Annotated in this window: 430 protein-coding genes, 12 tRNA genes, 2 other RNA genes, 7 pseudogenes, 2 riboswitches and 1 other annotated feature (2 of these 454 only partly in view); of the genes and pseudogenes, 244 read left to right on the top strand and 207 right to left on the bottom strand. The window is 58.4% G+C overall.

Annotated features, from left to right (window positions below; genetic code table 11):
• The 3 genes from HF675_RS18710 to HF675_RS18700 form a co-directional block, all read left to right on the top strand.
• A protein-coding gene (locus HF675_RS18710) for a beta-galactosidase (protein WP_187043560.1) crosses the window boundary here: on the top strand, positions 1–2,923 show its 3' portion. Its footprint begins 161 nt before the window's first position; the window shows 2,923 of its 3,084 coding nt (coding positions 162–3,084); its start codon lies off the left edge, out of view; it ends in the stop codon at positions 2,921–2,923.
• 50 nt (positions 2,924–2,973) lie between these two features.
• Positions 2,974–4,224, top strand: a complete 1,251-nt coding sequence (locus tag HF675_RS18705) for an MFS transporter (protein WP_105229949.1) — start codon at positions 2,974–2,976, stop codon at positions 4,222–4,224.
• Positions 4,225–4,395: 171 nt separating this feature from the next.
• Positions 4,396–5,697 carry a mechanosensitive ion channel family protein gene (locus HF675_RS18700; protein ID WP_187043559.1) on the top strand — a complete coding sequence of 434 codons (1,302 nt, stop codon included), beginning with the start codon at positions 4,396–4,398 and terminating at the stop codon, positions 5,695–5,697.
• Positions 5,698–5,740: 43 nt separating this feature from the next.
• On the opposite strand, the gene HF675_RS18695 is transcribed toward HF675_RS18700, so the two are convergent.
• Complete coding sequence (locus HF675_RS18695; protein WP_187043558.1) at positions 5,741–7,228, bottom strand: UbiD family decarboxylase; 1,488 nt, start codon at positions 7,226–7,228, stop codon at positions 5,741–5,743.
• 397 nt (positions 7,229–7,625) lie between these two features.
• Between HF675_RS18695 and HF675_RS18690 the strand changes: the two genes are divergently transcribed.
• From HF675_RS18690 to feaR, 3 genes are all read left to right on the top strand, one after another.
• On the top strand, positions 7,626–7,850 hold the full coding sequence (locus tag HF675_RS18690) for a DUF4762 family protein (protein WP_105229952.1): 225 nt from the start codon (positions 7,626–7,628) through the stop codon (positions 7,848–7,850).
• 398 nt (positions 7,851–8,248) lie between these two features.
• Positions 8,249–8,464 (top strand): DUF4762 family protein, encoded by a 216-nt coding sequence (locus HF675_RS18685; protein ID WP_145961156.1) that lies wholly within the window; start codon positions 8,249–8,251, stop codon positions 8,462–8,464.
• Between the two features lie 237 nt (positions 8,465–8,701).
• The gene (gene feaR, locus HF675_RS18680; protein ID WP_187043557.1) at positions 8,702–9,616 is read left to right on the top strand and encodes a transcriptional regulator FeaR; all 915 of its coding nucleotides are present in this window, start codon (positions 8,702–8,704) and stop codon (positions 9,614–9,616) included.
• A 28-nt stretch (positions 9,617–9,644) separates the two neighbouring features.
• On the opposite strand, the gene HF675_RS18675 is transcribed toward feaR, so the two are convergent.
• The 3 genes from HF675_RS18675 to tehB all read right to left on the bottom strand — a co-directional run bounded on the left by HF675_RS18675 (position 9,645) and on the right by tehB (position 12,800).
• Positions 9,645–11,144 carry an aldehyde dehydrogenase family protein gene (locus HF675_RS18675; protein ID WP_105229954.1) on the bottom strand — a complete coding sequence of 500 codons (1,500 nt, stop codon included), beginning with the start codon at positions 11,142–11,144 and terminating at the stop codon, positions 9,645–9,647.
• A gap of 164 nt (positions 11,145–11,308) precedes the next feature.
• Positions 11,309–11,947, bottom strand: coding sequence for a leucine efflux protein LeuE (gene leuE, locus HF675_RS18670; protein ID WP_187043556.1), 639 nt, complete (start codon positions 11,945–11,947; stop codon positions 11,309–11,311).
• A 175-nt stretch (positions 11,948–12,122) separates the two neighbouring features.
• Positions 12,123–12,800: a tellurite resistance methyltransferase TehB gene (gene tehB, locus HF675_RS18665; RefSeq protein WP_255427305.1), complete on the bottom strand. Its 678-nt coding sequence runs from the start codon at positions 12,798–12,800 to the stop codon at positions 12,123–12,125.
• Positions 12,801–12,899: 99 nt separating this feature from the next.
• On the opposite strand from tehB, the gene HF675_RS18660 reads away from it, so the two are divergent.
• Positions 12,900–14,003, top strand: a complete 1,104-nt coding sequence (locus HF675_RS18660) for a DUF1615 domain-containing protein (protein ID WP_105229957.1) — start codon at positions 12,900–12,902, stop codon at positions 14,001–14,003.
• A gap of 49 nt (positions 14,004–14,052) precedes the next feature.
• On the opposite strand, the gene HF675_RS18655 is transcribed toward HF675_RS18660, so the two are convergent.
• Entirely contained in the window at positions 14,053–15,732 is a 1,680-nt protein-coding gene (locus HF675_RS18655; RefSeq protein ID WP_187043554.1) for an alpha-keto acid decarboxylase family protein, read from the bottom strand.
• An 816-nt stretch (positions 15,733–16,548) separates the two neighbouring features.
• Between HF675_RS18655 and pagP the strand changes: the two genes are divergently transcribed.
• From pagP to HF675_RS18640, 3 genes are all read left to right on the top strand, one after another.
• The gene (gene pagP, locus HF675_RS18650) at positions 16,549–17,139 is read left to right on the top strand and encodes a lipid IV(A) palmitoyltransferase PagP (protein WP_105229959.1); all 591 of its coding nucleotides are present in this window, start codon (positions 16,549–16,551) and stop codon (positions 17,137–17,139) included.
• 135 nt (positions 17,140–17,274) lie between these two features.
• Positions 17,275–17,757, top strand: a complete 483-nt coding sequence (locus HF675_RS18645; protein WP_105229960.1) for a DUF2501 domain-containing protein — start codon at positions 17,275–17,277, stop codon at positions 17,755–17,757.
• A 102-nt stretch (positions 17,758–17,859) separates the two neighbouring features.
• On the top strand, positions 17,860–18,120 hold the full coding sequence (locus HF675_RS18640; protein ID WP_105229961.1) for a DUF333 domain-containing protein: 261 nt from the start codon (positions 17,860–17,862) through the stop codon (positions 18,118–18,120).
• Between the two features lie 13 nt (positions 18,121–18,133).
• Here HF675_RS18640 and HF675_RS18635 read toward each other — a convergent pair whose 3' ends face one another.
• Positions 18,134–18,745, bottom strand: a complete 612-nt coding sequence (locus HF675_RS18635) for a hypothetical protein (protein WP_105229962.1) — start codon at positions 18,743–18,745, stop codon at positions 18,134–18,136.
• A gap of 78 nt (positions 18,746–18,823) precedes the next feature.
• Positions 18,824–19,729 carry a LysR family transcriptional regulator gene (locus tag HF675_RS18630; protein ID WP_232251666.1) on the bottom strand — a complete coding sequence of 302 codons (906 nt, stop codon included), beginning with the start codon at positions 19,727–19,729 and terminating at the stop codon, positions 18,824–18,826.
• Between the two features lie 127 nt (positions 19,730–19,856).
• Here HF675_RS18630 and HF675_RS18625 point away from each other — a divergent pair, with 127 nt between their 5' ends.
• The 3 genes from HF675_RS18625 (at position 19,857) to HF675_RS18615 (ending at position 21,670) form a co-directional block, all read left to right on the top strand.
• Positions 19,857–20,744 (top strand): pirin family protein, encoded by an 888-nt coding sequence (locus HF675_RS18625; protein WP_187044771.1) that lies wholly within the window; start codon positions 19,857–19,859, stop codon positions 20,742–20,744.
• A 198-nt stretch (positions 20,745–20,942) separates the two neighbouring features.
• Positions 20,943–21,275, top strand: a complete 333-nt coding sequence (locus HF675_RS18620; protein ID WP_105229965.1) for a hypothetical protein — start codon at positions 20,943–20,945, stop codon at positions 21,273–21,275.
• A gap of 137 nt (positions 21,276–21,412) precedes the next feature.
• A complete protein-coding gene (locus HF675_RS18615) occupies positions 21,413–21,670 on the top strand; it encodes a hypothetical protein (protein WP_105229966.1) in 258 nt (85 codons plus the stop codon).
• Positions 21,671–21,788: 118 nt separating this feature from the next.
• Here HF675_RS18615 and HF675_RS18610 read toward each other — a convergent pair whose 3' ends face one another.
• The gene (locus HF675_RS18610) at positions 21,789–22,535 is read right to left on the bottom strand and encodes a DUF2076 domain-containing protein (protein ID WP_105229967.1); all 747 of its coding nucleotides are present in this window, start codon (positions 22,533–22,535) and stop codon (positions 21,789–21,791) included.
• Between the two features lie 103 nt (positions 22,536–22,638).
• Positions 22,639–23,430: a helix-turn-helix transcriptional regulator gene (locus tag HF675_RS18605; protein WP_160028151.1), complete on the bottom strand. Its 792-nt coding sequence runs from the start codon at positions 23,428–23,430 to the stop codon at positions 22,639–22,641.
• Between the two features lie 101 nt (positions 23,431–23,531).
• On the opposite strand from HF675_RS18605, the gene HF675_RS18600 reads away from it, so the two are divergent.
• A complete protein-coding gene (locus HF675_RS18600) occupies positions 23,532–24,299 on the top strand; it encodes a class I SAM-dependent methyltransferase (RefSeq protein ID WP_105229969.1) in 768 nt (255 codons plus the stop codon).
• 196 nt (positions 24,300–24,495) lie between these two features.
• Here the strand turns inward: HF675_RS18600 and aqpZ are convergent, their stop codons facing one another.
• Positions 24,496–25,191, bottom strand: a complete 696-nt coding sequence (aqpZ, locus tag HF675_RS18595) for an aquaporin Z (protein ID WP_105229970.1) — start codon at positions 25,189–25,191, stop codon at positions 24,496–24,498.
• Positions 25,192–25,549: 358 nt separating this feature from the next.
• Here aqpZ and HF675_RS18590 point away from each other — a divergent pair, with 358 nt between their 5' ends.
• The 7 genes from HF675_RS18590 to aroL all read left to right on the top strand — a co-directional run bounded on the left by HF675_RS18590 (position 25,550) and on the right by aroL (position 32,283).
• Entirely contained in the window at positions 25,550–26,305 is a 756-nt protein-coding gene (locus HF675_RS18590) for a nucleoside phosphorylase (protein ID WP_105229971.1), read from the top strand.
• 291 nt (positions 26,306–26,596) lie between these two features.
• A complete protein-coding gene (locus HF675_RS18585) occupies positions 26,597–26,881 on the top strand; it encodes a DUF1471 domain-containing protein (RefSeq protein ID WP_105229972.1) in 285 nt (94 codons plus the stop codon).
• Between the two features lie 206 nt (positions 26,882–27,087).
• Entirely contained in the window at positions 27,088–27,645 is a 558-nt protein-coding gene (locus HF675_RS18580; protein WP_111737646.1) for a class I SAM-dependent methyltransferase, read from the top strand.
• A gap of 250 nt (positions 27,646–27,895) precedes the next feature.
• Entirely contained in the window at positions 27,896–29,014 is a 1,119-nt protein-coding gene (locus HF675_RS18575; protein WP_105233221.1) for an ABC transporter substrate-binding protein, read from the top strand.
• Entirely contained in the window at positions 29,007–31,130 is a 2,124-nt protein-coding gene (locus HF675_RS18570; protein ID WP_187043553.1) for a TonB-dependent siderophore receptor, read from the top strand. The genes HF675_RS18575 and HF675_RS18570 overlap by 8 nt, the downstream gene beginning before the upstream one ends.
• Before the next feature lie 32 nt (positions 31,131–31,162).
• Entirely contained in the window at positions 31,163–31,678 is a 516-nt protein-coding gene (locus tag HF675_RS18565) for a GNAT family N-acetyltransferase (RefSeq protein WP_105229974.1), read from the top strand.
• Positions 31,679–31,755: 77 nt separating this feature from the next.
• Entirely contained in the window at positions 31,756–32,283 is a 528-nt protein-coding gene (gene aroL, locus HF675_RS18560) for a shikimate kinase AroL (protein WP_111737644.1), read from the top strand.
• Between the two features lie 2 nt (positions 32,284–32,285).
• On the opposite strand, the gene HF675_RS18555 is transcribed toward aroL, so the two are convergent.
• A complete protein-coding gene (locus HF675_RS18555; RefSeq protein ID WP_105229976.1) occupies positions 32,286–33,020 on the bottom strand; it encodes a helix-turn-helix domain-containing protein in 735 nt (244 codons plus the stop codon).
• Positions 33,021–33,120: 100 nt separating this feature from the next.
• Here HF675_RS18555 and HF675_RS18550 point away from each other — a divergent pair, with 100 nt between their 5' ends.
• The gene (locus tag HF675_RS18550; protein ID WP_105229977.1) at positions 33,121–33,519 is read left to right on the top strand and encodes a nuclear transport factor 2 family protein; all 399 of its coding nucleotides are present in this window, start codon (positions 33,121–33,123) and stop codon (positions 33,517–33,519) included.
• Between the two features lie 106 nt (positions 33,520–33,625).
• Positions 33,626–33,916, top strand: a complete 291-nt coding sequence (gene ppnP, locus HF675_RS18545) for a pyrimidine/purine nucleoside phosphorylase (RefSeq protein WP_105229978.1) — start codon at positions 33,626–33,628, stop codon at positions 33,914–33,916.
• Between the two features lie 44 nt (positions 33,917–33,960).
• Here ppnP and rdgC read toward each other — a convergent pair whose 3' ends face one another.
• On the bottom strand, positions 33,961–34,872 hold the full coding sequence (rdgC, locus tag HF675_RS18540) for a recombination-associated protein RdgC (protein ID WP_105229979.1): 912 nt from the start codon (positions 34,870–34,872) through the stop codon (positions 33,961–33,963).
• 173 nt (positions 34,873–35,045) lie between these two features.
• Here rdgC and mak point away from each other — a divergent pair, with 173 nt between their 5' ends.
• The gene (gene mak / locus HF675_RS18535) at positions 35,046–35,954 is read left to right on the top strand and encodes a fructokinase (RefSeq protein WP_187043552.1); all 909 of its coding nucleotides are present in this window, start codon (positions 35,046–35,048) and stop codon (positions 35,952–35,954) included.
• A gap of 33 nt (positions 35,955–35,987) precedes the next feature.
• On the opposite strand, the gene sbcC is transcribed toward mak, so the two are convergent.
• Positions 35,988–39,242: an exonuclease subunit SbcC gene (sbcC, locus tag HF675_RS18530; protein ID WP_187043551.1), complete on the bottom strand. Its 3,255-nt coding sequence runs from the start codon at positions 39,240–39,242 to the stop codon at positions 35,988–35,990.
• A complete protein-coding gene (gene sbcD / locus HF675_RS18525; protein WP_187043550.1) occupies positions 39,239–40,468 on the bottom strand; it encodes an exonuclease subunit SbcD in 1,230 nt (409 codons plus the stop codon). Before sbcD ends, sbcC begins: the two co-directional genes overlap by 4 nt.
• A gap of 255 nt (positions 40,469–40,723) precedes the next feature.
• Between sbcD and phoB the strand changes: the two genes are divergently transcribed.
• The 6 genes from phoB to proY all read left to right on the top strand — a co-directional run bounded on the left by phoB (position 40,724) and on the right by proY (position 48,277).
• Positions 40,724–41,413, top strand: coding sequence for a phosphate response regulator transcription factor PhoB (phoB, locus tag HF675_RS18520; protein ID WP_015671148.1), 690 nt, complete (start codon positions 40,724–40,726; stop codon positions 41,411–41,413).
• Between the two features lie 24 nt (positions 41,414–41,437).
• Positions 41,438–42,754 (top strand): phosphate regulon sensor histidine kinase PhoR, encoded by a 1,317-nt coding sequence (gene phoR / locus HF675_RS18515; RefSeq protein ID WP_111737641.1) that lies wholly within the window; start codon positions 41,438–41,440, stop codon positions 42,752–42,754.
• 16 nt (positions 42,755–42,770) lie between these two features.
• Entirely contained in the window at positions 42,771–43,706 is a 936-nt protein-coding gene (locus tag HF675_RS18510) for a PstS family phosphate ABC transporter substrate-binding protein (protein ID WP_187043549.1), read from the top strand.
• 239 nt (positions 43,707–43,945) lie between these two features.
• Positions 43,946–45,052, top strand: coding sequence for a cobalamin-independent methionine synthase II family protein (locus HF675_RS18505; protein ID WP_105229985.1), 1,107 nt, complete (start codon positions 43,946–43,948; stop codon positions 45,050–45,052).
• Positions 45,053–45,496: 444 nt separating this feature from the next.
• Complete coding sequence (brnQ, locus tag HF675_RS18500) at positions 45,497–46,813, top strand: branched-chain amino acid transport system II carrier protein (RefSeq protein ID WP_105229986.1); 1,317 nt, start codon at positions 45,497–45,499, stop codon at positions 46,811–46,813.
• 72 nt (positions 46,814–46,885) lie between these two features.
• Entirely contained in the window at positions 46,886–48,277 is a 1,392-nt protein-coding gene (gene proY, locus HF675_RS18495) for a proline-specific permease ProY (RefSeq protein WP_111737639.1), read from the top strand.
• A 702-nt stretch (positions 48,278–48,979) separates the two neighbouring features.
• On the opposite strand, the gene HF675_RS18490 is transcribed toward proY, so the two are convergent.
• Together HF675_RS18490 and HF675_RS18485 are read right to left on the bottom strand one after the other, a co-directional pair.
• Positions 48,980–49,237, bottom strand: a complete 258-nt coding sequence (locus tag HF675_RS18490; protein WP_187043548.1) for a hypothetical protein — start codon at positions 49,235–49,237, stop codon at positions 48,980–48,982.
• Positions 49,238–49,367: 130 nt separating this feature from the next.
• Positions 49,368–50,633: a mechanosensitive ion channel family protein gene (locus HF675_RS18485; protein ID WP_105229989.1), complete on the bottom strand. Its 1,266-nt coding sequence runs from the start codon at positions 50,631–50,633 to the stop codon at positions 49,368–49,370.
• Positions 50,634–50,875: 242 nt separating this feature from the next.
• Between HF675_RS18485 and malZ the strand changes: the two genes are divergently transcribed.
• A complete protein-coding gene (gene malZ / locus HF675_RS18480) occupies positions 50,876–52,696 on the top strand; it encodes a maltodextrin glucosidase (protein ID WP_187043547.1) in 1,821 nt (606 codons plus the stop codon).
• Positions 52,697–52,733: 37 nt separating this feature from the next.
• On the opposite strand, the gene ggt is transcribed toward malZ, so the two are convergent.
• The 3 genes from ggt to HF675_RS18465 all read right to left on the bottom strand — a co-directional run bounded on the left by ggt (position 52,734) and on the right by HF675_RS18465 (position 56,141).
• On the bottom strand, positions 52,734–54,497 hold the full coding sequence (gene ggt, locus HF675_RS18475; RefSeq protein ID WP_111737636.1) for a gamma-glutamyltransferase: 1,764 nt from the start codon (positions 54,495–54,497) through the stop codon (positions 52,734–52,736).
• Between the two features lie 206 nt (positions 54,498–54,703).
• Complete coding sequence (locus tag HF675_RS18470; RefSeq protein ID WP_054305460.1) at positions 54,704–55,306, bottom strand: peroxiredoxin C; 603 nt, start codon at positions 55,304–55,306, stop codon at positions 54,704–54,706.
• 253 nt (positions 55,307–55,559) lie between these two features.
• Entirely contained in the window at positions 55,560–56,141 is a 582-nt protein-coding gene (locus HF675_RS18465) for an ACP phosphodiesterase (protein ID WP_105229992.1), read from the bottom strand.
• A 145-nt stretch (positions 56,142–56,286) separates the two neighbouring features.
• Between HF675_RS18465 and queA the strand changes: the two genes are divergently transcribed.
• The 5 genes from queA (at position 56,287) to secF (ending at position 61,765) form a co-directional block, all read left to right on the top strand.
• On the top strand, positions 56,287–57,357 hold the full coding sequence (gene queA / locus HF675_RS18460) for a tRNA preQ1(34) S-adenosylmethionine ribosyltransferase-isomerase QueA (RefSeq protein WP_105229993.1): 1,071 nt from the start codon (positions 56,287–56,289) through the stop codon (positions 57,355–57,357).
• Between the two features lie 71 nt (positions 57,358–57,428).
• Entirely contained in the window at positions 57,429–58,553 is a 1,125-nt protein-coding gene (gene tgt, locus HF675_RS18455) for a tRNA guanosine(34) transglycosylase Tgt (protein WP_105229994.1), read from the top strand.
• A 28-nt stretch (positions 58,554–58,581) separates the two neighbouring features.
• Positions 58,582–58,914 carry a preprotein translocase subunit YajC gene (gene yajC / locus HF675_RS18450; protein WP_004949246.1) on the top strand — a complete coding sequence of 111 codons (333 nt, stop codon included), beginning with the start codon at positions 58,582–58,584 and terminating at the stop codon, positions 58,912–58,914.
• 24 nt (positions 58,915–58,938) lie between these two features.
• A complete protein-coding gene (gene secD, locus HF675_RS18445; protein WP_111737635.1) occupies positions 58,939–60,786 on the top strand; it encodes a protein translocase subunit SecD in 1,848 nt (615 codons plus the stop codon).
• 10 nt (positions 60,787–60,796) lie between these two features.
• The gene (gene secF / locus HF675_RS18440) at positions 60,797–61,765 is read left to right on the top strand and encodes a protein translocase subunit SecF (RefSeq protein ID WP_105229996.1); all 969 of its coding nucleotides are present in this window, start codon (positions 60,797–60,799) and stop codon (positions 61,763–61,765) included.
• 74 nt (positions 61,766–61,839) lie between these two features.
• On the opposite strand, the gene HF675_RS18435 is transcribed toward secF, so the two are convergent.
• On the bottom strand, positions 61,840–62,385 hold the full coding sequence (locus HF675_RS18435; RefSeq protein WP_105229997.1) for a DUF3251 domain-containing protein: 546 nt from the start codon (positions 62,383–62,385) through the stop codon (positions 61,840–61,842).
• Positions 62,386–62,582: 197 nt separating this feature from the next.
• Here HF675_RS18435 and nrdR point away from each other — a divergent pair, with 197 nt between their 5' ends.
• The 6 genes from nrdR (at position 62,583) to pgpA (ending at position 66,825) form a co-directional block, all read left to right on the top strand.
• Complete coding sequence (gene nrdR / locus HF675_RS18430; RefSeq protein WP_021180191.1) at positions 62,583–63,032, top strand: transcriptional regulator NrdR; 450 nt, start codon at positions 62,583–62,585, stop codon at positions 63,030–63,032.
• Positions 63,033–63,043: 11 nt separating this feature from the next.
• On the top strand, positions 63,044–64,153 hold the full coding sequence (gene ribD, locus HF675_RS18425) for a bifunctional diaminohydroxyphosphoribosylaminopyrimidine deaminase/5-amino-6-(5-phosphoribosylamino)uracil reductase RibD (RefSeq protein WP_187043546.1): 1,110 nt from the start codon (positions 63,044–63,046) through the stop codon (positions 64,151–64,153).
• A 99-nt stretch (positions 64,154–64,252) separates the two neighbouring features.
• The gene (gene ribE / locus HF675_RS18420) at positions 64,253–64,723 is read left to right on the top strand and encodes a 6,7-dimethyl-8-ribityllumazine synthase (RefSeq protein ID WP_015671170.1); all 471 of its coding nucleotides are present in this window, start codon (positions 64,253–64,255) and stop codon (positions 64,721–64,723) included.
• Positions 64,724–64,743: 20 nt separating this feature from the next.
• Complete coding sequence (gene nusB / locus HF675_RS18415; protein ID WP_105229999.1) at positions 64,744–65,160, top strand: transcription antitermination factor NusB; 417 nt, start codon at positions 64,744–64,746, stop codon at positions 65,158–65,160.
• A 182-nt stretch (positions 65,161–65,342) separates the two neighbouring features.
• Positions 65,343–66,320 carry a thiamine-phosphate kinase gene (gene thiL / locus HF675_RS18410; protein ID WP_105230000.1) on the top strand — a complete coding sequence of 326 codons (978 nt, stop codon included), beginning with the start codon at positions 65,343–65,345 and terminating at the stop codon, positions 66,318–66,320.
• A gap of 10 nt (positions 66,321–66,330) precedes the next feature.
• Positions 66,331–66,825, top strand: a complete 495-nt coding sequence (gene pgpA / locus HF675_RS18405) for a phosphatidylglycerophosphatase A (RefSeq protein WP_105230001.1) — start codon at positions 66,331–66,333, stop codon at positions 66,823–66,825.
• Positions 66,826–66,861: 36 nt separating this feature from the next.
• Here the strand turns inward: pgpA and dxs are convergent, their stop codons facing one another.
• The 3 genes from dxs to xseB form a co-directional block, all read right to left on the bottom strand.
• Positions 66,862–68,727, bottom strand: coding sequence for a 1-deoxy-D-xylulose-5-phosphate synthase (gene dxs / locus HF675_RS18400; RefSeq protein ID WP_105230002.1), 1,866 nt, complete (start codon positions 68,725–68,727; stop codon positions 66,862–66,864).
• A gap of 85 nt (positions 68,728–68,812) precedes the next feature.
• The gene (gene ispA / locus HF675_RS18395; protein ID WP_105230003.1) at positions 68,813–69,715 is read right to left on the bottom strand and encodes a (2E,6E)-farnesyl diphosphate synthase; all 903 of its coding nucleotides are present in this window, start codon (positions 69,713–69,715) and stop codon (positions 68,813–68,815) included.
• A 6-nt stretch (positions 69,716–69,721) separates the two neighbouring features.
• Positions 69,722–69,988, bottom strand: a complete 267-nt coding sequence (xseB, locus tag HF675_RS18390; RefSeq protein ID WP_105230004.1) for an exodeoxyribonuclease VII small subunit — start codon at positions 69,986–69,988, stop codon at positions 69,722–69,724.
• 160 nt (positions 69,989–70,148) lie between these two features.
• Here xseB and thiI point away from each other — a divergent pair, with 160 nt between their 5' ends.
• Positions 70,149–71,597 (top strand): tRNA uracil 4-sulfurtransferase ThiI, encoded by a 1,449-nt coding sequence (thiI, locus tag HF675_RS18385; RefSeq protein ID WP_105230005.1) that lies wholly within the window; start codon positions 70,149–70,151, stop codon positions 71,595–71,597.
• A gap of 233 nt (positions 71,598–71,830) precedes the next feature.
• Here the strand turns inward: thiI and yajL are convergent, their stop codons facing one another.
• Positions 71,831–72,421, bottom strand: coding sequence for a protein deglycase YajL (yajL, locus tag HF675_RS18380; RefSeq protein ID WP_105230006.1), 591 nt, complete (start codon positions 72,419–72,421; stop codon positions 71,831–71,833).
• Positions 72,381–73,295 carry a 2-dehydropantoate 2-reductase gene (panE, locus tag HF675_RS18375; RefSeq protein WP_187043545.1) on the bottom strand — a complete coding sequence of 305 codons (915 nt, stop codon included), beginning with the start codon at positions 73,293–73,295 and terminating at the stop codon, positions 72,381–72,383. Before panE ends, yajL begins: the two co-directional genes overlap by 41 nt.
• A 247-nt stretch (positions 73,296–73,542) precedes the next feature.
• On the opposite strand from panE, the gene HF675_RS18370 reads away from it, so the two are divergent.
• On the top strand, positions 73,543–74,034 hold the full coding sequence (locus HF675_RS18370; protein ID WP_105230008.1) for a YajQ family cyclic di-GMP-binding protein: 492 nt from the start codon (positions 73,543–73,545) through the stop codon (positions 74,032–74,034).
• 46 nt (positions 74,035–74,080) lie between these two features.
• Here HF675_RS18370 and HF675_RS18365 read toward each other — a convergent pair whose 3' ends face one another.
• From HF675_RS18365 to HF675_RS18330, 8 genes are all read right to left on the bottom strand, one after another.
• Complete coding sequence (locus HF675_RS18365) at positions 74,081–75,445, bottom strand: MFS transporter (protein ID WP_111737630.1); 1,365 nt, start codon at positions 75,443–75,445, stop codon at positions 74,081–74,083.
• Between the two features lie 216 nt (positions 75,446–75,661).
• Positions 75,662–76,552: a heme o synthase gene (gene cyoE, locus HF675_RS18360; protein WP_015671183.1), complete on the bottom strand. Its 891-nt coding sequence runs from the start codon at positions 76,550–76,552 to the stop codon at positions 75,662–75,664.
• 17 nt (positions 76,553–76,569) lie between these two features.
• The gene (locus HF675_RS18355) at positions 76,570–76,908 is read right to left on the bottom strand and encodes a cytochrome o ubiquinol oxidase subunit IV (RefSeq protein WP_105230010.1); all 339 of its coding nucleotides are present in this window, start codon (positions 76,906–76,908) and stop codon (positions 76,570–76,572) included.
• On the bottom strand, positions 76,908–77,522 hold the full coding sequence (locus tag HF675_RS18350) for a cytochrome o ubiquinol oxidase subunit III (RefSeq protein WP_004954628.1): 615 nt from the start codon (positions 77,520–77,522) through the stop codon (positions 76,908–76,910). The genes HF675_RS18355 and HF675_RS18350 overlap by 1 nt, the downstream gene beginning before the upstream one ends.
• On the bottom strand, positions 77,512–79,503 hold the full coding sequence (gene cyoB / locus HF675_RS18345; protein ID WP_105230011.1) for a cytochrome o ubiquinol oxidase subunit I: 1,992 nt from the start codon (positions 79,501–79,503) through the stop codon (positions 77,512–77,514). The genes HF675_RS18350 and cyoB overlap by 11 nt, the downstream gene beginning before the upstream one ends.
• Positions 79,504–79,507: 4 nt before the next feature.
• A complete protein-coding gene (cyoA, locus tag HF675_RS18340; protein ID WP_105230012.1) occupies positions 79,508–80,461 on the bottom strand; it encodes a cytochrome o ubiquinol oxidase subunit II in 954 nt (317 codons plus the stop codon).
• Positions 80,462–80,903: 442 nt separating this feature from the next.
• On the bottom strand, positions 80,904–82,382 hold the full coding sequence (gene ampG, locus HF675_RS18335) for a muropeptide MFS transporter AmpG (RefSeq protein WP_105230013.1): 1,479 nt from the start codon (positions 82,380–82,382) through the stop codon (positions 80,904–80,906).
• Between the two features lie 50 nt (positions 82,383–82,432).
• Complete coding sequence (locus HF675_RS18330) at positions 82,433–83,011, bottom strand: lipoprotein (RefSeq protein WP_105230014.1); 579 nt, start codon at positions 83,009–83,011, stop codon at positions 82,433–82,435.
• Positions 83,012–83,314: 303 nt separating this feature from the next.
• Here HF675_RS18330 and bolA point away from each other — a divergent pair, with 303 nt between their 5' ends.
• The 9 genes from bolA (at position 83,315) to HF675_RS18285 (ending at position 93,925) form a co-directional block, all read left to right on the top strand.
• A complete protein-coding gene (gene bolA / locus HF675_RS18325; RefSeq protein WP_105230015.1) occupies positions 83,315–83,641 on the top strand; it encodes a transcriptional regulator BolA in 327 nt (108 codons plus the stop codon).
• Positions 83,642–84,000: 359 nt separating this feature from the next.
• Positions 84,001–85,305 (top strand): trigger factor, encoded by a 1,305-nt coding sequence (gene tig / locus HF675_RS18320; protein WP_105230016.1) that lies wholly within the window; start codon positions 84,001–84,003, stop codon positions 85,303–85,305.
• Between the two features lie 390 nt (positions 85,306–85,695).
• Positions 85,696–86,319, top strand: coding sequence for an ATP-dependent Clp endopeptidase proteolytic subunit ClpP (gene clpP, locus HF675_RS18315; RefSeq protein WP_105230017.1), 624 nt, complete (start codon positions 85,696–85,698; stop codon positions 86,317–86,319).
• Between the two features lie 161 nt (positions 86,320–86,480).
• A complete protein-coding gene (clpX, locus tag HF675_RS18310) occupies positions 86,481–87,752 on the top strand; it encodes an ATP-dependent protease ATP-binding subunit ClpX (RefSeq protein WP_105230018.1) in 1,272 nt (423 codons plus the stop codon).
• A gap of 194 nt (positions 87,753–87,946) precedes the next feature.
• Positions 87,947–90,301, top strand: coding sequence for an endopeptidase La (gene lon, locus HF675_RS18305; RefSeq protein ID WP_105230019.1), 2,355 nt, complete (start codon positions 87,947–87,949; stop codon positions 90,299–90,301).
• Positions 90,302–90,520: 219 nt separating this feature from the next.
• Positions 90,521–90,793, top strand: a complete 273-nt coding sequence (gene hupB, locus HF675_RS18300; RefSeq protein ID WP_004954599.1) for a nucleoid-associated protein HU-beta — start codon at positions 90,521–90,523, stop codon at positions 90,791–90,793.
• Between the two features lie 178 nt (positions 90,794–90,971).
• Positions 90,972–92,855, top strand: coding sequence for a peptidylprolyl isomerase (gene ppiD, locus HF675_RS18295; protein ID WP_187043544.1), 1,884 nt, complete (start codon positions 90,972–90,974; stop codon positions 92,853–92,855).
• Between the two features lie 139 nt (positions 92,856–92,994).
• Positions 92,995–93,375, top strand: coding sequence for a helix-hairpin-helix domain-containing protein (locus tag HF675_RS18290; RefSeq protein WP_105230021.1), 381 nt, complete (start codon positions 92,995–92,997; stop codon positions 93,373–93,375).
• Positions 93,376–93,532: 157 nt separating this feature from the next.
• Positions 93,533–93,925 carry a thioesterase family protein gene (locus HF675_RS18285; protein ID WP_105230022.1) on the top strand — a complete coding sequence of 131 codons (393 nt, stop codon included), beginning with the start codon at positions 93,533–93,535 and terminating at the stop codon, positions 93,923–93,925.
• Positions 93,926–93,966: 41 nt separating this feature from the next.
• Here HF675_RS18285 and queC read toward each other — a convergent pair whose 3' ends face one another.
• Together queC and HF675_RS18275 are read right to left on the bottom strand one after the other, a co-directional pair.
• The gene (gene queC / locus HF675_RS18280; RefSeq protein WP_105230023.1) at positions 93,967–94,662 is read right to left on the bottom strand and encodes a 7-cyano-7-deazaguanine synthase QueC; all 696 of its coding nucleotides are present in this window, start codon (positions 94,660–94,662) and stop codon (positions 93,967–93,969) included.
• A 104-nt stretch (positions 94,663–94,766) separates the two neighbouring features.
• Positions 94,767–96,476 (bottom strand): SgrR family transcriptional regulator, encoded by a 1,710-nt coding sequence (locus HF675_RS18275; RefSeq protein WP_111737628.1) that lies wholly within the window; start codon positions 96,474–96,476, stop codon positions 94,767–94,769.
• Between the two features lie 104 nt (positions 96,477–96,580).
• Between HF675_RS18275 and cof the strand changes: the two genes are divergently transcribed.
• On the top strand, positions 96,581–97,399 hold the full coding sequence (gene cof, locus HF675_RS18270; protein ID WP_187043543.1) for an HMP-PP phosphatase: 819 nt from the start codon (positions 96,581–96,583) through the stop codon (positions 97,397–97,399).
• A 48-nt stretch (positions 97,400–97,447) separates the two neighbouring features.
• Here cof and HF675_RS18265 read toward each other — a convergent pair whose 3' ends face one another.
• A complete protein-coding gene (locus HF675_RS18265) occupies positions 97,448–98,386 on the bottom strand; it encodes a DMT family transporter (protein WP_105230026.1) in 939 nt (312 codons plus the stop codon).
• A gap of 122 nt (positions 98,387–98,508) precedes the next feature.
• Between HF675_RS18265 and HF675_RS18260 the strand changes: the two genes are divergently transcribed.
• From HF675_RS18260 to amtB, 5 genes are all read left to right on the top strand, one after another.
• On the top strand, positions 98,509–98,970 hold the full coding sequence (locus HF675_RS18260) for an Lrp/AsnC family transcriptional regulator (RefSeq protein WP_105230027.1): 462 nt from the start codon (positions 98,509–98,511) through the stop codon (positions 98,968–98,970).
• 117 nt (positions 98,971–99,087) lie between these two features.
• Complete coding sequence (locus tag HF675_RS18255) at positions 99,088–100,863, top strand: SmdA family multidrug ABC transporter permease/ATP-binding protein (RefSeq protein WP_105230028.1); 1,776 nt, start codon at positions 99,088–99,090, stop codon at positions 100,861–100,863.
• Positions 100,856–102,634: a SmdB family multidrug efflux ABC transporter permease/ATP-binding protein gene (locus tag HF675_RS18250; protein WP_105230029.1), complete on the top strand. Its 1,779-nt coding sequence runs from the start codon at positions 100,856–100,858 to the stop codon at positions 102,632–102,634. Before HF675_RS18255 ends, HF675_RS18250 begins: the two co-directional genes overlap by 8 nt.
• A gap of 278 nt (positions 102,635–102,912) precedes the next feature.
• Entirely contained in the window at positions 102,913–103,251 is a 339-nt protein-coding gene (gene glnK / locus HF675_RS18245; RefSeq protein ID WP_004949337.1) for a P-II family nitrogen regulator, read from the top strand.
• 37 nt (positions 103,252–103,288) lie between these two features.
• Positions 103,289–104,575: an ammonium transporter AmtB gene (gene amtB / locus HF675_RS18240; RefSeq protein WP_105230030.1), complete on the top strand. Its 1,287-nt coding sequence runs from the start codon at positions 103,289–103,291 to the stop codon at positions 104,573–104,575.
• 66 nt (positions 104,576–104,641) lie between these two features.
• Here the strand turns inward: amtB and tesB are convergent, their stop codons facing one another.
• Positions 104,642–105,505, bottom strand: coding sequence for an acyl-CoA thioesterase II (gene tesB, locus HF675_RS18235; RefSeq protein WP_105230031.1), 864 nt, complete (start codon positions 105,503–105,505; stop codon positions 104,642–104,644).
• A 321-nt stretch (positions 105,506–105,826) separates the two neighbouring features.
• On the opposite strand from tesB, the gene HF675_RS18230 reads away from it, so the two are divergent.
• Positions 105,827–106,315: a YbaY family lipoprotein gene (locus tag HF675_RS18230; RefSeq protein ID WP_105230033.1), complete on the top strand. Its 489-nt coding sequence runs from the start codon at positions 105,827–105,829 to the stop codon at positions 106,313–106,315.
• A gap of 58 nt (positions 106,316–106,373) precedes the next feature.
• On the opposite strand, the gene HF675_RS18225 is transcribed toward HF675_RS18230, so the two are convergent.
• A complete protein-coding gene (locus tag HF675_RS18225) occupies positions 106,374–106,688 on the bottom strand; it encodes an MGMT family protein (RefSeq protein ID WP_105230034.1) in 315 nt (104 codons plus the stop codon).
• 154 nt (positions 106,689–106,842) lie between these two features.
• Here HF675_RS18225 and ffs point away from each other — a divergent pair.
• Positions 106,843–106,939, top strand: an RNA gene (ffs, locus tag HF675_RS18220) — signal recognition particle sRNA small type.
• A 152-nt stretch (positions 106,940–107,091) separates the two neighbouring features.
• Complete coding sequence (locus HF675_RS18215) at positions 107,092–107,694, top strand: LysE family translocator (protein ID WP_187043542.1); 603 nt, start codon at positions 107,092–107,094, stop codon at positions 107,692–107,694.
• Positions 107,695–107,785: 91 nt separating this feature from the next.
• On the opposite strand, the gene HF675_RS18210 is transcribed toward HF675_RS18215, so the two are convergent.
• Positions 107,786–109,060 carry a Glu/Leu/Phe/Val dehydrogenase gene (locus tag HF675_RS18210; protein WP_105230037.1) on the bottom strand — a complete coding sequence of 425 codons (1,275 nt, stop codon included), beginning with the start codon at positions 109,058–109,060 and terminating at the stop codon, positions 107,786–107,788.
• Between the two features lie 623 nt (positions 109,061–109,683).
• Between HF675_RS18210 and astA the strand changes: the two genes are divergently transcribed.
• The 4 genes from astA (at position 109,684) to HF675_RS18190 (ending at position 114,268) form a co-directional block, all read left to right on the top strand.
• Positions 109,684–110,685, top strand: coding sequence for an arginine N-succinyltransferase (gene astA / locus HF675_RS18205; protein WP_232251669.1), 1,002 nt, complete (start codon positions 109,684–109,686; stop codon positions 110,683–110,685).
• Between the two features lie 34 nt (positions 110,686–110,719).
• Positions 110,720–112,063 (top strand): N-succinylarginine dihydrolase, encoded by a 1,344-nt coding sequence (gene astB / locus HF675_RS18200; RefSeq protein ID WP_105233223.1) that lies wholly within the window; start codon positions 110,720–110,722, stop codon positions 112,061–112,063.
• Positions 112,064–112,187: 124 nt separating this feature from the next.
• Complete coding sequence (locus tag HF675_RS18195; RefSeq protein WP_111737625.1) at positions 112,188–113,609, top strand: amino acid permease; 1,422 nt, start codon at positions 112,188–112,190, stop codon at positions 113,607–113,609.
• 236 nt (positions 113,610–113,845) lie between these two features.
• The gene (locus HF675_RS18190) at positions 113,846–114,268 is read left to right on the top strand and encodes a putative T6SS immunity periplasmic lipoprotein (protein WP_187043541.1); all 423 of its coding nucleotides are present in this window, start codon (positions 113,846–113,848) and stop codon (positions 114,266–114,268) included.
• 34 nt (positions 114,269–114,302) lie between these two features.
• On the opposite strand, the gene HF675_RS18185 is transcribed toward HF675_RS18190, so the two are convergent.
• Both HF675_RS18185 and HF675_RS18180 read right to left on the bottom strand, forming a co-directional pair.
• Positions 114,303–115,646, bottom strand: coding sequence for an NCS2 family permease (locus HF675_RS18185; protein ID WP_111737623.1), 1,344 nt, complete (start codon positions 115,644–115,646; stop codon positions 114,303–114,305).
• Positions 115,647–115,715: 69 nt separating this feature from the next.
• On the bottom strand, positions 115,716–117,503 hold the full coding sequence (locus HF675_RS18180; RefSeq protein ID WP_187043540.1) for an adenine deaminase: 1,788 nt from the start codon (positions 117,501–117,503) through the stop codon (positions 115,716–115,718).
• Positions 117,504–117,641: 138 nt separating this feature from the next.
• Here HF675_RS18180 and HF675_RS18175 point away from each other — a divergent pair, with 138 nt between their 5' ends.
• Positions 117,642–118,574 carry a LysR family transcriptional regulator gene (locus tag HF675_RS18175; protein ID WP_187043539.1) on the top strand — a complete coding sequence of 311 codons (933 nt, stop codon included), beginning with the start codon at positions 117,642–117,644 and terminating at the stop codon, positions 118,572–118,574.
• 75 nt (positions 118,575–118,649) lie between these two features.
• On the opposite strand, the gene HF675_RS18170 is transcribed toward HF675_RS18175, so the two are convergent.
• From HF675_RS18170 to HF675_RS18160, 3 genes are all read right to left on the bottom strand, one after another.
• The gene (locus tag HF675_RS18170; RefSeq protein ID WP_015671220.1) at positions 118,650–118,853 is read right to left on the bottom strand and encodes an HHA domain-containing protein; all 204 of its coding nucleotides are present in this window, start codon (positions 118,851–118,853) and stop codon (positions 118,650–118,652) included.
• A 59-nt stretch (positions 118,854–118,912) separates the two neighbouring features.
• Positions 118,913–119,281, bottom strand: coding sequence for an Hha toxicity modulator TomB (gene tomB, locus HF675_RS18165; RefSeq protein WP_105230044.1), 369 nt, complete (start codon positions 119,279–119,281; stop codon positions 118,913–118,915).
• Between the two features lie 375 nt (positions 119,282–119,656).
• Positions 119,657–120,010, bottom strand: coding sequence for a hypothetical protein (locus HF675_RS18160; RefSeq protein ID WP_105230045.1), 354 nt, complete (start codon positions 120,008–120,010; stop codon positions 119,657–119,659).
• Positions 120,011–120,266: 256 nt separating this feature from the next.
• On the opposite strand from HF675_RS18160, the gene HF675_RS18155 reads away from it, so the two are divergent.
• Genes HF675_RS18155 through HF675_RS18140 form a run of 4 tightly spaced genes read left to right on the top strand, consistent with a single transcriptional unit; the run spans position 120,267 to position 122,868 of the window.
• Positions 120,267–120,413, top strand: a complete 147-nt coding sequence (locus tag HF675_RS18155) for a hypothetical protein (protein WP_158684784.1) — start codon at positions 120,267–120,269, stop codon at positions 120,411–120,413.
• A complete protein-coding gene (locus tag HF675_RS18150) occupies positions 120,410–121,114 on the top strand; it encodes a metal ABC transporter ATP-binding protein (RefSeq protein WP_187043538.1) in 705 nt (234 codons plus the stop codon). The genes HF675_RS18155 and HF675_RS18150 overlap by 4 nt, the downstream gene beginning before the upstream one ends.
• Positions 121,111–121,977 (top strand): metal ABC transporter permease, encoded by an 867-nt coding sequence (locus HF675_RS18145; RefSeq protein ID WP_105230047.1) that lies wholly within the window; start codon positions 121,111–121,113, stop codon positions 121,975–121,977. Before HF675_RS18150 ends, HF675_RS18145 begins: the two co-directional genes overlap by 4 nt.
• Before the next feature lie 15 nt (positions 121,978–121,992).
• On the top strand, positions 121,993–122,868 hold the full coding sequence (locus HF675_RS18140; protein WP_105230048.1) for a metal ABC transporter substrate-binding protein: 876 nt from the start codon (positions 121,993–121,995) through the stop codon (positions 122,866–122,868).
• Positions 122,869–122,967: 99 nt separating this feature from the next.
• Here HF675_RS18140 and ykgO read toward each other — a convergent pair whose 3' ends face one another.
• From ykgO to sdeX, 4 genes are all read right to left on the bottom strand, one after another.
• Positions 122,968–123,108 (bottom strand): type B 50S ribosomal protein L36, encoded by a 141-nt coding sequence (ykgO, locus tag HF675_RS18135; protein WP_004940304.1) that lies wholly within the window; start codon positions 123,106–123,108, stop codon positions 122,968–122,970.
• Between the two features lie 9 nt (positions 123,109–123,117).
• Positions 123,118–123,372: a type B 50S ribosomal protein L31 gene (locus HF675_RS18130; protein ID WP_015671227.1), complete on the bottom strand. Its 255-nt coding sequence runs from the start codon at positions 123,370–123,372 to the stop codon at positions 123,118–123,120.
• Between the two features lie 150 nt (positions 123,373–123,522).
• Positions 123,523–126,669, bottom strand: coding sequence for a multidrug efflux RND transporter permease subunit SdeY (gene sdeY / locus HF675_RS18125; RefSeq protein ID WP_187043537.1), 3,147 nt, complete (start codon positions 126,667–126,669; stop codon positions 123,523–123,525).
• A 17-nt stretch (positions 126,670–126,686) separates the two neighbouring features.
• A complete protein-coding gene (gene sdeX, locus HF675_RS18120) occupies positions 126,687–127,871 on the bottom strand; it encodes a multidrug efflux RND transporter periplasmic adaptor subunit SdeX (RefSeq protein WP_105230050.1) in 1,185 nt (394 codons plus the stop codon).
• A 142-nt stretch (positions 127,872–128,013) separates the two neighbouring features.
• Here sdeX and acrR point away from each other — a divergent pair, with 142 nt between their 5' ends.
• Both acrR and HF675_RS18110 read left to right on the top strand, forming a co-directional pair.
• Positions 128,014–128,676, top strand: a complete 663-nt coding sequence (gene acrR, locus HF675_RS18115; protein ID WP_105230051.1) for a multidrug efflux transporter transcriptional repressor AcrR — start codon at positions 128,014–128,016, stop codon at positions 128,674–128,676.
• Between the two features lie 36 nt (positions 128,677–128,712).
• Positions 128,713–129,066, top strand: coding sequence for a DsrE/DsrF/TusD sulfur relay family protein (locus tag HF675_RS18110; protein ID WP_105230052.1), 354 nt, complete (start codon positions 128,713–128,715; stop codon positions 129,064–129,066).
• A 14-nt stretch (positions 129,067–129,080) separates the two neighbouring features.
• On the opposite strand, the gene rsmS is transcribed toward HF675_RS18110, so the two are convergent.
• Together rsmS and priC are read right to left on the bottom strand one after the other, a co-directional pair.
• Positions 129,081–129,257, bottom strand: coding sequence for a pleiotropic regulatory protein RsmS (gene rsmS, locus HF675_RS18105; RefSeq protein WP_105230053.1), 177 nt, complete (start codon positions 129,255–129,257; stop codon positions 129,081–129,083).
• A gap of 151 nt (positions 129,258–129,408) precedes the next feature.
• Positions 129,409–129,945: a primosomal replication protein PriC gene (priC, locus tag HF675_RS18100; RefSeq protein ID WP_105230054.1), complete on the bottom strand. Its 537-nt coding sequence runs from the start codon at positions 129,943–129,945 to the stop codon at positions 129,409–129,411.
• 130 nt (positions 129,946–130,075) lie between these two features.
• Between priC and HF675_RS18095 the strand changes: the two genes are divergently transcribed.
• From HF675_RS18095 to HF675_RS18040, 12 genes are all read left to right on the top strand, one after another.
• Complete coding sequence (locus tag HF675_RS18095; protein WP_111738101.1) at positions 130,076–130,456, top strand: DUF454 family protein; 381 nt, start codon at positions 130,076–130,078, stop codon at positions 130,454–130,456.
• A gap of 209 nt (positions 130,457–130,665) precedes the next feature.
• Positions 130,666–131,217, top strand: a complete 552-nt coding sequence (gene apt, locus HF675_RS18090) for an adenine phosphoribosyltransferase (RefSeq protein WP_105230056.1) — start codon at positions 130,666–130,668, stop codon at positions 131,215–131,217.
• Between the two features lie 147 nt (positions 131,218–131,364).
• Complete coding sequence (dnaX, locus tag HF675_RS18085) at positions 131,365–133,314, top strand: DNA polymerase III subunit gamma/tau (RefSeq protein ID WP_187043536.1); 1,950 nt, start codon at positions 131,365–131,367, stop codon at positions 133,312–133,314.
• Positions 132,647–132,711 (top strand) — a sequence feature (DnaX frameshifting element). (Overlaps the previous gene by 65 nt.)
• 42 nt (positions 133,315–133,356) lie before the next feature.
• On the top strand, positions 133,357–133,686 hold the full coding sequence (locus HF675_RS18080; RefSeq protein ID WP_105230058.1) for a YbaB/EbfC family nucleoid-associated protein: 330 nt from the start codon (positions 133,357–133,359) through the stop codon (positions 133,684–133,686).
• Entirely contained in the window at positions 133,686–134,291 is a 606-nt protein-coding gene (recR, locus tag HF675_RS18075) for a recombination mediator RecR (protein WP_015671237.1), read from the top strand. The genes HF675_RS18080 and recR overlap by 1 nt, the downstream gene beginning before the upstream one ends.
• 142 nt (positions 134,292–134,433) lie before the next feature.
• The gene (htpG, locus tag HF675_RS18070; RefSeq protein WP_172606307.1) at positions 134,434–136,299 is read left to right on the top strand and encodes a molecular chaperone HtpG; all 1,866 of its coding nucleotides are present in this window, start codon (positions 134,434–134,436) and stop codon (positions 136,297–136,299) included.
• Positions 136,300–136,610: 311 nt separating this feature from the next.
• A complete protein-coding gene (gene adk / locus HF675_RS18065; RefSeq protein WP_105230060.1) occupies positions 136,611–137,255 on the top strand; it encodes an adenylate kinase in 645 nt (214 codons plus the stop codon).
• 163 nt (positions 137,256–137,418) lie between these two features.
• Positions 137,419–138,552 (top strand): sugar diacid recognition domain-containing protein, encoded by a 1,134-nt coding sequence (locus tag HF675_RS18060; RefSeq protein WP_187043535.1) that lies wholly within the window; start codon positions 137,419–137,421, stop codon positions 138,550–138,552.
• 119 nt (positions 138,553–138,671) lie between these two features.
• On the top strand, positions 138,672–139,937 hold the full coding sequence (locus tag HF675_RS18055) for a GntP family permease (protein ID WP_105230062.1): 1,266 nt from the start codon (positions 138,672–138,674) through the stop codon (positions 139,935–139,937).
• A gap of 10 nt (positions 139,938–139,947) precedes the next feature.
• Positions 139,948–141,096, top strand: a complete 1,149-nt coding sequence (locus HF675_RS18050) for a glycerate kinase (RefSeq protein ID WP_187043534.1) — start codon at positions 139,948–139,950, stop codon at positions 141,094–141,096.
• 118 nt (positions 141,097–141,214) lie between these two features.
• On the top strand, positions 141,215–142,177 hold the full coding sequence (gene hemH / locus HF675_RS18045) for a ferrochelatase (protein WP_105230064.1): 963 nt from the start codon (positions 141,215–141,217) through the stop codon (positions 142,175–142,177).
• Positions 142,178–142,241: 64 nt separating this feature from the next.
• Positions 142,242–143,546: an inosine/guanosine kinase gene (locus tag HF675_RS18040; protein WP_187043533.1), complete on the top strand. Its 1,305-nt coding sequence runs from the start codon at positions 142,242–142,244 to the stop codon at positions 143,544–143,546.
• Between the two features lie 34 nt (positions 143,547–143,580).
• Here the strand turns inward: HF675_RS18040 and ybaL are convergent, their stop codons facing one another.
• A complete protein-coding gene (gene ybaL, locus HF675_RS18035; RefSeq protein WP_105230066.1) occupies positions 143,581–145,272 on the bottom strand; it encodes a YbaL family putative K(+) efflux transporter in 1,692 nt (563 codons plus the stop codon).
• Between the two features lie 240 nt (positions 145,273–145,512).
• Positions 145,513–146,733, bottom strand: coding sequence for an MFS transporter (locus HF675_RS18030; RefSeq protein ID WP_105230067.1), 1,221 nt, complete (start codon positions 146,731–146,733; stop codon positions 145,513–145,515).
• A 181-nt stretch (positions 146,734–146,914) separates the two neighbouring features.
• Between HF675_RS18030 and ushA the strand changes: the two genes are divergently transcribed.
• The gene (gene ushA, locus HF675_RS18025) at positions 146,915–148,567 is read left to right on the top strand and encodes a bifunctional UDP-sugar hydrolase/5'-nucleotidase UshA (protein WP_187043532.1); all 1,653 of its coding nucleotides are present in this window, start codon (positions 146,915–146,917) and stop codon (positions 148,565–148,567) included.
• Between the two features lie 60 nt (positions 148,568–148,627).
• Here the strand turns inward: ushA and ybaK are convergent, their stop codons facing one another.
• The 3 genes and pseudogenes from ybaK to HF675_RS18010 all read right to left on the bottom strand — a co-directional run.
• On the bottom strand, positions 148,628–149,107 hold the full coding sequence (gene ybaK / locus HF675_RS18020) for a Cys-tRNA(Pro)/Cys-tRNA(Cys) deacylase YbaK (protein WP_105230069.1): 480 nt from the start codon (positions 149,105–149,107) through the stop codon (positions 148,628–148,630).
• 233 nt (positions 149,108–149,340) lie between these two features.
• Entirely contained in the window at positions 149,341–150,147 is an 807-nt protein-coding gene (locus tag HF675_RS18015; protein ID WP_111737613.1) for a TraB/GumN family protein, read from the bottom strand.
• Positions 150,148–150,373: 226 nt separating this feature from the next.
• Positions 150,374–150,562 (bottom strand): annotated as a pseudogene (locus tag HF675_RS18010) (cation transporter); the annotation flags it as partial.
• Between the two features lie 637 nt (positions 150,563–151,199).
• On the opposite strand from HF675_RS18010, the gene cueR reads away from it, so the two are divergent.
• The gene (gene cueR / locus HF675_RS18005) at positions 151,200–151,604 is read left to right on the top strand and encodes a Cu(I)-responsive transcriptional regulator (protein WP_105230072.1); all 405 of its coding nucleotides are present in this window, start codon (positions 151,200–151,202) and stop codon (positions 151,602–151,604) included.
• A 12-nt stretch (positions 151,605–151,616) separates the two neighbouring features.
• Here cueR and HF675_RS18000 read toward each other — a convergent pair whose 3' ends face one another.
• Both HF675_RS18000 and HF675_RS17995 read right to left on the bottom strand, forming a co-directional pair.
• Positions 151,617–152,078, bottom strand: a complete 462-nt coding sequence (locus HF675_RS18000; protein ID WP_187043531.1) for an NfeD family protein — start codon at positions 152,076–152,078, stop codon at positions 151,617–151,619.
• On the bottom strand, positions 152,078–152,986 hold the full coding sequence (locus HF675_RS17995) for an SPFH domain-containing protein (protein WP_105230074.1): 909 nt from the start codon (positions 152,984–152,986) through the stop codon (positions 152,078–152,080). The genes HF675_RS18000 and HF675_RS17995 overlap by 1 nt, the downstream gene beginning before the upstream one ends.
• A 305-nt stretch (positions 152,987–153,291) precedes the next feature.
• Here HF675_RS17995 and cfa point away from each other — a divergent pair, with 305 nt between their 5' ends.
• Positions 153,292–154,443: a cyclopropane fatty acyl phospholipid synthase gene (cfa, locus tag HF675_RS17990; protein WP_111737612.1), complete on the top strand. Its 1,152-nt coding sequence runs from the start codon at positions 153,292–153,294 to the stop codon at positions 154,441–154,443.
• 51 nt (positions 154,444–154,494) lie between these two features.
• Here the strand turns inward: cfa and HF675_RS17985 are convergent, their stop codons facing one another.
• The 3 genes from HF675_RS17985 to tesA all read right to left on the bottom strand — a co-directional run bounded on the left by HF675_RS17985 (position 154,495) and on the right by tesA (position 156,926).
• Positions 154,495–155,349: a co-chaperone YbbN gene (locus tag HF675_RS17985; RefSeq protein ID WP_111737611.1), complete on the bottom strand. Its 855-nt coding sequence runs from the start codon at positions 155,347–155,349 to the stop codon at positions 154,495–154,497.
• 76 nt (positions 155,350–155,425) lie between these two features.
• Positions 155,426–156,202: an SDR family oxidoreductase gene (locus HF675_RS17980; RefSeq protein ID WP_105230077.1), complete on the bottom strand. Its 777-nt coding sequence runs from the start codon at positions 156,200–156,202 to the stop codon at positions 155,426–155,428.
• Positions 156,203–156,281: 79 nt separating this feature from the next.
• Positions 156,282–156,926 (bottom strand): multifunctional acyl-CoA thioesterase I/protease I/lysophospholipase L1, encoded by a 645-nt coding sequence (gene tesA / locus HF675_RS17975; RefSeq protein ID WP_187044770.1) that lies wholly within the window; start codon positions 156,924–156,926, stop codon positions 156,282–156,284.
• Between tesA and ybbA the strand changes: the two genes are divergently transcribed.
• Both ybbA and ybbP read left to right on the top strand, forming a co-directional pair.
• Positions 156,897–157,583 carry a putative ABC transporter ATP-binding protein YbbA gene (gene ybbA / locus HF675_RS17970; RefSeq protein WP_105230079.1) on the top strand — a complete coding sequence of 229 codons (687 nt, stop codon included), beginning with the start codon at positions 156,897–156,899 and terminating at the stop codon, positions 157,581–157,583. The two genes, tesA and ybbA, sit on opposite strands and share 30 nt — an antisense overlap.
• Entirely contained in the window at positions 157,580–160,012 is a 2,433-nt protein-coding gene (gene ybbP / locus HF675_RS17965) for a putative ABC transporter permease subunit YbbP (protein WP_187043530.1), read from the top strand. Before ybbA ends, ybbP begins: the two co-directional genes overlap by 4 nt.
• Before the next feature lie 54 nt (positions 160,013–160,066).
• On the opposite strand, the gene purK is transcribed toward ybbP, so the two are convergent.
• From purK to ppiB, 4 genes are all read right to left on the bottom strand, one after another.
• Positions 160,067–161,134 carry a 5-(carboxyamino)imidazole ribonucleotide synthase gene (purK, locus tag HF675_RS17960; protein ID WP_111737609.1) on the bottom strand — a complete coding sequence of 356 codons (1,068 nt, stop codon included), beginning with the start codon at positions 161,132–161,134 and terminating at the stop codon, positions 160,067–160,069.
• Complete coding sequence (gene purE / locus HF675_RS17955; RefSeq protein ID WP_187043529.1) at positions 161,131–161,655, bottom strand: 5-(carboxyamino)imidazole ribonucleotide mutase; 525 nt, start codon at positions 161,653–161,655, stop codon at positions 161,131–161,133. The genes purK and purE overlap by 4 nt, the downstream gene beginning before the upstream one ends.
• A 177-nt stretch (positions 161,656–161,832) precedes the next feature.
• Positions 161,833–162,555: a UDP-2,3-diacylglucosamine diphosphatase gene (locus HF675_RS17950; protein WP_111737608.1), complete on the bottom strand. Its 723-nt coding sequence runs from the start codon at positions 162,553–162,555 to the stop codon at positions 161,833–161,835.
• Between the two features lie 10 nt (positions 162,556–162,565).
• Entirely contained in the window at positions 162,566–163,060 is a 495-nt protein-coding gene (gene ppiB, locus HF675_RS17945) for a peptidylprolyl isomerase B (RefSeq protein WP_105230084.1), read from the bottom strand.
• A gap of 286 nt (positions 163,061–163,346) precedes the next feature.
• Between ppiB and cysS the strand changes: the two genes are divergently transcribed.
• Positions 163,347–164,732 carry a cysteine--tRNA ligase gene (gene cysS, locus HF675_RS17940; protein WP_111737607.1) on the top strand — a complete coding sequence of 462 codons (1,386 nt, stop codon included), beginning with the start codon at positions 163,347–163,349 and terminating at the stop codon, positions 164,730–164,732.
• Between the two features lie 52 nt (positions 164,733–164,784).
• Here the strand turns inward: cysS and malI are convergent, their stop codons facing one another.
• From malI to folD, 4 genes are all read right to left on the bottom strand, one after another.
• Positions 164,785–165,801 (bottom strand): Mal regulon transcriptional regulator MalI, encoded by a 1,017-nt coding sequence (malI, locus tag HF675_RS17935; RefSeq protein ID WP_187043528.1) that lies wholly within the window; start codon positions 165,799–165,801, stop codon positions 164,785–164,787.
• Positions 165,802–165,891: 90 nt separating this feature from the next.
• Positions 165,892–167,391, bottom strand: coding sequence for a PTS transporter subunit EIIC (locus tag HF675_RS17930; RefSeq protein ID WP_105230087.1), 1,500 nt, complete (start codon positions 167,389–167,391; stop codon positions 165,892–165,894).
• 264 nt (positions 167,392–167,655) lie between these two features.
• Positions 167,656–167,868: a ribosome-associated protein YbcJ gene (ybcJ, locus tag HF675_RS17925; RefSeq protein WP_187043527.1), complete on the bottom strand. Its 213-nt coding sequence runs from the start codon at positions 167,866–167,868 to the stop codon at positions 167,656–167,658.
• Positions 167,869–167,878: 10 nt separating this feature from the next.
• Positions 167,879–168,745, bottom strand: a complete 867-nt coding sequence (gene folD / locus HF675_RS17920; RefSeq protein ID WP_105230089.1) for a bifunctional methylenetetrahydrofolate dehydrogenase/methenyltetrahydrofolate cyclohydrolase FolD — start codon at positions 168,743–168,745, stop codon at positions 167,879–167,881.
• A 319-nt stretch (positions 168,746–169,064) separates the two neighbouring features.
• On the opposite strand from folD, the gene HF675_RS17915 reads away from it, so the two are divergent.
• Together HF675_RS17915 and HF675_RS17910 are read left to right on the top strand one after the other, a co-directional pair.
• Positions 169,065–169,141: transfer RNA gene (locus tag HF675_RS17915), tRNA-Arg, on the top strand.
• A 287-nt stretch (positions 169,142–169,428) separates the two neighbouring features.
• Positions 169,429–169,662 (top strand): DUF4282 domain-containing protein, encoded by a 234-nt coding sequence (locus HF675_RS17910; protein WP_187043526.1) that lies wholly within the window; start codon positions 169,429–169,431, stop codon positions 169,660–169,662.
• Positions 169,663–170,978: 1,316 nt separating this feature from the next.
• Here the strand turns inward: HF675_RS17910 and HF675_RS17905 are convergent.
• Positions 170,979–171,119 (bottom strand): annotated as a pseudogene (locus tag HF675_RS17905) (LysR family transcriptional regulator); the annotation flags it as partial.
• 214 nt (positions 171,120–171,333) lie between these two features.
• Between HF675_RS17905 and HF675_RS17900 the strand changes: the two are divergent.
• Together HF675_RS17900 and HF675_RS17895 are read left to right on the top strand one after the other, a co-directional pair.
• Complete coding sequence (locus HF675_RS17900; protein WP_187044769.1) at positions 171,334–171,771, top strand: cupin domain-containing protein; 438 nt, start codon at positions 171,334–171,336, stop codon at positions 171,769–171,771.
• A gap of 624 nt (positions 171,772–172,395) precedes the next feature.
• Positions 172,396–173,844, top strand: a complete 1,449-nt coding sequence (locus tag HF675_RS17895; protein WP_187043525.1) for a GGDEF domain-containing protein — start codon at positions 172,396–172,398, stop codon at positions 173,842–173,844.
• A 40-nt stretch (positions 173,845–173,884) separates the two neighbouring features.
• Here HF675_RS17895 and HF675_RS17890 read toward each other — a convergent pair whose 3' ends face one another.
• A complete protein-coding gene (locus HF675_RS17890) occupies positions 173,885–174,361 on the bottom strand; it encodes a cold-shock protein (protein ID WP_105233225.1) in 477 nt (158 codons plus the stop codon).
• A gap of 140 nt (positions 174,362–174,501) precedes the next feature.
• Entirely contained in the window at positions 174,502–175,665 is a 1,164-nt protein-coding gene (locus HF675_RS17885; protein WP_111737604.1) for a M20 peptidase aminoacylase family protein, read from the bottom strand.
• A 334-nt stretch (positions 175,666–175,999) separates the two neighbouring features.
• On the opposite strand from HF675_RS17885, the gene cspE reads away from it, so the two are divergent.
• On the top strand, positions 176,000–176,209 hold the full coding sequence (cspE, locus tag HF675_RS17880) for a transcription antiterminator/RNA stability regulator CspE (protein WP_105230093.1): 210 nt from the start codon (positions 176,000–176,002) through the stop codon (positions 176,207–176,209).
• Between the two features lie 61 nt (positions 176,210–176,270).
• Here cspE and HF675_RS17875 read toward each other — a convergent pair whose 3' ends face one another.
• The 3 genes from HF675_RS17875 to crcB all read right to left on the bottom strand — a co-directional run bounded on the left by HF675_RS17875 (position 176,271) and on the right by crcB (position 178,739).
• Entirely contained in the window at positions 176,271–177,461 is a 1,191-nt protein-coding gene (locus HF675_RS17875; RefSeq protein ID WP_187043524.1) for a Bcr/CflA family efflux MFS transporter, read from the bottom strand.
• Positions 177,454–178,065, bottom strand: coding sequence for a TetR/AcrR family transcriptional regulator (locus HF675_RS17870; protein ID WP_105230095.1), 612 nt, complete (start codon positions 178,063–178,065; stop codon positions 177,454–177,456). Before HF675_RS17870 ends, HF675_RS17875 begins: the two co-directional genes overlap by 8 nt.
• 290 nt (positions 178,066–178,355) lie before the next feature.
• On the bottom strand, positions 178,356–178,739 hold the full coding sequence (gene crcB, locus HF675_RS17865; protein ID WP_105230096.1) for a fluoride efflux transporter CrcB: 384 nt from the start codon (positions 178,737–178,739) through the stop codon (positions 178,356–178,358).
• 76 nt (positions 178,740–178,815) lie between these two features.
• Positions 178,816–178,892: riboswitch (Fluoride riboswitch) on the bottom strand.
• Positions 178,893–179,095: 203 nt separating this feature from the next.
• Between crcB and tatA the strand changes: the two genes are divergently transcribed.
• Positions 179,096–179,305 carry a Sec-independent protein translocase subunit TatA gene (gene tatA, locus HF675_RS17860; protein WP_111737602.1) on the top strand — a complete coding sequence of 70 codons (210 nt, stop codon included), beginning with the start codon at positions 179,096–179,098 and terminating at the stop codon, positions 179,303–179,305.
• Between the two features lie 89 nt (positions 179,306–179,394).
• Here the strand turns inward: tatA and lipA are convergent, their stop codons facing one another.
• The 13 genes from lipA to leuS all read right to left on the bottom strand — a co-directional run bounded on the left by lipA (position 179,395) and on the right by leuS (position 192,971).
• Complete coding sequence (gene lipA, locus HF675_RS17855) at positions 179,395–180,360, bottom strand: lipoyl synthase (RefSeq protein WP_105230098.1); 966 nt, start codon at positions 180,358–180,360, stop codon at positions 179,395–179,397.
• A gap of 235 nt (positions 180,361–180,595) precedes the next feature.
• Positions 180,596–181,261 carry a lipoyl(octanoyl) transferase LipB gene (lipB, locus tag HF675_RS17850; protein WP_172606306.1) on the bottom strand — a complete coding sequence of 222 codons (666 nt, stop codon included), beginning with the start codon at positions 181,259–181,261 and terminating at the stop codon, positions 180,596–180,598.
• A 134-nt stretch (positions 181,262–181,395) separates the two neighbouring features.
• Positions 181,396–181,662: a DUF493 family protein YbeD gene (gene ybeD / locus HF675_RS17845; RefSeq protein WP_015671288.1), complete on the bottom strand. Its 267-nt coding sequence runs from the start codon at positions 181,660–181,662 to the stop codon at positions 181,396–181,398.
• 102 nt (positions 181,663–181,764) lie between these two features.
• Complete coding sequence (dacA, locus tag HF675_RS17840) at positions 181,765–182,976, bottom strand: D-alanyl-D-alanine carboxypeptidase DacA (RefSeq protein WP_111737601.1); 1,212 nt, start codon at positions 182,974–182,976, stop codon at positions 181,765–181,767.
• A gap of 173 nt (positions 182,977–183,149) precedes the next feature.
• Complete coding sequence (gene rlpA, locus HF675_RS17835; RefSeq protein ID WP_187043523.1) at positions 183,150–184,214, bottom strand: endolytic peptidoglycan transglycosylase RlpA; 1,065 nt, start codon at positions 184,212–184,214, stop codon at positions 183,150–183,152.
• 10 nt (positions 184,215–184,224) lie between these two features.
• Positions 184,225–185,337, bottom strand: a complete 1,113-nt coding sequence (gene mrdB, locus HF675_RS17830; RefSeq protein WP_105230101.1) for a peptidoglycan glycosyltransferase MrdB — start codon at positions 185,335–185,337, stop codon at positions 184,225–184,227.
• A gap of 6 nt (positions 185,338–185,343) precedes the next feature.
• Positions 185,344–187,239 (bottom strand): peptidoglycan DD-transpeptidase MrdA, encoded by a 1,896-nt coding sequence (mrdA, locus tag HF675_RS17825; protein WP_105230102.1) that lies wholly within the window; start codon positions 187,237–187,239, stop codon positions 185,344–185,346.
• A gap of 39 nt (positions 187,240–187,278) precedes the next feature.
• Positions 187,279–187,749 carry a 23S rRNA (pseudouridine(1915)-N(3))-methyltransferase RlmH gene (gene rlmH / locus HF675_RS17820; RefSeq protein ID WP_015671293.1) on the bottom strand — a complete coding sequence of 157 codons (471 nt, stop codon included), beginning with the start codon at positions 187,747–187,749 and terminating at the stop codon, positions 187,279–187,281.
• Between the two features lie 3 nt (positions 187,750–187,752).
• Positions 187,753–188,070, bottom strand: coding sequence for a ribosome silencing factor (gene rsfS, locus HF675_RS17815; RefSeq protein WP_015671294.1), 318 nt, complete (start codon positions 188,068–188,070; stop codon positions 187,753–187,755).
• A gap of 60 nt (positions 188,071–188,130) precedes the next feature.
• Complete coding sequence (gene nadD, locus HF675_RS17810; protein ID WP_187043522.1) at positions 188,131–188,793, bottom strand: nicotinate-nucleotide adenylyltransferase; 663 nt, start codon at positions 188,791–188,793, stop codon at positions 188,131–188,133.
• The gene (gene holA / locus HF675_RS17805; RefSeq protein ID WP_105230104.1) at positions 188,783–189,817 is read right to left on the bottom strand and encodes a DNA polymerase III subunit delta; all 1,035 of its coding nucleotides are present in this window, start codon (positions 189,815–189,817) and stop codon (positions 188,783–188,785) included. The genes nadD and holA overlap by 11 nt, the downstream gene beginning before the upstream one ends.
• The gene (gene lptE, locus HF675_RS17800) at positions 189,814–190,374 is read right to left on the bottom strand and encodes an LPS assembly lipoprotein LptE (RefSeq protein WP_187043521.1); all 561 of its coding nucleotides are present in this window, start codon (positions 190,372–190,374) and stop codon (positions 189,814–189,816) included. The genes holA and lptE overlap by 4 nt, the downstream gene beginning before the upstream one ends.
• 14 nt (positions 190,375–190,388) lie before the next feature.
• On the bottom strand, positions 190,389–192,971 hold the full coding sequence (leuS, locus tag HF675_RS17795; protein WP_187043520.1) for a leucine--tRNA ligase: 2,583 nt from the start codon (positions 192,969–192,971) through the stop codon (positions 190,389–190,391).
• 262 nt (positions 192,972–193,233) lie between these two features.
• Here leuS and HF675_RS17790 point away from each other — a divergent pair, with 262 nt between their 5' ends.
• On the top strand, positions 193,234–193,716 hold the full coding sequence (locus tag HF675_RS17790) for a zinc ribbon-containing protein (RefSeq protein ID WP_187043519.1): 483 nt from the start codon (positions 193,234–193,236) through the stop codon (positions 193,714–193,716).
• A 45-nt stretch (positions 193,717–193,761) separates the two neighbouring features.
• Here the strand turns inward: HF675_RS17790 and HF675_RS17785 are convergent, their stop codons facing one another.
• The 15 genes and pseudogenes from HF675_RS17785 to miaB all read right to left on the bottom strand — a co-directional run bounded on the left by HF675_RS17785 (position 193,762) and on the right by miaB (position 206,839).
• Positions 193,762–194,175, bottom strand: a complete 414-nt coding sequence (locus tag HF675_RS17785; protein ID WP_187043518.1) for a putative T6SS immunity periplasmic lipoprotein — start codon at positions 194,173–194,175, stop codon at positions 193,762–193,764.
• A gap of 4 nt (positions 194,176–194,179) precedes the next feature.
• Positions 194,180–194,596, bottom strand: coding sequence for a putative T6SS immunity periplasmic lipoprotein (locus HF675_RS17780; RefSeq protein ID WP_255427303.1), 417 nt, complete (start codon positions 194,594–194,596; stop codon positions 194,180–194,182).
• Positions 194,597–194,781: 185 nt separating this feature from the next.
• Positions 194,782–195,198: a putative T6SS immunity periplasmic lipoprotein gene (locus tag HF675_RS17775; RefSeq protein WP_238404511.1), complete on the bottom strand. Its 417-nt coding sequence runs from the start codon at positions 195,196–195,198 to the stop codon at positions 194,782–194,784.
• A 68-nt stretch (positions 195,199–195,266) separates the two neighbouring features.
• Positions 195,267–195,683 (bottom strand): putative T6SS immunity periplasmic lipoprotein, encoded by a 417-nt coding sequence (locus HF675_RS17770; RefSeq protein ID WP_232251634.1) that lies wholly within the window; start codon positions 195,681–195,683, stop codon positions 195,267–195,269.
• Between the two features lie 5 nt (positions 195,684–195,688).
• Positions 195,689–196,230: pseudogene (locus HF675_RS17765) on the bottom strand (type IV secretion protein Rhs).
• Positions 196,231–196,397: 167 nt separating this feature from the next.
• Entirely contained in the window at positions 196,398–197,330 is a 933-nt protein-coding gene (rihA, locus tag HF675_RS17760) for a pyrimidine-specific ribonucleoside hydrolase RihA (protein WP_105230113.1), read from the bottom strand.
• Between the two features lie 101 nt (positions 197,331–197,431).
• Positions 197,432–198,157: an amino acid ABC transporter ATP-binding protein gene (locus tag HF675_RS17755; RefSeq protein WP_105230114.1), complete on the bottom strand. Its 726-nt coding sequence runs from the start codon at positions 198,155–198,157 to the stop codon at positions 197,432–197,434.
• The gene (gltK, locus tag HF675_RS17750) at positions 198,157–198,831 is read right to left on the bottom strand and encodes a glutamate/aspartate ABC transporter permease GltK (RefSeq protein ID WP_105230115.1); all 675 of its coding nucleotides are present in this window, start codon (positions 198,829–198,831) and stop codon (positions 198,157–198,159) included. The genes HF675_RS17755 and gltK overlap by 1 nt, the downstream gene beginning before the upstream one ends.
• Positions 198,831–199,571 carry an amino acid ABC transporter permease gene (locus tag HF675_RS17745; protein WP_015671307.1) on the bottom strand — a complete coding sequence of 247 codons (741 nt, stop codon included), beginning with the start codon at positions 199,569–199,571 and terminating at the stop codon, positions 198,831–198,833. The genes gltK and HF675_RS17745 overlap by 1 nt, the downstream gene beginning before the upstream one ends.
• Before the next feature lie 237 nt (positions 199,572–199,808).
• Positions 199,809–200,705: an amino acid ABC transporter substrate-binding protein gene (locus HF675_RS17740; RefSeq protein WP_105230116.1), complete on the bottom strand. Its 897-nt coding sequence runs from the start codon at positions 200,703–200,705 to the stop codon at positions 199,809–199,811.
• Positions 200,706–201,050: 345 nt separating this feature from the next.
• Positions 201,051–202,580: an apolipoprotein N-acyltransferase gene (lnt, locus tag HF675_RS17735; RefSeq protein WP_111737592.1), complete on the bottom strand. Its 1,530-nt coding sequence runs from the start codon at positions 202,578–202,580 to the stop codon at positions 201,051–201,053.
• 7 nt (positions 202,581–202,587) lie between these two features.
• A complete protein-coding gene (gene corC / locus HF675_RS17730; RefSeq protein WP_105230118.1) occupies positions 202,588–203,466 on the bottom strand; it encodes a CNNM family magnesium/cobalt transport protein CorC in 879 nt (292 codons plus the stop codon).
• Positions 203,467–203,549: 83 nt separating this feature from the next.
• Positions 203,550–204,023: an rRNA maturation RNase YbeY gene (gene ybeY, locus HF675_RS17725; RefSeq protein WP_105230119.1), complete on the bottom strand. Its 474-nt coding sequence runs from the start codon at positions 204,021–204,023 to the stop codon at positions 203,550–203,552.
• Positions 204,020–205,075 (bottom strand): PhoH family protein, encoded by a 1,056-nt coding sequence (locus HF675_RS17720; RefSeq protein WP_015671312.1) that lies wholly within the window; start codon positions 205,073–205,075, stop codon positions 204,020–204,022. Before HF675_RS17720 ends, ybeY begins: the two co-directional genes overlap by 4 nt.
• A 339-nt stretch (positions 205,076–205,414) precedes the next feature.
• A complete protein-coding gene (gene miaB, locus HF675_RS17715) occupies positions 205,415–206,839 on the bottom strand; it encodes a tRNA (N6-isopentenyl adenosine(37)-C2)-methylthiotransferase MiaB (RefSeq protein WP_105230120.1) in 1,425 nt (474 codons plus the stop codon).
• A 303-nt stretch (positions 206,840–207,142) separates the two neighbouring features.
• Here miaB and ubiF point away from each other — a divergent pair, with 303 nt between their 5' ends.
• Positions 207,143–208,324: a 3-demethoxyubiquinol 3-hydroxylase gene (ubiF, locus tag HF675_RS17710; RefSeq protein ID WP_187043516.1), complete on the top strand. Its 1,182-nt coding sequence runs from the start codon at positions 207,143–207,145 to the stop codon at positions 208,322–208,324.
• Between the two features lie 126 nt (positions 208,325–208,450).
• Here the strand turns inward: ubiF and HF675_RS17705 are convergent.
• From HF675_RS17705 to nagB, 11 genes are all read right to left on the bottom strand, one after another.
• Positions 208,451–208,525, bottom strand: a tRNA-Gln gene (locus HF675_RS17705).
• A gap of 23 nt (positions 208,526–208,548) precedes the next feature.
• Positions 208,549–208,625: transfer RNA gene (locus HF675_RS17700), tRNA-Met, on the bottom strand.
• Positions 208,626–208,664: 39 nt separating this feature from the next.
• Positions 208,665–208,739, bottom strand: a tRNA-Gln gene (locus HF675_RS17695).
• 47 nt (positions 208,740–208,786) lie between these two features.
• A tRNA-Gln gene (locus HF675_RS17690) sits at positions 208,787–208,861 on the bottom strand.
• 28 nt (positions 208,862–208,889) lie between these two features.
• A tRNA-Leu gene (locus tag HF675_RS17685) sits at positions 208,890–208,974 on the bottom strand.
• A gap of 8 nt (positions 208,975–208,982) precedes the next feature.
• Positions 208,983–209,059 (bottom strand) — tRNA-Met (locus tag HF675_RS17680).
• A 219-nt stretch (positions 209,060–209,278) separates the two neighbouring features.
• Complete coding sequence (gene asnB / locus HF675_RS17675) at positions 209,279–210,943, bottom strand: asparagine synthase B (protein WP_105230122.1); 1,665 nt, start codon at positions 210,941–210,943, stop codon at positions 209,279–209,281.
• 356 nt (positions 210,944–211,299) lie between these two features.
• A complete protein-coding gene (locus HF675_RS17670) occupies positions 211,300–212,052 on the bottom strand; it encodes an HAD-IIA family hydrolase (protein WP_015671317.1) in 753 nt (250 codons plus the stop codon).
• Positions 212,053–212,110: 58 nt separating this feature from the next.
• On the bottom strand, positions 212,111–213,334 hold the full coding sequence (locus tag HF675_RS17665) for an N-acetylglucosamine repressor (protein WP_105230123.1): 1,224 nt from the start codon (positions 213,332–213,334) through the stop codon (positions 212,111–212,113).
• A 23-nt stretch (positions 213,335–213,357) separates the two neighbouring features.
• A complete protein-coding gene (gene nagA / locus HF675_RS17660; protein WP_105230124.1) occupies positions 213,358–214,497 on the bottom strand; it encodes an N-acetylglucosamine-6-phosphate deacetylase in 1,140 nt (379 codons plus the stop codon).
• A gap of 22 nt (positions 214,498–214,519) precedes the next feature.
• Positions 214,520–215,320, bottom strand: coding sequence for a glucosamine-6-phosphate deaminase (gene nagB, locus HF675_RS17655; protein WP_187044767.1), 801 nt, complete (start codon positions 215,318–215,320; stop codon positions 214,520–214,522).
• 333 nt (positions 215,321–215,653) lie between these two features.
• On the opposite strand from nagB, the gene nagE reads away from it, so the two are divergent.
• The 5 genes from nagE to HF675_RS17630 all read left to right on the top strand — a co-directional run bounded on the left by nagE (position 215,654) and on the right by HF675_RS17630 (position 224,694).
• Positions 215,654–217,687 carry an N-acetylglucosamine-specific PTS transporter subunit IIBC gene (nagE, locus tag HF675_RS17650; RefSeq protein WP_111737588.1) on the top strand — a complete coding sequence of 678 codons (2,034 nt, stop codon included), beginning with the start codon at positions 215,654–215,656 and terminating at the stop codon, positions 217,685–217,687.
• Positions 217,688–217,938: 251 nt separating this feature from the next.
• Positions 217,939–219,606, top strand: a complete 1,668-nt coding sequence (glnS, locus tag HF675_RS17645; protein WP_105230127.1) for a glutamine--tRNA ligase — start codon at positions 217,939–217,941, stop codon at positions 219,604–219,606.
• Between the two features lie 587 nt (positions 219,607–220,193).
• A complete protein-coding gene (locus HF675_RS17640) occupies positions 220,194–221,672 on the top strand; it encodes an OprD family outer membrane porin (RefSeq protein ID WP_187043515.1) in 1,479 nt (492 codons plus the stop codon).
• Between the two features lie 14 nt (positions 221,673–221,686).
• A complete protein-coding gene (gene chiQ / locus HF675_RS17635) occupies positions 221,687–222,028 on the top strand; it encodes a ChiQ/YbfN family lipoprotein (protein WP_111737587.1) in 342 nt (113 codons plus the stop codon).
• A gap of 2 nt (positions 222,029–222,030) precedes the next feature.
• Entirely contained in the window at positions 222,031–224,694 is a 2,664-nt protein-coding gene (locus HF675_RS17630) for a family 20 glycosylhydrolase (RefSeq protein ID WP_187043514.1), read from the top strand.
• A gap of 114 nt (positions 224,695–224,808) precedes the next feature.
• On the opposite strand, the gene fur is transcribed toward HF675_RS17630, so the two are convergent.
• From fur to ybfF, 4 genes are all read right to left on the bottom strand, one after another.
• On the bottom strand, positions 224,809–225,255 hold the full coding sequence (fur, locus tag HF675_RS17625; RefSeq protein WP_105230131.1) for a ferric iron uptake transcriptional regulator: 447 nt from the start codon (positions 225,253–225,255) through the stop codon (positions 224,809–224,811).
• A gap of 304 nt (positions 225,256–225,559) precedes the next feature.
• Positions 225,560–226,099, bottom strand: coding sequence for a flavodoxin FldA (fldA, locus tag HF675_RS17620; protein WP_105230132.1), 540 nt, complete (start codon positions 226,097–226,099; stop codon positions 225,560–225,562).
• A 206-nt stretch (positions 226,100–226,305) separates the two neighbouring features.
• Positions 226,306–226,593: a LexA regulated protein gene (gene ybfE, locus HF675_RS17615; protein WP_105230133.1), complete on the bottom strand. Its 288-nt coding sequence runs from the start codon at positions 226,591–226,593 to the stop codon at positions 226,306–226,308.
• A gap of 250 nt (positions 226,594–226,843) precedes the next feature.
• Positions 226,844–227,626 carry an esterase gene (gene ybfF, locus HF675_RS17610; RefSeq protein WP_187044766.1) on the bottom strand — a complete coding sequence of 261 codons (783 nt, stop codon included), beginning with the start codon at positions 227,624–227,626 and terminating at the stop codon, positions 226,844–226,846.
• Between the two features lie 270 nt (positions 227,627–227,896).
• Between ybfF and seqA the strand changes: the two genes are divergently transcribed.
• The 4 genes from seqA to HF675_RS17590 all read left to right on the top strand — a co-directional run bounded on the left by seqA (position 227,897) and on the right by HF675_RS17590 (position 231,230).
• On the top strand, positions 227,897–228,430 hold the full coding sequence (gene seqA / locus HF675_RS17605; protein WP_105230135.1) for a replication initiation negative regulator SeqA: 534 nt from the start codon (positions 227,897–227,899) through the stop codon (positions 228,428–228,430).
• Positions 228,431–228,505: 75 nt separating this feature from the next.
• Positions 228,506–230,149, top strand: coding sequence for a phosphoglucomutase (alpha-D-glucose-1,6-bisphosphate-dependent) (pgm, locus tag HF675_RS17600; protein WP_187043513.1), 1,644 nt, complete (start codon positions 228,506–228,508; stop codon positions 230,147–230,149).
• A gap of 167 nt (positions 230,150–230,316) precedes the next feature.
• Entirely contained in the window at positions 230,317–230,925 is a 609-nt protein-coding gene (locus tag HF675_RS17595) for a PadR family transcriptional regulator (protein ID WP_105230137.1), read from the top strand.
• Positions 230,925–231,230 (top strand): DUF3861 domain-containing protein, encoded by a 306-nt coding sequence (locus tag HF675_RS17590; protein WP_105230138.1) that lies wholly within the window; start codon positions 230,925–230,927, stop codon positions 231,228–231,230. The genes HF675_RS17595 and HF675_RS17590 overlap by 1 nt, the downstream gene beginning before the upstream one ends.
• 5 nt (positions 231,231–231,235) lie before the next feature.
• On the opposite strand, the gene kdpE is transcribed toward HF675_RS17590, so the two are convergent.
• From kdpE to HF675_RS17560, 6 genes are all read right to left on the bottom strand, one after another.
• Positions 231,236–231,925, bottom strand: a complete 690-nt coding sequence (kdpE, locus tag HF675_RS17585) for a two-component system response regulator KdpE (protein ID WP_105233227.1) — start codon at positions 231,923–231,925, stop codon at positions 231,236–231,238.
• A gap of 11 nt (positions 231,926–231,936) precedes the next feature.
• The gene (gene kdpD / locus HF675_RS17580; RefSeq protein ID WP_105230139.1) at positions 231,937–234,630 is read right to left on the bottom strand and encodes a two-component system sensor histidine kinase KdpD; all 2,694 of its coding nucleotides are present in this window, start codon (positions 234,628–234,630) and stop codon (positions 231,937–231,939) included.
• A gap of 78 nt (positions 234,631–234,708) precedes the next feature.
• The gene (kdpC, locus tag HF675_RS17575) at positions 234,709–235,275 is read right to left on the bottom strand and encodes a potassium-transporting ATPase subunit KdpC (protein ID WP_187043512.1); all 567 of its coding nucleotides are present in this window, start codon (positions 235,273–235,275) and stop codon (positions 234,709–234,711) included.
• An 18-nt stretch (positions 235,276–235,293) separates the two neighbouring features.
• Positions 235,294–237,363, bottom strand: a complete 2,070-nt coding sequence (gene kdpB / locus HF675_RS17570) for a potassium-transporting ATPase subunit KdpB (RefSeq protein WP_187043511.1) — start codon at positions 237,361–237,363, stop codon at positions 235,294–235,296.
• Positions 237,364–237,386: 23 nt separating this feature from the next.
• Positions 237,387–239,075, bottom strand: a complete 1,689-nt coding sequence (kdpA, locus tag HF675_RS17565) for a potassium-transporting ATPase subunit KdpA (RefSeq protein ID WP_187043510.1) — start codon at positions 239,073–239,075, stop codon at positions 237,387–237,389.
• Positions 239,075–239,164, bottom strand: a complete 90-nt coding sequence (locus HF675_RS17560) for a K(+)-transporting ATPase subunit F (RefSeq protein WP_105230143.1) — start codon at positions 239,162–239,164, stop codon at positions 239,075–239,077. The genes kdpA and HF675_RS17560 overlap by 1 nt, the downstream gene beginning before the upstream one ends.
• A gap of 401 nt (positions 239,165–239,565) precedes the next feature.
• Between HF675_RS17560 and HF675_RS17555 the strand changes: the two genes are divergently transcribed.
• From HF675_RS17555 to nei, 11 genes are all read left to right on the top strand, one after another.
• On the top strand, positions 239,566–239,772 hold the full coding sequence (locus HF675_RS17555) for a YbfA family protein (RefSeq protein ID WP_054305327.1): 207 nt from the start codon (positions 239,566–239,568) through the stop codon (positions 239,770–239,772).
• A 189-nt stretch (positions 239,773–239,961) separates the two neighbouring features.
• Positions 239,962–241,395: a deoxyribodipyrimidine photo-lyase gene (gene phrB / locus HF675_RS17550; protein ID WP_187043509.1), complete on the top strand. Its 1,434-nt coding sequence runs from the start codon at positions 239,962–239,964 to the stop codon at positions 241,393–241,395.
• A gap of 23 nt (positions 241,396–241,418) precedes the next feature.
• A complete protein-coding gene (locus tag HF675_RS17545) occupies positions 241,419–242,399 on the top strand; it encodes an MBL fold metallo-hydrolase (RefSeq protein WP_105230145.1) in 981 nt (326 codons plus the stop codon).
• A gap of 66 nt (positions 242,400–242,465) precedes the next feature.
• Entirely contained in the window at positions 242,466–243,209 is a 744-nt protein-coding gene (locus HF675_RS17540; RefSeq protein ID WP_105233228.1) for a type 2 GTP cyclohydrolase I, read from the top strand.
• A 261-nt stretch (positions 243,210–243,470) separates the two neighbouring features.
• A complete protein-coding gene (pxpB, locus tag HF675_RS17535; RefSeq protein ID WP_187044765.1) occupies positions 243,471–244,127 on the top strand; it encodes a 5-oxoprolinase subunit PxpB in 657 nt (218 codons plus the stop codon).
• On the top strand, positions 244,121–245,053 hold the full coding sequence (pxpC, locus tag HF675_RS17530) for a 5-oxoprolinase subunit PxpC (protein ID WP_187043508.1): 933 nt from the start codon (positions 244,121–244,123) through the stop codon (positions 245,051–245,053). The genes pxpB and pxpC overlap by 7 nt, the downstream gene beginning before the upstream one ends.
• Complete coding sequence (gene pxpA / locus HF675_RS17525; protein ID WP_187043507.1) at positions 245,043–245,780, top strand: 5-oxoprolinase subunit PxpA; 738 nt, start codon at positions 245,043–245,045, stop codon at positions 245,778–245,780. Before pxpC ends, pxpA begins: the two co-directional genes overlap by 11 nt.
• A 77-nt stretch (positions 245,781–245,857) precedes the next feature.
• The gene (locus HF675_RS17520) at positions 245,858–246,589 is read left to right on the top strand and encodes a DUF969 domain-containing protein (RefSeq protein WP_105230149.1); all 732 of its coding nucleotides are present in this window, start codon (positions 245,858–245,860) and stop codon (positions 246,587–246,589) included.
• Entirely contained in the window at positions 246,586–247,593 is a 1,008-nt protein-coding gene (locus HF675_RS17515) for a DUF979 domain-containing protein (protein ID WP_187043506.1), read from the top strand. The genes HF675_RS17520 and HF675_RS17515 overlap by 4 nt, the downstream gene beginning before the upstream one ends.
• A gap of 8 nt (positions 247,594–247,601) precedes the next feature.
• Positions 247,602–248,249: a pyroglutamyl-peptidase I gene (gene pcp / locus HF675_RS17510; protein WP_105230151.1), complete on the top strand. Its 648-nt coding sequence runs from the start codon at positions 247,602–247,604 to the stop codon at positions 248,247–248,249.
• 62 nt (positions 248,250–248,311) lie between these two features.
• Positions 248,312–249,103: an endonuclease VIII gene (nei, locus tag HF675_RS17505; RefSeq protein ID WP_111737573.1), complete on the top strand. Its 792-nt coding sequence runs from the start codon at positions 248,312–248,314 to the stop codon at positions 249,101–249,103.
• A gap of 67 nt (positions 249,104–249,170) precedes the next feature.
• On the opposite strand, the gene HF675_RS17500 is transcribed toward nei, so the two are convergent.
• Positions 249,171–250,457 carry a citrate synthase gene (locus HF675_RS17500; RefSeq protein ID WP_105230152.1) on the bottom strand — a complete coding sequence of 429 codons (1,287 nt, stop codon included), beginning with the start codon at positions 250,455–250,457 and terminating at the stop codon, positions 249,171–249,173.
• 693 nt (positions 250,458–251,150) lie between these two features.
• Between HF675_RS17500 and sdhC the strand changes: the two genes are divergently transcribed.
• The 28 genes from sdhC (at position 251,151) to pnuC (ending at position 275,071) form a co-directional block, all read left to right on the top strand.
• Positions 251,151–251,540 carry a succinate dehydrogenase cytochrome b556 subunit gene (sdhC, locus tag HF675_RS17495; protein ID WP_015671352.1) on the top strand — a complete coding sequence of 130 codons (390 nt, stop codon included), beginning with the start codon at positions 251,151–251,153 and terminating at the stop codon, positions 251,538–251,540.
• Positions 251,534–251,881, top strand: a complete 348-nt coding sequence (sdhD, locus tag HF675_RS17490) for a succinate dehydrogenase membrane anchor subunit (RefSeq protein WP_105230153.1) — start codon at positions 251,534–251,536, stop codon at positions 251,879–251,881. Before sdhC ends, sdhD begins: the two co-directional genes overlap by 7 nt.
• A gap of 3 nt (positions 251,882–251,884) precedes the next feature.
• Positions 251,885–253,651 carry a succinate dehydrogenase flavoprotein subunit gene (gene sdhA, locus HF675_RS17485; protein WP_105230154.1) on the top strand — a complete coding sequence of 589 codons (1,767 nt, stop codon included), beginning with the start codon at positions 251,885–251,887 and terminating at the stop codon, positions 253,649–253,651.
• A gap of 17 nt (positions 253,652–253,668) precedes the next feature.
• Positions 253,669–254,385: a succinate dehydrogenase iron-sulfur subunit gene (locus tag HF675_RS17480; protein WP_105230155.1), complete on the top strand. Its 717-nt coding sequence runs from the start codon at positions 253,669–253,671 to the stop codon at positions 254,383–254,385.
• Between the two features lie 294 nt (positions 254,386–254,679).
• The gene (sucA, locus tag HF675_RS17475) at positions 254,680–257,487 is read left to right on the top strand and encodes a 2-oxoglutarate dehydrogenase E1 component (protein WP_105230156.1); all 2,808 of its coding nucleotides are present in this window, start codon (positions 254,680–254,682) and stop codon (positions 257,485–257,487) included.
• A gap of 18 nt (positions 257,488–257,505) precedes the next feature.
• Positions 257,506–258,720 carry a 2-oxoglutarate dehydrogenase complex dihydrolipoyllysine-residue succinyltransferase gene (gene odhB, locus HF675_RS17470; protein WP_105230157.1) on the top strand — a complete coding sequence of 405 codons (1,215 nt, stop codon included), beginning with the start codon at positions 257,506–257,508 and terminating at the stop codon, positions 258,718–258,720.
• Between the two features lie 120 nt (positions 258,721–258,840).
• The gene (gene sucC / locus HF675_RS17465) at positions 258,841–260,007 is read left to right on the top strand and encodes an ADP-forming succinate--CoA ligase subunit beta (RefSeq protein WP_105230158.1); all 1,167 of its coding nucleotides are present in this window, start codon (positions 258,841–258,843) and stop codon (positions 260,005–260,007) included.
• Positions 260,007–260,879 (top strand): succinate--CoA ligase subunit alpha, encoded by an 873-nt coding sequence (gene sucD / locus HF675_RS17460; protein ID WP_105230159.1) that lies wholly within the window; start codon positions 260,007–260,009, stop codon positions 260,877–260,879. The genes sucC and sucD overlap by 1 nt, the downstream gene beginning before the upstream one ends.
• A 672-nt stretch (positions 260,880–261,551) precedes the next feature.
• A complete protein-coding gene (cydA, locus tag HF675_RS17455) occupies positions 261,552–263,120 on the top strand; it encodes a cytochrome ubiquinol oxidase subunit I (RefSeq protein WP_105230160.1) in 1,569 nt (522 codons plus the stop codon).
• Positions 263,121–263,134: 14 nt separating this feature from the next.
• On the top strand, positions 263,135–264,274 hold the full coding sequence (cydB, locus tag HF675_RS17450) for a cytochrome d ubiquinol oxidase subunit II (protein WP_111737572.1): 1,140 nt from the start codon (positions 263,135–263,137) through the stop codon (positions 264,272–264,274).
• Between the two features lie 17 nt (positions 264,275–264,291).
• On the top strand, positions 264,292–264,405 hold the full coding sequence (gene cydX, locus HF675_RS17445; protein ID WP_105230162.1) for a cytochrome bd-I oxidase subunit CydX: 114 nt from the start codon (positions 264,292–264,294) through the stop codon (positions 264,403–264,405).
• Entirely contained in the window at positions 264,405–264,698 is a 294-nt protein-coding gene (gene ybgE, locus HF675_RS17440; protein WP_105230163.1) for a cyd operon protein YbgE, read from the top strand. Before cydX ends, ybgE begins: the two co-directional genes overlap by 1 nt.
• A gap of 130 nt (positions 264,699–264,828) precedes the next feature.
• A complete protein-coding gene (gene ybgC / locus HF675_RS17435) occupies positions 264,829–265,233 on the top strand; it encodes a tol-pal system-associated acyl-CoA thioesterase (protein ID WP_041412013.1) in 405 nt (134 codons plus the stop codon).
• On the top strand, positions 265,230–265,913 hold the full coding sequence (tolQ, locus tag HF675_RS17430; protein ID WP_015671365.1) for a Tol-Pal system protein TolQ: 684 nt from the start codon (positions 265,230–265,232) through the stop codon (positions 265,911–265,913). The genes ybgC and tolQ overlap by 4 nt, the downstream gene beginning before the upstream one ends.
• Before the next feature lie 12 nt (positions 265,914–265,925).
• Complete coding sequence (gene tolR, locus HF675_RS17425) at positions 265,926–266,354, top strand: colicin uptake protein TolR (RefSeq protein ID WP_015671366.1); 429 nt, start codon at positions 265,926–265,928, stop codon at positions 266,352–266,354.
• A gap of 78 nt (positions 266,355–266,432) precedes the next feature.
• Positions 266,433–267,551: a cell envelope integrity protein TolA gene (gene tolA / locus HF675_RS17420; protein ID WP_105230164.1), complete on the top strand. Its 1,119-nt coding sequence runs from the start codon at positions 266,433–266,435 to the stop codon at positions 267,549–267,551.
• A 132-nt stretch (positions 267,552–267,683) separates the two neighbouring features.
• On the top strand, positions 267,684–268,976 hold the full coding sequence (gene tolB, locus HF675_RS17415; RefSeq protein ID WP_015671368.1) for a Tol-Pal system beta propeller repeat protein TolB: 1,293 nt from the start codon (positions 267,684–267,686) through the stop codon (positions 268,974–268,976).
• 44 nt (positions 268,977–269,020) lie between these two features.
• Entirely contained in the window at positions 269,021–269,536 is a 516-nt protein-coding gene (gene pal, locus HF675_RS17410; protein ID WP_105230165.1) for a peptidoglycan-associated lipoprotein Pal, read from the top strand.
• A 9-nt stretch (positions 269,537–269,545) separates the two neighbouring features.
• A complete protein-coding gene (cpoB, locus tag HF675_RS17405; protein WP_105230166.1) occupies positions 269,546–270,316 on the top strand; it encodes a cell division protein CpoB in 771 nt (256 codons plus the stop codon).
• Positions 270,317–270,494: 178 nt separating this feature from the next.
• Positions 270,495–270,570: transfer RNA gene (locus HF675_RS17400), tRNA-Lys, on the top strand.
• A gap of 32 nt (positions 270,571–270,602) precedes the next feature.
• Positions 270,603–270,678, top strand: a tRNA-Val gene (locus HF675_RS17395).
• Between the two features lie 7 nt (positions 270,679–270,685).
• Positions 270,686–270,761 (top strand) — tRNA-Lys (locus tag HF675_RS17390).
• Between the two features lie 18 nt (positions 270,762–270,779).
• Positions 270,780–270,900: non-coding RNA, RtT sRNA (locus tag HF675_RS17385), on the top strand.
• A 70-nt stretch (positions 270,901–270,970) separates the two neighbouring features.
• A tRNA-Lys gene (locus HF675_RS17380) sits at positions 270,971–271,046 on the top strand.
• Positions 271,047–271,115: 69 nt separating this feature from the next.
• A tRNA-Lys gene (locus tag HF675_RS17375) sits at positions 271,116–271,191 on the top strand.
• Positions 271,192–271,854: 663 nt separating this feature from the next.
• On the top strand, positions 271,855–273,024 hold the full coding sequence (locus HF675_RS17370) for a cupin domain-containing protein (RefSeq protein WP_105233229.1): 1,170 nt from the start codon (positions 271,855–271,857) through the stop codon (positions 273,022–273,024).
• Between the two features lie 233 nt (positions 273,025–273,257).
• Entirely contained in the window at positions 273,258–274,319 is a 1,062-nt protein-coding gene (gene nadA / locus HF675_RS17365) for a quinolinate synthase NadA (RefSeq protein WP_160027901.1), read from the top strand.
• A 26-nt stretch (positions 274,320–274,345) separates the two neighbouring features.
• Positions 274,346–275,071: a nicotinamide riboside transporter PnuC gene (gene pnuC / locus HF675_RS17360; RefSeq protein WP_187043505.1), complete on the top strand. Its 726-nt coding sequence runs from the start codon at positions 274,346–274,348 to the stop codon at positions 275,069–275,071.
• A 40-nt stretch (positions 275,072–275,111) separates the two neighbouring features.
• Here pnuC and zitB read toward each other — a convergent pair whose 3' ends face one another.
• The 3 genes from zitB to HF675_RS17345 are packed head-to-tail and all read right to left on the bottom strand — an operon-like array spanning position 275,112 to position 279,863.
• Entirely contained in the window at positions 275,112–276,068 is a 957-nt protein-coding gene (gene zitB, locus HF675_RS17355; RefSeq protein WP_105230169.1) for a CDF family zinc transporter ZitB, read from the bottom strand.
• Between the two features lie 25 nt (positions 276,069–276,093).
• Positions 276,094–279,261: a transporter substrate-binding domain-containing protein gene (locus HF675_RS17350; protein WP_187043504.1), complete on the bottom strand. Its 3,168-nt coding sequence runs from the start codon at positions 279,259–279,261 to the stop codon at positions 276,094–276,096.
• Positions 279,258–279,863 (bottom strand): response regulator transcription factor, encoded by a 606-nt coding sequence (locus HF675_RS17345; RefSeq protein ID WP_111738099.1) that lies wholly within the window; start codon positions 279,861–279,863, stop codon positions 279,258–279,260. Before HF675_RS17345 ends, HF675_RS17350 begins: the two co-directional genes overlap by 4 nt.
• Before the next feature lie 211 nt (positions 279,864–280,074).
• On the opposite strand from HF675_RS17345, the gene aroG reads away from it, so the two are divergent.
• Complete coding sequence (aroG, locus tag HF675_RS17340; RefSeq protein ID WP_105230171.1) at positions 280,075–281,130, top strand: 3-deoxy-7-phosphoheptulonate synthase AroG; 1,056 nt, start codon at positions 280,075–280,077, stop codon at positions 281,128–281,130.
• A 68-nt stretch (positions 281,131–281,198) separates the two neighbouring features.
• Here the strand turns inward: aroG and gpmA are convergent, their stop codons facing one another.
• The 8 genes from gpmA to modE all read right to left on the bottom strand — a co-directional run bounded on the left by gpmA (position 281,199) and on the right by modE (position 289,607).
• Entirely contained in the window at positions 281,199–281,951 is a 753-nt protein-coding gene (gene gpmA, locus HF675_RS17335) for a 2,3-diphosphoglycerate-dependent phosphoglycerate mutase (RefSeq protein ID WP_015671378.1), read from the bottom strand.
• 211 nt (positions 281,952–282,162) lie between these two features.
• The gene (locus HF675_RS17330) at positions 282,163–282,507 is read right to left on the bottom strand and encodes a PsiF family protein (protein ID WP_187043503.1); all 345 of its coding nucleotides are present in this window, start codon (positions 282,505–282,507) and stop codon (positions 282,163–282,165) included.
• A 182-nt stretch (positions 282,508–282,689) separates the two neighbouring features.
• The gene (gene galM, locus HF675_RS17325; RefSeq protein ID WP_105230173.1) at positions 282,690–283,736 is read right to left on the bottom strand and encodes a galactose-1-epimerase; all 1,047 of its coding nucleotides are present in this window, start codon (positions 283,734–283,736) and stop codon (positions 282,690–282,692) included.
• The gene (gene galK / locus HF675_RS17320; RefSeq protein ID WP_187043502.1) at positions 283,730–284,881 is read right to left on the bottom strand and encodes a galactokinase; all 1,152 of its coding nucleotides are present in this window, start codon (positions 284,879–284,881) and stop codon (positions 283,730–283,732) included. The genes galM and galK overlap by 7 nt, the downstream gene beginning before the upstream one ends.
• Entirely contained in the window at positions 284,881–285,930 is a 1,050-nt protein-coding gene (gene galT / locus HF675_RS17315) for a galactose-1-phosphate uridylyltransferase (protein ID WP_187043501.1), read from the bottom strand. Before galT ends, galK begins: the two co-directional genes overlap by 1 nt.
• Before the next feature lie 287 nt (positions 285,931–286,217).
• On the bottom strand, positions 286,218–287,039 hold the full coding sequence (locus tag HF675_RS17310; protein WP_111737564.1) for a CPBP family intramembrane glutamic endopeptidase: 822 nt from the start codon (positions 287,037–287,039) through the stop codon (positions 286,218–286,220).
• Positions 287,040–287,252: 213 nt separating this feature from the next.
• Positions 287,253–288,725, bottom strand: a complete 1,473-nt coding sequence (gene modF, locus HF675_RS17305; protein ID WP_187043500.1) for a molybdate ABC transporter ATP-binding protein ModF — start codon at positions 288,723–288,725, stop codon at positions 287,253–287,255.
• Positions 288,726–288,815: 90 nt separating this feature from the next.
• Positions 288,816–289,607, bottom strand: coding sequence for a molybdenum-dependent transcriptional regulator (modE, locus tag HF675_RS17300; protein ID WP_105230178.1), 792 nt, complete (start codon positions 289,605–289,607; stop codon positions 288,816–288,818).
• Positions 289,608–289,932: 325 nt separating this feature from the next.
• Here modE and HF675_RS17295 point away from each other — a divergent pair, with 325 nt between their 5' ends.
• From HF675_RS17295 to modC, 4 genes are all read left to right on the top strand, one after another.
• The gene (locus HF675_RS17295; RefSeq protein WP_071889351.1) at positions 289,933–290,076 is read left to right on the top strand and encodes an AcrZ family multidrug efflux pump-associated protein; all 144 of its coding nucleotides are present in this window, start codon (positions 289,933–289,935) and stop codon (positions 290,074–290,076) included.
• A 189-nt stretch (positions 290,077–290,265) separates the two neighbouring features.
• Complete coding sequence (gene modA / locus HF675_RS17290) at positions 290,266–291,039, top strand: molybdate ABC transporter substrate-binding protein (protein ID WP_187043499.1); 774 nt, start codon at positions 290,266–290,268, stop codon at positions 291,037–291,039.
• Positions 291,036–291,725, top strand: a complete 690-nt coding sequence (gene modB / locus HF675_RS17285) for a molybdate ABC transporter permease subunit (protein ID WP_105230180.1) — start codon at positions 291,036–291,038, stop codon at positions 291,723–291,725. Before modA ends, modB begins: the two co-directional genes overlap by 4 nt.
• Positions 291,726–292,793 carry a molybdenum ABC transporter ATP-binding protein ModC gene (gene modC / locus HF675_RS17280; protein WP_187043498.1) on the top strand — a complete coding sequence of 356 codons (1,068 nt, stop codon included), beginning with the start codon at positions 291,726–291,728 and terminating at the stop codon, positions 292,791–292,793. It abuts the gene before it with no gap.
• Between the two features lie 30 nt (positions 292,794–292,823).
• Here modC and HF675_RS17275 read toward each other — a convergent pair whose 3' ends face one another.
• Positions 292,824–293,645 carry a pyridoxal phosphatase gene (locus HF675_RS17275; protein WP_187043497.1) on the bottom strand — a complete coding sequence of 274 codons (822 nt, stop codon included), beginning with the start codon at positions 293,643–293,645 and terminating at the stop codon, positions 292,824–292,826.
• A gap of 174 nt (positions 293,646–293,819) precedes the next feature.
• Between HF675_RS17275 and pgl the strand changes: the two genes are divergently transcribed.
• The 3 genes from pgl (at position 293,820) to HF675_RS17260 (ending at position 296,014) form a co-directional block, all read left to right on the top strand.
• A complete protein-coding gene (gene pgl / locus HF675_RS17270) occupies positions 293,820–294,812 on the top strand; it encodes a 6-phosphogluconolactonase (protein WP_187043496.1) in 993 nt (330 codons plus the stop codon).
• Positions 294,813–295,115: 303 nt separating this feature from the next.
• A complete protein-coding gene (locus tag HF675_RS17265; RefSeq protein WP_105230184.1) occupies positions 295,116–295,658 on the top strand; it encodes a type IV secretion protein Rhs in 543 nt (180 codons plus the stop codon).
• A 2-nt stretch (positions 295,659–295,660) separates the two neighbouring features.
• Positions 295,661–296,014, top strand: a complete 354-nt coding sequence (locus tag HF675_RS17260; protein ID WP_111737560.1) for a putative T6SS immunity periplasmic lipoprotein — start codon at positions 295,661–295,663, stop codon at positions 296,012–296,014.
• A 180-nt stretch (positions 296,015–296,194) separates the two neighbouring features.
• On the opposite strand, the gene HF675_RS17255 is transcribed toward HF675_RS17260, so the two are convergent.
• A complete protein-coding gene (locus HF675_RS17255; protein ID WP_105230186.1) occupies positions 296,195–296,677 on the bottom strand; it encodes a kinase inhibitor in 483 nt (160 codons plus the stop codon).
• Between the two features lie 263 nt (positions 296,678–296,940).
• On the opposite strand from HF675_RS17255, the gene HF675_RS23990 reads away from it, so the two are divergent.
• Positions 296,941–297,342, top strand: coding sequence for a YkvA family protein (locus tag HF675_RS23990; protein WP_105230187.1), 402 nt, complete (start codon positions 296,941–296,943; stop codon positions 297,340–297,342).
• Between the two features lie 3 nt (positions 297,343–297,345).
• On the opposite strand, the gene bioA is transcribed toward HF675_RS23990, so the two are convergent.
• Positions 297,346–298,620, bottom strand: a complete 1,275-nt coding sequence (gene bioA / locus HF675_RS17245; RefSeq protein ID WP_187043495.1) for an adenosylmethionine--8-amino-7-oxononanoate transaminase — start codon at positions 298,618–298,620, stop codon at positions 297,346–297,348.
• 90 nt (positions 298,621–298,710) lie between these two features.
• Here bioA and bioB point away from each other — a divergent pair, with 90 nt between their 5' ends.
• The 4 genes from bioB to bioD are packed head-to-tail and all read left to right on the top strand — an operon-like array spanning position 298,711 to position 302,318.
• A complete protein-coding gene (bioB, locus tag HF675_RS17240; protein ID WP_105230189.1) occupies positions 298,711–299,748 on the top strand; it encodes a biotin synthase BioB in 1,038 nt (345 codons plus the stop codon).
• Positions 299,749–300,900 (top strand): 8-amino-7-oxononanoate synthase, encoded by a 1,152-nt coding sequence (gene bioF, locus HF675_RS17235; RefSeq protein WP_187043494.1) that lies wholly within the window; start codon positions 299,749–299,751, stop codon positions 300,898–300,900.
• Positions 300,884–301,651 carry a malonyl-ACP O-methyltransferase BioC gene (gene bioC, locus HF675_RS17230; RefSeq protein ID WP_105233231.1) on the top strand — a complete coding sequence of 256 codons (768 nt, stop codon included), beginning with the start codon at positions 300,884–300,886 and terminating at the stop codon, positions 301,649–301,651. Before bioF ends, bioC begins: the two co-directional genes overlap by 17 nt.
• On the top strand, positions 301,644–302,318 hold the full coding sequence (bioD, locus tag HF675_RS17225) for a dethiobiotin synthase (protein WP_187043493.1): 675 nt from the start codon (positions 301,644–301,646) through the stop codon (positions 302,316–302,318). The genes bioC and bioD overlap by 8 nt, the downstream gene beginning before the upstream one ends.
• A 32-nt stretch (positions 302,319–302,350) precedes the next feature.
• On the opposite strand, the gene HF675_RS17220 is transcribed toward bioD, so the two are convergent.
• Complete coding sequence (locus HF675_RS17220) at positions 302,351–303,061, bottom strand: ATP-binding cassette domain-containing protein (protein ID WP_105230192.1); 711 nt, start codon at positions 303,059–303,061, stop codon at positions 302,351–302,353.
• A gap of 1,161 nt (positions 303,062–304,222) precedes the next feature.
• Between HF675_RS17220 and uvrB the strand changes: the two genes are divergently transcribed.
• Both uvrB and HF675_RS17210 read left to right on the top strand, forming a co-directional pair.
• The gene (gene uvrB, locus HF675_RS17215; RefSeq protein WP_105230194.1) at positions 304,223–306,235 is read left to right on the top strand and encodes an excinuclease ABC subunit UvrB; all 2,013 of its coding nucleotides are present in this window, start codon (positions 304,223–304,225) and stop codon (positions 306,233–306,235) included.
• A 111-nt stretch (positions 306,236–306,346) separates the two neighbouring features.
• The gene (locus HF675_RS17210) at positions 306,347–306,592 is read left to right on the top strand and encodes a VF530 family DNA-binding protein (RefSeq protein ID WP_105230195.1); all 246 of its coding nucleotides are present in this window, start codon (positions 306,347–306,349) and stop codon (positions 306,590–306,592) included.
• Between the two features lie 378 nt (positions 306,593–306,970).
• On the opposite strand, the gene yvcK is transcribed toward HF675_RS17210, so the two are convergent.
• A complete protein-coding gene (gene yvcK / locus HF675_RS17205) occupies positions 306,971–307,888 on the bottom strand; it encodes a uridine diphosphate-N-acetylglucosamine-binding protein YvcK (RefSeq protein ID WP_105230196.1) in 918 nt (305 codons plus the stop codon).
• A 417-nt stretch (positions 307,889–308,305) separates the two neighbouring features.
• Positions 308,306–308,444: riboswitch (molybdenum cofactor riboswitch) on the top strand.
• Here yvcK and moaA point away from each other — a divergent pair.
• The 7 genes from moaA (at position 308,431) to HF675_RS17170 (ending at position 312,625) form a co-directional block, all read left to right on the top strand.
• Positions 308,431–309,417 carry a GTP 3',8-cyclase MoaA gene (moaA, locus tag HF675_RS17200; protein WP_105230197.1) on the top strand — a complete coding sequence of 329 codons (987 nt, stop codon included), beginning with the start codon at positions 308,431–308,433 and terminating at the stop codon, positions 309,415–309,417. (Overlaps the previous riboswitch by 14 nt.)
• 29 nt (positions 309,418–309,446) lie before the next feature.
• Positions 309,447–309,959 carry a molybdenum cofactor biosynthesis protein B gene (gene moaB / locus HF675_RS17195; RefSeq protein ID WP_105230198.1) on the top strand — a complete coding sequence of 171 codons (513 nt, stop codon included), beginning with the start codon at positions 309,447–309,449 and terminating at the stop codon, positions 309,957–309,959.
• A 4-nt stretch (positions 309,960–309,963) separates the two neighbouring features.
• Entirely contained in the window at positions 309,964–310,443 is a 480-nt protein-coding gene (gene moaC / locus HF675_RS17190; protein ID WP_105230199.1) for a cyclic pyranopterin monophosphate synthase MoaC, read from the top strand.
• Entirely contained in the window at positions 310,440–310,685 is a 246-nt protein-coding gene (gene moaD / locus HF675_RS17185) for a molybdopterin synthase sulfur carrier subunit (RefSeq protein ID WP_187043492.1), read from the top strand. Before moaC ends, moaD begins: the two co-directional genes overlap by 4 nt.
• Positions 310,686–310,687: 2 nt before the next feature.
• The gene (gene moaE / locus HF675_RS17180) at positions 310,688–311,140 is read left to right on the top strand and encodes a molybdopterin synthase catalytic subunit MoaE (protein WP_187043491.1); all 453 of its coding nucleotides are present in this window, start codon (positions 310,688–310,690) and stop codon (positions 311,138–311,140) included.
• A 129-nt stretch (positions 311,141–311,269) separates the two neighbouring features.
• Complete coding sequence (locus HF675_RS17175) at positions 311,270–311,980, top strand: Bax inhibitor-1/YccA family protein (protein WP_015671410.1); 711 nt, start codon at positions 311,270–311,272, stop codon at positions 311,978–311,980.
• Between the two features lie 201 nt (positions 311,981–312,181).
• Positions 312,182–312,625, top strand: a complete 444-nt coding sequence (locus HF675_RS17170; protein ID WP_187043490.1) for a DUF2628 domain-containing protein — start codon at positions 312,182–312,184, stop codon at positions 312,623–312,625.
• Positions 312,626–312,662: 37 nt separating this feature from the next.
• Here the strand turns inward: HF675_RS17170 and HF675_RS17165 are convergent, their stop codons facing one another.
• The 6 genes from HF675_RS17165 to cecR form a co-directional block, all read right to left on the bottom strand.
• A complete protein-coding gene (locus HF675_RS17165; RefSeq protein ID WP_187043489.1) occupies positions 312,663–312,992 on the bottom strand; it encodes a hypothetical protein in 330 nt (109 codons plus the stop codon).
• A gap of 74 nt (positions 312,993–313,066) precedes the next feature.
• On the bottom strand, positions 313,067–314,173 hold the full coding sequence (locus tag HF675_RS17160; protein ID WP_187043488.1) for an ABC transporter permease: 1,107 nt from the start codon (positions 314,171–314,173) through the stop codon (positions 313,067–313,069).
• A gap of 9 nt (positions 314,174–314,182) precedes the next feature.
• Positions 314,183–315,337, bottom strand: a complete 1,155-nt coding sequence (locus HF675_RS17155) for an ABC transporter permease (protein WP_160027861.1) — start codon at positions 315,335–315,337, stop codon at positions 314,183–314,185.
• Positions 315,337–317,070, bottom strand: a complete 1,734-nt coding sequence (locus tag HF675_RS17150) for an ATP-binding cassette domain-containing protein (RefSeq protein ID WP_187044764.1) — start codon at positions 317,068–317,070, stop codon at positions 315,337–315,339. Before HF675_RS17150 ends, HF675_RS17155 begins: the two co-directional genes overlap by 1 nt.
• A gap of 9 nt (positions 317,071–317,079) precedes the next feature.
• On the bottom strand, positions 317,080–318,066 hold the full coding sequence (gene hlyD / locus HF675_RS17145; protein WP_111737551.1) for a secretion protein HlyD: 987 nt from the start codon (positions 318,064–318,066) through the stop codon (positions 317,080–317,082).
• Positions 318,067–318,078: 12 nt separating this feature from the next.
• Entirely contained in the window at positions 318,079–318,786 is a 708-nt protein-coding gene (cecR, locus tag HF675_RS17140; protein ID WP_160027857.1) for a transcriptional regulator CecR, read from the bottom strand.
• A gap of 329 nt (positions 318,787–319,115) precedes the next feature.
• Between cecR and rhlE the strand changes: the two genes are divergently transcribed.
• Together rhlE and dusC are read left to right on the top strand one after the other, a co-directional pair.
• Positions 319,116–320,483, top strand: a complete 1,368-nt coding sequence (gene rhlE, locus HF675_RS17135; RefSeq protein WP_187043487.1) for an ATP-dependent RNA helicase RhlE — start codon at positions 319,116–319,118, stop codon at positions 320,481–320,483.
• 119 nt (positions 320,484–320,602) lie between these two features.
• Positions 320,603–321,550: a tRNA dihydrouridine(16) synthase DusC gene (gene dusC / locus HF675_RS17130; RefSeq protein ID WP_105230210.1), complete on the top strand. Its 948-nt coding sequence runs from the start codon at positions 320,603–320,605 to the stop codon at positions 321,548–321,550.
• Here the strand turns inward: dusC and HF675_RS17125 are convergent.
• Together HF675_RS17125 and ansP are read right to left on the bottom strand one after the other, a co-directional pair.
• On the bottom strand, positions 321,540–322,292 hold the full coding sequence (locus HF675_RS17125) for an arylamine N-acetyltransferase (RefSeq protein ID WP_105230211.1): 753 nt from the start codon (positions 322,290–322,292) through the stop codon (positions 321,540–321,542). The two genes, dusC and HF675_RS17125, sit on opposite strands and share 11 nt — an antisense overlap.
• A gap of 120 nt (positions 322,293–322,412) precedes the next feature.
• The gene (gene ansP / locus HF675_RS17120) at positions 322,413–323,879 is read right to left on the bottom strand and encodes an L-asparagine permease (protein ID WP_111737548.1); all 1,467 of its coding nucleotides are present in this window, start codon (positions 323,877–323,879) and stop codon (positions 322,413–322,415) included.
• 700 nt (positions 323,880–324,579) lie between these two features.
• On the opposite strand from ansP, the gene HF675_RS17115 reads away from it, so the two are divergent.
• Positions 324,580–325,017, top strand: a complete 438-nt coding sequence (locus HF675_RS17115; RefSeq protein WP_105230214.1) for a MarR family winged helix-turn-helix transcriptional regulator — start codon at positions 324,580–324,582, stop codon at positions 325,015–325,017.
• Between the two features lie 40 nt (positions 325,018–325,057).
• Here HF675_RS17115 and HF675_RS17110 read toward each other — a convergent pair whose 3' ends face one another.
• Positions 325,058–325,495, bottom strand: a complete 438-nt coding sequence (locus tag HF675_RS17110) for a PACE efflux transporter (RefSeq protein ID WP_187043486.1) — start codon at positions 325,493–325,495, stop codon at positions 325,058–325,060.
• A 121-nt stretch (positions 325,496–325,616) separates the two neighbouring features.
• Here HF675_RS17110 and HF675_RS17105 point away from each other — a divergent pair, with 121 nt between their 5' ends.
• Positions 325,617–326,498 (top strand): LysR family transcriptional regulator, encoded by an 882-nt coding sequence (locus tag HF675_RS17105; RefSeq protein WP_105230216.1) that lies wholly within the window; start codon positions 325,617–325,619, stop codon positions 326,496–326,498.
• Positions 326,499–326,557: 59 nt separating this feature from the next.
• Positions 326,558–327,184: a LysE family translocator gene (locus HF675_RS17100; RefSeq protein ID WP_105230217.1), complete on the top strand. Its 627-nt coding sequence runs from the start codon at positions 326,558–326,560 to the stop codon at positions 327,182–327,184.
• Positions 327,185–327,432: 248 nt separating this feature from the next.
• Here the strand turns inward: HF675_RS17100 and HF675_RS17095 are convergent, their stop codons facing one another.
• A complete protein-coding gene (locus HF675_RS17095; RefSeq protein ID WP_105230218.1) occupies positions 327,433–327,987 on the bottom strand; it encodes a DedA family protein in 555 nt (184 codons plus the stop codon).
• 90 nt (positions 327,988–328,077) lie between these two features.
• On the opposite strand from HF675_RS17095, the gene HF675_RS17090 reads away from it, so the two are divergent.
• The 3 genes from HF675_RS17090 (at position 328,078) to HF675_RS17080 (ending at position 331,361) form a co-directional block, all read left to right on the top strand.
• On the top strand, positions 328,078–329,181 hold the full coding sequence (locus tag HF675_RS17090; protein ID WP_187043485.1) for an adenosylhomocysteinase: 1,104 nt from the start codon (positions 328,078–328,080) through the stop codon (positions 329,179–329,181).
• A gap of 168 nt (positions 329,182–329,349) precedes the next feature.
• Positions 329,350–330,279: a D-alanyl-D-alanine endopeptidase gene (pbpG, locus tag HF675_RS17085; RefSeq protein ID WP_111738098.1), complete on the top strand. Its 930-nt coding sequence runs from the start codon at positions 329,350–329,352 to the stop codon at positions 330,277–330,279.
• A 164-nt stretch (positions 330,280–330,443) separates the two neighbouring features.
• Positions 330,444–331,361 (top strand): DUF808 domain-containing protein, encoded by a 918-nt coding sequence (locus HF675_RS17080; RefSeq protein ID WP_105230222.1) that lies wholly within the window; start codon positions 330,444–330,446, stop codon positions 331,359–331,361.
• Positions 331,362–331,401: 40 nt separating this feature from the next.
• Here HF675_RS17080 and HF675_RS17075 read toward each other — a convergent pair whose 3' ends face one another.
• From HF675_RS17075 to HF675_RS17050, 6 genes are all read right to left on the bottom strand, one after another.
• A complete protein-coding gene (locus HF675_RS17075; RefSeq protein ID WP_172606304.1) occupies positions 331,402–331,926 on the bottom strand; it encodes a GNAT family N-acetyltransferase in 525 nt (174 codons plus the stop codon).
• Between the two features lie 107 nt (positions 331,927–332,033).
• Positions 332,034–333,062 (bottom strand): MerR family transcriptional regulator, encoded by a 1,029-nt coding sequence (locus HF675_RS17070; RefSeq protein ID WP_105230223.1) that lies wholly within the window; start codon positions 333,060–333,062, stop codon positions 332,034–332,036.
• A 136-nt stretch (positions 333,063–333,198) separates the two neighbouring features.
• The gene (locus tag HF675_RS17065) at positions 333,199–334,011 is read right to left on the bottom strand and encodes a MetQ/NlpA family lipoprotein (protein WP_105230224.1); all 813 of its coding nucleotides are present in this window, start codon (positions 334,009–334,011) and stop codon (positions 333,199–333,201) included.
• Positions 334,012–334,124: 113 nt separating this feature from the next.
• On the bottom strand, positions 334,125–334,949 hold the full coding sequence (locus HF675_RS17060) for a DUF1460 domain-containing protein (protein WP_187043484.1): 825 nt from the start codon (positions 334,947–334,949) through the stop codon (positions 334,125–334,127).
• A 101-nt stretch (positions 334,950–335,050) separates the two neighbouring features.
• Positions 335,051–335,590 (bottom strand): GNAT family N-acetyltransferase, encoded by a 540-nt coding sequence (locus HF675_RS17055; protein WP_105230226.1) that lies wholly within the window; start codon positions 335,588–335,590, stop codon positions 335,051–335,053.
• Entirely contained in the window at positions 335,590–336,057 is a 468-nt protein-coding gene (locus tag HF675_RS17050; RefSeq protein ID WP_105230227.1) for an acyltransferase, read from the bottom strand. The genes HF675_RS17055 and HF675_RS17050 overlap by 1 nt, the downstream gene beginning before the upstream one ends.
• Positions 336,058–336,295: 238 nt before the next feature.
• On the opposite strand from HF675_RS17050, the gene HF675_RS17045 reads away from it, so the two are divergent.
• Positions 336,296–336,886, top strand: a complete 591-nt coding sequence (locus HF675_RS17045; RefSeq protein WP_105230228.1) for a Yip1 family protein — start codon at positions 336,296–336,298, stop codon at positions 336,884–336,886.
• 57 nt (positions 336,887–336,943) lie between these two features.
• On the opposite strand, the gene HF675_RS17040 is transcribed toward HF675_RS17045, so the two are convergent.
• On the bottom strand, positions 336,944–337,795 hold the full coding sequence (locus HF675_RS17040) for a DMT family transporter (protein WP_187043483.1): 852 nt from the start codon (positions 337,793–337,795) through the stop codon (positions 336,944–336,946).
• A 424-nt stretch (positions 337,796–338,219) separates the two neighbouring features.
• Here HF675_RS17040 and HF675_RS17035 point away from each other — a divergent pair, with 424 nt between their 5' ends.
• Complete coding sequence (locus HF675_RS17035) at positions 338,220–339,098, top strand: dihydrodipicolinate synthase family protein (RefSeq protein ID WP_187043482.1); 879 nt, start codon at positions 338,220–338,222, stop codon at positions 339,096–339,098.
• Between the two features lie 11 nt (positions 339,099–339,109).
• Here the strand turns inward: HF675_RS17035 and dld are convergent, their stop codons facing one another.
• The 3 genes from dld to HF675_RS17020 are packed head-to-tail and all read right to left on the bottom strand — an operon-like array spanning position 339,110 to position 341,888.
• Complete coding sequence (gene dld / locus HF675_RS17030; protein WP_187043481.1) at positions 339,110–340,828, bottom strand: D-lactate dehydrogenase; 1,719 nt, start codon at positions 340,826–340,828, stop codon at positions 339,110–339,112.
• Between the two features lie 56 nt (positions 340,829–340,884).
• A complete protein-coding gene (map, locus tag HF675_RS17025) occupies positions 340,885–341,688 on the bottom strand; it encodes a type I methionyl aminopeptidase (RefSeq protein WP_105230238.1) in 804 nt (267 codons plus the stop codon).
• Complete coding sequence (locus HF675_RS17020; protein ID WP_105230239.1) at positions 341,685–341,888, bottom strand: ParD-like family protein; 204 nt, start codon at positions 341,886–341,888, stop codon at positions 341,685–341,687. Before HF675_RS17020 ends, map begins: the two co-directional genes overlap by 4 nt.
• A 192-nt stretch (positions 341,889–342,080) precedes the next feature.
• Here HF675_RS17020 and ddlA point away from each other — a divergent pair, with 192 nt between their 5' ends.
• Together ddlA and HF675_RS17010 are read left to right on the top strand one after the other, a co-directional pair.
• Positions 342,081–343,187, top strand: a complete 1,107-nt coding sequence (ddlA, locus tag HF675_RS17015; protein WP_187043480.1) for a D-alanine--D-alanine ligase — start codon at positions 342,081–342,083, stop codon at positions 343,185–343,187.
• A 155-nt stretch (positions 343,188–343,342) separates the two neighbouring features.
• A complete protein-coding gene (locus tag HF675_RS17010; RefSeq protein ID WP_187043479.1) occupies positions 343,343–345,241 on the top strand; it encodes a methyl-accepting chemotaxis protein in 1,899 nt (632 codons plus the stop codon).
• Positions 345,242–345,283: 42 nt separating this feature from the next.
• On the opposite strand, the gene HF675_RS17005 is transcribed toward HF675_RS17010, so the two are convergent.
• Both HF675_RS17005 and HF675_RS17000 read right to left on the bottom strand, forming a co-directional pair.
• Positions 345,284–346,075: an ABC transporter substrate-binding protein gene (locus tag HF675_RS17005; RefSeq protein WP_111737533.1), complete on the bottom strand. Its 792-nt coding sequence runs from the start codon at positions 346,073–346,075 to the stop codon at positions 345,284–345,286.
• Between the two features lie 28 nt (positions 346,076–346,103).
• Positions 346,104–347,258, bottom strand: a complete 1,155-nt coding sequence (locus HF675_RS17000; protein WP_187043478.1) for a methionine aminotransferase — start codon at positions 347,256–347,258, stop codon at positions 346,104–346,106.
• Positions 347,259–347,372: 114 nt separating this feature from the next.
• Here HF675_RS17000 and HF675_RS16995 point away from each other — a divergent pair, with 114 nt between their 5' ends.
• The 4 genes and pseudogenes from HF675_RS16995 to HF675_RS16985 all read left to right on the top strand — a co-directional run bounded on the left by HF675_RS16995 (position 347,373) and on the right by HF675_RS16985 (position 351,842).
• Positions 347,373–348,293 carry a LysR substrate-binding domain-containing protein gene (locus HF675_RS16995; protein ID WP_187043477.1) on the top strand — a complete coding sequence of 307 codons (921 nt, stop codon included), beginning with the start codon at positions 347,373–347,375 and terminating at the stop codon, positions 348,291–348,293.
• 95 nt (positions 348,294–348,388) lie between these two features.
• A complete protein-coding gene (gene bglX, locus HF675_RS16990; protein WP_160027817.1) occupies positions 348,389–350,686 on the top strand; it encodes a beta-glucosidase BglX in 2,298 nt (765 codons plus the stop codon).
• A gap of 43 nt (positions 350,687–350,729) precedes the next feature.
• Positions 350,730–350,870, top strand: a pseudogene (locus HF675_RS23875) (recombinase family protein); the annotation flags it as partial.
• A 90-nt stretch (positions 350,871–350,960) separates the two neighbouring features.
• Positions 350,961–351,842, top strand: coding sequence for an aminoglycoside phosphotransferase family protein (locus HF675_RS16985; RefSeq protein ID WP_187043476.1), 882 nt, complete (start codon positions 350,961–350,963; stop codon positions 351,840–351,842).
• A 278-nt stretch (positions 351,843–352,120) separates the two neighbouring features.
• Here the strand turns inward: HF675_RS16985 and HF675_RS16980 are convergent, their stop codons facing one another.
• The 6 genes from HF675_RS16980 to HF675_RS16955 form a co-directional block, all read right to left on the bottom strand.
• Positions 352,121–352,423, bottom strand: a complete 303-nt coding sequence (locus HF675_RS16980) for a hypothetical protein (RefSeq protein WP_187043475.1) — start codon at positions 352,421–352,423, stop codon at positions 352,121–352,123.
• Positions 352,420–353,055 (bottom strand): AAA family ATPase, encoded by a 636-nt coding sequence (locus HF675_RS16975; RefSeq protein WP_105230248.1) that lies wholly within the window; start codon positions 353,053–353,055, stop codon positions 352,420–352,422. The genes HF675_RS16980 and HF675_RS16975 overlap by 4 nt, the downstream gene beginning before the upstream one ends.
• Positions 353,056–353,408: 353 nt before the next feature.
• Entirely contained in the window at positions 353,409–354,302 is an 894-nt protein-coding gene (locus HF675_RS16970) for a LysR family transcriptional regulator (protein WP_187043474.1), read from the bottom strand.
• A gap of 50 nt (positions 354,303–354,352) precedes the next feature.
• Positions 354,353–355,537 carry an MFS transporter gene (locus tag HF675_RS16965; protein WP_105230250.1) on the bottom strand — a complete coding sequence of 395 codons (1,185 nt, stop codon included), beginning with the start codon at positions 355,535–355,537 and terminating at the stop codon, positions 354,353–354,355.
• A gap of 301 nt (positions 355,538–355,838) precedes the next feature.
• Positions 355,839–356,141: a DUF1330 domain-containing protein gene (locus tag HF675_RS16960; protein ID WP_105230251.1), complete on the bottom strand. Its 303-nt coding sequence runs from the start codon at positions 356,139–356,141 to the stop codon at positions 355,839–355,841.
• Positions 356,142–356,144: 3 nt separating this feature from the next.
• On the bottom strand, positions 356,145–356,819 hold the full coding sequence (locus tag HF675_RS16955; RefSeq protein ID WP_197710681.1) for a GntR family transcriptional regulator: 675 nt from the start codon (positions 356,817–356,819) through the stop codon (positions 356,145–356,147).
• 438 nt (positions 356,820–357,257) lie between these two features.
• Here HF675_RS16955 and HF675_RS16950 point away from each other — a divergent pair, with 438 nt between their 5' ends.
• The 6 genes from HF675_RS16950 to HF675_RS16925 all read left to right on the top strand — a co-directional run bounded on the left by HF675_RS16950 (position 357,258) and on the right by HF675_RS16925 (position 363,598).
• Positions 357,258–357,860 (top strand): amino acid synthesis family protein, encoded by a 603-nt coding sequence (locus tag HF675_RS16950; protein ID WP_105230253.1) that lies wholly within the window; start codon positions 357,258–357,260, stop codon positions 357,858–357,860.
• The gene (locus HF675_RS16945) at positions 357,832–358,659 is read left to right on the top strand and encodes an alpha/beta fold hydrolase (RefSeq protein ID WP_160027810.1); all 828 of its coding nucleotides are present in this window, start codon (positions 357,832–357,834) and stop codon (positions 358,657–358,659) included. Before HF675_RS16950 ends, HF675_RS16945 begins: the two co-directional genes overlap by 29 nt.
• Positions 358,649–359,578, top strand: coding sequence for a flavin reductase family protein (locus HF675_RS16940; protein WP_111737526.1), 930 nt, complete (start codon positions 358,649–358,651; stop codon positions 359,576–359,578). Before HF675_RS16945 ends, HF675_RS16940 begins: the two co-directional genes overlap by 11 nt.
• A gap of 19 nt (positions 359,579–359,597) precedes the next feature.
• Positions 359,598–360,635, top strand: coding sequence for an LLM class flavin-dependent oxidoreductase (locus HF675_RS16935; protein ID WP_187043473.1), 1,038 nt, complete (start codon positions 359,598–359,600; stop codon positions 360,633–360,635).
• 11 nt (positions 360,636–360,646) lie between these two features.
• Positions 360,647–362,116, top strand: coding sequence for an aldehyde dehydrogenase (locus HF675_RS16930; protein ID WP_187043472.1), 1,470 nt, complete (start codon positions 360,647–360,649; stop codon positions 362,114–362,116).
• Positions 362,117–362,203: 87 nt separating this feature from the next.
• Positions 362,204–363,598, top strand: coding sequence for a cytosine permease (locus HF675_RS16925; protein ID WP_105230257.1), 1,395 nt, complete (start codon positions 362,204–362,206; stop codon positions 363,596–363,598).
• Between the two features lie 20 nt (positions 363,599–363,618).
• Here HF675_RS16925 and lsrK read toward each other — a convergent pair whose 3' ends face one another.
• Complete coding sequence (gene lsrK, locus HF675_RS16920) at positions 363,619–365,184, bottom strand: autoinducer-2 kinase (RefSeq protein ID WP_187043471.1); 1,566 nt, start codon at positions 365,182–365,184, stop codon at positions 363,619–363,621.
• Positions 365,185–365,366: 182 nt separating this feature from the next.
• Here lsrK and lsrG point away from each other — a divergent pair, with 182 nt between their 5' ends.
• Entirely contained in the window at positions 365,367–365,660 is a 294-nt protein-coding gene (gene lsrG, locus HF675_RS16915; protein ID WP_187043470.1) for a (4S)-4-hydroxy-5-phosphonooxypentane-2,3-dione isomerase, read from the top strand.
• 37 nt (positions 365,661–365,697) lie between these two features.
• On the opposite strand, the gene HF675_RS16910 is transcribed toward lsrG, so the two are convergent.
• Genes HF675_RS16910 through HF675_RS16900 form a run of 3 tightly spaced genes read right to left on the bottom strand, consistent with a single transcriptional unit; the run spans position 365,698 to position 367,394 of the window.
• Positions 365,698–366,354: a DUF799 domain-containing protein gene (locus HF675_RS16910; RefSeq protein ID WP_105230260.1), complete on the bottom strand. Its 657-nt coding sequence runs from the start codon at positions 366,352–366,354 to the stop codon at positions 365,698–365,700.
• On the bottom strand, positions 366,351–366,707 hold the full coding sequence (locus HF675_RS16905; protein WP_187043469.1) for a DUF4810 domain-containing protein: 357 nt from the start codon (positions 366,705–366,707) through the stop codon (positions 366,351–366,353). The genes HF675_RS16910 and HF675_RS16905 overlap by 4 nt, the downstream gene beginning before the upstream one ends.
• 15 nt (positions 366,708–366,722) lie before the next feature.
• On the bottom strand, positions 366,723–367,394 hold the full coding sequence (locus tag HF675_RS16900) for a CsgG/HfaB family protein (protein WP_105230262.1): 672 nt from the start codon (positions 367,392–367,394) through the stop codon (positions 366,723–366,725).
• 252 nt (positions 367,395–367,646) lie between these two features.
• On the opposite strand from HF675_RS16900, the gene HF675_RS16895 reads away from it, so the two are divergent.
• On the top strand, positions 367,647–368,561 hold the full coding sequence (locus HF675_RS16895) for a bifunctional helix-turn-helix transcriptional regulator/GNAT family N-acetyltransferase (RefSeq protein WP_187043468.1): 915 nt from the start codon (positions 367,647–367,649) through the stop codon (positions 368,559–368,561).
• A gap of 81 nt (positions 368,562–368,642) precedes the next feature.
• Here the strand turns inward: HF675_RS16895 and HF675_RS16890 are convergent, their stop codons facing one another.
• A complete protein-coding gene (locus HF675_RS16890; RefSeq protein ID WP_111737521.1) occupies positions 368,643–368,900 on the bottom strand; it encodes a YdgH/BhsA/McbA-like domain containing protein in 258 nt (85 codons plus the stop codon).
• 581 nt (positions 368,901–369,481) lie between these two features.
• Between HF675_RS16890 and HF675_RS16885 the strand changes: the two genes are divergently transcribed.
• Entirely contained in the window at positions 369,482–370,126 is a 645-nt protein-coding gene (locus HF675_RS16885; RefSeq protein WP_105230265.1) for a TetR/AcrR family transcriptional regulator, read from the top strand.
• Positions 370,127–370,141: 15 nt separating this feature from the next.
• Here HF675_RS16885 and HF675_RS16880 read toward each other — a convergent pair whose 3' ends face one another.
• On the bottom strand, positions 370,142–370,579 hold the full coding sequence (locus tag HF675_RS16880; protein ID WP_187043467.1) for an acetyltransferase: 438 nt from the start codon (positions 370,577–370,579) through the stop codon (positions 370,142–370,144).
• Between the two features lie 269 nt (positions 370,580–370,848).
• Between HF675_RS16880 and HF675_RS16875 the strand changes: the two genes are divergently transcribed.
• Together HF675_RS16875 and HF675_RS16870 are read left to right on the top strand one after the other, a co-directional pair.
• Complete coding sequence (locus tag HF675_RS16875; RefSeq protein WP_105230267.1) at positions 370,849–371,952, top strand: suppressor of fused domain protein; 1,104 nt, start codon at positions 370,849–370,851, stop codon at positions 371,950–371,952.
• A 31-nt stretch (positions 371,953–371,983) separates the two neighbouring features.
• Positions 371,984–372,511, top strand: coding sequence for a cysteine hydrolase family protein (locus tag HF675_RS16870; RefSeq protein ID WP_160027795.1), 528 nt, complete (start codon positions 371,984–371,986; stop codon positions 372,509–372,511).
• A gap of 35 nt (positions 372,512–372,546) precedes the next feature.
• On the opposite strand, the gene HF675_RS16865 is transcribed toward HF675_RS16870, so the two are convergent.
• From HF675_RS16865 to HF675_RS16855, 3 genes are all read right to left on the bottom strand, one after another.
• On the bottom strand, positions 372,547–373,419 hold the full coding sequence (locus tag HF675_RS16865) for an NAD(P)-dependent oxidoreductase (protein WP_105230269.1): 873 nt from the start codon (positions 373,417–373,419) through the stop codon (positions 372,547–372,549).
• Positions 373,420–373,545: 126 nt separating this feature from the next.
• The gene (locus HF675_RS16860) at positions 373,546–374,832 is read right to left on the bottom strand and encodes an MFS transporter (RefSeq protein WP_370569845.1); all 1,287 of its coding nucleotides are present in this window, start codon (positions 374,830–374,832) and stop codon (positions 373,546–373,548) included.
• Positions 374,833–375,084: 252 nt separating this feature from the next.
• The gene (locus HF675_RS16855; RefSeq protein ID WP_187043466.1) at positions 375,085–375,990 is read right to left on the bottom strand and encodes a GntR family transcriptional regulator; all 906 of its coding nucleotides are present in this window, start codon (positions 375,988–375,990) and stop codon (positions 375,085–375,087) included.
• A 142-nt stretch (positions 375,991–376,132) separates the two neighbouring features.
• Between HF675_RS16855 and HF675_RS16850 the strand changes: the two genes are divergently transcribed.
• From HF675_RS16850 to HF675_RS16825, 6 genes are all read left to right on the top strand, one after another.
• Entirely contained in the window at positions 376,133–377,161 is a 1,029-nt protein-coding gene (locus HF675_RS16850) for a zinc-binding alcohol dehydrogenase family protein (RefSeq protein ID WP_187043465.1), read from the top strand.
• A gap of 138 nt (positions 377,162–377,299) precedes the next feature.
• Positions 377,300–378,133, top strand: coding sequence for a phosphonate ABC transporter ATP-binding protein (phnC, locus tag HF675_RS16845; RefSeq protein ID WP_105230273.1), 834 nt, complete (start codon positions 377,300–377,302; stop codon positions 378,131–378,133).
• 61 nt (positions 378,134–378,194) lie between these two features.
• Entirely contained in the window at positions 378,195–379,127 is a 933-nt protein-coding gene (gene phnD / locus HF675_RS16840; protein ID WP_187044762.1) for a phosphonate ABC transporter substrate-binding protein, read from the top strand.
• A 76-nt stretch (positions 379,128–379,203) separates the two neighbouring features.
• Positions 379,204–380,067 (top strand): phosphonate ABC transporter, permease protein PhnE, encoded by an 864-nt coding sequence (gene phnE, locus HF675_RS16835; protein ID WP_105230274.1) that lies wholly within the window; start codon positions 379,204–379,206, stop codon positions 380,065–380,067.
• Positions 380,067–380,963 (top strand): phosphonate ABC transporter, permease protein PhnE, encoded by an 897-nt coding sequence (gene phnE, locus HF675_RS16830; protein WP_187043464.1) that lies wholly within the window; start codon positions 380,067–380,069, stop codon positions 380,961–380,963. Before phnE (HF675_RS16835) ends, phnE (HF675_RS16830) begins: the two co-directional genes overlap by 1 nt.
• Before the next feature lie 99 nt (positions 380,964–381,062).
• Positions 381,063–381,527, top strand: coding sequence for a DUF1456 family protein (locus HF675_RS16825; protein WP_105230276.1), 465 nt, complete (start codon positions 381,063–381,065; stop codon positions 381,525–381,527).
• A gap of 60 nt (positions 381,528–381,587) precedes the next feature.
• Here HF675_RS16825 and HF675_RS16820 read toward each other — a convergent pair whose 3' ends face one another.
• Together HF675_RS16820 and HF675_RS16815 are read right to left on the bottom strand one after the other, a co-directional pair.
• Entirely contained in the window at positions 381,588–382,244 is a 657-nt protein-coding gene (locus tag HF675_RS16820; RefSeq protein ID WP_105230277.1) for an SH3 domain-containing protein, read from the bottom strand.
• Complete coding sequence (locus HF675_RS16815; RefSeq protein ID WP_187043463.1) at positions 382,241–382,699, bottom strand: DUF5675 family protein; 459 nt, start codon at positions 382,697–382,699, stop codon at positions 382,241–382,243. The genes HF675_RS16820 and HF675_RS16815 overlap by 4 nt, the downstream gene beginning before the upstream one ends.
• Before the next feature lie 543 nt (positions 382,700–383,242).
• Here HF675_RS16815 and atzF point away from each other — a divergent pair.
• From atzF to urtE, 8 genes are all read left to right on the top strand, one after another.
• A complete protein-coding gene (gene atzF / locus HF675_RS16810) occupies positions 383,243–385,075 on the top strand; it encodes an allophanate hydrolase (RefSeq protein WP_187043462.1) in 1,833 nt (610 codons plus the stop codon).
• Positions 385,076–385,077: 2 nt separating this feature from the next.
• Positions 385,078–388,698, top strand: a complete 3,621-nt coding sequence (gene uca / locus HF675_RS16805) for an urea carboxylase (protein WP_187043461.1) — start codon at positions 385,078–385,080, stop codon at positions 388,696–388,698.
• A 10-nt stretch (positions 388,699–388,708) separates the two neighbouring features.
• On the top strand, positions 388,709–389,416 hold the full coding sequence (locus tag HF675_RS16800) for a GntR family transcriptional regulator (protein WP_187044761.1): 708 nt from the start codon (positions 388,709–388,711) through the stop codon (positions 389,414–389,416).
• A 23-nt stretch (positions 389,417–389,439) separates the two neighbouring features.
• Complete coding sequence (gene urtA, locus HF675_RS16795; RefSeq protein WP_187043460.1) at positions 389,440–390,708, top strand: urea ABC transporter substrate-binding protein; 1,269 nt, start codon at positions 389,440–389,442, stop codon at positions 390,706–390,708.
• Between the two features lie 96 nt (positions 390,709–390,804).
• On the top strand, positions 390,805–392,385 hold the full coding sequence (gene urtB / locus HF675_RS16790) for an urea ABC transporter permease subunit UrtB (RefSeq protein ID WP_111737513.1): 1,581 nt from the start codon (positions 390,805–390,807) through the stop codon (positions 392,383–392,385).
• On the top strand, positions 392,385–393,461 hold the full coding sequence (gene urtC, locus HF675_RS16785) for an urea ABC transporter permease subunit UrtC (protein ID WP_105230284.1): 1,077 nt from the start codon (positions 392,385–392,387) through the stop codon (positions 393,459–393,461). The genes urtB and urtC overlap by 1 nt, the downstream gene beginning before the upstream one ends.
• A complete protein-coding gene (gene urtD / locus HF675_RS16780; protein ID WP_105230285.1) occupies positions 393,458–394,264 on the top strand; it encodes an urea ABC transporter ATP-binding protein UrtD in 807 nt (268 codons plus the stop codon). The genes urtC and urtD overlap by 4 nt, the downstream gene beginning before the upstream one ends.
• A 22-nt stretch (positions 394,265–394,286) precedes the next feature.
• Complete coding sequence (gene urtE, locus HF675_RS16775) at positions 394,287–394,985, top strand: urea ABC transporter ATP-binding subunit UrtE (RefSeq protein ID WP_105230286.1); 699 nt, start codon at positions 394,287–394,289, stop codon at positions 394,983–394,985.
• 47 nt (positions 394,986–395,032) lie between these two features.
• On the opposite strand, the gene sseA is transcribed toward urtE, so the two are convergent.
• Entirely contained in the window at positions 395,033–395,878 is an 846-nt protein-coding gene (gene sseA / locus HF675_RS16770) for a 3-mercaptopyruvate sulfurtransferase (protein WP_187043459.1), read from the bottom strand.
• A 474-nt stretch (positions 395,879–396,352) separates the two neighbouring features.
• On the opposite strand from sseA, the gene HF675_RS23985 reads away from it, so the two are divergent.
• The 3 genes from HF675_RS23985 to HF675_RS16755 all read left to right on the top strand — a co-directional run bounded on the left by HF675_RS23985 (position 396,353) and on the right by HF675_RS16755 (position 397,506).
• The gene (locus HF675_RS23985; protein WP_105230289.1) at positions 396,353–396,598 is read left to right on the top strand and encodes a tlde1 domain-containing protein; all 246 of its coding nucleotides are present in this window, start codon (positions 396,353–396,355) and stop codon (positions 396,596–396,598) included.
• A complete protein-coding gene (locus HF675_RS16760) occupies positions 396,576–396,833 on the top strand; it encodes a hypothetical protein (protein WP_105230290.1) in 258 nt (85 codons plus the stop codon). Before HF675_RS23985 ends, HF675_RS16760 begins: the two co-directional genes overlap by 23 nt.
• 247 nt (positions 396,834–397,080) lie before the next feature.
• Positions 397,081–397,506, top strand: a complete 426-nt coding sequence (locus HF675_RS16755; RefSeq protein WP_105233238.1) for an NUDIX hydrolase — start codon at positions 397,081–397,083, stop codon at positions 397,504–397,506.
• Here the strand turns inward: HF675_RS16755 and HF675_RS16750 are convergent.
• Positions 397,433–397,984 carry a DUF523 domain-containing protein gene (locus tag HF675_RS16750; RefSeq protein ID WP_187043458.1) on the bottom strand — a complete coding sequence of 184 codons (552 nt, stop codon included), beginning with the start codon at positions 397,982–397,984 and terminating at the stop codon, positions 397,433–397,435. The genes HF675_RS16755 and HF675_RS16750 overlap by 74 nt on opposite strands.
• Before the next feature lie 339 nt (positions 397,985–398,323).
• On the opposite strand from HF675_RS16750, the gene HF675_RS16745 reads away from it, so the two are divergent.
• A complete protein-coding gene (locus HF675_RS16745; RefSeq protein WP_111737508.1) occupies positions 398,324–399,463 on the top strand; it encodes a Gfo/Idh/MocA family protein in 1,140 nt (379 codons plus the stop codon).
• Positions 399,464–399,587: 124 nt separating this feature from the next.
• On the opposite strand, the gene HF675_RS16740 is transcribed toward HF675_RS16745, so the two are convergent.
• Together HF675_RS16740 and HF675_RS16735 are read right to left on the bottom strand one after the other, a co-directional pair.
• Positions 399,588–401,072 carry an MFS transporter gene (locus tag HF675_RS16740; protein WP_187043457.1) on the bottom strand — a complete coding sequence of 495 codons (1,485 nt, stop codon included), beginning with the start codon at positions 401,070–401,072 and terminating at the stop codon, positions 399,588–399,590.
• 144 nt (positions 401,073–401,216) lie between these two features.
• Positions 401,217–402,257: an NAD(P)-dependent alcohol dehydrogenase gene (locus HF675_RS16735; RefSeq protein WP_187043456.1), complete on the bottom strand. Its 1,041-nt coding sequence runs from the start codon at positions 402,255–402,257 to the stop codon at positions 401,217–401,219.
• A gap of 146 nt (positions 402,258–402,403) precedes the next feature.
• On the opposite strand from HF675_RS16735, the pseudogene HF675_RS23980 reads away from it, so the two are divergent.
• From HF675_RS23980 to HF675_RS16705, 6 genes and pseudogenes are all read left to right on the top strand, one after another.
• Positions 402,404–403,449 (top strand): annotated as a pseudogene (locus tag HF675_RS23980) (fatty acid desaturase).
• Positions 403,450–403,596: 147 nt separating this feature from the next.
• Positions 403,597–404,526, top strand: a complete 930-nt coding sequence (locus HF675_RS16725; protein ID WP_111737505.1) for an ABC transporter substrate-binding protein — start codon at positions 403,597–403,599, stop codon at positions 404,524–404,526.
• Positions 404,527–404,608: 82 nt separating this feature from the next.
• Positions 404,609–405,769 (top strand): ABC transporter permease, encoded by a 1,161-nt coding sequence (locus tag HF675_RS16720; protein ID WP_187043455.1) that lies wholly within the window; start codon positions 404,609–404,611, stop codon positions 405,767–405,769.
• Entirely contained in the window at positions 405,766–406,704 is a 939-nt protein-coding gene (locus tag HF675_RS16715) for an ABC transporter ATP-binding protein (RefSeq protein ID WP_105230298.1), read from the top strand. The genes HF675_RS16720 and HF675_RS16715 overlap by 4 nt, the downstream gene beginning before the upstream one ends.
• The gene (locus HF675_RS16710; RefSeq protein ID WP_105230299.1) at positions 406,701–407,441 is read left to right on the top strand and encodes an ABC transporter permease; all 741 of its coding nucleotides are present in this window, start codon (positions 406,701–406,703) and stop codon (positions 407,439–407,441) included. Before HF675_RS16715 ends, HF675_RS16710 begins: the two co-directional genes overlap by 4 nt.
• 62 nt (positions 407,442–407,503) lie before the next feature.
• Positions 407,504–408,280: a phosphate/phosphite/phosphonate ABC transporter substrate-binding protein gene (locus HF675_RS16705; protein WP_105230300.1), complete on the top strand. Its 777-nt coding sequence runs from the start codon at positions 407,504–407,506 to the stop codon at positions 408,278–408,280.
• A 12-nt stretch (positions 408,281–408,292) separates the two neighbouring features.
• Here HF675_RS16705 and HF675_RS16700 read toward each other — a convergent pair whose 3' ends face one another.
• The 3 genes from HF675_RS16700 to HF675_RS16690 form a co-directional block, all read right to left on the bottom strand.
• On the bottom strand, positions 408,293–408,466 hold the full coding sequence (locus tag HF675_RS16700) for a hypothetical protein (RefSeq protein WP_172606301.1): 174 nt from the start codon (positions 408,464–408,466) through the stop codon (positions 408,293–408,295).
• Positions 408,467–408,586: 120 nt separating this feature from the next.
• Complete coding sequence (locus HF675_RS16695; RefSeq protein WP_187043454.1) at positions 408,587–409,081, bottom strand: DUF2878 domain-containing protein; 495 nt, start codon at positions 409,079–409,081, stop codon at positions 408,587–408,589.
• Positions 409,082–409,255: 174 nt separating this feature from the next.
• Positions 409,256–409,909 carry a metalloregulator ArsR/SmtB family transcription factor gene (locus tag HF675_RS16690; RefSeq protein ID WP_187043453.1) on the bottom strand — a complete coding sequence of 218 codons (654 nt, stop codon included), beginning with the start codon at positions 409,907–409,909 and terminating at the stop codon, positions 409,256–409,258.
• A gap of 103 nt (positions 409,910–410,012) precedes the next feature.
• Between HF675_RS16690 and HF675_RS16685 the strand changes: the two genes are divergently transcribed.
• Positions 410,013–411,488, top strand: coding sequence for an MFS transporter (locus HF675_RS16685; RefSeq protein ID WP_187043452.1), 1,476 nt, complete (start codon positions 410,013–410,015; stop codon positions 411,486–411,488).
• 86 nt (positions 411,489–411,574) lie between these two features.
• On the opposite strand, the gene ompC is transcribed toward HF675_RS16685, so the two are convergent.
• Complete coding sequence (ompC, locus tag HF675_RS16680) at positions 411,575–412,672, bottom strand: porin OmpC (RefSeq protein ID WP_105230304.1); 1,098 nt, start codon at positions 412,670–412,672, stop codon at positions 411,575–411,577.
• A gap of 302 nt (positions 412,673–412,974) precedes the next feature.
• Between ompC and HF675_RS16675 the strand changes: the two genes are divergently transcribed.
• Positions 412,975–413,628 (top strand): glutathione S-transferase family protein, encoded by a 654-nt coding sequence (locus tag HF675_RS16675; RefSeq protein ID WP_105230305.1) that lies wholly within the window; start codon positions 412,975–412,977, stop codon positions 413,626–413,628.
• A gap of 103 nt (positions 413,629–413,731) precedes the next feature.
• The gene (gene dinG / locus HF675_RS16670) at positions 413,732–415,933 is read left to right on the top strand and encodes an ATP-dependent DNA helicase DinG (RefSeq protein ID WP_187043451.1); all 2,202 of its coding nucleotides are present in this window, start codon (positions 413,732–413,734) and stop codon (positions 415,931–415,933) included.
• Here dinG and HF675_RS16665 read toward each other — a convergent pair.
• Positions 415,930–416,367: an Lrp/AsnC family transcriptional regulator gene (locus HF675_RS16665; RefSeq protein ID WP_105230307.1), complete on the bottom strand. Its 438-nt coding sequence runs from the start codon at positions 416,365–416,367 to the stop codon at positions 415,930–415,932. The two genes, dinG and HF675_RS16665, sit on opposite strands and share 4 nt — an antisense overlap.
• 136 nt (positions 416,368–416,503) lie before the next feature.
• Between HF675_RS16665 and HF675_RS16660 the strand changes: the two genes are divergently transcribed.
• From HF675_RS16660 to HF675_RS16645, 4 genes are all read left to right on the top strand, one after another.
• Positions 416,504–417,442: a DMT family transporter gene (locus HF675_RS16660; protein ID WP_111737499.1), complete on the top strand. Its 939-nt coding sequence runs from the start codon at positions 416,504–416,506 to the stop codon at positions 417,440–417,442.
• Positions 417,443–417,483: 41 nt separating this feature from the next.
• A complete protein-coding gene (locus HF675_RS16655) occupies positions 417,484–418,116 on the top strand; it encodes a LysE family translocator (protein WP_111737498.1) in 633 nt (210 codons plus the stop codon).
• Positions 418,117–418,188: 72 nt separating this feature from the next.
• Complete coding sequence (locus HF675_RS16650; protein ID WP_370446974.1) at positions 418,189–418,560, top strand: DUF1493 family protein; 372 nt, start codon at positions 418,189–418,191, stop codon at positions 418,558–418,560.
• Between the two features lie 221 nt (positions 418,561–418,781).
• Positions 418,782–419,096: a hypothetical protein gene (locus HF675_RS16645; protein WP_187043450.1), complete on the top strand. Its 315-nt coding sequence runs from the start codon at positions 418,782–418,784 to the stop codon at positions 419,094–419,096.
• Here the strand turns inward: HF675_RS16645 and HF675_RS16640 are convergent.
• Positions 419,093–419,908, bottom strand: coding sequence for a DUF4225 domain-containing protein (locus tag HF675_RS16640; protein ID WP_187043449.1), 816 nt, complete (start codon positions 419,906–419,908; stop codon positions 419,093–419,095). The genes HF675_RS16645 and HF675_RS16640 overlap by 4 nt on opposite strands.
• Positions 419,909–420,589: 681 nt before the next feature.
• Between HF675_RS16640 and HF675_RS16635 the strand changes: the two genes are divergently transcribed.
• Complete coding sequence (locus tag HF675_RS16635; RefSeq protein WP_187043448.1) at positions 420,590–421,129, top strand: DUF2058 domain-containing protein; 540 nt, start codon at positions 420,590–420,592, stop codon at positions 421,127–421,129.
• Between the two features lie 64 nt (positions 421,130–421,193).
• Here HF675_RS16635 and HF675_RS16630 read toward each other — a convergent pair whose 3' ends face one another.
• The 11 genes and pseudogenes from HF675_RS16630 to HF675_RS16585 all read right to left on the bottom strand — a co-directional run bounded on the left by HF675_RS16630 (position 421,194) and on the right by HF675_RS16585 (position 429,188).
• Positions 421,194–421,892: an RluA family pseudouridine synthase gene (locus tag HF675_RS16630; RefSeq protein WP_187043447.1), complete on the bottom strand. Its 699-nt coding sequence runs from the start codon at positions 421,890–421,892 to the stop codon at positions 421,194–421,196.
• Between the two features lie 234 nt (positions 421,893–422,126).
• Positions 422,127–422,537, bottom strand: coding sequence for an ASCH domain-containing protein (locus tag HF675_RS16625; RefSeq protein WP_187043446.1), 411 nt, complete (start codon positions 422,535–422,537; stop codon positions 422,127–422,129).
• A 129-nt stretch (positions 422,538–422,666) separates the two neighbouring features.
• Positions 422,667–423,044: pseudogene (locus HF675_RS16620) on the bottom strand (transposase); the annotation flags it as partial.
• Positions 423,045–423,253: 209 nt separating this feature from the next.
• Entirely contained in the window at positions 423,254–423,601 is a 348-nt protein-coding gene (gene yajD, locus HF675_RS16615; protein ID WP_105230313.1) for an HNH nuclease YajD, read from the bottom strand.
• A 156-nt stretch (positions 423,602–423,757) separates the two neighbouring features.
• Positions 423,758–423,982: a hypothetical protein gene (locus HF675_RS16610; protein ID WP_222618790.1), complete on the bottom strand. Its 225-nt coding sequence runs from the start codon at positions 423,980–423,982 to the stop codon at positions 423,758–423,760.
• A gap of 14 nt (positions 423,983–423,996) precedes the next feature.
• A pseudogene (locus tag HF675_RS23860) lies at positions 423,997–424,170 on the bottom strand (LysR family transcriptional regulator); the annotation flags it as partial.
• A gap of 69 nt (positions 424,171–424,239) precedes the next feature.
• A complete protein-coding gene (locus HF675_RS16605) occupies positions 424,240–425,034 on the bottom strand; it encodes a hypothetical protein (protein ID WP_187043445.1) in 795 nt (264 codons plus the stop codon).
• A 564-nt stretch (positions 425,035–425,598) separates the two neighbouring features.
• Positions 425,599–426,621: a methionine synthase gene (locus tag HF675_RS16600; RefSeq protein WP_105233241.1), complete on the bottom strand. Its 1,023-nt coding sequence runs from the start codon at positions 426,619–426,621 to the stop codon at positions 425,599–425,601.
• A gap of 29 nt (positions 426,622–426,650) precedes the next feature.
• On the bottom strand, positions 426,651–427,628 hold the full coding sequence (locus tag HF675_RS16595; RefSeq protein ID WP_105230316.1) for a DUF1852 domain-containing protein: 978 nt from the start codon (positions 427,626–427,628) through the stop codon (positions 426,651–426,653).
• Positions 427,629–427,933: 305 nt separating this feature from the next.
• On the bottom strand, positions 427,934–428,365 hold the full coding sequence (locus tag HF675_RS16590) for a cyclophilin-like fold protein (RefSeq protein WP_172606300.1): 432 nt from the start codon (positions 428,363–428,365) through the stop codon (positions 427,934–427,936).
• A gap of 25 nt (positions 428,366–428,390) precedes the next feature.
• Positions 428,391–429,188, bottom strand: coding sequence for a carboxymuconolactone decarboxylase family protein (locus HF675_RS16585; protein WP_111737493.1), 798 nt, complete (start codon positions 429,186–429,188; stop codon positions 428,391–428,393).
• Between the two features lie 672 nt (positions 429,189–429,860).
• Between HF675_RS16585 and HF675_RS16580 the strand changes: the two genes are divergently transcribed.
• The 4 genes from HF675_RS16580 (at position 429,861) to HF675_RS16565 (ending at position 434,926) form a co-directional block, all read left to right on the top strand.
• Positions 429,861–430,892: a LacI family DNA-binding transcriptional regulator gene (locus tag HF675_RS16580; protein ID WP_105230318.1), complete on the top strand. Its 1,032-nt coding sequence runs from the start codon at positions 429,861–429,863 to the stop codon at positions 430,890–430,892.
• Between the two features lie 180 nt (positions 430,893–431,072).
• Positions 431,073–431,810: a gluconate 2-dehydrogenase subunit 3 family protein gene (locus HF675_RS16575; RefSeq protein WP_187043444.1), complete on the top strand. Its 738-nt coding sequence runs from the start codon at positions 431,073–431,075 to the stop codon at positions 431,808–431,810.
• A 16-nt stretch (positions 431,811–431,826) separates the two neighbouring features.
• Positions 431,827–433,599, top strand: coding sequence for a GMC family oxidoreductase (locus HF675_RS16570; RefSeq protein ID WP_105230320.1), 1,773 nt, complete (start codon positions 431,827–431,829; stop codon positions 433,597–433,599).
• 10 nt (positions 433,600–433,609) lie between these two features.
• On the top strand, positions 433,610–434,926 hold the full coding sequence (locus tag HF675_RS16565) for a cytochrome c (RefSeq protein WP_105230321.1): 1,317 nt from the start codon (positions 433,610–433,612) through the stop codon (positions 434,924–434,926).
• Between the two features lie 145 nt (positions 434,927–435,071).
• On the opposite strand, the gene HF675_RS16560 is transcribed toward HF675_RS16565, so the two are convergent.
• Positions 435,072–435,482 (bottom strand): tautomerase family protein, encoded by a 411-nt coding sequence (locus HF675_RS16560; protein WP_111737490.1) that lies wholly within the window; start codon positions 435,480–435,482, stop codon positions 435,072–435,074.
• A 331-nt stretch (positions 435,483–435,813) separates the two neighbouring features.
• Here HF675_RS16560 and HF675_RS16555 point away from each other — a divergent pair, with 331 nt between their 5' ends.
• Entirely contained in the window at positions 435,814–436,704 is an 891-nt protein-coding gene (locus tag HF675_RS16555; RefSeq protein WP_160027724.1) for an oxidoreductase, read from the top strand.
• A gap of 69 nt (positions 436,705–436,773) precedes the next feature.
• Here the strand turns inward: HF675_RS16555 and HF675_RS16550 are convergent, their stop codons facing one another.
• Positions 436,774–437,760 (bottom strand): LysR family transcriptional regulator, encoded by a 987-nt coding sequence (locus HF675_RS16550; protein ID WP_232251636.1) that lies wholly within the window; start codon positions 437,758–437,760, stop codon positions 436,774–436,776.
• A gap of 110 nt (positions 437,761–437,870) precedes the next feature.
• Here HF675_RS16550 and HF675_RS16545 point away from each other — a divergent pair, with 110 nt between their 5' ends.
• From HF675_RS16545 to HF675_RS16520, 6 genes are all read left to right on the top strand, one after another.
• A complete protein-coding gene (locus tag HF675_RS16545; protein ID WP_145961151.1) occupies positions 437,871–439,007 on the top strand; it encodes a metallophosphoesterase in 1,137 nt (378 codons plus the stop codon).
• 203 nt (positions 439,008–439,210) lie between these two features.
• Positions 439,211–440,419, top strand: coding sequence for an MFS transporter (locus HF675_RS16540; protein ID WP_187043443.1), 1,209 nt, complete (start codon positions 439,211–439,213; stop codon positions 440,417–440,419).
• Positions 440,409–441,248 (top strand): SDR family oxidoreductase, encoded by an 840-nt coding sequence (locus HF675_RS16535; protein ID WP_111737487.1) that lies wholly within the window; start codon positions 440,409–440,411, stop codon positions 441,246–441,248. The genes HF675_RS16540 and HF675_RS16535 overlap by 11 nt, the downstream gene beginning before the upstream one ends.
• Before the next feature lie 493 nt (positions 441,249–441,741).
• A complete protein-coding gene (locus HF675_RS16530; RefSeq protein WP_105230325.1) occupies positions 441,742–442,752 on the top strand; it encodes a LacI family DNA-binding transcriptional regulator in 1,011 nt (336 codons plus the stop codon).
• Between the two features lie 108 nt (positions 442,753–442,860).
• On the top strand, positions 442,861–444,282 hold the full coding sequence (locus HF675_RS16525) for a glycoside-pentoside-hexuronide (GPH):cation symporter (protein ID WP_105230326.1): 1,422 nt from the start codon (positions 442,861–442,863) through the stop codon (positions 444,280–444,282).
• A 241-nt stretch (positions 444,283–444,523) separates the two neighbouring features.
• Positions 444,524–445,885, top strand: a complete 1,362-nt coding sequence (locus tag HF675_RS16520) for a NosD domain-containing protein (protein WP_187043442.1) — start codon at positions 444,524–444,526, stop codon at positions 445,883–445,885.
• Positions 445,886–446,031: 146 nt separating this feature from the next.
• On the opposite strand, the gene HF675_RS16515 is transcribed toward HF675_RS16520, so the two are convergent.
• Positions 446,032–446,511 (bottom strand): GNAT family N-acetyltransferase, encoded by a 480-nt coding sequence (locus tag HF675_RS16515; RefSeq protein ID WP_187043441.1) that lies wholly within the window; start codon positions 446,509–446,511, stop codon positions 446,032–446,034.
• Positions 446,512–446,598: 87 nt separating this feature from the next.
• Here HF675_RS16515 and HF675_RS16510 point away from each other — a divergent pair, with 87 nt between their 5' ends.
• Positions 446,599–447,531 carry a LysR family transcriptional regulator gene (locus HF675_RS16510; RefSeq protein WP_187043440.1) on the top strand — a complete coding sequence of 311 codons (933 nt, stop codon included), beginning with the start codon at positions 446,599–446,601 and terminating at the stop codon, positions 447,529–447,531.
• Between the two features lie 302 nt (positions 447,532–447,833).
• On the top strand, positions 447,834–448,838 hold the full coding sequence (trpS, locus tag HF675_RS16505; protein WP_187043439.1) for a tryptophan--tRNA ligase: 1,005 nt from the start codon (positions 447,834–447,836) through the stop codon (positions 448,836–448,838).
• A gap of 106 nt (positions 448,839–448,944) precedes the next feature.
• Here the strand turns inward: trpS and HF675_RS16500 are convergent, their stop codons facing one another.
• Positions 448,945–449,901: a nitronate monooxygenase family protein gene (locus HF675_RS16500; RefSeq protein ID WP_187043438.1), complete on the bottom strand. Its 957-nt coding sequence runs from the start codon at positions 449,899–449,901 to the stop codon at positions 448,945–448,947.
• Positions 449,902–449,991: 90 nt separating this feature from the next.
• On the opposite strand from HF675_RS16500, the gene HF675_RS16495 reads away from it, so the two are divergent.
• Complete coding sequence (locus HF675_RS16495) at positions 449,992–450,873, top strand: LysR family transcriptional regulator (RefSeq protein WP_255427297.1); 882 nt, start codon at positions 449,992–449,994, stop codon at positions 450,871–450,873.
• Between the two features lie 164 nt (positions 450,874–451,037).
• Here HF675_RS16495 and HF675_RS16490 read toward each other — a convergent pair whose 3' ends face one another.
• The 3 genes from HF675_RS16490 to HF675_RS16480 form a co-directional block, all read right to left on the bottom strand.
• Positions 451,038–451,838: a histidine phosphatase family protein gene (locus HF675_RS16490; protein ID WP_238404521.1), complete on the bottom strand. Its 801-nt coding sequence runs from the start codon at positions 451,836–451,838 to the stop codon at positions 451,038–451,040.
• A 409-nt stretch (positions 451,839–452,247) separates the two neighbouring features.
• The gene (locus HF675_RS16485; protein WP_105230334.1) at positions 452,248–453,417 is read right to left on the bottom strand and encodes an MFS transporter; all 1,170 of its coding nucleotides are present in this window, start codon (positions 453,415–453,417) and stop codon (positions 452,248–452,250) included.
• Between the two features lie 166 nt (positions 453,418–453,583).
• Positions 453,584–454,513, bottom strand: coding sequence for a LysR family transcriptional regulator (locus tag HF675_RS16480; RefSeq protein WP_187043437.1), 930 nt, complete (start codon positions 454,511–454,513; stop codon positions 453,584–453,586).
• A 167-nt stretch (positions 454,514–454,680) separates the two neighbouring features.
• Between HF675_RS16480 and ybiB the strand changes: the two genes are divergently transcribed.
• Both ybiB and HF675_RS16470 read left to right on the top strand, forming a co-directional pair.
• Positions 454,681–455,634: a DNA-binding protein YbiB gene (ybiB, locus tag HF675_RS16475; RefSeq protein WP_111737481.1), complete on the top strand. Its 954-nt coding sequence runs from the start codon at positions 454,681–454,683 to the stop codon at positions 455,632–455,634.
• 62 nt (positions 455,635–455,696) lie between these two features.
• Positions 455,697–456,416, top strand: partial view of a M3 family metallopeptidase gene (locus HF675_RS16470; RefSeq protein ID WP_111737480.1) — the 5' portion only. Its footprint extends 1,134 nt past the window's final position; the window shows 720 of its 1,854 coding nt (coding positions 1–720); it begins with the start codon at positions 455,697–455,699; its stop codon lies off the right edge, out of view.

Raw genomic sequence — 456,416 nt, 5'->3', positions numbered from 1 at the left:
CCTGAACGGCGACTGGAAATTTGCCTGGTTTTCCGCGCCGGAAGCGGTGCCGGAAAGCTGGCTGCTGAACGATCTGACCGATGCTGACACCGTGACCGTCCCCTCTAACTGGCAGATGGACGGTTACGATGCGCCAATCTACTCCAACATTACCTATCCGTTTCCGGTCGATCCGCCGCAGGTGCCGGCCGACAATCCTACAGGCTGTTACTCGCTCACATTCAGTTTGGATAAGCAGGCGATACGCGGTGAGCAGACCCGTATCATCTTTGACGGCGTGAACTCCGCGTTCCATCTGTGGTGCAACGGGCGCTGGGTCGGCTACGGCCAGGACAGCCGCCTGCCGTCCGAATTCGATCTCAGCGATTTTCTGGTCAACGGTGAAAACCGTCTGGCGGTCATGGTGCTGCGCTGGAGCGACGGCAGCTATCTGGAGGATCAGGATATGTGGCGGATGAGCGGTATTTTCCGCGACGTCTCCCTGCTGCATAAACCGGCGGCGCACATCGGCGATCTGCGCATCACGACCCGTTTTAACGATGATTTTAGCCGCGCGTGTCTGGAGGCCGAGGTCAGGATGGCGGGGGAGCCGCGTGACGATTTACGCGTCACCGTTCAGCTGTGGCGGGACGACGCGTTGACGGCAGAGGCCAGTGCGCCTTTCGGCAGCGCCGCCATTGATGAGCGCGGCGCCTACGCCGAGCGCGCTACGCTGCGGCTGGAGGTTGAACGCCCGGCGCTGTGGAGTGCGGAAACCCCGCACCTGTACCGCGCCGTGGTGCTGCTGCAGCGCGCCGATGGCACGCTGATTGAGGCGGAAGCCTGCGATGTCGGCTTCCGTCAGGTCAGCATTGAAAACGGTCTGCTGTTGCTGAACGGCAAACCGCTGCTGATTCGCGGCACCAACCGCCACGAGCATCATCCGCAGCGCGGCCAGGTGATGGACGAAGAGACTATGCTGCAGGACATTCTGCTGATGAAGCAGCATAACTTTAACGCGGTGCGCTGCTCCCACTACCCGAATCATCCGCGCTGGTACACGCTCTGCGACCGCTACGGCCTGTATGTGGTGGACGAGGCGAATATCGAGACGCACGGCATGACGCCGATGAGCCGGCTGAGTGACGATCCGCGCTGGCTGCCGGCCATGAGCCAGCGCGTAACGCGCATGGTGCAGCGCGATCGCAACCACCCGAGCATTATTATCTGGTCGCTGGGCAATGAGTCCGGCCACGGCGCCAACCACGATGCCCTTTACCGCTGGCTGAAAACGGACGATCCGTCGCGTCCGGTGCAGTATGAGGGCGGCGGCGCGAATACCGCGGCGACCGATATTATTTGCCCAATGTATGCGCGCGTCGATCAGGATCAACCGTTCCCCGTCGCGCCAAAATGGTCGATCAAGAAGTGGCTGTCGATGCCGGGAGAGCAGCGCCCGCTGATTCTCTGTGAATATGCCCACGCGATGGGCAACAGCCTCGGCGGCTACGCGAAATACTGGCAGGCTTTCCGCCAGTATCCGCGACTGCAGGGCGGTTTTGTCTGGGACTGGGTGGATCAGTCCCTGACCAAGTATGACGCCGACGGTACGCCGTGGGCGGCATACGGGGGCGATTTTGGCGATACGCCCAACGATCGCCAGTTCTGCATGAACGGGCTGCTGTTTGCAGACCGCACGCCGCATCCTTCGCTGTACGAGGCCAAACATGCGCAGCAGCTGTTCCAGTTTACGCTGCTGCCGGGTGATGAGCGCCGGATTGAAGTCGTCAGCGAATATTTGTTCCGCCATAGCGATAACGAAGTGTTGCACTGGTCGATTGCGCAGGACGGCCGGCCGCTGGCTACGGGAGAGGTGGTGCTGGATATCGCTCCGCAGGGCCGTCAGCTGATCACCTTACCGGCCGTGCCGATGCCGGAAGCGGCGGGGCAGCTGTGGCTGACGGTGCACGTGGCGCAGCCGCAGGCGACGGCATGGTCACCGGCCGGGCATATCAGCGCCTGGCAGCAGTGGGCGCTGGAGGAAAAACTCGACGTGCAGCCTGCCGCGTACGCCGACGAGGCTCCGCAGCTGACCAGCAGCGAGACGCATTTTAGTATTGCGTTGGGTGATAAGCGCTGGGAATTCTGCCGCCGGCAGGGCGTGCTGATGCAGTACTGGATCGGTGAAGAGGCGCAGCTGCTGAGCCCGCTGCGCGACCAGTTCACCCGCGCGCCGCTGGATAATGACATCGGCGTCAGCGAGGTGACCCGCATCGACCCGAACGCCTGGGTTGAACGCTGGAAGGCCGCCGGCCACTACCGGGCAGAGGCCGCGCTGCTGCAGTGCGAGGCCGAAGCGCTGCCCCGTGCGGTGCTGATCACCACCGCGCATGCCTGGCAGCATCAGGGAGCAACGCTGTTTATCAGCCGCAAAACCTATCGCATCGACGGCCGTGGCGATTTGCAGATTACGGCGGAGGTTGAGGTCGCCAACGGCACGCCGCCGCCGGCGCGCATCGGCCTGAGCTGCCAGCTGTCGCAGCTGGCGCAGCGCGTGAACTGGCTGGGGCTGGGGCCGCACGAGAATTACCCGGACCGCCTGACCGCCGCCTGCTTTGACCGCTGGGAGCAGCCGCTGGAGGCGATGTACACCCCGTACGTCTTCCCGTGCGAAAACGGCCTGCGCTGCGGCACCCGCGAACTGCAATATGGCGCGCACCGCTGGAGCGGCGACTTCCAGTTCAACATCAGCCGTTATAGCCAGCAGCAGCTGATGGAAACCAGCCATCGTCACCTGCTGCAGACGGAGGCGGGCGTCTGGCTGAATATTGACGGTTTCCATATGGGGATCGGCGGCGACGACTCCTGGAGTCCTTCTGTCGCACCGGAATACCTGCTCAGCGCCGGGCGCTATCGCTACCAGCTGGTCTGGGGTCAACAATAATAAGCGGGCAGGCCTGGGCCTGCCCATTTTTTTAACTGAGGAAATCCATGATGTATTATTTAAAAAATACTAATTTTTGGATGTTCGGTTTCTTCTTCTTCTTTTACTTTTTTATTATGGGAGCCTATTTCCCATTCTTCCCTATCTGGCTACACGATATTAATCATATCAGCCAACGGGATACCGGCGTTATTTTTGCCTGTATTTCTCTGTTTTCCCTGTTGTTCCAGCCCGTTTTCGGGCTGCTGTCCGACAAGCTTGGTTTACGTAAACATCTGCTGTGGGTGATCACCGGTATGCTGGTGATGTTTGCCCCGTTCTTTATTTACGTCTTCGGGCCGCTATTACAGTTCAATATCTTACTGGGCTCGATCGTCGGCGGGATTTACCTCGGCTTTATTTACAACGCCGGCGCGCCGGCGATTGAGGCCTATATTGAAAAAGTCAGCCGCCGCAGCAGCTTTGAATTCGGCCGTGCGCGCATGTTTGGCTGCGTGGGCTGGGCGCTGTGCGCTTCGATCGTCGGCATTATGTTTACCATCAACAACGAATTTGTGTTCTGGCTGGGTTCCGGCTGTGCCGTGATTCTGGCGCTGCTGCTGTTCTTTTCACGCACCGATACGCACTCTTCTGCGGTGGTGGCGGACGCCGTGGGCGCCAATCAGAGCGCCTTTAGCCTGAAGCTGGCCCTGGAACTGTTCAAACAGCCGAAGCTGTGGTTCCTCTCGCTGTACGTGGTGGGTGTCTCCTGCACCTACGATGTGTTTGACCAGCAGTTCGCCAACTTTTTCACCTCTTTCTTCGCCTCCGGTGAACAGGGTACCCGGGTGTTCGGCTATGTCACCACGCTGGGCGAGTTGCTGAACGCCACTATCATGTTTTTTGCACCGCTGATCGTCAACCGTATCGGCGGCAAGAATGCGCTGCTGCTGGCGGGCGCCATTATGTCGGTGCGTATTATCGGCTCCTCGTTTGCCACCTCGGCGCTGGAAGTGGTGATCCTGAAAACGTTGCATATGTTTGAGGTGCCGTTCCTGATTGTCGGCTGTTTCAAATATATCACCAGCCAGTTTGAGGTGCGCTTTTCGGCCACCATCTATCTGGTGTGCTTCTGTTTCTTCAAGCAGCTGGCGATGATTTTCATGTCGGTGTTTGCCGGCAATATGTATGAAAGCATCGGCTTCCAGGGCGCGTATCTGGTACTGGGGTTGGTTACGCTGGGCTTTACGCTGATGTCCGTGTTCACCCTCAGCGGAGCCGGGCCGTTTTCTCTGCGCCGTGGTGCCAAAGAGGCGGTGTAACGTTATGTCGGATGGCGCGCGCTTGGTCGCGCGTCTTATCAGAACTTCTGGGAGGGGAGATATCGCGTCAAACGGGCAGTTCCATGCGCTCAATCACATGTTTGGTGAAAAAAATCGGCGAAGAGTCGCTATTCTTGTGGCAGGGAATTTTCCTTTCTTGAGATCTCTGACATGCAAGAGCTGTTATCTATCTGGAACTGGCTGCTGGCGACGCCGCTGACGTTTTCCCTGTTGTCGATCGCTTTTCTGCTCTTCGCCGGCTTCGTTTCCTTTGTGGTCTGTAAACTGTTCCTACTGGGCATTGTCAGACGCTTTATCTTACACACCCATAAATCCGATCCGCTGGATAAAGATATGCGGGTCGCCAGACGGCTGGCCAATATTGTGCCGGTGGTGACGGTTTATTTCCTGTCGCGACTGGTGCAGGGGCTGCCGTCAGGGCTGTTGGAAACCATTCAGGCGATCTGCGGCGTGCTGTTCATTATCCACTCTGCGATGCTGATTAATGAACTGCTGGATATCAGCAACAGCGCCTATATCCGCAAGCACGGCGAAAAATCCCACTCGATCAAAGGCTATGTGCAGATCGGCAAGATCATCGTGTCGTCGATCGCCACCATTTTGGTGATCGCCACGCTGTCCAACAAATCGCCGGTGATCATTATCTCCAGTCTGGGTGCGGTCGCCGCGGTGCTGATGTTTGTGTTCCAGCATACGTTGATTTCGCTGGTGGCCAATATCCAGCTGTCGTCATCCAATGTGATTCAGCTGGGAGACTGGGTGGAGATGCCGCAGGGCAATATCAGCGGCGAGGTGACGGATATCGCGCTGCATACCATCACCATCCGCAACTGGGACAACACCGTTTCCCGGGTGCCGACCAAGAACTTTATTACCGAAACCTATACTAACTGGCAGCCGATGTTCTCCTCGGGCGGCCGACGTATCAAGCGCAGTTTCTTTATCGATCAGTCCAGCATCACCTTTGCCGACGGCGCGCTGCTGGAGCGACTGAAAACGGTATCGCCGGTGAAATTCGCCGGGCTGAGCGACTATCTCAGCGGAAAGATGGAAACGCTGTCCGACGAACAGCTGGTCCACCACGGCATTACCAACCTGGGCCTGTTCCGCAAGTATCTGCTTGAGTATCTGAAGGCGCGCGACGATATCCGCAATGATATGTACCTGGTGGTGCGCCAGCTTAGCCCGACTTCCGAGGGGTTGCCTATCGAGGTGTACTGCTTTACCTCGAAGGTGTTTTGGAGCGAGTACGAAGATACGCAGTCGGAAATTTTCGAATACATGTACGCCACCGCCCGCTATTTTGCGCTGGGTATCTATCAGAAGCCATCGGGTATTGATATGAACAATATGATGCCGAAAAGAACGCGCCACGGCGCGCATTCTCTCCCCGCCGATGCGCCGGCGGGGGAGCATTCAGTTGGCGCTCAGGACATCGAGCGCCGCCTTTAGGCTGCGGGTGTCGTTGCCATATCACATGCGATAGACCGCGGGATTAAAAGCCGTAATCGCGCCAGCGGCGGTTCACCTGCTGTTTAATCGTCTCAGGGTAGGAGTGTTCAAAATTGGCGGTGGTGGCGCGCTGTCGCCCGGCGAATGCTTCCGGGAACAGACAGTTGATGATCATTTTACCGCCTCTGCCGGCCTGTTTATCCTCGGCGTCCAGATATGGCACCATGGGAATGCCGGGGCTGTCGCTAAAGTCATGGAAATCACGTTTCGGATGGCTGCGGGTTGCCAGCGCCCAGACCACCTGATTGATATCGGTGATATCGATATCGTTGCCGACCAGAAGTATTTTCGGCACCAGCCAGGCGACGTGCGAGGTGAAAAATTTGTCGGCAATCAGCTGTACCAGGCCGTCGGCGTCGGTATTCAGCGCCGCCAGTTTTTCAATATCCACCGACAGCACCAGCCAGCAGGTGGCGGCCTCATAGGAACACCAGGCCATATCGATCGGCAGTTGCTGCTGGCGGCAGTGTTTCAGCGCTTCGGCGGAAATCATGGTGCCCCACAGCGTGTGGTTTTCTTCCGGCGGCGTACCGGCGACGCAGATTGGCAAAATGGCGCGATCGCGATAGCTCACCGCCTTGACGTGGAACAACGGCTGCGGTTTACCTTCGGCGAACGCGTAACCGTGGTACTCGCCCATCGGGCCTTCCATCGCGGTTTGCCCGACGCTGATCTCGCCTTCCACCACGATTTCCGCCGAGGCTGGCACGTACAGATCGTTGGTTTCACATTTGACTACCTCCACCGGCCGGCCGGTCAGCGCGCCGATGTAGCCCGGTTCGCTGACCCAGGCGGGCAGCGGCATACCGGCGACCGCCATCGCCGCCGGCGGTGCGCCCAGCACCATCGCCCAAGGGGTATTCTTGCCCTGTTCACGCCACATTTGATGGATCATGCCGATATGCTGTTGCGCCATCGCCGGGCCGACCAGCGTGCGCCGATCGTGCAGCATGGCGCGCGCCACGGACCAGCTGTCCCAGCGGCCGTCGGGTGACTGCACCACGTGGAAGCCGTAGGTGGCGAAGTAACGACCGCCGTCTTCCTGGTGCAGCAGCGGAATGGGAAAGCGGTGCAGATCGACGTCATCGCCCAGCAGCACGTTCTGCTTGCAGGGTGCGCTGCTGACCTGAACCGGCGTGATGGGCGCCCGATCGCCGGCGCTGATAATCGTCTCCAGTATTTCGCGCGGCGTGGCGTTTTTCGGCAGGCCGAAGTGGGCGGCGAGACGGGCGTAGCGCTGGCCGTCGCGGCGGCTTAGCCCGGCCGGGGCACCGAGGATCCTGAAGCCGTGCGGGTTGTTTTCCAGCGTCTGAAACAGCGGCGCCGGGGCGCCGGTTTCATAGACCTTGCGGGTAATCGCGCCGGCTTCCAGCTCAGAGCTGACGGTTATGTTGATATCCAGCAGTTCCTGATGCGCGCGCAAGTAGTCGATAAACTGGCGAAAGTCCGTGGCGGCAGGCAGATGGCTCATGCTTTTCTCCTCAATCACAGGTTGTTATCACCTGCCAGACTAGCTGAGAAGAGAGTGCGGGTCTGTGCGTAAGGTGGTGGTGTGGCGTATCAGCGTTTGTCGCTGATTTTTTATTTTTCGGCATAGGAGCAGGCCAGAGAAACGATAAGATTTGGCCTTATAGTATTATGTGTTATTTCGTTGGTGAATTTAAATGGGTGCATTTATGTGATTATTCTTGTTTTTTATTGCGGGTGTTTCTGTTTGTTGCCCGCGAAGATGGAATGCAATTGACTCTTTTTTTTATCGATCCATATAATTAATCGGCATGAGAGTAATATTTGTCTTGGTTATTATTGAAAGTAAATCAAGATATTTTCTTATGCAAACACACCAATATCATTATTAAGGATAAAAAATGAAAAAGATGACCATGATGGAATCTTCCAACATCATCGGCGGTTATTATAACTGTTCAGCAACCACCTATGAGAAATCAACGGTAGGCGGAGTTGAAAGCTGCACCGCAGTCAGAAACTGCACCAACAAGTTTGGCCAGCCGACGAAAGTGATGTTTTACGTGCCAGTAAGCAACTGCGCCTCTACCGGCGGCGGCACCACCACGCCTCCAACGACGCCGTAATCGTTTTGCCGGGTGCGGCGCATTGCCGCACCCAATCCCCGCCTGTTTGATTTCAACGTTCGGCTTTACCCTCAGCAACGCGCTTCCGGCAATACCATTACCGACAGGTAGCGGATTTATGGTCAGTGATTTTACGCCCTCAGCACAGAGAGATGCTGCTTTTTATTTTCCATATGTTATAGATATATTCGCTGACGATTCATTTCAAGCGGAGTTAATTTTCTTTGAAAGTATTCAGTTATATCCCGTTGTTATCCATTTATGATGTTGTTATTTTACTCTCGTTCCCTGAGTGATTAGAATTGCTGGCGTGAGGGAGACGCTGTCTATGTGCTTCAGTTTAAAGATTGGCGCTTTTCTTATTTGATGTATCAATATCACCATATAAGGATATTACAATGAAAAAAATAAGCATGAAAAAAGCTGATAAGGTCATCGGCGGTTATATTCTTTTCTGCAGCCCGGAAACGTTTGAATGGGGCGCCGGGGGAAATAGCGATTTATGCTATTCGGTGGTGGAATGCCGCAATAAGTATGGCGTACCGCGCAAGACGATAAACGTTGTGGCCAAGAACTACTGCCCTGCCAAACCTGCTCCAACGCCTACACCTTAAGGCCTGAGCCTGTCAGTGCGAAACAATCCCTGTAACAACTCCGGGGGCGGCAGCGTTGCCGCCCCCGATTTTTTAGACGTTATCTTCCCCGCCGAATGCCGCCGGCGGGCGCAAACTTGTGATCGCATCGCTAAATCTCCCTTGTGTTGTTGCGTAAAAGTTAACGAGTGACTATGTTGGCTGAACGATCGACGCCGCTGTTATCTGCGTCACTGCTGATAGCTGGAAGGGGACATTATGGCGGTTACCGTACAGGCCCGGAGTGCCGGTTTTGACGAATGGCTGCAAAGCATCAACGCGGCCTGCGGGCGTTTTCGCGCCACAACGCTGGGGCCGGCGTTCAGCGGCGCGATGCAGGCATACCATACGCATGCGCTGCGGCTGAGCATCGTTGATGCGGCGCAGACGCGGCTGTACCGCACCCGGCGGGATGTCGCCCAGAGCAATGGCGGCTACTTTTTTACCGTCTTTCAACTGCGCGGCAGCGCCCTGATGGAGCAGGGTGAAAGGCAGGCATGCCTGTCGGCAGGCGATATGACGCTGATTGACGCCGGGCGGCCCAGCAATTTCCTGTTCCAGCATGATTCGCAGCAAATCTCGCTGCTTTTGCCGCGTCACTATCTTGAATCTCCGGCGCGTCGCGGCAAGGTGCAGTGCGCCGCGCGTCTTGATGCCGGGAATGCGCTGGTCAGATTCAGCCATCAACTGGTGTGCGGCTATATCAACGGCCCGACGCTGGGGGCGGAAGAGAGCGAAGCCACGCTGAACGCGCTGGCCAGCCTGCTGCATCCGCTGCTGGTCGGCGGGGAAGCGACGGGAGAGGAGGGCGAACGCGGGTTTAATCAGGCGCTACGCTTTATCGATCGCCATATTCAGTCCGAGAGTTTGCGGCCGGAGTGGGTGGCGGAGGAGATCGGCATGTCGCTGCGTACGCTGTACCGGCTGTTTGCCCGCCACGGGCTGGTGGTGGCGCAATATATTAAACAGCGCCGCCTGGAACTGTGCGCGCAGGCGCTGCGCCATGCGCCGGCATGGCAAAAATTATCCCATCTTAGCGATGACTGGGGGTTTCGCGACCACAGCCATTTTTCCACCGCGTTTAAAACGCACTTTGGCATTTCGCCCAGCGAATACCGCAAGCGCTATCAGTAAGCCCCCGGCCGGGCCGGGGGAAGGGCATTCAGTAGCGGATACAGACAGATTTGCTTTCGGTGTAGGCATCCAGCCAGTCCGGGCCGAAGTCGCGGCCGCTGCCTGACTGCTTAAAGCCGCCGAACGGCATATTGGCGTCAATCAGCGTATGGGTGTTGACCCACACCGTCCCGGCCTGAATGCGCGGCGTATAGGCCATCGCGGTTTGCAGGCTGGTGGTCCACAGGCTGGCGGTCAGGCCATAATCGGTATCGTTGGCCTTCTGCAGCGCCTCTTCACCGTCCGCCACCCGAATCAGGTTGACCACCGGGCCGAACACCTCTTCGCGCGTCAGGTTGAGGCTGTCGTCCGGGTTGACCACCAGCGTCGGCGGAATATAGAAGCCGTCGCCCGCCGGGCCGCTGGCGCCGCCGATCAGCTCGGCGCGCTTGTTTCTGGCGTCTTCCAGATAGGCGGCGACCTTGTCGCGGTGCGCGCGGGAAACCAGCGGGTTGATCTGCGCCGCCGGATCCATCCCCGGCCCGACGCTGAGGGATTTCACCGCCTGCTCAAAGCCGGCGACCAGTTGGTCGTAGATCGGCGCTTCAATATAGATCCGCGAGCTGGCGGCGCACACCTGGCCCTGATTCAGGAAGCTGCCCATCATCAGACCCTCAACCACCTGCGGGATATCGGCGTCTTTCAGCACGATGGCCGGGTTCTTGCCGCCCAGTTCTAACGTCACGCGCGTCAGCCGGTCAGCGGCGGCGCGGGCGATGCCCTTGCCGACGGCGGTCGAGCCGGTAAAGCTGACTTTGGCGACCAGCGGATGTTCGGTCAGCGCTTTGCCGCAGACGGCACCGCTGCCGGTCACCACGTTGAATACTCCCGGCGGCACGCCGGCTTCGCTGGCCAGTTCAGCCATCCGCAGCAGGGTCAGCGGCGTGGTTTCCGACGGTTTAATCACGATTGAACAGCCGGCGGCCAGAGCCGGCATCACTTTCCAGATGCCGATCATCAGCGGGAAGTTCCACGGCACGATGCCGGCCACCACGCCGATCGGCTCTTTGCGGGTATATACCTGGTAGTTGGCGCCCGGCGGCATCGGAATGGAAACGTCCAGCGTCTGGCCGGTGATTTTGGTGCTCAGCCCGGCGGTATAGCGCATCCAGTTCAGGGTGCAGCCCACTTCGAACGCGCGGGAGATATTGATGGATTTGCCCTGTTCCAGCGTTTCCAACTGCGCCAACTCTTCGGCGTGCTGCTCTACCAGATCGGCATAGCGCAGCAAAATACGTTCACGCTCGGCCGGCAGGCGCCGTGACCAGACGCCGTCGCTGAACGCCCGATGGGCGGATTGCACCGCGCGGGCGACATCGTCCGCACTGGCGTCGGCGCTGGTGGCGATCTGTTTGCCGTCGGCGGGGTTATAGACCGGCAGCCGCGTCGCAGACTGCGAGCTCTGCCACTGTCCATCGATATACAAGCCGTGCTGACGTTCAAGAAAGCGCAACACGTTGTCCATCACTGCTACGGTAGTATCAGGCATATGCCCTCCTGTCATACGAAGAGATCGATCGGGAAAAACTTCACCGACTTAGCATAATCGCGATGGCGGGAGGAAAATTTGCTCTGTCTGACATTCGGTTTGTCCGCCGTGACAAAATGACGGCGGCATACCGGGGCGTTAAGGCGCCCCGGTTTTGGCGCGGTTCAGGAGCTGAGCGTCGCCAGGCGGGTGGCAAAGCCGAGGAACAGCAGGCCGATCAGGCCGTTGCCCAGTTTGGCCAGCCGTTTTTTATGGCTGAAGAAGTGCGCCAGCATGCTGCCGGCAAAGATCAGCGTGCTCATATAGATAAAGCTGACCGATTCCAGAATCATCGCCAGAATGGTGTAAGACAGGCCGGTATGCGTGTAGTTGAAGTCGATAAACTGCACGAAGAAAGATACGTAAAACAAAATCGCCTTGGGGTTGGTCAGGCTGAGCGTCAGCGACTTGCGCAGAATGCTGTGGCTGTCTTCCAGCGTCTGGTGTTCCGGCAGATTTTTTTGCACAAAGTTGGCGTAGAGGATCTTCACGCCGAGGAACAGCAGATAAATTGCCCCCAGATAACGCACCAGCGTAAACAGCAGCGGCGTAGTGCGGATCAGCGTGGCCACGCCGATATAGGCGCAAAAAATCAAAATAGCGTCGCCGATAAATACGCCGAGGGCGGCGGTGTAACCGGCGCGGATGCCGCGGGAGATGCCGGTTTTCAGTACGAACAGGGTATTAGGGCCGGGCAGCACGATAATAAATATCACCCCGGCCAGATAGGTCCATAAATTCAGGACGCCGAAACTTTCTAACACGATAACCTCTCAAAATGCCTGGCCGCATCTGCGCGTTGATCGTCGTGAAGCAGCGCGGCGTGCGGCGTAATCCCTGGCCCGTCTTTTGGCCGGGCGCGATCCTAACGCCGCGCGCCGAGATTGGCAACGCGATTCCCGCTTCGGCGTGCAGATAATCGGCCCTTGCGGGCGGCCGTCAGAGTGCGGACGGCTTGCGCGCCAGCAGCGTGGCGAAGCGCAGCTTGATGCGGTTGCCGTTGGCGTCGGTTTTATGCAGTTCGCCGACGTCTTCGTTGTATTTCACTATCTGCCAGTCTCGATAGTAGTTTTTCAGTTCATCGGGCTTAAAGGCGAAGGGGAACGGCAGCGGGCAGGGGAAATCCGGCGTATCCATCGCGGCGACGATCAGGTTATGGCCGCCGCTGACGGTGCTGGCCTGCATATCCTGAATGATTGACGGAATCGCCGCAGGCTGCAGAAACATCATGACTACCGTCGAGAGAATAAAATCATAGTCGCCGTGGAAACGCAGATTGTTCAGATCCTGCTCGGCGGCCCGGATCGCGCTCAGCCCTTCGGCGTCGATAATGCGGTTCAGCTCGGCGATTGCCACGGCGTTTTTATCCCAGGCGGTGACGTCAAAGCCCTTCAACGCCAGATACAGCGCGTTGCGCCCGCCGCCGCAGCCCAGATCCAGCGCCTTGCCGGCGGGCAGTCGCCCGGCGGCGGCAATCACTTCCGAGTGGGTGCGGGTTAAGCCATATTTCTGATGAAAGTAGTCTTCCGGCTGAATGTCTGCGGACATGGTGTGCTCCTTGTTCGGGCTGAGTTTTAAATTGCATGTAAAATACACCTTATTGCGCCGGCTTGCCATCGCAGAATCGGTACGGCGGATTTTCCCGCGTGGGGCTGGATCATCCGGCGCGGCTGGGATAACGTCTTGGGCGCACATACCTTAACGATCAGGGAAAAGATGCCTAACTATCGAACATTTACCGGTCGCGCGCTGACGCTGACCGCGCTGCTGGTGTTGGCCGGCTGTACCAGCAAAATTACGCCGCAGGCGCCAAGCCGCACTCCGGCGGAGGTGAAGGCGCAGGTGGTCAAACTGATGCCGGCCAACGCGCAGAATAAGCAGGGATGGGCCGGCGACATTAGCGCGGCCTTTGCCGCTCAGGGGCTGGACGCCAGCGATGAGAACCTGTGCGCCGTGCTGGCGGTGACCGAGCAGGAGTCCACCTTCCATGCCGACCCGCAGGTGCCGGGGCTGTCGAAAATCGCCTGGCAGGAGATCGACCGCCGGGCCGATAAGCTGCATATCCCGCATTTTGTGGTGCGCACCGCGCTGCTGCTTAAATCATCCAACGGCAAAAGCTACAGCGAGCGCCTGGACAAGGTGCGCAGTGAAAAAGAGCTGAGCGCCATCTTCGACGACTTTATCGATATGGTGCCGATGGGGCAGCGCCTGTTCGGCAACCTCAATCCGGTGCATACCGGCGGGCCGATGCAGGTCAGCATCGCTTTTGCCGAAGCGCATGCCAAAGGCTACCCGTACTCGGTCGACGGCTCTATTCGTCGCGAAGTGTTCAGCCGCCGTGGCGGCATGTATTTCGGCATTATGCACCTGCTGGATTATCCGGCCAATTACAGCCGCTCGCTGTACCGCTTCGCCGACTTTAACGCCGGCTGGTACGCCAGCCGCAATGCCGCCTTCCAGAGTGCGGTCAGCCAGGTCAGCGGCATTCCGCTGGCGCTGGACGGCGATTTGATTATTTATGGCAGTGATAAGCCGGGCACCACCGAACTGGCGGTACGCACGCTGGCGAAGCGGCTGGATATCAGTCATTCCGCCATTCGTCGTGCGCTGGAGAAAGGGGATACGCTGGAGTTTGAAGACACCGATCTGTATCAGCAGGTGTTTGCGCTGGCGGATAACACCGCCGGGAAAAAACTGCCGCGTGAAATGCTGCCGGGCATTACCCTGGAAAGCCCGAAAATTACCCGTAAACTGACCACCGCCTGGTTCGCCAAGCGGGTGGACGAGCGGCGTCAGCGCTGTATGGCGCGCGCCCGCTAAGACGGAATGCGGCCGGCGGGGCAGTGCCTGACGCCGGCCGTGGAGAGCGTTATGCGCTGCGGCGCGGGTTGGTCAGGCCGAAGTTAAAGCTGTTGCAGCGGTTGCAGAACTCTTTCATCACCGGCGGCGTATCCATCATCGGCAGTTTTACCTCGATAAACGCCAGCGTCTCCTGACGTGAGGCGTGTTCCAGCGCTATTTCCAGCTGCTGGCTGGTTTCTACCGCTGCGCAGAACGGCCGCGCCTGGGTATTAAGCACCGCCGGCAGTTTGGCGTAGTCCCACGGGCCAATATCGTTGTAGGACGAATTTTCCCCCAGAATGTAGCGCTCAATGGTGTAGCCGTCGTTATTAATCAGGAAGATGATCGGTTTCTGCTCATAGCGCAGCAGGGTCGAGACTTCCTGCGCGGTCAACTGGAAGGAGCCGTCGCCGATAAACAGCATATGGCGTCGCTGCGGCGCCGCCATCAGCGTGCCGAGCAGCGCCGGCAGGGTGTAGCCGATCGAGCCCCAGATCGGCTGGTTAACCACTTTTACCCCGTCCGGCATTCGTATGCCGCCGACGGCCGCGCCCGAGGTGCCGTTTTCCACCACCAGTACGTCATCCTCACGAATAAAGCGACTCATTCGCTGCCAGAAATAGGCCTGATCGAGCGGCGCGTCGCTCGGCGCGGCTAGCTGGGCGTGCGGGTTAGGCAGCGTTGCCATTGGCGCGGCGTGTGGCCGATCGTCGGCGTCGAGCAGCGCCTGCAGTAAATCGGCGGTCGCCACCGCCGGGTAGGCGGTGTTATCCAGTTTCAGCGAGTAGGGCTGGATATCGACCTGCGCCGCGGCCGGGATTTGGTGGGAGAAATAGCCGGTGGTGGAATCCACCAGACGTACGCCAAAGCTCAGCACGCAGTCGGATTTGGCCATCAGTTCAAACAGCTCCGGACGCGACAGGTTACCGCTGTAGCCCCCCATCCAGCCGGCGGTCGTCTCCGGAATAATGCATTTGGCGGTTGGCATATTGGTCAGCGCAATGCCGAAGCGTTGCGCCACGGCGATAGTCAGTTGCTGCAGCTGATAGCGGTCGACCATTTGATCGACCAGCATCAGCGGATGTTTGGCGCTGCGCAGCCGCTGCAGCAGCACCTTGGCGGCCAGCTGCAGGTTGTGCGGATCGCTGGCGGGCAGCTGCGGCGCGGCAACCGGCCCGGCGATATCGATCTGCACCTCGCAGATATCTGACGGCAACTGCAGATAGACCGGTTTTTTCTCCGTCCAGGCGGCGGCAATCACCCGTGGAATTTCTCTGGCGGCGTTTTCCGGCGTAATCAGCGCCTGGGCGACGGTAAACTGTTTAAAGCAGTTCATCACGTTGTCGAAGTTGCCGTCCGCCAGCGAATGGTGCAGCAGGGCGTGATCTTTCATCGCGTGCAGCGGCGGGGTGCCGGCCAGACAGATCACCGGCGATGACTCGGCATAGGCGCCGGCAATGCCGGACAGCGCGGCCAGATCGCCGACGCCGTAGGTGGTAATCAGCGCGCCGGCGCCGTTGAGACGGGCATAGCCGTCGGCGGCGTAAGAGGCGTTCAGCTCGTTGCAGTTGCCGACAAACTGCACGCTATCGTCATGCTCAATCATTTCCAGCAGCGACAGATTATAATCGCCGGGCACGCCGTAGATATGTTCAATATTCAGGGTGCGAAGTTGTTGCAGGATAAATTGTCCGATAGTGATTTTCATCTCTAGCTCCGAATTCATTGTCTTTTTTGTTTCAGGTAGAAATCAGCAAGCGTGGCTGCTGGCGATGTTGTATTTGTCGGTGTACAGAGGTCGCGAGGCGTTAATGGCATTGCGTCCGTTGCTATAACAGTTATGTAAACACGGGCGGGCTTCAAGATAACGGCGGCTGGCGCCGTATGCCGGAAATGTATGGGGAGCTTTACGTATGAAACTATCTGAAAACGATAAATTGGCAGGCTGATAATGTGGGCCGGGTATTTTTCAGCGGCGAAAGGATGAAGGAAAAATAGTGCGGATGATGCCGGGCGGCGTATTGGCAAGGACAGGGAAGAATAGCCGGTACTTTTACCGGTATGCATTTTTCTGGCGTGGATGAGGGGCCGGTAGGCCGACGGAGATTAACGCCGGTGTAGCAGCAGACGGCCGCGAAACGACGTAATATCAATAATTAACCGTGCTAATTGTTTTTTAAACATAACTTGTCACAAATGATTTACATCTAATTAACTGCGCTATGTGGGGGAAATGTGTGCGGCAGTTAACAATTACCGTGACAGGTCAGGCCGCCGGCGCCGCGTGCGATCACATTCTGATTTTTGAGCGGGGTAAATATTTTTTCACGGCGCGGCCGGGCGCTATTTTCGTCGAGGTCTTACCGGGTTCTGGTCCGGTAAAAACGAAATGTCGATATTCAGCGGCTAAACTTAACGAAAAGACAACGAACAGCGGTTTACGGCGGGAAAGTGTTGCCCTGGCTTGATCTTGCAGGTGCAATCGGTAAGAATCCCCGGCCGTAATTTGTACAGGAGTTATTTTATGTTGTTGAAACGGACATGCATTGCCGGCTGTATGGCGTTGATATTTCCTGCACTGCCTTCTTTGGCTGAGGTTAGTTCAGAAAATAGCACTGCCGCACCGGCGGAGAAACCGGGCCTGTGGCAGCGCTTTACGGACAACGTTGCGGAAACCTGGAACAATTCGCCGAACCACGATCTCTATATTCCGGCGATCACCTGGCACAACCGCTGGACGTACGACGATGAACATATCGACAAGTACAACGAGCGGCCATGGGGCGCCGGCTACGGCATCTCGCGCTTCGATCAGGACGGCGACTGGCACGGCATTTATATCATGGCGTTTAAAGACTCCTTTAATAAATGGGAGCCGATCGGCGGCTACGCCTATGAGAAAATCTGGCGTCCGCTGGATGATAAGGATTTCCGCCTGGGGCTGGGCTTCACCGCCAGCGTGACCGCCCGCGATAACTGGAACTATATCCCGATCCCTGCGCCGCTGCCGCTGGCGTCGGTCGGTTATAAAAAACTGACGTTTCAGGCGACCTATATTCCCGGCACCTACAATAACGGCAACGTGTTCTTCGCCTGGCTGCGCTGGCAGTTTTGAGCCGCCGCAGTTTGCTCATAATCCTAAAAATTCTGCGGCGAACAGTTAAATGGAACTTGTCGACGCGCACAGCGTCCGAAAGTATGTTCCGGCGATATCGCCGTTTACCGTAGAGAAGACAGGAGTTTGAACACTATGAATAATAAGCATCGTGCATTGTTGGCGCTGGCATTGGCCACCTCATTGAGCGCCGGCGCGGCGCAGGCCGGTTTAATGGATTCCGTCAGCAACGCCGCCGGCGAACTGAGCAAATCCGGTGGGGAAAGCGGCGGTACGTCGCTGTCGACCCTGACCGGTCTGCTGAACGGCGGCGACAAGGCGCTGAGCTCCGGCAGCATGACCAACGCGGCCGGTATCCTGCAGTACTGCGTGAAAAACAATGTCCTGTCGGAAAGCGGCGCGGCGGATGTGAAAGACAAACTGCTGGGGAAACTGGGCATCAGCAGCGAGTCTGACGCCAAAAGCGAAGACTACCAGCAGGGGCTGGGCGGCCTGCTGCAAACCGGCGAAGGCAAGAGCCTGGATCTGAACAACCTCGGCACCTCGCAGATCACCGAAAAAGTGAAGCAGAAAGCCTGCGATCTGGTGTTGAAACAGGGCAAATCCTTTATTTCTTAAGCACCTGATATTATCTGACGCTGCGGGGCGTGATGTGCCGCAGCGTTGTTGTTTCTACCCCTCGCGCGTGACTTACGGCGCGGGCCGGATCACAGTGAAATCATGAAAAAAACGTTGTTGCTTTCCCTGCTCGCAGGCGCAGCGCTGCTGCAAGGATGTCAGATGAAAACCAATAATGATGCGCCGCCGCCGCCACGAACCATCGGCATGGCGAATCCGGCCGATGTTTACTGCACGGAGATTGGCGGCAAACTGAACGCCAAAGAGAATGAGCACGGCCAGTATTCCACCTGTACGCTGCCAAGCGGTGAAGAAATTGAGAGCTGGCAGCTGTTCCGCCGTGACCATCCGGTGAAAAAATAGCGCGCCGGCGCGCTTAAAACTGGCCGGCGTCAATGGCCTGAAATTGCACCTTACCGTGGCTGTGCAGGCTGATGGGCAGCCGCCAGTTGTGGTCGCTGGCCAGCGCAAAGGGCTGTGAACGGTAGCTGCAGCCGCTTTGGATATCTTTCACTTTCATCACATAGCGTTCCGCCGCGGTGGTCTGGATACTGAAACTGGCGGCGGCGGGAATAAACAGGTCGGCGACGTGCTGCGGGTTTTCCGCACTGGCCAGTTTTACCCGCACGGCGAAGGCGTTATGCTGATTATCCAGCGTGATGCGCTGCGTCCGGCCGCGTTCTTGTGCGTCGGGCTGCCGTAAATAGCCGGCGGAATCCGGCCAGGGGCTGCCCTGGTTGTCGTGCAGCGGCCCGCCGCACTGCCCGCGCGCCTCGCGCGGCGGCACTTCGCGCTGAATATCATAGTGGGGCTGCGCGGCCGGGGAGAGCGGCTCGGCCTGCGGGTCGGTGCGCAGATAGCGCTTCACGGCGATGACGCCCAGCGCCACCAGCATAAAAAAGATAAAGGTCGTCAGACGGCGGCTGAATACCATGCCAAACAGCCTGCCGGGTAATTGAAACAGCCACCTTGCGATTCTCAGTAACATAGTTTTCCTTTAGCGCCCAAACCGTTACGTCTGCGGTAACGTTGTTATTGCACAGTATAGACAACATCCTGCCGGAGATTACTCTTCTTCCAGCGCGGCGAACTGCTGGCCGAGATAATCCAGCAGCAGCCGCACCGCCGGCAGCAGGCCGCGGCGGGACGGGTAGACCGCATGCACGATACCGCCTTCGGGGTGCCAGTCAGGCAGCAGCGGGGTTAAATCGCCGCGTAGCATTTCATCGTGCATCATCATACGCGGCAGTTGCACAATGCCGGCGCCGGCGATCGCCGCTTTACGCAGCATCAGCATATCGTCGCTGACCAGGCGCGGATGGTGCTCCCAGCGGAAGGTTTTTTCCTGCGGGCCGTACAGCGTCCACTGATGTTGCGCGCGCGCCGGGCCGAGGTCGAGCGTCGGGTAGCGCTCCAGATCCTCCGGCTGCCGCACTTCGCCCAAGGTGCGTACCAGCGCCGGGCTGGTGGCGATACACCAGCGACGGGTCGCCAGTACTTTCAGCACCAGATCGCTGTCTTCCAGCGGCGGCGGGCGTACGCGGATGGCCAGATCCAGCCCTTCGCCCACCACGTCTACTCGCCGGTTGGTGGCCTCCAGATGCAGCGTGACCTGCGGATAATCCGCCATAAAGGCGGCCAGCATATCGCCAACGCGGGTATGCAAAATCGCCACCGGACAGCTCATGCGCACCGTGCCGCAAGGCTCGGCACGGGTTTGTTCGATCGCCTGCTGCGCCGCTTCGGCCTCTACCAGCATCGCCTTGCAGTGGCGGTAATAGCTCTGGCCGACCTCGGTGACCGAGAAGCGACGCGTTGAGCGCTGCAGCAGCCGCACGCCGAGCCGCTCTTCCAGCAGCGCCACCCGGCGGCTGAGCTTGGATTTGGGGATGCCGAGCGCCCGGCCGGCCGGGGCAAATCCCCGGTGATCCACCACGCTGGCGAAAAAGAACAGATCGTTTAAATCAACCAACACCGTCACTCCATTGTTCTACTGGTAGAACGCTGAGTGTATATCTTGCCGACTACCTGAGCAATTCAGAGTGAATTACACTGCCGTCATCGAGTAGGGCCGTGGGGTCCGCAACCGGAGAGAAATGATGAAAAAGATCCTTGGCGTGTATGACAGCCCGCAGGCGCACTGGGTCGGCAACGGTTTTCTGGTCAACTCCCTGTTCTCATATAACGAGCTGGGGGCGGAAATGAGCCCGTTCCTACTGTTGGATCATGCGGCGCCGACCAAGTTTCGTGAAACCACCGGGCGGCGCGGCGTCGGCCAGCATCCGCACCGTGGGTTTGAAACCGTAACCATCGTCTATCAGGGAGAAGTGGAACACCGCGACTCCACCGGCGGCGGCGGCGTGATTGGCCCCGGCGATGTACAGTGGATGACGGCGGCTTCCGGCATTCTGCATGAAGAGTTTCATTCTACGGCGTTTTCCCGCCACGGCGGCACCGTAGAGATGGTGCAACTGTGGGTGAACCTGCCGGCCAAAGACAAAATGGCGGCGCCGGGTTACCAAACGCTGCTGAATCAGGCGATTCCGCAGGTTCCGCTGGCGGACGGTGCCGGCCAGGTACGGGTGATTGCCGGTAACTTTGACGGTCACGCCGGCCCGGCGCGCACCTTCAGCCCGCTGAACGTCTGGGATATGAAGCTGAATGCCGGCCATCGCACGGAGCTGACGGTGACCGAGGGCCATACGTTGGCGCTGGTGATCCTGCACGGCGCGGTGCTGGTCAATGATGAGCAGATCGTGCGTGAAACCCAGATGGTGCGGTTGGATCGCGCCGGCGACAGCATCACCGTTGAGGCCAACAACGACGTGAGCCTGCTGGTGCTCAGCGGGGAGCCGATCGATGAACCGATCGTCGGTTACGGCCCGTTTGTGATGAACAGCGAAGCGGAGATCCAGCAGGCGTTTCATGATTTCAACAGCGGCGAGTTTGGCGTGATGCCGCCGGTGGAAGCGCAGTTGGAACGCTGAACAATTCTGCCATCTACTCTTATTGCCGGTCAGTACATGCTGACCGGCATTTTTATGGGTGCGGCAGGCATTTTCCTTACGTAATCCTGCGTGATGTAAGCAAATGGCAGCATGGTGAAAAGGTAGCGAAAAGCCGCTTTCTCAGCGTATTGGCGCGGAGTAGGTTAGGGACGTTCCCGTTCAATAAGGAGTGATATGATGAAAATGCGATTGAAAGCTCTGGCGCTGCCGGCGCTGGCCGCCGCGGTGTTGTTCAGCAGCAGCGCGATATCGGCACCGACGGCCAAAGAGGCGCCTGCACCGCAGATGGCGGGGAAAGAGCGCCCGCCGTTCCCGGGGCCGCATCCGATGCCTAAGCCCGGCTTCTGCCACGGCGGCGAGCTGTTTTGCGCCTCATCGCTGAGCGACAACCCGACGGAAACCATCAATAAGCTGACCTCGGTGATCCCGGCGGGCAAGGCCAAGCGCTATGAAGTACGGGTGTCGGTGGTTGAGCTGCCGGCTCAGCCGCCGGTGCCGCCTGCGTCTTAATGGGGGTATGCCGGCCGAAATGAGCCGGCCGGCTTACCGCAGGCGGCGCTGGTTTACGCTTCTTTACGTAGGAGCTGCTTGAAATTGCAGCAATTGATCCCCATATAATACCTATTCGACGATAAAAGGAGAGGCATATGGGAATCAGTGAAGAAGAATATATTCGTCGCCAAAGTCGGGAGAAACACGCCGTCGGTAATATGGCGAAGTGGGTAGCGATTGTTTCGGCGGTATATTTTGTTTTGATGGTCTTCTACGGTCATCCGACCGGCGTACTGGCCATGTCCGGCGTCATGTTTCTGGTGTCCACTACCACTTGGCTGAAGAAGCGCCAGAAAGTAAAGTCCTACCGTCGCGCGCTGGCGCGTATCGAAACGGACGAAGTCCCGCAGTAATCCCCGTACCGGCAGGGCGTCAGCCGTGCCCCGGCAACCAGTCTGATGCGTTCCTTGTCACGGGCAATAAAAATGCCAGACAGGCGGCGCTGGCTGGCATTGCGGGCGGCGTTAATCGTTAAAGAAATGAATCATCATCATTGCCGAAGCCGTCATCGTCGGCGAAATCATCGCTCTGATAATCGGCATTCTGCCAGCCGCTGTCCTGCGACAGGAAGCTGCCGTCACCGTTGTTAAAGGTGTCGAGATTATTGGACGCATCAAACTCACGCATCGCGCTATCATCCTGCAGCGCAGCGTTCTGCGCGTCGTCGGCGGGCGTTTCATTAATGATATTCACAATCTCTTCCGGCTGGGTATGGCGGAACATACCGGTCAGCATATCCGCCAGCATGACGCCGCCGGCAACCCCTGCGGCAGTCTGCAGCGCACCGCCGAGGAAACTGCCGGCGCGTGACGGCGTGGCCTGCTGCTGTTGCGGCGCATAGCCGCCCTGCGGCTGATTATTCCACGCGGCGTTGTTCTGCTGACGCGCCTGGGCCTGAGCCTGCGGGCTGGGGGCGCTGCGGCCGGTACCGCCGCCAAACAGCCCGGCGAGAAATCCGCCGCTGCTTTGCTGGCCGGCGCCGTTCTGCTGTAGCTGCGTGACTTGGCCTTCCAGCTCTTTGACCCGCTGATCCAACTGCTTCAGCGCGGCTTCCTGAATAATGATCGCCTGCGCCATATAGTAAGGCGCGGCGGGCTGTTCGCTCAGATGCCGGTTAATTTGCTGTTCTGCCTGAGCATCCCGTTGTCCCGTTTTGGTTTCAGCCTCTTTTAAGCGGCCGAACAGGCCATCGATAAGGCGTTGTTCTTCTGATTGCATTGGATGACTCCAGGAAAATAAAGATTGATCGCTGTCACGTTAGCCGGTTTGCCGGCGGCAATAAATAGCGCGTCAGTAAAGCTGGCTGCAAATTTGTTACCAATTACGGCAAGGGCATCAGCATCACCAGCTTCAGCGCGCTGCTTTCCGCCGGGTGCAGGGTCAGCTGCTGGTAGCGCATCTGGCCCTGCTCGGCATGGCGAAAACGACGCTCCCCGCCGGCGCGCGCCATCACGTCGTGCTGTTGCCACCAATGGTTAAAATCTTCGCTGTGGTGCGTCATCTGGCGCACGAAAGCGCGCATGGTTTCGCTGCTCTGATGATGGCTGGTTTCTGCGCGGAACTCGGCTACCACGCGGCGGGCGCGATCCGGCCAGTCATCGACCAGCGTTTTTGCCAGCGGATGGAAAAACATAAAGTGCAGCAGATTAGGCTGGGCCTCCTCGCCCAGCCAGCCGGCAAACAGCGCTTCCGCCTGGGCGTTCCAGGCCAGCATATTCCAGGTGATGTCCAGCAGATAACAGGGCACCGTTACCGCCTGTACGCTGTGCAAAATCAGTTGATTGACGCCGTCCTGTTGCGGCGTCTGTTGCGGGTCGGCCACGCGCGCCAGGGTAAACAGGTAGTGACGTTCCGCATTACCGAGGCGCAGCGCCTTGGCGATGCGCGCCAGCGTGTGCGGTGAAATCGACACTTCTCGCCCCTGCTCTATCCAGGTATACCAGGTGGCGCTGATGCCGCTGATTTGCGCCAGCTCTTCCCGGCGCAGGCCGCTGGTGCGGCGGCGCGGCGAACTGGGCAGGCCGATCATTTCCGGCGTGATGCGTTCCCGGTGGGCGCGCAGGAATGCGCCCAGGGCCTTCGGGCCGGACAGGGCTTCTGATGTTGAGGTCATAGCATGGTACCTTCTTATACCAGGATAACTGCTTATATTGTACCCGTATAGTAAGCAGATTATAGTCGCTGGCAGTGATTCACAACCAGTCAGGAGCCGCTATGAACAGCAATAGCCACAACGATGCCGTCGACCGTCAGTTTGGCGCACAGGCCAGCGCCTATTTAACCAGTGCGGTGCACGCGCAGGGCAATGATTTACAACGTCTGGGCCGGCTGCTGGCGGCGCACCCGCAGGCGCGGGTGCTGGATCTGGGATGCGGCGCCGGGCATGCCAGCTTTACGGCCGCCGCGCAGGTGTCGCAGGTCGTGGCCTACGATTTGTCGGCGCAGATGCTGGCGGTGGTTGCGCAGGCGGCACAGGAGCGGGGGCTGAGCAATATTCAGACGCAGCAGGGCGTGGCGGAGTCGCTGCCCTTTGCCGACGGCGACTTTGATCTGGTGATCAGCCGCTATTCGGCACACCACTGGCATGATGTCGGGCAGGCGCTGCGTGAAGTCAAACGGGTGCTGAAGCCGGGCGGCAAGGCGATCCTGATGGATGTGGTCTCGCCGGGGCATCCTTTGCTGGATATTTATCTGCAGACCGTTGAGGTGCTGCGCGATACTTCGCACGTGCGCAACTATGCGCCGGGTGAGTGGTTAAGCATGCTGACGGCGGCGGGGTTGCGGGCGGAAGAGGTGACCAGCGACCGCCTGCCGCTGGAGTTCAGCAGTTGGGTGGCGCGGATGCGCACGCCGGAGACGCTGGTGGCCGCCATCCGGGAGTTTCAGCGGCAGGTGTCCGACGAGGTGGTCAGCCATTTCGCCATTCAGCCGGACGGAACCTTTACCAGCGATATTATGATGCTGGTGGCGCGGCGCGGTTAAAAAAATAAGGCTGCCGGTGACGGCAGCCTTACGCGTATTTGCTATTTATACCCTCAATAATTCGAGTTGCAGGAAGGCGGCAAGGGAAGGAGTCCCGATGCGTTGACTCAGGTCAGTGATTCGGGTGACTGAGCGCCGCCAACGCACCTGCAGCTTGAAGTAGGACGGGTATACACCGACCGGGTTAACGCGGTGCTTATTGTTTATCTTCCAGCAGGCAGCGGTAAATCAGGCCGCCGATGATGCCGCCGACCAGCGGTACCAGCCAGAAGATCCATAGCTGTTCCAGCGCCCAGGTACCCTGGAAAATCGCGACGCCGGTACTACGCGCCGGGTTGACCGAGGTATTGGTGACCGGAATGCTGATTAAGTGAATCAGGGTCAGCGCCAGACCGATAGCCAGCGGCGCAAAGCCTGCCGGGGCGCGTTTGTCTGTGGCGCCGTGAATAATAATCAGGAAGAAAGCGGTTAATAATAATTCAATAACGATCGCCGCCTGCAGTGAATAACCGCCCGGCGAGTGTTCACCAAAGCCATTGGAGGCGAAACCGCTGGCGGTAGCATCAAAGCCGGCTTTACCGCTGGCAATGGTATACAGCGCTGCGGCGGCGACAATGGCGCCGATAACTTGCGCAATGATATACGGGATAACGTCTTTTGCCGGAAAACGGCCGCCGGCAAATAAGCCTACGGTTACCGCCGGGTTAAAGTGTCCGCCGGAAATATGGCCAACGGCGTAAGCCATGGTGACAACGGTTAAACCAAATGCCAGTGCCACGCCGGCAAAACCAATGCCTAATTCAGGAAAGGCCGCAGCTAATACGGCGCTGCCGCAACCGCCAAACACCAACCAAAATGTGCCAAAAAATTCGGCAAAGAATCGCTTTAACATAGACTCCATCCTATCGGGATAGCTAACGGGTGTTAGCATTAAAAACTATAGAACACCTTTTTAATTTGTCGCGGACGTTTTGACCATTTTCTTTATGGGCATATAAAACGCGCGCGCTATTAAATCTCCGGCGTACGGTTTTGTCCATGTAAAAAATAGGTTTTCGGTTATTAACCTGTATTTGCCATGCTTTGCGATGGGAAATGTTCAGATTATTCCCTATGCCTGATGATTAAATCTCCCGGGCAGCGACAGGCTGCGGGATAAAAATCGTATTGTGGAAAGCAGATCAATACATCAGGCAAATTGAATTGGCAGAATAGGCGCCAGCAAATAAAAAAATGACGGAGATAATAATATGTATAAAAAGGGTGACGTTTTTTACCACATCGGCCTGAAGGAAGGTGACGTCGGGCGTTATGTGCTGTTGCCGGGGGACCCGTTCAGGACCGATATCATTGCGCAGAGCCTGGACAACCCGCGGCTGGTGGCTCACCAGCGCGAGCATAAAACCTGGACAGGGACGTTAAACGGCGAGAAAGTGTCGGTCACCTCGACCGGCATGGGCTGTCCGTCGACGGCCATCGCCGTCGAAGAGCTGATCGCCGCCGGTGCGGATACCTTTATTCGCGTCGGCACCGCCGGCCGTGTGGCCGCGCCGGCGCATGACGGCGGTGTGTCCGGTACCATCGTCACGGCAGCGATCCGCGATGAAGGCACCACAACGCAGTATTTACCGATTGAATACCCGGCGGTCGCCGACCGGCGGGTGGTGCAGGCGCTGGCCGAGGCGGCGGATACGCTGGGCTATCGCTTCTTGGAAGGCATTACACACTCGAAAGACTCGTTCTATACCCAGGTGTTCCCTGATGCGGTGCCGGCGGGCGAGCTGTGGCAGGCGCGGCAGAAAATCTGGCAGCGCTCCAACGTGATGTGCTCCGAGATGGAGTCGGCGGCGATTTTTGTTATCTCCTCGATTCGCGGCTGCCGCGCGTCCGGCGTGATGGCCTTCTCCGATGCGCCGGATCAGGCCGCCGAGGTGGCGAAGGCGATCGACACCGCCTGTGAAGCGATTAAGATTCTGATCGCGATGGATAAACAGAGCGGGAAATAACGCGACGATATACCACGTTCGGATAAGCGCCGATAACGTCGGCGCTTTTTGTCGGCATCGGCACAACCATGCGGCTTTAGGAATAGTCGCTGTTTTATTTACGTTATGACCGGGCTATGTTGTGTATTCAGCAGCGCAGGCTGCGCTTGTCCGTTTATCTCCTGCTACAGATTCTCCTTAATCCTCTCACAATGATTGATCTTCTTTACATTGCATGACGTCCGTTTTCATGGGCCGGCAGATAATTAACGTTGCGACGAAATAAATAACCAAGAAGCAACAGGAGCCACCATGAAACGCTTTTATTCTTACCTCACCGCCGCGCTGCTGGCCGGCGCTTCGTTTTCCACCTTTGCCGCGCCGCTCAGCGTCACGGCGGTCAATAATCAGCAGGCTGCGTCGTTACAGAGCCTGGGTGCGGTATCGGTGTCCGGCGTTGCCGGCACGTCGGACGACGCGGTCAGAAAACTGCAGGAAAAAGCTGCGGCTCAGGGCGCCTCCCATTACCGTGTGATCGGTCTCGATACGCCGGGAGACTCCAGCCTGTGGCGGGGTAATGCAGAAATTTACCGCTAAGCGCTAACGGCGCCGGCGGCACAAGAAAACGGTGGTGAAACGGGTCGGCAGCCGGCGATAGGGCGCGGGTTTGCGGATAACGATCGCCGCCGTTTTTTTATCGCTGTTGCATTTTATTACAACTGTGTCGCCCGCTTTCGGAATGGTATTAATGAATCTTTAAGCTTTTCCGCCCAGATTAAGGGGTTCATGTTAAGGAGCCTCGAATGATCAATGCGACACGGCTGCAACTGAAACACCGCTTTTCTTATATCCAGCAGTTTATGGCCTCGCCGCGTACCGTCGGCACGCTGGCGCCATCCTCGCCCTGGCTATGCCAGGCCATGTTGGATCAGATCGAATGGACCCGCACGTTATCCATCGCCGAGCTGGGCGCGGCCGACGGCGTATTGACCAAGCGTATTATCGGCCGGATGCGCGCCGACGCCGGGCTGGACGCCTATGAAATCCAGCCGAACTTTGTCCGGCGTCTGCAGCAGATTGAGGAGCCGCGGCTGCAGGTGATGGCGCAGTCGGCGGAAAGGCTGGAGCGGGAGTACGACGTGATTTTCTCTTGTCTGCCGCTGCTGTCGATACCGCTCAAGATCAGCATGCGCATTCTGCAGCAGGCGCGGGAAAACCTGCAGGGGCGCAACGGTACGCTGGTGCTGTTCCAGTACAGCCATCTGTCGGAAAAGCTGCTGTCGCGCTACTTCCACTGGAAGAAGCAGCGCGTGGTGCGCAATTTCCCGCCGGCGCTGGTGTACGTCTGCACCCCGCGTTAAAACCGAGGTTTCATAGCGATCATTGCTGCGTGCCGCAGACGGCGTCTGGCGGCACGCGCACGAAACTTGCTTCTCCGACGCCGTTCCCGCCACTTTTTTAACTTTTTAAACCCCATTTGCCTGCGGTTAAACGTGTTTTAGCCGGGAAAGGGAAAAATTACGCTGTTTCACGCCGCGCCAGTGGTGAGTGATTGAAAATGATAATGAGAGTAATTATCATGCGTGGATATTTTTCCGTTCCGGCACCACCATGCGTAAATCCTTCCTGTTGTTACTGGCCTCCCTGCTATTTTCCATTCTGTCCTGCGCCCAGGCGAAAACGGTGACGGATATTTTGGGCCGTCGCGTTGACGTGCCCGATAATCCGCAGCGTATCGTGCTGGGGGAAAGCCGCATGCTGTATACGCTGGCGCTGCTGGAGCCGGGAGATCCGGCCCGGCGGGTGGTAGGCTGGCCGCGCGATCTGGCGCGGTATGACGCCCAGAGCTGGCAGCTGTACAGCCGGAAATTCCCGCACATTGCGCAGATCCCGGCGATCGGCGGCGGCAACTTTCGTCAGATCAATCCGGAAAGCCTGATCCAACTACGGCCGGATCTGGTGATTCTGGCGCGCTATGCGCGCGAAGACGGCGATGAGGCGCAGCGGGTGGCGGCGCTGGGTAAAGCGGGGATCCCGGTGGTATATGTCGATCTGCGTATCGATCTGCTGCACAACACCGTACCGAGCGTGCGCCTGCTGGGTGAACTGCTCAACCGTCAGGCGCGTGCCGAGGCGTTTATTACCTTCTATCAGCAGCATATGACGGCGGTCCGCGAACGGCTGGCTGCCTATCACGGCGACAAGCCCAAAGTGATGCTGCATCTGCACCTTGGCCGGCGTGACACCTGCTGCACCACCGCCGCGCACGGCAATCTGGGGGATCTGGTGACCTTTGCCGGCGGCGAGAATATCGCCAACGCCAGCATTAAGGGCGTGTACGGCGAACTGAACCCGGAAACGCTGCTGACCGCCAACCCCGATGTCTATCTGGCCACCGGCATGGCCGGTGAGCAGGGCAAGCGCTATTCCGACCTGTTGCTGGGGCCGCAGGTCAGCCGTCGGCAGGCGGACGACAGCTTCCGCCGCCTGATTCAACAACAACCGATGATCGCCGGGCTGAACGCGGTAAAAAACCAGCGGGCCTGGAGCATTTGGCACAACTTTTATCTCAGCCCGTACCACGTGGTGGCGGTCGAGATGTTTGCCAAGGCGTTTTATCCGCAACTGTTTGCCGATATCGATCCGCAAGAGACTTTCCGGCAGCTCTACCAACAATTTTTGCCGTTGCCATTTTCAGGGACCTATTGGAGTCAGTTAACAGGTGAATAACTATCAACGCGGCTGGCTGTGCGCCATTCCGCTGGCGGCCGGCAGCGCCTGGCCGGCCGTCGGGGCCGAAAATCATAACGATAAATCAGAACATATGCTGGTGATCGGCAGCAGCCAGGCGCCGAGCGCCGAGAGCTATCAGCCGCTGACCAGCGTGACCGGCACGCGCAGTGAAACCAGCCTGCTGAACGTGCCGCAGGCGGTTGACGTGGTGCCGACGCAGGTGCTGACCGATCAGGCGGTCAGTAATCTTGATGAGGCGCTGTACAACGTCAGCGGCATTACCCAAAGCAATACGCTGGGCGGTACGCAGGACGCGGTGATGAAGCGCGGTTTTGGCGACAACCGCGACGGCTCCATCTTACGCGACGGCGTCCGTTCTATTCAGGCGCGTAACTTTACCCCGACCACCGAACGGGTCGAGGTGCTGAAGGGACCGGCGTCGATGCTGTACGGCATGGGCGAACCGGGCGGCATGATCAACATGATCAGCAAAAAGCCGCAGCTGCAGCAGCATACCCACGTTGAAGGCTGGGGCAGCAGCTTTAAGGGCGGCGGCGGCCAACTGGATGTGACCGGCCCGCTGGGCACCTCGGGTTTTGCCTATCGGATGATCGTCGACCATGATGAAACCGACTACTGGCGCAATTTCGGCCGCAACCGCCAGACGACGATTGCGCCGTCGCTGATGTGGTACGGCGAGAGCACCACGGTGCGTCTGGCCTACGAGCATATGGAGTACCTGACGCCGTTCGACCGCGGCACCATTATTGATTCGCGCACCGGCAAGCCGGTCGATACGCCGCGCGATCGCCGTTTTGATGAGGCCTACAACGCTACCCGCGGCGATCAGGACAGCGTGACGCTGCAGATCGATCAGGTGCTGAACGACCGCTGGAAAAGCTCGCTGACCTACGCTTATAACCGCAACAGCTACAGCGATAATCAGGCGCGCGCCACCAAGCTGGACCCGGAGAGCGGCGCGCTGACGCGCCAGGCGGACGCTACCGCCCATGCGGTCAGCCATGCCAACGCGGTGCAGCTGACGTTGAACGGCGACGTGGACTGGGGACGGGTCAATCATCAGTTGCTGTTCGGTTTTGATTTCGAAGACAGCCGCACCTACCGCGGCGATATGATCCGCGGCAGTAAAAACAGTGATTTCAATATCTACGATCCGGTGTACGGTCAGATGCCGGCCTCGACCAAGGTCAGCGCCAAAGACAGCGATCAGCGTGAAAACCTGACCAGCTATGGCTGGTTTATGCAAGATTCCCTGCAACTGACCGATAACTGGCTGGTGATGGGCGGGCTGCGTTACGACACCTTTGACGTCTATGCCGGCAAAGGGCGGCCGTTTAACGTCAATACCGACAGCTCGGAGGCGAAGCTGGTGCCGCGCGCCGGGGTGGTGTACAAACTGACGCCGTATGTCTCGCTGTACGGCAGCTACACCGAGTCCTTCAAGCCTAACTCCTCCATCGCCACCCAGATTGGCTCGCTGCCGCCGGAGCAGGGGAAATCCTGGGAGATGGGCGGTAAGGTCGCCTTGCCGAACAGCATCACCGGCACGCTGGCGCTGTTTGATATCACCAAACGCAATGTGATGGTCAGCGAGCTGGTGGACGGCGAAAGCGTGACCCGCACCGCCGGGCGCGTGCGTTCGCAGGGGGTTGAGCTGGATATGGCCGGCAATATCACCGACAGTCTCAGCCTGATCGGCGCCTACGCCTATACCGACGCGCGGGTGGTGGATGACCCGGCCAACAAAGGCAAGGAGATGGCTAACGTGGCGCGCCATACCGCCTCGCTGTTCCTGACGCAGAACCTGGGATCGCCGGGGCTGTACAGCGGCGATGAGCTCCGCGTCGGCGCCGGGGCGCGTTATGTCGGACGCCGGCCGGGCGATGCCGCCAACAGCTTTTATCTGGATCACTACACCGTGGCCGACGCCTTTGCCGCCTACAGCATGCCGCTGCACGGCTACCGGGTAAAATGGCAGCTTAACGTCAAGAACCTGTTCGACAAAACCTATTATCCTTCCAGCGGCAACAATCTGCGGGTGGCGGTAGGCGAACCCCGCGAGGTGGTGCTGCGGGCCAGCGTGGATTTTTAAACCGACCCGGTGCGGCGGTTAAGGAGAGAGTGATGAGTGTGACGATTCGTCCGGCGCAGACTGCGGATATCGAGGCGATGATGGCGGCGGAACGTTCGGCGGCGGAATTGTTTCGCCCGCTGCCGCAGTGGGCGTTTATTGCCGATGACGCCATCATGTCGGCCGCGCAGCATGCGGCGCTGATTGCCGAAGAGAGCGAATGGCTGGCGCAGGACGGCGCGGCCGTCGCCGGTTTTATCGCCGTACGCCGGCATGGGGACGAATGGCATATTGCCGAATTGTCGGTAGCGGCTGAGCACCAGCGACGCGGGATTGGGCGTCAGCTGATCGTAGCGGTGGCCGACTGCGCCAGCCGGCAGGGCGTCAGGCAGCTGACGCTGACCACGTTTCGCAACGTGCCGTGGAATGCGCCGTATTACCGCCGGCTGGGGTTTGAAACCATCCCTACGGTGGAGCTGTCGGCGCGGCTGCGCGCCCAGATGGCGAGCGAAGCCGAGCACGGGCTGCCGTTGGGCAGTCGATGTGCGATGAAATTTACACTATTGTAAAGATTGAAATACACAGGGCGGGCGGTATGATGCATCAACAGCAACGCCACTCAGTCACCGTATAGGGTACAGACGTAATGACACAAACCATTTTCATGGTAGGCGCTCGCGGAGCAGGAAAAACTACCGTGGGGAGCGCGTTGGCGCAGGCGATGGACTATCGCTTTATTGATATCGATCTGTTTATGCAGCAGACGACGCAGATGAGCGTCGCCGAAATCGTCGCGCAGGAGGGCTGGCAGGGCTTTCGCCGCCGCGAAAGCCTCGCCTTGCAGGCGGTGACCCGTCCGTCAACCATTGTTGCCACCGGGGGCGGCGCGGTGCTGGCGGAAGAGAACCGTCGCTTTATGCAGCAGCACGGCACGGTGATCTACCTACGCGCACCGGCGGAGGTGCTGGCGCAGCGGCTGGAGGAGTCTCCGCAAGACGCACAGCGACCAACCCTGACCGGCCGGCCAATCGCTGAAGAGATGCTGGAGGTGCTGGCCGCGCGCGAAGCGCTGTATCAGGATGCGGCGCATCATGTGCTGGACGCTGCACTGGACCCGCACCGGGTGGTGACGCAGATCCTGGAGATGCTGCGCCTGCATGAGGCGGTGAAATAGCGCTAGCCGGGGAGCGCGGCGAAGTAGCCGCCGGGCGTGACGCCGAAGTGGCGGCGGAACGCGGCAATATAGGCGCTGACGTTGTCATAGCCGCAGTCGGCGGCCACGTTGGCGACCGAAACTCCGCGCGACAGCGCTTCCAGCGAACGGATAATGCGCGCCTGCTGACGCCAGCGGGCAAAGCCGATGCCGGTCTGCGCCATAAATAACCGGCTGAGATTGCGTACGCTGATGCCGGCCCAGCCGGCCCATTCATTCTGCCGCCGCGTGCTGGCAGGGTCGTCCAGCAGCGCGCGGGCGATTTTCAGCAGCCGTGGATCCTGCGGCATCGGCAGCTGTAGCGCCGTCTCTTCTTCTCCCTGCATCTCATCAAGCAACACCTGCACCATGCGCCGCTGCGGCGCCGGTAACGGCGACGGCGGAAACTGCGCGATGCGCGCCACCAGCGCCTGCGCCAGAGCGCTGGCGGCCAACAGCCGCGGCTGAGTCGGCAGATGTTGACAGTTCTCCGGCGGCAGAAACAGTAGCCAACCCTCAACCTGCCCGCAGGACTGCGCCTGATGGCGGCAGCGCGCCGGCAGCCAGCCAAGCGTGCCGGCGGTCATCGCCCACTGGCGCCGCTCGGTTTCCAGGGCGATAGTGCCGCGCGTCAGCAGGTAAATCTGCCCGTCATCATGCTGATGCCAGGGGGTAAGGTGCCGGTTGGGATGAGATAGCGGTATGCCGCGCAGTTGCATGGTTTTGGCCGATTAACGTTATATATGGTCTTAATCAGGTTATCACGCCATTGCCTGCGCCGGTTAGTATTTAGCCTGATTCCTCTGACGGAGATAGGTAATGACACAGTTAACCCCGCAAGATATCGTGCTGCAGGCGCTGCAACAGGTGGTGGCGCAGCCACAACATCAGCCGGCGGCCATCGCCGCGTTTTTCGCCGACGATTATCGGCAGACGGTGGACGGGCAGTCGCTGGACTATGCGCAGTTTGTCAGTCATATGGCGCTGCTCAAGCAGATCACCCGGCGGATGACGCTGCGGGTGCAGGCGCTGGCGGCGCAGGGCGACAGCGTGCTGAGCCATCACCGGGTCGAGGTGGAAAAATGCGACGGCACACGCAGTGAGATTCAGGTGATGGCGCATTTCATACTGCGCGACGGCAAGATTATCGCCTGCGATGAACTGACCCGTCAGCTGTCGGGCGATCGTGCCGATCATGACCTTGGCGGCCGTTATTGAGCGTCGGCGCATAGCGATCGCATTTTAGCGGGAAAATCAGTGACAGCCGCCGGGCGATCCCCCACTATAAGCTTTCCAATACGGATAACTACGCGGGTGCCAGTCTATGCTGAATGTAAGTGAGTATTTTGCCGGAAAAGTGAAATCGATCGGTTTTGACAGTAGCAGCATCGGTCGTACCAGCGTTGGGGTGATGGAGGAAGGGGAATACACCTTCGGCACCAATCAGCCGGAAGAGATGACGGTGATCAGCGGGGCATTGCGGGTGTTGCTGCCGGGGGCGCCGGACTGGCAGGTGTTTATGCCGGGTGAGAAGTTCTTTGTGCCGGGCCACAGTGAGTTCAACGTGCAGGTGGCGGACGCCACGGCCTATTTGTGCCGCTATCTGAGTAAGTAATAATGATGCAAGGGCGCTGGTGACAGCGCCCTTGTTGTTTGCTCTTAGCGCTGGGCTTCGCCGCCGAGGGCTTCGATCAGGTTCTGGATCAGCGCCGCCAGTTCGCTGGTCATCAGAATAAAGTCGGCGTCAAAACGCTGGGCGAAGTCATCGCGGTCGATATCGTCGTTCTGCTCGCGCAGCGCATCGGCAAACTTCAGGCGCTTGATGGAGCCGTCGTCGGCAATCACCAGCTGAATGCGCTCCTGCCAGTCGACCGCCAGTTTGGTCACCAGCTTGCCGGCTTCGATATGCACGGCGATCTCATCGCTGATCAGGTTCTGTTTTTTACAGCGGATCACGCCGCCTTCTTCCAGAATGGCCTTCAGCTCCGCCTCATCCTGAATGGCAAAACCGGCCGGCAGCTCGCCGGAACGCACCCACTCGGTCAGCGTCAGTTCGATCGGGCTTTCCATCGTCAGCGGCACCACCGGCAGTGAACCGAGGCTTTTACGCAGCAGCGCCAGGGTATCTTCTGCGCGTTTGGCGCTGGCGGCGTCGACCATGATCAGGTCGTTGACGGTGTCGATCCACATAAAGGTCTGGTTAAAGCGGCTGAAGGCGCGCGGCAACAGGCTGTGCAGCACTTCGTCTTTCAGCGCATCCTTTTCCGTTTTTTTCAGTTTGCGGTGCTGTTCGCTTTCCAACTGGTCGATTTTCGCCTGCAGCGCCTGTTTAATTACCGGCGAGGGCAGGATCTTCTCTTCTTTACGCGCACAGATGATAATCTGGCCGTTGACTACGTGCGTCAGTGCGTCGCTGTGCGAGCCCATTGGGGAGACCCAGCCGGTTTTCGCCATATCCTGACTGCCGCACGGCGTGAAGGAAAAGGCGCTGAGCTGTTTTTCCATTTCATCCGCATTTAGCGCAACGTCGCGGCTCAAACGGTAAACCATCAAATTCTTAAACCACAGCATAATGTTATCCCTGACTGGGCGTGCCGTTCGCACGCGGGTTCATCAAAAGCAGGGCGGCATGATACCCAATCGACGCCGAAAAATCGCCTGCTTCCTCTGATTTGCGCGTGGATCCGTATTGCGGCACACTCGGTGACATTAAAAAACGATGACGTCGCACAGAGGAGAAAACAGTGCGTATTGGAATTGATTTAGGGGGCACCAAAGTTGAAGTGATTGCGCTGGCGGACGACGGCAGCGAGCGGTTTCGCCACCGTATCGCCACGCCGCGCGATGACTATGCGCAGACGCTGCAGGCCATCGCCGGACTGGTGCAGATGGCGGAGACGCATACCGGCGAGCGGGGCACGGTGGGCGTCGGTATTCCCGGCACGCTGTCGCCGTTTACCGGCCTGGTAAAAAACGCCAACTCCACCTGGCTGAACGGCAAGCCGCTGGATAAAGACCTGTCGACGCTGCTGCAGCGCGAGGTGCGGCTGGCGAACGACGCCAACTGCCTGGCGGTGTCGGAAGCCACCGATGGCGCCGGCGCAGGCAAACCGGTGGTGTTTGCGGTGATTATCGGTACCGGCTGCGGCGCCGGCGTGGCGATCAACGGCCGGGTGCATGCCGGCGGCAACGGCATTGCCGGCGAGTGGGGGCATAATTCACTGCCCTGGCCGGATGACGACGAGCTGCGTTTTCGCGATGAGGTCCCGTGCTACTGCGGCAAGTCCGGCTGCATCGAAAGTTTTATTTCCGGCACCGGTTTTGCCGTCGACTACGCGCGTCTGAGCGGCAATCCCCTGAAAGGGGAAGCGATCATGACGCTGGCGGCGCAGCAGGATCCGATTGCCGAGCGGGCGATTCGTCGTTATGAGCAGCGTCTGGCGAAGTCGCTGGCGCATGCGGTCAATCTATTCGATCCGGATGTGATCGTGCTGGGCGGCGGCATGAGCAACGTGGAGCGGCTGTATCACAACGTCCCACAAAAAGTACGGGAGTGGGTGTTCGGCGGCGAGTTCGCCACGCCGATCCGTCAGGCGGTGCACGGTGATTCCAGCGGCGTACGCGGCGCCGCCTGGCTGTGGCCGCAGCAATAATGATAACCGGGGCGGCAGCGCCCCGGTGTGCGGTTAGCCTTCGACGCGGTACTGCGGCTCCAGCCGGCTGATCCCCAGGCCGTTGACCTTTTTCACTTTGATCTGCACCGGGATCCGCTCTTTCATCGCCTCGACGTGGCTGATCACGCCGATGGTCTTGCCGGAGGCGTTAAGGCTGTCGAGCGCGTCCAGCGCGGTATCCAGCGTCTCGGCATCCAGCGTGCCGAAGCCTTCGTCCAGGAACAGCGAATCGATGCTGGTTTTGTGACTGACCAGATCGGACAGCGCCAACGCCAGCGCCAGACTGACCAGAAAACTTTCGCCGCCAGACAGCGTGCGGGTGTCGCGCTGCGCGTCGGCCTGCCAGGTGTCCACTACCAGCAGTTCCAGCGCATCGCTGTTTTTCCGCTGCAGCAGATAGCGGCCGTGCAGGCGGCTGAGCTGGTTGTTCGCCAGATAGACCAGATGATCGAGCGTCAGCCCCTGGGCGAATTTACGGAATTTATCGCCTTCTTTTGAGCCGATCAGCTGGTTGAGGTAGCTCCAGTCGTCATACTGCCGCTGACTCTGGGCAATTTGCGCGAACAGCGCCTGCTGATTGCCGCGACGCTCGGTGTCGCTGGTCAGCTGGTTGCGCAGCTCGCCCTGACGCAGCTGCAGCGTCTTCAACTGCTGCGCCAGCGCCTGCTGCTGCTGTGCCAGCGCCGTGAGATCGGCATGTTGGTCATCCACACCTTGCGGGCGCTGCTGCTGGTGCTGCTCGCGCGCCTGTTCGGCCTGCGCCAGCAGCGCGCGGGTTTCCACCTGACGCTGTTGCAGCTGCTCTTTCAGCTGTTGCAGATGCTGACGCTGCGCATCGTCCAGCAGGGCGGCGTGGAAGGCGGCGTCATCGGCAAATTCACTGGCGCTCAGCGCCTGCTGCCACTGCTGCTGCGCCTGCTCGGCGCGCTGCGTTTGCTGCGCCAGCTGCTGCTGCAGCCCCGCCAACTGGCCGTTCAGGCGTTCACGCTGTTCCTGCGCCTGCTGCCAGCGTTCGGCGGCCTGCTGGCTGGCCAGTTCGCAGGCCGCCTGTTTGGCGCGCAGCTGTTCGCGCGCCTGCGCCACCGGCTGCTCGCCAAACAGCGCCAGGCGCTGCCGTTGCTGGGCGGCGAGCTGCTCCTCGTTGTCCTGCCACTGCTGCTGCAGACGCTGCTGCTGCTGCTGAGCGTCGGCATACTGTTTTTCCAGCAGCGTCAGGCGTTCATTCAGCAGCGCTGTCTGCTGCTGCGCCTGCTGCTGTGCGTTCTGCAACGCGATCAGCGCATCTTTGGCCTGTTGCACCGCCTGCGCCGCCTGCTCATGTTGGCTGAGGCGCTGCTGGCCCTCGCGCTCTTCGCGGTCGCAGTCGCTCAGCCACTGCTGCAGGCGCTCACTCTCCTGCAGGCCGAAATCAAACGCCAGCTCGGCGGTCAGGGTCTGCCACCGTTGCTGGTGGGCCGCCAGTTGCTGTTCATCCTGCTCAATCGCCTGCTGCTGACGCTGTTGCTGTTGCTGCATACCGTCGTGACGGGCGCGCAGCTCGATGCCGTTTTTATACAGCGCTTCGCCCTGCTGGCGCAGCTCGTCAAGGCGCCGGGCGCTGGCTGACGGGTTAAGCGTCTGATAATCGGTGATGGCCGGGTGCTCGGTAGAGCCGCACAGCGGGCAGGGCGCGCCGGTCTGCAGCCGGGCGCGTTCGGCTTCCAGACTGACAATGCACTGCTCAAGCTCATGGGTTTTCTCTACTTCCGCCTGCAGGGTTTTGTGCTGCTGATACTGCTGTCTGGCCTGTTCTAACTGCGGCGCCAGCTGTTGCAGCTGTTGCTGGCCGGCGGCCAACTCCTGCCGCTGTTGCGTCAGCCGTTGATCCAACTGCTGTGCCAGCGAGGACAGGGTCGCCAGCTGCTGGCGCGTCGGGCGCAGGTCGCTCAGCTGCTGCAGGCGCTGGCGCAGGGCGGCCAGCGGCGTTTCGGCCTCCAGCACGCTGTGCTGCTGCTGTTGCGCGGCGAGCGCCTGAGTCAGGGCGCTCAGCTGCGTCTGATGCTGCTCGGCCTGTGTCGCCAGCTGTGCGCGTTCGGCGTGCAGTTTGTCCAGCGTCTGTTTCTGCTGTTCGCACTGGCGCACGGCGTCGTCGCGGGTTTGCTGCAGTTCGCTACGACTTTTGCTCAGCTGTGCGATGTGGTGATCGAGCGGCAGCACCTGTTCGTCGATCAGCTGCTGCTGCTGTTGCCGGTGCGCCGCCTGTGTCTGTTGTTCGGCGCGCGCCTGCTCCAGCGCCTGCTGCAGCGGTGCCATTTGTGCGGCCTGCTGCTGTTGCTGTTGGTCAAGCCGGGTCAGCTGCTGTTGCGATGCCTGCAGTTCATCGCGGTAGCGCTGGCGTTCATTGTGCAGCGGGCGCAGTTTTTCGGCGGGTTCGCTGCGCGCCAGCGTCTGCAGCTGCGGTTCGGCCTGCTCCTGCTCCTGTTGCAGCGCCTGTAAGCGCTGCTGGCACTGTTGCAGCTGTTGCTGCAGACGCTGCCACTGTTGCAGCCAGTTAAGCGTCTGCCGCTGCTGTTCATCGTGCTGACTGAGCGCGGTTTCTTCCTGACGCAGCGCGTCGAGCTGGGTTTCCAACTGTTGGCGCTGTTCGTCGCTCAGCAGTTCAATACCGCTGGCGCGCTGGTGCAGCGCATCCAGCTCAAGTTTGGCCTGCTTATGCTGTTCGAACACCCGCTCGGACAGCTGGCCGTAGATTTCGGTGCCGGTGAGTTCTTCAAGCAGTTCGGCGCGATCGTTGGCGTCGGCGTTGAGGAAGGCGGCGAACTGCCCCTGCGACAGCATCATCGATTTGGTAAAACGGCCGAAGTCCAGGCCGGTGATGGCGGCGACCGCCTCCAGCTTGTCGCGCACCTTATCGGCGAGGATCTTGCCGTCCGCCAGCAGCGCCAGCTCGACCTTCGGCGCCTGCAGGTTGCCGTTCGGATCGTTTTTGGCCCGGCGCTGGCTCCAGAAGGCGCGGTAGCCGACGCCTTTGACCTCGAACTCCACCTCGGCCAGCGATTCGGCAGTATGGCGCGTCATCAGATCGTTCTGGCTGGGGGATACGTGCAGCCGCGGCGTCTGGTGATACAGCGCCAGGCAGACGGCGTCGAGCAGGGTGGTTTTGCCCGCGCCGGTCGGGCCGGTGATGGCGAACAGGCCGTTGCTGGCGAACGGCTCGGCGCTGAAGTCTATTTTCCACTCGCCCTGCAGCGAGTTGAGGTTTTTCAGCCGTAGGCTCAGAATTTTCATGCCGATGGCTCCTCATTCTGCTGCAGAGCGTCGACCGTCTGGCGGAACATGGCGCGCATCCGGCCGCGCCGCGCTTCTTCCAGTTCGCTTTCCTGCGCCAGACGGCGTTCAAACACCTCATCAACGCTCAGTTCGTTCAACGTCTCTTTATCCTGCTGCTCGATGGCCTGACGGCGCTGCTCTTTACTGCGCCGCAGCAGCACCACCTCCACCGGCAGATTATCCGCCAGCGCCTGGATGCGGCGCTGAATGTCGCTGAGGTAATCCTGCGTCGCCACCTCGATATCCAGCCACACCGGCAGCTCGCCCTGATAGTCGGCAAACTGCTGCAGCTGCTGTTCGATCTGGGCGAGATCGCCTTTGATCAACTGCATCGGCTGGAAAAGCGGGACGGGCAGCGTAGTGACCTGCTGCAGCCTGCCGTCGGCGAAGTCGACCATAAACACGCTTTTGGCGCTGCCCAGCTCATCAAAGCTGAGCGGGATCGGCGAGCCGCTGTAACGGATATGCTCGCTTTTCGCCACCTTTTGCGCCCGGTGAATATGCCCCAGGGCGATATAGTCCGCCGGCGGGAAGGCCTGCGCCGGGAAGGCGTCCAGCGTGCCGATATAGATATCGCGCACCGAATCCGAGGTGGTGACGCCGACGGTGGTCAGGTGGCCGGTGGCGACGATCGGCAGCGTAAGATCGAGCGCCTCGCGCTGCGCGCAGGCCGCCTGATACAGCGTTAGATAATGTTCGGCGATGGCTTCCTGCAGCGCCTGCTGCTTCTGCGTGCCGGATTCGCCGGCGCGGCTGGTCAGCAAATCGCGCGGGCGCAGGAACGGGATGGCGCACAGCAGCGCGCCGGGCTGGCCGTCGCGGCGGTTAAGCGTCACGATTTGCTGCCCGGTCTCGGCCTGCGCGCTGGCGATCACGCGGGTGTTCAGGCAGGAGAGCAGCTCGCGCGATTCATTCAGCGTCGCCACGGAGTCGTGGTTGCCGCCCAGCACCACCAGTTGGCAGCCGGTCTGCTGCAGTTCCACCACAAAGCGGTTGTAGAGTTCGCGCGCGTAGCTCGGCGGCGAACCGGTGTCGAACAGATCCCCGGCGACGATCAGCGCGTCTACCTGATGCTGTTCAATCTGCGCAATCAGCCAGCGCAAAAACGCCTGATGCTCGGCGGCACGGCTTTTGGTGAAAAAATACTGACCCAAATGCCAGTCAGAGGTGTGTATCAGGCGCATGACTCTCCCGGGGATTGGCCGTCGGTTGTGCCGGGGCGAAACGCGGCGGCGGTAAAACGTTGACGATGATTATACGGGTTGGCGGGTAAAAATATGCTATTTCTATCTATTCCGGCGGTTAAGCCTGCGCGACGGTGATAAGCATTTATATTGTGAATGTTACTGAGTGGTTAATTTCATAAATCTGTCACAAAACTGACGCATAATGGCGCCCGCAAACAAATTGTGAACGCTAACACATTGGCAGGATTGACGATGGCAAGACGCATACTGGTGGTGGAAGACGAAGCGCCTATTCGCGAGATGGTGTGCTTTGTGTTGGAACAGAATGGTTACCAACCGTTGGAAGCCGAAGATTATGACAGTGCCGTAACGCGCCTGTCTGAGCCGTTCCCCGATTTAGTGTTGCTGGACTGGATGTTGCCCGGCGGCTCCGGCATTCAATTTATCAAACATATGAAGCGCGAAGCGCTGACCCGCGATATCCCGGTGATGATGCTGACGGCGCGCGGCGAGGAGGAGGACCGGGTGCGCGGCCTGGAAGTCGGCGCGGATGATTACATCACCAAACCGTTCTCGCCGAAGGAACTGGTGGCGCGGATTAAAGCGGTGATGCGCCGTATTTCGCCGATGGCGGTGGAAGAGGTGATCGAGATGCAGGGGCTGAGTCTCGACCCGTCTTCGCATCGGGTGATGGCCAACGAACAGCCGCTGGATATGGGCCCCACCGAATTCAAACTGCTGCATTTCTTTATGACCCACCCGGAGCGTGTTTACAGCCGCGAACAGTTGCTTAATCACGTCTGGGGCACTAACGTTTATGTGGAAGACCGCACCGTTGATGTGCATATCCGCCGGCTGCGCAAGGCGCTGGAGAGCAGTGGTCATGACAAGATGGTTCAAACCGTTCGCGGCACAGGTTACCGCTTTTCAACGCGCTATTAATCGCGCAGCGTCGGAGAGCATGCCGTGCTAGAACGCCTTTCCTGGAAAAGGCTGGCTCTTGAGCTGGCCCTTTTTTGCTTGCCGGCCCTGCTGTTGGGGCTGATTTTCGGCTATCTCCCCTGGTTACTGCTGGTCTCCGTGCTGGCGGCGCTGGGCTGGAACTTCTATAACCAGCTGAAACTTTCCCACTGGCTGTGGATTGACCGCAGCATGACGCCGCCGCCGGGGCGCTGGAGCTGGGAGCCGCTGTTTTACGGCCTGTATCAGATGCAGCAGCGTAACCGCCGCCGTCGGCGCGAGCTGGCGCTGCTGATCAAACGCTTCCGCAGCGGCGCCGAATCGCTGCCGGATGCGGTGGTGATGACCACCGAAGAGGGAAATATTTTCTGGTGCAACGGGCTGGCGCAGCATCTGCTCGGCTTCCGTTGGCCGGAGGATAACGGCCAGCATATTCTCAACCTGCTGCGCTACCCGGAGTTCAGCCACTATCTGCAACAGCAATCCTTTGATAAACCCCTGACGCTGCAGCTGAATAACGAGCATTACGTTGAATTCCGCGTGATGCCGTATTCGGAAGGGCAGCTGCTGATGGTGGCGCGCGACGTGACGCAGATGCGGCAGTTGGAGGGCGCGCGGCGCAACTTCTTCGCCAACGTCAGCCACGAGCTGCGCACGCCGCTGACCGTGCTGCAGGGCTATCTGGAAATGATGGGCGACGACGAGCCGGACGGTTCGCTGCGCGGCAAGGCGCTGGCCACCATGCAGGAACAAACCCGGCGCATGGACGGGCTGGTGAAGCAGTTGCTGACGCTGTCGCGCATCGAGGCGGCGCCGATTATCGAGATGAATGAGACGGTGGACGTGCCCCTGATGCTGCGGGTGCTGCAGCGTGAGGCGCAGTCGCTCAGCGGCGGCCGCCATGAAATCAGTTTCCGCGTGAATGAAGCGCTGAAGGTGTACGGCAATGACGACCAACTGCGCAGCGCGGTGTCCAATCTGGTGTATAACGCGGTGAACCACACGCCGGCAGGCACGCACATTGAGGTGAGCTGGCAGCAGACGCCGCAGGGGGCGCAGTTCCAGGTCAGCGACAACGGGCCGGGCATCGCCGCCGAGCACTTGCCGCGTCTGACCGAGCGCTTTTACCGCGTGGACAAGGCGCGTTCGCGGCAGACCGGCGGCAGCGGGCTGGGGCTGGCGATCGTCAAGCACGCCCTCAGCCATCACGATGCACGGCTGGAGGTGCTCAGCGAGCCGGGCAATGGCACCCGCTTTATCTTTACTTTGCCTAACCGGTTGATTGTTCCCGACGCTTTGTCAGAGAATGCGCTGAAAAATTAATGCGTGAGGCACCGGTATGCGACTGACCCGAGGGATATGGCTCTGCCTGCTGTTATTGTGCAGCCCCGGCCTGCGGGCGCAGCCGAGCGGCATGCTGTCGGGCAATCTTTCCAGCGTCGGTTCCGACACGCTGGCGAACTTGATGTCGCTGTGGGCGCAGGACTTCAGCCAGCACTATCCGAATATCAATTTGCAGATGCAGGCCGCCGGTTCATCGACCGCGCCGACGGCGCTGGCCGCCGGCGCCGCGCAGCTGGGGCCGATGAGCCGTCCGATGAAGGCGGCGGAGCTGTCGGCGTTCGAACAGCGCTACGGCTACGCGCCGCTGGCGGTGCCGGTGGCGGTCGATGCGCTGGTGGTGCTGGTGCATCAGGACAACCCGCTGCCGGGGCTGAACCTTGGCCAGTTGGATCAGATCTTTTCCGCCACCCGCCGCTGCGGCGAAGCCGCCGCACTGCGGAACTGGGGCCAGCTGGCGCTGCCGGGCGACTGGGCGCAGCGCAGTATTCAGCGTTTTGGCCGCAATTCCGCCTCCGGCACCTATGGCTATTTCAAACTGCGCGCGCTGTGCGGCGGCGACTTTATGGCGCGGGTCAATGAGCTGCCCGGCTCGGCGTCGGTAGTGCAGGCGGTGTCCGGATCGCTGAACAGCATCGGCTATGCCAGCATCGGTTTCCGCGCCAGCGGCGTCCGGCTGCTGCCGCTGGCGGAGCGGGGCGATCGCTACGTGGCGCCCAGCGCAGCCAACGTGCGCAACGGCAGTTATCCGCTGGCGCGCTACCTGTATATCTACGTCAACAAAGCGCCGCACCGGCCGCTTGAGCCGCTGACGGCGGCGTTCCTTGACCGGGTGCTGTCCGAGGAAGGGCAGGCGCTGGTCAATCAGGACGGTTATCTGCCGCTGTCGCCGGCAACCCTGCGGAAAACCCGCCAGGCGCTCGGGCTGAAGTAGCACCGGCTTAGCGCCTGGGCGCGTATGACGGCAGCTCTCAGCCAGCTGCCGCCCACCATCATGAATTTCTTTCAACACCCATGAAAATTTCTCCATTGCCGCCGGGCAGGCGGCATGACAGGATGATTTTAGCTATTTAGACGTCTGGATGTCCAATTGTAACCCAGCGTAATCATTCAATATGTAAATCATTCCGGCAGGCCAACGCGACGCCTGCCGTTCACCGGGAGTGGAAAAAGATGTGCAATTGCAATCATGCCGTTCATGCTGACGTCGTCGGCAGTTTATTACGTCCTGCGGCGCTGAAAAGCGCGCGTCAGCAGTTTCAGCGCGGTGAGATTGACGCGGCGCAGCTGCGGGCGGTGGAAGATGAGCAGATCCGCCAGGCGGTGGAAAAACAGCGCCAGCTGGGACTGGCGGTGGTGACCGACGGGGAATTCCGTCGCGCCTGGTGGCACTTTGATTTCCTCGAAGGCCTGGACGGCGTACAGGGCTACGACGCCGAACAGGGCATCCAGTTCAACGGCGTGCAGACCAAGGCGCGCAGCGTCAAGGTGACGGGCAAGCTGGGCTTTAACCCGCAGCATCCGATGCTGGCGGATTTTCGTTTCCTGCAGCAGATTGCCGGCGACGCGCAGCCGAAGATGACCATCCCCAGCCCGAGCGTGCTGCACTTCCGCGGCGGGCGTCAGGCGATCGACAGCACGGTTTATCCGCAGCTGGATGCCTATTTTGCCGATCTGGCGCAAACCTATCGCGATGCGATCCGCGCGTTTTATGACGCCGGCTGCCGCTACCTGCAGCTGGATGATACGGTGTGGGCTTACCTCTGTTCTGACGATCAGCGCCGCCAGATCCGCGAGCGCGGCGAAGATCCCGACCAGCTGGCGCGTATCTATGCCGACGTGCTGAATGCGGCGATCGCCGGCAAGCCGGACGATCTGACCATCGGTTTGCATGTCTGTCGCGGCAACTTCCGCTCCACCTGGATCTCGGAAGGGGGCTATGAGCCGGTGGCGGAGATCCTGTTCGGCCAGGTCAATATCGACGCCTTCTTCCTGGAGTACGATAACGAACGCTCCGGCGGCTTCGAACCGCTGCGCTTTATCAAGCCCGGCAAGCAAAAAGTCGTGCTGGGGCTGATCACCACCAAAGACGGCGAGCTGGAAAACCCGGAGCAGGTTAAGCAGCGCCTGCAGGAAGCGGCGCAGTTCGTCGCCCCTGAGCAACTGTGTCTGAGCACCCAGTGCGGCTTCGCTTCGACCGAAGAGGGCAACAGCCTGAGCGAGCAGCAGCAGTGGGACAAGCTGAGCAGCGTGGTCAGCATTGCCGGGCAGGTCTGGTAACCGCCGGCAGCCCGTTTGTTATGCGCGGAAATGCCGCCGATATTGGCGTTTTCGCGCGGTTTAACCCGCAATGCTTCACGTTTTGTGAGCGCCTTGGTTAAAAATGATACAAATCATGTAGGGCATATTTCCTGAAGACTGGTGCGATCGACTGGTGATGAATATTTATCTGGTCGATCGCTCTGCATTTCCCCGTGAGCCTTGCCTTTTGGCGCTATAAACGTTTTACTTACCCTCCGTTGTTGGACTAATCCTCCATTTTATAACTTCTAACATTCTGCCCATCTTCAAGAGTGGTCAATTTCGCATAAGGACAAAACGCCCGAGCGGTATGCGTTTTCTTGCTCTTATTGCTCTTGTGATGAAATGGCAGGCCGACAGCGAAATGGCGAACCGCCATGAAAAGAACGTTTTTTTTCATTTGAACAGGCAACACGACATCCTATGAGTCATCGTTTAACGTCAAAAGATATTCTGGCATTAGGTTTTATGACCTTTGCCTTATTTGTCGGCGCCGGGAATATTATTTTCCCGCCGATGGTGGGGCTGCAGTCCGGCGAACACGTCTGGATCGCGGCGCTGGGCTTTTTGATTACCGCCGTCGGCCTGCCGGTGATGACGGTGATTGCGCTGGCGCGCGTCGGCGGCGGCGTTGACGCCCTGAGTACGCCGATCGGCCGCACCGCCGGCCTGCTGCTGGCGACCGTCTGCTACCTGGCCGTCGGCCCGCTGTTTGCGACGCCGCGCACCGCGACCGTGTCGTTTGAAGTGGGGATTGCCCCGCTGACCGGCGACGGCGCGACGCCGCTGCTGATTTACAGCCTGGTGTACTTCGCGCTGGTGATCGGTATTTCCCTCTATCCGGGCCGCCTGCTCGACACCGTCGGCCATATTCTGGCGCCGCTGAAAATTGTCGCGTTGGGCGTGCTGGGCATCGCCGCGCTGCTCTGGCCGGCCGGTTCGCCGATTCCGGCGGTGGATGCCTATCAGCATGTGCCTTTCTCTTCCGGCTTTGTGAATGGTTATCTGACCATGGATACGCTGGGGGCGATGGTATTCGGCATCGTGATCGTCAACGCCGCGCGTTCACGCGGGGTGAAGGACAACGGCCTGCTGACCCGTTACACCATTTTTGCGGGGCTGATCGCCGGTGTCGGCCTGACGCTGGTCTACCTGAGCCTGTTTAAACTGGGTTCCGGCAGCGGCGTGTTGGTGCCGGACGCCACCAACGGCGCGGTGATCCTGCATGCCTACGTGCAGAACACCTTTGGTAGCCTGGGCAGTTTCTTCCTGGCGGCGCTGATCTTTATCGCCTGTATGGTGACCGCGGTCGGCCTGACCTGCGCCTGCGCCGAGTTCTTTGCCCAGTACCTGCCGTTCTCTTATAAAACGCTGGTGTTTATTCTGGGGCTGTTCTCGATGTTCGTCTCCAACCTGGGCCTGAGCCACCTGATTCACCTCTCGATTCCGGTGCTGACCGCCATTTATCCGCCGTGTATCGTGCTGGTGGTATTGAGCTTCACCCTGCGGATGTGGAATAGTGCGCCGAAGGTGATTTCGCCGGTGATGCTCGTCAGCCTGTTGTTTGGTATCCTTGACGCGGTGAAGGCCGCCGGCTTCGAGAATCTGCTGCCGGCATGGAGCACGCACCTGCCTCTGGCAGGTCAGGGATTGGCATGGCTGCCGCCTTCCGTACTGATGCTGGTACTGGCCGCCATCTACGATCGGGTATGCTCGCGCTCTGAAGCGACCGCGCATTAATTCTTCCCGGTCTGATTTTGAGGCCACGGACTTGTCCGTGGCTTTTTTGTGTATAAGAAGACAGGTCTTTAAATGCAACAGGAATCAGTAACACCCGCCGCCAATAAGTTGAAACGTGGCCTCAGCACGCGCCACATCCGCTTTATGGCGCTCGGGTCGGCGATTGGCACCGGGCTGTTCTACGGCTCCGCCGACGCCATTAAAATGGCGGGGCCCAGCGTACTGCTGGCGTATCTGATCGGCGGCGTGATCGCCTTTATCATTATGCGCGCGCTGGGGGAAATGTCGGTCAATAACCCGCAGGCCAGCTCTTTCTCGCGCTATGCGCAGGATTACCTTGGCCCGATGGCCGGCTATATCACCGGCTGGACCTACTGTTTTGAGATTTTGATCGTCGCTATTGCCGACGTGACCGCGTTCGGCATCTATATGGGGGTGTGGTTCCCGGAGGTGCCGCACTGGATTTGGGTGCTGAGCGTGGTGCTGATTATCGGCGCGATCAACCTGATGAGCGTGAAGGTCTTCGGCGAGCTGGAGTTCTGGTTCTCGTTCTTTAAAGTGGCCACCATCATTATCATGATTGCCGCCGGTATCGGCATTATCATCTGGGGCATCGGCAACGGCGGGCAGCCGACCGGCATTCATAACCTGTGGAGTAACGGCGGCTTCTTCAGCCACGGCGTGATGGGCATGATACTGTCGCTGCAGCTGGTGATGTTCGCCTACGGCGGCATTGAAATCATCGGTATTACCGCCGGCGAGGCCAGCGACCCGAAAAAATCGATTCCGAAGGCGATCAACTCGGTGCCGTGGCGCATTCTGGTGTTTTACGTCGGCACGCTGTTCGTGATTATGTCGATTTATCCGTGGAATCAGGTCGGCACCAGCGGCAGTCCGTTTGTTCTGACCTTCCAGCATATGGGCATCACCATTGCGGCCGGTATCCTCAACTTTGTGGTGATTACCGCGTCGCTGTCGGCGATTAACAGCGATGTGTTCGGCGTCGGCCGTATGCTGCACGGTATGGCGGAACAGGGCCACGCGCCGAAAGTATTCAGCAAAGTTTCCAAACGCGGTATCCCGTGGGTGACGGTCGTGGTGATGATGGCGGCGCTGCTGATAGCGGTGTACCTCAATTACATCATGCCGGAAAGCGTGTTCCTGGTGATCGCTTCGCTGGCGACCTTCGCGACCGTGTGGGTGTGGATTATGATCCTGTTCTCGCAGATTGCGTTCCGCCGCAGGCTGAACAAACAGCAGGTGAAAGATCTGGCGTTCCCGCTGCGCGGCGGGGTGTTTACCTCGACGATCGCCATTATCTTCCTGGCCTTTATTATTGGCCTGATTGGCTATTTCCCGACTACCCGCGTGTCGTTGTACGCCGGTCTGGTGTGGGTGGTGGTGCTGCTGGTGGGGTACTGGGTGAAGGTGAACCGCCAGAAGAAGCGTGCGCAGACGGCGTAAGGTTTCCGTTAAGAGGGATTTTGTCAATTTAACGGTGGTTTTCGGTCGTTAAGCCTTCGTAGGTTTATGTGACCCCGGTGACTCGACCGAGTCAGGGGCCGAAGGCGCGGCCCCTGACCACCCGCGCCCTCGCCAGGCCAGGCGGTTGGCTGCGCCAACTGCCCTCACTCATTCTCGGCGCATCACGGCCGGCTGCGACAAGCGTCCCTGCTTGTCTCGCCTAAAACCGCCGTCCATGGCGGTTTTGCCTATGCGCCGTTCCTTCGTTCGGCGCCTTCTATGGCGGTCACCCACCGTGCACATTCCAGCAATGTCTTCGTCTGTAAATTATGAATGTCAAAATCTGAGGTTAACTATCCCGGTAATGGCAGATTCGGGTGTTGACCTTTAGCGCGCATCACGGGCTGCCGAACAAGGAACCTGAGCCAGGGGCAACCGGACAGGGATGTCCGGTTGAGGCGGCACAGGCAGGGATGCCTGTAGAGCCGACCCGCCCGGCGACGGTGACGCCGTGAGGGTACCCGCGAAGCGGGCAGAACGTGCCTAAGCGCGGGCGCGGGTGCAGGGGCCGCGCCCACGGCCCCTGCAATTGCCGTTTATCGTAGTTACAGAGAAATACCGTACGTTTACGGTAATTCCAATCACACTGAGCCTACAGATTGCCGTGCAATAACGATGTCACTAGAGCTTCATTGAATCTTGCTATTTATCTTCAGTATCTCCACGTTCGGCAGCGCGGGTTTCGCCGCGCGTGAGGGGCGTGGGGGATTCCTCGCCTTCACCGGCGTAGCGCGTCAGCGCGTCACGGATATCCCGCATATCGCGGCTTAAGGCGCTCAGCGCCGGCTGTAGCGTGACCTTCAGGTTCCCTTCAACGCGTGCGGCGCTGTGCAGGCAGCCGATAAACAGCAGCGTGCTGAGCAGCGTGAAAAAGCGATGTTTGAGCCGTGTTAAGTGCATGCGTTCTCCCCCGGTGGTTGAGTATTCGCTGCATTAACGCCGTTTTAGCGCGGAAAGAAAAGAGGGGGGAGATATCTGCTGGCAATCAGAGCAGGATAATTACCAGCAGAAATAATTACGTCAGTTTCGGTCAGGAAACGTCGGCCGTCGGGCGGATATCTTTCAACAGGCCGCGCATATCGTTACCGGTCGGCGTCTGATGAATACGCAGGTCGAACTCTTCAATCACCGCATAGATATGGTCGAAAATATCCGACTGGATACTCTCGTACTGCGCCCAGACCGTGGTGTTGGTAAAGGCGTAGATCTCCAGCGGCAGCCCCTCCGGCGTCGGTGCCAGCTGACGCACCATCAGCGTCATATGCTGGTGGATGTGCGGGTGGGCGCGCAGATAGGCTTCCAGATAGGCGCGCAGCGTGCCCAGATTGGTCAGGCGGCGGCCGTTGAGCGGCGAGCTGAGATCCACCTGCGCCTGCTGATTATATTGTTGCAGCTCTTCCGTTTTGTTGTTCAGGTAGTGCTGCAGCAGCGGGTTGCGGTTCAGGCGCTGCTCTTCCTGCTCGGAGAGGAAGTGCACGCTGGTGGTGTCGATATTGATGCTGCGTTTGATGCGACGACCGCCGGATTCCGACATGGAGCGCCAGTTTTTAAACGAATCGGAGATCAGCGCGTAGGTCGGGATGGTGGTGACGGTGTTATCCCAGTTGCGCACTTTGACCGTGGTCAGGCCGATGTCGGTGACCGCGCCGTCGGCGCCGTATTTCGGCATCTCCAGCCAGTCGCCGATTTTCAGCATATCGTTGGCGGACAGCTGGATGCCGGCCACCAGGCCCAGGATCGGATCCTTAAACACCAACATTAGCACCGCGGTCATGGCGCCCAAGCCGCTGAGCAGCAATAGCGGCGATTTACCCATCAACAGCGAGACGATCATAATGCCGATTAACACGGCGGCGATCAGCTTCACGCTCTGGAAAATGCCGCGCAGCGGCAGCTGATTGGCCGCCGGGCTTTCGCGCAGCACCGCCAGCAGGGTATCCAGCAGCGAGAACAGCGTCAGCAGGGCGTAGGCCATGATCCACACCTGCGCGGCGGTGACGATTACCGCCTGGGTCTGAGTGCCGCTGTGCAGCCATAACAGCGCCTGCAGGTTGATGATCACGCCCTGCAGCAGCAGCGCCGCGCGCTGGAACAGTTTGTACTGGGTCAGCGCCTGTTGCCAGACGCGCTGCGACTGCTGGCCGCGGCGCTGAATGGCCGCCAGCACTACGCGGTGCAGGATAAAGTGGATAACCACCGAAATCAGGGCGATCAGCACCAGTACCAGCACCAGCGACATGATGTCGGTAAATTCGATGCCAAACTGATCTAACCATTGAGCAATCCGTTGTTGCATAGCTCCTCCATAAAACGTGTTAACAATAGCCACTAAGCGGATAGGGGCGTAAGCCTATAGCCCGTGCCGCGTAATGTGTACCGGTTTACCAATTTTTACATTAAGTTAGCACGATTTCCTCCTCTCAGCCTCCCGGCTCCTCCCCCGTTTTTATCGCTGACAGATGAGTGACGGGAGCGGGCGGCGTGGCATGGTGGGCGCAATTCACGGTTATTTGCGCTGGCAACAGCGGGAGGAACGTTATGCTGGAAGCCTGGCATCTGCCGGTGCCGCCGTTTGTGGAAAAGAATGGGCAGCAGTTGGATATCACGCTGTGGTTGCAGGCTTCAATGCCGCCTCTGCAGGTATTGCTGCGTGCGGAACCGGATAATGAAGAGTGGCTGCTGCCGATGGCGGCGCAGGCCGTTGACGGTCGGCTGTGCTATCGCGCCAGCCTGACGCTGAATGAAGGAGAGGCGACGCGGCGCTACTGCTTTAAGCTGCTGTGGGCCGACCGCCAGCGCTGGTTCGGCCCGTTAGGCTGGTCGCTGACGCCGCCGGATCAACTGACGCAGTTTGCGCTCGACGAGCCGGACGACGGCCCGGGCTGGGTGGCGGATCGACTGTTTTACCAGATATTCCCCGATCGCTTCGCCAGCAGCGGCGGTGCGCATGGGATACAGAGCGGCAGTTACGTGCATCATGCCGCCGGTACGCCGGTGGAGCGGCGCAGCTGGCAGCAGCCGTTGGACGAACGGCTGGCGGCGTCGACCTTTTACGGCGGCGATCTGGACGGCATTATTATGAAGCTGCCCTATCTGCAGCAGTTGGGCGTCACCGCGCTCTACCTCAATCCGATTTTCACCGCCCCCAGCGTGCATAAATACGATACCGAGGATTACTATCAGGTGGATCCGTACCTGGGCGGCAACGCGGCGCTGCGACGCTTGCGAGTAAGCACTCACAAAATAGGGATGAAACTGCTGCTGGACGGCGTATTTAACCATACCGGCGATTCGCATCCGTGGTTCGACCGCCACCGGCAGGGTGAAGAGGGCGCCTGCCACCACCCGGATTCCCGCTACCGTAACTGGTTTAACTTTTATCCCGACGGCACCGCATTAACCTGGAAAGGCAACGCCAGCCTGCCGAAGCTGAATTACGCCGAGCCGCAGGTAGCGGCGGCGATCTATGGTGATGCCGACAGCGTGGTGCGTCACTGGCTGAAGCCGCCGTACAGCATTGACGGCTGGCGGCTGGACGTGGTGCATATGCTTGGGGAGAACGGCGGCGCCGGCGGTAACCTGCGCCATTTGGCGGGTATCTATCAGGCGGCCAGAGAGGAGAATCCTGCCGCCTATCTGCTGGGCGAACATTTTGGCGATGCGCGCCGCTGGCTGCATGCCGGCGTAGAAGATGCGGCGATGAACTATATGGGCTTTGCCCTGCCGCTACGGGCGTTTCTGGCGGGGGTTGATGTGGCGCGTCATCCTGTCGATTTGGACGCCGCCGCCGTTGCAACATGGATGGACAGCTACCGCGCCGGTCTGCCGCATAACCGCCAGCTGATCATGTTCAATCAGCTCGACAGCCATGACACGCCGCGTTTTTTGACCCTGCTGGGCGGTAATATGGTGCGGATGCGCATGGCGGCGGTGTGGCTGATGAGCTGGATCGGCGTGCCCTGCCTGTATTACGGCGATGAAGTAGGGTTGGACGGCGAGAATGATCCGCTGTGCCGTAAACCGTTTCCCTGGGATGAGAGCCTCTGGGAACGGCCGCTGCTGGCGCTGTTTCAGCGGATGGCGGCACTGCGCAAGCAGAGTCTGGCGCTGCGGCGCGGCGGCTGTCAGGTGCTGTACGCGCAAGGGGAGACGCTGGTGTTTGTACGTACTTACCAGCAGGAGCGCGTGCTGGTGGCGCTGCAGCGCAGCGGCGGTAATCAGGCGGTGCGGCTGGCATATAGCCCGCTGCTGACGCCGGGCGACTGGCGGAGGCTGGAAGGCGAGGGCGAACTGTCGGCGTGCGATGGCGGCCTGTCGCTGCGTCTGGTCGCGGAATCGGCGAGCGTCTGGCGGCTTTAGCGAAAGGAACGGGGGCCGAGCGGCCCCCGGGATGGCATCAGTAGCCGATCGCCGCGCCGGCCGGGCGGCGTACGTCGTTGGCGCCGTACAGATAGCCTTCGCGTACCTTGCCGGAGACCGCCGAGTCATTGCCGGAGTTGGCCGGCGTCACGCCCGCCGCGCCCGGCAGACCGACCAGAATCAGTTCGGCCGCGCCCCATGGCGTCTGCTCCACCATTTTGTAACCCATCTTCTGCAGCAGATTCAGCGTATCCGCGGAGACGCCGCGCTGTTCGTAGTAGACCTCGTCAGGCAGCCACTGGTGGTGAATGCGCGGCGCATCCACCGCCTCCTGCGGCGCCATGCCGTGGTCGATCACGTTAAGCGCGGTCTGCAGCGTGATGGTGATAATGCGCGAACCGCCCGGTGAGCCGAGCACCATAAAGATTTTATTGTCTTTGGTCACCAGCGTCGGGCTCATCGACGATAGTGGGCGCTTACCGGGGGCGATGGCGTTGGCGGTGCCCTGCACCAGCCCATAGAGGTTTTTCTCGCCGACCTTCACGGTAAAGTCATCCATTTCGTCATTGAGGAAGAAACCGGTGCCGGGGGCGATCACCACCGCGCCGAAGCGGCCGTTGACCGTATAGGTGGTTGATACCGCATTGCCGTCATGATCGACGATGGAGTAGTGAGTGGTTTCCGGTTTTTCATGCGGCTCCATGCCGGGCTGCACGTTTTCCGACGGCGTTGCCTTGCCGGGGACGATTTGCTTGCGGATTTGCTCGGCATAGCTTTTGCTGACCAGCCGGTCGATCGGGTTGTTGATAAAGGCCGGGTCGCCGAGATAGGTGTTGCGATCCATATAGGCGTGGCGCATGGCTTCGGTCATGGTGTGGATGGCCGCCGCCGAGTTAAAGCCCATACTTTTCAGATCGTAGCCTTCCAGGATATTCAGCGTTTCGCACAGCGTAACGCCGCCGGAGCTTGGCGGCGGCGATGAGACGAACTTATAGCCGCGGTAGCTGCAGGTAATCGGCGCCGTTTCGGTGACTTTGTAGTTGGCGAAGTCGGCCGCAGTCAGAATACCGCCGCCCTTGCGGGCCGCCGCTTCCACCGCCTGCGGAATTTTACCGTGATAGAAGGCGTCCGGCCCCTGTTTGGCGATGGCTTCCAGCGTATTGGCCAGATCGGCCTGCACCAGACGATCGCCCGGCTGCAGCGCGCTGCCGTCTTTACGCAGGAAGATTTTGGCCGCTTCGGGGTCCTGCTTAAAGCGAGCGACGGTGGTATCGAGGATATCGGTATCGGCGCGCGTCAGCACAAAGCCTTCCCGCGCCAGCTTGATGGCCGGCGCCATCACCTGTTCGCGGCTCAGCTTGCCGTATTTTTTGCGCGCGGTTTCCATGCCCAGCACGGTGCCCGGTACGCCGGCGGCCAGGTAGCCGTACAGGCTGGCGCCTTTTTTCACTTTGCCGTCGGCGTCCAGGTACATATTAGCGCTGGCCGCCGCCGGCGCGGTTTCACGGAAGTTGATAAAGGTATCGGTGCCGTCGGCCAGATGGACGGTCATAAAACCACCGCCGCCGATATTGCCGCAGCAGGGGTTAACCACCGCCTGCGCGTAGCCGACGGCCACGGCGGCATCCACCGCATTACCGCCCATTTTCAGGATGTCGACGCCCACCTGTGAGGCCAGACGTTGCGAGGTGACCACCATACCCTGCCGTGCTTCTACCGCCGGCGTGGAGGCGGCGTGCAGGCTGCCGCTGACCAGCAGCGCCGCCATGGTCAGGGGTTTACTCCATTTATGCAAAAACATTGATATTCCTACCCTGTCAGTTTTTTATTATCAGGCTCTGCAAAGAACAGGCCAGCGGTTACAGCGTAGCGCCATGGCGCGGCACGCGCTGAAAATTGACGGGAGAATGTGAACCAAAACAAGGAAAACGCGGCGGGGTTGCACAACAAAAGGGCATAAAAAAACCGGCCAGCAAGGCTGACCGGTAGATAACGCTAGGGCTGAAATTACAGCTTGGCAGCGTTTTCAGACAGGTATTTAGCAACGCCGTCTGGAGACGCGCCCATACCTTCTTTACCTTTTTCCCACTGAGCCGGGCACACTTCGCCGTGCTCTTCATGGAACTGCAGCGCATCAACGGTGCGGATCATTTCGTCGATGTTACGGCCGATTGGCAGATCGTTAACGATCTGAGAACGCACGATGCCGTCTTTGTCGATCAGGAAAGAACCACGCAGCGCAACGCCCGCTTCCGGGTGCTCGATGCCGTAAGCTTTCTGGATTTCACGCTTAACGTCAGCAACCATTGCGTATTTCACTTCACCGATGCCGCCGTTTTCAACAGGGGTTTTACGCCATGCGTTGTGAACGAACTCGGAGTCGAAGGAAACGCCAACCACTTCTACGCCACGCTTCTGGAACTCTTCATAGCGGTGATCGAAAGCGATCAGCTCTGAAGGGCACACGAAGGTGAAGTCCATTGGCCAGAAGAACAGTACGGCTGGTTTGCCGTTCAGGTGTTTTTTCAGGTTGAAGTTTTCAACGATTTCGCCGTTACCAAGTACGGCAGCTGCGGTGAAGTCAGGGGCTTGACGAGTTACCAGGACCATGATTACTCCTGTAATAGTAGTTAAGGGTTAATGTCTGCCCGAGGAGGTAAACCGCGGGCAAAAACTTGGGCCAGTATAGGGGCCTTGCGTTGGCGAATAAAGGTTAAAAACGCCAATCATTGAGATAGTTTTTATCTATCGATATCAGTAATTAATACAGCGAGCCTTAAAAATAACCTTTTCCGGCAAAAGGGCAAGCGTTAACGGCAAAATTGTTGTCAGGCGGCGTTGTCACGCGCGCTTGCCGGCCCTGCTACAGGCGTTTGGCCTGTGCCTGACGCATCAGTTGAGGATAAAACTGCCAGAACTGTGTTTCAAGCTGATGATAGTGGCGTTCTACGTCGGCGAAAGAGCCGCCCAGCGCCGCCAGCCGCGGTCGCCGACTGGCCATGCCGCGCAGCACCTGAGCGATAAACGGCAGTTCGGCGTAGCGCTCCAGCCAGCGTTCTGACCAGAGGTAATGGTTCAGGGTCTGAAAACGCTCGGGCGTTTGCGCCAGATGAGGAACGATTTGATCGCGCGCCTGGCGGGTAAAATCACTGAGCGGACGCGCCGGCTCGATCTGCCGCCAGTGGCGCGCCAGAAAGTGGTCCCACACCACATCGAGCGTGATGGGCGCCACGCGGCGATAGTCGGCGCCAAAGTAATCGCGGCTCTGTTTAACCTGCGGCAGCGAATCCGTCAGGACGTCAATACGGCGGTGCAGCATAATGCCTTCCGCCACTTCGGGCGCATAGTCCGCCGCCGGGTTGCCGCGTACAAAGTCGGCCAGCAGGTTACCCAGCAGCGAGCTGTCCGCCAGCTGGGCCAAATGGAGATGAGCAAGGAAATTCATCCGGTCACTATACCTTAAAGTGGGTTATCTTGAGGCACCGTTCTGTGCCATAACGACGGCGCGCGGGAAATTCGCCTTATTCCTTGCCGCCTTTCCCCCATGGCTTTAGACTATAGCGCCTATTTTTTTAGCTGAAGTGAATACCATGCGCGTCGCCGATTTTTCCTTTGAACTTCCCGAGTCTTTAATCGCCCGTTACCCGCAGGCGCAGCGTAGCGGCTGCCGCCTGCTGCAGTTGGACGGGCCAAGCGGCGAGCTGACGCACGGCGTGTTCACCGACCTGCTGGATAAATTGGAGGCCGGCGACCTGCTGGTGTTTAACAATACCCGGGTGATCCCGGCGCGCATCTTCGGTCGTAAGGCCAGCGGCGGCAAGATTGAGGTGCTGGTGGAGCGCGTACTGGACGACAGCCGGGTGCTGGCGCACGTGCGCGCCTCGAAGGCGCCGAAACCGGGCGCTGAGTTGCTGCTGGGCGATGACGAAAGCATCGCTGCGACCATGGTGGCGCGTCATGACGCCCTGTTTGAGCTGCGTTTCGACGATGAGCGTGACGTGTTCGCCATTTTGAATGATGTTGGCCATATGCCGCTGCCGCCGTATATCGACCGGCCGGACGAAGACGCCGACCGCGAGCTGTATCAGACCGTCTACAGCGAAAAGCCGGGCGCGGTGGCGGCGCCGACCGCCGGCCTGCACTTTGACGAGCCGCTGCTGGCGGCGTTGCGCGCCAAGGGCGTGGAGATGGCGTTCGTCACCCTGCATGTTGGCGCCGGCACCTTCCAGCCTGTGCGGGTGGACAGCATTGAAGATCACATTATGCATGCCGAGTATGCCGAAGTGCCGCAAGAGGTCGTGGATGCGGTACTGGCCTGTAAAGCGCGCGGCAAACGGGTGATTGCCGTCGGCACCACCTCGGTGCGCTCGCTGGAGAGTGCCGCCGCTGCCAGCAAGGACGCGCTGATTGCGCCGTTCTTCGACGATACCAGCATCTTTATCTATCCGGGGTATCACTATCAGGTGATCGATGCGCTGGTGACCAATTTCCACCTGCCGGAATCGACGCTGATCATGCTGGTTTCCGCCTTTGCCGGCTACCAGAACACTATGCATGCCTATCAGCAGGCGGTGGCCGAGCAATACCGCTTCTTCAGTTACGGCGATGCGATGTTTATCAGCCGTAACCCGCAGGCGGAAAACGAATCCGTCGGCGAGTAAGTTTCCGGGCCGCGCCGGTGCGTGGTCCTGTATTAATGACATCAGACTGTTTCTCTGATGCTGGAGGATAAGTGAAGTACGAATTAGATACTACCGATGGCCGCGCGCGTCGCGGCCGCCTGGTCTTTGAGCGCGGCGTGGTGGAAACGCCGGCCTTTATGCCGGTCGGCACCTACGGCACCGTAAAGGGCATGACGCCGGAAGAAGTGAAAGAGACCGGCGCGCAGATTTTGCTGGGCAACACTTTCCACCTGTGGCTGCGTCCGGGGCAGGAGATCATGAAGCTGCACGGCGACCTGCATGACTTTATGCAGTGGCCCGGCCCGATCCTCACCGACTCCGGCGGTTTCCAGGTGTTCAGCCTGGGGGCGATGCGCAAAATCAAGGAAGAGGGCGTTTACTTCCGTAACCCGATCAACGGCGACAAAGTGTTTCTCAGCCCGGAAAAATCGATGGAAATCCAGTATGACCTGGGTTCTGACATCGTGATGATTTTTGACGAGTGCACGCCGTACCCGGCGGACTGGGATTACGCCAAGCGTTCGATGGAGATGTCGTTGCGCTGGGCGCAGCGCAGCCGTCAGCGTTTTGACGAGCTGAACAATAAAAATGCGCTGTTCGGCATTATTCAGGGCGGCGTTTACGAAGATTTACGTGATGTTTCAGTAAAAGGGCTGGTGGAGATCGGCTTTGATGGTTACGCTGTGGGCGGTTTGGCGGTAGGTGAGCCAAAAGAGGACATGCACCGTATTCTCGAACATGTTTGCCCGCAAATTCCGGAAGATAAGCCTCGCTATCTGATGGGCGTCGGCAAGCCGGAAGACCTGGTGGAAGGCGTGCGTCGCGGCATTGATATGTTTGACTGCGTGATGCCGACGCGTAATGCGCGTAACGGCCATCTGTTCGTGACCGACGGTGTGGTAAAAATCCGCAATGCCAAGCACAAGGATGATACTTCTCCGCTGGACAGCGAGTGTGATTGTTACACCTGTCGCAATTACAGTCGCGCCTACTTGCATCATCTCGACCGTTGCAACGAAATACTCGGTGCCCGTTTGAATACCATTCATAACCTTCGCTTTTACCAGCGTCTGATGGCGGGTTTACGCCAGGCCATCGAAGAGGGTAAATTAGAGGCGTTTGTTGCGGACTTCTACGGTCGGATCGGTAAACCGGTTCCGCCTTTAAATGTTTAATAATTGATAACTTAATGAGGGAATTTCAATGAGCTTTTTCATTTCTGACGCCGTCGCATCCGCAGGAGCTCCGGCTCAGGGAAGCCCGTACTCTCTGATCATTATGCTGGTGGTATTCGGCCTGATCTTCTACTTCATGATCCTGCGCCCGCAGCAAAAGCGCGCCAAAGAGCATAAAAAACTGATGGACTCCATCGGCAAGGGTGATGAAGTGCTGACCACCGGCGGTCTGATCGGTCGCGTTACCAAAGTGGCCGATACCGGCATTATCGCTATTGCGCTGAACGACACCACGGAAGTGATGATCAAGCGTGACTTCGTGGCGGCCGTTCTGCCGAAAGGTACCATGAAGGCCCTGTAATTTTTTTTCCCGAAGGGAATTGCCGTGCTAAACCGTTATCCTTTGTGGAAGTATCTGATGCTGATCGTGGTGATCGCCGTCGGTCTGCTTTATGCGCTTCCCAACATTTATGGTGAGGATCCGGCCGTACAAATCACTGGCGCGCGCGGTGTCGCCGCCAGTGAAACTACGCTGGACCAGGTCCGTACCGTATTAGAAAAAGACCATATCGAGAGCAAGTCGATCGCGCTGGAAGAAGGCGCCATCCTGGCTCGCTTTAAAGATCCTGACGTTCAGCTGCGGGCGCGTGAAGCCCTGATGTCGGCGCTGGGCGATAAGTACGTCGTGGCGCTGAACCTTGCGCCGGCGACGCCGCGCTGGCTGTCCATGCTGGGCGCCGAGCCGATGAAACTGGGCCTTGATTTGCGTGGCGGCGTGCACTTCCTGATGGAAGTTGACATGGATACCGCGCTCAGCAAGCTGCAGGAACAGACCATCGACACCCTGCGCAGCGACCTGCGTGAAAAGGGCATCCCTTACGCGTCTATCCGCAAGCTGGACAACAACGGCGTTGAGGTTCGCTTCCGCGATAACGACGCGCGCGATCGGGCTATCAGCTATATGACGCCGCGTCAGCGCGACTACGTGTTCTCCTCTAACGGCAGCAACGTCATGAAGGTCACCCTGACCGATGCGCGTCTGAGCGAAGCGCGCGAATATGCCGTGCAGCAGAACATCACCATCCTGCGTAACCGCGTCAACCAACTGGGCGTCGCCGAGCCGCTGGTGCAGCGTCAGGGTTCTGACCGCATCGTGGTTGAACTGCCGGGCATCCAGGACACCGCGCGCGCCAAAGAGATTCTGGGCGCTACCGCGACGCTGGAGTTCCGTCTGGTTAACACCAACGTTGACGCCACCGCAGCGGCCAACGGCCGCGTGCCGGGCGATTCGGAAGTGAAGAACACCCGTGAAGGCCAGCCGATCGTGCTGTACAAGCGCGTGATTCTGACCGGTGACCATATCACCGACTCCACCTCGACCATGGACGAGTACAACCAGCCGCAGGTTAACATCTCGCTGGACAGCGCCGGCGGCAACTCGATGTCCAACTTCACCAAGGACAACATCGGCAAGCCGATGGCGACCCTGTTTGTGGAATATAAGGACAGCGGCAAGAAAGACGCCAACGGCCGTGCGGTGCTGGTGAAGCAGGAAGAAGTGATCAACGTGGCGAACATTCAGTCGCGTCTGGGCAACAGCTTCCGCATTACCGGTATCGGCAACCCGAACGAAGCACGTCAGCTGTCGCTGCTGCTGCGTGCTGGTGCGCTGATTGCGCCGATCCAGATCGTGGAAGAGCGTACCATCGGCCCGACCCTGGGGATGCAGAACATCGAACAGGGCCTGGAAGCCTGCCTGTGGGGCCTGGTGGCGTCCATCGTGTTTATGGTGGTGTGGTACCGTAAATTCGGCGTGATTGCGACCAGCGCGCTGGTGGTTAACCTGGTGCTGATTGTCGGTGTGATGTCGCTGTTGCCGGGCGCAACGCTGACCATGCCGGGGATTGCCGGTATCGTTCTGACGCTGGCGGTGGCGGTTGACGCCAACGTACTGATTAACGAACGTATCAAGGAAGAGCTGAAGAACGGGCGTTCCGTTCAGCAGGCGATCCATGAGGGCTATAAAGGCGCGTTCTCCAGTATTATCGACGCCAACATCACGACGCTGATCACCGCGATTATTCTGTACGCAGTGGGCACCGGTTCGATTAAAGGCTTTGCGATTACCACCGCGATCGGCGTGGCGACGTCCATGTTTACCGCGATTGTCGGTACCCGTGCCATCGTCAACCTGCTTTACGGCGGCAAACGCATTAACAAGCTGTCTATCTGAGGAGTGCGTTGTGGCACAGGATTATACTGTTGAGCAACTCAACTACGGCCGTAAAGTCTATGACTTTATGCGCTGGGACTATCTGGCTTTCGGCATCTCGATTGTGGTGCTGATCGCCTCTATCGCCATCATGTCGGTGCGCGGCTTTAACTGGGGACTGGATTTCACCGGCGGTACGGTGATTGAAATCAACCTGGAGCAGCCGGCAAACCTTGACCTGATGCGCGATACGCTGGAAAAGGCCGGGTTCCAGGACCCGGTTATCCAGAACTTCGGCAGCAGCCGCGATGTAATGGTGCGCATGCCGCCGGTTACCGGCAATGCGGGCCAGGAACTGGGCAACAAAGTGATCGGCGTGATCAATGAGTCGGTGGATAAGAATGCGACCGTGAAGCGTATCGAGTTCGTCGGCCCGAGTGTGGGCAGCGAACTGGCGCAGACCGGCGGCATGGCGCTGCTGGTGGCGCTGATCTCGATTCTGATCTACGTCGGTTTCCGCTTTGAATGGCGCCTGGCGGCCGGTGCGGTTATCGCGCTGGCGCACGACGTGGTGATTACCCTCGGCGTGCTGTCGCTGTTCCATATCGAGATTGACCTGACCATCATCGCTTCCCTGATGTCGGTTATCGGTTACTCGCTGAACGACAGCATCGTGGTGTCAGACCGTATTCGTGAGAACTTCCGCAAGATTCGCCGCGGTACGCCTTACGAAATTGTCAACGTGTCGCTGACCCAGACGCTGAGCCGTACGCTGATGACCTCCGGCACCACGCTGGTGGTGGTGCTGATGCTGTATATCTTCGGCGGCGCGATGCTGCATGGCTTCTCGCTGGCGATGCTGATCGGCGTGTCCATCGGTACCATTTCCTCTATCTACGTCGCCTCTGCGCTGGCGTTGAAACTGGGAATGAAACGCGAACACATGCTGCAGCAGAAAGTGGAGAAAGAGGGCGCCGATCAGCCTTCTATCCTGCCTTAATCTGCTGTACGTTCAGCGGAATAAAAGAGCGCCGGTTGGCGCTCTTTTTTTATGCACGGTTGCCGGCGGCTGAGTTAACGGCTTTCGGCGGTGAGCGGCTCAACGCTGTGTAGGCGGATATAGCCCAGCTGTTCCGGGGTGACGTCGCTGAAGCGCAGCTCGAAACTTTGCGTGGTTTTCGCCAGCAGCGAGTCGCCGTTTTGAATCGGCTGGGACAGCGCGCCGGCATTTTGCAACTGGCCGTTGTCATCCAGCCGTCCCCACTCCACCATCGCCTTGAAGGCGGGCAGCGCTTTGCCGGACAGCGTGCGGATATGCAGCACCGCCTGCGAGCCGTTGGCTTCGCTTTTTACCCGATCCAGCGCGACGCTGAGTTCGCCGATATTGCTCTGCAGTCGTGCCGGCGTGTTGGCGGCGGGCAGCAGATAGACGCCGCTGGTCGAACCTTGGTTCAGCTGTTTCTGGCGTTCCAGCGCCGTAGCCTGTTCGGTCAGCGTGGTGACTTTTTGGCTCAGCTCGCCGACCTGGTTGCGCAGGTTCGGCACGTCGCGGTTTTGCGCGCAGCCGGCAAGCAAAATCAGGGCGGTAAGCAGGCAGACTTTAGGATAACTGATTGTCATGGCGGCGATTCCCTATTCAATGACTCCTGTTATCAGCTTAGTCGGAATGTGCCGGAAAGTCATGTTTGACGCAGAGTATCGCCGGGGCGTGAAGCACGTTTCGTCAGTGCGTGGCAACAAATGCCCGGTACCCTTTGTTATGGTGAAAGTTCGGGGTAAACTGTGCGTCATTATGAGAACGCTTATCAGGACCTGTTATGCATTGCCCTTTTTGCGCTGCTGTTGATACCAAAGTGATAGATTCCCGTCTGGTCGGCGATGGATCGCAGGTGCGCCGTCGCCGCCAGTGCCTGGTTTGCAACGAACGTTTTACCACCTTTGAAGTGGCCGAACTGGTCATGCCGCGGGTGATTAAAAGTGATGAAGTCCGCGAGCCATTCAATGAAGACAAGCTGCGTCGCGGCATGCTGAAGGCGTTGGAAAAACGCCCGGTCAGTTCCGATGACGTCGAGAACGCCATCAACCATATCAAATCCCAACTGCGTGCCACCGGCGAACGCGAAGTGCCGACCAAAATGGTCGGCAATCTGGTGATGGACGCGCTGAAAAAGCTCGATAAGGTGGCGTATATCCGCTTTGCCTCGGTGTACCGCAGCTTCGAAGATATCCGCGAGTTCGGCGAAGAGATCGCCAAACTGCAAGACTGACAGGATTGCTGATGCCTAACGATCAACTGTATATGGCGCGCGCGTTTGAACTGGCGCGCCTGGGCCGTTTTACCACGGCGCCGAACCCCAACGTCGGTTGTGTGATCGTGCGCGATGGCAAGATCGTCGGCGAAGGCTACCATTTACGTGCGGGTGAACCGCATGCGGAAGTGCATGCATTGCGTATGGCCGGGGAACTGGCGCGCGGCGCGACCGCCTATGTCACGCTGGAACCCTGCAGCCACCACGGCCGTACGCCGCCGTGCGCCGATGCGCTGATCAATGCCGGCGTCAGCCGCGTGGTGGCGGCGATGCAGGATCCGAACCCGCAGGTGGCGGGGCGCGGTCTGTACCGCCTGCAGCAGGCGGGCATCGACGTCAGCCATGGCCTGATGCTGGCGGAGGCCGAAGCGGTGAACCGCGGTTTCCTCAAACGGATGCGCACCGGTTTTCCCTATGTGCAGCTGAAGCTGGGGGCGTCGCTTGACGGGCGCACAGCGATGGCGTCGGGCGAAAGCCAGTGGATTACCTCGCCGCAGGCGCGCCGTGACGTGCAGCGTCTGCGGGCGGAAAGCGCGGCGATCCTCAGCACCAGCGCCACCGTCCTGGCGGACGACCCTTCGCTGACCGTTCGCTGGGATGAGCTGGACGCCGATACGCAGCGCCGCTACCCGCGTGACAATCTGCGCCAGCCGCTGCGCATTATTCTTGACAGTCAGAACCGCGTCACGCCGCAGCACCGGGTGGTGCAGCAGCCGGGCGCGACCTGGCTGGCGCGGCTGCAGCCTGACCAGCAGGCGTGGCCGGAAGGCGTGGAGCAGCTGACGCTGTCGGCGCACGGTGGCGGTATCGATCTGGTGGTGATGATGATGCAGCTGGCCAAGCGCCAGGTGAACTCCGTCTGGGTCGAGGCCGGCGCGCAGCTGTCCGGCGCGTTGCTGCAGGCCGGGCTGGTGGATGAGCTGATTGTGTACGTTGCGCCGAAGTTGCTCGGCGATAATGCCCGCGGGCTGTGTCACCTGCCTGGCCTGGAACGGCTGGCGGAGGCACCGGAGTTCGTGTTCAGCGACGTGCGGCAGGTCGGTCCCGATTTGCGGTTGCGCCTGACGGCGAAACAGTGATTGCCTGGCGGCTTTGCAAAAAGCGCCGCGCAGGCGGCCAAAGAATATGATAGAATCCGCCCCCCTGCGGGGTATTGAACCCATTTTTAAGGAAAGTCCATGAAAGTTATCGAAGGTGTTGTTGCTACTCCTAATGCTCGTGTGGCGATCGCAATTGCACGTTTTAACAATTTCATCAACGACAGCCTGCTGGAAGGCGCCATCGACGCGCTGAAACGTATTGGCCAGGTTGCAGACGACAATATCACCGTTGTCTGGGTGCCGGGCGCTTACGAGCTGCCGCTGACCGCAAAAGTGCTGGCCAACACCGGCAAATACGATGCCATTATCGCACTGGGCACCGTGATCCGCGGGGGCACCGCGCACTTTGAATATGTGGCGGGCGAAGCCAGCTCCGGCGTGGGCAGCGTGGCGTTGAGCAGCGAGATCCCGGTGACTTTCGGCGTATTGACCACCGAAAGCATTGAACAGGCGATCGAGCGTGCCGGCACCAAAGCGGGCAACAAAGGCGCAGAAGCCGCCCTGACCGCACTTGAAATGATTAATGTTATTAAAGCTGTTAAAGCCTGAATTTAGTTAAGGGGAATTCCGTGAAACCTGCTGCTCGTCGCCGCGCTCGTGAGTGCGCTGTTCAAGCGCTTTACTCTTGGCAGTTGTCTAAAAACGACATTGCCGATGTTGAATTACAGTTCCTGACGGAGCAGGACGTCAAAGACGTTGACGTCGCCTATTTTCGCGAGCTGCTGTCCGGCGTGGCGATGAATGCGGGTACGTTGGACGCGTTGATGACGCCTTACCTGTCTCGCCAGCTGGAAGAGCTGGGCCAGGTGGAAAAAGCCATTCTGCGCGTGGCGCTGTTTGAGCTGAAAATGCGTGAAGATGTCCCTTACAAAGTGGCAATTAACGAAGCGATCGAACTGGCGAAAGTGTTCGGCGCCGAAGATAGTCACAAATTTGTGAACGGCGTGCTGGATAAAGCGGCGCCTCACATCCGCAAGAAAAAATAAATGATGTGGCCGCTCTGCGGCCCATTTTATTTCGGCGTTTGTTCAACACTGTCATTGCACGTTAGGGCATATCTCACGCCCATAAAAATCATTTGCTAACCACGGGCTGCAGGCCCTGGCCGCTGAACATATTGCTGCGAGCCGGCTTGTCAGCACAGCGATTCTTTATTGGAATATTTACCATGGCATGCGGCGAATTTGACCTTATTGCCCGCTATTTTGACCGGTTCAAGAGTTTGCGCCGGGACGTACAGTTGGGCATTGGAGATGACTGCGCACTCCTGACAGTGGCAGAAAAACAGCTTTTAGCCATCAGCACCGATACCCTGGTTGCCGGGGTGCACTTCCTGCCGGATATCGATCCGGGCGATCTCGGTTACAAAGCCCTGGCGGTAAACCTGAGCGATCTGGCCGCCATGGGCGCGGATCCGGCCTGGTTGTCGCTGGCCCTGACGCTGCCAGAGGTGGATGAAGCGTGGCTGAAAGCCTTTAGCGACGCGTTGTTTGAGCAGTTGAATTACTACGGCATGCAGCTGATCGGCGGTGATACTACGCGCGGGCCGCTCAGCATGACCCTGACCATCAACGGCCTGGTGCCAGCGGGGCGGGCTTTGCGCCGCGACGGCGCGCGTATCGGCGACTGGATCTATGTGACCGGTACGCTGGGCGACAGCGCCGCCGGGCTGGCGTTGCTGCAACAGCGGTTGGCGGTGGATGATATGACGGCGCGCGATTATCTGCTGGCCCGTCATCTGCGTCCGCAGCCGCGGGTGTTGCAGGGGCAGGCGTTGCGCGATCTGGCCAGCGCGGCGATCGATATTTCCGATGGTTTAATCTCTGATTTACAGCATCTGTTAACCGCCAGCCAGTGCGGCGCGCGCATCGATCTGGACGAATTGCCGCTGTCGCAGGCGCTGACCGAGCATACCGACAGCGAACAAGCGCTGCGCTGGGCGTTAACCGGCGGTGAAGATTACGAACTGTGCTTCACGGTGCCGGAGATCAACCGCGGTGCGCTGGACGTGGCGCTGAGCCATCTGGGCGCCGACTACACCTGTATTGGTCAGATTGGCCCGGAAGCGGAAGGCGTCAAATTCTTCCGTGATCATGAAGCGGTGGAGCTGCCTTGGCGGGGCTTCGACCATTTCAGCAGCAAATAGGGAAATCCGCGTGGATGAAGCAAAACGCCGGTTGCGCATGAGCAACCCCTGGCATCTGCTGGCGACCGGTTTCGGCAGCGGACTGTCGCCGGTGGTGCCGGGTACGATGGGATCGCTGGCGGCTATTCCGTTCTGGCTGCTGCTGATACAGCTGCCGTGGCAGCTTTATTCGCTGATCGTGATGTTCAGCATCTGTATCGGCGTCTATCTGTGCCACCAGACGGCGAAAGACATGCGCGTGCACGACCACGGCAGTATCGTCTGGGATGAGTTTGTCGGTATGTGGATCACGCTGATGGCGCTGCCAGTGAATGATTGGCGCTGGGTCGCCGTTGGTTTCGTGCTATTTCGCATTCTGGATATGTGGAAGCCCTGGCCGATCCGCTGGTTTGACCGCAATGTGCACGGCGGTATGGGCATTATGATCGACGATATCGTCGCCGGCGTGATCGCCGCAGGGATGATCTACCTGCTGGGGCATCACTGGCCCGTCGCTCTGTTCTGAGATAAAACAAGGGCGCCTTGTGGCGCCCTTTATTGATTATTCAGCCAGCCAGTCTTCTATCTGACGTTGGATACCGGCGGCGTCCAGGCCGAGGTCGCTGCGGATCTCTTCCTGGCTGCCCTGCGGGACAAAGCTGTCCGGCAGGCCGAGATTCAATACCGGCACCAGACGGCGTTTCGCCATCAGCAGCTCGTTTACGCCGCTGCCGGCGCCGCCCATAATGGCGTTTTCTTCCAGCGTGACCAGCAGCTCATGGCTGGCGGCCATCTCCAGCACCAGCTCCTCATCCAGCGGCTTCACGAAGCGCATATCCACCAGCGTGGCGTTTAACGCCTCGGCGGCCAGCTGCGCTTCCGGCATCAGGGTGCCGAAGTTGAGAATGGCAACCTTTTCCCCTTCACGGCGTACGATGCCTTTGCCGATCGGCAGTGACGTCAGCGGTTCCTGAGCGGCGCCGGTACCGCTGCCGCGCGGATAGCGCACCGCGCTCGGGCCGTCCTGATAGTGGTAGCCGGTGTACAGCATCTGGCGGCACTCATTCTCATCGCTTGGCGTCATGATCACCATATTGGGGATGCAGCGCAGGAAAGAGAGATCGAACGCCCCTTGGTGGGTCTGGCCGTCGGCGCCGACGATGCCGCCACGGTCGATGGCGAACAGCACCGGCAGCTTCTGGATCGCCACATCGTGGATCACCTGATCGTAAGCGCGCTGCAGGAAGGTGGAGTAGATGGCCACCACCGGCTTGTAGCCGCCGATCGCCAGGCCGGCGGCAAAGGTGACCGCGTGCTGTTCGGCGATGGCGACGTCAAAATACTGCTGCGGATAGTCGCGTGAGAACTGCACCATGCCGGAGCCTTCGCGCATTGCCGGGGTAATTGCCATCAGCTTGTCGTCTTTGGCGGCGGTTTCACACAGCCACTCGCCGAAGATCTTGGAATAGGTCGGCAGGCCGCCGGCGCTTTTCGGCAGCGTGCCGCTGGCCGGATCGAATTTTGGCACCGCGTGGAAGCTGATCGGGTCTTTTTCTGCCGGGGCATAGCCGCGCCCCTTTTTGGTCATGATATGCAGCAGCTGCGGCCCTTTCAGATCGCGCATGTTCTTCAACGTCGTGGCCAGCGCCTGCACGTCGTGGCCGTCGACCGGGCCGATATAGTTGAAGCCCAGCTCCTCGAACAGCGTGCCCGGCACCACCATCCCTTTGAGATGCTCTTCGGTGCGTTTGACCAGTTCTTTGATCGGCGGCAGGCCGGACAACACCTTCTTGCCGCCCTCGCGCAGCGTGGAGTAGAGCTTGCCGGACAATAGCTGCGCCAGATGGTTATTCAGCGCGCCGACGTTCTCGGAAATCGACATTTCGTTGTCGTTCAGGATCACCAGCATGTCCGGATCGATATCGCCGGCGTGGTTCATGGCTTCGAACGCCATACCGGCGGTGATGGCGCCATCGCCGATCACGCAGACGGTGCGGCGGCCTTTGCCTTCGCGCTCCGCCGCCACCGCCATGCCGAGGCCAGCGCTGATCGAGGTGGAGGAGTGGCCGACGGACAAGACGTCGTATTCACTCTCATCGCGCCACGGGAAAGGGTGCAGGCCATTTTTTTGCCGAATGGTCGAAATGCGGTCGCGGCGTCCGGTCAGAATTTTATGTGGGTAGGCCTGATGGCCGACGTCCCACACCAGATGGTCGAACGGCGTGTGGTAAACGTAGTGCAATGCCACCGTCAGTTCGACGGTACCCAGCCCGGAAGCAAAGTGGCCGCTTGAGCGGCTGACGCTGTCCAGCAGATATTGCCGCAGCTCATCACACAGCTTCGGCAGGCTTTCTTTTGGCAGCGAGCGGAGTTCCTCGGGGTTTTCCGCCAGCGCCAGCGTCGGGTATTTGGCTATATCAAGACTCATTCGATACTCATATCAGAGGTATGCCATCGCGCAACGGCCGCAGCGTCGGGGCCGCGGCGGCGTTAAATGGCGATAACGTCACACGTTAATTGTCGCGTTCAATAATAAAGCTGGCCAACGCGCGCAATGATGCGGTGTTGTATGATTGCGCCGCCAGCGTATCCAGAGCGCTCAAGGCTTCCTGATACAGATCCCGGGCTTTGGCCCTGGCATTGTCCAGGCCCAGCAGCGCGGGATAGGTGCTTTTTCCGTGTTGCTGATCGGCGCCTTGGCGTTTTCCTATTTTTGCAGTGTCGCCGATGACGTCGAGAATGTCATCCTGAACCTGAAACGCCAGGCCGATGGCCGCCGCGTAGCGATCCAGTTCGGCCAGCGCCGCACGCCCCGGCTCGCCCGCCGCCAGCGCGCCCAGACGCACGGCTGAGCGGATCAGCGCACCGGTTTTGTGGCGGTGAATTTGCTCCAGTTCTTCCAGATTAATCTGACGGTCTTCTGCAGCAAGATCCAAGGCCTGACCGCCACACATGCCGGCCACGCCGCTGGCGCCGGCCAGTTCCGACACCATCGCCAGGCGGTCGCGCATTGCGACATCCGGCATCTCGGCGTCGGCCAGAATGGAGAAGGCCAGCGTCTGCAGCGCATCGCCGGCCAGAATCGCACTGGCTTCATCAAATTTGAGGTGGCAGGTAGGCTGGCCACGGCGCAGGTCGTCGTCGTCCATCGCCGGCAGATCGTCATGGATCAAAGAATAGGCGTGGATACATTCTACCGCCGCCGCCGGCGCATCGAGGTTGTCCGACGGCACGCCGAACATCTCGCCGGTGGCATACACCAGGAACGGGCGCAGACGCTTACCGCCCAGCAGGGCGCCATAGCGCATGGCTGCCACCAACCGGCCGTCGTTAAACGGCAGCGGGGCGATAAAGTCCAGCAGGGCGCGATCGGCGCGCTGACGATAGCTTTGTAGCTGGCTGTTGAAGTCAGACATCAATCATTACTCGGCGTTCGGGGTGAAAGGCGTTAATGCGGTATCGTCGTCGTCGCTGTCGTTCAGCAGAATTTGCACGCGCTGTTCCGCCTGCTGCAGTTTTTGCTGACCCTGACGCGCCAGCTGTACGCCGCGCTCAAATTCGCTGAGCGCCTCTTCCAGCGGCAATTCGCCCGCTTCCAGGCGCGTCACAATGCTTTCCAGTTCGGTCAGGGAGTGTTCAAAACTGACATTTTGCTCTGTACTGTCTGATTGTGCGGGTTTTTTCGGCATAATTTTCTTGTTACGTCATCAGGTGAACCGAGGGGCCAGAGCCTATCCTAGCGGATCTTGATTAGCAAATCATGGCGTGCTCGTGTGGTTTTGTGCGCAGAGCTTCATCAGAAAGTGATATACTGCGCCCCGTTAATTTTATCTGACCATAAAGACCGCCATGAAGTTTATCATTAAATTGTTCCCGGAAATCACCATCAAGAGTCAATCTGTGCGCTTGCGCTTCATAAAGATTCTTACCACCAACATTCGTAATGTCCTGAAGCAGTATGATGAAAACCTGGCGGTGGTCCGGCACTGGGACTTTATTGAAGTCCGCGCCAAAGATGAAAACCAGCGTCCGGCGATCGCCGACGCGCTGACGCGCATCCCCGGTATCCACCATATTCTGGAAGTGGAAGACCGCGCCTACACCGATATTCACCATATCTTCGAGCAGACGCTGGAAACCTATCGCGAACGGCTGGAAGGCAAGACCTTCTGCGTGCGCGTGAAGCGCCGCGGCAAGCAGGACTTCAGTTCTCAGGACGTGGAGCGTTACGTCGGCGGCGGCCTGAACCAGCATATAGAGAGCGCACGGGTCAAACTGAACCATCCGCAGGTGACCGTCAATCTTGAGATTGAAGATGACAAACTGATGATGGTGAAAGCGCGCCGCGAAGGTATCGGCGGCTACCCGATCGGTACCCAGGAAGACGTGATGTCGCTGATCTCCGGCGGTTTTGACTCCGGCGTTTCCAGCTATATGCTGATGCGTCGCGGCTGCCGGGTGCACTACTGCTTCTTCAACCTGGGCGGCGCCGCGCATGAGATCGGTGTCAAGCAGGTGGCGCATTATCTGTGGAACCGCTTCGGCAGCTCGCACAAGGTGCGTTTCGTGGCGATCGATTTTGAGCCGGTAGTGGGCGAAATTCTGGAAAAAGTCGACGACGGCCAGATGGGCGTGGTGCTCAAGCGAATGATGGTACGCGCCGCGTCCAAAGTGGCGGAGCGCTATGGCGTGCAGGCGCTGGTTACCGGCGAAGCGCTGGGACAGGTATCCAGCCAGACGCTGACCAACCTGCGTCTGATCGATAACGCGTCGGATACGCTGATCCTGCGTCCGCTGATTTCCCACGATAAAGAGCACATCATCAACGTGGCGCGCCAGATCGGCACCGAAGATTTTGCCAAAACCATGCCGGAATATTGCGGGGTGATCTCCAAGAGCCCGACGGTAAAAGCGGTGAAGGCGAAGATCGAAGAAGAAGAAGGCAACTTCGATTTCGAGATCCTCGAGCGGGTCGTGCGCGAAGCGCGCAACGTGGATATCCGCACCATCGCCAGCGAAACCCAGGAACAGGTCACGGAAGTAGAAACCGTGGCGGCATTCAATGCCGATCAGGTGATTCTGGATATCCGCTCGGTGGACGAACAGGACGAAAAGCCGCTGCAGCTGGAGCAGGTTGAGGTGAAACCGCTGCCGTTCTACAAGCTGGGCACCCAGTTCGGCGATCTGGATCAGAGCAAAACCTACCTGCTATATTGTGAACGCGGCGTGATGAGCCGCCTGCAGGCGCTGTATCTGCTGGAGCAGGGGTATACCAATATTAAAGTGTATCGCCCTTAATCCCCTGAATCTTTCGCGCCTCAGCGTTGTTGGCTGCTGGCGCGCACCCCGGTCACTGACTGATGTCAGCTCCCGGGGATTTGCGCCGTTGCCGCCTGGCTGAGACGCGAAATCTATCGGGGATTACCCCTGAATCTTATACGCCGCAGCGTTGTTGGCTGCCGGCGTGAATCACGGCCACTGACTGATGACAGCCAAGTCTCAGAGTCGTTAGTGATTGCGTAAGTAAGTGTTCAGTCACTGAAGTCGTACATGCCTGGGATCAATACCAGCTGCGCTGCGACCTCCGCCGCTTTGGCTTTCCCCAACAGCAGATCAATCAGCTTCAGGCTGAATTCCATGGCGGTACCCGGCCCCTGGCTGGTCAGCAGATTGACGCGCGCGTCATATACCACCCGGCGCTCCATCCACTTATCCTGCGGGATATGCTGTTTCAAACCGGGGAAGCCGGTCATGTTACCGACCGGGAACAGATCGTGGTGTTGCAGCACCAGCGCCGGCGCGGCGCAGATGGCGGCGACGATTTTCCCCTGCAGATGCATCTGACGCACTTTTTCCACCAGCAGCGGGCTGTCGCGGAAGCATTCGGCGCCCTGCAGGCCGCCGGGCAACACGATAGCGTCAAACGGTTCGTCGACGATCTCAACCAGCGCCGCATCTGCCAGCAGCTTAACGCCGCGGGAACAGACGATGGTCAGACTGCCGTCGCCGGCCACGCTGGCGGTGGTGACCTTAATCCCGGCGCGCACCAGTAAATCGATGGCGGTTACCGCTTCGGTTTCTTCACTTCCAGGCGCCAGGCAGACCAACACCGATACGTTCATACTCATTTTCCTTTCGCTTAACCAAATCAAACAGCCGGGCGTTTTCCGGCAGCACCATGCCGTGGCTGCGGGCGCGCCGCAGCAGATAACCGGTAATATAGTCGATCTCGGTGTGCCGCTGGGCGTGAATATCCTGCAGCATGGAGGAGACATTATCCGCCGTGCTCTCTATCACCTGCATCACATACTGCCGCAGTCCCTCACAGGTGGTGTGGTGCCCCTCCATCGCCATCACGCCGGCTACTTCGCTGCAGATCAGCGTGATTTGCTCAGGATAATGGCGCAGCTCGCCGTTGCGGCAGTCATACAGCGCGGTCAGCGGATTGATCACGCAGTTAACCGCCAATTTACGCCACAGCGCGGCGGTAATTGTATTGTGCCAGGCGACGTCCGGCAGCGCCTGATGCAGAACCTCCGCCAGGTGGCTGAGCGCTTCCGCAGCCGGAGACGTCGGGCCGATATGGGTGGTGCCGTCGGCAACGTGAATAATGGTATGGCCGTCGTGGCGCGCGGCGTGGGTGGTGGTGCCTTGCAGTATTGGCTGCTCGTTGGCCGGTAGTTCATCCTGTGTGCCCATGCCGTTGTGCAGCAGCAAAATGGCGCAGGCGGGGTTGAGCTTCGGCAGCAGGGCCGCTACCGCATCGGAGACTTGCCAGGCCTTGAGCGTCACCAGCAGCAGTTCGCTGCTGCGCAGATGCTCGGCGTCGTTGCTGAGCAGGCTCTGACTGAAGCGGGAGCCATCGGTTTCAATAACATCGACGGCGCAAAACGGCTGAGGTACGCGTAACCATCCTTGTACATCATGGCCCTGCTGATACAGCCGGGAGAGCCACAGCTGCCCGAGGGCGCCGCAACCAAGAACAGTTATTTTCATCCATCCTCCTTGGGGGGACCGGGGGATTGCCGTTATCCGGTATCGTATTGCTGGGGGAACAGGCCAGCGCAAAGCGCCTGAGCGCTCTTTGCGAACCGCTGATCTGACACCATAAATTGTAGACTTTCCTGCGTGTGGACGTTTGCGTTGCCGTGACATCGGAATTTTGCCTTAATCGGCAAAGCGGGTATCATGCACGCCATCGAAATTGCCTGACAGTTCGGGCTCTCATTCAGGAGGAAGAAGTATGCCATCTTTCGACATTGTTTCCGAAATAGATATGCAGGAAGTGCGCAACGCCGTGGAGAACGCCTCGCGCGATCTGGGCACCCGTTGGGATTTCCGCAACGTGCCGGCCAGCTTTGAGCTGAACGAAAAAAATGAAACGATCAAAGTTGCCAGCGAATCTGATTTTCAGGTTCAGCAGCTGCTTGATATTCTGCGTGAAAAATTGGCCAAGCGTGGTATTGAGGGCGCGGCGCTGGAGATCCCGGAAGAGTTTGAGCACAGCGGCAAAACCTACAGCGTTGACGCCAAGCTGAAGCAGGGGATTGAAACGCAGCTGGCGAAGAAGATCGTCAAGCTGATTAAAGACAGCAAGCTGAAGGTGCAGGCGCAGATTCAGGGTGACGAAGTGCGCGTGACCGGGAAATCCCGTGACGATTTGCAAAGCGTGATGGCGCTGGTGCGCGGCGGTAATCTGGGGCAGCCGTTCCAGTTTAAAAACTTCCGCGACTGATCGTACTGATGTGAATAAAAACGCCGGGCTTGCCCGGCGTTTTTATTTATAGCGTATTGACCAGCGTTTCCAACTGTCCGCGGTTGGTCTGTTTGGTGTCGACCTTCACATAGGCGCTGCGCTCTTCCGGCACGACGATGGCTTCCGCCACGCCGGGTTGAGCCTGCAGCCGGCTTGCCAGCGACGTGTCTTTTACCGCCAGTTCCGAGAGTGTGATACGCAGGCTGCTGACGTACGGCGGTTCCTGCATGGTGCTGCTGATGATAAACCATACGGCGGCAATCACCGCGCCGGCGATAAACACCAGCCCGGCGCCGTGCAGGCCGTAGAGCCAGCCGCCGAGGCTGCCGCCGATGGCAACGCCGATAAACTGGCTGGTGGAGTATACGCCCATCGCCGTACCCTTGTAGCCGGCCGGCGACTCTTTACTGATCAGCGAAGGCAGAATCGCCTCCATCACGTTAAACGCCATAAAGAACAGCTGTACGCCGGCGATAATGCCCCACAGATGTTGGCCGGAAATCAACAGTACCAGTTCGGCGGCGAACAGCACCGCCACGCAGCCCATAAATACCTGCTTCATGCGGCGCTTCTTCTCGGCATAGATAATAAACGGCACTACCGACACGAACGACACCAGCATGGTCACCAGGTACACCACCCAGTGTTTACTGGCCGCCAGCCCGGCCTTCTCCATTGCCAGCGGCAGGGCGACGAAGCTCGACATCAGCAGAATGTGCAGGCACATGATGCCGATATTGAGCTTCAGCAGGCGCGGGTTGCTCAGCACTTTGCTGAAGCTGCCGCGCACCATGCTGGACTCGCGGTTCAGCACGTGGCGGTCGGCCGAAGGCACCACCAGTAAGGTAATGACGATACCGCACAGCGCCAGCGCGGCGATCATCCAGAACAGCGCATGCAGTCCCAGCGCATGGGTAATCACCGGCCCCAATACCATGGCGATGGCGAAGGTAATACCGAAGCTGATGCCGATAAACGCCATGGCTTTAGTGCGGTTCTGCTCGCGGGTCAGATCGGACAGCAGCGCCATCACCGCGGCGGCGATAGCGCCGGAGCCTTGCAGCGCGCGGCCGAGGATAATGCCCCAGATCGAGTCGCTGACCGCAGCGATAACGCTGCCGAGGGCGAACACCAGCAGCCCGCCGACGATCAGCGGCTTACGGCCGATGCGGTCGGAGATAAGCCCGAAGGGAATTTGAAAAATCGCCTGCGCCAGGCCGTAAATGCCGATGGCGATGCCGATCAGCGTTTCGCTGGCGCCGTTCAGCGCCATACCGTAGGTGGTCAGCACCGGCAGCACCATAAACATGCCGAGCATGCGCAGTGAGAATACCGTGCCCAGACCCCAGGTCGCCCGGCGTTCCACCGGGGTCATCGTATTATCGTTCATGCAAACTTCGAACCTCAGTAAAAACTATCCCATCAGGTTCTGGCCGTCAGAGCCTGATGGGATAACTTTTGGGAGCGCGTTTATTTTAGTGTGAAGGGCAGGGGAGGGTAAACGTAATGTTATTTAGCAGATATTACAGTATTTCCCGGATGCCGGTAGGGCTGAGAACGTAAAAATAAAATGGGCCGCGTTAGCGGCCCATTGACGAAGAGCGAGTTACCAGACGTAAGTTAACAACGTTTCCGGCGACGCCGAGGCGCTAAAATCGATCGACATCATTACGCTGAGTGAGGTGATGGCAACAATCGAGAACACAAACAGTTTGCGCGCCCAGATGCTGTCATTCTCGGTTTTATAACCGCGTAACGCCATGCCCAGCCACCACACGCTGACCGCTGCCGCGACGACCAGGTACTTGTACCCGGCGTAGCCGCTCAGGGTCAGCATCAGGGTGGCGATCATAAACGCCAGAATGTAGACCGTAATGTGGTTCTTGGCGACGGAAATGCCTTTGACTACCGGCAGCACAGGAATATTGGCTGCCTGATAATCTTTGAAGCGGAAGATGGCAATCGCATAGGAGTGCGGCATCTGCCACAGGCTGAAGATAGCCAGCAGGATCAACGCGCCCATATCGAACTCGTTGGTCACCGCGCAGTAGCCGATAACCGGCGGCGCAGCGCCTGACAGGCTGCCAATCAGCGTGCCATAGACAGAATGGCGCTTCATATACAGGCTATAAACGCCGACATAAACCACGAAGCCCATCACCGCCAGCCACATGGCCAGCGGGTTGGCTGCGGTATACAGCAAGGCGAAGCCAGCAATACCCAGCGCGGTAGCATAAACCAGGGTGACATTCGGCGCGATCAGGCCTTTTACCAGCACCCGGTTCTTCGTTCTCTCCATTTTCTTGTCGATGTCACGGTCAATGTAGTTGTTAAACACACAGCCCGAGGCGACAACCAACGAGACACCCACCAGGGTGGCGAGAAACAGGGGATAGTCGATGCTTCCTTTGGAAGCCAACAGGAATCCCCCAACGACAGAAATTAAATTACCGAAAATAATTCCTGGTTTAGTTACTTGCAGGTATTGCTTCATCATTACTTACGGCTCGGCTCTTAATCGACCATCATATTGAGGTTGAGGTTGTACATAATCCACAGTGAACCCACAACAACGATACCGATGATCATAGCGGTGAACAGTAATGCCACCAGGTTCCAGCGCTCTTCCGATGAAGTGTTCATGTGCAGGAAGTAAATCAGGTGAACAATCACCTGAATAACCGCCATGCCGACCACAACCGCCAGGATGGTGGAATGAGAGGCAGTGCCGTTCATCACCATCATAAATGGAATTACCGTCAGGATGACCGACAGGATGAAGCCGATCAGGTATGACTTGACGCTGCCGTGGCTTGCGCCGCCGTGAGAGGTCTCATGGGATGAATGGCTCATTACATAACCCCCAGCAGATAAACAACGGTAAATACGCAAATCCATACCACATCCAGGAAGTGCCAGAACAGGCTCAGGCACATCAGACGGGTTTTGTTGGTTGACGTCAGGCCATGCTTGCTCACCTGAATCATCATGATGATGATCCAGACCAGACCGGCAGACACGTGCAGACCGTGAGTACCGACCAGCGCGAAGAAGCTGGACAGGAACGCACTGTGATCCGGGCCGAAGCCTTCGGCGATCAGGTGATGGAATTCATAGATTTCCATCGCCACGAAGCCGAGGCCGAACAGGAAGGTCAGGAACAGCCAGGTGTTGACGCTGCCGACTTTGCCTTTGTTCATGCCGATCATCGCCATCCCGTAGGTGATGGAGCTGAACAGCAGCAGGAACGTCTCAACCAGAACAAACTTCAGATCGAAGATGTCTTTGCCAGAGGGACCGCCAGCGGTCCCGTTCACCAGTACTGCATAAGTCGCGAACAAGCTCGCAAACAAAATACAGTCGCTCATCAGGTAGATCCAAAATCCGAAGACTTTGGTCTCTCCTGCGTCGTGGTGCCCATGCTCTGCATGGGCTGCGTTGTGGTTAGTCAGAGTATCAGTTGACATGTTTCACGCCTGCTTTGCTGATTTGTTCATAGTGTTGGTTCTCAATGCGCTCGATTTCGTCAACCTGCACATAGTAGTCAACATCTTGGTCGAAGCTCTTGGCGATCCAGACTACGATCATGCCGATGAAGCCGGCCAGAGCCATCCACCAGATTTCCCAGATCATGGCGAAACCGAAGATCAGGCTGAAGAAGCCGATGATAACGCCGGCGCCGGTGTTCTTAGGCATATGAATCGGTTCGTACTTAGCCGGTTTCTTATACGCTTCACCTTTTTCTTTCATGTCCCAGAATGCATCACGGTCGTGAATTTCCGGCATGGTGGCGAAGTTATAGAACGGCGGAGGAGAAGAAGTTGCCCACTCCAGAGTACGGCCGCCCCACGGGTCACCGGTCAGGTCGCGGTTCTGATCGCGGTCACGAATACTGACGAAGATCTGAATCAGCTGACACAGGATACCGCAGGCAATCAGCGCAGCACCGCCCGCAGCAACCATCAGCAGCGGATGGAACTCAGGGTTGATGTTCTGGCTGATACGACGAGTCATACCCATAAAGCCCAGCGCGTACAGCGGCATGAAGGCCACGAAGAAACCGATGATCCAGAACCAGAACGCGCGTTTGCCCCAGGTTTCGTTCAGCGTGAAGCCGAAGGATTTCGGGAACCAGTAAGTCAGGCCGGCGAAGCAACCGAACACCACGCCGCCGATGATGACGTTGTGGAAGTGCGCAATCAGGAACAGGCTGTTGTGCAGCACGAAGTTCGCGCCCGGCACCGCCAGCAGAACGCCGGTCATACCACCGATGGAGAAGGTGATGATGAAGCCGATGGTCCACAGCATGGCAGAGTTGAACTGGATACGACCCTGGTACATGGTGAACAGCCAGTTGAAGATTTTCACCCCGGTCGGGATGGAAATAATCATAGTGGCGATACCGAAGAAGGCGTTGACGTTCGCGCCGGACCCCATGGTAAAGAAGTGGTGCAGCCATACGATGAACGACAGAACGGTAATCGCGATGGTTGCCCATACCAGAGAGGTATAGCCGAACAGACGTTTCTTCGAGAAGGTCGCGGTAACTTCGGAGAACACACCGAACACCGGCAGAACCAGGATGTACACTTCTGGGTGACCCCAGGCCCAAATCAGGTTGATGTACATCATCATGTTGCCGCCCATATCATTGGTGAAGAAATGGGTGCCCAGATAGCGATCCAGGGTCAGCAGCGCGATGGTGACGGTCAGAATTGGGAAAGAAACGATAATCAGGACGTTAGTACACAGTGCCGCCCAGGTGAATACCGGCATTTTCATCAGAGGCATGCCAGGGGCGCGCATCTTCAGAATGGTCGCGAAGAAGTTAACACCGGTCAACAGGGTACCCAGACCGGAAATCTGCAGACTCCAGATCCAGTAATCGACCCCGACGCCAGGACTGTACTCCTTGCCGGACAGCGGCGGATACGCCAGCCAACCGGTCTGCGCGAACTCACCAACCCCCAGAGAGATGTTGATCAGTACGACGCCCACCACGAAGAACCAGAAGCTCAGGGAGTTCAGGAACGGGAAGGCAACGTCGCGCGCACCGATTTGCAGCGGTACAACCACGTTCATCAGACCAACCACGAAAGGCATCGCCATGAAGAAAATCATGATTACGCCGTGGGCGGTAAAGATTTGGTCATAGTGGTGCGGCGGCAGGAAGCCGGCCTCGCCGGCAGACGCAAGCGCCTGCTGGCTACGCATCATGATGGCGTCGGCAAAGCCGCGCAGCAGCATGACCATCGCCACGATGATGTACATAATACCAATTTTTTTATGGTCGACGGAGGTCAGCCATTCGCTCCACAACCATTTCCACTTGCCCAAATATGTTATCAGCGCCAGCAGTGCCAGGCCGCCAACAACAATTGCAGCAACGGTGACCATGATGATCGGTTCGTGGTAAGGAACCGCATCAAGCGTTAATTTTCCCAACATCAGATTATTCCTCGGCTCCGGCGTGAGCATGTTCACCCATGTCCATACCCTGGCTCATGTCCATGCCTTCGTGCGCGTTTGCTTCAGCGCCTTTGTGCATGTGCATGTCGCCCATGAATTTGCCAATTGTTTCTTTGAACAAATTAGGTTTGACACTGGAGAAGTACTCAACCGGGTTGTTTTCACTCGGCTCTGCCAGTTTGTTAAAGTCGTCGGTGGTATTGAGGTTCTTGGAAGAAGCTTTCACCTTGTTAACCCACTGATCGAAGTCGCCTTCGGTTGGGGTGACAATAGCGTTGAACTTCATACCGGAGAACCCGCGACCGCTGAAGCTGCTGGAAATACCTGCGTATTGCCCCGCTTCGTTGCCGATCAGATGCAGTTTGGTCTGCATGCCGGCCATCGCATAAATCTGTCCACCTAACTGAGGAATAAAGAACGAGTTCATTACCGAGTTAGAGGTGATCTTGAATTCGACTGGAACATCTTTCGGGAAGGCCAATTCATTCACCGTCGCAATACCCTGCTCTGGGTAGATAAACAGCCATTTCCAGTCCAGCGACACCACTTCAATGGTCATTGGCTTCTTGTCGGTGACAATCGGCTTGAATGGATCCAGTTCGTGCGTCGTTTTCCAGGTAATGGTGCCAAGGATGGCGATGATGATGATTGGAATGGTCCAGACGACCGCTTCAATCTTGTTGGAGTGTGACCAGTTAGGACTGTACTTGGCATCCTTGTTGGAAGCGCGATACTTCCAGGCAAAACCGAACGCCATGATGATAACTGGAATCACCACGATCAGCATTAATGCGATAGCGGTGATTATCAGTGTCCGTTGTTCAACACCTATTGCTCCTTTGGGATTCATCAATACCATATCGCACCCACTGAGCATTACAGTGGATGCGAATAATGACAACATCCCAATACTTTTATTGTATTTCTTAAGTCTCATCTAACGACCTCAATTACAAAGGCTCATTGTCGTTTCATGTGTGCGGGCATTTTACGGGAAGGTTGCAGTACTGTAAACATGCTTAGGCTTGTGTCAGCGCCTCGTTGACACTTTCTGTTAACGTTGTCACAGATGTAACGCTGCGTGACAATTTCCCAATGGCAACAATGCGTTGGCATGCTGAATCGTGCCGGGGTAATGCTATCTTATGGAAAAACAAAGGTATGATGATTTAGTGCTCAGAGGGGATTTTTTTAAATGGGGCGCAAAAGTATATTTAATGTAAAATATTTGTTTGTTACAGGTGAATTTAATTTTATTTATAATCTTTTTCCTAAGGTGAAAAAAATAATTCAGATGGCAATTATATTTTCACACAGAAATAAAATTATTTAACCAATGCATTCCGCAGACCGGCGCCAGCGCCCCGGCCTGCGGGGGCTTACGCCAGGCGCGTGCGGCGCAGCGCCAGGTAGTCCAGCAGGCTGCCCGCCACGATGCCGGCCAGGCTCAGCGCCGCTCCGGCCTGCAGCGCAGCGTCGGCCAGTTGCGGCAATGTGCTCCAGTCCAGCGCGTTGCTGATAAGCAGCAGCAGCCACAGCGCCAGCAGGCTGCAGCCTACGCCCAGCAGACGCAGCGCCCAGCGGTAGGCCCGCTGGAATTCGGTGCGCGGCATAAAGTCGTCGGTGTTCTGCGTGTACTCCAGCGTCCGGCGGCAGACGGCCAGCAGGAGCAGGCCGGGAATCGCCGCGGCGATAGAGAACAGATAAAACAGCGGCCAGCCGTGCGCTTCGACGAACCAACCGGCGATCGGCCCGACGTAGACCCGGCCCACGGCGGAGAGCGCCGACAGCAGGGCGAACTGAGTCGCCGAGAAGGATTTGTTGCACAGCGTCATCAGCAGCGCGACAAAGGCGGCGGTGCCCATGCCGCCGCACAGGTTCTCCAGGAAGATGGCGCTGCCCATGCTGATGATGTTTTTGTCGGTCACCGCCAGGATCCAGTAGCCGAGGTTCGACACCGCCTGCAGCATGCCGAACAGCATCAGCGCGCGGAACAGGGTGAGACGCTGCATCAGCACACCGCCAAACAGCGCGCCGACGATGGTGGCGAACAGCCCGAGCGTTTTGTTGACCAGCCCGACCTCGCCGGCGTCAAAGCCGACGCCGCGAATCAGGAAGGTGGTGCTCAGGCTGCCGGCAAAGGCGTCGCCCATTTTGTACATCACGATCAGCAGCAGGATCAGCCAGGCGTTGTTACGGGCGAAGAAGTCGCGCAGCGGGGCGATGACCGCCTGCTCCATGGTGCGCGGCGCGGGAACGCTGTCGTCGGGTTCCGGCGCCAGCAGCGTTGCGGCAATACCGAGCAGCATCAGCCCGGCCATCAGCCAGTAGGTGGCCTGCCAGCCGAAGTAGCGATCCGCCAGCCACAGGGCCAGTCCGCCGGACACCAGCATCGCCAGACGATAGCCCAGCACGGAAATCGCCGCGCCGGCGCCGCGTTCTTCCGCCGTCAGCAGATCGGTTTTGTAGGCGTCGAACACGATATCCTGCGAGGCGGAGCAGAACGCCACCAGCACCGCCAGCGCGGCCAGCCACCACAGATGTTGCGCCGGGTTCATAAAGCCCATCGCCACGATCGCCGCCACCAGCAGCAGCTGGCTGATCAGCAGCCAGCCGCGACGCCGGCCGAGGAACGGTGGCGTGTAGCGGTCCATAAACGGTGACCAGAGGAATTTGAAAACGTAAGCCTGACCGACCAGTGAAAAGATACCGATGGTTTTCAGATCGATATTCTCGACGGTCATCCAGGCTTGCAGCGTGCCGGAGGTCAGTGCCAGCGGCAGGCCGGAGGCGAACCCCAGCAGCAGCAGGATCAGCGAGTTACGCTGGGTGAAAATCGCAAAGTACTGTTTAGACATGAGTTCCCTGTCTGTGTCGCCCGGCATGCCGGGCGACACAAGGCGTCAGATTAACGCGCGTTCTGCTTGATAAAGTCGTTGACGCTGGTGTCCTGTGCCATATCAGCGATCACGTCGCCGAGCACGGTATTGACCGCGTTGGTGATTTTATCGTTGGTTGCGTTAAAGGCGCCCTGAACGTTATAGGTCGAACGATAGTTCTTCACCTGCTTGTTGCCGTTTTTCGCCACGGCGATAATCGAGATATCGGCCTTGGTGGTGATGCTGTAGCGCAGGTTGCCTTCGGTGACGTCGGCATACAGATTGTTCATCACGATCTGCAGGTCAACCGGTGCATTCGGGCCGATCATATAGCCGCGCGCGCCCATTTGCTTCTCCAGCACTTCCTGCAGCAGGAAACGCAGATCGCGCGATGGCGTCAGGGTGACCAGACGGCTGTCGCGGTTAACCTTGGCCAGCGCCTGATCCTTGCGCTGATCGGCGCCGTTGATGCTGATGGTCACGCCCTGCAACGTCGGATCCTGAGTTGGCAGCACGATCTTCGGCGTGACGTTAAGGGTATTGCCGCTGCTGGCGCAGCCGGCCAGCAGCAGCGCGCCTAATAAAGGAAGACAAAGTTTTTTTAACATGTTAGCGCTCTCGTTTTCGTCTGAGTCGGAATGGTATTGCCAACAATCATCTGGCCGACATGATAGCATCGCCGTCGGCCGGGGGAAGTGTTCCAACGTTGCTGGATGGCAATTTTTTTACTGTGAGTGATAAAAACATGCTTTTTTGTTGCTCTCAATAAGATAAACCCCAAGAGCCAGGATGTTGTGGTGGTTTTTTCGCCACGGAACTGAGAAATTTACACGCTGCGTATTCTCCCGGGGGAAAAGCGGCTAATATTGAAATAGATGGCATGTCCTCTGCCGGTGTTGTAAGGAGATCCTATGATTCGCGAGCAAATAGAAGCAAAGTTAAGGGCGGCGTTTGAGCCCGCGTATCTGGAAGTGGTTGATGAAAGTTATCGTCACAACGTTCCGGCGGGTTCAGAAAGCCACTTTAAGGTGGTATTGGTCAGTGACCGCTTCGTCGGCGAACGCTTTCTGACGCGCCACCGTTCGATCTACGGCGTGTTGGCGGATGAGCTGGCTAACGGCGTGCACGCGCTGGCGCTGCACACCTATACCCTGAAAGAGTGGGAAGGGCTGCAGGATACCGTACTCGCTTCGCCGCCTTGTCGCGGCGCGACGCCGGAACCCTGGCCGGACGTATAAAAGCTGACGCGGCAGTGGAACTTTAGCCGCGATTTAGGGTATTACTACAGACGAATTTTGAAACGGCCTGCGGGCCGTTTCTGTTTTTGACGACGACGCGGTTTATTGCCTGCAGCGCGGTCAAAGCGGTCGGCAGGCGCGTTTTTTTGCCAAAAATCAGCAAAAGTGTGAATTTTAACGCGTTACAGCCGCCCGGCTTTCCTCGACTCGCCTCGCATGCGCCGCTATAATGTCGCGTCTTATTTTTCCGGAATGGTTTCGGGACGCTCTCGGCATCAGGGAACTCGGTTCTGTAATGCAGCCGTCCTGGTTCTTGGAACGGAGTCGACCGAGCACTGTGATTTTTTTGAGGTAACAAGATGCAAGTTTCAGTAGAAACCACTCAAGGCCTTGGGCGCCGTCTTTCTATCACCGTACCTGCTGATGTTATCGCGCAGGCGGTGAAAAAAGAGCTGATCAACGCAGCGAAAAGCGTGCGTATCGACGGTTTCCGCAAGGGCAAAGTGCCGATGAACATCGTTGAGCAGCGTTATGGCGCCTCTGTTCGTCAAGACGTGCTGGGCGATCTGATGCAGCGCAACTTTGTTGACGCGATCATCAAAGAAAAAATTAACCCGGCTGGCGCGCCAAACTACGTGCCGGGCGAGTACAAGGAAGGCGAAGATTTCAGCTACACCGTTGAATTCGAAGTGTATCCGGAAGTTGAGCTGAAAGGCCTGGAAAACATCGAAGTTGAAAAACCAGTGGTTGAAGTCAACGACGCTGATGTTGACACCATGCTCGACACCCTGCGCAAGCAGCAGGCGACCTGGAAAGACACCGATCGCGCCGTTGAAGCTGAAGACCGCGTGACCGTTGATTTCTCCGGTTCTATCGACGGTGAAGAGTTTGAAGGCGGCAAAGCGGCAGACTTCGTTCTGGCGATGGGCCAGGGCCGCATGATCCCGGGCTTTGAAGAAGGTCTGGTGGGTCACAAGGCCGGTGAAGAGTTCACCATCGACGTTAACTTCCCGGAAGACTACCACGCTGAGAACCTGAAGGGTAAAGCCGCCAAGTTCGCCATCGTGCTGAAGAAAGTGGAAGAGCGCGAGCTGCCTGAGCTGACCGAAGAATTCATCCAGCGTTTCGGCGTGGCGGATGGTTCTGTTGACGGTCTGCGCGCGGAAGTGCGTAAAAACATGGAGCGCGAGCTGAAAGGCGCCGTGCGTAACCGCGTCAAGACTCAGGTTATCGACGGCCTGGTCAACGCTAACGACATCGACGTGCCTGCTGCACTGATCGACGGCGAAATCGACGTGCTGCGCCGTCAGGCTGCACAGCGTTTCGGCGGCAACGAGCAGCAAGCGCTGGAACTGCCGCGTGAACTGTTCGAAGAACAGGCTAAGCGTCGCGTTGTCGTCGGCCTGCTGCTGGGCGAAGTGATCAGCACCAACGAGCTGAAAGCTGACGAAGATCGCGTGAAAGCGCTGATCGATGAGATGGCTTCCGCTTACGAAGATCCAAGCGAAGTTATCGAGTTCTACAGCAAAAACAAAGAGCTGATGAACAACATGCGTAACGTGGCTCTGGAAGAGCAAGCGGTGGAAACCCTGCTGTCTAACGCGAAAGTGACTGAAAAAGCGACCACTTTCAGCGAGCTGATGAACCAGACTCAACAGGCGTAATGTCTGAGCCGGGCGATGGCGACATACCCGGCTGTTATCTGAAAAAGCCCGTAACTTTGGTTACGGGCTTTTCTTTTTGCCACGTTGCTGATTAATCTCAGGTTAAGCGCAATAATATGCACTATATTTATCCTGTTGCCTGCGGTATTTGCAGGCATGATGGTGATGTGGCGTTGCCGCAGAGATCGGCAGGGAAAATGGCGCACCGGGCTTGAAATTCCCGCCGTTGCCCCCCAACTGAAATACTCAGAGGGTTGTTTGCCGAGCGTGGGATGATAACGACCGTCAGGTCATGTGGCGCGGTTGGATGGTTGAGCATGGTCAGCGTGGCTGTTCTCAAGTAGAATCAGCAAACAATGGCGCCAAGGCAATTTCTATTAGGAGACGGTAATGTCATACAGTGGCGAACGAGATCAATTTGCACCTAACATGGCACTGGTGCCGATGGTGGTGGAGCAGACTTCACGCGGGGAGCGTTCTTACGACATCTATTCCCGCCTGCTGAAAGAGCGCATTATTTTCCTGACCGGCCAGGTTGAAGACCATATGGCCAACCTGATCGTGGCGCAGATGTTGTTCCTGGAAGCGGAAAGCCCGGAAAAAGACATTTTCCTGTACATCAACTCACCGGGCGGCGTGATCACTGCCGGCATGTCAATCTATGACACCATGCAGTTTATCAAGCCGGATGTCAGCACGATCTGTATGGGACAGGCCTGCTCGATGGGATCGTTCCTGCTGACTGCGGGCACCAAAGGCAAGCGTTTCTGCCTGCCGAACTCCCGGGTGATGATTCACCAGCCGCTGGGTGGTTTCCAGGGGCAGGCGACGGATATTGAAATCCACGCGCGTGAAATTCTGAACGTGAAGTCGCGGATGAATGAACTGATGGCCAAGCATACCGGCCAATCACTGGAGCAGATCGAGCGTGATACCGAGCGCGATCGCTTTATGACCGCGGAAGAATCGGTAGAATACGGTCTGGTCGACGGCATTCTGACGCACCGCAGCTAAGGCTACGCGGTAGGCGAGCGTTAAGTGCGAGCCGATAGACTATAGTAATCAGAGCGGATGATTCCGCTCTGAACAGCATTATCGGCGTTCCCCGGTATTTGTTTGGGCGCACTGCCGCCATGATTTTCCTGCGGGACAAAGACAAAAGAAGAGGTTTACTGATGACAGATAAGCGCAAAGACGGTTCAGGAAAGCTGCTGTACTGCTCTTTCTGCGGCAAAAGCCAGCATGAAGTGCGTAAGCTGATTGCCGGTCCGTCAGTGTATATCTGCGATGAATGTGTTGACCTGTGTAACGACATTATTCGCGAAGAGATTAAAGAAGTTGCCCCGCATCGTGAGCGCAGTGCGCTGCCGACGCCGCACGAGATCCGCAACCACCTGGATGATTATGTTATCGGCCAGGAACAGGCGAAGAAAGTGCTGGCGGTTGCGGTGTATAACCACTACAAGCGTCTGCGCAACGGCGATACCAGCAACGGTATCGAGCTGGGCAAGAGCAACATCCTGCTGATTGGCCCGACCGGCAGCGGCAAAACGCTGCTGGCGGAAACGCTGGCGCGCTTCCTGGATGTGCCGTTCACCATGGCCGACGCCACCACGCTGACCGAAGCCGGTTACGTGGGCGAGGACGTGGAGAATATTATCCAGAAGCTGTTGCAGAAATGTGACTACGACGTGCAAAAAGCGCAGCGCGGCATCGTCTATATCGATGAAATCGATAAAATTTCCCGCAAGTCTGACAACCCGTCGATTACCCGCGACGTGTCGGGCGAGGGCGTGCAGCAGGCGTTGCTGAAGCTGATCGAAGGCACCGTCGCCGCGGTGCCGCCTCAGGGCGGCCGCAAGCATCCGCAGCAGGAGTTCCTGCAGGTTGATACCTCCAAGATCCTGTTTATCTGCGGCGGCGCATTCGCCGGCCTGGACAAGGTGATTGGCCAGCGCGTCAACACCAGCTCCGGTATTGGCTTCGGCGCGACGGTGAAGGGCGAGTCTGAAAAGGCAACCGAAGGCGAACTGCTGCTGCAGGCGGAGCCGGAAGACCTGATCAAGTTCGGTCTGATCCCTGAGTTCATCGGCCGTCTGCCGGTGGTGGCAACGCTGAGCGAGCTGAGCGAAGAAGCGCTGATTCAGATCCTGAAAGAGCCGAAAAACGCCCTGACCAAGCAGTATCAGGCGTTGTTCAATCTGGAAGGCGTCGAGCTGGAGTTCCGCGATGAAGCGCTGAATACCATCGCCAAGAAGGCCATGGCGCGTAAAACCGGCGCCCGCGGCCTGCGTTCTATCGTAGAAGGCGCGCTGCTGGATACCATGTACGATCTGCCGTCGCTGGAAAGCGTCGACAAGGTGGTGATTGACGAGTCGGTGATTGACGGCCAGTCCAAACCGCTGCTGATTTACGGTAAGCCGGAAGCGCAGGCATCCGGCGAATAATTCGCCAGCCAAACCATCAGGTTAATCGTAAAATGGGGGATTTTATCCCCCATTTTTTTTTCCTGCATTCTTGCCGTTGAATGTCAGAGATTTATCCCCATATACTCAATAAATGGTTTTATGAAACGTTGATTGCCTGCGTCTCATGAGATTCCCCCTCAATCCTGGCGGAAATTAAACTAAGAGAGAGCTCTATGAACCCTGAGCGTTCCGAACGCATTGAAATCCCTGTCCTGCCGTTGCGCGACGTGGTGGTTTATCCGCACATGGTGATCCCGTTATTTGTTGGCCGGGAAAAATCGATTCGGTGCCTCGAAGCCGCAATGGATCACGATAAAAAGATCATGCTGGTGGCACAGAAAGAGGCCTCAACGGATGAACCTGACATTAACGACCTGTTTTCCGTCGGCACCGTAGCGTCCATTCTGCAGATGCTGAAACTGCCGGACGGTACGGTAAAAGTGCTGGTGGAGGGCCTGCAGCGCGCGCGCATCACCACGCTGTCCGACAGCGGCGAACACTTTGCCGCACAGGCGGAATACCTCGACTCGCCGGCCATCGATGAGCGCGAGCAGGAAGTGCTGGTACGCACCGCGATCAATCAGTTTGAAGGCTATATCAAACTGAATAAAAAAATCCCGCCGGAGGTGCTGACATCGCTGAACAGCATCGACGACGCGGCGCGCCTGGCGGACACCATCGCTGCGCATATGCCGTTGAAACTTGCCGATAAACAATCGGTGCTGGAAATGTCTGACGTTTCCGAACGCCTTGAATATCTGATGGCGATGATGGAGTCGGAAATCGACCTGCTGCAGGTGGAAAAACGCATCCGTAATCGCGTCAAGAAACAGATGGAAAAGAGCCAGCGCGAGTACTACCTGAATGAGCAGATGAAGGCCATTCAGAAAGAGCTGGGCGAAATGGACGACGCGCCGGACGAATATGAAGCGCTGAAGCGCAAGATCGACGCGTCGAAAATGCCGAAAGAGGCTCGCGAGAAAACCGAAGCGGAACTGCAGAAGCTGAAAATGATGTCGCCGATGTCGGCCGAAGCCACCGTGGTACGCGGCTACATCGACTGGATGCTGCAGGTGCCGTGGAGCTCACGCAGCAAGGTGAAAAAAGACCTGGTCAAGGCGCAGGAAGTGCTCGATACCGATCACTACGGCCTGGAGCGGGTGAAAGACCGCATCCTTGAGTATCTTGCGGTGCAAAGTCGCGTCAGCAAAATCAAAGGGCCGATCCTGTGTCTGGTGGGGCCGCCGGGGGTGGGTAAAACCTCTCTGGGGCAGTCGATTGCCAAGGCGACCGGCCGTCAGTATGTGCGTATGGCGCTGGGCGGCGTGCGCGATGAAGCGGAAATCCGCGGGCATCGCCGCACCTATATCGGCTCCATGCCGGGCAAGCTGATCCAGAAAATGGCCAAGGTCGGGGTGAAGAACCCGCTGTTCCTGCTGGATGAGATCGACAAGATGTCGTCCGACATGCGCGGCGATCCGGCTTCGGCGCTGCTGGAAGTGTTGGACCCGGAACAGAACGTAGCGTTTAACGATCACTATCTGGAAGTGGATTACGATCTGTCCGACGTGATGTTCGTCGCCACCTCTAACTCGATGAATATTCCGGCGCCGCTGCTGGACCGTATGGAAGTGATCCGTCTGTCCGGTTATACCGAAGACGAAAAGCTCAACATCGCCAAGCAACACCTGCTGCCGAAGCAGATCGAGCGCAACGCACTGAAAAAGAACGAGCTGACGGTGGACGACAGCGCCATTATCGGCATCATCCGTTACTACACCCGTGAAGCCGGGGTGCGTAGCCTGGAGCGTGAAATCTCCAAGCTGTGCCGTAAGGCGGTCAAAACCCTGTTGATGGACAAGAAGCTCAAGCATATCGAAATCAACGGTGACAACCTGAAAGACTACCTCGGCGTACAGCGTGTGGATTACGGCCGTGCGGATACCGAAAACCGCGTGGGCCAGGTAACCGGTCTGGCGTGGACGGAGGTGGGCGGCGATCTGCTGACCATTGAAACCGCCTGCGTGCCGGGTAAAGGCAAACTGACCTACACCGGTTCTCTGGGTGAGGTGATGCAGGAATCGATTCAGGCTGCGCTGACCGTGGTGCGCGCCCGCGCCGAGAAGCTGGGCATCAACGCCGATTTCTATGAAAAACGCGATATCCACGTGCACGTGCCGGAAGGTGCGACGCCGAAGGATGGCCCAAGCGCCGGTACCGCCATGTGCACCGCGCTGGTCTCCTGCCTGACCGGCAACCCGGTGCGCGCTGATGTGGCGATGACCGGTGAGATCACGCTGCGCGGCCAGGTGCTGCCGATTGGCGGTCTGAAAGAAAAACTGCTGGCGGCGCATCGCGGCGGCATTAAAACGGTATTGATCCCTTACGAAAACAAACGTGATTTGGAAGAGATCCCGGATAACGTCATCGCCGATCTGGAAATCCATCCGGTGCAGAAAATCGATGAAGTATTGGAGATTGCCCTGCAGAATCCGGCCTTCGGCGCCCAGCCGGTAGCGGCGAAATAGTGACGTATCGCAAAATACATTGATAAAACTTATGCTGGCAGGTCAATTCGGACTTGCCAGCGTTTTTTTGTCCCGCTAAGTTAGATCACTGTCGATTGGCGTTAGCCGCGCTACCGCTGGCGGCTTGCCAAGTTTCGACGGGATTGATATAACAGCTGCGCTGTCGCATACCGTAGGGATTTTTCGGTGCGACGAGAGAATTCTAGAGGGGATGATAGAGTGAATAAGTCACAACTGATCGACAAAATTGCCGCAGGTGCTGATATTTCCAAAGCGGCAGCTGGACGTGCTTTAGATGCGATTATCGCATCCGTTACCGACTCCTTGAAGGAAGGGGACGACGTTGCTCTGGTTGGTTTCGGTTCTTTTACCGTGCGTGAGCGTTCAGCCCGCACCGGCCGCAACCCGCAGACAGGTAAAGAGATCAAAATTGCTGCTGCCAAAGTGCCGGCCTTCCGCGCAGGTAAAGCGCTGAAAGACGCGGTAAACTGATTGCAGCGTCTGGCCGGTTGCCGTCATCGGGGGTTGTGTTAAAACAATCACCTGACGCAACGAAGCTGGTAAGGTAAGATACAAGGCGCATCGCACCGATGCGCTTTTTTTATTTTTGTCGCAGGGAAGCCTGCCACAAGGGTTGTCAATCCACATCACAGCGGAGTGTTGTCACACTATGATGGACAGTTTACGCGCGGCTGCTAACCACGTCGTGCTCAAAATTATCCTGGCCCTGATCATTCTGTCATTTGTTTTGACCGGGGTAGGTAACTACCTGATCGGCGGTTCCGGCGATTATGCAGCGAAAGTCAACGGCGAGGTGATCGAACGCGCCAGGTTGGAACAGGCTTTCCAGAGCGAACGTAGCCGCATGCAGCAGCAGCTGGGCGATCAGTTCTCGGCGCTGGCCGGCAACGAAGGCTACATGCAGCAGCTGCGTCGTCAGACGCTGTCTCAGCTGATCGATGAAACGCTGCTGGACCAGTATGCGAAAAAGCTGGGTCTCAGCATCAGCGACGACCAGGTCAAGGACGCTATCCGCAAAGCGCCTTACTTCCAGACCAACGGTCAGTTTGATAACGCCAAGTATCTCGATTTGATTACCCGTATGGGCTACAGCGCGGACAACTATGCGCAGTCCATGCGTCAGCAGCTGGTGAACCAGCAGCTTATTCAGGCGTTCGGCCATTCCGGCTTTGTGCTGCCGGCCGAGTCTGACGCAATGGCGGCGCTGATGCTGCAAGAGCGTGACATCCGCCTGGCGACCATCGATCTCAAAGCGCTGCAGGCCAAGCAGAGCGTGAGCGATGATGAGCTTAAAGCCTATTACGACCAGAACAAAAACAGCTTTATCGCCCCTGAACAGGTGCAGGTGAGCTATATCCCGATGGACGCGGCGGCGATGCAAAGCAAGGTCACGGTCAGCGATGCGGATATCAGCGGCTATTACGAGCAGCATAAAAGCAGCTTCGGCCAGCCGGAACGCAAGAATTACAGCGTTATCCAGCTGAAGACCGAGGCGGAAGCCAAAGCGGTGCTGGATGAGCTGAACAAAGGCGCAGACTTCGCCAAGCTGGCGGAAGAGAAGTCCACCGATATCATCTCCAAGCGCAACGGCGGCGAGCTGGGCTGGCTGGAGCCGGATACCACCGCAGACGAACTGAAGCAGACCAATCTGACCGAAAAAGGCCAGATTTCCGGCGTGGTGAAGTCATCCGTGGGCTACCTGATTGTGCGTCTGAACGATATCGAAGCGGAAAAGCTGAAGCCGCTGAGCGAAGTGCGTGATGCAATTGCCGCCAAGGTGAAGCAGGAAAAAGCGCTGGATGCCTACTTTGCGCTGCAGCAGAAAGTAAGTGAAGCGGCGACCAACGATAACGAATCGCTGGCCTCGGCAGAAGAAGCGGCGGGCGTTAAAGCGGCGCAAACCGGCTGGTTTACCCGCGATAACATCCCGGCAGAGCTGAACTTCAAACCTGTCGTGCAGGCGGTCTTCGACGGTTCGCTGATTGGTGAGAACGGCACGCCGGGCAGCAACTCGGATGTGATCACCGTTGAGGGCGACCGCGCCTTCGTGGTGCGCGTCACCGGCCATAAAGCGGAAGGCGTTGAGCCGTTTGACAAGGTGAAAGAGCGCGTTGCCGAACTGGTGAAGCGCAACAAGGCGCAGCAGGCGGCCAAACTGCAGGGCGAGAAACTGCTGACCGAGCTGAAACAGGGCAAAGGTGACGAGGCGTTGAAAGCGGCCGGCCTGAGCTTTGGCGCGGAGCAGAAGATGACCCGTTCCGGGCAGGGTGCGCAGCTGGAAGAGAGCGTCTTTGCGCTGCCGCATCCGCAGCAGGGCAAGCCGGTGTACGGCATGTCGCAGGACCGCCAGGACAACGTGGTGCTGATCGCGCTGGATACGGTCAAGCCTGGTTCGCTGTCGGCGGAAGAAATGAAGGCCTTCGGCGATAAAATGCAGGAAGGTTCGGTTGGCGTAACCTTCGATTCCCTGCTGGCGAATCTGCGTAAGGACGCCAAGATCAAAATGGGCGCAGCGGAGCAACAGCCGCAATAAGCCCCGCATTTCTTTGCAAACTGATGTAACTGACAAAGGCCGCTTTCGCGGCCTTTTCCATATCTGCGGTTTACCGTTTGCCGCCGTTTGGGGTTTGCCGCAAGGTGGGCGGGCTGTACAACACAAGGAGGATACAGCTATGTCATTAACCTTAAATCTGGCGCTTGCACGCCATCAAACCCTCGCCGGCGCGCTGCTGAGTGCCGTGCTGTGCGTTATCCCATCACTAACGGCGGCCGCAGCGGAAAAGCCGGGGGTGGTTCAGACCTCGGCGGCGGCGCGCACCCAGCCGCAGGCTGCGGGCAATACGGCTGCCGGGCAGGAGGCGACGGTCAGTATCAATCAGGCCAGCGCGGAGCAGCTTGCCGATACGCTGAACGGCGTTGGCCTGAAGAAGGCTGAGGCGATCGTCCGCTATCGTGAGCAAAATGGGCCGTTTACCGATATTGAACAGTTGCAGGAGGTGCCGGGCATCGGTCTGGCGCTGTTGGAGAGAAACCGGGAGCGCTTGAGAATGTGATCCCGATCGCGGCCGCAGGGCAAAAAAGCTCGGCGGCCGTTTTCCTCTGCTACATTTTACAGGTCGTACCAGTTGGTGCGGCCTATAATAATAACGGCAGGGGTCGATAAGGCGCCCGTCCCGTTTGGCGATTACCAGGCTGGAGCACATTCTCACTATGCAAACCTATATCAACGTTCGCGGTTTTCACATTGATGTTTATCAGCACGTTAATAATGCCCGCTATCTGGAGTTTCTGGAGGAGGCGCGCTGGAACTGGCTGGATCACCGTGAAGAGTTCCGCTGGATGGTGGCCAACAATATCGCGTTCATCGTGGTGAATATCAATATTAATTACCGTACGCCGGCGGTATTGGGCGATAAGCTGTGCGTAGAGGGCCGGCTGGAGCAGTTGAACGGCAAGAGCGGCGTATTGAGCCAGACAATTACCCGGGATGCCGATGGCGCCCAGGTGGCGGACGCGCTGGTGACGTTTGTCTGCGTGGATTTGACCACTCAGCGTGCATTGCCGATAGAAGGTGAGCTACGGGAAAAACTGCAGACGCTGTAAACGCGAAAGAGGGCGGCAGGGGCGCCGCCCGTCGCTATTGCTCAGACCAGGCCGGTTTTACGCTTCAGCTCGGCCATCACCGCCGTACGGTTATCCTGATACTGCTGCAGGCCGTTACCGCGCAGGTGACAGGCGGCGCATTCGCCGCAGCCGTCGCCCTTGATGCCGTTATAGCAGGTCAGCGTGTGCTGACGCACCAGGTCCAGCTGCTGATAATAGTCGGCCAGCGCCCAGGTTTCAGCCTTGTTCAGCCACATCAGCGGCGTTTCAAAACGGATATCGCGGGCGATGCCAAGCACTACCGCCTGATTCAGCGCTTTGACAAACTCGTCGCGGCAGTCCGGGTAGCCGGAAAAATCGGTTTCACACACGCCGGTGATTACCGCTTCGGCCTCGACCTGATAGGCGTAGATCGCCGCCAGCGTCAGGAACAGGATATTACGCCCCGGCACAAAGGTGCTGGGCAGCCCGTCCTGCTCGGCGCTAAACGTCGGCACCGGGATATCGTCGCGCGTCAGGCTGCTGATGGCCAGTTCGTTCAGCAGGCCGACATCCAGCACTTTATGCGCCTTGGCGCCCAGTGACTGCGACAGCTCACGGGCGATATCGATTTCCGCGCGGTGACGCTGGCCGTAATCGAACGTGACGCAGTGAACTTCATCATACTGCTGTAAGGCTTGAATTAAGCAGGTCGTGGAGTCTTGCCCGCCACTAAAAACAACGACTGCGCGTTTCATAGAATAAACCTTCCATTGCCATAGCCCGCCCGATACGCACTCGGGGAGTCAAAAAGATGAAACGTAATGGTAACAGATGTGTGGAAAACAGCGTAGGGGCGGGGCTAGATCAACGGCGGCGGCAGCCACGCCTGGCCGAAATCGAACCAGCCATGCGCGGTTAGCGTTACGCCCTGCATGCGCGGCGGCGCGCTGATCTGGTATTGGTAGTGAAACAGCGGGGTGATGATGGCGGACGTCATCAACTGCTGGTAGTAGCTTTTGAGTTCGCTGATGCGCTTCTGCTCGTCCGGATATTGCTGGATCCGCAGCAGCGTTTGCTGCTGATGCCGCCAGAGATGGGTCGGTAAAATCCCCTGCCACAACACATCCTGCCGCAGCCAACTTTCCAGCGTCGATTCCGGCGCTTCGCCGATCAGGTTATCCGCCAGCAGCAGATCGGCCTGGGCAATTTGTTCGCTGCTCTGCCAGCGCTTGCCGGAGAAATAACGCACCTCCAGTTCGCAGCCCTGTTCCGCCAGCAACGCCTGCAGCGCTTCGGTGACCGTGACCAGTTCAACCGGCGGGTGGTACAGCAGCGTCAGCTTGGCTGGCAGTGGGATATCGGCGCTGGCCTGATGGGTCGGGATCCCCCAGCCGGGCAGCATCTCTTGGCTGGGAATGATAACGCCGTTCGGCAATGGCAGATCGGCCAGCAGCCCTGAGCGCTGGATCAGCATCAGCAGCTTTTGCCCCTGCGCTTCGCTCAGTACGCCGCGGCGCAGGTTCAGCGCCAGATAGCACCAGCCCAGGCTCATACTGCGCTGCACCGGGCGCGCCAGCGCCAGATCTTCCTGCTGTCCGATGGTGATGCGCACCGGATGTTGACAGCTGGTGGTGTTGCCATTGCCATCGGCCTGCAGTTCTGGGGTGATCCAGTATTCAATGCTGTCCAGATAGGGATGTTGCAGGTGGTAGAACGGGTGCTGTTCCAGACGTACCAGCGGCGTTTCATTCAATACCAGTTTGAACGGGCCGGCGCCGATGGCGGTATCGTCCGGGTGGGTCATCAGACAGGTCAGCTCCGCCAGGCGGTAGGGCAGCCAGTAATCGGCGCTATGCAGATCGAACTGCAGACACAACGCGTGCGGCAGGCTGACGGCGGCGACATTCGCCAGGCTGGCCTGGCCGCGCGGGTGCCGGCGCTGCTTTTCCAACGTTTGCAGCAGTTGTTGGCCGGTGATGGGTTCGCCGTTATGCCAGCGTAGTTGGCTGCGCAGGAAGAAACGCCAGCGCAGGCCGTCGCCTTCAACCTGCCAATGGTGAGCCAGATCCGGCTGGGGCTGCGGATTGCCGGTGATAAAGCGGGTCAGGCCGGCATGCAGCGTTGAGGCCAGATGCTGTTCGGCGCGGCCGCTGAGCGCCAGCGGATCCAGGGATTCCAGCTGACGATAGTAGGGGATGCGCAGAGTGGGGCTGCCCGCCTGCCACTGGCCGCCCAAATGCGGCGCAAGCAACTGTTGCAGACGCTGCGGATCTAAACGGGCCAGCTCCAGCGCGTTTTGGTGATCGCCCTGCTGCAGCAGTTGCTGTAACAAGGCGGCGCGCAGTTCGTCAGGCGTTTTCAGGCAGTGCAGCCGTGCCCGCTTGCCGCGGCCGGCCTGTGAGTGCCAGCTGAGCCAGCCCTGCTCCTGAAATTGCTGCACCAGGGTGCGGGCGTGGCGCTCGCTGCAGTAAAACAGCGCCGCCAGCTGCGCCATGGTGACGGCCGCCGGCTCACTGCCCAGCTGTTGGTACAGGCGTTGATACTGACTGAGGCGATGAATCAGACGCATGGCGATAAATCCGGAACGGTTTTGATAAATTGTTCACTATTACTTCCGTAAATACCATCACATACTGCAGGCATTGTCATTCTCTGCATATGATCGAGGTTCTTATGTATCGCCTGGCTGCTTTCGATATGGATGGTACGCTGCTGACGCCGGAGCACCGAGTCGGCCCGGAAACGCTGGCGGTGCTGAAACAGCTGGTGGCGCGGCAGATAACCGTGACCTTTGCCACCGGCCGCCACTATCTTGATGTGCAACCCATCATGGCGCAGCTGGGTCTGCAGGGCTTTCTGATCACCGGCAACGGCACCCGCATCTACGATCGGCACGGTCAATGTTTACAGGCTACCGACCTGCCGCCGGACATTGCCGAAGCGGTTATCCATAGCCACTGGCAGACATCCGCCGGGATGCATGTTTTTCGCGATGAAGGCTGGCTGACCGAATCGGCAACCCCGGCGATGCTGCAGGCGCACCATCTGAGCGGTTTCGGTTATCAGCTGACTGACCCGCGGCGCCTGCCGGCGTTTGGCAACAGCAAAATCTGTTTTGTCGGCGAGCATGAGGAGCTGCAGTCGCTGCTGGGGCGCCTGCGGGTCTATTTTGGCGAGCAGGTAGATTTGTGTTTTTCCGCTTATGACTGTCTGGAGGTGCTGCCGGCTGGCTGCAACAAGGGCAGCGCGCTGGCGCTGCTGAGCGGGCACCTGAACGTAACGCTGGATGAGTGTATGGCGTTCGGCGATGCGATGAATGACAAGGAGATGCTGGCGTCGGTCGGACATGGCGTAGTGATGGGCAATGCGCTGCCGCAGCTTAAGGCGCTATTGCCCCAGTTACCGGTTATCGGCCACTGCGAAACCCAGGCGGTGGCCCACTATTTGGCACATTGGCTGCGTTCACCACACGTTCCTTATACCCCCGTATAGCGGACGTTCCCCTTGCAGCCGGCCGGGTAGTTCGCTACCCGGCTTTTTTTATTGTTGCGATGACGCTTCCAGTTTGCGCAGGCTGCTGACCGGTTTTGCACTTTTGGCGCTGTAGAGCGTCAGCAGGATGCCGGCCAGCAGCGGCGCCAGCAGCCAGAGAGAGGTGGTGCTGATGGTGGTGTGATCGACCGCTTTCTCGACGGCGATGGCAATCAGCGGAAACACCAGGAACACCAAAGAGGCCTGAAACGCCGTGGCTTTTTGCTGTAGGGCAAAGTAGGCCATGATGCCGAAGACGCCGGCCACCACGCCGAGATAGGCCACGGATAGCAGTGAGGCGCTGGTAAACGCGGCGCTGTCCGGTTTTTCGGTGACATAGCCGACAATAAACAGCAGAATGCCGGCGCCCAGGCAGGGCAACGCGTTAAAGGTCAGCACCGAGATTTTTTCGCCGCGCTTTTTACTCAGCACGTACATCACCGCGTGGATCAGCACCGCCGCCAGCAGGGCGACCACGCCGGGCCAGCGGGTTTCGCCGCTGGCGGTGGATTCTTGCCACAGAATACCGGACAGACTGGCCACGCCGACGATCAGACCGATCAGCTGCGCGATGCTCACGCGCTCTCCCAGCAGCAGTACCGAAGCCATCAACACAACGACGGGCATATTGGCAAAGATGATGGAGGCCAGCGCAGAACTGACGTAGCGCTCGCCGTAAATCATGAGCGTAAAGGGAATAGCGAAGTAAGCCAGGCAGACCAATAGCTGGAATCCGCGGCTGCCTTTGGGAAACAGCAGCGGCGTACGAGTAAAGTAAGCCAGCAGCAGCAACAGCGGCGACGCTGCAAGGAAACGCAGCCCGGTCGCGTAAATAGGCGGAACGGTGGCAACGGCGATCTTCATCGCCATCCAGGTGGTGCCCCAGGTCAGGGCGACCAGGGTAAACAGGATAATAATGATTCCGGTATTTCTCAGCGTGTTATCCATCTCAGCGTCCTGTCGGTAAATATCGTGGCATCAGATACATTACGTGGATAGCCAGAGAAAAAGATTGCTATTTTTCCTGTCTGTCGGCCAAATGAGGGAAAATATTTCTCCAGGGTGGCTAAATGTTAGATAGAACGGATCGTAAATTGCTGAGTATGTTGCAGCAGGACTGCACCTTATCGCTGCAGGCGTTGGCCGAAGCGGTAAATCTGACCTCGACGCCGTGCTGGAAACGGGTCAAGCGGCTGGAGGATGAGGGCTATATTCGCGGGCGGGTCGCGCTGCTGGATAATGAGAAACTGGGGTTGGGGCTGACGGCGTTTGTGATGCTGAAAACCCAACAGCACAGCCGCGAGTGGTATCAGCAGTTTGTCGACCTTACCGCCCAGATGCCGGAAGTGCTGGCGTTTTATCGCATGGCCGGGGAGTTTGATTACCTGATGCAGGTGCAGGTGGCGGATATGAAAAGCTTTGATCGCTTTTATAAGCGTCTGGTGAATGGCATACCGGGATTGATTGACGTTACTTCGAGTTTTGCCATGGAGAAAATCAAATATACTACCGCATTGCCGCTACCGGAGTGAAAAGTTCACCAAATCGGCCAAGAAACGGTGGTATCCTACGCGGCTAACCGTTACGTAATGCGTGGCGCACGAGCACAACAAGAGTTAACAACACCAAAATATCTGGAATAACACTGCGTGAGATTATTTGCTCAAATCGGCTGGTATTTCCGCCGCGAATGGCGCCGCTATCTGGGTGCGGTGGCGCTGCTGATCATTATCGCCATTCTGCAACTGCTGCCGCCGAAGCTGGTCGGCGTGATTGTGGACGGCGTAACCAAAGAGCATATGTCTACCGGCGTGCTGTTGGCATGGCTGGGACTGATGATCGCCACCGCCATCCTGGTGTACCTGCTGCGCTATGTCTGGCGCGTCCTGCTGTTCGGCGCCTCTTATCAGCTGGCGGTTGAGCTGCGGGAGAACTTCTACCGCCAACTGAGCCGGCAAAACCCGGCGTTTTATCTGCGGCACCGCACCGGCGATCTGATGGCGCGAGCCACCAACGATGTCGATCGGGTGGTGTTCGCGGCCGGCGAAGGCGTGCTGACGCTGGTGGATTCGCTGGTGATGGGGTTGGTGGTGCTGATCGTGATGAGTACCCAAATCAGCTGGCAACTGACGCTGCTGTCGCTGATCCCGATGCCGATTATGGCGATTGTGATCAAGTATTACGGCGACCAGCTGCACCAGCGCTTTAAGTCGGCGCAGGCGGCGTTTTCCAGCCTGAACGACCAGGCGCAGGAAAGCATGACCAGCATCCGTATGATCAAAGCCTTCGGGCTGGAGGATCACCAGTCCAACCAGTTTGCCGAGGTGGCGGCGCGTACCGGCGCGAAAAATATGCATGTGGCGCGCATCGACGCGCGTTTTGATCCGACCATCTATCTGGCCATCGGCGCCGCCAACCTGCTGGCTATCGGCGGCGGCAGCTGGATGGTGGTGAACGGGACGCTGACCTTGGGGCAACTGACCAGCTTTGTGATGTATTTGGGGCTGATGATTTGGCCGATGTTGGCGCTGGCGTGGATGTTTAATATTGTCGAACGCGGCAGCGCCGCCTACAGCCGCCTGCGCAGCCTGCTGGATGAGGCGCCGGCGGTGGTGGACGGCGAAGGTGATTTGCCGGCCGGGCGCGGTGAGCTGGCGGTGGATATCCGCCGTTTCCATTACCCGGAGAATCAGCACGCGGCGCTGCATGACGTCGCTCTGCGGCTTAAACCGGGGCAGATGCTTGGCCTGTGCGGCCCGACCGGCGCCGGGAAGACCACGTTGCTTTCCCTGATCCAGCGCCAGTTCGATATTGATGACGGGCAGATCTGCTACCACGGCATGCCGCTGACGACGCTGAAGCTGGACGCCTGGCGCGCCCGCCTGTCGGTGGTGAGCCAGACGCCGTTCCTGTTTTCCGACAGCGTGGCGAACAACATTGCGCTCGGCAAGCCGGATGCGACGCAGGAAGAGATTGAGCAGGCGGCGCGGTTGGCCAGTGTGCATGACGATATTCTGCGCCTGCCACAGGGGTATGAAACCGAAGTGGGCGAGCGCGGCGTGATGCTGTCCGGCGGGCAGAAACAGCGTATCTCCATTGCGCGCGCGCTGCTGCTGGATGCGGAGATTTTGATCCTCGACGATGCGCTGTCTGCGGTGGATGGTCGTACCGAGCACCAGATTCTGCATAACCTGCGCAGCTGGGGGCAGAACCGGACGGTGATCATCAGCGCGCACCGGCTCTCGGCATTGACCGAAGCCAGCGAAATCCTGGTCCTGCAGCATGGCAGCGTGGCGCAGCGCGGCCTGCACGCCGTTTTGGCGTCGCAGCCGGGCTGGTACCGCGATATGTATCGCTATCAGCAGTTGGAGGCCGCGCTGGATGAGGCGCCGGAAATCGGCGTGGAGATGTTAACCAATGAATAAAGTTCAGAAGCTGTGGCCGACGCTGAAGCGGCTGCTGGCTTATGGCTCACCGTATCGTAAACCGCTGGGACTGGCGGTGCTGATGCTGTGGGTGGCGGCGGCGGCGGAAGTGGCCGGCCCGATCCTCATCAGCTATTTTATTGATAACTATGTCGCCAAAGGGCAGCTGCCGCTGATGATTATCTGCGGGTTGGCGGGCGCTTACATCCTGCTGGAGATGCTGGCGGCGGCGCTGCACTATTTTCAGGCGATACTGTTTAACCGGGCGGCGGTCGGCGTGGTGCAGCGTCTGCGCACCGATGTGATGGATGCCGCGCTGCGCCAGCCGCTCAGCGCGTTCGATACCCAGCCGGTCGGCCAGCTGATCTCCCGCGTCACCAATGACACCGAGGTGATCAAAGATCTGTATGTGATGGTGGTGTCCACCGTGCTGAAAAGCGCGGCGCTGATCGGTGCCATGCTGGTGGCGATGTTCAGCCTCGACTGGCGCATGGCGCTGGTGGCGATCTGCATCTTCCCGGCGGTATTGCTGGTAATGGCGATTTATCAGTATTACAGCACGCCGATCGTACGGCGGGTGCGCAGCTATCTGGCGGATATCAACGACGGCTTTAACGAAGTGATCAACGGCATGGGGGTGATCCAGCAGTTCCGCCAGCAGGTGCGTTTCGGCGAGCGGATGAGCAACGCCAGCTGGTCGCACTATACCGCCCGTATGCAGACGCTGCGGCTGGATGGCTTTTTGCTGCGGCCGCTGCTGAGCCTGTTTTCTGCCCTGGTGCTGTGCGGCCTGCTGATGCTGTTTGGCTTTAGCGCCGAGGGCTCTATCGGCGTCGGGGTGTTGTACGCCTTTATCAACTATCTGGGACGGCTGAATGAGCCGCTGATTGAGCTGACCTCGCAACAGTCGATTCTGCAGCAGGCGGTGGTGGCCGGCGAGCGTATTTTCGAACTGATGGATCGCAGTCAGCAGCAGTATGGCGCCGATGAGCGCCCGCTGCAGAGCGGCCGTATCGATATCGACAACCTGAGTTTTGCTTACCGTTCTGACAAGAAGGTACTGCAACATATTCAGCTCAACGTGCCGTCGCGCGGTTTTGTGGCGCTGGTCGGCCATACCGGCAGCGGCAAGAGCACCCTGGCTAACCTGCTGATGGGCTACTACCCGGTGAGCGAAGGCGAAATTCGTCTGGATGGCCGGCCGTTGTCAAACCTGTCGCACCGTACGCTGCGCCAGGGGATCGCCATGGTACAGCAGGATCCGGTGGTGATCGCCGAGTCGGTGCTGGCGAACGTGACGCTGGGGCGGAATATCAGCGAAGAGGCGGTGTGGCAGGCGCTGGAGACGGTGCAGCTGGCGGAGCTGGTGCGCGGCTTGCCGCAGGGCATTCACACCCGGCTGGGCGAACAGGGCAATAATCTGTCGGTCGGCCAGAAGCAGTTGCTGGCGATGGCGCGCGTACTGGTGCAGGCGCCGCAGATTCTGATCTTGGATGAAGCGACCGCCAATATTGATTCCGGCACTGAACAGGCGATTCAGCGGGCATTACGGGCGATTCGCGAGCACACCACGCTGGTGGTGATTGCCCACCGTTTATCGACCATCGTTGATGCCGACGCCATTTTAGTGCTGCATCGCGGCCACGCGGTGGAGCAGGGCAACCATCAGCAGCTGCTGGCGCAGCGGGGCCGCTATTACCAGATGTATCAGCTGCAGCTGGCGGGTGAAGAGCTGGCGGCGGCGACCCGCGAAGACAGCCAGCCGGTCTAAACCCATCACGGCGTTATCCCGGCTGCGGTCGGGATAACGCACCATTATCAGGCACGTTAGCCGGTAAATTTCCCGCTTTGCACCGCAATGATACAGCGCGCACTACCGTGGTGCGCAAAAAACAACCAACAATCTCTCCTCCGCCCGCTTCTGCAGGCTCCCGCCGTCGGCAGACGGATAATCCGCTGAGTTTTCTCCTAAAACAATTTATGGCACAGCCTTTGCTTTATTCAGACTTATACCAGGGGTGAGTTTGGGTTTAATTGTGGAGGGGCAATATGAAGCTGGTTACCGTGGTGATCAAACCATTCAAGTTGGAGGACGTGCGTGAAGCCCTATCCTCAGTCGGTATTCAGGGGCTGACCGTCACTGAAGTAAAAGGGTTTGGCCGCCAGAAGGGGCACGCCGAGCTGTACCGCGGCGCCGAATACAGCGTCAACTTTTTACCCAAAGTCAAAATCGATATCGCCATTGCCGACGATCAATTAGACGAAGTGGTTGATGTGATTAGCAAAGCCGCCTACACCGGCAAAATTGGCGACGGCAAAATTTTTGTGGCCGAACTGCAGCGCGTGATTCGCATACGTACCGGCGAAACCGATGAAGCCGCGCTGTAAATACCGACTCAGCGACTGAAATGGGGATCAGACAATAATGAAAAAACGTTTATCCATGTTGGGCCTGAGTGCGGCAGCCCTGGCGCCTTCTCTGGCTCAGGCTGCTCCGGCGGCCATCGATAAGGCCGATAACGCCTTTATGATGATTTGCACCGCACTGGTGCTGTTTATGACTCTACCAGGTATCGCATTATTCTATGGCGGCTTGCTGCGCGGCAAGAATGTGCTGTCGATGCTCACTCAGGTGATGGTGACCTTTGCGCTGGTGTGCGTGCTGTGGGTGCTGTATGGCTACAGCCTGGCCTTCAGCGAGGGCAATGCGTTTTACGGCGGTTTCGACACCGCAATGTTGAAAGGCATCGGCATTGACAGCATTACCGGCTCTTATAGCCAACTGGTGCACGTGGCATTCCAGTGCTCCTTTGCCTGCATTACCGTGGCGCTGGTGGTGGGCGGGTTTGCCGAGCGTATCCGCTTTTCCGCGGTGATTATCTTCGCGGCGATCTGGTTCACCATCTCCTACCTGCCGATTGCCCATATGGTGTGGGGCGGCGGTTTCCTGGCGGCCGACGGCGCGCTGGATTTTGCCGGTGGCACGGTGGTGCATATCAACGCCGCCAGCGCCGGCCTGATTGGCGCTTACCTGTTGGGCAAACGCGCGGGCTTCGGCAAGGAGGCGTTCAAACCGCACAACCTGCCGATGGTCTTTACCGGCACTTCGATTCTGTATATCGGCTGGTTCGGCTTTAACGCCGGTTCCGCCGGCGAGGCCAATGGCGTTGCGGCATTAGCCTTCCTGAACACGGTGGTCGCCACCGCCGGCGCCATCCTTTCCTGGGTGTTTGCCGAATGGCTGGTGCGCGGCAAACCGTCGCTGCTGGGCGCCTGTTCCGGCTGTATTGCCGGGCTGGTTGCCGTTACGCCGGCGGCGGGTACTGTCGGCGTTGGCGGCGCGCTGATTATCGGCCTGGTCGGTGGGGTCGCCGGCCTGTGGGGCGTCGTGACGCTGAAGAAATGGCTGAATGTGGATGATACCTGTGACGTCTTTGGCGTACACGGCGTGTGTGGCATCGTCGGCTGTCTGCTGACCGGGGTATTCACCGCCTCTTCACTGGGAGGCACCGGCTATGCGGAAGGCGTCACCATGGGGCATCAGGTGTGGATCCAGCTGCTCAGCGTGATCATTACGCTGATCTGGTCCAGCGTTGCCGCGTTTATCGCCTTCAAGATCGCCGGCGTGCTGGTGGGGCTGCGCGTGCCGGAAGAGCAGGAGCGCGAAGGGCTGGATATCAACAGCCACGGCGAAAGCGCCTACAACCAGTAAATCGATAATAAAATAATGATGAAGCAACAAAGGCGATGGCAACATCGCCTTTTTTCTTGGCCGGCGTTATGCCGTATGGCGGCGCATCACCCCTTCCTGCACCGTGCTGGCGACCAGCACGCCGTCGCGGGTATAGAACTGCCCGCGAACAAAACCGCGTGCGCTGGATGCCGAGGTGCTTTCCACCGCGTAGAGCAGCCAGTCATCCATGCGGAACGGCCGGTGGAACCACATGGAGTGGTCGATGGTCGCTACCTGCATCCCCGGCTCCAGGAAGCCGACGCCGTGCGGCTGCAGCGCCGTCGGCAGGAAGTTCAGATCGGAGGCATAGCCCAGCAGATACTGGTGAATACGCGCATCATCCGGCATGGCGCCGTTCGCGCGCAGCCAGACGTAGCGGTACGGCTCGTCCACCTTGCCCTGCAGCGGGTTATGGAATTTTACCGGGCGCACTTCCAGCGGTTTCTGGCTGGTAAACTTATCGCGCACCTTTTCCGGCAGCATATGCGCCAGCTGCTGCGCGATTTCTGATTCGGACATCAGGCCTTCCGGCTGCGGCACGTCAGGCATGGTGTTCTGGTGTTCGAAGCCGCTTTCCGGGCTTTGGAACGAGGCCGTCATATAGAAAATGGGTTTGCCGTTCTGAACGGCGCTGACCCGTCGGGCGCTGAAACTGTTGCCATCGCGCAGCGTTTCGACGTCGTAGACGATAGCTTTGCTGCTGTCGCCCGGGCGCAGGAAGTAGCTGTGGAACGAGTGCACGCTGCGCTCGGCCGGTACCGTATCTTTGGCTGCATAGAGCGCCTGGCCGACCACCTGGCCGCCGAACACCTGGCGTAAGCCCAGATCCTCGCTTTGCCCGCGGAACAGGCCCTCTTCGATTTTTTCCAACTTGAGCAGCTCAAGAAGGTTTTGCAATGCCTGGCTCATAAAAGGTAATCCTTCTAATAATTGTTTTGTGTAGTGTGCGGAAGATCACGGTAAGCCGTCAACCGGCTAAATCCGACTACTGTTGCCATAGTATGAACCTCACACAACGGGGCGCAAAGTGATTACCGGTAGCCGCTGACGGATGGCTTTCTGGCGGCGCGTTGCAGCGATGGTCAAACGGTAGCGGTATGGAAACATGCGGACGCCCGCTGGCTGATTAATCGGCAGGCGGATGGGAATGTCTCAGAGTTTTGTGCTAGGTTTAAGGGGTAAGACGGCGTAAGCCGCCAATTTGTTGATAATAAAGAAGGAGACCGCTCGATGAAATTCTGGCAAATCCTTGCTGGGGCCGCCGCCGTGACGCTGGCCGGCTGTGCCCAGAATGGCGCAGATGCCCCGACATCGGCAGCAGGAAGCCCGGCGACCGCACAACAAATGCAGGTGACCGGCCCTGCGGTGACGGGGACGGTCAATATCGCCCAGCGTATTGCCTTGCCGCCGCATGCGGTGCTGACGGTCACGCTGTCCGATGCCTCGCTGGCGGACGCACCGTCCAAGGTGATCGCTCAGCGGGTGATCCGTACTGAAGGCCAGCAGGCGCCGTTTACCTTTGCCGTTCCCTACAACCCGGCGGATATCCAGCCGAATGCCCGCGTCATACTGAGTGCGGCGGTAACCGTTGACGGGCAACTGAGCTTTATCACCGACACGATTCAGGAAGTCGTCAACCGCAACGGCACCCACGCCGACCTGCAACTGGTGCCGGTGCAGAACGTACCGGTACAGGCGGCATCAACCGCGATGCCGTAACGGCGTTACCCGATGGTGTTTTCCGCTGCCTTTGGCTTACTGGCTAAAGGCAGCGTTATTATGGCCGCCAGCCGAAACGGGCAAAGTCCACCGCGCCTTCGGCATCGAACATAATTCCTTCCGCCAGCAGCGCCTGCCGCTGCCGCTGAAAATCCTCGCCACGCAACGAGATCTTGCCGTGCCGGTTGATCACCCGGTGCCAGGGCAGGGTGCTGCCCGCCGGCAGTTTCTTCAGTATACCGCCAACCTGGCGCGCCGCCCGCGGTGAGCCGGCCAACTGGGCTACGTCGCCATAGGCAATCACCTTGCCGCAGGGAATGGCGGCGACGACGTGAAAGACGCGCTGGCGGAAAGTCGGGTCTGTGGATTCCATAGAGATAAATACGCCGTATTGCTGTCGGACTGGCAGTGTGCCACAGGCCGGCTGGGTAAGAAAACAGCGGTTGGTCCTGGCCGGCTTGCTATTTCAGATGCCATCACCGATAATGCCCACCGCTTCGCAGTATGGAAGCCGTCAATGGGGGCCCTGTTGGTTCTCCCGCAACACTAACTTGTGAACTCGGTCAGGTCCGGAAGGAAGCAGCCGCAGCAGGTGACGTGTGTGCCGGGATGTAGCTGGCAGGGCCTCCACCATTTCTGCCATCCGATTGCTTTCCCCCCTATTTTTTAGCCTGGTGCCGCGGATTTTCCCGTTCTTCCCGGCGCGCGAACGCACATCCCGCAACGTTCCCCATACGCTTGCCAAGCCGAAAGCGGTTACCTATTATCCTTCGTCTATGGACATTAACCTGCCTGGTTTTATCCCCGCACTGTTGCCCGTCGCGCTTTCTCCCGGCGCGAGTTTCACGCTGGCGATGAACGGCGCGCTGGCGGACGGCCGCCAGGGATTGCTCAGAACGCTGCTCGGTACGGCGCTGGGCATCTACACCCATGCACTCCTGATTGGCCTTGGCGTTACCGCCGTATTGGCGGCGTCGCCGGCGGCGTTCGGCGTGCTGAAAATAGCCGGCAACCTGTACCTGCTCTGGCTGGGGATTCAACTGATCCGCAGCGGCGTTTCCGCACGGCGGCTGGCGCTGAATAGCGGTCGGGGGAGCGTCACGTTGAAGAGCGCGTGGTTGCTCAATGTGCTGAACCCAAAAGCCATTATGTTCTATCTGACGGTGGTGTCGCAGTTTGCCGGGCGGCACGGGGAGCTTGGCAACTATTTGCTGCTGGCTTCGGTGCATATTGCGGTGATGAGCGTCTGGCTGATTGCGGTCAGCTATGCGCTGGTGTTCTCCGCCAGAAAAGCCGATCCCCTGACGCTGAAAAAGTACATCAATATCGGTGGAGGCATGCTGCTGGTGTTTTTCTCTTTGTTCTCCCTTATCTATTAACAACCAGGCTCGTATGTTTTTCTGCCTAATGGGGAGATCAAAAAAGGGCGCGGTCCGCGCCCTTGCTGGCAGTCTTACGGCACGCTGCCGATCAGCCCGGATAAATACCGCGGTCCTTACGGGCCAGCAGGATACGTTCGCAGGCGACGATATAGGCGCTGGTACGCAGTGAACAGTTCTTTTCTTCGGCTTTATCGCACACGTGGGCGATAGCGTCGGTCATGATTTTGTCCATGCGCTGGTTGATTTCCTCTTCGCTCCAGAAGAAGCTGGCCATATCCTGCACCCATTCGAAGTAACTGACCGTTACCCCGCCGGCGTTACAGATTACGTCAGGCACCACCAGGATCCCGCGCTCGGCCAGTACGTCATCCGCTTCCGGGTAGGTTGGGCCGTTGGCGCCTTCCAGAACCAGTTTGCAGCTGAGGTTCTCCGCGCGTTCGCGGGTGATTTGTCCTTCCAGCGCCGCCGGGATCAGAATATCCATCTGCAGCGTCCAGAACTCCTCTTTGGCAATTTCCTGCGCGCCAGGGAAGCCGGCAATCTGTTTGCTTTCGGCTTGCCAGACGGTCAGCTCGGTTAAATCGATGCCGGCTTCGTTGTACAGCGTTGCCGAGTGGTCCTGTACGGCCACAATGCGTGCGCCCGCTTTCTCAAACAGGCGAGCCGCTTCACTGCCCACGTTGCCGAAGCCCTGCAGCGCGATTTTGGCGCCTTCAATCTCAATGCCGGAACGTTTGGCGACTTCGCAGCCGGTAATAAATACGCCGCGGCCGGTGGCTTTTTCGCGGCCGAGGGAGCCGCCCAGGTGGATCGGTTTACCCGTCACCACGCCGGTGATTGTGGTGCCGTGGTTCATGGAGTAGGTATCCATCATCCAGGCCATCACTTTGCCGTTGGTGCCGACATCCGGTGCGGGAATATCTTTCTGCGGGCCGATAATCAGGCCGATCTCGCTGGTATAACGGCGGGTCAGCCGCTCCAGTTCCCCTTCAGACAGGGAGAAAGGATCGACGCGGATACCACCTTTGGCGCCGCCGTACGGCAGGTTCAAGGCTGCGCACTTGATGGTCATCCAGGCTGAAAGCGCCATCACTTCATTGAGATCCACATCGGGGTGATAACGCACGCCGCCTTTGCCCGGGCCGCGCGACAGGTTGTGCTGTACGCGATAGCCCTCGAAATGGCGGATGGTGCCGTCATCCATTTGCAGCGGAATATCGACGATCAGCGCGCGCTTAGGGTGGCGCAGCGTTTCGATCCAATGGGCCAGGTCACCCAGATGGGGCGCGACGCGGTCGATTTGGCGCAGATAGGTTACCCAAGGAGAGGTGGAGCTTTCGGAAGCGTAAGATAACTTTTCCATAATAGGCCTGTTTTACCAAAAATTATGTTGTGTAGACGTGGAAAGTTAGTGCAATGAACGGTACGCGCTTAACGTTAACACTATTTTAAAAATATGCTATCTCCCGGCAGAGGAAATAACTGGATTTAAGCCGCCGGGCAGCATGATTAAGTGAATAAAAAGTCATTTCTATTGCCCACATGTGCCGCATATTTATTCAATTTGCGCGCTATTTAGTGAATAAAGTGTGAAATTATGTCTATTTTTCAGAATATTGAAGGTTATCAAAAAGTGAATAAATTGATGTTATTTCGTATTGACTTTATTTCGTTAGCAGACACAGCATTAAGGTACGCAACCAAAAAGGTATTGGTAATGACCTGCTAACCGTCTGGTTTTTCCTGTTCCCTCTCAGTCGCGATGAATTTTTCTCTCAGCGCAACGGGTAGGCGTGCATTAAAAAAACGTATGCAGCGTCCCGTTTACCCGGGCCGCCGGCGGGTTGACTGTGGGCATTCATCATGGAAAGGAGCGCGATGCAATAGGGGGGAACGAAGACGCGGTTGGTGCTTTTTACCCGCTTTTTTTATTCCTGCCGGACGTGTTGCCACGTTCCGTCAGCTTGGTTAGGGAGCGCAGTAGTGATTATTTTTCGACCCGTTCGGGAAGACGATCTGAATGGCATCATGCGGCTGGCATCACGCGCGGGCGTCGGGCTGACGTCGTTGCCCAATGACAGGGCGCGGCTGGAAGCACGCATTCGCCGCAGTATCGATACCTTCGCCGGCAAGTTACCGCGCGCTCAGCAAGGGTTTCTGTTCGTGCTGGAAGACACCGAGAGCGCGTGCGTGGCGGGCGTCAGCGCGATTGAAGTTGCGGTAGGGCTGGATGAGCCGTTCTATAACTTCCGCCTGCAGCGTACGGTGCGGGCCTCGAAAGAGCTGGGCGTGTATAAGGACCTTGAACTCCTCAATCTGAGCTATGACCATACCGGCCACAGCGAACTCTGCACCCTGTTCCTCGATCCGGAATATCAAAAAAATCGTAATGGGCTGCTGCTGTCCAAGGCGCGCTTCCTGTTTATTTCAGCCTTCAGGAGCTGGTTTTCCTCCCATATTTTTGCCGAACTGCGCGGGCTGCTTGATGACAACGGCCATTCGCCTTTCTGGGATGCGCTGGGCCACCATTTTTTTGCTATTCCTTTTGCCGAAGCAGACCGCCTCAGCGGCAGCGGTATGAAAACTTTCATTGCCGAACTGATGCCGTCCTACCCGATTTACGTCTCTCTGCTGCCGGACAGCGCTAGGCAAGCCATCGGGCAGGTGCACACGCAAACGGCGCCGGCCAGGGCGATCCTGGAAAAAGAGGGATTCAGTTGGCAGGGGTCAGTCGATATTTTTGATGCCGGCCCGGTGCTGGAGGCTGAAACCGATAAGCTCAAGGCGATTCGCCGCGTGCAACGTACGTCGGCGCATCAGCTGACGCTCGATCCGACATCGCCGGTGATTGTCGCTAATAACCAGTTTGCCCATTTCCGCGCGCTGTTGATCGCGGCGGAAGAAGCGCAGACGCTTGGCCAGCCGTTGCTGGATGCGTTGCAAAGCGGCGAACGGGATCCGCTCCACGTGCTCACACTTAACCCTTAGGAAAGAGACGCTTATGACCGTAAAAACGCAGTGGATGTCGGGCGCTGAAGCCAACTTTGACGGCCTGGTCGGGCCTACGCATCACTATGCCGGGCTTTCCGTCGGTAATGAAGCCTCGCAGAACAACCGCGACGGGCTGTCCAACCCCCGTCAGGCGGCGCTGCAGGGGCTGCATAAAATGAAAGCGCTGGCAGACCGGGGATATATTCAGGGCATTCTGCCGCCGCAGCCGCGGCCCAATGTTGCCGCGTTGCGCGCGCTGGGCTTTCAGGGGACGGATGCGCAGATTGTGCAGCGCGCCGCCGCTGACGCGCCGCAGCTGCTGTCGGCCTACAGTTCGGCCTCATCGATGTGGACCGCCAATGCCGCCACGGTTTCCCCGTCGGCCGACAGTGCGGACGGCAAACTGCACTTCACCGTCGCCAACCTGAATAACAAACTGCACCGTGCGCAGGAAGCGCCGGTCACCTCGGCGATTCTGCGCGCCACCTTCGCCGATGAGCGTTACTTCTGCCATCACGCGGCCCTGCCGCAGCAGAGCGACTTCGGCGATGAAGGCGCGGCCAACCATAACCGGCTGTGTCAGAACTATAACCAGCAGGGGCTGCAGCTGTTCGTTTACGGCCGGCGCGCCTTTGGCGGCGGGCCGGCACCGGTCAGGTATCCGGCCCGTCAAACGCTGGAGGCCTGTCAGGCGGTGGCGCGGCTGCATCAACTGAAGCCGGAATACACGCTTTATGCGCAGCAGAACCCGGCAGCCATCGACAGCGGGGTATTCCATAACGATGTGATTGCGGTCAGTAACCGTAACGTGTTGTTCCATCACCAGCATGCGTTTCTGAACCAGCAAGAGGTGCTGGCGGCGCTGCGCGAAAAAGCCGACGCGCTGGAACTGCCGTTTATCAACGTCGAGGTGCCGCAGGAGCGGGTCAGCCTGGAGGATGCGGTGGCCTCATACCTGTTCAACAGCCAGTTGCTCAGCAAGCCGGACGGGAAAATGCTGATCGTGGTGCCGGAAGAGTGTCGCCAGCGCGCCAACGTCTGGGAATACCTCAGCGATCTGACACGCGACGGACGCTCGCCCATTGATGAAGTTGCGGTATTCGATCTGCGTGAGAGCATGCGCAACGGCGGCGGGCCGGCGTGCCTGCGCCTGCGGGTGGCGTTGAACGATGCCGAACTGTCCGCCGTCAACGCTGCCAGTCTGATGAATGATGAACGCTATCACCGCCTGACGCAGTGGGTCGAAAAACATTATCGCGACCGGCTGCACGCCCGCGACCTGGCCGATCCCCACCTGTTGTATGAGGTGCGGCAGGCGCTTGACGAGCTCACGCAAATTTTACGCCTTGGCTCAATCTATGATTTCCAGCGCTAGGGTGCCGGAAATGAATCACGCGGTCGGCGACGATACGCCTGGCTGACTGCGCTATCACCAACCTGTTTGCAGCTGCGCCCTGCCGCGCCGCATCTCGCTTTGCCAGATTGATGAAGGAATAGCCATGACACAGCATAAACCTGAAGGGCGGACGACGTCTGCCCCGCAGAAACTGACGCGCGGCCTCGGTGAGCGTCATATCCAGATGATCGCGCTTGGCGGCGCGATTGGCACCGGCCTGTTTATGGGGGCGGGCAGAAATATCGCCATCTCCGGCACGTCGATCCTGCTTATCTATGTACTGGTCGGTTTTTTTACCTATATGGTGATGCGGGCGATGGGGGAGGTGCTGCTGTCAAAGCTGGACTACCGCTCGTTTGCCGATTTTGTCGGTGATTACCTCGGCCCGCAGGCCAGCTTCTTTTTAGGCTGGACCTACTGGCTGAGCTGGGTGGTGACCTGCATTGCCGACGTGGTAGTGTGCGGCAGCTATATGCAGTACTGGTTTCCGGAAATGTCGGCCTGGATCCCGGCGTTATTCACTCTTGGCCTGCTGTGCCTGTTTAACCTGCTGTCGGTGAAAATGTTTGGCGAGGCGGAGTTCTGGTTCGCCTTGATCAAGGTTATCACCATTATCGCGCTGATCCTGACCGGCGGCTGGATGATTGCCTCCGGCTGGACATCGCCGGACGGCGTGCAGGCCTCGCTGACGCATATCACCGATCCGCAGGTGTTTATGCCGCATGGCATCACCGGTTTTCTGGCAGGCTTTCAGATTGCGATCTTCTCCTGCACCGGTATTGAACTGCTGGGGACGATGACCGCGGAAACCAAAGATCCGCAGAAGATCCTGCCGCGCGCCATTAACTCGCTGCCGCTGCGGATTATTATTTTTTATCTGCTGTCGATGATTGTGATTATCGGCGTGACCTCATGGCCGGGGATCTCGCCGGATAGCAGCCCTTTTGTGACGCTGTTTGACAAGGCCGGTTTGCCCGCGGCGGCGGCGATGATTAATTTTGTCGCGTTGACGTCGGCAATGTCGTCGGCGAACAGCGGCGTCTATTCCAGTACGCGTATGCTGTACGGCCTGTCGGTGGAAAAGCATGCCCACGGGCAGTTTCGCATCCTGTCGCGCACCACGCGCATCCCGGTGCGCAGCCTGCTGTTCTCCTGTTTTTGTATGTTAAGCGGCACGCTGTTGCTGTTCCTGGTGCCCAACGTGATGACGCTGTTTACCATCGTCTCGACGCTGGCCGCGATTATGGTGGTGTACAGCTGGATGATGATCCTGATCGCCTATCTGGCATACCGCAAAAAGTCCCCCGAACTGCATGAGCGGTCGATGTTTAAAATGCCGGCGGGCGTGTTGATGAGCTGGGTGACGCTGCTGTTCTTCGCCTTTACCATCTTCATCATGCTGTTTGATCCGGATACCCGCAAGGCGCTTATCGCCACGCCAGCGTGGTTTATTATGCTGTGGCTGTTCTGGCGTATGAAACAGAAGAAAGAAGCGCGCTATGTTGCCTTAGAGCGCAGTCTATAACCCCGCTTGGAATTAGAGGGCCTCATGGCCCTCTTACCGCTGTAAATATGCCACAGTCTCCGCCCTGTGTTTCGTTGCCGCCCTTGTCCGTTATCAGTCATCCTCTCCCAAATACGTTGGTTTAAAAAACATGTAATGCAATGAATTAACGTGAAAATGTTAGTTTTACGCGGATTGACAGCGGCTGAAGAAAATCATCTTATAGCGCCACGTTTTTTACCCAAAGGTAACCTGCGATGAAGAAATCTTTCTTGTGTTTGTTGGCCGTGACGATGTCTGGCTGTCAACTGGGCGATCCGCGGCCGCCAATGGAGCGGGCCGCAGTTAGCGTCGTAGCGAATCAGGTATGCATCAGGGTGCAACCGGAAGGTGATGAAACGATCGGTGCTATTTATATTGAGGAAATAGGCAACGTCAGCCACAAAATGGATAAGCGGTTCGGGGAAAACGACAGCGGGCGGCTGGCCGTGTCGGCGGATGATTGCGTGCCCACGCAGGGCTATCAGTTTACGCCGGGCCGGGCATACAACGTTGCCGTCGAACTCTATTCGGCCAGTAAGGCGAAAAATTACATCGCTCCTCACCGGCGCGATTTTGCCGTGCAACTTTCCGTATGGCGGGATAACCGTGGTGTGCTGCAGGCGGCGCCGCAGTATTAAACCACGGCATCGGCCTGCGCCGATGCCGCTGAGATTAATGCCTGACCAGCGTAGCGAAGTAGTAGACCAGCGGGATTGCCAGCAGATACAGGCCTGCCGGCACCTCGCGCCATTTCCCGGCGATCGCCTTGATAATGATATAAAACAGCAGCCCGCCGGCGATTCCGGTGCCGAAGCTGTTGGCGATCAGCGTGATCATCACCATCATCAGCACCGGCAGGCCGTCGGTAAAGTTGGCTAAATCGACCTTGCGCAGTCCGCTGAACATATTCAACCCGATCAAAATCAGCGCCGGGGCGGTCGCCTCTTTGGGGATCATCAACGCTACCGGGGTAAAGAGCAGCATCAGCAGGAACATGACGGCGGCGGCGAGCGAGGTCAGCCCGGTCTTACCGCCGGCTTCAGCGGCGGCGGAAGATTCGATCAGCGCCGTTGCCGCCGGAATACCGACCCAGGGACCCAGCGCGGCGGCGATGGAGTCCACCATAAAGGGGCGGTTGATCTGCGGCATATTGCCGTGTTCGTCCAGCAGACCAGCTTCGCCGCCGACCGCCAGCGTGGTGCCCATGGTAGAGAAGAACTCGGAGGCAAAAAAGACGAACAGGAACGGCAGGAAGGCGATATTCAGCGCCCCCAGCATATCCACCTGCGCCCAAACCGGCGTCAGCGCGTGCGGCGCGGCGATAAAACGGGCGGGCAATTGGGTGACGCCGAACGGAATGCCGATCAGCGTGGCGAACAGTATCGCCCACAGGATAGCGCCGGGAATTTTTCTTGCCTGCAGGGCGATGGCTAAAAACAGCCCGGCCAGCGCCACCAGCGCGCCCGGCGCGGTGAAATCCCCCAGCATCAGGGCGTTGGATTTGGCGTTGGCCAGCACCAGCCCGGCGTTACGAAAGCCCAGCACGGCGACGAACAGGCCGATTGACGCGGTCAGACCTAGCTTTATCGACTGCGGTACGGAACGGGTCACCACTTCCCGCAGCCCGAACAGGGTCAGCGCAAAAAACAGGATACCTGACCAGCAGGCGATCCCCAGCCCGATCTGCCAGCTGATGTCCTCACTGCCGGCCAGCGTCACGCCGACCAAGACCGAACCGCCGATGCCCGGCCCGACGATAAACGGCAGGTTGCCGTAAAACGCCATCAGCAGCGTACCGGCGACAAAGACCAAAATCGTACCGGTGGTTGCCGCGCCTTTATCCATGCCGCCAACCGCCAGCAGGCCGGGGATCACCACCAGCAGGTAGGCGGCCGCCAGAAAACCGGTGACGCCCGCCAGGCACTCGCTTTTAACCGTACTGCGCCGGGCGTGCAGTTGAAAACGTCGTTGTAACCAGCTCCCCGGTGCTGGAGCATTCACTGAATTATCGGCCATTTAAGGCTCTCCTGTTTTGTAACCCGAACCGTGACGGCCGGGTAGGCATCATCATTATTATGTTTATTTTCAGGCCGGCGTTTCCCAGCAGGCGACCAGCGGATCGACAATCTGCCGCGTGGTGCCGTCGGTCAGACCAAGATCGGTCAGGTGCGGCCCGGCGTTACAGGCCAGACAGGTGCCCTCGATGGCCTTGAAGACCCGGTAGGGCGGTTCCCAGTCGGCGATTTTGGCGCTAAGGTCGCGCAGGTTTTTGAACTGCTGCGCGAGTTCGGCCGACGGCAGATCCGACAGCATACCGGCGATAGGCATGGCGACCTGCGCCAGTATTTCGCCGTTCTGGCTGAGTGCCATGCCGCCGCCGCTGGCGATCAGCGCGTTGGCCGCAATCGCCATATCCTGCGGATCTCGCCCCAGCACCACCAGGTTATGCGAGTCGTGAGAGTAGCTGGTGGCGATGGCGCCGCGCAGCTCTCCCCAGCCTTCCAGCAGCGCCAGCTGCGGTATCGCCTGATGGCGACCGTGACGGTGCTGCACCCAGATCAGGCTGAAGCCGGCCGGCAGCTGTACCTGGCCGTCACGCACCTCCACCGTGGTTTCACCCCACTGGGTAAAGCGCGCGCCTTTGATATGGCGCAGCGTGGCCTGCCCGTGCCTGATGTTTGGCACCTTCAGGACAAACGCCTGTGCCGCCGGCGGCGCCAGGCGCAGGGTATCGCGCGGTACGCTGAGCTGCGGATTGTCGGCCACCGGCGTCAGCATTTTGCCGTGCTGGGCGCTGCAGCGCCCGGAAACGTATACCCGGCGGGCGCAAAGCTGTTCCAGTGTGTCAAACACCACCAGATCGGCGCGTCGCCCGGCGGCGATCAGCCCCAGATCGTTGCGTTGCAGGCGGATGGCGGCGTTAAGCGTTGCCATCCTCAGGGCGTCAGTTGACGGCAGGCCGTGCTCGATCAGCATATTCAGCAGGGCGATAATGCCGCCTTTTTCCAGCAGCGTATCCGGCGGAACGTCATCGGTGCAGACGGTGATCTGGGACGACAGGTGCGGCAGGCTTTTCAGCACCGCGACGATATCCGGCAGCAGATAAGGGTGAGAGCCGCGAATTTCCAGGGTCAGGCCGGCACGCAGTTTTTCCAGTGCGTCATCAGCCGAGGTCAGCTCATGGTCGGAGGTGACGCCGGCAGCGAGGTACGCCTGCAGCTCAGCACCGCTCAGGCCGCGGGCATGGCCTTCAATCAGTTTGCCGCTGTTGAGGCCGGCGCTTAAGATCTCCATCATCCGTTCGCTGCCGTTGAGCACGCCGTGCATATCCATCACTTCGGCGACGCCGGCCACCTCTGGCCAGCCCAGCATGGTTTCCATTTCCTGGCCGGCAAAATCCGCCCCGGACATCTCCAACCCGGGCGTTGACGGCACGCTGGACGGCGCTGCGCAAATGACCCGCAGCGGCAGATCGCGGCTGGCGTCAATGGCGTAACGTACGCCGGCGACACCGAGTACGTTGGCCAGCTCATGCGGGTCCCAGAAGATGGTGGTGGTGCCTTGTGCGACAACGATTTCCGCGTAGCGCGCCGGCGGTAAATGGGAGCTTTCAACGTGCACATGGGTATCGATCAGCCCCGGGCTGAGATAGGCGCCGTTTAAATCATGCGTATCGTGTGCGGCGGAGAAGGCGCCGCAGGGGTGTACGCTGGCAATCAGCACGCCGACGATGCCGACATCGGCCGGGCGAATTTCGCCGGTAGCCATATCGACGATGCGGGCGTTGGTCAGCAACAGATCGAACGGCGTTTTCCCCAGCGCGGCGGCAATGGCGCGTTGACGTTCGTGGAGGCTGACGGAGGAGGAGGCCATGATAATTACCCTGAAAAATGACAGGGCTGTTACTCTAGGGGGGAGCGCGGAGTTTGCACAGATGATTTATTTTATCGCGCGATAAGAAACGTTTATGCTGTAGCAAACGTTTACCCCGTAATGTGGCGGACAGTTGCGATGTTTGAACCCTGGCGCCGGCTTCCCGCGCTTTCCCTGAAACAGATTCAGTATTTTGTCACACTGGCCAGGCTGCGGCATTTTACCGATACCGCGCACCGCTTGGCGATCAGTCAGCCGGCGCTGAGCAGTGCGTTACGACAGATAGAATCGGTGCTGGGCGGACGGCTGGTCAATCGCACCGCGTCGGCGGTGACATTAACCGAGCTGGGAGCCGCGATTTTGCCGCATGCCGAACGATTGCTGAATGTGGCGCAGGCGTCGTTTGATGATATGCAGAAAATTATGCTGGACGGGGGCGACGGTACGCTGCGTATCGGCCTGGTGCCGTCGGTGGGCAGCCTTTTGTTTCCCGCGGTGCCGCAATTATTGATGCAGTATTTTCCCCGTTTGCGCGTGGAATATCACGATCAGACCAATGATTCTTTATTGACGCAGTTGGACAACGGGCAGATTGACTTCGGCATTGGCGCTCTTGACCGTTCGGTACCGGCGACGCTGGAAATTCACCCGTTGCTGGAAGACCCGTTTATCGTGGTGGCGCATCGCGACGATCCCCTGGCGGAATCTCATCATGTGCCCTGGCGACAGTTAATCGGCCGGGATATTGCGCTCTTTTCCAAAGGGAACGTCAGCCGGTTGGTGACGGCGCTGGCGGAAACCCATCGGCTTAATTTCACCCCCCGTTATCAGGTCGATTTTCTGGAGACCTTATATGGGCTGGTGCGTTCGCAATTAGCGGTGGCCATTTTGCCGCAGTTGTATACAACGCATTTGCATGATGATGAATTAGCGCTGGTCCATTTACAACAGCCGTTGCTGAGCCGCAGTGTCGCACTGATGCGCGCCAGGCAGGGAATACGCTCACCGTTAATTGAAGAGTGCTTCCAATTAATCCTGCAGAACTTTCAATGTCAAAACCGAGACGGTTAAAAATAAGAAAATAGCCAAAGGGGATTTATCATTGAGGCCGATAGCGGCATCGGCTCAACGCAGTTGAACGACTGATTATCTTACATATTTCCAAACAGACGTTGGGATTTTGTCGTACAGCTTATTCATGGTGAGTTCCGCCAGACGGTGATCGGCTGCGGAGTAAAACAGTTCTAGCTCATCATCGGATAGCGCGTACTTGTTTTTTTCAATCACTCTCTCAAGAGTATCTATAGTGGTGCATTTACGTAAACGCATCAGATAGTCGGTTTTTGTCATGATAGCCTTATAGTCATTAATCTTATTTAAACAGTTAAATATTTGGGGGTAATTATCCCCTAAGTTTTCATTTTCGTACAGCAAACCTCTCCTGAGAACATTCTGAATAATCGCAGTTTGGTTTTTTGCCAACGGCGCAGATCGGAATCGTTAATACCGTAGTTACTAAATAACGTGTAGGTATCGTCGAGATACTCTTCGACCAATTCTGAAAAATCACTTTCATCCATGTATTTTATTTTATAACTCATCACAAACGAAGCAATATGTTCGATCAGTTCATTCAGTTGCAGGTTGACGGCCGATGTCGGATCGTTGACCCAGCCGTGGTGACTGTCGCCCAACGTCGCGATGCCTTCATCGTACAAATTTTCACACAAGAATTTGAGTTGAGCAATATCATGCCGTTTCGGCGAGTACTCATCCATATCATCTCCTCCGCAAATCTTAATTTCTGGGTGACCGCACTTGGTGAGTAGATGGATTGATGTCATTAACGGATACAGTTTATACCCGGCATGCTTCAAGTTGCAGCTATGTTGACGCACTCGGTTACCCGAATCACTTACCTGAGCAGGTCCATCGGGATTTGTTCCCTTGCCGCCTTCCTGTAACTCGAATTATTTAGGGCATATAAACTTTCCGTATAACCCCTTTACGTTTGAAACCGCAACGCCGTTGCCTGGCATGAAACATCAAGTTAATCCGGCGACGAGATGATTTTCTCGCTGTTGCATCAATTATTCCAGATATTTTAAATATAAAACATTTCGCCGCGTTCGGCCTGTCATTATTACGTAAACTTACAATTCATCGGCAGGTGACGGAGGCGTGTTATCGATTATATCAAAAATTAATCCTTGTGGAACCTGGGTGAATCGAACGCTGCCGTTGACGGTTTCTTGTGTATTGATATCCAGACAGGCATTAAAAATGTGCCACTGGTAACGATAACTCATTGAATAATCTAGGCCGGACAAATTTTGAATATCAAGTATTTCTAATGAACCATCGACATAGCGCGCATTTTCAGAATAATAGCGCAGCTCGCTGGTGAGTAAGGGAGCCAGTTCTGTACGTTTCTCATTAATGACGCTTTTTAATTGATCTGCTGAGGCTGGTGCCGTTTCCAGGGTACATGCCAAGGTGATATGCATAAATTCTTACCGTTTACTCTATTATTTTTCCATTTTACGCCATTTCCAATACGGCGTTGGCACTCTTTGTGTTCTCTTCATTTTTTCCGTGTACGCAGGGGCTAAACCTGGCTGAACGTCCGTTCTAATGGCCTGTGATGGATACGCTTCCGCCGTGTTTGGCCGGCGATAGCTTTTCCTGATGCAAAACGGCGGCGGCTTGAGTTATCTTTGTTTGTGTGATGTTATATTATAACATTTGCATAAGGTGACCAGTATGTCCCAACATTCTCCTGAACGTAATCTGAAACCGGCGGTGAACGTCAGTGTTTTCACCGTCTCGGCCGCTCGTCGTTGCCTGGCGGTTGTATTGTTGCTGGCTGTTTTGTGGCTGGCCATCGCCTGGGCGGTGGCGCTGCCATGATCGCGTTGCATCAGGCGACCGTCGGCTATGGCGACCTTCCGCTGTTTCCTCCGTTAAGCGGACATTTTGCCTCCGGCTCACTGACGGCGGTAATCGGCGTGAACGGCGCTGGTAAATCTACGCTGCTGAAAACCATTGCCGGACTTCTGCCGCTGCAGGGCGGCTCACTGAAGTTCAGCCCCCATCCACCGCCGGCGATCGCCTATTTGCCGCAGCAGCTTGAACTTGATCGCCAGTTTCCCATTACGGTAGGCGACCTGGTGGCGATGGGGTGCTGGCGGCGAAGCGGCATCTTTGGCGCGGTCAAGCGGGCGCAGCGGCAATGTATTACGGAGGCGCTGGAAACGGTAGGTATGACGTCGCTGGTGCACAGGCCGCTTAATGCGTTATCAGGCGGGCAGTTGCAGCGGGCGCTGTTCGCCCGCCTGCTGGTACAGCAAACGCCGTTGATTCTGCTCGATGAGCCTTTTACCGGCATTGATACTGCGACGACCGGGCTGCTGCTGCGGGTGATTGAACAATTACACCGGCAGGGAAAAACGCTGATCGCCGTACTGCATGATATGGCAATGGTGGCCGACCATTTTCCACAGGCGTTGCTGCTGAGCGCGCAGCACTGCCGCTGGGGAACTGCAGACGAAGTGCTGACGCAAGGCCGTGTGGGCAATACGGTGACATATCGGCAGGCGGTCACGCCATGATGCTGCTTCACCTGCTGGCGGATCCCTTTACTTCGTTTGGTTTTATGCGCCGTGCGTTGGTCGCCTGCCTGGCGCTGTCACTGAGCAGCGCGCCGTTGGGGGTATTACTGCTGCTGCGGCGTATGAGCCTGGTGGGTGATGCGTTGTCGCATGCGGTGTTACCGGGGGCGGCCATCGGCTATCTGATCTCCGGTATGTCGCTGGTGGCGATGGGCGCCGGCGGGTTTGTCGCCGGGCTGGCGGTGGCGATGCTGTCCGGCGTGGTCAGCCGACGTACGCCATTAAAGGAAGACGCCAGCTTTGCCGGGTTTTATCTAGGTTCGCTGGCGTTGGGCGTCACCCTGGTTTCGCTGCGTGGCTCCAGCGTGGATCTGTTACACGTGCTGTTCGGCTCGATTTTGGCAATCGACGCTCAGGCAATGGTCATGGTGGGGGCGATCGCCACGCTGTCGCTGCTGATGTTGGCGGCGCTGTACCGCGCGCTGGTGATTGAGGCCTTTGACGTAACCTTTCTGCGCGTCAGCACGCCGCGCCGGCAGGCGCTGATCCACGGCGTATTTCTGGCGTTGGTGGTACTTAATCTGGTGGCGGGCTTTCAGATCCTCGGCACATTGATGTCGGTGGGGGTGATGATGCTGCCTGCCGCCAGTGCGCGTTTTTGGGCACGCGACTTGCCACAAACGCTGCTGGTTTCTATGGGACTGGCGATGTTTGCCTGTCTGGTCGGGCTGATCGGCTCCTATTATGCGTCGCTGCCGGCTGGGCCGTCGATTGTGTTGAGCGCCAGTCTTGTCTTTTTCATTTCAGTATTGTTTGGCGCGCACGGCGGGATATTTCCCGTAGTGCGGCGTCGTTTGGCGTAATGGCAAGGAGAAAATATGAAACCTTTATCAATCGTTTTGGTGGCATCGTTATTGGCCAGTCCGGCGGCAATGGCGAAAACCGTGGAGGCCGTCGCCAGTTTTTCCGTTCTGGCGGATATCGTTAAACAGGTGGGCGGCGAGCACGTTAACGTGGTGTCACTGGTCGGGCCGAATGGCGATCCGCACGCGTTCCAGCCGTCGCCACGGGACAGCAAGGCCCTGAAGCAGGCCGACGTGGTGTTTGTTAGCGGGCTGGGGCTGGAGGGATGGCTGGACCGGCTGGTTAGCGCTTCGGGCTACCAGGGGCCGGTGGTTATCGCCTCGGAGGGGATCGATACGCGTCACATGGAGGAAGAGGGGAAGCAGGTTACCGACCCGCACGCCTGGAACAGCATGAAGAACGGCGTCCGGTACGCCACCAATGTGATGAATGCGCTGGTGGTTGCCGACCCGCAGGACGCTGACTATTTTCGTCAGCGTGGCAAAGCCTACGTACAGCAACTGCAACAGTTGGACAGCTGGGCCAAGAGTGAGTTTGCGACAGTTGCGCCTCAGCGGCGTAAGGTACTGACCAGCCATGATGCCTTCGGCTATTTTGGCCAGGAATATGGCGTGACCTTCCTTGCACCGGTAGGTTTTTCAACCGAATCGGAGGCCAGTGCCAGCAAGGTTGCCGGCTTAATCGAACAAATTAAACATGAGGGCGTACACAGCTATTTCATTGAGAATCAGACCGATCCCCGCCTGGTGAAGCAAATTGCGGCAGCAACCGGCGCCAAGGCCGGTGGTGAACTGTATCCGGAGGCGTTATCCGATGACCGAGGGCCAGCTTCTTCCTATGTGAAAGCGTTTAAACACAATGTCAATGCGATGGTTGCCGGTATGAAATAACCTTTCCGCGCCCTGTGCCAAACGGGGCCGGAACTTGCCGGCACAAAAAAAAGCCCCGCAAACGGCTGTGGGGCTTTGGCGACAGATGAGGCACTATGGTTAACGCTTTTTCTTACGCCCCTGTACCGCTTTAAAGCGCGGATTGGACTTACAGATCACATAGATGCGGCCGCGGCGGCGCACAACTTTGCAATCCGGGTGGCGATTCTTCGCCGAACGCAATGAACTTAAAACCTGCATGTTGATCCCTTATTTGCTGCCGATAAAGCGGCCGAAACGCTGTTGGAAACGTGCGGTGCTGCCTTCTTTCGAGAACTCTTTCTGCTTGCCGGTGTAATACGGATGTGAAGCAGAGGAGACGTCAATGGTGACGTAGGGCAGCGTTTCGCCTTCGAACTCCACGGTGCGATCGGTTTTGATGGTCGACCCTATTTTGAAGTAGCTATTGGCGCTCAGATCGTGGAAGACCACCGGGCGGTATTGCGGATGAATGTCGGGTTTCATGATAGGCTCCATTTGATATGTTATATCATAACAAATATTATGCGCCGCTTGCCGGTTACGATCAAGTGCAAAATAGGTGAAGGAAAAGGGAAGGAAACGCTAGGCAAAAAAAAGGCCGCTTGCGCGGCCTTGGTGTTAACTTAAATGCGATTAACGATGTTCAACCGGATGGCTGTGCTCGATATCTTCAGACTTCTTGGTGAAGCGGCGGCGTACCACCACGAAGAAGACCGGAACAAAGAAGATAGCCAGTACGGTGGCGGTAATCATCCCGCCCATTACGCCGGTACCTACCGCGTTCTGAGCGCCGGAGCCAGCGCCGGAGCTGATAACCAGCGGCAGTACCCCGAGGATAAACGCCAGTGAGGTCATCAGGATTGGGCGCAGACGCATGCGTACCGCATCCAGCGTCGCCTCAATCAGGCCCTTACCTTCTTTTTCCATCAGATCCTTGGCGAATTCGACGATTAATATCGCGTTCTTCGCCGATAGCCCAATGGTTGTCAGCAGGCCCACCTGGAAGTAAACGTCGTTGTTCATGCCGCGCATTGTGGCGGCCAGCAGTGCGCCGATAACCCCGAGTGGCAGAACCAGCATGACCGAGAACGGAATTGACCAGCTCTCATACAGCGCTGCCAGACACAGGAACACCACCAGAATCGAGATCGCGTACAGTGACGGCGCCTGGTTACCGGACAGACGTTCCTGATAGGACATACCGGTCCAGTCGTAACCTACGCCGCTTGGCAGTTTCGACGCCAGCTCTTCCATCAGGTTCATGGCTTCACCGGTACTCTTACCTGGCGCAGCCTGGCCGAGGATCTCCATAGACGGCAGACCGTTATAACGTTCCAGACGTGGTGAACCGTATTCCCATTTGGCGCTGGAGAAGGCGGAGAACGGCACCATCTGACTGGATTCGCCGCGGACATACCATTTATTGATATCTTCCGGCAGCATACGGTACGGCGCATCAGACTGTACGTACACTTTCTTCACACGACCGCGGTCGATGAAGTCGTTGACGTATGAGCCGCCCAGTGCGGTGGTCAGCGTATTGTTGATGGTGGTCAGGCTGACGCCCAGCGCCTTGGCTTTCTCCTGGTCGACGGTCAGTTTGAACTGCGGCGTATCTTCCAGGCCGTTAGGACGCATACCGACCAGCATATCCGGGTGCTGTGCGGCCATGCCCAGCAGTTGGTTACGCGCTTCGGTCAGTTTTTCGTGGCCTAAACCGCCCTGGTCAATCAGTTCGAAGTCAAAACCGGTCGCGGTGCCCAGCTCGATAATCGCCGGCAGGTTGAATGGAATCACCATCCCGTCTTTGATTTTGGAGAAGGCGGCCATCGCACGGCCGGCAATTGCCTCGACCTTGTTCTCGCTGCCCGGACGTTCGTTCCAGTCTTTCAGGCTGACGAATGACAGGCCGTTGTTCTGGCCGTTACCGTTAAAGCCGAAGCCGGCAACGGTAAACACTGACACCACGTTATCTTTTTCTTTGGTCAGGAAGTGGTCGGTAACCTCTTCCAGCACTTTCGCCGTACGTGCTTCCGTCGCGCCGGCAGGCAGCTGCACCATGGTCAGCAGAATGCCCTGGTCTTCATCCGGCAGGAATGAAGAAGGCAGACGCAGGAACAGGAACGCCATGCCCACGACGATCAGCAGGTAAATCAGCAGATAACGACCGGTGCTGCGCAGAATGTTGGCCACGCTGTCGGTGTAGTGGTGCGTGCTCTTTTCGAACATGCGGTTGAACCAGCCGAAGAAGCCGGTCTTCACTCCGTGATCGCCTTTCGGGATCGGTTTGAGCATGGTGGCGCACAGCGCAGGCGTCAGGATCATTGCCACCAGCACCGACAGCGCCATCGCGGAAACGATGGTGATCGAGAACTGACGGTAGATGGCGCCGGTAGAACCGCCGAAGAAGGCCATCGGGATAAATACCGCAGACAGCACCATAGCGATACCGACCAGCGCGCCCTGAATCTGCCCCATCGATTTCTTGGTGGCTTCTTTCGGCGGTAGCCCTTCCTCGGACATCACACGCTCGACGTTTTCCACCACCACGATGGCGTCATCCACCAATAGGCCTATCGCCAACACCATGCCGAACATCGTCAGGGTGTTTATCGAGAAGCCGAACGCCGCCAGGATGGCGAACGTACCCAGCAAGACGACCGGCACCGCGATGGTTGGAATCAGCGTAGCGCGGAAGTTTTGCAGGAACAGGTACATTACCAGGAACACCAGCACGATCGCTTCAAACAGCGTTTTCACCACTTCGTTAATGGAAATTTTAACGAACGGCGTGGTGTCGTACGGATAGACCACTTTCATTCCCTGCGGGAAGAACGGCTGCAGTTTGCCCAGCTCGGCTTTGACCGCCGCGGCGGTGTTCAGCGCGTTGGCGCCGGTCGCCAGTTTGATACCCAGGCCGGCGGCCGGTTTGCCGTTGTAGCGTGCGGTTACGGCGTAGCTTTCCGCGCCGCGCTCAATGCGCGCCACGTCCTGCAGGCGCACCTGTGAACCGTCGCTGTTCACCTTCAGCAGAATCTTACCGAACTCCTCCGGCGTCTTCAGACGGGTCTGCGCGATGATGGAGGCGTTAAGCTGCTGGCCTTCTACCGGCGGCATGCCGCCCAGCTGACCGGCAGCGATCTGGTTGTTCTGCTCGGTGATGGCGCTGGTGACATCGGTGGTCGTCAGCTGGAAGTTGTTCAGCTTGTTCGGGTCCAGCCAGACGCGCATTGCGTACTGGGCGCCGAACAGCTGCACTTCACCCACGCCGGAAGCACGGCTGATCGGGTCTTTGATGTTGGAGGCCACGTAGTCGGCAATGTCATCCTGAGTCATGTTCGGATCGTCGGAAACGAAGCCGGCCACCATCAGGAAGCTACTGCTGGATTTCTCTACTTTCAGACCTTGTTGCTGTACTTCCTGCGGCAACAGCGGGGTTGCCAGCGACAGTTTGTTCTGAACCTGTACCTGCGCGATGTCAGGATCGGTGCCGGAATCAAACGTCAGCGTGATTTGCACGCTGCCGGAGGAGTCACTGGAGGAGGACATGTACATCAGATTATCGATACCGTTCATATTCTGTTCGATAATCTGCGTAACGGTGTCCTGCACCGTGGTGGCATCCGCGCCAGGGTAGGTGGCGGAGATGGTCACCGCCGGCGGTGCGATAGTCGGATACTGCGCAATCGGCAGTTTCATTATCGCAAGCACCCCTGCCAACATCACGATGATGGCGATTACCCAGGCGAAAATGGGGCGATCTATAAAGAACTTAGCCATGTATTACCGGCTCCTTTTTATGACTTCTGCGCGTCAGCCTGCGGCTGTTTTTGCGCCTGAGTGTCAACTTCTTGTGCTTTTACCTGCATGCCTGGCTTGGTCGTCATCAGACCGGTGACGATCACGCGGTCGCCGGATTTCAGACCGTCGGTAACCAGCCATTTGTCGCCGATGGCCTGGTCAGCCTGCAGGGTACGCATTTCAACCTTGTTGTCGGCACCGACCACCAAAGCGGTAGCCTGACCGCGCGGGTTGCGCGTCACGCCCTGCTGTGGCACCAACAGCGCGTTGCTGCGTACGCCTTCATCCAGACGGGCGCGCACGAACATGCCGGGCAGCAGCTGGTCGTTCGGGTTAGGGAATACCGCGCGGATGGTGATGGAACCGGTGGTTTCATCGACGGTGACGTCGGAGAACTCCAGGGAACCTTCCTGTGCGTATTCTTGACCGTTTTCCAGCAGCAGCTTGACTTTTGCCTTGCCGTTTTCCTGTTTCAGGGTGCCGTTAGCCAGCTCCTGTTTCAGACGCAGGAAATCGTTGCTTGACTGCGTGACGTCGACATACATCGGATCCAGCTGCTGTACGGTGGCCAGCGCGGTGCTCTGCCCGGTCGTTACCAGCGCGCCTTCGGTCACAGAGGACTTGCCAATGCGGCCGGAAATTGGCGAGGTCACCTTGGTGTAAGCCAGATTGATGCGGGCGGTTTCCACCGCGGCCTTGGCGGCCAGCACTGCGGCGTTGTTTTGCTGCAGGGTGGAGGTAGCGGTATCGTAATCTTGCTTACTGATGTAGTTGGTACCCAGCAATGGTTTGTAACGGTTGACGGTTAAACGTGCGATTTCCGCCGCGGCCTGTGCTTTGGCCAGATCACCTTTGGCACTGTTGTAGTTGGCCTGGTAGGTGGCAGGATCGATTTGATACAAAGATTCGCCGGCCTTGATATCGCTGCCTTCGACAAAGTTACGTTTCAGGATGATGCCGCCGACCTGAGGGCGAACTTCGGCGATGCGATATGCAGCGGTGCGGCCAGGCAGGTCGGTTGTCATATTGAGAGGCTGTGCCTTCAAGGTAACCACGCCCACTTCGGGTGCCTGTTGAGCGCCTTGCTGTTGGGCTTCTTTATTATCACATCCTGTAAGCGCTAAGCTGCCGGAAAGCATCAGAACTGCCGCCAGAGGCGTTAACCCTCTGTTTTTGTTCATAGAAAGACCTCAAGTGTCCGATTTCAAAATGATCAATGGATCACAAGCGCGCAAACCCATTGCTGCGTTAATTTTATGTGCGTGCTATGGTACATACATTCGCAAATGTATGTAAATCACGCTCCCCCGAAAAAACAATGCCATGGCACGAAAAACCAAACAGCAGGCGCAAGAAACCCGACAACAGATTCTCGACGCTGCGGTGCGAGAATTTTCCGAGCGCGGCGTTTCCGCCACGTCGCTCACAGATATTGCAACGGCAGCCGGGGTGACGCGCGGTGCGATTTACTGGCATTTCAAGAATAAGGTAGACCTGTTTAACGAAGTTTGGGAATTATCAGAGTCGAAAATAGGCGACCTTGAAATAGAGTATCAGGCAAAGTTTCCTGATAATCCACTGAGGATTTTACGTGAAATCCTCATTTATGTCCTGACGGCGACGGTGGACGACGTACGCCGCCGCGCTCTGATGGAGATTCTCTTTCATAAATGTGAGTTTGTCGGCGAAATGATGCAGCTGCATGACATTCACAAAGTTTTATACCTCGAAAGTTACGATCATATTGAAAGCGTGCTGCGCAGCAGCATGCGCTGCGGTCAGCTGCCGGCCGATCTGCATACCCGGCGCGCGGCGGTTATTTTACGCGCTTACGTCACCGGTTTGATGGAAAACTGGCTGTTTATGCCGGAAACCTTCGATCTGAAGGGGGAGGCGGCGGCGCTGGTCGATGCGTTTATCGAAATGGTGCAGTATTGTCCGACGCTGCGCGTTAAACCGTCCGATTGTGCGGCGCTGACTTCCTGAATATACGCCGGGCCGAGCCTGGGTTAAGGAGAAGTGATGTCATCTATCGTGTTGGTCGCCAGCGGCGCAGCCTATGGCCAGGAATCCCTGTTTAACGCGTTACGCCTGGCGATCGCGCTGAAAGAACAGCAGAGCGCGCTGGAGCTGAAGATTTTTCTGATGTCCGATGCGGTGGTGGCCGGCATTGCCGGGCAGCAGCCGCATGAGGGCTATCATTTGCAGCAGATGCTGGAAATTCTGACGGCGCAGCAGGTGCCGATCAAACTGTGCAAGACCTGTGCCGATGCGCGCGGCGTCAGCCGCTTGACGCTGACCGACGGCGTGGAGATTGGCACGCTGGTGGAACTGGCGCAGTGGACGCTGGCGGCAGAGAAGGTGCTGACGTTTTAAGCGGCGTCGTCGCCTCAGCTTTCCGGCAGATAAGGCGAGGTGACGCCGGTGCGCTGCAGTTTTTCCTGATAGTCCCGTTTAACAATATCCAGCGCCGCCAGCGCGGTGGCTGGATCGATCTCGTTACACTCCAGCAGGTAAATCAGGTCTACCGCCAGCTGTAATTCCGGTGAAGCATTTTCTAGGGACATAAATCCAACGTTTAATTCAATGAGTAAATATATCCGGCATGGTCGTGCCTAATATGTCGGAAAATAACGGGAAGCTACCCGTGAGCAAGCATTGAGTATAGTGAAGGACGGCCGCCGCCGGGCATTTTCCTTCAAATATTGTGACAAATCTTCAAAAACCGTTTTCTTTACGCTCAATGCCGCGCTCGATGCGCGTCAGCGCTTGACGACAGCGCATCAGGCGTCCCTCCAGCGCCGCCACTTCCTGCTGCAGCTTGCGCTGCGCCGCCAGCGTGGTCTGAGCGCCGAGTAAACTTTCCCGGTCCTGAATCATGGCGATCAGCCGACGTTCATAATCCTGATGTTCCGCCAGCTTGTGATACAGATCTTCCTCTTTTGCCGCTTTGGGCTGGTTTTTACGCCGCAGCGCCTGCGTCGCCAGTTCGCGTTGCAGCGCGGCGATCTGTGCCACCAGCTTTTCCGCCAGAAACGCCACCTGCGGCGTACGGCTTTCACTGACCGCGGTTTGCAGTTGCGCAAAGTTGTGCTGAATCTGCGCCAGATAGTCGCGCAGCCGCGTGCCTTGGTGGCTGAACAGCGCACTGTCGAAGCGGGCCTGCGGGATCGGCGCGTCGCCGTGCGGCGAAACCTCGCCGGCCAGTTGGGCGATCTGCTGTTCCAGAACCTGTATCAGTCGGTGTGTGCTCACGGTGGTGTGTCCTAACGGGCGTTATCGGGTTAGCCGCTATAGTACCCGAAAGCGGCGGCGGCAGGGGAATGTTACCTCGCCGGCCCGGAGCGGTGGTAAAGTGGAGGCTGCATGGCGAAGGGGGAAAATGATGGCGCGTTGGCTGTTGATTGTGGTCGGTTGGCTGGCGGTGGTACTGGCGACGCTCGGCGTGGTGTTGCCGCTGCTGCCGACGACGCCATTTTTACTGCTGGCGGCCTGGTGTTTTGCGCGATCCTCACCGCGGTTTCACCACTGGCTGCTGTATCGCTCCTGGTGCGGCGGCTATCTGCGCCACTGGCAGCAGCATAAGGCGCTGCCGCCCGGCGCCAAATGGAAGGGGATGCTGCTGAGCACGCTAACCTTCGCCGTATCGATCTGGCTGGTGAACATCGGCTGGCTGCGACTTCTGCTGTTGCTGATGTTGATCGCGCTGCTGATTTTTATGTGGCGTCTGCCGGTTGTTGATCTGCCACAAGAAAAACGGCGCTGAACGCCGATTATGATGGGCAGAACGGACGGGCAAGGGCAGGCCGAAAGCAAGGGACGGTTGCATTTGTGCGTCAGTTTGCATAAATTTGAGCGTTTTCGTGCGCGGGTTACCTCCTTATTTTACTTTTTCCAGGGCATCCTCCCTTAGAGGCGCTCCGGATTTCAGGCGTCCCGCGTTCCAGTTTTAAGCAGTTTTATCAGGCAATAATTATGACCGCTACTGCGCAGCAGCTTCAGTTTATTAAAGACAGTATCAAAACCATTCCGGATTACCCGAAGCCGGGCATACTGTTCCGTGACGTCACCAGCCTGCTGGAGAATCCACTGGCTTATGCTTCCAGCATCGAACTGCTGGTCGAGCGTTATCGCGATGCAGGCATCACCAAAGTGGTTGGTACCGAAGCGCGTGGTTTCCTGTTTGGCGCGCCGGTGGCGCTGGCGTTGGGCGTGGGCTTTGTGCCGGTACGTAAACCGGGCAAACTGCCGCGTGCCACGCTGAGTGAAAGCTATGAGCTGGAGTATGGCACCGACCAACTGGAAATTCACACCGACGCCATCGAAGCCGGCGACGTCGTGCTGGTGGTGGACGATCTGCTGGCGACCGGCGGCACCATCGAGGCCACCGCCAAGCTGATCCGCCGCCTGGGCGGCGAAGTCAAAGATGCGGCGTTTATCATCAATCTGCCGGATCTCGGCGGCGAAGCGCGGCTGAACAAGCTGGGCATCGACTGCTACTGCCTGGTGAATTTCGCCGGCCACTGATTGACGGCGGTTACCCGCCCGGCATGTTTCTCGCCGTTGTTGGCTGATGCACGGCGGCTTGAAGATGCAATGCGTATATCGGCCTCGCGGATTGACGCGGGGCTGTGTTAGCATGACCCTCCAGATTACTCGACTTCTCCGGTATTAATGAGCTATCAGGTTCTCGCCCGTAAGTGGCGCCCTCAAACGTTTGCAGATGTTGTCGGACAAGAACATGTCCTGACGGCGCTGGCTAACGGCCTCTCGCTGGGGCGGATTCATCACGCCTATCTGTTCTCAGGCACGCGCGGCGTGGGTAAAACCACCATCGCCCGCCTGCTGGCCAAAGGCCTGAACTGTGAAACCGGCATCACCGCCACGCCGTGCGGTCAATGCGATAACTGCCGCGAGATTGAGCAGGGGCGTTTTGTCGACCTGATTGAAATCGACGCCGCCTCGCGCACCAAAGTGGAAGACACCCGCGATCTGCTGGATAACGTGCAGTACGCGCCGGCGCGCGGCCGCTTCAAGGTCTATCTGATCGATGAAGTGCATATGCTGTCGCGTCATAGCTTCAACGCGTTGCTGAAAACGCTGGAAGAGCCACCGGAGCACGTCAAATTCCTGCTGGCGACCACCGATCCGCAGAAATTGCCGGTGACCATTCTGTCACGCTGCCTGCAATTCCATCTGAAAGCCCTGGACGTTGAACAGATCCGCAATCAGCTGGAGACGGTGCTGCAGGCCGAGAGCATCACCAGCGACGCGCGTGCGCTGCAATTGCTGGCGCGCGCCGCCGACGGCAGCATGCGTGACGCCCTGAGCCTGACCGATCAGGCGATCGCCATGGGGCAGGGGCAGGTTACCGCCGCCACCGTCAGCCAGATGCTCGGCACGCTGGACGACGAGCAGCCGCTGGCGATCCTTGAAGCGTTGGTGACCGCCGACGGTGAAAAGGTGATGGCGCAGGTGGCGCAGGCCGCTTCGCGCGGCGTCGACTGGGAAAACCTGCTGGTGGAGACGCTGGCGCTGCTGCACCGGATTGCCATGGTGCAACTGCTGCCGTCGGTGCTGGATAACCATTACGCGGCGATTGAGCAGCGGCTGCGCGAGCTGGCCCGCACGTTGCCGCCGACTGACGTACAGCTGTATTACCAAACGCTGCTGATCGGCCGTAAAGAACTGGCCTACGCGCCGGATCGCCGTATGGGCGTCGAAATGACGCTGTTGCGCGCGCTGGCGTTTCATCCCAAGGCATTGATTCCGGAGCCGGTCGCCAGTGCGCCGGTGGCCGTTCAGGCACCGCAAGCGCCACAAGCACCGCAGGTGCAGCACATGCAAGATGCGCCGCCGCCGTTGGGCAGCAGCGCACCACCGCAACGCGCGGCGGCAACATCATTACCGGATGCCACCGCGCAGTTATTGAAAGCGCGCACCCAGTTGCAGCGGCAACAGGGGGCATCCACCGCAAAAAAGAGTGAGCCGGCGGCGCCAGGAAGAGCGCGGCCGGCAAACTCAGCGCTGGAGCGATTAGCTTCCGTGACTGAGCGCAGCCAGCAGCGTCAGGCGGAAAAGATCGTGCAGCGGAAACCGGCCAAGCCGGAAGCTTACCGCTGGCGTGCGCAAACCGAGCCGGAAGCCGCGCCTGAGCCGGTCGCCACGCCGAAGGCGCTGCGCACCGCGCTGGAACATGAAAAAACGCCCGAACTGTCGGCTAAACTGGTGGCAGAGTCGATCGAACGCGACGCCTGGGCGGCGGAAATCGATAAGCTTAACATTCCCAAACTGGTGCAGCAGCTGGCGTTAAACGCCTTTAAAGAGCAGCAGGCACCCGGAAAAATTTGTCTTCACCTGCGGCCGACGCAGCGCCATCTGAATTCGCCTTCGGCGCAGAAGGCGCTCAGCGAGGCGCTCAGCGAGCTGCACGGCGGCCCGGTTGAGCTGACGGTGGTGGAAGACGAAAACCCGGCGGAGCGTACTCCGCTGGAATGGCGGCAAGCCATTTATGAAGAAAAACTGGCGCAGGCGCGTCAGTCTATCGTTGCGGATACCAACATTCAGACGCTGCGTCGGTTCTTCGATGCGGATTTGGATGAAGAGAGTATTCGCCCCCTTTAATCGCTGCGCACCCTGCGCGGCCCATTGCTACGAGAGACGACTATGTTTGGTAAAGGCGGTCTGGGCAACATGATGAAGCAAGCCCAGCAAATGCAGGAAAAAATGCAGCAGATGCAGGAAGAAATCGCCAAATTGGAAGTAACTGGCGAATCCGGCGCTGGCCTGGTGAAAGTGACGATTAACGGGGCGCACAACTGCCGCCGCGTGGAGATCGATCCAAGCCTGATGGAAGACGACAAAGAGATGCTGGAAGATTTGATCGCCGCTGCGTTCAATGACGCCGCGCGTCGCATCGAAGAAACGCAGAAAGAGAAAATGGCGTCGGTCTCCAGCGGCATGCAACTGCCGCCTGGCTTTAAGATGCCATTCTGATGCAAACCAGTCCGCTGCTGGAGTCATTGATGGAGGCGCTGCGCTGCCTGCCGGGCGTAGGCCCGAAATCGGCGCAGCGTATGGCGTTCCAACTGTTGCAACGGGATCGCAGCGGCGGTATGCGTTTGGCGCAGGCGTTGACCCGCGCCATGTCGGAAATCGGCCACTGCGCCGATTGCCGCACCTTTACCGAGCAAGATGTCTGCACCATCTGCGCCAATCCGCGCCGCCAGCAAAACGGCCAGATCTGCGTGGTGGAGAGCCCGGCGGATATCCACGCCATTGAGCAGACCGGCCAGTTTGCCGGCCGCTACTTTGTGCTGATGGGGCATCTGTCGCCGCTGGACGGCATCGGCCCGGCCGATATCGGCCTCGACCGGCTGGAGCAGCGGCTTGAGCAGGAGGAGATCGCCGAGGTGATCCTGGCGACTAACCCGACGGTCGAAGGGGAAGCCACCGCCAACTACATCGCAGAGATGTGCGGTCAGTACGGCGTGCTGGCCAGCCGCATCGCCCACGGGGTGCCGGTTGGCGGCGAGCTGGAAATGGTCGACGGCACCACGCTGTCGCATTCGCTGGCCGGGCGTCACGCTATCAAATTCTGACGTTTGCCGTTAACGGGATGCGCGACGCATCCCGTTTCTGCATAAAAACTTCCTCCCAGCCGCTTGAAAAACCACGCGCTTATCCCCATCTGATACTCATTGTTCGTTTTGGTACCAATTGTCTTTGAGGTAATCGATGAGTATGAAAGGCCAAGAAACCCGCGGATTTCAGTCTGAAGTCAAACAGCTGCTGCATTTGATGATTCATTCGCTGTATTCCAACAAAGAAATTTTTCTGCGCGAGCTGATTTCCAACGCTTCCGACGCCGCGGATAAACTGCGTTTCCGCGCGCTTTCCGCGCCGGAACTTTACGCGGGCGACGGCGACCTGCGCGTTCGTCTGTCTTTCGACAAAGACCAGCGTACGCTGACCATCTCTGATAACGGCATCGGCATGAGCCGCGACGAGGTTATTGAGAACCTCGGCACCATCGCCAAATCCGGCACCAAGGCGTTTCTGGAGTCCATCGGCTCCGATCAGGCGAAAGACAGCCAGCTGATCGGCCAGTTCGGCGTGGGCTTCTACTCGGCGTTTATCGTCGCCGATAAAGTCACCGTGCGCACCCGCGCCGCAGGCGCCGCCGCCGATGAGGGCGTGTTCTGGGAGTCGGTCGGCGAAGGCGATTACACCATTGCCGATGTCACTAAAGAAGATCGCGGTACCGAAATCACCCTGCATCTGCGTGAAGGCGAAGATGAGTATCTCGACGCCTGGCGTCTGCGTTCGGTGATCGGCAAATACTCTGACCATATCGCGCTGCCGGTTGAGATTGAAACCAAGAACGAAGAAGACGATACCGTCACCTGGGAGAAGGTCAACAAGGCCCAGGCGCTGTGGACCCGCAGCAAGTCGGACGTGACCGACGACGAATACAAAGAGTTCTATAAGCACATCGCCCATGACTTCAGCGATCCGCTGAGCTGGAGCCACAACCGGGTGGAAGGCAAGCAGGAGTACACCAGCCTGCTGTATATCCCGGCGCAGGCACCGTGGGATATGTGGAACCGCGACCATAAGCACGGGCTGAAGCTGTACGTGCAGCGCGTGTTCATCATGGACGATGCCGAGCAGTTTATGCCGAACTATCTGCGCTTTGTGCGCGGCCTGATCGACTCCAACGATCTGCCGCTCAACGTCTCGCGTGAAATTCTGCAGGACAGCCGCGTAACCCAGAACCTGCGCAGCGCGCTGACCAAACGCGTGCTGCAGATGCTGGAAAAACTGGCGAAAGACGACGCAGAAGCCTATCAGAAGTTCTGGCAGCAGTTCGGGCTGGTGCTGAAAGAAGGCCCGGCGGAAGACGCCAACAACAAAGACGCCGTCGCCAAGCTGCTGCGCTTTGCCTCTACCCATGGCGACAGCTCGGCGCAGACCGTGTCGCTGGAAGAGTACATCAGCCGCATGGGCGAAGGGCAGGATAAGATCTACTACATCACCGCCGACAGCTATGCCGCTGCCAACAGCAGCCCGCATCTGGAACTGTTCCGCAAGAAAGGCATCGAGGTACTGCTGCTGTCTGACCGCATCGACGAATGGATGATGAGCTACCTGACCGAATTTGACGGCAAGGTGTTCCAGTCGGTCAGCAAGGCGGATGAAGCGCTGGAAAAACTGGCGGATGAAACCGAAGAGCAGAAAGAAGCGGAAAAACAGCTGGAGCCGTTTATCGATCGTGTGAAAACGCTGCTGGGCGAGCGGGTGAAGGACGTGCGGCTGACGCACCGCCTGACCGATACGCCGGCAATCGTCACCACCGATGCGGATGAAATGAGCACCCAGATGGCGAAACTGTTCGCCGCTGCGGGCCAGCAGGCGCCGGAAGTGAAATATATTTTCGAGCTGAATCCGGAGCATGCCTTGGTCAAACGCGCATCCGACGTGGGCGATAACGAACAATTTGCCGAGTGGATCGATCTGCTGCTGGATCAGGCGCTGTTGGCCGAACGCGGCACGCTGGAAGATCCGAACCTGTTTATCCGCCGGATGAACAAACTGCTGTCAGCATAATTCTGATTTATACCTAAACCTTCCGGGGCCGCGGCGTTATGCGCTGCGGCCCTGTATTTCTGCGGTCTGCTGGCGCTCCGTTCCTGGCATATGACGATCGGTGCGTGGTTTGGCGGAGAATGTAACCCTTTCATTTTTATGCCGTTGGCTGTTTATTGGCCGCAATCGATTTCCTGCTGTGCCTTGAGCCGGCCACCGCTAAAATGGTATGGTTGAGCGTTTTCGCAATTTTAATATAAAAACTTATACCCGATAGATTCCGGCCGCGGGCCTGGGATGCGAAGGGGATACATAGCAAGGGGATTTACGCAATGCGTATCATTCTGCTGGGCGCTCCGGGCGCTGGTAAAGGTACTCAGGCTCAATTCATCATGGAGAAATACGGCATTCCGCAAATCTCCACCGGTGATATGTTGCGCGCAGCCGTGAAGGCTGGCACTGAACTGGGCAAGCAGGCGAAAGAAATTATGGATGCCGGCAAGCTGGTCACCGACGAGTTGGTTATCGCTCTGGTGAAAGAGCGTATCGCCCAGGAAGATTGCCGTAACGGCTTCCTGCTGGACGGTTTCCCACGCACAATCCCGCAGGCTGACGCGATGAAAGAAGCCGGCATCAAGGTGGATTACGTGCTGGAGTTCGACGTGCCGGACGAACTGATCGTTGAGCGCATCGTTGGCCGCCGCGTGCACGCGCCGTCCGGCCGCGTGTATCACGTGAAATTCAACCCGCCGCAGGTGGAAGGCAAAGACGACGTGACCGGTGAAGAGCTGACCACGCGTAAAGATGACCAGGAAGAAACCGTGCGCAAACGTCTGGTGGAATACCATCAGCTGACCGCGCCGCTGGTGTCTTACTACCGTAAAGAAGCCGATGCGGGCAACACCCAGTATCACAAGATCGACGGGACCCGTCAGGTGAGCGAAGTCAGCGCCGAGCTGGCGACCATCCTGAACTGATTCGCCTTTCGTCGATATATAACGCCGGCTGATGTCCGGCGTTTTTTTTTGCCTTTTTTTCTTATGAAATGTGATCCGTCTGGCTTTGTGCTTGAACTGATGTTTAATTCTCCGCGGCGAATAACGTATAACAGCCCACACTTCAGTTTTCAGGAAGAAGCGCATGCTAAGACCGACCAATTTCTTGGAAGAATCCACCGCCCGCCAAATCGTCCAGCGCGCGATGGGCATTATCGCCTACTCGGTGAATGTGATGGACAACAACGGCGTCATTATTGCTTCCGGCGACGCCTCGCGCCTGTTCCAGCGCCATGAAGGAGCGGTGCTGGCGCTGACGGAGAACCGCGTGGTGGAGATTGACGTCGCCACCGCCGCCCACTTAAAAGGCGTGCAGCCGGGGATTAACCTGCCGTTCTGTTTCCGCAATCAGCGGGTGGGGGTGATCGGTATTTCCGGCGATCCGCTGCAGGTGCGCAACTATGCGGAGCTGGTCAAAATGGCGGCGGAGCTGATGGTCGAGCAGGCGGCGCTGCTTGACCAGCATCAGTGGGAGAAGCGTTACCGCGAAGAGCTGGCCAACCAGCTGCTGCAGGGGACGGGAGACCGGGCGGCGCTGGAGGCAATGGCCGCTTATCTGGGGTTGGATTTGCTGCAGCCGCGCATCGTGTGGATTATTGAGCTGCACGATCGGCAGCCGCATCTGCTGCGTGAACTGCTTAATGAGCTGGAGAGCGGCCAGCGTGAAGCGCTGATCGCCATGACCGGCCTCAACGAACTGGTGCTGCTGCGCCCCGCCAGCTGGCTGCAGGGAGGCTGGAGCCAAAAGCTGGAGCGTAAGCAGGCGCAGGCGCTGCAGGCCCGGCTGCAGCAGCGTTTCAACGTGCGGCTGATCGTTGGCGGTTACTTCGCCGGCGAAGAGGGCGTTTTTCGTTCCGGGCTGACGGCCCGCGCCACCCAGGCGATGGCGCGGCGGCTGAAGCTGCGTCATAAATCGCTGTTCTATGACGACTACCCGCTGCCGTCGCTGCTGTGCGACATGTGCGAAGACTGGCGGGCGCTGGAGCTGAGCAAGCCCTGGCGCATTCTGAGCGAACAGGATGACAAAGGGGTGTTGCGCCACACCCTGCGGCAATATTTTTCGCGGAACTGTGATCAGACGCAGACCGCGTTGCAGCTGCATATCCACGTCAACACGCTGCGCTATCGCCTGCAGCGTATCGAAGCCATTACCGGTTTAAAAATCAACGTATTGACAACAGCGCTGCAGCTCTATATCGGCATGCTGCTCAATGAGTAAATTGTGTAAACCCACAACTAACCGGTGTTCTGACCGCTGATTTTTTGTTGCTTCCTCTCAAGTTAACCGCCCCGGCGCGGCATATGTTGGTCTGACACCAACAACGGGGAATAACAATAATGACAACGGTATCCACATTGGGCGCACTGGTGGCGCTAGTCGTCGCCATCGTCCTGATTCTACGCAAGGTTCCACCCGCATACGGCATGATCGCCGGCGCCTTGGCCGGCGGGCTGTGCGGCGGCGCCGATCTGGTCGAAACCGTCACGCTGATGATCAGCGGCGCTCAGGGTATCACCAACGCGGTGATGCGCATCCTGGCGGCCGGCGTACTGGCGGGGGTGCTGATCGAATCCGGGGCGGCGCACACCATTGCCGAGACCATCGTGCGTAAAGTCGGCGAAACCCGCGCGCTGCTGGCGCTGGCGGTGGCTACACTGATCCTGACGGCGGTCGGCGTATTTATCGATGTGGCGGTGATCACCGTGGCGCCGATCGCACTGTCGATAGCGCATAAGGCCGGGATCTCGCGGGTGGCGATCCTGTTGGCGATGATCGGCGGCGGTAAGGCCGGCAACGTGATGTCGCCGAACCCGAATACCATTGCCGCCGCGGATAATTTTCATCAGCCGCTGACCTCGGTGATGATGGCGGGCATCGTGCCCGGCCTGTGCGGGCTGCTGGTGGCTTATCTGCTTGCCAAACGGCTGAGCAACACCGGCAGCATGGTGATCGCGGAGGAACTGACTTCTCAAAGCGAAGGCGCCCGTCCCGGTTTTTGGGTTGCCATCAGCGCGCCGCTGATCGCCATTTTGTTGCTGTCGCTGCGGCCGATCGCCGGTATCGCCATCGATCCGCTGATTGCCTTGCCGGTAGGGGGATTGGTTGGCGCGCTGCTGATGGGGCGTATCCGCCAGTGCAATCAGTTTATGGTGTCCGGCCTGAGCCGGATGGCGCCGGTGGCGATCATGCTGCTGGGGACGGGCACGCTGGCCGGGATTATCGCCAACTCGCAGCTAAAGGACGTGCTGATTAACACGCTGACGCATACCGGACTGCCGGCCTGGCTGCTGGCGCCGCTGTCAGGGGCGCTGATGTCGATGGCGACCGCCTCGACCACCGCCGGCACCGCCGTCGCTTCCGGCGTTTTCAGCACGACGCTGCTGGAGCTGGGGGTCAGCGGCCTGGCGGGGGCGGCGATGATTCATGCCGGCGCCACCGTGCTGGATCACCTGCCACACGGCAGTTTTTTCCACGCCACCGGCGGCAGTGTCAATATGTCGGTGCATGAACGCCTGAAGCTGCTGCCGTATGAAACGCTGGTGGGCTTCACCATTGCGGCGGTTTCCGCGCTGATGTTCGGCGTATTTAATCTGGCAGGATAAGGAGTTGACGATGAAAACGCTGAATAAAGTGGTGATAGCGCCGGATTCATTTAAGGAGAGCCTGAGCGCGCTGGAGGTGGCGACGGCGATTGAACGCGGATTCCGCCAGATTTACCCGGATGCCCGCTATGTGAAACTGCCGATGGCCGATGGCGGCGAAGGCACCGTCGACGCCATGGTGGCCGCGACGGACGGGCAAATTGTCAACGTGACCGTCACCGGGCCGCTGGGCCAGCCGGTTGAGGCGTTCTACGGGCTGCTGGGTGACGGTAAAACGGCGGTGATCGAGATGGCGGCGGCGTCGGGCCTGCATCTGGCGAGCGGCGATCGTCGCGATCCGCGCATTACCACCAGTTTCGGCACCGGAGAGTTGATACTGGCGGCGCTCGATCGCGGCGTCAGCGCCATTATTCTGGGCATCGGCGGCAGCGCCACCAACGACGGCGGCGCGGGCATGATGCAGGCGCTGGGGGTTAAACTGCTGGACCGGCAGGGGCAGCCGCTGCCGGCCGGCGGCGCGGCGCTGGCGGATCTGGCGCAGATCGAACTTGGCGCGCTGGATTCGCGCCTGCGGCGGGTAACGATCACCGTGGCCTGCGACGTGGATAATCCGCTGTGCGGCAAACAGGGCGCGTCGGCGGTGTTTGGCCCGCAAAAAGGCGCGACGCCGCAGATGGTGGATCAACTGGATCGGGCGCTGCGCCACTATGGCGAGCTGTTGGAGCGGGTGACCGGCTGTGGGGTGATTAACGCGCCCGGCGCCGGCGCGGCGGGCGGTATGGGCGCTGCGCTGCTGGGGATGCTCAATGCCGAACTGCGGCCGGGCGTTGAGATCGTGGTGGAAACGCTGCGGCTGGAGGCGGCGCTGCAGGATGCTGACCTGGTGATCACCGGCGAAGGGCGGCTCGACAGCCAGTCGATCCACGGTAAGACGCCGATCGGCGTCGCGCGCGTCGCCAAGCGTCATCAGCGGCCGGTGATCGCCATTGCCGGCAGTCTGACGCGTGATTACCAGGTGGTGCACCAGCACGGCATCGATGCGGCGTTCTCGGTGCTGGACCGGGTGATGACGCTGGAGGAGGCGCTGACGGACGCGGCGCGCAACCTCGAAGTCACGGCGCGCAACGTCGCTGCGGTATGGCGACTGGCTGAACGGTAATGCCTGTTGCTGATATCGGTTTCAGCCCCCGGCTTTTTCGTTACAATACGGCCTTATTTATTTAAGGCCGCAGCGTATTGGCGACAGGCCGAGCGTAACGGAAATAAGAGGCGCTGAAATGACGCAAGAAAAACATGGGGTATTGCTGGTCAACCTTGGTACGCCAGAAGCTCCGACGTCCGCGGCGGTAAAACGCTACCTGAAAGAATTCCTGAGCGACCCGCGTGTCGTCGATACCTCGCCGCTGATTTGGAAGCCGATCCTCAACGGCGTGATTCTGCCGATCCGTTCGCCGCGCGTTGCCAAACTGTACCAGTCGATCTGGATGGATGAAGGTTCGCCGCTGCTGGTGTACAGCCGCCGGCAGCAGCAGGCGCTGGCCGCCAGCATGCCGTCGGTGCCGGTGGAACTGGGCATGAGCTACGGTACGCCGAGCCTGAACGACGCCATCGATAAGCTGCTGGCGCAAGGGGTGACGCATCTGGTGGTGCTGCCTTTGTATCCGCAATACTCCTGCTCAACCAGCGCCGCGGTCTGGGACGGCGTTGCGCGCGTGCTGCGCGGCTATCGCCGTCTGCCGTCCATCAGTTTTATCAGCGATTATGCCGAACACCCGGCCTATATCTCTGCGTTGCAGCAGAGCGTTGAGCGCGCGTTCGCCGAGCATGGGCAGCCGGATCGGCTGGTGCTCTCGTTCCACGGTATTCCCAAGCGTTATGCGCAGACCGGGGATGACTACCCGTTGCGCTGTGAGGATACCCGCCGCGCGCTGGCCGCTACGCTGCCGCTGCCGGCGGAGCGTATTATGTTGACCTATCAGTCTCGCTTCGGCCGCGAGCCTTGGCTGACGCCGTATACCGATGAAACGCTGAAATCGCTGCCGGCGCAGGGCGTGAAGCACATTCAGCTGATCTGCCCGGGCTTCTCGGCGGACTGCCTGGAAACGCTGGAAGAGATTAAAGAGCAGAACCGTGAAATCTTCCTGCAGGCCGGCGGGGAAAAATTTGAGTACATCTCCGCACTTAATGACGAACCGGCTCATATCGAGATGATGCGCCAACTGGCGACGCAGCAGTTCTGATCTTCAATCCGGCGGGAATGTGTTAACATTTCCCGCCTGTTAACTGCCACAAACCGCCAATCACATGAAATTTCCTGGTAAACGTAAATCCAAACACTATTTTCCGGTGAACGCCCGCGATCCGCTGCTGCAGCAGACGCAACCGGAGCATGAAGTCAGCACCTCTTATATCGTCGGCATCGACCAGACGCTGGTGGATATTGAAGCCAAAGTGGATGATGCGTTTGTTCAGCGCTACGGCCTGAGTCTGGGGCACTCGCTGGTGATTGAAGATGACGTGGCGGAAGCGCTGTATCAGGAACTGAACGACAACAATCTGATTACCCATCAGTTTGCCGGCGGTACCATCGGCAACACGCTGCACAACTATTCGGTGCTGGCGGACGACCGTTCGGTGCTGCTGGGCGTGATGTGCAGCAACGTCAAGATCGGCAGTTACGCTTACCGGTATTTGTGCAACACTTCCAGCCGTACCGATCTCAACTACCTGCAGGGCGTGGACGGTGCGATCGGCCGCTGCTTTACGCTGATTAGCGAAAGCGGTGAGCGTACCTTCGCTATCAGCCCCGGCCAGATGAACCAGCTGATGCCGGAAAGCATTCCCGAGGCGGTGATTGCCGATGCATCGGCGCTGGTGCTGACCTCCTATCTGGTGCGCTGCAAACCGGGCGAGCCGATGCCGGCGGCGACCATGAAGGCGATTGAATACGCTAAAAAGCATGACGTGCCGGTGGTGCTGACGTTGGGCACCAAATATGTGATCGCCGACGATCCGCAGTGGTGGCGTGATTTCCTGCGGGACAACGTATCGATCCTGGCGATGAACGAAGACGAGGCGCAGGAGCTGACCGGTTTGAGCGATCCGCTGACCGCTTCGGATATGGCGCTGGAGTGGGTGGATCTGGTGCTGTGCACCGCCGGGCCGCACGGCCTGTATATGGCCGGTTATACCGAAGAGGCCAACAAACGCGAAACGCAGCATCCGCTGCTGCCGGGCCATATTGCCGAATTCAACCGCTATGAATTCAGCCGCGCTATGCGCCGCGAGAGCTGCGAAAGTCCGTTCCGCGTCTATTCGCACATTGCGCCTTATATGGGCGGCCCGGAAAAGATCATGAATACCAACGGCGCCGGAGACGGCGCGCTGTCGGCGTTGCTGCATGATATCGCGGCCAACGGTTATCACCGCAACAATGTGCCGAACTCCAGCAAGCACGTGCGCAGTTACCTGACCTATTCCTCGCTGGCGCAGGTGTGTAAATACGCCAACCGCGTCAGTTATCAGGTGCTGAACCAGCATTCGCCGCGCCTGACGCGCGGTTTGCCGGAGCGGGAAGATAGCCTGGAAGAGGCCTACTGGGAGCGTTGAGGATGACGGGCCGGCGCTGCTGGCCCGTGCAGGATTAGATCGGGCAGGCGCCGGCCTTTTCTTCCTCACTGATGTTCTCAAGCTGCAGGATATTCAACATGCTGTTGGCGATCTCCCTTTCTCCCATCACCACCCGGTCGGCGCCGCGCTCGGTGATATAGGTCACTTCATCGTCATAGTGCGCGCGGGCGATTATTTCTAGGTTGGGGCGTTTACCGCGCGCCGAGGCTACGATCTCGCCGGCTTCATAACCGTTGGGAATGGTCAGCAGCAGCCAGCGCGCGCAGTCCAGCCGCGCCAGTTCCATGATTTCGCCGTTGGCCGCATTGCCCAGCACGGTTTTAATCCCCTGTTCACGCAGCGCTTCGACCCGCGGGCGGGAATTTTCTATCACCACCATCGGAATGCCGGCCTCGCGCAGCTTACTGCCCAGCAGACTGCCGACGCGGCCATAGCCGACCACCAGCGCGTGGTTGCACATATCCACCGGGATCTGCTTCTCTTCTTCCACCGCCTCCTCCAGCGTCTGCTCCTCAATGGTTTCCGTTTTACTCAGGTAGCGCTCCAGCAGGGTAAACAGCAGCGGGTTGATCATGATCGACAAGATTGCGCCGGCCAGCACCAGATTACGGCCATGTTCCGACATCATGCCCAGCGCAATGCCGAGGCCGGCGAGAATAAAGGCGAACTCGCCAATCTGCGCCAGGCTGGCGGAGATGGTCAGCGCGGTGCGTTTGGAGTGGCCGAACATTCTGACCAGCAGGAAAGCGGCGACGGATTTGCCGAAGACGATGATTGCCAGCGTCGCCAGCACCGCCAGCGGTTCGTTAATCAGGATCAGCGGGTCGAACAGCATGCCGACCGAAACGAAGAACAGCACGGCGAAGGCGTCGCGCAGCGGCAGGGTGTCATGGGCGGCGCGATGGCTGAGCTCTGACTCGTTCAACACCATGCCGGCGAAGAAAGCGCCGAGGGCGAATGACACATCGAACAGCTTCACCGCGCCGTAGGCGATGCCCAGCGCCAGCGCCAGCACGGCCAGGGTAAACAGCTCACGCGAGCCGGTGCTGGCGGTTTTCGCCAGGATCCACGGCACCAGGCGGCGGCCGACGATAATCATCAGCGCGATAAAGGCGATCACCTTACCGATGGTCATCGCCAGTTCGCTCAGCAGCTGTGCGGTGCTGGCGTTGTTATTGTCCATCATGTTGCCGAAGGCCGGCAGCAGCACCAGCGTCAGCACCATCGCCAGATCTTCGACGATCAGCCAGCCGATGGCGATTTGCCCGCGCTGGCTGTCAATCAGCTGGCGCTCTTCCAACGCACGCAGCAGCACCACGGTGCTGGCGGTTGACAGACACAGGCCGAACACCAGACCGGAGAGCAAATCCCAGCCTAACAGGCGTGACAGGCCTATCCCCAACAGGGTGGCGACGGCAATCTGCGCCACGGCGCCGGGAATGGCGATGGATTTAACCGCGAGAAGGTCTTTCAGGGAGAAGTGGAGGCCGACACCGAACATCAACAGGATCACACCGATTTCCGCCAGTTCCGGCGCCAGTGAGATATCGGCGACGAAACCCGGAGTAAACGGGCCGGCGAGCACGCCTGCGGCAAGGTATCCCACCAGCGGGGAGATGCGCAGGCGGTTCGCCAGCATACCGAGGAGGAAGGCGAGTACCAGGCCTCCGACAATGGTGGTGATGAGCGGTGTTGAATGATGCATCCAGGCTCCTTCTTGTGTAGGCGTTACGGCGGGTGGTGTTTTTTTACGTATTGATACATTTAGTTTATTGCATTTAATCAATCATAGTTTGACTGAATTTGTCTTTTTTATAAAAAAGTATGCAATATTGCCGGGAAGGGAATGAACAGGGGATTTTGGCGAAAATTGTGGCATTAGCCAGCCAGGAGCACGAGGAAATCCCGGCTGCGCGATCGCTTTCAGCCGGGAAAAGTGGTTTCTTTAACGCGTCTTACCGTCCATATTCGGCAGTAAAGCGGTGATAATGCCGATTAACGGCAGGAAAGCACAGATTTTGTAAACCAGTTCGATACTGGTCAAATCGGCGACATAGCCGAGCACTGCCGCACCTAATCCGCCCATGCCGAAAGCAAAACCGAAGAATAAGCCGGAAACCATCCCCACTTTGCCGGGAATCAGCTCCTGCGCGTAAACCAGAATGGCGGAGAAGGCGGAGGCGAGAATCAGACCGATAATCACCGTTAAAACGCCGGTCCAGGCCAGGGATACATAGGGTAAAGCCAGGGTAAACGGCGCCGCGCCAAGAATTGAGGCCCAAATAACATATTTACGGCCGAACCTGTCGCCGAGAGGCCCGCCGATAATGGTGCCGGCGGCGACGGCGAACAGGAAGGCAAACAGATGAATTTGCGCATTCTGCACCGAAACGCCGAACTTATGTATCAGATAAAAGGTGTAATAGCTGCTGATGCTGGTGAGATAGAAGTATTTGGAAAAAATCAGCACCAGCAGAATGGTCAGTGAAAACGCCACGGTGCGTTTGGGCAGCGGTTTGATGGCGGACGCCGTTTTCGGCCTATTCTGTGCCGCGCGATGCTGCTGCTGATACCACTTGCTGACCTGTAGCAGCACCACGATGGCCAGCAGCGCCGCCAGCGTAAACCAGGCGATATTGCCTTTACCGTATGGGGCGATAATCAGCGCCGCCAGCAGTGGGCCGAGCGAACTGCCGAAGTTGCCGCCGACCTGAAACAGCGACTGCGCCAGGCCGTGGCGGCCGCCGGAGGCCATGCGCGCCACCCGCGACGATTCCGGATGGAACACCGAGGAGCCGGTGCCCACCAGCGCGGCGGCCAATAGCACCAGCGGGAAGGTATTGGCCACCGACAGCAGCAGCAGGCCGGACAGGGTAAAGCCCATGCCGATCGGCAGTGAGTAAGGCTGCGGATATTTATCGGTGTAGTAGCCAATCAGCGGCTGCAGTAGGGAAGCGGTCAGCTGATAGGTCAGAGTGATCATACCGATCTGTACGAAGCTGAGGTTAAAGTCGGCCTGTAGGATCGGGTAGATCGCCAGTATCAGCGACTGGATCATATCGTTGAGCAGGTGGGAAACGCTGATGGCGCCGAGAATCGAGAAAGCGGTGCCTTTTACCGCGCTGTTGCCGGCCAGCGGCGCAGCGCTATCGCTACGATCGGTCATATTATTATTAGCCTGGTAAGTAACAGAGAGAGGCTCCTATCTTAGGCGGGTTGTTTATTTTTTGCCATATGCGACATAATTTGATGCATATCCCAATTATTTGAAATCGTAAGCGATTAATTCACGTTACAATTCCATCTTTATCACTACTTGTCCTATTGAGATTATCTGGAGAGTCGCCATGCGTTTTTCGTTAACAGCCAGTGCCAGGGCGCTGCTGATTTCCCTGAGTTTGCTGCCGGGATTGGCCAGCGCCTGGGAGAAGGATAAGACCTACGACATCACTATCCTGCATACCAACGATCATCATGGCCATTTCTGGCAAAACGACCACGGGGAGTATGGCCTCGGCGCGCAAAAAACGCTGGTGGACGGCATTCGTCAGGAGGTGGCGGCCAGCGGCGGCAGCCTGTTGCTGCTGTCGGGCGGTGATATCAACACCGGCGTGCCGGAATCCGATCTGCAGGATGCGGAACCGGATTTTCGTGGTATGAATCTGATCGGCTATGATGCGATGGCCGTCGGCAACCACGAATTTGATAATCCGCTCAGCGTACTGCGCCAGCAGGAGAAGTGGGCGACCTTCCCGCTGTTATCCGCCAATATCTACCAGAAAAGCAGCGGGCAACGGCTGTTTAAGCCTTACGCGCTGTTTGACCGGCAGGGCATCAAGATTGCGGTTCTCGGCCTGACGACCGACGATACCGCCAAAATTGGCAACCCGGAATATTTCACCGATATCGAATTCCGCCCGCCGGCGCAGGAAGCCAAACAGGTGGTAGAGCAACTGCGCAAAGAGGAACAGCCGGATGTGATTATCGCCGCCACCCATATGGGGCATTACGATAACGGCAATCACGGTTCCAACGCGCCGGGGGATGTGGAAATGGCGCGCAGCCTGCCGGCCGGTTACCTCGATTTGATCGTCGGCGGCCATTCGCAGGATCCGGTATGCATGGCAAGTGATAACCACAAACAGGTGGACTATGTGCCGGGCACGCCGTGTTCGCCAGATCGGCAGAATGGCACCTGGATCGTGCAGGCGCACGAATGGGGCAAATACGTCGGGCGGGCGGACTTCCAGTTCCGCAACGGCAAGCTGACGCTGAAGCATTATCAGCTGATCCCGGTGAACCTGAAGAAAAAGGTGGAGAAGGCCGACGGCAGCAGCGAGCGCGTCTACTACACCCGACAGATCGCGGAAGATCCGGCGATGATGAAACTGCTGACGCCGTTCCAGGATAAAGGCAAAGCGCAGCTGGAGGTGAAAATCGGCAGCGTCAACGGCAAGCTGGAAGGGGACCGCAGCAAAGTCCGCTTTGTACAGACCAATCTGGCGCGCGTACTGCTGGCGGCGCAGATGGAACGCGCCAACGCTGACTTTGCCGTGATGAGCGGCGGCGGGGTGCGTGACTCTATCGAAGCCGGCGATATTACCTACAAAAGCGTGCTCAAGGTGCAGCCGTTCGGCAATACGCTGGTGTATGCCGATATGACAGGCCGTGAAATCGAGAAGTATCTGGCGGTGGTGGCTAATATGAAGCCGGACTCTGGCGCCTATGCGCAGTTCGCCAACGTCAGCCTGGTGGCGGACGGCAGCGGCGTCAGCGCGGTGAAGATTAACGGCCAACCGCTGCAGGCGGATAAAACCTACCGGATGGCGACGCTGAACTTCAACGCGCTGGGCGGCGATGGCTATCCGAAGATTGACGGCCTGCCGAGCTACGTGAATACCGGCTTTATCGACGCCGAGGTGCTGAAACAGTATATCGAGAAGCACTCGCCGCTGGATGCGGCGGCGTTCGAACCGAAAGGCGAGATTGTGTATCAGTAATGCATCACGGGCGGTCGGCGTGAGCAGGCCGCCCGTTGTTCGCTGACGTCAGTGACGGACTCAATCCCGCTTGGCGATATCGGCGAAGGTGCCGGTCAGAAGACGGCATAAATCGTCGGCCGCCAGTTCAATATCCAGCCCGCGCTTGCCGCCTGAGATGAAAATGGTGGCGAACTGCTGCGCCGGGCTGTCGATTACCGTCGGCAGCCGTTTCTTTTGCCCCAGTGGACTGATGCCGCCTACCAGATAGCCGGTAACGCGCTGCGCCAGCTGCGGATCGGCCATATCCGCCTTTTTTGCCCCCAGCGCCTTGGCGACCTTTTTCAGATCCAACTGCGTGGCGACCGGCGTGACCGCCACCGCCAGCTTTTTGGCGTCGCCGTTCAGCGCCACCAGCAGCGTTTTGTACACCTGGTCGGCGTTCAGCCCCAGTTTTTTTACCGCTTCATCGCCAAAATTGGTTTCATCGCTATCGTGATGGTAGGGGTGGAGCGTAAAAGCGACCCTGTTTTTTTCAAGCAGTACGACTGCGGGTGTCATAATCGGTGTCCTTAAACCGTAATAGCCAGAGTGGGTAAACTGTACGCCGAACGGCGGCATGCCGGCAAATGTACGACGCTGGCGGTATGAGTATGCCGGCTAAGTAAAGTCGGTTGCCAAGTTGTTATACAGGTTGTTACCCTGTCTGCCGCAGCCGCTGAGCGGCTGCATGCGTATAACTAAAATATGAGAAATTCCTCTTTGACTGGCCAATAGCGATATTGGCCATTTTTTTATGGCGCTTTTTGCAGCATCTCCGGCAGGTTGTCTTCGCCGTACAGGTGCAGCGCGCCGACGGCCACCACATAGTTACCGGGCGGCAGCGCCTGCAACTGGTGTTGCCACTGCAGATTACGCTGATGCATCAGCACATCATACAGCCCGGTGCTGAAGGTGGTGGGCAGCGTATCCAGAGCGATGCTGGGCTGGCTGTCCAGCCACCAGCCGATCATGGTTTGCAGCAGGCGGGCGTTGGTGTGCCAGTGCGTCAGCGTATCGCGCAGCAGCGCCATCCCGCCTTCGGGCAGCTGTTGCAGCATTTTGAGCTGCGTGTCGGCGCCTTCCAGCTCTATCACTTTTTTTTGTTGGCTTTTGGCGGCTTCCAGCAACTGATGGTCGATGCCGTATTCCGCACGCAGCCCCAACCGCTGCGCTTGACGCGCCTGCATGGTCAGCGCAATCTGCCAGCCGGGCAGCGTATCGAACAGCGCACTATCGGCGCCCAACTCCTGGCACAGCGTCTGTAAACGCTGTTGCTCCTTATCATTCAGGCGTTCAGCCAGCGGCGGCTGCTCTTCCGCCTCGCCAAACGGCGATGCCGAACCGGTGATATCGGCCTCGACAATCAGAGCGTCGGCCTGCTTCAGACGGCTGAGTAACCGGGCGGGCAGCGGCGCCATATTGGCCGTTCCCATATGGATACTGCCGACCAGATGCAGTTGCCGATCGCCCGGCAGCGTAATATCTATGCCCGGATAGGCGTAGGCCGCTGGCGATATTAAGCCAAGAAAAACGGCAAAACGGCGTAACAGTTGACCCATACGGCATAGCTCCTGTTTATCCCTGTAAGATTCCAACATTACTTGAAAGCTGATGGGTGAAATGTGTGATCCATGCTAAACGCTGTGCGCCGTGTGGGAAAGCCTGAGAAACGGTGGAATTATCCCAAAGGGGAAGGGGAGAGGGTGTTCGGCGGCTTAACGCGCCGCCGAGGGAGGTACCGGCAGGAGATTACTGAAATGCCGGCCACGATGAGCGGTGGCGTTACCCGGCCAGCTGAGCGTGGTAGCCGGCCTGCTCTACGGCGCCGATCAGCGCCTGCGGCGCGGCGTCACCGGTGACTTTGGCCTGCTCAAGGGTGACGTCGGCGGCGGTAACGCCGGGAACGGCTTCCAGAGCTTTACGCGTATGTCCGACGCAGTGTGAGCAAGTAAGGCCCTGCAGCGTAAGTACGGTAGTGTTCGACATGGTTTGTCTCCTTCATTTGAGCATTATTGATTAAGGCTTGACCGCCTTAACGCTTTTCACTGAGAATGAGGTTAAACCTTACCGCTGGGGGAAGGTCAAGATTTTACTTTTATTAAGCATTAAATGAATAATGTGATTTGTGAAATAAATTGCAGTGATAATAACGAAGGAAAAAACGCAGACGCTAGAGATGAGATCTTGCGAAAATGAAACGCGCAATGTTATGGCTTATTCAGTCCTTTTTTTATTTGATTCCTGCGGTAATCATCTTACTAGGTGTTTATGTTTTTGTGCGATTTATTCCGAGTTACTCTGCGCTTCTTAGCGTGTCTTGGATCATATTAGTCTCTTTTTTATATATCAAATACAACAAATGGTATTGATATATTTAAGTGGAAAATATTTTTGCAAAAAAGCCATTGGCCTGGAGCAGGCTGAGGATAACTTTATCTCCTGACGGCCTGCTGGATGCGCCGGCGTACCACGCCCTAACGGGTATCGTCATATTCTGGAGGCGAGCCGGGGGGTTTAGAGGTAGACTAGTAAACTGCTGAGCTGGCGCTGTATGTTACGGTACTGCGCGATACAGGATCTTCACCGCAAGGGTAAGGTCAAGGGGGGAACGATGAATATCAGCGATGTGGCGAAAAAAACCGGCTTAACCAGCAAGGCCATCCGCTTCTATGAGGAAAAAGGCCTGGTTACCGCGCCGATCCGCACCGACAACGGCTATCGCAGCTACAACCCTAAACATATTGAAGAGTTGACCTTGCTGCGCCAGGCGCGGCAGGTGGGCTTTAATCTGGACGAGTGCCGTGAGCTGGTGGCGCTGTTCAACAATCCGGCGCGGCATAGCGCCGACGTTAAAGCGCGCACCCTGCACAAGGTGACGGAGATAGAAAAACATATCCAGGCGCTGCAGGAGATGCGCCAGCGCCTGTTGACGCTGGCTGAGCAGTGTCCGGGCGATGACGGCGCTGACTGCCCGATCATTAATAACCTGGCCGGCTGCTGCCATACGCCGGGTTAAGCGGTGATGCCGTTATCCGCGGTTGACGGCGCGGATCACCAGCGTCGTGCCCTCCACGGCGACCACTTCCACTTCGGTGCCCGCCGGTAAATCTTGCGCCGCGCGGGCGCGCCAGCTGCCGTCGCCGATATTAATGCGACCCAGGCCGTTATGCAGCGGTTCGGTCAGCGTAGCGCGGGTGCCGATCAGCTGCCGGTTGCGTTGGTTAATCGCCTGAGCGCCGTCGCTGGCGGAGGCACGGGCGCGCAGCCAATACCACCACAGGTAGGCGACCACGACGACCAAAATGGCAAACAGCACCCCTTGCCATTCCCAGCCGATGCCTGGAAACAGCCAGACCAGCGTGCCGACGATTGCCGCCGCCACGCCGCTCCACAGCAGATAACCGCTGGTGCCGAGCATCTCGGCAATCAGCAGCAGGCCGCCGAGCGACAGCCAGAACCACTGCGGGTTTTCCACAATTGCCGCCAGCATTACGCTTTTCCTTTGCCGTCTTTCAGCAGTTCGGCGATGCCGCCGATAGAGCCGAGCAGGCTGCTGGCGTCGAGCGGCATCATTACAACCTTGCTGTTATCGGCGGCGCCGATGCTCTGCAGCGCGTCGGTGTATTTTTGCGCGACAAAGTAGTTCACCGCCTGGATGTCGCCGCTGGCGATCGCGTCAGACACCAGCTGGGTGGCCCGCGCTTCCGCTTCGGCCGCACGTTCACGTGCTTCCGCCTGCAGGAACGCCGACTGCCGCTCGCCTTCCGCCTTCAGAATCTGCGACTGTTTTTCCCCTTCGGCGCGCAGGATTGCCGCCTGACGCACCCCTTCAGCCTCCAGAATATCGGCGCGCTTGGTGCGCTCCGCCTTCATCTGGGCGTTCATGGAGGCCACCAGTTCGGCCGGCGGACGTACATCGCGGATTTCGATGCGGGTGATCTTCACGCCCCACGGGTTGGTGGCTTCGTCGACAATCTGCAGCAGGCGGCTGTTGATGTTATCGCGCTGCGACAGCATTTCGTCCAGCTCCATGGCGCCCAGCACGGTGCGGAAGTTGGTCATGGTCAGGTTGATGATCGCCAGTTCCAGATTGCTGACCTCATAGGCCGCACGCGCGGGATCGATCACCTGAATAAAGCAGACGGCGTCGATGGAGACGTTGGCGTTATCGCGGGAAATGACCTCCTGCGATGGGATATCCAACACCTGTTCCATCATATTGATTTTACGGCCGATGCGATCGACAAACGGCACCACCAGATTCAGGCCCGGCATTAAGGTTTTGGTATAACGGCCGAAGCGTTCTACCGTCCACTGGTAACCCTGCGGCACGATTTTGACGCCGGCGAAAACGGTGACCAACGCCACGACAATCACGATAATAATAAAAGCGAACATTGCATAACCTCCTGTTTTACAGATGTAAGTGAATATTACGACACTTTACCGGGTAAAGCCTGCTTTCTCTGCCTGAATGTCGATATTCCTCACTCCGCCAGCCGTACTGAGTGTCCGAACGGCGGTTACCGGCGCTATCCGTGCAGGTAAATATGCCAATTAGGCATGTTATTAATAATTTTAATTCATTTCATACCGTTTCCCTCGTTGGGTACCCTGCATTCACGCACTTATCTCCTTTCAAAATTTTGTCATTTCAATTTGCGACTATGCTTTTTGAAACGTCTTCTGCGTTGAGGATGGTTATGGATTCGGTCGGTATTAATACGCTGTCTCGTAGAAAAGATCGCTGGTACGCCATGGTTGAAGAGATGCTGGCGCAGGCCGGTATTACGATTAACGGCAGCCAGGCGTTTGATATTCAGGTGAATAATCCGCAGATGTTTAAGCGGGTGCTGCAGGAAGGATCGCTGGGCTTCGGTGAAAGCTATATGGACGGCTGGTGGGAGTGTGAGCGTCTGGATATGTTATTCAGCCGCCTGCTGAGCGCCGGCGTTGACGAGCGGTTGCCGAAGAATATCGCGGATATTGCGCGTATTGCCTACGCCCGGCTGTTTAACCGCCAGTCGCGTAAACGTGCCTGGCAGGTGGGCAAAGAGCATTACGATATCGGCAATGATTTGTTCAGCCGTATGCTCGATCCCTATATGCAATACTCCTGCGGCTATTGGAAAGAGGCCACAACGCTGGCGCAGGCGCAGCAGGATAAGTTGCGCATGATCTGCGAAAAGCTGCAGCTGAAGCCGGGGATGACGTTGCTGGATATCGGCTGCGGCTGGGGCGGTCTGGCGCAGTATGCGGCGGAACATTACGGCGTGAAGGTGTTTGGCGTGACGATTTCCGCCGAGCAGCAAAAAATGGCGCAGCAGCGCTGCGCCGGGCTGGACGTCGAGATTCTGCTGCAGGATTACCGCGATCTGCACCAGCAGTTCGACCGTATTGTTTCCGTCGGCATGTTCGAACATGTCGGACCGAAGAATTACGACACGTACTTCAGCGTTGCAGCACGCAATCTGCGCCCGGACGGTTTATTTTTATTGCACACCATCGGCTCCAACCAGACCGACCTGAACGTGGACGCCTGGATTGATAAATACATTTTCCCCAACGGTTGTCTGCCGTCGGTCAAACATATTGCCGATGCCAGCGAAGGGCGTTTTGTAATGGAAGACTGGCACAATATCGGCGCGGACTACGATCGTACGCTGATGGCCTGGCTGGAGAATTTTAAACGGGCATGGCCCGAGCTGGCTGCTGACTATTCGGAACGTTTTGAACGGATGTTCACCTATTACCTGAACGCCTGCGCCGGTGCTTTCCGTTCGCGCAATATTCAGCTGTGGCAGGTGTTGTTCAGCCCGAAAGGGGTAGAGGGCGGCGTGCGGGTTTATCGCTGAGCGTATAAACGGGGAACCATCGGGGCGTGCCGGCCCCGATGGCGGCGGGAATCAGTACAGCAGGGAATACAGCTGGCGGCGATATTTGCCGGCCAGTGCGTCGCCGGTGCCCAGCGCGGCGAGGATATCCATCAGGGTTTTGCGCGCGTTGCCGTTGGCAGCGGCCAAATCCTGTTTCAAATGCCCCATCAGCAGTTCCAGCGCTTCTTCATTACGGCCGACCTGGTGCAACTGCAAGGCCAACTGGGTCGCCAGCTCGGCGTTGGCGGGATCCTGCTCGACCTGCTGCTGCAGCTGTTGGATCTCCGGCGTATCGGCGGCCTGTTTCAGCAGTTCAATCTGTGCCACCAACCCCTGATAGCGGGTATCGCGATCCTGCAGCGGAATGGTGGCCAGCACCGCTTCGGCGTCTTCAACGCGGTTCAGCGTCAGTTGGGTTTCCGCCAGCAGCAGGCCGATATCGCTGCGCTGATTGCTGGTCTGCCAGGCTTCTTTCAGCAGCGGCAGCGCATCGATCGCCTTGCCTTCCTGCAGCAGTTCGCCGGCCTGCGCCAGCTTCAGGTCTTCTTCTTTCGGCAGAACGCGCTGCAGCAGTTCGCGAATGGCTTCTTCCGGCTGCGGTCCCTGGAAGCCGTCCACCGGCTGGCCGTCTTTGAACAGATAGACGGTAGGGATGGAGCGCAGGCCGAATTGCGCGGCGATCGCCTGTTGGGCATCGCAGTCGACTTTCGCCAGTACAAACTGACCGGCGTATTCCGCCGCCAGTTTGTCCAGCACCGGCGTTAACTGCAGGCAGTGTTGGCTGCGTTCGGACCAGAAGTAAAACAGCACCGGAACGGACATTGACTGTTCCAGCGTCTGATGCAGGTTGGTTTCGTTAATCTCAATAACTGTCGGCGTTAGCATTATTTTCTCTCTGATCTGCGAAGCATATAGGGCTACGTGGGGGCAGGGGACGCATCCTTCAACCCCGGTAATGCAATTAACCGTTGCCGCGCAGCAGCCAGTCCAGCGCCCGGCCGGGCAGAATACGGCGCAGCACGCTCAGCGCGTGCGCCAGCAAAGTGACCGGATAGCGCAGTTTGGCTTTCGGGCTTTCCAGCGCATGGCGCAGTTTGGGCAGCACCGCCTCCGGCGGCAGCGTCAGGCGTTTGGCGATACCGGGGTTATGTACGGGCTTATCGCTGCGGGTCTGATTGACGTTCTGGGTAAACTGGGTGGTCAGCGGGCCGGGCTCGATCAGGCTGACCTGAATACCGCTGCCGTGCAGTTCCATACGCAGGGCGTCGGACCAGGCTTCCAGCGCGAATTTACTGGCGGCGTAGGCGCCGCGTCCGGCGCTGGCGACCAGCCCCATCACTGAACTGGTCTGGATAATGCGCCCCTCGCCGTGCGGCAGCATAGCCGGCAGCAGCAGCTGCGTCAGCTGGTGGGTGCCGAACAGGTTGGTGGAAAACTGCTGTTCCAGCTGTTGGCGGGAGATGCCGCTGAGCGGGCCGTAAACGCCGTAGCCGCCGTTATTGAACAGGCCGTACAGGCGGCCGCCGGTCATCTCGATCACCTGCGCCGCCGCGCGCTCGACGCTGGCGCTGTCGTCCAGATCCAGCTGGATGCTCTCAAAGCCGAACTGCTGCATATGGTCGACGTCCTGCGCCTTGCGGCAGGCGGCCAGCACGCGATAACCGCGGCTGCGTAAATCCTGCGCCGCGATCAGGCCGATCCCGCTGGAGCAGCCGGTGATTAATACCGCTTTTTGCATAACTTTACCTACTCTTCATCCCTAATTTGATTATACCCGTCATACTAGCCGCATCGATGTTGCCGCAATACGGCATGGATCAATGGGGCGCAGGCTTCTGTGTCACTAAGGGGGTCAGGCGTTCCGCCATCCAGTTGGCGATAAACGGCTGGGCATCCAGATTCGGGTGCAGGCTGTCATCCTGCATCCACTCCGGCTTAATAGCCACCTGCTCCATAAAGAATGGCAGCAGGGGGATACTGAACTGTTTGGCAAGCCGCGGGTAGACCGCGCTGAATGATTCAGTATAGCGGCGGCCGTAGTTCGGCGGTATCCGAATCTGCATCAGCAGCGGACGGGCGCCGGCCTGCTGCGTCAGGGTGATTATTTGCTCAAGGTCGCGTTGCAGGTCCGGCGGAGGAAAACCGCGCAGCCCGTCGTTGGCGCCGAGCTCAATCAGTACCCAGCGCGGCTGATGCTGTTTCAGCAGTGCCGGCAGGCGCGCCAGTCCCTGAGCGGCGGTATCACCGCTGATGCTGGCGTTGATCACTTCGGGTCTGCCGGGCTGTTTCCGCCACTGTTCGGCCAGCCGCGTCGGCCAGGCCTGCGCCACCGGCAGGCGGTAGCCGGCGCTTAAACTGTCGCCAAGAATCAATAACGTATCGGCAGCCGCCGCACGTAAACAGAATAAACCCAACAGCAGAAGGATGGGAAAATGCCAGCGGAAAACGTTCTTGAAGTTCATCATCTTAGTAAGCACGTTGGTCAGGGTGAGCATCAGCTCACCATCCTTACCGGAGTCGAGCTGGTTGTCAAACCTGCGCAGACTCTTGCCCTGATCGGCGAGTCCGGTTCCGGCAAGTCGACGCTGCTCGGGATCCTGGCCGGGCTGGATGACGGCAGCGACGGCGAGGTGCATCTGCTGGGCGAGTCGCTGAGCGCGCTGGATGAAGAAGGGCGCGCTGCGCTGCGCGCCAGCAACGTCGGTTTTGTTTTTCAGTCCTTTATGCTGGTGCCGACGCTGAACGCGCTGGAAAATGTGCAGTTGCCGGCGCTGCTGCGCGGCGAGAGCGATCGCCGCAGCCGCGAACAGGCGGTGCAGCTGCTGGAGCAGCTTGGCCTGGGGCAGCGGCTGGATCACCTGCCGGCGCAGTTGTCCGGCGGCGAGCAGCAGCGGGTGGCGCTGGCGCGCGCCTTCAGCGGCCGGCCGCGCGTGCTGTTTGCCGATGAGCCGACCGGCAACCTCGACCGGCAGACCGGCGAGCGCATCGCCGATCTGCTGTTTTCCCTCAATCGCGATTACGCCACCACCCTGATTCTGGTGACCCACGATGAAACGCTGGCGGCGCGCTGCCAGCGCCGGCTGCGCTTGCGTGACGGCAAGCTGTGGGAGGAAGCATGATTTGGCGCTGGTTTTGGCGGGAATGGCGTTCGCCGTCGCTGCTGATTGTCTGGCTGGCGCTGACGCTGGCGGTGGCCTGCGTGCTGGCGCTCGGCAGCATCAGCGACCGGATGGAAAAAGGCCTGAGCCAGCAGAGCCGCGATTTTATCGCCGGTGACCGGGTGCTGCGCAGCGCGCATCCGGTGCCGGAAGGCTGGCTGCTTGACGCCAGCCGGCAAAACCTGCAGATAAGCCGCCAGCTCTCTTTTACCACCATGACCTACGCCGGCGATCGGCCGCAGTTGGCCAACGTTAAGGCGACCGATCTGGCTTATCCGCTGTACGGCAAGCTGGAAACGCGCCCGGCGAACGTCAAGCCACAGCCGGGCACGGTGCTGGTGGCGCCGCGGCTGCTGGCGCTGCTGGGCGTCAAAGTGGGCGATGAACTGGATGTCGGCGACGCCACGCTGCGCATCGCCGGGGAAATACTGCAGGAGCCGGACTCCGGGTTTAATCCTTTCCAGACCGCGCCGCGTATTCTGATTAATATGGCGGACGTCGAGAAAACCGGCGCGGTGCAACCCGGCAGCCGCCTGACCTATCGCTATATGTTTGCCGGCGCCGAGGCGGATCTGGACCGTTATGCGGCGACGCTGACGCCGCAGCTGAAGGCCGATCAGCGCTGGTTTGATACGGAGAACGCCGGCGGCGCGCTGGGCAAATCGCTGCAGCGTTCGCAGCAGTTTCTGCTGCTGTCGGCATTGCTGACGCTGTTGCTGGCCGTTGCTGCGGTGGCGGTGGCGATGAGCCACTATTGCCGCAGCCGTCACGATTTGATGGCGGTGCTGAAAACGCTGGGCGCCGGCCGCAAGGCGCTGCGCCGGCTGATTGTCGGCCAATGGCTGGCGGTGCTGCTGCTGGCGGCGCTGTGCGGCAGCCTGCTGGGGCTGGCGTTTGAGGCATTGCTGATCCGGCTGTTAGCGCCGGTGCTGCCCAAGGCGCTGCCGGCCGCTGGCGGCTGGCCGTGGCTGTGGGCGCTGGGTGCGCTGGTGATGATCTCCTTGCTGGTGGGGCTGCGCCCTTACCGGCAACTGCTGGCGACCCAGCCGCTGCGCGTGCTGCGGCGCGACGTGGTGGCCAACGTCTGGCCGCTGCGTTACTTCCTGCCGGCGGCGCTGTTGATCGTGGTGGCGTTGCTGAGCCTGTTGATGGGGGGCAGTACGCTGCTGTGGTCAGTATTGGCCGGCACGGTGGTGCTGGCGTTGCTGCTCGGCGCGATCGGTTGGGGCTGCATCGCGCTGCTGCGCCGCATCAGGCTGCGCAACCTGGCGTTGCGGCTGGCGGTCAACCGGCTTCTGCACCAGCCTTGGGTTACCGTCAGCCAACTGGCGGCCTTTTCCATGTCGTTTATGCTGTTGGCGCTGTTGCTGGTGCTGCGCGGCGATCTGCTGGAGCGCTGGCAGCAACAGCTGCCGCCGGAGGCGCCGAACTACTTTCTGATGAATATGACGGCGCAGCAGGTGCCGCAGGTACGCAGTTTCCTGCAGCAGCATCAGATCGCGCCGGAAACTTTCTATCCGATTGTGCGCGTACGCCTGACGGAGATTAATCAGCAGGCGGCGACCGAGCTGGTGCGTGAGGACGATCCCGGCGGCGAGGCGGTCAACCGTGAGCTGAATCTGACCTGGCTGGCGCAGCGGCCGCAGCACAATCCGCTGACCGCAGGCCAGTGGCCGCCGCAGCGCGGCGAAGTATCGATGGATGCCGGCATTGCGGAGCGGCTGAAGGTGAAACTGGGCGACACGCTGACCTTCAGCGGCGATACCCAGTCATTCCAGGCGAAAGTCACCAGCCTGCGGCAGGTGGATTGGGAGAGCCTGCGGCCTAATTTCTACTTTATCTTCCCGCCGGGGGCGCTGGACGGCCAGCCGCAGACCTGGCTGACCAGTTTCCGCTACGGCGGTGACGGCAGCATGCTGACCCAGTTGAACCGGCAGTTCCCGACGCTCAGCCTGTTGGACACCGGCGCCATTTTGCATCAGGTTGGCGGCGTGCTGCAGCAGGTCAGCCGCGCGCTGGAGGTGATGGTGATTCTGGTGGTGTTGTGCGGCGGCTTATTGCTGTTGGCTCAGGTGCAGGTGGGCATGCGCCAACGTCGTCAGGAACTGGTGGTGTACCGCACGCTGGGAGCGAGCAAGCGCCTGTTGCGGCGTACGCTGTGGTGCGAGTTTGCGCTGTTGGGGCTGGCCGCGGGGTTTGCGGCAGCGCTGGGAGCCGAAGCCGCGCTGTGGCAGCTGCAGAGCCGGGTGTTTGACTTCCCGTGGCAGCCGACGCCGGTGCTGTGGTGGGCGCTGCCGCTGCTCAGCGCGCTGCTGTTGTCGCTGTGCGGCGGTTGGCTGGGCGTGCGGTTGCTGCGCGGGCAGGCGCTGTTCCGCCGCTATGACGGTTAGCACCAATAACAAAGGGTTCGGCAGTGCCGAACCCTTTTTTTGCCGCAGCGCGGATTACGCCAGTTTCTGCTGTGCCCAATTCAGGCCGCTTTGGTACTCGACGGGCAGCAGCGGTTCCAGCTGCTGCAACGCCTGCCGCAACGTACCGGCGTTGGGATCGTTGAGGTTCAGGTGCCCGACTTTGCGGCCGGCGCGCACCTCTTTGTCATACCAGTGCAGATGCACCAGCGGCAGTCCCAGCCAGGCGCTGTCCACGTCGGTGCCGATCAGGTTCACCATCACCGACGGAGTATTGACCACCGGCGTCGGTAGCGGCAGGCCGAGAATGGCGCGCAGATGCAGCTCGAACTGGCTGATGGAGGCGCCGTTTTGCGTCCAGTGGCCGCTGTTGTGCACCCGTGGCGCCAGCTCGTTGATCAGCAGCCGATCGCCGACGATAAAGCACTCCATCGCCATCACGCCGACATAGTCCAGGGCGTTGAGGATCGCTGACAGCATCTGTTCCGCCTGCTGCTGCAGCGCCGGGTTCGGCGTCGGCAGCGCCACGCTGGTGCGCAGAATGCCCTCTTCGTGCAGATTATGGGTCAACGGATAAAACACGCATTGGCCATCGTGCCCGCGTGCGCCCACCAATGACACTTCGCCGGAGAAATTGATGCCCTGCTCGACGATGCACTCGCCATAAGCGTCGGCCGGCAGTTCGGCTTCCTGGCCGGGGCGCAGGCGCCACTGGCCGCGGCCATCGTAGCCGCCGACACGGCGTTTGACGATCGCCAGTTCACCCAGTTTGGCGAACACCTGCGGCCATTCGGCCGCGTCAGCCAGCAGTTGCCACGGTGCGGTCGCCAGATTCAGCTGGTCAAGCAGTTGCTTTTGCGTCAGGCGGTCGGCCAGACGCGGGAAGATATCACGGTTGACGAAGCTGCCGTGGGTCGCCAGTTCGCGCGTCAGCGCGGTTTCCGGCCAACGTTCGATCTCGGCGGTAATCACGCTGTTTTGATACGGCACCGCTTCCGGTTCGGCATCCAGACCAACCGGATAGACGGCGATCCCCAGCGGTTCGCCGGCCTGGCGCAGCATGCGGCCCAACTGGCCATTGCCCAGTACGCAAACCGGCTTCATGCTTCCTCCCGCGGATCCGGATTGCCCAGCACCTCGTCGGTCTGCGCCTGACGCCAGTCGGCCAGCCGCTGCGCCAGGGCGCCATCGTGGCGCGCCAGGATCTGCGCCGCTAGCAGCGCGGCATTGGCCGCGCCTGCCTTGCCAATCGCCAGCGTGCCCACCGGAATGCCGCGCGGCATCTGGACGATGGAATACAGGCTGTCCACGCCGCTCAGCGCCGCGCTCTGCACCGGCACACCCAGCACCGGCACCAGCGTTTTCGCCGCCAGCATACCCGGCAGGTGCGCCGCGCCGCCGGCGCCGGCGATGATCACATCGAAACCGTTAGCGTCGGCCTGTTCGGCGAAGCTGAACAGTTTATCCGGCGTGCGGTGAGCGGAGACGACTTCAACATGGAACGGGACATCAAGCGTGGTCAGGACGTCGGCCGCAAATTGCATGGTGGCCCAGTCACTTTTCGATCCCATTACAATTGCGATTTTAGCGCCATCGGTGGTGGCTGAAGCGGCGTTGGCTCCCATGGGTGTAAGGCTCCTGTCATTGTACAAGCGTTGGCCAATTGCCTGAGGCGGCAAGCCATTTGAGGGCGTAGAGCATACCACGGGTGCACAGCAAGGAAAACGGTTGCGTGGCCGGTTTTCACCGTGAAAAGCGCGAATTTTTCCACTCGCGCCTGAAGTCAGGAAGTTAGCGCTGTATCAGAACGGGAAGGCGATCAGCTCGACGTCGTCACGGCTGACTTTGATCATTGAGCCTTCCTGGTGCCAGGCGCCCAATACCGCGCGATGCGCCGCTGCGCCGTGCAGCGAAAGTTCGTGGATGGCGGGACGATGCGTATGGCCGTGGATCATCCAGCGCACGTTGTGGCGCGCCATCGTCTGCTCAACCGCCTGCGGATTCACGTCCATAATATCCAGCGTTTTGTGCTGATTGCTTTGCTGGCTGCGGGCGCGCATACCGGCGGCGATTTTCAGACGCCAGCGCAGCGGTAGCGCCAGAAACAGTTTCTGAATCAGCGGATTATGTACGCGGCGGCGGAAGTGCTGGTAGTCACGATCGTCGGTGCACAGCGTGTCGCCGTGCAGGATCAGGATGCGGCGGCCGTACAGTTCCAGCACCTGCTCTTCCGGCAGCAGGGTCATGCCGCTGGCGCGGGCGAAGCGTTTGCCCAGCAGGAAGTCGCGGTTGCCGTGGATGAAATAGCAGGGGACGCCGGCCTGCTGCAGCGCCTTCAGCGCGGCGGCGATCTCGGCGTGCAGCGGTTCAGGATCGTCGTCGCCGATCCAGGCTTCAAACAGGTCGCCAAGGATATATAACGCGTCCGCGTGAACGGCGTCGCGCTGCAAAAAATGCAGAAAACCGGCAGTAATTGCCGGTTCCTGTGCGCATAAATGCAGATCTGCGATAAACAGCGTGTGCATGCCGTCGCAATTACTCGCTGACGGTAACGCTGGTGACGACCACGTCTTCGACCGGTACGTCCTGGTGCATGCCGCTGCGGCCGGTTTTCACGCCTTTGATCTTGTCGACCACGTCCATGCCTTCGACTACTTCAGCAAATACGCAGTAGCCCCAGCCCTGCGCGTTTTCGCCGCGGAAGTTCAGGAAGTCGTTATCAACCACGTTGATGAAGAACTGTGCGGTGGCGGAGTGCGGATCGTTGGTGCGTGCCATTGCCAGCGTGCCGCGGGTGTTCTGCAGGCCGTTGTTGGCTTCGTTTTTGATTGGCGCCTGGGTGCTTTTCTGGTTCATGCCAGGTTCAAAACCACCGCCTTGAATCATAAAGCCATTGATAACACGGTGGAAAATGGTGTTGTCGTAGAAACCTGCGCGGCAGTAGTTCAGGAAGTTTTCAACGGTGACCGGTGCTTTGTCGGCAAAGGTCTTGATGACGATGTCGCCGTGATTGGTGTGGAAAGTAACCATAGTTTTAATCCTAACAAGGTGAAGTGAGATGTTACAGCGGACTGTAAACAATCAGACCGACCTTATAACATATCTCTATTAGCGAGTCAGCAGCGGGCTTGGCTTGCGCTGTCTGCCCGTTGATTTTTGTTATAAGATAACAGCGGAAGGCGGCGCGCGGCGCCGGGTTTTCTGCCGAGGATGTCAGCATTCCTTGGCCTTAACCTTGCATTACTGCGGTCTTCGGGGTTCAATACGCGGATCCCTGTTATTAATATTGTTACAACGCACACCACGGAATGTCCCGATGCTAAAGATTTTTAATACCCTGAGTCGTCAAAAAGAGGAATTCAAACCAATTCATGCCGGAAAGGTCGGTATGTATGTGTGCGGGGTAACCATTTACGATCTGTGTCATATCGGCCACGGCCGCACCTTTGTCGCCTTTGACGTAGTGGCGCGCTACCTGCGCTACCTCGGTTACGATCTGAACTACGTACGCAACGTGACCGACGTGGACGACAAAATCATCCGCCGGGCGGCGGAAAACGGCGAAACCTGCGATCAACTGACCGGCCGCATGCTGGCGGAGATGCACGCCGATTTTGACGCGCTGCTGATTGAACGTCCGGATCAGGAGCCGCGCGCCACGCAGCATATCGCCGAGATTATCGAGATTACCCAGCGCCTGCTGGATCGCGATCACGCCTACGTGGCCAGCAACGGCGACGTGATGTTCTCTATCGACAGCGATGCGGATTACGGCCTGCTGTCGCGTCAGGATCTGGAACAGCTGCAGGCCGGCGCGCGGGTAGAGGTTGACGACGTTAAACGCAACCCGATGGACTTCGTGCTGTGGAAAATGTCCAAGCCGGGCGAACCGAGCTGGGAATCACCGTGGGGCGCAGGCCGTCCGGGCTGGCACATCGAGTGCTCGGCAATGAACTGCAAACAGCTTGGCACCCATTTTGATATTCACGGCGGCGGTTCGGATCTGATGTTCCCGCACCATGAAAACGAAATCGCCCAGTCCAGCTGCGCTCACGACGGCCCGTACGTCAACTACTGGATGCACTCCGGCATGGTGATGATCGACCGCGAGAAAATGTCCAAGTCGCTGAACAACTTCTTCACCATTCGCGACGTGTTGGGGTATTACGATGCGGAAACCGTGCGTTACTTCCTGATGTCCGGCCACTACCGCAGCCAGCTGAACTACAGCGAAGAGAACCTGAAACAGGCGCGCGCTTCGCTGGAGCGTCTGTATACCGCGCTGCGCGGCACCGACCCGGCGGCACAGCCTGCCGGCGGCGAAGCCTTTGAGGCACGTTTCCGCGAGGCGATGGACGATGACTTCAATACGCCGGAAGCCTATTCGGCGCTGTTCGATCTGGCGCGCGAAGTCAACCGCCTGAAAAGCGAAGATATGGCGGCGGCCAACGCCATGGCGGCCGAGCTGCGCAAACTGGCGAAAGTGCTGGGCCTGCTGCAGCAGGAGCCGGAAGCGTTCCTGCAGAGCGGCGCGCAGGCCGATGACGGTGAAGTGGCAGAGATTGAAGCGCTGATTAAGCAGCGTAACGACGCGCGTAAATCGAAAGATTGGGCGCTGGCGGACTCAGCCCGCGATCGGCTGAACGAAATGGGTATCGTGCTGGAAGACGGCCCGCAGGGCACCACCTGGCGCCGTAAGTAAGCGCTATAAAGCGGTTCTCAGGCCGGGCGAGTGTTTCACTCCCCGGCTTTTTTTATGCCGACTCCCGGCTGACCAACTGGCCGGACAGCGTGATGCGCTGGGTCTGTAACGCCGGCTCCTTCAGCTGGCGCAGCATCAGCGCGGCGGCCTGACGGCCGGTTTCTTCGCTGGCGGAGGAGACGTAGGTAAACGACGGCGAGGTCAGGTTGACGTGCAGCATATCTTCAAAGCCAATCAGCGCCACCTGCTGCGTCAGAAACACATCCTTGCCGATGGTGCGGCCTACCTGATGAATACCGTTGATACAGCCGATCATGGCGTCCGGCGAGTGGCAGAGCAGGGCGGTGGTGGTATTGTTTTGCTCGAGCAAACGACGGGTGGCCTGGCTGGCGGCGCGGGTATCGTCGCTGCAGGCGGGGGCGGACTCTTCTTTGCAGGCGATGCCGTGCTGGGCAAGCATGCCATGAAATCCCAGTAGCCGCTGCTGGCGAATCAGTGAATCCTGTCGGCCGCCAATATAGCCGATGCTGCGGTGCCCGCGTTCGATCAGATAGCGGGTGGCCAACCCCGCGGCCTGGCGGTTATCGCGCATCACCAGGTTACACTCCTCCTCCAGCAGCGATTGCGAAACCGCCACCAGCGGCAGCGGACACTGGCGGATAAGCGCGGGCAGCTGCGGGCGGGCGGCATCGGACGCCAGATAAATCACTCCGGCCACTCCCTGCTGCTTGAAAGAGAGCAGACAGCGTTCCAGGTGCGCCTGTTCATCCTGCGGCTGGCCGAGAAACACCATATAGCCCTGGGCTTCCAGTTCCTGCACGATGCTGGCCATCACCTTGATGGAGAAGCTGTCGCTGAAATCCCGCAGGATCAGGCCAATCAGGTTTGAGGTGCTGGCGCGCAAATTGGCTGCCGCCACGTTGTGCACGTAGCCCAACTGGCGGATAGCGGCCTGCACCCTGGCGATGGTGGCGTCGGAGATTTTGCCCTTCTGGCGCAGAACCAGCGACACCGTCGAGACGGAAACTCCCGCCTGTTTTGCCACGTCGATAATGCTGACTTTCTTCAAACCTGCTCCCGGAAAAATCCGCCGTAATCAGCGAGATAAAACAACGTCTCCGAACGATGACGGAGACGTTCACAGCCTACCATCTTCCGCTTATTTGCCAATCATCGTCGACATGGTTTGGGCAATAAATTGCGCCCGCGCGCCAAAAATCACCTGGATACCGCTATCGCCGACGAACACCACGCCGCGCGCCCCGAGGCCGTTCAGGCCGTCTTTATCCACCGCTTTGCTGTCCGCCACCTCAAGACGCAGGCGGGTGATGCAGGAACCGACGGAGTCAATATTCTGTGCGCCGCCCAGCAGGCCGATGATTTCCGTTGCCAGCTCGGTGTCGGTCTTGTCATCCGCATTGGCGGTTACGTTGGTGCGGCCCGGCGTTTTGACGTCGAAGCGGCGGATGACAAAGCGGAAGGTGAAGTAGTAGATCAGCGCCATCGGAATACCGACGATAACGGCGCTGAGGAAGTGGGTCTGATATCCGTTGAACGAAGGCAGAATGCCGAATGACAGGTAGTCGATAAAGCCGGCCGAGAACGACTTGGCGATATGCGCATGCAGCAGATACATGGTCATATACGCCAGGCCGGCCATGATGGCGTTAAAGACGTACAAAATCGGCGCCACGAAGATAAAGGTGAACTCCACCGGCTCGGTGATGCCGGTCAAAAAGCAGGTCAGCGCGGCGGAAAACAGAATGCCGGCGGCGATTTTTTTGTTGGCCGTCTGGGCTTCATGATACATCGCCAGGCAGGCAGCCGGCAGGGCGAACAGCATCAGCGGGAATTCGCCCTGCATAAATTTACCGGCGTCCTGATAGCTGTCGCTGCTGAAGGATTTCACACCTTCTTCCAACATTTTGAACCAGATGGTCTGATCGCCGTGGATCACCTGACCGGCGGCGGTGGTGTAGTCGCCAAACGAATACCAAAAGGAGGGATACCAGATATGGTGCAGGCCAAGCGGGATCAGCGCTCGCTCCACCAGCCCGAAGATAAAGGTGGAGGCCGCCTGATTATCGCCGTTGACCACCACCGAGAGCGCATCAATGCCCGACTGAATATGCTGCCAGACGTAGGGCAGCAGCAGGCCCATGATGAACGACAAAAAAGCGGTGGCGATGGCCACAAAGCGTTTGCCGGAGAAGAAGCCGAGAAATTCCGGCAGTTGCATAGCGTGGAAGCGGTTATAGCACCAGGCGGCGAGAATGCCGCAGATCAGGCCGCCGAATACGCCCATCTGCAGGGTGGGAATGCCGACCACCAACGCATATTTTCCGCCCTGGGCGGCCATCTCCGGCGTGATGCCGAGTAGCGTACCGATGGTGATATTGGTAACGAACACCGACACGGCGGCGGACAGTGCGGCAATGCCTGATTCTGACGCCAGCCCCACCGCCGAGCCGATGGCGAACAGCATCGGCAGGTTATCGAAAATCACCCCGCCGGCGTTCATCATCAGCGGCAGATGGAATTTGTCGCCGAATGCCAGCAGCAGGCCGGCGGCCGGCAACAGTGAGATCGGCAGCATCAGCGCGCGGCCAATCATGGACAGTTTGGATAACGATTTAACAAACCCTGAGAACAGACTCATGCTGTTTTCCCCCGATGTGAGACCCTGGATGCGCTGAAAATGGCGCTGTTATTGTAAGTAGAACGTTCTAGTAGAACGTTCTACTCATCGTCTGGCAACTCGGTAGGGCGTGCAACTTAATTTTTACATTCAGCCAGAGGAAAAAGTAATTCTTTGACGATGATCGAGAAATAGACGGCAGGAGGCTGCATACGAGGGGGACGAAAAGGGGAACCTGAGAAAGCCGGGTTGCGCGTGTGCAACCCGGTTTTTTAATCGCGGCGATTAAGCCTGAACGGTGACCGTCCGGCCGGCAAAGCTGACCTGCTGTCCGGCAACGATTTTGCAGCGTTTGCGGGTTTCCTGCTGGCCATCAACCTTGACCAGACCATCGGCAATGACTTCTTTCGCCGTGCCGCCGCTTTCGCACCAGCCCTGAAACTTCAGCAAATCGCAGAGTTCGACGTGCGGGTGGTTATCCAGATTAAAAATTTCCATACTGCCTTACTTATTTAGGTTGAACGTCATGATATTCCTCGCAGGCCTGCAAGGTGTTTTGAATCAGCGTGGCGACGGTCATCGGGCCGACGCCGCCGGGAACCGGCGTAATATAGGCGGCGCGTTCGCTGGCGGCTTCGAAGTCGACGTCGCCGACCACTTTGCCGCTTTCCAGACGGTTGATGCCGACATCAATCACGATGGCGCCCGGTTTGATCCAGTCGCCCGGGATAAAGCCCGGTTTACCGACGGCCACCACCAGCAGGTCGGCATTTTCCACGTGATGGCGCAGGTTTTTGGTAAAACGGTGCGTCACGGTGGTGGTGCAGCCGGCCAGCAGCAGTTCCATGCTCATCGGGCGTCCGACGATGTTGGATGCGCCGACCACTACCGCGTTCAGGCCGTAGGTATCGATATTATAGCGCTCCAGCAGGGTGACGATGCCGCGCGGGGTGCACGGGCGCAGCTTCGGCGCGCGCTGGCACAGGCGGCCGACGTTGTACGGGTGGAAGCCGTCGACGTCTTTGTCCGGATGGATGCGTTCCAGCACCTTGACGTTATCAATGCCGGCAGGCAGCGGCAGCTGCACCAGAATACCGTCGATTTCCGCGTCGGCGTTCAGCTGGTCGATCAGCTTGAGCAGCTCTGCTTCGCTGGTGGAGGCCGGCAGATCGTAAGAGCGGGAAACAAAGCCGACTTCTTCGCAGGCACGGCGCTTACTGGCGACATAAATCTGTGAGGCCGGGTTTTCGCCCACCAGCACAACCGCCAGACCCGGCGCGCGTTTTCCTGCGGCCAGACGTTGTTTAACTTGCTCAGCCACTTCGCTTCTAACCTGCTGCGCAATCGTTTTACCATCAATAATCTTTGCTGCCATCGGTGTGGAAATCCATCATTTAAGAAAAAGCGGGGGATGGCGCTATTTTGTCAGAAGCTGAGCGCGCTGTCAGGCGCTGAATCGTGTTAATGTCGCGATAACGGTGAAGGAAAAAAGGGACGAGGCCATGCAATATGCACGTTTTCATATCAGTAAAACACCTGATTAGCGCTCAGAGATCATGATGTTAGCGCACGACGGTGGTGGAAAAAGCAGCATAAAACGTCCTGGCGGCGGCGACACAATGAAAAGGCATTGACTCACTCTCTTCGGGCCGTATAATCCAAGCCGCAACCCCGGGTTGCCGCATCTCTTCAATGCGCCCTTAGCTCAGCTGGATAGAGCAACGGCCTTCTAAGCCGTAGGTCGTAGGTTCGAGTCCTACAGGGCGTGCCATTTCAGATTTGGGCTTTTTTCTGCAACAAAACGGTCATCTTTCCTTCATTCCGTTTATGCTTGATTGATCTTAATATGGATGAATCAAGGGCGTTATTATTTTATAAAAATATTTCCCCGTCCCAGTAACGATAATTGCATTCCCCTGCCGCATGTCATAAATGTGATTTAGCCCCTATCAACGCGTATATATGACTAGCCGCGCGCCTGATTAATATGACAGAATGGAACAGCTACACAGTGTAGAAACTATGGAATAGTATATATAAAAGCAAGGTGGGTTATTAATGAGAAATGTTTTATTCTTTGATTCGATGCTTACTCCAAAAATTATCACCATGGTTTATTGGTTAACGCTATTAGGCGTGATAATCAGCGGTATTGGCGTCATGGCGTACAGCGGGGTGTTTAGTGGCCTGCTTGGCATCCTGATTGGCGGCGTATTTGTCCGCGTCGCATTCGAGATGATTATTATTGCCTTTAAGAATAACGAATATCTGCGAAAGATTGCGGAGAAATAGTAACTAGATTAACTAGTGAAGATGCCGGGTATTCCCGGCATTGATTCAAAGGTCATGCGATCCGTTTCAGAGTACAGGTTATTACTATTTTGTAGAAGTGCTGGTGGCCAGTTTGTGAGCATTTGTTCTGATAAAAAATGGATCGTCTTTTTATGGGTAAGGAACAAATGGCATTGACAACCAGTAGGATGAATGAGTCTGTCGTATATTTTAGTCGTATGACAATCGGTAGTTGATAAAAGTGAGCGCCGATTCTTTGTGAGTTAAGGTACGCATAGGTCTTGCTTTTCAGGTTGACGCTGACAAAAATTTTGGAGAGTGTCGATGGGCGTTTTTTTACTAGGGGTCGGGCAATTTTGAGATTTATGAAATAAGAGTTCGTATAAAAAAGGAGGGCGCTATTGCGATGGACTTAAGAGTTGGGCTATAAAACAGGAAAAACACCAAAAAACAGAAAGGTCAGTGCACCTCAATGTATACATTGTTCCTAATGTTGCGAACGTTAAAAATAGATGTTTTTTGTGGGCTAAGAGGTAAAAAGAAAAAATTAATAGTGATTTTTGAAGTTAATTTTTAAGTGCTTAAATATGAATATTAAAACTGCATAAACAAAAAATGGCGTGAAGAAAATGTAGAACTCATCGGTTGTTTATGGGCAAGCATGGCGAGACATCTTAGTGATATATGCTTGCTCCTATCAGTTTTTATTAAACCACCGTTGCATGGCAGAGCTTAGGACACATCCTGATCCTCGTCATACTCTTTGGGTTTGCTGTTTACGATATATTTGACGATACAGGTAAGAATTACGCTGTTTGCCAGCCAGGCAATAATGGCAAACTTGCCAAGCGCATCAGTAAGCCACAGTATCGGGCTCATGATGATAAGAAAACGATGAAGAATCGCATTTATCCGCAGTCCATTGATCTCAACCAAAAATTCTACACGACACCAGAAGGTCATAACTTCTGACGATATATATAGGCCACATTGCCGCCATGGCGACAGTGAGGAGGCAATAATACTCCGAATGGCATCGTGATGCACGGGAGAGGAGATGTACAGGGGGCTACACGGTATAGGGTATTTGGGTTATCACACGCGGCGTCCGATCCGTTTCTCACAATTCAGGAACCATTATGTATTTAGTGATATTCCGCTTTGCGGGTCGGGGCCGTGCAGCCCAAGCATCTGTGTACTGACTTCAAACAGCGCTTTGATGCTACCGGCGGATCTCGCCAGCATGTCATTAATGATTGAGAGCGCGTACGGGCTAAGCGCTATCCACCTGTTGCCGGAGGCGGGTAGCGTAATGCCTCAAGCCGCTCTTCCAGACCGCGGACGGTATGGCTGAGGGCTGATTGATATACGCCCAGCCTGGCAGCGGCGCGGGTGAAGCTGCGTTCCTGTGCTACCATCAGGAAGGCGATTAAATCGTTAACGTTTTCTCCTAACATCTCTGCGGTCAGCGTTGGATCATTCCGGGGTAGCGATCATTGTAGTGCTCCGGTGCTGAGGGTGCAGTCTATTAATGAATATTACTCATATCTCCTTGCGCATTTACCCACTTTTTCAGCTAAAAGAATCCCGTTACCGTTAAAGCACCGCAAATATTTGCACGATTAAGGGGACGTTATGAAATTTCTTGCTGCTTCAACCATGATGCTGTCCATGCTCGCACCGGCGGTTTCTGTTGCCGCGGAGGATAAGGTCAAAGTACAGCGCAGCGGTGCTCAGCCCTCTCAGGCTGGCCCGACGAACTATTTTACCGGCCAGGTGCGCATCGACGCGCCTTTCCAGGGCAGCGATGATGCCCGCGTTGGCGGCGCTACCGTAACCTTTGAGCCGGGGGCGCGCACCGCCTGGCATACGCATCCGCTGGGTCAAACGTTAATCGTGACGCAAGGGCGTGGCTGGGTGCAGGAGTGGGGCGGTAAGGTGCAGGAAATGAATCAGGGAGATATCGTATGGATCCCGCAGGGCGTAAAACACTGGCATGGCGCTACGGCTGATACCGCCATGACGCATATTGCCATTGCCGAATCGCTCGACGGCAGTCCGGTGACGTGGCTGGAACAGGTCAGCGATGAGCAGTATCGCCAACGGTAGCCAGAGGGAGGCGGGGCGGCTGTGATGTCTATTATTTCCATCCAGCGTTACATCTACCTGAGCAAACTTACCCAAGGATGACAAATCTATACACTCAAGTTGATAGTGTTAACCCACCCGATGATGTTGTGTGTTATTCCTTTCCTGTAGTGTATTACCCATCCCCATTGAGTTTATCCCGCCTTGTGCGGGATTTTTTTGTTTGTGGTGTGGGCCTGTTTCGCCGGAATCAGGGCGTCAGCGTGAAAGCCGTCATATTGATGGCAGGCCTCCATGGCGTCGGGGAACGTATTGCAGGCGATTATTTGCCCGATAAAATAATGGGAATGGATGCTTCTGTTTATTTGCAAGATATTATCTCGCACTATTTTTGTGGTTATATGTTTATTCCGCAATACAGTAGGTTGCGCTATGCTATTAACCAAAGAGGCTGCTCTGCGGGAAGCGGACCTAGACGCCGACAGATATAGGATGATTCTGTTAAATAAAGGTTAATGTGTTTTTATCTTTGCACCGTCTGGTTTTTCCCGTTGCAATCTGGTTTATATATTCTCCTTATTTTGCTGGGGCATGGAATGATATGCATACAACTGTTCTGGTCATGATGTTTGCGTGGTTCAGGCTATGAACGCCAGAATGCTTTCTAAGCATGGACTGCCGGGCGCAGTGCGTCTCGTTAATCTTTTTTTGCTGGTTTTCTTTCTTTCTCTCGTTGGCATTTTTTCCCGTCCTCTTGATTCTCTCTCCTTATTCTGGCCGGTTAACGCCATTTTGTTGGGCGTGTTATTGCGTAAGCCGGCCTATGCCAACCCGGCAGGCTGGCTGGTGACCTATATCGCCATGATTGCCGCGGATTTGACCACCGGTGAAGGCTGGATGCTGGCGCTATGGCTCAACCTGTGCAATATGTCGCTGGTGGCGACGGGCTACTGCGTGATGCGGCTGTTGCCGCAGTCTCAGCGGCGCATGGGGAATCCACAGGCCATTTTGTATCTGTTTGCCGCCGGTCTGGCCGGGGCCGTCGTGGCGTCGACACTGTCGATACTGCGTAATGACAGCCTGTACAATAATACGGTGCTGACCGCCTGGCTGGCATGGTTTAGCGAACAGTTCTCCACGACTTTGCTGATTTTACCCGTTCTGCTGGCGGCGCCGCGCTTAAAAACGCTGCTGCGTATGCAGTATCACTGGAACCTGAGTGATGGTCTGCCGCTATTGGCGCTGCTGGGGTCGTTGCTGTTTAGCATCTATATCGGCGGCCCCGGCGCTATCGCGTTCCCGATCCCGGCGCTGTTGTGGTGCGCGGTGCGCTATCAATTGTTTACCGTCACGCTGTTGACCTTGCTGACCGGCGTGGTGGAGATCTGCACCATTTCCGCCAATGTGATGCTGTACGAAACGCCGACGTCCCGCGGCGCATTACTGGATACCCTGATGTCGGCGCGTCTGGGGATCGCCATGTTGGTGATGGGGCCACTGATTCTCTCCAGCTCGATGGTGGCTAATCGCAAACTGGTGCGCCGCCTGGAACATAGCGGCAATCATGACTTTCTCACCGGAACGCTGACGCGTAGCGCGCTGACGCGTAAGGCGAGGGAATTGCTGGAACACAAGCGGCGCTCTAAAGAAGCGGTATCGCTGCTGCTGATTGATATTGACCACTTTAAGCTGATTAATGATACCCATGGGCATATTGTCGGCGACAGGGTATTGACCCATGTTACCCACGTATTGCGGCGTGAACTGCGCCACGATCAGCCTCTGGGACGGCTGGGCGGTGAAGAGTTTGCCGTCGTATTGCCGCGCGCGCTGGCGGCTCAGGCGGTAGCGTTAGGGGAGTTTCTGCGCCAGCAGGTGGAAAAGAGCGAGGTGAAGAGCGGTCATAAGGCGCTGAAGGTCACCATCAGCGTCGGTGTAGCCAGCTTGGCGATGAAGGAGGTTAAATCCTGGGAGCAACTGATGAATATGGCCGATATCGCACTGTATCGCGCCAAGTCGCTGGGGCGTAACCGGGTTGAGTCTTTTAATGTGGTGAGCGGCAGCAGCGTCGATCACATCTGGTTTAAAGAGTAGCGGCGGCGTGAGCCTGGGTAGAGGCTCACGCATATGGCGTTTACAGGCCCTGGAGCGCCTGTAGCGTGTCGTCCAGATCGATCTCATGTTCGGAGAAGGTATGGGTCACGTTCTGGAAGGTGACCACCGACAGCATGCGCAGCGTCTGCATCTCCGGGGCACTCTCCGTTTGCGGGCGGATACGGTTCATCAGCAGCCCAACCGATAATACGGTGTTTTCTTTGTCCACCTGGTTCTGCACCGGTACTTCTTTGGTGAAGGTGTGGAAGGATTTGATGCTGCTGATTTTTATACGTTCATTGGCAATGATGATGTATTTGCTTGGAGCCAGCACTTTTACCGCATAGGCGGAGGGCCCTTTGGCGTTATTGGTCGGCTCAAACGTTACCGCAGCGTTTTTCTTAATCAGATCGGGGTTTTGCACTTTTACCACGTGGAAATAGCGATTTTCACCATTTTCATCGGTAATAAAGCCGAAGCCTTTCTCTGCAAAAAAAGTCGTTATCTTGCCGTTCATCATCATTCTCGTTAATTCGTTCAATACAACGCTTATGATAGCGCGTAATGCGGTACAGCAACAGGGTAGCGTCGCTGCGCCCGAATGGTGGTGTCAGGCATTCGCCGCGCTGCCGCGGCGAAAAGCGGGTAACGTAGGCTTCAGGCCAGGCTGACGGCCCGTTGCGGCACCTGCGCCAGTTGCTGTAAGGCGCGCTCCGCCAGGCGTTCAAAGTATTGCGACGCCGGGAAAATAGCCTGTTCATCGGGCGTAAAGCGCGGATGATGCAGGCCGAATTCGCTGGCTGAGCCGATGCTGACAAAAGCGCCGGGAACGTGATGCAGATAAATAGCGAAATCTTCACCGCCCATCTGCAGTTCGGCTTCTTCGACCTGATAGCCGTACTCCGCCGCCACCGTTTTGCTGAAGTCCGCCCAGTGGGCGTGATTGACCAGCGCCGGCGGTCCGGGGTGCCAGCACAGTTCGGCCTGTGCGCCGAGCGAGGCGGCGACGCCGTCGATCACCTGGCGAATTTTATCCGGTACCTGACGGCGCACGTCACCGTTGTGGGTGCGCACCGTGCCTTCCAGCTCCACCGTCTGCGGCAGCACATTCCAGGTATTCCCGCCCTCGATGCGCGTCACGCTGACCACTACCGCCTCCAGCGAGCTGAAACTGCGGCTCGGCAGGGTTTGCAGGGCGTTCACGATATGGCTGGCGGTGACGATGGTATCAATACCCTGTTCCGGTTTGGCGGCGTGCGCGCCTTTGCCGGTGATACGGATCTGAAAGCGATCGACGTTGGCGTAGAAGGGACCGGCGCGGGTGGCGAAGGTTCCGGTAGGCAATTCCGGGGCGTTGTGCAGGCCGAACACGGCCGCGACGCCGTCCAGCGCGCCGGCGTCAATCAGCTGCTGCGCGCCGTCGCAGGTTTCTTCCGCCGGTTGGAAAAAGATACGCACCCGGCCCGGGAGCGAGGACTCACGCGCTTTAAGCAGGTGGGCGGCGCCAAGCATCACCGCGGTGTGGAAATCGTGCCCGCAGGCGTGCATCACCCCATGCTGACGTGAGGCGAAGGGGACATCGGCGAGCTCTGCAATCGGCAGGGCGTCAATATCGCCGCGCAGGGCGATTAGCGGCCCGTCGCCGCTGCCGATTTCGGCCACGACGCCGGTGGATAGCGCCAGCGGCAGGATGCGTATATCGGCCTGTTGCAGCCAGCGGGTAATACGTTCGGTAGTGGCGAATTCCTGATTGGACAGTTCGGGGTGCTGATGCAGTTCACGGCGGTAGGTGATGATTTGTTCGGCCAGTTGACAGGGCATAGGCTTCTCTCGGTTAGCTGCGGTTATGCTTAACCCTAGCCCAGCGGCGGCGGAAGCAAAAAGATTATCTGGTTATATTTCATAGCCATTCGGTTTCCAGGCGGCGGTTGTGCGGCAACGTGTAGCGTGAATCGCTATTCGGCGGGGATCTGAGCGGATAATCCTGGAAATTGCGTATTTTATGGGTGGAACGGACACTTTACGCCGCCAGATGCCGGCTATTGCACTTTTTATCCGCATTATGTGATCTGAGCAGTGGACAAAAAGCCGGGCAGTTGCTGTACTGTATCTGACACACGATTTGTGTCTTACATTCACGTTAAAGGTAAGTTTGATGTCTAAGATTAAAGGTAGCGTTAAGTGGTTTAATGAATCTAAAGGTTTCGGTTTCATTACTCCGGAAGATGGTAGCAAGGACGTTTTCGTTCACTTTTCTGCCATCGTTAGCAATGGTTTCAAAACGCTCGCTGAAGGCCAGCAGGTAGAATTTGAAATCACCAATGGCGCTAAAGGCCCATCTGCAGCTAACGTTACCGCGCTTTAAGCGACACTAGCCGCTTTGCTGAAAACCCGCTCCTGATGAGCGGGTTTTTTATGGCTATCGATCAGCGGCGGGCTTTCGGCACCAGCAGGGTGAACAGCACAATGGCGATGAAATAGCAGCCGAAAATCGTCAGTGCCATCGAGACGCTGGAGGTGCCGCCCAACCCGGTGAGCGGAACGCTGCAGGCGCCGAGCGCGAACATACAGACGCCGATCAGCGCTGAAGCGCTGCCGGCTTTGTCGCCCTGGCTCTGCATCGCCAGCGAGGAAGCCGTCGGGCCGACGCTGCCGACGGCGGCAATGGCGAAGAACAGCGGCGCCAGCAACAGCGGCAACGGCGCGTGCAGCCAGCCGGCCAGCAACAACAGCAGTGAGGCGCTGGCCGCCAGCGTCAGCCCGCATTTTAGAACCCGCAGTTCACCGAAGCGTCGGCTCAGACGCGTTGCCGTCTGGGCTGAAATTACCAGCCCGATGCCGTTCATCGCAAAGCACAGGCTGAACATCTGCGGGCTGAGACCGTAGATTTGCTGCAGGACGAAAGGCGATGCGCCGATATAGGCAAACATCCCGGCCATCACGAAGCCCTGCGTCAGGCACAACCCCATAAATTGCCGTTGGCGCAACAGGCTACCCAGCGACAACAGCATCGACAACAAGCCGCCCTGGCTGCGCCGCTCCTGTGGCAGCGACTCTTTGAGCTTCAGCAGGGACAGGGTGAAGAGCAACAGGGCGATCAGCGCCAGCGCGTCAAAAATGCCGCGCCAGTCCATAAATTTCAGCAGCGCGCCGCCCAGCACCGGCGCGACGATTGGCGCCAGCCCGTTCACCAGCATCAGCAGCGCAAAAAAGCGCGTTAACTCATGGCCTGAATACATGTCACGGGCGATGGCGCGGGAGATTACGGCGCCGCCGGAACCGGCCAGCCCTTGCAGCAGGCGGGCGATCAACAGTTGGTCGATGCTGGTGGCCAAGGCGCACCACAGCGAGGCTGCCAGTAAAATTAGCAGTGACAGCAGTAAGGGACGGATACGTCCCAGCTTGTCACTGTAAGGGCCGAAGATCAGTTGGCCAAGTCCAAGCCCCAGCAGGCCGGCGGTCAGGCTCAGCTGCGCCGTGGCGGTTGAAGTGTTGAGCTCGGCGGTCATTTGCGGCAGCGCCGGCAGGTAAAGATCGATGCACAATGGCCCCAGTGCGGCCAGAAGGCCAAGCACGGCGGCATAAACTAATCGTTGACGGGCGTGTTGTTTACTCATTAGGTGTGGCGGACTCACGGAACAGATGGGAGATAGCCTGCTGGTATAAACCTTCCAGCAGTTTGGGGTCGGCTTTTTGCGTGGTAAGCAGGCGATAACCGGTGCCTTCGCTGAGCACGGCGATAAATTCGACGCGCGCGGCGATTTCTTCGTCGCTGAACGACGGATAGAGCTGTTGCAGATTACGGCAGACGTGGCGGAACAGGCGCGCTTCGGCATCGCTCAGCATGGCGGCCACCGCCGGGTTGCGCGTGGCTTCGGCGGTCACTTCCAGCATCAGCAGGTGGTCGTCTTCGCTCTGCCCAGGTAATTGATACAGCGTCCGCGTGGCGAGCGTACCGGCAATCAGGTTGATGTGGTCGCTGAGATCCTCAAGACGCCGCATTTTATCGTTAATAATGCGGTCAACAATTTCGGCGATAATGGCGTCTTTATTGACGAAGTAGCGGTAAATCTGCCCGACGCTCAAGGCTGAACGCTGGGCGATCTCCGCCATGCTGGCGGCATGAAAGCCATATTGACGAAAGCAGACTTTCGCGGCTGCGACGATTTGGTTACGGCGCAGTTCGGCTTTCGCCTGCCTGCTTTCTGTTGGGGATGACATGTCCCGATCCTATCACTGACAAGGGAAGAAACGCAGTTTGAGTGCGAACGTTCATTCTCAATTGTAGCGCAGGCGTAATTATTTGTGAAAGTCTTTACGCGGGCCGACGGCGGCCCGTTTAGCTGAACAGATAAAGGTGGATAAACGCGGCAACCGTGGCGACGCACAGCGCGGCGGCGGCAACTTCAGCGGCGGTTTTCGGCATATTCCACATAGCGATCCTCATCCGGTTTTTATAACACTGGATGAGGATTATCCGCATGCAAGATTAAGAAAACATTAAGCGCGGGTTACTGCCCGGTGATCCAGGCGACCAGCAGGTACGCCAGCATGGTCATCAGCAGTGAGCCGGCCAGGTTCAGCATGGCGTTGGTCAGCGCCCACAGAAAGCGCCCGTCCTGCAGCAGGGAAACCACTTCCAGCGAGAAGGTGGAAAAGGTGGTCAGGCCGCCGCAGAAACCGGTCGTGAGCAGCAGGCGCCAGGTGGGATCGATAGCGCTGGCGCGGGCCATCAGCGCCATCGCCAGGCCGATAATAAAGCCACCCAGCAGGTTGACGGTCAGGGTGCCCAGCGGAATTGCCGGGTGCAGCGGATTGAGCCGCAAACTGATGCTCCAGCGCAGTACGCTGCCTAAGCCGCCGCCGATAAATACGGCCAGTAAAGAATTCAACATGGTCAGAAAGCCCTTTCAAACAGAAGAGTAGGATGCTCAGAAGGGTACGGGCGCAACGCTACGCACCTCACTCTGAGGTTACGTAGACATCATCAGCCGGTCAGGCGGTTTATCCCTTATCGGGGCTGGAGGAATGTCATCTCCGTGGTCGATAAATTGTAACTATCGATGGTGTTGATGTTACACGTTGCGCAGGGGGTTTTGTAGCCCCGGCGGCAAATTACGCCGACGATCGGCGATCTTACTCTGTTACAGCTTGCCGTTGTTTTATTTGTCAGAAAGCGGATAACTAGGCGCAGGCAAGGTTTATCTCTTTCGCTGCGTCCTGCGGCATATATGTATTAAAGAAGGTGAATATGGAAGGAATCAGTATTACCAAACTGTTGGTGATTGCGGTATTGATCGTCTTATTGTTCGGTACCAGCAAACTGCGTACGCTGGGCGCTGACTTGGGCGCGGCGCTGAAGGGCTTTAAAAAGGCGGTGGGTGATGATACCCCGCCGGTGCAGAATACGGCGGACAGCAGTGCCGCAGGCCAGCAGAACGTCGAGAAGAAAGACGTCTGAGGCCGCATAAAAAACGGATGCCCTAGGGCATCCGTTTTTTTGTGCTGTCAGTCAGCCAAAGCGTAACAAAACGTTACCCTGCTACGGCATTATTTGACTTCCATACCTTTCGCCTGCAGGTCGGCGTGATAAGAAGAGCGGACAAACGGACCGCACGCCGCGTGGGTAAAGCCCATCGCCAGCGCTTCTTCTTTCATCTCTTCAAACTCCGCCGGGCTGACATAGCGCTGTACCGGCAGGTGGTGGCGGCTTGGCTGCAGGTATTGACCCAGCGTCAGCATGGTGACGCCGTGACGGCGCAAATCACGCATCACTTCAATAATTTCTTCGTTGGTTTCCCCCAGACCGACCATCAGGCCCGACTTGGTCGGAATATCCGGGTGTGCTTCCTTAAAGCGCTCCAACAGCTTCAGTGACCACTCATAGTTGGCGCCCGGGCGCACCTGGCGGTAAACACGCGGCACGTTTTCCAGGTTGTGGTTGAAGACGTCCGGCGGCGTCGCCGTCAGGATATCCAGCGCGCGATCCATACGGCCGCGGAAGTCCGGCACCAGGGTTTCGATTTTGATGTCCGGATTTTTAGCGCGAATGGCGCTGATGCAGTCGGCAAAATGCTGGGCGCCGCCGTCGCGCAGGTCGTCGCGGTCAACGGAGGTGATCACCACATAGCGCAGCGCCATATCGGCGATGGTTTGCGCCAGTTTTTCCGGTTCGTTGGCGTCGGGAGCAACAGGACGGCCATGAGCCACGTCGCAGAACGGGCAGCGACGGGTACAGATAGCGCCGAGGATCATAAAGGTGGCGGTACCGTGGTTAAAACATTCAGACAGGTTAGGGCAGGAGGCTTCTTCACAGACCGAATGCAGACCATTCTTACGCATTGCGGCCTTGATGCCCTGAATCCGCGTTGAGTCGGCGGGCAGTTTGATTTTCATCCACTCGGGTTTACGTAACAGCTCCTGCCGTTCGGTGACCACCGTTTTGACCGGGATCAACGCCATTTTGTCTGCATCGCGGTATTTGACGCCGCGTTCCATCTGAATTGGTTTACTCATAGTCGTGCAGGTTCCAGTTACGAAACTCGACTTTTGTTTTTATCTTTTAAGATCAATAAATTAAAAAGCCGTAGTAAGAAGTAGGTAAAAACTTGGCGATACTATACCACTTTTACCGCGATCCATTCAGCCCCTGTATCGCGCTGGGGCGTGTGCGCCATTATACGCGTTCTTACGGCTTTGCCGTAGTTAAGCGGGTGCATCCCGTGCGGTCAGGGAAAGAGGGCGGGCAGCGCTACAGATAATCACCTAAAGCCCAACTGCCCGTTTCAACCTGCCGATAGCCGAGCTGGCGGACAAACTCCTGCACCAGAACCGGCGCCACGTCCTCCAGCGACACAGCGGGCGCCAGCGCGCTGACCTGGGTCATCTGCATGCCGGCATAACCGCAGGGGTTGATGCGCTGGAACGGGCCAAGATCCATTGCCACATTGAGCGCCAGACCGTGGAAGGAGCTGCCTTTGCGGATGCGCAGCCCCAGCGAGCAGATTTTCTGGTCGCCGACGTATACGCCGGGTGCGTCAGGGCGCGCGCGTGAATCAATATGGAAGTGGGTGAGGGTATGCACCACGGTGTCTTCAATCGCGCTGACCAGTTGGCGGACGCCGATTTTATTGCGCTTGAGATCGACCATCACGTACATCACTTGCTGGCCGGGGCCATGGTAGGTGACCTGGCCGCCGCGATCGCTTTGAATAACCGGGATATCGCCGGGCATCAGCACGTGTTCCGCTTTGCCGGCCTGGCCTTGGGTGAAGACCGGGGAGTGCTGTACCAGCCACAGTTCGTCCGTGGTGTTTTCGCTGCGGCGATCGGTGAAGTTGTGCATGGCCTGGGAGACTGGCTCATAGGGTTGCAGCCCCAGCTGACGGACTATGATCTTATCGTGTTGCACGGGCATCGTCAGGTTACAGAAGTGGTGCGGTCATTATATCGGGCGCTCCGGCCGACGACCAGCGTTTAGCGCTCCAAAAATGCGCAACCCGGGCGGACTGGCGTCGGACCCGGGTTGGTCAGTCGTAGTGTCTGTGGCGATTACAGCACCATACGGACAATCTCAATGTTGCCCAGCTCTTCATACAGCTTCTCCACCTGGTCGATATGGGTGGCGTTGATGGTAATGGAGACGGAGTGGTAGTTACCTTTGCTGCTCGGTTTAATCTGCGGATTATAATCACCGGGCGCGTGGCGCTGCACCACTTCAACTACCTGGTCAACCAGCTCAGGCTGTGCCAGCCCCATCACCTTGTAAGTAAATGAGCAAGGAAATTCGAGCAGTTCGTTCAGTTTCGTTTTTTGCATGTGCGGGCGCTCCAGCGTGACATCTTTTCTAAATTATAACTCCCGCCGGAGCGGGAGTTAGTGTTATTTACCATATGGGGGCGTTTTTGCCGGTTTCAAGCATTAGCCGAACCAGTGGTGGAACATCAGCTTGATGTAGTCCACCAGACGACCGAAGATGCCGCCTTCTTTCACTTCATTCAGCACCACCAGCGGACGCTGGTCGATGGTTTTGCCGTCCAGCTGGAAGTTGATGCTGCCCACGACCTGATTTTTGGTCAGCGGCGCGTGGATTTCCGGCGTGTTGAGCACGTAGCTGGCTTTCAGATCTTTCATCCGGCCGCGCGGAATGGTCAGGTAAACGTCTTTGTCGACGCCCAGCTCAACGCGGTCGGCGTCGCCGAACCATACCGGCTCAGAGGCGAACTCTTTACCTGCCTTCAGCGGTGCGACGGTTTCAAAGAAACGGAAGCCCCAGGTCAGCAGTTTTTTACTTTCGGTTTCACGGCCTTTATAGGTATGGCCGCCCAGCACGGCGGAGATCAGACGCATCTGGCCTTCGGTGGCGGAGGCCACCAGGTTGTAGCCTGCAGCGTTGGTATGGCCGGTTTTGATGCCGTCGACGTTCAGGCTTTTATCCCACAGCAGGCCGTTACGGTTGACCTGACGAATGTTATTAAAGGTGAACTCTTTTTCTTTATAGATGGCGTACTCATCCGGTACGTCGCGGATCAGCGCCTGGCCGATCAGCGCCATATCGCGCGCGGAGCTGAACTGCCCGTCGGCATCCAGACCGTGTACGGTCTTGAAGTGGGTATTTTTCAGACCTAACTGCTGAACGTAGTTGTTCATCAGGTTGACGAACGAATCCTGGCTGCCTGCCACGTAGTCGGCCATCGCCACGCAGGCGTCGTTGCCGGACTGTAGGTTGATGCCGCGCGTCAGTTTGGAGACCGGTACGCGATCGCCCGGCTTCAGGAACATCAGTGAAGAACCTTTGAACACCGGGTTGCCGGTCGCCCAGGCGTCTTGCCCGACGGTGACCAGATCGTCCTGGCCGATCTTACCGGCTTTCAGCGCCTGGCCGATGACGTAGCTGGTCATCATTTTGGTCAGGCTGGCCGGGTCGCGACGCGCATCCGCATTGGATTCCGCCAGTACCTTACCGGAGTTGTAATCAATCAGGATGTAAGATTCCGCATCAATTTGCGGAACACCCGGGATCATGGTTTTGAGATTAGCGTCTTCGGCCTGCGCGCTGCTGGCGGCGCCCATGGCGATAACGGTGCTGAGCGCGATGCCCTTGATTAAGCGAAAAGAAGTTACATTTTTCATGATCTGGACTACAACATCCGTGAAAGTAAGTTAAAAACGTGCCTCACTATAGCAGATGGGATCCCGGCAGGCATTAGCCAATCCTCTGACCGATCGCGGTTTTTACATTTTTAGCTGCGAGAACGTATTTCAACTAAAACTGCGGATCGGCGCGAGCCTGCCGGACGCCATGCTTAAGGTGCGGCGGTGACAAATGATTGTTGTTGCGCTTCCGCGACCAGCCGCTGCTGCAGCGCCAGCGCCTGCTGACGATCGCTGAACGGGCCGAGCTGTACGCGATGTACGGCGCCGTTGACGGATACGCTGCCCGGCACGCCGAACTGCTGGCTGAGTTTCTGCTGCCATGCCTGCGCGCGTGCGGCGTCGCTTAACGCCCCCACCTGAACAACATAGCCGGCGGTTGACGCGGAAGCGGCGGTTGCGGCGCCGGCCGTGGCGGACGCTGCAGCGGCTACCGGCGCCGACGAGGACGCCGCGGCGCTGTTGCCGGCCTGAACGTCGCCGGGGGCCGTGCCGATCAGGCCGCCGTTGCTGCCGGTTTCGGCAGTGGCCTGGCCGTTGGTCAGGCTGCTGTTATCAATGGCGCGTACATTGTTGTTGTTCAACGCCGGCGCGTCTTGTTGCACCGGGGTACCCATGGCGCCGCTGCTCAGATTCGGCCGCGCGGGCAGGGCATAGCTCTGTTTGGCGACGGTGGTGCCGACGGTGCCTGGCCCGCTCAGCGTACCGTCCGGAGCGACGTTGATAAAATCAACTTTCACCCGCGTATTGTTCGACAGATTCAGGCGGTCGGCGGCGGCTTTCGACAGGTCGATAATGCGCCCTTTCACGTAAGGGCCGCGATCGTTGACGCGCACCACCAGCTGACGGCCGTTAGCCAGGTTGGTGACGCGCACGTAGCTTGGGAGCGGCAGCGTCGGGTGCGCCGCGCTCAGAGCATAGGGATCAAACGTTTCACCGATGGCGGTGCGGTTGCCGCTGGACTCTTCGCCGTACCAGCTTGCCAGCCCGGTCTGTGAGAAATTCTGCGGGTTTTTGACGATGCGGTAGCTGTCGCCGTTCACTTTATAATCCTGCAGCGTGCCTGGGTTATAAGGTTCATAATGAGGCTCCACGCCGCTGATTTCGACCACCGGGCCGTTATAGGGCACGGCGGGCGGCGCCTGCTGCTCATCAGTGGTGGCACAGGCGGAAAGTAATACCGCTGCCGCGCCGATCCAAAGCCATTCCTTACGCATTACTCACCTCTTATAAACTCTTAGACAGCATTTTACGGTGCGTGTGAATCGACATGATGATGCCGAACCCAGCCATAAGTACGATCAGCGCCGATCCGCCGTAACTGACCAGAGGCAAAGGTACGCCAACTACCGGTAAAATTCCACTCACCATGCCAATGTTAACAAATACATAAACGAACAAAATCAGCATCAGACCGCCGACCATCACCCGGCCGAAGGTGGTCTGGGCTTTGGCGGCGATCATCAGGCCGCGGATAATCACCAGCAGGTACAGCGCCAGCAGCACCAGCACGCCGACCAGCCCCAGTTCCTCGGCCAGCACCGCGAAGATAAAGTCGGTATGGCGCTCCGGCAGGAACTCAAGCTGCGACTGGGTGCCGTGCAGCCAGCCTTTGCCGGACAGGCCGCCGGAGCCGATAGCGATTTTCGACTGAATAATGTGGTAGCCCGCCCCCAGCGGATCGCTTTCCGGGTCGAGCAGCATCATCACGCGGTCGCGCTGATAGCCGTGCATCAGGAAGAACCATAGAATCGGAATAAATGCCGCCAGCAGCAGCGCGGCGATGGCGATCAGCTTCCAGCTCATGCCGGAGAGGAACAGCACAAACAGGCCGGATGCGGCGATCAGAATCGAGGTGCCCAGATCGGGTTGTGCGGCGACCAGCAGGGTCGGCAGGAAGATAAGCACCAGCGCAATGCCGGTATTTTTCAGCGACGGCGGACAGACGTCGCGGTTCATAAAGCGCGCCACCATCAGCGGCACGGCGATCTTGGCAATTTCCGACGGCTGAAAGCGCACAAAGCCGAGATCAAGCCAGCGCTGTGCGCCTTTACTGATCTGGCCGAAGGCGTCGACCAGTATCAGCAGGATGACGCAGAAGATATACAGGTAGGGCGCCCAGCTTTCATAGACGCGCGGCGGGATTTGCGCCATCACGGCCATCACGATCAACCCCATCACGATTTGGCCGATCTTGCGCTCCATCATGCCGAGATCCTGGCCGCTGGCGCTCCACATCACGAAGGCGCTGTACACCAGCAGGGCGAGAATCAGCAGCAGAAACGTCGGGTCTATATGGATCTTGGTCCAGATCGAGCCCTTTTTTTGGCTTTCGGTCATGGTCTGTTAGTCACCTTCTGAGCCGGGCGCCGCCGGCGGCGCGTCCGGTAATTGCGTATTGTTGTCGCCCAACAGGATATGATCGAGAATCTGGCGGGTTATGGTGCCGACCGCCGGGCCGGCGCCGCCGTTTTCCAGGATGATCGCCACCGACACCGTCGGGTTGTCATAAGGGGCGAACGCGGTCATCAGCTTATGGTCGCGCAGATGTTCCGCAAGTTTGTGGGCGTTATAGGTTTCGTAACCAAATACCTGTGCGGTACCCGATTTCGCCGCGATTTTATAAGGGGCGCCGGCAAAAAATTTGCGCGCCGTGCCGTTGGCGCGATTGGCAACCCCGTACATACCGTCTTTGGCAATTTCCCAGAAGCCGGAGTGGATATCTCCGATTGGTGCCTGAGCTTCCTGGCGGAACGGCACCAGTGAACCGTTTATTTTTTTGCTGTGCAGCAGGTGCGGCGTTTTTACCACGCCGTCATTAATCAGCGTATTTTGCGCTTTTGCCATTTGGATCGGCGTGGCGGTCCAGTACCCCTGACCAATGCCCACCGGAATGGTGTCGCCCTGATACCACGGTTTTTTATAGCGTTTGAGTTTCCATTCACGGGTCGGCATCAGGCCGGAACGCTCTTCGGACAGATCGATGCCGGTATATTGGCCGTAGCCGAATTTTGTCAGCCAGCTGGACAGGCGGTCAATGCCCATATCATAAGCCACCTGATAGAAATAGGTATCGGCGGATTCTTCCAGCGCCTTGGTGACGTTCAGACGGCCGTGCCCCCATTTTTTCCAGTCGCGGTAGCGCTTTTCCGAACCGGGCAACTGCCACCAGCCCGGGTCGAACACAATGGTGTTTTTGGTGATGACGCCGGCGCTCAGTGCCGATACGGCGATATAGGGTTTTACCGTCGAAGCCGGCGGATAGACGCCCTGTGTGGCGCGGTTGATCAGCGGCCGGTTCGGGTCGTTCAGTAACCCCTGATATTCCTTATTGGAAATGCCGTCGACAAACATGTTCGGGTCGTAGCTTGGGTTGGATACCATCGCCAGAATTGCGCCGGTACGCGGATCGCTGACCACCACGGCGGCGCGGCTGCCGACCAGCAGTTGTTCGATATAACGCTGCAGGTTGAGATCCAGCGTCAGATAAATATCCTGGCCGGCGGAGGGCTGCTGCTCATGCAACTGGCGGATCACCCGGCCGCGGTTGTTGACCTCGACCTCTTCATAGCCGGTTTTGCCGTGCAGCGTATCTTCATAATAGCGTTCGATGCCCAGCTTACCGATATCATGGGTGGCGGCATAGTTGGCCAGCTTCTCTTCTTTGTTCAGGCGTGCGACGTCGCGGTCGTTGATTTTCGATACATAACCGATAACGTGGGTCAGGGCCGAACCGTAAGGATAGTAACGGCGCTGGTAGCCTTTGACCTCAACGCCGGGGAAGCGGAACTGGTTGACGGCGAAGCGCGCCACCTGCACTTCGGTCAGCGCGGTTTTCACCGGGATAGAGACGAAACGGCGCGAGCGTTTACGCTCTTTTCTAAAGTTGGCGATATCGTCATCGGTCAGATCGACCACCGGGCGCAGCGCCTGCAGCGTGGCCTCCAGGTTATCGACTTTTTCCGGCATCAGCTCAAGCTGATAGATGGTGCGGTTGAGCGCCAGTGGCGTGCCATTGCGATCGTAAATAATACCGCGGCTGGGCGGGATGGGCACCAGTTTGATGCGGTTTTCGTTAGAGCGGGTGCGGTAATCCTCAAAGCGAACAATTTGTAAATTATACATATTGGCAATCAGGATGCAGATCAGCACCAGAATGACCAAAAACGCCACCAGGGCGCGGCGTACAAACAGGGCTGATTCAGCCGAATAGTCGCGAAAAGGGTTACGTTCTATTTTCATCCCGCTGCTTTATTTCACTCTGTCACGATCACCACCGGTTTACTCCCGGTGGTAAGGATGATTGGTGGTAATGCTCCAGGCGCGGTACAGGCTTTCCGCCACCAGAACGCGCACTAACGGATGCGGCAGCGTCAGCGGCGAGAGCGACCAGCTCTGCTCCGCCGCGGCTTTGCATGCCGGAGCCAGCCCTTCAGGCCCGCCGATCAGCAGGCTGACGTTGCGGCCGTCCTGCTTCCAGCGTTCCAACTGCTGCGCCAGCTGCGGCGTATCCCACGGTTTACCGGGGATATCCAGCGTAACAATTCTATTACCTTTGCCGACGGCCGCCAGCATTTGTTCGCCTTCCTTTTCCAGAATGCGTTTGATATCGGCATTTTTGCCGCGCTTGCCCGCCGGGACTTCGGTCAGTTCAAACGGCATATCTTTCGGAAAGCGGTGCAGATAATCCATAAAGCCGGTCTGCACCCAGTCCGGCATTTTGGTGCCAACTGCGACCAGTTGCAATTTCACCGCTTAGCTCCAGAGTTTTTCCAGTTCATACAGCCGGCGGCTTTCTTCCTGCATGACGTGCACGATAACTTCGCCCAGATCGACAACGATCCAGTCGGAGGCCTCCTGGCCTTTCATGCCGTGCAGATCCATACCTGCGGCGCGGGACTCTTGCACCACGTGGTCGGCGATCGACATTACGTGACGCGTAGATGTGCCGGTGCAGATGATCATACAGTCGGTGATGCTGGATTTACCCTGAACGTTCAGAGCGATAATATCCTGGCCTTTAAGATCGTCGATCTTGTCGATAACGAAGTCTTGGAGCGCTTTACCTTGCAAAGGTTCCCCCTGGGATGGTGAGCTTGAAAAATAGCGGCGCAGTATATCATGCGCCTATCGCTAACGATATAAACCCTGTAATTCGATATAACGCTGCACCGAACGCGGCAGTAAGTCATCACAGCTGGCGCCCTGGTGGCGGCGCTCACGAATTTCGGTGGCGGAAATTTCCAGCAGTGGCGTATCCGCCAGATACAGCGAACCGTGCGGCCGGCTGCGGAGCGCTGCCGGATCGCTGACGCGGTGGGCTTCCAGCCAGCGCTGTAGCGTCGGTGTTTCCATATGGTCGTTGTAACCCGGGCGGGCCAGCACCAGCAGGTGGCACAGGCTGAGCAGGTCTTGCCAGCGTTGCCATTTATGCAGGCTCAGCAGCGAGTCCTGGCCGATAATAAACGCCAGCGGCTGAGCCGGGCCACGTTCCTGACGAATCGCCTCCAGCGTTTCGACGGTATACGACGGCGTGGTGCGGTGCAACTCGCGGTCGTCAACGGCAAACAGCGGGTTGCCGGCGATCGCCAGCTCTACCATTTTCAGCCGCTGCCGGGCATTGGCTTCCGGCTGCGGGCGGTGCGGGGGCACATGGTTCGGCAGCAGGGCAACCTGGTCCAGCCCCACTTCCCGGGCCAGCGCCTCGACCGGCCGCAGGTGGCCGTAATGGATGGGATCGAACGTACCGCCGAACAGCGCGTGCAGCCCGGCGGCTGCGGGTGTGTTAGTAGACATCGGAAAAACTCGTAGCCAGCGGTTTACCGCAGATCAACATCGACAGGGATTCCAGTTCCGGCCAGACCGACTGGCCGTAATCCTGCTTGAGGGTGACCTCAATATGCGCCAGCAGCCGTACCGCCTGCTGCAGCTGCGCGGCCGACAGGCGCTGCAGCGCCTGGGTCACCAGGTTACGGCGGTTTTGCCACACCTTATGCTGGTCGAACAGCGTACGCAGCGGCGTTGTCGCCATCCGGCGCTGCAGGGTGAGCAATTGCATCAGTTCGCGCTGCAGCGTGCGCAGCAGGATCACCGGTTCGACATCTTCCTGACGCAGCTGCTGCAGAATATGCCAGGCGCGCTTGCTTTTGCCGGCCAGCAGGGCATCGAGCCAGTGATACGGGGAAAAGTGCGCGGCGTCATTGACCGCCTGCTCAACGCGCGGCAGCGTCAGTTTGCCGTCCGGATGCAGCAGGGCCAGACGCTCCAGCGCCTGCGCCAGCGCCAGCAGGTTACCTTCGTAGCAGTAGCACAGCAGCTGATTGGCCGGCTCGTCCAGTTCCAGCTGCATCGCTTTGGCGCGCTTGGCGACCCAGCGCGGCAACTGCGCCTGTTCCGGCGTCTGGCAGGTGACGTAGACGCCGTTTGTGCCCAGCGCCTTGAACCAGGCGCTGTTTTCCTGCGCTTTGGTCAGCCGCGGGCCGCGCAGCATTAGAATGATATCCTCGTGCAGCAACGCCGCCAGTTTGACCAGCTGTTCGCCGATCGGGGCGGTCGGGCCGTTTTCCGGCAGGATCAGCAGCAGCGTTTGCCGGCTGGCGAACAGGCTCATCGACTGACAGATACTGAAGATGGCGTCCCAGTCGGTATGGGCGTCAAGGGAGATGCTGTAATGTTCGCTGAACTGTTGCTGCACTGCCGCCTGACGAATCAGGTCCTGGCTTTCCTGCAGCAACAGCGGCTCATTACCGCACAGTAGATAACAAGCGCGCAGCCCCTCTCGGAGCTGCGCGGCAAGTTGTTCAGGATAGAGACGGGTCATTGCGCTGGGCGGCTTTCCGCGTTTTTATCGGCCGCCGCGGCCTGCTGCTGGGCTTCTTCTTCCGCAGCATGCACCGTCAGCAGCTTACGCACCAGCTGTTGCGCCGCCTGCTCGCGCATTTCCTGCAGGATGATCTCCTGCTCGGAGTCTTTCGCCAGAGCGGTCAGCGGGTTATCGAAGAACGAACGGAAGACTTTGGCCTTGAGCGGATAAATATCGTGGCCCGGAATCAACACCTGCGCATCCACCGTCATCACCATCTGGTACTCGGCGGTCTTACCGTCCTGGAAGATAGACACGGTATCCTGCCCCTGTGAGGAACTGACGATGCGCAGCGACGGCACATCTTTACGCGTCGCGTCTTTCACAATGGTTACGCCGTTGGCGCGCAGCTGTGCGCGTACCGCGCGGGTCAGCGGACCGTATGGGTCATAGCTGTCCAGCATCAGCGTTTTCATCTCTGATGGTACCTGCGTGGTGCCACGCAGGTGATAACCGCAGCCGGCGGTGATCAGCACCACCAGCCCCAGCAACAACGTTGTAATACGAAGTCGCACAACCCCTCCTTGTGTTAACCCACAACCAGGTTAAGCAATTTGCCAGGAACGTAGATCACTTTACGAATTGTGACTCCGTCCAGATATTTAGCCACCAGATGCTCTTCGGCGGCGCGTTCACGCACTTGTTCTTCGCTGGCATCGGCCGGCACGGTAATTTTAGCGCGTACCTTGCCGTTAACCTGTACCACCACCAGTTTGGAATCTTCCACCATTGCGGCGTCATCGGCAACCGGCCATGGCGCGACGTCGATATCACCTGCGCCGCCCAGCGCCTGCCACAGGCTGAAGCAGACGTGCGGGGTGAACGGATACAGCATGCGCACCACCGCCAGCAGGGCTTCCTGCAGCAGAGCGCGATCCTGTTCGCTGTCCTGCGGCGCACGGCCCAGCTTGTTCATCAGCTCCATCACGGCGGCGATCGCGGTGTTGAAGGTCTGACGACGGCCGATATCGTCGGTGACTTTGGCAATGGTTTTGTGGACGTCGCGACGCAGCGCTTTCTGTGCGTCGTTCAGGTCTGCCGCGTCAAACGGCTGTACCGCGCCTTTTTCCACGTGGTCATAGGCCAGTTTCCACACGCGCTTCAGGAAGCGGTTTGCGCCTTCCACGCCGGATTCCTGCCATTCCAGCGTCATTTCCGCCGGTGACGCGAACATCATAAACAGACGCACGGTATCGGCGCCGTATTTTTCCACCATTTCCTGCGGGTCGATGCCGTTGTTCTTCGACTTCGACATTTTGCTCATGCCAGCATAGACCAGTTCACGGCCTTGCGGATCGGTCGCTTTGGTAATACGGCCTTTTTCATCGCGCTCGATGGTGGCGTCTACCGGAGAAACCCAGTTGCGCTCGCCATTGTTGCCGGTGTAGTAAAAGGCATCCGCCAGCACCATGCCCTGGCACAGCAGGCGTTTCGCCGGCTCGTCAGAATCCACCAGACCCGCGTCGCGCATCAGCTTGTGGAAGAAGCGGAAGTACATCAGGTGCATGATGGCGTGTTCGATGCCGCCGATATATTGATCGACCGGCAGCCAGTAGTTGGCCGCGGCCGGATCCAGCATGCCCTGATCGTACTGCGGGCAGGTATAGCGCGCGTAATACCAGGACGATTCCATAAAGGTATCGAAGGTGTCGGTTTCACGCAGCGCCGGCTGGCCGTTGACGGTGGTTTTCGCCCACTCGGCGTCGGCTTTGATCGGGCTGGTGATGCCGTCCATCACGACGTCTTCCGGCAGCAGCACCGGCAGTTGATCTTCCGGCGTCGGCATCACGGTGCCGTCTTCCAGCGTCACCATCGGGATTGGCGCGCCCCAGTAGCGCTGACGGGATACGCCCCAGTCGCGTAGGCGGTAGTTGACCTTGCGCTGGCCGACGCCTTTTTCCACCAGTTTATCGGCGATGGCGTTAAAGCCGGCGTCGTGATCCAGGCCGTCAAATTCGCCGGAATTGAACAGCGCGCCTTTTTCCGTCATGGCTTCGCTGCTGATGTCCGGCTGGCTGCCGTCAAGGTTCAGGATCACCGCTTTGATCGGCAGGCTGTATTTGGTGGCGAACTCCCAGTCGCGCTGGTCGTGCGCCGGTACCGCCATCACTGCGCCGGTGCCGTATTCCATCAGCACGAAGTTGGCGACCCAGATCGGCAGTTTTTCGCCGCTCAGCGGATGGATGGCATACAGGCCGGTGGCCATGCCTTTTTTCTCCATGGTCGCCATATCGGCTTCCGCCACTTTGGTGTTGCGGCATTCTTCGATGAATTCGCCCAGCGCCGGATTATTCAGCGCGCCCTGCTGCGCCAGCGGGTGGCCGGCGGCGACTGCGACGTAGGTGGCACCCATAAAGGTGTCCGGGCGGGTGGTATAGACGGTGACGTTTTCGTCGCTGCCGTCGACGTCGAAGGTGATTTCCACCCCTTCGGAGCGGCCAATCCAGTTACGCTGCATGGTCTTGACCTGCTCAGGCCAGTCTTCGAGCTGGTCCAGGTCATTCAGCAGCTGGTCGGCGTAATCGGTGATTTTGATAAACCACTGTGGGATCTCTTTGCGCTCGACTTTGGTATCGCAGCGCCAGCAGCAGCCGTCGATCACCTGCTCGTTGGCCAGCACCGTCATATCGTTCGGGCACCAGTTCACCGCCGAGGTTTTCTTGTAAACCAGGCCTTTTTCATACAGCTTGGTGAAGAACCACTGTTCCCAACGGTAGTAGTCAGGCTTGCAGGTGGCGATTTCGCGATCCCAGTCGTAGCCGAAGCCCAGCAGTTTCAGCTGGTTCTTCATATATTCGATGTTGTCGTAGGTCCACGGCGCCGGCGCGGTGTTGTTTTTTACCGCGGCGCCTTCCGCCGGCAGGCCGAAGGCGTCCCAGCCGATAGGCTGCAGCACGTTTTTACCCAGCATGCGCTGGTAACGGGAGATCACGTCGCCGATGGTGTAGTTACGCACATGGCCCATGTGTAGGCGACCGGAAGGGTAAGGCAGCATGGAGAGGCAGTAGTATTTCTCCTTGCTGGCGTCTTCGGTCACTTTAAACGTCTGTTTTTCTTGCCAGTGGCTCTGTACGTTCGATTCTATCTCTTCGGGGCGGTATTGCTCTTGCATGGCGGCTGGTGGTCCTGTTAAGAAAGCAGCTACGTCCGTAGCATTTTGTTTAGTATTTAGATCCGCATAGCATAGCTGATAAGACCTGTTGGCAACAACTCCAAGCGCCGCCGTTGGCGCGTATTTCGCAAAAAGAAAGCGACATCCGGACACCGGTCGCGAAAATCCCGCCATTAGCCAAGAGACATCAGCCGTTTACGACTAAAATAAGAAAAGATGGCTTAAGGGGAAATCCTGTCACTGGGTTCATTGAGGAGAAGCTATGAACAAGGTTGCTCAGTATTACCGCGAACTGTTGGCGTCGCTGACCGAACGTTTGAAAAATGGCGAACGAGACATTGACCAACTGGTCGCCAGCGCCGAAAAACGGCTGGATGAAGCCGGAGAGCTGACGCGCGATGAAGTGGCGCAGCTGAAGCAGGCGGTGCGGCGCGACCTGGAAGAGTTTGCCCGCAGCTATCAGGAAAGCCGCGAGGAGTTCACCGACAGCGTGTTTATGCGGATGATCAAAGAAAGCCTGTGGCAGGAGCTGGCGGACATCACCGATAAAACCCAGCTGGAGTGGCGCGAAGTGTTTAAGGATGTCAGCCATCACGGCGTGTACCACAGCGGCGAGGTGGTCGGGCTGGGTAATCTGGTGTGTGAGCAGTGCCACCACCATCTGGCGTTTTACACGCCGGAAGTGCTGCCGCGCTGTCCGAAGTGCGGGCATGACCAGTTTCAGCGCCGGCCGTTTGAGCCTTGATAGCGTCAGCGGCCCGTAGGTTGAAGGGCCGCTCTGGCAACACCTCTAATAAAGCGGCGTGGTTTGCAGCTTGCCGTTGAGACGCCATAGCGAAAAACTCGCGCCGTATACCCGGGCAGAGGGTTGAACGCCCCGTTTCTTTTTCTCAGGTGATTCCAGGATAACCATAAAGTTATAGGCTTTTCCCGCTGCAAATGCGTAATTGAAATCAGTAACGCATCGTTCTGCTGACGCGCTCACCGCCAGCCCGTATTTTTCTAACGTATTGTTATCGCTGCCGACTTCATTAATACGTATCGTTACGATTTGTTCATCCGCTTCGGGCTGAACAATCACGCACGCCTTGTTTGCCACGGTAGTGACTGGCGCTTTATAGTGCTTTGGCCTGGGATCGTTGAGATGCACGCAGCCGGGGAGTAACGATATAGCGGTGATTAAAGTCCTTTTTATTATCTGCATGGATTTAATTGATAGAGCTTATAACCAGCTCACCATCCCTCTCTTTTAAAGTGAAGCTAACGCCGTATAAGCGGGCTGCCGGCACGATGCCTTTTCTCTTTTTATCTTGCGAACGTAGGGTGATGGAAAGGGTGTAAGTATGACCGGCTCTAAACGGATAGTTGTATGGCGGTATGCATTTATCGGCTGAAACCGCTAAGCCGTCGCCATCATAATATTTGTTAAATATGCTTTCATCGTTACCGGGTTCATCAATACTCAGGGAGACCATTTTTTCATCCCCTTCGGGCTGAATTAACACGCAGATGTGATTGGCAACGACCACCACGGATGCTTTATAGCTTTTCGCGCGTGGATCGCCAAGGTGGAAACAGCCGCTAAGGAGTGAAGCAAGGGTAAGCAGTATAGGTATCTTTTTCATAGTTATCATTGTGATATAAGGTTTTCGAGAAAGAGGTATTTCCCAACGGTTACGTCAATCGCTGAACTCGTTACATTGCATGTGCTATAACCAAGCGCGCAGCGGCAAAGGGCTGCTCACCCCATGGCGTTTTATCTATTTTGGCGGAGTTTATTCTGTGCTATTACCTCTTTATCCACGTAAAGTTAATTGATAGAACTGACAACCAGCTCACCATTCTTGTCTGTTAAAGTGAAGCCGACGCCGTATGCGCGTCCTGAGGGTACGATACCTTTCCTCTCTTTATCTCGTGATTGCAGGGTGATGGAAATGGTGTAAGTATGGCCGGCTTTAAACGGATAGTTGTAGGTCGGTATACATTTACCAGATGAAACTTTTAATCCGTAATCATCAAAAACTTTGTTGAACCCGTTTTCTTTGTTACCTATTTCCTCGATATTCAGTGTGATCATTTTTTCATCCACCTCGGGTTGAATGAATACGCAGACGTGATTGGCGACGACTACTGCGGATGCATTATAGAGCTTTACACGTGGATCACCGAGGTGAAAACAGCCGCTAAGGAGTGAAGCAAGGGTGAGCGGCGTGAGCGTTTTTCTCATGGTTATCATTGTGATAATAAGTTGATAAAATTATATTTTTCCATCGCTTACGCCTTATCGGTGCCGAATTAATTTATAGAGCTTATAACCAGCTCGTCATCCTTACCCGTTAAGGTGAAGCTGACGTCGTATAAACGCGCTGTTGGCACGATGCCTTTGCTCTTTTTATCTTGCGAACGCAGGGTAATGGAAACATTGTAAGTATGGCCGGCTCTAAACGGATAGTTGTATGTCGGTATGCATTTGTCAGATGCAACTGCCAAGCCGTCACCATCATAAAATTTATTGAATATGTTATCCTTATTACCTACTTCATCAATACTGAGGGAGACCATTTTTTCATCTCCCTCGGGCTGAGTTAACACGCAAATATTATTGGCAACGACCATTGCTGAGGCGTTATAGAGCTTTGCTCGCGGATCGCCGAGGTGGAAGCACCCGCAGAGAAAGAAGGGTAAAATAAAAACAAATAATGAATTTTTCATCGTTATCACCATTGTTTAAAAAAATCAGATAGGGTGTGTTTATACTTATGAACAATGTATTTATCGGTGACCCCACGGAAGTTTATATTATCACCAATTTTTGATAGCCACTCATTATAACCACGATTCTTAAGGTAAAAATAATCCGCGATGATAGAGGCTTGCTGTTCCATAGGATAGTCCTTAAGCCTTCTTTTGCCATCCAGGCGGTAAGTGTAATCCGCAATCCAGCTGAAAAGCCCACGGCTTCGTACCCACATACCATGCTGATATTGCCATACGTGTACGAGTTCGTGGATAAACATGTGTTGTCTGTTTATTGGCGCAGCTGAAAAATCTGGGCGATACAAGGCTTGCCGAAACCATAATTCACCATTTGGCGCCATCGCCGTATGGCTTGCCTGCAGGACAAAGGGGAGGTAGCTGTCGCAGTGAACCCTCACGGTATTATAAATAATTGAGTTGCCAAATATTGAACGGCCAATATTATCTCGCCGAGCGTCAATGGCCGGCTAATGCCTTCCTGTATCTCTGTTGTTTTCTCCATTCTTGGGACTCCCTGTCCAGAATAAAAGCGGATAAAACTATTTTTACTCCATAGCGTCAATAGCGGAACGCGTTACCTTTTTTATCACTATGACGGAAATAGCAAGCCGGGCCGTATCTTTGGCCCGGTTAAATAGCGCTATTTATTTCTTCGTTATGCGAGAGGAATTAATAACGCGTCAGACAGTCTAGCAATAGATCAATAAAGCCGGCCCGATCGATATTGGTCAGCACCTGCACGTTGGGCGTTTTGCCGGTTTGTTGCAGATCGTCCACCACGGTTTGTCCCAGGGTATATTCGCCTTTGGTTTCCACGCCGACCCAGCGTTCGCGGCTGTCAAACAGCTCTGGCGCCAGCAGCCAGGCGATGGTGCACGGGTCGTGCATCGCGGCGCCCGGCAGCCCGCGCGGGTGGTTGAGGTATATCGGCAGGTAGAAGTCGAGCATCTCGGCTACCGCCTGTGCCACCGGGTTGGCGATGGCGCGGATGCGCTCTGCCTCCTGAGGCAGCACAAACGCCTGATGGGTGACGTTGAGGCCCGCCATGGTCAACGGCACGCCGGACTGCAACACCATTTCCGCCGCTTCCGGATCGACGTAGATATTAAATTCGGCCACCGGCGTGGCGTTGCCGCCGTGAAGCGCGCCGCCCATAAAGACGATGCGCTCGATGCGGGGCTTGAGGTCGGGGTACTGCGCCAGCAGCAGGGCGATATTGGTCATCGGCCCGGTAACCACCAGCGTGATCGGTTCCGGGCTGGTGCGCAGCAGGCTGGCGATCAGTTCAACCGCGGTGTGCGGCGCCGGTTTGATGCCCGGCGTCGGTAAATGGGTGTTGCCCATACCGGTGCTACCGTGTACGTGCTCTGCGATCACCAGCTCGCGCAGCAGCGGTTTGGCGGCGCCGGCGGCGACCGGGATATCTTCCCGCTGCATCAGCGTCAGCAGGCCGAGGGCGTTATGCAGGGTTTTCTCCGGCGTCTGGTTGCCGGCGGAGGTGGTGATGGCCTTGATGTCCAGCTGCGGCGCGCGCAGCGCCATCGCCAGCGCAATGGCGTCATCAAGTCCGGGGTCGCAATCGATAATAATAGGGCGTGGCATCGTGTTCTCTCTGCTCTTTTGGATTTACTCCGAGCATCGGATCAAACCAGGCGGGATACAAGGACTTTTAATGCGCCCCGGACGGGGCGCATGGGGGGAGATCAGTGCAGAATTTTCGCCAGGAAGTCTTTGGCGCGATCGGATTGCGGGTTGTTAAAGAACTCGTCCTTATCACGATCCTCAACAATTTTTCCTTCATCCATAAAGATCACCCGGTTGGCTACTTTACGGGCGAAACCCATTTCGTGGGTGACCACCATCATGGTCATGCCTTCCTGCGCCAGTTCCACCATTACGTCCAGAACTTCGTTAATCATCTCCGGATCCAGCGCTGACGTCGGTTCGTCAAACAGCATGGCGATTGGGTCCATACACAGCGCGCGGGCAATCGCCACGCGCTGCTGCTGGCCGCCGGAAAGCTGCGCCGGATATTTATCCGCGTGGGCGGTCAGCCCGACGCGTTTGAGCAGCGCCTGGCCTTTTTCACGTGCTGCCGCCTTGTCGCGCTTCAGGACTTTTACCTGCGCCAGGATCAGGTTTTCGATGATCGACAGGTGCGGGAACAGCTCAAAATGTTGAAATACCATGCCGACTTTGGCGCGCAGCTGCGCCAGATTGGTGGATTTCAGGTTCACCTGGGTGTCGTTGACGCGGATTTCTCCCTGCTGGATCGGCTCCAGCCCGTTAACGGTTTTGATCAAGGTCGACTTGCCTGAGCCTGAAGGACCGCAGACCACGACGACCTCGCCTTTTTTTACTTCTGTGGAGCAGTCGGTCAGCACTTGAAAGTGACCGTACCACTTGGAAACATTTTTCAGGGAAATCATCAAACAGTCCTTTTCTTCAAATAGCTTACCAGCGCCGAGGCGGCAATGCTGATGACAAAATAGACAAAGCCGGCGAACAGGATCATTTCCACCTGCGTGCCGTCACGTTCGCCGATGGTCGACGCGGTACGGAAGAAGTCAGCCAGGCTCAGCACGTAAACCAGCGAGGTATCCTGGAACAGTACGATGCCCTGCGTCAGCAGCAGCGGCACCATGGCGCGGAACGCCTGCGGCAAAATCACCAGCTGCATCGACTGCCAGTGGCTCATGCCCAGCGCTAATGCGGCAGAGGACTGGCCGCGCGATACGCTTTGGATCCCCGCGCGGATAATCTCCGAGTAGTAGGCGGCCTCGAACAGCGAAAAGGCTACCATAGCCGAAATCAGACGAATATCGGTTTGCGGCGACAGCCCAAGAACCTTTTGTAATAAGCTAGGCACGACCAGATAGAACCACAGCAGCACCATCACCAGCGGCACTGAGCGGAACAGGTTGACATAGAGCGTGGCGAACCAGCTTATCGGCTTAAACGGCGATAAGCGCATGACCGCCAGCAGCGTTCCCCAGATGATGCCGAAAATAACCGCCGTCACGGTGATTTTCAGGGTGATCACCATGCCCTGCAGCAGATAGGGGAAGCTTGGCACAATCGATGCCCAGTCAAATTCGTACATTATTTACTCCCCATATTGCCAGGCAACTGCACTTTACGTTCCACCATGCGCATGATCAGCATAATGACGGCGTTGATGCCGATATAGGCCAGCGTAATTGCGGTAAATGATTCATAGGCGTGAGCGGAGTAGTCCAGCAGTTTGCCGGCCTGTGCGGCCATATCCACCAGGCCGATGGTTGAAGCGATGGCCGAGTTTTTCACCAGGTTCAGCATTTCCGAGGTCATCGGCGGTACGATCACCCGGTAGGCGTTCGGCAGCAGCACGTAGCGGTAGGTTTGCGGCAGCGTCAGCCCCATCGCCAGTCCGGCGGCCTGTTGCCCGCGCGGCAGGGATTGAATCGCGGCGCGCACCTGCTCGCAGACGCGGGCGGCGGTAAACAGCCCCAGGCACAGCATGGAGGAGACAAAAAACTGTACGTTCGGGTCAAGCTCGGTTTTAAACCACATGCCGAGATCGGGCGGCAACAGTTCCGGCACCACCAGATACCAGGTAAAGAACTGCACGATCAGCGGTACGTTGCGGAACAGCTCAACGTAGACGGTGCCGATACCGGACAGGAAACGGTTGGGAACGGTGCGCAGAATACCGAACAGCGAACCGACAAAGAAAGCGATGATCCATGCGCAGACGGAGAGGGCGACCGTCACCTGAAAGCCGGACCAGATCCAGCCCAGGTAGGTGGTATTGCCGAACGGCGCCTGCTGCAGGAAGATCCCCCAGTTCCAATCTATTGACATAAAAAACTCCGATAAGCCGATCTACCCGTCACCATTCGCGTTACCGGGGCGGTAACGTGTGGGGGTATGAAACATTGACGGCTGTCTGACGTCGGGTGCCGCGGCCAGTTAGTCTGGCTCAGTTAGGCAGTCCGGCGTCGGGGGAAAATACGGCAGGGGAACGACCTGCCGTATACCTGTCTGTCCCGCCGTCAACGGGGCGGGTTCGGCGTTGCCGCCGTGCCCGCTTTGTTGTTATTAGTTCAGAACCTTATCGTTAGGGGCTTTGAACAGCTGCTTCATATCGTCGGACAGTTCAAAGTTCATATTCAGATTTTTTGGCGGGATAGGCTGTTTGAACCACTTATCAAACCATTTGGCGGCTTCACCGGAGGTTTGCGCCTGGGCGATGGTGTCATCAACCAGCTTTTTGAAGTCGGCATCGTCTTTACGCATCATACAGCCGTAAGCCTCTTTCGACTGCGGCGTGCCGATGATCTCCCATTGGTCCGGCTTCTTGGCTTTGGCGCGTTCGCCGGCTAGCAGGGCATCATCCATCATAAACGCCACCGCGCGGCCGCTTTCCAGCGTGCGGAAAGAGTCGCCGTGATCTTTGGCGCTGATGATGCGCATTTTCATCTGATCCTTATCGTTCAGCTTGTGCAGCAGCACTTCAGAGGTGGTGCCGGAGGTGACCACCACCGGTTTGCCGGCCAGATCTTTGAAGTCTTTCACGTCGGAGCCTTTTTTCGCCAGCAGGCGGGTGCCGACGATAAAGATGGTATCGGAGAAGGCGGCCTGTTTCTGGCGCTCGACGTTGTTGGTAGTGGAACCGCACTCGAAGTCATAGGTGCCGTTTTGCAGCAAAGGAATACGGTTTTGCGAGGTGATAGGCAGCAGCTTCACCTTCAGGTCGGGAGCGTTGAGCTTTTTCTTGATGGCGTCGATGATTTGGTTTGAGTAGGTCTGAGAATAGCCCACCACTTTCTGCTGGTTGTCGTAATAGGAGAAAGGAACTGAAGATTCACGGTGACCGACAACGATCACGCCGTTGTCTTTGATTTTCTTCAGCGTACCGGTCAATTCTTCCGCGTGGGCTACGCTGCCTGCCATCCCAATCAGCAGTAACGATAACGCCAGTTTACGCATGTGCATGGTCCAACTCCTTGCTGTTGTGGTGGTTCTGACGAAAGCGCGTCAGAGTGAAAATGGTTGTTTATTGCTCACATTATAAAGATAGTCTTAGAACAGATTACCGTTAGAAAATAGCCGATTGTGAACAAAATGAAACCAATATGTTTCGTAATTTGAGACATCACGCGCACCAAATAGATGCAATAAAATCCGGCGGCACCGTTATGGTGCGGCGGATTTGCCAGGCCGCGTCATCTCAGGTAACGCCGACGCGCAGGCAGAATAAACAAAGCAAGGAGCATGCCAGGAGAGAGGGGAAGGGCTGAAGAAAGGGGGGACGCGCGGCGGCATCCCCCGTGAGGCAGATTAACGGCGGCGCAGGCCGAACAACAGCGCCAGGCCGCCCAGCAGGGCGGTAATCACCCACAGCGGCAGGCCGCCGAAGCGGGCGTACGGCGTGATGCCGGTGGTCGGGGTCACCTTCACCTCCAGCACCTGGCGGGTGAACTGCGGAAGCTCGGCGATGACGTCGCCGGTTGGTCCAACCGCGGCGGTGACGCCGTTATTGGTGCTGCGCAGCAGCGGCCGGCCCAGCTCCAGGGCGCGCATGCGTGCCATCTGGAAGTGCTGCCACGGGCCGATAGAGTGGCCGAACCAGGCGTCGTTGGAGATGGTCAGCAGGAAGTTGGTATTCGGACGGAAGTTGTCGCGCACCTGCTGGCCCAGCACGATTTCATAGCAAATCGCCGCCGTCAGATCGTAGCCCTGCACCTTGAGCGGCGACTGGACATAATTGCCACGGCTGAAGGAGGACATGGGTAAGTCGAAGAACGGCGCCAGCGGCCGCAGCAGCGTTTCCAGCGGCACGAATTCGCCGAACGGCACCAGGTGGTGTTTGTTGTAGCGGTCGGCGGCCGGGTAGCGGTACGGCTCTTTTTCACCCAGAACAATCACGCTGTTAAAGTATTCCGTGCCCTGCCGGGTGGCGCGGGCGTCCACAATGCCGGTGATCAGGCTGCTGTGTTTGGCGCGCACCAGATCGTCCATCATGGTCAGAAAACCGTTCTGGTTGCTTTCCACGTCGGGAATGGCCGACTCCGGCCAGATAATCATCGACGCTTTGCCCACGTAAGGACGGGTGGCGTCCAGATAGGCCTGCAGTGTGCTGACCAGCGCCTGCGGATCCCACTTCAGCGACTGGGCAATGTTGCCCTGCACCATGGCGACGCTGACCGCCTTGTCGGGCTGCGGGGTAAACCAGTGCAGCTGACGCAGCGGCCACGGCAGCAGCAGCATGGCGACGGCGATCGCCGCCGGCAGGATGCGGCGCCGTGCGGCGGCGTACACCAGCAGGCCGCTCAGCGACATCAGCACAAAGGTGATGCTGTCGACGCCCAGCAGCGGCGCCAGGCCTTTCAGCGGGCCGTTGATCTGGCTGTAGCCGAACTGCAGCCAGGGGAAGCCGGTCAGCACCCAGCCGCGCAGGAACTCGGTGACCTGCCACAGCGCCGGGGCGGCGACCGCCAGCCGCAGCCAGTGGGTTTGCGGCCAGAGGCGCGTCAGCAGGCCGGCAAACAGCCCGGTGTACAGGGAAAGGTAGGCGGCAAGCAGCGCCACCAGGAAGATATTGACGGCGAACGGCATCCCGCCGAAGTCGGCGATGCTGACGTACACCCAGTTGATGCCGCTGCCGAACAGCCCCATCCCCCAGATAAAGCCGAGCAGCGCCGACTGCCGCACGCTGCGGTTAAGCGTGACCGCCAGCAGTCCGCACAGGGAAACGATGGCCGCCGGCCAGATATCATAAGGAGAAAACGCCAGCGTGCCGCAGGCGCCGGTCAACAGCGCCAGCAGGGCGCGAACCCGCTGGCGATCGAATAAAGAGGCGTTGGCCATGTGAAATTTAGTCTTCCAGTTTCGGTTGCGGAGCGTTGTCCGGAATTTTTACATGAACCTGGATGATACGTCGACTGTCGGCCATGGCAACTTTAAACAGGTAACCTTCGATTTCAATGGTTTCCCCGCGGGTTGGCAGATGGCCGAAGGCCTGCATGATCAGGCCGCCGATGGTATCGACCTCATCATCGCTGAAGTGGGTATCGAAGGCCTCGTTGAAGTCTTCAATCGCGGTCAGCGCGCGCACGGTGTACATATGGCGGCTGAGCTGGCGGATATCACGATCTTCCTCATCGTCATACTCGTCTTCGATTTCACCGACAATCAGTTCCAGAATGTCTTCAATGGTTACCAGGCCGGAAACGCCGCCGAACTCGTCGATGACGATCGCCATGTGGTAACGCTGGGAGCGGAACTCCTTCAGCATGCGGTCGACCCGCTTGCTTTCCGGCACCACCACCGCCGGGCGCAGCACCCGGTCGATACTGAACGGCTCGGACGCTGCGCGCATAAACGGCAGCAGATCCTTGGCCATCAGAATGCCTTCAATATGGTCTTTGTCTTCGCTGATCACCGGGAAGCGCGAGTGGGCGGACTCGATGATCACGTCCAGACACTCCTCCAGCGGTTGGTTGCGCTTGAGCGTGACCATCTGGGAGCGGGGGATCATGATATCGCGCACCCGCTGCTCGGCGATATCCATCACCCCTTCCAGCATGTCGCGGGTATCGGGGTCGATCAGATCGTTTTGTTCGGAGTCGCGGATAAGTTCGACCAGATCGTCACGGTTTTTCGGTTCGCCGTGGAATAACTGGTTAAGGAGCAGAGTAAAAAAACCCTTCTTGCTACTGGGGCTATCGTTGCTTTGTGAATTGTCGTCGCTCATGGCGTTTTAGTTAATATCACTCATGTCAGAGTAAGGGGTTAGCGACAGCCTCGCGCACGAGGCTGTGGGGTAAGCAGCTAACGTTAAGTGGGATCTTTTTCCGCCAGATAGGGGTCGGGATAGCCCAGCCCCTGCATGATGTCGGTTTCCAAAGATTCCATTTCTTCGGCTTCATCATCGTCGATGTGGTCATACCCTAGCAGATGAAGGCAGCCGTGAACAACCATATGCGCCCAGTGCGCCTCCAGGGCCTTGCCCTGTTCGTTCGCTTCCTGTTCAACCACCTGCCGGCAGATGATCAGATCGCCCAGCAGCGGCAGTTCGATGCCTGGCGGCGCTTCAAACGGGAAGGAGAGCACATTGGTCGGCTTATCTTTGCCGCGGTAGGTCAGATTCAGATCGTGACTTTCCGCTTCGTCCACCAGACGGATGGTGACTTCTGACTCGGGCTGAAACTGCGGCAGCACGCTCTCCAGCCAGCGCTGGAAAGCGGCTTCTTCCGGCAGGCCGGCGGCGTTTTCACAGGCAATCTGTAAATCGAGAATCACCTGGCTCATGGCGTCTCCTGCTCGGAGGCCAGCTGCGCCTCGCGCTTGCGCTGTTCGGCGAGCGCTTCTTTGCGCTTTTGCTCTTCGGCTTCCCAGGCTTCATAGGCGATGACCACGCGCGCCACCACCGGATGACGCACCACGTCTTCGCTGTGGAAGAAGTTGAAGCTGATCTCTTCCACCGCGGACAGCACTTCCACCGCGTGGCGCAGGCCGGATTTCTGGTTGCGCGGCAGGTCGATCTGCGTCACGTCGCCGGTAATTACCGCTTTGGAGTTGAAGCCGATGCGCGTCAGGAACATCTTCATCTGTTCGATGGTGGTGTTCTGACTCTCATCCAGAATGATAAAGGCATCGTTCAGCGTACGGCCGCGCATATAGGCCAGCGGCGCGACTTCGATCACGTTGCGTTCGATCAGCTTTTCAACGCGCTCAAAGCCCAGCATTTCAAACAGGGCGTCGTACAGCGGGCGCAGGTAAGGGTCGACCTTCTGACTGAGATCCCCCGGCAGGAAGCCGAGCTTCTCGCCGGCTTCGACCGCCGGGCGCGTCAGCAGAATGCGGCGCACTTCCTGACGCTCCAGCGCGTCGACGGCGGCGGCCACCGCCAGGTAGGTTTTACCGGTGCCGGCCGGGCCGATGCCGAAGGTGATGTCGTGGTCGAGAATATTGGCGATGTACTGCGCCTGATTCGGCGTACGCGGTTTCACCATACCGCGCTTGGTTTTGATGTTCACCGCTTTGCCGTAATCCGGCACGCTGTCGGCGACCTGTTCCAGCACGCGGCTTTCTTTGATCGCCAGATGAATCTGTTCCGGGTCGATATCGGGGATCACGCCGCGGATCGGCGCCGTATCCACATACAGATGACGCAGAATATCCGCAGCGGCCACCACGCAGGGGTTTTTACCGACCAGTTTAAACCGGTTGTCACGGCGGCTGATTTCAATCCCCAGCCGGCGCTCGAGCTGTTTGATATTGTCATCAAACGGGCCGCACAGGCTGAGCAAACGCTGATTGTCTGCGGGCTCTAACAGAATTTCTTGTGTTGCGACGTTCAAACTATTCCTCTAGGTCACATCGGGCCTGTTGATGTCACGTTGCGCGTACGGGACGCGCGCGTTCAGGGCAAAGCCTGAGTCACATATATCCTGAATAACGTCTCCGGCAGCGAGGCCGAAGTAAGACGGATATACGATGAATTATTCATGGTGCGCGGCAAGCGCGCAAGTTTACCCCTGATCTATCTGTGCGCCAGCGCAGGAATTCAAGGGGAAATGATGAAAAATGCGGCCCACTTCGCCGCGTGAGCGATGAGAAAGCGGAGGCCTTTCTTATCGGCATGCACAATAAAATAGCCGGGCAAACGCCCGGCCAGGTTACCGTTACCGCATTGGCGATTAAGGCTGATAAGTGCCGACGCCCAGCTCGTCTTCCTTGCGGGTGCGGGCAATCACCGACTGCGGAGATTCGTGCACGCGCAGATCCATCTGCTGTTCGGTTCGCACCACGACGCCGCGCAGCGAGTTTGCCAGTACTTCGGTAATTTCTACGTCGACAAACTGGGCGATCATGTCCGGCGTGCCTTCGAAGTTGACCACCCGGTTGCACTCGGTGCGGCCCGCCAGCTCCATCACATTCTTGCGCGAGGTACCTTCGACCAGAATGCGCTGCACGGTGCCCAGCATACGGCGGCTGAACTGCCGCGCCTGCTGGCTGAGACGATCCTGCAGAATGTACAGGCGCTGTTTTTTCTCTTCTTCGCTGACGTCGTCCACCATGTCGGCGGCCGGCGTGCCGGGGCGCGATGAGTAGATAAAGCTGAAGCTGGTGTCGAAGTTGACCTCGGCGATCAGGTTCATGGTCTGCTCGAAATCGGCCTGAGACTCGCCCGGGAAGCCGATGATAAAGTCAGAGCTGAGCTGGATATTTGGCCGGGCCTTGCGCAGCTTGCGGATAATCGCCTTATATTCCAGTGCAGTATGCGCACGCTTCATCATGGTCAGGACGCGGTCTGAACCGCTCTGCACCGGCAGGTGCAGGTGGCTGACCAGCTCCGGCGTATCCTCATACACCGCGATGATATCGTCGGTGAACTCGATCGGGTGGCTGGTGGTGAAGCGGATGCGGTCAATACCGTCGATGGCCGCCACCAGGCGCAGCAGTTCGGCGAAGGTACAGATCTCGCCGTCGTAGGTGGCGCCGCGGTAGGCGTTGACGTTCTGGCCCAGCAGGTTGACCTCACGTACCCCTTGCGCCGCCAGCTGTGCAACTTCAAACAGCACGTCGTCGCTCGGGCGGCTGACTTCTTCGCCGCGGGTGTAAGGCACCACGCAGAAGGTGCAGTATTTGTTGCAGCCTTCCATGATGGACACAAAGGCGGTCGGGCCTTCGGCGCGCGGCTCCGGCAGGCGGTCGAATTTCTCGATTTCCGGGAAGCTGATGTCGACGATCGGGCTGCGGGTACCCTGAACGTGGTTAATCATCTCCGGCAGGCGGTGCAGCGTCTGCGGCCCGAAAATCACGTCGACGCAGGGCGCGCGCTGGCGAATATGGTCGCCTTCCTGTGAGGCGACGCAGCCGCCTACGCCGATAATCAGATCCGGGTTCTTTTCTTTTAGCTGCTTCCAGCGGCCCAACATAGCGAAAACTTTTTCCTGCGCTTTCTCGCGGATTGAGCAGGTATTCAGCAGCAGCACGTCCGCCTCTTCGGCGTTTTCGGTCCATTGGTAACCGTGCGTGCTTCCCAGTAAGTCTGCCATTTTGGATGAATCGTATTCATTCATCTGACAGCCCCAGGTTTTGATATGTAGTTTCTTGGTCATCGAATAGCCATTATCAGTGCGAAGCGAAATTAAGCTGCATTATACCCAAAATCATTCAGGCTGCAGGGAGACGGCAACGCAGCGAATTCCCGGGAACGTACCGTGCGCGGCTGCCGTGAGCCTGCGCCTCTCTTATGACGGGGATAGCGACATTGCAGAGGGGCATTGTAAACACTTGCCGCGGCGGTGACCAGCGCGGGGAAACGCTCCTGCGACCTGAAGCCGGATGAAAAATCCGGTACACTAAGGGCAACACGCCGCGCAGGGTGGAGCGGCGCTCACCAACCAACAAGCATAACCAACATGAAGACTTCTCAAACAGAGTACGACGTCGCCGTGGTCGGCGGCGGCATGGTCGGCGCGGCCGCCGCGCTGGGGCTGGCGCAGGCCGGATTTAGCGTGGCGCTGCTGGAGCATCAGGCGCCGGCGGCGTTTGATCCGCACAGCGCGCCGGATCTGCGGATTTCCGCCATTGGCTGTGCCTCGGTCGCTCTGTTGAAACAGCTGGGCGCCTGGCAGTCGCTGGCGCAGATGCGCTCGGCGCCGTACCGCAGGCTGGAAACCTGGGAGTGGGAATCGGCGCGGGTGGCGTTCGACGCGGCCGAGCTGGGCCTGCCCGAACTCGGATTTATGGTGGAAAATCGCCTGCTGCAGCTGGCGCTGTGGCAGCAGCTGCAGCACTGCGACATGCTGACGCTGCATTGTCCGGCCAGGCTGCAGGCGCTGCAGCGCGGGGAGGGCGCATGGCGACTGACGCTGGATGACGGAGAGACGCTGACGGCGCGGCTGGTGGTCGGTGCCGACGGCGCGCACTCGCAGGTGCGCACATTGGCGGATATCGGCGTCAGCGGCTGGCAGTATCGTCAGTCCTGCATGCTGATTACCGTGCAGACCGGCGCGCCGCAGCAGGATGCCACCTGGCAGCAGTTCTTCCCTTCCGGGCCGCGCGCTTTTCTGCCGCTGTATGACGACTGGGCCTCGCTGGTGTGGTACGACAGCCCGCAACGCATTCGTCAGCTGCAAAGCATGCCGATGGCGCAGCTGGAGCAGGAGATTGCCGCGGCGTTTCCGGCGCGGCTCGGCGCGGTGAAGGCGCATGCCGCCGGCTCGTTCCCGCTGGTGCGCCGCCATGCCCAGCGTTACGTCCTGCCGGGGCTGGCGTTGGTCGGCGACGCGGCGCACACCATCAACCCGCTGGCCGGGCAGGGGGTTAACCTGGGTTACCGCGATGTCGACGCGTTGCTGAACGTGCTGCTGGAGGCGCGCGAGCGGGGTGAGGAATGGTCGAGCGAAGCGGTACTGCAGCGCTATCAGCGCCGGCGCCGCGCCGACAACCTGCTGATGCAGAGCGGGATGGATCTGTTTTATACCGCCTTCAGCAATCGCCTGGCGCCGCTTGGCATAGCGCGCAATCTGGCGCTGATGGCCGCCGAACGCGCCGGGGGACTGAAACAAAAAGCGCTGAAGTATGCGCTGGGCTTATAAGCTGTCGGGCAGGCACCGTACGGCGTGATAAACAGAAGGTCAGGACTCCCGGCCTTTTTCTTTGTTTGCATGCTAAAGGCAGCAGCAGAAAAGCAAAAAGCCCACCGAAGTGGGCTTTTCTAAATGTGGCTGGGGTACGAGGATTCGAACCTCGGAATGCTGGAATCAGAATCCAGTGCCTTACCGCTTGGCGATACCCCAATTGTTGAAAGCAAACTTAGCAATGGTGGCTACGACGGGATTTGAACCTGTGACCCCATCATTATGAGTGATGTGCTCTAACCAGCTGAGCTACGTAGCCGCGCTAAATATTGCTTTATCGACTTGCAGGTTGTTTGTATGGCTGGGGTACCTGGATTCGAACCAGGGAATGCCGGTATCAAAAACCGGTGCCTTACCGCTTGGCGATACCCCAACAACCGTTACAAATCTTTCCTGCTGACCGCCTTCCCAGAGAGAAGATGGCTGGGGTACCTGGATTCGAACCAGGGAATGCCGGTATCAAAAACCGGTGCCTTACCGCTTGGCGATACCCCATCAGCAGAGCCGACGACGATGAAGAGAGTGGTGCGGGAGGCGAGACTTGAACTCGCACACCTTGCGGCGCCAGAACCTAAATCTGGTGCGTCTACCAATTTCGCCACTCCCGCAAAAAAGATGGTGGCTACGACGGGATTCGAACCTGTGACCCCATCATTATGAGTGATGTGCTCTAACCAGCTGAGCTACGTAGCCATCTTTTTTCGCGCTACCTTCATCGGCGTTGCGGGGCGCATTATGCGTATATGACCGATTTGCGTCAACAAGTTTTTTGCCGAAAAAGCGTTGCAGGGTGCCGTTTGTCTGGGTTGTGAACAGTATGGCGATAAAATCGGCAATTCATTCAATTTATGGTTTAAAACATCAACAAAAAGGCGAACCCGCAGGTTCGCCGTCATGTTGATATATAGCCGTTTACTGATAAGCGGACTGGTGTACGCCGACGGCGCGGCCGGACGGATCGTCCATTTTTTTGAATGATTCGTCCCACTCAATCGCCTTGGCTGACGAACAAGCCACCGACGGGCCGCCCGGCACGCACTCGGCGGCGCTTGGCAGCGGGAACAGCTCTTCGAAAATCTCACGGTACAGGTAGCCTTCTTTTGACGTCGGCGTGTTGTACGGGAAACGGAAACGTGCGTTTTCAAGCTGTTGGTCGCTGATTTGCTGTGCAGCCACCTCTTTTAGCGTATCGATCCAGCTGTAGCCCACGCCGTCGGAGAACTGCTCTTTCTGGCGCCAGGCCACGCTGGCCGGCAGATAGGACTCAAAACACTCGCGAATAATGTGCTTTTCCATTTTGCCGTTGCCGCACATTTTATCCTGCGGGTTGATGCGCATCGCCACGTCGAGGAATTTCTTGTCGAGGAACGGCACGCGCGCTTCAACGCCCCAGGCGGACATCGCCTTGTTGGCGCGCGCGCAGTCAAACATATGCAGCGCCAGCAGTTTACGCACCGTCTCGTCGTGGAACTCGTGCGCGTCCGGCGCCTTATGGAAGTAGAGGTAGCCGCCGAAGACTTCGTCGGCGCCTTCGCCGGACAGCACCATCTTGATGCCCATCGCCTTGATCTTGCGCGACATCAGATACATCGGCGTCGAGGCGCGGATGGTGGTGACGTCGTAGGTTTCAATGTGATAGATCACGTCGCGGATGGCGTCCAGACCTTCTTGCACGGTGAAGTGAATTTCATGGTGCACGGTGCCGAGGTGGTTGGCCACCTCTTGCGCGGCGCGCAGATCCGGCGAGCCTTGCAGGCCGACGGCAAAGGAGTGTAGCTGAGGCCACCAGGCTTCGCTGCGCTCCTGATCTTCCACGCGGCGCGCGGCGTATTTTTTGGTGATGGCGGAAATTACCGACGAGTCCAGGCCGCCGGACAGCAGCACGCCGTAAGGCACGTCGGACATCAGGTGGCTTTTTACCGATTCTTCCAACGCATTGCGCAGCGCATTGGCGTCGGTGACGCTGTCTTTAACGCTGTCGTAGTCAAACCAGTCGCGCTGGTAGTATTGGCGGATCTCGCCGTCCTGGCTCCACAGGTAGCTGCCGGCGGGGAATTCTTTAATGGTGCGGCAGACCGGCACCAACGCCTTCATTTCCGAGGCGACGAACAGGTTGCCGTGCTCATCAAAGCCCATATACAGCGGGATAATGCCGATATGATCGCGGCCGATCAGGTAGGCGTCTTTTTCCGCGTCATACAGCGCGAAGGCGAACATTCCCTGCAGATCGTCGAGGAACGCCGGGCCTTTTTCCTGATACAGTGCCAGGATCACTTCACAGTCGGAGCCGGTCTGGAACTGATAGCGGTCGCTCAATGCGTCGCGCAGCGCCTGGTGGTTATAGATTTCGCCGTTTACCGCCAGAACGTGAGTATGTGCCGCGTTATACAGCGGTTGCGCACCGTTATTAACATCAACGATCGACAGACGCTCATGCGCCAGAATGGCTTTATCGCTGGCGTAAATGCCGGACCAGTCCGGGCCGCGGTGGCGCATCAAACGAGACAGCTCGAGCGCTTTTTTACGCAGCTCAGCAGGATCGGACTTCAGATCGAGCACACCGAAAATAGAACACATACAAACTCTCCTAAACGACTTTTCTGGGACTGTGATGTTGTTTTTGCTGTTATACGCAGCCGGGACGATGGCTACGGGGTGTTTATGAAAATGCGCCAAAAACGACGTCGGGCGCAAGCGTTTTCATATTCAGGAGAAAAATAGTTATCGGTGATGGGGTGAAAATTAGCGGATATTTATATTTAAGCGCTATTTTTTGAGGATTCGTTAAATAAATCGCGCTACTGGTGGTTTTTGCAGCGCCCTGCAGCGGAAAAAATAAAGCCGCAAACAGGCTATCGGTGTCAAATAAATAAAACTCAACGTACTGGCGGGGGTTACATGATACGACGGCGGGAACCCCGCCGTCGTGACGATCAGAACAGGTCGATATCGGCAACCGACGGGAAGATATAGGTCGGGCGGAACGGCATGCTTTCAATATCGTTTGGCGTGGAGACGCCGGACAGCACCAGAATGGTTTCCAGGCCGGCCTGGAAGCCGGCCAGAATGTCGGTGCGCAGGTTATCACCGACGATCACCGTCTCTTCCGAATGGGCCTGCATCTTGTTCAGCGCGGCGCGAATAATCCACGGGCTGGGTTTACCGACGTAAAACGGTTTGCGGCCGGTGATCTTTTCGATCGGGGCGCACAGCGCGCCGCAGGCCGGGACAAAGCCGTGGCCGTGGGTATCCGGGTTGGTGGCGATAAAGCGCGCGCCGTTACTGACGAAATAGGCGGCCTTGTGGATCATCTCCCAATTGTAGGAGCGGGTCTCGCCGACAATCACAAAGTCGGGGTTGATATCGGTGATGGTGAAGCCGGCTTTGTACAACTCGTGAATTAACGCGCCTTCACCGACCACATAGGCTTTTTTACCTTCCTGACGGCGCAGGAAATCGGCGGTGGCCATCGCCGAGGTATAGAACGCGCTTTCCGGCACGTCCAGGCCGGCGGCGGCAAAGCGGTTGGCCAGATCCTGCGCGGTCTGCGACGGGTAGTTGGTCAGCACTACCAGCGGCATGCCCTGCTCCTGAATGCGCGCCAGAAAGCGGTCGGCGCCGGGAACGGCGGTGTTGTCATGCATCAGTACGCCGTCGATATCACAGATTACGTTTTTAATCGTCATGGTGGGGGGATCTCATCAAGAGGGCGGAGGGCGTGATGCCATCCGCCTGAAAATAGGGTCAGCTTTCCAGTAAGCGCTGCAGCAGTACGCCGTTGAGCATGGCGCGCTTGGCCAGGGCGAAGGCGCCGATCGCCGAACGGTGGTCAAGTTCCGAGGTCACTACCGGCAGGTTTTTACGGAAATCTTTCAGTACCTGATTATTGATGCAGCTTTGTATCGCCGGCAACAGGACTTTGTGCGCTTCGGTAATTTCGCCGGCGATCACCACTTTTTGCGGGTTAAACAGGTTGATGGCGATCGCCACCGCTTTGCCCAGGTAGCGGCCGACGTGGTCGATAACTTCGCCGGCCAGCAGGTCGCCGCGGTTGGCGGCCTTGCAAATGGCGTTGATGCCGCAGTCGTCCGGCGACAGCAACTTGCTGGGATAGCCCTGCGCCAGCAGCTGACGCACCCGCTGTTCAATGGCGGCATTGGCGGCGACGGTTTCCAGACAGCCGAAGTTGCCACAGTGGCAGCGTTCACCGAGCGGGTCGATTTGAATATGGCCGATTTCGCCGACGTTGCCGTTATTGCCGAGGAAGATCTGGCCGTTAACGATAATGCCGGCGCCGGTGCCGCGGTGCAGCCGCACCAGAATGGAGTCTTCACAGTCGCGCGTGGCGCCGAAGTAGTGTTCGGCCAGCGCCAGGCTGCGGATATCGTGGCCGACGAAGCTGGTGACGTTGAAGCGCTGCTGCAGGTTATCGACCAGCGGCCAGTTATCGACGCCGATGTGTGGCATATAGCGCACCACGCCGAGCGACGGATCGACCAGCCCCGGCAGGATCACCGAAATGGCGATCAGCTCGCGCAGTTTGCGTTGATAGCTGGCGATAAACTGCTCGATGGCGTTGAACAGGGCGTTTTCCAGCGTCTCCTGCGTGCGTTCCGGCAGCGGGTAGTGTTCTTCACCGAGCGATTTACCGCTCATATCATACAGGGTGATGGTGGCATCGTGCCGGCCGAGACGCACGGCGACGGTGTGAAACTGGCGGGTTTCGCTGACGATGGAGATAGCGCGGCGGCCGCCGGTGGAGGCTTGCTGATCGACCTCTTTGATCAGCCCGCGCTCCAGCAGCTGGCGGGTAATTTTAGTCACACTGGCGGGGGCAAGTTGGCTAAGTTCGGCGATCTGAATGCGCGAGATTGGCCCTTGCTGGTCAATCAGGCGATATACTGCTGCGCCGTTAAGCTGTTTAACTAAATCTACGTTGCCTATCTGTGCCTGTCCGCCAGTGCTCATTAATAAAGTTACTCGCTGTCTGATTAAACCTCGTTACCGTTAACGAGCGTTTTAGTAATGGTGAAATCGCGGGTAAAGGCGGTCAGGTTCGCCACTTTACCGGCTTCGATACTGCCCAAACGCTGGTCTACGCCGATGGCGCGCGCCGGATAGAGCGTGGCCATACGCAGGGCCTCATCCAGGGCGATGCCGACATGCTCCACGCTGTTTTTCACCGCGTCGATCATCGTCAGCGCAGAACCACTCAGGGTGCCGTTCTCATCCACGCACAGCCCGTCACGATAGTATATGGTTTTACCGGCGAAAATAAATTGATCAATATCGGCGCCCGCCGGCGCGGTGGCGTCGGTAACCAGCACCAACTTATCACCTTTCATGCGCTTGGCGTTACGGATACTCGCCCAGGCGACGTGATGGCCGTCGGCGATGATCCCGGTATACACTTCCGGCGTATCGAAAATCGCGCCCATCAGCCCCGGCTCGCGGCCGGTAATATACGGCATGGCGTTATACAGGTGGGTGGCGAAGCTGATGCCGGCGGCAAAGCCGGTGCGCGCCTGCTCATAGGTGGCGTTGGAGTGGCCGGCGGAGACGATGATGCCCGCGTCGCGCAGCTGGGTGATAAAGTGCGGCTCCACCATTTCCGGCGCCAGCGTCACCTTGGTGATGACATCGGCGTTGGCGCACATATAGTCCACCATCTCTTTGTCCGCGCGGCGGATAAAGGCCGGGTTGTGGGTGCCTTTTTTCTGCGGGCTCAGGTAAGGCCCTTCCAGGTGCAGGCCGAGCGCCTGATTACGCTGTTTTTTCAGATAAGCGCGCATCACTTCGATGCTGTGCTTCATAAATTCGTCGCTGCTGGTGATCAGCGTCGGCAGGTAGCTGGTGCAGCCCGATTTTTCATTGGCGTGCTGCATGATCTCCAGCGTCTCTTCAGAGATGGCCTCCAGCGCGTCGTTAAACTGCACGCCGCCGCAGCCGTTCAGCTGAACATCAATAAAACCGGGGGCTAACAGGGCGCCACCCAGGTCGCGCGTTTCGATGCCGGCCGGCAGTTCGGCCAGCGGGCAGACTCGTTCAATCAGGCCGTCGGCAATCACTACCGCATGGTCATCAAGCACGTCGTGGCCGGTGTAAATACGGCCGTGGGTTAAAGCGAACATGTAGCCCCCTACAAACAAAAAATTAAAGATTCTTCACGCTTTCCGCTTCCAGTTCACGGAAGTATTTAACGGTTTTGACCTTCAGCTCCATGGTGGACGGTTCGTCGCACACCACGATGGCTTTGGCGTGCAGCTGCAGGCAGCTGATGGTCCACATATGGTTGACGTTGCCTTCCACCGCCGCTTCCAGCGCCTGCGCCTTGGCGTGGCCGGTCACCAGAATCATCACCTCTTCCGCATCCAGCAGGGTACCGACGCCGACGGTCAGGGCGTATTTCGGCACCTGGCTGACGTCGCCGCCGAAGAAGCGCGAGTTGGCGATGCGGGTATCTTCGGTCAACGTTTTAATGCGGGTGCGGGACGCCAGCGAAGAGGCCGGTTCATTAAAGGCGATGTGGCCGTCAATTCCCACGCCGCCCATAAACAGGTGAATTTTGCCGTAGGCTTTGATTTTCTCTTCATAGCGGCGGCATTCGGCATCGACATCCGGTGCGTTACCGTTCAACAGGTTGATGTTTTCACGCAGGATATCAACGTGATCAAAGAAATTACGGTACATGAAGGTATGATAGCTTTCCGGGTGCTCCTGCGGCAGGCCAACATATTCATCCATATTGAACGTCACAACGTGCTTAAAGCTTACTTCACCTGCTTTGTGCATCGCAATCAGATGTTTGTAGGCTTCCAGCGGGGTGCCGCCGGTCGGCAGGCCCAGCACGAACGGACGCTCCGCCGTAGGGTTGAAGGCATTGATGCGTTGTACGATATGGCGGGCGGCCCATTTGCCTACTTGTGCGGTATCTTTCAGTGGGATAAGTCTCATCATACACCTCTTGGGTAAGTAAACTATGGCTATACTGAACGAGCCCTGTCAGAAGGCTTAAGCCTAATTCAGCTTTGTTGTTTCTGCGTTAGGGAGCCTCAGTATCGATTTTTTTAATGATAAAATAAGTTTTGTGCGATGGCTAGCAATGCCGCCGTTAATCTGACCTTTTTGGTGATTCAAATCACAAAAGGGGAGGTTTTAATTTGCGATACGAATTAATTTTTTTACACTCCGCATAGTAATGTGTGCCATGCGTATTTTTAAAAAAGGCAGTGAGGCTTCTCAATAAACTGCCAATAGGGTCCGCTCGCGGATGAATAGGGGGAAAAGGTGAACATTCTTAGTTATTTACAAAAGGTGGGGCGCGCCTTGATGGTGCCGGTCGCCACGCTGCCGGCCGCCGCGATATTAATGGGCGTCGGCTACTGGATTGACCCGGTAGGCTGGGGCGGCGACAACGCGGTCGCCGCTTTCTTTATTAAGTCTGGTTCAGCCATTATCGACAATATGTCGGTGCTGTTCGCCATTGGCGTCGCTTACGGGATGTCGAAGGATAAGGACGGCGCCGCTGCGCTGACCGGCTTTGTCGGCTTCCTGGTGTTGACTACCCTCTGTTCGCCGGCTGCGGTATCAATGATTCAGAAAATCCCGCTGGATCAGGTGCCAGCCGCGTTTGGTAAAATTGAAAACCAGTTCGTGGGGATTCTGGTGGGGATTATCTCCGCCGAAATCTACAACCGCTTCAGCAGCGTCGAGCTGCCGAAGGCGCTGTCGTTCTTCAGCGGCCGCCGTCTGGTGCCGATCCTGATCTCCTTCCTGATGATTCTGGTCGCCTTTATCCTGATGTACGTCTGGCCGCTTATCTTTAACGGTCTGGTGAATTTCGGTGAATATATTCAGAAAATGGGGTCGGTCGGTGCCGGTCTGTATGCCTTCTTCAACCGCCTGCTGATTCCGGTCGGCCTGCACCATGCGCTGAACTCGGTGTTCTGGTTTGACGTGGCCGGTATCAACGATATTCCTAACTTCCTCGGCGGCCAGCAGTCTATTGAAGCCGGCAAGGCGGTAGTGGGCATTACCGGTCGTTATCAGGCGGGCTTCTTCCCAATCATGATGTTCGGCCTGCCGGGCGCGGCGCTGGCGATTTACCACTGCGCGCGTCCAGAGAACAAGGCTAAAGTGGCGGGCATCATGATGGCCGCGGCGTTTGCCGCCTTCTTCACAGGCATCACCGAGCCGCTGGAGTTCTCCTTTATGTTTGTGGCGCCGGTGCTGTACGTGATCCACGCGATTCTGACCGGTATTTCCGTCTTTATCGCCGCCAGCATGCACTGGATTGCCGGCTTCGGCTTCAGCGCCGGCCTGGTGGATATGGCGCTTGCTTCCCGCAATCCGCTGGCCACCCACTGGTATATGCTGATCCCGCAGGGGCTGGTGTTCTTCGTTATCTACTATGCGGTGTTCCGTTTCACCATCACCAAGTTCAACCTGATGACCCCGGGCCGCGAGCTGGCGGTCGCCGGTGATGAAACCGACGGTTACGATGTTGACGCCGCCGCCGGGAAAGATGAAAACGCCACCACCACGCTGGCCCGCCGCTATGTGAGCGCGATTGGCGGTTCCGATAACCTGACCGGGATTGACGCCTGCATCACCCGCCTGCGTCTGAATGTGAAAGATTCTGCGCTGGTGAACGATGCGCTGGCGAAACGCCTGGGCGCCTCCGGCGTGATTCGCCTGAACAAACAGAGCGTACAGGTGATTGTGGGGACGCAGGCCGAGCTGATTGCCAGCGCGATGCGCGGCGTGGTGGCTGCCGGCCCGGTAGCCGCCGCCAGCGTGCCGACGACGCCGCCGCAGGCTGACGCGAAGCCGCAGGCGGTACCTAACGCGCCGCAGGCCGTGGTGCTGGAAGCGATGGTTGCGCCGGTCAGCGGTGAGGTTGTGGCGCTGGATCAGGTGCCGGACGAGGCCTTTGCCAGCAAAGCAGTAGGCGACGGCGTGGCAATCCGACCAACCGACAGCACCGTAGTGGCGCCGGCAGACGGCACGGTAGTGAAAATCTTCAACACCAACCATGCCTTCTGCCTGGAAACCGACAAGGGCGTTGAGCTGGTGGTGCATATGGGCATTGATACCGTAGCGCTGAACGGCCAGGGCTTTAAGCGCCTGGTGGAAGAAGGCGTCGAGGTGAAAGCCGGCGAGCCGGTGTTGGAGATGGATCTTGAGTTCCTGAATGCCAATGCACGCTCGATGATCAGCCCGGTAGTAGTCAGCAACGTGGACGATTACGCCGGCCTGGATGAACTGGCAAGCGGTAACGTGGTTGCCGGCCAGACCCGGCTGTACGTGATCAAAAAATAACGGTTTACCTGAGCAGTACCTGATTGGGTGTCAACGAGTCATGACGGGACGCACCCGACGTTTGGCGGGAAGAGAGCAATCTCTTCCCGCTTTTTTATTGGGCGGCGGGGGACCAGTTGCACTTTCCCGGTGCAATGGCGCATGATGGGGCAGTTATCATCTTTTTTGCTGAAACTAACGGTTGTTTCCAAGCGTGGCTTGTTGGATCATAGGCGGTTATGTGAAGCACTTTGCATTTGAGGAATAGTGAAATGAGTGAGGCTGAAGCCCGCCCAACCAATTTTATCCGTCAGATCATCGATGAAGATCTGGCGTCAGGGAAGCACTCGACGGTTCATACCCGCTTCCCGCCTGAACCTAATGGCTATCTGCATATCGGCCATGCGAAATCCATCTGCCTGAACTTTGGCATCGCCAAGGATTACCAGGGGCAGTGCAACCTGCGTTTTGACGATACCAACCCGGTGAAGGAAGATCTCGAGTTTGTTGACTCCATCAAGCATGACGTAGAGTGGCTGGGTTTCCAATGGAGCGGCAACGTTCGTTACTCCTCTGACTATTTCGACCAGCTGCACCAGTATGCCGTTGAACTGATCGGCAAAGGCCTGGCCTACGTTGATGAACTGACGCCGGAGCAAATCCGCGAATATCGCGGCACCCTGACCGCGCCGGGCAAAAACAGCCCGTACCGCGATCGTACGGTGGAAGAGAACCTGGCGCTGTTCGAAAAAATGCGTAACGGCGAGTTTGCCGAGGGCACCGCCTGCCTGCGCGCCAAAATTGATATGGCCTCGCCGTTTATCGTGATGCGCGACCCGGTGCTGTATCGGATCAAGTTTGCCGAACACCACCAGACCGGCAACAAGTGGTGCATCTATCCGATGTACGACTTCACCCACTGCATTTCCGATGCGCTGGAAGGCATTACTCACTCGCTGTGTACGCTGGAGTTCCAGGATAACCGCCGTCTGTATGACTGGGTGCTGGATAACATCACCATTCCTTGCCACCCGCGTCAGTACGAGTTCTCGCGTCTCAACCTTGAGTACGCCATCATGTCGAAGCGCAAGCTGAACCAGCTGGTGACCGAGAAGATCGTGGAAGGCTGGGACGATCCGCGCATGCCGACCGTGTCCGGTCTGCGCCGCCGCGGCTATACCGCCGCCTCTATCCGCGAATTCTGTCAGCGTATCGGCGTGACCAAGCAGGACAACAACGTTGAAATGATGGCGTTGGAGTCATGCATCCGCGACGATCTGAACGAGAACGCGCCGCGCGCCATGGCGGTGCTGGATCCGGTTAAAGTGGTGATCGAGAACCTGCCGGCGGATCAGGTGGAAACGGTGACCATGCCTAACCATCCGAACAAGCCGGAAATGGGCAGCCGCGAAGTGCCGTTCAGCCGCGAAGTGTATATAGACCGCGCTGACTTCCGTGAAGAAGCCAACAAGCAGTACAAGCGTCTGGTATTGGGCAAGGAAGTACGCCTGCGTAATGCCTATGTCATCAAGGCAGAGCGCGTTGAGAAAAACGATGCCGGCGACATCACCACCATCTTCTGCAGCTACGATGCAGAGACGCTGAGCAAGGATCCGGCCGACGGCCGTAAGGTGAAGGGCGTCATTCACTGGGTGTCGGCGGCGCATGCCGTGCCGGCGGAAATCCGCCTGTATGACCGCCTGTTCAGCGTGGCAAACCCGGGGGCGGCGGAAGACTTCCTGGCCACCGTTAACCCTGAGTCGCTGGTGGTCAAGCAGGGCTTTGTGGAGCCAAGCCTGGCGCAGGCGCAGCCTGAGCACGCTTACCAGTTTGAACGCGAAGGCTATTTCTGTGCCGACAGCCGCGACTCTTCGGCTGAGCATCTGGTGTTTAACCGCACCGTGGGCCTGCGCGACACCTGGGCGAAAGCGGGCGCGTAAACCGCTATTACGGCCATCTCGCTGATTAAAGCGCAACTTCGGTTGCGCTTTTTTTTGCTTTTTCCGCCGATACATTAATATTATTACAGTAATTGCGCGTCGTTTTATTTTTTACAGTACCCCTCAGGCGCAAACAGCGCCTGCTATTTTTTATTCGTCGCATTTTATTTGTTAGATGTAAAATAAATTTATATATTCGTGATGAAAAATAATAAAAATAAGAGAGCGCTCTCTGATCTTGGTTGTTTTGTGATCTTGCCAACGCTGAAACCATTCAACTAGCCGACTGTTTGTCGAATATCTATTTTTATTTTTGATTTTATTGTGTTTTTGTATCATCACTCGCTATTTTTTCACTGAGTAACAAATCCTCATCAATATGTGCTCCTTGTCATACTTTGACAAACTTATTGTATTTTCCATTTGATAATTCGCGTCGCGAAAAATAGTCTGTGGTTAGCAATAAATGCTGTGGGGTTTTCCGACGGCAAAAACTTTTTACCCATTTCGGGTTTTTTATTAGCGGTCGTTCGAGGCAGTGATGGGCAGCGGCGGCCGCGCTTTTTATGTCAAAGAGGAATTTCATTATGGCTACGCACGGTGTTCGGCGTAATACGCTGACGCTTGCTGTCGCGGGCGCGCTGTTGGGGACAGGGCTGGCGATGCCCCCGGCAGCGCAGGCAGCAGGGTTTATCGAGGATTCCACGCTAAGCGGCGGCGTGTATTACTGGCAGCGCGAACGCGATCGTAAAGATTTAAATAAAACCAAAGAGATGACCAGGCCGGACGGCAGCAGCGTCACGGTCAATAACCCCGATTACAACAGCTATACCACCAATCTGTCGCATGCAACCGCCAACCTGAGTCTGGATTTCAGTTCCGGCTATGCCTGGGACATGCTGGGTCTGGATATTGCCGCCTTCAGCGCGATTGAAATTGCGGAAAGCAAAGACAGCGGCCACCCGAACGAAATCGCGTTCTCCAGCAGCAACCGCACCTATGACGAAACGTATCAGGGTGATAAGGGCGGGGTGAGCCTGTACAAAGCCGCCGCCAAACTCAAATATGGTCCGCTCTGGGCGCGCGCCGGTTATATCCAACCCAGCGGCCAAACGCTGCTGGCGCCGCACTGGAGCTTTTTACCGGGCACCTATCGCGGCGCGGAGGCCGGCGCCAATTTCGACTACGGTGATGCCGGCGCCCTCAGCTTCTCTTATATGTGGACCGATAAATATAAGGCGCCATGGCATATTGAGATGGATGACTTCCGCCAGAATGACAGGAAAACGTCGGTTTCCTATCTGCACTCTATTGGCGCCAAATATGATTTCAAAAACGATCTGGTGCTGGAAGCGGCCTTTGGTCAGGCGCAAGGCTATGTGAACCAATATTTCGCCAAGGCTGCCTATCAATTTGAACTGTTCGGCAACCCGCTCACCACCAGCTATCAATTCTATGGCGCTGAAGACCGCATCAGCGACAAACAGGATCCTAACAGCATTTACGACGGGCTGGCCTGGCTGCAGGCGCTGACCTTCGGCTACACCACCGGCCAGTTTACCTGGCGTCTGGAAGGCACCATGGTCAAGGCCGAAGGTAACCAGGGCTACTTCCTGCAGCGTATGACGCCGACCTATGCCTCCTCGAACGGCCGCCTGGATGTGTGGTGGGACAACCGTTCCGACTTTAACGCCAACGGCGAGAAAGCGCTCTACGCCGGAGTGATGTACGACCTGAGCAAATGGAACCTGCCGGGCTGGGCGGTCGGCGGCTCTTACGTCTACGCCTGGGACGCCAAACCGAGCACTAACCCGATTTACGATCAGAACCAGCGTCTGAAAGAGAGCGCCTACAGTCTGGATGCGATGTACACCGTGCAGGAAGGGCGCGCCAAAGGCACGTTATTCAAGCTGCACTTCACGCAGTATGACAACCATTCCGATATTCCGAGCTGGGGCGGCGGCTACGGCAACATCTTCCAGGATGAGCGCGACGTCAAATTTATGGTTATCGCACCGTTCACCATTTTTAATCGCTGCCTTGGCTTTGCGGCCGGGGCAGGATGACAGGGGACAGTTTCATGAAAAAACGCATGTTGGCGGTAACCGTGACGGTAGGGTTGGCGGGCTGCGTACAGCCGCAGGCGGCGCCGGAAGACGGCCGCTTACGGCAGGCATACGCCGCCTGCATCAATACCGCAGAAGGCTCGCCGGAAAAATTGCAGTCCTGCCAGGCGGTGCTGGATGTCTTGCGGCAAGAGCAACGGCACCAGCCGTTTGCTGAACAGGAAACGGTACGCGTGATGGATTACCAAAAATGCATTCAGGCGCTGCACAGCGGCGACGGCCAGGCGTATCACGAGCGCTGCGGCAAGCTGTGGCAAGAAATTCGGGCGAATAATCACGATGACCAAGGAGTCTGAAGATGAACAGATTTAAACTGAGTGCCCTGGCCGTACTGGCGGCGACCGCCGGCATGTTCGGCGTGATCGGCAACGCCATGGCGGATCAACCGCTGGTGGATCGCCTCAGCCAGCTGAAGCTGAATATCAAAATGCTGGACAACCGCGCGGCCGACAGCGGCGTGGATTGCGCCAGGCTGGGCGCCGACTGGGCGGCCTGCAACAAGGTGATGATCACGTTGGCCAACGACGGCCAGGCGATTACCGCCAAAGATTGGGCGATCTATTTCCACAGCCCGCGGCAGACGCTGGAGGTGGGTAACCAACAGTTCCGCATCACTCACCTGACCGGCGATCTGTACAAGCTGGAGCCGACCGACGCGTTCCGGGGCTTCCCGGCCAACCAGGCGGTGGAAATTCCCATCGTGGCCGAATACTGGCAGCTGTTTAAGACGGATTTCCTGCCGCGCTGGTATGCGACTTCCGGCGATGCCAAGCCGAAAGTGCTGACCAACACCGATACCGAGGATCTGGATCGGTTCGTGGCGCCGTTTACCGGCGATCAATGGAAGCGCACCAAAGAGGATAAAAACGTGCTGATGACGCCGGCCTCGCGCTTTACGCGTAACGCGGACCTGCAGATGTTGCCGGCCGCCTCGCTGCGTGGCCAGATCGTCCCGACGCCGGTGTCGGTGCAGGTCCATGCGCAGGATATCGATCTTGGCAACGGCGTGGCGCTGGCGCTTGGCGCCTTGGATCAGGCGACGGCGAACGTGGTGCGCGATCGTTTTGCACAGCTTGGCGTGGCGAGCGCGGCGGCGGGCTACCCGATAAAGACTGAGGTAAATCCGGCGTCGTTCAGCGGAGAAATGGCGCAATCCGGCGCCTATACGCTGACGCTGGGTGAGAAAGAAGCGCGGATTACCGGTTTTGATCAGAGCGGGGTGTTCTACGGCCTGCAGTCAATTCTGTCGTTGATCCCGCTGCACGGCGATAAAAAGATTGCCACGCTGGAGGCGCGCGACGCGCCGCGCTTTGCCTATCGCGGCCTGTTCCTCGACGTGGCGCGTAACTTCCACCATAAAGATGCGGTGCTGCGCCTGCTGGATCAAATGGCGGCCTATAAGCTGAATAAATTCCATTTCCACCTGACCGACGATGAGGGCTGGCGTATTGAAATCCCCGGCCTGCCGGAGCTGACGGAGGTTGGCGGACAGCGCTGCCATGACCTGAGCGAAACCACCTGTCTGCTGCCGCAGTACGGTCAGGGGCCGGATGTGTACGGCGGTTTCTTCTCGCGTCAGGATTACATCGACATTCTCAACTATGCGCAGGCGCGCCATATTGAGGTGATTCCGGAAATCGACATGCCGGCGCATGCCCGTGCGGCGGTGATCGCCATGGAGGCGCGCTACAAGAAACTGCATGCGCAGGGCAAACAGCAAGAAGCGCAGGAGTACCGGCTGGTGGATCCGACCGATACCTCGAACACCACCTCGGTGCAGTTCTTCAACCGCCAGAGCTACCTGAATCCATGTCTAGACTCTTCCACCCGCTTTGTTGACAAGGTGATGGGGGAAATTGCCAAGATGCATCAGGAGGCGGGACAGCCGATCGGCACCTGGCACTTTGGCGGCGACGAGGCGAAAAATATCCGGCTGGGCGCCGGCTATACCGATGTGAAGAAGCCGGAAGCGGGCAAGGGCATGCTTGACCTGAGCAAAGAAGACAAGCCATGGGCGAAGTCACAGGCCTGCCAACGGCTTATCGACAGCGGCAAAGTGGCGGATATGGAACATCTGCCGAGCTACTTCGGTCAGGAAGTCAGCAAGCTGGTGAAGGCGCACGGCATCGATCGGATGCAGGCCTGGCAGGATGGCCTGAAAGATGCCAAGGACGCCAAAGCGTTCGCCACCTCGCGCGTGGGCGTCAACTTCTGGGATACCCTGTACTGGGGCGGTTTTGACTCGGTGAACGACTGGGCCAACAAGGGCTATGAAGTGGTGGTTTCCAACCCGGACTATGTCTACCTGGACTTCCCGTATGAAGTGAACCCAAACGACAGCGGCTATTACTGGGGCACCCGCTTCAGCGATGAGCGTAAAATCTTCAGCTTCGCACCGGACAATATGCCGCAAAACGCCGAAACCTCGGTTGACCGCGACGGCAATGCCTTTACCGCCAAGAGCGATAAGCCATGGCCGGGAGCGTATGGCCTGTCCGCCCAGCTGTGGAGCGAGGTGGTGCGCACCGATCCGCAGATGGAGTATATGATCTTCCCGCGTGCGCTGTCGGTGGCCGAACGCGCCTGGCACCGTGCCGAGTGGGAACTGGACTATCAGGCGGGCCGCGAATATAAGGGCGGTGAAACGCAGTTTGTCGATACCAAAAAGCTGGCGCAGGAGTGGCTGATTTTTGCCAATATTCTGGGGCAGCGCGAACTGGCCAAGCTGGATGCGGGCGGAATCCGTTACCGTCTGCCGGTGCCGGGCGCCCGTATTGTCGGCGGCAGGCTGGAGGCCAATATTGCGCTGCCGGGCTTGACGATCGAATATTCGACCGACGGCGGTCAGCGTTGGCAGCGTTATGATGATGCCGCCAGGCCGGCGGTGCAGGGCGAAGTGCAGATTCGTTCGGCAAGCCCGGATGGCAAGCGCTTTAGCCGCGCGGAGCCGGTAGCGGCTTAAGTCAACGTCTGCGGTGCCCGAGCGGTATAACGGTGGGCGCCGCAGCTCACCCACGAACGGCAGGCATAAAAAAACCGCCGTGCGGCGGTTCCTGTTTACGCTGGCAGGCCAGACTTATTTTTTGTTATGCAGCGTATCGTTTTCACGGCAGTCACCGCTGGCACAGTGGCCGTACAGGTACAGGCTGTGGTTGGTGAGTTTGATGCCGTGCTGTTTGGCGATATCGCGCTGACGTTGTTCGATAGACTCATCGCTGAACTCGATCACTTTTCCGCAGTCCAGGCAGATCAGGTGATCGTGGTGATGCTGTTGGGTCAGTTCGAATACTGACTTGCCGCCTTCGAAGTTATGGCGCGTGACGATACCGGCGTCGTCGAACTGGTTCAGTACGCGGTAAACCGTCGCCAGACCAATTTCTTCGCCCATGTCGATCAGTTTCTTATACAAATCTTCCGCACTGACATGATGGCAAGCCGGATCTTGCAGCACTTCCAGGATTTTGAGTCGCGGAAGCGTGACTTTTAAGCCGGCCTTCTTCAATGCGGTGTTGTTGTCAGTCATGCGGATTCAGTCCTGTTACTATGCTAATCAGTTGAGGCATTGTTGCCTGTGGCATCGGTCGGCACAAAGCGTTAATAGCGTCTCATTATAGAACCGGTTGCCCTAAATGGAAACCGCCGGTTGTTAACAAAAGCCTACTGCGCCGTTACATGTTGCGCGTGCAACATCTTGATGAATGGGATAAACGGAGCCAAAGTCTACCGTGACGGGGAGGGAAGTTACTAATATGTAGCTTCTATTGCTTCAATCCGTGATGCCGATAACGGCCCTGTCGGTCTGCAGGGCCTTGCATCGCGAAATGGCATCAGCCGATGATATCGGCCAGGCTCAGCTCTTCGACGATCTGTTTGACCCAGGCTTCCACGCGTTCGTTGGTCAGCTCCGGCTGGCGGTCTTCATCAATGGCCAAGCCGATAAAGTTGTCGTCGTCCGCCAGGCCCTTGGAGGCTTCGAAATGGTAGCCTTTGGTCGGCCAGTGGCCGACGATGGCGGCGCCGCGTGGTTCGATAATATCGCGGATGGTGCCCATCGCGTCGCAGAAGTACTCGGCGTAGTCTTCCTGATCGCCGCAGCCGAACAGCGCAACCAGTTTCCCGTTGAAGTCTATTTCTTCCAGCGTCGGGAAAAAGTCGTCCCAGTCACATTGTGCTTCACCGTAGTACCAGGTCGGGATGCCCAGCAGCAAAATGTCGAATGCGTCCAGATCTTCTTTGCTGCTTTTGGCGATGTCGTGAATCTCAGCAACATCATCGCCGAAATCTTTGCGAAGGAGCTTTTGAATCATCTTGGCAATGTTTTCAGTATTGCCCGTGTCGCTGCCAAAGAAAATGCCTACGTTAGCCATATTGCGTATAACCTTTCAATTCAATAAATTACAATACGTTTCGCCTGCTGATCGCATCGGTATCGTTGTAAAGTGGCGTCATGGTAGAGACCAGGGTCCCACCGGTAAATGCCTATCATGCCAGAAATTTGTTCCGGGGTTTTATCGCGTTCATGCGATGCCGGAAAGTAAGGCGGCGTTAAGCAGGCGCTATCCCCGCGCCGCGTTCACGACGACGGCTGTTCGTCCGCCAGCTGCGCCAGCAGCATTTGCTCGATCAGTTCGCTGCGGCTGATGTTGCGTTGTTCGGCCAGCTTGTTCAGCGCTTCCACCGCATCCGCGTTGATTTTCAGTTCCACACGCCGTAACCCGCGTACTTTATCGCGCCGTAACTGATTACGCTTATTGATTCTAAGCTGTTCATCACGGGATAACGGGTTGGTTTTCGGGCGCCCCGGACGGCGTTCATCTGCGAACAGATCCAGCGTCGTGCGATCCGTTTGTTCTTTTGCCATAGGTAGCGGTACTGCAAGGGAATTAGCATCAAAAAGCGATGATATGCTTCCGGACGCTGTGGTTAATACCGTTCAGGTCATTACAACCTAAGCCAACTTTGCCACCAATCTGGCGCCGGACAGCACGCTGAGGATGGCGGCAAAAATTATAGCGCGCCATCTTACCCCAGCTGGCGTCGCAACGACAATGCCTAACTGAGGCGCAAACGCGCTAAGCCGTTATCTTTAGCGCGTTTTTTCACCACCTGCGTTATGGTTCGGCTAAAAAGCGGTGAATCGCGCGCAGTACGGCCTGCGGTTTTTCCGCGTGCACCCAGTGTCCGGTGCCGGCCACCTCATAGGCGCGCGCCTGTGGGAACTGGCGCGCAATAGCGTCACGGTAGCTGTTTTGCACATATGGCGATAGCCCGCCGCGGATAAACAGAATCGGATGAGGCCAGGCGGGCACGTCGTGCCAGCCGATGATCGCCGCGTAGTTGGCAATCAGCACCGGCAGGTTGAAGCGCCACTCTCCCTGATGAAAGGATTTCAGCAGGAACTGAATCACGCCTTCTTCATCCAGATAGTCGCGCATCAGCTGCGCCGCCTGTTGGCGCTGGGTGATGCCGGCGTCGCTGACCGCTGTCAGGGCGGCGAAGATTTCGTCATGGCGGCGGGTTTGGTAGTCCACCGGCGCAATGTCGATCGCCACCAGACGTTCGATGCGCTCCGGCGCCAGCGCGGTCAGCGCCATGGCGGCCTTGCCGCCCATGGAATGGCCGATAACGATGGCGCGCTCAATCCGGAGGTCGTCCAGCAGCGTCAGCAGATCCTGCGCCATCGCCGCGTAGCTCATCTCGTCAGAGTGCGGCGACAGGCCGTGGTTGCGCAGATCCACTTTGATGACGTTGTGTTGCTGATTTAAGTCGCGCGCCAGCACCCCGAGGTTGTCGAGATTGCCGAACAGGCCGTGGATCAGCAGGATAGGAAGGGTATCGGCGTTCTCCGACTGTGCGGCCAGCAATTGATAATGTAATTTCATCGCGAAGTTCATGATCTTGAGAGGTTCTGATAGGGTATCATACTCATTATCTGCAAAGGTGATGGATTGGCAGTGCTGACGCATCCCGTTATCCACCGTATTTCCCGCGCGCCGGCCGGCGAGGGCAGGATAAAAAATGACGGGGATATAGGTAATAGTCTGCTTTTGCCTGAGAACGGCACTTTGTTGTGTCTGCCCCCACGCTTTTAACTTTATAATCCCTCGGCTTGAAGACAGAACCTGGCTTCGGGCTTTAAGTAGAAAACACAGTACTGGATAAAGATGAAAACTATTGAAGTCGACGAAGAACTTTACCGTTATATTGCCAGCCACACGCAACATATCGGGGAAAGTGCGTCCGATATTTTACGGCGTATGTTGAAGTTTTCCGCAGGGCAACCTGTGCGTAGCGCAAGCGTAGTGGCCCAGGGTCAGGAGCCGGAAAAAGCGGCGGCGCCACGCCCGCGCGATCGCGTACGCGCCATGCGCGAACTGCTGCTGTCGGATGAATACGCCGAGCAGAACAAAGCCGTAAATCGCTTTATGCTGGTACTTTCTACGCTGTACACCCTGGATGCGGCCGGTTTCGCCATGGCGACCGACGCGTTGCATGGCCGTACCCGCACCTATTTTGCCGGCGATCAGCAAACGCTGCTGGCAAATGGAACGCACACCAAACCGAAACACGTTCCGGGTACGCCTTACTGGGTGATCACCAATACCAATACCGGCCGTAAACGCAGCATGATCGAGCACATCATGCTGGCTATGCAGTTCCCGACGGAGCTGACAGAAAAGGTTTGCGGGACTATTTGATTTAGCGAACTGCTCGTCTCGGCGGCCGCGGCGTCATTGCGCCTGGCTCCCGAGAAGAGAAAGGGAGAGATGTTGATGGCGAACCATCCACGTGCCGGGCAACCGGCTCAGCAAAGCGATCTGATTAACGTGGCGCAGCTGACGTCGCAGTATTATGTGCTGCAGCCGGAAGCCGGCAATGCCGCCCATGCGGTGAAATTCGGCACGTCCGGTCACCGTGGCAGCGCCCAGCGCCACAGTTTTAATGAAGCGCACATTCTGGCGATCGCTCAGGCGATTGCCGAAGTGCGTCGCCAGCAGGGCATCACCGGCCCGTGCTACGTGGGTAAGGATACGCACGCCCTGTCTGAACCGGCATTTATCTCGGTGCTGGAAGTGCTGACCGCCAACGGCGTGGATGTTATCGTCCAGGAGAACAACGGCTACACGCCAACGCCGGCGATTTCCAACGCCATCCTGAGCTACAACAGCAAAGGCGGCGCGCAGGCGGACGGCATCGTTATCACGCCTTCCCACAACCCACCGGAAGATGGCGGCATCAAATACAACCCGCCTAACGGCGGCCCGGCCGACACCAATCTGACCTCGGTGATTGAAAAACGCGCCAACGAACTGCTGAGCGCCAAACTGCAGGGCGTACAGCGTCAGTCGCTGGAGAAGGCCTGGAACGGCGGTCATCTGCACGCGCAGGATCTGGTGCAGCCGTATGTTGAAGGGCTGGTGGACGTCGTTGATATGCCGGCCATTCAGAATGCCGGCCTGAAGCTGGGCGTCGATCCGCTCGGCGGCTCCGGCATCGCTTACTGGCAGTGTATCGCCGAGCATTACAAGCTGGACCTGACGCTGGTGAACGACGCCGTCGATCAGACCTTCCGCTTTATGAGCCTGGACCACGACGGCGTGATTCGCATGGACTGCTCCTCCGAATCGGCAATGGCGGGTCTGCTGGCGCTGCGCGACAAGTTCGATCTGGCGTTTGCCAATGACCCGGATTACGACCGCCACGGCATCGTGACGCCGGCTGGCTTGATGAACCCGAATCACTATCTGGCGGTGGCGATCAACTACCTGTTCCAGCACCGTCCGCAGTGGGGCGCCGACGTTGCCGTCGGTAAAACGCTGGTGTCCAGCGCGATGATTGACCGCGTGGTGGCCGATTTGGGCCGCAAACTGGTGGAAGTGCCGGTCGGCTTCAAATGGTTCGTTGACGGTCTGTACGACGGCAGCTTCGGCTTCGGCGGCGAAGAGAGCGCTGGCGCGTCCTTCCTGCGTTTCGACGGCAAGCCGTGGTCTACCGACAAAGACGGCATCATTATGTGCCTGCTGGCGGCGGAAATTACCGCGGTGAGCGGTGAGAACCCGCAGCGTCATTATGACCTGCTGGCGGCCCGCTTCGGCGCGCCAAGCTACAACCGTCTGCAGGCGCCGGCGAGCCACGCGCAGAAAGCGGCGCTGTCCAAGCTGTCTCCAGAGATGGTGCAGGCCGACACGCTGGGCGGCGATGCCATCACCGCACGTCTGACCGCAGCACCGGGCAACGGCGCGTCGATCGGCGGCCTGAAGGTGATGACCGACAACGGCTGGTTTGCGGCGCGTCCATCCGGTACGGAAGAGGCCTACAAAATCTATTGCGAGAGCTTCCTCGGGGCGGAACACCGCCAGAAAATCGAGCAGGAAGCGGTGGAGATCGTCAGCGAAGTGCTGTCCTCCGCAAAATAATCCCCCGCAGTAATAGAAAAAAGCGCTGTTTTTACAGCGCTTTTTTTATGCCCGTAATTTAGATATATCTAACCACGATATTTTCCTTGCCGATTTAGATATATCGATCTAGATTAGATATATCGGACTTGATTCGATATATCTAAAAAACCTGAGAGGTAAGCATTATGTTTCATCGATTCCGTTCGGATCGCTTCTGCGATCGTCATGGTGAAATGCATGAACGCCACTTCCACCATCATCGCGCCGGGCGTCATGCGATGGGCGGCCACGGCAGTAAACTGCACCGCCTGTTTGAACACGGCGAACTGCGTATGGTGCTGCTGGCGCTGGTTGAGCGCAAACCGAGCCACGGCTATGAATTAATCAAGGCGATTGAAGAGGCCTCCTCCGGCCTGTATGTGCCAAGCCCCGGCGTGATCTATCCGACGCTGACGCTGCTGGAAGAACAGGATTTCCTGGAAGCGGAAACCTCAGGCAAAGGGCGCAAGAACTACCGGATCACGGATGCCGGCAGAGCGGAACTGGCGCAGCATCAGACCACGGTAGACGTGATTTTCGCCCGCCTGGCCGGTGCCGGCCTTCGCCGCGAAGGGAATCTGGCGGAAGGCATTGCCGACACCATGCATCGTCTGAGGTGCGTGCTGCGCGGCAATATGATGCGCGCCGATCTGACCCAGGAGCAGGTTGAGCGTATTAACCAGGCGCTGCTTGAAGCGCTCGGCCGTATTGAGGCCGAAGTGGCCACACATGACAATGCAGAGGAGCAAGCCTGATGCCGGGACACCGTTTTCGTATTACCGTTGAGGCGCTGAGCGACCGTAAAGGCGCGCCGGTAGAAAAGACGCCGCTGGTGTTTGAAGTGGAAAATCATGACGACATTCTGGAGATTGTCGAACGCATCCAGGGGCGGGAGGATTTGGCCTTCGGCAAGGAAAAAAGCGCCGCCTTTGCCGTCGGGTTGAAACTGTTTTCCGAGGTGATGATCGAAAACCGTAAACATGCGGTGTTTGCGCCGCTGCGCGACGCATTCAAAGCGTTTATGGTCGGTCTAAAAAAAGGGCCGCAGGCGGGGGAATAGCCGGCTCAGGGCATAAAGCGGTAGCCGACGCCGGTTTCGGTTAGCAGATGCTTGGGGCGCGCCGGATCGGCCTCCAGCTTCTGCCGCAGATGCCCCATATAAATGCGCAGGTAATGGCTGTGTTCGACGTAGTTCGGCCCCCAGACGTGGCTGAGCAACTGGCGCTGGGTCAGCACCTTGCCGGCGTTGGCCAGCAGTTCGGCCAGCAGACGGAACTCAATCGGCGTCAGATGCAGCTCTTCGCCGCCGCGCGTGACCTGGCGGTTAAGCAGATCGACGCTGACGTCGGCAAAGCTGACCTGCGGGCTTTCCTGCTGGCTGCCGGCATGGCGGCGCAGCGCCACCCGCACCCGCGCCAGCAGCTCACCGATCCCGAAGGGTTTGCTGAGATAGTCGTCGGCGCCGGCGTCCAGCGCGGAGATTTTGTCCTCTTCCGCCAGGCGGGCGGACAGCACGATGATCGGGATGCTGCTCCACTGGCGCAGATCGCGGATAAAACTCAGCCCGTCGCCGTCGGGCAGCCCCAGATCGAGAATAATCAGGTCCGGCTTGCGCGTGCCGGCTTCAATCAGACCCCGCTGCAGCGTATCGCTTTCAAACACCCGCAGTCCTTCCGTCTCCAGCGCGCTGCGGACAAAGCGCCGGATCTCTTTCTCATCTTCCACGATCAGAATGTTAATCGGGGTCATGCTCAACATTGTCCTCGTTATAAATCGAAGTCTGCGCCGTCCATTTCCGGCATGCTTTCCAGCGGCAGCAGAAACTTGAAGCTGGCGCCGCCGTGGTTGCCGTTATCCGCCCAAATACGCCCGCCGTGCAGCTCGATAATGGCGCGACAGATCGCCAGCCCCAGACCGACGCCGGGAATGGCGGATTCTTTATCGCCGCGAGAGAATTTGTCGAAGATATGCTGCCTTTGCTCGGCGGGAATACCGGGGCCGTTATCCCAGATTTCCACCTCCAGCCACTCCGGCAAAGTGCGGGCGCGAATACCGATAATAGCATCCTGTCCGGCATATTTATCGGCATTTTCCAACAGGTTGGTGAATACACGCTCCAATAAACTACCATCGCAGTTGATCAGCACCATTTCATCGGGCAGCTCCACCTTGACCTCATGCTGGTTGAAGATCGGCTCCAGCATATGCAGCGACGCGCCGACGATCTCCTCCAGCGACTGCCACTCTTTGCGCAGGATAAAACCGCCGGACTGAATGCGCGCCATATCCAGCAGATTATTCACCAGCCGGGTGGTGCTCAACACCTGCTGGCGGATCTGGCTGGCCTGCGGGGCGTGCCGGGATCCTTCTGTCGCCAGGTCCAGCGTAAGAATTTCCGCCTGGCCGAACAGCACCGTCAGCGGCGTGCGCAGATCGTGCGACAGCGCTGCCAGCAGCGAGTTGCGCAGCTGCTCGCGTTCGGTATCCAGCCGCGCCTGCGCGGCGCTGCGCGCCAGTTGCTGACGCTCCAGCGCGCTGGCGATCAGCACGCTGAAGGTTTGCAGCAGCCGCTGCTGTTCCGGCACCATCAGCTGGCGCAGATTGTTCGGCTCGATCGCCAGCAGGCCGAAGGTGTGCTGCGAGGTTTTCAGCGGCAGCAGTTGGTAAGGCACGCCGGGCAGCGTATCGGTGCCCGCGCCGGCGGGCTGCCCTTTGTCATAGCTCCAGCGGGCGATGGCCTCATCCACCGACAGCAGACCGCCGTCCTGGCCGACCATTTGCCGCAGCTGGCCGTCTTCCTGCGGCAGCATCAGCACGGTTTTGGCGTGAAAACTGCTGGAAAGGAAGTGACGGCTGGTGCTGGCGACGTCTTCGGCGGTCAGCGCCTGGCTCAGGCCGTGCGACATTTCATACAGGTGTCGCGCCCGCTGTTCGCGGTAGCGCGCCACGCGCGCCTGATAACGCACGCCGGCGGTGAGGTTACCGATGGTGATACCGACGGTCAGCATCACCGCGAAGGTCAGCAGATACTGCACATCGCTGACGGCAAATGACCAGTGCGGCTGGACAAAGAACAGATCGAAACTGGCGACGTTAATCACCGCCGCCAGCACTGATGGCCAGCGGCCGAAAAACAGCGCGACAATCACCACGCCGAGCAGATACACCATCACCAGGTTGGCCTGATCGAATCCCGGCAGCAGCCATTGGGAGAGCAGGGTGATCAGCGCGCACAGCGCGAACGCCACCGCGCAGCCGCGTAGCTGCATGCGCCACTTATCGCTGAAGCTGCGGTTATCGGGTTCTTTCAGCACGCTCGGCGGGCGCTCATCCTCCAGCGCCACGATCACCAGATCGAGGTCTGGCCCTAACTGGCCGAGACGGTCGGCGAAACTGCTGCGGAACTTCCAGCGCTGTTCACCACGCCGGCCGATAATAATTTTACCCAGATTATGTTCACGGGCGTAACGCAGCACCGCGCGCTCTTCCGACGGTGCGGCTAGCGTGGCGGTCTGTGCGCCCAGTTCCTGCGCCAGACGCAGCGCGCGCAGAATGGCGCGCCGACGGCTTTCCGGCAGCCGGTGCAGCTTGGGGGTTTCCACATAGACCGCGTGCCAGTGGCAGCCGAGCCGCGCCGCCAGACGGGCGGCAATGCGCACCAGTTTTTCGCTGCCGCTGTTGTGGCCGACGCACAGCAAAATGCTGTCGCGGGTGTGCCAGACCTTCTCCTGTCCCTGGGTATCGCGGAAGGCGCGCATCTGGTCGTCCACCCGGTCGGCGGTGCGGCGCAGCGCCAGCTCGCGCAGGGCGATCAGGTTGCCTTTGCGGAAGAAGTGCTCAATGGCGCGCTCGGCGTGGCCGGGCAGGTAGACCTTGCCCTCATTCAGCCGCCGCTGCAGGTCGTCCGGCGGCAGGTCGACCAGCACCACTTCGGTGGCCTGATCGAAGACGTGGTCGGGCACGGTTTCGCGCACCCGCACGCCGGTAATGCCGCCGACTACGTCGTTCAGGCTTTCCAGGTGCTGTACGTTGACGGTGGTCAGTACGTCGATGCCGGCATCCAGCAGCTCCTCCACATCCTGCCAGCGTTTGGGGTGACGCGAGCCGTGGGCGTTGCTGTGGGCCAGTTCATCCATCAGGATCAGCGCCGGATGGCGCGCCAGCGCGGCATCCAGATCGAACTCACGCACCACGCGGCCGCGGTGCTGAATCCGTTTTTGCGGCAGCACGCTCAGCCCGTCCAGCAGCGCGGCGGTCTCATTGCGGCCGTGGGTCTCCACCACCCCGATCAGAACGTCAAGGCCCAGAGCGCGTTGCCTCTGGGCTTCTTGCAGCATGGCGTAGGTTTTACCGACGCCGGCGCAGGCGCCGAAAAATACTTTCAGACGGCCGCGAGGTTTTTCGTTGGCGACCGCCAGCAGGCTGTCCGGATCGGGGCGCTGCTGTTCATCATCAACCATGAAAACTCCTTGTCTGGCAACGCAAAATGGGTTCGCCGCGGCGAACCCGTACAGAAAGGGACATGCCTGTCGCGTTTATTACAGCGCGTCCAGCGCCATATTCAACTGCAGCACGTTGACCGTGGTCGTGCCGAGAAAGCCCGGCGCGGGTCGTTCGCTGTGTTCGGCGATTAACCGCGCCACCCGGGCCGGCGGCAGATGGCGGGCGGCGGCGATGCGGGCCAGCTGGTACTGCGCGGCGGCGACGGAGATCTGCGGGTCGAGGCCGCTGCCGGAGGCGGTCAGCAGGTCGACCGGGATCGGGCCGCGCATGGTCGGGTTGGCCTGACGCAGCAGGGCGGCCCGCTCGGCGAAGGCGTTATCCAGCGCCGGGTTTGACGCCGCCAGATTGCTGCCGCCTGACGCTTCGGCATTATAGGCCGAATCGGCGGTGGCGGAAGGGCGGCCCCAGAAATAGCGCGGCTGGGTAAAATTCTGGCCGATCAGCGCCGAACCGGCCAGTTTGTCGCCATGGTACAGCAGCGAGCCGTTGGCCTGCTGGGAAAATAGCAGCTGCGCCAGGCCGGTGGTCAGCAGCGGATAGGCGATACCGGTGAGCAGCGTCAGCAAAATCAGCATCACCAGCGCAGGACGTAAATAAGACATGGTGTTTCTCCTTAACGGTTAACCGGCGATATGCAGCAGCGTCAGCAGCAGGTCAATCAGCTTAATGCCGACGAACGGCACCAGCAGGCCGCCCAGCCCGTACAGCCACAGGTTGCGGCGCAGCAGCGCCGCCGCGCTCATGGCTTTGTAGCTGACGCCTTTAAGCGCCAGCGGGATCAGGAACACAATCACCAGCGCGTTGAAAATCACCGCCGACATAATGGCCGACGACGGCGAATGCAGATGCATAATATTCAGCGCGTTCAGCTGCGGGTAAGTGGCGGCAAAGGCGGCCGGAATAATGGCGAAATATTTCGCCACGTCGTTGGCGATGCTGAAGGTGGTCAGAGAGCCGCGCGTCATCAGCATCTGTTTGCCGATATGCACCACCTCAATCAGCTTGGTCGGGTTGGAGTCCAGATCGACCATATTACCGGCCTCTTTCGCCGCCTGAGTGCCGGAGTTCATCGCCACCGCCACGTCGGCCTGCGCCAGCGCTGGCGCATCGTTGGTGCCGTCGCCGGTCATCGCCACCAGCCGGCCTTCCGCCTGATACTGGCGGATCAGCGCCAGTTTGGCTTCCGGCGTTGCTTCGGCCAGGAAATCGTCCACCCCAGCCTCGGCGGCGATGGCGGCGGCGGTCAGCCGGTTGTCGCCGGTGATCATCACCGTTTTGATCCCCATGCGACGCAGTTCGGTAAAGCGTTCTTTGATGCCGCCTTTGACGATGTCCTTCAGAGCCACCACGCCCAGCACCCGCGCGTCTTCCGCCACCACCAGCGGCGTGCCGCCGGTGTGCGCCACGCCTTCCACCAGCGCGTCGATCTCCGGCGGGAAATGGCCGTTGTTGGATTCCACGTGGCGGCGGATGGCGTCTACCGCGCCTTTGCGGATAACCCGCTGCTGTACATTGACGCCGCTCATGCGGGTCTGCGCCGAGAAGGGCACAAAGGTGGCATTGAGCGTCTGTAAATCACGTTCGCGCAGGTTGAAGCGCTGTTTTGCCAGCACCACGATGCTGCGGCCTTCCGGCGTTTCGTCCGCCAGCGATGACAGCTGCGCGGCGTCCGCCAGTTGTTGCTCTTCGATGCCTGGAGCGGGCAGAAACTCGGAGGCCTGACGGTTGCCGAGGGTGATGGTGCCGGTTTTGTCCAGCAGCAGCACGTCCACGTCGCCGGCGGCCTCCACCGCCCGGCCGCTGGTGGCGATCACATTGGCGCCGAGCATGCGGCTCATGCCCGCCACGCCAATCGCCGACAGCAAACCGCCGATGGTGGTGGGGATCAGGCAGACCAGCAGCGCCACCAGCACGGTGATGGTGACCACCGCGCCGCTGCCGGCGGCGGTGACGCTGTAGTGTGAGAACGGCAGCAGGGTAGCGGTTGCCAGCACGAAGACGATGGTCAGCGCTACCAGCAAAATGGTCAGCGCCACCTCATTCGGCGTTTTACGTCGTTTGGCGCCTTCGACCATGGCGATCATCCGGTCGAGGAAGGTTTCCCCCGGGTTGACGCTGCACTGGACGATCAGCCAGTCGGACAGCACGCGGGTGCCGCCGGTGACCGAGGAGAAGTCGCCGCCGGATTCGCGGATCACCGGCGCGGATTCGCCGGTGATGGCGCTTTCATCCACCGATGCGCCGCCTTCCAGCACTTCGCCGTCGCAGGGGATGGTGTCGCCGGCCTCCACCAGCACCACATCGCCTTTACGCAGGCTCTGCGCCGCAACTTTTTCCTGGGCCGCCTCGCGCTGCGGCTGCGCCAGTTTCTTGGCCCAGCTGGTTTTTTTGCTGCCTTTCAGGCTTTCCGCCTGAGCTTTGCTGCGGCCTTCCGCCAGCGCTTCGGCGAAGTTGGCGAACAGCACGGTAAACCACAGCCACAGCGCCACGCTGCCGGTAAAGGCGGCATCGCCGCTGCTATAGCCGGCCAGCATGCCCAGCCAGATCAGGGTGGTGAGCAGGCTGCCGAGGTATACCACGAACATCACCGGGTTACGCCATTGGGTGCGTGGGTTCAGCTTTTTCACGGCGTCCAGCAGCGCGTTACGCACCAGCGCCGGTTCAAATAGCGCGCGTTGTTTGCGAGTCATAACTATTTCTCTCTAAGAAGCCGTTAATGGGCCAGCCAAATGTGTAAATGCTCGGCCACCGGGCCCAGCGCCAGCGCAGGGATAAAGGTCAGGGCGCCGACCAACAGCACGGTGCCGATCAGCAAACCGACAAACAGCGGCCCGTAGGTTGGCAGAGTGCCGTTCCCCGCCGGCTGACGTTTTTTGGCGCACAGTGAACCGGCTATCGCCAGCACCGGCAGAATCACGCCGAAGCGGCCGACCAGCATGGCGAAGGCCAGCAGCAGGTTATAGAACGGGGTGTTGACGCTCAGCCCGGCGAAGGCGCTGCCGTTGTTATTGGCCGCAGAGGAGAAGGCGTACAGCACTTCGCTCAGCCCGTGGGCGCCGGGGTTGAGAATGCCGCTGCGCCCGGCAGCGGTTGCCAGCGCCAGTGCGCTGCCCAACAGCACCAGCGTCGGCGTCACCAGAATCGCCAGCGCGGTCATTTTCATCTCATAGACGTCGATCTTTTTCCCCAGGTACTCCGGCGTGCGACCGATCATCAGGCCGGCGATAAACACCGTCAGCAGGACGAACAGCAGCATGCCGTACAGCCCGGAGCCCACGCCGCCGAACACCACTTCACCGATTTGCATCAGCCACATCGGCACCATGCCGCCCAGCGCGGTAAAGGAATCATGCATAGCGTTGACCGCACCGCAGGAGGCGGCGGTGGTGACTACCGAGAACAGGCTGCTGGCGAGGATGCCAAAGCGCGACTCTTTGCCTTCCATATTGATAATGCTGTCGGCGCCGGCGGCGCTCAGGTGCGGATTGCCTGCCAGTTCGGCGTACATCACCACCACCACCGCGACGACGAAAATCAGCGACATCGCCCATAGCAGCGTATGGCCCTGACGGTTTTCACCGGCGGCCTGGCCGAAGGCGAAGCACAGCGCGCTGGGGATCAGGAAGATCGCCAGCATCTGCACCATATTGCTCAGCGCTGTGGGGTTTTCGAACGGGTGCGCCGAGTTGGCGCCAAAGAAACCGCCGCCGTTGGTGCCGAGCATTTTGATCGCTTCCTGAGACGCCACTGGCCCCATCGGCAATACCTGCTGACCGCCTTCCAGCGTGGTCAGATGCAGATAGGGCGACAGGTTCTGCAGCACGCCCTGGCTGACAAAAAACAGCGCGATGAGCAGCGAAAGCGGCAGCAGCACGTACAGCGTAATACGCCAGATATCCAGCCAGGCGTTGCCGATGGTGGCGCTGGAACGGCGGCTGAACGCGCGGATCAGCGCAAACGCGACGGCGATGCCGCTGGCGGCGGACAGAAAGTTCTGTACCGTCAGGCCGGCCATCTGGCTGAGATAGCTCAGGGTGTTTTCACCGCTGTAGGCCTGCCAGTTGGTATTGGTGACGAAGCTGACGGCGGTGTTCAGCGCCAGATGCCAGGACATCCCCGGGAAGCCCTGCGGGTTGAGCGGCAGCGCGCCTTGCCCCATCAGCAGCGTCATCAGCAGGATGATGCCGAGCAGGTTGAAGAGCAGAATCGCCAGCGCATACTGGCGCCAGTTCATCTCCTCCCCGCGGCTACCGCTGCAGCCGCGGATAAACTGTTCGCTGTGACGCAGCACGGGCAGCGGCTCGCCTTCAATCAGGCGTGCCAAAAAATAGCCCAGCGGGCGTGACAGAAGCAGCAGAACCAGCAGGAAGCTGGCGATAAACAGAAAGGCTGACGCAGCCATCAGAACTCCTCCGCGTTGAACAGGGCGTAAACCAGATAGCCCAACAGCAGCAGAACCAACAGCGTGCCGGCGATAACGCTGATACTCACGGGACACCTCCACAGGTGACGATTTTTGATAGCGGCAGTGTAGGAAGGCGGATAGAAAGAAGATGAAAAAATCGCGTTGCAGGCTGTAAAAAAAGTATAAAAACGTCTGAATAATCGGCGCTTTTGCGGCATAGGGCGGGTCAGGAGAAGAGCGAGGCATCATTGTTGTGTCAGATAACCATAAGGTAACCAATGTTTAGTTAATAATTAACCATCCTGTAACAAACTTTCAGTATAAAGAGCAATATGCGCTTTTTTCGTGTAATTTAGTGGTCGGATGAGTAGTAAATTTTCATCAGGTGCGCTAAAATTTTGCGCAGTTACCAAATCATCCGTTTATCTGTTTTTACGTCGTCGCTGTGCCTGACGCTATGCAGCCGGCGTGTTTTAAGGAGGTTCGCATGTCTACTTATCAAGCTTATCCATTGCATCGGATTCTCCTGCGCCGCGGCGCAGTGATCCTGGCTGGCGTGCTGGCTCTGCCGGTGATGCTGTTCCGCTCCGATCGCGCGCGTTTTTACAGCTATCTGCACCGCGTCTGGTCAAAAACCAGCGATAAGCCGGTCTGGCTGCAACAGGCGGAGCTGGCGTCCGGCGATTTTTACTAAGCCGCGCTTTTCCCCTGCAACCCTCGCCTTGGCGAGGGTTTTTTTATGTCCGCAGCCGGCAGGCGTCATCGTCTTAACCGCCGAATTCTTCTATACTTTTAGTATTGTTTAACGCAGCGGTAACCGCTCGTTCGGTTGTTGTGCCGTCCGGCGTCGCGCGTAATTGATGGCATCGATAGAAGGATGGTTATGACCACCCATTTGGTCTGGCTGCGCAATGATTTGCGCATCACGGACAACAAGGCATTGCACGCCGCCTGCAGCGATCCGCAGGCGCAGGTGGTGGCGCTGTTTATCGCCACGCCGCAACAGTGGCGGCAGCACGAGATGGCGCCGCGGCAGGCGGCTTTTATTTACGCCAACCTGCTGCCGCTACAGTCGCAGCTGGCGCAGCGCGGTATTCCGCTGGTGGTGCATCAGTGCGATGATTTTGCCGACTCGGTGCGCTGGCTTACGGACTATTGCCGCACCACCGGCGTCGATGCGCTGTTTTACAACCGGCAGTATGAACTGAATGAGCGGCGGCGTGACCGGCAGGTTGAAACCGCGCTGGCGGATACGCTGACCTGTCACGCGTTTGATGACGCGCTGTTGCTGCCGCCGGGCAGCGTGCAGACCGGCAACGGTGAGATGTATCAGGTTTATACGCCGTTTCGTAAGGCGTTTTTGCAGCGTCTGTACAGCGCCGATGTACGCTCCCTGCCGGCGCCAGCGGTGCGTGCGAGCGGTGCGATTGCGCCGCCGGCGGCGCCGGTTCCGTTTGTTGATCCTGATGCCGCATGGGATGCGGCGGCATTCCCGCCGGGTGAGGAACACGCCTTGCGCCGGCTGCGCACTTTTTGCCGCGAGCAGGTGCAGGACTACCGACAGCAGCGCGACTTTCCGGCGCTGGACGCCACCAGCGGCCTGTCACCGTATCTGGCGATAGGCGTGTTATCGCCGCGTCAGTGCGTCAATCGCCTGCGGCTGACCTGTCCTGACCTGCTGGAGCAGCCGGACGGTGGCGCGTTTACCTGGCTGAATGAGTTAATCTGGCGTGAATTTTACCGCCATCTGCTGGTGGCTTATCCGGCCCTGTGCCGCCATCGCCCCTTTATCGGCTGGACGGACGCCGTTCGCTGGAATCCGGACGCCGGGGCGCTACAGGCTTGGCAGCAGGGGCGCACCGGCTACCCGATTGTCGATGCGGCCATGCGGCAACTGAATAACACCGGATGGATGCATAACCGTTTACGGATGATCGTGGCCAGTTTTCTGGTGAAGGATCTGCTGATCGACTGGCGAGCCGGCGAGCGCTATTTTATGCGCCAGCTGCTGGATGGTGATTTCGCCGCCAATAACGGCGGCTGGCAGTGGGCGGCGTCGACCGGTACCGACGCGGCGCCTTATTTTCGCATCTTTAATCCGACGATGCAGGGCGAACGTTTTGATCCGCAAGGCGCTTTTATCCGTAAATGGTTGCCCGAACTGGCGGATGTACCGGACAATGAACTTCATCATCCCCACCGTTGGGCGGAAAAGCAGGGTATTGCGCTGGCGTATCCGCCGCCGATTGTCGATCACCGCCAGGCGCGGCTGACGACGCTGGCGGCGTTTGAGGCGGCGAAACGCGGAGGGGATTAACGGTCACCGCAAGGAGCAAGCTTATGTTGAAGAAAATACTGGCCGTCTGTCTGAGCGGCTATTCGGCGCTGGCGCTGGCCGGGTTTGATGTGGTGGCGCTGGGCGTCGACGGCGGCGTCAGCGACGGCAACCTGACCTCTTATCTTATCCGCAGCGACAGTCAGACGCAGTACGTGGCATTGGACGCCGGCTCGCTGCTGCCCGGCATCGGCAAGGGGTTGGAAAAAGGCAGTTTTCCGCAGGTGACGCCGGAAGCGGCGGCGCCATATACGCCGCAGGGCCATATTTTCCGGCGGCTGATTGGCGCCTATTTTATCAGCCATGCGCATCTGGACCATCTGGCCGGGCTGATTATCGCGTCGCCGGAAGATGGTAAAAAAACGGTGTATGCCTCGAATGACACGGTACTGACGCTGCGCAACCACTATTTCAACTGGAAGAGCTGGCCGAACTTCAGCGACTCCGGCAACGGCCAGCGCCTTGGCACCTACCGGCTGCAGCCGGTGCGTGAACAGCAGCGCTTCACCTTCGGCACCACCGGGCTGAGCGGGGTGATGTATCCGCTCAGCCATGCGGGTTATCACTCTTCGATGGTGCTGCTTGCCGATCGCACGGGCGCTTTCGCCTACTTTGGCGATACCGGGCCGGACGCGCTGGAACAGTCGCGCCAGCTGGACAGCGTCTGGCGGGCGCTGGGGCCGCTGGTCGCCAGTAAAAAGCTGAAGGGCATGATTATTGAAACCTCTTACCCCAATGAGGTGTCAGACAGCAAACTCTATGGCCATCTCACCCCGGCCTGGCTGCTGAAGGAGCTGAAAAATCTGCAAAAATACAGCGGTGGCGACGGTTCGCTGGCGGGACTGCCGATCGTTATCAGCCACATTAAACCGAGCCTGCAGCAGGGCGAAGACCGGCGTGCGATGATTCAGCAACAGCTGGAGCAGGCCAACGATCTGGGTGTTAAATTTATTTTTATGGCGCAGGGCGATCGCCAACAGTTTTAACGTCGCTCCCCATTGTCCGGGACTGCCGGCGTTGGGACCCACGCACTATGTTGAAGAGAGATGAGTATGCATAACCTCGATCTGGAAAGCTTGATAAACAATGTACTTAACAGCGCCGCGTTTCAGGACTATGCGCCAAATGGCCTGCAGGTCGAAGGACGGGAAAACGTACAGCGCGTCGTCACCGGCGTGACCGCCTGCCAGGCATTGCTGGATGCGGCCGTGGAACACCAGGCCGACGCCATTTTGGTGCATCACGGCTATTTCTGGAAGAACGAGGCGCCGGTGGTGCGCGGTATGAAACGTAACCGGCTGAAGACGCTGCTGGGCAATGATATCAATCTGTACGGCTACCACCTGCCGCTGGATGCGCATCCGCTGCTGGGCAATAACGCCCAACTGGCGCAGCTGTTGGATATCCGCGTGCTCGGTGAGGTTGAGCCGTTGGTGCCGCATGGCGAATTTGAACAGCCGCTCAGCGGCGCAGAGCTGCAGCAGCGTCTTGAAGCGCGTCTGGGACGTCCGGTTCTGCACTGCGGCGACAATGCGCCGGCGGAAATCCGTCGCGTTGCCTGGTGCACCGGCGGCGGTCAGGGCTTTATCGACAGCGCCGCGCGTTTTGGCGTCGACGCCTTTATCAGCGGTGAAGTCTCCGAACAGACCATTCATAGCGCGCGTGAAATGGGCATTCACTTTTTCGCTGCCGGGCATCACGCCACCGAGCGCGGCGGCGTCAAGGCGCTGGGCGAGTGGCTGGCCGAACATCATGGCCTTGATGTGACCTTTATCGATATCCCGAATCCCGCCTGATTTTCCCCCAGGGTTCAGCATGCTGAACCCTTTTCGTTTTTTATACCTTAAATAATTCGAGTTGCAGGAAGACGGCAAGGGAAGGAAACCCGATGAGCTGACTCAGGTCAGTGATTCGGGTGACTGAGCGCCGCCAACGCACCTGCAATTTGATGTATGACAGCTATATATCCTTATTTTTACAGGGGTTGTTGTGTTGACAGCCGGCCTGCGCTCGCGCATAACTGATACGTTTTGCAAACAATAATAAGGAGAGTAATGGTGCAACGAGCACAATATTACCTATTGGGTGAAAGGGCGATCGTGCTTGAATTGGCACCGCCGGTGACGCTGCCCAGTCAGCAGCGGATCTGGGCGTTGGCAGAAAAATTTGCCCATCACCCACATGTACAGGAAGTGGTGCCGGGTATGAATAACCTGACGCTGTTGCTACAGACGCCACAGGCGGATATCGCCGCGCTGCTGGAGTTGCTGCGGCAGGGTTGGGAGAGCAGTGAAACGCTGGTGCCGCAGGCGCGGGAAGTGGATATTCCGGTGATTTACGGCGGGGAGATGGGGCCGGATCTGGATGAGGTGGCGCGCCATACCGGCATGACGCCGCAGCAGGTGGTGGAGTGCCACGCCGCAGCGGCGTATGTGGTGTATTTCCTCGGTTTTCAGCCGGGTTTTCCTTATCTCGGCGGTATGCCGGAGCAGCTGACGGCGCCGCGCCGGGCGGAACCGCGCCTGAGCGTGCCCGCCGGTTCGGTCGGCATCGGCGGCAGCCAGACGGGCATCTACCCGCAGGCTGCGCCGGGCGGCTGGCAGCTGATCGGCCGTACGCCGCTGGCGCTGTTTAATCCGCAGGACACGCCGCCGACGCTGCTGCGTCCGGGAGACAGCGTGCGTTTTGTGCCGCAGCGGGAGGGCGTATGTTAAAAGTATTGCGTGCCGGCATCTATACCACGGTACAGGATCTGGGGCGAAACGGCTTCCGCAGCCTGGGCGTCAGCCAGGGCGGGGCGCTGGATGCGCCGGCGCTGAAAATCGCCAACCTGCTGGTGGGCAACCGTGCGGACAGCGCCGGGCTGGAGATTACGCTGGGGCAGTTCAGCGCTGAATTTACGCAGCCTGGCTGGATCGCGCTGACCGGCGCCGGCTGCGACGCGCTGCTGGACGGCAAACCGCTGTGGACCGGCTGGCGTTATCCGGTGAAAAAGGGCCAGCAGCTGGTGCTGCATAAGCCCAGACACGGCATGCGCAGCTATCTGGCGATCGCCGGCGGCATTGCGGTGCCGGAGGTGCTGGGGTCGCGTAGCACCGATCTGAGAACCGGTTTTGGCGGTCTGGCAGGACGAAAACTGCAGGACGGCGACCAATTGCCGCTGGGGGAGAGCGAGAACCTGCCGAGCAAGCCGTTCGGCGTCAAGCAGCTGCTGTTTAATAACCGCATTCGCGCGCTGCCGGGGCCGGAGTATCAGGAGTTCAGCGCGGCAGCACGGGAGGCGTTCTGGCGTACGGCGTGGCAGCTGAGCCCGCAGAGCAACCGCATGGGCTACCGCCTGCAGGGCAGCGCGGAGTTAACGCGCGCCACCGCGCGGGAAATGCTGTCGCACGGCCTGCAGCCGGGCGTGGTGCAGGTGCCGCATAACGGCCAGCCGATCGTCCTGATGGCGGATGCGCAGACCACCGGCGGCTACCCGCGCATTGCCTGTGTGATCGAAGCCGATCTCTATCATTTGGCGCAGATCCGTCTGGGGGAGCCGGTGCACTTTATTCCCTGTTCTCTGGAAGACGCGCAGCGCGCCAAAAAGGAGCAGGATCTGTTTATCCAACAAATTGCCTGGGGGCTACATGATCGTTGATTTAAATGCCGATCTGGGGGAAGGCTGCGTTAACGACCAGGCGCTGCTGCAACTGGTCAGCTCGGCCAATATCGCCTGCGGTTTCCACGCCGGCGACGCGCAGACCATGCGCCAGTCGGTGCGCTGGGCGTTGCAGTATGGCGTGGCGATTGGCGCGCATCCCAGCTTTCCCGACCGGGAAAACTTTGGCCGCACGCGTATGCAACTGCCGGCGGAAACCGTCTATGCGCAGGTGGTGTATCAGCTGGGGGCGCTGGCCGCGATCGCCCGGACGGAAGGCGGGGCGATGGTGCATGTGAAGCCGCACGGCATGCTGTACAACCAGGCGGCGGTGGAGCCGGCATTGGCGGACGCGATCGCCCGGGCGGTCAAGGATGTCGATCCGGCACTGCGGCTGGTAGGGCTGGCGGGCAGTGAGCTGATCCGCGCCGGGGAGCGCCTGGGGCTGACGACCCGGCAGGAAGTGTTTGCCGATCGCGGCTATCTGGCCGACGGCACGCTGGTGCCGCGCGGGCAAAGCGGGGCGCTGATTGAAGACGAACAGCAGGCGCTGCAACAAACGCTGGAAATGGTGCGCCATCATCGGGTGCGCAGCATTGACGGCAAATGGGCCGCGGTGCAGGCGGAAACCGTCTGTCTGCACGGCGACGGCGAGCATGCGCTGGAGTATGCCCGCAAACTGCGCGCCAGCTTTGCCGAACAGGGCATCAGCGTCAGCGCAGAATAACAATAAAAAACTAACACAACACAACAGCCCGCAGCCTTTTGGCTGCGGGCGGAGTGCTGGGCAAGAGGGAATACACAATGGATCAGGTTGTTAATTACTGGCCGCTGATCGGCATTGCCGTGATCGTGGTCGGTTTTATTCTGCGTTTTAATCCGGTGCTGGTGGTGATCGTTGCCGGCCTGGCTACCGGGCTGGCGGCGATGATGCCGCTGACGGAAATACTGGAAAGGATGGGCGAAGGGTTTCTCAACACCCGTAACCTGTCGCTGATCCTGCTGTTGCCGCTGGCGGTGATCGGCACGCTGGAGCGCCACGGGCTGAAAGAGCGGGCGCAGGCCTGGATCGCCAGGATCAAAAGCGCCACCGCCGGCCGACTGCTGATCGTCTACCTGTTTGTGCGTGAAATTACCGCGGCGATGGGGCTGACCAGCCTGGGAGGCCACCCGCAGATGGTGCGTCCGCTGCTGGCACCGATGGCCGAAGGGGCGACGGAAAACCGCTATGGTGAACTGCCGGAGCGCGTGCGCTACCGCCTGCGCGCCATGTCGGCGGCGACCGATAATGTCGGGCTGTTTTTCGGCGAGGATATTTTCGTCGCCTTCGGCGCGATTATTTTTATGCATAACTTTATGCTGGAGTCCGGCGGCATTCAGACCGAACCGCTGCATATCGCGCTGTGGGGCATACCGACGGCGATTTTCGCCTTCCTGATCCATGCCTTCCGTCTGTATCGCATGGACAAGCGGCTCAGTGCCGAATTGGCGCAGCTTAATCAGGCGGCGCTGCAGGCCAAAGGAGAGGCGCAATGAACTTCCAACTGCAATATCTCTACTGGCTGGCCGGGATTATCCTGCTGATTGTCGCCGTGATGTCGCTGCGCGACCGCGCCAACCCGCGTCGTTTTACCACCGGCTTATTCTGGGGACTGTATGGCCTGGTGTTTATGGTCGGCGACTGGACCTATGATTTGTTCGGCGCCGGCGAAGAAGCCCGGCGACTGCTGCATATCGTCATCGGCGCGCTGGTGGTGCTGATGGCGCTGATTGCCGGCCTCGGCGGGGTGCGTCTGGGCAGTTACCATCAGCGCACGCAGCAGCAGCGCGAAGAGAGCGCCAAACGCCTCGGCAACCGGCTGTTTGTACCGGCGCTGGCGATCCCGGTAGTGACGGTGATCGGGGTGCTGCTGTTCAACAATATTCCGGCGCTGCAAAGCGCGGTGTTTGGTCCCGGCAACCACTCAACACTGATTACGCTGTTCTCGATGGCGGCGGGGGTGATCCTCGGCGGCGTTATTGCGGTGAAAATGACCCATGAACGCGTGGCGCAGCCGCTGCAGGAAGCGCGCCGGCTGCTGGATTCCATCGGCTGTGCGTTTATTTTGCCGCAGATCCTCGCCATGCTGGGGCTGCTGTTTACCAGCGCCGGGGTAGGTACGGCGGTGGCGCACCTGACGCAGGAATACCTGGCGGTGGATAACCGTTTTATCGCCGTGGCGGTTTACGCGGTCGGTATGGCGCTGCTGACCATGGTGATGGGCAACGCGTTCGCGGCGTTCCCGATTATCACCGCCGGCGTCGGCATTCCGATTCTGGTGCTGCAGCACGGCGGCAATCCGGCGGTGATGGCGGCCATCGGGATGTTTTCCGGCTACTGTGGCACGCTGATGACACCGATGGCGGCCAACTTTAATATCGTACCGGCGGCGCTGCTGGAGCTGCCGGACAGAAATGCGGTGATTAAGGTGCAGGTGCCGACCGGCGTCCTGTTGCTGACGGTGAACGTATTTCTGCTCTATTTCCTGATGTTCCTGTAGGAGAACGCATGCAACATACAGTATTGATTACCGGTTTCGAGCCGTTTGACGGTGAGCATGTCAATCCTTCCTGGGAAGTGGTGAAGCAGCTTAATGATATGGAGCTGGGCGGCGTGCGCGTGGTGGCGCGCCAGCTGCCGTGCGTATTCGGCGAAGCGTTGGACGTGCTGAATGCGGCGATTGATGAACTGGCGCCGCAGATGGTGTTGGCGGTCGGCCAGGCCGGCGGACGCTGCGATATTTCGCTGGAGCGGGTGGCGATCAATATCAATGATGCGCGCATCCCGGATAATCAGGGGCAGCAGCCGATCGATGAACCGATCGTCGCCGACGGGCCGGCGGCCTATTTCAGCACGCTGCCGATCAAGGCGGTGGTCGACAGCATGCGCGAGGCCGGCATTCCGGCCTCGGTGTCGCAAACCGCCGGCACCTATGTGTGCAACCATGTGATGTACGGCCTGCTGCACCGGCTGCGCGGCCAGCCGGCGATCAAGGGCGGGTTTATTCATATTCCCTACCTGCCGGAACAGGCGGCGGCGCATCCGGGCCAGCCGAGCATGGCGGCCGGCACCGTGCTGTTTGCGCTGGAGCTGGCGATTTCCGTTGCCCTGCAGGTGGAGCACGATCTGAAAGTGTCGGGCGGCGCCACGCACTAAGCGCAGTGATAGCATCAGGGCGTCCTCAGCGGCGCCCGTTACCGTAAACCAAGGAGCAGTGTATGCCAGAAGGACCGGAAATACGTCGGGCGGCGGACACGCTGGCGGCGGCGATTCTCAATCAGCCGTTGCGTGATGTCTGGTTCGCCTTCCCCCAGTTGCAGCACTATCAGGCCGAGCTGATCGGCGAGCGGGTGACCGCTATTGAGACGCGCGGCAAGGCGTTGCTGACCCATTTTTCCAACGGACTGACGATGTACAGCCATAACCAGCTGTACGGCGTGTGGAAAGTGGCGGCGGCGGGGGAAACGCCGGCCACCAAACGTGATTTACGCGTGCGGTTGGAGACGGCGCAGCAGGCGATTTTGCTGTACAGCGCCTCGGACATCACCCTGGGGCCGCGCGGCGAGATTGAGCAGCATCCCTTTTTACAGCGTATCGGGCCTGACGTGCTGGATGAACGACTGACGGCGCAGCAGGTGGCGGAACGGTTGCTGTCGCCGCCGTTCCGCCGGCGTCAGCTGGGGGGCATGCTGCTGGATCAGGCCTTTCTGGCCGGGCTGGGCAACTATCTGCGGGCGGAAATTCTCTGGCAGGCGCAGCTGGCGCCGCAGCACCGGCCGCAGGATTTGACGCCTGAGGCGCTGCAGCGGTTGGCACAGGCGCTGCTGGCGGTTCCGCGTCTCTCTTACCACACGCGCGGACAGGTGAATGACGATCGTCACCACGGCGCGTTGTTCAGTTTTAAGGTGTTCCACCGCAGCGGCGAGCCGTGCCCGCGCTGCGGCGCGATGATTGAAAAAACGATGCTGTCATCGCGGCCGTTTTATTTCTGTCCGGTCTGCCAGCGTTAGCGCAGCGCAAAAAAAAGCGCCGCCCGAAAGGGCGGCGCCGTGCTGCTTTATGTAGGGTAAAGCGGCATTATTTCAGCTGGGATTTGAAATCACGCTCGGCGTAGCCGGTGTACAGCTGGCGCGGACGGGCGATTTTGATGCCCTCGTCGTGCATTTCGTTCCAGTGTGCGATCCAGCCGATAGTACGCGCGATGGCGAAGATAACGGTGAACATGGAAGACGGAATGCCCATTGCCTTCAGGATGATGCCGGAGTAGAAATCGACGTTCGGGTAGAGTTTCTTCTCGATGAAGTACGGGTCGTTCAACGCGATGTGTTCCAGCTCCATCGCTACCTGCAGCAGGTTATCGTCTTTCTTGTTCAGCTCTTTCAGTACTTCGTGGCAGGTTTCACGCATTACGGTGGCGCGCGGATCGTAGTTCTTGTACACGCGGTGGCCGAAGCCCATCAGGCGGAAGGAGTCGTTTTTGTCCTTGGCGCGTTTGATGAATTCCGGAATGTGCTCAACGGTGCTGATCTCTTCCAGCATTTTCAGCGCGGCTTCGTTGGCGCCGCCGTGCGCAGGCCCCCACAGGGAGGCGATACCGGCCGCGATGCAGGCGAACGGGTTAGCGCCGGAGGAGCCGGCGGTACGCACGGTAGAGGTGGAGGCGTTCTGCTCGTGGTCGGCGTGCAGGATCAGGATGCGATCCATTGCGCGTTCCAGTACCGGGTTCACCACGTACTCTTCACACGGCGTGGCAAACATCATATGCAGGAAGTTGCCGGCATAGGACAGGTCGTTGCGTGGGTAAACGAACGGCTGACCCAGGGAGTATTTGTAACACATTGCCGCCACGGTCGGCATTTTGGACAGCAGACGGTAGGCGGTGATTTCACGGTGACGCTCGTTGTTGACGTCCAGCGCATCGTGGTAGAAGGCCGCCAGCGCGCCGGTCACGCCGCACAGCACCGCCATCGGGTGTGAGTCGCGACGGAAGCCACGGAACAGATGGGTGATCTGGTCGTGGATCATGGTGTGGCGGGTAACGGTGGTTTTGAAGGTTTCAAACTCTTCCGGCGTCGGCGTTTCGCCGTACAGCAGGATGTAACACACTTCCAGATAAGAGGATTCTTTCGCCAGCTGCTCGATAGGGAAGCCGCGGTGCAGCAACACGCCTTTGTCGCCATCGATAAACGTGATTTTGGATTCGCAGGAAGCCGTGGAGGTGAAGCCGGGATCGAATGTGAAATAACCTTTGGAACCGAGGGTGCGAACATCAAGGACATCAGGGCCCAGGGTTGGGCTTAGTACGCCGAGCTCAATGGGAGCGTCACCGTTTGGTACGGTTAGCGTCGCTTTCTTATCAGTCATTTACTGTCTCCTTAGCGCCTTATTTTAATAATCACTAACAACCGAAATACCTTAATTCTCCGCACGTTGCCCGCAAAAATGGTATGCGGGCACAAACTCTGTGAGCAACTACGCAATAATGCGGTTAGGGTACAGAGCGCTGACCCCGGCGCGTCCATTTTGCGGCATAATAGGCGGCGAAACGGAAATCACTGGGTTGACCAGGCGAACGAGACGGGTGGTCGGTTGTTAACGATTTATTGAATTCGTTATTTTCTGTTGATCATTACCTACGACGTGTTCGGGGTTTTTTAACCGAATACACTGTTGCATAACTTCTACGTGGGGGGAAGTGTATCCGGCGACCTATAGCGCATCATAGGGCCTTTTGTGCCCCTATATGTAATGGAAATGTTGATCTCTTGTCAAATCAGATAATTAATTTTGTACTAAATGTGAAGTTTGTGATCTAAATCACTGTTCGGGGGAAATGTCCCCAAAGGGATTGTATGGGAATTGTAATCAGAATGTGATCCTCCTATACTGCCGCCAGGTCTCCGGATTACCCTGAAGTAGGAGCACCCAGCGTTATAACAATGCGCCGTTTAAGCACAGAGGATGTCGATGTTTGAGCGCGTGACGTGTAAGGGTTTTGGCTCTTAACGCTGTCTGATCCCCACCCAGGCCCGGAGGAAGGAAAATAATAAGAGCTGTGTGGGCAAAACCGTGAAAAAACAAAGACCTGTCAACCTGGATCTGCAAACGATCCGGTTTCCCGTAACTGCGATAGCGTCCATCTTACACCGAGTCTCTGGCGTAATTACCTTCGTTGCCGTGGGTATTCTCCTCTGGCTGCTGGGCACGTCTCTCTCTTCCCAAGAGGGATTCCTGCAGGCTGCCGCCATCATGAATAGCTTCTTCGTCAAGTTCATATTTTGGGGAATCCTCACTGCGCTGGCCTATCACATTTGCGGTGGCGTTCGTCACTTGTTAATGGATTTTGGCTATATCGAAGAGAGTTTAGCGGCTGGTCAGCGTTCTGCCCAGGTGGCATTCGTTCTGACCGTTGTGCTGTCAATTCTGGCTGGAGTCCTCGTATGGTAAACAATGCTTCCGCATTAGGGCGCAGCGGCGTACACGACTGGTTGTTACTGCGTGCTTCCGCTATCGTCATCACCCTGTATGTCCTCTATATCCTGGGCTTTGTCGTCACGGCTCCGGACATCACCTATGAAATCTGGCGTGGTTTCTTCGCCACCTCTATTACGAAAGTCTTCACCGTGTTGACCTTGCTGTCGATTCTGGCGCATGCCTGGATCGGTCTGTGGCAGGTGCTGACGGATTATATCAAGCCGTTGGCGTTACGCCTGGTGCTGCAACTGGCGGTGGTCGTCGTGTTGCTGGTCTATTTACTGTACGGAACAATCGTAGTGTGGGGTGCGTAAAAAATGAAACTGCCAGTCAGAGAGTTTGATGCAGTTGTTATCGGTGCTGGTGGCGCAGGTATGCGCGCGGCGCTGCAAATTTCCCAGTCGGGCTCAACCTGTGCCCTGCTGTCCAAAGTTTTCCCGACCCGTTCCCATACCGTGTCCGCACAGGGCGGCATCACCGTCGCGCTGGGCAACAGCCACGAAGATAACTGGGAATGGCATATGTACGATACCGTCAAGGGTTCCGACTATATCGGCGACCAGGACGCTATCGAATACATGTGTAAAACCGGCCCGGAAGCGATTCTGGAGCTGGAACACATGGGCCTGCCGTTCTCCCGTCTGGACGACGGCCGTATTTATCAGCGCCCGTTCGGCGGCCAGTCGAAAGAGTTCGGCGGCGAGCAGGCGGCGCGCACCGCGGCGGCGGCTGACCGTACCGGCCACGCCCTGCTGCACACCCTGTATCAGCAGAACCTGAGAAACCATACCACTATCTTCTCCGAGTGGTACGCGCTGGATCTGGTGAAAAACCAGGACGGCGCCGTGGTCGGCACCACCGCCATCTGCATCGAAACCGGTGAAGTGGTGTACTTCAAAGCCAAAGCGACCATTCTGGCCACCGGCGGCGCAGGCCGTATTTACCAGTCCACCACCAACGCTCACATTAATACCGGTGACGGCGTCGGCATGGCGATCCGCGCCGGCGTACCGGTGCAGGATATGGAAATGTGGCAGTTCCACCCGACCGGCATCGCCGGCGCCGGGGTTCTGGTGACCGAAGGCTGCCGCGGCGAGGGCGGTTACCTGCTGAATAAACACGGCGAGCGCTTTATGGAGCGTTATGCGCCGAACGCCAAAGATCTGGCGGGCCGCGACGTGGTTGCGCGCTCGATCATGATTGAAATCCGCGAAGGCCGCGGCTGCGACGGTCCGTGGGGCCCGCACGCCAAGCTGAAGCTGGACCACCTGGGCAAAGACGTGCTGGAATCCCGCCTGCCGGGCATCCTGGAGCTGTCGCGCACCTTTGCGCACGTCGACCCGGTGAAAGAGCCTATTCCGGTTATCCCGACCTGCCACTACATGATGGGCGGCATCCCGACCAAAGTGAGCGGTCAGGCGCTGACCGTCAACGAGAAAGGCGAAGACGTCGTCATTCCCGGCCTGTTTGCCGTTGGCGAAATCGCCTGCGTATCGGTGCACGGCGCCAACCGTCTGGGCGGCAACTCGCTGCTTGACCTGGTGGTGTTCGGCCGTTCCGCCGGCATGCATCTGCAGGAGTCTCTGGAAGAGCAGGGCGCAAGCCGCGACGCCAGCGAATCCGACGTGGAAGCGTCGCTGGATCGCCTGAACCGCTGGAACAACACCCGTTCCGGCGAAGATCCGGTAGAGATCCGCAAGGCGCTGCAGGCCTGTATGCAACACAACTTCTCGGTGTTCCGTGAAGGTGATGCGATGGCGAAGGGTCTGGAAGAACTGAAAGTCATTCGTGAACGTCTGAAGAACGCACGCCTGGACGATACCTCCCGCGAGTTCAACACCCAGCGCATCGAATGCCTGGAATTGGACAACCTGATGGAGACCGCGTATTCCACCGCCGTGTCGGCCAACTTCCGTACCGAGAGCCGTGGCGCACACAGCCGCTTCGACTACCCGGAACGTGATGACGCCAACTGGCTGTGCCATTCGCTGTATCTGCCGCAATCGGAAAGCATGGCGCGTCGTGAAGTGAACATGCAACCGAAACTGCGCCCGGCATTCCCGCCAAAAGTGCGTTCTTACTAATTCGCGGAGATCGATGGATGAAACTCGAATTCTCAATATATCGCTATAACCCGGATGTCGACGACGCTCCGCACATGCAGGACTACACGCTTGAGGCGGAAGAAGGTCGCGATATGATGTTGCTGGATGCGTTGATCCAACTGAAAGAGAAGGATCCGACGCTGTCGTTCCGCCGCTCATGCCGTGAGGGCGTGTGCGGTTCCGACGGCCTGAACATGAACGGCAAAAACGGCCTGGCCTGCATCACCCCGATTTCGTCGCTGCGCAAGGGCAGCGGCAAAATCGTCATTCGTCCATTGCCGGGTCTGCCGGTGGTGCGCGACCTGGTGGTGGATATGGGGCAGTTCTATACCCAGTATGAAAAAATCCGGCCTTACCTGCTCAACGACGGCAAAAATCCGCCGGCGCGCGAGCACCTGCAGTCGCCGGACGAGCGCGCCAAACTGGACGGCCTGTATGAGTGCATTCTGTGCGCCTGCTGTTCGACCTCTTGCCCGTCGTTCTGGTGGAACCCGGACAAATTCATCGGCCCGGCCGGCCTGCTGGCGGCATATCGTTTCCTGATCGACAGCCGTGACACCGAAACGGCAGAACGTTTAGACGATCTGGACGACGCTTTCAGTGTTTTCCGCTGCCATAGCATCATGAATTGTGTCAGTGTATGTCCTAAAGGCTTGAACCCGACCCGCGCTATCGGGCATATCAAGTCGATGCTGCTGCAACGCAGCGCATAACAGGCAAGTGATATCGCGCCGGAGCCGTTGGCCCGGCGCAATATTGGCAGGAAGCCTCTAAAAACTGACCCGTGACTGCGGCAACATGCAGTCAGGTTCCTCCCGCCGGTTTTTAGAGGTTCCTTGTAAGGGACCGCAAGGTCCAAACAGAACGTAAACAATCCCCGAGTGCCGGCGCTTGCGCCGTAACGAGGGAAGATACGTCGAGTGAACCGTTTTACGGCAAACCGTTTTAATCACGGTAATTATGTTAACCACGGCGAAAACTGAAGCTTTAAAGCTTAAGGGATCATAATGCAGAACGGCGCAATGAAGGCCTGGCTGGATTCCTCCTATCTGGCGGGCGCGAACCAGTCTTACATAGAGCAGCTCTATGAAGACTACCTAACCGATCCGGGCTCTGTCGAAGATAGCTGGCGTTCCATTTTCCAACAGCTCCCAACCGCGGGTGTCAAACCCGATCAACTTCACTCCCAAACTCGTGAATACTTCCGCCGTCTGGCGAAAGATTCTGCGCGTTACAACGGCAGCATCAACGATCCGGACACCGATGCCAAACAGGTGAAGGTCCTGCAGCTGATTAACGCCTTCCGCTTCCGCGGACATCAGCATGCCAACCTTGACCCGCTTGGCCTGTGGAAACAGGACGCAGTCCCTGACCTCGATCCTGCTTACCACAACCTGACCGAAGCCGACTTCCAGGAAACCTTCAACGTGGGTTCTTTCGCCATTGGCAAAGACACCATGAAGCTGGCGGATCTGTATGAAGCGCTGAAGCAGACTTACTGCGGCTCTATCGGCGCGGAATACATGCATATCACCAATACCGAAGAAAAACGCTGGATCCAGCAGCGTATCGAATCGGTGGTTGGCCATGCCAATTTCAGCAGCGATGAGAAACGCCGTTTCCTGAACGAGCTGACCGCTGCGGAAGGCCTGGAACGTTACCTGGGCGCTAAGTTCCCGGGGGCGAAGCGCTTCTCCCTCGAAGGCGGGGACGCGCTGGTGCCGATGCTGAAAGAGATGGTGCGTCACGCCGGCAAGAACGGCACGCGCGAAGTGGTGCTGGGCATGGCTCACCGCGGCCGTCTGAACGTGCTGATCAACGTGCTGGGTAAAAAACCGGCCGACCTGTTCGACGAGTTCGCCGGTAAGCATAAAGAACACCTCGGCACCGGTGACGTGAAATACCACCAGGGCTTCTCGTCCGACGTGGAAACCGAAGGCGGCATGGTTCACCTGGCGCTGGCGTTTAACCCGTCGCACCTGGAGATCGTCAGCCCGGTGGTCATGGGGTCAGTACGCGCCCGTCGCGATCGTCTGGATGAAGCGCGCAGCAACATGGTGCTGCCGATCACCATTCACGGCGACGCCGCGATTACCGGCCAGGGCGTGGTGCAGGAAACCCTGAACATGTCTCAGGCGCGCGGCTATGAAGTGGGCGGTACGGTGCGTATCGTCATCAACAACCAGATTGGTTTCACCACCTCCAATCCGCAGGATGCGCGCTCCACCCAGTACTGTACCGATATCGCCAAGATGGTGCAGTCGCCGATTTTCCACGTTAATGCTGACGATCCGGAAGCGGTGGCGTTTGTTACCCGTCTGGCGTTGGATTTCCGTAACACCTTTAAACGCGACGTCATGATCGATCTGGTTTGCTATCGTCGTCATGGGCACAACGAGGCCGATGAGCCGAGCGCAACCCAGCCGCTGATGTATCAGAAGATCAAGAAACACCCGACGCCGCGTAAAATCTATGCCGACGTGCTGACCGAACAGAAAGTCGCGACGCTGGAAGATGCCACGGAAATGGTCAATCTGTATCGCGATGCGCTGGACCGCGGTGAGTGCGTGGTGGAAGAGTGGCGTCCGATGAATCTGCACTCCTTCACCTGGTCGCCGTATCTGAACCACGAGTGGGACGAAGAATACCCGAGCAAGGTGGAAACCAAGCGTCTGCAGGATCTGGCAAAACGTATCAGCAGCGCGCCGGAATCGGTAGAGATGCAGTCGCGCGTGGCGAAAATCTACGCCGATCGCGCTGAAATGGCGGCGGGCAACAAGCCGTTTGACTGGGGCGCGGCGGAAACGCTGGCCTACGCGACGATGGTCGATGAAGGCATCCCAATTCGTCTGTCGGGCGAAGATGCCGGCCGCGGCACCTTCTTCCACCGTCACGCGGTGGTACACAACCAGAAAGACGGCTCTTCTTATGTGCCGCTGTCTAACGTGCACGCCGGCCAGGGCGAGTTCAAAGTCTGGGACTCCGTACTGTCTGAAGAGGCGGTGCTGGCGTTCGAATACGGCTACGCCACGGCAGAACCACGCACTCTGACCATCTGGGAAGCGCAGTTCGGCGACTTCGCCAACGGCGCTCAGGTGGTGATTGACCAGTTCATCAGCTCCGGCGAGCAGAAATGGGGCCGTATGTGCGGCCTGGTGATGCTGCTGCCGCACGGCTATGAAGGCCAGGGGCCGGAGCACTCCTCCGCGCGTCTGGAGCGTTATCTGCAGCTGTGCGCAGAACAGAATATGCAGGTCTGCATCCCGTCCACGCCGGCTCAGGTTTACCATATGCTGCGTCGTCAGGCGCTGCGCGGTATGCGCCGTCCGCTGGTGGTGATGTCGCCGAAGTCTCTGCTGCGTCACCCGTTGGCGATCTCTTCGCTGGATGAACTGGCGAACGGCACCTTCCTGCCGGCGATTGGTGAAATCGACGAGCTGGATCCGAAGGCGGTGAAACGCGTCGTGCTGTGCTCCGGCAAGGTGTACTACGACCTGCTGGAACAGCGTCGCAAAAATGGCCAGAAAGACGTCGCCATTGTCCGTATCGAACAGCTGTATCCGTTCCCGCACCAGGCGGTGCAGGCGGTACTGGAGCAGTATTCGCACGTCCATGACTTCGTCTGGTGTCAGGAAGAGCCGCTGAACCAGGGCGCCTGGTACTGCAGCCAACACAATTTCCGTGAAGTGATTCCGTTCGGAGCCTCTTTACGTTACGCCGGACGTCCGGCCTCTGCTTCTCCGGCAGTGGGTTATATGTCCGTACACCAGAAGCAGCAGCAGGCTCTGGTTAATGATGCGCTGAATATTGATTAAAAATTTAAGGGAAAGCTAATGAGTAGCGTAGATATTCTGGTTCCTGACCTTCCTGAATCGGTTGCTGATGCGACGGTAGCGACCTGGCATAAAAAACCGGGCGACAGCGTCGAGCGTGACGAAGTTCTGGTGGAAATCGAAACCGATAAGGTGGTGCTGGAAGTGCCGGCCAGTGAAGCGGGCGTGCTTGACGCCATCGTGGAAGAAGAAGGCGCCACCGTGCTTTCTCGCCAGATCCTGGGCCGTATCCGTCCGGGCGCCAGCGGCGACAAACCGGCAGCAGAACCGGCTAAAGCGGCGGAAGCCGCTCCGGCAGCGCAGGCTGCTCCAGCCGCTGCGGCAGAAGAAAGCAATGATGCTCTCAGCCCGGCGATTCGCCGTCTGATTGCCGAGCACGACCTGGACGCCAGCGCTATCAAAGGCAGCGGCGTCGGTGGCCGTATCACGCGTGAAGACGTGGAAGCTCACCTGGCGAACGGCGGCAAGAAAGCGGCCCCGGCCGCAGAAGCCGCGCCTCAGCCGGCGCTGAGCGCCCGTTCTGAGAAACGTGTGCCGATGACCCGCCTGCGCAAGCGCGTGGCCGAGCGTCTGCTGGAAGCGAAAAACAGCACCGCCATGTTGACGACCTTCAACGAAATCAACATGCAGCCGATTATGGATCTGCGTAAGCAGTACGGCGAAGCGTTCGAAAAACGTCACGGCGTGCGTCTGGGCTTCATGTCCTTCTACATCAAGGCAGTGGTAGAAGCGCTGAAGCGTTACCCGGAAGTGAACGCGTCTATCGACGGCGATGATGTGGTTTACCACAACTACTTCGATGTCAGCATCGCGGTATCCACGCCTCGCGGCCTGGTGACCCCGGTTCTGCGCGACGTAGACACCATGTCGATGGCTGAGATCGAGAAGAAAATCAAAGAGCTGGCGGTCAAAGGCCGTGACGGCAAATTGAAAGTGGAAGAACTGACCGGCGGTAACTTCACCATCACCAACGGCGGCGTCTTCGGTTCTCTGATGTCTACGCCGATCATCAACCCACCGCAGAGCGCCATCCTGGGCATGCACGCCATCAAGGATCGTCCGATGGCGGTCAATGGCCAGGTTGTGATTCAGCCAATGATGTATCTGGCGCTTTCTTATGACCACCGCCTGATCGACGGCAAAGAGTCCGTGGGTTATCTGGTGACGGTGAAAGAAATGCTGGAAGATCCGGCTCGTCTGCTGCTGGACGTGTAGTAAACCCTTGCCTGGGCGCGGCTTGCCGCGCCCACACTCTGTGCTATGTGGCCGTTCCGTCATGCTCGCCTTTGCGTCCGTGACCCGGCTAAAACTTCAGACTTGAATGGATAGAACATCATGAATTTACACGAATATCAGGCAAAACAGTTGTTTGCTCGGTATGGTATGCCGGCACCAACCGGTTATGCCTGTACTACACCGCGTGAAGCAGAAGAAGCCGCATCCAAAATCGGCGCCGGTCCGTGGGTAGTTAAATGTCAGGTTCATGCTGGCGGCCGCGGCAAAGCCGGCGGCGTTAAAGTGGTAAACAGCAAAGAAGATATCCGCGCTTTCGCTGAAGCCTGGCTGGGCAAGCGTCTGGTGACCTACCAGACTGACGCGCTGGGCCAGCCGGTTCACCAGATCCTGGTTGAAGCCGCTACCGATATCGACAAGGAACTGTACCTGGGCGCGGTAGTTGACCGCGGCACCCGTCGCATCGTGTTCATGGCGTCTACCGAAGGCGGCGTGGAAATCGAGAAAGTGGCGGAAGAGACCCCGGAACTGATCCACAAAACCACTATCGATCCGCTGGCGGGCCCGCAGCCTTACCAGGGCCGTGAGTTGGCGTTCAAACTGGGCCTGACCGGTAAACAGGTCAGCCAGTTCGCCAAAATCTTCATGGGTCTGGCGACCCTGTTCCTGGAGCGTGACCTGGCGATGGTTGAGATCAACCCGCTGGTGATCACCAAGCAGGGCGACCTGGTGTGCCTGGACGGCAAACTGGGCGCGGACGGCAACGCACTGTTCCGTCAGCCGGAACTACGTGAAATGCGCGACCTGTCTCAGGAAGATGAGCGTGAATCACGTGCGGCGCAGTGGGAACTGAACTACGTGGCGCTGGATGGCAACATCGGCTGCATGGTTAACGGCGCAGGCCTGGCGATGGGCACCATGGACATCGTGAAACTGCACGGCGGCGAACCGGCCAACTTCCTAGACGTGGGCGGCGGCGCAACCAAAGAGCGCGTGACCGAAGCGTTTAAAATCATCCTGTCCGACGACAAGGTGAAAGCGGTTCTGGTGAACATTTTCGGTGGTATCGTGCGTTGCGACCTGATCGCCGACGGTATCATTGGCGCAGTGGCCGAAGTGGGCGTTAATGTCCCGGTGGTGGTGCGTCTGGAAGGTAACAATGCCGAACTGGGCGCCAAGAAACTGGCGGACAGCGGTCTGAATATCATTGCTGCGACCAGCCTGACTGATGCGGCTCAGCAAGTTGTTGCGGCAGTGGAGGGTAAATAATGTCCATTTTAATCGATAAAAACACCAAAGTAATCTGCCAGGGCTTCACCGGTAGCCAGGGGACCTTCCACTCCGAGCAGGCTATCGCTTACGGTACCAAAATGGTCGGCGGCGTAACCCCGGGCAAGGGTGGTACTCAGCATCTGGGCCTGCCGGTCTTCAACACCGTGCGTGAAGCGGTAGAAGCCACCGGTGCGACCGCGTCCGTTATCTACGTGCCGGCGCCGTTCTGTAAAGATTCTATCCTGGAAGCCATTGATGCAGGCATCAAGCTGATCATCACCATCACCGAAGGTATCCCGACGCTGGATATGCTGACGGTGAAAGTGAAGCTGGACGAAGCCGGCGTGCGCATGATCGGGCCGAACTGCCCGGGCGTGATCACCCCAGGCGAATGCAAAATCGGCATCATGCCGGGCCATATCCACCTGCCAGGCAAAGTGGGCATCGTTTCCCGCTCCGGCACCCTGACCTATGAAGCGGTAAAACAGACTACCGATGCCGGTCTGGGCCAGTCTACCTGTGTGGGTATCGGCGGCGACCCGATTCCGGGCTCCAACTTTATCGACATCCTGAAAATGTTCCAGGAAGATCCGCAGACTGAAGCGATTGTGATGATCGGCGAGATCGGCGGCAGCGCGGAAGAAGAAGCGGCCGCGTATATCAAGGATCATGTGACCAAGCCTGTTGTGGGCTACATTGCCGGCGTTACCGCGCCGAAAGGCAAGCGCATGGGCCATGCCGGTGCGATCATCGCCGGTGGTAAAGGCACCGCGGATGAGAAATTTGCCGCGCTGGAAGCTGCCGGTGTGAAGACCGTGCGTAGCCTGGCGGACATCGGCGATGCAGTAAAAGCGGTTCTGAAGCGCTAATCTGCCACCGAATTATAATATCTCGACATGTTTGGCCGCCTTTATGGCGGCCTTTTTTATTGTTAGACAGGTTAAAACCGTAGAATCTGCGATCAATGTCTCAATTTAGTCTATGATTAATTAACGAAAGCACAATGGATAACGAAACTCACTGCTACACTTTTAATGGAAATAAAAGGTTAATATAAATCGCAATATAATAGCCAAAAAATACAATAAGCCCCTTTACGGGCTACATTTGTTTAACACAAAAATATCAATAAAAAACAATTAAACCATTGCGTAACATACCCCCAAGAAAAATATGCGAAATCGTGTGATGAATCTGGAAATAAAGTTCAGATAGGCTTAAATTGTCCCAGATCAAATTAAAGGTGTGTACTCCTTTTGGTTAGCTTTTGACCTGTAACCAAAAGTCCAACCCGCGTCACGTAAAATACTATTTATTGTGTGGGTTTAGGCGAGTATCATCATACTGTCACTATGAACCGTTGATCTTGTTGTATTTGTTGCCCATCGTCGGTTTTCAACATACGGTTGAAAGCAGAGTCATGGGTTCGAACTTGTTGTTTTTTATGGCATTCACTGCGGGGCGTTATTGTTTACTGCGTCATCGGGCGTAAGAGCAATAACCGCAATTCGGAGTCTTCCTGCGAGGAGCAAGGAGTCAAGATGTTTGATATTGTCGAACTGTCGCGCTTACAGTTTGCTTTAACGGCGATGTACCACTTCCTATTTGTCCCATTAACGCTTGGCATGGCGTTTCTGTTGGCAATTATGGAAACGGTATATGTGCTGTCTGGCAAACAAATCTATAAAGATATGACCAAATTCTGGGGCAAGTTATTTGCAATAAACTTTGCCCTGGGTGTGGCCACCGGTTTGACCATGGAGTTCCAGTTCGGGACCAACTGGTCATATTTCTCTCACTACGTCGGCGATATCTTCGGGGCCCCTCTGGCCATCGAGGGTCTGATGGCGTTCTTCCTTGAATCGACGCTGGTTGGCCTGTTCTTCTTCGGCTGGGATCGGCTGGGCAAGGTGCAGCACATGGCGGTCACCTGGTTCGTCGCCCTGGGCTCCAACCTGTCCGCGCTGTGGATCCTGGTCGCCAACGGCTGGATGCAGAACCCTATCGCTTCGGACTTCAACTTCGAAACCATGCGTATGGAGATGGTCAGCTTCTCGGAGCTGGTGCTGAACCCGGTCGCGCAGGTGAAGTTTGTTCACACCGTCGCCGCCGGTTATACCACCGGCGCCATGTTCGTGCTGGGCATCAGCGCTTACTATCTGCTGAAAGGCCGCGATGTGGCGTTCGCCAAACGCTCCTTCGCCATTGCCGCCAGTTTCGGCATGGCTGCGGTATTGTCCGTTATTGTGCTGGGTGATGAATCCGGTTATGAAATGGGCGACGTGCAGAAAACCAAGCTGGCCGCTATCGAAGCAGAGTGGGAAACGCAGCCTGCGCCGGCGGCCTTTACGCTGTTCGGCATCCCCAATCAGGACAAGCAGGAAAACGCCTTCTCCATTCAGATCCCGTATGCGTTGGGCCTGATTGCAACGCGCTCCGTCGATACCCAGGTCACCGGCCTGAAAGATCTGATGGCGCAGCATGAAGTGCGTATCCGCAATGGGATGAAAGCCTATCAGCTGCTGGAAGAGCTGCGCGCCGGCAATACCGACCCTAACATCCGCGCCGAATTTGACAAGACCAAGCAGGATCTGGGCTACGGTCTGCTGCTGAAGCGCTATACCCCGAACGTCTCCGACGCGACGGAAGCGCAGATCGCGCAGGCAACCAAAGACTCCATTCCACGCGTTGCGCCGCTGTACTTCGCTTTCCGCATCATGGTGGCTTGCGGCGTGCTGATGCTGGCTATTATCGGCCTGTCTTTCCTGAGCGTGGTGCGCGGTCGCATCGGTCAGAAAAAATGGCTGCTGCGTGCGGCGCTGTACGGTATTCCTCTGCCATGGATTGCGGTAGAAGCGGGCTGGTTTGTGGCGGAATACGGTCGTCAGCCGTGGGCCATCGGTGAGGTGCTGCCGACTGCAGTGGCGAACTCTTCCCTGACCGTCGGCGATCTGTTGTTCTCCATGGGGCTGATCTGCGGCTTGTACACCCTGTTCCTGGTGGCTGAAATGTACCTGATGTTCAAGTTTGCACGTCTGGGGCCAAGCAGCCTGAAAACCGGCCGCTACCACTTTGAACAACCGACTGCCTCCGTGCAGCAGGCGCGCTAAACAGGAGTCCACGTATGTTTGAGTATGAAGTACTGCGATTTATCTGGTGGGTGCTGGTTGGCGTACTGCTGATCGGTTTCGCCGTCACCGATGGCTTCGATATGGGCGTCGGCATCCTGGTGCGGCTGATCGGGAAAACCGATACCGAACGCCGCGTGATGATTAACTCTATCGCTCCGCACTGGGATGGTAACCAGGTGTGGCTGATCACTGCCGGCGGCGCGCTGTTTGCCGCCTGGCCGATGGTGTATGCCGCAGCGTTCTCCGGTTTCTACGTGGCGATGATCCTGGTGCTGGCGGCGTTGTTCTTCCGCCCGGTCGGTTTCGACTACCGCTCCAAGCTGGAAAGTACGCGCTGGCGCAACATGTGGGACTGGGGCATTTTTGTGGGTTCCTTTGTGCCTGCGCTGGTGTTCGGCGTGGCATTCGGCAACCTGCTGCAGGGCGTGCCGTTCCACATCGATGAGTATCTGCGTCTGTTCTACACCGGCAACTTCTTCCAACTGCTGAACCCGTTCGGTCTGTTGGCGGGCGTGGTCAGTCTGACAATGCTGATTGCTCAGGGCGCCACTTACCTGCAGATGCGCACCACCGGCGAAATCCATCTGCGCTCCCGCACGGCGGCACAGATCTCGGCGCTGGTGATGGCGGTATGCTTCCTGCTGGCGGGTATCTGGCTGGTGAAAGGCATCGACGGTTACGTGATTACCTCGGCGCTGAATACCGCTGCGGAGTCCAACCCGCTGCGTAAAGAAGTGGCGCATCAGGCTGGTGCATGGTTGATTAACTTCAACAACCATCCGCTGCTGTGGGCGCTGCCGGCGCTGGGCGTGATTCTGCCGCTGTTTACCATCCTGTTCTCGCGGATGGAAAAGGGCGCGCTGGCGTTTGTCGCCTCATCGCTGACCATTGCCTGTGTGATTCTGACCGCCGGCGTGACCATGTTCCCGTTTGTGATGCCTTCCAGCACTAACCCGAGCATGAGTCTGACCATGTGGGATGCAACGTCCAGCCTGCTGACGCTGAAGGTGATGACCGTAGTGGCGATTATCTTCGTGCCTATCGTTCTGGCGTACACCAGCTGGTCGTACTACAAAATGTTTGGTCGCCTCGATAAGAACTTTATCGAAAACAACAAGCATTCGCTGTACTAAGGATAAGGAGCTAAATCATGTGGTATTTTGCCTGGATTCTCGGCACGCTTCTTGCCTGCGCTTTTGGCATTATTACGGCGCTGGCGCTTGAACAGAGCGAAAAAACGAAAGCACAGCAAGACGGTGAGTAATGAGTTCGTTAACCGATAAACTGTACGCCATCGCTGACAAGGGCCCGGTTCGGGTCCTTTCCCTGGTCTTTGCACTGGCGCTGGCCGGCTGCGTGTTCTGGGATCCGACGCGCTTCGCCGCGCGCACCAGTTCACTGGAGATCTGGCAGGGGCTGCTGCTGATTTGGGCGGTTTGCGCCGGCATGGTTCACGGCGTCGGTTTCCGGCCTCAGCGCATGCGCTGGCGGGCGTTTTTCGCACCGCTGCCGGCGCTTGTCATCCTGGCGGCAGGATTACTTTACGTTTCTTTATAAACTGCTGTCATTCCTTTGATTATGGGCCCCTGCGGCCCATAATTATTTTCGTTCCCTCCTTGCAACCCATTCCCAACCCGATCTCACTTGCGTATAGTAACAGCGTTAAATTGCCTTGCTGGGAAGTAGAGTGAGTAATACGTTATTTCGATGGCCGGTACGCGTTTACTACGAAGATACCGATGCCAGTGGCGTGGTTTATCATGCCCGCTATGTCGCTTTTTTTGAAAGAGCGCGCACCGAAATGCTGCGTCAACATGACTTTCATCAACAGCAGCTGCTCAGCGAACATGTCGCTTTTGTGGTCCGGCGTATGACGGTGGATTACCTGTTGCCGGCGCGGCTCGATGAGCAGCTGGAAGTGCAGAGTGAAATCACCCAGCTGCGCGGGGCCTCTCTTACCTTTGCCCAACGCATAGTCAATTCAGACGGCGCGCTGCTGAGTCAGGCCGATGTGTTGATTGCATGCATTGATCCACACCAAATGAAGCCACGAGCGCTTCCTAAGTCTATTGTCGCGGAGTTTAAGCAGTGACTGACATGAACATCCTTGATCTATTCTTGAAGGCGAGCCTGCTGGTTAAGCTTATCATGTTGATTCTGATATGCTTTTCAGTGGCCTCTTGGGCAATCATCATCCAGCGCACCCGCATCCTGAATGCGGCGACGCGCGACGCCGAAGCCTTCGAAGACAAATTCTGGTCGGGCATTGAGCTGTCCCGCCTGTACCAGGAAAGCCAGGCGCGCCGTGACAGCCTGGCCGGTTCGGAGCAAATTTTCTACTCCGGTTTTAAAGAGTTCGCCCGTCTGCACCGTGCCAACAACCATGCGCCGGAAGCCGTGATTGACGGCGCGTCGCGTGCGATGCGCATTTCAATGAACCGCGAACTGGAAACGCTGGAAACCCATATCCCGTTCCTCGGCACCGTCGGCTCCATCAGCCCGTATATCGGCCTGTTCGGCACCGTGTGGGGGATTATGCACGCCTTTATCGCGCTGGGCGCGGTGAAGCAGGCAACCTTGCAGATGGTTGCGCCGGGGATCGCCGAAGCGCTGATCGCCACCGCCATCGGTCTGTTTGCCGCCATCCCGGCCGTGATGGCGTACAACCGCCTTAACCAGCGCGTGAACAAGCTTGAGCAGAATTACGACAACTTTATGGAAGAGTTCACCGCCATTCTGCATCGTCAGGCCTTCTCCAGCGACAGCAAATAAGTAGGGGGTTGTATGGCGAGAGTACGTGGCCGTAACCGTCGGGAGCTGAAGTCGGAAATCAATATCGTTCCGCTGCTGGACGTGTTGCTGGTGCTGTTGCTGATCTTTATGGCGACGGCGCCGATCATCACGCAGAGCGTGGAGGTCGATCTGCCGGACGCTACCGATTCCAAAACGGTGTCCAGCGATGATAACCCGCCGGTGATCCTGGAAGTCTCGGGCGTCGGGCAATACACCATCGTGGCCGATCATGACCGCATGGAACTGTTGCCGCCGGAACAGGTGGCGGCAGAGGCTAAATCGCGGCTGGCCGCCAACCCGAAAACCGTCTTTTTGATCGGTGGGGCGAAGGACGTGCCGTACGATGAGATTATCAAAGCGCTGAATATTCTGCATCAGGCGGGCGTCGCTTCCGTTGGGTTGATGACCCAGCCAATTTGAGCATAGGGCGATGGATAATCCGGCTCCTGTCCTGCGGGGCAGGTGTCTTATCCATACGCCCGTTTTTGGGAATCTATTTTGGTAAAGGCAACTGAGCAAAACGATAAGCTGAACCGCGCCGTTATTGTTTCGGTCGTTCTGCACATTGTATTGATTGCCCTGTTGATTTGGGGATCGCTGCACGAAAACGCCGAAATGAGCGCCGGCGGCGGCGGCGATGGCGCCGTGGTCGGCGCCGTGATGGTTGATCCGGGTGCGGTGGTGGAACAGTACAACCGGCAGCAACAGCAGAGCAACGACGCCCAGCGTGCGGAGAAGCAGCGGCAGAAAAAGGCGGAGCAACAGGCCGAAGAGCTGCAGCAGAAGCAGGCTGAAGAGCAGCAGCGCCTGAAGGCGCTGGAACAGGAGCGTCTGACGGCGCAGGAAAAAGCGGCGGCAGAAAAAGCCGCACAGGCCGAGCAGAAAAAGGCGGCGGAAAGCGCGGCGGCGAAGGCCAGAGAGCAGCAGAAAGTGGCGGAGCAGGCCGCCGCCAAGGCGAAGGCCGAAGCGGACAAGATAGCCAAGGCGCAGGCGGACGCGAAGCAGAAAGCCGAAGCGGAAGCCAAGAAGCAGGCCGCTGCCGATGCTGCGGCGAAGAAAAAGGCGGAAGAGGCCAAGCGAGCGGCAGAAGCGAAAGCCGCAGCGGAAGCCGAGAAGAAAGCTGCCGCCGAAGCACAGAAAAAAGCTGCGGCCGAGAAAGCTGCCGCCGCCAAGAAAGCGGCGGAAGCCAAGAAGAAAGCCGCAGCGGAAGCCGCCAAGCAGTCGTCTGAGGTTGAAGACCTGTTCGGTGGCCTGGCGGACGGCAAGAATGCGCCGAAGAGCAGCGGCAAACAGCAGGGTGAAGGCAAGGCTGCCGGTAAAGGCAACGCCAAAACCGCCGGTGCCAGCGGCGCGGATATCAGCGGTTATATGGGGCAGATTCAGGCGGCGATCCAGAGCAAGTTCTATGACGCCAGCTCCTACGTTGGCAAGACCTGCGATCTGCGTATCAAGCTGGCGCCCGATGGTCTGCTGAGAAGTGTGGAGTCGGCCGGCGGCGATCCGGCGCTGTGCCAGGCGGCGGTTGCGGCAGCGCGCCAGGCGCGTATTCCTAAACCGCCGAGCGACGCCGTTTACCAGCACTTTAAGAATTCGACCCTTGAATTCAAGCCGCAATAACGGTGGAGTACGTGCGTAATCTTGCAAGGATGTACTAAGGTAACCAACAGGGATCATGTAGTTTTGTTTGCGTTGGTTTGTTAAAATTCTGCTAATTTATCGCAGGCATTCCGCCTGGATAAGGGAGATGAGATGAAGCAGGCATTTCGAGTAGCGCTAGGTTTTTTGATTCTGTGGGCCTCCGTGTTGCACGCGGAAGTTCGCATTGAAATCACCCAAGGGGTCGACTCCGCGCGGCCTATTGGCGTGGTGCCGTTTAAGTGGGCAGGTCCGGGCACGCCGCCGGAAGATATTGGCAAGGTTGTTGCGGCGGATTTACGCAACAGCGGCAAATTCAATCCGATCGACACTGCGCGTATGCCGCAGCAGCCGACCACCGCGTCTGAAGTGACGCCGGCGGCCTGGACTGCGCTGGGCATTGACGCCGTGGTGGTGGGCCAGGTTCAGCCAGGGGCGGACGGCAGCTATCTGATTTCTTATCAGCTGGTGGATACCTCCGGCGCGCCAGGCACCGTATTGGCGCAGAACCAGTATAAAGTGACCAAACAGTGGCTGCGTTATTCCGCGCATACCGCCAGCGACGAAGTGTTTGAGAAGCTGACCGGCATCAAGGGCGCCTTCCGTACGCGCATCGCCTACGTGGTGCAGACCAACGGTGGGAAATTCCCGTATGAGCTGCGCGTGTCCGACTATGACGGCTACAACCAGTTCGTGGTGCACCGTTCGCCGGAGCCGCTGATGTCGCCAAGCTGGTCGCCGGACGGCAGCAAGCTGGCGTATGTCACCTTTGAAAGCGGTCGTTCCGCACTGGTGGTGCAGACGCTGTCTAACGGCGCAGTGCGTCAGATTGCTTCTTACCCACGCCACAACGGCGCGCCGGCCTTCTCGCCGGATGGCAGCAAGCTGGCGTTTGCCCTGTCGAAAAGCGGCAGCCTGAACCTGTACGTGATGGATCTGAATTCCGGGCAGATGACCCAACTGACCAACGGCCGCAGCAACAATACTGAACCGGCCTGGTTCCCGGACGGTCAGTCGCTGGCGTTTACCTCCGATCAGGGCGGTCGTCCGCAGATCTATAAAATGAGCGCCAGCGGCGGTGCCGCGCAGCGTCTGACGTGGGAAGGCGCTCAGAATCAGGATTCTGAAGTCAGTGCAGACGGTAAATTCCTGGTGATGGTGACCACCAATAACGGTGTGCAGCACATCGCCAAACAAGATCTTGGATCGGGAGCCGTTCAAGTATTGACGGACACGTTCCTGGATGAAACGCCAAGTATCGCGCCAAACGGCACTATGGTGATCTATAGCTCCACGCAAGGTATGGGCTCTGTATTGCAGCTGGTATCGACCGATGGGCGTTTCAAAGCGCGTCTTCCGGCCACTGATGGACAGGTAAAATCGCCTGCCTGGTCGCCGTATCTGTGATGCATGTGTAAATATGTATGGCAAACTATAAAAGGATCAAAGAAATGCAACTGAACAAAGTGCTGAAAGGGCTTCTGCTGGCACTGCCAGTTCTGGCTGTAGCAGCTTGTAGTTCTAACAAAAGCGCCGATAACGATCAGTCTGGTATGGGCGCGAACGGCACTACCGGTATGGAAAGCGGCAGCAGCAACCTGTCTTCCGAAGAGCAAGCGCGTCTGCAGATGCAAGAACTGCAGAAAAACAACATCGTTTACTTCGGTCTGGACAAGTATGACATCTCTTCTGAGTTCGCTCAGATGCTGGATGCGCACGCGACTTTCCTGCGTAACAACCCATCTTACAAAGTGACCGTAGAAGGTCACGCGGATGAGCGCGGTACGCCGGAATACAACATCGCCCTGGGCGAGCGTCGTGCTAACGCCGTGAAAATGTACCTGCAAGGTAAAGGCGTTTCCGCTGACCAGATCTCTATCGTTTCTTACGGTAAAGAGAAACCAGCCGTACTGGGTCACGACCAAGCGGCTTACGCTAAAAACCGTCGTGCCGTTCTGGTTTACTAAGAGAATCGCATGAACAGTAACTTCAGACGTCATCTGTTGGGTCTGTCGTTGCTGGTTGGCGTAGCGGCCCCTTGGGCCGCTACTGCCCAAGCGCCAATCAGTAATGTCGGCTCCGGCTCGGTCGAAGACCGTGTCACCACGCTTGAGCGTATTGCCAATGCTCAGAGCCAGCTCTTGAACCAACTCCAGCAGCAAGCCTCCGACAACCAGCGTGATATCGATTCGCTCCGTGGTCAAATCCAGGAGAGTCAATATCAGCTCAATCAGGTCGTAGAGCGCCAAAAGCAAATCTATGATCAGATCGACAGCCTGGAGCAGGGCGGTGGTCAGAGCGCCTCTGCGCCGGCAGCGTCTGCTGCGGCAGGCGCGGGTAGCGCTGCGGCTTCTTCTGCAGCGCCTGCCAGTAAGGGCGATGAAAACAGCGATTACAACGCCGCTGTTTCGCTGGCGCTGGAGAAAAAGCAGTACGATCAGGCGATCCCAGCCTTTCAGAGCTTCGTAAAGCAGTATCCCAAGTCGACTTACCAGCCGAACGCCAACTACTGGCTGGGGCAGTTGTTTTACAACAAGGGTAAGAAAGACGATGCGGCCTACTATTTTGCGGTGGTGGTGAAAAATTACCCGAAATCGCCAAAGGCCTCTGACGCGATGTACAAGGTCGGTATCATCATGCAGGAAAAAGGGCAGGCTGATAAAGCCAAAGCCGTGTTCCAGCAGGTGGTTAAACAGTACCCGAACAGCAGCGCAGCCAAACAGGCGCAAAAGCGTATTGCTGGCTAATTTGGCAGAAAATAAGCCCAGAAGTTGGTCGATACGACCGATTTTTGGGCTTGATCGCATGAAGAACCAGCAGTTGAACCTGATGCGTAAAAATTTAGGTTGCGCTGCTGAGATAAAACAGTAATATATGCCGCCGTTGCCCAGACATCTCGCAAGATGTTAAAGCAGCAGGGAAATTGGGTCGTTAGCTCAGTTGGTAGAGCAGTTGACTTTTAATCAATTGGTCGCAGGTTCGAATCCTGCACGACCCACCAATTTCCAGAAGTAGTGCAGTAACCACTTTAGTGGGTGATTAGCTCAGTTGGTAGAGCATCTCCTTTACACGGAGGGGGTCGGCGGTTCGAGCCCGTCATCACCCACCACTGCAGTGGGTCGTTAGCTCAGTTGGTAGAGCAGTTGACTTTTAATCAATTGGTCGCAGGTTCGAATCCTGCACGACCCACCAATTTCTAAAGAATTGGTAGTAAAGTGGAATCGGACAGGATGAGAACCGTAAGGTTCGAGTCTCGCGGCAGCGAGACAACATCACGTAGTGATGGCCCGAAGGGCGAGGCGCAAGCCGAGTAATCCTGCACGACCCACCATTCTTAACGAATGGGTGAGCAGTAAAATGGGAATCACGCTTTATAGCGTTCAGCAGTACACCACGTCAGTGGGTCGTTAGCTCAGTTGGTAGAGCAGTTGACTTTTAATCAATTGGTCGCAGGTTCGAATCCTGCACGACCCACCATTCTTAAAGAATGGGCAAGCAGTAAACCGGCATCACATCTCAGGCCGTTCAGCAGTACACCACGTCAGTGGGTCGTTAGCTCAGTTGGTAGAGCAGTTGACTTTTAATCAATTGGTCGCAGGTTCGAATCCTGCACGACCCACCATTTCTAGAAAGTATTCCCAATCTTAAATATCTCAGCAATGTCATCGCATAGTGCACGAGTCGTGTAGGTGAGACAAAAGCGTTTACGCTTTTGAACAGCGCTTGCGCTGGCCCGAAGGGCGAGTCTCGAAGAGACGAGTCACCTGCGTTCAGGTTCGACAAAATCGCCGGGAGTGATTTTGAACAGCGCTTGCGCTGGCCCGTAGGGTGAGTCTCATGGATGAGACGAGTAATAAGCGAGCGAGACGACAACGCGCAGTGTTGCCCGCAGGCCATCAATTCAACACACCCCACTATTTCTAAAATTTATGTCGTGCATCTCTTTCTTATTACCTGTCGCTTCATTCACGTAATTTCCCATATGGCAATAAAAACAACCTAGCTAACAAATATAATTTAATCTCGTTGATGGTTTATTTATATTTCCGCTTCAGATAAGTAATTTCCATTTGGTGATTATTTAAAAACGCATAAAATAATAAAAATCGCACTCACTTATTAACAAAAAGAAACAAAGCAAAAGGCGGGAAGTGCTTCATTCATTACTACGCTTTAATGGTCGCCGAAAATTCTATTGCGTGACACGCCTTATTTTACTTCCGATCTTATTGCTGCAGCGCCTGGTATTCTGCAGGCGTTCGCCATTGCTTTGGAGAAAGATGATATGTTATCGCGTCGTGATATCTTGAAAGCCTCCGCCGTTAGCGCGGCCGCCGCCGGTATGATCGGCGGCATGGTGAAGTCCGCCGTTGCCGATGATCACCGCAATATTGTGCCGCCCAGCAGCTACCAGCCGCCCGCCGATGCGCGGGGCGTGTATAAATACAAATTCACCGACAGTAAAAAGCGCAGCCTGCCCAGCGGCTGGGCGCGGGAAGCCACCGTTGAACAGTTCCCGATCTCTGAAGGCGTGGCCGGGGTTGATATGACGCTGGAGCCTGGCGGCGTACGCGAGCTGCACTGGCACGCTATCGCCGCTGAATGGGCCTTTATGCTGGAGGGGCGGGCGCGCATTACCATTATCGATCCAGAAGGAAAATGTGAGGTGGCGGATTTTGGCCCCGGTGATGTGTGGTATTTTCCGAAGGGCTATGGCCATTCCATTCAGGCGCTGGCTGAGGGCGCACATTTTATTCTGGCTTTCGATAATGGTCACTTCTCCGAATTCGGCACATTCAGTATTACCGACTGGGTGGCGCATATGCCGAAAGAAATATTAGAAAAAAGCGTTAATATGCCGGCATCAATATTCTCCAAGGCCAAACAGGGCGAGGCTTATATTGTCGGCGGAGCGGTACCGCCGGCGTTGCCGTTAGCTAAAAATGACGGAGGCCTGAATAATTCGCCGTTAACGCACCGTTATCAATTAATGAAACAGAAACCGTTCTTTGAAAATGACGCCGGCAGCGTGCATTTGGTGTCGTCAAAAGAATTTCCTATTTCCACCACCATGACCGGCATTATCGAGATCGTCAAACCCGGTGCAGTACGCGAACTGCATTGGCACCCGAACGCCAATGAATGGCAGTATTATATTTCCGGCAAGGGGCGTATGACGGTATTCAGTTCGCACGGTCATGTCCAAACCGAGGAGTACGCGCCTTCCGACGTCGGCTATGTGCCGCAAGGGTTCGGTCATTACATTGAAAATCTCGGCGACGACGATCTGAAGGTGCTGATAGTGCTGGATAACGGCATCTATCAGGACATCTCTCTGTCCGACTGGCTGGCGAAAACTCCGGCTTACCTGCTGGCGGACAACTTCAATAATCAGGTTGAGGACTGGCAGGCGCGGCCGAAGGACAAGTTGGTGATGTCGCGCCGCAGAAAGTAACGGCAGCAAGAAAAGCGGCAAGCGCCGGTGACAGGCTGGCGTTTTCCGTTCCCCCACTCATATTCATTGACCCTCAAAGTTTCAACGGTTAAACAAAAATCGTCTATAGACGAAAATTAGAGCGACTTTTGTCTTTTGTTTGGGTATTTTGTTTAGTATATAAAACATTGGGGCAGGGCAACCGCAGGCGGCGGTTGCGACAGGTTCTCCAGACTAGCACAGAGATGACAGTGATGAGTGAAATGTTTGACGCCAATGCGGCAATCTACCCGTTCCCAGCCAAACCGATACCGCTCGACCAGGCGGAAAAGGCCTTCTACCGTGAGAAAATCAAAACGCTGTTGAAGCAGCGCGATGCGGTGATGGTGGCCCACTATTACACCGACCCGGAAATTCAGGCGCTGGCGGAAGAAACCGGCGGCTGCGTTGCCGATTCGCTGGAGATGGCGCGTTTCGGCAGCAACCACCCGGCCTCAACTTTACTGGTGGCGGGGGTGCGCTTTATGGGGGAAACGGCGAAAATTCTCAGCCCGGAAAAGCGGGTGCTGATGCCGACGCTGCATGCTGAATGTTCACTCGACCTCGGCTGCCCGGAGGCGGAGTTCAACGCCTTTTGCGATAGTCATCCGGATCGCACCGTGGTGGTCTACGCTAATACATCAGCGGCGGTAAAAGCGCGTGCCGACTGGGTTGTCACCTCCAGCATTGCCGTTGAGCTGATTGAACATCTCGACAGCCTCGGGGAGAAAATTATCTGGGCGCCGGATCGCCATTTGGGCAACTATGTTCAAAAACAGACCGGGGCCGACGTCCTGTGCTGGCAGGGCGCCTGCATCGTCCATGATGAGTTTAAAACCCAGGCGCTGATGCGCATGAAGGCGCTCTATCCCGAGGCGGCGATTCTGGTGCATCCGGAATCGCCGCAGGCGGTGGTTGATTTGGCCGACGCGGTCGGCTCTACCAGCCAGCTGATTCAGGCGGCGCAGAATTTACCGCAGCGGCAGCTGATCGTCGCCACCGACCGCGGCATCTTTTATAAGATGCAGCAGGCATGCCCGGACAAAGAGCTGTTTGAGGCGCCGACCGCCGGTGAAGGGGCGACCTGCCGCAGCTGCGCGCACTGTCCGTGGATGGCGATGAATGGCCTGAAGGCGATTGCCGACGGGTTGGAGCAGGGCGGTGCGCAGCATGAAATTTTTGTCGATGGCGCGCTGCGGCAAAAAGCGCTGCTGCCGCTGAACCGCATGCTGGATTTTGCCGCAACGCTGAAGATGCAGGTAAAAGGAAACGCCTAAGTTAACCCGATGAAAAGGAAGGCCCGATGAATTTTTTTAGTACCAGCAACATCATGGTGCATATCCCGCTGGGAGCGGGTGGCTATGACCTGTCCTGGATTGAGGCGATAGGCACGCTGTTCGGTCTGTTGTGCATCTGGTACGCCAGCCAGGAAAAAATCATCAACTATCTGTTTGGTCTGATCAACGTGACGCTGTTTGCGGTGATCTTCTTCCAGATTCAGCTGTACGCCAGCCTGCTGCTGCAGCTGTTTTTCTTTGGCGCCAATATCTATGGCTGGTATGCCTGGAGCCGGCAGACGGCGGAGCATCAGGCCGAGCTGCAAATTCGCTGGATGCCGCTGCCGAAGGCGCTGGGCTGGGGAGCGGCGTGTGTGGCGGGCATCCTGCTGATGACCTTTTACATTGACCGCGTTTTCGCCTGGCTGACGCAGGCGGCGGTGACGGTGATGCAGGCGCTGGGGTTGCCGGTTGAGCCGCCGACGCTGCAGCCGGACGCTTTCCCGTTCTGGGATTCGACGATGATGGTGTTGTCGATCGTGGCGATGATTCTGATGACGCGCAAATACGTGGAAAACTGGCTGCTCTGGGTGGTGATTGACGTGATCAGCGTGGCGATTTTTGCCTACCAGGGCGTGTACGCCATGGCGCTGGAGTATGTCATCCTGACTCTGATCGCACTGAACGGTTCCTGGCTGTGGATCCGTAGCGCGGCCGACCGAGGGTCACGGCCGCTCTCCTCCCACTCTTGATCTTATCGCTCCCGCGCCGGCCGGTGCGGGAGCGCCCTCGTCAGTGGTGATGGCCCAGGTGCGAGTGTGAATGTGTGTGCTCACTCGCTTCCGGCGCCCGGTTGATGCCGCAGTCCGGCGTATCGCAGTGTTGGTATTCCATTTGGATGGTCACATGACCAATCTGATAATGCTTAAGCAGATAAGCTTCAATGCGGCGCAGCAGGCCATCGTGGTCGTGCGGCGGAATCACCTGAGCATGCAGCGTCATTAGTTTTTGTTCGCCGATTTGCCAGACGTGAACATGATGAATATTACGCACCTCGGCGATATTCAGGCACAAATCCTTCTGCAGTTTGACGATATCGACCTCCTGCGGCGTACCTTCAAGCAGCTCGTGGAAGCTCTCCTTCAGCAGGCGCCAGGCGCTGCGCACCACCAGACAGGACACCAGCACCGATAAAATGGGGTCAATCGGCGTCCAGCCGGTGGTGAGGATCACAATGGCCGCGGCGATGGCGCCGACCGAGCCGAGCAGATCCCCCAGTACATGCAGCGCCGCAGCGCGCACGTTAATATTTTTCTCTTCATTGCCACGGTGCAGCAGCCAGAAAGCGAACAGATTCGCCAGCAGGCCGGCGACGGCGATAATCAGCATCGGCGTGCCCATAACCGGCTGCGGTTCGAAGAAACGCCGGATGGCCTCCCACAGAATAAAGATAACGATCGCCAGCAGCGCCGCCGCGTTAAGAAACGCCGCCAGCGTGGTCAGCCGCAGGTAGCCGAAGGTGTGGCGGGCGTTGGGTTTACGCTGTGAAAAGTGCACCGCCATCAGCGCCACCAGCAGTGCGGCGGCGTCGGTCAGCATGTGTCCCGCATCGGCCAGCAGCGCCAGCGAGCCGGAAAGCAGGCCGCCGATGGCCTCGGCCACCATAAACCCGGCGGTGACTAAAAAAGCGGTTAGCAGGCGTTTACTATTGCTGTTTTTCGGCAGATGAACGTGTGGGGTTTCTGACATCTTATGTCCTTATTTAACGTGATACTCAATCATTCATCGTCGGCGCGGCGGCGTCCAGCTGCGTTAACAGCTGCGCCACGGCGGCGTCGATCTCAGTATAGGCCTCTGCGGCGAATTCTCCGCGCCTGGCGGCGTCGATCGCCTGCTGGCAGCGCTGCGCCGGTATGCCGAGCTGCAGCATCAGCAGGCTGCCCTTAATACGGTGCGCCGCCTGGCCCAGCGCCAGCCAATCCTGCCGTTGCGCCGCCGCCTGCAGTCGTTGGCGATCGGCCAGCAGGGTAGTGCGCAGCGTGGATGCCAGCCGCTGTTGCATGGCTACATTATCGCCGCCGAGCACCGTTAGCTGGTTTTTTAGGTCAGTAAGGGCTAACTGGGGCTGGGTAAACCGGCTGTTTTCGGCTAAAACCTGTTCAATCGCCGCCAGGGAAATCGGCTTGGTGAGAAAATGGTCAATATGCACCTGCCCGGCGGGAATGCGGGTAAACTCCTGCACGTCGGCGGAACACAGCACGATGTGGCAGGCAGGCAACCCACGACGCCGTTCATCGCGGCGGATCAGGCGCGCCAGCGTCAGGCCGTCCGGGCGTGGCATATTGTAGTCGATAAACAACAGTTCGAAGGGCCGTTGGCGGTGGGCCTGCAACAGCGGGTAACCGTGTTCAAACAGCGCCGGCTGCAGAGCGAAATGGCGCAGCTGACGTTCCATCAGCAACAGATTGGTCGGATGGTCGTCAATCAGCGCGACCCGCAGCGCCGGTGAAAAACGTCGCGCCGGCGCGGCGTCCTGCGGCGGCGGTGTGATGGCCTGCGCCGTGGCGGCCGGCAGCGTCACATCAACCTGTGTACCCACGCCTGGCTGCGAGCGCAGGACAATCGCGCCGCCCATCTGCTCGACAATCTCTTTACAGATCGACAGTCCCAGCCCGGTGCCCTGCACAGAAATACGCTGTGCGCCGCGTGCCCGGTAAAAGGGTTGGAACAGCTTGTCCAGCTCATCGGCGGCGATGCCGCAGCCGCTGTCGGCGACGCTCAGGTGCAGCGTGCCGTCTTGCCAGGCCAGACCAACCTCAACGTAGCCGCGCGTGGTGAACTTAATGGCGTTATTTATCAGGTTGTTGGCGATCTGAAGTAAACGCTCACCATCGATAGTGACGGCGTCGGGCAAGCTCTCATCAAGACGGACGCGGAAGGTCAGCGCCTTGTTGCCGAGCAGCGGCCGGTACAGCGCCTGCAGATGTTCTCCCCACGGGCGCAGCGCCAGCGGCTTGGGCGCCAGGGTGAGCGAGCCGCTTTCCAGCTTGGCGTAGTCCTGCAGATCGTTCAGCAGATTCAGCAGCGAGGCGGCGGAGCTGTAAATCACCGGCAGCCCTGCCGGTGCCGGCGTTTTTTTCAGCTCCAGTTCCAGCAGGCCGAGGATGGCGTGCATCGGCGTGCGCAGTTCATGGCTGACCGTCGCCAGAAATTTACTCTTCCTGCGGTTTTCCGCTTCGGCCTGACGGCGCGCCTGTTCTAGCCGGCGGTGCTCGCGCTGCTCACGGCGCTGCTGCCGGTAGCGGCGCACGATCCACAGCAACAGCAGCAGAATAATGATCGCCAGCAGCGTCAGCAGCCAGGTGGTCTGCGGCGGCATGCGGTTATCGTTCACCGCGTCGATCAGGCTGCTGCGGTCGACAATCCAAGTCTCACGCAGCGACCGCAGCGTCTCTGCCGGGATCTGCATCAGGTTCTTATCCAGAATGCCGAGCAGCAGGGGCCGATCGGGACGTACGCCGAAGGCGATAGGATAGGCGATATTATTGGCGGGAAAGGCCAGCCGGATGGCGCCGGAATAGCGCGACAGAGCCAGGAAGTTGGCGGAAATGACATTGTCCACCAGCGCGTCCACCCGGCCGTTCGCCAGCGCGTCATACAGGCTTTTGGCGTCGCTGAACGCGATTGCCTGATTGCCGGCAGGGATCAGACTGCGCCCGAGGTCGCCCTGCACAAAGCCGATGCGTTTGCCCTGCAGCGCGGCCCAGCCGGCGATATTTTCGGCGTAGCGACCGACGTAGACGCCCCATAACGCGCGATGGACCGGCATACTGGCGCTGTAATGGGCTTTGGCGTCGGCGGTGAGCGGCAGCGCGGCGCGCATCAGCGCCTGGCCGCTGCTGACCAACGCGTCGGCCTGCTCGGCGTTGCGTGCCCAGACCGGGGTAAACTGCAGGCCGCTGTTTTGACCGATGGTATTAAGAATATCGACCAGATAGCCGCGCGGCTGGTTATCGGCGTCGCGATAGACAAAGGGGAAATTATTCTCAACGGCGGCATAGGGCACGCTGCGGTGCGCGGCGACCCAGTTTTTCTCCATCGGCGTCAGATCGGCGTTGCCGGTATCCAGATAGCTGGGGATTTTTTTACTCCAGCGGCTCTGCAGGCTGTTCATCAACTCCATCGGCGTATCGGCGATGGCGTTATTCAATGAATCAATGAGCCTGGCGTCGTTCGCGGCGAAGACAAATGACAGGCTGCCCAGGTTGATGGCGCTTTCCACCTGGTAAAGCTGCCCTAATTGCAGCTGATCGATAATAAAACTGGCGCTGGCGTCATCGGCAATAAAGTAATCATCGCTGCCGTTAAGCAGGGCGTAGACCGCCTGAAAATTATTGTCATAGCGCTGTACCTGAGAGGTGACGCCCTGCAGCGCCGTGCCGGCCTGCATATCGGTCAGGGCACCGATGGCGACGCGCGCGGTTGCCGAGTTGAGCATCACCGGCCGGTTATTGTTGCGATCGCGCAGTACCCGCAGGTTGCTGGCGTAATAGGGGTGCGACAGCTGCAGCGGGCCGGATACGGCCTGCCGGGGTATGCCGTACAGCAGGTCGATCTCCCCGCGCTGCAGCGCCTGCTGTAGCCGGGCGAGGTTGGCGAAGCCGAGAACCTCGAAGCGGATGCCGGTCACCTGCTGAATGTAGTCGAGGTAGTCGGCGTTCAGCCCATACAGATCATCATCCACGATGATGTTATAAGGGCTGGTGTTTTCGCTGATAATGCCTACGCGCAGCATCTTACCGCGCCAGAGGTTTTTCTCCCGCGCCAGCAGCATGTCATTCGGCAGCGACAGATTGCTGACCAGATGATAGCGGGGCGGCTGCGCGGCCAGCGCCGAGGCGCACAGCGCCAACAGGCTGAACAGCAGAATCAGGCGTTTCACGGAGCCAGCTCTTTAAACACTGCCGCCAGCTCCAGCAGATTTGCCGCACCGGTTTTGCGCAGAATATTTTTCTTGTGGGTGCTGACGGTTTTATTGCTGATATTCAGCATCTCGGCAATCTGCAGGTTTGATAGTCCCTTGCTCAGCAGGGCGAGCACCTGCAATTCTTTGGCGGTTAACGACGGGCCGGGACCGTTCTCTTCCTGCTCGTCGCCGAGCGACGGCGGGAAAACGCGTTCCCCCTGCATCACCTGTTCAATACAGCGCACCAGCTGTTCCAGCGATGCGCCCTTATGGACAAAACCGCTGGCGCCGGACTGGTAGGCCAGACGCGCATACAGCGCTTCCTCCTGCGCGGTATAGATGATGATACGCTGTTGCGGGTAGTGGCGGCGGATCTTCTTCAACAGCTGCAGGCCGTCAACCTGCGGCAGGCCGATATCCAGAATCAGCACGTCGCAGCGCTGCCGGCTGAGCCAGGCGAGCGCCTGGCTATCGTCCGGCTGCGCCGTCAGGACGTAGGAATGGCCGGATTTTATCAGCGCCGCTTCCAGTGCGACATGAACCAACGGGTGATCGTCAACCAGTAACAGGGAAAGCATCGTCATGTTCGTCTATTGTCCAGCAGGGGCCTGAGAGTAGCATAGCGAAAAAGGAGGTCCTGCGCCGCCGTTATCTGACAGCACAATCTGCTGCCAAATCGGTGGTTAAAAGTCAGCAGGGCAAAGTGATTTACAGCGCCTGCCGCACAGGCTAGATTGGTTGGATCCGCGCATTGCGATATACCCCTTCTTGATACCGAATGGAAAAGTTATGAATTACCAAAACGACGATTTACGCATCAAAGATATTAAGGAACTTTTACCCCCTGTCGCGTTGCTGGAGAAGTTTCCGGCCACGGAACAGGCGGCAGAGACGGTGTCGCTGGCGCGCAATGCGATTCACAACATTCTTAAAGGCAGCGACGACCGCCTGCTGGTGGTGATCGGCCCTTGCTCTATTCACGACACGCGCGCCGCCAAAGAGTACGCGCAGCGTCTGCTGCAGCTGCGCCAGGAGCTGAACGGCGAACTGGAAGTGGTGATGCGGGTTTATTTTGAGAAACCGCGCACCACCGTGGGCTGGAAAGGGCTGATCAACGATCCGCTGATGGACAACAGCTTCCAGATCAACGAAGGCCTGCGTCTGGCACGTAAGCTGCTGCTGGATATTAACGACAGCGGCCTGCCGGCGGCGGGCGAGTATCTGGACATGATTACGCCGCAGTATCTGGCGGATCTGATGAGCTGGGGCGCGATCGGCGCGCGCACCACCGAATCGCAGGTGCACCGTGAACTGGCTTCCGGTCTCTCCTGCCCGGTGGGCTTCAAAAACGGCACCGACGGCACCATTAAGGTGGCGATCGACGCCATTAACGCCGCCGGCGCCGCGCACTGCTTCCTGTCGGTCACCAAGTGGGGTCATTCGGCGATCGTCAACACCGGCGGCAACGGCGACTGCCATATTATTCTGCGCGGCGGCAAAGAGCCGAACTACAGCGCGGAACACGTTAAAGCGGTGAAAGAGGGGCTGAGCAAGGCCGGTCTGCCGGCCAATGTGATGATCGACTTCAGCCATGCCAACAGCAGCAAGCAGTTCAAGAAGCAGCTGGACGTCAGCGCCGACGTCTGCCAACAGATTAGCGGCGGTGAAAAGGCGATTATCGGCGTGATGATCGAGAGTCATCTGGTGGAAGGTAACCAGAGCCTGGAAAGCGGTGAACCGCTGGTGTACGGCAAGAGCGTCACCGATGGCTGCATCGGCTGGGAAGATACCGAAACCGTGCTGCGCGATCTGGCGGCGGCGGTGAAGGCGCGCCGCGCCCGCTAAGCCCGCAGGCTGACGGATAAAAAAAGCCCCCGGCGCAAACCGGGGGCTTTTTTACGTCAGGGCGGCAATTACTTCGCTTTGCCCTGGTTGGCTACCGCAGCGGCTTTAGCAGCGATTTCGTCCGCGTTGCCCAGGTAGTAGTGTTTGATTGGCTTCATGTTCTCGTCGAACTCATACACCAACGGCACGCCGGTTGGGATGTTCAGTTCGAGGATCTCATCTTCGCTCATGTTATCCAGGTATTTCACCAGCGCGCGCAGGGAGTTGCCGTGGGCGGCGATGATCACACGCTCACCGCTCTTGACGCGCGGCAGGATCTCTTCGTTCCAGTAAGGGATAACGCGGTCGATGGTCAGCGCCAGGCTTTCGGTCAGTGGCAGCTCTTGCTCGCTCAGGGATGCATAACGCGGGTCGTGGCCAGGGTAGCGCTCGTCATCTTTGGTCAGCTCCGGCGGGGTAACGGCGAAGCCGCGACGCCACTGTTTTACCTGCTCGTCGCCGTATTTCTCTGCGGTTTCCGCTTTGTTCAGGCCCTGCAGCGCACCGTAGTGACGTTCGTTCAGTTTCCAGGATTTCTCGGTCGGCAGCCAGGCCTGATCCAGCTCATCCAGGATGTTCCACAGGGTGTGGATCGCGCGCTTCAGTACGGAGGTGTAAGCGAAGTCGAAATTGAAACCTTCATCTTTCAACAGTTTGCCTGCTGCTTTCGCTTCGGTGCGGCCTTTATCGGACAGGTCAACATCGTACCAACCGGTGAAGCGGTTTTCGTTGTTCCACTGGCTTTCGCCGTGACGCACCAGAACCAGCTTAGTTACAGCCATAGCTTAACTCCTTAATAATCTGACATTTCAATGATAACGAAAATCATTATATTGCCGCGGCCGGTGGCTCGGCAATCGATAGTGCTTAACCATAGCCAATTTATTGCCGTTAAGTAAGATCTGAAAGGATGAAAAAGCTGAATCGTTCAAGCGTGGGGAGAGTGCGGCGCGCGCGGGGGAAAATGCGGCGCGCCGTGGGAAAAGCCGGCAATCAGGCGGCTTTTTTCAGACAGCTGCTCATAAAGGTTTTACGCGCGTCGCCCTTCAGGCTTTGCTTGGCGGCGTCGGCATTACAGCCTTTCATTTTCTGCTGTTGCGGCGTCAGCGCTTTACCGGCGGCCTGATGGCCTTCGGCTTTCAGGCAGGTGCTCATGAAGGTGGTACGATCGGCGCCCTTCAGCGATTTGGAAGAAGCCTGTTGATTACAGTCGGTCATACGTTTTTGTTGGGCGGCCTGCGCCGGAGACGGAGCTTTTTTTGCCGGGGCTTCTGCAGCCATCAGGTTGGTGCTCAGCAGCAAACCTGCCAGTAACGGAAGTGCAGTAATCAGTCGCATAGGTGTTCCTTCAGCTATTAACCGGCCGGAATGGCCGAAAATTGTGACGCAGCACAGGATGTTGTGCTTATCACGGTAGGCTGATTTTAGTGCGCGTACGGGTATAAAGGAAGGAACGGAGCGGCAGGAAAAGGGTAAGCATTTATAACAACACGCCCCGCGCTGCGGCGCGGGGATGTCGGTTAACGCGGGGAAAACAGATAGCGGGTGATGCTGTGATAGTTTTGCCCCGGTTGTAGCCAGCAACTGGGCTGCGGCCATTCCGGGTGGTGCGGGCTGTCCGGCAGAAATTCGCTTTCCAGCGCCACGCCGGCGTAATCGCCGTAGCTGCCGCCGTCGCGCGCCGGCGTGCCGGCAAGATAGTTACCGCTGTACAGCTGCAGCGCCGGTGCAGTGGTGAAAACGTGCATTTCCAGCCGGCCGTCCGCCGAGCACAGCCGCGCCGCCGGTTTATCCAGCGCCAGACAGTCGCGCTGCAGCAGATAGGCGTGATCGTAACCCTTCACCCGCTGCTGGGCGGCATCGCGCAGCAGATCCTGCGCCAGCGTTTTAGGCTGGCGGAAATCCATGCCGCTGCCGTCGACCGCCGTCAGCGCAGCGCTGGGGATCCCCTGCTCATCGACCGGCAGGTAATGATCCGCGTTGAGCTGCAGCGTCTGCTGACGCGCGTCTTGTCCGGCGCCGTCCAGATTGAAATAGGCATGGTTGGTCAGGTTAACCGGGCAGGGACGATCGGTCTGCGCCTGGTAGTCGATCTCCAACTGGTGGTCGTCCGTCAGGCGGAAGCGGGCGCTGACCTGCAGATTGCCGGGGAAGCCCTGATCGCCGTCGGGCGAATGCAGCTGATACGTTACCTGCTGCCGATCCTGCTGGGCAATGTGCCAACGGCGGGCGTGGAAGCCCTCCGGCCCGCCGTGCAGCTGGTGCGGCCCCTGATTGGCCAGCAGCGCCAGCGCGCCGCCGTCCTGCGGCAGGCTGGCGTTGGCGATGCGGTTGGCGTAGCGGCCTACCGTAGCGCCGAGATAGGCGCTTTGCCGCAGATAGTCGGCAGGTGTGGCGCAGCCGAGCAGCACCTCACGCGTTTCGCCGCCGCTGAGCGGCAGCCGCGCTGAGAGCCAGGTCGCGCCCCAATCCATCAGCGTTACCGTCATCCCGCCGGCGTTGCGCAGGGTGGTTAAGGTAAACGGCCGGCCATCCGGCGCACGTTGTTCTTCAGCGATGTTCAGCATGAGCCGGCTCCTGCGGATGCGGTGCAGACATAGAAGGTTTCCTGCAGGCCGTTGGCCCGCAACGGGTACTCCCGTTGTACCGCCGCACGCACCGGTTCAACCAGCCGCTGCGGCATCAGCGCGACGATGCAGCCGCCGAAGCCGCCGCCGGTCATACGCACGCCGCCGTGTTCGCCGATCGCCGCTTTGACAATCTCCACCAGCGCGTCGATCGGCGGCACGGTGATTTCAAAGTCATCGCGCATGGAGGCGTGCGACTCGGCCATCAATTGCCCCATCCGGGCTAAATCGCCGCTGGCCAGCGCCTCGGCGGCGGCCAGCGTGCGGGCGTTCTCGCTGATAATATGGCGCGCACGTTTGGCGACCAGCGGGTCCATCTCATGCTCGCGGGCGTTGAACTGTTGCTGGCTGACGTCGCGCAGCGCCTTGACGCCAAAGAATCCGGCGGCCTGTTCACACTGCTGGCGACGGGTATTGTATTCACTGTCGACCAGCCCGCGTTTGACATTAGAGTTGATGATCACCACCGCCACGTCGTCCGGCAGCGGCACCGCGCGGGTCGCCAGTGAACGGCAGTCGATCAGCAGCGCGTGATCCGGCTGGCCGAGCGCGGAAATCAGCTGATCCATAATGCCGCAGTTGCAGCCGACGAACTGGTTTTCGGCCTCCTGGCCGTTCAGGGCCAGCGCCACGCCGTCGAGCGGCAGCTGATACAGCGTCTGTAAGGCCTGGCCGACGGCCACCTCCAGCGAGGCGGAAGAGCTGAGACCGGCGCCCTGCGGCACGTTGCCGCTGATCACCAGGTCGGCGCCGCCAAACTTGCCGTTGCGCTGCTGCAGATGCTTCACCACGCCGCGCACGTAGTTGGCCCACTGCAGCTGCTCATGCGGCACGATCGACTGGTCGAGGGCGAATTGATCTACCTGATGATCATAATCGGCCGCCAGTACGCGGATCTGACGATCGTCGCGCTTGGCGATGCTGATCACGGTCTGATAGTCGATGGCGCAGGGCAGTACAAAGCCGTCGTTATAGTCGGTGTGTTCGCCGATCAGATTGACGCGCCCCGGTGCCTGTACGGTGAGGGTCGGTGCGTAACCGAAATGCTGGGTAAAAACGCTCTGGGTCAATTCTTGCAAACGCATTATTGGGCTCCGGCTTCACGGTAATGGATATCGCTGACCGCCCGCAGACGTTCGGCGGCCTGTTCGGCGGTCAGATCGCGCTGGGTTTCCGCCAGCATTTCATAGCCCACCATAAATTTACGCACCGAGGCGGAGCGCAGCAGCGGCGGATAGAAGTGGGCGTGCAGCTGCCAGTGGCGGTTATCGGCGCCGTTAAACGGTGCGCCGTGCCAGCCCATCGAATAAGGGAAAGAGCACTGGAACAGATTGTCATAGCGGCTGGTCAGCTTTTTCAGCGCCACGGCCAGATCGGCGCTTTGCGCCGCATCAAGGTCGGTCAGACGTTGCCGTGCGCTTTTCGGCAGCAGCAAAGTCTCAAACGGCCATGCCGCCCAATAGGGCACCACCGCCAGCCAGTGATCGGTTTCCACCACCGTGCGGCTGCCGTCCTGCTGTTCGCGTCGGGCATAGTCCAGCAGCATTGCGCTGTTGTGTTGCTGATAATAGTCGCGCTGCAGCCGGTCTTCACGCTCGACTTCATTTGGCAGGAAGCTGTTGGCCCATACTTGTCCGTGGGGGTGCGGATTGGAACAGCCCATGGCCGCGCCTTTATTTTCAAACACCTGCACCCAGGGGTAGTTGCGGCCCAGCTCGGCGGTTTGTTCCTGCCAGGTTGCTACCACCAGCTCCAGCGCCGGCAGACTAAGCTGCGGCAGCGTTTTGCTGTGGTCCGGCGAAAAGCAGATCACCCGGCTGGTGCCGCGCGCGCTTTGGCAACGCATCAGCGGATCGTCGCTTTCCGGCGCCTGCGGCGTATCGCTCATTAGCGCGGCGAAGTCATTGGTAAACACGTAGGTGCCAGGATAGTCCGGGTTTTGGTCGCCGGTAACGCGCGAATTGCCAGGGCACAGGAAACAGTCGGGATCGTGCTGCGGCAGGCTTTCCTGCGCGGGCGCTTCCTGCTGCCCCTGCCAGGGACGCTTGGCGCGATGGGGGGAAACCAGCACCCATTGGCCGGTCAGCGGATTGAAGCGGCGATGAGGGTGATCGATAGGATTAAAATCCGTCATAGTCATTCCTTCGGCATCTTTTATACGTAGTGGTAACGATTACACTGCGTATTATTCGGCCATTCATTGGATAGCGTCAGCTAAATAATGGCTAAAAGATAGCATATTTGCGAGCAGGAAAAGGTGATCCAGAGCGAAAAATGGAATCGTTTACATTAAGGTAAGGATCTTTACCACAGAAGGAGCCGGTGCAACAGCCCTGGCCTTTTCGTATGGAGAAATTAGGTGTGTGGTAGCGTTTTCATCCATAGTATCCGCCGACAGACGAGCGCTGCCGGCGGCGGGGATTAAGGATGCTGATAGAACGGATAGGTAAAGAACAGCAGATGCGTCATATTCAGGCCAAAGTGCAGTGCGATCGGCACCCACAGGCGTCCGCTCCACATCCAGGCCAGGCCATACAACAGCCCGGCCAGCGTGGCGAAGATCGCCATCAGCATGCCGGACGGGAAGTGTGCCGCGCCAAACAGCAGGGCGGCGATCACCAGCGCCGGCCAGGCGCCCAGCCACTGGGTCAGCCGCTGCTGCAGGTAGCCGCGAAACAGCGCTTCTTCCGCCATCGATACAAAGAACAGGTTGGCCATCATGAAAGGCAATATCCAGCTTGGGAAGTGGCTTTCCAGCTTCAGGCCGCCCAGCGCCACCGCCAGCAGCAACAACAGCGGCACGCACAAAATCAGCAGCAGCCAGGCCAGGCTGCCGACGTTTTTCGCCGCTTTGCCGCTGTTGAACAGCGTCGGCAAACAGGCGAACAGCAGGAACGGCAGCAGCGCCTTATCAAAGTTATAGCGCAGCGTATAAGGCGCGCTGAGCGGCCCGGCCTTACTGCCGTCCACCATCAGCTGATTGTTGATGCCGGGCACCAGGTGCAGAAACAGCGCCAGACTGCTGGCGACCAGCAGGACTTCCAGCGCGACGGACAGCCCGGCGTTGGCGCGGTAGTGATGACGCAGCCCGGCGGCCAGAGCGATAACGGCCAGGTACGCGGCTCCCTGCGGCGTCAGAATCTGATGATAGATGCCCATACCGGCCGATGCCGCCAAAATCACCCAGGCGATCAGACGGTTAAACGGCAGAAAAAATAGTGCAGTCGACAGTACGCCCCACATAACGATTATCCCTTTAACATAAATATGCGACACCCGCTTTCAAAGACCGCCATGACTCCGCCGGAATACTGCCGCCGGCCGGTCAAATGGAGATTAGGCGGATAGTAACACAAGCGAATCGCGCTGAAGGTCGGTGCAGTGAGGAAAAGTGAGCGCCTGGCTACGGTGTTTGCCGCGCAGCCAGGCGGGGCGGCCCCCGCCTGATGAAAAAAATTACTGCAGCGGCTCTTGCTGATAACGGTAAGCGTCGCCGGAGGGGATAAAGCTTAAGCGGTGGGTAATGCACTGCGGGGCGTCTTCCGCGTGGTGCGAGACAAACAGCAGCTGGGTGGTGCCTTCGCCGATCAGCACATCAATAAAACGGCGCACCAGCTGGCGGTTAAGCGGATCCAGCCCCTGCAACGGTTCATCCAGGATCAGCAGAGCCGGGTGCTTCACCAGCGCACGAGCGATCAGCGCCAGGCGTTGCTGCCCCCAGGACAGGCTGTGGAACGGTGTTTCGCCCTGGGCGCCGCCCAGCCCCAGCAGCTGCAGCCACTGTTCGCTCAGTTGGCGCTGACGATCGGATACCGCCTGATAGATGCCGATCGAGTCAAAGAAACCGGAAATGATCACGTTGCGCACGCTGCTGCTGACGCGGTACTCCAGGTGCAGGCTGCTGCTGACGTAGCCGATATGACGTTTGATCTCCCAGATGGTTTCACCGCTGCCGCGGCGACGGCCGAACAGGGTCAGATCGTTGCTGTAGCCCTGTGGATGATCGCCGGTGATCAGGCTGAGCAGCGTAGATTTACCGGCGCCGTTCGGGCCGACGATCTGCCAGTGCTGGCCGGGATCCACCTGCCAGCTGAGACGATCGATGATGGCACGATCGTTATAGCTGACCACGCCGTTGCGCAGTACGATCCGCGGATGATCCACCGGCAGGGCGGGCTGCTGTTGCGGATCCTCGCTTTCCGGCAGCGCCAGACCGGCGAGGTTTTCACTGTGCGCCAGCTGCGCCACCAGCGCGTCGGCCATCACCTGTTGGCGCGGGCCCTGGCTGGCCAGCGTGCAGTCGGCCAGTACGCCGACCTGCTGAACAAAGTCGGGGATTTCGTCAAAGCGGTTTAACACCAGCACCAGGGTATAGCCCTGTTGCGCCAGCTGCGCCAACAGTTCGGCCAGCTGGGCGCGCGAAGCGACGTCCAGCCCGTCAAACGGCTCATCCAGAATCAGCAGGTCCGGTTGCCCCATCAGGGCGCGGCACAGCAGCGTTTTGCGGGTTTCGCCGGTGGAGAGATATTTAAAACGGCGCTCAAGCAGCGCGCTTATGCCGAACTGCGCCGCCAGCTGTGCGCAGCGCGCCGGATACGGATGTTCTTCCTGAATAATCTCGGCGGCGGTGCGGCCGGTATCTTCTTCGTCAGGGCTGAGCAGGTCGGTATTGTTGCGTTGCCACTCATCGCTGAGCATTTTCTGCAGCTGTTCGAAAGAGAGGCGCACCGGCTGCTGAAAGTCGCCGTGGCGTTCGCCGCGCAGCAGCGGCAGCTCATCAGCCAGCGCACGGGCCAGCGCCGATTTGCCGCTGCCGTTGGCGCCGACGAACGCCCAACTGTCGCCGGCGCGGATCTCCAGCGTCTCCAGCGACAGGGTGCGGGTATCGCTTAAACGAAATGAACCTTGCGAAATGCGCAATGACGACATCACTTATTCCTTTTTTTGCAACTCTTTGGTTTAGAAATAAGCGCATCGCCGGCGGATGTCAATTGACAAAAATGCAACGACACATTGCATTCAGCACAGCGTCGCGATAATCACCCGATCGGCATTGAACAGGGCGTTAACCGGCATCTCCGGCTGCAGTTGCAACTGCTGCAGCTGCTGATTGTCCAGCGTCGCACACAGCGTTTCACCGCCGGCGAGGGTAACCAGCACTTCGCTGTACGCGTCGCCGGGCTGAATATGGGCGACCCGGCCGGGCAGTACGTTATCCGCCGCGTCGTCGCCGGCGTCATCGGTGCTGAGCGTCACCCAGGGGGCCTTGATCAGCGCCAGCACTTCTTTGCCCGGCGCCAGTTGCAGGCGGTCGGCGCTCTGTTCGGTGACGGCGGCGGTCAGCCGGGTGTGGCCGTCGGCCAGCAACAGCTGAATGTGTTGCTGCACCTGTTGCTGCTCGCGCGCCGTCACGGTGGCGAAAAACTGGTTGCGGGCGCTGGTTTGCAGGGAGAAGCGTGAGATGGCCGCCAACAGGCTGTCCAGCGGCAGCCGATCCTGCTGCAGCACGTCGAAGGCTTTCTGCTGAATTTGCCCCAGCAGATCGTACAGCTGGATCAGCCGTTGCCCATAGTGGGTCAGCTGTGCGCCACCGCCGCCTTTACCGCCGGTGGCGCGCTCCACCACGGTCTGTTCCGCCAGTTGATTCATCTCATTGATGGCGTCCCAGGCGCTTTTATAGCTGATGCCTGCCAGCTTGGCGCCCTGGCTGATGGAGCCGGTATGGGCCACCTGCTTGAGCAGGGCGATGCGGCGCGGGTCGGCAAACAGTTTTTGCTGCAGTTTTAATGTCAGAAGTATTTCGGCCTGCATGGTACGTTCCGTAGGCTGCAAAAAAGTGGCTATCCGCCGCGGTGCGGGCTTCCGGTTATAGGGCGGAGAGGCGGCGCTGGCGCGATATATGATGCGCTATTGTCACCGATCTGACGACAATGCGCCAAATATCGCATTATTTTTTCCCGCGTTGAGGTAGCATAGCCGAATATTTCAGCACGTTTGGCTGAGGACTTCGGGGCCACAGCCGCTACAATAACCCTGTTTTTAACGTGAATTTCCGATACCGTAAAGCGACAGCCGCAAACGTGTCAGCCACCGGATTCAGGCCGTCGTTCAGCAAGGCAGTATAAGTGAGGCGAGTATGTTGGAATTATTGAAAAGTTTAGTATTTGCTGTAGTTATGGTTCCCGTAGTCATGGCGGTGATCCTCGGTTTAATTTATGGTCTGGCGGAAGTGTTCAACATCTTCTCCAAAGCCGGTCCGGCGAAAGAAAAACGCAGCTGATTTTCCCTTCTCCACTCCCTGCCGCGCGATGCGTGGCGGGGAGTTCAAGTTTTTTTCCTTATTGCCGATATCTCTTGACGACCACCGCGGAACTGGGCCGACAAAGCGCATGACAAGCCGCAGTCTATCGTTATATTATTTTTTATATAACGAATGCAATCCGTCCTGCGACGGGGGAGATAATTAACAATGAAACAGCAATGGACTCGGTGGCTGGGCGGTGCGGTATTGGCGTCCGGTCTGGTGATACAGGCGTCTGCCGCGGACAAGGTGACCGTATTCGCCGCGGCATCGCTGACTAACGCGCTGCAGGAGATTGCTACGCAGTATCAGCAGGGCAAAGACGTGCAGGTGGTTTCCTCATTTGCTTCCTCTTCGACGCTGGCACGGCAGATTGAGCAGGGCGCGCCGGCCGATCTGTTTATTTCCGCCGACCAGCAGTGGATGGACTATGCCATCGACAAGCAACAGATGGTCAAAGACAGCCGCTACACGCTGCTGGACAACGATCTGGTGCTGATTGCCGCCAAAGACAGCAAACTGGATAAGGTGGCGATCACGCCGCACACCGACTGGCAGAAATTGCTCAATGGCGAGCGTCTGGCGGTGGGCGATCCAGATCACGTGCCGGCCGGTATTTACGCTAAAGAAGCGCTGCAGAGCCTGAAAGCCTGGCCGCAGCTGGCGCCGAAACTGGCGCGCGCCAACAATGTGCGCAGCGCAATGGCGCTGGTGGAGCGGCAGGAAGCGCCGCTGGGTATTGTTTACGGCTCTGATGCGCTGGCCAGTAATAAAGTGAAGGTGGTCGGCGTGTTCCCGGCGGACAGCCACAAACCGGTGGAATACCCGATGGCGATGGTCAAAGGCCACGATAGCCCGACGGTCAGCGCGTTCTATACCTACCTGAAAAGCCCGCAGGCGGCGGCGGTGTTTAAACGTTACGGATTCTCTCCACGGCAATGATTCTGAGCGAGTATGAGTGGCAGGCGCTGGCGCTGAGCCTGAAGGTCTCCAGCCTGGCGGTGGTTTGCAGCCTGCCGCTGGGCATCTTGACCGCCTGGATTCTGGTGCGCCGTAATTTCCCCGGCAAATCGCTGCTGGACAGCATTATCCATCTGCCGCTGGTGCTGCCGCCGGTGGTGGTCGGCTACCTGTTGTTGATTGCCATGGGACGGCGCGGGGTCATCGGTGAGTGGCTGTATGACTGGTTCGGCTTCAGCTTTAGTTTCAGCTGGCGCGGCGCGGCGCTGGCGTCGGCGGTGGTGGCGTTTCCGCTGATGGTGCGGGCGATCCGCCTGGCGCTGGAGGCGGTGGACCGGCGCCTGGAACAGGCGGCGCGCACGCTGGGCGCCAGCCCGTGGCGGGTGTTTTTCACCATAACCCTGCCGCTGTCGCTGCCGGGGGTGATTGTCGGCGTGGTGTTGGCCTTCGCCCGCTCGCTGGGGGAGTTTGGCGCCACCATTACCTTTGTCTCCAATATTCCCGGTGAAACCCGCACCATTCCGCTGGCGATGTACACCCTGATTGAGACGCCGGGGGCGGAGGGCGCCGCCGCGCGCCTGTGCGTGATTGCCATCGTGCTGTCGCTGTGTTCGCTGATGGCGTCCGAGTGGCTGGCCCGCTGGGGCCGCAAGCGGATGGGAGGCTGAATGTTAGAATTGGATTTCAGCCAGCGCCTCGGCGATCTGCAACTGCAGGTCAAAGAGAGCCTGCCGGCGCAGGGCATCACGGCAATTTTCGGTCTGTCCGGCGCGGGGAAAACCTCACTGATCAACGCGATCGGCGGCCTGACCCGGCCGGACAGCGGGCGCATTGTCCTGAACGGACGCACGCTGGTGGATTGTGAACGCGGCCTGTGTCTGCCGCCGGAAAAACGCCATATCGGCTATGTGTTTCAGGATGCGCGCCTGTTCCCGCACTACCGGGTGCGCGGTAATCTGCAGTACGGCATGGCGGCGTCGATGCGCGCCCAGTTCGATAATATCGTCGACCTGCTGGGTATCGGCGCGCTGCTGGGTCGCCTGCCGCTGACGCTTTCCGGCGGCGAGAAACAGCGGGTGGCGATCGGCCGCGCGCTGCTGACCGCGCCAGAGCTGCTGCTGATGGATGAGCCGCTGGCGTCGCTCGATCTGCCGCGTAAGCGCGAGCTGCTGCCGTATCTGGAGCGGCTGGCGCAGGACGTCAATATCCCGATTCTGTACGTCAGCCACAGTATGGATGAAATTCTGCGGCTGGCCGGCCAGGTGATGGTGCTGGACCGCGGTCAGGTGCTGGCCTGCGGCGATCTGGAGGCGGTGTGGGCCAGCAATGCGCTGCGCCCGTGGCTGCAGCGGGAAGATCAAAGCAGCGTGCTGAACGTCAGCGTGATTGAACATCATGAGCGCTATGCGATGAGCGCGCTGCGGCTGGGGGACCAACGCCTGTGGGTCAGCGCGGTGGATGCGCCGATCGGCACGCAACTGCGGATCCGTATCAATGCCGCCGACGTTTCGCTGGTGCTGCAGGCGCCGCATAACAGCAGCATCCGCAATATTCTGCCGGCCAAGGTGATAGAGTGCCTGGAAGTCGGCGGGCAGACAGAGGTGAAACTGTTGGTCGGCGACAGCGTGCTGTGGGCGCGTATTACCCCGTGGGCGCGCGATGAACTGGCGATTAAGCCGGGCCAGTGGTTGTATGCGCAGGTAAAAAGCGTCTCAATCAGCCGCGAAGCGCGTTAAGCCCTCTCCGGGCGGAGAGGGCGCACGGTGTCAGGCCAGGACGTGGCTGCGGATAACCTCGGCGATGCCGGGCTGCAGGTGATCGGCGATGGTCAGATCGGCGCGCTGTTTGATTGCCTCGTCGGCATTGCCCATCGCCACGCCGAGGCCGGCGGCTTCCAGCATGCTCAGATCGTTGTAGTTATCGCCGAAGGCCACCACCTGATCCATCGTCAGCCCCTGAGATTCCACCCACTGACGCAGGCGTTTGCCCTTGCTGTTGCCGTTCTTGGCGATATCCACCTGATCGTGCCACGACCATTCGCAGGCCAGCCCCAGCTCTTTTTCCACCGTTTCGGCAAACTCGCGCAGAGCCGCGGTATCGGCATGCGAAGTGGCGAATTTCCAGATTGAGCGCGCATCGTCGGCGGCCTGAGTCAGGCTGTCGACCTGCAGCAGCGTCGGGCGCTGTGCGGGCGGCAGCTTCTCAGCCCAGGCCAGCGAACGGGTCACATGGCCGCTGGGCTCCTGATACAGCATCGCATCGTCCACATACATCAGGCCGTGGATCCCGCTTTGTCTGAGCATCTGCAGCACCTGCTTGGCCTGCTCTTTCGGCAGCGGATCGGCCGCCAGCACCTTTTGCTGCTGGAAGTCATACAGATAGGTGCCGTTGCAGCAGATAGCCGGCGTGTCCAGTTCCAGCGCCTGATAAAACGGATGAATGGCGACGTGATGGCGGCCGGTCACCACTACCACTTTGACGCCGGCGGCGCGCGCCGCCGCCAAGGCTTCCAGCGACTGCGGCAAGATACGTTTTTGGGTGTCCAGCAGGGTGCCGTCCAGATCGAGGGCGATAACGCGGTAGGTCATAGATGTCTCGAATAATTAGTATGGAAATTAATCCGATAGTACACCCGATCACCGACGGATAAAACCACAGGGAATTTGCTGATTCGCCAGGCTTGTTATGTCTCATTTGTCAGGTAAGCTAGAGAAAACCGATTGAGATGAAACCGGTTTCTCTTTTTCTCGTAAGGAGCCAACATGAAGCAAATCGTTTATGTCGCCAGCCCGGAAAGCCAGCAAATCCACGTCTGGCAGTTGGATGACGCCGGCGCGCTGGCGCTGCTGCAAACCGTCGAGGTGCCGGGACAGGTACAGCCGATGGCGATTCACCCGGACCGCACCCATCTGTACGTAGGCGTACGCCCGGCGTTTGGCGTGGTGAGCTATCGCATTGAGCACGACGGCACGCTGCAGGAAGCGGGCATGGCGCCGCTGCCGGGCAGCCCGACGCACCTCTCCACCGATTTGCAGGGCCGTTATCTGTTCGCCGTGTCCTACAGCGGCAACAACGCCACTATCAGCCCAATCGGCCACGATGGCGTGGTGACCGCGCCGCTGCAGCAGCTGGACGGCCTGACCGCGCCGCACTCCGCCAATATCGATCCGACCAACCAGCTGCTGCTGGTGCCGTGTCTGAAAGAAGACCGCGTGCGTCTGTTTGATCTGAGCCTGGACGGGAAGCTGACGCCGCACAGCCAGCAGAGCGTGGCGACCGCCGCCGGCGCCGGTCCGCGTCATATGGCGTTCCACGGCAACCAACGCTACGCCTACCTGGTGAATGAGCTGGACAGCACGGTGGACGTGCTGGCGATTGAGGACGATGGCAAGCGCTACACCACGGTGCAGACCATCAACGCGATGCCGGCGGACTTTGAAGGTACCTGCTGGGCGGCGGATATTCACCTCACGCCGGACGGCCGTTTCCTGTATATCAGCGACCGTACCGCCAGCATTCTGAGCGCCTTCGCGGTATCGGCGGACGGCAGCACGCTGAGCGTTATCGGCCACTACCCGACCGAGCAGCAGCCGCGCGGCTTCAATATCGATCACAGCGGCCGCTTTGTGCTTTCCGTCGGGCAAAAATCCGACCACCTGGCGGTGCATGCCATTCAGGCGGACGGCAGCCTGAAGGATCTGGCGCGTTACCCGGTAGGCAAAGGCCCGATGTGGGTCAGCGTGCTGGCGAAGTAAGCCTGCCGCAGGGGGGACGGCTTTTAGTATGGCTAAAGATGCCCTCTATAGGCTTATATATTATCCCGGCTCCGGCCGGGATTAATTTTTGGCTTTTCTGCCGAATGTGATGCACAGCATGGCAATGATTGCCGCTGGTATCGCGCAGAGTGTGAGCAGGGCTAACGCCTCCATATCGCCGTAGGTTTCCGCTGTTAATGGCCAAAGGGGAAAGATCATTACACATAGCTGCTATTGTCCGTCTATAGACTCTTTCAACTAATGATTTTACGATGTAGATAAATCATACAAGGAGAGTGGTTTATGAGCGCACAGGCTGAGGAAGGAACATTACGCCGAATGACAATAGGCGAGATTGCAATGGCTCGTCGGGTTTTCGGTGATTCGATAGTTTATAGTCGTGTCTGGATTCATTGTGATAGTTATTTACCGTTCGGTTTGCAGAAACAAAACTATGCTATGACCCCTAATGGGGAACTATGGTACAGAAAGTCAATGTACAGAGATGATTTTTCTTCGAACTCAGTTTTTGTCGAAGATAAATATGTTTTTATTCATGAATTAGCGCACGTATGGCAACATCAGCATGGGCAATGGGTTAGACTGCGGGGTGCTTTTAGCTGGGCTGCTGAATATACGTATAGACTAGATAAATATAAGTTGACAGATTACTCTCTAGAGCAGCAAGCATCTATTCTTGCTGATTATTGGTTGCTGCTGGTTTATGGAATCGATAAATGGTATTTCTATCAGAGAGCAGGGCAAATGGGAAAATACAGGGGGGTGGACAAGATGAGAAATATACCTTCGCTTTATCAGAAAATAGTGAGTGGGAAAGGACGGTAATCATGAAAAACAGGATTCTGTTGGCTGCCGTGTTTTTCTTGACGGGATGCCCTGGCCCTGGTGATCGAATGGTAGATCGAGAATCAACAACAGTGTTAATTAAAGATAATCATGTTTGTGTGGTGTCGCCACTGGAACCACAAGAGCGGATTACGGCTATTCAAATAAACAGTGATAAAAGCGAATCTCTTCACAAGATCTTTGATGATAAACCTGTTTATGTCCCTAAGGGAGAATGCCTGCCCCTGTTCGGATTTAAATTTACACCTGATGAGCGGTATTCAATCGCTTATAATGTCAAATCTGAGGAACCAGAATCATATTTAGTAACGGCTGAATTCACTGCCGCACATTGATAATACAGATGTTATAAAATATTTTGAGCGTGTTATCGAACTGTCCCGATGGCGGTAGGTGTTCCTGGCGTATACTTTGTGCACAAAGGAAGGATTTGTGCACTCCATGATTTACACCTGAATTTAAGAAAGAGGCCGTCAGTCAAATCGCGGAGCACGTCTGCCGCGCTCCGCGATCTATTAGCTGTAGTGCACCGTCAGGCTGGCGCTGCCCAGGCTGTGGAAGTGCACGTTGAAGCCGACCATCGCGCCGCTGGCGTTTGCATCGACCTCAATGCTCTCGACATCCAGCGCGTGTACGGTGAACTGGTAGCGGTGGCGTTCTCCCTGCGGCGGTGCCGCGCCGCCGTAACCGGCCTGGCCGAAATCGGTGCGGGTCTGAATCGCGTCGGCGGGCAGTCCCGGCTGGCCGGAGCCGGCGCCGGTCGGCAGTTCATTCACGTCGGCCGGAATATTGGCGACCACCCAGTGCCACCAGCCGGAGCCGGTCGGCGCATCGGGGTCGAACAGGGTAACGACGAAACTCTTGCTGCCCGCCGGCGCGCCGCTCCACGCCAGATGCGGCGACAGGTTTCCCCCCTGATAGCCCATACCGTTAAATACCTGCGCCTCCGGCATGGTGGCGCCGTCCTGCAGGTCATTGCTGTATAAACGAAAAGTCATGCTGGTTTCCTGTTGACGAATAAAGCGAACCTTCAAACTAGCCCGTTTTACCGTCCCGGCACAACCCCGGCGTGGCGCTGATAGCCGGCGCCGATAACAACGATTTACAGTTTGGCAACATTGGCGGTTGCGCGCCTGGCGGATTGTGCATAGAGTTAAACGCTGAATTTACCGTCTGACGCCCGCCGCGAAGAGATCACGCCGGCCGTGCGGGCGAAACCGTTAACAGACCGTAAGGCTGCCCATCCTGTAATGACGTCATCATGATTTCACTGAAAAAACGTACGCCGTGGTTTGGCTGGCTGCGCCGTTGGGCCAAAGGCATCAAGCGCGATATTGTGGCGCTGTGGCTGGCGGCACGCGACCGTCGCACGCCGTGGTACGCCAAGCTGATCGCGCTGCTGGTGGCGGGCTATGCGGTATCGCCGATCGATCTGATCCCCGACTTTATCCCGGTGCTGGGCTATCTGGACGACGTGATTCTGGTGCCGCTGGGCATTATGCTGGCGGTGCGCCTGATCCCGAAACCGCTGATGGAGGAGCTGCGGCGCAAGGCACAGCAGCGTATCGATAATCCACGCGGTCGTTTCGCGATGTTAATGATTATCCTGTTGTGGATCGGTGCGCTGGTTTGGCTGGCCCGTTATCTGGACCAGCACTGGTAATACTCAGTCCGCGATGGCCATGATGGCATCGGTCAGACGGCTGAGCTGTTCGGGCCGGATAATGTACGGCGGCATCAGATAAACCAGCTTGCCGAACGGCCGGATCCACACGCCGCGTTCTACAAATTCCCGCTGCACCTGCGCCACATCCACCGCCTGCTTCATCTCCACCACGCCAATCGCTCCCAGCACGCGCACGTCCGCCACGTTGGACGCGGCCTTCAGCGGCAGCAGCTGCTGCTGCAACTGCTGCTCGATCGCCGCGACCTGCTGCTGCCAGTGGTTTTCCGTCAGCAGCGTCAGGCTAGCGTGGGCCACCGCGCAGGCCAGTGGGTTGCCCATAAATGTCGGGCCGTGCATAAAGCAGCCGGCGGCGCCGTTGCTGATGGTTTCCGCCACGTGGCGGGTGGTCAGCGTGGCGGACAGCGTCATATAGCCGCCGGTCAGCGCCTTGCCCAGGCACAGAATATCCGGCGTAATGCCGGCGTGTTCGCAGGCGAACAGTTTGCCGGTGCGGCCAAAGCCGGTAGCGATCTCATCGGCGATCAGCAGCACATCGTAGCGGTCGCACAGTTCCCGTACCCGGCGCAAATAGTGCGGATGATAAATACGCATGCCGCCGGCGCCTTGCACCACTGGCTCCAGGATCACCGCGGCCACCTCGCCGGCGTGCTGTTCAAGCAGCGCGGCGAAGGGGGCGATATCCTGTTCATCCCACTCATCGTTAAAACGGCACTGCGGCGCCGTGGCGAACAGATGCGGTGTCAGGTAGCCCTGATACAGGCTGTGCATCGAGTTATCCGGATCGCACACCGACATCGCGCCAAAGGTATCGCCGTGATAGCCGTGGCGCAGCGTCAAAATGCGCTGGCGTTTTTCACCGCGCGCCTGCCAGTACTGCAGCGCCATTTTCAGCGACACTTCCACCGCTACCGAGCCGGAATCGGCTAAAAACACGCATTCCAGCGCGGATGGCGTCATCTCCACCAGTTTGCGGCACAGCGCGACGGCCGGCGGATGGGTGATGCCGCCGAACATCACATGCGACATGTTTTCAAGCTGCCGGACGGCGGCCTGATTCAGCTGCGGGTGGTTATAACCATGGATCGCCGCCCACCAGGAAGACATGCCGTCCACCAGTTTACGGCCGTCGGCCAGCTGAAGTTCCACGCCGGACGCCGCCTCTACCGGATAGCAGGGCAGCGGGTGGCTCATCGAAGTGTAAGGGTGCCAGATATGGCGCTGATCGAAGTCGAGATCGGCGGGAGACAGAGACATAAGTTGTAAACCAAATCAATTACAGAATGGTTGACAGTATATCCACAATATCTAAACTGACGACACTTTTTTTGCTTTGGAGACGCCGTGATGGCCGACCGTATTCACTGGACAGTGGGGCAAGCCCAAGCCCTGTTTGAGAAGCCGCTGCTTGAGCTGCTGTTTGAAGCGCAAACCGTACACCGCCGGCACTTTGACCCGCGTCAGGTGCAGGTCAGTACGCTGTTGTCGATTAAAACCGGCGCCTGCCCGGAAGACTGTAAATACTGCCCGCAAAGCTCGCGTTATAAAACCGGGCTGGAAGCGGAGCGCCTGATGCAGGTCGAGCAGGTGCTGGATTCGGCGCGCAAGGCGAAAGCCGCCGGCTCAACGCGTTTTTGCATGGGCGCGGCGTGGAAAAACCCGCATGAGCGCGATATGCCGTATCTGCAACAGATGGTGCAGGGCGTGAAGGCGATGGGGCTGGAAACCTGCATGACGCTGGGCACATTGGACGAATCTCAGGCCGGGCGTCTGGCGGAAGCGGGGCTGGATTACTACAACCACAACCTGGATACCTCGCCGGAATTCTACGGCAATATCATCACCACCCGCAGCTATCAGGAGCGTCTGGATACGCTGGACAACGTGCGCGACGCCGGGATTAAAGTGTGCTCCGGCGGCATCGTCGGCCTGGGGGAGACGGTGCGCGACCGCGCCGGCCTGCTGGTACAGCTGGCCAACCTGCCGAAGCCGCCGGAGAGCGTGCCGATCAACATGCTGGTCAAGGTCAAGGGGACGCCGCTGGCGGATAACGAAGACGTCGATCCGTTCGACTTTATCCGCACCATCGCGGTGGCGCGCATTATGATGCCGTGCTCATACGTACGCCTGTCCGCCGGGCGTGAGCAGATGAATGAGCAGACGCAGGCGATGTGCTTTATGGCCGGCGCCAACTCTATTTTCTACGGCTGCAAGCTGCTGACCACGCCGAACCCGGAAGAAGACAAGGATCTGCTGCTGTTCCGCAAGCTGGGGCTGAACCCGGAGCAGACCGCGACCGAACACGGCGACAACCAGCAGCAGCAGGTGCTGGCGCAGCAGCTGCTGACGGCGGATAACGCCGAGTTTTACAACGCGGCGCCCTGAATGAGCTGGCAGCAACGCATTGAGCAGGCGTTAACCGAGCGGCGCGCGAGCGCCGCTTATCGATCGCGTCAGGTTAACCAGGGCGGTAACGGCCGCCATATCCAGCTGCATCAGCAGCGCTACCTCAATTTTTCCGGCAATGACTATCTGGGGCTGAGCCGGCACCCGGCGGTGATCGACGCCTGGCAGCAGGGGGCGCGGCAGTACGGCGTCGGCAGCGGCGGTTCCGGCCACGTTACCGGCTTTTGCGAGGCGCATCAGCAGCTGGAGCAGCAGCTGGCGCAGTGGCTCGGTTATCCGCGCGCGCTGCTGTTTATCTCCGGCTACGCCGCCAATCAGGCGCTGCTGGCGGCGTTGATGCAGGCGGATGACCGCATTCTGGCGGACAAACTCAGCCATGCCTCGCTGTTGGAAGCGGCCGCTCACTCACCGGCGCAGCTGCGGCGTTTTCGCCATAATCAGCCGGCGGCGCTGGCTGATTTACTGGCCAAACCCTGCGGCGGCCAGCAGTTGGTGGTGACGGAAGGCGTATTCAGCATGGACGGCGACAGCGCGCCGCTGGCGCAGCTGCAGCAACTGAGCCGACAGGCCGGCGCCTGGCTGATGGTGGACGATGCGCACGGCATCGGCGTCCACGGCGAACAGGGGCGCGGCAGTTGCTGGCAGCAGGGGGTGCGGCCGGAAGCGCTGGTGGTGACGTTTGGCAAGGCGTTCGGCGTCAGCGGCGCGGCCATCCTGTGCGATGAGCCGCTGGCCGAGTATCTGCTGCAGTTCGCCCGTCATCTGATTTACAGCACGGCGATGCCGCCGGCGCAGGCTTGCGCGCTGCAGGCGGCGCTGCGCTGCGTGCAGCAGGGCGATGCGCTGCGCAGTCGGCTGCAACAGCATATTGCGCGTTTCCGCCGCGGCGTGGCCGGCCTGCCGCTGACGCTGAGCGATTCGCAGACCGCGATTCAGCCGCTGCTGGTGGGGGACAATCAGCGGGCATTGACGCTGGCGCAGCGCTTGCGCGAGCAGGGGCTGTGGGTCAGCGCCATTCGTCCGCCGACGGTGCCGCCGGGCGGGGCGCGTTTGCGGATTACGCTGACCGCGGCGCATCAGGCGCAGGATATCGATCGGTTATTGGAGGTGCTGCATGCCGTCAGTGAATGACGCGGTTAACAAACAGGCGGTCGCCTCCGCCTTCAGCCGCGCGGCGGACAGCTATGACGCCGCGGCGGTGCTGCAGCGCGAGGTTGGCGAGCGCTTACTGGGTATCGGCGCTACGCATCCGGCGCGGCAGGTGCTGGACGCCGGGTGCGGCACCGGCTATTTCAGCCGCCGCTGGCGGGAACTGGGCAGACAGGTGACGGCGCTGGATCTGGCGCCGGGCATGCTGGCGTTTGCCCGCAGCCAGCAGGCGGCGCAGCACTATCTGCTGGGAGATATCGAGCATATCCCGCTGCCGGATGCGGCGGTCGATCTCAGCTTCAGCAGCCTGGCGGTGCAGTGGTGCAGCGATTTGGCGCGCGGTCTGGCGGAACTGCGCCGCGTGACGCGGCCCGGCGGGCTGGTGCTGTTTTCCACCCTGGCGCAGGGGTCGCTGCATCAGCTGGGGGATGCCTGGCAGCAGGTCGACGGCGAGCGCCATGTGAATGATTTCCTGCCGCTCGCGCAGATTGAGGCCGCCTGCGCGCCGTATCGTCACCGTATGGAAGCGTGCTGGCAGACGCTGCATTACCCGGATGTGATGACGCTGATGCGCTCATTAAAAGGCATCGGCGCCACTCATCTGCATCAGGGACGTGATGCGGGGCTGCTGTCGCGCCGCCGTCTGACGGCGCTGCAGGCGGCTTACCCGCGTCAACGCGGCGAATTGCCGCTCAGTTATCATGTGGTTTATGGAGTGATTTATTGTGATTAAACGTTGGTTTGTGACCGGCACCGATACCGAAGTGGGTAAAACCATCGCCAGCAGCGCGCTGCTGCAGGCGGCAAACCTGGCGGGCTACCGCAGCGCCGGTTATAAACCGGTGGCGTCCGGCAGCGAGATGACGCCGCAGGGGCTGCGTAACGAGGATGCGCTGGCGTTGCAGCGCCACAGCGGCGTGGCGCTCTCCTACGAGGAAGTGAATCCTTACACCTTTGCCGAACCGACGTCGCCGCATATCGTCAGCGCCGATCTGCGCCAGCCGATTGAATTTACGGTGATGTCATCCGGGCTGCGGCGGCTGGAGCAGCGCGCCGACTGGCTGCTGGTGGAAGGCGCGGGCGGCTGGTTTACGCCGCTGTCGCCGACGCAGAGCTTCGCCGACTGGGTGGTGGGCGAGCAGCTGCCGGTGATTCTGGTGGTGGGGATGAAACTGGGCTGCATCAACCATGCGCTGCTGACCGCGCAGGCGGTCCGTCAGGCGGGGCTGCCGCTGGCCGGCTGGATCGCCAACGATATCGCGCCGCCGGGCAGGCGTCATCAGGAGTATCTGGCGACGCTGCACCGCCTGTTGCCGGCGCCGATGCTGGGGGAAATTCCCCATCTGGCAGGCATTGCGCAGCAGCCGCTGGGCCACTATCTGGATCTGTCATTATTGTAAACGGCGGCGGGCCATGCGCCCGCGCCATCGCATCATACCGTCAGATAGGCGTCAATCAGAGCGTCATCCAACTGCGCCAGCGTGCCGTTCGCCACGTTGCGCCCCTGATCCAGCAGAAAAAAGCGATCTGCCAGACGGCGGATCAGCGTCAGGCGATGTTCCACCAGTAAAATGGTCATGCCCCATTCCCGATTCAGACGCTGTACGGCAGCGCCAATCTCGCTGGCGATCGACGGACGCATGCCGGCGGTCGGCTCATCCAGAATCAGCAGCTCCGGTTCCCGCACCAGCGCGCGCGAGATCGCCAGCTGCTGCTGTTCCCCTACGGATAAATCGCCGGCGCGCCGCAGGCGCATCGCCGCCAGCGTGGGAAACAGCTGGTAAATCAGCGGCGGGATATGCTGCGGCGACGGTTTGCCAGCCAGCAGGGCCACCTGTAAGTTCTCCTCGACGCTGAGCTGCGAGAAGATCTGCTGTCCCTGCGGCACGTAGGCGATGCCCAGCGCCGCGCGCTGCTCCACCGCCTGCGGCAGCAGGTTTTTCGGCGCTTCGTCGGCGCGTTGCCAGGTCATGCTGCCGCTGACCACCGGCAGATGGCCGACAATACAGTTAAGCAGCGTGGTTTTACCGACGCCCTTACGCCCCAGCAGTGCGGTGCACTGGCCGCGCGGCAGCTCCAGATTGATATCCCACAGGGTGTGGCTCTGTCCATAAAACTGATTGACTGAACGCAGGCTCAACATACGGCATTCTCCTTACCGGTCGGTTGTTCACTCATGCCATCAGGGCAATAGTTGTGGCATTGCCCTGCGCGACTGACGCTTGCTTTCCCGAGTGTTTTAACGTTCAGAACAAAATGCCGCCCGAAACGCGGCAAAACGGCGTCGGAGTCAGGCAAAAAGGGCGTTTTTCAGCGTTCTATTGTGCTGTTATCCCCGTTTGTCGTTACTGCTGGCCGGACAGCGTGAAGCCGGCAGGCCGGTTGGCCCGATGTTCCCGGCCGGTGACTGGCCTTATCGGTCGACCGTTATTTCAGATAGCAACTCCCGGGCCAATTTTTTCCTCCGGCGTGAAAAGGCATAATTGTTATCGTCATGTTAAGCTTTCCCCGCGCTGCGGCGGGCTTGTCCCGCCTGGATAAAATGACGGCAAAAGTTAAAACGGACGTTTTTTGCACTACGGCGGTGCTGCGGCGAAACCTAATGGTGCAATAGCGTTGGGGTTATCGGCGGCGTCACCCGGCGATCTGGCCGAATGCGCCGTTGGCAATGGGGGCTTTTAGTCTTTATAGGTATAAACAAAGCCATAAAAGTGTCAAAAAATAACTAAAAAAGCGATTTGGGATCGTTTCAAGGGCAAAAAGTGTTTTTTCTGTAACTCCCGTGGCTGGCGGGGTGGTGTGAGTTATCCACTATTCCTGTGGATAACCTTGTGTATTAGATTTAGAAAAGCGGCGGGAAGCGAGAGCGGACGCGGCTTCTGTTCCCATTGTCCGGATTCTCGTCTTTTTGATAAAATCATTTAACATCAACAAATTAACTAAAATCAAGACGTAGTGTAAGCGGTTAATGTCGTATGTGTGATTTTTAGCCACCCTGCTACCAAGAAGTTAATTTGTCGCGCGATCTGGGGATAAATCTGTTATTGACAATAAAAATGTCACCGAAGCGTAACCTTGACGGTGCAGCGGCGATCGTTCCCCTGCGGTAAGACCACGAATCCGCTTGAAGCTGGTTTTATATCCAGTATCATAGGGGCTGGCGAAAAACGCCGCGGCTTTCCATACTTATTGGCTGCCCGGCGTGCCGACGCGGCGCTCTGCAACGTTAGCCACAGCGCAACCAGATTTGCCGGCGCCGCTCGCATATGTCTCCTTGCCGCAACGCCAATGACTTTGGGTATCTATGAGTAAACTATTCAAACTGCATTCAGACTTCAAACCGGCCGGCGATCAACCGGAAGCGATCCGCAAGCTGGAAGAGGGGCTGGAGGACGGGCTGGCGCACCAGACGCTGCTGGGGGTGACCGGCTCGGGGAAAACTTTCACTATCGCCAACGTGATTGCCGACCTTAACCGGCCGACGATGGTGCTGGCGCCGAACAAAACGCTGGCGGCGCAGCTGTACGGTGAGATGAAAGAGTTCTTCCCGGAGAATGCGGTGGAGTATTTTGTCTCCTACTACGACTATTACCAGCCGGAAGCCTACGTGCCTAGCTCCGACACCTTTATTGAAAAAGACGCCTCGGTTAACGAACATATCGAGCAGATGCGTCTTTCCGCCACCAAGGCGCTGCTTGAGCGGCGCGATGTGGTGGTGGTGGCCTCGGTGTCGGCGATCTACGGCCTGGGCGATCCGGATCTGTATCTCAAGATGATGCTGCACCTGACCCAGGGCATGTTGATCGACCAGCGCTCGATCCTGCGCCGGCTGGCTGAGCTGCAGTACACGCGCAACGATCAGGCGTTCCAGCGCGCCACCTTCCGGGTGCGCGGCGAGGTGATTGATATCTTCCCGGCAGAGTCCGACGAGCTGGCGCTGCGCGTCGAGCTGTTTGACGATGAGGTGGAGCGCCTGTCGCTGTTCGACCCGCTCACCGGCCAGGTGGAGCGGGTGGTACCGCGTTTTACCATCTACCCGAAGTCGCACTACGTGACGCCGCGCGAGCGCATCCTGCAGGCGATGGAGGAGATCCGTGTCGACCTGGCGGAGCGGCGCAAGGTGCTGCTGGCCAACAACAAACTGCTGGAAGAGCAGCGGCTGTCGCAGCGCACCCAGTTCGATCTGGAGATGATGAACGAGCTGGGCTACTGCTCGGGCATTGAAAACTACTCGCGCTATCTCTCCGGCCGCCAGCCGGGCGAGCCGCCGCCGACGCTGTTTGACTACCTGCCGGCCGACGGCCTGCTGGTGGTGGACGAATCGCACGTCACCGTGCCGCAGATTGGCGCGATGTTCAAAGGCGACCGCTCGCGCAAGGAGACGCTGGTGGAGTACGGCTTCCGGTTGCCGTCGGCGCTGGACAACCGGCCGATGCGCTTTGAGGAGTTTGAGGCGCAGGCGCCGCAGTCGATCTACGTATCGGCCACGCCGGGCAAATATGAGTTGGAAAAATCCGGCGGCGACGTGATCGATCAGGTGGTGCGTCCGACCGGCCTGCTGGATCCGATCGTCGAAGTGCGGCCGGTGGCCACGCAGGTTGACGATCTCTTATCCGAGATCCGCAAGCGCGTGGCGATCAATGAGCGGGTGCTGGTCACCACGCTGACCAAACGCATGGCGGAGGATCTGACCGAATACCTGGAAGAGCACGGCGAGCGGGTGCGCTATCTGCACTCGGATATCGACACCGTCGAGCGTGTCGAAATCATCCGCGATTTACGTCTGGGCGAGTTTGACGTGCTGGTCGGCATCAACCTGCTGCGGGAAGGGCTGGATATGCCGGAGGTCTCGCTGGTGGCGATTCTGGACGCCGATAAAGAGGGCTTCCTGCGTTCCGAGCGCTCGCTGATTCAGACCATCGGCCGCGCCGCGCGTAACCTGAACGGCAAGGCCATTTTGTACGGCGACAGGATCACCGACTCGATGGCGAAGGCGATCGGCGAAACCGAACGCCGCCGCGCCAAGCAGCAGGCGTATAACGAAGCCAACGGCATCGTACCGCAGGGGCTGAACAAGAAGATTGGCGATATTCTGCAGCTGGGCCAGCCGTCGTCGCGCGGCAAAGGCAAAGGGAAGGGCAAGGCGGCGGAGAGCGCGGCGCAGTATCAACAGCTTACGCCGAAAGCGCTGGAGCAGAAAATTCGCGATCTGGAAGCGCAAATGTACACCCACGCGCAAAACCTGGAGTTTGAACAGGCGGCGGCGCTGCGTGATGAAATCCATCAGCTGCGCGAGCAGTTTATCGCCATCTCCTGACGCAGACATTGCCGGCCCGTGGCGGCCGGCGATGAAAATCCTTGTCGCGCCCGGCAAAGCTGATTATGGTGTGCGGCCCATTGACCCGGCGACAGATATCGAGCAACCGCTATGAGCGCACACAATTCCAAAGATCCGCTGCACGGCATTACGCTGGAGCAACTGCTGAACAAACTGGTGGAATACTACGGCTGGGAAGAGCTGGCCGACCGTATCCGCATCAACTGCTTCAGCAACGATCCCAGCATCAAATCCAGCCTGAAGTTTTTACGCCGCACGCCGTGGGCGCGCACGCAGGTAGAGGAGCTGTATATCCATATGGTTAGCAGCAACCCCTGGTATACCCGTCATACTTAAAGCTGCAGGTGCGTTGGCTGCGCTCAGTCACCCGAATCACTGACCTGAGTCAGCTCATCGGGATTTCTTCCCTTGCCGCCTGCCTGCAACTCTAATTATTTAGGGTATATACCCGCGATACTTAAAGCTGCAGGTGCGTTGGCTGCGCTCAGTCACCCGAATCACTGACCTGAGTCAGCTCATCGGGATTTCTTCCCTTGCCGCCTGCCTGCAACTCTAATTATTTAGGGTATATACCCGCGATACTTAAAGCTGCAGGTGCGTTGGCTGCGCTCAGTCACCCGAATCACTGACCTGAGTCAGCTCATCGGGATTCCTTCCCTTGCCGTCTTCCTGCAACTTGAATTATTTAGGGTATGCCAAAGGAAAGACTGACCGCTAACGCCGTGTCGCCAGCTGGTTCAGCGCCTGGTCGATCGCCTGGCGCAACAGCTGACGATCGTGGCGGTAAGGAATATCGCTGGCTTCCAGATTCTGCTGAATCACCAGACGATCCTGTACCGATTGTGTATTGGTCTGCGGGCCGACGATCAGCGCGTCGACCATGACACGGCCGATTTTCGCCTCCATCAGCGCCAGCTTGTCGCGCAGCGACAGCGAGGCGGCGGCGACGCTCAGCTCTTTACCCAGATTGTCGATATAGATCATGCTGGCGCTGCTGCGGCGTAGGGCGCGGGCCAGATCCTCAAGCAGCAGCAGCGGCATCAGGCTGGTCAGAAAACTGCCCGGCCCAATCAGGATCAGGTCCGCCTGCGCGATGGCCTCCATGGCTTCGCGGGTGGCGTTGACGTGCGGTGACAGCATCAACTCCTGCGGCATATCGGTAAGCTGATCGACGTTCACTTCACCGTAAACGTGGTTACCTTCGTGATCGTGCGCCATCAGATCCACCGGCTGCTCCGACATCGGGATCAGCGCCGCATCCACCTTCAGCAGATTGCGGATCAGATTGATCGCCTCCAGCGGGCGTACGCTGAGGTGATCCAGCGCCTTCAGCATCAGATTGCCCAGGTTATGGCCGGCCAGTTCGCCGTTGCCGCTGAAGCGGTATTCAAACATCGCGGAAGCGACGCTGGGCTCGGTAATCAGCTGGTTGAGGCAGTTGCGGGTATCGCCCCAGGCGATGCCGCCTTCCGAGCGACGGATGCGGCCGGTGGAGCCGCCGTTATCGGTGGTGGTGACGATGCCGGTCAGACGCGAACCCAGAGAAGAAAGCGATGACATCACGCGGCCAAGGCCGTGGCCGCCGCCTAATGCGACGACGCGGTCCAGATCGGCCAGGGTACGATTACGCATAACATTCCTTATACCCGACGTTATGTGGACGCCGCAGGTAATATTAATTTTTTATACCCATCATATTTTAAGCTACCGGCGTGTTGGCTGCGCGCAGTCACCCGCATCACTGACCTGAGTAAGCGCATCGGGATGCCACCTGCCTGTAACTCGAATTATTCAGGATATATATAACGGACAGATAATCGGCATAAAGTAGCGGATTTGAGTGAAAAAGGCGAAAAAGAGTGTGATTCGGGTGATTTTAGTCAATTCCGCTGGCTGAGCGGCGGTTATGATAGGCGCACGGCGTTCAATAGCCTAAAAGCGCTATATACACAATTACATAGCGAAACGGCGCGTTGGCTATTCGCCGCGTTTAGCGCTAGAATTTTGCTGAAAACCACGGTTTCATTGCGGTTGCTGCGGCAATTCGCGTTGAGATCACAACTCCTAGCCCCTGCGCCTACGTCGTTTTGCGATATGGCGCCCGGGCCGTGGCGAAGTCAGCCACCAGGGTGCGAGATAGAAATGTCCGCATCTCCCGTATTTGGAAAGGTGTTATGGTGCCCCAACTTACCGATGCTTTTGAGCGCAAGTTCTATTACCTGCGCCTGTCGATTACCGACGTGTGCAACTTCCGTTGCACGTACTGTCTGCCGGACGGCTACCAGCCGAGCGTCAGCCCCAAAACCTTCCTGTCGCTGGATGAAATCCGCCGCGTCAGCCGTGCGTTTGCCGAACTGGGCACCGAAAAGGTTCGCCTGACCGGCGGCGAGCCCTCGCTGCGCCGCGACTTTACCGAGATCATTGCCGCCGTGCGGGAAAACCCGGCGATCCGTCAACTGGCGGTCACCACCAACGGCTACCGGATGGCGCGCGACGTGGCGCGCTGGCGTGACGCCGGCCTGACGGCGATCAACGTCAGCGTCGACAGCCTGGATGCGCGCCAGTTTCACGCCATTACCGGTCAGGACAAGTTCCGCCAGGTGATGGCGGGCATCGACGCCGCCTTCGAGGCCGGCTATGACAAGGTGAAGGTGAACGCGGTGCTGATGCGCGACGTCAATCACCAGCAGCTGAATACTTTCCTGGCCTGGATTAAACCGCGGCCGATCCAACTGCGTTTTATTGAGCTGATGGAAACCGGCGAGGGCGGCGAGCTGTTTCGCCAGCGCCACGTTTCCGGCGAGGTGATCCGCCGGCAGCTTGAACAGCAGGGCTGGCAGCGCCAGCCGCGCGGCCGCAGCGACGGCCCGGCGCAGGTGTTCCGCCATGCGGACTATCAGGGGGAAATCGGCCTGATTATGCCGTATGAGAAGGATTTCTGCGCCAGCTGCAACCGGCTGCGGGTTTCCGCCATCGGCAATCTGCACCTGTGCCTGTTCGGCGAGCAGGGCATCCCGCTGCGCGACCTGCTGGCGGAAGATCGCCAGCTGGAGGTGCTGAAACAGCGCATCCAGAGCGGCCTGCTCAGTAAGAAGCAGACGCATTTTCTGCACCAGGGCGACAGCGGCATTACGCAGAATCTGTCGTTCATCGGCGGCTGAGTCCGCCGTATCTTCAGGGAGCATCCTCTATGAGTCATGCCAGCAGTGAATTTCTTGCGGCGCGTATCGCCGTTCTGACCGTTTCCGACAGCCGCAGCGCCGCGGAGGATACCTCCGGCGACTATCTGCAGCAGGCGGCGCAGGAGGCCGGGCATCAGGTGGTCGCGCGCGCGCTGGTTAAAGACAATATCTACCAGATCCGTGCGCAGGTTTCGGCCTGGATCGCCAGCGACGAGGTGCAGGCGGTGCTGATCACCGGCGGCACCGGTTTTACCGCGCGCGACAACACGCCGGAGGCGCTGACTCCGCTGTTTGACCGCCAGGTGGAAGGCTTCGGCGAACTGTTCCGCATGGTGTCCTACGAAGAGATTGGCACCGCCACCATTCAGTCGCGCGCCGTGGCCGGCATCGCCAACCAAACGGTGATTTTCGCTATGCCGGGCTCGACCCGAGCCTGCCGCACCGCCTGGGAGCGCATTATTGAATCGCAGCTGGACGCGCGTAACCGTCCCTGCAACTTCCAACCCCATTTAAAGAAATAACGCCATGAGTCAGTTAACCCACATTAACGCCGCCGGCGAAGCCCATATGGTGGACGTCTCCGCCAAGGCGGAAACGGTGCGTGAAGCGCGCGCTGAAGCCTTTGTCGAGATGCAGGCGGCGACGCTGGCGATGATCGTCGAAGGTCGTCATCACAAAGGGGACGTGTTCGCCACCGCGCGCATCGCCGGCATTCAGGCTGCCAAACGCACTTGGGAGCTGATCCCGCTGTGCCACCCGCTGATGCTCAGCAAGGTGGAGGTCACGCTGGAGGCGCAGCCGCAGCATAACCGGGTGCGGATTGAAACCTGCTGCCGCCTGACCGGCAAAACCGGCGTCGAGATGGAAGCGCTGACCGCGGCGTCGGTTGCGGCGCTGACCATCTACGACATGTGCAAGGCGGTGCAGAAAGATATGGTTATTGGCCCGGTGCGGCTGCTGGCGAAAAGCGGCGGAAAATCCGGCGACTTTGAGGCGGCATCATGATTGATATTCTGTTTTTTGCTCAGGTGCGGGAGCTGATCGGCACTGATAAGCTGCGTTTGCCGGCGGAATTCGCCACCGTCGAGTCGCTGCGTCAGGCGCTGTGTCTGCGCGGCGATCGCTGGGCGCTGGCGCTGGCGGCCGACAATTTGCTGATGGCGGTGAACCAGTCGCTGGTGGCGGCGGAACACCCGCTGAGCGCCGGCGATGAAGTGGCGTTCTTCCCGCCGGTAACCGGAGGCTGAGGGTGGACAACAGTCGTATTCGCGTCCAGCGCGCGTTATTTAACGTCGGCGAGGAGTATGCCTGGCTGGCGCAGTGTGATGATGACGGCGCGGTGGTGACCTTTACCGGCAAGGTGCGCAATCACAATCTGGGCGACAACGTCAGCGCCCTGACGCTGGAGCACTATCCCGGCATGACCGAAAAAGCGCTGGCGGAGATCGTCGTCGAGGCGCGCGAACGCTGGCCGCTGCAGCGGGTCAGCGTGATCCACCGCATCGGCGAAATGTTCCCCGGTGATGAGATCGTGTTTGTCGGCGTCACCAGCGCCCACCGCAGCATGGCCTTTGAGGCCGCCGAATTTATCATGGACTACCTGAAGACCCGCGCGCCGTTCTGGAAGCGTGAAGCCACCGAGCAGGGCGAACGTTGGGTTGAAGCGCGCGACAGCGACCAGCAGGCGGCAAAACGTTGGTAAATCAACGGTAAACGGCGGCAATAAATCCACACTTTTGCTCACGGCCGCCGCCGATATTCTGTGATACGCTTATTACAGGTGGGGGGAATGGCCCCCGTACAGTTGTTTCACAAGTAAAAGGTAACCGTCATGGACCGATATCCACGCTCCAATGGTTCTATCGTCGAACGCGCCGGCAGCGGCATTCAGGCCTATATGGCGCAGGTGTACGGCTGGATGACCTGCGGCCTGCTGCTGACCGCCTTCGTCTCCTGGTATGCGGCCAACACGCCGGCGATTCTCAACTTCATCTTCTCCAGCCAGATTACCTTCTTTGGCCTGATTATCGCCCAGCTGGCGCTGGTCTTTGTCATTTCCGGCATGGTGAACCGGCTGAGCGGCGCGGTGGCGACCTCGCTGTTTATGCTCTATTCGGCGCTGACCGGGCTGACGCTGTCCAGCATCTTTATCGCCTATACCTACACCTCGATCGCCAGCACCTTTGTGGTGACCGCCGGGATGTTCGGCGCGATGAGCCTGTACGGTTACACCACCAAACGCGACCTCAGCGGTTTCGGCAGCATGCTGTTTATGGCGCTGATCGGCATCGTGCTGGCGTCACTGGTGAATATCTGGCTGAAGAGCAGCGCGCTAATGTGGGCGATCACCTATATCGGCGTGGTGGTGTTTGTCGGGCTGACGGCGTATGACACCCAGAAGCTGAAGGCGATGGGCGAACAGCTGAACGCCGATGATAAAGACAGCTTCCGCAAGTACGCCATCGTCGGGGCGCTGACGCTGTATCTGGACTTCATCAACCTGTTCCTGATGCTGCTGCGTATCTTTGGCAACCGCCGCTAACGCACCGGATGGCCGGCGGCCATCGCGAGCTATCTGTCTTTCTGCATAAAGCCCTGGCAACAGGGCTTTTTTACGCCCATCCGCGTTACATAATATAAACGAATAATCAATAATACATTGACATTACTTATGTCATTGCGTTGAATAATCGCGCTACAGGATGGTAATCATTAAATTTTGTGATGATAGAAAGAGGATTTTATGAGTCAGGATAAAGAGCTTAGCCCTAAGTGGCAGGCGCGTTTTGATTTTTTTGATAGCGTCGGCGGCGATATTACCTCCCCGGAATACCGCAAGAAAATTAAAGAAATTAGCTTCTTTGGGCGCATGAAGTACATATTTAATTTCTTCGCCTTTTTCTTCGGCATTATCTATATGTGCATTCTGGGCCTGTGGAAAAAGGGGCTGGTACTGTTTGTCGGCGCTGGCGTGCTGAACGTGATTGTCGCCATGGTGGAGTATGCGAACGGCGGCCATTATGATTCGGTCTACCGTGCGTTGAATATTTGCTATGCCGGTCTTTGCGCTACGGTGGCCAACTATGCCTATTACCTGAAGGAAGTGCGGGGGATACAGGGCTGGAACCCGTTTGAAGGCTTCAGCAAGCGTTCAGCGGCGAAAATTGCCGCCCGTCGCGAAGGGTAAAGCAGACAAAAGAGGCCGTGTTCGCGGCCTCTTGGGTTTATCCTGCCATCGTCACCGCGATGATTAACAGATACAGCGCAAACAGCACCAGCGAGAACAACAACGCCAGCGCCGCACGCCACTTCAGCGTCGATTTGAACAGCCCGACCAGCGACAGGTAAAACACTATCAGGTTGGCGAACAGGTTGATGCCTATCAGACCCAGCACCACCAGGGCCAGCCATGCAGTCATCTCTTCCGGTTGCAGTAGGCCGATCAGACCGACCGCAGCCAGAATCAGTATATTGACCCCGGTCAGCCGAAAGGCAAAGCGGACCATATTATCGAATTCGTTATTCTTAACCTTGACGGCATTTTCCTGAGACAAATCGCGCTCTCCTTTGGCGATAAAGATAAAAACTCCCACGTAGCCTAGACGGTGACGGGCCGTCCCGCCAGCCGTCAGGCGATTTTCCGCCGGAACATGGCGTAGGCGGCGCTGCCGGTGGTGGCGGTAATCACCAGCAGCGGCCACAGGCTGCCCCAGATGATGTCAAAGCTGGCATCCTTCAGGTAAATCTGCTTGGTGATGTCGGTAAAGTGGCGGATCGGATTGGCCCAGGTCAGGTTCTGCAGCCAGACCGGCATATTTTCCACCGGCGACACGTAACCCGACAGCAAAATGGCCGGCATCATAAACACAAACACGCCGATAAACGCCTGCTGCTGGGTGGCGCACAGCGCTGAAATCAGCAGCCCGAATCCCACCAGCGACAGGCCGTACACCAGCATGGTGAAATAGAACAGCAGCAGCGAACCGGCAAACGGGATCTGGTACATAAAGATGCCGATCAGCAGCACGATCGAGGCCTGAAAGGTGGCGACGATCAGCGCCGGCACCGCCTTGCCGATAAAGATTTGCCAGGTGGTGAGCGGCGAAACCAGCAGCTGCTCCAGCGTGCCCTGCTCACGTTCCCGCGCCACCGACAGCGAGGTGACGATCATTACGCCGACGGTGGTGATCATCGCAATCAGCGACGGCACGACAAACCATTTGTAATCCAGGTTGGTGTTATACCAGTTGCGCACCACCAGCTCGCTGTTGTTGGGTTTTTGCCGTCCGTTCAGCAGCTCCTGCTGATAGTCCTGCACGATCTGCTGCACATAGTTGGCGGCGATCTGCGCGCTGTTGGAGTTGCGCCCGTCGAGAATCAGCTGCAGCTGTGCGCTGTTGCCGTTGGCGATATCGCGTGAAAACTGCGCCGGAAAGCGGATCAGCAGCAGCGCGTGCTGATTGTCGATGGCGTGGCGGATCTCCTGCGGGCTGCGCAGCATCAGCACGTGGGTAAAGGCCTTGGCCTTGGCGAAGCGCTGGGTCAGTTCAACCGAGGCCTGGCCATTATCTTCGCTGTACACCGCGATAGTGGCGTTGGTCACCTCCAGCGTGGCGGCAAACGGAAACAACAGCACCTGCAAGATAACCGGCAGCACCAGAATGGCGCGGGTTTGCGGGTCGCGCAGCAGCGACTGCATCTCTTTGACAATCAGTGTCCAAAGGCGATGAAACATCTCAGGCTCCTAGTCCAGGCGTCGCTGGGTTTTCCAGGCGGTCAGCCCGATAAACAGCACGGCGGAGGCGATTAAAAACAGCAGATTGATCAGCAGCATGCTGCCGATATTGCCCGCCAGAAACAGCGTTTTCAGCGTGCTGACGAAATAGCGTGCGGGAATGATATAGGTGACGGCGCGCACCACCGCCGGCATGCTGTCGATCTGAAAGATAAAGCCGGACAGCATGATGGACGGCAGAAAGGCGGCATTCAGCGCCACCATCGCGGCGTTGAACTGATTACGCGCGATGGTGGAGATCAGCAGCCCCATGCCCAACGTGCTGATGAGAAACAGGCTGCTGATGACAAACAGCAGCAGCAGCGAGCCGCGGTAGGGCACGCCGAACACCCACACCGCCACCACCATGCACAGCAGCATGGCGAGCATGCCGAGGACATAGTAGGGCACCAGCTTGGAGAGCAGCAGCTCGCTGCGCGTCACCTGCGTCGACAGCAGGGCCTCCATGGTGCCACGCTCCCACTCGCGCGCCACCACCAGCGAGGTGAGGATGGCGCCGATCACCGTCATAATGATGGTAATGGCGCCGGGGATAATAAAGTGCTGGCTGATGGCCGCCGGGTTGAACCAGTAGCGCATCTGCACCTCAATCAGCGGTTTGTCGTCGCGCCCGCGATCTTCGGCGCGCTGCTGCTGCCAGATCTGCCATACGCCCTGGGTATAACCCTGTACGAAGTTGGCGGTGTTCGGTTCGCTGCCGTCGGTGATCACCTGGATCGGCGCGCTGTCGAACGGCCGCGCCATACGCCGGGCGAAATCGACCGGGATCACCACCAGGCCGCGGATCTCACCGGCCTGCATCTTGCCGATCAGCGCCTGGCGGTTATCGCTGATGGTCGGATCGATATAGGGCGATCCGGCAAAGGCGTTGACCAGATCGCGCGCTTCTTCGCTCTGTTGCTCCACCAGAATACCGAGGCGCAGCTTGCTGGAATCCAGGTTGATGCCGTAGCCGAAGATAAACAGCAGCAGCAGCGGGATCAGAAACGCGATCAGCCAACTGCTGGGATCGCGCAGGATCTGCCGCGTCTCTTTCAGACACAGGGCGCGCACCCGGCGCCAGGAGAAGGCACTGTCGCTGCCGATAGCCGGATTATCGTTCATCACTGCTCCTCCCGGTCGTAACTCTGCACCAGTTCGATAAACGCCTGTTCCATTGACGGGTTGGGGTTTTGCTCGTTGGCAACCTGCTGCTTCAAATCATCCGGCGTGCCGGCGGCGATGATTTTGCCGCGATACACCAGCCCGATGCGATCGCAGTATTCCGCCTCGTCCATAAAGTGGGTGGTCACCATCACCGTCACGCCCTTGTCCACCATGCCGTTGATATGCAGCCAGAATTCGCGGCGGGTCAGCGGGTCGACGCCGGAGGTGGGTTCATCAAGAAACAGAATGTCCGGCTCATGCATCAGCGCGCAGGCCAGCGCCAGCCGCTGTTTGAAGCCGAGCGGCAGCGCATCCGGCGCCTGATTGATGATCGGGGCGAAGTTAAAGGCGGCGGACATTTCCGCCATTTTCTGCCGCTGTTTTTTACCGCTCAGGCCATACACGCCGGAGAAAAACTTAAGGTTCTGCGCCACCGTCAGGTTGCCGTACAGCGAAAACTTCTGCGCCATGTAGCCCAGATGCTGACGTGCCCTGCCGGAGCTGGTTTTCAGATCCATCCCCAGCACCAGCGCCTTGCCGTCGCTCGGCACCAGCAGGCCGCACATCATTTTGAAGGTGGTGGATTTGCCGGCGCCGTTGGGGCCGAGCAGGCCGAAAATCTCGCCGCGCTTCACCTGAAAGTCCACATGATCGGTGGCGGCGAAGTCGCCGAACTTTTTCGTCAGGTTCTGCGCTTCAATCACGGTTTCCGTGCTGTCGCCGCTGACGGACGGCATAATCGCCGCCAGCGCGGATTTGCTGTTCGGCCCGCCGCCGAGCAGATCGATAAACGCATCCTCAAAGCGCGGTTCTGCTTCGCTCAGCGCGACGTCGGGAATATTAAGATCCTGCAGCACCTGCTGATGATCGGCGTCCGGTTTCAGGATCAGCCGCAGGTATTTGCCCTGGATCACGCCGTCGGTCACCGTCGGCAGACAGATCGCCTGTTGCAGCAGCGCGCGGTGACTGCCGGCCGGCGCCGCCAGCAAAATGCTGCGCCCTGCCATGCGCCGGGTCAGCGTCTGCGGCGCGCCGCTGAACAGCAGCTGGCCTTCGTTCAACAGCAGCACTTCGCGGCACTGTTCGGCTTCGTCGAGGTAGGAGGTGCTCCACAGGATCAGCATGCCGTCGTTGGCCAGTTCGTGCACCATGCGCCACAGCTCACGGCGTGAAATGGGGTCGACCCCGACGCCCGGCTCGTCCAGCAGCAGCACCTGCGGTTCGCCGATCAGCGTACAGGCCAGCCCCAGCTTCTGCTTCATCCCGCCGGACAGTTTGCCGGCCAGCCGGCCGGTAAAGCGGGTGAGATCGGTAAATTCAAGCAGCCGCTGAAAAGTGGTGCGACGCGCTTCGCCGGTGACGCCGCGCAGATCGGCATACAGCGTCAGGTTTTCCATCACGGTCAGATCTTCATACAGGCCAAACTTCTGCGGCATATAGCCCAGAATGGCGTGCAGCCGGCGATCGTCAGCGATCGGGTCCAGACCGGCGACCCGCAGCGTGCCGGCGCTTGGCTTCAGCAGCCCGGCCAGCATGCGCAGCAGGGTGGTTTTCCCCGCGCCGTCCGGGCCGACCAGCCCGGTAACCGCGCCGCTGCGCAGTTGGGTCGTCAGGCTGGCGACCGCCGGTTTTTCCAGATCGGGAAAGCGTTTTTCCAATCCCTCAAGATCAATGGTGTGGCCCTGTTCCATCATTTTTCCCTAAGGTTGAGAAAAATGCAGGGTGACCGGCATGCCCTGACGTAGCGCGTCATCCGGGTCGCTGACGATCACCCGCAGGCGATACACCAGATCGGTGCGTAAATCGGTGGTTTCCACGCTTTTCGGCGTAAATTCGGCGGTCGGCGACACAAAACCGACCTTGCCGTGGTACGGCTTGCCCGGCCGGCTGTCGGTATACAGCGTCATTTCGCTGCCCGGCACCGCCTTGCCGAGGTCGGCTTCGCTGACGTAGGCGCGCACCCAGACCGGCTGGGTCAGCGACAGGGTAAATACCGTACTGCTGGCGCTCAGCATGGTGCCGGGCTCCACCGCGCGGGTCAGGATGGTGCCCGCCGACGGCGTGGTGAGTTGGGTGTCCTGCAGGTCCAGTTTGGACTGGGCCAGCGCCGCACTGGCCTGCGCCAGTTCTGCTTTGGCCTGTTCAATCTCCTGCGGTCGGTTGCCGCTCAGGTATTGCGACAGTTTATCTTTCGCCGCCTGCAGATTGGCCTGCGCCTGATTGCGGGCGGTGCGCGCATCTTCCAGCGCATCGGCGGAGGTGGCCTTTTTCGCCCACAGCCCTTGCTGACGCTGTAAAAAACTGTTGGCGTAGTTGAACGCTGACAGTTTCTGCGCCACTTCGGAGCGCACCTGGGCGATCTCCTCATCACGATAGCCGGCCTGCAGCAGCGCCAGCTTGGCCTGCGCGCTGCCGACGTTGGCCTGCGCCTGCAGCAGGGCGTTCTGATACGGGCCGTCGTCGAGTTTGCCGAGCAACTGGCCCGGCTTGACGGTATCCCCTTCGTCAACCGTCAGCGACGCCAGCCGGCCGCTGACGCGGAACCCCAGATTCACAGTGCGGATATCGACATTGCCGTAGAGGGTCAGCGGCTTCGCCTGCCGCTGTTCGTAATACCAGATGCCGGCCGCCACGGCGGCGATCACTATTGCTACGACCACCACCAGGGTAACGCGTTGCTTGTTCATATCTCTCCCTGCCTATAACGGTAAAACGTCGGGGCCGTTGCCGTAACGCTGGCGCAGGCCGTTAACCAGTAAATCAATATGTTCCGCCAGCACGGCGGCGACCTGCTTTGCCTCTTGCACGCCGATCTGCCGCCAGCCGGCTTGCCGGCGGATGGTTTCCCGCGCCACGCGAAACGACAGCACTTCGCCGAGCAGCGCATGGGTGTGCAAAATCACTTTGGTGGAGCCGGCCTCCAGGCCGGTGTAGGCCGCCAGCAGTTGGCTCAGCTTACCGTGCAGCGGCGCCACCACCTGCTGGTGAATCAGCGGATAGGCGTCGGTGGGGGAGAGCTGCTCGCGCGACATGATTTTGCTGAGGTTGAGCGTGTGGGTCTGGGTCATCAGCTCGCTGAAGGCCAACAGGCCGCGTTTCAGATGCTGCAGGTACAGTTCGGGGCGGCGCTGTTCGGCCGGCAGCAGCCACAGGCGGTCAATTTCGTCCGCCAGCGGTTGAAAGGTCTGCTGAATAAAGTCGGCGATCCACTGGGCGACCGCCAGATACAGGCCTTCTTTGGAGTTGAAATAGTAGGTGATGGCGGCGATATTCTGCCCGGCGCGCTGGGCGATGGCGCGGGTGGTGGCGCCCTGCAGACCGTATTCGCCGAAGACTTCTATCGCGGCGGCAATCAGCTGCTGCCGCGCCTGTTCGCCGCGTGGGTGATGATTTCCTGCAGAAGACATAGGCACGCTACCCGCAAAAGTTAATCAATCATTTGATTAACTTTAGACCTGAGCGGACAAAATGCAAGCGAAAAGCGCGGCGGATATTTTCGGGTGAATCAGCCGATTAGCGGCATAATGTGCGCTGCCCGGCGAAATTTACCTTTTCTTGTTCGACATCTGTTACAATCGCCCGCCTGGTGCACTTGCAGTTTGTGCCAATCCCTCGTGGTATGCCGGGGATATGCGAGCGATAATGCCGCTATCCCTATGCCCCGTCTGATCATCCTCCCGGGAAACTGCACCGAACATTTGTTTAGGTTAGGGGGGAGCTGGAGCTTTTCTCTACTATGTCATTTGAAACCCTCGGCTTGAATGCCGAAATCCTGCGTGCCGTTGAAGAACAGGGCTATCGCGAACCTACGCCGATTCAACGTCAGGCGATCCCGGTAGTGCTGGAAGGACGCGACCTGATGGCCAGCGCCCAGACCGGCACCGGCAAAACTGCCGGCTTTACCCTGCCGTTGCTGCAGCTGCTGAGCAGCAAACCGAGCGCGGTGAAAGGCCGCCGCCCGGTGCGCGCTCTGATCCTGACGCCGACCCGTGAACTGGCGGCGCAAATCGGCGAGAACGTCCGCGCCTACAGCCAGCACCTGCGCCTGCGCTCGCTGGTGGTGTTCGGCGGCGTCAGCATCAACCCGCAGATGATGAAACTGCGCGGCGGGGTGGATATTCTGATCGCCACGCCGGGCCGTCTGCTGGATCTGGAACATCAGAACGCTGTTGACCTGTCCAACGTGGAAATCCTGGTGCTGGACGAAGCCGACCGCATGCTGGATATGGGCTTTATTCACGATATTCGCCGCGTGCTGGCCAAGCTGCCGGCGAAACGTCAGAACCTGCTGTTTTCCGCCACCTTCTCCGACGATATCAAGGCGCTGGCCGGCAAACTGCTGCACAACCCGGCATCGGTGGAAGTGGCGCGCCGCAACACCGCCTCTGAGCAGGTGACGCAGCACGTTCACTTTGTCGACAAGAAGCGCAAGCGGGAACTGCTGTCGCAGATGATCGGCGAAGGCGACTGGCGTCAGGTGCTGGTGTTTACCCGCACCAAACACGGCGCCAACCATCTGGCCGAGCAGCTGAATAAAGACGGCATCACCGCTGCCGCGATCCACGGCAATAAAAGCCAGGGCGCACGTACCCGGGCGCTGGCTGATTTTAAAGACGGCCGTATTCGCGTGCTGGTGGCGACCGATATCGCGGCGCGTGGTCTGGATATCGACCAACTGCCGCACGTGGTGAACTATGAGCTGCCGAACGTGCCGGAAGACTACGTGCACCGCATCGGCCGCACCGGCCGTGCGGAACGCACCGGTGAGGCGATATCGCTGGTGTGCGTCGACGAACACAAACTGCTGCGCGATATCGAACGCCTGCTGAAGCGCGAAATTCCGCGCATCGCCCTGCCGGGTTATGAGCCGGATCCGACCATCAAGGCGGAACCGATCATCAACGGCCGTCAGCAGCGCGGCGGCCGCGGTAACGGTAACCCGGGACGCGGCAACGGTAACGGCGGCGGACAGCGCGCGGCCAACGGCGGCGGTCAGCGAGACAACCGCGGCAACGGCGCCCAGCGCGCCCGTCCGCAGGGCGAAGGCAAACCGCGCAGCGGCGCGCCGGCCCGCCGTCCGCGCCGCAGCCGACCGGCGGAGTAAACGCCCGCAGCATGCATCAGGCCGCCGTTTATCGGCGGCTTTTTTGTGTCGGCAGAGGCTTGTCTGCGCCGGGCGGCACTCGTATTATGTCTGGTCTTTTTTTGCAGGGTGGTTGAATAATGCGCGTTTTACTGGCGCCGATGGAGGGGGTTCTCGACTCGTTGGTGCGTGAACTGCTGACCGAAGTGAACGATTACGATCTGTGCATCACCGAGTTTTTGCGCGTGGTCGACCAACTGCTGCCGGTCAAGTCGTTTTACCGTCTCTGCCCGGAGCTGCGCCACGCCAGCCGCACCCCCTCCGGCACGCTGGTGCGCATCCAGCTGTTGGGGCAGCACCCGCAGTGGCTGGCGGAAAACGCCGCTCGCGCGGTGGCGCTGGGCTCCTACGGCGTCGATCTCAACTGCGGCTGCCCGTCAAAAACCGTCAACGGCAGCGGCGGCGGCGCGACGCTGCTGAAAGACCCGGAACTGATCTACCGGGGCGCCAAAGCGATGCGCGCCGCCGTGCCGGCCGAGCTGCCGGTAACGGTAAAGGTGCGCCTGGGCTGGGACACGCCGCAGCACAGTCTGGAGATCGCCGATGCGGTGCAGCAGGCCGGCGCCAGTGAACTGGTGGTGCACGGTCGCACCAAAGAGGACGGCTATAAAGCCGAGCGCATCAATTGGGCGGCCATCGGCGAAATCCGCCGCCGCCTGAATATCCCGGTGATTGCCAACGGTGAAATCTGGGATTACGCCAGCGCCCGCCGCTGTATGACAACCACCGGCTGCGATGCGGTGATGCTGGGGCGCGGCGCGCTGAACATCCCCAACCTGAGCCGGGTGGTGAAATATAACGAGCCGCCGATGCCCTGGCCGCAGGTGGTGCAGCTGCTGCAAAAATATGTGCAGTTGGAAAAGCAGGGCGATACCGGTCTGTACCACGTGGCGCGCATCAAACAGTGGCTGGGCTACCTGCGGAAAGAGTACGCCGAAGCCGGCGACCTGTTCGCCCAGGTGCGTGCGCTGAAGAGTTCCGGGGAGATTGCGCAGGCGATTGCCGCCTGCGCGGCCGCTATAGCCTGATGGCGAAGTGACGCAGCAGCGCCGCGCGCCGCTGCTGCTCGTCATGCAGCGTGCTTTCCGTACGCTGATGGTCGGCGGTAATAATCAGTTTGTTATCGCTCAGCGTAATGCGACCGTTGGCGGTAGGGCGGGAGCAGATAAGCCGCTGGGTAAACCCCGACTGCGGAGAATGGCTGTGGTAGTGGCACATGGCGTCAAACTCGTCGAACTCGCGCGGCTGCAGCGTAAAGCGATACAGCGTTTTGGCATGTGAGTTGCGATCGCCGTTACGCCGCTCCAGATAAAAATAGTCGCCCTCCTGCTCCAGATGAAAGGTGCCGCTGGCCTGCGGCTGCGGCGTATCATCCAGGGTCAGCGGCGTCAGAAAGGCGTCGCCGAAGCCGACGTCCACCAGATAGGGTCGGTCCAGCGTGACGATCAGCGCCAGATGGTCAAACGGCGGGCCGAAGTGGCCGTCGCGGGCGCGCACCTCACCGGCAACCGCCGTCACCGTAAAACCGAGCTGCCGCAGCAACGCGGCGAACAGCCGGTTCAGTTCATAGCAGAAGCCGCCGCGCCGGCGGTTGATCACCTTGTCGAACAGCGCCTGTTCGCGCAGGTCGATGCCTTGATGGTAAATAATACTCAGATTTTCAAACGGCACCGCCAGCATATGGCCGTGGTGCAGGCGTTGCAGCGTGTCCAGATCCACACGCGGCGTGGCGTCAAAGGCGATGTGTTGCAGGTAGCGTTGAATATCCACGGTTGCGCTCGCAGAAAAGGGGCCAATAGCCACAACATAGCGGGCTTTATTCCCCGTCGGGAATCAATACGTGCGGTGAGTGGGAAAATGCCGCCCCGGGCGGGGCGGCGGAGAAGGAGATCATTTCAGGGATTGCTGTTCATGGGCCTGCTGCTCCAGGCGCACTTCCGCTGCGCGTTTACGCAGGCCGAACCAGCCGAGCAGCAGCAGGATGGCCAGCAGCGGAATGGTGGCGACGGTCCAGGTGCCGTTCGGGTAATCGAACGCCATCATTACCACCACCACCGCCAAAAACAGCAGCGTCAGCCAGGAGGTGAACGGCGCGCCCGGCATTTTGAAGCTGACCGGTTTGGCCTTGCCCTCTTTGATGGCTTTACGCAGGCGCAGCTGGCAGACGATGATAAACACCCAGGAGGTGATAATGCCCAGCGAGGCGATGTTCAGCACGATTTCAAACACCTGCGACGGCACCAGATAGTTGAGGATCACGCCGATCACGTAAATGCCGCAGGTCACCAGAATACCGGCGTACGGCACCTGCTGGCTGCTCATTTTGGCCATAAACTTCGGCGCGGAACCGCCCATCGACAGCGAGCGCAAAATACGGCCGGTTGAGTACAGACCGGAGTTCAGGCTGGACAGCGCGGCGGTCAGCACCACGATATTCATGATGGTGCCGACGTAAGGCACGCCGAGCTTGCTGAAGAAAGTGACGAACGGGCTCTGGCCGGCCTGATAGGCGTTCCACGGCAGCAGCAGCACCAGCAGCACCACGGAGCCGACATAGAACAGGGCGATACGCCAGATCACGCTGTTTATCGCCTTCGGCAGCATTTTTTCCGGGTCTTTGCATTCGCCGGCGGCGGTGCCGATCAGCTCAATGCCGGCAAAGGCGAAGATGACCCCCTGCACCAGCACCAGCGCTGGCAGCAGGCCGTGCGGGAACAGGCCGCCGTTATCGGAAATCAGGTGCAGGCCGGTGGTGTTGCCGTCAACCGGCTTATCCAGGCCGAGGAACACCACGCCGACGATCAGGAACAGCGCAATGGCCGCCACCTTGATCAGCGCAAACCAGAACTCCATTTCGGCGAACCATTTTACGCCGATCATATTCATGGTGGCGACGATGCCCAGCGCGCCGAGGGCGAACAACCACTGAGGTACGTCGGCGAAGGTGCCCCAGTAATGCATATACAGCGCGACGGCGGTGATATCGACGATGCCGGTCATCGCCCAATTGAGGAAATACATCCAGCCGGCGACGTAAGAGGCCTTTTCGCCGAGGAACTCACGCGCATAGGAGACAAAACTGCCGCTGGAGGGGCGGTGCAGCACCAGCTCGCCCAGCGCGCGCAGAATAAAGAACGAGAAGATGCCGCAGGTTAGATACACCAGCGCCAGTGCCGGACCGGCCAGTTCCAGGCGTCCGCCGGTGCCGAGGAATAAACCGGTGCCGATGGAGCCGCCGATGGCGATCATCTGGATTTGCCGGTTGCCCATGCTTTTGTGATAACCGGATTCATGGGAGTCCAACCAACGTCTTCTGGCCGCGTGTTTATCATGCGCGGATTTTGTGTGTGATTTCATTATCCGTCCTGTTTCCTGTCTATTGTTGAGCCCGCTCAACAGCTAAGCAAACGATTGCGGTCGCAACCGCTATAAGAATGAAGTCATGGCATCACTCTTGTTGTTTATTGTTTGTACACAAATCATTAAATAACGGCGAGGCATGCTACCTTTTCTGCTTAAACGAGGCAAAAAATAAGAGAGTTAAATCGTTATTAAGTGTGTTTATTTTTTAATCTTGTTAAAAAGATGTTGTTTATCATATCGATAGATAGAGCGGCAGGATATTAACAGAAAAAATTGAATTGTGATTAACTTCTCACTATTAACCCTCAATCTTAGCAAGGTAATATATTCTTCAGCGTTCAGGAGGCCGGGGAAAATATATTTATCGGACTTTTCCCGACGTATCGTGATAATGCTAGCGCACCGTCATGTACGGCTTACCCTGCGCTGAAACCACAGGCTATATTGCGTCCAGTGAAACCAACGCCTCTACCGTGCGGTGTCACTGTGTTCAGCGTTCGCCGTTTCTGGTCAGCAAAAGCATTCCACTACTTTATAGTCCGCCATTATTTTGTGTGAAAATTATATTTAATATATTGAATTTAAAGGGTATTACTGAGCTGGTCAACAGGTCGGATCTCTCATACAATGGTCGGGTAGCACCACACAGCAAAAAGATATTTATAACGATAAAATCGATCGTAGAGGACATATTATGGGCGACCAATCACCTATCACGCTTGATAAGTTGATGTGCTTTGCCGTGTATTCGACCAATCTGGCGTTGAACCGCGTGTATCAGCCACTGCTGGATGAGATGGGCCTGACCTATCCGCAATATCTGGTATTGATTTTACTACTGGAACAGGACGGGCTGACCGTCGGCGAGATAAGCGAACGGCTGTTTATTGACGCCAGCACCACCACGCCGTTGCTGAAACGGCTGGAAAGCCACGGCTATGTGGTACGGGTGCGCAGCAGTGAGGATCAGCGGCAGGTGCACGTGCGGGTAACGCCGCAGGCGCGGCAGCTGCGTGAGGGCATCGACAGCCTCTATCCACAGTTGCTGTGTTCGGCCGGGCTGGATGAAACACGGCTGCGCGGACTGAAGCAGGAGCTGGAAGCGGTGCGCAGTGCGCTGACGGCGCGCTGAGCTATCCGGGCCGTTACGCCAGCGCGTAACGGCTGACCGGTCAGGCGGACTCTTCCGCCGGCAGCGCCGAGGCCGGCAGGCCGAACAGTTTATCGAACGCCCAGTTATAGACGAAGGTGTAGCACGGAATAATGACGATCAGCGCCATATCCAGCAGCAGCGCCTGCGTCAGCGAAATCCCCATCCACCAGGCAATCAGCGGAATCAGGTACACCACCAGCGTCAGCTGAAAACCAACGGCGTGCAGAATGCGCCGTTTCACCGTTCGGGTGCGCGATGCCTGGTGGCTCTCCCACCATTCAAACAGGCAGTTATAGATAAAATTCCAGCTGACCGCGATGGTGGTGATGATCACCGCCAGCGGCCCGGTGTTGCTGGGGGCGCTGCCGGACAGCAGCGCTAATCCGAGCGCGGAAATCGTCATGCCGATAATTTCATAGGCGGTGACATAAACCAGTTTGCGTTTGACGCCTTGCATGTTGCCTCTCTCATTGATTGTTCTGACCGGGGTGACGCCCGGCGTATCGGCGGCTAAGATAACGTCAACCTTATTGATAGAAAAAGTCAGGAGCTGTCAGTTTTTCTGACAGGTAGCGGGTATGAATTTCACCAGCGACAATATTGAGCTGTTCTTGGCGGTACTGGAGCGCGGTTCGTTTTCCGCCGCCGCGCGCGCGCTGCGGCGCGTGCCTTCGGCGGTCAGCATGGGGATCGCCAATATGGAGGCTGAACTGGGCTTTCAACTGTTCGATCGCTCACACCGCGAGCCGACGCCGACCGCCATGGCGTTGGCACTGGCGCCGCACGCACGCCTGATTGCCGATCAGCTGAAACAGCTGCAGATCCACGCCATTGAACTGTCTCAGGGGCTGGAGAGCACGCTGTCGATCGGCGTGGCGTCGGACATCAATACGGAAAAGCTGCTGGCGGCGGTGAAAACCTTGTCCGAACGTTATCCGCTGTTGAATATCGAGTTGCTGAGCGCGCCGCAGGACGAGGCGCTGCATCTGCTGCATCAGGGTAGGGTGAGCGTTTGTCTGGCGTTTGGCGGGCTGAACGTCAATATCAAGGAGCAGTTCCATTTTGTCGGCAGCGAGTCGCTGATCGCCACGCTGTCGTCGCGGCATGCGGCGTTGGCGCAGGGCGGGGAGCGTCTGTTCCTGGAGGATCTGGTCAACGTGCGCCAGATCGTAGTTGCCAGCCGGGATCTGCCGATGGCCGATCTGCGGCCGCGGGTGGCGGAAACCTATTGGCGCACCGACAGCCTGCAAACGGCGCTGAACATGGTGGAGGCCGGGCTGGGGTGGGGCAACTTCCCGCAGTCGCTGATTGCGCCGCTGCTGGCACAGGGGCGGCTGACGCGGCTGACGTTTAAAAACACCAAAAATGAGCTGCGCCTGCCGATGCACCTGATCTGGCTGAAAAACCAGCCGCTGCAAAAAGCCGCACGCGAACTGGTGGCGCTGATGCAGCAGAAATAATGCCTTGCCTATTTTGTCGCCTGAGGCATAAATAAGAAAAATATTGCGGAGGGCCGGCGGTGACAGAAGAAACCTTATTATCCGTTTTGAGTATTACCGGGGCGATTGCGTTAGGGGCGATGAGCCCAGGGCAGAGCTTTATTCTGGTTGCCCGCACGGCGGTGGCTTCTTCGCGGCGTGACGGCATGGCCGTTGCGCTTGGCATGGGGGTCGGCTGCGCGGTTTTCGCCCTGCTGGCGTTGCTGGGGCTGCAGTCGTTATTGCTGGCGGTCCCCTGGCTATACGGCGCGCTGAAAGTGTTTGGCGGCGCCTTCCTGGTCTATCTGGCGATCAAGATGTTGCGCGGCGCGCGGCAGCCGCTGTCGCTACAGGGCGGTGATGGCGTACGCCTGGGGGCGCGTAAAGCGTTTACCACCGGGCTGCTGACGCAGCTTGGCAACCCGAATACCGCGATAGTCTTTGGCAGCATATTTGCCGCACTACTGAGCCATCGCATCGCGCCGGTGATGTATTTGCTGCTACCGCTGATTGCTTTGCTGGTCGATCTTGTATGGTATGCGTTTGTGGCTTTTGTACTGTCGTCGCCGCGTCCGCGTCAGATCTACCTGCGTTTTAAAGCCTGGTTTGACCGTGTCGGCGGCGGCGTGCTGGCGCTGCTCGGGCTGAAGCTGATGCTGAATAAGTGATTGATAACGGGTTGATGCCGGTAGTCTGTAAGAGTAAACGTTGTGACAGGCATCAACGGCTGTTGCGGCTGAAGGTTTTATCCGGTTGGCTAACTCTCAGCCGATAGAGGCGCTGGCGACATTCTCTGCGATAGCCGCCGTTACTCGGATGTCCGGCGGCAATATCGCTAACATAAAGTCGTTAGAAGAACTCCAGTATTTTCTGGGGACTTACAGGGGCGATAGAGAATTACTCGACACTGTCTTGGTTATCGTTGGCGCCACCAGCGGCGCGCCAGCCACAGCGCGGCGGCAACGGCGGCCAGCAGCAGCACGACGAACAGCTTATTATGGAAGCCGTTAATCACGCGCTCCAGCGCCTGACCGCCGAAATACCCCAGCAGCACGAAGATCGCTGACCACAGCAGCGCGCCGAGAATATTCAGCGGCACAAAGCGCGAAGGCGGCAGCCGGCTGGCGCCGATCAGCACCGGGCCGATAATCCGGAAGCCGTACATAAAGCGTACGCCAATCACAAACAGCATCGGATGACGGGCAATCAGCCGCTTGGCGCGGTTGATGCGCTGACGCTGGCTTTTCAGCCGGGCGATGGCCCGGCCGCCGAAGCGGCGGCCGGCAAAATACAGCAGCTGATCCCCCAGCGTGCCGCCGAGCGCCACCACCGCCATCACCCAGGGCAGATGCAGCAGCCCCTCGTGCGCCGCGATGCCGCCGAGAAGGGTGATGGTTTCCCCTTCAGCCAGACAGCCGATAAACAGCGCCCAGTAACCATAATCCGTAATATAGTGGGCCAAATCGGTCATGGTGATTCCTTATCTTATGACTATCACAGGCTAAGTATACTCGCCCTGGCCGAGGCTGTGCGGCAGGGGCGTTCACTCAAGGAGTAAACAATGTATCAGGATTTTGACCGCGAACTGGCATGGGCGATGCGCCATATGCCGCGTACCCGTGCGGCGGTGGCGGCGCTGCCGGATCTGCAGGGCGTGCGGCTGGCGTGCAACATGCATCTGGATCTGAAAATGGCGCCGCTGGTGGCCGGCCTGCTGGAGAAAGGGGCGGAGATTTACCTGACCACCTGCAACCCGACCACGGTGCAGGATGACGTGGTGGCCTGGCTGACGCAGCGGGGCGCGCAGGCGCACGCCTGGCGCGGTATGTCCGACGCCGACTGGTCCGACTCTTTCGACCGCGCGCTGGCCTGGGAGCCGACGCACCTGTGTGAGATGGGCGCGGATCTGACCACACGGCTGCATCAGTCGTCCGGCGGGCCGCAGATTAAAGCCGGGCTGGAGGCAACCGGTTCGGGCATCAGCCGTCTGAACGGTGTGTCGCCGCGCTATCCGATTTTCAACTGGGACGATCTGCCGGTGAAAGAGGGGCTGCATAACCGGCATATGGTCGGCCTGACCGCCTGGCACACCTTTTTCCAGACTACCCACCTGACGCTGCATGAAAAACAGGTGCTGGTGATTGGCTACGGGCTGGTCGGGCAGGGCGTGGCCGCGGCGGCCAGGGCCTATGGCGGGCAGGTGACGGTGGCGGAAGTGGACCCGGCGCGTGCGTTACAGGCGCGCTATGACGGCTGGGCGGTGATGGATTTAGATCAGGCGGCGCCGCAGGCGGAGGTGATCGCCACCGCCACCGGGGCGAAAAATGTGTTGTCCGCCCACCAGTTGGCGCAGCTCAGGGACGGCGCGTTTATTCTCAACGTCGGCCATGTGGCGGAAGAGATTGACGTCGCCTTCCTGCAGCGCCTGCCGCATCAGGAACCAATGCCGTTTGTCGACGCCTATCGGCTGGGGGACAAAACGCTCTATCTGCTGGCGAACGGCTCGATGTTTAATCTGACGGCCGGCTACGGCGACAGCCTCAACGCCTTTGACGTCACGCTGGCGGTGATGGCGGCCGGCATCGGCCATATTGTCGGCGACGGCGCGGCACAGCCGGCGGGGCTGTATCTGCTGCCGCAGTCGGCCTGGCAGCCGGCGCTGTAAAACGGCCAGACCGCGGGCGTGAGCGCCGCCGCGCCCGTGGTTTAAGCCGTGTGATCCCGACAGAATTTGTCACAAATGGGCGTTAAGAATCACGGTGCCAACTCCATACGCCTCCCTTATACTTTCCTGCAGTTTTTTCTCATCATCCCTAAATTCAGCAACAGAGTAATACATGTGAAAATCCGAGTTTTGGTTCTGACTTTGCTGGCCCTGCAGGCCGGCGCGGGACTGGCGCCGCAGGCGCTGGCCAGCGAAAACACCGCCTCGCTGCATGCGACGCAGCCTGAACTGGCTTCCGGCAGCGCCATGGTGGTGGATATGCAAAATCATAAAGTGCTTTACGCCCGTAACCCGGATGAAGTGGTGCCGATCGCCTCGATCACCAAACTGATGACGGCGATGGTGACGCTGGATGCGCACCTGCCGCTCGACGAAATGCTGAAGGTGGATATTCATCAGACGCCGGAAATGAAGGGTGTCTATTCGCGGGTGCGGCTGAACAGCGAAATCAGCCGTAAAGAGATGCTGCTGCTGGCGCTGATGTCGTCGGAAAACCGCGCCGCCGCCAGCCTGGCGCACCACTATCCGGGCGGCTACAACGCCTTTATCAAGGCGATGAACGCCAAGGCCAAAGCGCTGGGCATGACGCATACCCGCTATGTGGAACCTACCGGGCTGTCGATTCATAACGTCTCCACCGCCCGCGACCTGACCAAGCTGCTGCTGGCCACCAAGCGCTACCCGCTGATCGGTCAGTTGAGCACCACCGCCGAGAGCACGGCGACCTTCAAGGATCCGAGCTACAGCCTGCCGTTCCGCAATACCAACCATCTGGTTTACAACAAAAAGTGGAATATTCAGCTGACCAAGACCGGCTTTACCAATCAGGCCGGGCACTGCCTGGCGATGCGCACCATGATCGGCAACCGTTCGGTGTCGCTGGTGGTGCTGGACGCCTTCGGTAAATATACCCACTTCGCCGACGCCAGCCGGCTGCGCACCTGGATTGAGACCGGCAAAGTGGTGCCGGTGCCCGCCGCGGCCCGCGACTACCGCCGGCAGAAAGACGCCCGCCTGGCGAATAACGACGCCGAATAACCCGCCCGCCCGTCGCTGCGGCGGCGGGCGCAATGCTTTACCTTTCCGTACACGGCATCGACTTATCGGCTATTATCTGTAAGTCATCACTCCCATTAATGATTCAGCGGTATTGCTGACGGGGAGCGGGCGCGTATTTTTTCGTAGCAGAAGGATAACTCACATTGGCTGGAAGTAGCTTACTGACCCTGATTGATGACATCGCCTCGTTATTGGACGATGTCTCGCTGATGAGCAAAATGGCGGCGAAAAAGACCGCCGGGGTATTGGGGGACGACCTGGCGCTGAACGCGCAGCAGGTCACCGGCGTTAAGGCCGACCGGGAACTGCCGGTGGTGTGGAACGTGGCGAAAGGCTCGTTTATCAACAAGGCGATCCTGGTACCGCTGGCGCTGCTGATTGGCACTTTTGCGCCCTGGGCGATCACTCCGCTGCTGATGATTGGCGGCGCCTACCTGTGCTATGAAGGCTTTGAGAAGGTATTTCACAGCCTGACGCATAAGCCGGAACAGGGGGAACAGCGTGAAGCGCTGAATCCGAACGAGGACGTAGCGGCCTATGAAAAGCGTAAGGTAAAGGGCGCGGTGCGCACCGACTTTGTGCTGTCCGCCGAGATTATCGCCATTACTCTGGGCACCGTGGCCGGCGCCAGCTTTACCCAGCAGCTGATCGTGCTGTGCGGTATCGCCATTGTGATGACCATCGGTGTGTACGGCATCGTTGCCGGCATCGTCAAACTGGACGACCTGGGGCTGTATTTAAGCCGTAAAAGCAGCGCGCTGGCGCGCAGCATCGGCAGCGGCATTGTCAGCGCCGCGCCGTTCCTGATGAAAACGCTGTCGATCGTCGGCACCATCGCCATGTTTATGGTGGGGGGCGGTATTCTGACCCACGGCCTGCCGGCGGTGCATCACCTGTTTGAAGACTGGGCGGCGCATATTGCGGTCGCACCGACGTTTGACCATATCCTGCAGGGCATCGTGCCTTCGCTGCTGAACGTGGCGTTCGGCTTTGTCGCCGGCGGCGTGGTGTTGCTGCTGGTATCGATGATCGGCGCGGTACGCGCGCGTTTTAAAGCTTAACCGGAGCGGCGGGGGTGTGCCCTGCCGCTTAATCTTTCGGTCAACGATCGCCTTGCCCTAATGCTCGCTGCATAATGTGTGTATCCCGCCAACTGCCGAATTTGAATCCGACCTGGTTCAGGGTGCCAATGCTGCAAAATCCCAATTTCCGATGGAGCTCCAGCGACGCGTGATTATTGGCTGAATCACCGATGACTGACAGCATTTGATGCCATGGCCCGCGTTCACAGCGGGCAATCAGCGCACTGAGCAGCGCATGGCCTATGCCTTTGCCTTGCATATCTGGCGCTATATACACTGAATCTTCAATGGTAAAGCGGTAAGCAGGACGTGGTCGATAAGTCGCGGCATAACAGTAGCCGACGATCTGCTCGTCCAGTTTCGCCACCAGCCAGGGTAATCCGGCTGTTTGTACGCGATCGTGACGCTGGCGCATCTCTTCTAAAGTGGGCGGCACTTCTTCAAAAGAGCCGGCGCCGTGCAGAACATGGTAAGCATAGATTTGTGTCACAGCGATCAATGTTTCATGAGTCGCATCAGTAATGGTCAGCGCGGCCTGCTGCATGATAGCTCCATGTTTTCGATATAAATCAGCGGATAATTGAATGATGCGCCGCGCTGACCGGCAAGATAAATATTGTTTTACTCTCTTGTGATAATCAAAAGTAATGGCTACTCGCCGCGCATCAGATTGGCGACCGCCTCGCGCAGATAGTCCAGCAGCGGCGGCGTCAGCCAGGTGCCTTCGCTTAGCGTCGGCTCCTGCTCCATGGCCTGGCGGATTTTCATCTGCGTCGCCGGGTTGTCGCCGGCGTAGGAGCGGAACAGCGCCAGCCATTCAGCGGCCAATTGCCGGGCCTGCCCGCTGTCCGGTGCGATACCGTCGTTGAGAGCAGAACGGAGGCGGGCTATCAGCGCCGGCCACTCCTGTATGCGGTCGAAATAGTGTTTGCGGACATAGGCATACTCATCTTCATCCAGGTATTTCTGGTAAATCGCCAGTTTGGTTTCGGCAAATGCCTGGGTGATGTAATCGGTCATGGCCGGCGTGATACCGGTCTGCTCGCGCATTGAGGGTTCATCGGCATGCATGGTGTTGAGACGTGTGAGAAACGCCGGGTTGCCGGCGGTGTCGCGCTCCAGGGCCAGCATCCAGCGGCGTGCAATGCGCTGCGCCTGCGGATCTTGCGCCGGCGTGCCATTTGCCATCAGTTCACATACCTGCTGCACCATGGTCGCCCACTCTTGCTGGCGTTGCGTATCGGCCTGATAAAACGGCAGCTGCGCCAGTTCATCGGCGGTGAAATATTTATCGTACATGGTCATTAACTCCAACGTTGTCAGCCAGTCGTTCAGATCCGGCTCATCACCCGCCGTCAGTTGCGTATGCATCGCTTGCAGGCGATCGCGCAGCGCGGTGATTTGCGTCAGCTGTTGGTTCAGCATGTCAATCTGGCGGCTCAGCACCGTGGGTAGCGCCAGATCCGAACGTTCCAGAATCGCCCCGACCTCGGCCAGCGTCATTCCCATACGGCGTAATGCCTGGATATGATGCAGGCGGGCGATATCGGCCCGGTTATACAACCGGTAGCCGGCGTCGGAGCGCGCAGAAGGGACCAGCAAACCAATGCTGTCGTAGTAATGCAGTGTGCGAACGGTAATACCAGAACGGCGCGCCAGTTCGCCGACTTTCAATAACATAGAGTGCTCCTCCCTTGTGCGTGCAGAGAGACTAAAGCCTGACGCGGCGTGAGGGTCAAGCGGGAAGCGGTGTTTTTTTACGGGAAAGATTATGGGGAGGCCGCGCTGGCGCGGCCTGGCCTGGCCTGCAGGAGCGTTACCAGCCTTTGACGGCGCCGCCGTTAAAGATCTTTTCCGCCGCCGCTGCGACTTCATCCGACTGATACGCCTTGAGGAACTCCTGCACCTTCGGCGCATCCTTGTTGTCTTCGCGCGCCACAACGATATTCACGTACGGCGAATCCTTGTCTTCAATAAAGATGCTGTCTTTGGTGGGGGTCAGCCCGGTCTGGTTGATGTAGGTGGTGCTGATAATAGCCACGTCGACGCTCGGGTCGTCCAGCACCTGCGGCAGCTGCGCACCTTCCAGCTCGATAATGCGGTAGTTGTGCGGGTTGGCGCTGATATCCAGCGCGGTGGGCAGCAGGCCTTTACCGGGTTTTAACGCGATCAGCCCGGTTTTCTGCAGCAGCAGCAGCGCGCGCCCGAGGTTGGTCGGGTCGTTGGGAATGGCGATCACCGCGCCGTCCCGCAGCTGATTGACCGATTTAACCTTTTTCGAGTAGCCGGCAATCGGGAAGACAAAGGTGTTGCCGACCGCCGTCAGATGATAGCCGCGGTCTTTGTTCTGCTGCGCCAGGAACGGACGGTGCTGGAAGACGTTGGCGTCCAGCTCGCCCTTATCGGTGGCGTCGTTGGGCAGCAGGGCACCGCTGAAGCCGAACAGCTCGACCTCCAGGCCATATTTTTCCTTGGCGACCTGCTTCGCCACCTCCGCCACGTCCTGCTCGGCGCCGTTAATCACGCCGACCTTGATATGGTGGCGATCGTCTTGCCGATCGCAGCCTGCTAACAGCAGCGAGGCCGTCATGGCCGCCGCCAATATGGCGCAACGCCGGTAAATTGCCATCGAACACTCCCTGAAACAACAATAAAATCAGTCAGTTTTAGCAACCAGATAAACGCAGACGCCGCAGGAAGTCAAACCCGGCGTTAGCACAAGGAATGATAAAATATAACCGTTTAGCGCGGACGCAGAACCACAATGCCCGGCGCGCTGCTGATGTAGTCGATAAACGGTGAATCCACCACTTTACGGTTTTCCTTGCGCGACGAGGCGTTGCGTAAAACCGGCCCGGCCGGCGTCATGATATAGATGCCGACGTGGGTGACGTCCAGCCCCTCCAGATTGGTGTAGATGCCGATGTAATCACCGGTGCGCAGCCGGCTGAGCAGCCGAGCATCGACATATTCGCTGGGAATATAGCTGATGCGGCGCGTGGCGTTCGGCAGCCCCGGCAGATACTGGCCGCCGTCGGCATTGCGGTTCAGCACTTTGCTCAGCGTGATGGCGTGCGGGCTGAGGTCGGTGGTGATGTCATCGGCGCGGACGGCTGGCTGATAGGCCCAGTCGCTGAAAAAGTGTTTACGGGTCAGGAAACCGACCTCGCCGTTACGGTAGCGGGTGGCGATCAGCTGCCGGACAAACTGCGCCTGGTCATCGGCATGGCGCAACGCTTCGACATAGTCCAGGTAGGTAAAGCAGTCCAGTCCGCGAAAATCAATCACCAGCCGTTCCGGCGTAGCGGCGTCGCCGATCAGCCTATCGGCGACGTAAGGCACGTCGAGAAACTGGCGGGACAGCCGTTCAATGACGGCGCCGTCGTCCAGCGCCGGCATTGATTTACGCAGCGCCAGCAGGCGCTGCAGCCGGGCTGAGGTGATATCGTCAATGTTCACTTGGGTTTCCGCGGGTTGTGCAGGATGCGGCGAAGACGCGCCGCCGTCCGGCGTGCCGGCACAGCCGGCCAATACGACCATTAACAACCATGGAGCGACCTTGCTCATTTCCCCCTCCGTTGGCGGCGTGGTTGATTGAGAGAAGCATCGTTTTCACGTTAGCGGACATAAACTAAACCGCAGTGAAACCGTACACCTGTTGTGCCCGCTTAATAACCGACCTCGTTATTGAACGGCAGATACCAGAATAGCGCGATTTCATGGTCGGCAATATCCGGCTGGCCGCGGTACAACAGATGGTCGATGCCGCCGAGGGTAAAGCCGTAGCGCTGATAGCAGCGGCAGGCGGCCAGATTGTTGTTCTGGGTTTCCAGCATCAGCCCGGCGGTATCGCGTTCGCGCGCCCACTGCTGCGCGGCGTCCAGCAGCGCGCTGCCGATGCCGTTGCGCCGTGCGCTGCGGCTGACCGCCACCTCTTCAATCAGGGTGTAGTCGTTCCAGTTTTTACTCAGCGTGATATGGCCGACCGCCACGCCGTCGCGCAACGCCAGAAAGGTGTCACCTTCGTCGTTGATAAAGGGCGCCAGCGGGTAGTGTTTGCGATACGGCGCCACCGGCTGGGTAGGCCAGCGTTCGACCGGCGTGCCAAAAGCCGGCTGTGCATAGCATTCGACGTAAAAGGTGAAATCGTTATTTTCCAGATAGCCGGCGGGCAGGTCGGTGATGCGTTCAATCCGGACTGCATTCATCAGGGCAGCTCCCTCAGTAGCCGGGCGGGGTTGCCGGCGTAAATGCCTTTGCGGGTGATATCGCGGGTCACCACGGCGCCGGCGCCGATGACCGCACCGTCGCAGATGCGCACCGGTAAAATGGTGGCGCCGGAACCGATTGAGACCCGGTTGCCGATGTGCGTATGGCCCCAGTTCGCCGGGTCGGCGTCAGGGGCGCCGCTCTGGAAGCGGTCATTGGCGAACATCACGCCGTGGCCGACAAAGCACTCCTCGCCCAGCGTCACATATTCACAGAGAAAACTGTGCGACTGGATCTTGCTGCGGGCGCCGACGGTGACGTTTTTTTGTATTTCGACAAAGGGGCCGACGAACACCTCGTCCCCCAGGGTGCAGCCGTACAGATTACAGGGTTCGACCACCAGGACGTTTTCACCATAGGTGATATCCGCCAGGCCGCTCTGGCGGGTGCGAAGTTTTGCGGTCATGGGCGTGCTCCTTCCTTTCGGATTGATTATCGGCCGGTCACAGCGGGGCGGCACGATAACAGCTTGATTATAGAGTAAACCCTCTCCGCGCTCCGATGGCGAACGTTTTTTCACCCAAAGACTATAATAAATGGCAGGGGGAGAGCCCCGTGGCCGCAACCCTCATACGGACGCGCGGTTCGTCAGAGGAGTGTGATTCCCGCCGGGCGCGGCCGACGGCGAGATGAGGAGGTGTCTCATGATCAATCATGTTTGGGGGCTGTTGGCGCATCCCAGCACCGAGTTCAAAGAAATCAAGCGCGAGAACGAAAGCGTCTCGCATCTCTATACTCACCACGTTTTGCTGATGGCGCTGATCCCGGTGGTGTGCGCATTTATCGGCACCACGCAGTTGGGCTGGCTGTCCGGCGAGGGGCACGCGATTCGGCTGGATATGGCGACCGCGCTGTATACCGCCGTGGCCTTCTACCTGCTGATGCTGGCGGGCGTTGCGGTGATGGGCAAAGTGATCCACTGGATGGCGCGGCGTTATGAAGCGCGGCCGAGTCTGCACCGCTGTATGGTGTTTGCCGGCTATGTCGCCACGCCGATGTTCCTCAGCGGCATTGTGGCGCTGTATCCGGTGGTGTGGCTGTGCCTGTTCGTCGGGGTGGTTGGCCTGTGTTATTCCGGCTATCTGCTGTATCTCGGCATTCCGCACTTCCTGAATATCGACAGTCAGGAAGGGTTCCTGTTCTCCAGCTCCACCTTTGCCATCGGCATCCTGCTGCTTGAGCTGCTGCTGGGGCTGACGGTGCTGCTGTGGGGCTATGGCTCCTGGCTGTTCTGACGCCGAAACCGAGTGATAAACCCCCTCGCGCCGTCTGGCCGAGGGGGTTTTTACGTATTACTCCTTGCGGAACACCAGCATCACGCCGAGCACGATGCCGGCCATGCCGAGCAGGCTCAGCGCCGCCAGCCGGTGGCCGAGCAGCAGATAATCCAGCAGGGCGGTAACCGCCGGGATCAGGTAAAACAGGCTGGTGACCTGCACCAGATTACCGCGCTGGATCAGCCGGTAGAGCAGGAAGGTGGCCAGCACCGAGATCACCACCGCCATCCACAGCAGCGGCAGTATAAAGCCCGGCCGCCATTCGACATGCAGCGGCGCGAACGGCATTGCCAGCGCGCATACCAGCAGCCCGACGGCGTACTGCAGCGGCAGCACAGCCAGCGGCGACTGCTGCATACCTTTTTGCAGCAGGGTGCCGAGGGTCATGCAGCCGAGCGCGACAAAGGCGCAGGCGATGCCAAGCGGTGAAAAGTGCGCCACCTTGATGCTCTGATACACCACCAGCGTCAGGCCGCCCAGCGCCAGCAGCAGCCCCAGGCCGCGCAGCCCGCCGCAGCGCCGTTCGGTAACGAACTGGGTGATGATCGGCTGTACGCCGAGCAGCGTCGCCAGGACGCCGGGGGTGACGCCCCATTCCAGCGCCAGCAGATAGGCGGTTTGGTAGCAGCCGATCATCAGCAGACCGATCAGCGCCACGCGCCGGCGACTGCCGGCGTCGGGCAACAGACGTCGCTGCCACAGCCCGATCGCCGTCAACAGCGCCAGGGCGATGGCGCAGCGGAAGAATAAAAACACCAAGGCGGAGGCGTGCTCCAACCCCCAGCGGGAAAAAATAGCGCCGCTGCTCCACAGCAGCACAAACAGCGCCGCCATCGCGGCATTGGCTGATTGGGAAATAACTCGCATGTGATGTCACCTGTCGTGAACATTACCAACTCTGGCATACGCAACGGCCTGCGCCAACGCGCATGAATATTGTCCGGAGAATAAGATTGAGGGTGGTTTTAACGCACAACCACGGCGTGCGGCGGCGAAACCACGGTAGCGACGACGGCTACCACGACAGATGACAGGGCGGGAGGGGCGATGGCGGCACACGGCGCAACGGCGGCCGGAGCGGTCGCTGAAGTTGGGTTGGTGACGTGTGTGAAATCGCGCATTAAATGCCCTGATAATTGAACAAGCAGTCTGATGAAACTAATGTGTTCAGGCGGCTTTTGCAATCATAAATTATCCGGGATGTGGTAAATATCGCCATTTATTATACTGACCGTTGTGTTTATTATAATGACCGTCGGCGCGTTTTCCGCACTTATCACAGGAGCAAGTCATGTTTACAGGTCTGAGCGCTTTTCCGCTGACCCCGGTGACCCCTTCGGGGATCGACGAAAAAGGTTTTGTGAATATCCTGGCCCGGCTGACCGAGGCCGGGGTTGATTCGCTGGGCGTCTTAGGTTCCACCGGCAGCTATGCCTATCTGACGCGTGAGCAGAAAAAACGCGTCACCGCGCTGGCGGCGCAGCACGCCGGCGGCATTCCGCTGATGGTTTGCATCGGCGCTTACGGTACGGAGCAGGTTCTGCAGCTGGCCGACGATGCGCAGACGGCGGGCGCCGATGCGCTGCTGCTGCCGGTGCTGTGCTATCAGTCGCCGACGGATGATGAAGTTTATGCGCTGTATGAAACCGTAGCGCGCCATAGTTCCGTGCCGCTGTGCGTGTATAACAACCCGCGCACCACCCGCTTTGAGTTTTCCGATGTGTTACTGGCGCGCGTCGCCGCCCTGCCGGGCGTGCAGTCGATCAAAATCCCCGGCGTGCAGGCGGAGCCGGTGCGAATGCAAAGCCTGCGGAAGATACTGTCGGCGGAGGTTACCATCGGCGTCAGCGGCGATGAGTTTGCAGGGCAGGGGCTGAATGCCGGCTGCGAGGTGTGGTATTCGGTGTGCGGCGGCCTGTTCCCGCACAGCGCCAGACAGATTGTCGACGCCGCGCGGGCAGGGGACAGCGGGTGCGTTAGCGAGCAGGTCGCGCGGCTGGAACCGTTGTGGCAGTTGTTCCGCCGGCATGGCAGCATCCGCGTGATGGCCGTCGCCGCCGGTATTCTCGGGCTGAGCGACATCGACTGCCTGCCGCGTCCGCTGCAGCCCTTGCCGGCCGAAGCCTGCCGCGATATCGCCGCGGTAATGACGCAGTTGGAACTGCGCTAAGCGGCCTACGACTAACGGCGATCGTCGCCCCAGTTTTTCAGCTTGCTGGTCTTGCCGAGGCCGGGGTTAAAGCTGTTGGTCGGGTCGGCCTGGCGGTAAAACGCCTGCAGATCGGGCTTCGCCTGATACAGGTGGCCGACGTTGTGTTCGGCGGGATATTCCGCGCCGCGCTGGTCCAGCAGCGCCAGCATCTGTTGTTTCAGCCGGTGGCAGTCGACGCCTTTTTTCACCACGTAGTCTTGATGGAACACGTGGCACATAAAGTGGCCGTAGTAGAGTTTATGCACCAGCTGGCTGTCGATCTCCGGCGGCAGGGTTTCAAACCAGTCGGTGTCGTTACGGCGCAGGGCGATGTCCAGCGCCAGAATGTCCTCCACCTTGTCGGCGTGCACCGCGTGGTAGCGCACGGCGGCGCCGGCGGCGGCAAAACGGTGCAGGAAGGCTTTTTTCCCTTCCTCCGCGCTGCAGACAAAGAAGTCGCCTTCCGCCTCGCTAAAGTATTGCTTCAGGTAGGCGTAGGCCTCATCGGTGCCGTCGCCGGCCATCTTCAGCAGCAGGTGGTGCTCAAAACGTTCACGGTATTCCTTGATGCGCTTGGGCAGATGGCTGGGGGCCAGATGGCTCAGCCCCTGCATCACCCGGTCGGTCAGGTTGTGCGGCAGCAGCGGCAGCTTGTTGAAGGTGGCGTCCATCTTGCCCTTCAGCGTGAAGAAACGCGGCATCTGATCGGTGCCGAGTTTGTCGATCATCAGGAAGGTGTCTTTGCCGTACACCTCGGCAATGTCGAAGATATCGCGGTGCATATACTCGCCGGCCACCGGCAGATTCTCAAACTGGCTCAGCATATGGCGGCGCAGCTCGGTCAGCACCGCGGTGTTGTTGGTGCCGATATAAAACACCTGCTCGCGGCTCTCTTTTTCAAAGGTATCGAGGCGCACGGCGAACACCGCCAGCTTGCCGGCACAGCCGGAAGCCTCATACAGCCGGCGCTTGTCGGCGTTGAAGCGGGAAGGAGTGTCGGCATCGACGTCGCGCACCCGCACGGCGTACTCATTGTCGGAGGCGCGCAGCTCGCCGTACTCGACGTCTTCCGGCCGGTAGTCGCCTTGCTCCAGCCGGGTGAGAATCTCTTCCGGCGTGTCGCCCAGCTGAATGCCGAGATGGTTGACCAGCCGCAGCAGACCGCCGTCGTCCAGTTGGGCGTACAGCGCCAGTTCGGTATAGGCCGGGCCACGCTTGACCAGCGAGCCGCCGGAGTTGTTGCACACGCCGCCGATCACCGACGCGCCGATACAGGAGGAGCCAATCACCGAATGCGGTTCGCGGTCGTAAGGCTTCAGGCACTTTTCCAGATGGTTCAGAGTGCTGCCGGGGAAGGCCACCACCTGCTTGCCCTGAGCAAGCACCTGAATATGGTCAAGGCGCAGCGTGCTGATAATCACCACATCGCGCCCGTAGTCGTTGCCGCTGGGGGTGGAGCCTTCGGTCAGGCCGGTGTTGGCGGCCTGCATAATCACCACCTTATCGGCATCGACGCACGCCTGCAGCACCTGCCACAATTGCAGCAGACGGGTCGGGAACACCACCGCCAGCGCCTGGCCCTCGCCGGAGCGGAAACCCTTGCGGTAGCGCTCGGTGCTGCGCGCATCGGTCAGCAGCTGCGGGCCGCCGACGATCTGTTTCAACTGACTGATAAATGCCTGCTGGTCACTGCGGGCGCTGTGCGTCATGCCGATCTCCCTGTCAGGTTAAGGTTGCCGCCGCCGGGACGGCAAACGGTGAAAAATCACCTTCCTTTATAGCACTCGAGATAACCGTTTTCGCGCTCTTCGTCGCGCAGCGTCAGAATTTCCACCCCGTCGCCGGTCACCGCCACGGTATGCTCCCACTGGGCGGACAGCTTTTTATCGCGGGTGACCACCGTCCAGCCGTCTTTTTTCTGCTTGATGCGCCGGTCGCCCTGGTTGATCATCGGCTCGATGGTAAACACCATGCCTTCCTGCAGCGTCATGCCGCTGCCCGGCTGGCCGAAGTGCAGCACCGCCGGCTCTTCATGCATATCGCGGCCGATGCCGTGGCCGCAGTATTCACGCACCACGCTGTAGCCGGCTTTTTCGGCGTGCTGCTGGATGGCGTGGCCGATATCCCCCAGCGTCGCGCCCGGCTTCACCGTGCGGATGCCGGCCCACATGGATTCATAGACGTTATTCACCAGCCGTTTGGCCACCGGTGTGGTCTGGCCGATGCAGTACATCTTGCTGGAGTCGGCGATATAGCCGCCGTTTTCCAGCGTAATATCGACGTTGACGATCATGCCGCTGCGCAGGATTTTGCTGGCAGAGGGCACGCCGTGGCAGATCACGTCGTCAATCGAGGTGTTCAGCACGTAGGGAAAGTCGTACTGTCCTTTGCTGGCCGGGCGTGATTGCAGTTCGTCGACGATAAAAGCCTCGGCGCGGTCATTGATCTCCATGGTGGAGATGCCCTCGCGGATCACGCCGTCGAGCATCGCGAACACTTTTGCCAGCAGCGAACCGGCGTGGCGCATTTTGGCGATTTCATCCGGCGTTTTGATCACAATCTGTTTCACTCAACCATCTCCTTCAGCGTTAACGCATTCTCTTTCATCATTTTCTTTACCAGCTGCGGGTAGGTCAGTTCCGGGTGGAACTCCGCCAGCATGCCGATTTTGATCCAGTACTCGGCCTGCGCGTTAATGGAACGCGTCATGGTCAGGCTGGCGAGCCGCAGATCGTCGTGCAAGACGTCGGAGATTTTCACAATGCCCATCGTGCTGCTCCTTAGGTTAAAGACGATATGAAGTGTATATGCTTTATATACATTGCGTTTGGCGATCTGTGGCAGAGGCCGGCGGGCGTTAATGCTCGGAATTTTCTGTTAAAGGGCGATTGCCGCGGCTGAACAATGCGTTTATTGTAATAATTGACTTGTTTGCATCACTTTTTCAGAAGGATTTCAGGCGTGACTAAACGACGTGTTGGCGTAATTTTTGGTGGTAAATCGGCGGAGCATGAGGTTTCGCTGCAGTCGGCAAAAAACATTGTCGATGCCATCGACAAAGAGAAGTTTGACGTCACGCTGCTGGGCATCGACAAGCAGGGGCAGTGGCATATTAATGATGCCTCCAACTACCTGCTGCATGCGGAAAACCCGGCGCTGATCGCCCTGAACCACTCCAACAAAAACGTGGCGCTGGTGCCGGGGCAGGAGAGCAGTCAACTGATTGAGGCTGACAGCGCCAACGTTATCGGCCAGCTCGACGTGGTGTTCCCGATCGTGCACGGCACGCTGGGGGAGGACGGTTCGCTGCAGGGGCTGCTGCGGATGGCGAATATCCCGTTTGTCGGCGCCGGCGTGCTGGGCTCGGCGGTCAGCATGGATAAGGACATCACCAAACGCCTGTTGCGCGACGCCGGGCTGGAGGTGGCGCCGTTCGTTACCCTGACGCGCAGCAACCGCGCGCAGTACAGCTTTGCACAGCTGAGCGAACAGCTGGGGTCGCCGCTGTTTATCAAGCCGGCCAACCAGGGCTCCTCCGTCGGCGTCAGCCGGGTCAGCGACCGCGCAGGCTATGAGCAGGCGGTGGCGCTGGCGTTCAGCTTCGACCATAAGGTGCTGGTGGAGTCGGCGATCGTCGGCCGCGAGATTGAGTGCGCGGTGCTGGGCAACGACCAGCCGCAGGCCAGCCTGTGTGGTGAAATCGTGCTGAGCGACGAGTTCTACTCTTACGATACCAAATACATCAACGAACAGGGCGCGCAGGTGGTGGTGCCGGCGGCAATCTCCGAGCCGGCCAGCGACAAAATCCGCGAGGTGGCGCTGCGGGCGTTCCGCGCGCTGGACTGTCTGGGCATGGCGCGGGTCGACGTGTTCCTGACCGCCGATGAGCGGGTGGTGGTCAATGAGATCAACACGCTGCCCGGCTTCACCAATATCAGCATGTATCCGAAACTGTGGGCGGCCAGCGGCATGAGCTACAGCCAACTGATCACCACCTTGATCGAACTGGCGCTGGAGCGCCATCAGCAGGATCGCGCGCTGCACAGCTCGGTGTTCGAGCGCGACTAAACAGCTTGCTATCCGGGCGTCGCCTGCGGCGTCCGGTCATTTCTCGTCGCTATTTTTGATCTTGAACAAGATTCCCTCACTCTGCAGTCAATAACTCCGTTTACCCACCGATAACCCTTCCATATGACGTTAAACGGGTAAAGGAGTCAGCATCCATGTCGTGGATGAATCACATTTCAATGAAGATGAAGCTCTTTGTGGCGTTGCTACCGATGCTGCTGGCGCTGTGCTGGTTTGTCGGCTCGGGCATGGTCACGCGCATTGAGACCCAGCGGCAGATGGACAGCCTGGGGCAACTGATCGCACTGGCCGGCAGCGTCGGCGGCGTGATTGATGAACTGCAGAAAGAGCGGGGCATGAGCGCTGGAGTGCTGGCGTCAGCTGGGAAAAACTTCACCGCCGAGCTGGCGGCCCAGCGCAAACAGACCGACAGCGCGGTGGCGGTTTTCCGTCGTGCGCTGGCCGGCGATCGGCAGAGCGCGGGCGATAACGCCCGGATGTTGGCGGCGTTCAACGATCGCCTGCAAGCGCTCGATGCCGTTCGCTCCCGGGTCAGCGGGCTGGATATCAACGCCGCCGACGCCGTTGCGGTGTATACCGCCGCCATCCGCGATCAGCTGCGCTTTGTCGGCGGGTTGAGCCAGCTGTCATCGTCCGGCGAGCTGGTCAGCGAGCTGGCGGCCTACTACAGCCTGCTGAACCTGAAAGAACAGGCCGGGTTGGAGCGGGCGCTGCTGGCCGGCGTCTTTGCCGCCGATCGCTTCGGCAACGGCCAGTATCGCGCGCTGAGCGCGGTGGTGGCGCAGCAGGCGGCCTGGCTGACGGCCGCCCAGCGCCTCAGCAACCCGGCGCTGGCGGCGGCGCTGGAAAAATCACAACAGGCTTCTGCGGCCCAGGCCGCCTTGACATTGCGTGATACCGCGTTTGCCCGTGCCGAGCGCGGCGGATTCGGCATCGACCCGACGCAGTGGTTCAGCGCGCAGACCGCGCGGATTGATGCGCTGCACCAGTTGGAAAACGGCGCCGTCAGCGCGCTGCAGAACACGGTATCCCAGCTGTCGGCGCAGGCGCGCGGCGACTGGCAGCGCTTTTTGCTGATCGGGACGCTGGCGCTGGCCGCCGCCTTGTCGATCGCCGTCGTGGTCGCCAGACGCCTCCACCGTCATCTGGAGGGGACGCTGGGCACCATCCAGCGGATGGAAAGCGACTTTACCCTGCGTCTGGCGGTGCCGGGCCGCGATGAGCTGTCGCGGCTTAACGCGGCCTATAATCAGGCGATCGGCAATATTCAGCGGATGATTCAGCAGATCAACGTCGGCGCCGGGGAGTTACGCACCACCAGCGGCGATATCGCCGTCGGCAACCAAAATCTGGCGCAGCGCACCGACGAGCAGGCGGCGTCGATCGTGGAGACGGCGGCGAGCATGGAGCAGATCGCCACCGCCATTGCCCACACCGCCAGCAACGCCGGCGAAGCGGAGCGGTTGATTGGCGCCATGACGCAGGAGGTGCAGGAGGCCAGCCGCATCGCCGATGACGCCAGCCAGAGCATGGTGGCGATCCGCGCCTCCAGCGAACAGATCGCGCATATCGTCAGTTCGATTGACGATATTTCGTTTCAGACCAACCTGCTGGCGCTGAATGCGGCGGTAGAGGCCGCCCGCGCCGGCGAGTCGGGACGGGGCTTCGCCGTGGTTGCCGCCGAGGTGCGCAATTTATCGCAGCGCTGCACGCAGGAAGCCAACCGCATCCGCGCGCTGGTCGGCCAGAATATGGAGCAAATCGGCGAAGGGGTGGCGCGGGTGGCCGACTCAAACCGCGCGCTGCAGGCGGCAGTGGGCAACACCGGGCAGATGCGGCAATACGTCAGCGATATCGCCCACGCCGCGCAGGAGCAGACGCTCGGCGTGTCGCAAATCCAACAGGCGCTGAATCAGCTCGAACAGGTGACTCAGCAAAATGCCGCGCTGGTGTCTGAGGTGGCCGCCGCCAGCCAGGTGCTGGACGAGCAGGCGGAAACGATGGCCGCGCTGGTGCATTCGGTGGGGAAATAACACCGGACGGGCCATCGCCGCTGGCGCGTGGCTACGCCAGTATTACTTCGCCGTCTGCGGCTGCACGGACACGTCAATATCGCCGAAATACTTTTTCGCCAGTTTATCGACCGTGCCCTGCTGCTGCACCTGCTCAATGGCCGCGTCCAGCCGCTGTTTCAGTGCGCTGTCCTGCTTGCGCAGCCCGAAGGCGATGCCGGAGCCGAAAATCTTCGCGTCCTGCACCGTGTCGCCGACGAAGGCAAAGCCTTTGCCGTCCGGGCGGGAAAGGAAACCGCTCTGGCCGGCGGGCGCCATAATCAGCGTGGCGTCGAGCCGTCCGGCGCTCAGGTCGAGGTATACCTGATTCTGATCCTGATAGGAGACCACCTCGACGCCCTGCGGCGCCCAGTGCGCCTTGGCGTAGTTTTCCTGAATCGACCCCTGCAGCACGCCGACACGCTTGCCGGCCAGCGCTTTGGCGTCGGGCGTCAGCCCGCTGTCGGCTTTGGCGATCAGCCGGTTGGGCACCTGATAAATCGCCCGGGTGAAGGCGATGGCCCGCTTACGCTGTTCAGTGACGTTCATCGCCGAGTTAATCGCATCAAACTTGCGCGCCTGCAGCGCCGGAATCAGGCTGTCGAACGAGGTTTCCACCCAGCTGCAGCTCAGCTTGGCGGCGGCGCAGACCGCGTTGCCCAGATCGATATCAAACCCCTCCAGCTCGCCGCTGGCGGATTTGGACTCAAACGGCGGGTACAGCGCCTCAACGCCGAAGCGCAGGTCGGCGGCCTGCGTTGCGCCGGCGGCAAGCAGACAACCGGCGGCCAGCAGTGTTTTCAGTGTGGTGTTCATCGCGGTTTCCTCAGTGGCGTGCGGTCGGTTATACGGTGTGCAGACGGCGCGCGCCTTCGCGCAGCGTCTGGTCATCTTTGGCGAAGCTCAGGCGAATAATGCCGGTGTCGGCGCCGTCGCTGTAAAAGGCCGACAGCGGGATGGCGGCGACTTTCGCCTCGCGGATCAGCCGTACGGCGAAGTCGTTGTCGCTCTCCTGGCTGAAGGCGCTAAAGCGCGCCAGCATAAAGAAGCTGCCGGCGCTCGGCAGCAGCTCAAAGCGTGAGCCTTGCAGCGCCGCGGCCAGCAGATCGCGCTTTTGCTGATAGAAGGCGGCCAGCCCGAGATAGCTCTGCGCGTCGGCCAGCGCTGCGGCAAAGGCGTACTGCATCGGCGTGTCGGCGGAGAACACCAGGAACTGATGCACCTTGCGGATCTCCGCCGTCAGCGCCGCCGGCGCCAGGCAGTAGCCGATGCGCCAGCCGGTAACGTGATAGGTCTTGCCGAACGACGAGACGATCACGCTGCGTTCCGCCAGCTGCGGATGGCGCGCCATACTGTGATGCTGCGCGCCGTCGAACACCACGTGCTCATACACCTCGTCCGACAGAATCACGATATCGGTATCGCGCGTCAGCGCGCTCAGGCGCGCGATGTCCTGCTCGTCGAGCAGCGCGCCGGTCGGGTTATGCGGGCTGTTGATAATGATCATCCGCGTGTTGCCGTTGATGGCGGCGGCGACCTCATCCCAGTCAATACGCAGATCCTGCAGCGACAGCCGGACGGGCACCGGCCGCGCGCCCTGCAGCCGCACAATGGGGGCATAGCTGTCGAACGCCGGTTCGAAATAAATCACCTCGTCGCCGCGCTGCACCAGCGCGCTGATGGCGGCGTACAGGCCTTCGCTGGCGCTGGCCAGCACCGTGATTTCCGCGTCGGCGTCGTAGCGCGCGCCGTACAGACGCTGCGTTTTTTCCGCCAGCGCGTGGCGCAGGGCGGCCACGCCGCTCATCGGCGCATACTGGTTATGACCGGCGCGCATGGCTTGCTCGGCGTTGTTAATCAGCTGCGGCGCGCAGCCGAAATTCGGCGCGCCCTGCGCCAGATTCAGCGCCTGATGTTCGGCGCTCAACTGGCCGATCACGGTAAAAATGGTGGTGCCGACGTCCGGCAGTTTGGAACGGGGTGAACAGGCGCTCTGCATGGCGGCTCCGGATCAAGCAAGTGGGTTGAGTGATTAAGCATCAGCCGTTATGGCGCGACAAGAGAAACTTTGTCATGCTAGCCATGCGTTCCGATCATGGCTGGAGAGGCCCCGATGCCCACGACGTTACCTTCGCTCGACGTGTTGAAAACCTTTGTTGCGGTGGCGCAACGGCTGAATTTTACCCATGCCGCGCAGGCGCTGCATCTGACGCAGGGGGCGGTGAGCCGGCAGATCCTCGGCCTGGAGCAGCAGCTTGGCTATCCGCTGTTCAGCCGCCATGCGCGCGGGCTGGCGCTGACGCCGCAGGGCGCGCAGCTGCTGGGGCCGGTGCGGCAGGCGCTGGGGCAGTTGGCAGACGCCGTCGCCCGCGTCGGCGCCCAGCCCGGCACCCTGCGCATCAAGTGCCCGACCTGCGCCATGCGCTGGCTGTTGCCCAGAATTATTCATTTGCAGAACGAACGGCCAGACCTGCATATCGAACTGACCGCTTCGGTGTCGCACCGGCTGGATTTTGCCGGCGAGCAGTTTGACGCGGCGGTGACCTTTGGCGCGCCGCCGGGCAAGCGGCTGACGGCGCACCCGCTGTTTGACGAGGTGTTGACGCCGGTTTGCACGCCGGGCTACCTGTCCGCCGCGCCGCAGCTGGCGGAGTTGGCGGAGAAAACCCTGCTGCACCCGACGCGCGACCGGCGCGACTGGCTGCGCTGGCTGAAGGCGGCCGGCGGCGCGGCGCTGCCCTCGCGTAAATCGCAGCATTTCGACACCCTGGATCTGGCAATGAGCGCAGCGCTGCAGGGATTGGGCATCGCAATTGGCGATCTGTGCCTGCTGGAGGAGGATATTCAGGCGCGGCGCATCGTGACGCCGTTTGCGCTGAGCGTCGCCAGCGGCGTCGGCTACTATTTGGTCTATCCTGAACGTACGCCGTCGCCGGACGGACTGGCCCTGCTGACGGATTTTCTGACGCAGGAGGCGGCGCACAGCCGCGCCCGGCTGACGCGCTATCTGGCGACGACGGCTAACAGCTTGTAACCATAACGGTTTCAACGCGGAAAAAGAGTGTGGCACACTCCCTGATTACCTGTTTACTTTCCCGCCCGCGGCGGGAACCTGCCTGAGATAACAATATGAAATGGCTTTGTACAGTGGGTTTGGTATCCGGTCTGGCGGTCAGTCCGGTCTTTGCGCAGGAGAGCGGCGCAACGCAAGGAATCAATGTTCAGCAGCGCGATGCGTTCGTCAGCAAGCTGATGAAGCAGATGACGCTGGAAGAGAAAATCGGCCAGCTGCGTTTAATCAGCGTCGGGCCGGATAATCCGAAAGAGGCGATCCGCGAAGGCATCCGTAAGGGGCAGATCGGCGCGATTTTCAACACCGTCACCCGGCCGGATATCCGCGTGATGCAGGATCAGGCGATGCAGCTCAGCCGTCTGAAAATCCCGCTGTTTTTCGCCTATGACGTGGTGCACGGCCAGCGTACGGTGTTCCCCATCAGCCTGGGGCTGGCCGCCAGTTTCGATCTGGACGCCATCGCGCTCAGCGGGCGGGTCTCCGCCCAGGAGGCCAGCGACGACGGCCTGAATATGACTTTCTCGCCGATGGTCGACATTACCCGCGACCCGCGCTGGGGCCGGGTGTCGGAAGGCTTCGGTGAGGACACCTGGCTGGTGTCGAAAATCGCCAAAGTGATGGTGGACGCCTACCAGAACGGCGATCCGGCCAAGCCCGGCTCGGTGATGGCCAGCGTGAAGCATTTTGCGCTGTATGGCGCGACCGAAGGCGGACGCGACTACAACACCGTGGATATGAGCCCGCTGCGCATGCAGCAGGATTACCTGCCGCCGTACAAGGCGGCGGTAGACGCCGGCAGCGGCGGGGTGATGGTGTCGCTGAATTCGATTAACGGCATTCCCGCCACCGCCAACCCCTGGCTGCTGAAGGATCTGCTGCGCAACCAGTGGGGCTTTGACGGCATCACCATCAGCGACCACGGGGCGATTAAAGAGCTGATCAAGCACGGCGTGGCGCAGGACCCGCGTGATGCGGTGCGGCTGGCGATCACCTCCGGCGTCGATATGAGCATGAGCGACGAGTATTACGACAAGTACTTGCCGGGGCTGGTGAAAGAGGGGCGGGTGCCGGAGAGCGACATCGACCGCGCCTGCCGTGACGTGCTGAACACCAAATATGAGATGGGGCTGTTCAAGGATCCGTACGTACACCTTGGCCCGGCCGGCTCCGACCCGCAGGACACCAATGCCGAAAGCCGCCTGCACCGCGCCGAGGCGCGCGACGTGGCGCGCCGTACTCAGGTGCTGCTGAAGAATGACCACCAGACCCTGCCGCTGCGCAAGCAGGGCACCATTGCGCTGGTGGGGCCAATGGCCGACAGCCAGCGCGATATGATGGGCAGCTGGTCGGCCGCCGGCGTCAGCAAACAGTCGGTGACGCTGCTGCAGGGGATGAAAAACGCGGTCGGCGACCAGGCGAAAATCATTTACGCCAAAGGGGCCAACATCACGCAGGATAAAAGCATCATTGATTATCTGAACCTGTACGAGCCGGCGGTGGTGTTCGACCCGCGGCCGCCGCAGCAGATGATTGACGAAGCGGTGAACGCCGCCAAGCAGGCTGACGTAGTGGTGGCGGTGGTCGGCGAGTCGCAGGGCATGGCGCACGAGGCGTCGAGCCGCGCCGATATCACCATTCCGCAGAGCCAGCGCGACCTGATCAAAGCGCTGAAGGCCACCGGCAAGCCGCTGGTGCTGGTGCTGATGAACGGCCGGCCGCTGGCGCTGGAGTGGGAGAGCCGGCAGGCGGATGCGATGCTGGAAACCTGGTTCAGCGGCACCGAAGGCGGCAACGCGGTGGCGGACGTGCTGTTCGGCGATTACAACCCGTCCGGCAAGCTGCCGATGACTTTCCCGCGCTCCGTGGGCCAGATCCCGATGTACTACAACCATCTGAACACCGGGCGGCCGTTTAACAAGGATAATCCGGGCAAGTACACCTCGCGCTACTTTGACTCGCCGAACGGCCCGCTGTATCCGTTTGGCTACGGCCTGAGCTACAGCCGCTTCACGCTGTCGGACTTCACCCTGTCCAGCCCGACCATGGCGCGCAACGGCAAAATCACCGCCAGCGTGACGCTGAAGAACAGCGGCAACTACGACGGTGCCACCGTGGTGCAGCTGTATCTTCAGGACCAAACCGCCTCGGTCAGCCGGCCGGTGAAAGAGTTGCGCAACTTTAAGAAAGTGACGCTGAAGGCCGGCCAGTCGACTACGGTAGAGATGCCGATCGATGAAAACGATCTGAAGTTCTACAACGCCAGCCTGAAGTGGGGCGCGGAGCCGGGCAAATTTAATGTGTTTGTCGGCCTGGATTCCGCCCAGACGCTGCAGCAGAGCTTTACGCTGAAGTAAACGCCGCGCCGGGCCGTAACGGCCCGGCGTGATTCCGCTTATATTGAAAGGCATCCGGTTTGGGGGCAGGCGCGTTATTGACAGAAATAGCGTGCTGGTTCTTCGCAAAAATAGAACTGGTGTAGTGAATATCGCCCGCTCCACCGTTTATAAAATTTTGGAAGACGCTAATATAACTAAATAGCTTTGTTACATAGCTTAAAAACTGATGTTTAAAATATCAGTGATCTTTTTATAAAGATGTTCACTAAATTTCAGGGTTTATAATAAATCAATGGATATCAACCGGTTACTTGTTTCTGAGCTTATATCGGCCCAGTTTCCTCAGTGGGCTAATCTTGCCATATGGCCTGTGGAAACGAGTGGATGGGATAACCGGACTTTCCATTTAGGGAATGATATGCTCGTCCGCTTACCAAGCGCAGCTCATTATGCCGGGCAAGTGGAGAAAGAACAGGAGTGGTTACCGAAACTGGCCCCGTTTTTGCCTAATAAAATCCCTGTCCCTTTAGGAATGGGCTCACCAGGCGAGAATTATCCCTGGAAATGGTCCGTTTACCGATGGATTGAGGGGAAAACGGTTGCTTCATCCCCTGAAGTTGACCTCTGTGTGCTCGCTAAAGATTTAGCAAATTTTCTTGTCTCACTCCAGGCGGTTGACTCAAAAGATGGACCTGTTGCAGGGCCTCAAAATTTTTATCGCGGTGGTTCTGTTGCTGTATACGATTCAGAAACCAGACAGGCCATCAGGGTATTAAGCAATAAAGTAAATTCAGGTCTGGTGACAGAAATATGGGAAGCCGGTAGCTCTCAAACCTGGTCAAAAGAGCCGGTTTGGGTTCATGGTGATATAAGCGCAGGAAATTTGTTAATTACTAACAATCGGCTGGATGCAGTTATTGATTTTGGACAGCTATGCATCGGTGATCCTGCATGCGATCTGGTTATTGCCTGGACATTATTCGATGCTGAAAGCAGGCAGGTATTCCATGATGCTCTTTTGCCTGATTCGGGCACATGGGCACGTGCCCGCTCCTGGGCTCTATGGAAGGCATTAATTGTGATGACAAATGCCGCTCAGACTAATGTTGTTGAGGCAAAACAAGCATATCGGACATTCGAAAACATTCTTGCTGAATATGGTTTAAACCACTAACCCTACAAGGATGCCAGTTTAAGAAAGATAACAATAAGTGAAAAGGATCCTTGATGGGTTCTTTTGTTTTTTGTCGAATCTAATCAATAGATTATGCTCTTGCCGTACGCTTTCGCTCCATTGGCCTTCAACCCCACCTTGGGTTATTGCGCCGCAGACTGGCGGCGCATGTCGTTCAAGCTGTGAAGCTGCTTAACTGCCAGCCTAATGTTTTAATGACTTATTAAGCTGTTAGTTTATCAGGCTAAGACGCGTATCTGCCGGCGTGGCAGACGGCGTCAGGATTTCTTCAGCAATTCCAGCAGGTGGTTCTCGCTTTTTTCCGTCAGGCCGTCGATGGCCAGCTTGATGATATCGGAACGGGTGACGCGCACGATGCCGTTGCGCGCCGCCAGCACGATCATCGCGTCAATGGCTTCGACGTGGCTGTCGGTCAGGCTGACGGACAGCGCCTTATAGGTGCGCTTGCGCCCCTGCGGTTTGGTCTCGGCGGCCGGCGCCGGCACCTGCAGCGTATGCGAGGTGGCGCTGTTGATAAACTCATCTTCCGTCATGCGCTGGCTCGGCGTACGTTTTTTCATAAAATCACCTCTTTCACCAGGCTGGCGATTTCGTGCTGCGCTTTTTCGTTGTGCGCTTCATGAATGGTTTTTGCTTCGCCCCAGGCATCGCGGTAAATCTTGCGGTCGCACAGGCGGTTGCCCACCAGCTTGAATTCCGGGTATTCGCTCAGCACTTCCGCCGCTTCGTTGGCCTCGTTAATGAAGATATTGGTCGGACACATATTGAGCACAATATAGCCTTTGACCTTCTCATTATACTCCTGCGCGGTGGAGAACATTTCCGACAGGTAGCCGATGGTGTCGAGATCCATCTGCGAAGGGCGCAGCGGTGAGAGGAACAGATCGGCGGCCAGCAGGCCAGAGCGCAGCTCGGCGCTGTCGCGGCCGGCGGTGTCGACAATCACATAGTCATAGTGGCGGTCCAGCTCCAGCAGGGTCTCTTTGATTTTGCCGGAGGCGGCGACCACCGGAATATGCGGCAGGCCCTCAACGTTCTGGCGATCGTTGTACCAGGTCATGATCGATTTTTGGTCATCGGCGTCGACGATAATTGCCGTCTTGCCTTCCTTGAGTATCAAATATCCGGCGATGTTTACCGCCTTGGTGGATTTTCCTACGCCGCCTTTTTGCGAACCAATCAAAACAATCATGCTGCCATCTCTCAAGTTATTAAGCTGTTAACTTATTAAGTTATTAGCTTGACAGGTTGATAATCTAACGGGTTAGTCAGAACGAATAGCCACCAATATGCCTTAACTTGCACAGGTTGCCAAGCCGCTATCCGGTTAACTTAAGAGGTTATTCTGCTGCTAACTTATTAGCTGAGCAATTGGGAAAGTTCTGGTTCGTGTGGGGAATCACTGTACGCCCAATTAACTTAATTATTTAATAACTTATTAAGTTAATGGGTTAATGGGTTAATGGGTTAATGGGTTAATGGGTTAATGGGTTAATGGGTTATTGGGTTATTGGGTTATTGGCTTGGTGGGACGCACGGCGCCGCTCAGGCAAAGTGTTCTATCGCCCATTCGATAAATACCCGCAGCTTGCTGCTCAGGTGACGATTGGACGGGTAGACCACGTAGGTGGGTTCCGCCGGCGGCTGCCAGTCGTCGAGAATGCTGACCAGCTCGCCGCGCGCCAGATGCGGCTGCGCCATAAAGCTCAGCGTCTGCACAATGCCCAGCCCGGACAATGCCGCGGCCAGCAGCGTGCCGCCTTCGTTGACGCTGATTTGATAACGGTGCTGGATCTCAAACTGTCGGCCCTCTTCGACAAAACGCAGCGGCTGGATGCGATCGTTTGCCGCGTGCCGGTAGTGCGCCAGCGGAAAGCCCTGCTCCAGCTCGGCGGGATGGCGTGGCGTACCGTAGCGCGCCAGATAGCCCGGCGTGGCGCAGGTCACCCAGCTCAGGTTGAACAGCCGGCGGGCGATCAGACTGGAGTCCGCCAGCGGCCCGCTGCGGATCACGCAGTCGGCGTTGTCATTAATCAGACTGATTTGCCGGTCGCTGACGCCAAGGTCGATCTGAATCTGCGGATAGCGGGCGAAGAAGTCCGGCAGCGCCGGCAGCAGCAGCTGACGCGCGGTACTGCCGCCGACGTCGATGCGCAGCACCCCCTGCGGCGAGCTTTGCGATTCGGTCATGCAACCTTCCATCTGCTCCAGCTCCGCCAGCCATTTTACCGTGCGGCGGTAATAGCATTCGCCTTCAGGCGTGACCGCTACGCTGCGGGTAGTGCGCTGCAGCAGCTTGGTCTGCAGGTGATTTTCCAGGTTGCGGATCAGCTTGCTGACGGTGGCTTTCGGCATCCGCAGCGCATCGGCGGCGCGGGTAAAGCCGCCGGTTTCAACGACGCGGATAAAGACGCGAATCGCCAGTAAGTGATGATCCATGCTGCTCCTGAGTTATGTCAGGGCGCGACGCGGCGCGCCCGTAATGCGGGTTAACACTGTTTAGCGCCAACCCGGTCGGAACGCAAGGATAAACCGAACACCAGCGCTGCCGACAGGATCAATGCGCCGCCGAACAGCATGGCGCTGCTGACCCCTTGCCAGTCCACCACTTCGCCGCCGAGCAGCGCGCCGGAGGCCAGCGCAATCTGGATCACGCACACCAGCAGCGCCTGCCCGGCTTCCGGCGCCTGCGGCACCGCGGCGAACATCCAGTTGGCTGTGCACACCGGCACGGCGCCGAAGGCCAGCCCCCAGATCAGCACCATCAGCGTGGCGCCGGCCACGCCGCTTAACAGCGGCGAGACGATCAAAATCCCCGCCAACATCACGGCGATCAAAATACAGGTAGCGCGCAGGCTGTGCTCCGCCAGGCGTTCGCCGGCGAAGGTGCCCAGCAGGCCGATGGCACCATAGGCCAGCAGCTGCAGGGAAATGGTCGACGGACTGAGGACAAATACCTGTTGCAGCAGCGGACGCAGGTAGGTGTAAGCGGCAAAGTGGCCGATAAACAGCAGCACGATGGCGAGCAGCCCGATCCGCGCCAGCGGCAGGCGCAGCGGCAGCAGCAGATCGCGCACGGTGACCGCGCGCGACGGCGGTACCGGGGTCAGCAGACGCAGCTGCGCCGCCAAAACCAGCAGCGCCAGCGCCGCGCTGCCGAAGAAGGCGCTGCGCCAGCCGAAGGTATCGCCGATCAGCGCGCCGGCGGGCACGCCGCATACCGCGCCGACCGAAATACCGCTGAGGATCAGCGCGGTGGCGCGCCCCTGGCTGCTCTCCGGCACCAGATGGCGGCCGTAGTTGGCGGCGAACGACCAGAAACCGCCGACGCAGACGCCGAGCAGCACCCGGCCGAGCAGCATCATCGGGAAGTTGACCGCCAGCGCGGAAACCAGATTGGACACAATCAGCAACAATGACAGCCCGAGCATCAGCAGGCGACGATCGAGGCGTCCGGAGGCCAGACTCAGCAGCGGTGCGGCGACGGCGGCCACGATGCCGGGCATGGTGACCATCAGCCCGGCGGTGCCGGTGCTGACGTCCAGCGACGGGGCGATATTGGTCAGCAGGCCGATGGGTAAAAACTCGGTGGTGACCATCACAAAACAGGCGACCGTCAGGGAGAAAACGGCGGCCCAGGGCGAGTTTGCAGGCTTATCTTTATTATTCAGCATAGTAGCGATTATCTCAGCGGGTGCATGCCAACGGGTGATGGCATCTTGAAGTGACTGAGATCGCAATTTACGCAGTGCGCCGCGGCGGATAAATATCTTCGCCGTAGTTACACTGTTTATCGTGGTGGATAATTTAACCCGATGAAATGCCGATATTTATTTTCTTATTTGTGATTTTTGGATATTGATATTTCCTTGATTGATAACGCTCGCGCCAAGGGCCGATCCGGCAACTGACCTTTGACGCGTCGGGGAAGGTCGCGGACGGAGCGTATCCTCCCGCCGGTTATGTGGAGCGACGCTAGGCCTGCTGCGTGATGTTCAGCCCATCCACAATCGTAATCATCACCTCGGCGCAACCCGTACGCGCCTGCTTTGCCCGCTGATAGGCCTCGGAGCGGTAACAGGCCAGCGCGCTCTGGTAGTCGTCAAACTCAATCAGCACATGCTTGGTAAAGGGCGCGCCCTCCAACGATTCGGCCTGTTCGCCGCGCGCCAGAAAACGTGCGTTGTACTGACGGAACGCCTCGGGGGCGGCGGCCATATATGCCTGATAACGTTGCGGATCTGTCACCGTGACGTGGGCAATCCAGTAAGCGGGCATCGGTTACTCCTGTGGTTGCAGTATCAGTCTGGCCAGCGCGGAGGCTTCGGTCAGGTGCTCAAATACTTCCTGCTTCGCCTGCGCCGGGTCGTTTTTCTCAATCGCATTGAAGATGCGCGTCATGCGTTCATAGCCCGCCACCTGCCGCTCATGGGTTTTCAGCGTCAGCGCCCGCAGCCGGCTGATGCGGCTGTTGAGGCGCTGCACGATCTCCCAGGCGATGGCGTGCCCGGCGACGTCGAAGATGGTTTTATAAAACTCCTGCGAGGCGTCGACGCGCTTGATGTCATCCTGCTCACGGGAGGCGCGGTCGATGTGCAGCAGCTTCTCGTGCAGCAGTTTCTTATCCTTGCTTTTGGCGTGCAGCGCGCAGTCGTGCGCGGCTTCCTGCTCCAGCAACAGGCGGATATTGTAAATCTGTTCGGCAATCTCCCAGGTGAGGATCGCCACAATCGGCCCTTTTTTGGGCAGAATCTCAATCAGTCCTTCCGCTTCCAGATAACGGATCACCTCGCGCACCACGCTGCGGCTGACGCCCAGCTCCTCGCTGAGCGTTCGTTCCACCAGCCGGTCGCCGGCGGCGAAGTAGCCGGAAATAATCGCGCGGCGGACGTTATTCAGCGCCAGTTCACGCAGCGTCAGCGGCGCGTTTTCAATCTTCAGTGGGGTGTGCGTCATCCTGTCGGTCTCTCTCATCGGTATCACTTCCTTGGCTATTACTCTTAGCACCTTTTCCCTGAACAATGCAATGTTGTTCTGATGGTATACCAAACGCCATGCCGGCGAAAAAGGAAATCAGGCGTAGATCACAAATTCATCACATCGGTAAAAAAATCTCCTCACCACTATAGCCTATCCGGCGAAAAAGGCGGCGCAGCGCGGTTTTTATCCGCCATGTCGCCCGCAGTTTACGGTGCGCAGCCGATCGGGCCGGGCAGAGACGCCGTCATTTTTCTTCGGATTTATACCGTTGAATACGCACTGTTTTTTTGCACATCCTCGCTTATTTTTGTCGGTTGATATTATGGTATACCAAACTTTGACATGGCGTATTTTCCGATGCTATACCCCAAATCGCTCACTCATTAACATTTGATTTACTTTTTGAGGAACCCTATGCATCCGATGATTCGTAAAACGCTGGTGTCTACCGAAACGCTGTATATCGACGGCGGTAAAGCGGCGGCCAAACCCCTGGTGATGATTGCCGCCGCCGCGGTGATTAAGAACCCCTGGGCCGGTCAGGGCTATGTGGAAGACCTCGGCCCGAAAATCCGTGAACTGGCGCCGGTGCTCGGCGAGCTGCTGACCGGGCTGATTGTGAAAGAGGCCGGCGGCGGCGAGCGGGTGGAGGCCTTCGGCAAATGTGCGGTGGTCGGGATGGACGGCGAGCTGGAGCACGCCTCGGCGCTGATCCACACGCTGCATTTCGGCAACCACTATCGCCATGCGGTGCAGGCCAAAAGCTACCTGGCGTTCAATAACACCCGCGGGCCGGCCAACGCGCCGATCCTGATTCCGATGATGCAGAAGAATGACGAAGGCAGCCGCGAACACTACCTGACCTATCAGTTCGCCATAGCCGATGCGCCAGCCGGCGATGAAATCGTCGTGGCGCTGGGCGCGGCGTTAGGGGGGAGACCGCATCACCGTATCGGTAACCGTTATCAGGATCTGAAAGAGCTTGGCCATGATGCGCAAAACCCAGCGGCTGTCTGAATTCAACCTGCAGGCGAGCTACCTGGAAGCAGGCCAGGGCGAGCCGCTGCTGCTGATTCACGGCGTGGGCATGAACGCCGACGCCTGGGAACCGCAGTTCAGCGCCCTGCAGGCGCAGTTTCACGTCATCGCCGTGGATATGCCGGGGCATGGCGGAAGCGACGGCTTTACCCATGCGCCGACGCTGCAGGATTACGTGGCGTGGATGGCAGCGTTTCTGCGCACCCGTCCGCAGCAGCGCTTTGCGGTGGCCGGCCATTCGATGGGGGCGCTGATTGCCGCCGGGCTGGCGATCGACCATCCGGAGCTGGTCAGCCACGCGGTGGTGATGAGCGGCGTTTATCAGCGCAGCGAGCAGGCGCGCGCTGCGGTGCTGCAGCGTGCCGGTGAACTGGCGCGCGGCGATGCGCAACTGGACTCGCCGCTGGCCCGCTGGTTCAGCGATACGCAGGAACAGGCGGCGCTGCGGCGGCGGGTCAGCGGCTGGCTTAATCAGGTCAGTCGCGATGGCTACGCCAAGGCGTATCAGGCGTTTGCCGCCGGCGATGCGGTCTATGCCGGCCGCTGGGGCGAAATACGTTGCCCGGTGCTGGTGCTGACCGGCGAGCTGGACGCCAACTCCAGCCCGGCGATGGCGCGGCAGATGGCGCTCGCGGCCCCGCAGGGGCAGGCGGTGATCGTCAACAACGCGAAACATATGGTGAATCTGACGGACGCGGCGCGGGTCAACGAGGAGCTGCTGGCCTTTTTAACCCCGACGCACCGGCATGCTACGGCAGGAGTGAACGATGGACATTGAACAACGCAGACAACTACGTGATGCCTTCGGCGCCTTTATGACCGGGGTGACGGTGGTCACCGGGCTGGATGCCGACGGGCAGCCGATTGGTTTTACCGCCAACTCCTTTACCTCGGTATCGCTGGATCCGGCGCTGCTGCTGGTCAATATCGACAAGCGCTCGGCCAATCTGGCGAACTTTACCGACGGTGCGCACTTTGCCGTCAATATTCTGGCCGAACAGCAGAAAGAGACGTCGAATATTTTCGCCCAGAAGGTGGACGACCGTTTTGCACAGGTGGCATGGCGACGCAGCGCCGCCGGCGTGCCGCTGCTGGACGGCAGCTCGGCCTGGTTCGAATGCGAACGTTTTCAGGTGGTGGACGCCGGTGACCACGTGATTCTGATCGGCAAAATCAGCGCCTTTGACTCCAGCGGCACCGCCGGGTTGGGCTACTACCGCGGTGCCTACTTCACGCCGGCGCAGAACGCCGAATCGCTGGTCAGCGGGCCGGAAGTGGTGGTCAGCGCGCTGATTGAATTTGACGGCAGCGTGGTGATGGTCAAACAGCAGGACGGGCGCTTCCGCCTGCCGTCACGGTCGGTGGCCGGGCGCAGCGTCGGCGACAGCCTGACGGCGCTGCTGCAGGAGCTGGCGCTGCCCGCCAGCCCGGGCTTTGTTTACTCCATTTATGACGACCGCCAGTCGAACCGCCAGCATATTGTCTTCCTGTGCGCGCTGCCCAGCGACGCCGGCGACAGCGTGCCGCAGGGCGAACAGGCCTGCTGGCTGCCGCTCGCTCAGACGGCGACGCTGCCGATTGATGATGCGGCGTTGAAGTCGATGCTTAACCGCTTCGTGCGTGAAAACTCGGTGGGCAATTACAGCATTTACTACGGCGATGAGCACAGCGGTGCGATCAAACGATTTGCCAGCTGAGGCTGGGCGGGAGCGAACGATGAAACTGTCTTTATTTATCCATATGGAACGAACCACCCCCGATGAGCCGCAGGAGCAGCTCTACGAACAGATGATGGAGCTGTGCGAAATCGCCGATCGCGGCGGCGTACACACCATCTGGACCGGGGAGCACCACGGCATGAATTTTACCATTGCCCCCAATCCGTTTATCAATCTGGTGGATATTGCCCACCGCACCCGGCAGGCGCGTCTGGGCACCGGCACGGTGATTGCGCCGTTCCATCACCCGGTGCGGCTGGCCGGCGAAGCGGCGATGACCGATCTGATCACCGACGGGCGGCTGGAGCTGGGGATTGCCCGCGGCGCCTACAGCTATGAATACGAGCGCCTGATGCCGGGGCTGACCGCCTGGGAGGCCGGGCAGCGGATGCGCGAGCTGATCCCGGCGGTGAAGAAACTGTGGCAGGGGGATTACGCCCATCAGGGCGAGTACTGGTCTTTCCCGTCGACCACTTCGGCGCCGCAGCCGAAACAGCAGCCGCATCCGCCGATCTGGGTGGCGGCGCGTGACCCGAACAGCCACGAATTTGCGGTGAAAAACGGCTGTAACGTGCAGGTGACGCCGCTGCATCAGGGGGAAGAGGAGATCGTCCGGCTGGTGACCTGCTTTAAGGACGCCTGCCGCGAATATGCGCCGCAGCAGCCGCTGAAAATCATGTTGCTGCAGCACGGCTATGTGGCCGAGGACGAGGCGGACGCCCAGCAGGCGGCGCAGGAACTTAACCGCTTCTACCATTATTTCGGCGCCTGGTTCAAGAATGAGCGCCCGGTCAGCCAGGGGTTGATCAAGCCGCTGAGCGACGAGGAGATGGCGGCCAATAGCTATTACAACGCAGAGATGATGCGCAATAACCTGGCGATCGGCACCGCCGATGAGGTGGTGGCGCGACTGAAGAAATATGAGCAGATGGGCTATGCGGAATTTGCCCTGTGGATCGACAGCGGAATGTCCTTCGCGCGGAAAAAAGCCTCGCTGGAGCGCTTTATCCGCCATGTAATGCCTGAGTTTCACTGAGGCGGGAGGAAATGATGGAGTCGTTTGATCTCTATATTAACGGGCAGTTCGAGCCGGGCGCGGCGCGCTTTGACTCGCTGAACCCGGCGACCAGCGAACCCTGGGCCAGCGTGGCCGAGGCGCACGAGGCGGAGGTGGATCGCGCGGTGGAGGCTGCCTGGCAGGCGTTTCACCGCCCCGAATGGCGCAATATGACCGCCGGCGCGCGCGGCAAACTGCTGCTGAAACTGGCGGATCTGGTGGAGGCCAACGCGGCGGAGCTGGCACGGCTGGAGACGCTGGACAGCGGTAAAATCATCCGCGAAACCCGCGCGCAGATCGCCTATGTGGCGGAGTATTACCGTTATTACGCCGGGCTGGCCGACAAGATGGAAGGGCACGTGCTGGCGATCGATAAACCGGATATGGAAACCTGGGTGCGCCGCGAGCCGGTCGGGGTGGTGGCCGCGGTGATCCCGTGGAACAGCCAGCTGTTTTTGTCGGCGGTGAAGATTGGTCCGGCGATCGCCGCAGGCTGCACGCTGGTGGTGAAAGCCTCCGAGGCCGCCCCGGCGCCGCTGCTGGCCTTCGCCCGCCTGATCGATCGGGCCGGTTTCCCGCCCGGCGTGTGCAATGTGATCACCGGTTTTGCCGAACGCTGCGCGGCGCCGCTGACGCGCCATCCCAAAGTAGACCGCATCGCCTTTACCGGCGGCGCGGAAACGGCGCGCCATATCGTGCGCAACAGCGCCGAGAACCTGGCCAGCACCTCGCTGGAGCTGGGCGGTAAATCGCCGTTTATCGTCTTTGAGGACGCCGATCTGGACAGCGCCGCCAACGCGCAGGTGGCGGCGATTTTCTCGGCCTCCGGCCAGAGCTGCGTTGCCGGCTCGCGCCTGCTGGTGGCGGAAAGCGTCAAGGACGCGCTGCTGGAGCGGCTGCTGGCGAAGGTGCGCACTATCGTCATCGGCTGTCCGCAACAGCCGGAAACCCAGTTCGGCCCGCTGTGCACCGCGCGGCAAAAGGCGCTGATCGAACAGGTGGTCGAACGTTCGCTGGCGCAGGGCGCCCGGCGGCTGACCGCCTCGCAGCCCATCGACGGCCCCGGTTTTTACTACCCGCCGACCATCCTGGACTGCAGCGACTGCCCGCAGGCGGAGAGCGTGACGCGCGAGCTGTTCGGCCCGGTGCTGTCGGTGCTGAGCTTCCGCGATGAAGCCGAGGCGATCGCCCTGGCGAACGCCACGGAGTACGGGCTGGCGGCCGGGGTGTTTACGCAAAACCTGACCCGCGCCCACCGGGTGACCCGCCAGCTGCGCGCCGGCGTGGTGTGGCTCAACACTTACCGCGCCGTTTCACCGCTGGCGCCGTTCGGCGGCTACGGCCAGTCCGGCTTCGGCCGCGAAGGCGGCATGGAGGCGGCGCTGGAGTACACCACCAGCAAAACCGTCTGGTTACGCACCAGCGATGCGCCCATCGACGATCCCTTCGTGATGCGCTAGCCGTCCCGCTTCCCCTCCCCGCTGCGGGGAGGGGCTGCCTTACCCTCTACCCGATAAAAAATATAACGGTGTAAACCGGAGGATGTTATGCGTTCTCAAACACAACCAAGCGGCCTGATCGAGGATAAATCCATCGATTATGTGCCGGCCTCGGAGCGCCACGGCGAGGTCAAAAGCCTGTTCACCCTGTGGTTCTGCACCAATATCGCGCCGCTGGCGGTGGTGACCGGCGCCATCGCCACCCATACGTTTGGGCTGAATATTCTGTCGGCGATGACGGCGATTATCGCCGGGCATATGTTCGGCGGCGTCTTTCTGGCGCTCACCTCGGCGCAGGGGCCGCAGGTGGGCATTCCGCAGATGGTGCAGAGCCGCGCCCAGTTCGGCCGCTACGGCTCGCTGCTGGTGATCGCCTTTACCACGGTGATTTATCTCGGCTTCTTTATTTCGAACATCACCCTGTCCGGCAAGGTGATCAATAACGTCCTGCCGGCGCTGCCTGTCCCGTACGCCACGGTGCTGGGGGCGCTGTTGGCGACCGCCATCGGCGTGGTCGGCTATAGCTTTATCCATAAAATCAACAAGCTGGGCGCCTGGATTATGGGCGCGGCGCTGCTGCTCGGCATGGCGGTGATGCTGACGCAGCCGCTGCCCGGCGATTTCTGGCTGCGCGGACGTTTTTCGCTGAGCGGCTGGTTTGCGACGTTTTGCATCGGCGCGGTCTGGCAGATCAGCTTTTCGCCGTATACCTCAGACTATTCGCGCTACCTGCCCGCCGAGGTGGGGATCCGGCGGCCGTTTCTCTATACCTGGCTGGGCGCCTGCTGCGGCACAATCCTGGCGTTTCTGTTCGGCATGGTGGCGGTCAATCTGGTGGGCGGCAACGTTGAGGCGATGGCGGCGGTGCGGCAGGCCACCGGCTGGCTGGGGCCGGTGCTGATGGGGCTGTTCCTGATCAATATCATCTGCCATAACGGCATGAATCTCTACGGCGCGGTGCTGTCGCTGATTACCGCGGTGCAGACCTTTATGCCGCGCTGGCAGCCCAACGCGCAGGTGCGGGTGCTGTTTTCCGCACTGGTGCTGCTCGGATCGGTGCTGGTGGCGCTGGCGGCGTCGGCCAATTTCGTCAGCTTCTTTATCAATCTGATTCTGGCGCTGATCGCGGTGCTGATCCCGTGGTGCATGATCAACCTGATCGACTTTTACCTGATCCGCAAGCAGCGCTACGATATCGAGGCGATTTTCCGCGCCGACGGCGGCCGTTACGGCCTGCTGAACGGGCGGGTGCTGGCGGTGTATTTCGTCGGCATCGTGGTGCAGCTGCCCTTTATGGAGAACGCCTTTTTCAGCGGGCCTTATTCGCAGCTGGTTCCCGGCGCGGATATCTCCTGGGTGATCAGCCTGGTGGTCACTGGCCTGCTGTATCCGCTGTGCTGCTGGCGCAGCGATCTCCGCCTGGCGGCCGCGCCGCGCGAGTAAGCGTTTACCGGAGCCGGGCGTTACAGGCCCGGCGCTTTCCACAGCGAGGTGGTCAGTCCGTGGTCCACCAGCGTCAGCTGGTCGGCGTACACCTCCAGCCAGTTCTCTTTCTGCCGCTGATACAGCGCATGGTGCTCCGCGTTGGGCTGATACTGGCACTCCCAGCGCACCAGACGTTCGCCGGTGGCTGCCAGATCGTCGAACAGCCCGGCGCCGACGCCGGCGGCGATGGCGCAGCCCAGCGCGGTGGCTTCTTTCACCACCGGCACCCGCACCGGCAGCCCGGTGACGTCGCTGAGGATTTGGCTCCACAGCTTGCCTTTCGCACCGCCACCGGCAAACACCAGCGCCGGCGGCTGTACGCCGGAAAACTGCGCGATCTGCGCCAGGTTGCAGGCGGCGACGATCGCCGCGTTCTCCTCCAACGCGCGGAACAGCGTCTGCTTGTTACAGCGCTGCGGATCCAGCGACATATTGATAAAGGAGGGCGCCGCGTGGTACCAGCTTTTAAAATGCATGGCGTCGGAAAATATCGGCGTCACGCCGTAGGCGCCGGGCGGCACCCGTGCCGCCATCTCCTCCAGTAGCGTATAGGCATCGACCCCCAGCCGTTCGGCCAGCAGTTTCTCCTCGGCGCAGAAGGCATCGCGGAACCAGCGCATGGTCAGGCCGGTGAAAAAACTGATCGCTTCGGCCTGCGCCATTCCGGGGATCACATGCGGGTTAATACGGATATTCATCGCCGGATCGGTCTGCGGCTGCGGCAGATTGACGATTTGCTGCCAGAACGTGCCGCCCAGCACCGCGGTTTGCCCGGCCTGCACAACCCCCAGCCCCAGACAGCCAAGCTGCACGTCGCCGCCGCCCATCACTACCGGGGTGCCGGCCGCCAGGCCGCTTTGCCGCGCGGCCTCGTTGGTGACCCGCCCCAACTGGCTGCCGGTTTCCCGGACCGGCGACAGCAGATCGGCGCGCAGGCCGGCCATATCCAGCAGCGCCGGCCGCCAGTCGCGACGGGCTAAATCCAGCATGCCGGTGGTGCCGGCGTTAGAGGGATCCACCGCCAGCTCGCCGCTGAGACGGTTGGCCAGCCAGTCGCTGATCATGGTCATCGTTGCCGCCCGGCGGTAGATGTCCGGGCGATGGTGCGCCAGCCACAGCAGACGCGGCATGGCGCTCAGCGCCAGCGTCTGGCCGGAGTAGCGGTAAACTTCCTGCTCAAACTGATGGTTATGCAGCGCCTTCAGATCGCTGACCTCACGGCTGGCGCGGGCGTCGACGTTGGCGCAGGCCCAGACGGCGTCGCCGTTGCGGTCGTACAGCACAATGCCTTCGCGCATTGAGCAGCAGGCGACGGCGCGGATGTCGCCCGGCCCGGCGTCGGCGCGTTCAAGCGCCTGCTGAATGCAGCGGCAGGTGAGCCGCCAGTTATCGGCCAGGTCGAACTCCATGGAGCCGGGCACGTCCGGCAGCGCCAGATGTTGCCACTCCGCCTGTCCGTAAGCGATTTGTCGGCCTTCCAGATCGAAAATCACCGCCCGAATGCTGCCGGTCCCTGCGTCTAATGCCATCAACAAGTTGCGCATAATTCACACTCTTCGCCAGCCAGATCTTAACTATAGATGGCGTTACCGGGCGGCGAGGGGGCGGAGACGGGGGCGCGGTGACAGAACTGTGAGGCGCGCTGCAAAATCGGCGGGGCGGGGCGGCAATCGCGGCGCGGGCGCCTAGGATTGGGGAGTCAACCCGCGCATTTTAAGGAGCCGTTATGCACGTCACGCTGGTGGAAATCAACGTTAAGCCGGATAAGGTGGAAGAGTTTATCGAGGTGTTTCGCGCCAACCATCTGGGGGCGCTCGCCGAACCGGGCAATCTGCGCTTTGACGTGTTGCAGGATGAAACCATCCCGACGCGTTTCTATATTTACGAAGCCTACCGCGATCAGCAGGCGGTGGATGCGCACAAGCAAACTCCGCACTATCTGCAGTGCGTGGAACGGCTGGAGGCGCTGATGACCGGCCCGCGCAAGAAAACCACTTTTATCGGCCTGATGCCGGCGTAAAAAAACGGGCAGCTGTGTTGCCGCTGCCCGTGTCAGGTTAACGCTGGCTGGCGTAATGCGGCGAGCGTGGCCCGTACAGAATTGCGCCGTCATGGCCGGCGGACAGCAGACGGGTGTTGGTGATAGCGCCAACATCGAAGCCTTTGTCGCTGAGCGTATTGGCGATTTGCGCGATGGCCGCGTTGATCACCATGCCGAGCAGGCCGGCGCCGCTGTTGTTGCTGTTCTCGTTGCTGGAAGCGGTAGCGCTGCCCGACCACAGCGCTTTGCCGTTACGCAAATCGAGCAGGCGCGCGTTTACGGTCACGCGGGTTTCGCTGTCGATCACCCGATAGCTGGTGCCGTACTGCACAATGTCCAGATACAGCACCGCGTCGGCGCCGAAGATCTGATGCAGCTTCTGCAGACTGACGGCGCGGATATCGTTTGCATTGCTCAGGCCGTTTTGCTGGAAGGTTTCCTCAACCACCGCGACCGGGAACACGTAATAGCCGGCTTCAGCCAGCGGCAGGGTAGCGGTGGACAGCACGCTGTGGCTGGCTTTGACATCCGGTGACTGGTTGACCGGCGGCGGTACCAGAATCGAGGCCGGCTTGCTTTCGTGAAATGCCGCATAATCATACGGCGCTTTCTTGGCGCAGCCGCTCAGCAGCAGAACCGCTGTAGCGGCAACTAAACCGAGTATCCGTTTCATTTAAAACTCCCTTTATCCTTGGCCATCAGGAAATCCATAAATCTGGCGGATTCCGGGAACAGGCGTTTTTCCGTATTGAATTCGGTAAAAGCCTGATCCGGACGGCCGCTTTTGGCGTACAGCAGACCCAGCTGCGCATGCAAGCCGGGCGGTACCGCCTTATTTTTGGCGCGGGAGGTTTCAACGGTCTGGTTCAGCGTCGCGATCTGTTGTTCCGTGCTAAGGCCATCCTGTTGATAATACTGATAAAGTGTAGTCTGATAATGATCCCAATTGTACAGCGTTTTCGGCGCGGCGCAGCCGGCCAGCAGGGTTGCTGCCAGCAGCACCCCACTTATATTTTTTATGGTCATTGTTGCACTAATCCGTTAGTTGGTCGGGCGCCATGCGCCGCTTTCGATGCCGTTGACTAAATTGTTCACTGCTTCGCGTACGGCCAAATCCAGTACTTTGCCGTTCAGGGTCGAGTCATAGCTGGCGGTGCCGCCAAAACCGATGATCTCACGGTTAGACAGGCTGTATTCGCCGGCGCCCTGGGTGGCGTAAACCACCTCGGAAGTCTGAACGTTCACTACATTCAGATTTACCTTGGCATATGCCACCTGCGATTTACCGCGGCCGAGAATGCCCCATAGCTGATGATCGCCCACTTCTTTGCGGCCGAATTCGGTCACGTCGCCGGTGATCACGTAGTTGGCGCCTTTCAGCGTTTGTTTTTGCCCCTTCAACCCGGCTTCGGTCTTCAGCTCAGCCATATTGGCGCGATCGAGCACGTTAAAACGGCCGGTCTGCTGCAGGTGAGTGATCAGAATGGTTTTTGACTGGTTGCCCAGGCGATCCACGCCGTCGGAGAAGATGCCGTTCATATAGCTGGAACGGTTATCAAATTTACCGACGGCGATCGGGCTACGTGGCCCCTGATAGTGGCTTTGGTAGGAAGCCACTTTCGGCACGTCCAGTGAACGGGAAGATTCTGTTGCACAGCCGGCCAGCAACATGGTGGAAAGGGCAAGAGAACCCAATACGAGTGATTTTTTCATAGAAATGAAATCTCTCCTTGATGATAAAACACGGCAGCTTTGCCAATGATGAATGTCAAAAATCCGGCGATCGCTGGCTTTCAACGCGCGTATTCTAGCAGAAGCCGCAGGGGGTTAATCGTCGGAATAACGTGGATGAATAAAATAAATTCCTTCACCTCTTCATGGATATACGTTATCTTGCTCATCAATTAGGTAACACTATCAACCAATTTCACTTTGTCATCTATTCAACCAAGGAAGATAAATACCGTGGAGATCCGTGATTTTCGGGCGTTGTCGCGCCGTCTGGTGCGTGAACTGGGGATGTTGAACAAGCAGAGCAACGGTTCGCGCTTTTCACCGTTGCAGATTCACCTGATGATTGAAATCAAGGAACAGCCGCTGGGGGTGATGGAGCTGGCGGCCAAACTGTGCATCGATAAGGCCAGTGCCAGCCGGGCGCTGCGTTCGTTGGTCAGCGCGCAGATGATCGAGACGGTTGAACACCCGAATGATAAACGCCACAGCCTGCACCGTCTGACCCGGCAGGGGAAACACACGCTGGCGCTGATTGACAGCGATGCCGATAACTTTATGCAGGCGGCGCTGGCGCAGTTGGACGATGATGAACGGGCGGCGACGGTGGCGATGATGCGTAAGTTCAGCGGCGCGCTGGCCGGCGCGCGCAAGCAGCGGCAGGCCGAACTGCGGGTGCGGCCGATTTGCGCCGCAGACGATGCGGCGATGGCGCAGCTGATCCGCGACTGTTTCCGTGAATACGGTATGGACACCATGGAGGGCGTCAGTCTGCACGATCCGGATCTGGAGCGGCTGACTGAGGTGTATCAACGCAGCGGCGGTCATTACTGGGTGGTGGAACGGCAGGGGGAAATCGTGGGCGGCGCCGGCATTGCGCCTCTGCTTGGCGGCGAAGCGGATTACTGTGAACTGCAAAAGCTGTTTTTCAAACCCGAAATCCGTGGCTTGGGGATGGCGCGTTACATGGTGGTGCAGGCGATGCGCGCGGCGCGGGCCGCCGGTTACCGCTACTGCTATCTGGAAACTACCGAACAGCTAAAAGAAGCGCTGGGGCTTTATCAGTCGCTGGGCTTTACGCTGCTCAGCGAACGGCGCGGCGCGACCGGTCATCACGGCTGTTCCATCTATATGTTGAAGCCGCTGTAAGGGGCTCTTTCCCTGCGCCAGCCTGGCGCAGCAACGCAAAAGGCGGCTTACGCCGCCTCTTTGCATCTCAGACTCAAACGATTAGTTATAGATAATCGCGGTGCCGTGCATTTTGTTGTTACCGGTTGTCGAGGTGATCTGGAAGGATTTTGCCCCGGCTTTATCGGCTTCTGCCGCCAGTTTGTTTTCCAGGCTGGTCAGGTTGGTTGCGCCGCTGGCGTTAACCACGCCGACTTTCTGCATATTGGCTGGCTGGCTGTCTACCAGTTCTGCGGCAAAGCTGCCGAATGATACGGTGGCAAGGGCTACGGCGGCGATGGTCATTTTCAGGCTTTTCATAATCTTCTTTCCTATCACAAGTTGAATATGGTTGTTGTTTCGCGGAGCGTTAAATTAATTAACGATCGATAATTTAATGTTAGTGTGACCCAGGTCACTTTGCAAGCATTTTTTTAATGTTCATTAATTAAATGGTGTCGGCCGAGCTTGCGGCGGCCGGCGCCATTCAGCATGAATGGCTGGTAATGTATTGTTATAAAATTATTTTTCCCTGGTGTTGATGGCGTCTGTTGGCGTTGGAGAACTGACATTCCACGGCATGCGGCAGTGAAATTGCCGTTCAGGGCCATCAGCCGTTACCGCCAGCGCGGCGTTTTATCACAACGGCAGGCTGCGACAGCACGACCATCCCGCCGGTGTTAAAAGGGCGGGAGCTGCTATCACGGTGAGTTATTTTATTTATTTCAATTGATTATGTTTTTATGAAGGTGTACCAATAACAACGTTGGCGTTGGCTGCGGTATTAGATAACGTTCGATAACTAAATGTTAGTCGCTTCTCGACGCCGTCGCAATATTTTTTTATAATGAGCGTTAATTTAATTTGGCGGCGCAGACGCGGCGCGCAAGATGAGAGGGATTATGACTATCAAAGAAGAGGTCGCTGCAAAGAAAACCCGCGGCAGACCGAAACAGTTTGATCGCGACCTGGCACTTGACCGCGCACTGGAGCTGTTCTGGCGTCACGGTTATGACGCCACGTCATTGGCCGATCTGGTCGAGGTCACCGGCGCCAAAGCGCCGACGCTGTATGCAGAGTTCGGCAATAAAGAGGGGATGTTCCGCGCGGCGGTGGAACGCTACCTGAGCAAATACACCACCTGCACCAACCAACTGCTTGAACAGCCGCAGCCGATCGCCGAAATCATCGATGCCTATGTGCGCTCCTCCGCGGAAGTGTTTACCGATCCGGAAACGCCGTCCGGCTGCTTTATGGTGTGCGCCTCCGCTGCGCTCTCCTCGTCGTCGGACGACGTCGCCCAGATGCTGCTGCGTAAGCATCATGCGCAGGAAGCCAGCCTGAAGGCCTGTTTCGACCGCAAGGTGCAGCAGGGGGAACTGCTGGCGAAAACCGACACCGCGCTGCTGGCGAAATATGTGATGTGCACCATTGAAGGCATGTCGGTGCAGGCGCGTGAAGGGGCGAGCCGCGCCGAGCTGCTGCGCCTGGTAGATACGCTGATGATGCTCTGGCCGCGCCTGAGCCAGGTGGGCAACCCGGTCTGAGCCTGCCCCGCGCAGTCAGCGCGGGGAAAGCGCCATATGCAGCAGCGGGTAGGGGTTGCCCTGGCCGTCCAGCGGTGAGCGTCCTGTCACCACAAAGCCGTAGCGCTGGTAGAAGCCTACCGCCTGCGGGTTTTGCTCGTTCACATCCAGCACCAATCCGTCGTGGCGCGCCTGCGCATGGTTCAGCAGTGCGCTGCCGACGCCCTGGCCGCGCTGTCCGGCATCGATAAACAGCATCTCCACCTTATTATCATCCAGCGCGATAAAGCCGCTGGGCCGCCCGGCGCTCTCCGCTACCCAGACGCCGAGCAGCGGCAGATAGTGCTCGACCAGCGGCTTGAACTCCGCCATCTGTTTTTCACCGATAAAGTGATGGGTGGCGCGTACCGAACGCTGCCAGATCGCCACCAATTGCGGATTGTCCGCCGGAATACGTTCTCTGATCGTTATCATCCCTGCCTCCTGGGGTAAACTGGCCTAAATGTACGCTGAAATAGCCCGCAACGAAAATCTCCCGGCGACGCCGCAGAAAAAATTTACGGAAAAATTCGCGTAATCGCTGAATTTTTGAGACTTTTACGCGTGATTGTGCGATGAAATGCGTTTTACACTGGCGAAAAGCAAAAATCCTTTTGTATCCTTGATGGTTGAAGCATCAGCTTTGACGATTTTGGACAGTGCGCGGCAGGCGATTGCCGCGCCGTGACCCCTATTGAGGTGATATGAACGAGTCATATGTACTTGCTGAAGTCAGTAATGATAACCAGACGCTGATGGCGGTGGTTCAGCAAGATCACCGGGCTGCCTATTTTTATATTTATCCCGCTGACGCCTTCAGCGAGCGTTTTCAGGTGCGCGCCTGCTGGCTGCGCAATCTGGAGGCCGCGCCGCAGCAGGAAGACCGCGCCGCGCTGGAGATGGGGCAGCCGCCGATGCTGGCCGCTGAGTTTTGCCGCAACCTGGAAGGTGAAGCGCCGCTGCAGCCGGACGGCCTGCAGGTTATCTGGAACGAGAGCGACGACGGCGCGGCGCTGTGGTATTACGGCCAGCTGCTGGCGGTGATCCCCGGCTGGAGCCTGTATATCGACCATTCGGTCTGCTATTCGGCCAGCTGCATTAAAGAAAGCCCGCTGGCCTACCCGCTGGGTTCCGCCTCCACCAACACGCAATATGCGCAGGCCGAGGCCACCCGCCAGTTCTGGCGGCGCTGGCAACGTGAAGAGGGCAACCCGTGGCCGACCATGCAAAGCGAGTATATGGCGCGCTATGAGCAGCATTTCGGCCCGTCGGTGAAGTATTACGCCATCGATCAGGGCAAGTGGCCACCGATGGCGATCTCCCAGCACGAGCGCGACGGCATCTACTATTTCCTCACCATGGGCGTCAGCATCCGGCCGATGCCGTGGATGGAGATCCTGTTTAATGACGACGCTTCCCTGTACCGGCGTATCGAGCTGGGGATCGCCATCGACGGCCAGTATATGACCGAAGAGAACGCGGTGCAGATGGCCAGCGCGCTGGCCGGCGTGGCGCACGTGCCTTGGGCGCAGATTACCTGGTTCGGCGAAGGGCATACGCTGGCGTCGGAAGTGGCGCCGCAGGGCTATGAAGGCTATCTGCTGTCGTCGTCGTTTTATCCGCACCAGCAGTACCTGACGCTGCCGCAGCAGCAGGGCGACCCGGTCAATCTGCTGTGGGCCAGCCCGGTGTTTGCCGGCGAGCGCGAGCTGGCGCAGGCAACGCCGAACGGCGGCCATGAGCTGGTCAGCCGGCTGCGCGAGCAGGGCGTCGATCACATCTTCCGGCCGCGCCAGCCGCTGGCGTGAGCAGGTTAACCCACGGATTAAGAGAGCGCTAATGAAGCCAGCATTATTGATTATTGATGTGCAGAAGGGACTGTTTGTGCCGCCGCCGGCGGATGCCGATGCGGTGATTGAGCGGATTAACCAGCTGAGTGCGCGGGCGCGTCAGTCCGGCGTGCCGGTGATCTTTGTCCAGCATCAGACTGCCGATCGGGAACTGGCGCATGGCAGCGACGGCTGGCAGATTGAGCCGCGTCTGCAGGTGGCAGACACCGATCTGCGGGTGGAGAAAACCACCCCGGATTCTTTCCTGCGCACCAATCTGCAGGCGTTGCTGGAGCAGCACGGCGTAACGCAACTGGTGATTTGCGGCTACTCCACGGAGTACTGCGTGGACAGCACCACGCGCCGCGCGGCCGGCCACGGCTACCCGGTGGTGCTGGCGGCGGATGCACACACCAGCCATGATAAAGCGCACGCCAGCGGCGCCTGGATCCGCAATCATCACAATGCGGCGCTGTCGGGTATGAAAAGCTTCGGCGTGCCGATCCGCGCGCTGCCCGCGGCGGAGATTCAGTTCTGAAATGAAGCGGAGCGCCGCCGGCGCTCCGTTTTACCTCACAGGCCGCCGCGTCGCGCCGCCACGTTGGCCAGCGCCGACCAGTCCAGTTCACCCTCACCGTGGGCGATGGCATCCAGAAAATTATCTTTCAGCACGCTGGCGAACGGCATCGGCGTATGGCTGTTGCCGCCGGCCTCCAGCGCCAGCCCCACGTCTTTCATCCCCAGCGTCAGTTTAAATCCCGCCGGCTGATAGTTCTCCTCGGCGATCAGCGCGCCGTAGCCCTGATAGGCCGGGGCGGAAAACAGGGTGCCGGTCAGCATCTGCAGATAGTCCGCGCCGGATACGCCGTGATTGCGCACCAGCGCGCTACCTTCCGCCATCGCCTCAATGGCGCTTGCCAGCGTGAAGTTGGCGGCGATTTTGACGATATTGGCCTGTTCCGGCCGCTCGCCGAAAGGCCAGGTGCGCTGCCCCAGCACGTCGAACAGCGGCTGCACCCGCGCCAGCAGGGCCGGGTCACCGGCGGCCAGAATATTCAGCCGGCCGGCAGCGGCAACGTCGGGACGGCCGAGCACCGGCGCTGCCAGATAGCCGATATTGTGCTGCTGATGCAGTTCTGCCAGCCGCTGCGCCAGCGCCACGGAGATGGTCGCCATATTGACGTGCGCCGCGCCGGGGCGCATCTGCGCCAGCAGGCCGCTTTCCACCACCACCTGTTCCAGCGCTGCGTCGTTGGCCAGCATGGTGATCAAGATATCAACCTCTGCCAGATCGGCGGGCTGCGCCGCCAGCCGTGCGCCGGCGTCGACCAGCGGCTGCGCCGCCTGCGGTGAACGGTTCCACACCGTCAGCGGGTAACCGGCCTGCAGCAGATTATGGGCCATGGCGCGGCCCATACCGCCCAGCCCGGCAAATCCGATTTTCATCATGCGCTCCTGTTGTGAGTTGACAGCTTAACCCTAGCGCAGCGCGGCGGGAACGCAACGCCGGCAATGTAACGTTTTCCTACCGGGGAAAAGGGCGGCGCAGAGGTGCGCCGCCGGCGGGGAGTATTACTGCGCGTCGGTGATCGGTTGTTTCACCACCAGCAGGTAGGAGAGCGCGCCGATCAGGGTAAAGCAGGAGCACAGGGTCAGCGCCAGGCTGAACGAGTGGGTGGTATCGAGGATCCAGCCGGTCACCACCGGCGCGAACGAGGCGAAGATAAAGCTGGCGAAGTTCTGGATACTGCCTACCGAGGCGGTCATGCGCGAGGTGACCGATACGTGGATCAGCCCCCAGCAGGAGGTGCCGGCAAAGTGGATGCAAAACAGTGCCATGCCGATCAGCGTCACCGCGCTGGTGGTGGTGGTGGCCTGCGCCACCACCGAGGTAAAGGCGGCGGACAGCAGCATCCCGGAGACGATGCACAGCTTGCGGCTTTTGACCGGCTCCATGCCGCGTCTGACTAAAAAGTCGGTCACAAAACCGTTGGACAGCATGCCGGCGGCGCCGAACAGAAACGGAATGGCGGCCAGCAGCCCGGTGCTTTTCAAATCCAGGTGGTAGGTGGTCTGCAGGTAGCCGGGCAGCCAGGCGAGATACAGCCAGGCGGTGTAGTTGATGCCGCTGAAGCCGATCATCATGCCCCACATGGTGCGGTTTCTGAACAGCGAGCGCCACTCTTTAAAGCTCATCGGCTCCCGGCGTGCGCTGACGCTGCCGGCGTTGAGGTAGCTCTGCTCCTGCGCGCTGAGGTCGATGTCCTGGCGGTTGCGGTACAGCATGTACCAGCCGATGGACAGGGCGATGCCCAGCAGGCCGATGGTGATAAACATGCCGCGCCAGCCGAACATCAGCATCATGGCGGTGAGGATCGGCGGGCTGATCGCCAGGCCGACGGTGGAGGCGGCGTTGAAAATGCCCATCGGCATACCGCGCTGTTTGATGTTGAACCAGTCATTGATCACCTTGACGCCGCAGGGGTTCATCGGCGCTTCGCCGATGCCCAGCCCGATGCGCACCCAGATAAACTGGGTAAAGTTCTGGATCATGCCGGACAGCGTCTGGAACAGCGACCAGATGAACATGCCGAGGCCCAGCATAATGCGCGGCCCCTTGCGGTCCAGCAGCGGGCCGCAGGGCAGTTGGGCGAGGCCATAGGCCAGCGAAAAGGCCGACAGCAGCAGGCCGATTTCCGTACCGCTCAGCCCCATCTCTTCGCGGATGGTGGAGTTGGCGACCGACAGCGAACTGCGGTCGAGAAAGTTAATGATCGCGGCTAAAAACAGCAGCAGCATTGCGGTGGTCTGAATTTTCTTGATGCGCGCGGAACGCACCAGCGCGCCGTCGGGAGGCATGGGAACGATCGAATCGGCCGCGTCCGGCTCTGCGGCCGTCGGGCGGGTAGCGGTATGAGTTTTTTCCATCATTGTCTCCAGAATTCCACGTTAATAATATTTATCGTTGGGGGCCCGGGATGCAGGGAATGCTTGGTCTGACCGCTAATCAGCCTAAATGGCGCATTTCGCGTCCGAATCCGGGGAGATCGGGTTCCGTGCGGCAGATAGGCTTTTACGGTTTTTTATCGGTTTTTTATTACCGAGCGGGCGTCAGGAGACGGTGTGGGCGAGGGAGCGGATCATCGATTGTTTGGCGCTGTCGAGGTGGCGGTGCAGCGCATGGGTGGCCTGCTGGTCGTTGCGGCAAATCAGCGCGCTGAGAATCGCCATATGCTCCTCAATGGCGATGATATTACGCTGCTTGAGGTCGCTGGCGTCCCACTGATAGTGGAAATGGAAGATGACCGAGATCACCTCCAGCGACTGGTTGAAGAACGGGTTATTGGCGGCGGAGAGGATCAGGCGGTGGAAGTCGCTGTCCAGCGCGGAGAACTGCCGGTAGTGCAGGCTGATATCGTCACGCAGCTCACGGTGGCGGCGCAGCAGCTCTCTGGCCTGCAGCCAGCGCGCATCGTCAGCCGGCAGGTTGAGAAAGCGCGACAGCGCATGGGTTTCCAGTATCTGGCGCAGTTCGAACAGCTGTTCGGCGTAATGCTGGTCGAAGGTTTTCAGGCACCACTGCCCGCGTTTGACGTTGTCGACTAGTTGGTAGCGGCTCAGGCGCAACAGAAATTCCCGCACCACCGCCGGGCTGACGTTCATCTGGCGCGCCAGCTGCAGCTCGCTGAAACTGTCGCCGGCGCGCAGCTGTTGCTGGTTAATCAGCTGGAAAAACGCCCGTTCAAAGCGTTCGTTCTGCGCCTCCGGCGACTGCTCGCGGCAGTCGAAACACTCCTCCTCCTGCGGCAGACGGGCGATGACATAGCCGTCGGCCTGCGGCGCCAGTACGCCGGTTTGTTGAAAGTGGGCCAGCGCGTGGCGCACCGTGGTGCGGCTGATGTTGTACATCTCGGCCAGCGCGGCCTGAGAGGGCAGCGGCGAGGTCAGATGGCCCCGTGTCATGCCGTCAATCATCTGATTGATCACCATCTGCCGCAGGTTTTGTGTTCTGCTCATCACGTCTCTCGGCGGTTTTTTCCGGCATTTAAAACCAATTTAAAGCGGTTTATTTTGGACTGAGTCACACTTCCTTATGCTGAAGTCCTGGCGTGGGCGTTTTTTATTGAATAACAAACGCCAGATCACGGGAGGAGTCATTATGGCCACAATGAATACATTGATTTGTCAGCAGCCGAAGCAACTGGTTTATCAACAGCGCCCGGTGCCGGAACCGGCGGCGGGCGAAGCGCTTTTACAGATACACACCGTCGGCATCTGCGGCACCGACATTCACGCGTGGGCGGGGAATCAGCCGTTTTTCGCCTATCCGCGCGTGCTGGGCCATGAAATTTGCGGCCATATCGTCGGCCTGGGCGCGGACGTTGCAAACTGGCGGGTCGGGCAGCGGGTGGCGGTGATGCCTTATCTGTCCTGCGGCAGCTGCGGCGCCTGTCAGAGTGGCCGCGGCAACTGCTGTGAAAATATTTCGGTGATCGGCGTGCACCAGGACGGCGGTTTTTGCGAATACCTCAGCGTGCCGGTCAGCAACCTGCTGGCGGTCGACGATCTGGCGCCCGAAAGCGCCGCGCTGATTGAACCGTTCGCCATCAGCGCCCATGCGGTGCGGCGCGCGGCGGTGGCGCCGGGCGAGCAGCTGCTGGTGGTGGGCGCCGGGCCGATCGGGCTGGGGGTGGCGGCGATTGCCCACGCCGACGGCGCGCAGGTGGTGGTGGCCGATACCAGCGCGGAACGCCGCGCCCATGTGGCGCAGGTGCTGGGGGTTGCGACGCTCGATCCGGCGGACGCCGGCTTTGACGCTGCGCTGCGCGCGCAGTTTTCCGGCATGCTGGCGGCCAAAGTGATTGACGCCACCGGCAACCGGCTGGCGATGAACAACTGCGTCAACCTGATCCGCCACGGCGGCAGCATTGTGTTCGTCGGGCTGTTCAAAGGGGAGTTCAGTATCGACGACCCGGAGTTCCATAAAAAAGAGACCACCCTGATGGGCAGTCGCAACGCGACGCATGAAGATTTCGCCAAAGTGGGGCGGCTGATGGCGGCGGGTAAAATTCGCGCCGAGATGATGCTGTCGCACCATTTTGCCTTCGACACCCTGGCCGAATGCTATGAGCGTGACGTGATCAACAACCGCACGCTGATCAAAGGAGTGATTCACTTCCACAAGTAATGCTGCTTTTCGCCCGGCTATCCGGGCGATACATCACGCCGTCGTCACCTCCCCACCATAAAACCATCATCCCAATGTCATAAATTTATCCCTAAATAGGTGCCCATCACGAATCGCCAACCTAATGAGATACGGCATATGGCTCAGGCACTGTTAAAACTGGCACCGAGCGAATTCCCGCCCGTGCAGACCCGTACGCGGCGCAAAGTTCTGGAAGTGAAAGGATTGGGCAAAGCCTATAAGGCGCAGCAGCGGGTGCTGGACGATATCAATTTTTCTCTGCACGCCGGCGAGTTTGTGGCGGTGATCGGCCGCTCCGGCGCAGGGAAATCGACCCTGCTGCACACCCTGAACGGCACCATTCCTTCCAGCTGCGGCGAGATGCTGCATATCGATCCGCAGGGCGTGGCGCAGGACATCGCCCAGCTGTCGGCGCGTCAGATGCGCAGCTGGCGCGCCCGCTGCGGCATGATTTTCCAGGATTTTTGCCTGGTGCCGCGGCTGGATGTGATCACTAACGTCTTGCTGGGGCGGCTCAGCCACACCTCGACGCTGAAATCCTTCTTCAAAGTCTTCGACGACGCCGACCGGGCGCGCGCCATTGAACTGCTGCAGTGGCTCAATATGCTGCCGCACGCCTTGCAGCGGGCGGAAAACCTGTCCGGCGGCCAGATGCAGCGCGTGGCGATCTGCCGCGCGCTGATGCAGAACCCGCAGATTCTGCTGGCCGATGAGCCGGTGGCGTCGCTGGATCCGAAAAACACCCGGCGCATTATGGATGCGCTGCGCAAAGTAAGCGAAGACGGCATCGCGGTGATGGTCAACCTGCACTCGGTTGAACTGGTGAAAGAGTACTGCGGGCGGGTGATCGGCATTGCGCAGGGCAAAATCATTTTTGACGGCCACCCGTCGCAGCTCGACGAACAGATTCTGCAGCAACTGTATGGCGAGGAAGTCAGCCAGATCCATTGATCGCCGGAGAGCGGCTTGTGCATTTTTACCGTTACTTTTACACACACAGGGTTATGAGATGATGAAAAAAATAGCGATGCTGAGCGCGCTGGCAAGCGGCGTGCTGATGGCCTTCGGCGCGGCGGCGGCGGATGCGCCCAAAGAGCTGAATATGGGCATTCTCGGCGGGCAGAATGCCACCCAGCAGATTGGCGACAACCAGTGCGTGAAGCAGTTTTTTGATAAGGAATTGGGCGTAGACACCAAACTGCGCAACTCCTCCGACTATTCCGGCGTGATCCAGGGGCTGCTCGGCGGCAAGATCGATATGGTGCTGAGCATGTCGCCGGCGTCGTTCGCCTCGGTATACCTCAAGGATCCGCAGGCGGTGGATCTGGTGGGGATCGCGGTTGATGACGTCGACAACTCGCGCGGCTATCACTCGGTGGTGATCGTCAAGGCCGACAGTCCGTATCAAAAGCTGGCGGATCTGAAAGGGAAATCCTTCGGCTTTGCCGATCCGGATTCCACCTCCGGCTTTTTGATGCCGGATCACGACTTTAAAAAGCAGTTCGGCGGCAACGCGGATAACCAATACAACGGTTACTTCTCCAGCGTGACCTTCTCCGGCGGCCACGAACAGGACATTCTCGGCGTGGTGAACGGTCAGTTTGACGGCGCGGTGACCTGGACCTCGATGATCGGCGACTACAACAGCGGCTACACCAGCGGCGCCTTTACCCGCCTGATCCGCATGGACCAGCCGGATCTGATGAAAAAGATCCGCATTATCTGGCAGTCGCCGCTGATCCCGAACGGCCCGATCCTGGTGCGCAGCGCGCTGCCGGTGGAGTTCAAAACCAAACTGGTCGCCGCCATCAAGAAGCTGGATAAAGAAGATCACGCCTGCTTTGTGAAGGCGATGGGTGGCAAGCAGCATATCGAAGACACCACGCTGGCGGAGTACCAGCCGGTGATCGACCTCAAACGCGCGCTGGCGAAGGGCGAGCGCTGATTCTCTTCCGTACTCCGGCGTCTTGCACGCGCCGGAGTACGGACAGCCATTTTTTTACGACGGATGGACATCCACGTTGAATACCGATTTTGCGCATTACTATCAGCGGATCCGCAGCAAGCAGAAGCGTGAAACGCTGCTTTGGTCGCTGCTGCTGGTGGGGCTGTACCTCGGTGCCGGTACGCTGGCCGAGTTCAATCTGCATACCGTCTGGGTGTCATTGCCCAACTTCTTCGATTATCTGGCGGAAACCGTGCCGGTGCTGCACTGGCGGCTGCTGTTTGCCGATGGGCATACCGAAGGATCGCTGGCGTACTGGGGTTACCGGCTGCATATCCAGCTGCCGCTGCTGTGGGAAACCCTGCAGTTGGCGCTGGCGGCGACCCTGTGCTCGGTGCTGGTGGCGGGGGCGCTGGCCTTTCTGGCGGCGAATAACACCCACAGCCCGGGGTGGCTGCGCTTCGCCATCCGCACGTTGGTGGCCTTCCTGCGCACCATGCCGGAGCTGGCCTGGGCGGTGATGTTTGTGATGGCGTTCGGCATCGGGGCGATTCCCGGCTTTCTGGCGCTGGCGTTGCACACCATCGGCAGCCTGACCAAGCTGTTCTATGAGGCGCTGGAAACCGCGTCGTCGAAGCCGGTGCGCGGCCTGGCCGCCTGCGGCGCCACTCCGCTGCAGCGCATGCGCTTCGGCCTATGGCCGCAGGTGAAGCCGGTGTTTATGTCCTACAGCTTTATGCGGCTGGAGATCAACTTCCGTCAGTCGACCATCCTCGGGCTGGTGGGGGCGGGCGGCATCGGCCAGGAGCTGATGACCAATATTAAACTGGACCGTTACGATCAGGTCAGCATGACGCTGCTGCTGATTATCGTGGTGGTGTCGCTGCTGGATTACAGCTCCGGCAAACTGCGTCAACGCGTGGTGGAGGGCGGAAAATAATGTTCGAGCAAACCGTAAGCACGGAACGGCTGCACACGCTGCGTCAGCAGCACCGGGAGGTCTTCAGCCAGCAGCGGCGCTATCTGCGCACTCTGGCGCTGGTCGGCGCGGGGTTTGTGCTGTACTACCTGCTGTTTTTCCACTTCTTCGGCATCTCCTGGCCGCAGTTTCTCACCGGCTGCCAGCAGCTCGGTCGCTACTTTATGCGCATGTTCGTCTGGCATGATTTTCTTAACTGGCCGTTCGGCTACTACTTCCAGCAGATCTTTATCACCCTCGGCATTGTGTTCGCCGGCACGCTCACCGCATCGTTGATTGCGCTGCCGCTGTCGTTCTTTGCCGCGCGCAACGTGATGGCCACGCCGCTGCTGCGGCCGGTCGCCGCCGTGGTGCGCCGTTTGCTGGACGTATTACGCGGCATTGATATGGCGATCTGGGGGCTGATCTTCGTGCGCGCGGTGGGCATGGGGCCGCTGGCCGGGGTGTTGGCTATCGTGATGCAGGACGTCGGGCTGCTGGGCAAACTGTATGCCGAAGGGCACGAGGCGGTGGAAAAATCGCCGGGGCGCGGCCTGACGGCGGTGGGGGCCAACGGCCTGCAGAAGCACCGTTTCGGCATTTTTACCCAATCCTTCCCGACTTTTCTGGCGCTGAGCCTGTATCAGATTGAGTCCAACACCCGTTCGGCGGCGGTGCTCGGCTTCGTCGGCGCCGGCGGCATCGGCCTGGTGTATGCGGAAAATATGCGGCTCTGGAACTGGGATGTGGTGATGTTTATCACCCTGATGCTGGTGGTGGTGGTGATGACGATGGATAAAATCTCCTCGCTGCTGCGCAACAAATATATCATCGGCGAAGATATCCCGCTGTACCAGGCGAAACGCCAAATCGATTGAGAAACCACGCGCCTGTCCCTATACTGCCGCACTTATTCTGACGTGCGGCAGTCGTTTTACCCGCCGCACGTCATCCGATTACCCGTTAAAGGCAATGCCATGATTAACAATGACGTCCTGCGCAGCGTGCGTTACATGCTGAAAATCAACGACGTAAAAATGGCGGACATCGCCAAACTGGACGGTTTCGACGTTGACGCCGCAGCGATGGGCGCTTACATCATCAAGGAAGGCGAACCGGGCTTCCAGAAGTGTCCGGATGAGGTGATGGGGCATTTCCTCAACGGCCTGGTGTTCTTCAAGCGCGGCAAAGACGATAAATTTCCGGCACCGCCGCTGGAGCTGCCGATCACCAATAACCTGGTGTTGAAGAAGCTGCGCGTGGCGTTTGAACTGAAGGACGTCGACCTGTTCCAGATTTTCACCGCGGTGGATTTCCGCATCTCCAAGCCGGAGCTGAGCGCGCTGTTCCGCAAGCCGGGCACCAAAAACTATCGTCCGTGCGGCGATCAGATGCTGCGTTACTTCCTGAAAGGGCTGGCGCAGCGGGTGCGCGGCGAGTAACGCGCGCGGAATACGGTATCTCGGCGCCTCCTGTGGGAGGCGCTTTTTTTTTGCGGCGCGCTAGTTGAGCGGCTGCAGATGGCGCAGTTCAATATAGCCGCGCGTCTTGCCCATCGGCGGCTGGTTGGCGGCATCATAGAGTGCGACCTGCACCCAGTCGGCGTTGACCTGCCTGATTTGCACCAGTGGCCGGTCGCCGGAGAGTTGGGCGACGGCCTCGGCGCTGCTATCGGGCGCGGCTCTGAGCACGGCGCCGCCGTCGTCCGCTTTTAGCTGATAGCTGAGCAGCCAGGGGTAGGACTGACAGCCGCTTTGCTTTTCCAGTTGTTCAATATCGAAAGGCTGCGGCGCTTTGGGCGTAAACGCGGCCTTTTGCGCCTCATAAAAGTCCAGGCCGCACTCGTTATATGCGGTTGACTCGCTAACCTTCAGCGTACCGTAATACTCCACGTGCCCCTGCCGCCGGGCGATAAACTCCGGGTGATCCTGCTGCAGCCGTTTGAGATCGAGAGCGGGCTGGCGCAGGTTGATGACTTTTCCCTTGGCGGCCGACGACTCATCCGGGAAGAAACGGTATGTCAGCTGCGGCTGATTGACGTCTTCATGCCAGATAGGCAGCCAGTAGGCCTGCAGCACGCCGTTGAACGTCTGCGCTTCGGCCAGCGCCGGCTGCACGCCGAGGGACAGCAGCAGGGCGAGCATCAGTTTTTTAATCATAATCCCTCCGAAGTGGTGCAGCCAGAATAGCAAGATTTGATCGTCAGGCTGAAATTACTGATTCCTTTGCTGGTGATAAAGTTTTGCAGCTCTTTTAACTTTTTGACGCTGTTGCCGACAAAATCAACTCCCCTGGATGAGCCAATCAGCAGGCATCCGTCGGTATCGCGGGGGAAGTTGCCGTTGTGAATTAAGATATTGCGGGATTCAGGGACGGTCGCATTAAACAGCAGCGGGACAGGATTATAGGGGCTGACCGTAGGAATACTGCTGTAATGCCATTTTATCGAATAATTCCCCTCGGGAATTCTTTTCCTTTGGTGTGATTCTTGAGTATCAGGCCCGGGTCTTTCTAAGAAGTATCCTTTAATAGAGCTGCCGGTGATCTCATAGCTGCTTATCGTTGAGTTATCTGTTTGCCAGGTGCGGGTAATGATAATTGTATGCTTTGCCATAATTAATATCCTTATTTATATACCTTGTCCTGTGGGGTGATGATTTCCTGATGCTTTTCTAGAGGGGGTGTTACTATAACAGGCTAACAACTGAATGAAAAAACTAACTGGTGTTCGGTGGTGATTTTCGTATTATTCTGTTAAGTATTGATGGTGTGATTACCGTTTTTATTCTTGTGCTTTAATGGAGTTAATTAAGTGGTGGTTGGTGTATTAATATTTAGGCGTAGGTTTGTGGTTGTTTAATTATAAATTAATATATTTTAATGCTCCGGTTTTCCCGTTACTGATTCCGCCAATCTATAAATATACTGAGGCCTCTCCGATGTTTATCAATGGATAGCGAAAGGTAAATACACGGGCATCTGATCGATAGGCGTTTTTCTGCACCTTTTTTGTTCATCACCTGCGCGCCGTTGGTGCGCGTTTTTTGCACTCGCCGCGCATTGTTTTTAATTAATCATTTAAAATCAAATAAATAAAAAACTGGCACGGGCGTTGCTCTGCTGGATTCAATCTTGTGTACTAGATGGAATTCAGCCGATGACCCAGCCTGTTAAGCAACACGGATTTACCCTCAGCGAGTGGCAGCGCTACTACCAGACTCAGCCAGCGGCGGAGCGTATCGCCTGCGTCGCCGCCACGCTTTCTCAACTTGTCGCCAGCCTTGACCGTAACGACAACGCCTGGATTTACCTGCCCGACGCGCGGCAGTGTGAGGCGCAGTATCAGCAACTGGCGCAGCGCCTGGCGGCGGTAGCCGGGGACCTCAGCCGCCTGCCGCTGTTCGGCGTGCCGTTTGCGGTTAAAGACAACATTGATGTCGGCGGCTGGCCAACGTCGGCGGCCTGCCCGGCATTTACCTATCAGGCCGATGAGGATGCCGCCGTCGTCGCCAGGCTGCGCGCCGCCGGCGCTGTCGTTATCGGCAAAACCAACCTCGATCAGTTCGCCACCGGTCTGGTCGGCACCCGTTCGCCGTATGGCGCGGTGGTGAACAGCTTCAATCCGCAGTATGTCAGCGGCGGCTCCAGTTCCGGCTCGGCGTCGGTGGTGGCGCGTGGGCTGACGCCGTTTGCGCTCGGCACTGACACCGCCGGCTCCGGCCGTGTACCGGCCGGGTTTAATCATATCGTCGGTTTAAAACCAACCAAAGGCTGGCTGTCGAACCGCGGCGTGGTGCCGGCCTGTCGCCTTAATGACTGCGTCTCCATCTTTGCGCTGACGGTGGCCGACGCTGCCTGCGTCGCTGAACTGGCCGGCGGCTATGATGCCGCCGACGCCTATTCCCGCGTGAATCCACAGACGGCGCCGGCGGATCTGCCGGCCGCGCCGCGCTTTGCCGTGCCGGATGCGCCGTCGTTCTGCGGCGACCCGCAGGCAGAGCAGGCGTTTCAGGCGGCGCTGACGCAGCTGCGGGAGGGCGGCGCGCAGTTGGAAACGATCGATTTCACCCCGTTCCGTCAATTGGCGCAGCAGCTGTACGAAGGGCCGTGGGTGGCCGAGCGCACCGTGGCGGTGGCGGGCATGCTCAGCGATGACCCCGAGGCGATGGACCCGGTGGTGCGCGATATTGTCGGCAACGGCCTGCATTACAGCGCCTGCGATGCCTATCGTGCCGAATACCTGCGCGCCGAGCTGGCGCGTGAGATCAACCGACTGCTGGCGCAGTTCGACGCGCTGGTGGTGCCGACCTCACCGACGATCCGTACGCTGGCGGAAATGGCGCAGGAGCCGGTGTTGTTCAATTCGCAGTTCGGCACCTACACCAACTTCACCAATCTGGCCGATCTCAGCGCGCTGGCGCTGCCGGGGGCGCTGCGCGCCGATGGCCTGCCCGCCGGCATCACGCTGATCGCGCCGGCCTGGCACGATCGCGCGCTGGCGGCATTCGGCCAGCGCTGGCAGCAGCAACTGGGGCTGTCGCTCGGCGCTACCGGGCGTGCGCTGCCGGCACAGCCGCCGCTGGCGCCTGCGGCGCAGCATGTGCGCGTCGCCGTGGTGGGCGCGCACCTTCGCGGCATGCCGCTCAACGCGCAGCTGACGCAGCGGCAGGCGGTGCTGGCGGAGCAGACCACCACCGCGCCGTGTTACCGGCTGTATGCGCTGGCCGATACGCAGCCGCCGAAGCCGGGTCTGGTGAAAACGGAGGACGGCGCGGCAATTGAGGTGGAGCTGTGGGACATCCCGCTGGCGCGCTTTGGCGAGTTTGTTGCCGAAGTGCCGCCGCCGCTGGGCATCGGCACGCTGCTGCTGGCGGACGGGCGACGGGTGAAAGGCTTTATCTGCGAGCCATGGGCGCTGGCAGGGGCGACGGATATTACCGCATTTGGCGGCTGGCGCGCATATCGCGCCGGCGCAGAGAAGGAGGCTTGAGCATGTTTACCACCGTATTGATTGCCAACCGCGGCGAAATCGCCTGCCGTGCGATCCGCACCTTGAAACGTCTGGGCGTGACCAGCGTGGCGGTTTACTCCGATGCCGACCGCAATGCGCCGCACGTGAGCGCAGCGGATCACGCCGTGGCGCTGGGGGGCGACAAGGCCGCCGACAGCTATCTGCGCATTGACAAAATTCTGGCGGCGGCGGCGCAGACCGGCGCGCAGGCGATCTACCCCGGCTACGGCTTCCTGTCGGAAAGCGCCGAATTTGCCGATGCCTGCGCTGCGGCCGGCGTGGCGTTTATCGGCCCGACGGCGCAGCAAATCCGCGAGTTCGGCCTTAAGCACCGGGCGCGTGAACTGGCGGCGGCGGCCGGGGTGCCGATGACGCCGGGCACCGGCCTGCTGGCGAATGTGGAAGAGGCGGTCAGCGCGGCGGCGCGCATCGGCTATCCGGTAATGCTGAAAAGCACCGCCGGCGGCGGCGGCATCGGCCTGACGCGCTGCGATAACGAAGCGGCGCTGCGCGAGGCCTATGACGGCGTCAAACGCATGGGTGAACAGTTTTTCCGCGATGCCGGCGCATTTCTTGAGCGCTTTGTCGACCGGGCGCGCCACGTCGAGGTACAGATTTTCGGCGACGGTCAGGGACGGGTGGCGGCGCTGGGCGAGCGCGACTGCTCGCTGCAGCGCCGCAACCAGAAGGTGGTGGAGGAGACGCCCGCGCCGCATCTGCCGGCGGCGACCCGTCAGGCGCTGCATCAGGCGGCGGTGGCGCTGGGGGAATCGGTCAGCTATCGCAGCGCCGGGACGGTGGAGTTTATCTATGACGCCGGGCGCGATGAGTTCTATTTCCTGGAGGTGAACACCCGTCTGCAGGTGGAGCATCCGGTGACGGAGATGGTGACCGGCCTGGATCTGATTGAGTGCATGCTGCAGGTGGCGGCGGGCGATGAGCCGGACTGGACGGCGCTGCTGCGCGCGCCGCGCGGGGCGGCGATCGAGGCGCGTATTTATGCGGAAGATCCGCTGAAGAACTTCCAGCCCAGCCCCGGCGTACTGACCGAGGTGGCGTTTCCGCCGGAGACGCGCGTCGACGGCTGGGTCAGCAGCGGCAGTGAAGTTTCCGCGTTTTATGACCCGCTGATCGCCAAACTGATCGTCTACGGCGAGGATCGGGCCACGGCGCTGGCGAAGATGCAGCAGGCGCTGGATGCCACGCGGCTGCACGGCATCGCCACCAACCTGGACTATCTGCGCCAGGTGGTGGCGACCGACGCTTTCCGCGCCGGCGAGGTCTGGACCGGCCTGCTGGACGAATTCGTCTATCAGCCTCACTGCATCGAGGTGCTGCAGCCCGGCACTTACAGCAGCGTGCAGGACTACCCCGGCCGCCTTGGCTACTGGGATATCGGCGTGCCGCCGTCCGGGCCGATGGATGATTTCGCCTTCCGTCTGGCGAACCGCATCGTCGGCAACCATCCGAGCGCCGCCGGGCTGGAGTTTACCCTGCAGGGGCCGACGCTGCGCTTCCATTGCGACGCCACCATTGCGCTGACCGGCGCCGACTGCCCGGCGACGCTGGACGACGTGGCGCTGGAGTACTGGCGGCCGGTGGCGGTGCGCGCCGGGCAGGTACTGACGCTCGGCCGCGCCAGCCACGGCTGCCGCACTTACCTGGCGGTGCGCAACGGCATTGACGTGCCGCTCTATCTGGGCAGCCGCTCCACCTTCGCGCTTGGCCAGTTCGGCGGCCACGCCGGCCGTACGCTGCGGGTGGCCGATATGCTGTCCGTCGCCCGGCCTCAGCTGCCCGCCACCACCACGCCGGCGCCGATCGCCGCGCCGCAGGCGCTGGACGCCAGCCTGATCCCGCAGTACGGCGAGGTCTGGCATATCGGCGTGCTGTACGGCCCGCACGGCGCGCCGGACTTCTTCACCGAGGAATCCATCGACGCCTTCTTCGCCAGCGAATGGCAGGTGCATTACAACTCCAACCGGCTGGGCGTGCGCCTGTCCGGACCGAAGCCGGTGTGGGCGCGGCAGGACGGCGGCGAGGCCGGCCTGCACCCGTCCAACGTGCACGACTGTGAATACGCCATCGGCGCGATCAACTTTACCGGCGATTTTCCGGTGATCCTGACCCGCGACGGGCCGAGCCTCGGCGGCTTTGTCTGTCCGGTGACCATCGCCCGCGCGGAGCTGTGGAAAGTGGGGCAGGTGAAGCCGGGCGACCGCATCCGCTTTCACCCCATCAGCTTCAAGCAGGCGCAGTCGCTGGAACAGGCGCAGCTCGGCAGCATTGAGGCGCTGGCGGCGGTGAAGGCCATCTCGTTGCCGCCGCCGTCGCTGGCGCCGGCGGGGACGGTGTCGGCCGCGGTGCTGGCGCGCCTTGAGGCGGATAACGGCCTGCCGGCGGTGACCTATCGCCAGGCGGGGGACGGCTACCTGCTGATGGAGTACGGCGACAACGTGCTGGATCTGGCGTCGCGTCTGCGTATCCATCTGCTGATGCAGTCGCTGCAGGCGCAGCCGATAGCCGGCGTTGAGGAACTGGCGCCCGGCGTGCGTTCGCTGCAGATTCGTTATGACAGCCGCATCATCGCTCAGCAGGATTTGCTGTCGCGGCTGCTGACGCGCGAGCGCTCGCTGGAGGACGTCAGCAATCTGAAGGTGCCGACGCGCATCGTCCATCTGCCGATGGCCTTTGAGGACAGCGCGACGCTGGACGCGGTGGAGCGCTACCGGCAAACCGTGCGCGGCGAGGCGCCATGGCTGCCGAATAACGTCGATTTTATTCAGCGCATCAACGGGCTGAGCCGCCGTGAACAGGTGCGCGACATCCTGTTTGACGCCAGCTACCTGATTCTCGGCCTGGGCGATGTGTATCTCGGCGCGCCCTGCGCGGTGCCGCTGGACCCGCGCCATCGCCTGCTGAGTTCGAAATACAACCCGGCGCGGACCCACACCGCCGAAGGCACCGTCGGCATCGGCGGCATGTATATGTGCATCTACGGCATGGATTCGCCGGGGGGCTATCAGTTGGTCGGGCGTACGCTGCCGATCTGGAACAAGTTCCTGACCAATCCGCAGTTCAGCGCCGGCGAACCGTGGCTGCTGCGCTTTTTCGATCAGGTGCGTTTCTACCCGGTCAGCGAGCAGGAGCTGGAGGCGCAGCGCGAAGCGTTCCGCGCTGGCCGCATGACGATCCGCATAGAGCACAGCGAGTTCGACTTTGCCGAGTATCGCCGCTTCCTGGCGGATAACGCCGGCGAGATCGACGCGTTCCGCCAGCGGCAGCAACAGGCGTTCGCCGGCGAGGTGGCGCGCTGGCAGACGCAGGAAAGCGAGCCGGAAGCGCAGCTTCTGCCGGCGGCGGATGAAGAAGAGGTGGACGGCGATCTGGTCAGCGCCGACCTGAACGGCAACGTCTGGAAGGTGTTGGTCGAGCCGGGCCAGACGGTGGCCGCCGGCCAGCCGCTGATCGTGGTGGAGGCGATGAAAATGGAGCTGGCGGTCACCGCGCCGCGCGCCGGGGTGATCAAGCGCATCGGCTGCCAGCCGGGACGGCCGGTCGGGCCGGGCGACGCCCTGCTGTGGCTGGAACGTGCCGGATGAGGAGACCATGATGCAACTGACCAATAACCGCCATAAGGCGCGGCCGGAGGGGCTGGCGGAGCGCATCTACCAGCAGTTGAAGGATGACATTTTCGATTTTCGCCTGCTGCCGGGCGACCGCTTCAGCGAGAGCGAGATTGCTGGGCGGATGGCGGCCAGCCGCACGCCGGTGCGTCAGGCGCTGTTCCGGCTGGAGCGGGAGGGCTACGTCGACGTGCATTTCCGCAGCGGCTGGCAGGTGCGGCCGTTTGATTTTGACTATTTCGAACAGCTGTACGACCTGCGCATCGTACTGGAGCGGGAGGCGCTGAAGCGTCTGTGCGCCCGCCCGACGGGTGAGACGCTGCCGGCGCTGGCGGAGCTGACGCGTTTTTGGATCGACGCGCCGCGCCTGGAGGACGGCAAAAGCGTCTCGCGGCACGACGAACAGTTTCATATGGCGCTGGTGGCCGCCGCCGGCAACGGCGAGATGGCGCGTATTCACCGCGACGTCACCGAAAAAATCCGCATCATCCGCCGGCTGGACTTTACCCAGGATCAACGGGTCGATGCGACCTATCAGGAACACGCCGCGATTCTGCGGGCCATTTCGCAACGTCACACCGAGGAGGCGCAAACGCTGCTTAGCGATCACATTGCCGTCAGTAAGGCCGAAGTCCGAAAAATAACCCTGCACCGCCTGCATCAGGCGCGTTTACAGCAGGGGCCAGCGTCTTGATCACTTTCACCAGGAGTCGAATTATGCCACATCGTCATTTTATCAAAGCCTGCGCCCTGTCCGTCAGCCTGCTCGGCATCGGGCTGGCGTGGGGCGCACAGGCCGCCGACACCATCAAGGTCGGCATTCTGCACTCGCTGTCCGGCACCATGGCCATTTCGGAAACGCCGCTGAAGGACGTGGCGCTGATGACCATTGACGACATCAACGCCAAGGGCGGGGTGCTGGGGAAAAAGCTGGAGCCGGTGGTGGTCGACCCGGCCTCCAACTGGCCGCTGTTCGCCGAGAAGGCGCGCCAGCTGCTGACTCAGGATAAGGCGGCGGTGGTGTTTGGCTGCTGGACCTCGGTATCGCGCAAATCGGTGCTGCCGGTGTTCGAGGAGCTGAACGGCCTGCTGTTCTATCCGGTGCAGTATGAAGGGGAGGAGATGTCGCCGAACGTGTTCTATACCGGCGCGGCGCCGAATCAGCAGGCCATTCCGGCGGTGGAATATCTGATGAGTGAAGACGGCGGCGGCGCCAAGCGCTTCTTCCTGCTGGGCACCGACTACGTTTACCCGCGCACCACCAATAAAATCCTGCGCGCCTTTTTACATACGAAAGGCGTACAGGATAAGGATATCGCCGAGGTCTATACGCCGTTCGGCTACAGCGATTATCAGACCATCGTCGCCAACATCAAGAAATTCGCCGCCGGCGGCAATACGGCGGTGATCTCCACCATCAACGGCGACTCCAACGTGCCTTTCTATAAAGAGCTGGCCAATCAGGGCATCAAGGCCACCGACGTGCCGGTGATCGCCTTCTCGGTCGGGGAGGAGGAGCTGCGCGGCATCGATACCAAGCCGCTGGTCGGCAATCTGGCGGCGTGGAACTACTTCCAGTCGCTGGATAATCCGACCAACCAGAAGTTTGTCGCCGAGTGGCGCGCCTATGCCAAGGCGCACAACCTGCCGAACAGCGCCAATGCGGTCACCAACGATCCGATGGAAGCGACCTATGTCGGCATCCATATGTGGGCGCAGGCGGTGGAAAAAGCTGGCACCACCGACGTCGATAAGGTGCGCGCCGCGATGGCCGGCCAGAGCTTTGCCGCGCCGTCGGGCGTGACGCTGACCATGGACGCCGTCAACCACCACCTGCACAAGCCGGTGATGATTGGCGAAATTGAAGACAACGGTCAGTTCAACGTGGTGTGGCAGAGCGAGCAGCCGCTGCGCGCGCAGCCGTGGAGCCCGTATATCGCCGGTAATGATAAAAAGTCTGACCGGCCGGTGAAAGGGGGCAATTAAGCGTGCCGCGTCGCCGGCGTGCGGCTTGTCGCGCCCGCTGACGCACCGACAAACGACAGGGGCCGGACGTTCCGGCCCCGACGGAGGGGCAGCCCGATGCAATCTTTATTTTTATCCCGACTGCGGCCACTACTCTGGCTGCTGTGCTGCCTGCCGCTGTGGGCGCAGGCAGGATCGGCCGGCGATTTCGCCGCCGCCGGCCGCAGCCAGCAGGCCAAATTACTGCAGGGCTGGGCGAGCGCGCCCGATGCCGCACGCCTGCCGCTGTTGCGGGCGCTGAAACAGGAGAACCTGGCGGTGGACGCCGCCGGGCGCGTATTTACCCGCCAGAACGGCGCCTGGACGCCGCTGGAAGGGGACGCCGCGCCGCAGGGAACGCCGAAAAAAGTGCGGCTGAATAACCGGCTGCGCATTCTGACCGCCAACGCGCTGGCGGCGCAGCAGCTGGTGAGCGGCGATAAGGCGGCGCGACTGCAGGCGGCGCAGACGCTGCAGCGTGACGCACAGCGCGCCCAGCGGCCGCTGCTGCGGCAACGGTTGACGCAGGAGCAGGATGAGGCGGTGCGCGAGGCGCTGCGCATCGCGCTGGCCAATCTACAGCTGAGCGATGCCGATCCGCAGGTGCGTCTGCAGGCGGTGCAGCTGCTGGGCGAATCGGGCGATCCGCAGACCCAGGCGCGGCTGCAGGCGCTGAGCGAAGCGGACGGTGAGCCGGACGCCGCGGTGCGCGCCGCCGCACAGCAGAGCCTGGCCAGCGTCAAACAGCGGCTGATGATCGGCGATCTGCTCGGCCAGGCGTTTACCGGCCTGTCGCTGGGGTCGATCCTGCTGCTGGCGGCGCTCGGGCTGGCGATCACCTACGGCCTGCTCGGGGTAATCAATATGGCCCACGGCGAGATGCTGATGCTCGGCGCCTACGCGGCCTATCTGGTGCAGGGGGCGTTCCAGCAGCTGGCGCCGCAGTGGCTGGCGTTCTATCCGCTGGCGGCGCTGCCGGCGGCGTTCGCCGTGACCGCCGGTATCGGCATGCTGCTTGAGCGCACGGTGATCCGCCACCTCTACGGCCGGCCGTTGGAAACGCTGCTGGCGACCTGGGGCATCAGCCTGGTGCTGATCCAGCTGGTGCGGCTGCTGTTCGGCGCGCAGAACGTCGAGGTCGCCAACCCGGCCTGGCTGTCGGGCGGTATCCAACTGCTGCCGAATCTGGTGCTGCCGTGGAACCGCATCGCGGTGATCGTGTTTGTGGCGCTGGTGCTGCTGCTCACCTGGCTGCTGCTGAACAAAACCCGTCTGGGGATGAACGTGCGTGCGGTGACGCAAAACCGTGCGATGGCCGCCAGCTGCGGCGTGCCGACCGGGCGGGTGGATATGCTGGCGTTTGGTTTAGGATCCGGCATCGCCGGGCTGGGCGGCGTGGCGCTGTCGCAGCTGGGCAACGTCGGGCCGGAACTGGGGCAGGGCTATATCATCGACTCGTTTCTGGTGGTGGTGCTGGGCGGCGTCGGACAGCTGGCCGGTACGGTGGCGGCGGCGTTCGGCCTCGGCATCGTCAATAAAATTCTTGAACCGCAGATTGGCGCCGTGCTGGGTAAAATCCTGATTCTGGCGCTGATTATCCTGTTTATTCAGAAACGTCCTCAAGGGCTGTTCGCCCTGAAGGGCAGGGTGATTGACTGATGAGCCAACCATTAACCCTCAGCGGCGTGCAGAAAGCGCCGCGTACGGCGCTGACCCTCGGCACGCTGCTGGTGCTGGCGCTGTTAATCATGCCGTTTCTGGCGCTGCTGCCGGCCACGCACCCGCTGGCGATCTCCACCTACACCCTGACGCTGACGGGAAAAATTCTGTGTTACGCCGTGGTGGCAGTGGCGCTGGATCTGGTGTGGGGCTACGCCGGGCTGCTGTCGCTCGGCCACGGCCTGTTCTTTGCCCTCGGCGGCTATGCGATGGGCATGTACCTGATGCGTCAGGCGGCCGGCGACGGCCTGCCGGCGTTTATGTCGTTTCTGTCGTGGAGCGAACTGCCGTGGTTCTGGAGCGGCACGCAATATTTTGCCTGGGCATTGTGCCTGATCGTGCTGGCGCCGGGCGTGCTGGCGCTGGTGTTCGGCTACTTCGCCTTCCGCTCAAAAATCAAAGGGGTGTACTTCTCCATCATGACGCAGGCGCTGACCTACGCCGGCATGCTGCTGTTTTTCCGTAACGAAACCGGCTTCGGCGGCAATAACGGCTTTACCGGCTTCACCACCCTGCTGGGGGCGCCGATTACGGCGACCGGCACCCGCGTGGCGCTGTTTCTGGCGACGGTGCTGCTGCTGATCGTCAGCCTGGGATTGGGGTTTGCGCTGGCGCGCAGTAAATTCGGCCGCGTGCTGACGGCGGTGCGCGACGCGGAGAACCGCCTGACGTTCTGCGGCTATCAGCCGCGCGGCTTCAAGCTGTTTGTCTGGACGCTGTCGGCGGTGCTGTGCGGGCTGGCCGGTGCGCTGTATGTGCCGCAGGTGGGCATTATCAATCCCGGCGAGATGTCGCCCACCAACTCGATCGAGGCCGCCATCTGGGTGGCGCTGGGCGGACGCGGCACGTTGGTCGGGCCGCTGCTCGGCGCGGGCATCGTCAACGGCGCCAAGAGCTGGTTCACCGTGGCGATGCCGGAGTACTGGCAGCTGTTCCTCGGGCTGATGTTTATCGTGGTGACGCTGTTTCTGCCGCAGGGCGTGATTGGCCTGCTGCGCCGGAGGAAATCATCATGAACGCCATGCAAATGACCGATGAGCTGTTTACCCATCCGCTGCCGGCCGATAAGCGCCGCGGGCAGACCGATCCGGTGCTGCAGCTGGAGAGCATCAACGTCAGCTTCGACGGCTTCCATGCGCTGCGCGATCTGTCGCTGCAGATAGGCGTCGGCGAACTGCGCTGCGTGATCGGGCCGAACGGCGCGGGCAAAACCACGCTGATGGATGTGATCACCGGCAAAACGCGGCCGGACAACGGGCGGGTGTTTTACGATCAGACGCGCGATCTGACGGCGATGGATCCAATCCGGATCGCGCAGGCCGGCATTGGCCGCAAGTTTCAAAAACCGACGGTGTTTGAAGCGCTGACGGTGTTTGAGAACCTGGAGATCGCGCAGAAGAACCCCAAATCGGTGTGGGCCTGCCTGCGCGCCAGACTGAGCGGCGAGCAGCGCGACCGCATCGAGCAGATGCTGCAGACGCTGCGGCTGACCAGCCAGCGTCACCGGCCGGCCGGACTGCTGTCGCACGGGCAGAAGCAGTTTTTGGAAATCGGCATGCTGCTGGTGCAGGAGCCGCATCTGCTGCTGCTGGATGAGCCGGCGGCCGGCATGACCGATGCGGAAACCGAATACACCGCCGAACTGTTCAAATCCCTGGCGGGCAGCCATTCGCTGATGGTGGTGGAGCACGATATGGGGTTTGTCGAAGCCATCGCCGATCGCGTGACGGTGCTGCATCAGGGGCAGGTGCTGGCGGAAGGTTCGCTGGCGCAGGTGCAGGCTGACGAACGGGTGATTGAGGTCTATCTGGGCCGCTGAAGCGAATAAAGAGGAAAGCGTGATGCTGCAAGTGAACGAGCTGAACCAATATTACGGCGGCAGCCATATTCTGCGCGGCGTCTCTTTTGAGGCGCGGATTGGCGAAGTGACCTGCCTGCTGGGGCGCAACGGCGTGGGTAAAACCACCCTGCTGAAATGCCTGATGGGACTGCTGCCGGCGAAAAGCGGCGACATCTGCTGGCAGGGACAGCGCATCAATGGGCGCAAAACCCATCAGCGGGTGCAGGCCGGCATCGCCTATGTGCCGCAGGGGCGCGAGATTTTCCCACGGCTGACGGTGGAGGAGAACCTGCTGATGGGGCTGTCGCGCTTTGCCGCCGCAGAGGCGAAACGCGTGCCGGACAGCATTTATCAGCTGTTTCCGGTACTGGCGCAGATGAAGCACCGGCGCGGCGGCGATCTGTCCGGCGGCCAGCAGCAACAGCTGGCGATCGGCCGGGCGCTGGCCTGCCGGCCGAGCCTGCTGATCCTGGATGAGCCCACCGAAGGCATTCAGCCGTCGGTGATTAAAGAGATCGGCGCGGTCATCAAACAGCTGGCGGCGCAGGGGGAGATGGCGATCCTGCTGGTGGAGCAGTTTTATGATTTTGCCGCCGAACTGGCAGACAGCTATCTGGTGATGGCGCGCGGCAGCATTGTGCAGCGCGGCGCGGGCGCCGATATGGAGCAGGAGGGCGCCAGGGCGCTGGTGGCGATTTAAACGACCCGCCGCCGCGATGGAAACGTCCGGCGGCGGGCGCGGCGGGGTTACCTGGTGGCTATCGGCTGCTTGCCGTCCAGCAGGCCCCATTCGCTCCAGGCGCCGTCATACAGCCTGACCTGCGGCGCGTCCAGCGACAGCAGGCCGAACGCCAGTACCGCCGCGGTAACGCCGGAGCCGCAGCTGACGATGATCGGGCCGTTAATATCGACGCCTTTGGCGCTGAAGGTTTCCCGCAGCGCCGCCAGCGATTTAAAGCGGCCGTTGTCCAGCAGGTCGCCGTAGGGAATATTGATGCTGCCGGGAATATGGCCGCGGTGCAGGCCCGGGCGCGGTTCCGGCGCGTCGCCGTAAAAACGCGCGGCGGCGCGCGCGTCGAGGATCTGGCTGTCGCTGCCGAGCGCCTGCTCCACCTGCGCCATGGCGACCACCGCCGCCGGGTTGAAGCTGGCGTTAAACACCGTGGTCTGCCGGGCAACGGGGCCGCTTTCCAGCGCATTGCCACGCGCCGTCCAGCCGCTCATCCCCTCGTCCAGCACGTAAACCCGTTTGGCGCCGAAGTTGCGGAAGGTCCACCAGCCGCGCGGGGCGGAAAACTGGTTGCCTTCATCATAGAACACCAGCGTGCTGTTTTCGCTGATGCCCAGCTCGCCTGCCGCGCGGCCAAAGGCTGCAGCGTCCGGCAGCATATGCGGCAGCGCGCTGTGTTTGTCGGCGACGTCGTCGATATCGAAATAGACCGCGCCCGGCAGATGGCCGCGGTCAAATTCGGCCTGCATATCTTTCTTCGGCGTCAGGCCCGCCGGCGACATGCGCACGTCGACCAGCACCAGATCGGCATCGTGGAGATGTTGTTCAAGCCATTGTGGGGTAACCAGAAAAGGAGAGTTCATTGTGATTGTTCGTCCGTCATGAAAACCGATTTTTACTATACCCTAAATTGCCCCGCTTGCATTATGGCGCGCTCGTCCAGGCTACCCTTGTCACCCCAATTAATGGACATTCACAAACAGGATCGGTCTGATTGTCTTGAGTGATCTTTAACCATTAATATGAGGGGTTTTAACGACATGGAGAGTTAAATTAATGCAAATTTGCAGAATGGATTATAACGATGTGTCCGCCGACAGACGGCGTTTAAAACTCCACGTTTACGGAGTAGGCGTGTTCCCGGTATTCAGTGGTGTAGAGCCAGTCACCAACATAGCGCAATGCGCCTATAAGAAGAATGCAGCGCTGCCGGTTGGCACTTATTGGATAGTCGATCGCCCATCGGGAAGCCTCCGTAATCGGCTACAGACTTTATTAAGGATTTCAAGAACGGCACCAATCATGATGAATGGTTTGGCCTCTATAGCGCCAGTACCATGAGTGATTCTGTGTTTGTTTACGGTTCAGAACGTGGAGCGTTTAGGCTTCATCCCTTACGACCTGATGGCAGCGGAGAGTCACACGGTTGCATAACTTTCTATAACATCCCAGACTTTCAACTTGTTAGGAAATCACTACTTCAGCGAAAGAAGATCCAGGTTCCCGGTGGGCGCGGACTCATGTCTTATGGCAGGGTTGAAGTGATGGGAAGGGCTGATTATGCGTCATGCGACATTGATTAATCTATGCATTTGGCTTGCCTGTCTTGTCGCGGCATTCTTCATTGTATTGTTTCCGCTGGGTGGCCTACTGGATTACCTGTCACAAGCCACCAATCATGTATTGAATATTACAGGGTTAGGCTTTGCTGACGGTGAGGCCGATCCCTCATTCCTCTGGGTGCTGGCGGCGCTTATGCTGGTTGTAGCGGCTATTCTGGTGAGTGTGGTCAATTGGGTCAGGGGTAGGTTCAGGTAGGCAAAGGGAAGGACGCCCAGATCGCCCTGATGCACCATTCTGAATCCTTTGCATCAGCCGCGGCCTGAAACATGTCGCAAACTGCACGCAGCAGGATCATAGCCAGTGCGCTGAATTTCAAAAAACCGTCGCGCGGGGAAGATTGCTGACGAAATAGCCCGGCCTGCGGGTGATAAGGTCAGGACAACCGTCGTATGAAGAACACGATGACGTAAAGCTGGGCGGCTATTGAGGCGGAGGAAAGATGATGGCGGAGCAGGATTTTGGCGGTGCAAAGATCGCGCTGCTGCATCAGGGACAGGTGCTGGTCTACCGGCGCGACTGCCGTGACGATATACCGTGGCCCGGCCAGTGGGATCTGCCCGGCGGCGGGCGCGAAGGGGCGGAGACGCCGCTGCAGTGCGTGCAGCGGGAAACCTACGAGGAGTTCGGCCTGACGATCGCCGCCGCCCAGGTGCGCGAGCAGCGTCGTTATTCCGGACGGCAACCGGGGGACGCGGCCACCTGGTTTATGCTGGGCGATCTCAGCGCGCGGCAGATCGCCGCCGTGCGCTTTGGCGATGAAGGCCAGTATTGGCGCATGATGCCGATAGAGGAATTTATTCACCACCCGCAGGGGATTGCCCATCTGCGTCAGCGGCTGGCGGCGCTGCTTGCCGCTCGTACTCGCTGACGCGGGCGACCAGCGCTGCGATCTGCCGGTCGGAAAACACCTCAATGCCCTGTTGCCGCAGCAGGGCGGCGGTAACCCCGCTGCCGGGTTTGCTGTGGCCGCTGAAGCTGCCGTCGTAGATCAGCTGGCTGCCGCAGGAGGGGCTGCCGTCGGTCAGCAGCGCAAAGCGGCAATCGTGGCGGCGTGCGGTCTCCAGCGCCAGCTGCGCGCCCAGCAGGTAGGGGGCGGTAACGTCGGCACCGGTGGTTTCACGCACCTGCGCCCGCTGGGCGAGCACCGCAGTGCCGTCGGCATCGGGGCTGATTTCCGCCGCCGGACGCGGGGTGGAGAAGCCCGCCGCCAGCTCCGGACAACACACCACCAGGCGTCCCTCGCGCTGCCAGCGCGCCAGCGTGGCGTCCAGCAGCGGCTTATCGGAACCGTTATAGCGTACTTTGAAACCGGCCAGGCAGGCGCTGATTAAAATCTTCGGCGACATTCATCTTATCTCTGTGGATCGTGACGGTTGTGCGGACGACGCGCGTCCGCACGCGCGGTTTTATCCTAACAGAAGCGGCGTGACGGCGCATGCCCTGGCGCTGCGGATAACGTGAAACAGATGTACCGTTTTTGCCGTTAATTTGATGCGCTTCCGCATCGGCGCGATCGCCGTTTCAGCCGTTCATTCGGGAACCATGAACGGCGTCACGAATATCAGTTTTATTACCCCGGCCGCTTGTTGTTGGAATATTAATTCCATATAAATCTTCTTTAGATTTTTTATTTCACAAGAAGGGATCGCCGAGTCGTTCGGCAGGTCAGGCGGGAGGAAGAGAGGATGAAACAGGTTCGTATCGGATTGATCGGCACCGGCTATATCGGCCGCTGCCACGCCATTGCCTATGCGCAGGCGGGCACGGTATTCCCGCTGAAAGGGGAGCTGGTGCTGGAGATGCTGGCGGAAGTGACGCCGGAGCTGGCGCGTCAGCGCGCCGCGGAGTTCGGCTTTGCGCGCGCCACCGACGACTGGCGGCAGCTGGTGGCCGACCCGGCAATTGACGTGGTGGATATCTGCGCGCCGAACTTTCTGCACAAGGAGATGGCGCTGGAGGCGATTCGCCACGGCAAACACGTCTATTCAGAGAAACCGCTGGCGCTGGACGCCCGCGACGCGGCGGAAATGGTGCTGGCGGCGCGCCAGCGCGGGGTGAAAACCCTGGTGGGCTTTAACTATATGAAGAACCCCACCAGCCAGTTGGCGCGTGAAATCATCGCCAACGGCGAGATTGGCGAAGTGGTGCATTTTTACGGCACCCATAATGAGGATTATCTGGCGGATCCGCGCACGCCGATTGACTGGCACTGCCGCAAGGCCAGCGCCGGATTGGGGGCGCTGGGGGATCTGGCGGCGCATATCGTCAATATGGCGCACTATTTGGTGGGCGATATCAGCGCGGTGTCCGGTGATATGCAGACGGTGATCAAACAGCGTCCGGATCCGAACGACCCATCAAGGCTGTGCACGGTGGAGAACGAGGATCAGGCCAGCGCGCTGGTGCGTTTTGCCAATGGGGCGATGGGCACCATTGAAACTTCACGCATCGCCTGCGGCCGCAAAATGGGGCTGACCTATGTGGTGACCGGCACCAAAGGCACGCTCAGCTATACCCAGGAGCGGATGGCGGAGCTGAAGCTGTACCGCCACGACGAACCGGCGGAGCGGCAGGGGTTTAAAACCCTGCTGGTGGGGCCGAAACACCCGGACTACGCGGCCTTCTGCATCAGCGCCGGTCACGGTATCGGCTTTAACGATCAGAAAACCGTCGAGGTGCGTGATTTGGTCAACGGCATCGCCGCCGGCGATCGCATGTGGCCGGATTTTGAGGAGGGCTGGAAGGTCTCCTGCGTGCTGGACGCCATCGCCGAATCCGCCGGGCAGCGCAGCTGGGTGGAGGTGCAGGATCGGTTAAATTGCTAACTGAACAACTTGATAGCTTAATAACTTGTTAACTTATTTTGTTATCAGCTTGGCAGGCTGCCGCGTTATCAGGCCGGCAGCCTGCCCCGTCAGACAAACGGGTAATGCACGCTGTGTGGAGGACTTAAACCGGGCGGAAATCCTCGGCGTCGACGTCATAGCCGGCCGGCTCCCAGCGGATGGCCAGCAGGGCAACCAGCCCGACCAGCGGCGCCAGGGCAATCACCCAGAACACGCCGGTGCCTAGCGCGGCGGACAGCACCGGAAACAGGAACAGCGACAGCGTGGAGCTGGCGCGCATCAGCGTCTGGTTAAAACCGACGCCGACGCCGCGCAGCGAGGTGGGGTAGCTCAGCGAGGCGAAGGTCATGCTGTGCGAACCGGGGCCGAAGCCTTGGCCGAGCAGGAACAGCGCCAGCATGCCGATGGAGAAGGCCGCTTCGCCGCCGTCGTCCGGCAGGCCGACCAGCGCCAGCCCAAGCAGCGCCGCCAGCTGGCAGGCGTAGCCCAGCACCGTCATTTTCCAGGCGCCGAAGGTCGGCACCAGACGCACCGCCAGCAGGCCGCCGGCGAAGGCGAACAGCAGGTTCAGCGCCAGCGACACCAGAATGGTGCTGAGCATCGACTGGGCCAAAAAGGTGGAGAGGATCACCGGCAGGCCGAAGGCGACGGCGTTATAGGCAAAGGAAGAGGCGATGGCGATGGTGGTCGCCAGCACGGTGCGCCGCAGGTACACCCCTTTCAGCAGTTCGCCGTAGTTGCGCCAGGCCGCGCGTCTGGCCGGCGCCGCCGGCGTGTGCTCGGCCTCTTCGGCCACCTGGGCATGGATATTGTAGGAGCGGCGCAGGATGGCGGCGGCGCCCTGCAGATCGCCCTGATTGGCGGCCCACACCGGCGATTCGCTCATATAGCGGCTGCGGATGGCGATAATCAACAGGGCGGGCACCGCGCCGAAGCCGAGGATCAGCCGCCACAGCCAGTCGGTGTGGCCGTCCGGCAGCACCGCATACAGCAGCAGCACCAACAGGTAGGAAATACTGATCGCCGCATACCAGGTCGGGCACCACATGGCGATGCGCGCCGCCTTGTTGCCGCGGCCGGACAGGCGGGAGAATTCGGCCAGAAACGCCATGGCGACCGGCAGATCGATGCCGACTCCCAGCCCCATCACGAAACGCGCGCCGCCGAGCACCCACTCATTCGGCGCAAAGGCGCAGGCCAGCGCCGCCACCACAAAGAAAAACATATCGGCCATAAATACCCGGTAGCGGCCGATTTTATCGGTCAGGTAGCCGCCGATAAAGGCGCCGATAATTGCGCCGAAGGTAATGGCCGAGGCCACCAGCCCGGTGCCGGTGGGGGACAGGCTGAACTCGCGCGCCACGTCCTTGATGCCGAACGCCAGCGCGCCCAGATCGTACGCGTCGAGAAACACGCCGCCCAGCGCGATGGCGACCACGATGCGCGCATCGCTGCGTTTGGCCGCGCCGCTGTTGACCAGCCGCGAGACGTCGGCGGCATTGCGGATGGTGACGCTTGCTGCGCCGGCGCTGTCGGCGTTCCCTGCAGAAGAAGGTGCGGCAGAGGGGGCCGCTATATCTGTCGTCATAATAATAATTTTCTGATAGGCAAAGCATCGAGCTTAGCGGCGCGCACGCGGGGAAAACCAATGCTTTCTGGTTATAAGCATACAACCGGAAGATGTTGAAAAATCATCATGTTAAATAATATTTAACCGTTGACTCCGCAGGGATTAGTCAAAGCGAATCACCGCTTTGATCGCCTCGCCCGTCTGGGCGGCGTCCAGCGCCTGATTGATGGCCCCGAACGGGTAGAAGCGCAGCAGCCGGTCAAAGGGAAAATGGCCGCTGCGCCACTGCGCGATCAGATAAGGGATAAACTGTTGCGGCACGGCATCACCCTGAATCACGCTGATAATCCGCCGATCGTGAGAAAATTTCACCACGCCGCCGCCGGTCAGCAGCGCCAGCGTGCCGCCACGGCGCAGCCGCTGCCATGCCGCCTGTATGACGCCGTGTTCGCCGGTGGTGTCGATCACCGCATCCAGCGCAGGCAGCTGCGCAATCTGCCGCACGTCGCTCAGCGTTTGCGTAGCCCCCAGTTCGCCGGCGCAGGCCAGACGCTGGCGCTGATGGTCCAGCGCCACGATGGCGGCGGCGCCGCGTAGTTTTGCCGCCATCACCGCCGCCAGACCGACGGCGCCGACGCCGAGGATCAGCAGCCGCTCGCCGGCCTGCAGGTTCAGCGAATTGATCACCGTCCCGGCGCCGCTCTGCAGCCCGCAGCCGAGCGGCGCCAGGGTGGCCAGCGGCAGATCGCCTGCGACCCGCACCAGGTTGCGCTCGTTTGCCAGCGCGTGGGTGGCGAAGGCGGACTGGCCGAAGAAGTGGCCGTGCAGCGGCGGCAGATAACCGCTGCTGCCGTCCAGCCGCTGGAAGTCGAAGTTAAGCCGCCAGAAGTGTTCGCAGCCGGCCGGATGGCGGCGGAGGCAGGCGGCGCAGCGGCCGCAGGAGTTGTAGGAGAGCACCACCGCATCGCCGGGTTGCACCGCGCGCACCGCGTTACCGACGCGTTCGACGATGCCGGCGCCCTCGTGGCCGAGAATTGAACCGGCGGCGACGCCGCTGCGGCAACTGAGATCGGTATGGCAGATGCCGCAACCGGCCAGACGCACCACGACCTCGTCAGCCCGCGGCGGCCGCAGGCGCAGGGGAGCAAAGCGTAAGGCGCCGTCCGGCGAAGTGGTCACGGCGGCGCGGCGTTTTCCGGTCATGGAACCTCCGCTCGCATTGACGCGCAGCGTTAAGTATAGCCCTTGCCGCTGCGTCGTTTTTTCACTTAGCTTTGCCGGTTTCGTTATTTGGCGCGCCGATCCGCCTCGCTGATACTGGATGAAATTTTTCACTGCGAGTCGTCAGCATGCCTAAATCCGCCGGTCACTGCCACTATCTGCACGCCCGTCAGCGCCGCTGGATTCAGCGGCTGCGCCGGCAGTGGTGGTGGCGGCTGGAGCTGCCCACCTGGGGCGTCATCGTGGCGGTGTACGGCGGCTGGTTTCTGACGGCGGCGTACTGGCGCGTGCTGGGGCCGTGGCTGGCGACGCCGCTGCTGATCCTGTTCACCACCGGCTATCTGTCGCTGCAGCATGAGCTGATTCACGGCCACCCCACGCGCCGGCCATGGCTGAATCAGCTGTTCGGCCTGCTGCCGCTTGCGGTGTGGTATCCCTATGGGCTGTACCGCGACACGCATCTGCGCCATCACCGCAACCCGCACCTCACCGATCCGCGGCGCGACCCGGAAAGCTACTATTTCACCCGGGCGCAGTGGCGGCGTTTTCCCCGGCTGTTGCCGCGGCTGGCGGCGCTGCGCAACTGCCTGCCGGGGCGGATGCTGCTGTCGCCGCTGTGGGATATCGGCCTGCTGACGGCCGACGCGCTGCGGCGCATGGCGGCGGGGGACGGGCGCACGCTGGCGATGTGGCTGCTGCATGGCGCGCTGCTGGCGTGGCTGCTGTACTGGCTGCAGCGGCAGGGCATTGCGCCTGGTTTTATCTGCTGCTGGTCAGCTACCCGGCGCTGGCGATCGGTAAAATCCGCTCATTTTACGAACACCGAGCCGAACGCGATGCGGCGGCGCGCTCGGTGCTGAATGAGGCCGCCTGGCCCTGGCGGCTGCTTTTTCTCAATCTGAACTATCATTTAGTACATCACGATTTACCCGGGCTGCCGTGGTACGGCCTGCGCAAGGTCTATCTGGCTGAGCGCGACGCCTACCGGCGGCGCAGTCAGGGATTTGTGGTGCCGGGGTACGGCAGCTGGTTCAAACAGCATGCCGTTACGCCGCTCGACGTCGGCGTGCATCCGTTTCTGGCGGGCGCCGGCGGTAAGGGGAACCAGAACGCCGCCGGCGCTACGGCGGCAATCTTGAGCGCGCGCTGGAAGCGCGTTTTATACCCAAAATAATTCGAGTTGCAGGAAGGCGGCAAGGGAAGGAATCCCGATGAGCTGACTTTGGTCAGTGATTCGGGTGACTGAGCACAGCCAACGCACCAGCGGCTTGAAGTATGACGGGTGGAGCGGTTTTTATAAAACAGACAAGAGGACGACACCATGGCATTTCTCTCCCCGCGCGGACGCTTTCTGGCGTTGGCGCTGAGCCTGTTCACACTGGCCGGCGGCGCACAGGCGGCGGATTCGGTACGCGTCGGCTCTAAAATCGACACCGAAGGTTCGCTGCTGGGCAATATTATCGTGCAGGTGCTGGAAGCCAACGGCATCAAAACCACCAACAAACTGCAGCTGGGCACCACCAAGGTGCTGCGCGGCGCAATTACCGCCGGCGAAATTGATATTTACCCGGAATATACCGGCAACGGCGCCTTCTTCTTCGCGGATGAAAAAGATCCGGCGTGGAAAAATGCGCAGGCCGGCTTCGCCAAAGTGAAACAGCTTGATTACGACAAAAACAAACTGGTGTGGCTGGACCCGGCGCCGGCCAACAACACCTGGACCATTGCGGTGCGTCAGGACGTGGCGGCGGCCAACCAGCTGAAAACGCTGGCGGATCTGGGCAAGTGGATTAACGGCGGCGGCACGTTCAAGCTGGCGGCCTCGGCAGAGTTTATCGAGCGGCCGGACGCGCTGCCGGCGTTCCAGAAAGCCTACGGCTTTACGCTGAAGCAGGACCAGCTGCTGTCGCTGGCCGGCGGCGATACCGCGGTCACCATTAAGGCGGCGGCGGAACAGACCTCCGGCGTGAATGCCGCCATGGCCTACGGCACCGACGGCCCGGTGGCGGCGCTGGGCCTGCAGACTCTGGCGGATCCGCAGGGCGTGCAGCCGATCTATGCGCCGGCGCCGGTGATCCGCGAAAGCGCGCTGGTACAGCATGCCGCTATCGCCACGCTGCTGAAACCGGTGTTCGCCTCGCTGGACGGCCCGACGCTGCAGCAGCTGAACGCGCAGATTGCGGTGGAAGGGCAGGACGCCAAACAGGTGGCGGCGAACTACCTGAAGGCGAAAGGCTTTGTCAAAGGCTGACAACGCGCGATGAACGAACGCGCCGGGGAGGCGCTCCTTTCTCCCCGGCGACGCGGATACACCAGGATGCCGGAGCGTTTCTTTGACTACCGTTCTAAAAAACCGCGTGCTGTTGACGCTGTTTCTGCTGTTACTTCTCGCGGCGTTTGGCCTGCCTTTCCTCAGCTATGCGCCCAACCGCCTGCTGTCCGGGCAAACTATCTCACTGCTCTCCCTGCTGCACGGCCGCGCGCTGTGGCTGCTGGCGCCGCTGCTGGTGCTGGCGGTGCTCAGTCTGCTGCCGCCGCGGCGCGTTTATGCGTTGCTGACGGTGCTGGCCGCCTCGGCGTTGCTGACGCTGAGCCTCTGGCTGAGCGGCGATGCCGCACGTCAGCTGGCGCAGAACGGCTCGGCGCTGGCGCGCACCTCCTGGAGCGGCGGCTGCTGGCTGACGCTGGCGCTGTGCCTGCTGATGGCGGCGAATGCCATGGAGCGCATCACCGCCTCGCCGCTGTGGCGCATTGTCGGCAATACCCTGACGCTGGTGCCGGCGCTGTGGCTGCTGTTCAGCCAGCAGTTGGATGCGCTCTCGCTGCTGAAGGAGTACCACAACCGGCGCGAAGTGTTCGACGCCGCGCTGTGGCAGCACCTGAGCATTCTGCTGCTGACCGTGCTGCCGACGCTGGCGATTGGCGTGCCGCTCGGCGTGCTCTGTTTCCGCTCGTCGCGCTGGCAGACGCCGGTGTTCTCCACGCTCAACATTATCCAGACGGTGCCGTCGATCGCGCTGTTCGGCCTGCTGATCGCGCCGCTGGCCGGGCTGGCGGCGGCGTTCCCGTGGCTGGCGCGCCACGGCGTCAGCGGTATCGGGCTGGCGCCGGCGATCGTCGCGCTGGTGATGTATGCGCTGCTGCCGCTGGTGCGCAGCGTGACCGCCGGGCTGCAGAGCGTGCCGGCCAGCGTGATTGAGTCCGCCCGCGGCATGGGCATGACGCGCGGCCAGATCTTTGCGCGCGTGCAACTGCCGCTGGCGTTGCCGCTGCTGCTGACCGGGGTGCGTATTCTGGCGGTGCAGACGGTGGGCATGGCGGTGGTGGCCGCACTGATTGGCGCCGGCGGCTTCGGCGCCATCGTGTTTCAGGGGCTGCTGAGCAGCGCGCTGGATCTGGTGCTACTCGGGGTGATCCCGGTGATCGTGATGGCGGTCGTGGTCGACTCGCTGTTTAAACTGATAATTTCAATGTTGGAAGCAACCCGCCGATGATTAACTTTGACCAGGTAAGCAAACTGTTTCAGGGCAAAGCCGCGGTGGATGATTTGTCGCTGAATATCGCCGCCGGGGAATTTACCGTGCTGATCGGCACCTCCGGCTCCGGTAAATCCACCACCCTGAAAATGATCAACCGACTGATTGAGCACGATAAAGGCAAGATCTATTTCGCCGGTGAAGAGATCCACAAATTCAAACCGCAGGATCTGCGACGCCGTATGGGCTATGCCATTCAGTCCATCGGGCTGTTCCCCCACTGGACGGTGGAGGAGAACATCGCCACCGTGCCGCAGCTGCTGAAGTGGCCGCGGGCGCGCATCCGCGATCGGGTCACGGAGCTGATGGAGCTGCTGCATCTTGATCCGGCGCTGTTCCGCCGCCGCTATCCGCACCAGCTGTCCGGCGGGCAGCAGCAGCGGGTCGGCGTCGCCCGGGCGCTGGCGGCCGACCCCGAAGTGCTGCTGATGGATGAGCCGTTCGGCGCGCTCGACCCGGTGACCCGCGCCGCGCTGCAGGCGGAGGTGGCGCGCATTCATCAGCTTTCCGGCCGCACCATCGTGCTGGTGACGCACGATATCGACGAGGCGCTGGCGCTGGCGGACCGGGTGGTGCTGATGGATGCCGGCCGGGTGGTGCAGCAGGGCACGCCGCTGGAGATGCTGACCCGTCCGGCCAATGATTTTGTGCGCGACTTCTTCGGCCGCAGCGATCGCGGCATCAAACTGCTGGCGCTGGGCTACGTCGGCGAGCGGGTACGTCCCGGGCAGGCCGACGGCGAACCGATCAGCACGGCGATGAGCCTGCGCGAGGCGCTGTCGGTGTTTGTCGCCCGCGGCAGCGACTGCCTGCCGGTGGTGGACGAGCAGGGCGCGGCGCGCGGCGTGCTGCATTTTCACGATCTTCTTGCCCCGCAGCAGGCCCTGTCATGAGCGGGCGTCTGCGGCGCTGGCTGCGCGACCCGCTGCCGTGGGCGACGGCGCTGCTGCTGGCGCTGGTGTTCGGCATGAACCAGCTGCACGGCCTGTTCGCCTACTGGTTTCCCGACCTGCAGCGGCCGGTCTATCAGCAGGACAGCTTTATTGCGCTGTTGCTGGCTCACCTGACGCTGGTGGGGATTTCCAGCCTGATTGCGGTGCTGATCGGCGTATCGGCCGGGGTGGCGGTCACCCGGCCGGCCGGGCAGGAATTTCGTTCGCTGGTGGAAACGGCGGTAGCGGTGGGGCAGACTTTCCCGCCGGTGGCGGTGCTGGCGGTGGCGGTGCCGGTGATGGGCTTCAGCGAGCAGCCGGCGATTATTGCGCTGGTGCTGTACGGACTGTTGCCGATTCTGCAGGGCACGCTGGCCGGTATCGGTGCGGTGCCGCCCGCTGCGCGGGAAGTGGCGACCGGCGTCGGCATGAGTCCCTGGCAGGTACTGTGGCGCGTCGAGCTGCCGCTGGCCGCGCCGGTGATCCTCGCCGGCATCCGCACCTCGGTGATCATTAATATCGGCACCGCCGCCATCGCCTCGACGGTCGGCACCAAAACCCTCGGATCGCCGATTATTATCGGCCTGAGCGGGTTTAATACCGCCTATGTGATTCAGGGCGCGCTGGTTGTGGCGTTACTGGCTATCATTGTTGATAGGGTGTTTGAACGTTGGGTAAGGCATATCCGTCATGGCTGACGCGGCGTTGGCTGTTCTGCCGCCGTGCAGACCATCAGGATAGACGGGATGGGGGAGTGGCGATGCAAGTATCTTTACCGATGTACGGCGTGACGCATCAACAGGTGGAACCGTTCTGGCGTGCGCTGCGCGCCAGGCTGCAGGCCTACGGGCTGGAAGCGCCGGAGACGCTGACGTGGCCGCAGGATTTGGCGCGGCACTGGCGGCAGCCGGACTTGCTGCTCAGCCAGACCTGCGGCTACCCGCTGGTGGCGTATCTGCCGCAGGTGCAGGTGATCGGCACCTATCACTATCGGGTCGAGGGCTGCAACGGCCCTAATTACAGCAGTTGGCTGGTGGTGCGGGAGGACGATCCCGGCGAACGGCTGGCCGACTTTCGCGGCCGCACGGCGGCGTATAACAGCACCGACTCTCAGTCCGGCTATAACAGCCTGCGGGCACTGATCGCGCCGCTGGCGCAGGACGGGCGTTTCTTCGGCAAGGCGCTGGCTTCCGGCGCGCACTACCAGTCGCTGAAGATGATCCAGCGCGGCGAGGCGGATATTGCCGCCATCGACAGCGTCAGCCTGGAACTGCTGCGCCGGGCGCAGCCGGAGGCGCTGCACGGGGTGAAAATCATCGGCCGCACCGCCTCGGTGCCGGGACTGCCGCTGATCACCGCCGCAGGCACATCGCAGGGGCAGGTGGAAATCCTGCGTGCGGCGGCCAATGAGATGGTCAGCGATCCGGCCAGCGATAGCCTGCTGATTGGTGATTTCAGCCTGGTGCCGCGGGCGGACTATCAGGTGATTGCCGAACTGGAACGGCAGGCCGCTGCTGCCGGCGTCACGACGCTGTAGGCGGCCTGACGTTTAACGATCTTGCGCGACCGGCGCCGGCGTAACGGACGGAGCGGCGCTTTCGCTGCTGGCTTCCGGCTGCGGCGTGGTGGAGCGGGTGTAGATGTTCAGGCCGGCGAGGAATACGCCGCCGAGGGAACCCAGGGCGCACAGGGCGATAATGATGACGAACGCTTTTTTCAGCATGGGGCGGTTTTCGCAGGTTACTTAAAACAGCGGGAGATTATAGTCCCTGCGGCGGCTTTAGTGAAATGTTAAAAGTCCGCAACGTTAGCGCGGACAGGCGGGATCGGGCGTACCGGGCGTTTATGCGGCGTTGCGGCACCGCGTGAGCGCCCAACTGACGGCGGGCAGGTAGACGGCCCAGCCGACGGAGAGCGCCAGCAGCAGCAGGTCCGGGGCGATCAGCGGCGTGAACGCCTTTAACTTCCAACTGAGCAGATAGCTGAGCGGCCCGGCGACCGCACCGAATAGGGCGGTCGGCCAGGCGGAGGCGCGGATAAGCTGCATCAGCCAGCACCACCAGCAGCCGAAGGCAAGCCACAGCGCCATCATCCAGACGGGCACGCCGGTGCTGCCGCTAAACTGCAACACGCCGCTGTAACACCAGAATGCATCCATCGCAATGCCCGCCAGCGCCGCCAGCACTGCCCATTTGCGCCGCACCTGCGGGGTCAGCGCCAGCGCGGCCACGGCGCCAATCGCCAGCACCAGCGCCGCCCGGTCGCGCGCGAACAGCGCCAGCCCCCAATAGGCGCCAAAGCACAGCGTGATCAGCCAGAACCCGGCATGCAGCTTCATGGTGCGGAAAACCGTTGGTGCAAAGAGGGGGAGCGGGAGCTAAGCGGGGGCAGGTGCTGAGTGGTCATTACGTCTCCTGGTTGATGCGCGCGGCGGCGGGGCAGCGCTCAACGTAGTATAAGTAGACGTGATGGAACAATTGCTCGGTCTCCTAATTTTCCCGCACTGGGTGCGTTATAAATCAGAAATACGGTAGGCGCAGCGGCGAGAGCCAGCCAGGACGTGCTCGATACGCTCCACCTGCGCCTGCAGCACCTCACGGAAAATACTGAGTTCGGCGCGGCAAAAACCTTGACATACGCTGGCGGCGGCGCAAATCGGGCAGTGGTTTTCCACCAGCTGATAGCTGCCGTCTTCCAGCGCGCACCATTCGGCCATATAGCCTTCGTGGCAGCGCACCTTCGCCAGACGGGCGACGCGCTCCTGCAGGGTGACGGCGCCGATCATCGCCTGTTTATAGTTGATGCGCGTCTCTTGCTCGCGGCTTTCAATCAGGACGTCAAGCGCCTGCTCCCCGAGCTTGTCGCGCACGGTGCGCAGCAGTTGCACCGTCAGTTCAGGGTGCGAGTCCGGGAACTGGGCGTTGCCGGCGGGGGTCAGGTGCCACAGCTGCACCGGGCGGCCGACGCCGCGGGTTTCGGCACGAGCTTCCACCAGGCCTTCTTTAGCCAGCTTAACGAACTGCTGACGCGCCGCTTCACCGGTGGTGCCCAGCACTTTGCCGGCCTCGGTGGCCTGTTGCGGGCCGCGGGTTTTCAATAGCTTCAGTAAACGGTCGCTGACAGATTGTGCGGTGCACTCGCCATTTTCCAAGCTTATTCTTGACATATTTCTCCGCCTTGCCCTTAATTATTCCAAGATAACGCTTGTTAAATTTAACGCAATCTCACCCTCAACTCAATGCCTATACTCTGAAAACAGGACGCTGAACGTGATAACTGGTGCTAAAAGTGGCTGGCGAGACTTGTTCTCCGGCAAAAATGCAGCGAGTGCGACTGCGTTGTCATTGGGGGTGGCGCTCCATGCGATTAACATTCTGGTAGCGACCACCATTTTACCGTCGGTGGTGCAGGATATCGGCGGGCTGAATCTGTATGCCTGGAACACCACGCTGTTTGTTGTGGCGTCGATTATCGGTTCCACCCTGTCGGCGCGCCTGCTCAGCGGGTATGGCGCACGTCACGCCTACCTGACGGCATCGCTGTTTTTCATGTTTGGCGCGCTGCTGTGCGCGCTGGCGCCGTCGATGCCGGTGATGTTGATCGGCCGGACGGTGCAGGGGTTTGGCGGCGGGATGCTGTTTGCGCTGTCCTACGCGATGATCAATCTGGTGTTTCCGCCGTCATTGTGGCCGCGCGCTATGGCGCTGATTTCCGCCATGTGGGGAATTGCCACGCTGATCGGCCCGGCGATCGGCGGGATTTTTGCCGAGCTGCACGCCTGGCGCTGGGCGTTTGGCATGTTGTTGCCGATCATGGGGGCGTATACGGCGTTCACCTTCATGATTCTGCCCAAAGGCAAAGCGCAACTGGCGGCGACGCCGCTGCCGCTGGCGCAGCTGGGACTGCTGGCGGCGTCGGTGCTGATCGTTTCCGCCGGCAGCCTGGCGGACAGCCTGTGGCTCAACGGCGGCGGTATGGGGTTGGCGCTGTTGCTGATGGTATGGCTGCTACGGCGTGAAAAACACGCCCGAGCCCGGCTGTTGCCGCATGGCGCGCTGCGGCGCGGTTCAACGCAGGCGTCGCTGTACCTTACCGTGTCGTTATTGGTGATCGGCATGACCAGCGATATTTTTGTCCCGTATTTTCTGCAGATCCTGCACGGGCAGTCGCCGCTGAGTTCCGGTTATATTACGGCGACGATCGCGGCCGGCTGGACGCTGTCGGAGATCGTCAGTTCCGGCTGGCGCGGCGCGGGCATCCGCCGGGCGATCGTCAGCGGGCCGCTGTTGGTGCTGTTGGGGTTGCTGGGGCTGATGCTGTTTATGCCGACGCCTTCCGGCGGTGGCTGGGCGGCGCTGGCACCGCTGATCGCGTTGTTAACGCTGCTGGGGTTTGGCATCGGCATCGGCTGGCCGCATCTGCTAACGCGTATCCTGCAAACCGCGCCGGCGTCGGACAAAGATATTGCCGGCGCGGCGATCACCACGGTGCAGCTGTTTGCCACGGCGTTTGGCGCGGCATTGGCCGGCATGATCGCCAATCTGGCCGGTCTGAACGCGTCGGGCGGCGTTGAAGGCGTCAGCGCCGCCGCTCGCTGGCTGTTCCTGCTGTTTGCCATTGCGCCGCTGACGGCGATCTATTACGCCTGGCGCTGTGCCTATCCCGGTGTGACAGCGGACGAGGCCGTTGCCAATCCGGAGGCGGATGAGTGTACGGATGAAAGAGCGCCGGCGGCCGGAAAATAAAAAAGCCGGGCGCAGCCGGCCCGGCAAAGTAACGCTGGAAATCAACTGGCCGCAGCCACAAGAGACGCAGTGGTGGTTACGTGCGTTTAGAACTGATACACCAGGCCGACGGCGACCACGTCGTCGTCTGACAGGCCCAGTTTATTGTCGCTGTCGAGCTGGTTGATTTTATAATCCACATAGGTGGACATGTTTTTATTGAAATAATAATAGGCGCCGACGTCGATATATTTCACCAGATCGGCATCGCCGATATTTTCAATATCTTTGCCTTTCGACTGGACATAGCCAATGGACGGGCGCAGGCCGAAGTCGAATTGATATTGCGCCACCACTTCAAAGCCCTGTGCCTTATTGGCGAAGCCTTTTACCGACGTGCTGCTCTGGTTAATGGTCGCGGTGCCGGAAATTGGCACGATATTACGGCTTTCTGAATAGGTGGCCGCCAGGTAAAGATTATTGTTGTCATATTTGACGCCGGCCGCCCAAATATCCGCTTTATCGCCTTTACCGTAATCACCCAGTTTCTGCGCGCTGGTGCGGTTGGAAGAGGCGTAGGCGGCGCCGACGCTCAGGCCGTCAGTTACTTCGTAGCTGGATGACAGGCCCCAGCCGTCGCCGTTGGCCTTGCTGGCCGCACGGTCGTCGTTCTCATTTTTTCCCTGGTACTGGACGGCGAATTTCAGCCCGTCCACCAAACCGAAGAAGTCGTTGTTACGGTAGGTGGCGACGCCGTTGGTGCGGCCGTTCATAAAGTTGTCGGTCTTGATATAGGCATCGTCGCCGAACTCCGGCAGCATATCGGTCCAGGCGCCGACGTCGTAGATAATGCCGTAGTTACGGCCGTAGTCGACGGAGCCGTAATCACCGAACTTCAGGCCGGCGAAGCCGAGGCGGGTTTTGGTATCCTTGCTGCCTTCAGATTCGGCGTGGTTGACGGCGACGTGGTATTCCCACTGGCCGTAACCGGTCAGCTGGTCATTAATTTGCGTCGAGCCTTTAAAGCCAAAACGGACGTAAGATTTATCCCCATCGCTGTCGGCGTCGTCGGAAAAATAGTGCAATCCTTTTACTTTGCCGTACAGATCCAGTTTATTGCCGTCTTTATTATAAATTTCTGCTGCGTAAGTCGAAGGTGCAATGAAAAGCGCCGGAATAATAACGGCGAGAAGATGACGTTTCATAATTGTCCCTGCTTTTTTTGAATGAAAAGGCTATCACCAGTATTTATGACTGTTATTTAGTCGGCTGCCGGAATGATTGCAGCGCAGATTTTTTACCAAGGTTGTGTGATGCATTTATGACAAAATATTTATATTTGTGCTGAGTGATGAAAAACCGAACGGGAAAGGCGGGGGCGGCTGGTCTACAGTTAAACCTAGCGCGGCCGCATGTTCTCTCTGCAGTGACGGCGCGCGCGAAACAGCCTAATCGGCCTGCGTAAGCGCAGCGGATGCGCCCTGATCCCTGCCGTTACGGAGGAGTTATGCGTGATACTTACACCTTGCTCGGCTGCCGCGGCTGCGGTTCGACCATCGTCGCCGCCGCGCTGGAGCTGACCGGCTTTCCCTGGGGCTATGAAGAGGTGGACTACGCGGCGGACAGCCCGGAGCGCGAGCGTCTGCTGCGGCTCAATCCGCTGGGGGAAGTGCCCACCCTGATTCTGCCCAATAATGAAGTGATGACCGAGAGCGCGGCGATCGTGCTGCTGCTGCATGCGCGCGCGCCCCATGCGGAACTGGCGCCGGAGGCGGGCGCGGCGACGCTGCCGCGTTTTTTACGCTGGCTGATGTTTATCAACAGCGCGATTTACCCGACCTTCACCTATGGCGACCACCCGGAGACCTGGCTGCCGAAGACCCGCCACCCGGAACGGCTGGAGGAGGCGATCGCCCCGCGCCGCGAACAGCTGTGGCTGCAGTGCGCCGCAGCCGCCAGCGACGCCGGGCCGTGGTTTCTCGGCCGCACCTTCAGCGCGCTGGATTTGTACATCGCCGTGATGTGCAACTGGCGGCCCGGCCGCCGCTGGTTCCTGCAGCACTGCCCGCAGCTGACCGCCATCGCCGGTCGGGTGGAGCAGTTGCCGCTGCTGAATGCGCTGTTCCAGGCGCATTTCGACCATGTTGCGCCGCTGGAATAATGCGCGGCGCAGCGCAAAGCGGACGATGCGTTGCTTCGCCGTGCTGACGGCGCGCGTCGTCTGTGGGACAATAGCGCCATCATTTCGTTTAGATAAGAGTTGAATGGCGCTCACCTCCGCAGTAAAAGATCAGATCGGCAAGTGGTACAAAGCCCTGCAGCAGCAAATACCGGACTTTATTTCCCGCGCACCGCAACGGCAGATGATTGCCGAAGTCGCCAAGACGCTGGCGGGCGATTATTCGCGCCATCTGGCGATTGAAGCGCCGACCGGCGTCGGCAAGACGCTGTCGTACCTGATTCCCGGCATCGCCGTCGGGCGCGACGAAGGCAAACCGCTGGTGGTCAGCACCGCCAACGTGGCGCTGCAGGACCAGATTTACAGTAAAGACCTGCCGCTGCTGAAGAAAATCATCCCGGACTTAAAGTTTACCGGCGCGTTCGGCCGCCGGCGCTACGTCTGCCCGCGCAACCTGGCGGCGATGGGCACCGACGTCGCCGAGCAGGGCGATCTGATGCTGTATCTCGACGAGGATGAGCTGGTGCCCTCCAACGGCGAAGAGCAGGCGTTGTGCCAGAAACTGTCCAAATCCCTGGCCCGCCACGAGTGGGACGGCCTGCGCGACCACTATTCGCTGTCGATTGACGACACGCTGTGGAGCAAGCTGAGCACCGACAAGGCCAACTGTCTGGGGCGTAACTGCCACTATATTCGCGAGTGCCCGTTTTATCTGGCGCGCAAAGAGATTGAGAGCGCCGACGTGGTGGTCGCCAACCACGCGCTGGTGATGGCGGCGCTGGAGAGCGAATCGGTACTGCCTAATCCCAAAGAGCTGCTGCTGGTGCTGGACGAGGGCCACCACCTGCCGGAGGTGGCGCGCGACGCGCTGGAGATGGAAGGGGAAATCACCGCGCTGTCCGCCAACCTGCAGCTGGATATGATCGTGCGGCAGGTGGAGCTGTGTATGACCCAGTACCGGCCGAAGAACCCGCCGGGGCTGGCGAACATCGAACGGCTGAAAAACCACTGCGAGGAGCTGCGCGAGCTGATGCAGGGCTTTGAGCATCAGGTAAGCGCTTACCTACCGGGAGACGGCGCGGCGGCAGAGCACCGCTTTGAGATGGGCGCGCTGCCGCCGGAGATGGTGGAGAGCTGCGCGCGGCTGTTCAAACTGACCGACGGGCTGCGCGGGCTGGCGGAGTTTATCCTCAATGACCTGAGCGAACAGACCGGCAAGCACGATATTGTGCGCCTGCACCGCACGATTCTGCAGATGAGCCGCACATTGGGTTATCTGGAAGCGATGAGCAAGCTGTGGAAGCTGGCGGCGATGGATAAATCCTCCAACGCGCCGATCTCCAAATGGGTCACGCGCGAGGTGCGCGATAACGTTACCCATCTGTATCTGCACTGCGTCGGCATCCGCGTCAGCGACCAGTTGGAGAAGCTGCTGTGGCGCAACGTGCCGCACGTGGTGGTGACCTCGGCGACGCTGCGCTCGCTCAACAGCTTCGCCCGTCTGCAGGAGATGAGCGGCCTGAACGAAAAGGCCGGCGACCGCTTTGAGGTGCTCTCCTCGCCGTTCAACCACGTCGAGCAGGGCAAAATCGTGATTCCCGCCATGCAGTTTGAACCGTCGATGGCTAATGAAGCGCAGCATCTGGAAGAGATGGCGCGCTGCTTCCGCGCCGAAGTGGCCGGCGGGCAGCACAAAGGCATGCTGATCCTGTTCAGCAGTAACCGGGCGATGCAGACCTTCCTCAGCTACGTCACCGATTTACGGCTGATGCTGCTGGTGCAGGGCGATCAGCCGCGCTACCGGCTGGTGGAAGAGCACCGCAAGCGGGTGGAGAAGGGCGTGGCCAGCGTGCTGGTGGGGTTGCAGTCTTTCGCCGAAGGGCTGGATCTGAAGGGCGAGCTGCTGACGCAGGTGCATATTCACAAAATCGCCTTCCCGCCGATCGACAGCCCGGTGATCCTCACCGAAGGCGAGTGGCTGAAAACCCTGAAGCGCTATCCGTTTGAAGTGCAGAGCCTGCCCAGCGCCTCGTTTAACCTGATCCAGCAGGTCGGCCGGCTGATCCGCAGCAATCAGTGCCATGGCGAAATCATGATTTACGACCGCCGCCTGCTGACGAAAAACTACGGCTCACGCCTGCTGGCGGCGCTGCCGGTGTTCCCCATTGAACAGCGGGCGGTGCCGGAGGCCGACAAGGCGCATCTGGCGGCGCTGAAATCGGCCGCCGACGCGGCCAAAAAAGAGAAAAAGAAGGGCAATCCGTTCACCCGCCGTCGCCGCCGTTAAACGGCCAGCGGCGGCAGGCGGCGCTTCACCGGCGTGGTTTTTACAATCGAGGTATTGCTCTGCGCCTGCTCGGCCAGCCGATCCAGGATCTGGTCGAGCTGCTCCAGCGAGCGCGTCGCCAGCCGCACGATAAAGCAGTCCTCACCGGTTACCTTGTCGCACTCCACCACCTCCGGGATGGCGGCAATCATCTGTTCCACCTTCTTCAGCATGCCCGGCAGCGGCTTGAGGCGCACCAGCGACTGAAAACTGTAGCCCAGCGCCTGCAGATTCACGTTCAGGGTGTAGCCCTGAATCACGCCGCTCTCCTCCAGCCGCCGCAACCGTTCTGAGGTGCTCGGCGAAGACAGCCCCACTTTGGCGCTCAGCGTTTTCAGCGACATGCGCGCATCCTCCGCCAGCAGCGCCAGAATTTGGTGATCGATAATATCCATAGCAACCTTGTTAGGTAAGTAATGTATTCAGCCTTTAATAAAAAGGAAGTTAAGCATATCTGCCTGATTTTGGCTATGGAGCGCAGCGGCAAAAGGTTGCAAGCTAATGCAATCACTGACGCAGGGGATACAGACGATGAAGGCAGAGATAAAACGCGGTTCGCTGGAGATGGTGGCAGCGATGCTGATTTCCGGTTCGATTGGCTGGTTTGTGCTGATGTCCGGCCAGCCGGTGATTAACGTGGTGTTCTGGCGCTGCGCCATCGGCGCGCTGGCGCTGTTGCTGGTGTGCGGCCTGCTCGGACAGCTGCGTGCGCCGGGGCTGCGGCGGGCGACGCTGCTGATTGCCGTTGCCGGCGGCATGGCGCTGGTGGTGAACTGGCTGCTGCTGTTCAGCGCCTACCGCTATGCGTCGATCTCCATCGCGACGGCGGTGTATAACACCCAGCCGTTTATGTTGGTGGGGCTGGGGGCGCTGTTTCTGGGGGAAAGGCTGACGGCGCGCAAGCTGCTGTGGCTGGCGCTGGCCTTTGCCGGCATGATGCTGGTGGTGCTGGCGCAGCCGCAGCAGGCGGGCGCGGGCGGCCAGTATCTGTGGGGGATTTTGCTGGCGCTGGGGGCGGCGTTTTTCTATGCGCTGACGGCGCTGGCGGCCAAGCGCCTGACCGGTACGCCGCCGCAGTTGATCGTGTTGATTCAGGTCAGCGTCGGCGCGCTGATGCTGCTGCCGCTGGTGGACTTCCACGCCGACGCCAGCGCCGGGCAGTGGAGCATGCTGCTGGCGCTGGGCGTGGTGCACACCGGGCTGATGTTTGTGCTGTTGTACGGCGCCATCCAGAAGCTGCCGACCCACCTGACCGGTTCGCTGTCGTTTATCTACCCGGTCGCCGCCATGCTGGTGGACCGCTGGGCCTTTGCGCACCAGCTGTCGCTGGCTCAGCTGGCCGGCGCGGCGCTGATTCTGCTGGCCGCCGCCGGGATGAACCTGCTGGGCGAACGCCGTCGGCCGCAGCCTGCGGCTGAAAAATGCGGCATTGCGCACGCCGAAACTGGAAAAACGCCGTCGCTGAGGTAGATTAATAACTTGCTCATTTGGCTAACCTTATTGGGAACATCATGATCGACATCTCTACCTTAGCGCTGTTTTCCGCCGCCAGTCTGGCGCTGACCGTCACCCCCGGGCCGGATATGCTGCTTATCGCCTCGCGCAGCATCAGCCAGGGGCGACGCGCCGGCTTCGCCTCACTGGCGGGGATTCAGCTTGGCACCTATTGCCACGCGCTGGCGGCGGCGCTGGGGCTGTCGCAGCTGTTTGTCGTCATGCCGCTGGCCTATGACGCGGTGCGCGTGATGGGGGCCGCCTATCTGCTGTATCTGGCGTGGAAAACGCTGCGTTCGGGCGGCAGTCTGCAGGCTTCCGCCGGTCTGGCGCCGGTGGCGGTCGGACGCATCTTCCGTCAGGGGCTGTGGACCAATATTCTTAACCCCAAGATGGCGCTGTTTGTGCTGGCGCTGTTCCCGCAGTTTATCAACCCGCAGGCCGGCTCGGTGGTGGTGCAGATGCTGGTGCTGGCGACGGTGCTGAATCTGGTGGGGCTGGCGGTCAACGGCGGCGTGATTATGCTGGTCAGCGGCATGAAGAACCGCTTTGCCGGTCGCCGCATTAACGCGCGTTGGCCGAACTATCTGCTGAGCGGAGTGTTCGCCGCGCTGGCGTGCAAGCTGCTGCTGTCCAGCCGGCAGTCGTGAGGGAAGGCCTCCGTTTACGGGGGCCGTAATTGCTGCCGGTGGAGCAGGGCGGTGGCAGGTTAAGGATGACAGATGATGGACAAAAAACCGGACAACGCCGATATCGGCCAGCAAGTTTTTGATTGGTACGATGCGAAGTGGAACCTGCGCACGCCTTTCAGCAAGAAGAAACCGCTGACGTCAGACACCAGCCTGTCGACGGGCAAGTATCCCTGGATCTGGGAGGATGGCCTGGAAATCATGGAAGAGTATTTTGAGTTGTTCAATGTTGACAGCTCAGGGTTTAACTTTATGAAGTATTGGCCGCAGGAAATCAGCGTAACCTCCGCTGTGATTGCCTGGCTTTGCCCCTGGGGTAAGAGGAAAAAATATCAAGAGCCTGAAGCGCTTACCATTGCCATGCTGATGGAGTCTGCCAGGGCGGGAAGGTGGGTGGATGGGTAGTTTGGTTTCTCTGTATTAGGGAGAGCTATGGGGTCGGCTGAAGGCTTATTCGACAGTGTATTTTTTGTCTGAATCAGATATTGATGATTTATATAATGTACTGGCTGAAGCGAGAGATGGGCTTATTTGTTTTTTAGGGGCTAAATTTTTCAAGGGTCGCTTTGTTATCCGAACTCTGGTACTTTCCAGTAAAATCAGGAGTATTTAGGGATGAAGGGACCATGAAGGTAAGCGAAGATAAACTTTTAAGCTCAGGCTTCAGCCAGGCTGATCTTCAGAAAATTAAGAGTAATGTGGATAGCTATGGGGGGACGCTTAGCGAGGCTATTCATGATCTTGCAAATCGTTTCATCATCGCAGCTTGTATCGTAGGTTGTTGCCTTGCTGTTTTAGTCTTACTTGTTTTATTTGGACCCACCGAGTCCCTGTTTGGCGGCTCGATAGGCCTACTTTGTGGTATTGCGGTTGCAGTATTTGTACAACCGCCGCTGCTTGCTTACAAATCCTGGCGCTACAAGAAAATTAATCGGGATTAATAACCATTATTCTCCGTAGTCAAAAGGTCAAAAATAACCTTTGCTTTTAAACCATAGCCAACAACTTTCATCGTTAGTTTTTGTCTGCTCATAGTTTCAACGTTTCGGTAATAATCTCGAGGCAGCCATCTGAATAGTCTCCAAGCTTGGGGTTTTCGTGCAAGACTAAAAATACTATAGATACCAGCAGTTAACGTAACTGTATTGTAAAATGCCAGCCCTGCCTCTGGTTTGAAACCCATGTACTTAGCAACTTCCATAGTGCCGTCAGCAAATATCCCCTCTGACACAGATTGGTCGCCGTAACGAAAGTGAGTCGCCTCCTTTGTGATTCCATTAACACCATCAACAAAAAGTATCGCTCCAGCCAGCATTCCAACAGGGGTCATTGTTGACATCATGATCATCCCGCCAAACAATGCGGCACCGGAGACCACAATTTGAACAGCAGAAATCACATACCCGACAATCTTGTTATTTTCCCGGACAAATTCCACTTTGGCATAAAGCTTTGCTGCTTTCGTGCGTAGCATCCTGTCCTGCTCCTGCAGGTTTTCTGTTTCAGCCCTCAAGTTTTTAATACATTCCATGTATTTTTCGTTTGATTTTGCTCGCCGTGCAACGGCAAACTGTTTTTCAACAAATTCTTTTATTTCCTGAACGAAATTTATTCTAGTCAGGCTATCTTTGAGGTGAAAAGCAGACAGCGTATTCGCTGTGTTAATCAACTTTCTCGCCTCAAGGTTAACCATTGTCTCCGCCCAATATTTATTCCTACCAGAGCGCATCATATCAAGTAGTGCTGCATCCATTTATTATATCTCCCTGTATGTTATATGGCCGATAATACCCTTTTATTTTTAGCTGTAAACATCGGTGTGAGTTTTTTAATAATTCTGTCAGGCGTTTACTAAAGTCCTATGAAGGTCCTATAAGTCTTACAAAAAACTGTCAGGAATAATGAAGGTTTTATTATTTTAATTAATTGGTTTTTTTGTCTGGTGCAGGTCAACTAAGTATAAGATGGAGGGTGAATTGGTACATTACTCATTAATTTAATATTGATATGAATGTTAAAAAATAATTAATGATGGTTATGATTTACAGGCCAGGCGCTTATACTGCATCTTGTACATTGTCCAGGGGGTCCACAGCTTGATGAAAATACCGTATTCCTGAATAGCAAAAATTATTCAGATCACGTCGCGTCGGCTTTCGGCCGAACTTAGGGAACTCAGCTGCGGCGAGGGCGAGGGTAAAATCCAAGCCTATCAGCATAGGTATCGGGATGGCGGCGGATCATATGATACCTGGTTCCTGTTCATCCCGGAGGGCAAAACCATCTGGCAGATAAAAGACAGCGAAGACGGTTCGGGGGGAGAGCAGCGATGGCCTACCCAAGCCACACCTCGCTCTCCCCACACAACCCTAGCTCCCCCTCCACCAATACCGCTATAATCCCCATAAATTTCTCAACGGGTTCAGAAACGAAGATGGCAAAACTCACCTTACAAGAGCAGCTGCTGAAGGCAGGGCTGGTGACCAGCAAAAAGGCGGCCAAGGTCCAACGCACGGCGAAAAAATCACGGGTTCAGGCGCGTGAGGCCAGAGAGGCGGTGGAAGAGAATAAAAAAGCGCAGCTGGAGCGCGATAAGCAGCTTAGCGAGCAGCAAAAGCAGACGGCGTTAGCCAAAGAGTACAAGGCGCAGGTGAAGCAGCTGATTGAGATGAACCGCATCGTGCCGGCAAAGGGCGATATCGGCTTTAACTTCACCGATGGCACTCTGATTAAGAAAGTGTATGTGGATAAGACCACGCAAACCCAGTTGATCAGCGGACGTCTTGCCATCGCGCGTTTGGCCGTTGATAGCAACGGTGAGAGTGAATACGCCATTATCCCCGCCAGCGTCGCCGATAAAATTGCCCAGCGCGATGCAAACAGCATTGTGTTAAACAGCGCGCTGAGTGAGGAAGAGCAGGATGAAGACGATCCGTATGCTGACTTTAAAGTGCCTGACGATCTGATGTGGTAAACAAGGTTTGCCGCTGCGGCGTATGAAGAGTCCTGACGGGCTTTTCATGCTGCTGCCGCTATAGTCAGAACGGACAATCATGCCGGATATTGAACGGTTCTTCGCTGACGGGATGAACAAAGCGCAATTCGCTGGCATGCAGCATCAGTCGCGGGGTTCGTTCAGCGCCCGGCGGCAGCAGGCCGCCGTACAGGTCGCAGCCCAGAATCGGGTGGCCCAGCAGCTGGCAGTGAATGCGTAACTGATGAGTACGCCCGCTCTCCGGGGTCAGCTGTACCCGCGTCACCGGCAGTAACCGCCCATCTTCCACCGTATGTTCAAAACGTTCGATGACCCGATAGCGGGATCTGGCGGGTTTACCGTGGGTTGAGCAAATCGACATCAGCGGGAACAGCGCCGGGTCTTTGGCTATCGCTGCGTCTATCACCCCTTCGTCGTTGTCCAGATGCCCGCAGAGCAGAGCGCCGTACACCTTGGTTACCGTGCGCTGGCTGAACTGCCGGCAGAGGGCGGCATTGATTGCCTTATTGCGGGCAATCACCATCAGCCCGGAGGTGCCGAAATCCAGGCGGTGAACCAGCGTACAGCCGGGGAATAGCTGTACCAGCCGATGATGCACCGAATCGAGATTTTGCGGATTTTTGCCGGAGAGGCTGAGTAGCCCGGCGGGTTTATTAATTATCGCCAGGTGATCGTCCTGATAGAGGATGTCTATCTGCTCATAGCACGGCGGGGCAATAAAAGTATCGATAATCGTAGACATCAGGCTGCCCGGGGAGAGAGTGGCAGCGGATAATAGCGGATTTCCCGCCGATTGGCGAATCCGCGCTTCGCCTGATGTCTTTAAATCGCAGCGCCCGCTCCTCGCCCTGAGACATTCAGCAAGTTTTTATAGCCTCAGTAAGGGCAAACTTTTATCCTTTGAGGGAGAGTAAATATTTTGCGTCGTCGTAACAGTTGCCGTTCTTTCACTCGCCATAAAATGCAACTGCCAGTTTCACAGAACCTCAACCACCTCAAATTCTTCTGTGATCAGCTCCATATCATCAGAAAAATAACCTTCCCGAGTAAAAAATCGCTGATGCTCTTTCCGCCAGTACTCGAGACTTAAATCGCCTTCGCCCTCTTTTCGGGCAAACTCCTCGGTAACATCACAAAAGCGCACCAGTCGCATCGAAACCAATCTGATAACACATACAGGTATATTCTGACCATCAAGGATGATGTTATGGCTCCCAATTTTGGGTGCAGACTCTTCCTGCTGATAAGATGAAAAAGATCCACATGAGGCCGTTTTAATCCCTTTTATAATAAGGGTCGCGAGTTCGTTGGCCAGCTCTTGACTATCCCCCACTTGCCAGGCATTTGCGCCTGGATACTTCATTTTTAATACATCAATCTCAGACATCAGAAGACCTTCTTAATCGCATGTTAACAAAGAAATTCCATACATTTTTTGAGTATGATTTGGCCTGACATTAACATTGATGCTTACGTATTGGTATCTAGTTCAAGCTCCATGTCCTGAGGTATTCATATTGTCGGGTTTAATGGCTTTTATCTTTGGGGATAGCGCAGCATTAGCTCTAATGCCAGCTCGGCATCCTGCGGGTCATCTTTAGCGCCGCTAGGCGGGAAAGCTTGCCGGTAATGAGCCAGGGACAAAGCGTGGACAGGGAAAATGGTGATAAACAGGTATTTTTGTAGCGCGAACACCACTGAGCCTTTTTTGAGTCCAACAGCGACTGCAATCTTACCGTTCACTTTTTATTCAATGCTTTCAGCCAGATATCAAGTGCTTCCGGCGTATGTTCAATTACATGAAAAACACGTTCACCGTTTTTAACCTGAACACAGACTTGGACTGACCCCAGTCCAGATCAACATGTGCAGCAAACTGATTAATCGTAGTCATCACCAATTCCTTTTCATCGGGGATTGGTATGCATTCCATGTTCTTCGAAAGAAAAGCGGCGATCATCACATGATTCCCGCTCAATATTCGTAACCAGTAAGCGCATATCCTGAATCACTTCAAAGTGTAATTCTCAGGGTACGAATGGCTATACCTCGCCCATAACCGCCTGATGAGGCAGCCCAAGTCAGCAACTGACAGACCCGCTCTTATTTCTTCTTGTTTATCATTGCCTGTAGCTCGGCAAACGGGTTGTAGGTGGCCGCACCGACATCTTTCTGCGCGTCTTCCCCCGCCACAACGGTGGTGCCGTACTGGTCGGCTTCCGTGTACTTCGAGTGTTCGTGATCGTGGCAGTACAGGCACAGCAGCTCCCAGTTGCTGCCGTCTTCCGGGTTATTGGTGTGGTCGTGATCGATATGGTGAACCGTTAATTCACGCAGGTTTGAATAAACAAACTCCCGTGAGCAGCGTCCGCATACCCATGGATAGATTTTGAGTGCTTTTTCACGGTAGCCGCTTTCCAGCCGTGCGTAGTTTTTGGGGATAAAAGCCATTGCCGATGTTACCTATTAGCAAGAAATAATAGTCACAATATATCCCAAAACGGGACGGCAGGAGAATATTACGTCTACTGGCCGTGGGCGTCAGGGCCCGTCATGATGTCGATGCCGGGCAGTCCACACAGAGAGCCCAGGTGGCACAGTGAATCTTTACTTAACACAGAACGTCGGCTGTTTGCTCAGCGCGGATGAAGGCGGGGCTATGGCCGCGATGCGCCGGCAGCGGCTTGTTACTCCGACTTTCTTTAAGGTGTTCTGTTCGGGACGGATCAGCCGCAGGGCAATATCGGCATCATTGCGCACCACCGATGCGGTATTTACACCGGTGATAAGCTCCAGAGTGATGTCGGGATAGCGGGCCAGGAAGCGTGGCAACGCCGGAATTTTTTTCAGCCGTTCTCGGTAATTTCAGGCAGCAATTGCTCGATCGCGCGGCTGATGTTTCTGACCCTCCGTGGGATAAAGCGCGCATCGGGATAGACGGCATAAAGGAAGCGGTCAGGTAACCGGTAGTCTGGCAATACGCTGACCAGCTCGCCAGATTGCAGCGTCCTGGCTATCAAACGCCATGGAGTCCGGTGGCGTGCTTTCCTGTTATGCATTTCTGCCTATCGCAAAAGCGGCAGTGAACATTATATTTCATTAGGTTTCTCTTGAGGGGATTCCTCTTGACCATGAGCCGGTCTGATAATCAATTTACGATTTATTTTACTCAACGTCTGGTGGAAGATGTTAACCAGAATATCTTTCACTGAAAGGCTTAAAATGATGGCTAGTCCATCGCCGTTGACATAGCCGGGGTTTGTCTCTATAAAAAATTTAGCGTCACTACTTATATCCCCTTTCGGTTTTTTTTCGACACGGGTTGGCCCTAGTCCATCGTTATGAATCAAGACGCCATTTTCTTTTTTTATCTCCAGATCAAACTTGTTGAGTAATGTCTCACACAGATCCTTCATCGGTCTATTTTGGTGCGCATTTTCCTTTGTTGGCCATGCTTTATTTCTGTTGCAACCTTTATTGAGTATTGAACAATAGCTGGAGGGGTGGATGCATAGTTCAAAGAAGAGTGATTTTCTGGGGGTGCGTAACATCTCTGAAATCACAAATCTTAAGTAGGTTAATTTAACGATGTTTTTGTTTCTGTAATCTTTCAATAACCCGACCTGACTGCGAAAAACGTTTAACTTTTTTTTATTTATTTCTATTTCGTATCGCTGCATGCACATAAAGCCAACGGGGATCCTATCATCATAATAAATGGCAATTTTGCTGATGGTCGCGGCAGGGTGGATATACGCTGAGATGATGTCATCTGACGTGATGTTACCGGGAGGAGAGAATATTTTTTCGTGCAGATCGCTGAGTAAGTTGACAACATTATTTCCATAAACTTCATTTTTTTCGAAAATCTTCACGTGTAGCATGAAACCCCCATATTAATATTTAAATAATACGTAAATTGAACGCAATCTTCTTAATGGTGCTAATGGTGTCATCAACTTGATTATTGGTATTTCTGCTTATCCCGCTTTTGTTTACTCCAATCCGCATCTCAAAGGCCTTCAATAAGGGAAGGAAAATCACACAAATGTTAAGATTGTTTTAACTATAGTAAAGCCTAGCCGGTATGGCTAGTTTTGACCTGACTGATGCCATACGCTGGTGGCTGGCATGATGTATAGGCCATCGCCGTTCTGCACTGTGGCATGGGCGTGGCGATCGGCGATTACGCTGCATAACGAGCGGCGTCGGATACTCTATACATCAGGTCACGAACCGGGGGATTGGCGGGGGATGGACGTTAAATGGTCAAGTACTTCTTATGATTTTCGTTGCAGTTGTTATCAGTACTTCTCTGTTGTTCCCTGGGGGGCATGATGATAAGGATGTGCCGGCAGCCGGTACCCTAAACGACATGGCGGGCAGAAAAAATCAGGCGATCGCTGCCGATCGCCTGATATGGGGTGCGCCTGGCAACGCGCGCTGGCTTACAGCTCGCGGCGGATGATTTCCGCGCCGGCGCTTAACGCGCGCAGCTTGCCGCTGGCGACCTGACGGGCCAGCGGCGCCATGCCGCAGTTGGTTGACGGATAGAGCTTGTCGGCATCGACGAACTGCAGCGCTTTACGCAGGGTATCGGCCACTTCCTCGGGCGTTTCGATAACGTTGGTCGCCACGTCAATGGCGCCGACCATCACTTTTTTGCCGCGAATCAGTTCCAGCAGATCCATCGGAACGTGCGAGTTGTGGCATTCCAGCGAGATGATGTCGATATTGGATTTTTGCAGCTTGGGAAACGCTTCTTCATACTGCCGCCACTCGGAACCCAGCGTCTTCTTCCAATCGGTATTGGCTTTGATGCCGTATCCGTAGCAGATATGCACCGCCGTTTCACATTTCAGGCCTTCAATGGCCCTTTCCAGCGCGGCGATGCCCCAGTCGTTCACCTCATCAAAGAAAACGTTAAACGCAGGCTCGTCAAACTGGATGATATCGACGCCGGCGGCTTCTAACTCCTTGGCTTCCTGATTGAGGATTTTGGCAAATTCCCAGGCCAGCTTTTCACGGCTTTTATAGTGGTTGTCATACAGCGTATCGATCATCGTCATCGGGCCGGGCAGGGCCCATTTAATCGGCTGTTTGGTAAGCTGGCGTAAGAATTTGGCGTCTTCAACAAACACGGGTTTCTGGCGTTCCACGGCGCTAACCACGGTCGGCACGCTCGCATCATAACGATTACGGATTTTAACCACCTGACGCTGTTCAAAATCGACGCCGCTCAGGTGTTCAATAAACGTGGTGACAAAGTGCTGACGCGTTTGCTCACCGTCACTGACAATATCAATCCCTGCCCGCAGCTGATCGTCCAGAGACAGGCGCAGCGCATCCTGTTTGCCCGTGATTAACTCTTCATTTTGCAACTTCCAGGGAGACCACAGCGTCTCAGGCTGCGCCAGCCAGGAAGGTTTAGGCAGGCTGCCGGCGGTGGAAGTCGGGAGCAATGTTTTCATAATCAGATAGCCTTCTATTTTTTGGTTAATCAAAGCGCGTAGTTAGCAGACCATTGCTCAAGAATATTCTGGTATGGTTTGATAAAGTGCTCTTCGGTAAATTTTCCCTGCTCGATAGCCAGCCGGCTGCGTTCTTCCCGGTCATAAACAATTTTCGTCAGCGAATGGTCCTGATTATTCAGGCTGGGCTGGTAGCACAGACCGGCGGCAGAGTTCGCATTGTAAATCTCCGGGCGGTAAATCTTTTGGAACGTCTCCATCGTGCTGATGGTGCCGATTAACTCCAGGTCAGAGTAATCACGCAGTAAGTCGCCGGAGAAATAAAATGCCAACGGCGCAACGCTGTTTGGCGGCATGAAATAGCGCACCTGCAGGCCCATTTTTTTGAAATATTGGTCGGTCAGCGAAGAGCGATCCTGCCGGTACTCGATGCCCAATACCGGGTGCTGGTTGCCCGTCCGGTGATAGGTGTCTTTGTTTGAGATGCTTAAACAGATCACCGGTTGTTTTTTAAAGCTTTCCTGATATTCGCGTGAGTTCACGAAGTATTTGAAGATGTTGCCGTGCAATACGCCAAAATTCTCCGGAATGTTGAAGTCTGCTTTGTTTTTGTTGTGATCCAACAGCAACACGCTGAAGTCATAATCACGCACGTAGGAAGAGAAATTATTGCCGACGATACCTTCAATACGTTCGTCGGTTTTCTTGTCGACGATATGGGTTTGCAATATTTCAATCACGGGGAAAGCCGCACCGCTCCCCTCTATGCGCATCTCAACGGAAATAATGTCCAGCTCGACAGCATAACGATCGCTTTTCGGGTTATCCCAATAGGCCAGGTTATTGAAGCGATTGTTCATCATCGTGAGCGTATTGCGCAGGTTTTCCTGGCGGTTTTGCCCTCTGGCCAGGTTGGCAAAGTTGGTGGTGATACGCGTGCTTTCGGCAGGGTTATAGTTTTCATCAAACTGGCTGCGCTTAATCGTAAATGTAAAATCTTGAGTCATCGTGATCTTGCATCCTGGGTTCTGACGTGAAAACTGGATGGATTCTCGGAGGTTCCGGGGAATGCCGGTTTCTCGTTTATCCGTCTTCATGTTGTCAATTCGTTAACATTGCATAATTTATGCCAGAGCCATGGGAGGAGTGAAAGCGACTTAATTTCATAACAACATGAGCCATCTTCATGTTCTGGGGGAGGCGGGGAGCGGCTGGCTGCGCAACGCGATGAAAGGGCGCGGCCTGATGCTTGACTGCGCCCCGTTGACGTATGCAGGGGGATGCCGGCCGCCTGCATGATGTCGTACTGTCGTTACTGGTTTTCAACCCGCGTTATGCGGACTTCTGCCGAGCCTGATTGCTGTAATGCTGCCAGCCCTTCGTCGATGCGCCCGAGTTTTATCAAACCTGGTGAATGACGAAAGTCCTGGCGAAATATCGCTAAATTTCCCCAGGGGATGTAGTACGCAATATCACCGGTAGCCGGTGTGATTGCCGGCAGCGTATTTGCCTTATTGAGCTTGTCCGGCAGCCATGCGACTTTTTCAACTGCGCCATAGTCTTCCATCTTGACCGTGAGCGGCAGCATCGCCAAAAACTCCTGCGACGCCGGGTTATCCTCAAGCGAGCCAATCACCGTCTTGCCGTGATAATTAAATTGAATCTTCACCGTCTTCTCCCCGGCGTTCACATTTGCTACAAAAACCAGCATCAGGAGAAAAAGGGTACGTATAGCCGTCCTCATCGCTTCTCCTTAAATTACCGATTGCTTAGTTCGATACGCGGGCGCGCAGCACGTCACCCACAACCGGCGCGGCAGAAAATGCATTCGGCCATCCGGCATAGAAGGCGGCCTGAGTGACGATTTCACCGGCTTCTTCAGCCGTCAGGCCATTGTCCATTGCCCGGTTAAGGTGATAACCAATTTGCGCGCTCTGGCCCGATGCGATTAACGCACTGACCGTCACCAGGCTTCGGTCCCGGGGTTTGAGTGCAGGGCGCTGCCACAGCTCCAGAAAGAGCGGATCGGCGGTAAATTTGACCAGCCCGGGGGAGACGGGGCCGACATTTTTTTCCACGGTTGCTGAACGCTGCTGTTCAGCCTCCTGATTGAGCGGCAAAAGCGCTGGAGAGGCTTCGGGCAGCGTCGCCGCGCTGACCCCGCGCGCCTGGAAGATCTCTTTTGTCACCGCAATTGCCGACATCGCATTCGGCCAGCCGGAATAGAAAGCAAGATGGGTGATAATTTCCGAGACTTCCGCCGCCGTCACGCCGCTGTCGAGCGCGACCCCGACATAGTGCCTGAGCTCGGCGGGCTGGTTTCTGGCAATCAGCATGGCGACGGTGACGATGCTGCGATCGCGTGGCGAAAGCTCGGTACGCTGCCAGAGGTCATCGGCCATAACTTCATTGCCGAAGCGGGCCAAGGCCGGGGAAACGGCGTGGATATCGGCGACGGAAAGGCTTGATGGGGTAATCTTCAACATGGTTTCACCTCTTTTTTCATCGGCATGCGCAAAATCCGCGAGAACCAGCGATATCGCGGCAGCCGCTATCACTTTTTTCATCGCAACATCTCCTTGGCGTTCAATTGATAGACGTCTGGCGCGGGTATCCCGGCAATTGGCTGCCAGCCCAATACGTTATTGGCAGTAAGGTTAGGGCAGCGGCCGCGGCGGAACCAGTAGCCGTTATCGAATGGAGTTGTGAATTTTTTTCATCAATGGCCGTAAGCCGTTAAAGAGCGAGGGAGAAACTCTTTAACTCGCTCGATCAACAGGTGCAGGCCCGTCGGTAACGGGGGCTGGCTGGAGTCATAGATACGGAATCCCGGCCCGAAGGCAGCCTGGTCGGCAAGTGCCCGTTGCAACCACTTGCTTGCGTTAATCAATAGAAAGTGGGTCACGGGCTACCAACGCCGGACAACCCCTCATCAACGCTTGGATTACAATTGTTAACAATTGCACCGCTAAGTATTAACATTAACGAGTAATTAATTAACTAATTGATTTAAAAATATTTTTACGAGAGGTGCGGCAGGCGGTGTGTTTGCACCTCTTGCTACCGTTGGCAATGCACCGTTGCCAACGGTAGCAACGAAAAATATAATCCTCACATCAACACCAATAAGGGCGGTGTTGATTGACAAAGAGTTCTCAGCGTCCGCCAGGGATTTGGCGTGTAAGCCTGATTAATTTATGCTGTGCCGTATGATGCGTCCGTAATCAATGTGAATCAGCATGAAAGAAAAAAAAGGCAATCCAGACAGAAAGTTTCAGCAATCGACAGCAGATGACGTTGCAAAGTTGGCAGGCGTTTCAAAATGGACAGTGTTGCGCGCTTTTAAAGATAACGCATCGATTTCAGCTGAATCGCGAGAGGCCGTTCTTGCCGCTGCCTCGCAGCTAGGATTCCGGCCCAATTTACTGGCACGCAGTTTGAAACAGCGACGCACAAAGATCATTGGGGTAGTGGCTGATGAGTTCAGCAATCCTCATACGCTGCGGATGCTCAAAGAGGTCACGCAGCGCCTGAACGAGCGTGGTTATATGACTCTGCTCTTAAACATAGAGTCGCCAGAAAATTATCAGTCTGTATTGCAAATGGCAGGGCAGCTTCATGTTGATGGTCTGATCTATCTTGCCACCATCGTGAGTGATGAATTGCTGGTGGTCGCTGAATCGTTGCACCATATTCGCGCAATTCACGTCTTTAGAAATACGGACAGTGCGGAAGTCGAAGTTGTCAACATTGATGGTTTTAAAGCGGGTCAGACATTAGGACAGGTCTTGCTCAAAGAAGGCTATCAACGCTTTGGTTATATGAAGGGGCCCGATACGTCATCCAATCATTTGCTGAGACTGGAAGGCTACGAGGCATCACTAGCGTTAGAAGGTAAAAAAGTAGACGTTGTTTTAGTCGCTGGACGTTACGATAGAGACTTCGCCTATCGCTGCATGATGAACTATCTCAAAGAATCAACGGAACATGACCGCCTTGATGCATTGTTTTGCGAGAACGATGTGCTTGCATTTGGCGCGATACAGGCAATAAGAGACTTTGATGCAGACCTTCAGATTGGCGTTGTAGGGTTTGATGATATCGATGAAGCCCATTCCAGCACGTGGGAGCTGACCAGTTGGAATCAGCGGGCAGACCTTCAGGTTGCCGAAGCAATTAATCGACTGATCGATCAGCAGTCAGATCCCGATGGTGAATGGCAATTTGGTGAGCTGCGTTTACGGCGTTCACATATTAAAAAGCAGAAATAATAAATCAACGATGCGCCATGTAAAACATGGCGCATAAACGAGGAGCGCCGGCTGCAAAAATAACATTTATAAAGTTCACTTCTAAAAAATAATTACTACTGTCTATCAGATATGCTCTTCTGAGTTTTTATCAGGGAGTTTATTTATGTGGTCAGTGATTCTTCTCGTCTGGAGCATGGTATGAAGCGTAGAAGTTTTATTAAGGCAGGGTTAATTCTGGCTGGAACAGGAACGGCCGCCTCCATATTTACCCCCGCAGGTGCCGCGGAAAGAAAAAATGTTCTGAATGGCGGTAAAATTTGGCGTGCGAAAGAGACCCCATTGCCGACCCCCGCAGATCCTACGCAGCGTTTATTTTTTAATGAGCGTGAGTATGCATTGGTTACCGCTATCTTTGACCGACTAATCCCCGCGGATGAGTTAAGCGTAAGCGCATCTCAGGCAGGGTGTGTTGTCTTTATCGACAATCAGCTTGCGGGAGATTATGGCAAAGCCAAATGGAAATATAATCAGGGCCCATTTGAAAACGGTACCGAGTCTCAGGGCAACCAAAGCCCTTATTCTCCGGCGGAAACCTACCGTAAAGGTCTTCAGGAACTGGATACACACTGTACGCGTTTATTTAATAAATCTTTCACCGAACTCTCTCATGATATGCAGGATGCTTATTTAGAGAAGATGGAATCCGGTGAGTTTACGTACCCGACATTCAATTCGGAAGTATTATTCGGACAGTTCCTGGCCAATGTTCAGGAAGGGTTCCTTGCCGATCCTATTTATGGCGGCAATCGCAATATGGTCGGGTGGAGAATGATTGGGTTCCCGGGGGCACGTTACGACTATCGTGATTATGCGCCTTTAAAAGGACAGAAGTTAAATATCGAACCTATCAGCATCATTCAACTCCTGAAAGCGTAAATAGACAAGGCAGATTATGAATTACACCAGACCTAAGGCCGATGCGGTCATTATTGGCCTCGGATGGGCCGGCTCGCTTATGGCTGAAGAGCTGACCCGGGCAGGATTAAATGTTGTCGCAATTGAACGCGGCCCGTGGGAGCAGACGCAAACCAATTTCTCTCCTGCTATTGCAGCTGATGAACTGCGCTACGGAGTACGACGTGAAATATTGAAGCCCCCTCGCGTTGAAACATTAACCTTCCGTAATGACAGCAGCCAGAAAGCACTGCCGGCGCGTGACTGGAATGCCTTCCAGATGGGGTATAGCGTTGGGGGAGCGGGTAAGCACTGGGCCGCCAATGCCTGGCGTTTTAACCCTTCTGACTTTGAAATGGCTACTCGCCTGCGCGATCGCTACCATAATATGAAACTTGCCGATGGTCTCATCGTTCAGGACTGGGGCGTGAGCTACGCCGAGCTGGAGCCATTCTATGACCGTGTCGAAAAAATCGCGGGCATCTCGGGTAAAGCCGGCGTCATTAATGGGGTCACGCAGAGCGGCGGTAACCCATTTGAAGGCAGCCGCAGCAGTGAATACCCCACACCCCCTCTGATCCGTTCCCACTGGAACGACAAGTTTCATCAGATCACTGAAAAGATGGGTTTCCATCCATTCCCTATCCCGGCCGGAACCATTGGCGCACCTTACACTAACCCGTTGGGTGTGAATCTCGCCCCATGTACGTATTGCGGCTACTGCGGCTTTTACGGATGCGGTAACTGGTCTAAGTCTTCACCTAATGTGTGTGTTATTCCTGCGCTTATGGACCGGACCAACTTCACACTGCTGACTGAATGTACCGCGCTTTATATCGATAAAGCGGAAGATGGTAAAACAGTCACCGGGGTGACTTTCCGTGATTCTGACGGTAATACCGGCTTCCAGCCTGCCGATATTGTCTGCCTGTCGGCATATCAGTTAGACAACGTCCGTTTGTTGTTATTGTCCAAAATTGGTAAAGCCTACGACCCTGTAACAGGGGAGGGGACGCTAGGCCGCGCTTACAACTATCAGACCATGTCGATGGGTTACCTGTATTATGAAAATGAACATATGAACCCGTTCATTTCCACCGGGGCCTTGTCAACGCAGATTGATGACTTCAACGGCGATAATTTTGATCACTCCGGCTTAGGTTTCCTTGGCGGGGCGGGGATTCAGGCGCTGTCAGATCAGGGAACACCTTTGAGCATGACGGATCGCCTGCCGCCAGGCAGTAAAATGTGGGGCTCCGCATGGAAAAAAACGTTCCAGAAGAGCTACCAAAACTATGCCAAAATTCAAGGGCAAGGCACGTCTTACTCGCACCGGGATTCCTATCTGTCGCTTGATCCCAACTATAAAGATGAGAATGGCCAGCCATTACTGCGTCTGACCTTTGACTACAACCAGAACGACAGGCTGATGGCGCGTTTCATTCGCGATCGCATAGAGGATATCTGCAAAGTATCTGGCGCCACATCATGGGAGACGGAAGCCTTCCCTGATAAGCATAATTCTCCTTTCCGTGCCTATGACAGCTCGCACACCATTGGTGGTGCAGTCATGGGGCTTGATCCGGCCACGTCCGTACTTAACCGCTACCAGCAGCATTGGGATGCGCACAACCTGTTTGTTCTGGGAGCGTCTTCTTACCCAAATAACGGCGGGTATAACCCAACGATTACGCTCAGTGCACTCACGCTATGGACCGCTCACGCCATCGTTAATGACTATCTGAAAAATCCGGGTTCACTGGTGCGATAAGGAGAATATCATGGGTAAGAAAATGCGACGTGTCGCCTATGGGATCGTGTCAGTGGCGGTACTGGGGGCGGTTGGCTATACCGCATGGGTGCAGTACGGGCTGCACAAAAGCTATCCTCAAACGGTACAGATTTCTTCAGGTCCTGCCCTGCAGGAACAAATCAAACGCGGTGAGTATGTTTCGCGACTGTCGGATTGTACCGCCTGCCATACGGCTGAAGGGGGGAAACCTTTTGCTGGTGGTTATCGGCTTAATACGCCGTTTGGCGCAATTTTGTCATCGAACATCACTTCTGATCCTGAAACCGGTATTGGTGGCTGGACTCAGGAACAGTTTGACCGTGCAGTTCGTCACGGTATTGGCTCACACGGGTATTTGTATGCCGCAATGCCATACAATGCCTATGCCAAGCTGACGGACCAGGATTTAGCGGACCTGTGGGCGTATATTAAAACCATTCCGCCGGTTAAAAATAAAGTGGTGGAAAACCAGTTACCTTTCCCGTTCAACCAGCGTTGGACACTGGCTGGCTGGAATTTGCTGTTCTTTAAAGATCGTGTGTTTGAGCCCAAGGCAACAGCCAGTGAGCAGTTTAATCGCGGTGCTTATCTTGTTGATGGTCCGGGGCATTGTGCATCATGCCACACAGCCAAAAACCTGTTGGGTGGAGATACTTCAGCCTACTTGCAGGGGGGAGCGTTACAAGGTTGGTATGCGCCGGATCTTACTGCCAATCCTCATTCCGGCCTTGGGAAATGGAGTGAAGAAGATATCGTGTCTTATCTGCGTTCAGGCACTAACAAGATTACGGCATCATCAGGCCCAATGACCGAAGCGATTGAGAATTCAACGCAGTACATGACAGATGATGATTTGAAAGCCATTGCGCAATATTTAAAAGCGCTGCCCGCATCAGAGGCTCCGGCGCCAACGCCGTTATCCAGTGACAATACAGCCATGATGACGGGTAAAAAAGTGTATGAATCTCAATGCAGCGCGTGCCATGTCTCGAACGGCTCTGGCGTGCGTAATATGATTCCCTCACTGTCTGGTAATCCTCAGGTCAATTCACCTGATCCATCAAGCCTGGTGAATGTGGTGCTCAACGGTACTGACGGGCCATTAACGCATGCTAATCCGACGGCTGCCGGTATGCCTGCATTTTCGCAGAAGCTTTCAGACAGTAATATTGCTGACGTCATGACCTATATTCGCAACAGCTGGGGCAATGCGGCGGCACCGGTTTCTGCCCGGCAAATTGAGAAAGCCCGCTTAGACCTGCAGGCTAAACCTTGGCTGGGTGAGTCGATGCACGGCAAAAAATAGTATTTATCTGTATCAACGTCGATCTAATCTGACAGTCACCGGTTCTGCTGGTATCTGTCAGATTACCTCCGGCTTAAATCTTTTCAGCCCGGATAGGTTTTCCCTCAATTGCGCGTTACAGCGGGAGAGGCCACGATAAATAGCGTTATTTTTTGTAAAATTCGTCTTTATGCTGGTATCGATACTCTTGCGTGATCCCCGTGTACCCATATGAAGCCGCTTTACAGTCGATGATATGAACGTTCGACTGGGGGTGTAAGTTACCGATTGCCTGCTCCATCGCGTTGTAAATTGCTTTTTGGTATGCCGCTTTCTGGTCTTTACTGCAGGTTTCATCCACGACGGTCACTTCAAGCCTGAACGAATTTTTACCCCATTCAGCCAGACTTTTGCCATCAATGAACCAGTCCTCATCATCGACATGTCTCACAATGACCATGGTTTCGAAGCTGTTTTTGTTTAAAACATCGCATGTGATCCGAGTCGCTAAAAGTACACATTCTTTGGTTAATGTTTGATTCTTTGAGCCAGACAGCGTCAGGGTAATTCCAGGCATAACATGTCCTTAGTCAGGTGTTTATATCGGATAAACTATTACAGGAACAATAGGTTATTCATTATCTTATACACTATTGAAATGGAGTAATCGAGTTCGTGAGCGCCATGCGTTAAGGTCCGCGTATCGTCTGGCTGTCCAATGGTGTTACGGTACAGACGTCGGCATCGAACGAATGGTTTTACCGAGGGCAACATTCCTTCCCTGGTCGCCTATTACTTCGTCTGCCCGTGAGGTCTCATATCATCAAGTTTCGTTGCTGGCTGCTGATATACGCTCTCATTGTCGCCGGCACGCTGATGATAGGTTAATCAAATCAGGAGAACGCCATATGTCTGACCATCCCACGCTTGCCCTTCTCGGGCCGGGTGCTATCGGCACCACCATCGCCGCGTTACTGCATAAGGCTGGCCGAACGCCGGTCCTTTGCGGGCGTAGCGCGCATCCGCAGTTAATTTTGCGTCACGATGAGGGGGAAGTCGTGGTGCCCGGGCCGGTATTGAGCGATCCGGCGGCGATCCGCCATCCGTTCGATCTGGTGTTTGTCGCGGTGAAAACCACCCAGGTTGCTGACTGCGCCGGCTGGCTGGCCGCGCTGTGCGACGAACATACCGTCGTCTGTGCGTTGCAAAACGGCGTCGAGCAGGCCAGCCAGTTGACGCCCTACGTCAACGGCGCCCGGGTGCTGCCTTCGGTCGTGTGGTTCCCGGCGCAGCGCGAGCCGGATGCCTCCGTATGGCTGCGTGAAAAACCGCGTCTTACGCTGCCCGATGTGCCGCAGGCGCAACGATTTGCGGATGTGCTCGGCGGCACAGGCTGTGCGGTTGAACTGTCCGCCGATTTTGTCTCCGTCGCATGGCGCAAGCTGTTGCAGAACGCGGTCGCGGGCCTGATGGTGCTGGCTAATCGCCGTGCCGGGATGTTCGCCCGGGAGGATATCACCGAACTGGCGCTGGCCTATCTGCGCGAGTGTCTGGCCGTTGCGCGTGCGCACGGCGCATCACTGAGCGATAACGTTCCGCAGGAGATCGTGGAGCGTTTTCATCGCGCCCCTGCGGATTTGGGCACCTCAATCCTGGCTGACCGACAGGCCAACCGCCCGCTGGAGTGGGATATCCGCAACGGCGTGATACAGCGTTATGGCCGCGAGCAGGGGATCCCCACGCCGATCAGCGACGTACTGGTGCCGCTGCTGGCAGCAGGAAGCGAGGGGCCGGGCTGAAGCGTCGGGGGATTAGACGGCGACCCCCTGAATGTGGCAGAGCGGACATAGCTACAGAAGCGAATTAAATTATTCTGGAGCTATTTCCTTTTCATTTTCAATTCCTTCTCTCAGTACCTCAATCAGTTCTTTCAGACCCTGTGGAACTCGTCGGTGACCGGGATAGTAAAGATACATTGGCTCCTCTAATGGCGCCCACTCCGGGAGCACGACTCTCAGACTGCCTTCACGGATGTAGTCACGAACCCTATCTTCAAGACAGTAGGCGATGCCGGCGCCGGACAGCGCCAGCTCAATTGCCAGTGCCGTTTCGCTCACACAAAGCTGCCCCCTGACATCAATTACGCGATAGTCTTCTCCTTTACGAAACTCCCACTTATAGATAACGCCCTGCCCGGTGCGCAGTTGAATGCAGTCATGAAGACGCAGGTCTTCAGGCACGGCAGGAAGGGTATGCTGATAAAGATACCGTGGCGATGCCACCGCCACCCATCTGAGCGCGTCTCCCAGTCGAATTGCTACCAGGTCCTCAGGCACAGTTCCACCGAAACGTATTCCGGCATCAAATCCTTCCTGGATGATATCGACCATCCTGTCATCCACGCTGATTTCAATTTCCATTTCAGGGTACTTGCTGATGAAACGCGGAAGGTGGTGAGACATGATAAGGCGGGCACCGTCACTCAGCACATTCAGTCTGAGTTTTCCAACAGGCCTGTCACGCATCAGGTTAATTTCCTCAAGTGCGTCACCAATTTCTTTGAATCCTGTTTCAAGGCGTAGCGCCAGACTCGCACCCGCTTCGGTCGGAGAGACCGTACGGCTTGTTCTGTTCAGCAGCCTGACCCCCAGTCGAGTCTCGAGGTTGCGTATGGTATGGCTCAGCGCAGAGGTGGTTATCCCGAGTTCTATGGCGGCTTTGGTAAAACTGCGCATTTTCTCGGTAATAAGAAATGCGTTGAGCTCAGCAAGATCGCTTCGGGTGAGCGTGGTAGAAGGTCTGGAGGGCATGAAGTTGGACCGTTGATTAAAATTCAATGCAATGTCAAATGGCATTGCACGGAATCGTGCCTGAAGGATGGTAAGTTTAGAATCATTCAACAAAACGTTGCAACCCGACGCCACGGCAAACGAAAAATTTTATCATTTCCCCGGGAGACCTCCGCGTGTTTCATCTCTGGACCCTTATTCCAGCGCTTTACGTGTTGTTTCGGTTTATCAGGCCGCTTCCCGCTCCGCTTTCGGCAAAAATTGCCGTCGCAGGCGTAATGCTTGTGGCCTCAGAGTTTCATCTGCTCACGAAATTATTTACGGGGAATATGTTTTCTCCAGAGATACCAAAACCGCTGCTGCTGCTTACCACCTGGCTTTTCGGTATGACCGTTTTTATGGCTGCTCTGTTAGTGCTGGGTGACATATTCTGGATAGTGCACCGGCTGGTATCAGGACGCCGGTTGAAATGGCATACGGCTTTCTGGTTTATCCTGCCTGCAGTGGCGGCCATACTGACAACACAAGCTCTGAAAAATGGTACAGCGGTACCTGCAGTGAAAGAGATAGACGTAACGCTCAAGGGATTACCCCCACGTTTTGAAGGCTACCGGATTGTTCAGTTGACGGATCTGCACGCCAGCAGACTGCTGCCGCGAATCTGGATACAGGACGTTGTTACCTGCACCCGCAAGCTGAATGCGGATATGATTGTGATTACCGGGGACATGATTGATGGCTGGCCGGACGCGCGTTTCTCCGACATTGAGCCACTTGGCCAGTTGCAGGCGCAGGACGGTGTTTTTTTCGTAACGGGCAATCATGAATATTACTTCGGCGCTGAAACCTGGATCCGAACCTTTGAAAAGCTGGGCCTGCACTTTCTTAATAATGCCGGATACCGTGTAAGTCGTGATGGCAACTCGTTGTATCTGGCGGGCGTGACGGATGGCGTTGCGCCGTCATACGATCTGCCGGGCCCTGACCTGCGAAGAGCCTTAAAGGGTTCCCACCCGGGTGAAACCGTTATTCTTCTTGACCACAGGCCTGAAAATGCCTTCCAGGCCGCTGAACTAGGGGTGAGCCTGCAGCTTTCCGGGCATACGCACGGCGGTATGATCGCCGGCCTGGACAGGCTGGCCGCACTTGCCAATAACGGTTTTGTGTCCGGCCTCTACGAAAAAGGTTCCATGGCGCTCTATGTCAGCAACGGTTCCGGCATCTGGAACGGTTTTCCTTTCCGGCTGGGGAAACCCGCTGAAATCACGCTTGTCACTCTTCATGGCGAAACCAGTAACGGTTTTGTTGAATAAGATTCATCGTTACTGACTATCTGATTCATCAATAACTGAAAATAAGAGTTTATAGTTTACTTCAGTTCAATATACCACTGCCTGTTGCCGTTCTTTCCGGAACGTAGTGACCCATAAGCTGCACATAGCTGAGAGCCATCGCCCGACAGGTACGGTTCTTCTTTTTTTGCATCCGGCAGTTGAAACGATCGGGGTTATAGTCAATGTCTGAACAAACACTTTCCCGGCAGGATGAACGTGTTCGTCCGCCTGTGGGGATTTTACCCGCCATGCTTGCACTGGGTGCGGGTGGACTGTGCATCGGAACGGGGGAGTTTGCGCCAATGAGCCTCCTGCCAGGCCTGGCGCAGAGTACCGGCGTATCTATCCCAGCTGCAGGAGGCTACATCAGCGCTTATGCTGCGGGCGTGGTGGTCGGTGCCCCGACAATCGCGGTGCTTGGCGCGCGGCAGGCCCGTAAAACTCTGCTGCTGATATTGTTAATTATTGCACTAGCGGGCTATGCCCTGAGCGCACTGGCCACGGGCTATAGCGCCATGCTGGCGGCACGCTTCATTTCCGGTATGCCTCATGGTGCCTGGTATGGCGTTTCCGCACTCGTGGCGGCCTCAATGGTATCGCCAAAGCATAAAGCCCGTTATATCGGTTACGTTATGCTGGGACTTGCCGTCGCTAATGTTGCCGGCGTTCCGCTTGTCACATGGGCTGGCCAGGCACTGGACTGGAGAATGTCCTTCTGGATGGTGGCAGTGGGCCTGGTGCTGACGGCCATAATGGTTCTGCTTTTTGTTCCGTCCGTAGCGGCGGACAGATCCGCTTCACCTCTGAAGGAGCTTGGCGCACTGAAGAGTCCCCGAATCCTGATGACATTCACCGTCGCTTCAGTCAGCTTCGCCGGGATGTTTGCCGTATACAGCTTTATCACCCCGGCGCTGACGGAAACTGCTGGTTTTTCAATCTCATCCGTGCCATGGATCCTGGTTCTATGGGGAGCGGGCATGGTTGCCGGCAACATTATCGGGGGAAGGCTGGCGGACATTGCGCTGATCCCGTCTATATTCGGCATCATTGTCTGGAACATTGTCTTCCTGGGGCTGTTTTCCCTTACGGGAATGCTGCAGATCCCGGTGCTTATCGTGCTGTTTATGCTCGGGTGCGGGTTTTCCCTCGTGCCGGCGCTTCAGGCGCATATGATGAACATTGCCGGTGAAGCACAGACCCTCGCCTCCTCCCTGACCCACAGCGCGTTTAATATTTCCAATGCGCTTGGCGCAGCCGCGGGCGGTTTCGTTATCGCTTCGGGAGGAAGTTGGGTCTCTACGGGGTGGGTAGGGGCTGCTTTTTCCCTGTTAGCACTTCTTCTTATGTTCATATCGGTACGCATTACTGCGGGAGTAAATCATGAACGATAAAGTCATCAATACAGGTAACGTTGCTGTAATAACCGGTGCGGCGAAAGGTATTGGTGCCGCGGCGGCAAGAGAGCTGGCACGAAAGGGCATGAAGCTTTGCCTTTTCGATCGTAACGCACAGGCGCTTGAGCAGCTAGCCGGCGAACTGGAGGCTGAAACATTGCTGGTCACTGGCGACATTACCCGTGATGAGTACCAGCAGCAGCTCAAAGACACCGTTTACAGCGCTTGGGGAAAAGTGAACCTGCTGTTTAACAATGCCGGCGTGAAAATAGCCGCCGGAGCCTGTGATTCTCCCAATCTCTGGCGACAGCAGATGGAGGTAAACCTGCTGTCCATGGTCGCCACACAGCATATTTTTCTGCCAGAAATGTTAAAAATGGCTGGGAAAGGTGCAATTGTTAACTTGGGATCGAAGGAGGGTATTACAACCCCGCCTGGGTTCGCAGCCTATAACGCCTCAAAGGCAGCCGTAAAGGTGCTGACAGAGCAGTTGTCTCATCAGCTTCTGAAGGAAACCGATACTAGGCTCACCGCTCATCTGTTGGTTCCGGGCTATACCTGGACCGAGATGAACGATCCTGGCATGGACGATCACAGCGGCAACAAGCCCGATGAAGCGTGGACGGCAGCGCAGGTGATCGATTATTTCCTCCCGCGCTTTGAGCGGGGTGACTTCTATATCATCTGCCCTGATAACGCCGTTACCAGCGAGATGGATGCTAGACGTATCCTGTGGGCCGCTCAGGATATGCTGGACAACCGTCCAGCCCTGTCGCGCTGGCACCCTGACTGGGAAACGGCTTTTGAACGCTGGATAGAAAGCTGAAGTGTCGCCGATAGCCTGCTCTGGGGCAGGTTGTAGGAAATATGAGTTTACAGGGAACAAGACCATGCTTCTGACTGAAGAGTTTATTCACTACCATGCCGTGGAAAAACCTTTATGGGCGTTCTGGTTCGTGATTCTAAGAACGTAACGCTCCCCCGGCATTCTTCTCGCCCCTAATATAACGGGTACCGCAGCATCGAGCATTGAACATGCGCGCACGATCGCGAAAAAAGGCTACGTTGTGCTCGTTGCGATCTGTACGGCTGCCTGCCCACCCGGCAAAAGAGGCTGCTAACCATAAGAACTCCGTGAAGGACTCGCTGGCCGAACGGCTGATTCTTAACGCAGCGCTGGCGCGACCGGCGGCGCCTCAAGCTGAATTGCGCGACTAAGCGCGGATTCATGTAACGCGGCAACATGTGAACTGGCTTACATTTTTGACCTTCATCACAATTTATAGTGACGCCATGGTTAAACGACGCATCTCATTAACATGGCATCGATTAAGGACGTAGCAAAAAAAGCGGGGGTCTCTACTGCTACCGTATCACGAGTGTTGAATCACCACCCCAGTGTGATGCCGGAAACACGTCAAGCAGTACGTGATGCAATGGATTTCCTGTGTTATGTGCCAAGTAAGAGCGCGTTTCAGTTGAGTGGTAAATGTTCCGGGCTGATTGCCGTGGTTGTGCCAAACCTTGTCAATCCTCACTTTTGCGAGTTACTGGCGACGTTTGAAGAGGAAGCAAGGTACATTGGAAAGTCGGTGATCGTTAAGACCCACCAGAATCAACCTCTGCAGGATAAGCAGATCATCCACGCTTTAATTGGTATGGGGATCGACAGTTTGCTGTGGGTTCCGACAGAAGCAGAGGCCGAACTTTCGGAGTGGTTAACCGCCACCCATATTCCGGTTGCGGTGGTGACACAGGTTTCACGCTTTTTTAATTCCGTCTCTATTAACCAGAGTAAAGGTGCGGAAAGTATCGCGGAACACTTCATACAAAGCGGGCATACCACATTTGGCTTTGTTGCCCAGGAAGGTGTCGATAATCGCAAGGTTTACGCCTGGAGTAAAAAAATTACCGGGCAGGGGTTAAATCTGGCTAAAGAAAATCAATTCTGGATAGCGAAAGGTGAAGGGGAAAAAACATCTGGCCATATCGGTATACTGGATGAGGTTATCGAAAAGCTGTCTGCCCGGAAAAATGTGTGCACATCTCTTTGGGTCTATAATGACGTTGCCGCCAGTTATATTATCGACGGGTTAAAAGAAAAAGGCGTGGCTGTTCCTCAGGATATTGCTATTGCCAGTTTCGATAATACCTTGCTGGCGCAAACGAAAGGGATAACCAGCGTTGCCCAGCCGATAAAAGAAATCGCACACCTGGCATTTCAGATGGTTAATAACGAGAAGAAACAGGAGAGCATCGAAATGTATGAAATTGTCTCCCGGCTGATTATCCGCGAGAGTAGCGTGACTATTAATATTACGACGCTTTAATATCTGCATGTCTCCATTTAATGTTGTTGGAAATTTATTACCAGCACTGACTCTGGTGATAATAACCAGCGTCTAAATTTTATGACCGGGCACTATTGAGGTGATTTTATGTCTGCGACTGCCATGGAAAAGCAAAGCGCTTACGGAAAGCTGCGTCTGAAAGAAAAGATCGGTTACGGTATGGGTGACGCCGGATCCTGTATGATCTGGAGCGTACTGGCGCTGTATCTGACATGGTTTTATACCGATGTCTATGGGCTGGCTCCCGGCGTCGTAGGAACATTATTTCTGGTGATCCGTATTTTTGACGCCTTCAGCGATCCGATCATGGGGGCGATTTGCGATCGTACACAAAGTCGATGGGGTAAATTCCGTCCCTGGCTGTTGTGGATGGCGGTGCCATTTGGCCTGGGCGCCATACTGATGTTCACCACGCCCGACCTGAGCATGAACGGAAAAATCATCTATGCCTGGCTCACTTATCTGATTATGTCGTTGATTTATACCGCTATCAATATTCCCTATTGCTCGGTAGCGGGCGTGATTACACTGAACCAACAGGAGCGGCTGGGCTGTTTGTCATGGCGTTTCTTTCTGAATGGCCTGGCGACGCTTATTGTCTCTTCCTCCATTTTGCCGTTAACCGACTGGCTGGGTAACGGCAATCGCGCATCCGGCTTTCAGCTGACGATGATGATCATGGGTGGTGCCGCGACGCTGATGTTCCTGTTCTGTTTTTCCAGTATTAAAGAGCGCGTTGTTTCGATTAAGTCCAACGACTCGTTAATGAAAGACCTGAAAGATATCGCTAAAAACGACCAATGGCTGTTGATGATTTCAATTACCTTTCTGAATGTTTTTCCGGCGTTCATTCGTGGCGCTGTCACCATTTATTATGCGACCTACGTGATGCAGGCTTCCGTCGGCTTTATTACCTTTTTTATGGCGCTCGGCGTCGCCTGCAATATGCTGGGCAGTGTCATCGCCAAACCGCTGACCGACCGTTTTGATAAGGTTAAGCTGTTCCGAAATATTAATATTATTCTCGGTATTCTTTCCTTCGCGCTGTGGTTTGTCGACCCGAAATCCCTGGTGCCACTGCTCACGCTCTTTGTGATCATTAATATCCTGCATTTAATCCAGTCCGGCCCTATTCTGTGGGCGATGATGTCAGACGTTGACGACTACGGCGATTGGAAGTTCGGCAAGCGCCTGACCGGTATCTCTTTTGCCGGTAATCTGTTTATGCTGAAAATGGGATTGGCGGTAGCCGGGGCGATCGTTGCCTGGATATTGTCATATACCGGTTATATCGCCAATAAGCCGGAGCAAAATGCACAAACTATCCAGGGAATTATTATCATGTTCTCGCTACTGCCGATGGTGAGTTATTTTATCAGCGCATTTATGGTGCGCTACTTCAAGTTGAACAACATTTTTATCGAAAAGATAAAAGTCGATCTCGCCAAACGCGAACTGGAAAAGGGTGCGCTTCAACCGCAGGCGCTTAAAGATGTTCCCGTCCATTAAGGTCAGGCAACGCCGCGTATTGACGTATGGCTAAAAGAAACAAGATCTGAAAGTAAGCGGGTTATTCAAAATAAACATGGCCCTGGATCATTATGCGTATTGTCTGGGGCGCATGGCGGGATGAGAGTGCCTGCCATGCGGCGCATCGGGGAACCTTACCTCAATATCACTGGCCTTACGCGAAGAGATCGCATCGCGCACTGCATGTTTTTCGTATTACCGTCACAGGAGGATTTAACACATGTCGAGTAGCAACTATTACGATGTCACCGAGTGGAAGGAAGGGAATCCGTATCAGGATATTGGTGAGGTCATTAATAGCATTATCGCAGACATTAAAGCCAGGCAAACGGATGCCGACATTAATAACGGCGGAAAGCCCGGTGCAGTCATCTATATTCCACCGGGTGATTATCCTCTTCTTACCCAAGTGGTGATAGATATCAGCTATCTGAAAATTATGGGTTCCGGGCATGGTTTCACCTCTTCCAGTATCCGTTTTAATACGCCGGAGAGTGAATGGAAAAACTGGCACGAAGTGTGGCCGGGAGGCAGTCGCATACTCGTTGAGATGCAACCGGCAGCAGGCGGGGAGGCGTCTGCCGGGGCTGCCTTCTATATCGAACGCAGCGGAGACCCGCGGATAAGTTCTGTTGAGTTTGCTGATTTCTGTATTGATGGGTTGCATTTTGTGGACGATGGCTCAGGGAATGACGACCCTGAAAATACCTATCTCAATGGTAAAACAGGTATTTATATTGCCAGTGCGCAGGATTCATTCCGTATCAGCGGCATGGGGCTGGTGTATTTAGAGCATGGTGTCACTATTTATAACGCTGACGCGCTGGCGATACATAATAACTTCATTGCTGAATGTGGCCACTGCATTGAGCTGCGCGGCTCGGGGCAGGCATCGAAAATAACCGACAATCTCATCGGTGCCGGTTACAGGGGATATTCCATTTACGCACAAAATTTTGGCGGTTTGCTTATCACTGCCAATAATATTTTCCCGCGTGGAAAAAGCAGCATTCATTTTTCCGGCGTAGTGCGTTCCTCTGTCAGCAATAATCGGCTCCATTCATTTTATCCGGGCATGCTGGTCTTTGAAGACAACTGCGCAGAAAACCTGGTGTCGGCCAACCATTTCTTCCGTGAGCGCGAACCCTGGGCTCCGATGCAGGCTTACAACAACGGCTTGGATGATTTATACGGACTCCTTTATATCAGTGGCGACAATAATTCGATTATTGCCAATCATATATCGGAGACTATAGATACCCAGTATATTACCCCGTCAGGCGCTACCCCGGTGATAATCCGCGTGGTGTCCGGGCAGGGGAATCATATTTCAGATAATCATATCGTTGCCACCACCGAAACGTCACAAGCCCATGATGCGGCCGCAAGTGCTTGTTTCTCCACGCAGGTAAGCGCGTTGCTGGCGACTGACGGACTGGCAGCGCTTGATGTCATCACCGTGCGGATCGAAAAAGAGTCCCGGCAAAATACTGTCCTGGATTCAGGCGGTGATGCTCAGGTCGTGCTGGACAGGGCGGTGAATGCCTTCAGGGCCACTCCCGTTCCGGGCCAGGGCTGTTAATGGGGGTTGTCCGTACGGATACCGGAGCCTGAAAAGCAGCACAAACTTTCTCCAAAAGGCGGGCGGTGCGCCCGCTCTCAACGGCTTATAAAAATAGCAAAGTCCGAACACGCTTCCCGCTGCGGGACTTTATTGCCGCACCGTTCTTACGATTCGGCAAATTTCAGCAGCGCTTCACCATCAAGGCGATAGCGTACCCATTCGGACTGCGGCAGCGCGCCGATGCTCTGGTAAAAATCAATGGCGGGCTGGTTCCAGTCCAGCACGCTCCATTCAAGGCGGCCGCACTGCCGTTTCACCGCGCATTGCGCGATATGCTTCAGCAGCGCGCTGCCCGCACCTTGGCCGCGATAGTCAGGGGAAATATATAAGTCTTCCATATAAATACCGTTACGTCCGAGCCAGGTGGAATAGCTGGTGAAGAAAACGGCATACCCGACGATTTTACCTTCCATCTCACCGATCAATGCTTCGGTGTTACTGCCTACGCCAAAAAGGGTTTCCCGGATTTCATCCGGCGTGGTGACCACTTCTTCCGGGGCTTTTTCATACACCGCCAGCTCATAGATCATGGCGTAAATGGCGGCAGCATCTTCCGGGCGGGCCTGACGAATCGTGATACTCATGGGTTTCCTGTTCTCTCTGCGGGGGACATTGATGGCGCTAAGCATAAGGGGTATTGTCAGAAGAATTAAGTGCAATGAAATCACCCAATGATGAATATTATGCATCCGGCGCTGAGGCGTCTTGATTTAAACCTTCTGCCGGTTTTTGACGCGGTTTATCGTCACCATTCCGTGCGTCTGGCGGCGGATGAACTGGCGATGAGCACATCGGCGCTGAGCCATGCGCTGTCGCGGCTGCGTATCGCCCTCAACGATCCGTTATTTTACCGCGAAGGCCACCGTATGTGCCCCAGCGTATATGCCACGCAGCTCGCGCCTTCTATCGCTTCGGCACTGAAATTCCTCAATCAGGAGCTGACGCCGCCGCCGGAGTTTGCCGCCGCCGCCAGTACGGAGTGTTTACAAATTGCGATTACGGATTTTACCGCGTTGTGTATTTTCCCCGTCCTGATGCAGCAACTGCAGCACGAAGCGCCCGGCCTGCGCTTTGAGCTACTCTATTTGCCGCACAGCCCGGCGCTGACGGAATTGCTGGCGGGCGAAGTGGATCTGGCGCTTGGGTTCAGCACGCCGGATGATATCCGCCATCCGGAACTGGAAGAGATCGGCTGGTTTGAAGATGAGTATGTTGTCATCAGCAACACCCGCCGGACACGGCTGACGCTGGAGGATTATCTCGCCGCCCGGCATCTGGTGGTGACGCCCTGGAATGAGAAGCGGGGCGTGCTGGATTTACAGCTTGAGCAGATGGGCTATACGCGGCAGATAGCGATCAAAACGCCATCGATGCTCAGCGCGCCGTTTATCGTTGCGCAAAGCGATCTGCTGATGGCGATTCCCCGGTTTGCCGCAGAGACGCTGATGCCGGCAACGGATATCAGGATTTTTGCATTACCGTTTGCGATACGCCCGTTTGAAGTGAAGATTTATTCCCATAAACGGAGTGGTAAGCGCGGCGCGACGAACTGGCTGAAAGAGAAACTGCAGATGCTGGCGCAAGAGGTTAATGCAGGGCGGTGAATGCGGAAAGTCTGTGGGGCACCGGGCGTGAGTCGTTTGGTCGCGGAAGCGGCGTGTCTGGGCACCACGAACGGCGGCTTTAAAAGATAGAGCATCTCCGGTCACTTTACGCCTATATCCAGTCATGATAAGTTCGGATGATGAATACAAAACACGTTATCAGCGTTTTCAGTCATAACCTGTGGTGGCTGCCTTCTTAAAGGCGGCCTGAATGTGTATTCCCCATTTTCAAATAACCGCCGAAAGGGCGGTTATTTGCTTTGATAAGACCCCTTTTCGGCCTGAGGCTTAAGGAGTCTTATATGAATGACCAAACCATTATTCTTACCGGCGATCGCCCAACCGGCCCGCTGCATCTGGGCCACTTTGTCGGCTCGCTGCGCCAGCGTGTGGCCCTGCAACATGATTATCAACAGTATGTGTTGATCGCCGACCTCCAGGGGCTGACAGATAATGGCAGCAATCCGCAAAAAATTCGGGACAATATTCCCGAAGTGCTGGCCGATTATCTCGCTGCGGGTATCGATCCCTCGCTCACGACCATTTGTCTGCAATCTGCGCTACCCGCCCTTGCCGAACTGACCGCGCTTTATATGAACATCGTTACCGTGGCGCGCGTGGAGCGTAATCCAACGGTAAAAAATGAGATTGCACAGAAAGGTTTTGCCCGTTCATTACCGGTCGGCTTTCTGGTCTATCCCATCAGCCAGGCGGCGGATATTACCGCCTTCAAGGCCAGCAGGGTCCCCGTCGGCGATGATCAATTACCGATGATCGAACAGACCAACGAAATCGTGCATAAGATGAACAGCCTGTTTCCCGAACCGGTATTACGCCACTGCAAGGCCATGTTGAGCGACACCGGCCGCCTGCCGGGGATCGACGGCAACGCCAAAATGTCCAAATCGCTGGGCAATACTTTGCTTCTTTCCGCCAGCGAGGAGACCATCCATCGCGCGGTTAGCGCAATGTACACCGACGAAAAACACCTAAAGGTGACCGATCCGGGGCAGATAACCGGCAACATGGTATTCACCTATCTGGATGCGTTTCACACGGATAAAGCGAAAGTCGCAGAGATGAAAGCGCATTATCAACGGGGCGGACTGGGTGATCGGGCATGCAAAAATGAGCTGGAGACGTGTTTGCAGGAGCTGATTGCCCCTATGCGCGAGCGGCGTGCGACTTATATTCAGGACAAAGGCATGCTGATGGCACTGTTGAAACAGGGCAGCGAACGGGCGTATGAAGTCACGCAGCGCACCTTACAGGAAGTGAAGCGAGGGCTGGGCGTGCCGGTATTCTGAGTGTGAGTCGAGCCGTTTAGCCAGGCGCCTGAATAGTGGTGAGACGGCTCAATGCTGGCGATGTGAGGGAGCGTAAAGGCCCGCTTTTCGCAAAGTGGACGCTGCCTTAAAAGTCTTGCATAAGAGCGGAAACGATTTCTGCGGCCGGACGAACCGATTTGATGACGGAAATACCCGTGCCTGTGGAGACGACCCCTTGATCAAAATTGCCGAGCCGCATGGCCTGCCACAAAGAGTGGTATCCGTTCATTACCTTAAACATGGTTTCACGGTCGGTGCCCTGCGCTTCTAATTCTGCCAGCTTCGGGCTCAGAGTGGTGGGCAGGGTGCGGTAATACGCCGGCAGCGTACGGAAAAGCAGCAGATCTTCAGCACTCGACTCTACAATCAGGCGTTTGACTTTCTCATCTGCGGGGTTTTCCAGGGCCGTCAAAAACAGGCTGCCGGCAAATACCCCTTCCGCTCCCAATGCCATGGCGGCACGCACACCCCGCACATCAGCTATACCGCCGGCGGCAACGACCGGGATTTTTACGCTATCCGCGATCATTGGCACGATACTGAACGTCCCCGTCACGCGGGATGGCACGGTACCCCCTTCGTCAAAACCGGTTGCAATGATGATGTCGGCCCCTAATTTCTCTGCCTCTTGCGAATTGGCGATAGTGGGCGTCAGGGCACGGTAAAGCATTTTTATGCGGTGACTTTTAAAAAAATCATATATTTCAGCGTCCAGCACTTCATTGATCAGTACTACTTCCACGCCTTCTTCAACGAGCATTTCTGCGGTTGCTCGCCAGAAGCTCATATCAGGTCCGTTAATTAACGTTGCGGCAAAAGGGTTTTCCGTCAGTTCTTTTACTTTTCTGATCTCCTCCCGCATGCGATCCAGTGCAACATAACGCGAGCCGGGCAGGCTGTCTTGCCCGGCGTGTGGCCCCAGCGTGCCCAGCCCTCCGGCGTTTGAAACGGCAGCGACGAGTTCAGCATTGGTCAGAAAATACAAGGGGGCCTGTATGAGCGGATAGCGGATATGCAAGCGTTCAGTGATGCGGTTATTCATTGTTCAACCTTAGTAAAAATCAGACAGGTGAAATATTACCCTTTGCAAAATGGAATGGAATCACCAAAAATGAATACATGATTTCCAAATATGGAAAGGAAAGTGGACTTTAACGCAACGAAATTGTTCATCGCGGTGGTGAATGCAGGCAGTTTTTCTGCGGCCAGTGACAGAATGGGTGTGCCGATCTCAACCTTGAGCCGAAAAATCAATGAGCTTGAGCAGGCGTTAAACGTACAGCTCCTGGAACGGTCGAGGCATGGGGTTAAGCCAACCTATAAAGGACAACAGTTCTTTGAACAGGCGCGTCTGGGCGTCGAGCTGCTGGAGGATGCACAAAAATCGGTAACCTCAGCCCACAAATTACAGGGCAAATTACGTCTGTCTGTCCCCCCTAACTTCTCACTCTGGTGGGATTTACTGCTCGAATTTCAGCAGCGTTATCCTGATATAAAAGTATTTTGTCATTCAAGCGAAAGAGTCGTCGATTTGTTTGAGGATGGCGTCGATGTGGCGCTCAGGATGGGTAACTTAAATATCGATGATGTGATTGCCAAACCTGTCATGACGGTGGAGTCTTTGTTTGTGGCAAGTCCCAAACTATTAGCGCGTTACGGCACGCCAAAGACGCTGGCTGAAATGGCCCGGCTGCCCGTTGCCGGCTGGGAAAGTCTGAACCATGGTTTTTTTGAATGGGACTCTGGCTCAGAAAAGGTTAAATACGAGCCATTCTTTTCCACCAATAATGCACAGGCATTGATTCATTATGCCTTGAGTGGCATGGGCGTCTCACAACTGTTGGATTTTTCAGCCAGGCCCTGGCTGGAAAGCGGGGAGCTGGTGCAGCTTTTACCCGGGACGGTTAAACAAACCCTGCCGTTACACCTTATCTATGCCCGCCATAAACATCCTTCAGCACTTGTGCGGGCTTATCTGGATTTTTGTGCTGAGTGGGTGGGAAAGCTGAAGTAGCGTTGCAACAACGATGTCCGTTCGCTATGACCGCCGCTCCATTCGTTGCCTGAAGGTGCTGTGCCTTCAGGCAACGAATGGCGTGTGACAGACAAGATCGCCGGCGGATGGCCGAGGCAGCATGCCGGGCCCACGCGCTATGAGCAATCCGGCTCGGTGTGTATTTAATGGGAACGCTTGGCGTCGGCGGCGTCGATAATTTTTTTCCCTGCCTCGACATAACGCATATCCCCGATATCTTTAACCTGATACTTCCCATCGCGGTATTCTATTTTGACGGCGGCCGCATTCCCCATCCCTTTATTTTTCAGCGGATCGTTCGTCATATCTGAAATCATAATACCGATAGACATCCCGGAGGATACCGCCAATACATTTTTATCATGGTGCTGAAGCGCATCTTTGACCATCATGCCCAGAGCCGATTGCATACGGTCTCTGACCTGGCCTGCGGTTTCAGCATCATGCTTCTCATCAGCCTTACTGATAGCATCCGCCAGTTCTGTCAGGGACATTTTCCCTTGCTGACGCAGTTCAGTCATTGCACTATCGCTTTTTAAGCCCAGCGCTTTACCTGCCGCCGTATTCATTTCATTATTGGGTAAGCCTTCGAAGCCGCCAAAAAATACTTCGCGTAATGCTTTAAGTTCTTTAGGAGCCGCCTGGCTATTTTGGCTTTGCATGATCAACGATAATGTTTCCCGCTGCCTTCCAAGATCGCCGGAATAGTATTTTTTGAAACCGATGTCTTTGCTGCCGGCGCCGAATTGACGGGCCACTTTTTCGCCTGCTTGCGTCAACGGTGTATCTGACCATCCCTGAACGCGGTCATACAGGTTAAATATTGTTTGGCCGTGACGGACGAAATAGATATCCACATTGCCTTTGCCATAATCCTGCAATTTTGCCATGGCCGAACCCGATAGCAACATTAACGTTGCCAGAACAGATGCTGTTTTTTTCATTTTTATATCCAGGATGTTTGTCATAAAAATGTAATATAAAATAATGAATTACAGAGGGCTGCAACTGAGATCACAAAAATGAATGTGTCGGTGTAAATCTATAATTACCCCCCGTTGTCACGTGGGGAACTGGTGTGTAATAAGTATGACGTGGTGCTCTTTCTAGCGCTATGTTTCAGCGATGAGCGTGCCATTTAGTTTTAAGGCACCCCCTAATATTCAGTTTATTTAAATAATTTTTCCAAGTGATTATTTTGGGTGAGATACAACGGTATGCGTTAATTTTACGTAAGGCCGGTTTTAAAGCGGTTCTGTCAGCATCTAATGGGTAACGTTCAGCGCAATTGCGCATACCCGTTCTGGCCAGTAAGTTATTAAGACGCTTTTACTGGCCAGCGGTGTGACTCGATTAATGCAGCTCTGCCGTTTGCCCGGTTTTGTCCGTCAGGCCGGATAATACGGCCAAGATCAGCGCAACGACGGAAAGTCCAGCGCCCGCCCAGTTAGGCGACTGCAGGCCGAAACCCGCGCCAATAACGGCGCCGCCCAGCCAGGCGCCAATGGCGTTACCAAGGTTGAAAAGGCCAATGTTAACGGCGGCGGCCAGCGTGGGCGCACCCGCTGCCCGCGCTTTATCCATCACCAGCTTCTGGATCGGAGAAACGGTTGCAAAGCCGAACGCGGCCATCAGGAAAATACAGACGGCCGACATGGCCTGGCTGTGGGTGGTAAAGTTAAAAATCAGTAGCACTATGGCCTGGGCCGCCAGCGTGATATACAGCATCGGCATCAGAGCACGGTCTGCATATCTGCCCCCCAGTTGGTTGCCGACAAACAGCCCCAGTCCGAACAGCAGCATCAGCCAGGCAAGGCTGCTTTCGCTGTAGCCGGCCTGTTCCGTCATCATGGGGGCGATATAGGTTATGGAGGTAAAGAACGCGCCCGGCCCGAAGACGGTAATGCCCATGGCAAGCAGCACATTGACGTTTCTGAAGGCATTAAACTCATGGGCGAAGTTATGGTTCTGCGGACGGGGCTGGTGCGGGATCAGCATACCAATGCTGATAACGGTAACGATGCCAATGACCGCAATCGCCATAAAGGCGTCACGCCAGGAAAGGTGCTGCCCAATCCAGGTGCCGGCGGGCACGCCGATCAGGTTGGCTACGGTCAGGCCCATAAACATGAATGCGATTGCCCGCACGCGCTTCGAGGGCGTAACCATATCTGCCGCAATGATCGAGCCGATACCAAAGAATGCACCGTGGGTCATAGAGGTAATCACTCTGCCCAAAATGGCGATGCCCAGCGTGGGCGCAAATGCCGTAACAAGGTTACCGGCGACAAATAACGCCATCAGGAAGACCAGCATGGCTTTACGCGGTACTTTGGAGCCCAGAATAATCAGGGCCGGCGCCCCGACAAACACCCCCAGCGCGTAGGACGTAGCCAGGTTGCCGGCAACGGGAATGCTGACGTTAAAATCGGTGGCGATCACGGGGAGAAGGCCGGCAATAATGAATTCAGTGGTACCAATACCGAATGCACCTATCGCCAGAGCCCAGAGAGCAAATGGCATAACACATATCCTGTCAGTAAAATATTTACGTTAAGCTGCCCGTCGTCATTGGGCCGGCCTCCGGCAAAAACCGGGTGGGCGCCGCAGTGGCAGCAGGGCAGTCAGAATATAAGTTTGCCGAAAGTTGATAAACAGCTCTGAAATCGCCTGAGCGTTGACAAAAATTCTACTTCAGGTCGCCAAAATACCCCTCAGAAGATTTTGTAAGCAGTTCATCAACGATGATCCGCACCTTGGGAATAAGATGCCGGGTTCGGGGCCAGATGACGTTAAGCTCAACCGGGTCGGGCATATGATCCGCCATTACCGTCACGAGATGGCCCGCGTCGAGATGACTCTTCACCATCGACTCCGGAAACTGCGCAATACCCGCTCCCGCCAGGCAGGCCTGGAGCATGGCGTCTCCGTCACTGATCTGGTGCGCCGCAGCAGAGATAAATTTCACTTCTCGTTCTCCCGCCGGGCGCAGCCGCCAGGCAAGGGGGGCTCCCCGCCGGTAGCCCATAATACAGCTGTGCGCTTTTAGCGCCTCCGTGTCCCCGGGCACACCGTACTGCTCAAGATAAGCGGAAGAGGCGCACAGTATGAGGCGCTGCCGGCCCAGGCGCCGGGCGATCAACGCATCGGTACTCTGAAGTTCTCCCAGGCGCAGCACGAGGTCAACGCCTTCCTCCACCGGGTCGATCAGACGATCGTTAAAAGTCAGGGCGAGTCGCAGAGCCGGATAACGGCTAATCAGCTCAAGCAGTACCGGCATCATCAGGTTCCGGCCAAATGACGCCGGCATATCTATCCGGACGGTACCTGCGGGGTTGTCCTGACGCTTGCTGAGCGTGTTTTCCGCAGAGTCCAGGATTTCCAGCGCCGAAAGGCAGCTTGTGAGATAGGCTTCCCCGTCACTGGTCAAACTCAGTTTACGCGTGGAGCGGTGAAACAGTCGCGTTCCCAGCCGCGCCTCAAGCCTGGCCACGCTTTTACCGACCGCGGACTTTGTAATGCCCAGCTGCTCTGCGGCTTCAGTAAAACTGCTCGATTTTGCCGTAATGACAAAATGTGTAATGCCCCGCAGGGATTCTGCTGTAAATCCGGTAGACATAATGTTGACTCAGGAGTGGTTAATAACGCATTTATCGATGTGTAATTCTATACCAGGCCTGAGTCAGTGCGTAAACAACGCGCCGGCCACTGCCGGAGTGTTGGGATGAGGTTGAGCGCGACGGCAGATAGCGTATGCTAATTATTATCGCATTGAAGGAAAGCCTTATGGATTACAGCAAAATTATCAAAGAAATAGGGCGCGGCAAACTGCACGCGCGCAGTCTGGATCGGGAAACGGCGCGCCAGCTGTACCAGGCGATGCTGGCCGGCGAGGTGCCGGAACTGGAGCTGGGCGGCGTGCTGATCGCTTTGCGCATCAAGGGCGAGGCGGAAGAGGAGATGCTTGGCTTTTACCAGGCGATGCAGCAGCAGGTGACGCAGCTGCAGCCGCCGGCGGGGCGGCCGATGCCGGTGGTGCTGCCGAGCTACAACGGCGCGCGCAAGCAGGCCAACCTGACGCCGCTGCTGGCGCTGTTGTTGGCGCGGGTCGGGCTGCCGGTGGTGGTGCACGGCGTGGTGGACGATGCCACGCGCGTTACCAGCGGGGAAATCTTTCAGGCGCTGGGGATCAAGGCCGCCGCGGACGCTGCAACGGCGCAGCAGCAGCTTGATGGCGGCGAGGCGGTATTTATGCCGGTGACCGCGCTGTCGCCGGCGTTGGAGCGTCAGCTCGGTTTACGCTGGCGCATGGGGGTGCGCAACAGCGCCCATACGCTGGCCAAGCTGGCGACGCCGTTCGGCGAGCATGACGTGCTGCGCCTTGCCAGCGTCTCTCACCCGGAATACGTGGATCGCGTTGGCTCGTTTTTCCGTCAGATCGGCGCGCGCGGCCTGCTGATGCACGGCACCGAAGGCGAGGCCTACGCCAACCCGCAGCGCTGCCCGCAGATTCATTTTATCGCCGACGGTGAACAGCGCGTGCTGCTGGAGCGTCCGGCGCTGAATGAAACGCCGGCCTTACCGGCGGCGAAAGACGCCGAGACCACCGCGCGCTGGATTGAGCGCTGCCTGGCCGGCGAGGTGGCGATCCCGCAGGCGCTGGCGCTGCAGGTCGCCTGCTGTCTGGTGGCGACCGGGCAGGCGACGACGATGGAACAGGGGCTGGCGCGGCTGGCGTAACGCCATTTTGCTTTTCACCTCAGGGGCGGGCGTGTCCCGCTTCGCCACAGGAAAGGACGGTTATGCAACAGGCTCTCGATTACTTTAATCAGTTAAATCAGGACTATCTTCAGGTGCACCAGACCAAGGAGGAGTTGTTCTGGCAGCAGTATATGGGCACCGGCGCCGATGACGTGTCGGCGCGCTTTACCGCGGCGGAAAGCGCCTATAAGCGCTTTATCGGCGAGCCGCGCCGCCTGGCGGAAATCCGTCAGCTGCTGGCGCAGTTGGAAGAGGAAACGCCAAGCGAGGCGCTGCGCGCGCTGCAGCACGGCCTGAACGGCTGGCTGCGTTTCTTTGACTGCAACGCGGTGGAAGATCCCGAGGCGCAGAATTTATTGGATCAGATCATCGCCGCCGAGGCCGATCTGTTCGATCGTCGCAAAGCCTATCCGGTCACGCACCTGAACGCGCAGGGCGAGCGGGTGGCGGCGTCGCTGGGCGAGCTGCTGACCAATCAGGCGACCAACGAAAATGAGGCGTACCGACGCAGTTCACAGGACGCGCTGCGCGATCTGGAACAGTGGCTGCTGCACAACGGCCTGCCGGAACTGATCGGCCTGCGCAACCGCTTTGCGCGCCAGATGGGCTACCGCAACTACTTCGATTACAAGGTGAATAAAACCGAGCGCATGACGCCGGAACAGCTGTTCGCCATTCTCGACCGCTTTGAGCAGCAGACCCGCGAGGCTAACGCGCACAGCCTGCGGCAGCTGGCGCAGCAACAGGGCGAACAGGCGCTG

It is taken from the genome of Serratia sp. JUb9, assembly GCF_014298095.1.
Lineage (GTDB): Bacteria > Pseudomonadota > Gammaproteobacteria > Enterobacterales > Enterobacteriaceae > Serratia_B > Serratia_B rhizosphaerae.
This window is presented reverse-complemented; position numbering and strand designations above follow the sequence as displayed.

Bases quoted from the DNA above. Each gene is read 5' to 3' on its own strand.
- sucC (WP_105230158.1), top strand. From the start codon at position 258,841: ATGAATTTACACGAATATCAGGCAAAACAGTTGTTTGCTCGGTATGGT.
- HF675_RS17110 (WP_187043486.1), bottom strand. From the start codon at position 325,495: ATGCAAGGCGTCAAACGCAAACTGGTTTATGTCACCGCCTATGAAATT.
- HF675_RS17595 (WP_105230137.1), top strand. From the start codon at position 230,317: ATGTTTCATCGATTCCGTTCGGATCGCTTCTGCGATCGTCATGGTGAA.
- apt (WP_105230056.1), top strand. From the start codon at position 130,666: ATGACCGCTACTGCGCAGCAGCTTCAGTTTATTAAAGACAGTATCAAA.
- clpP (WP_105230017.1), top strand. From the start codon at position 85,696: ATGTCATACAGTGGCGAACGAGATCAATTTGCACCTAACATGGCACTG.
- ybaK (WP_105230069.1), bottom strand. From the start codon at position 149,107: ATGACACCCGCAGTCGTACTGCTTGAAAAAAACAGGGTCGCTTTTACG.
- glnK (WP_004949337.1), top strand. From the start codon at position 102,913: ATGAAGCTGGTTACCGTGGTGATCAAACCATTCAAGTTGGAGGACGTG.
- chiQ (WP_111737587.1), top strand. From the start codon at position 221,687: ATGAAAAAACGCATGTTGGCGGTAACCGTGACGGTAGGGTTGGCGGGC.
- adk (WP_105230060.1), top strand. From the start codon at position 136,611: ATGCGTATCATTCTGCTGGGCGCTCCGGGCGCTGGTAAAGGTACTCAG.
- HF675_RS18605 (WP_160028151.1), bottom strand. From the start codon at position 23,430: ATGACCTCAACATCAGAAGCCCTGTCCGGCCCGAAGGCCCTGGGCGCA.
- HF675_RS17590 (WP_105230138.1), top strand. From the start codon at position 230,925: ATGCCGGGACACCGTTTTCGTATTACCGTTGAGGCGCTGAGCGACCGT.
- HF675_RS16875 (WP_105230267.1), top strand. From the start codon at position 370,849: ATGAACGAGTCATATGTACTTGCTGAAGTCAGTAATGATAACCAGACG.
- HF675_RS16825 (WP_105230276.1), top strand. From the start codon at position 381,063: ATGATTAACAATGACGTCCTGCGCAGCGTGCGTTACATGCTGAAAATC.
- ybeY (WP_105230119.1), bottom strand. From the start codon at position 204,023: ATGAGCCAGGTGATTCTCGATTTACAGATTGCCTGTGAAAACGCCGCC.
- bglX (WP_160027817.1), top strand. From the start codon at position 348,389: ATGAAATGGCTTTGTACAGTGGGTTTGGTATCCGGTCTGGCGGTCAGT.
- pxpA (WP_187043507.1), top strand. From the start codon at position 245,043: ATGATCGTTGATTTAAATGCCGATCTGGGGGAAGGCTGCGTTAACGAC.
- HF675_RS16975 (WP_105230248.1), bottom strand. From the start codon at position 353,055: ATGATTGTTTTGATTGGTTCGCAAAAAGGCGGCGTAGGAAAATCCACC.
- rhlE (WP_187043487.1), top strand. From the start codon at position 319,116: ATGTCATTTGAAACCCTCGGCTTGAATGCCGAAATCCTGCGTGCCGTT.
- HF675_RS16965 (WP_105230250.1), bottom strand. From the start codon at position 355,537: ATGCTGAATAATAAAGATAAGCCTGCAAACTCGCCCTGGGCCGCCGTT.
- HF675_RS18155 (WP_158684784.1), top strand. From the start codon at position 120,267: ATGTCCCAACATTCTCCTGAACGTAATCTGAAACCGGCGGTGAACGTC.
- HF675_RS17000 (WP_187043478.1), bottom strand. From the start codon at position 347,258: ATGCAGAGCGCCTGTTCACCCCGTTCCAAACTGCCGGACGTCGGCACC.
- cysS (WP_111737607.1), top strand. From the start codon at position 163,347: ATGCTAAAGATTTTTAATACCCTGAGTCGTCAAAAAGAGGAATTCAAA.
- HF675_RS16650 (WP_370446974.1), top strand. From the start codon at position 418,189: ATGATGGACAAAAAACCGGACAACGCCGATATCGGCCAGCAAGTTTTT.
- HF675_RS17770 (WP_232251634.1), bottom strand. From the start codon at position 195,683: ATGAAAAATTCATTATTTGTTTTTATTTTACCCTTCTTTCTCTGCGGG.
- HF675_RS18210 (WP_105230037.1), bottom strand. From the start codon at position 109,060: ATGGAAAAGTTATCTTACGCTTCCGAAAGCTCCACCTCTCCTTGGGTA.
- moaC (WP_105230199.1), top strand. From the start codon at position 309,964: ATGAGTCAGTTAACCCACATTAACGCCGCCGGCGAAGCCCATATGGTG.
- tolB (WP_015671368.1), top strand. From the start codon at position 267,684: ATGAAGCAGGCATTTCGAGTAGCGCTAGGTTTTTTGATTCTGTGGGCC.
- HF675_RS17555 (WP_054305327.1), top strand. From the start codon at position 239,566: ATGTCTACTTATCAAGCTTATCCATTGCATCGGATTCTCCTGCGCCGC.
- gltK (WP_105230115.1), bottom strand. From the start codon at position 198,831: ATGTACGAATTTGACTGGGCATCGATTGTGCCAAGCTTCCCCTATCTG.
- HF675_RS18250 (WP_105230029.1), top strand. From the start codon at position 100,856: ATGAATAAAGTTCAGAAGCTGTGGCCGACGCTGAAGCGGCTGCTGGCT.
- phrB (WP_187043509.1), top strand. From the start codon at position 239,962: ATGACCACCCATTTGGTCTGGCTGCGCAATGATTTGCGCATCACGGAC.
- bioC (WP_105233231.1), top strand. From the start codon at position 300,884: ATGCCGTCAGTGAATGACGCGGTTAACAAACAGGCGGTCGCCTCCGCC.
- HF675_RS17785 (WP_187043518.1), bottom strand. From the start codon at position 194,175: ATGCAGATAATAAAAAGGACTTTAATCACCGCTATATCGTTACTCCCC.
- galT (WP_187043501.1), bottom strand. From the start codon at position 285,930: ATGACGGATTTTAATCCTATCGATCACCCTCATCGCCGCTTCAATCCG.
- HF675_RS18365 (WP_111737630.1), bottom strand. From the start codon at position 75,445: ATGAACGATAATACGATGACCCCGGTGGAACGCCGGGCGACCTGGGGT.
- corC (WP_105230118.1), bottom strand. From the start codon at position 203,466: ATGAGCGACGACAATTCACAAAGCAACGATAGCCCCAGTAGCAAGAAG.
- ybaL (WP_105230066.1), bottom strand. From the start codon at position 145,272: ATGCATCATTCAACACCGCTCATCACCACCATTGTCGGAGGCCTGGTA.
- ykgO (WP_004940304.1), bottom strand. From the start codon at position 123,108: ATGCAGGTTTTAAGTTCATTGCGTTCGGCGAAGAATCGCCACCCGGAT.
- HF675_RS18615 (WP_105229966.1), top strand. From the start codon at position 21,413: ATGGGAATCAGTGAAGAAGAATATATTCGTCGCCAAAGTCGGGAGAAA.
- sdhD (WP_105230153.1), top strand. From the start codon at position 251,534: ATGGTAAACAATGCTTCCGCATTAGGGCGCAGCGGCGTACACGACTGG.
- dxs (WP_105230002.1), bottom strand. From the start codon at position 68,727: ATGAGTCTTGATATAGCCAAATACCCGACGCTGGCGCTGGCGGAAAAC.
- HF675_RS17255 (WP_105230186.1), bottom strand. From the start codon at position 296,677: ATGACTTTTCGTTTATACAGCAATGACCTGCAGGACGGCGCCACCATG.
- HF675_RS17875 (WP_187043524.1), bottom strand. From the start codon at position 177,461: ATGAGTAAACAACACGCCCGTCAACGATTAGTTTATGCCGCCGTGCTT.
- bolA (WP_105230015.1), top strand. From the start codon at position 83,315: ATGATTCGCGAGCAAATAGAAGCAAAGTTAAGGGCGGCGTTTGAGCCC.
- HF675_RS18215 (WP_187043542.1), top strand. From the start codon at position 107,092: ATGGACATTAACCTGCCTGGTTTTATCCCCGCACTGTTGCCCGTCGCG.
- HF675_RS18040 (WP_187043533.1), top strand. From the start codon at position 142,242: ATGAAATTTCCTGGTAAACGTAAATCCAAACACTATTTTCCGGTGAAC.
- HF675_RS18625 (WP_187044771.1), top strand. From the start codon at position 19,857: ATGAAAAAGATCCTTGGCGTGTATGACAGCCCGCAGGCGCACTGGGTC.
- astB (WP_105233223.1), top strand. From the start codon at position 110,720: ATGTCGGGCGCTGAAGCCAACTTTGACGGCCTGGTCGGGCCTACGCAT.
- HF675_RS16520 (WP_187043442.1), top strand. From the start codon at position 444,524: ATGTCGAGTAGCAACTATTACGATGTCACCGAGTGGAAGGAAGGGAAT.
- pal (WP_105230165.1), top strand. From the start codon at position 269,021: ATGCAACTGAACAAAGTGCTGAAAGGGCTTCTGCTGGCACTGCCAGTT.
- tolR (WP_015671366.1), top strand. From the start codon at position 265,926: ATGGCGAGAGTACGTGGCCGTAACCGTCGGGAGCTGAAGTCGGAAATC.
- mrdB (WP_105230101.1), bottom strand. From the start codon at position 185,337: ATGACCGAAAGCCAAAAAAAGGGCTCGATCTGGACCAAGATCCATATA.
- HF675_RS18330 (WP_105230014.1), bottom strand. From the start codon at position 83,011: ATGTTAAAAAAACTTTGTCTTCCTTTATTAGGCGCGCTGCTGCTGGCC.
- HF675_RS23985 (WP_105230289.1), top strand. From the start codon at position 396,353: ATGAGTGATTCTGTGTTTGTTTACGGTTCAGAACGTGGAGCGTTTAGG.
- moaB (WP_105230198.1), top strand. From the start codon at position 309,447: ATGAGTCATGCCAGCAGTGAATTTCTTGCGGCGCGTATCGCCGTTCTG.
- HF675_RS16600 (WP_105233241.1), bottom strand. From the start codon at position 426,621: ATGAAAACATTGCTCCCGACTTCCACCGCCGGCAGCCTGCCTAAACCT.
- sbcC (WP_187043551.1), bottom strand. From the start codon at position 39,242: ATGAAAATTCTGAGCCTACGGCTGAAAAACCTCAACTCGCTGCAGGGC.
- cfa (WP_111737612.1), top strand. From the start codon at position 153,292: ATGGATTCGGTCGGTATTAATACGCTGTCTCGTAGAAAAGATCGCTGG.
- purE (WP_187043529.1), bottom strand. From the start codon at position 161,655: ATGGGAGCCAACGCCGCTTCAGCCACCACCGATGGCGCTAAAATCGCA.
- dld (WP_187043481.1), bottom strand. From the start codon at position 340,828: ATGACGCACAGCGCCCGCAGTGACCAGCAGGCATTTATCAGTCAGTTG.
- HF675_RS17745 (WP_015671307.1), bottom strand. From the start codon at position 199,571: ATGTCAATAGATTGGAACTGGGGGATCTTCCTGCAGCAGGCGCCGTTC.
- aroG (WP_105230171.1), top strand. From the start codon at position 280,075: ATGAATTACCAAAACGACGATTTACGCATCAAAGATATTAAGGAACTT.
- lnt (WP_111737592.1), bottom strand. From the start codon at position 202,580: ATGGCCAACGCCTCTTTATTCGATCGCCAGCGGGTTCGCGCCCTGCTG.
- pxpC (WP_187043508.1), top strand. From the start codon at position 244,121: ATGTTAAAAGTATTGCGTGCCGGCATCTATACCACGGTACAGGATCTG.
- modA (WP_187043499.1), top strand. From the start codon at position 290,266: ATGAAACAGCAATGGACTCGGTGGCTGGGCGGTGCGGTATTGGCGTCC.
- asnB (WP_105230122.1), bottom strand. From the start codon at position 210,943: ATGTGTTCTATTTTCGGTGTGCTCGATCTGAAGTCCGATCCTGCTGAG.
- HF675_RS16985 (WP_187043476.1), top strand. From the start codon at position 350,961: ATGGATATCAACCGGTTACTTGTTTCTGAGCTTATATCGGCCCAGTTT.
- cspE (WP_105230093.1), top strand. From the start codon at position 176,000: ATGTCTAAGATTAAAGGTAGCGTTAAGTGGTTTAATGAATCTAAAGGT.
- modE (WP_105230178.1), bottom strand. From the start codon at position 289,607: ATGCAGGCCGAAATACTTCTGACATTAAAACTGCAGCAAAAACTGTTT.
- HF675_RS18275 (WP_111737628.1), bottom strand. From the start codon at position 96,476: ATGCGTCTGATTCATCGCCTCAGTCAGTATCAACGCCTGTACCAACAG.
- lon (WP_105230019.1), top strand. From the start codon at position 87,947: ATGAACCCTGAGCGTTCCGAACGCATTGAAATCCCTGTCCTGCCGTTG.
- HF675_RS16760 (WP_105230290.1), top strand. From the start codon at position 396,576: ATGCGTCATGCGACATTGATTAATCTATGCATTTGGCTTGCCTGTCTT.
- HF675_RS16515 (WP_187043441.1), bottom strand. From the start codon at position 446,511: ATGAGTATCACGATTCGTCAGGCCCGCCCGGAAGATGCTGCCGCCATT.
- bioA (WP_187043495.1), bottom strand. From the start codon at position 298,620: ATGTCTCTGTCTCCCGCCGATCTCGACTTCGATCAGCGCCATATCTGG.
- rihA (WP_105230113.1), bottom strand. From the start codon at position 197,330: ATGCCACGCCCTATTATTATCGATTGCGACCCCGGACTTGATGACGCC.
- ushA (WP_187043532.1), top strand. From the start codon at position 146,915: ATGCGTTTTTCGTTAACAGCCAGTGCCAGGGCGCTGCTGATTTCCCTG.
- HF675_RS17070 (WP_105230223.1), bottom strand. From the start codon at position 333,062: ATGTTATTGAAAGTCGGCGAACTGGCGCGCCGTTCTGGTATTACCGTT.
- HF675_RS16705 (WP_105230300.1), top strand. From the start codon at position 407,504: ATGCAAGTATCTTTACCGATGTACGGCGTGACGCATCAACAGGTGGAA.
- purK (WP_111737609.1), bottom strand. From the start codon at position 161,134: ATGAAGCCGGTTTGCGTACTGGGCAATGGCCAGTTGGGCCGCATGCTG.
- kdpD (WP_105230139.1), bottom strand. From the start codon at position 234,630: ATGGTTGATGATGAACAGCAGCGCCCCGATCCGGACAGCCTGCTGGCG.
- nadD (WP_187043522.1), bottom strand. From the start codon at position 188,793: ATGTCTACTAACACACCCGCAGCCGCCGGGCTGCACGCGCTGTTCGGC.
- lipA (WP_105230098.1), bottom strand. From the start codon at position 180,360: ATGAGTAAACCAATTCAGATGGAACGCGGCGTCAAATACCGCGATGCA.
- HF675_RS18585 (WP_105229972.1), top strand. From the start codon at position 26,597: ATGAAACGCTTTTATTCTTACCTCACCGCCGCGCTGCTGGCCGGCGCT.
- proY (WP_111737639.1), top strand. From the start codon at position 46,886: ATGCAACAGGAATCAGTAACACCCGCCGCCAATAAGTTGAAACGTGGC.
- HF675_RS17220 (WP_105230192.1), bottom strand. From the start codon at position 303,061: ATGTTGAGCCTGCGTTCAGTCAATCAGTTTTATGGACAGAGCCACACC.
- ybiB (WP_111737481.1), top strand. From the start codon at position 454,681: ATGGATTACAGCAAAATTATCAAAGAAATAGGGCGCGGCAAACTGCAC.
- HF675_RS16595 (WP_105230316.1), bottom strand. From the start codon at position 427,628: ATGACTCAAGATTTTACATTTACGATTAAGCGCAGCCAGTTTGATGAA.
- HF675_RS18050 (WP_187043534.1), top strand. From the start codon at position 139,948: ATGAAAACGCTGAATAAAGTGGTGATAGCGCCGGATTCATTTAAGGAG.
- HF675_RS16925 (WP_105230257.1), top strand. From the start codon at position 362,204: ATGCGTTCTCAAACACAACCAAGCGGCCTGATCGAGGATAAATCCATC.
- HF675_RS16625 (WP_187043446.1), bottom strand. From the start codon at position 422,537: ATGTCTGAGATTGATGTATTAAAAATGAAGTATCCAGGCGCAAATGCC.
- ybcJ (WP_187043527.1), bottom strand. From the start codon at position 167,868: ATGGAAATTTTTAATCTGGATAACCACCCGCACGTCGAACTCTGCGAT.
- seqA (WP_105230135.1), top strand. From the start codon at position 227,897: ATGAAAACTATTGAAGTCGACGAAGAACTTTACCGTTATATTGCCAGC.
- aqpZ (WP_105229970.1), bottom strand. From the start codon at position 25,191: ATGTTAAAGCGATTCTTTGCCGAATTTTTTGGCACATTTTGGTTGGTG.
- HF675_RS17090 (WP_187043485.1), top strand. From the start codon at position 328,078: ATGTATCAGGATTTTGACCGCGAACTGGCATGGGCGATGCGCCATATG.
- HF675_RS16885 (WP_105230265.1), top strand. From the start codon at position 369,482: ATGACTATCAAAGAAGAGGTCGCTGCAAAGAAAACCCGCGGCAGACCG.
- urtB (WP_111737513.1), top strand. From the start codon at position 390,805: ATGCAATCTTTATTTTTATCCCGACTGCGGCCACTACTCTGGCTGCTG.
- HF675_RS17775 (WP_238404511.1), bottom strand. From the start codon at position 195,198: ATGAGAAAAACGCTCACGCCGCTCACCCTTGCTTCACTCCTTAGCGGC.
- HF675_RS17545 (WP_105230145.1), top strand. From the start codon at position 241,419: ATGTTGAAGAAAATACTGGCCGTCTGTCTGAGCGGCTATTCGGCGCTG.
- lsrG (WP_187043470.1), top strand. From the start codon at position 365,367: ATGCACGTCACGCTGGTGGAAATCAACGTTAAGCCGGATAAGGTGGAA.
- pnuC (WP_187043505.1), top strand. From the start codon at position 274,346: ATGAATTTTTTTAGTACCAGCAACATCATGGTGCATATCCCGCTGGGA.
- thiI (WP_105230005.1), top strand. From the start codon at position 70,149: ATGAAGTTTATCATTAAATTGTTCCCGGAAATCACCATCAAGAGTCAA.
- HF675_RS18095 (WP_111738101.1), top strand. From the start codon at position 130,076: ATGGCGCGTTGGCTGTTGATTGTGGTCGGTTGGCTGGCGGTGGTACTG.
- galK (WP_187043502.1), bottom strand. From the start codon at position 284,881: ATGCGTTTGCAAGAATTGACCCAGAGCGTTTTTACCCAGCATTTCGGT.
- HF675_RS16755 (WP_105233238.1), top strand. From the start codon at position 397,081: ATGGCGGAGCAGGATTTTGGCGGTGCAAAGATCGCGCTGCTGCATCAG.
- HF675_RS16945 (WP_160027810.1), top strand. From the start codon at position 357,832: ATGATGCGCAAAACCCAGCGGCTGTCTGAATTCAACCTGCAGGCGAGC.
- HF675_RS18485 (WP_105229989.1), bottom strand. From the start codon at position 50,633: ATGCAACAACGGATTGCTCAATGGTTAGATCAGTTTGGCATCGAATTT.
- HF675_RS16655 (WP_111737498.1), top strand. From the start codon at position 417,484: ATGATCGACATCTCTACCTTAGCGCTGTTTTCCGCCGCCAGTCTGGCG.
- HF675_RS16870 (WP_160027795.1), top strand. From the start codon at position 371,984: ATGAAGCCAGCATTATTGATTATTGATGTGCAGAAGGGACTGTTTGTG.
- HF675_RS16880 (WP_187043467.1), bottom strand. From the start codon at position 370,579: ATGATAACGATCAGAGAACGTATTCCGGCGGACAATCCGCAATTGGTG.
- tehB (WP_255427305.1), bottom strand. From the start codon at position 12,800: ATGGCAAGCCGGCGCAATAAGGTGTATTTTACATGCAATTTAAAACTC.
- tig (WP_105230016.1), top strand. From the start codon at position 84,001: ATGCAAGTTTCAGTAGAAACCACTCAAGGCCTTGGGCGCCGTCTTTCT.
- HF675_RS18260 (WP_105230027.1), top strand. From the start codon at position 98,509: ATGTTAGATAGAACGGATCGTAAATTGCTGAGTATGTTGCAGCAGGAC.
- HF675_RS18620 (WP_105229965.1), top strand. From the start codon at position 20,943: ATGAAAATGCGATTGAAAGCTCTGGCGCTGCCGGCGCTGGCCGCCGCG.
- queC (WP_105230023.1), bottom strand. From the start codon at position 94,662: ATGAAACGCGCAGTCGTTGTTTTTAGTGGCGGGCAAGACTCCACGACC.
- HF675_RS18465 (WP_105229992.1), bottom strand. From the start codon at position 56,141: ATGAATTTCCTTGCTCATCTCCATTTGGCCCAGCTGGCGGACAGCTCG.
- HF675_RS18110 (WP_105230052.1), top strand. From the start codon at position 128,713: ATGTCATCTATCGTGTTGGTCGCCAGCGGCGCAGCCTATGGCCAGGAA.
- HF675_RS18175 (WP_187043539.1), top strand. From the start codon at position 117,642: ATGTTTGAACCCTGGCGCCGGCTTCCCGCGCTTTCCCTGAAACAGATT.
- HF675_RS18080 (WP_105230058.1), top strand. From the start codon at position 133,357: ATGTTTGGTAAAGGCGGTCTGGGCAACATGATGAAGCAAGCCCAGCAA.
- HF675_RS16480 (WP_187043437.1), bottom strand. From the start codon at position 454,513: ATGTCTACCGGATTTACAGCAGAATCCCTGCGGGGCATTACACATTTT.
- HF675_RS18225 (WP_105230034.1), bottom strand. From the start codon at position 106,688: ATGGAATCCACAGACCCGACTTTCCGCCAGCGCGTCTTTCACGTCGTC.
- HF675_RS17275 (WP_187043497.1), bottom strand. From the start codon at position 293,645: ATGACCTACCGCGTTATCGCCCTCGATCTGGACGGCACCCTGCTGGAC.
- trpS (WP_187043439.1), top strand. From the start codon at position 447,834: ATGAATGACCAAACCATTATTCTTACCGGCGATCGCCCAACCGGCCCG.
- bioF (WP_187043494.1), top strand. From the start codon at position 299,749: ATGAGCTGGCAGCAACGCATTGAGCAGGCGTTAACCGAGCGGCGCGCG.
- cydX (WP_105230162.1), top strand. From the start codon at position 264,292: ATGTGGTATTTTGCCTGGATTCTCGGCACGCTTCTTGCCTGCGCTTTT.
- ppiD (WP_187043544.1), top strand. From the start codon at position 90,972: ATGATGGACAGTTTACGCGCGGCTGCTAACCACGTCGTGCTCAAAATT.
- HF675_RS16585 (WP_111737493.1), bottom strand. From the start codon at position 429,188: ATGAAAAAAGTGATAGCGGCTGCCGCGATATCGCTGGTTCTCGCGGAT.
- HF675_RS17780 (WP_255427303.1), bottom strand. From the start codon at position 194,596: ATGAAAAAGATACCTATACTGCTTACCCTTGCTTCACTCCTTAGCGGC.
- HF675_RS18130 (WP_015671227.1), bottom strand. From the start codon at position 123,372: ATGAAACCCGACATTCATCCGCAATACCGCCCGGTGGTCTTCCACGAT.
- cof (WP_187043543.1), top strand. From the start codon at position 96,581: ATGTATCGCCTGGCTGCTTTCGATATGGATGGTACGCTGCTGACGCCG.
- HF675_RS16555 (WP_160027724.1), top strand. From the start codon at position 435,814: ATGTCTGACCATCCCACGCTTGCCCTTCTCGGGCCGGGTGCTATCGGC.
- HF675_RS17295 (WP_071889351.1), top strand. From the start codon at position 289,933: ATGTTGGAATTATTGAAAAGTTTAGTATTTGCTGTAGTTATGGTTCCC.
- HF675_RS16495 (WP_255427297.1), top strand. From the start codon at position 449,992: ATGGAAAGGAAAGTGGACTTTAACGCAACGAAATTGTTCATCGCGGTG.
- brnQ (WP_105229986.1), top strand. From the start codon at position 45,497: ATGAGTCATCGTTTAACGTCAAAAGATATTCTGGCATTAGGTTTTATG.
- uvrB (WP_105230194.1), top strand. From the start codon at position 304,223: ATGAGTAAACTATTCAAACTGCATTCAGACTTCAAACCGGCCGGCGAT.
- rlpA (WP_187043523.1), bottom strand. From the start codon at position 184,214: ATGCGTAAGGAATGGCTTTGGATCGGCGCGGCAGCGGTATTACTTTCC.
- htpG (WP_172606307.1), top strand. From the start codon at position 134,434: ATGAAAGGCCAAGAAACCCGCGGATTTCAGTCTGAAGTCAAACAGCTG.
- HF675_RS18000 (WP_187043531.1), bottom strand. From the start codon at position 152,078: ATGCTGGCGGCAATTGTGGAAAACCCGCAGTGGTTCTGGCTGTCGCTC.
- ybfE (WP_105230133.1), bottom strand. From the start codon at position 226,593: ATGGCAAAAGAACAAACGGATCGCACGACGCTGGATCTGTTCGCAGAT.
- HF675_RS18660 (WP_105229957.1), top strand. From the start codon at position 12,900: ATGCCTAACTATCGAACATTTACCGGTCGCGCGCTGACGCTGACCGCG.
- HF675_RS17170 (WP_187043490.1), top strand. From the start codon at position 312,182: ATGAGTCAGGATAAAGAGCTTAGCCCTAAGTGGCAGGCGCGTTTTGAT.
- HF675_RS16865 (WP_105230269.1), bottom strand. From the start codon at position 373,419: ATGAAAATCGGATTTGCCGGGCTGGGCGGTATGGGCCGCGCCATGGCC.
- glnS (WP_105230127.1), top strand. From the start codon at position 217,939: ATGAGTGAGGCTGAAGCCCGCCCAACCAATTTTATCCGTCAGATCATC.
- moaA (WP_105230197.1), top strand. From the start codon at position 308,431: ATGGTGCCCCAACTTACCGATGCTTTTGAGCGCAAGTTCTATTACCTG.
- ispA (WP_105230003.1), bottom strand. From the start codon at position 69,715: ATGTCTGACTTCAACAGCCAGCTACAAAGCTATCGTCAGCGCGCCGAT.
- HF675_RS16640 (WP_187043449.1), bottom strand. From the start codon at position 419,908: ATGGATGCAGCACTACTTGATATGATGCGCTCTGGTAGGAATAAATAT.
- bioB (WP_105230189.1), top strand. From the start codon at position 298,711: ATGGCCGACCGTATTCACTGGACAGTGGGGCAAGCCCAAGCCCTGTTT.
- HF675_RS16565 (WP_105230321.1), top strand. From the start codon at position 433,610: ATGGGTAAGAAAATGCGACGTGTCGCCTATGGGATCGTGTCAGTGGCG.
- HF675_RS16490 (WP_238404521.1), bottom strand. From the start codon at position 451,838: ATGAAAAAAACAGCATCTGTTCTGGCAACGTTAATGTTGCTATCGGGT.
- HF675_RS18580 (WP_111737646.1), top strand. From the start codon at position 27,088: ATGATCAATGCGACACGGCTGCAACTGAAACACCGCTTTTCTTATATC.
- HF675_RS17900 (WP_187044769.1), top strand. From the start codon at position 171,334: ATGCTCGCACCGGCGGTTTCTGTTGCCGCGGAGGATAAGGTCAAAGTA.
- nadA (WP_160027901.1), top strand. From the start codon at position 273,258: ATGAGTGAAATGTTTGACGCCAATGCGGCAATCTACCCGTTCCCAGCC.
- HF675_RS16540 (WP_187043443.1), top strand. From the start codon at position 439,211: ATGTCTGAACAAACACTTTCCCGGCAGGATGAACGTGTTCGTCCGCCT.
- HF675_RS16635 (WP_187043448.1), top strand. From the start codon at position 420,590: ATGGCAAAACTCACCTTACAAGAGCAGCTGCTGAAGGCAGGGCTGGTG.
- HF675_RS16575 (WP_187043444.1), top strand. From the start codon at position 431,073: ATGAAGCGTAGAAGTTTTATTAAGGCAGGGTTAATTCTGGCTGGAACA.
- HF675_RS18705 (WP_105229949.1), top strand. From the start codon at position 2,974: ATGTATTATTTAAAAAATACTAATTTTTGGATGTTCGGTTTCTTCTTC.
- cyoE (WP_015671183.1), bottom strand. From the start codon at position 76,552: ATGATGAAGCAATACCTGCAAGTAACTAAACCAGGAATTATTTTCGGT.
- malZ (WP_187043547.1), top strand. From the start codon at position 50,876: ATGCTGGAAGCCTGGCATCTGCCGGTGCCGCCGTTTGTGGAAAAGAAT.
- HF675_RS17175 (WP_015671410.1), top strand. From the start codon at position 311,270: ATGGACCGATATCCACGCTCCAATGGTTCTATCGTCGAACGCGCCGGC.
- HF675_RS16530 (WP_105230325.1), top strand. From the start codon at position 441,742: ATGGCATCGATTAAGGACGTAGCAAAAAAAGCGGGGGTCTCTACTGCT.
- HF675_RS16820 (WP_105230277.1), bottom strand. From the start codon at position 382,244: ATGATTAAAAAACTGATGCTCGCCCTGCTGCTGTCCCTCGGCGTGCAG.
- HF675_RS18160 (WP_105230045.1), bottom strand. From the start codon at position 120,010: ATGCATATCACCTTGGCATGTACCCTGGAAACGGCACCAGCCTCAGCA.
- phoB (WP_015671148.1), top strand. From the start codon at position 40,724: ATGGCAAGACGCATACTGGTGGTGGAAGACGAAGCGCCTATTCGCGAG.
- HF675_RS16715 (WP_105230298.1), top strand. From the start codon at position 405,766: ATGATTAACTTTGACCAGGTAAGCAAACTGTTTCAGGGCAAAGCCGCG.
- HF675_RS16935 (WP_187043473.1), top strand. From the start codon at position 359,598: ATGAAACTGTCTTTATTTATCCATATGGAACGAACCACCCCCGATGAG.
- uca (WP_187043461.1), top strand. From the start codon at position 385,078: ATGTTTACCACCGTATTGATTGCCAACCGCGGCGAAATCGCCTGCCGT.
- HF675_RS17115 (WP_105230214.1), top strand. From the start codon at position 324,580: ATGGGCGACCAATCACCTATCACGCTTGATAAGTTGATGTGCTTTGCC.
- cyoB (WP_105230011.1), bottom strand. From the start codon at position 79,503: ATGTTGGGAAAATTAACGCTTGATGCGGTTCCTTACCACGAACCGATC.
- HF675_RS18590 (WP_105229971.1), top strand. From the start codon at position 25,550: ATGTATAAAAAGGGTGACGTTTTTTACCACATCGGCCTGAAGGAAGGT.
- ggt (WP_111737636.1), bottom strand. From the start codon at position 54,497: ATGTTTTTGCATAAATGGAGTAAACCCCTGACCATGGCGGCGCTGCTG.
- HF675_RS17155 (WP_160027861.1), bottom strand. From the start codon at position 315,337: ATGAACGATAATCCGGCTATCGGCAGCGACAGTGCCTTCTCCTGGCGC.
- HF675_RS17010 (WP_187043479.1), top strand. From the start codon at position 343,343: ATGTCGTGGATGAATCACATTTCAATGAAGATGAAGCTCTTTGTGGCG.
- HF675_RS18695 (WP_187043558.1), bottom strand. From the start codon at position 7,228: ATGAGCCATCTGCCTGCCGCCACGGACTTTCGCCAGTTTATCGACTAC.
- gpmA (WP_015671378.1), bottom strand. From the start codon at position 281,951: ATGGCTGTAACTAAGCTGGTTCTGGTGCGTCACGGCGAAAGCCAGTGG.
- ybbA (WP_105230079.1), top strand. From the start codon at position 156,897: ATGCCAGCGGAAAACGTTCTTGAAGTTCATCATCTTAGTAAGCACGTT.
- recR (WP_015671237.1), top strand. From the start codon at position 133,686: ATGCAAACCAGTCCGCTGCTGGAGTCATTGATGGAGGCGCTGCGCTGC.
- sucD (WP_105230159.1), top strand. From the start codon at position 260,007: ATGTCCATTTTAATCGATAAAAACACCAAAGTAATCTGCCAGGGCTTC.
- ribD (WP_187043546.1), top strand. From the start codon at position 63,044: ATGCCTAACGATCAACTGTATATGGCGCGCGCGTTTGAACTGGCGCGC.
- HF675_RS18600 (WP_105229969.1), top strand. From the start codon at position 23,532: ATGAACAGCAATAGCCACAACGATGCCGTCGACCGTCAGTTTGGCGCA.
- folD (WP_105230089.1), bottom strand. From the start codon at position 168,745: ATGGCAGCAAAGATTATTGATGGTAAAACGATTGCGCAGCAGGTTAGA.
- HF675_RS17055 (WP_105230226.1), bottom strand. From the start codon at position 335,590: ATGAATGCAGTCCGGATTGAACGCATCACCGACCTGCCCGCCGGCTAT.
- HF675_RS17885 (WP_111737604.1), bottom strand. From the start codon at position 175,665: ATGCCCTGTCAACTGGCCGAACAAATCATCACCTACCGCCGTGAACTG.
- phnC (WP_105230273.1), top strand. From the start codon at position 377,300: ATGGCTCAGGCACTGTTAAAACTGGCACCGAGCGAATTCCCGCCCGTG.
- HF675_RS16850 (WP_187043465.1), top strand. From the start codon at position 376,133: ATGGCCACAATGAATACATTGATTTGTCAGCAGCCGAAGCAACTGGTT.
- HF675_RS16590 (WP_172606300.1), bottom strand. From the start codon at position 428,365: ATGAGGACGGCTATACGTACCCTTTTTCTCCTGATGCTGGTTTTTGTA.
- yvcK (WP_105230196.1), bottom strand. From the start codon at position 307,888: ATGCGTAATCGTACCCTGGCCGATCTGGACCGCGTCGTCGCATTAGGC.
- rsmS (WP_105230053.1), bottom strand. From the start codon at position 129,257: ATGTCCCTAGAAAATGCTTCACCGGAATTACAGCTGGCGGTAGACCTG.
- HF675_RS17265 (WP_105230184.1), top strand. From the start codon at position 295,116: ATGAGCGCACAGGCTGAGGAAGGAACATTACGCCGAATGACAATAGGC.
- pcp (WP_105230151.1), top strand. From the start codon at position 247,602: ATGCAACATACAGTATTGATTACCGGTTTCGAGCCGTTTGACGGTGAG.
- kdpA (WP_187043510.1), bottom strand. From the start codon at position 239,075: ATGGCTGCGTCAGCCTTTCTGTTTATCGCCAGCTTCCTGCTGGTTCTG.
- urtA (WP_187043460.1), top strand. From the start codon at position 389,440: ATGCCACATCGTCATTTTATCAAAGCCTGCGCCCTGTCCGTCAGCCTG.
- fur (WP_105230131.1), bottom strand. From the start codon at position 225,255: ATGACTGACAACAACACCGCATTGAAGAAGGCCGGCTTAAAAGTCACG.
- lipB (WP_172606306.1), bottom strand. From the start codon at position 181,261: ATGCCCGTGCAACACGATAAGATCATAGTCCGTCAGCTGGGGCTGCAA.
- HF675_RS16910 (WP_105230260.1), bottom strand. From the start codon at position 366,354: ATGAAACGGATACTCGGTTTAGTTGCCGCTACAGCGGTTCTGCTGCTG.
- HF675_RS17995 (WP_105230074.1), bottom strand. From the start codon at position 152,986: ATGTTCGCTTTTATTATTATCGTGATTGTCGTGGCGTTGGTCACCGTT.
- HF675_RS17480 (WP_105230155.1), top strand. From the start codon at position 253,669: ATGAAACTCGAATTCTCAATATATCGCTATAACCCGGATGTCGACGAC.
- HF675_RS18470 (WP_054305460.1), bottom strand. From the start codon at position 55,306: ATGGTCCTGGTAACTCGTCAAGCCCCTGACTTCACCGCAGCTGCCGTA.
- sbcD (WP_187043550.1), bottom strand. From the start codon at position 40,468: ATGCGCCTGATACACACCTCTGACTGGCATTTGGGTCAGTATTTTTTC.
- yajC (WP_004949246.1), top strand. From the start codon at position 58,582: ATGAGCTTTTTCATTTCTGACGCCGTCGCATCCGCAGGAGCTCCGGCT.
- hlyD (WP_111737551.1), bottom strand. From the start codon at position 318,066: ATGAACAAGCAACGCGTTACCCTGGTGGTGGTCGTAGCAATAGTGATC.
- HF675_RS16485 (WP_105230334.1), bottom strand. From the start codon at position 453,417: ATGCCATTTGCTCTCTGGGCTCTGGCGATAGGTGCATTCGGTATTGGT.
- HF675_RS17310 (WP_111737564.1), bottom strand. From the start codon at position 287,039: ATGTGGGGCGTACTGTCGACTGCACTATTTTTTCTGCCGTTTAACCGT.
- dacA (WP_111737601.1), bottom strand. From the start codon at position 182,976: ATGAAAAATGTAACTTCTTTTCGCTTAATCAAGGGCATCGCGCTCAGC.
- tesB (WP_105230031.1), bottom strand. From the start codon at position 105,505: ATGAGCCAGGCATTGCAAAACCTTCTTGAGCTGCTCAAGTTGGAAAAA.
- kdpB (WP_187043511.1), bottom strand. From the start codon at position 237,363: ATGACTCGCAAACAACGCGCGCTATTTGAACCGGCGCTGGTGCGTAAC.
- HF675_RS17500 (WP_105230152.1), bottom strand. From the start codon at position 250,457: ATGACTGATAAGAAAGCGACGCTAACCGTACCAAACGGTGACGCTCCC.
- HF675_RS17640 (WP_187043515.1), top strand. From the start codon at position 220,194: ATGGCTACGCACGGTGTTCGGCGTAATACGCTGACGCTTGCTGTCGCG.
- HF675_RS16510 (WP_187043440.1), top strand. From the start codon at position 446,599: ATGATGAATATTATGCATCCGGCGCTGAGGCGTCTTGATTTAAACCTT.
- HF675_RS18645 (WP_105229960.1), top strand. From the start codon at position 17,275: ATGAATAATAAGCATCGTGCATTGTTGGCGCTGGCATTGGCCACCTCA.
- HF675_RS18435 (WP_105229997.1), bottom strand. From the start codon at position 62,385: ATGACAATCAGTTATCCTAAAGTCTGCCTGCTTACCGCCCTGATTTTG.
- HF675_RS18505 (WP_105229985.1), top strand. From the start codon at position 43,946: ATGTGCAATTGCAATCATGCCGTTCATGCTGACGTCGTCGGCAGTTTA.
- HF675_RS18230 (WP_105230033.1), top strand. From the start codon at position 105,827: ATGAAATTCTGGCAAATCCTTGCTGGGGCCGCCGCCGTGACGCTGGCC.
- pgl (WP_187043496.1), top strand. From the start codon at position 293,820: ATGAAGCAAATCGTTTATGTCGCCAGCCCGGAAAGCCAGCAAATCCAC.
- HF675_RS18555 (WP_105229976.1), bottom strand. From the start codon at position 33,020: ATGCAACTGCGCGGCATACCGCTATCTCATCCCAACCGGCACCTTACC.
- ompC (WP_105230304.1), bottom strand. From the start codon at position 412,672: ATGAAACGTCATCTTCTCGCCGTTATTATTCCGGCGCTTTTCATTGCA.
- dnaX (WP_187043536.1), top strand. From the start codon at position 131,365: ATGAGCTATCAGGTTCTCGCCCGTAAGTGGCGCCCTCAAACGTTTGCA.
- HF675_RS17045 (WP_105230228.1), top strand. From the start codon at position 336,296: ATGATCAATCATGTTTGGGGGCTGTTGGCGCATCCCAGCACCGAGTTC.
- rdgC (WP_105229979.1), bottom strand. From the start codon at position 34,872: ATGCTGTGGTTTAAGAATTTGATGGTTTACCGTTTGAGCCGCGACGTT.
- HF675_RS16535 (WP_111737487.1), top strand. From the start codon at position 440,409: ATGAACGATAAAGTCATCAATACAGGTAACGTTGCTGTAATAACCGGT.
- HF675_RS18355 (WP_105230010.1), bottom strand. From the start codon at position 76,908: ATGAGCCATTCATCCCATGAGACCTCTCACGGCGGCGCAAGCCACGGC.
- atzF (WP_187043462.1), top strand. From the start codon at position 383,243: ATGACCCAGCCTGTTAAGCAACACGGATTTACCCTCAGCGAGTGGCAG.
- holA (WP_105230104.1), bottom strand. From the start codon at position 189,817: ATGACCCGTCTCTATCCTGAACAACTTGCCGCGCAGCTCCGAGAGGGG.
- HF675_RS18060 (WP_187043535.1), top strand. From the start codon at position 137,419: ATGCTAAGACCGACCAATTTCTTGGAAGAATCCACCGCCCGCCAAATC.
- phnD (WP_187044762.1), top strand. From the start codon at position 378,195: ATGAAAAAAATAGCGATGCTGAGCGCGCTGGCAAGCGGCGTGCTGATG.
- HF675_RS17985 (WP_111737611.1), bottom strand. From the start codon at position 155,349: ATGCTAACGCCGACAGTTATTGAGATTAACGAAACCAACCTGCATCAG.
- nagB (WP_187044767.1), bottom strand. From the start codon at position 215,320: ATGAGACTTATCCCACTGAAAGATACCGCACAAGTAGGCAAATGGGCC.
- HF675_RS17035 (WP_187043482.1), top strand. From the start codon at position 338,220: ATGTTTACAGGTCTGAGCGCTTTTCCGCTGACCCCGGTGACCCCTTCG.
- HF675_RS17665 (WP_105230123.1), bottom strand. From the start codon at position 213,334: ATGAGCACTGGCGGACAGGCACAGATAGGCAACGTAGATTTAGTTAAA.
- HF675_RS17260 (WP_111737560.1), top strand. From the start codon at position 295,661: ATGAAAAACAGGATTCTGTTGGCTGCCGTGTTTTTCTTGACGGGATGC.
- crcB (WP_105230096.1), bottom strand. From the start codon at position 178,739: ATGTTGAATTCTTTACTGGCCGTATTTATCGGCGGCGGCTTAGGCAGC.
- feaR (WP_187043557.1), top strand. From the start codon at position 8,702: ATGGCGGTTACCGTACAGGCCCGGAGTGCCGGTTTTGACGAATGGCTG.
- HF675_RS17630 (WP_187043514.1), top strand. From the start codon at position 222,031: ATGAACAGATTTAAACTGAGTGCCCTGGCCGTACTGGCGGCGACCGCC.
- HF675_RS16940 (WP_111737526.1), top strand. From the start codon at position 358,649: ATGGACATTGAACAACGCAGACAACTACGTGATGCCTTCGGCGCCTTT.
- HF675_RS17075 (WP_172606304.1), bottom strand. From the start codon at position 331,926: ATGCAGCAGGCCGCGCTGACCATTACTGATGCGACTCATGAAACATTG.
- modC (WP_187043498.1), top strand. From the start codon at position 291,726: ATGTTAGAATTGGATTTCAGCCAGCGCCTCGGCGATCTGCAACTGCAG.
- HF675_RS17540 (WP_105233228.1), top strand. From the start codon at position 242,466: ATGCATAACCTCGATCTGGAAAGCTTGATAAACAATGTACTTAACAGC.
- HF675_RS17950 (WP_111737608.1), bottom strand. From the start codon at position 162,555: ATGCACACGCTGTTTATCGCAGATCTGCATTTATGCGCACAGGAACCG.
- HF675_RS23990 (WP_105230187.1), top strand. From the start codon at position 296,941: ATGATTTCACTGAAAAAACGTACGCCGTGGTTTGGCTGGCTGCGCCGT.
- HF675_RS16690 (WP_187043453.1), bottom strand. From the start codon at position 409,909: ATGTCAAGAATAAGCTTGGAAAATGGCGAGTGCACCGCACAATCTGTC.
- HF675_RS18030 (WP_105230067.1), bottom strand. From the start codon at position 146,733: ATGACCGATCGTAGCGATAGCGCTGCGCCGCTGGCCGGCAACAGCGCG.
- HF675_RS16630 (WP_187043447.1), bottom strand. From the start codon at position 421,892: ATGTCTACGATTATCGATACTTTTATTGCCCCGCCGTGCTATGAGCAG.
- queA (WP_105229993.1), top strand. From the start codon at position 56,287: ATGCGCGTCGCCGATTTTTCCTTTGAACTTCCCGAGTCTTTAATCGCC.
- pagP (WP_105229959.1), top strand. From the start codon at position 16,549: ATGTTGTTGAAACGGACATGCATTGCCGGCTGTATGGCGTTGATATTT.
- odhB (WP_105230157.1), top strand. From the start codon at position 257,506: ATGAGTAGCGTAGATATTCTGGTTCCTGACCTTCCTGAATCGGTTGCT.
- HF675_RS18685 (WP_145961156.1), top strand. From the start codon at position 8,249: ATGAAAAAAATAAGCATGAAAAAAGCTGATAAGGTCATCGGCGGTTAT.
- HF675_RS17910 (WP_187043526.1), top strand. From the start codon at position 169,429: ATGAGAAATGTTTTATTCTTTGATTCGATGCTTACTCCAAAAATTATC.
- kdpC (WP_187043512.1), bottom strand. From the start codon at position 235,275: ATGTCTTATTTACGTCCTGCGCTGGTGATGCTGATTTTGCTGACGCTG.
- cydB (WP_111737572.1), top strand. From the start codon at position 263,135: ATGTTTGAGTATGAAGTACTGCGATTTATCTGGTGGGTGCTGGTTGGC.
- HF675_RS16525 (WP_105230326.1), top strand. From the start codon at position 442,861: ATGTCTGCGACTGCCATGGAAAAGCAAAGCGCTTACGGAAAGCTGCGT.
- HF675_RS16995 (WP_187043477.1), top strand. From the start codon at position 347,373: ATGCCCACGACGTTACCTTCGCTCGACGTGTTGAAAACCTTTGTTGCG.
- HF675_RS17330 (WP_187043503.1), bottom strand. From the start codon at position 282,507: ATGCGACTGATTACTGCACTTCCGTTACTGGCAGGTTTGCTGCTGAGC.
- HF675_RS17020 (WP_105230239.1), bottom strand. From the start codon at position 341,888: ATGGGCATTGTGAAAATCTCCGACGTCTTGCACGACGATCTGCGGCTC.
- HF675_RS16930 (WP_187043472.1), top strand. From the start codon at position 360,647: ATGATGGAGTCGTTTGATCTCTATATTAACGGGCAGTTCGAGCCGGGC.
- cecR (WP_160027857.1), bottom strand. From the start codon at position 318,786: ATGTCTTCTGCAGGAAATCATCACCCACGCGGCGAACAGGCGCGGCAG.
- HF675_RS17005 (WP_111737533.1), bottom strand. From the start codon at position 346,075: ATGAACACCACACTGAAAACACTGCTGGCCGCCGGTTGTCTGCTTGCC.
- HF675_RS18575 (WP_105233221.1), top strand. From the start codon at position 27,896: ATGCGTAAATCCTTCCTGTTGTTACTGGCCTCCCTGCTATTTTCCATT.
- HF675_RS16890 (WP_111737521.1), bottom strand. From the start codon at position 368,900: ATGAAAAGCCTGAAAATGACCATCGCCGCCGTAGCCCTTGCCACCGTA.
- ampG (WP_105230013.1), bottom strand. From the start codon at position 82,382: ATGTCTAAACAGTACTTTGCGATTTTCACCCAGCGTAACTCGCTGATC.
- HF675_RS18610 (WP_105229967.1), bottom strand. From the start codon at position 22,535: ATGCAATCAGAAGAACAACGCCTTATCGATGGCCTGTTCGGCCGCTTA.
- HF675_RS17150 (WP_187044764.1), bottom strand. From the start codon at position 317,070: ATGGAACAGGGCCACACCATTGATCTTGAGGGATTGGAAAAACGCTTT.
- HF675_RS17740 (WP_105230116.1), bottom strand. From the start codon at position 200,705: ATGCACATGCGTAAACTGGCGTTATCGTTACTGCTGATTGGGATGGCA.
- HF675_RS17060 (WP_187043484.1), bottom strand. From the start codon at position 334,949: ATGAGCAAGGTCGCTCCATGGTTGTTAATGGTCGTATTGGCCGGCTGT.
- HF675_RS17040 (WP_187043483.1), bottom strand. From the start codon at position 337,795: ATGCGAGTTATTTCCCAATCAGCCAATGCCGCGATGGCGGCGCTGTTT.
- HF675_RS17050 (WP_105230227.1), bottom strand. From the start codon at position 336,057: ATGACCGCAAAACTTCGCACCCGCCAGAGCGGCCTGGCGGATATCACC.
- leuS (WP_187043520.1), bottom strand. From the start codon at position 192,971: ATGCAAGAGCAATACCGCCCCGAAGAGATAGAATCGAACGTACAGAGC.
- urtC (WP_105230284.1), top strand. From the start codon at position 392,385: ATGAGCCAACCATTAACCCTCAGCGGCGTGCAGAAAGCGCCGCGTACG.
- HF675_RS17980 (WP_105230077.1), bottom strand. From the start codon at position 156,202: ATGCAAAAAGCGGTATTAATCACCGGCTGCTCCAGCGGGATCGGCCTG.
- HF675_RS18655 (WP_187043554.1), bottom strand. From the start codon at position 15,732: ATGAAAATCACTATCGGACAATTTATCCTGCAACAACTTCGCACCCTG.
- panE (WP_187043545.1), bottom strand. From the start codon at position 73,295: ATGAAAATAACTGTTCTTGGTTGCGGCGCCCTCGGGCAGCTGTGGCTC.
- ppnP (WP_105229978.1), top strand. From the start codon at position 33,626: ATGCTGAATGTAAGTGAGTATTTTGCCGGAAAAGTGAAATCGATCGGT.
- HF675_RS16710 (WP_105230299.1), top strand. From the start codon at position 406,701: ATGAGCGGGCGTCTGCGGCGCTGGCTGCGCGACCCGCTGCCGTGGGCG.
- dusC (WP_105230210.1), top strand. From the start codon at position 320,603: ATGCGCGTTTTACTGGCGCCGATGGAGGGGGTTCTCGACTCGTTGGTG.
- HF675_RS17345 (WP_111738099.1), bottom strand. From the start codon at position 279,863: ATGCTTTCCCTGTTACTGGTTGACGATCACCCGTTGGTTCATGTCGCA.
- HF675_RS16960 (WP_105230251.1), bottom strand. From the start codon at position 356,141: ATGCCCGCTTACTGGATTGCCCACGTCACGGTGACAGATCCGCAACGT.
- HF675_RS18195 (WP_111737625.1), top strand. From the start codon at position 112,188: ATGACACAGCATAAACCTGAAGGGCGGACGACGTCTGCCCCGCAGAAA.
- HF675_RS18690 (WP_105229952.1), top strand. From the start codon at position 7,626: ATGAAAAAGATGACCATGATGGAATCTTCCAACATCATCGGCGGTTAT.
- HF675_RS16560 (WP_111737490.1), bottom strand. From the start codon at position 435,482: ATGCCTGGAATTACCCTGACGCTGTCTGGCTCAAAGAATCAAACATTA.
- ybfF (WP_187044766.1), bottom strand. From the start codon at position 227,626: ATGAACTTCGCGATGAAATTACATTATCAATTGCTGGCCGCACAGTCG.
- HF675_RS16980 (WP_187043475.1), bottom strand. From the start codon at position 352,423: ATGAAAAAACGTACGCCGAGCCAGCGCATGACGGAAGATGAGTTTATC.
- HF675_RS18490 (WP_187043548.1), bottom strand. From the start codon at position 49,237: ATGCACTTAACACGGCTCAAACATCGCTTTTTCACGCTGCTCAGCACG.
- HF675_RS16815 (WP_187043463.1), bottom strand. From the start codon at position 382,699: ATGGCAAAGCATACAATTATCATTACCCGCACCTGGCAAACAGATAAC.
- sseA (WP_187043459.1), bottom strand. From the start codon at position 395,878: ATGAACTCTCCTTTTCTGGTTACCCCACAATGGCTTGAACAACATCTC.
- HF675_RS16955 (WP_197710681.1), bottom strand. From the start codon at position 356,819: ATGACGCACACCCCACTGAAGATTGAAAACGCGCCGCTGACGCTGCGT.
- ybeD (WP_015671288.1), bottom strand. From the start codon at position 181,662: ATGCAAAAAACGAAACTGAACGAACTGCTCGAATTTCCTTGCTCATTT.
- HF675_RS17890 (WP_105233225.1), bottom strand. From the start codon at position 174,361: ATGAACGGCAAGATAACGACTTTTTTTGCAGAGAAAGGCTTCGGCTTT.
- HF675_RS16735 (WP_187043456.1), bottom strand. From the start codon at position 402,257: ATGACCGGAAAACGCCGCGCCGCCGTGACCACTTCGCCGGACGGCGCC.
- HF675_RS18055 (WP_105230062.1), top strand. From the start codon at position 138,672: ATGACAACGGTATCCACATTGGGCGCACTGGTGGCGCTAGTCGTCGCC.
- HF675_RS17755 (WP_105230114.1), bottom strand. From the start codon at position 198,157: ATGATTTCCCTGAAAAATGTTTCCAAGTGGTACGGTCACTTTCAAGTG.
- HF675_RS16905 (WP_187043469.1), bottom strand. From the start codon at position 366,707: ATGACCATAAAAAATATAAGTGGGGTGCTGCTGGCAGCAACCCTGCTG.
- nagA (WP_105230124.1), bottom strand. From the start codon at position 214,497: ATGTTCGCTTTAACCCACGGCCGTATTTACACCGGCCACGACGTGCTT.
- modF (WP_187043500.1), bottom strand. From the start codon at position 288,725: ATGTCGTCATTGCGCATTTCGCAAGGTTCATTTCGTTTAAGCGATACC.
- yajL (WP_105230006.1), bottom strand. From the start codon at position 72,421: ATGAACGTATCGGTGTTGGTCTGCCTGGCGCCTGGAAGTGAAGAAACC.
- HF675_RS17895 (WP_187043525.1), top strand. From the start codon at position 172,396: ATGAACGCCAGAATGCTTTCTAAGCATGGACTGCCGGGCGCAGTGCGT.
- HF675_RS17670 (WP_015671317.1), bottom strand. From the start codon at position 212,052: ATGACGATTAAAAACGTAATCTGTGATATCGACGGCGTACTGATGCAT.
- HF675_RS16665 (WP_105230307.1), bottom strand. From the start codon at position 416,367: ATGGATATTATCGATCACCAAATTCTGGCGCTGCTGGCGGAGGATGCG.
- HF675_RS18015 (WP_111737613.1), bottom strand. From the start codon at position 150,147: ATGGGTCAACTGTTACGCCGTTTTGCCGTTTTTCTTGGCTTAATATCG.
- HF675_RS16950 (WP_105230253.1), top strand. From the start codon at position 357,258: ATGCATCCGATGATTCGTAAAACGCTGGTGTCTACCGAAACGCTGTAT.
- ppiB (WP_105230084.1), bottom strand. From the start codon at position 163,060: ATGGTTACTTTCCACACCAATCACGGCGACATCGTCATCAAGACCTTT.
- HF675_RS18700 (WP_187043559.1), top strand. From the start codon at position 4,396: ATGCAAGAGCTGTTATCTATCTGGAACTGGCTGCTGGCGACGCCGCTG.
- zitB (WP_105230169.1), bottom strand. From the start codon at position 276,068: ATGTCAGAAACCCCACACGTTCATCTGCCGAAAAACAGCAATAGTAAA.
- acrR (WP_105230051.1), top strand. From the start codon at position 128,014: ATGGCACGAAAAACCAAACAGCAGGCGCAAGAAACCCGACAACAGATT.
- hemH (WP_105230064.1), top strand. From the start codon at position 141,215: ATGACGCAAGAAAAACATGGGGTATTGCTGGTCAACCTTGGTACGCCA.
- HF675_RS17515 (WP_187043506.1), top strand. From the start codon at position 246,586: ATGAACTTCCAACTGCAATATCTCTACTGGCTGGCCGGGATTATCCTG.
- cydA (WP_105230160.1), top strand. From the start codon at position 261,552: ATGTTTGATATTGTCGAACTGTCGCGCTTACAGTTTGCTTTAACGGCG.
- HF675_RS16750 (WP_187043458.1), bottom strand. From the start codon at position 397,984: ATGTCGCCGAAGATTTTAATCAGCGCCTGCCTGGCCGGTTTCAAAGTA.
- miaB (WP_105230120.1), bottom strand. From the start codon at position 206,839: ATGACCAAGAAACTACATATCAAAACCTGGGGCTGTCAGATGAATGAA.
- sdeX (WP_105230050.1), bottom strand. From the start codon at position 127,871: ATGAACAAAAACAGAGGGTTAACGCCTCTGGCGGCAGTTCTGATGCTT.
- modB (WP_105230180.1), top strand. From the start codon at position 291,036: ATGATTCTGAGCGAGTATGAGTGGCAGGCGCTGGCGCTGAGCCTGAAG.
- tatA (WP_111737602.1), top strand. From the start codon at position 179,096: ATGGAAGGAATCAGTATTACCAAACTGTTGGTGATTGCGGTATTGATC.
- HF675_RS16645 (WP_187043450.1), top strand. From the start codon at position 418,782: ATGAAGGTAAGCGAAGATAAACTTTTAAGCTCAGGCTTCAGCCAGGCT.
- HF675_RS16800 (WP_187044761.1), top strand. From the start codon at position 388,709: ATGCAACTGACCAATAACCGCCATAAGGCGCGGCCGGAGGGGCTGGCG.
- yajD (WP_105230313.1), bottom strand. From the start codon at position 423,601: ATGGCTTTTATCCCCAAAAACTACGCACGGCTGGAAAGCGGCTACCGT.
- HF675_RS16660 (WP_111737499.1), top strand. From the start codon at position 416,504: ATGAAGGCAGAGATAAAACGCGGTTCGCTGGAGATGGTGGCAGCGATG.
- HF675_RS18565 (WP_105229974.1), top strand. From the start codon at position 31,163: ATGAGTGTGACGATTCGTCCGGCGCAGACTGCGGATATCGAGGCGATG.
- HF675_RS16855 (WP_187043466.1), bottom strand. From the start codon at position 375,990: ATGAGCAGAACACAAAACCTGCGGCAGATGGTGATCAATCAGATGATT.
- HF675_RS16970 (WP_187043474.1), bottom strand. From the start codon at position 354,302: ATGGATCATCACTTACTGGCGATTCGCGTCTTTATCCGCGTCGTTGAA.
- mrdA (WP_105230102.1), bottom strand. From the start codon at position 187,239: ATGAAAATAGAACGTAACCCTTTTCGCGACTATTCGGCTGAATCAGCC.
- HF675_RS18550 (WP_105229977.1), top strand. From the start codon at position 33,121: ATGACACAGTTAACCCCGCAAGATATCGTGCTGCAGGCGCTGCAACAG.
- HF675_RS18370 (WP_105230008.1), top strand. From the start codon at position 73,543: ATGCCATCTTTCGACATTGTTTCCGAAATAGATATGCAGGAAGTGCGC.
- HF675_RS18190 (WP_187043541.1), top strand. From the start codon at position 113,846: ATGAAGAAATCTTTCTTGTGTTTGTTGGCCGTGACGATGTCTGGCTGT.
- HF675_RS17065 (WP_105230224.1), bottom strand. From the start codon at position 334,011: ATGGCAATTTACCGGCGTTGCGCCATATTGGCGGCGGCCATGACGGCC.
- cpoB (WP_105230166.1), top strand. From the start codon at position 269,546: ATGAACAGTAACTTCAGACGTCATCTGTTGGGTCTGTCGTTGCTGGTT.
- HF675_RS17370 (WP_105233229.1), top strand. From the start codon at position 271,855: ATGTTATCGCGTCGTGATATCTTGAAAGCCTCCGCCGTTAGCGCGGCC.
- HF675_RS17520 (WP_105230149.1), top strand. From the start codon at position 245,858: ATGGATCAGGTTGTTAATTACTGGCCGCTGATCGGCATTGCCGTGATC.
- HF675_RS16860 (WP_370569845.1), bottom strand. From the start codon at position 374,832: ATGCCTCCCGACGGCGCGCTGGTGCGTTCCGCGCGCATCAAGAAAATT.
- urtE (WP_105230286.1), top strand. From the start codon at position 394,287: ATGCTGCAAGTGAACGAGCTGAACCAATATTACGGCGGCAGCCATATT.
- clpX (WP_105230018.1), top strand. From the start codon at position 86,481: ATGACAGATAAGCGCAAAGACGGTTCAGGAAAGCTGCTGTACTGCTCT.
- sdhA (WP_105230154.1), top strand. From the start codon at position 251,885: ATGAAACTGCCAGTCAGAGAGTTTGATGCAGTTGTTATCGGTGCTGGT.
- HF675_RS18145 (WP_105230047.1), top strand. From the start codon at position 121,111: ATGATGCTGCTTCACCTGCTGGCGGATCCCTTTACTTCGTTTGGTTTT.
- HF675_RS16700 (WP_172606301.1), bottom strand. From the start codon at position 408,466: ATGCTGAAAAAAGCGTTCGTCATCATTATCGCCCTGTGCGCCCTGGGT.
- ubiF (WP_187043516.1), top strand. From the start codon at position 207,143: ATGAAGACTTCTCAAACAGAGTACGACGTCGCCGTGGTCGGCGGCGGC.
- ybgE (WP_105230163.1), top strand. From the start codon at position 264,405: ATGAGTTCGTTAACCGATAAACTGTACGCCATCGCTGACAAGGGCCCG.
- HF675_RS18185 (WP_111737623.1), bottom strand. From the start codon at position 115,646: ATGGCCGATAATTCAGTGAATGCTCCAGCACCGGGGAGCTGGTTACAA.
- ansP (WP_111737548.1), bottom strand. From the start codon at position 323,879: ATGAAATCACACACAAAATCCGCGCATGATAAACACGCGGCCAGAAGA.
- HF675_RS18510 (WP_187043549.1), top strand. From the start codon at position 42,771: ATGCGACTGACCCGAGGGATATGGCTCTGCCTGCTGTTATTGTGCAGC.
- HF675_RS18180 (WP_187043540.1), bottom strand. From the start codon at position 117,503: ATGGCCTCCTCCTCCGTCAGCCTCCACGAACGTCAACGCGCCATTGCC.
- HF675_RS16740 (WP_187043457.1), bottom strand. From the start codon at position 401,072: ATGACGACAGATATAGCGGCCCCCTCTGCCGCACCTTCTTCTGCAGGG.
- phnE (WP_187043464.1), top strand. From the start codon at position 380,067: ATGTTCGAGCAAACCGTAAGCACGGAACGGCTGCACACGCTGCGTCAG.
- HF675_RS16745 (WP_111737508.1), top strand. From the start codon at position 398,324: ATGAAACAGGTTCGTATCGGATTGATCGGCACCGGCTATATCGGCCGC.
- HF675_RS18290 (WP_105230021.1), top strand. From the start codon at position 92,995: ATGTCATTAACCTTAAATCTGGCGCTTGCACGCCATCAAACCCTCGCC.
- HF675_RS16605 (WP_187043445.1), bottom strand. From the start codon at position 425,034: ATGCTACACGTGAAGATTTTCGAAAAAAATGAAGTTTATGGAAATAAT.
- HF675_RS18350 (WP_004954628.1), bottom strand. From the start codon at position 77,522: ATGTCAACTGATACTCTGACTAACCACAACGCAGCCCATGCAGAGCAT.
- ybbP (WP_187043530.1), top strand. From the start codon at position 157,580: ATGATTTGGCGCTGGTTTTGGCGGGAATGGCGTTCGCCGTCGCTGCTG.
- HF675_RS18265 (WP_105230026.1), bottom strand. From the start codon at position 98,386: ATGGATAACACGCTGAGAAATACCGGAATCATTATTATCCTGTTTACC.
- HF675_RS18675 (WP_105229954.1), bottom strand. From the start codon at position 11,144: ATGCCTGATACTACCGTAGCAGTGATGGACAACGTGTTGCGCTTTCTT.
- amtB (WP_105230030.1), top strand. From the start codon at position 103,289: ATGAAAAAACGTTTATCCATGTTGGGCCTGAGTGCGGCAGCCCTGGCG.
- xseB (WP_105230004.1), bottom strand. From the start codon at position 69,988: ATGCCGAAAAAACCCGCACAATCAGACAGTACAGAGCAAAATGTCAGT.
- HF675_RS16550 (WP_232251636.1), bottom strand. From the start codon at position 437,760: ATGCCATTTGACATTGCATTGAATTTTAATCAACGGTCCAACTTCATG.
- lsrK (WP_187043471.1), bottom strand. From the start codon at position 365,184: ATGCGCAACTTGTTGATGGCATTAGACGCAGGGACCGGCAGCATTCGG.
- HF675_RS17105 (WP_105230216.1), top strand. From the start codon at position 325,617: ATGAATTTCACCAGCGACAATATTGAGCTGTTCTTGGCGGTACTGGAG.
- HF675_RS17790 (WP_187043519.1), top strand. From the start codon at position 193,234: ATGAACAAGGTTGCTCAGTATTACCGCGAACTGTTGGCGTCGCTGACC.
- ribE (WP_015671170.1), top strand. From the start codon at position 64,253: ATGAAAGTTATCGAAGGTGTTGTTGCTACTCCTAATGCTCGTGTGGCG.
- HF675_RS18635 (WP_105229962.1), bottom strand. From the start codon at position 18,745: ATGTTACTGAGAATCGCAAGGTGGCTGTTTCAATTACCCGGCAGGCTG.
- pgm (WP_187043513.1), top strand. From the start codon at position 228,506: ATGGCGAACCATCCACGTGCCGGGCAACCGGCTCAGCAAAGCGATCTG.
- sdeY (WP_187043537.1), bottom strand. From the start codon at position 126,669: ATGGCTAAGTTCTTTATAGATCGCCCCATTTTCGCCTGGGTAATCGCC.
- nrdR (WP_021180191.1), top strand. From the start codon at position 62,583: ATGCATTGCCCTTTTTGCGCTGCTGTTGATACCAAAGTGATAGATTCC.
- HF675_RS18170 (WP_015671220.1), bottom strand. From the start codon at position 118,853: ATGACAAAAACCGACTATCTGATGCGTTTACGTAAATGCACCACTATA.
- fldA (WP_105230132.1), bottom strand. From the start codon at position 226,099: ATGGCTAACGTAGGCATTTTCTTTGGCAGCGACACGGGCAATACTGAA.
- HF675_RS18285 (WP_105230022.1), top strand. From the start codon at position 93,533: ATGCAAACCTATATCAACGTTCGCGGTTTTCACATTGATGTTTATCAG.
- nei (WP_111737573.1), top strand. From the start codon at position 248,312: ATGCCAGAAGGACCGGAAATACGTCGGGCGGCGGACACGCTGGCGGCG.
- tesA (WP_187044770.1), bottom strand. From the start codon at position 156,926: ATGAACTTCAAGAACGTTTTCCGCTGGCATTTTCCCATCCTTCTGCTG.
- HF675_RS16695 (WP_187043454.1), bottom strand. From the start codon at position 409,081: ATGAAGCTGCATGCCGGGTTCTGGCTGATCACGCTGTGCTTTGGCGCC.
- tomB (WP_105230044.1), bottom strand. From the start codon at position 119,281: ATGGATGAGTACTCGCCGAAACGGCATGATATTGCTCAACTCAAATTC.
- HF675_RS17870 (WP_105230095.1), bottom strand. From the start codon at position 178,065: ATGTCATCCCCAACAGAAAGCAGGCAGGCGAAAGCCGAACTGCGCCGT.
- dinG (WP_187043451.1), top strand. From the start codon at position 413,732: ATGGCGCTCACCTCCGCAGTAAAAGATCAGATCGGCAAGTGGTACAAA.
- cueR (WP_105230072.1), top strand. From the start codon at position 151,200: ATGAATATCAGCGATGTGGCGAAAAAAACCGGCTTAACCAGCAAGGCC.
- galM (WP_105230173.1), bottom strand. From the start codon at position 283,736: ATGCTGAACATCGCTGAAGAACAACGTGCGCCGGATGGCCGGCCGTTT.
- HF675_RS16725 (WP_111737505.1), top strand. From the start codon at position 403,597: ATGGCATTTCTCTCCCCGCGCGGACGCTTTCTGGCGTTGGCGCTGAGC.
- HF675_RS18640 (WP_105229961.1), top strand. From the start codon at position 17,860: ATGAAAAAAACGTTGTTGCTTTCCCTGCTCGCAGGCGCAGCGCTGCTG.
- HF675_RS16580 (WP_105230318.1), top strand. From the start codon at position 429,861: ATGAAAGAAAAAAAAGGCAATCCAGACAGAAAGTTTCAGCAATCGACA.
- urtD (WP_105230285.1), top strand. From the start codon at position 393,458: ATGAACGCCATGCAAATGACCGATGAGCTGTTTACCCATCCGCTGCCG.
- HF675_RS16500 (WP_187043438.1), bottom strand. From the start codon at position 449,901: ATGAATAACCGCATCACTGAACGCTTGCATATCCGCTATCCGCTCATA.
- thiL (WP_105230000.1), top strand. From the start codon at position 65,343: ATGGCATGCGGCGAATTTGACCTTATTGCCCGCTATTTTGACCGGTTC.
- HF675_RS16570 (WP_105230320.1), top strand. From the start codon at position 431,827: ATGAATTACACCAGACCTAAGGCCGATGCGGTCATTATTGGCCTCGGA.
- HF675_RS18150 (WP_187043538.1), top strand. From the start codon at position 120,410: ATGATCGCGTTGCATCAGGCGACCGTCGGCTATGGCGACCTTCCGCTG.
- cyoA (WP_105230012.1), bottom strand. From the start codon at position 80,461: ATGAGACTTAAGAAATACAATAAAAGTATTGGGATGTTGTCATTATTC.
- sucA (WP_105230156.1), top strand. From the start codon at position 254,680: ATGCAGAACGGCGCAATGAAGGCCTGGCTGGATTCCTCCTATCTGGCG.
- aroL (WP_111737644.1), top strand. From the start codon at position 31,756: ATGACACAAACCATTTTCATGGTAGGCGCTCGCGGAGCAGGAAAAACT.
- moaD (WP_187043492.1), top strand. From the start codon at position 310,440: ATGATTGATATTCTGTTTTTTGCTCAGGTGCGGGAGCTGATCGGCACT.
- HF675_RS17930 (WP_105230087.1), bottom strand. From the start codon at position 167,391: ATGAGTCTGTTCTCAGGGTTTGTTAAATCGTTATCCAAACTGTCCATG.
- HF675_RS17095 (WP_105230218.1), bottom strand. From the start codon at position 327,987: ATGACCGATTTGGCCCACTATATTACGGATTATGGTTACTGGGCGCTG.
- HF675_RS17160 (WP_187043488.1), bottom strand. From the start codon at position 314,173: ATGTTTCATCGCCTTTGGACACTGATTGTCAAAGAGATGCAGTCGCTG.
- HF675_RS17210 (WP_105230195.1), top strand. From the start codon at position 306,347: ATGAGCGCACACAATTCCAAAGATCCGCTGCACGGCATTACGCTGGAG.
- HF675_RS18140 (WP_105230048.1), top strand. From the start codon at position 121,993: ATGAAACCTTTATCAATCGTTTTGGTGGCATCGTTATTGGCCAGTCCG.
- HF675_RS16900 (WP_105230262.1), bottom strand. From the start codon at position 367,394: ATGAAAAAATCACTCGTATTGGGTTCTCTTGCCCTTTCCACCATGTTG.
- HF675_RS16675 (WP_105230305.1), top strand. From the start codon at position 412,975: ATGCGTGATACTTACACCTTGCTCGGCTGCCGCGGCTGCGGTTCGACC.